The 461,373-nt window shown below is 64.4% G+C and carries 390 protein-coding genes, 1 tRNA gene, 69 pseudogenes and 1 other annotated feature (1 of these 461 only partly in view); of the genes and pseudogenes, 204 read left to right on the top strand and 256 right to left on the bottom strand.

Features of this window, described 5'->3' with window-relative positions; all coding sequences use genetic code 11:
- Nucleotides 1-58: the beginning of a Zn-ribbon domain-containing OB-fold protein gene (locus AC0KS4_RS02300; protein ID WP_225327444.1), read on the bottom strand. Its footprint begins 356 nt before the window's first position; the window shows 58 of its 414 coding nt (coding positions 1-58); the start codon lies at nt 56-58; its stop codon lies off the left edge, out of view.
- A 143-nt stretch (nt 59-201) separates the two neighbouring features.
- Here AC0KS4_RS02300 and AC0KS4_RS02295 point away from each other — a divergent pair, with 143 nt between their 5' ends.
- Nucleotides 202-495 (top strand): putative quinol monooxygenase, encoded by a 294-nt coding sequence (locus AC0KS4_RS02295; protein WP_238958307.1) that lies wholly within the window; start codon nt 202-204, stop codon nt 493-495.
- A 66-nt stretch (nt 496-561) separates the two neighbouring features.
- Here the strand turns inward: AC0KS4_RS02295 and AC0KS4_RS02290 are convergent, their stop codons facing one another.
- The 4 genes from AC0KS4_RS02290 to AC0KS4_RS02275 form a co-directional block, all read right to left on the bottom strand.
- Nucleotides 562-1,047 carry an SRPBCC family protein gene (locus AC0KS4_RS02290; protein WP_238958308.1) on the bottom strand — a complete coding sequence of 162 codons (486 nt, stop codon included), beginning with the start codon at nt 1,045-1,047 and terminating at the stop codon, nt 562-564.
- A gap of 3 nt (nt 1,048-1,050) precedes the next feature.
- Nucleotides 1,051-1,392, bottom strand: a complete 342-nt coding sequence (locus AC0KS4_RS02285) for an ArsR/SmtB family transcription factor (protein ID WP_238958309.1) — start codon at nt 1,390-1,392, stop codon at nt 1,051-1,053.
- Nucleotides 1,393-1,475: 83 nt separating this feature from the next.
- Nucleotides 1,476-2,465 (bottom strand): LLM class F420-dependent oxidoreductase, encoded by a 990-nt coding sequence (locus AC0KS4_RS02280; RefSeq protein ID WP_238958310.1) that lies wholly within the window; start codon nt 2,463-2,465, stop codon nt 1,476-1,478.
- A 27-nt stretch (nt 2,466-2,492) separates the two neighbouring features.
- A complete protein-coding gene (locus AC0KS4_RS02275; RefSeq protein WP_238958311.1) occupies nt 2,493-3,029 on the bottom strand; it encodes a TetR/AcrR family transcriptional regulator in 537 nt (178 codons plus the stop codon).
- A 79-nt stretch (nt 3,030-3,108) separates the two neighbouring features.
- On the opposite strand from AC0KS4_RS02275, the gene AC0KS4_RS02270 reads away from it, so the two are divergent.
- The 3 genes from AC0KS4_RS02270 to AC0KS4_RS02260 are packed head-to-tail and all read left to right on the top strand — an operon-like array spanning nt 3,109 to nt 5,867.
- Nucleotides 3,109-4,317 (top strand): FAD-dependent monooxygenase, encoded by a 1,209-nt coding sequence (locus AC0KS4_RS02270; RefSeq protein ID WP_238958312.1) that lies wholly within the window; start codon nt 3,109-3,111, stop codon nt 4,315-4,317.
- 55 nt (nt 4,318-4,372) lie between these two features.
- The gene (locus tag AC0KS4_RS02265) at nt 4,373-5,233 is read left to right on the top strand and encodes an LLM class F420-dependent oxidoreductase (protein WP_238958313.1); all 861 of its coding nucleotides are present in this window, start codon (nt 4,373-4,375) and stop codon (nt 5,231-5,233) included.
- 28 nt (nt 5,234-5,261) lie between these two features.
- Complete coding sequence (locus AC0KS4_RS02260) at nt 5,262-5,867, top strand: class I SAM-dependent methyltransferase (protein ID WP_238958314.1); 606 nt, start codon at nt 5,262-5,264, stop codon at nt 5,865-5,867.
- Between the two features lie 71 nt (nt 5,868-5,938).
- Here the strand turns inward: AC0KS4_RS02260 and AC0KS4_RS02255 are convergent, their stop codons facing one another.
- Together AC0KS4_RS02255 and AC0KS4_RS02250 are read right to left on the bottom strand one after the other, a co-directional pair.
- Nucleotides 5,939-8,083: a 3-hydroxyacyl-CoA dehydrogenase NAD-binding domain-containing protein gene (locus AC0KS4_RS02255; protein WP_238958315.1), complete on the bottom strand. Its 2,145-nt coding sequence runs from the start codon at nt 8,081-8,083 to the stop codon at nt 5,939-5,941.
- A 4-nt stretch (nt 8,084-8,087) separates the two neighbouring features.
- Nucleotides 8,088-9,299, bottom strand: a complete 1,212-nt coding sequence (locus AC0KS4_RS02250; RefSeq protein ID WP_238958316.1) for an acetyl-CoA C-acetyltransferase — start codon at nt 9,297-9,299, stop codon at nt 8,088-8,090.
- A gap of 274 nt (nt 9,300-9,573) precedes the next feature.
- Here AC0KS4_RS02250 and AC0KS4_RS02245 point away from each other — a divergent pair, with 274 nt between their 5' ends.
- On the top strand, nt 9,574-10,758 hold the full coding sequence (locus tag AC0KS4_RS02245; RefSeq protein WP_225327370.1) for a pyridoxal phosphate-dependent aminotransferase: 1,185 nt from the start codon (nt 9,574-9,576) through the stop codon (nt 10,756-10,758).
- Here the strand turns inward: AC0KS4_RS02245 and AC0KS4_RS02240 are convergent.
- Genes AC0KS4_RS02240 through AC0KS4_RS02225 form a run of 4 tightly spaced genes read right to left on the bottom strand, consistent with a single transcriptional unit; the run spans nt 10,751 to nt 13,310 of the window.
- Entirely contained in the window at nt 10,751-11,206 is a 456-nt protein-coding gene (locus tag AC0KS4_RS02240; RefSeq protein WP_225327371.1) for an SRPBCC family protein, read from the bottom strand. The two genes, AC0KS4_RS02245 and AC0KS4_RS02240, sit on opposite strands and share 8 nt — an antisense overlap.
- Before the next feature lie 58 nt (nt 11,207-11,264).
- The gene (locus AC0KS4_RS02235; RefSeq protein ID WP_225327372.1) at nt 11,265-11,720 is read right to left on the bottom strand and encodes an SRPBCC family protein; all 456 of its coding nucleotides are present in this window, start codon (nt 11,718-11,720) and stop codon (nt 11,265-11,267) included.
- A 58-nt stretch (nt 11,721-11,778) separates the two neighbouring features.
- The gene (locus tag AC0KS4_RS02230) at nt 11,779-12,861 is read right to left on the bottom strand and encodes a CaiB/BaiF CoA transferase family protein (protein WP_238958317.1); all 1,083 of its coding nucleotides are present in this window, start codon (nt 12,859-12,861) and stop codon (nt 11,779-11,781) included.
- 5 nt (nt 12,862-12,866) lie between these two features.
- Nucleotides 12,867-13,310, bottom strand: coding sequence for an SRPBCC family protein (locus AC0KS4_RS02225; RefSeq protein WP_238958318.1), 444 nt, complete (start codon nt 13,308-13,310; stop codon nt 12,867-12,869).
- A 35-nt stretch (nt 13,311-13,345) separates the two neighbouring features.
- Here AC0KS4_RS02225 and AC0KS4_RS02220 point away from each other — a divergent pair, with 35 nt between their 5' ends.
- Nucleotides 13,346-15,061 carry an alpha-keto acid decarboxylase family protein gene (locus AC0KS4_RS02220; RefSeq protein WP_238958400.1) on the top strand — a complete coding sequence of 572 codons (1,716 nt, stop codon included), beginning with the start codon at nt 13,346-13,348 and terminating at the stop codon, nt 15,059-15,061.
- Nucleotides 15,062-15,082: 21 nt separating this feature from the next.
- Here AC0KS4_RS02220 and AC0KS4_RS02215 read toward each other — a convergent pair whose 3' ends face one another.
- From AC0KS4_RS02215 to AC0KS4_RS02195, 5 genes are all read right to left on the bottom strand, one after another.
- Complete coding sequence (locus AC0KS4_RS02215) at nt 15,083-15,268, bottom strand: (2Fe-2S)-binding protein (RefSeq protein WP_225327376.1); 186 nt, start codon at nt 15,266-15,268, stop codon at nt 15,083-15,085.
- Nucleotides 15,269-15,278: 10 nt separating this feature from the next.
- The gene (locus AC0KS4_RS02210) at nt 15,279-15,905 is read right to left on the bottom strand and encodes a fatty-acid--CoA ligase (RefSeq protein WP_225327377.1); all 627 of its coding nucleotides are present in this window, start codon (nt 15,903-15,905) and stop codon (nt 15,279-15,281) included.
- On the bottom strand, nt 15,902-17,353 hold the full coding sequence (locus tag AC0KS4_RS02205) for a FadD3 family acyl-CoA ligase (RefSeq protein WP_238958319.1): 1,452 nt from the start codon (nt 17,351-17,353) through the stop codon (nt 15,902-15,904). Before AC0KS4_RS02205 ends, AC0KS4_RS02210 begins: the two co-directional genes overlap by 4 nt.
- A gap of 52 nt (nt 17,354-17,405) precedes the next feature.
- Nucleotides 17,406-18,596 carry an amidohydrolase family protein gene (locus AC0KS4_RS02200; RefSeq protein ID WP_225327379.1) on the bottom strand — a complete coding sequence of 397 codons (1,191 nt, stop codon included), beginning with the start codon at nt 18,594-18,596 and terminating at the stop codon, nt 17,406-17,408.
- An 89-nt stretch (nt 18,597-18,685) separates the two neighbouring features.
- Nucleotides 18,686-19,105, bottom strand: coding sequence for a lipoprotein LpqH (locus AC0KS4_RS02195; protein WP_225327380.1), 420 nt, complete (start codon nt 19,103-19,105; stop codon nt 18,686-18,688).
- 107 nt (nt 19,106-19,212) lie between these two features.
- Between AC0KS4_RS02195 and AC0KS4_RS02190 the strand changes: the two genes are divergently transcribed.
- The gene (locus AC0KS4_RS02190) at nt 19,213-19,968 is read left to right on the top strand and encodes an enoyl-CoA hydratase/isomerase family protein (protein WP_225327381.1); all 756 of its coding nucleotides are present in this window, start codon (nt 19,213-19,215) and stop codon (nt 19,966-19,968) included.
- A gap of 71 nt (nt 19,969-20,039) precedes the next feature.
- On the top strand, nt 20,040-20,405 hold the full coding sequence (locus tag AC0KS4_RS02185; protein WP_225327445.1) for a hypothetical protein: 366 nt from the start codon (nt 20,040-20,042) through the stop codon (nt 20,403-20,405).
- Here the strand turns inward: AC0KS4_RS02185 and AC0KS4_RS02180 are convergent.
- Nucleotides 20,321-21,022, bottom strand: a complete 702-nt coding sequence (locus AC0KS4_RS02180; RefSeq protein WP_238958320.1) for a TetR/AcrR family transcriptional regulator — start codon at nt 21,020-21,022, stop codon at nt 20,321-20,323. The two genes, AC0KS4_RS02185 and AC0KS4_RS02180, sit on opposite strands and share 85 nt — an antisense overlap.
- A gap of 194 nt (nt 21,023-21,216) precedes the next feature.
- Between AC0KS4_RS02180 and AC0KS4_RS02175 the strand changes: the two genes are divergently transcribed.
- Nucleotides 21,217-22,512 (top strand): cytochrome P450, encoded by a 1,296-nt coding sequence (locus tag AC0KS4_RS02175; RefSeq protein ID WP_225327383.1) that lies wholly within the window; start codon nt 21,217-21,219, stop codon nt 22,510-22,512.
- On the opposite strand, the gene AC0KS4_RS02170 is transcribed toward AC0KS4_RS02175, so the two are convergent.
- Genes AC0KS4_RS02170 through AC0KS4_RS02155 form a run of 4 tightly spaced genes read right to left on the bottom strand, consistent with a single transcriptional unit; the run spans nt 22,513 to nt 24,981 of the window.
- Complete coding sequence (locus AC0KS4_RS02170) at nt 22,513-22,797, bottom strand: cytochrome C oxidase subunit IV family protein (protein ID WP_225327446.1); 285 nt, start codon at nt 22,795-22,797, stop codon at nt 22,513-22,515. It lies immediately after the preceding gene.
- Nucleotides 22,797-23,387, bottom strand: coding sequence for a cytochrome c oxidase subunit 3 (locus tag AC0KS4_RS02165; RefSeq protein ID WP_225327384.1), 591 nt, complete (start codon nt 23,385-23,387; stop codon nt 22,797-22,799). The genes AC0KS4_RS02170 and AC0KS4_RS02165 overlap by 1 nt, the downstream gene beginning before the upstream one ends.
- Nucleotides 23,384-24,199, bottom strand: a complete 816-nt coding sequence (locus tag AC0KS4_RS02160) for a hypothetical protein (RefSeq protein ID WP_225327385.1) — start codon at nt 24,197-24,199, stop codon at nt 23,384-23,386. The genes AC0KS4_RS02165 and AC0KS4_RS02160 overlap by 4 nt, the downstream gene beginning before the upstream one ends.
- Nucleotides 24,196-24,981, bottom strand: coding sequence for a hypothetical protein (locus tag AC0KS4_RS02155; RefSeq protein ID WP_238958321.1), 786 nt, complete (start codon nt 24,979-24,981; stop codon nt 24,196-24,198). The genes AC0KS4_RS02160 and AC0KS4_RS02155 overlap by 4 nt, the downstream gene beginning before the upstream one ends.
- Before the next feature lie 100 nt (nt 24,982-25,081).
- Between AC0KS4_RS02155 and AC0KS4_RS02150 the strand changes: the two genes are divergently transcribed.
- Nucleotides 25,082-25,684 carry a TetR/AcrR family transcriptional regulator gene (locus tag AC0KS4_RS02150; protein WP_225327387.1) on the top strand — a complete coding sequence of 201 codons (603 nt, stop codon included), beginning with the start codon at nt 25,082-25,084 and terminating at the stop codon, nt 25,682-25,684.
- Nucleotides 25,685-25,689: 5 nt separating this feature from the next.
- Here the strand turns inward: AC0KS4_RS02150 and AC0KS4_RS02145 are convergent, their stop codons facing one another.
- Nucleotides 25,690-26,079: a hypothetical protein gene (locus AC0KS4_RS02145; RefSeq protein ID WP_014379207.1), complete on the bottom strand. Its 390-nt coding sequence runs from the start codon at nt 26,077-26,079 to the stop codon at nt 25,690-25,692.
- Nucleotides 26,080-26,292: 213 nt separating this feature from the next.
- On the opposite strand from AC0KS4_RS02145, the gene AC0KS4_RS02140 reads away from it, so the two are divergent.
- From AC0KS4_RS02140 to AC0KS4_RS02130, 3 genes are all read left to right on the top strand, one after another.
- Nucleotides 26,293-27,084, top strand: a complete 792-nt coding sequence (locus AC0KS4_RS02140; protein ID WP_225327388.1) for a hypothetical protein — start codon at nt 26,293-26,295, stop codon at nt 27,082-27,084.
- Nucleotides 27,081-27,686 carry a hypothetical protein gene (locus AC0KS4_RS02135; protein ID WP_238958322.1) on the top strand — a complete coding sequence of 202 codons (606 nt, stop codon included), beginning with the start codon at nt 27,081-27,083 and terminating at the stop codon, nt 27,684-27,686. Before AC0KS4_RS02140 ends, AC0KS4_RS02135 begins: the two co-directional genes overlap by 4 nt.
- Nucleotides 27,687-27,817: 131 nt before the next feature.
- Nucleotides 27,818-28,339 carry an Rv2253/PknI dimerization domain-containing protein gene (locus AC0KS4_RS02130; protein WP_238958323.1) on the top strand — a complete coding sequence of 174 codons (522 nt, stop codon included), beginning with the start codon at nt 27,818-27,820 and terminating at the stop codon, nt 28,337-28,339.
- 62 nt (nt 28,340-28,401) lie between these two features.
- On the opposite strand, the gene AC0KS4_RS02125 is transcribed toward AC0KS4_RS02130, so the two are convergent.
- The 8 genes from AC0KS4_RS02125 to AC0KS4_RS02090 all read right to left on the bottom strand — a co-directional run bounded on the left by AC0KS4_RS02125 (nt 28,402) and on the right by AC0KS4_RS02090 (nt 37,915).
- Complete coding sequence (locus tag AC0KS4_RS02125) at nt 28,402-30,135, bottom strand: MCE family protein (protein ID WP_238958324.1); 1,734 nt, start codon at nt 30,133-30,135, stop codon at nt 28,402-28,404.
- A complete protein-coding gene (locus tag AC0KS4_RS02120) occupies nt 30,136-31,470 on the bottom strand; it encodes an MCE family protein (RefSeq protein WP_238958325.1) in 1,335 nt (444 codons plus the stop codon). It abuts the gene before it with no gap.
- A gap of 8 nt (nt 31,471-31,478) precedes the next feature.
- The gene (locus tag AC0KS4_RS02115) at nt 31,479-32,897 is read right to left on the bottom strand and encodes an MCE family protein (RefSeq protein WP_238958326.1); all 1,419 of its coding nucleotides are present in this window, start codon (nt 32,895-32,897) and stop codon (nt 31,479-31,481) included.
- On the bottom strand, nt 32,894-34,012 hold the full coding sequence (locus AC0KS4_RS02110) for an MCE family protein (protein WP_225327394.1): 1,119 nt from the start codon (nt 34,010-34,012) through the stop codon (nt 32,894-32,896). The genes AC0KS4_RS02115 and AC0KS4_RS02110 overlap by 4 nt, the downstream gene beginning before the upstream one ends.
- Nucleotides 34,012-35,034, bottom strand: coding sequence for an MCE family protein (locus tag AC0KS4_RS02105; RefSeq protein WP_225327395.1), 1,023 nt, complete (start codon nt 35,032-35,034; stop codon nt 34,012-34,014). Before AC0KS4_RS02105 ends, AC0KS4_RS02110 begins: the two co-directional genes overlap by 1 nt.
- Nucleotides 35,031-36,194, bottom strand: a complete 1,164-nt coding sequence (locus tag AC0KS4_RS02100; RefSeq protein WP_308193108.1) for an MCE family protein — start codon at nt 36,192-36,194, stop codon at nt 35,031-35,033. The genes AC0KS4_RS02105 and AC0KS4_RS02100 overlap by 4 nt, the downstream gene beginning before the upstream one ends.
- Nucleotides 36,195-36,323: 129 nt before the next feature.
- Nucleotides 36,324-37,172, bottom strand: coding sequence for an MlaE family ABC transporter permease (locus AC0KS4_RS02095; protein ID WP_225327396.1), 849 nt, complete (start codon nt 37,170-37,172; stop codon nt 36,324-36,326).
- Between the two features lie 26 nt (nt 37,173-37,198).
- Entirely contained in the window at nt 37,199-37,915 is a 717-nt protein-coding gene (locus AC0KS4_RS02090) for an MlaE family ABC transporter permease (RefSeq protein ID WP_472408543.1), read from the bottom strand.
- Here AC0KS4_RS02090 and AC0KS4_RS02085 point away from each other — a divergent pair.
- Complete coding sequence (locus AC0KS4_RS02085; RefSeq protein ID WP_472408549.1) at nt 37,800-38,069, top strand: hypothetical protein; 270 nt, start codon at nt 37,800-37,802, stop codon at nt 38,067-38,069. The two genes, AC0KS4_RS02090 and AC0KS4_RS02085, sit on opposite strands and share 116 nt — an antisense overlap.
- Nucleotides 38,070-38,373: 304 nt before the next feature.
- On the opposite strand, the gene AC0KS4_RS02080 is transcribed toward AC0KS4_RS02085, so the two are convergent.
- Nucleotides 38,374-39,579 carry a CaiB/BaiF CoA transferase family protein gene (locus tag AC0KS4_RS02080; protein WP_225327398.1) on the bottom strand — a complete coding sequence of 402 codons (1,206 nt, stop codon included), beginning with the start codon at nt 39,577-39,579 and terminating at the stop codon, nt 38,374-38,376.
- On the bottom strand, nt 39,576-41,153 hold the full coding sequence (locus tag AC0KS4_RS02075) for an aldehyde dehydrogenase family protein (protein ID WP_238958327.1): 1,578 nt from the start codon (nt 41,151-41,153) through the stop codon (nt 39,576-39,578). The genes AC0KS4_RS02080 and AC0KS4_RS02075 overlap by 4 nt, the downstream gene beginning before the upstream one ends.
- A 252-nt stretch (nt 41,154-41,405) precedes the next feature.
- On the opposite strand from AC0KS4_RS02075, the gene AC0KS4_RS02070 reads away from it, so the two are divergent.
- The 6 genes from AC0KS4_RS02070 to AC0KS4_RS02045 all read left to right on the top strand — a co-directional run bounded on the left by AC0KS4_RS02070 (nt 41,406) and on the right by AC0KS4_RS02045 (nt 45,789).
- Nucleotides 41,406-42,107: an SDR family NAD(P)-dependent oxidoreductase gene (locus AC0KS4_RS02070; protein WP_238958328.1), complete on the top strand. Its 702-nt coding sequence runs from the start codon at nt 41,406-41,408 to the stop codon at nt 42,105-42,107.
- A 57-nt stretch (nt 42,108-42,164) separates the two neighbouring features.
- Entirely contained in the window at nt 42,165-42,362 is a 198-nt protein-coding gene (locus tag AC0KS4_RS02065; RefSeq protein WP_009951811.1) for a ferredoxin, read from the top strand.
- A gap of 47 nt (nt 42,363-42,409) precedes the next feature.
- Nucleotides 42,410-43,774 (top strand): cytochrome P450, encoded by a 1,365-nt coding sequence (locus AC0KS4_RS02060; protein WP_238958329.1) that lies wholly within the window; start codon nt 42,410-42,412, stop codon nt 43,772-43,774.
- Between the two features lie 100 nt (nt 43,775-43,874).
- Complete coding sequence (locus AC0KS4_RS02055) at nt 43,875-44,318, top strand: hypothetical protein (protein WP_225327402.1); 444 nt, start codon at nt 43,875-43,877, stop codon at nt 44,316-44,318.
- 32 nt (nt 44,319-44,350) lie between these two features.
- Nucleotides 44,351-45,220 carry a hypothetical protein gene (locus AC0KS4_RS02050; protein ID WP_238958330.1) on the top strand — a complete coding sequence of 290 codons (870 nt, stop codon included), beginning with the start codon at nt 44,351-44,353 and terminating at the stop codon, nt 45,218-45,220.
- On the top strand, nt 45,217-45,789 hold the full coding sequence (locus tag AC0KS4_RS02045; RefSeq protein ID WP_238958331.1) for a flagellar basal body-associated FliL family protein: 573 nt from the start codon (nt 45,217-45,219) through the stop codon (nt 45,787-45,789). The genes AC0KS4_RS02050 and AC0KS4_RS02045 overlap by 4 nt, the downstream gene beginning before the upstream one ends.
- Before the next feature lie 129 nt (nt 45,790-45,918).
- Here AC0KS4_RS02045 and AC0KS4_RS02040 read toward each other — a convergent pair whose 3' ends face one another.
- The 3 genes from AC0KS4_RS02040 to AC0KS4_RS02030 all read right to left on the bottom strand — a co-directional run bounded on the left by AC0KS4_RS02040 (nt 45,919) and on the right by AC0KS4_RS02030 (nt 48,851).
- On the bottom strand, nt 45,919-47,094 hold the full coding sequence (locus AC0KS4_RS02040; protein ID WP_238958332.1) for an acyl-CoA dehydrogenase family protein: 1,176 nt from the start codon (nt 47,092-47,094) through the stop codon (nt 45,919-45,921).
- Nucleotides 47,078-48,076, bottom strand: a complete 999-nt coding sequence (locus AC0KS4_RS02035; protein WP_238958333.1) for an acyl-CoA dehydrogenase family protein — start codon at nt 48,074-48,076, stop codon at nt 47,078-47,080. The genes AC0KS4_RS02040 and AC0KS4_RS02035 overlap by 17 nt, the downstream gene beginning before the upstream one ends.
- 124 nt (nt 48,077-48,200) lie before the next feature.
- Complete coding sequence (locus AC0KS4_RS02030; RefSeq protein WP_238958334.1) at nt 48,201-48,851, bottom strand: nitroreductase family protein; 651 nt, start codon at nt 48,849-48,851, stop codon at nt 48,201-48,203.
- 234 nt (nt 48,852-49,085) lie between these two features.
- Between AC0KS4_RS02030 and AC0KS4_RS02025 the strand changes: the two genes are divergently transcribed.
- The 6 genes from AC0KS4_RS02025 to AC0KS4_RS02000 all read left to right on the top strand — a co-directional run bounded on the left by AC0KS4_RS02025 (nt 49,086) and on the right by AC0KS4_RS02000 (nt 54,208).
- Nucleotides 49,086-49,466 (top strand): carboxymuconolactone decarboxylase family protein, encoded by a 381-nt coding sequence (locus AC0KS4_RS02025; RefSeq protein ID WP_225327408.1) that lies wholly within the window; start codon nt 49,086-49,088, stop codon nt 49,464-49,466.
- A gap of 2 nt (nt 49,467-49,468) precedes the next feature.
- Complete coding sequence (locus tag AC0KS4_RS02020) at nt 49,469-50,362, top strand: NAD(P)-dependent oxidoreductase (RefSeq protein WP_238958335.1); 894 nt, start codon at nt 49,469-49,471, stop codon at nt 50,360-50,362.
- Between the two features lie 271 nt (nt 50,363-50,633).
- Nucleotides 50,634-51,725, top strand: coding sequence for an amidohydrolase family protein (locus tag AC0KS4_RS02015; protein WP_238958336.1), 1,092 nt, complete (start codon nt 50,634-50,636; stop codon nt 51,723-51,725).
- A 40-nt stretch (nt 51,726-51,765) separates the two neighbouring features.
- On the top strand, nt 51,766-52,911 hold the full coding sequence (locus AC0KS4_RS02010; protein WP_225327411.1) for an amidohydrolase family protein: 1,146 nt from the start codon (nt 51,766-51,768) through the stop codon (nt 52,909-52,911).
- Between the two features lies 1 nt (nt 52,912).
- Nucleotides 52,913-53,326, top strand: coding sequence for a Rieske (2Fe-2S) protein (locus AC0KS4_RS02005; RefSeq protein WP_064933395.1), 414 nt, complete (start codon nt 52,913-52,915; stop codon nt 53,324-53,326).
- Nucleotides 53,327-53,341: 15 nt separating this feature from the next.
- On the top strand, nt 53,342-54,208 hold the full coding sequence (locus AC0KS4_RS02000; RefSeq protein WP_238958337.1) for an alpha/beta fold hydrolase: 867 nt from the start codon (nt 53,342-53,344) through the stop codon (nt 54,206-54,208).
- 26 nt (nt 54,209-54,234) lie between these two features.
- On the opposite strand, the gene AC0KS4_RS01995 is transcribed toward AC0KS4_RS02000, so the two are convergent.
- Nucleotides 54,235-54,708: a hypothetical protein gene (locus tag AC0KS4_RS01995; protein ID WP_238958338.1), complete on the bottom strand. Its 474-nt coding sequence runs from the start codon at nt 54,706-54,708 to the stop codon at nt 54,235-54,237.
- Between the two features lie 36 nt (nt 54,709-54,744).
- Here AC0KS4_RS01995 and AC0KS4_RS01990 point away from each other — a divergent pair, with 36 nt between their 5' ends.
- The 3 genes from AC0KS4_RS01990 to AC0KS4_RS01980 are packed head-to-tail and all read left to right on the top strand — an operon-like array spanning nt 54,745 to nt 57,545.
- Complete coding sequence (locus AC0KS4_RS01990; RefSeq protein WP_238958339.1) at nt 54,745-56,049, top strand: NADH-ubiquinone oxidoreductase-F iron-sulfur binding region domain-containing protein; 1,305 nt, start codon at nt 54,745-54,747, stop codon at nt 56,047-56,049.
- Entirely contained in the window at nt 56,046-56,342 is a 297-nt protein-coding gene (locus AC0KS4_RS01985) for a ferredoxin (RefSeq protein WP_225327415.1), read from the top strand. The genes AC0KS4_RS01990 and AC0KS4_RS01985 overlap by 4 nt, the downstream gene beginning before the upstream one ends.
- Nucleotides 56,343-56,369: 27 nt before the next feature.
- Nucleotides 56,370-57,545: an acyl-CoA dehydrogenase family protein gene (locus AC0KS4_RS01980; protein WP_238958340.1), complete on the top strand. Its 1,176-nt coding sequence runs from the start codon at nt 56,370-56,372 to the stop codon at nt 57,543-57,545.
- Here AC0KS4_RS01980 and AC0KS4_RS01975 read toward each other — a convergent pair whose 3' ends face one another.
- Genes AC0KS4_RS01975 through AC0KS4_RS01965 form a run of 3 tightly spaced genes read right to left on the bottom strand, consistent with a single transcriptional unit; the run spans nt 57,546 to nt 60,202 of the window.
- The gene (locus tag AC0KS4_RS01975) at nt 57,546-58,502 is read right to left on the bottom strand and encodes a TIGR03564 family F420-dependent LLM class oxidoreductase (RefSeq protein WP_238958341.1); all 957 of its coding nucleotides are present in this window, start codon (nt 58,500-58,502) and stop codon (nt 57,546-57,548) included. It lies immediately after the preceding gene.
- 21 nt (nt 58,503-58,523) lie between these two features.
- On the bottom strand, nt 58,524-59,267 hold the full coding sequence (locus AC0KS4_RS01970; protein WP_238958342.1) for a hypothetical protein: 744 nt from the start codon (nt 59,265-59,267) through the stop codon (nt 58,524-58,526).
- A 17-nt stretch (nt 59,268-59,284) separates the two neighbouring features.
- Nucleotides 59,285-60,202, bottom strand: coding sequence for an NAD-dependent epimerase/dehydratase family protein (locus tag AC0KS4_RS01965; protein ID WP_238958343.1), 918 nt, complete (start codon nt 60,200-60,202; stop codon nt 59,285-59,287).
- Nucleotides 60,203-60,386: 184 nt separating this feature from the next.
- Here AC0KS4_RS01965 and AC0KS4_RS01960 point away from each other — a divergent pair, with 184 nt between their 5' ends.
- The 7 genes from AC0KS4_RS01960 to AC0KS4_RS01930 all read left to right on the top strand — a co-directional run bounded on the left by AC0KS4_RS01960 (nt 60,387) and on the right by AC0KS4_RS01930 (nt 66,629).
- Nucleotides 60,387-60,710, top strand: coding sequence for a hypothetical protein (locus AC0KS4_RS01960; RefSeq protein WP_238958344.1), 324 nt, complete (start codon nt 60,387-60,389; stop codon nt 60,708-60,710).
- A gap of 115 nt (nt 60,711-60,825) precedes the next feature.
- Nucleotides 60,826-62,481: a thiolase C-terminal domain-containing protein gene (locus tag AC0KS4_RS01955; protein WP_238958345.1), complete on the top strand. Its 1,656-nt coding sequence runs from the start codon at nt 60,826-60,828 to the stop codon at nt 62,479-62,481.
- A 44-nt stretch (nt 62,482-62,525) separates the two neighbouring features.
- Nucleotides 62,526-63,488, top strand: coding sequence for an alpha/beta hydrolase (locus AC0KS4_RS01950; protein WP_238958346.1), 963 nt, complete (start codon nt 62,526-62,528; stop codon nt 63,486-63,488).
- The gene (locus AC0KS4_RS01945) at nt 63,488-64,303 is read left to right on the top strand and encodes an NAD(P)-dependent oxidoreductase (RefSeq protein ID WP_238958347.1); all 816 of its coding nucleotides are present in this window, start codon (nt 63,488-63,490) and stop codon (nt 64,301-64,303) included. The genes AC0KS4_RS01950 and AC0KS4_RS01945 overlap by 1 nt, the downstream gene beginning before the upstream one ends.
- Entirely contained in the window at nt 64,300-65,100 is an 801-nt protein-coding gene (locus tag AC0KS4_RS01940; RefSeq protein ID WP_308193107.1) for an NAD(P)-dependent oxidoreductase, read from the top strand. The genes AC0KS4_RS01945 and AC0KS4_RS01940 overlap by 4 nt, the downstream gene beginning before the upstream one ends.
- Before the next feature lie 112 nt (nt 65,101-65,212).
- Nucleotides 65,213-66,418, top strand: a complete 1,206-nt coding sequence (locus AC0KS4_RS01935) for a cytochrome P450 (protein ID WP_225324040.1) — start codon at nt 65,213-65,215, stop codon at nt 66,416-66,418.
- A gap of 10 nt (nt 66,419-66,428) precedes the next feature.
- Entirely contained in the window at nt 66,429-66,629 is a 201-nt protein-coding gene (locus AC0KS4_RS01930; RefSeq protein ID WP_007777398.1) for a ferredoxin, read from the top strand.
- 3 nt (nt 66,630-66,632) lie between these two features.
- On the opposite strand, the gene AC0KS4_RS01925 is transcribed toward AC0KS4_RS01930, so the two are convergent.
- The 8 genes from AC0KS4_RS01925 to AC0KS4_RS01890 form a co-directional block, all read right to left on the bottom strand.
- A complete protein-coding gene (locus AC0KS4_RS01925; protein WP_225324041.1) occupies nt 66,633-66,917 on the bottom strand; it encodes a DUF1330 domain-containing protein in 285 nt (94 codons plus the stop codon).
- Nucleotides 66,918-66,947: 30 nt separating this feature from the next.
- A complete protein-coding gene (locus AC0KS4_RS01920) occupies nt 66,948-67,136 on the bottom strand; it encodes a ferredoxin (RefSeq protein WP_225324042.1) in 189 nt (62 codons plus the stop codon).
- Nucleotides 67,133-68,407 (bottom strand): cytochrome P450, encoded by a 1,275-nt coding sequence (locus tag AC0KS4_RS01915; protein ID WP_225327425.1) that lies wholly within the window; start codon nt 68,405-68,407, stop codon nt 67,133-67,135. The genes AC0KS4_RS01920 and AC0KS4_RS01915 overlap by 4 nt, the downstream gene beginning before the upstream one ends.
- Nucleotides 68,408-68,543: 136 nt before the next feature.
- The gene (locus tag AC0KS4_RS01910; protein ID WP_225327426.1) at nt 68,544-69,071 is read right to left on the bottom strand and encodes a hypothetical protein; all 528 of its coding nucleotides are present in this window, start codon (nt 69,069-69,071) and stop codon (nt 68,544-68,546) included.
- On the bottom strand, nt 69,068-69,682 hold the full coding sequence (locus tag AC0KS4_RS01905) for a TetR/AcrR family transcriptional regulator (protein WP_225327427.1): 615 nt from the start codon (nt 69,680-69,682) through the stop codon (nt 69,068-69,070). The genes AC0KS4_RS01910 and AC0KS4_RS01905 overlap by 4 nt, the downstream gene beginning before the upstream one ends.
- Before the next feature lie 124 nt (nt 69,683-69,806).
- On the bottom strand, nt 69,807-70,961 hold the full coding sequence (locus tag AC0KS4_RS01900) for a thiolase family protein (protein WP_238958349.1): 1,155 nt from the start codon (nt 70,959-70,961) through the stop codon (nt 69,807-69,809).
- Between the two features lie 107 nt (nt 70,962-71,068).
- Entirely contained in the window at nt 71,069-72,235 is a 1,167-nt protein-coding gene (locus AC0KS4_RS01895; RefSeq protein ID WP_225327449.1) for an acyl-CoA dehydrogenase family protein, read from the bottom strand.
- A 96-nt stretch (nt 72,236-72,331) separates the two neighbouring features.
- Nucleotides 72,332-73,630 (bottom strand): amidohydrolase family protein, encoded by a 1,299-nt coding sequence (locus AC0KS4_RS01890; RefSeq protein WP_238958350.1) that lies wholly within the window; start codon nt 73,628-73,630, stop codon nt 72,332-72,334.
- A gap of 398 nt (nt 73,631-74,028) precedes the next feature.
- On the opposite strand from AC0KS4_RS01890, the gene AC0KS4_RS01885 reads away from it, so the two are divergent.
- The 8 genes from AC0KS4_RS01885 to AC0KS4_RS01850 all read left to right on the top strand — a co-directional run bounded on the left by AC0KS4_RS01885 (nt 74,029) and on the right by AC0KS4_RS01850 (nt 80,107).
- Complete coding sequence (locus tag AC0KS4_RS01885; RefSeq protein ID WP_238958351.1) at nt 74,029-74,562, top strand: carboxymuconolactone decarboxylase family protein; 534 nt, start codon at nt 74,029-74,031, stop codon at nt 74,560-74,562.
- A 14-nt stretch (nt 74,563-74,576) separates the two neighbouring features.
- Entirely contained in the window at nt 74,577-75,854 is a 1,278-nt protein-coding gene (locus AC0KS4_RS01880; RefSeq protein WP_225327431.1) for an aromatic ring-hydroxylating oxygenase subunit alpha, read from the top strand.
- Nucleotides 75,838-76,161, top strand: coding sequence for a hypothetical protein (locus AC0KS4_RS01875; protein ID WP_095576547.1), 324 nt, complete (start codon nt 75,838-75,840; stop codon nt 76,159-76,161). Before AC0KS4_RS01880 ends, AC0KS4_RS01875 begins: the two co-directional genes overlap by 17 nt.
- Nucleotides 76,162-76,164: 3 nt before the next feature.
- Nucleotides 76,165-77,379, top strand: a complete 1,215-nt coding sequence (locus tag AC0KS4_RS01870; RefSeq protein WP_225327432.1) for a metal-dependent hydrolase family protein — start codon at nt 76,165-76,167, stop codon at nt 77,377-77,379.
- Complete coding sequence (locus AC0KS4_RS01865; protein WP_225327433.1) at nt 77,363-77,806, top strand: nuclear transport factor 2 family protein; 444 nt, start codon at nt 77,363-77,365, stop codon at nt 77,804-77,806. The genes AC0KS4_RS01870 and AC0KS4_RS01865 overlap by 17 nt, the downstream gene beginning before the upstream one ends.
- An 11-nt stretch (nt 77,807-77,817) precedes the next feature.
- Nucleotides 77,818-78,927: an acyl-CoA dehydrogenase family protein gene (locus tag AC0KS4_RS01860; RefSeq protein ID WP_238958403.1), complete on the top strand. Its 1,110-nt coding sequence runs from the start codon at nt 77,818-77,820 to the stop codon at nt 78,925-78,927.
- Between the two features lie 75 nt (nt 78,928-79,002).
- The gene (locus AC0KS4_RS01855) at nt 79,003-79,758 is read left to right on the top strand and encodes an acyl-CoA dehydrogenase family protein (protein WP_225327451.1); all 756 of its coding nucleotides are present in this window, start codon (nt 79,003-79,005) and stop codon (nt 79,756-79,758) included.
- 79 nt (nt 79,759-79,837) lie between these two features.
- Nucleotides 79,838-80,107, top strand: coding sequence for a DUF4190 domain-containing protein (locus AC0KS4_RS01850; protein WP_225327434.1), 270 nt, complete (start codon nt 79,838-79,840; stop codon nt 80,105-80,107).
- 8 nt (nt 80,108-80,115) lie between these two features.
- Here the strand turns inward: AC0KS4_RS01850 and AC0KS4_RS01845 are convergent, their stop codons facing one another.
- Nucleotides 80,116-81,291 carry an acyl-CoA dehydrogenase family protein gene (locus tag AC0KS4_RS01845; RefSeq protein ID WP_238958352.1) on the bottom strand — a complete coding sequence of 392 codons (1,176 nt, stop codon included), beginning with the start codon at nt 81,289-81,291 and terminating at the stop codon, nt 80,116-80,118.
- Nucleotides 81,292-81,534: 243 nt separating this feature from the next.
- Here AC0KS4_RS01845 and AC0KS4_RS01840 point away from each other — a divergent pair, with 243 nt between their 5' ends.
- From AC0KS4_RS01840 to AC0KS4_RS01830, 3 genes are all read left to right on the top strand, one after another.
- A complete protein-coding gene (locus AC0KS4_RS01840; RefSeq protein ID WP_225327436.1) occupies nt 81,535-82,185 on the top strand; it encodes a TetR/AcrR family transcriptional regulator in 651 nt (216 codons plus the stop codon).
- Nucleotides 82,186-82,424: 239 nt separating this feature from the next.
- Nucleotides 82,425-83,273 carry a mycofactocin-coupled SDR family oxidoreductase gene (locus tag AC0KS4_RS01835; protein ID WP_225327437.1) on the top strand — a complete coding sequence of 283 codons (849 nt, stop codon included), beginning with the start codon at nt 82,425-82,427 and terminating at the stop codon, nt 83,271-83,273.
- Between the two features lie 23 nt (nt 83,274-83,296).
- Nucleotides 83,297-84,127 (top strand): SDR family NAD(P)-dependent oxidoreductase, encoded by an 831-nt coding sequence (locus AC0KS4_RS01830; protein ID WP_238958404.1) that lies wholly within the window; start codon nt 83,297-83,299, stop codon nt 84,125-84,127.
- Here the strand turns inward: AC0KS4_RS01830 and AC0KS4_RS01825 are convergent.
- The 10 genes and pseudogenes from AC0KS4_RS01825 to AC0KS4_RS01780 form a co-directional block, all read right to left on the bottom strand.
- The gene (locus tag AC0KS4_RS01825) at nt 84,124-84,933 is read right to left on the bottom strand and encodes an SDR family NAD(P)-dependent oxidoreductase (RefSeq protein ID WP_225329080.1); all 810 of its coding nucleotides are present in this window, start codon (nt 84,931-84,933) and stop codon (nt 84,124-84,126) included. The two genes, AC0KS4_RS01830 and AC0KS4_RS01825, sit on opposite strands and share 4 nt — an antisense overlap.
- A gap of 6 nt (nt 84,934-84,939) precedes the next feature.
- Nucleotides 84,940-87,369, bottom strand: a complete 2,430-nt coding sequence (locus tag AC0KS4_RS01820; protein ID WP_238958353.1) for a CaiB/BaiF CoA transferase family protein — start codon at nt 87,367-87,369, stop codon at nt 84,940-84,942.
- Nucleotides 87,366-87,614: pseudogene (locus tag AC0KS4_RS01815) on the bottom strand (enoyl-CoA hydratase/isomerase family protein); the annotation flags it as partial. The pseudogene AC0KS4_RS01815 and the gene AC0KS4_RS01820, both read right to left, overlap by 4 nt.
- 96 nt (nt 87,615-87,710) lie before the next feature.
- Nucleotides 87,711-88,838 (bottom strand): M24 family metallopeptidase, encoded by a 1,128-nt coding sequence (locus AC0KS4_RS01810; RefSeq protein ID WP_225329077.1) that lies wholly within the window; start codon nt 88,836-88,838, stop codon nt 87,711-87,713.
- Nucleotides 88,828-90,072, bottom strand: a complete 1,245-nt coding sequence (locus AC0KS4_RS01805; protein ID WP_225329076.1) for a M24 family metallopeptidase — start codon at nt 90,070-90,072, stop codon at nt 88,828-88,830. The genes AC0KS4_RS01810 and AC0KS4_RS01805 overlap by 11 nt, the downstream gene beginning before the upstream one ends.
- On the bottom strand, nt 90,072-91,238 hold the full coding sequence (locus tag AC0KS4_RS01800) for an amidohydrolase family protein (protein ID WP_225329075.1): 1,167 nt from the start codon (nt 91,236-91,238) through the stop codon (nt 90,072-90,074). Before AC0KS4_RS01800 ends, AC0KS4_RS01805 begins: the two co-directional genes overlap by 1 nt.
- Before the next feature lie 50 nt (nt 91,239-91,288).
- Nucleotides 91,289-92,533, bottom strand: a complete 1,245-nt coding sequence (locus tag AC0KS4_RS01795) for a cytochrome P450 (RefSeq protein ID WP_238958354.1) — start codon at nt 92,531-92,533, stop codon at nt 91,289-91,291.
- Nucleotides 92,534-92,552: 19 nt separating this feature from the next.
- Complete coding sequence (locus AC0KS4_RS01790) at nt 92,553-92,747, bottom strand: ferredoxin (protein WP_225329073.1); 195 nt, start codon at nt 92,745-92,747, stop codon at nt 92,553-92,555.
- 11 nt (nt 92,748-92,758) lie between these two features.
- Entirely contained in the window at nt 92,759-93,436 is a 678-nt protein-coding gene (locus AC0KS4_RS01785) for a TetR/AcrR family transcriptional regulator (RefSeq protein WP_225329072.1), read from the bottom strand.
- 180 nt (nt 93,437-93,616) lie between these two features.
- On the bottom strand, nt 93,617-94,423 hold the full coding sequence (locus AC0KS4_RS01780; protein ID WP_225329071.1) for an SDR family NAD(P)-dependent oxidoreductase: 807 nt from the start codon (nt 94,421-94,423) through the stop codon (nt 93,617-93,619).
- 256 nt (nt 94,424-94,679) lie between these two features.
- Between AC0KS4_RS01780 and AC0KS4_RS01775 the strand changes: the two genes are divergently transcribed.
- From AC0KS4_RS01775 to AC0KS4_RS01765, 3 genes and pseudogenes are all read left to right on the top strand, one after another.
- A complete protein-coding gene (locus tag AC0KS4_RS01775) occupies nt 94,680-95,447 on the top strand; it encodes an SDR family oxidoreductase (protein ID WP_225329070.1) in 768 nt (255 codons plus the stop codon).
- A pseudogene (locus AC0KS4_RS01770) lies at nt 95,443-95,550 on the top strand (SDR family oxidoreductase); the annotation flags it as partial. The gene AC0KS4_RS01775 and the pseudogene AC0KS4_RS01770, both read left to right, overlap by 5 nt.
- A gap of 88 nt (nt 95,551-95,638) precedes the next feature.
- Nucleotides 95,639-97,246 carry a multicopper oxidase family protein gene (locus AC0KS4_RS01765; protein WP_374109721.1) on the top strand — a complete coding sequence of 536 codons (1,608 nt, stop codon included), beginning with the start codon at nt 95,639-95,641 and terminating at the stop codon, nt 97,244-97,246.
- A 4-nt stretch (nt 97,247-97,250) separates the two neighbouring features.
- Here AC0KS4_RS01765 and AC0KS4_RS01760 read toward each other — a convergent pair whose 3' ends face one another.
- The 8 genes from AC0KS4_RS01760 to AC0KS4_RS01725 are packed head-to-tail and all read right to left on the bottom strand — an operon-like array spanning nt 97,251 to nt 106,402.
- The gene (locus AC0KS4_RS01760) at nt 97,251-98,072 is read right to left on the bottom strand and encodes an alpha/beta fold hydrolase (protein WP_225329069.1); all 822 of its coding nucleotides are present in this window, start codon (nt 98,070-98,072) and stop codon (nt 97,251-97,253) included.
- The gene (locus AC0KS4_RS01755; protein ID WP_225329068.1) at nt 98,072-99,061 is read right to left on the bottom strand and encodes a cyclase family protein; all 990 of its coding nucleotides are present in this window, start codon (nt 99,059-99,061) and stop codon (nt 98,072-98,074) included. Before AC0KS4_RS01755 ends, AC0KS4_RS01760 begins: the two co-directional genes overlap by 1 nt.
- Nucleotides 99,049-99,876, bottom strand: coding sequence for a coniferyl-alcohol dehydrogenase (locus AC0KS4_RS01750; RefSeq protein ID WP_225329067.1), 828 nt, complete (start codon nt 99,874-99,876; stop codon nt 99,049-99,051). The genes AC0KS4_RS01755 and AC0KS4_RS01750 overlap by 13 nt, the downstream gene beginning before the upstream one ends.
- Nucleotides 99,877-99,909: 33 nt before the next feature.
- A complete protein-coding gene (locus AC0KS4_RS01745) occupies nt 99,910-101,211 on the bottom strand; it encodes an LLM class flavin-dependent oxidoreductase (protein WP_225329066.1) in 1,302 nt (433 codons plus the stop codon).
- 2 nt (nt 101,212-101,213) lie between these two features.
- Complete coding sequence (locus AC0KS4_RS01740) at nt 101,214-102,941, bottom strand: FAD-binding protein (RefSeq protein WP_225329087.1); 1,728 nt, start codon at nt 102,939-102,941, stop codon at nt 101,214-101,216.
- 8 nt (nt 102,942-102,949) lie between these two features.
- Entirely contained in the window at nt 102,950-103,867 is a 918-nt protein-coding gene (locus AC0KS4_RS01735) for a 3-carboxyethylcatechol 2,3-dioxygenase (RefSeq protein WP_238958355.1), read from the bottom strand.
- Nucleotides 103,815-105,539, bottom strand: a complete 1,725-nt coding sequence (locus AC0KS4_RS01730; RefSeq protein WP_238958356.1) for a bifunctional 3-(3-hydroxy-phenyl)propionate/3-hydroxycinnamic acid hydroxylase — start codon at nt 105,537-105,539, stop codon at nt 103,815-103,817. Before AC0KS4_RS01730 ends, AC0KS4_RS01735 begins: the two co-directional genes overlap by 53 nt.
- Nucleotides 105,539-106,402: an alpha/beta fold hydrolase gene (locus tag AC0KS4_RS01725; RefSeq protein ID WP_238958357.1), complete on the bottom strand. Its 864-nt coding sequence runs from the start codon at nt 106,400-106,402 to the stop codon at nt 105,539-105,541. Before AC0KS4_RS01725 ends, AC0KS4_RS01730 begins: the two co-directional genes overlap by 1 nt.
- A 126-nt stretch (nt 106,403-106,528) precedes the next feature.
- On the opposite strand from AC0KS4_RS01725, the gene AC0KS4_RS01720 reads away from it, so the two are divergent.
- Both AC0KS4_RS01720 and AC0KS4_RS01715 read left to right on the top strand, forming a co-directional pair.
- Complete coding sequence (locus tag AC0KS4_RS01720; RefSeq protein ID WP_225329063.1) at nt 106,529-107,206, top strand: IclR family transcriptional regulator; 678 nt, start codon at nt 106,529-106,531, stop codon at nt 107,204-107,206.
- A gap of 14 nt (nt 107,207-107,220) precedes the next feature.
- Nucleotides 107,221-108,837, top strand: a complete 1,617-nt coding sequence (locus AC0KS4_RS01715) for an FAD-dependent oxidoreductase (RefSeq protein WP_238958358.1) — start codon at nt 107,221-107,223, stop codon at nt 108,835-108,837.
- Nucleotides 108,838-108,870: 33 nt separating this feature from the next.
- Here AC0KS4_RS01715 and AC0KS4_RS01710 read toward each other — a convergent pair whose 3' ends face one another.
- Complete coding sequence (locus tag AC0KS4_RS01710; RefSeq protein ID WP_275254910.1) at nt 108,871-109,413, bottom strand: glutamine amidotransferase-related protein; 543 nt, start codon at nt 109,411-109,413, stop codon at nt 108,871-108,873.
- Nucleotides 109,414-109,508: 95 nt separating this feature from the next.
- Here AC0KS4_RS01710 and AC0KS4_RS01705 point away from each other — a divergent pair, with 95 nt between their 5' ends.
- Nucleotides 109,509-110,252, top strand: a complete 744-nt coding sequence (locus AC0KS4_RS01705; protein WP_238958359.1) for a class I SAM-dependent methyltransferase — start codon at nt 109,509-109,511, stop codon at nt 110,250-110,252.
- Between the two features lie 172 nt (nt 110,253-110,424).
- Here the strand turns inward: AC0KS4_RS01705 and meaB are convergent, their stop codons facing one another.
- From meaB to AC0KS4_RS01690, 3 genes are all read right to left on the bottom strand, one after another.
- Nucleotides 110,425-111,312, bottom strand: coding sequence for a methylmalonyl Co-A mutase-associated GTPase MeaB (meaB, locus tag AC0KS4_RS01700; protein ID WP_225329059.1), 888 nt, complete (start codon nt 111,310-111,312; stop codon nt 110,425-110,427).
- A 7-nt stretch (nt 111,313-111,319) separates the two neighbouring features.
- Entirely contained in the window at nt 111,320-112,459 is a 1,140-nt protein-coding gene (locus AC0KS4_RS01695) for a thiolase family protein (protein ID WP_238958360.1), read from the bottom strand.
- A gap of 115 nt (nt 112,460-112,574) precedes the next feature.
- The gene (locus tag AC0KS4_RS01690) at nt 112,575-113,093 is read right to left on the bottom strand and encodes a phenolic acid decarboxylase (RefSeq protein WP_225329057.1); all 519 of its coding nucleotides are present in this window, start codon (nt 113,091-113,093) and stop codon (nt 112,575-112,577) included.
- Nucleotides 113,094-113,260: 167 nt separating this feature from the next.
- Here AC0KS4_RS01690 and AC0KS4_RS01685 point away from each other — a divergent pair, with 167 nt between their 5' ends.
- Nucleotides 113,261-114,127 (top strand): proline iminopeptidase-family hydrolase, encoded by an 867-nt coding sequence (locus AC0KS4_RS01685; RefSeq protein WP_225329056.1) that lies wholly within the window; start codon nt 113,261-113,263, stop codon nt 114,125-114,127.
- A gap of 21 nt (nt 114,128-114,148) precedes the next feature.
- Here the strand turns inward: AC0KS4_RS01685 and AC0KS4_RS01680 are convergent, their stop codons facing one another.
- From AC0KS4_RS01680 to AC0KS4_RS01665, 4 genes are all read right to left on the bottom strand, one after another.
- Nucleotides 114,149-114,919 (bottom strand): enoyl-CoA hydratase/isomerase family protein, encoded by a 771-nt coding sequence (locus AC0KS4_RS01680; protein WP_225329055.1) that lies wholly within the window; start codon nt 114,917-114,919, stop codon nt 114,149-114,151.
- Between the two features lie 234 nt (nt 114,920-115,153).
- Entirely contained in the window at nt 115,154-116,236 is a 1,083-nt protein-coding gene (locus tag AC0KS4_RS01675; protein WP_225329054.1) for an acyl-CoA dehydrogenase family protein, read from the bottom strand.
- A complete protein-coding gene (locus AC0KS4_RS01670) occupies nt 116,223-117,128 on the bottom strand; it encodes an acyl-CoA dehydrogenase family protein (RefSeq protein WP_225329053.1) in 906 nt (301 codons plus the stop codon). Before AC0KS4_RS01670 ends, AC0KS4_RS01675 begins: the two co-directional genes overlap by 14 nt.
- Nucleotides 117,106-118,512, bottom strand: coding sequence for a class I adenylate-forming enzyme family protein (locus AC0KS4_RS01665; protein WP_238958361.1), 1,407 nt, complete (start codon nt 118,510-118,512; stop codon nt 117,106-117,108). The genes AC0KS4_RS01670 and AC0KS4_RS01665 overlap by 23 nt, the downstream gene beginning before the upstream one ends.
- Before the next feature lie 125 nt (nt 118,513-118,637).
- Between AC0KS4_RS01665 and AC0KS4_RS01660 the strand changes: the two genes are divergently transcribed.
- Genes AC0KS4_RS01660 through AC0KS4_RS01650 form a run of 3 tightly spaced genes read left to right on the top strand, consistent with a single transcriptional unit; the run spans nt 118,638 to nt 120,600 of the window.
- Nucleotides 118,638-118,976 (top strand): 2Fe-2S iron-sulfur cluster-binding protein, encoded by a 339-nt coding sequence (locus tag AC0KS4_RS01660; RefSeq protein ID WP_225329085.1) that lies wholly within the window; start codon nt 118,638-118,640, stop codon nt 118,974-118,976.
- Between the two features lie 16 nt (nt 118,977-118,992).
- Nucleotides 118,993-119,307, top strand: a complete 315-nt coding sequence (locus AC0KS4_RS01655; protein WP_225329051.1) for a DUF4286 family protein — start codon at nt 118,993-118,995, stop codon at nt 119,305-119,307.
- A 36-nt stretch (nt 119,308-119,343) separates the two neighbouring features.
- A complete protein-coding gene (locus AC0KS4_RS01650) occupies nt 119,344-120,600 on the top strand; it encodes an amidohydrolase family protein (RefSeq protein WP_238958362.1) in 1,257 nt (418 codons plus the stop codon).
- Between the two features lie 64 nt (nt 120,601-120,664).
- On the opposite strand, the gene AC0KS4_RS01645 is transcribed toward AC0KS4_RS01650, so the two are convergent.
- The 6 genes from AC0KS4_RS01645 to AC0KS4_RS01620 form a co-directional block, all read right to left on the bottom strand.
- The gene (locus AC0KS4_RS01645; RefSeq protein WP_238958363.1) at nt 120,665-121,090 is read right to left on the bottom strand and encodes a nuclear transport factor 2 family protein; all 426 of its coding nucleotides are present in this window, start codon (nt 121,088-121,090) and stop codon (nt 120,665-120,667) included.
- Nucleotides 121,091-121,180: 90 nt separating this feature from the next.
- A complete protein-coding gene (locus AC0KS4_RS01640; protein WP_238958364.1) occupies nt 121,181-121,657 on the bottom strand; it encodes a hypothetical protein in 477 nt (158 codons plus the stop codon).
- A gap of 140 nt (nt 121,658-121,797) precedes the next feature.
- On the bottom strand, nt 121,798-122,841 hold the full coding sequence (locus AC0KS4_RS01635) for a CaiB/BaiF CoA transferase family protein (protein WP_238958365.1): 1,044 nt from the start codon (nt 122,839-122,841) through the stop codon (nt 121,798-121,800).
- Nucleotides 122,838-123,794, bottom strand: a complete 957-nt coding sequence (locus tag AC0KS4_RS01630; protein WP_238958366.1) for an LLM class F420-dependent oxidoreductase — start codon at nt 123,792-123,794, stop codon at nt 122,838-122,840. The genes AC0KS4_RS01635 and AC0KS4_RS01630 overlap by 4 nt, the downstream gene beginning before the upstream one ends.
- Nucleotides 123,779-124,213 carry a cobalamin B12-binding domain-containing protein gene (locus AC0KS4_RS01625; RefSeq protein WP_225329046.1) on the bottom strand — a complete coding sequence of 145 codons (435 nt, stop codon included), beginning with the start codon at nt 124,211-124,213 and terminating at the stop codon, nt 123,779-123,781. Before AC0KS4_RS01625 ends, AC0KS4_RS01630 begins: the two co-directional genes overlap by 16 nt.
- The gene (locus tag AC0KS4_RS01620) at nt 124,214-125,791 is read right to left on the bottom strand and encodes a methylmalonyl-CoA mutase family protein (RefSeq protein ID WP_238958367.1); all 1,578 of its coding nucleotides are present in this window, start codon (nt 125,789-125,791) and stop codon (nt 124,214-124,216) included. It abuts the gene before it with no gap.
- A gap of 69 nt (nt 125,792-125,860) precedes the next feature.
- On the opposite strand from AC0KS4_RS01620, the gene AC0KS4_RS01615 reads away from it, so the two are divergent.
- Nucleotides 125,861-126,685, top strand: coding sequence for an SDR family oxidoreductase (locus AC0KS4_RS01615; RefSeq protein ID WP_238958368.1), 825 nt, complete (start codon nt 125,861-125,863; stop codon nt 126,683-126,685).
- Nucleotides 126,686-126,689: 4 nt separating this feature from the next.
- On the opposite strand, the gene AC0KS4_RS01610 is transcribed toward AC0KS4_RS01615, so the two are convergent.
- The 3 genes from AC0KS4_RS01610 to AC0KS4_RS01600 form a co-directional block, all read right to left on the bottom strand.
- Nucleotides 126,690-127,496: a methyltransferase domain-containing protein gene (locus tag AC0KS4_RS01610; RefSeq protein WP_238958369.1), complete on the bottom strand. Its 807-nt coding sequence runs from the start codon at nt 127,494-127,496 to the stop codon at nt 126,690-126,692.
- 60 nt (nt 127,497-127,556) lie between these two features.
- Complete coding sequence (locus AC0KS4_RS01605) at nt 127,557-128,225, bottom strand: M15 family metallopeptidase (protein ID WP_238958406.1); 669 nt, start codon at nt 128,223-128,225, stop codon at nt 127,557-127,559.
- Between the two features lie 112 nt (nt 128,226-128,337).
- A complete protein-coding gene (locus AC0KS4_RS01600) occupies nt 128,338-129,225 on the bottom strand; it encodes a class I SAM-dependent methyltransferase (protein WP_308193109.1) in 888 nt (295 codons plus the stop codon).
- An 82-nt stretch (nt 129,226-129,307) separates the two neighbouring features.
- On the opposite strand from AC0KS4_RS01600, the gene pdxR reads away from it, so the two are divergent.
- Entirely contained in the window at nt 129,308-130,726 is a 1,419-nt protein-coding gene (gene pdxR / locus AC0KS4_RS01595; protein ID WP_238958371.1) for a MocR-like pyridoxine biosynthesis transcription factor PdxR, read from the top strand.
- Here the strand turns inward: pdxR and AC0KS4_RS01590 are convergent.
- Together AC0KS4_RS01590 and AC0KS4_RS01585 are read right to left on the bottom strand one after the other, a co-directional pair.
- Nucleotides 130,710-131,990, bottom strand: a complete 1,281-nt coding sequence (locus tag AC0KS4_RS01590; protein ID WP_238958372.1) for a cytochrome P450 — start codon at nt 131,988-131,990, stop codon at nt 130,710-130,712. The two genes, pdxR and AC0KS4_RS01590, sit on opposite strands and share 17 nt — an antisense overlap.
- A gap of 40 nt (nt 131,991-132,030) precedes the next feature.
- Nucleotides 132,031-132,231: a ferredoxin gene (locus AC0KS4_RS01585; RefSeq protein WP_238958407.1), complete on the bottom strand. Its 201-nt coding sequence runs from the start codon at nt 132,229-132,231 to the stop codon at nt 132,031-132,033.
- Between the two features lie 195 nt (nt 132,232-132,426).
- On the opposite strand from AC0KS4_RS01585, the gene AC0KS4_RS01580 reads away from it, so the two are divergent.
- Both AC0KS4_RS01580 and AC0KS4_RS01575 read left to right on the top strand, forming a co-directional pair.
- Nucleotides 132,427-132,981 carry a TetR/AcrR family transcriptional regulator gene (locus AC0KS4_RS01580; RefSeq protein ID WP_238958408.1) on the top strand — a complete coding sequence of 185 codons (555 nt, stop codon included), beginning with the start codon at nt 132,427-132,429 and terminating at the stop codon, nt 132,979-132,981.
- Nucleotides 132,982-133,140: 159 nt separating this feature from the next.
- On the top strand, nt 133,141-133,980 hold the full coding sequence (locus tag AC0KS4_RS01575) for a mycofactocin-coupled SDR family oxidoreductase (protein WP_225329039.1): 840 nt from the start codon (nt 133,141-133,143) through the stop codon (nt 133,978-133,980).
- 171 nt (nt 133,981-134,151) lie between these two features.
- Here AC0KS4_RS01575 and AC0KS4_RS01570 read toward each other — a convergent pair.
- From AC0KS4_RS01570 to AC0KS4_RS01560, 3 genes are all read right to left on the bottom strand, one after another.
- Nucleotides 134,152-134,210, bottom strand: a tRNA-OTHER gene (locus tag AC0KS4_RS01570).
- 317 nt (nt 134,211-134,527) lie between these two features.
- Nucleotides 134,528-135,199, bottom strand: coding sequence for an RES family NAD+ phosphorylase (locus tag AC0KS4_RS01565; protein ID WP_007168496.1), 672 nt, complete (start codon nt 135,197-135,199; stop codon nt 134,528-134,530).
- Complete coding sequence (locus AC0KS4_RS01560) at nt 135,196-135,591, bottom strand: hypothetical protein (RefSeq protein ID WP_007168495.1); 396 nt, start codon at nt 135,589-135,591, stop codon at nt 135,196-135,198. Before AC0KS4_RS01560 ends, AC0KS4_RS01565 begins: the two co-directional genes overlap by 4 nt.
- 801 nt (nt 135,592-136,392) lie before the next feature.
- On the opposite strand from AC0KS4_RS01560, the gene AC0KS4_RS01555 reads away from it, so the two are divergent.
- Entirely contained in the window at nt 136,393-136,644 is a 252-nt protein-coding gene (locus tag AC0KS4_RS01555; protein ID WP_007168493.1) for a FitA-like ribbon-helix-helix domain-containing protein, read from the top strand.
- The gene (locus tag AC0KS4_RS01550; protein ID WP_007168492.1) at nt 136,641-137,057 is read left to right on the top strand and encodes a type II toxin-antitoxin system VapC family toxin; all 417 of its coding nucleotides are present in this window, start codon (nt 136,641-136,643) and stop codon (nt 137,055-137,057) included. The genes AC0KS4_RS01555 and AC0KS4_RS01550 overlap by 4 nt, the downstream gene beginning before the upstream one ends.
- 73 nt (nt 137,058-137,130) lie before the next feature.
- Here AC0KS4_RS01550 and AC0KS4_RS01545 read toward each other — a convergent pair whose 3' ends face one another.
- Nucleotides 137,131-137,316 carry a hypothetical protein gene (locus tag AC0KS4_RS01545; protein WP_132160383.1) on the bottom strand — a complete coding sequence of 62 codons (186 nt, stop codon included), beginning with the start codon at nt 137,314-137,316 and terminating at the stop codon, nt 137,131-137,133.
- Nucleotides 137,317-137,957: 641 nt separating this feature from the next.
- Here AC0KS4_RS01545 and AC0KS4_RS01540 point away from each other — a divergent pair.
- The 8 genes and pseudogenes from AC0KS4_RS01540 to AC0KS4_RS01505 all read left to right on the top strand — a co-directional run.
- Nucleotides 137,958-138,971, top strand: a pseudogene (locus tag AC0KS4_RS01540) (IS256 family transposase); the annotation flags it as partial.
- 116 nt (nt 138,972-139,087) lie between these two features.
- Entirely contained in the window at nt 139,088-140,137 is a 1,050-nt protein-coding gene (locus AC0KS4_RS01535; RefSeq protein WP_007172498.1) for a tyrosine-type recombinase/integrase, read from the top strand.
- Entirely contained in the window at nt 140,134-142,077 is a 1,944-nt protein-coding gene (locus AC0KS4_RS01530; RefSeq protein WP_007172497.1) for a tyrosine-type recombinase/integrase, read from the top strand. The genes AC0KS4_RS01535 and AC0KS4_RS01530 overlap by 4 nt, the downstream gene beginning before the upstream one ends.
- 46 nt (nt 142,078-142,123) lie before the next feature.
- Nucleotides 142,124-142,342, top strand: a pseudogene (locus AC0KS4_RS01525) (transposase); the annotation flags it as partial.
- A gap of 489 nt (nt 142,343-142,831) precedes the next feature.
- Entirely contained in the window at nt 142,832-143,104 is a 273-nt protein-coding gene (locus AC0KS4_RS01520; protein WP_033711258.1) for a type II toxin-antitoxin system Phd/YefM family antitoxin, read from the top strand.
- Nucleotides 143,105-143,107: 3 nt separating this feature from the next.
- Nucleotides 143,108-143,515, top strand: a complete 408-nt coding sequence (locus AC0KS4_RS01515) for a type II toxin-antitoxin system VapC family toxin (RefSeq protein ID WP_007168487.1) — start codon at nt 143,108-143,110, stop codon at nt 143,513-143,515.
- Nucleotides 143,516-143,535: 20 nt separating this feature from the next.
- Nucleotides 143,536-143,877 carry a hypothetical protein gene (locus AC0KS4_RS01510; RefSeq protein WP_007168486.1) on the top strand — a complete coding sequence of 114 codons (342 nt, stop codon included), beginning with the start codon at nt 143,536-143,538 and terminating at the stop codon, nt 143,875-143,877.
- Between the two features lie 60 nt (nt 143,878-143,937).
- Complete coding sequence (locus AC0KS4_RS01505) at nt 143,938-144,243, top strand: hypothetical protein (RefSeq protein ID WP_007168485.1); 306 nt, start codon at nt 143,938-143,940, stop codon at nt 144,241-144,243.
- Nucleotides 144,244-145,690: 1,447 nt separating this feature from the next.
- Here AC0KS4_RS01505 and AC0KS4_RS01500 read toward each other — a convergent pair.
- Nucleotides 145,691-145,813, bottom strand: a complete 123-nt coding sequence (locus tag AC0KS4_RS01500) for a hypothetical protein (protein WP_255250777.1) — start codon at nt 145,811-145,813, stop codon at nt 145,691-145,693.
- Between the two features lie 211 nt (nt 145,814-146,024).
- Here AC0KS4_RS01500 and AC0KS4_RS01495 point away from each other — a divergent pair, with 211 nt between their 5' ends.
- The gene (locus tag AC0KS4_RS01495) at nt 146,025-146,177 is read left to right on the top strand and encodes an enoyl-CoA hydratase-related protein (protein ID WP_007168480.1); all 153 of its coding nucleotides are present in this window, start codon (nt 146,025-146,027) and stop codon (nt 146,175-146,177) included.
- Between the two features lie 101 nt (nt 146,178-146,278).
- On the opposite strand, the gene AC0KS4_RS01490 is transcribed toward AC0KS4_RS01495, so the two are convergent.
- The 3 genes and pseudogenes from AC0KS4_RS01490 to AC0KS4_RS01480 all read right to left on the bottom strand — a co-directional run.
- Nucleotides 146,279-147,532 (bottom strand): IS30 family transposase, encoded by a 1,254-nt coding sequence (locus AC0KS4_RS01490; protein WP_420492649.1) that lies wholly within the window; start codon nt 147,530-147,532, stop codon nt 146,279-146,281.
- A 72-nt stretch (nt 147,533-147,604) separates the two neighbouring features.
- Nucleotides 147,605-147,899: pseudogene (locus AC0KS4_RS01485) on the bottom strand (transposase); the annotation flags it as partial.
- A pseudogene (locus AC0KS4_RS01480) lies at nt 147,892-148,294 on the bottom strand (DnaB-like helicase C-terminal domain-containing protein); the annotation flags it as partial. The pseudogenes AC0KS4_RS01485 and AC0KS4_RS01480, both read right to left, overlap by 8 nt.
- Before the next feature lie 76 nt (nt 148,295-148,370).
- Here AC0KS4_RS01480 and AC0KS4_RS01475 point away from each other — a divergent pair.
- From AC0KS4_RS01475 to AC0KS4_RS01465, 3 genes and pseudogenes are all read left to right on the top strand, one after another.
- Nucleotides 148,371-149,718, top strand: a pseudogene (locus tag AC0KS4_RS01475) (IS256 family transposase).
- A 129-nt stretch (nt 149,719-149,847) separates the two neighbouring features.
- Complete coding sequence (locus AC0KS4_RS01470; protein WP_136244823.1) at nt 149,848-150,129, top strand: hypothetical protein; 282 nt, start codon at nt 149,848-149,850, stop codon at nt 150,127-150,129.
- Nucleotides 150,130-150,226: 97 nt separating this feature from the next.
- Nucleotides 150,227-151,030 (top strand): IS30 family transposase, encoded by an 804-nt coding sequence (locus tag AC0KS4_RS01465; RefSeq protein ID WP_225589814.1) that lies wholly within the window; start codon nt 150,227-150,229, stop codon nt 151,028-151,030.
- A 32-nt stretch (nt 151,031-151,062) separates the two neighbouring features.
- On the opposite strand, the pseudogene AC0KS4_RS01460 reads toward AC0KS4_RS01465, so the two are convergent.
- The 7 genes and pseudogenes from AC0KS4_RS01460 to AC0KS4_RS01430 all read right to left on the bottom strand — a co-directional run.
- Nucleotides 151,063-151,545 (bottom strand): annotated as a pseudogene (locus AC0KS4_RS01460) (transposase); the annotation flags it as partial.
- 48 nt (nt 151,546-151,593) lie between these two features.
- Nucleotides 151,594-152,262 (bottom strand): cation:proton antiporter, encoded by a 669-nt coding sequence (locus tag AC0KS4_RS01455; RefSeq protein ID WP_007168473.1) that lies wholly within the window; start codon nt 152,260-152,262, stop codon nt 151,594-151,596.
- A gap of 292 nt (nt 152,263-152,554) precedes the next feature.
- A complete protein-coding gene (locus AC0KS4_RS01450; RefSeq protein WP_007168472.1) occupies nt 152,555-153,664 on the bottom strand; it encodes an NAD(P)H-dependent amine dehydrogenase family protein in 1,110 nt (369 codons plus the stop codon).
- Nucleotides 153,665-154,260: 596 nt separating this feature from the next.
- Nucleotides 154,261-154,494 (bottom strand): annotated as a pseudogene (locus tag AC0KS4_RS01445) (hypothetical protein); the annotation flags it as partial.
- 403 nt (nt 154,495-154,897) lie between these two features.
- Nucleotides 154,898-155,347: a DDE-type integrase/transposase/recombinase gene (locus AC0KS4_RS01440; RefSeq protein WP_007168470.1), complete on the bottom strand. Its 450-nt coding sequence runs from the start codon at nt 155,345-155,347 to the stop codon at nt 154,898-154,900.
- 75 nt (nt 155,348-155,422) lie between these two features.
- Entirely contained in the window at nt 155,423-155,578 is a 156-nt protein-coding gene (locus AC0KS4_RS01435) for a hypothetical protein (RefSeq protein WP_154074411.1), read from the bottom strand.
- Nucleotides 155,575-155,853 carry a transposase gene (locus tag AC0KS4_RS01430; protein ID WP_007168468.1) on the bottom strand — a complete coding sequence of 93 codons (279 nt, stop codon included), beginning with the start codon at nt 155,851-155,853 and terminating at the stop codon, nt 155,575-155,577. The genes AC0KS4_RS01435 and AC0KS4_RS01430 overlap by 4 nt, the downstream gene beginning before the upstream one ends.
- Nucleotides 155,854-156,201: 348 nt before the next feature.
- On the opposite strand from AC0KS4_RS01430, the gene fdxA reads away from it, so the two are divergent.
- The 9 genes and pseudogenes from fdxA to AC0KS4_RS01385 all read left to right on the top strand — a co-directional run.
- Entirely contained in the window at nt 156,202-156,528 is a 327-nt protein-coding gene (gene fdxA, locus AC0KS4_RS01425; protein WP_007168467.1) for a ferredoxin, read from the top strand.
- A gap of 62 nt (nt 156,529-156,590) precedes the next feature.
- Nucleotides 156,591-157,676 (top strand): annotated as a pseudogene (dapC, locus tag AC0KS4_RS01420) (succinyldiaminopimelate transaminase).
- Between the two features lie 95 nt (nt 157,677-157,771).
- Nucleotides 157,772-158,659, top strand: a pseudogene (locus AC0KS4_RS01415) (APC family permease); the annotation flags it as partial.
- Nucleotides 158,652-158,804: pseudogene (locus tag AC0KS4_RS01410) on the top strand (hypothetical protein); the annotation flags it as partial. The pseudogenes AC0KS4_RS01415 and AC0KS4_RS01410, both read left to right, overlap by 8 nt.
- A 46-nt stretch (nt 158,805-158,850) precedes the next feature.
- Entirely contained in the window at nt 158,851-160,257 is a 1,407-nt protein-coding gene (locus AC0KS4_RS01405; RefSeq protein WP_007168461.1) for a DDE-type integrase/transposase/recombinase, read from the top strand.
- A pseudogene (locus AC0KS4_RS01400) lies at nt 160,254-160,415 on the top strand (ExeA family protein); the annotation flags it as partial. The gene AC0KS4_RS01405 and the pseudogene AC0KS4_RS01400, both read left to right, overlap by 4 nt.
- A gap of 162 nt (nt 160,416-160,577) precedes the next feature.
- Nucleotides 160,578-162,086: an IS21 family transposase gene (istA, locus tag AC0KS4_RS01395; protein WP_238958373.1), complete on the top strand. Its 1,509-nt coding sequence runs from the start codon at nt 160,578-160,580 to the stop codon at nt 162,084-162,086.
- Entirely contained in the window at nt 162,083-162,892 is an 810-nt protein-coding gene (gene istB, locus AC0KS4_RS01390; protein ID WP_007172566.1) for an IS21-like element helper ATPase IstB, read from the top strand. Before istA (AC0KS4_RS01395) ends, istB (AC0KS4_RS01390) begins: the two co-directional genes overlap by 4 nt.
- Nucleotides 162,893-162,962: 70 nt before the next feature.
- Nucleotides 162,963-163,412, top strand: a pseudogene (locus tag AC0KS4_RS01385) (ATP-binding protein); the annotation flags it as partial.
- A gap of 526 nt (nt 163,413-163,938) precedes the next feature.
- Here the strand turns inward: AC0KS4_RS01385 and AC0KS4_RS01380 are convergent.
- From AC0KS4_RS01380 to AC0KS4_RS01340, 9 genes are all read right to left on the bottom strand, one after another.
- Entirely contained in the window at nt 163,939-165,156 is a 1,218-nt protein-coding gene (locus tag AC0KS4_RS01380) for an acyl-CoA dehydrogenase family protein (protein WP_007168458.1), read from the bottom strand.
- Between the two features lie 465 nt (nt 165,157-165,621).
- Entirely contained in the window at nt 165,622-166,788 is a 1,167-nt protein-coding gene (locus tag AC0KS4_RS01375; RefSeq protein ID WP_007168456.1) for an IS110 family transposase, read from the bottom strand.
- Between the two features lie 42 nt (nt 166,789-166,830).
- A complete protein-coding gene (locus AC0KS4_RS01370) occupies nt 166,831-167,952 on the bottom strand; it encodes an acyl-CoA dehydrogenase family protein (protein WP_050790029.1) in 1,122 nt (373 codons plus the stop codon).
- A gap of 247 nt (nt 167,953-168,199) precedes the next feature.
- On the bottom strand, nt 168,200-169,819 hold the full coding sequence (locus AC0KS4_RS01365; protein ID WP_007168454.1) for a class I adenylate-forming enzyme family protein: 1,620 nt from the start codon (nt 169,817-169,819) through the stop codon (nt 168,200-168,202).
- 30 nt (nt 169,820-169,849) lie between these two features.
- Nucleotides 169,850-170,743 (bottom strand): SDR family oxidoreductase, encoded by an 894-nt coding sequence (locus AC0KS4_RS01360; protein WP_007168453.1) that lies wholly within the window; start codon nt 170,741-170,743, stop codon nt 169,850-169,852.
- 66 nt (nt 170,744-170,809) lie between these two features.
- Complete coding sequence (locus tag AC0KS4_RS01355) at nt 170,810-171,952, bottom strand: thiolase family protein (RefSeq protein ID WP_040622299.1); 1,143 nt, start codon at nt 171,950-171,952, stop codon at nt 170,810-170,812.
- A complete protein-coding gene (locus AC0KS4_RS01350) occupies nt 171,952-172,377 on the bottom strand; it encodes a Zn-ribbon domain-containing OB-fold protein (protein WP_007168451.1) in 426 nt (141 codons plus the stop codon). The genes AC0KS4_RS01355 and AC0KS4_RS01350 overlap by 1 nt, the downstream gene beginning before the upstream one ends.
- Before the next feature lie 206 nt (nt 172,378-172,583).
- Complete coding sequence (locus AC0KS4_RS01345) at nt 172,584-173,525, bottom strand: R2-like ligand-binding oxidase (protein ID WP_007168450.1); 942 nt, start codon at nt 173,523-173,525, stop codon at nt 172,584-172,586.
- A gap of 52 nt (nt 173,526-173,577) precedes the next feature.
- Nucleotides 173,578-175,206: a long-chain fatty acid--CoA ligase gene (locus AC0KS4_RS01340; RefSeq protein WP_007168449.1), complete on the bottom strand. Its 1,629-nt coding sequence runs from the start codon at nt 175,204-175,206 to the stop codon at nt 173,578-173,580.
- Nucleotides 175,207-175,540: 334 nt separating this feature from the next.
- Between AC0KS4_RS01340 and AC0KS4_RS01335 the strand changes: the two are divergent.
- The 4 genes and pseudogenes from AC0KS4_RS01335 to AC0KS4_RS01320 all read left to right on the top strand — a co-directional run.
- Nucleotides 175,541-175,825 (top strand): annotated as a pseudogene (locus AC0KS4_RS01335) (integrase catalytic domain-containing protein); the annotation flags it as partial.
- Between the two features lie 25 nt (nt 175,826-175,850).
- Nucleotides 175,851-176,678 (top strand): integrase catalytic domain-containing protein, encoded by an 828-nt coding sequence (locus AC0KS4_RS01330; protein WP_224112851.1) that lies wholly within the window; start codon nt 175,851-175,853, stop codon nt 176,676-176,678.
- A 112-nt stretch (nt 176,679-176,790) separates the two neighbouring features.
- Nucleotides 176,791-176,958: pseudogene (locus AC0KS4_RS01325) on the top strand (integrase); the annotation flags it as partial.
- 143 nt (nt 176,959-177,101) lie between these two features.
- A pseudogene (locus AC0KS4_RS01320) lies at nt 177,102-177,500 on the top strand (transposase); the annotation flags it as partial.
- A gap of 35 nt (nt 177,501-177,535) precedes the next feature.
- Here the strand turns inward: AC0KS4_RS01320 and AC0KS4_RS01315 are convergent.
- From AC0KS4_RS01315 to AC0KS4_RS01285, 7 genes and pseudogenes are all read right to left on the bottom strand, one after another.
- Nucleotides 177,536-177,853 carry a transposase gene (locus AC0KS4_RS01315; protein WP_075630241.1) on the bottom strand — a complete coding sequence of 106 codons (318 nt, stop codon included), beginning with the start codon at nt 177,851-177,853 and terminating at the stop codon, nt 177,536-177,538.
- Nucleotides 177,847-178,278 carry a DUF6262 family protein gene (locus AC0KS4_RS01310; protein WP_007168443.1) on the bottom strand — a complete coding sequence of 144 codons (432 nt, stop codon included), beginning with the start codon at nt 178,276-178,278 and terminating at the stop codon, nt 177,847-177,849. The genes AC0KS4_RS01315 and AC0KS4_RS01310 overlap by 7 nt, the downstream gene beginning before the upstream one ends.
- Nucleotides 178,268-178,462: a hypothetical protein gene (locus AC0KS4_RS01305; RefSeq protein WP_007168442.1), complete on the bottom strand. Its 195-nt coding sequence runs from the start codon at nt 178,460-178,462 to the stop codon at nt 178,268-178,270. The genes AC0KS4_RS01310 and AC0KS4_RS01305 overlap by 11 nt, the downstream gene beginning before the upstream one ends.
- Nucleotides 178,463-178,515: 53 nt before the next feature.
- Nucleotides 178,516-180,978: a site-specific integrase gene (locus tag AC0KS4_RS01300; protein ID WP_007168441.1), complete on the bottom strand. Its 2,463-nt coding sequence runs from the start codon at nt 180,976-180,978 to the stop codon at nt 178,516-178,518.
- Complete coding sequence (locus tag AC0KS4_RS01295; RefSeq protein WP_007168440.1) at nt 180,975-182,129, bottom strand: tyrosine-type recombinase/integrase; 1,155 nt, start codon at nt 182,127-182,129, stop codon at nt 180,975-180,977. Before AC0KS4_RS01295 ends, AC0KS4_RS01300 begins: the two co-directional genes overlap by 4 nt.
- Before the next feature lie 125 nt (nt 182,130-182,254).
- Nucleotides 182,255-184,009 (bottom strand): tyrosine-type recombinase/integrase, encoded by a 1,755-nt coding sequence (locus AC0KS4_RS01290; RefSeq protein WP_007168439.1) that lies wholly within the window; start codon nt 184,007-184,009, stop codon nt 182,255-182,257.
- Nucleotides 184,010-184,321: 312 nt separating this feature from the next.
- Nucleotides 184,322-184,822 (bottom strand): annotated as a pseudogene (locus AC0KS4_RS01285) (tyrosine-type recombinase/integrase); the annotation flags it as partial.
- A gap of 135 nt (nt 184,823-184,957) precedes the next feature.
- Here AC0KS4_RS01285 and AC0KS4_RS01280 point away from each other — a divergent pair.
- Genes AC0KS4_RS01280 through AC0KS4_RS01270 form a run of 3 tightly spaced genes read left to right on the top strand, consistent with a single transcriptional unit; the run spans nt 184,958 to nt 189,197 of the window.
- Nucleotides 184,958-186,124, top strand: coding sequence for a tyrosine-type recombinase/integrase (locus AC0KS4_RS01280; RefSeq protein ID WP_007168437.1), 1,167 nt, complete (start codon nt 184,958-184,960; stop codon nt 186,122-186,124).
- Nucleotides 186,121-188,610, top strand: a complete 2,490-nt coding sequence (locus AC0KS4_RS01275; protein WP_007168436.1) for a tyrosine-type recombinase/integrase — start codon at nt 186,121-186,123, stop codon at nt 188,608-188,610. The genes AC0KS4_RS01280 and AC0KS4_RS01275 overlap by 4 nt, the downstream gene beginning before the upstream one ends.
- Nucleotides 188,607-189,197 carry a hypothetical protein gene (locus AC0KS4_RS01270; RefSeq protein ID WP_101930903.1) on the top strand — a complete coding sequence of 197 codons (591 nt, stop codon included), beginning with the start codon at nt 188,607-188,609 and terminating at the stop codon, nt 189,195-189,197. Before AC0KS4_RS01275 ends, AC0KS4_RS01270 begins: the two co-directional genes overlap by 4 nt.
- 117 nt (nt 189,198-189,314) lie before the next feature.
- On the opposite strand, the pseudogene AC0KS4_RS01265 reads toward AC0KS4_RS01270, so the two are convergent.
- Nucleotides 189,315-189,893 (bottom strand): annotated as a pseudogene (locus tag AC0KS4_RS01265) (tyrosine-type recombinase/integrase); the annotation flags it as partial.
- A 155-nt stretch (nt 189,894-190,048) separates the two neighbouring features.
- On the opposite strand from AC0KS4_RS01265, the pseudogene AC0KS4_RS01260 reads away from it, so the two are divergent.
- The 4 genes and pseudogenes from AC0KS4_RS01260 to AC0KS4_RS01245 all read left to right on the top strand — a co-directional run.
- A pseudogene (locus AC0KS4_RS01260) lies at nt 190,049-191,062 on the top strand (IS256 family transposase); the annotation flags it as partial.
- 116 nt (nt 191,063-191,178) lie between these two features.
- On the top strand, nt 191,179-192,228 hold the full coding sequence (locus AC0KS4_RS01255) for a tyrosine-type recombinase/integrase (RefSeq protein ID WP_007172498.1): 1,050 nt from the start codon (nt 191,179-191,181) through the stop codon (nt 192,226-192,228).
- A complete protein-coding gene (locus tag AC0KS4_RS01250; protein ID WP_007172497.1) occupies nt 192,225-194,168 on the top strand; it encodes a tyrosine-type recombinase/integrase in 1,944 nt (647 codons plus the stop codon). Before AC0KS4_RS01255 ends, AC0KS4_RS01250 begins: the two co-directional genes overlap by 4 nt.
- Nucleotides 194,169-194,214: 46 nt before the next feature.
- A pseudogene (locus AC0KS4_RS01245) lies at nt 194,215-194,433 on the top strand (transposase); the annotation flags it as partial.
- Here AC0KS4_RS01245 and AC0KS4_RS01240 read toward each other — a convergent pair.
- From AC0KS4_RS01240 to AC0KS4_RS01180, 13 genes and pseudogenes are all read right to left on the bottom strand, one after another.
- Nucleotides 194,363-195,317 (bottom strand): annotated as a pseudogene (locus AC0KS4_RS01240) (IS256 family transposase). The pseudogenes AC0KS4_RS01245 and AC0KS4_RS01240 sit on opposite strands and share 71 nt — an antisense overlap.
- 4 nt (nt 195,318-195,321) lie before the next feature.
- Nucleotides 195,322-195,705 (bottom strand): transposase, encoded by a 384-nt coding sequence (locus AC0KS4_RS01235; RefSeq protein ID WP_057969888.1) that lies wholly within the window; start codon nt 195,703-195,705, stop codon nt 195,322-195,324.
- A gap of 42 nt (nt 195,706-195,747) precedes the next feature.
- On the bottom strand, nt 195,748-196,875 hold the full coding sequence (locus tag AC0KS4_RS01230; RefSeq protein WP_224112882.1) for an integrase: 1,128 nt from the start codon (nt 196,873-196,875) through the stop codon (nt 195,748-195,750).
- 140 nt (nt 196,876-197,015) lie between these two features.
- The gene (locus AC0KS4_RS01225) at nt 197,016-197,342 is read right to left on the bottom strand and encodes a helix-turn-helix domain-containing protein (protein WP_007168431.1); all 327 of its coding nucleotides are present in this window, start codon (nt 197,340-197,342) and stop codon (nt 197,016-197,018) included.
- 29 nt (nt 197,343-197,371) lie between these two features.
- A pseudogene (locus AC0KS4_RS01220) lies at nt 197,372-197,962 on the bottom strand (tyrosine-type recombinase/integrase); the annotation flags it as partial.
- Nucleotides 197,963-197,969: 7 nt separating this feature from the next.
- Nucleotides 197,970-199,322: an IS30 family transposase gene (locus AC0KS4_RS01215; RefSeq protein ID WP_046184758.1), complete on the bottom strand. Its 1,353-nt coding sequence runs from the start codon at nt 199,320-199,322 to the stop codon at nt 197,970-197,972.
- A gap of 97 nt (nt 199,323-199,419) precedes the next feature.
- Nucleotides 199,420-199,887: pseudogene (locus tag AC0KS4_RS01210) on the bottom strand (site-specific integrase); the annotation flags it as partial.
- A 422-nt stretch (nt 199,888-200,309) separates the two neighbouring features.
- Complete coding sequence (locus AC0KS4_RS01205; protein WP_007168427.1) at nt 200,310-201,068, bottom strand: SDR family NAD(P)-dependent oxidoreductase; 759 nt, start codon at nt 201,066-201,068, stop codon at nt 200,310-200,312.
- 25 nt (nt 201,069-201,093) lie between these two features.
- Nucleotides 201,094-202,242 (bottom strand): acyl-CoA dehydrogenase family protein, encoded by a 1,149-nt coding sequence (locus tag AC0KS4_RS01200; protein ID WP_007168426.1) that lies wholly within the window; start codon nt 202,240-202,242, stop codon nt 201,094-201,096.
- A 7-nt stretch (nt 202,243-202,249) separates the two neighbouring features.
- A complete protein-coding gene (locus AC0KS4_RS01195) occupies nt 202,250-203,026 on the bottom strand; it encodes an enoyl-CoA hydratase/isomerase family protein (protein ID WP_007168425.1) in 777 nt (258 codons plus the stop codon).
- Nucleotides 203,023-204,699, bottom strand: coding sequence for a long-chain-fatty-acid--CoA ligase (locus AC0KS4_RS01190; protein ID WP_007168424.1), 1,677 nt, complete (start codon nt 204,697-204,699; stop codon nt 203,023-203,025). Before AC0KS4_RS01190 ends, AC0KS4_RS01195 begins: the two co-directional genes overlap by 4 nt.
- Before the next feature lie 9 nt (nt 204,700-204,708).
- Complete coding sequence (locus AC0KS4_RS01185; RefSeq protein ID WP_019732177.1) at nt 204,709-205,884, bottom strand: thiolase family protein; 1,176 nt, start codon at nt 205,882-205,884, stop codon at nt 204,709-204,711.
- Nucleotides 205,881-206,732, bottom strand: coding sequence for a CoA transferase (locus tag AC0KS4_RS01180; RefSeq protein ID WP_007168421.1), 852 nt, complete (start codon nt 206,730-206,732; stop codon nt 205,881-205,883). Before AC0KS4_RS01180 ends, AC0KS4_RS01185 begins: the two co-directional genes overlap by 4 nt.
- Nucleotides 206,733-206,829: 97 nt before the next feature.
- Here AC0KS4_RS01180 and AC0KS4_RS01175 point away from each other — a divergent pair.
- The 7 genes and pseudogenes from AC0KS4_RS01175 to AC0KS4_RS01145 all read left to right on the top strand — a co-directional run.
- Nucleotides 206,830-207,429: pseudogene (locus AC0KS4_RS01175) on the top strand (TetR/AcrR family transcriptional regulator); the annotation flags it as partial.
- 445 nt (nt 207,430-207,874) lie between these two features.
- Nucleotides 207,875-208,108: pseudogene (locus AC0KS4_RS01170) on the top strand (metal-dependent hydrolase); the annotation flags it as partial.
- Between the two features lie 239 nt (nt 208,109-208,347).
- Nucleotides 208,348-209,694, top strand: coding sequence for an IS110 family RNA-guided transposase (locus tag AC0KS4_RS01165; RefSeq protein WP_007168418.1), 1,347 nt, complete (start codon nt 208,348-208,350; stop codon nt 209,692-209,694).
- 84 nt (nt 209,695-209,778) lie between these two features.
- On the top strand, nt 209,779-210,468 hold the full coding sequence (locus AC0KS4_RS01160; protein ID WP_080576326.1) for a metal-dependent hydrolase: 690 nt from the start codon (nt 209,779-209,781) through the stop codon (nt 210,466-210,468).
- A gap of 48 nt (nt 210,469-210,516) precedes the next feature.
- Nucleotides 210,517-211,406: pseudogene (locus AC0KS4_RS01155) on the top strand (metal-dependent hydrolase).
- Between the two features lie 21 nt (nt 211,407-211,427).
- Nucleotides 211,428-213,005 (top strand): flavin-containing monooxygenase, encoded by a 1,578-nt coding sequence (locus AC0KS4_RS01150; protein WP_007168414.1) that lies wholly within the window; start codon nt 211,428-211,430, stop codon nt 213,003-213,005.
- Nucleotides 213,002-213,955, top strand: coding sequence for an SDR family NAD(P)-dependent oxidoreductase (locus AC0KS4_RS01145; protein WP_007168413.1), 954 nt, complete (start codon nt 213,002-213,004; stop codon nt 213,953-213,955). The genes AC0KS4_RS01150 and AC0KS4_RS01145 overlap by 4 nt, the downstream gene beginning before the upstream one ends.
- A 300-nt stretch (nt 213,956-214,255) precedes the next feature.
- Here the strand turns inward: AC0KS4_RS01145 and AC0KS4_RS01140 are convergent.
- Nucleotides 214,256-215,614, bottom strand: a pseudogene (locus AC0KS4_RS01140) (IS1182 family transposase); the annotation flags it as partial.
- A gap of 333 nt (nt 215,615-215,947) precedes the next feature.
- Here AC0KS4_RS01140 and AC0KS4_RS01135 point away from each other — a divergent pair.
- From AC0KS4_RS01135 to otsB, 3 pseudogenes are all read left to right on the top strand, one after another.
- Nucleotides 215,948-216,175: pseudogene (locus tag AC0KS4_RS01135) on the top strand (IS1595 family transposase); the annotation flags it as partial.
- A 158-nt stretch (nt 216,176-216,333) separates the two neighbouring features.
- Nucleotides 216,334-217,672 (top strand): annotated as a pseudogene (locus tag AC0KS4_RS01130) (wax ester/triacylglycerol synthase domain-containing protein).
- Nucleotides 217,673-217,713: 41 nt separating this feature from the next.
- A pseudogene (gene otsB, locus AC0KS4_RS01125) lies at nt 217,714-218,873 on the top strand (trehalose-phosphatase).
- A 147-nt stretch (nt 218,874-219,020) separates the two neighbouring features.
- Here the strand turns inward: otsB and AC0KS4_RS01120 are convergent.
- From AC0KS4_RS01120 to AC0KS4_RS01110, 3 genes are all read right to left on the bottom strand, one after another.
- Nucleotides 219,021-219,413, bottom strand: a complete 393-nt coding sequence (locus AC0KS4_RS01120; RefSeq protein WP_007168407.1) for a type II toxin-antitoxin system VapC family toxin — start codon at nt 219,411-219,413, stop codon at nt 219,021-219,023.
- Nucleotides 219,413-219,688 (bottom strand): type II toxin-antitoxin system Phd/YefM family antitoxin, encoded by a 276-nt coding sequence (locus AC0KS4_RS01115; RefSeq protein ID WP_007168406.1) that lies wholly within the window; start codon nt 219,686-219,688, stop codon nt 219,413-219,415. Before AC0KS4_RS01115 ends, AC0KS4_RS01120 begins: the two co-directional genes overlap by 1 nt.
- Nucleotides 219,689-219,840: 152 nt before the next feature.
- Nucleotides 219,841-220,713 (bottom strand): MaoC/PaaZ C-terminal domain-containing protein, encoded by an 873-nt coding sequence (locus AC0KS4_RS01110; RefSeq protein WP_007168405.1) that lies wholly within the window; start codon nt 220,711-220,713, stop codon nt 219,841-219,843.
- A gap of 82 nt (nt 220,714-220,795) precedes the next feature.
- On the opposite strand from AC0KS4_RS01110, the pseudogene AC0KS4_RS01105 reads away from it, so the two are divergent.
- The 6 genes and pseudogenes from AC0KS4_RS01105 to AC0KS4_RS01080 all read left to right on the top strand — a co-directional run bounded on the left by AC0KS4_RS01105 (nt 220,796) and on the right by AC0KS4_RS01080 (nt 224,184).
- A pseudogene (locus AC0KS4_RS01105) lies at nt 220,796-221,499 on the top strand (histidine phosphatase family protein).
- A 52-nt stretch (nt 221,500-221,551) separates the two neighbouring features.
- Nucleotides 221,552-221,659: pseudogene (locus tag AC0KS4_RS01100) on the top strand (NAD-dependent epimerase/dehydratase family protein); the annotation flags it as partial.
- Nucleotides 221,638-222,282, top strand: coding sequence for an integrase catalytic domain-containing protein (locus AC0KS4_RS01095; protein ID WP_019731991.1), 645 nt, complete (start codon nt 221,638-221,640; stop codon nt 222,280-222,282). The pseudogene AC0KS4_RS01100 and the gene AC0KS4_RS01095, both read left to right, overlap by 22 nt.
- A gap of 171 nt (nt 222,283-222,453) precedes the next feature.
- Nucleotides 222,454-223,583, top strand: a pseudogene (locus AC0KS4_RS01090) (ISL3 family transposase); the annotation flags it as partial.
- Nucleotides 223,584-223,634: 51 nt separating this feature from the next.
- A pseudogene (locus AC0KS4_RS01085) lies at nt 223,635-223,868 on the top strand (transposase); the annotation flags it as partial.
- On the top strand, nt 223,858-224,184 hold the full coding sequence (locus tag AC0KS4_RS01080; protein ID WP_033711234.1) for a hypothetical protein: 327 nt from the start codon (nt 223,858-223,860) through the stop codon (nt 224,182-224,184). The pseudogene AC0KS4_RS01085 and the gene AC0KS4_RS01080, both read left to right, overlap by 11 nt.
- 386 nt (nt 224,185-224,570) lie before the next feature.
- On the opposite strand, the gene AC0KS4_RS01075 is transcribed toward AC0KS4_RS01080, so the two are convergent.
- The 9 genes from AC0KS4_RS01075 to AC0KS4_RS01035 form a co-directional block, all read right to left on the bottom strand.
- Nucleotides 224,571-225,713 (bottom strand): acyl-CoA dehydrogenase family protein, encoded by a 1,143-nt coding sequence (locus tag AC0KS4_RS01075; protein ID WP_033712837.1) that lies wholly within the window; start codon nt 225,711-225,713, stop codon nt 224,571-224,573.
- Between the two features lie 48 nt (nt 225,714-225,761).
- On the bottom strand, nt 225,762-227,378 hold the full coding sequence (locus tag AC0KS4_RS01070) for a long-chain fatty acid--CoA ligase (RefSeq protein ID WP_085981616.1): 1,617 nt from the start codon (nt 227,376-227,378) through the stop codon (nt 225,762-225,764).
- A gap of 32 nt (nt 227,379-227,410) precedes the next feature.
- Nucleotides 227,411-228,067 carry a transglutaminase-like domain-containing protein gene (locus tag AC0KS4_RS01065; protein WP_007168400.1) on the bottom strand — a complete coding sequence of 219 codons (657 nt, stop codon included), beginning with the start codon at nt 228,065-228,067 and terminating at the stop codon, nt 227,411-227,413.
- Nucleotides 228,064-229,521 (bottom strand): cytochrome P450, encoded by a 1,458-nt coding sequence (locus AC0KS4_RS01060; protein ID WP_033712835.1) that lies wholly within the window; start codon nt 229,519-229,521, stop codon nt 228,064-228,066. Before AC0KS4_RS01060 ends, AC0KS4_RS01065 begins: the two co-directional genes overlap by 4 nt.
- A 177-nt stretch (nt 229,522-229,698) precedes the next feature.
- A complete protein-coding gene (locus tag AC0KS4_RS01055) occupies nt 229,699-230,667 on the bottom strand; it encodes an alpha/beta hydrolase (protein ID WP_007168397.1) in 969 nt (322 codons plus the stop codon).
- Nucleotides 230,664-232,187: a flavin-containing monooxygenase gene (locus AC0KS4_RS01050; RefSeq protein WP_007168396.1), complete on the bottom strand. Its 1,524-nt coding sequence runs from the start codon at nt 232,185-232,187 to the stop codon at nt 230,664-230,666. The genes AC0KS4_RS01055 and AC0KS4_RS01050 overlap by 4 nt, the downstream gene beginning before the upstream one ends.
- 74 nt (nt 232,188-232,261) lie before the next feature.
- Nucleotides 232,262-233,908 carry a flavin-containing monooxygenase gene (locus AC0KS4_RS01045; RefSeq protein WP_007168395.1) on the bottom strand — a complete coding sequence of 549 codons (1,647 nt, stop codon included), beginning with the start codon at nt 233,906-233,908 and terminating at the stop codon, nt 232,262-232,264.
- Nucleotides 233,905-234,828: a hypothetical protein gene (locus AC0KS4_RS01040; protein WP_007168394.1), complete on the bottom strand. Its 924-nt coding sequence runs from the start codon at nt 234,826-234,828 to the stop codon at nt 233,905-233,907. Before AC0KS4_RS01040 ends, AC0KS4_RS01045 begins: the two co-directional genes overlap by 4 nt.
- Nucleotides 234,829-234,846: 18 nt before the next feature.
- Complete coding sequence (locus AC0KS4_RS01035; RefSeq protein ID WP_007168393.1) at nt 234,847-235,683, bottom strand: SDR family NAD(P)-dependent oxidoreductase; 837 nt, start codon at nt 235,681-235,683, stop codon at nt 234,847-234,849.
- Nucleotides 235,684-235,817: 134 nt separating this feature from the next.
- Here AC0KS4_RS01035 and AC0KS4_RS01030 point away from each other — a divergent pair, with 134 nt between their 5' ends.
- Nucleotides 235,818-236,486 (top strand): TetR/AcrR family transcriptional regulator, encoded by a 669-nt coding sequence (locus tag AC0KS4_RS01030; protein WP_023900852.1) that lies wholly within the window; start codon nt 235,818-235,820, stop codon nt 236,484-236,486.
- Between the two features lie 26 nt (nt 236,487-236,512).
- On the opposite strand, the gene AC0KS4_RS01025 is transcribed toward AC0KS4_RS01030, so the two are convergent.
- On the bottom strand, nt 236,513-237,217 hold the full coding sequence (locus AC0KS4_RS01025) for a TetR/AcrR family transcriptional regulator (protein ID WP_057969459.1): 705 nt from the start codon (nt 237,215-237,217) through the stop codon (nt 236,513-236,515).
- Nucleotides 237,218-237,293: 76 nt separating this feature from the next.
- Here AC0KS4_RS01025 and AC0KS4_RS01020 point away from each other — a divergent pair, with 76 nt between their 5' ends.
- Nucleotides 237,294-238,163, top strand: a complete 870-nt coding sequence (locus AC0KS4_RS01020) for a metal-dependent hydrolase (protein WP_033712834.1) — start codon at nt 237,294-237,296, stop codon at nt 238,161-238,163.
- 192 nt (nt 238,164-238,355) lie between these two features.
- Here AC0KS4_RS01020 and AC0KS4_RS01015 read toward each other — a convergent pair whose 3' ends face one another.
- From AC0KS4_RS01015 to AC0KS4_RS00975, 9 genes are all read right to left on the bottom strand, one after another.
- The gene (locus tag AC0KS4_RS01015; protein ID WP_033717470.1) at nt 238,356-239,372 is read right to left on the bottom strand and encodes an LLM class flavin-dependent oxidoreductase; all 1,017 of its coding nucleotides are present in this window, start codon (nt 239,370-239,372) and stop codon (nt 238,356-238,358) included.
- Nucleotides 239,373-239,504: 132 nt separating this feature from the next.
- The gene (locus AC0KS4_RS01010; RefSeq protein ID WP_074021704.1) at nt 239,505-239,696 is read right to left on the bottom strand and encodes a ferredoxin; all 192 of its coding nucleotides are present in this window, start codon (nt 239,694-239,696) and stop codon (nt 239,505-239,507) included.
- Between the two features lie 11 nt (nt 239,697-239,707).
- Nucleotides 239,708-241,009 (bottom strand): cytochrome P450, encoded by a 1,302-nt coding sequence (locus AC0KS4_RS01005; protein WP_007168386.1) that lies wholly within the window; start codon nt 241,007-241,009, stop codon nt 239,708-239,710.
- Nucleotides 241,010-241,096: 87 nt separating this feature from the next.
- Nucleotides 241,097-241,687: a TetR/AcrR family transcriptional regulator gene (locus AC0KS4_RS01000; protein ID WP_007168385.1), complete on the bottom strand. Its 591-nt coding sequence runs from the start codon at nt 241,685-241,687 to the stop codon at nt 241,097-241,099.
- A 746-nt stretch (nt 241,688-242,433) separates the two neighbouring features.
- Nucleotides 242,434-243,882, bottom strand: coding sequence for a group II intron reverse transcriptase/maturase (ltrA, locus tag AC0KS4_RS00995; RefSeq protein WP_007168383.1), 1,449 nt, complete (start codon nt 243,880-243,882; stop codon nt 242,434-242,436).
- A gap of 529 nt (nt 243,883-244,411) precedes the next feature.
- Complete coding sequence (locus AC0KS4_RS00990; RefSeq protein WP_019732564.1) at nt 244,412-244,627, bottom strand: hypothetical protein; 216 nt, start codon at nt 244,625-244,627, stop codon at nt 244,412-244,414.
- Nucleotides 244,628-244,674: 47 nt separating this feature from the next.
- The gene (locus AC0KS4_RS00985; RefSeq protein WP_007168381.1) at nt 244,675-245,571 is read right to left on the bottom strand and encodes an alpha/beta fold hydrolase; all 897 of its coding nucleotides are present in this window, start codon (nt 245,569-245,571) and stop codon (nt 244,675-244,677) included.
- Nucleotides 245,572-245,623: 52 nt separating this feature from the next.
- Complete coding sequence (locus tag AC0KS4_RS00980) at nt 245,624-246,064, bottom strand: PaaI family thioesterase (protein ID WP_007168380.1); 441 nt, start codon at nt 246,062-246,064, stop codon at nt 245,624-245,626.
- A gap of 49 nt (nt 246,065-246,113) precedes the next feature.
- The gene (locus AC0KS4_RS00975) at nt 246,114-246,758 is read right to left on the bottom strand and encodes a TetR/AcrR family transcriptional regulator (RefSeq protein ID WP_007168379.1); all 645 of its coding nucleotides are present in this window, start codon (nt 246,756-246,758) and stop codon (nt 246,114-246,116) included.
- Between the two features lie 126 nt (nt 246,759-246,884).
- Here AC0KS4_RS00975 and AC0KS4_RS00970 point away from each other — a divergent pair.
- Nucleotides 246,885-247,346, top strand: a pseudogene (locus AC0KS4_RS00970) (acetyl-CoA acetyltransferase); the annotation flags it as partial.
- On the opposite strand, the gene AC0KS4_RS00965 reads toward AC0KS4_RS00970, so the two are convergent.
- From AC0KS4_RS00965 to AC0KS4_RS00925, 9 genes and pseudogenes are all read right to left on the bottom strand, one after another.
- The gene (locus AC0KS4_RS00965; RefSeq protein ID WP_174814222.1) at nt 247,262-247,660 is read right to left on the bottom strand and encodes a hypothetical protein; all 399 of its coding nucleotides are present in this window, start codon (nt 247,658-247,660) and stop codon (nt 247,262-247,264) included. The pseudogene AC0KS4_RS00970 and the gene AC0KS4_RS00965 sit on opposite strands and share 85 nt — an antisense overlap.
- Nucleotides 247,661-248,217: 557 nt before the next feature.
- Nucleotides 248,218-248,436: pseudogene (locus tag AC0KS4_RS00960) on the bottom strand (transposase); the annotation flags it as partial.
- Nucleotides 248,437-248,482: 46 nt separating this feature from the next.
- On the bottom strand, nt 248,483-250,426 hold the full coding sequence (locus tag AC0KS4_RS00955) for a tyrosine-type recombinase/integrase (protein ID WP_007172497.1): 1,944 nt from the start codon (nt 250,424-250,426) through the stop codon (nt 248,483-248,485).
- The gene (locus AC0KS4_RS00950; RefSeq protein ID WP_007172498.1) at nt 250,423-251,472 is read right to left on the bottom strand and encodes a tyrosine-type recombinase/integrase; all 1,050 of its coding nucleotides are present in this window, start codon (nt 251,470-251,472) and stop codon (nt 250,423-250,425) included. The genes AC0KS4_RS00955 and AC0KS4_RS00950 overlap by 4 nt, the downstream gene beginning before the upstream one ends.
- A 116-nt stretch (nt 251,473-251,588) precedes the next feature.
- Nucleotides 251,589-252,602: pseudogene (locus tag AC0KS4_RS00945) on the bottom strand (IS256 family transposase); the annotation flags it as partial.
- A 698-nt stretch (nt 252,603-253,300) separates the two neighbouring features.
- Entirely contained in the window at nt 253,301-254,554 is a 1,254-nt protein-coding gene (locus AC0KS4_RS00940; protein ID WP_101930934.1) for an IS30 family transposase, read from the bottom strand.
- 254 nt (nt 254,555-254,808) lie between these two features.
- On the bottom strand, nt 254,809-255,792 hold the full coding sequence (locus AC0KS4_RS00935) for an integrase (protein ID WP_472408494.1): 984 nt from the start codon (nt 255,790-255,792) through the stop codon (nt 254,809-254,811).
- A 284-nt stretch (nt 255,793-256,076) separates the two neighbouring features.
- Complete coding sequence (locus tag AC0KS4_RS00930) at nt 256,077-256,400, bottom strand: helix-turn-helix domain-containing protein (RefSeq protein WP_007172299.1); 324 nt, start codon at nt 256,398-256,400, stop codon at nt 256,077-256,079.
- Nucleotides 256,397-257,473, bottom strand: a complete 1,077-nt coding sequence (locus AC0KS4_RS00925) for a tyrosine-type recombinase/integrase (protein ID WP_007172298.1) — start codon at nt 257,471-257,473, stop codon at nt 256,397-256,399. The genes AC0KS4_RS00930 and AC0KS4_RS00925 overlap by 4 nt, the downstream gene beginning before the upstream one ends.
- A 457-nt stretch (nt 257,474-257,930) precedes the next feature.
- Here AC0KS4_RS00925 and AC0KS4_RS00920 point away from each other — a divergent pair.
- From AC0KS4_RS00920 to AC0KS4_RS00910, 3 genes and pseudogenes are all read left to right on the top strand, one after another.
- A pseudogene (locus AC0KS4_RS00920) lies at nt 257,931-258,044 on the top strand (hypothetical protein); the annotation flags it as partial.
- Nucleotides 258,045-258,163: 119 nt separating this feature from the next.
- The gene (locus AC0KS4_RS00915; protein ID WP_087139652.1) at nt 258,164-258,775 is read left to right on the top strand and encodes a hypothetical protein; all 612 of its coding nucleotides are present in this window, start codon (nt 258,164-258,166) and stop codon (nt 258,773-258,775) included.
- Complete coding sequence (locus AC0KS4_RS00910; RefSeq protein WP_007172296.1) at nt 258,775-259,383, top strand: hypothetical protein; 609 nt, start codon at nt 258,775-258,777, stop codon at nt 259,381-259,383. The genes AC0KS4_RS00915 and AC0KS4_RS00910 overlap by 1 nt, the downstream gene beginning before the upstream one ends.
- 645 nt (nt 259,384-260,028) lie before the next feature.
- Here the strand turns inward: AC0KS4_RS00910 and AC0KS4_RS00905 are convergent.
- Complete coding sequence (locus tag AC0KS4_RS00905; RefSeq protein ID WP_007172295.1) at nt 260,029-260,610, bottom strand: TetR/AcrR family transcriptional regulator; 582 nt, start codon at nt 260,608-260,610, stop codon at nt 260,029-260,031.
- A gap of 65 nt (nt 260,611-260,675) precedes the next feature.
- Between AC0KS4_RS00905 and AC0KS4_RS00900 the strand changes: the two genes are divergently transcribed.
- From AC0KS4_RS00900 to AC0KS4_RS00885, 4 genes and pseudogenes are all read left to right on the top strand, one after another.
- On the top strand, nt 260,676-261,869 hold the full coding sequence (locus AC0KS4_RS00900) for a cytochrome P450 (RefSeq protein WP_007172294.1): 1,194 nt from the start codon (nt 260,676-260,678) through the stop codon (nt 261,867-261,869).
- Nucleotides 261,870-261,973: 104 nt separating this feature from the next.
- Nucleotides 261,974-262,393: an MmpS family transport accessory protein gene (locus AC0KS4_RS00895; protein ID WP_007172563.1), complete on the top strand. Its 420-nt coding sequence runs from the start codon at nt 261,974-261,976 to the stop codon at nt 262,391-262,393.
- Nucleotides 262,390-265,323, top strand: coding sequence for an MMPL/RND family transporter (locus AC0KS4_RS00890; RefSeq protein ID WP_007172562.1), 2,934 nt, complete (start codon nt 262,390-262,392; stop codon nt 265,321-265,323). The genes AC0KS4_RS00895 and AC0KS4_RS00890 overlap by 4 nt, the downstream gene beginning before the upstream one ends.
- A pseudogene (locus AC0KS4_RS00885) lies at nt 265,324-267,841 on the top strand (MMPL family transporter); the annotation flags it as partial.
- Nucleotides 267,842-267,872: 31 nt separating this feature from the next.
- Here AC0KS4_RS00885 and AC0KS4_RS00880 read toward each other — a convergent pair.
- Nucleotides 267,873-268,342 (bottom strand): annotated as a pseudogene (locus AC0KS4_RS00880) (PaaI family thioesterase).
- A gap of 287 nt (nt 268,343-268,629) precedes the next feature.
- The gene (locus tag AC0KS4_RS00875) at nt 268,630-269,199 is read right to left on the bottom strand and encodes a carboxymuconolactone decarboxylase family protein (RefSeq protein ID WP_372457562.1); all 570 of its coding nucleotides are present in this window, start codon (nt 269,197-269,199) and stop codon (nt 268,630-268,632) included.
- Nucleotides 269,200-269,445: 246 nt separating this feature from the next.
- On the opposite strand from AC0KS4_RS00875, the gene AC0KS4_RS00870 reads away from it, so the two are divergent.
- A complete protein-coding gene (locus AC0KS4_RS00870) occupies nt 269,446-270,654 on the top strand; it encodes an IS110 family RNA-guided transposase (protein ID WP_007172600.1) in 1,209 nt (402 codons plus the stop codon).
- 42 nt (nt 270,655-270,696) lie between these two features.
- Here AC0KS4_RS00870 and AC0KS4_RS00865 read toward each other — a convergent pair whose 3' ends face one another.
- Nucleotides 270,697-271,794, bottom strand: coding sequence for a zinc-dependent alcohol dehydrogenase (locus AC0KS4_RS00865; protein ID WP_007172287.1), 1,098 nt, complete (start codon nt 271,792-271,794; stop codon nt 270,697-270,699).
- Complete coding sequence (locus AC0KS4_RS00860) at nt 271,791-273,284, bottom strand: acetyl-CoA acetyltransferase (RefSeq protein WP_007172286.1); 1,494 nt, start codon at nt 273,282-273,284, stop codon at nt 271,791-271,793. The genes AC0KS4_RS00865 and AC0KS4_RS00860 overlap by 4 nt, the downstream gene beginning before the upstream one ends.
- A gap of 120 nt (nt 273,285-273,404) precedes the next feature.
- Between AC0KS4_RS00860 and AC0KS4_RS00855 the strand changes: the two genes are divergently transcribed.
- The 4 genes from AC0KS4_RS00855 to AC0KS4_RS00840 all read left to right on the top strand — a co-directional run bounded on the left by AC0KS4_RS00855 (nt 273,405) and on the right by AC0KS4_RS00840 (nt 277,131).
- On the top strand, nt 273,405-274,052 hold the full coding sequence (locus AC0KS4_RS00855) for a TetR/AcrR family transcriptional regulator (protein ID WP_046182710.1): 648 nt from the start codon (nt 273,405-273,407) through the stop codon (nt 274,050-274,052).
- A gap of 48 nt (nt 274,053-274,100) precedes the next feature.
- Entirely contained in the window at nt 274,101-274,541 is a 441-nt protein-coding gene (locus tag AC0KS4_RS00850; protein ID WP_007172283.1) for a PaaI family thioesterase, read from the top strand.
- A 52-nt stretch (nt 274,542-274,593) separates the two neighbouring features.
- The gene (locus tag AC0KS4_RS00845; RefSeq protein ID WP_033721570.1) at nt 274,594-275,490 is read left to right on the top strand and encodes an alpha/beta fold hydrolase; all 897 of its coding nucleotides are present in this window, start codon (nt 274,594-274,596) and stop codon (nt 275,488-275,490) included.
- Nucleotides 275,491-275,622: 132 nt separating this feature from the next.
- Complete coding sequence (locus AC0KS4_RS00840; protein WP_033721569.1) at nt 275,623-277,131, top strand: carboxylesterase/lipase family protein; 1,509 nt, start codon at nt 275,623-275,625, stop codon at nt 277,129-277,131.
- Between the two features lie 351 nt (nt 277,132-277,482).
- Here AC0KS4_RS00840 and istB (AC0KS4_RS00835) read toward each other — a convergent pair whose 3' ends face one another.
- Both istB (AC0KS4_RS00835) and istA (AC0KS4_RS00830) read right to left on the bottom strand, forming a co-directional pair.
- A complete protein-coding gene (istB, locus tag AC0KS4_RS00835; protein WP_007172566.1) occupies nt 277,483-278,292 on the bottom strand; it encodes an IS21-like element helper ATPase IstB in 810 nt (269 codons plus the stop codon).
- A complete protein-coding gene (istA, locus tag AC0KS4_RS00830; RefSeq protein WP_079669096.1) occupies nt 278,289-279,797 on the bottom strand; it encodes an IS21 family transposase in 1,509 nt (502 codons plus the stop codon). Before istA (AC0KS4_RS00830) ends, istB (AC0KS4_RS00835) begins: the two co-directional genes overlap by 4 nt.
- A 248-nt stretch (nt 279,798-280,045) precedes the next feature.
- Between istA (AC0KS4_RS00830) and AC0KS4_RS00825 the strand changes: the two genes are divergently transcribed.
- The 4 genes from AC0KS4_RS00825 (at nt 280,046) to AC0KS4_RS00810 (ending at nt 282,671) form a co-directional block, all read left to right on the top strand.
- The gene (locus AC0KS4_RS00825; protein ID WP_007172279.1) at nt 280,046-281,230 is read left to right on the top strand and encodes a ferritin-like domain-containing protein; all 1,185 of its coding nucleotides are present in this window, start codon (nt 280,046-280,048) and stop codon (nt 281,228-281,230) included.
- The gene (locus AC0KS4_RS00820) at nt 281,218-281,670 is read left to right on the top strand and encodes a hypothetical protein (RefSeq protein WP_007172278.1); all 453 of its coding nucleotides are present in this window, start codon (nt 281,218-281,220) and stop codon (nt 281,668-281,670) included. The genes AC0KS4_RS00825 and AC0KS4_RS00820 overlap by 13 nt, the downstream gene beginning before the upstream one ends.
- Nucleotides 281,671-281,696: 26 nt before the next feature.
- Nucleotides 281,697-281,984, top strand: coding sequence for an NADH-quinone oxidoreductase subunit I (locus AC0KS4_RS00815; protein WP_007172277.1), 288 nt, complete (start codon nt 281,697-281,699; stop codon nt 281,982-281,984).
- Nucleotides 281,985-282,263: 279 nt separating this feature from the next.
- On the top strand, nt 282,264-282,671 hold the full coding sequence (locus tag AC0KS4_RS00810; protein WP_007172276.1) for an SCP2 sterol-binding domain-containing protein: 408 nt from the start codon (nt 282,264-282,266) through the stop codon (nt 282,669-282,671).
- Between the two features lie 327 nt (nt 282,672-282,998).
- On the opposite strand, the gene AC0KS4_RS00805 is transcribed toward AC0KS4_RS00810, so the two are convergent.
- The 4 genes from AC0KS4_RS00805 to AC0KS4_RS00790 form a co-directional block, all read right to left on the bottom strand.
- The gene (locus AC0KS4_RS00805) at nt 282,999-283,952 is read right to left on the bottom strand and encodes an SDR family NAD(P)-dependent oxidoreductase (RefSeq protein ID WP_007172275.1); all 954 of its coding nucleotides are present in this window, start codon (nt 283,950-283,952) and stop codon (nt 282,999-283,001) included.
- Nucleotides 283,949-285,577, bottom strand: a complete 1,629-nt coding sequence (locus AC0KS4_RS00800) for a flavin-containing monooxygenase (protein ID WP_007172274.1) — start codon at nt 285,575-285,577, stop codon at nt 283,949-283,951. The genes AC0KS4_RS00805 and AC0KS4_RS00800 overlap by 4 nt, the downstream gene beginning before the upstream one ends.
- On the bottom strand, nt 285,549-286,418 hold the full coding sequence (locus AC0KS4_RS00795) for a metal-dependent hydrolase (protein WP_007172273.1): 870 nt from the start codon (nt 286,416-286,418) through the stop codon (nt 285,549-285,551). The genes AC0KS4_RS00800 and AC0KS4_RS00795 overlap by 29 nt, the downstream gene beginning before the upstream one ends.
- 69 nt (nt 286,419-286,487) lie before the next feature.
- Entirely contained in the window at nt 286,488-287,378 is an 891-nt protein-coding gene (locus tag AC0KS4_RS00790; RefSeq protein WP_170826031.1) for a metal-dependent hydrolase, read from the bottom strand.
- A gap of 545 nt (nt 287,379-287,923) precedes the next feature.
- Here AC0KS4_RS00790 and AC0KS4_RS00785 point away from each other — a divergent pair.
- Nucleotides 287,924-288,787, top strand: a complete 864-nt coding sequence (locus AC0KS4_RS00785; protein ID WP_007172270.1) for an SDR family NAD(P)-dependent oxidoreductase — start codon at nt 287,924-287,926, stop codon at nt 288,785-288,787.
- 212 nt (nt 288,788-288,999) lie between these two features.
- On the opposite strand, the gene AC0KS4_RS00780 is transcribed toward AC0KS4_RS00785, so the two are convergent.
- Nucleotides 289,000-290,016 (bottom strand): AurF N-oxygenase family protein, encoded by a 1,017-nt coding sequence (locus AC0KS4_RS00780; RefSeq protein ID WP_033721575.1) that lies wholly within the window; start codon nt 290,014-290,016, stop codon nt 289,000-289,002.
- Between the two features lie 346 nt (nt 290,017-290,362).
- Nucleotides 290,363-290,566: pseudogene (locus AC0KS4_RS00775) on the bottom strand (IS3 family transposase); the annotation flags it as partial.
- An 877-nt stretch (nt 290,567-291,443) separates the two neighbouring features.
- On the opposite strand from AC0KS4_RS00775, the pseudogene AC0KS4_RS00770 reads away from it, so the two are divergent.
- From AC0KS4_RS00770 to AC0KS4_RS00755, 4 genes and pseudogenes are all read left to right on the top strand, one after another.
- Nucleotides 291,444-291,658: pseudogene (locus tag AC0KS4_RS00770) on the top strand (SDR family NAD(P)-dependent oxidoreductase); the annotation flags it as partial.
- Nucleotides 291,659-291,771: 113 nt separating this feature from the next.
- Nucleotides 291,772-292,695 (top strand): ferritin family protein, encoded by a 924-nt coding sequence (locus AC0KS4_RS00765; RefSeq protein ID WP_007172267.1) that lies wholly within the window; start codon nt 291,772-291,774, stop codon nt 292,693-292,695.
- A gap of 236 nt (nt 292,696-292,931) precedes the next feature.
- Nucleotides 292,932-294,150: pseudogene (locus AC0KS4_RS00760) on the top strand (ISL3 family transposase).
- A 65-nt stretch (nt 294,151-294,215) separates the two neighbouring features.
- Nucleotides 294,216-294,365: pseudogene (locus AC0KS4_RS00755) on the top strand (IS3 family transposase); the annotation flags it as partial.
- On the opposite strand, the gene AC0KS4_RS00750 reads toward AC0KS4_RS00755, so the two are convergent.
- From AC0KS4_RS00750 to AC0KS4_RS00710, 9 genes and pseudogenes are all read right to left on the bottom strand, one after another.
- On the bottom strand, nt 294,365-295,909 hold the full coding sequence (locus AC0KS4_RS00750) for an MCE family protein (RefSeq protein WP_007172264.1): 1,545 nt from the start codon (nt 295,907-295,909) through the stop codon (nt 294,365-294,367). The pseudogene AC0KS4_RS00755 and the gene AC0KS4_RS00750 overlap by 1 nt on opposite strands.
- Nucleotides 295,910-295,914: 5 nt before the next feature.
- Nucleotides 295,915-297,042: a virulence factor Mce family protein gene (locus AC0KS4_RS00745; protein ID WP_033721559.1), complete on the bottom strand. Its 1,128-nt coding sequence runs from the start codon at nt 297,040-297,042 to the stop codon at nt 295,915-295,917.
- Between the two features lie 2 nt (nt 297,043-297,044).
- Complete coding sequence (locus AC0KS4_RS00740; protein WP_007172262.1) at nt 297,045-298,559, bottom strand: virulence factor Mce family protein; 1,515 nt, start codon at nt 298,557-298,559, stop codon at nt 297,045-297,047.
- Nucleotides 298,556-300,121 (bottom strand): virulence factor Mce family protein, encoded by a 1,566-nt coding sequence (locus AC0KS4_RS00735; RefSeq protein ID WP_007172261.1) that lies wholly within the window; start codon nt 300,119-300,121, stop codon nt 298,556-298,558. The genes AC0KS4_RS00740 and AC0KS4_RS00735 overlap by 4 nt, the downstream gene beginning before the upstream one ends.
- Nucleotides 300,118-301,161, bottom strand: coding sequence for an MCE family protein (locus tag AC0KS4_RS00730; protein WP_007172260.1), 1,044 nt, complete (start codon nt 301,159-301,161; stop codon nt 300,118-300,120). The genes AC0KS4_RS00735 and AC0KS4_RS00730 overlap by 4 nt, the downstream gene beginning before the upstream one ends.
- Complete coding sequence (locus tag AC0KS4_RS00725; RefSeq protein WP_007172259.1) at nt 301,158-302,375, bottom strand: MCE family protein; 1,218 nt, start codon at nt 302,373-302,375, stop codon at nt 301,158-301,160. Before AC0KS4_RS00725 ends, AC0KS4_RS00730 begins: the two co-directional genes overlap by 4 nt.
- Nucleotides 302,376-302,381: 6 nt before the next feature.
- Entirely contained in the window at nt 302,382-303,143 is a 762-nt protein-coding gene (locus AC0KS4_RS00720) for an ABC transporter permease (protein WP_371869965.1), read from the bottom strand.
- Between the two features lie 110 nt (nt 303,144-303,253).
- Nucleotides 303,254-303,967 carry an MlaE family ABC transporter permease gene (locus AC0KS4_RS00715; protein ID WP_085981747.1) on the bottom strand — a complete coding sequence of 238 codons (714 nt, stop codon included), beginning with the start codon at nt 303,965-303,967 and terminating at the stop codon, nt 303,254-303,256.
- 506 nt (nt 303,968-304,473) lie between these two features.
- A pseudogene (locus AC0KS4_RS00710) lies at nt 304,474-304,835 on the bottom strand (metal-dependent hydrolase); the annotation flags it as partial.
- Nucleotides 304,836-305,025: 190 nt separating this feature from the next.
- Between AC0KS4_RS00710 and AC0KS4_RS00705 the strand changes: the two are divergent.
- Nucleotides 305,026-305,339: pseudogene (locus tag AC0KS4_RS00705) on the top strand (IS256 family transposase); the annotation flags it as partial.
- A 42-nt stretch (nt 305,340-305,381) separates the two neighbouring features.
- On the opposite strand, the pseudogene AC0KS4_RS00700 reads toward AC0KS4_RS00705, so the two are convergent.
- The 3 pseudogenes from AC0KS4_RS00700 to AC0KS4_RS00690 form a co-directional block, all read right to left on the bottom strand.
- Nucleotides 305,382-305,595, bottom strand: a pseudogene (locus tag AC0KS4_RS00700) (integrase core domain-containing protein); the annotation flags it as partial.
- A 210-nt stretch (nt 305,596-305,805) separates the two neighbouring features.
- Nucleotides 305,806-306,681, bottom strand: a pseudogene (locus tag AC0KS4_RS00695) (IS110 family transposase); the annotation flags it as partial.
- A 223-nt stretch (nt 306,682-306,904) separates the two neighbouring features.
- Nucleotides 306,905-307,524, bottom strand: a pseudogene (locus AC0KS4_RS00690) (DDE-type integrase/transposase/recombinase); the annotation flags it as partial.
- A gap of 132 nt (nt 307,525-307,656) precedes the next feature.
- Here AC0KS4_RS00690 and AC0KS4_RS00685 point away from each other — a divergent pair.
- Genes AC0KS4_RS00685 through AC0KS4_RS00675 form a run of 3 tightly spaced genes read left to right on the top strand, consistent with a single transcriptional unit; the run spans nt 307,657 to nt 311,445 of the window.
- Nucleotides 307,657-308,739 carry a tyrosine-type recombinase/integrase gene (locus AC0KS4_RS00685; RefSeq protein WP_033717226.1) on the top strand — a complete coding sequence of 361 codons (1,083 nt, stop codon included), beginning with the start codon at nt 307,657-307,659 and terminating at the stop codon, nt 308,737-308,739.
- Nucleotides 308,709-310,994 carry a tyrosine-type recombinase/integrase gene (locus AC0KS4_RS00680; RefSeq protein ID WP_225325992.1) on the top strand — a complete coding sequence of 762 codons (2,286 nt, stop codon included), beginning with the start codon at nt 308,709-308,711 and terminating at the stop codon, nt 310,992-310,994. Before AC0KS4_RS00685 ends, AC0KS4_RS00680 begins: the two co-directional genes overlap by 31 nt.
- Complete coding sequence (locus AC0KS4_RS00675; RefSeq protein WP_007172469.1) at nt 310,984-311,445, top strand: DUF6262 family protein; 462 nt, start codon at nt 310,984-310,986, stop codon at nt 311,443-311,445. The genes AC0KS4_RS00680 and AC0KS4_RS00675 overlap by 11 nt, the downstream gene beginning before the upstream one ends.
- Here the strand turns inward: AC0KS4_RS00675 and AC0KS4_RS00670 are convergent.
- Nucleotides 311,438-311,710: pseudogene (locus AC0KS4_RS00670) on the bottom strand (transposase); the annotation flags it as partial. The gene AC0KS4_RS00675 and the pseudogene AC0KS4_RS00670 sit on opposite strands and share 8 nt — an antisense overlap.
- A 57-nt stretch (nt 311,711-311,767) precedes the next feature.
- On the opposite strand from AC0KS4_RS00670, the pseudogene AC0KS4_RS00665 reads away from it, so the two are divergent.
- Nucleotides 311,768-312,181: pseudogene (locus tag AC0KS4_RS00665) on the top strand (transposase); the annotation flags it as partial.
- Between the two features lie 82 nt (nt 312,182-312,263).
- Entirely contained in the window at nt 312,264-312,581 is a 318-nt protein-coding gene (locus tag AC0KS4_RS00660) for a hypothetical protein (RefSeq protein ID WP_367870059.1), read from the top strand.
- 146 nt (nt 312,582-312,727) lie between these two features.
- On the opposite strand, the gene AC0KS4_RS00655 is transcribed toward AC0KS4_RS00660, so the two are convergent.
- Complete coding sequence (locus AC0KS4_RS00655; protein ID WP_033721584.1) at nt 312,728-313,429, bottom strand: TetR/AcrR family transcriptional regulator; 702 nt, start codon at nt 313,427-313,429, stop codon at nt 312,728-312,730.
- 315 nt (nt 313,430-313,744) lie between these two features.
- Between AC0KS4_RS00655 and AC0KS4_RS00650 the strand changes: the two genes are divergently transcribed.
- The gene (locus tag AC0KS4_RS00650) at nt 313,745-314,194 is read left to right on the top strand and encodes an SRPBCC family protein (protein ID WP_007172254.1); all 450 of its coding nucleotides are present in this window, start codon (nt 313,745-313,747) and stop codon (nt 314,192-314,194) included.
- 352 nt (nt 314,195-314,546) lie between these two features.
- Here the strand turns inward: AC0KS4_RS00650 and AC0KS4_RS00645 are convergent.
- Together AC0KS4_RS00645 and AC0KS4_RS00640 are read right to left on the bottom strand one after the other, a co-directional pair.
- Nucleotides 314,547-315,887 (bottom strand): annotated as a pseudogene (locus tag AC0KS4_RS00645) (IS256 family transposase).
- 479 nt (nt 315,888-316,366) lie between these two features.
- Nucleotides 316,367-317,346: pseudogene (locus tag AC0KS4_RS00640) on the bottom strand (IS3 family transposase); the annotation flags it as partial.
- Nucleotides 317,195-317,326, bottom strand: a sequence feature (AL1L pseudoknot). It overlaps the preceding pseudogene by 132 nt.
- Before the next feature lie 132 nt (nt 317,347-317,478).
- Between AC0KS4_RS00640 and AC0KS4_RS00635 the strand changes: the two are divergent.
- Genes AC0KS4_RS00635 through AC0KS4_RS00625 form a run of 3 tightly spaced genes read left to right on the top strand, consistent with a single transcriptional unit; the run spans nt 317,479 to nt 321,267 of the window.
- A complete protein-coding gene (locus tag AC0KS4_RS00635; protein WP_033717226.1) occupies nt 317,479-318,561 on the top strand; it encodes a tyrosine-type recombinase/integrase in 1,083 nt (360 codons plus the stop codon).
- Entirely contained in the window at nt 318,531-320,816 is a 2,286-nt protein-coding gene (locus AC0KS4_RS00630) for a tyrosine-type recombinase/integrase (protein WP_225325992.1), read from the top strand. The genes AC0KS4_RS00635 and AC0KS4_RS00630 overlap by 31 nt, the downstream gene beginning before the upstream one ends.
- Nucleotides 320,806-321,267, top strand: coding sequence for a DUF6262 family protein (locus AC0KS4_RS00625; RefSeq protein ID WP_007172469.1), 462 nt, complete (start codon nt 320,806-320,808; stop codon nt 321,265-321,267). The genes AC0KS4_RS00630 and AC0KS4_RS00625 overlap by 11 nt, the downstream gene beginning before the upstream one ends.
- Here AC0KS4_RS00625 and AC0KS4_RS00620 read toward each other — a convergent pair.
- The 5 genes and pseudogenes from AC0KS4_RS00620 to AC0KS4_RS00600 form a co-directional block, all read right to left on the bottom strand.
- Nucleotides 321,260-321,550, bottom strand: a pseudogene (locus AC0KS4_RS00620) (transposase); the annotation flags it as partial. The gene AC0KS4_RS00625 and the pseudogene AC0KS4_RS00620 sit on opposite strands and share 8 nt — an antisense overlap.
- A 54-nt stretch (nt 321,551-321,604) precedes the next feature.
- Nucleotides 321,605-322,483, bottom strand: a pseudogene (locus AC0KS4_RS00615) (IS110 family transposase); the annotation flags it as partial.
- 369 nt (nt 322,484-322,852) lie between these two features.
- Nucleotides 322,853-323,059: pseudogene (locus tag AC0KS4_RS00610) on the bottom strand (transposase); the annotation flags it as partial.
- Between the two features lie 162 nt (nt 323,060-323,221).
- Nucleotides 323,222-324,787 carry a flavin-containing monooxygenase gene (locus AC0KS4_RS00605; protein WP_007172240.1) on the bottom strand — a complete coding sequence of 522 codons (1,566 nt, stop codon included), beginning with the start codon at nt 324,785-324,787 and terminating at the stop codon, nt 323,222-323,224.
- Between the two features lie 46 nt (nt 324,788-324,833).
- The gene (locus AC0KS4_RS00600) at nt 324,834-325,724 is read right to left on the bottom strand and encodes a metal-dependent hydrolase (RefSeq protein WP_172975555.1); all 891 of its coding nucleotides are present in this window, start codon (nt 325,722-325,724) and stop codon (nt 324,834-324,836) included.
- 137 nt (nt 325,725-325,861) lie between these two features.
- Between AC0KS4_RS00600 and AC0KS4_RS00595 the strand changes: the two genes are divergently transcribed.
- The 5 genes and pseudogenes from AC0KS4_RS00595 to AC0KS4_RS00575 all read left to right on the top strand — a co-directional run bounded on the left by AC0KS4_RS00595 (nt 325,862) and on the right by AC0KS4_RS00575 (nt 331,753).
- Nucleotides 325,862-326,185: a hypothetical protein gene (locus AC0KS4_RS00595; RefSeq protein ID WP_007172237.1), complete on the top strand. Its 324-nt coding sequence runs from the start codon at nt 325,862-325,864 to the stop codon at nt 326,183-326,185.
- Nucleotides 326,186-326,517: 332 nt separating this feature from the next.
- Nucleotides 326,518-327,756: an IS110 family RNA-guided transposase gene (locus tag AC0KS4_RS00590; RefSeq protein WP_007172236.1), complete on the top strand. Its 1,239-nt coding sequence runs from the start codon at nt 326,518-326,520 to the stop codon at nt 327,754-327,756.
- 697 nt (nt 327,757-328,453) lie between these two features.
- Nucleotides 328,454-330,256, top strand: coding sequence for a group II intron reverse transcriptase/maturase (gene ltrA, locus AC0KS4_RS00585; protein WP_007172235.1), 1,803 nt, complete (start codon nt 328,454-328,456; stop codon nt 330,254-330,256).
- A gap of 251 nt (nt 330,257-330,507) precedes the next feature.
- Nucleotides 330,508-331,350 (top strand): annotated as a pseudogene (locus AC0KS4_RS00580) (transposase); the annotation flags it as partial.
- Entirely contained in the window at nt 331,325-331,753 is a 429-nt protein-coding gene (locus AC0KS4_RS00575; RefSeq protein WP_250644919.1) for a transposase, read from the top strand. The pseudogene AC0KS4_RS00580 and the gene AC0KS4_RS00575, both read left to right, overlap by 26 nt.
- Before the next feature lie 37 nt (nt 331,754-331,790).
- Here the strand turns inward: AC0KS4_RS00575 and AC0KS4_RS00570 are convergent.
- The 8 genes and pseudogenes from AC0KS4_RS00570 to AC0KS4_RS00535 all read right to left on the bottom strand — a co-directional run.
- Nucleotides 331,791-332,809, bottom strand: a pseudogene (locus tag AC0KS4_RS00570) (flavin-containing monooxygenase); the annotation flags it as partial.
- Between the two features lie 337 nt (nt 332,810-333,146).
- Nucleotides 333,147-334,205, bottom strand: coding sequence for an LLM class flavin-dependent oxidoreductase (locus AC0KS4_RS00565; protein ID WP_007172230.1), 1,059 nt, complete (start codon nt 334,203-334,205; stop codon nt 333,147-333,149).
- 121 nt (nt 334,206-334,326) lie between these two features.
- A complete protein-coding gene (locus tag AC0KS4_RS00560) occupies nt 334,327-334,518 on the bottom strand; it encodes a ferredoxin (protein WP_007172229.1) in 192 nt (63 codons plus the stop codon).
- 11 nt (nt 334,519-334,529) lie between these two features.
- Nucleotides 334,530-335,828: a cytochrome P450 gene (locus AC0KS4_RS00555; protein ID WP_007172228.1), complete on the bottom strand. Its 1,299-nt coding sequence runs from the start codon at nt 335,826-335,828 to the stop codon at nt 334,530-334,532.
- 56 nt (nt 335,829-335,884) lie between these two features.
- On the bottom strand, nt 335,885-336,496 hold the full coding sequence (locus AC0KS4_RS00550) for a TetR/AcrR family transcriptional regulator (RefSeq protein WP_046184315.1): 612 nt from the start codon (nt 336,494-336,496) through the stop codon (nt 335,885-335,887).
- A gap of 447 nt (nt 336,497-336,943) precedes the next feature.
- The gene (locus AC0KS4_RS00545; RefSeq protein WP_007172226.1) at nt 336,944-338,401 is read right to left on the bottom strand and encodes a flavin-containing monooxygenase; all 1,458 of its coding nucleotides are present in this window, start codon (nt 338,399-338,401) and stop codon (nt 336,944-336,946) included.
- A 338-nt stretch (nt 338,402-338,739) separates the two neighbouring features.
- Entirely contained in the window at nt 338,740-339,798 is a 1,059-nt protein-coding gene (locus AC0KS4_RS00540) for a BtrH N-terminal domain-containing protein (protein ID WP_007172225.1), read from the bottom strand.
- Between the two features lie 92 nt (nt 339,799-339,890).
- Complete coding sequence (locus tag AC0KS4_RS00535) at nt 339,891-341,444, bottom strand: acyl-CoA synthetase (RefSeq protein WP_007172224.1); 1,554 nt, start codon at nt 341,442-341,444, stop codon at nt 339,891-339,893.
- Nucleotides 341,445-341,867: 423 nt separating this feature from the next.
- Here AC0KS4_RS00535 and AC0KS4_RS00530 point away from each other — a divergent pair, with 423 nt between their 5' ends.
- On the top strand, nt 341,868-342,632 hold the full coding sequence (locus AC0KS4_RS00530; protein ID WP_007172223.1) for an enoyl-CoA hydratase/isomerase family protein: 765 nt from the start codon (nt 341,868-341,870) through the stop codon (nt 342,630-342,632).
- A 214-nt stretch (nt 342,633-342,846) separates the two neighbouring features.
- Here the strand turns inward: AC0KS4_RS00530 and AC0KS4_RS00525 are convergent, their stop codons facing one another.
- Entirely contained in the window at nt 342,847-343,500 is a 654-nt protein-coding gene (locus AC0KS4_RS00525) for a TetR/AcrR family transcriptional regulator (protein ID WP_007172222.1), read from the bottom strand.
- 768 nt (nt 343,501-344,268) lie between these two features.
- Between AC0KS4_RS00525 and AC0KS4_RS00520 the strand changes: the two genes are divergently transcribed.
- On the top strand, nt 344,269-345,468 hold the full coding sequence (locus AC0KS4_RS00520; protein WP_007172221.1) for an acyl-CoA dehydrogenase family protein: 1,200 nt from the start codon (nt 344,269-344,271) through the stop codon (nt 345,466-345,468).
- A gap of 62 nt (nt 345,469-345,530) precedes the next feature.
- Entirely contained in the window at nt 345,531-347,078 is a 1,548-nt protein-coding gene (locus AC0KS4_RS00515; protein ID WP_007172220.1) for an acyl-CoA synthetase, read from the top strand.
- Nucleotides 347,079-347,471: 393 nt separating this feature from the next.
- On the opposite strand, the gene AC0KS4_RS00510 is transcribed toward AC0KS4_RS00515, so the two are convergent.
- The 4 genes from AC0KS4_RS00510 to AC0KS4_RS00495 all read right to left on the bottom strand — a co-directional run bounded on the left by AC0KS4_RS00510 (nt 347,472) and on the right by AC0KS4_RS00495 (nt 350,852).
- Nucleotides 347,472-347,996 (bottom strand): transposase, encoded by a 525-nt coding sequence (locus tag AC0KS4_RS00510; RefSeq protein ID WP_369741417.1) that lies wholly within the window; start codon nt 347,994-347,996, stop codon nt 347,472-347,474.
- Between the two features lie 72 nt (nt 347,997-348,068).
- The gene (locus AC0KS4_RS00505) at nt 348,069-348,449 is read right to left on the bottom strand and encodes a Zn-ribbon domain-containing OB-fold protein (RefSeq protein WP_046185921.1); all 381 of its coding nucleotides are present in this window, start codon (nt 348,447-348,449) and stop codon (nt 348,069-348,071) included.
- A gap of 20 nt (nt 348,450-348,469) precedes the next feature.
- Nucleotides 348,470-349,657 carry a thiolase family protein gene (locus AC0KS4_RS00500; protein WP_033721567.1) on the bottom strand — a complete coding sequence of 396 codons (1,188 nt, stop codon included), beginning with the start codon at nt 349,655-349,657 and terminating at the stop codon, nt 348,470-348,472.
- A 40-nt stretch (nt 349,658-349,697) separates the two neighbouring features.
- Nucleotides 349,698-350,852 carry an acyl-CoA dehydrogenase family protein gene (locus AC0KS4_RS00495; protein ID WP_007172216.1) on the bottom strand — a complete coding sequence of 385 codons (1,155 nt, stop codon included), beginning with the start codon at nt 350,850-350,852 and terminating at the stop codon, nt 349,698-349,700.
- Between the two features lie 456 nt (nt 350,853-351,308).
- Here AC0KS4_RS00495 and AC0KS4_RS00490 point away from each other — a divergent pair, with 456 nt between their 5' ends.
- Genes AC0KS4_RS00490 through AC0KS4_RS00470 form a run of 5 tightly spaced genes read left to right on the top strand, consistent with a single transcriptional unit; the run spans nt 351,309 to nt 354,168 of the window.
- Entirely contained in the window at nt 351,309-351,482 is a 174-nt protein-coding gene (locus tag AC0KS4_RS00490) for a hypothetical protein (protein ID WP_007172215.1), read from the top strand.
- Nucleotides 351,479-352,870: an acyclic terpene utilization AtuA family protein gene (locus tag AC0KS4_RS00485; RefSeq protein ID WP_033721564.1), complete on the top strand. Its 1,392-nt coding sequence runs from the start codon at nt 351,479-351,481 to the stop codon at nt 352,868-352,870. Before AC0KS4_RS00490 ends, AC0KS4_RS00485 begins: the two co-directional genes overlap by 4 nt.
- A complete protein-coding gene (locus AC0KS4_RS00480) occupies nt 352,857-353,192 on the top strand; it encodes an AtuA-related protein (RefSeq protein ID WP_007172213.1) in 336 nt (111 codons plus the stop codon). Before AC0KS4_RS00485 ends, AC0KS4_RS00480 begins: the two co-directional genes overlap by 14 nt.
- Before the next feature lie 32 nt (nt 353,193-353,224).
- Nucleotides 353,225-353,701 (top strand): FAS1-like dehydratase domain-containing protein, encoded by a 477-nt coding sequence (locus tag AC0KS4_RS00475; RefSeq protein ID WP_170826177.1) that lies wholly within the window; start codon nt 353,225-353,227, stop codon nt 353,699-353,701.
- A gap of 14 nt (nt 353,702-353,715) precedes the next feature.
- Nucleotides 353,716-354,168: a MaoC/PaaZ C-terminal domain-containing protein gene (locus tag AC0KS4_RS00470; protein ID WP_007172211.1), complete on the top strand. Its 453-nt coding sequence runs from the start codon at nt 353,716-353,718 to the stop codon at nt 354,166-354,168.
- 346 nt (nt 354,169-354,514) lie between these two features.
- On the opposite strand, the gene istB (AC0KS4_RS00465) is transcribed toward AC0KS4_RS00470, so the two are convergent.
- Nucleotides 354,515-355,324: an IS21-like element helper ATPase IstB gene (istB, locus tag AC0KS4_RS00465; protein ID WP_007172566.1), complete on the bottom strand. Its 810-nt coding sequence runs from the start codon at nt 355,322-355,324 to the stop codon at nt 354,515-354,517.
- Nucleotides 355,321-356,829 carry an IS21 family transposase gene (gene istA / locus AC0KS4_RS00460; protein WP_079669096.1) on the bottom strand — a complete coding sequence of 503 codons (1,509 nt, stop codon included), beginning with the start codon at nt 356,827-356,829 and terminating at the stop codon, nt 355,321-355,323. The genes istB (AC0KS4_RS00465) and istA (AC0KS4_RS00460) overlap by 4 nt, the downstream gene beginning before the upstream one ends.
- A 180-nt stretch (nt 356,830-357,009) precedes the next feature.
- On the opposite strand from istA (AC0KS4_RS00460), the pseudogene AC0KS4_RS00455 reads away from it, so the two are divergent.
- From AC0KS4_RS00455 to AC0KS4_RS00440, 4 genes and pseudogenes are all read left to right on the top strand, one after another.
- Nucleotides 357,010-358,051, top strand: a pseudogene (locus AC0KS4_RS00455) (alpha/beta hydrolase).
- Nucleotides 358,052-358,301: 250 nt separating this feature from the next.
- Entirely contained in the window at nt 358,302-359,702 is a 1,401-nt protein-coding gene (locus AC0KS4_RS00450; RefSeq protein ID WP_472408542.1) for a cytochrome P450, read from the top strand.
- On the top strand, nt 359,699-360,355 hold the full coding sequence (locus AC0KS4_RS00445; protein WP_007172209.1) for a transglutaminase-like domain-containing protein: 657 nt from the start codon (nt 359,699-359,701) through the stop codon (nt 360,353-360,355). The genes AC0KS4_RS00450 and AC0KS4_RS00445 overlap by 4 nt, the downstream gene beginning before the upstream one ends.
- 76 nt (nt 360,356-360,431) lie before the next feature.
- Nucleotides 360,432-361,574, top strand: a complete 1,143-nt coding sequence (locus tag AC0KS4_RS00440; protein WP_047324229.1) for an acyl-CoA dehydrogenase family protein — start codon at nt 360,432-360,434, stop codon at nt 361,572-361,574.
- A gap of 50 nt (nt 361,575-361,624) precedes the next feature.
- Here the strand turns inward: AC0KS4_RS00440 and AC0KS4_RS00435 are convergent.
- Nucleotides 361,625-362,231: pseudogene (locus AC0KS4_RS00435) on the bottom strand (IS5 family transposase); the annotation flags it as partial.
- 188 nt (nt 362,232-362,419) lie between these two features.
- Between AC0KS4_RS00435 and AC0KS4_RS00430 the strand changes: the two are divergent.
- Nucleotides 362,420-363,694, top strand: a complete 1,275-nt coding sequence (locus tag AC0KS4_RS00430) for an ISL3 family transposase (protein ID WP_046187320.1) — start codon at nt 362,420-362,422, stop codon at nt 363,692-363,694.
- A gap of 14 nt (nt 363,695-363,708) precedes the next feature.
- Here the strand turns inward: AC0KS4_RS00430 and AC0KS4_RS00425 are convergent.
- Nucleotides 363,709-364,044: pseudogene (locus tag AC0KS4_RS00425) on the bottom strand (IS5 family transposase); the annotation flags it as partial.
- Nucleotides 364,043-365,331: pseudogene (locus tag AC0KS4_RS00420) on the bottom strand (IS1380 family transposase); the annotation flags it as partial. The pseudogenes AC0KS4_RS00425 and AC0KS4_RS00420, both read right to left, overlap by 2 nt.
- A 277-nt stretch (nt 365,332-365,608) precedes the next feature.
- Here AC0KS4_RS00420 and AC0KS4_RS00415 point away from each other — a divergent pair.
- From AC0KS4_RS00415 to AC0KS4_RS00400, 4 genes and pseudogenes are all read left to right on the top strand, one after another.
- A complete protein-coding gene (locus AC0KS4_RS00415) occupies nt 365,609-366,619 on the top strand; it encodes an alpha/beta hydrolase (RefSeq protein WP_033721600.1) in 1,011 nt (336 codons plus the stop codon).
- Nucleotides 366,620-366,701: 82 nt separating this feature from the next.
- Nucleotides 366,702-367,008 (top strand): annotated as a pseudogene (locus AC0KS4_RS00410) (TetR/AcrR family transcriptional regulator); the annotation flags it as partial.
- Nucleotides 367,009-367,226: 218 nt separating this feature from the next.
- Nucleotides 367,227-367,646 (top strand): MmpS family transport accessory protein, encoded by a 420-nt coding sequence (locus AC0KS4_RS00405; protein ID WP_007172563.1) that lies wholly within the window; start codon nt 367,227-367,229, stop codon nt 367,644-367,646.
- Nucleotides 367,643-370,576 carry an MMPL/RND family transporter gene (locus AC0KS4_RS00400; protein WP_007172562.1) on the top strand — a complete coding sequence of 978 codons (2,934 nt, stop codon included), beginning with the start codon at nt 367,643-367,645 and terminating at the stop codon, nt 370,574-370,576. Before AC0KS4_RS00405 ends, AC0KS4_RS00400 begins: the two co-directional genes overlap by 4 nt.
- Nucleotides 370,577-370,626: 50 nt before the next feature.
- On the opposite strand, the pseudogene AC0KS4_RS00395 reads toward AC0KS4_RS00400, so the two are convergent.
- Together AC0KS4_RS00395 and AC0KS4_RS00390 are read right to left on the bottom strand one after the other, a co-directional pair.
- A pseudogene (locus tag AC0KS4_RS00395) lies at nt 370,627-370,783 on the bottom strand (DUF5078 domain-containing protein); the annotation flags it as partial.
- 245 nt (nt 370,784-371,028) lie between these two features.
- Nucleotides 371,029-371,670, bottom strand: coding sequence for a TetR/AcrR family transcriptional regulator (locus AC0KS4_RS00390; RefSeq protein ID WP_007172204.1), 642 nt, complete (start codon nt 371,668-371,670; stop codon nt 371,029-371,031).
- A gap of 804 nt (nt 371,671-372,474) precedes the next feature.
- Between AC0KS4_RS00390 and AC0KS4_RS00385 the strand changes: the two genes are divergently transcribed.
- Together AC0KS4_RS00385 and AC0KS4_RS00380 are read left to right on the top strand one after the other, a co-directional pair.
- Nucleotides 372,475-375,561: an MMPL/RND family transporter gene (locus AC0KS4_RS00385; RefSeq protein ID WP_007172203.1), complete on the top strand. Its 3,087-nt coding sequence runs from the start codon at nt 372,475-372,477 to the stop codon at nt 375,559-375,561.
- A complete protein-coding gene (locus AC0KS4_RS00380; protein WP_033717417.1) occupies nt 375,558-376,454 on the top strand; it encodes an alpha/beta fold hydrolase in 897 nt (298 codons plus the stop codon). Before AC0KS4_RS00385 ends, AC0KS4_RS00380 begins: the two co-directional genes overlap by 4 nt.
- Before the next feature lie 114 nt (nt 376,455-376,568).
- On the opposite strand, the gene AC0KS4_RS00375 is transcribed toward AC0KS4_RS00380, so the two are convergent.
- Nucleotides 376,569-377,015 carry a DUF6188 family protein gene (locus AC0KS4_RS00375; protein WP_007172201.1) on the bottom strand — a complete coding sequence of 149 codons (447 nt, stop codon included), beginning with the start codon at nt 377,013-377,015 and terminating at the stop codon, nt 376,569-376,571.
- A gap of 75 nt (nt 377,016-377,090) precedes the next feature.
- Complete coding sequence (locus AC0KS4_RS00370) at nt 377,091-377,702, bottom strand: TetR/AcrR family transcriptional regulator (protein WP_007172200.1); 612 nt, start codon at nt 377,700-377,702, stop codon at nt 377,091-377,093.
- 428 nt (nt 377,703-378,130) lie between these two features.
- Here AC0KS4_RS00370 and AC0KS4_RS00365 point away from each other — a divergent pair, with 428 nt between their 5' ends.
- Nucleotides 378,131-378,730, top strand: coding sequence for a TetR family transcriptional regulator (locus AC0KS4_RS00365; RefSeq protein ID WP_033717415.1), 600 nt, complete (start codon nt 378,131-378,133; stop codon nt 378,728-378,730).
- A 159-nt stretch (nt 378,731-378,889) separates the two neighbouring features.
- Here AC0KS4_RS00365 and AC0KS4_RS00360 read toward each other — a convergent pair whose 3' ends face one another.
- The gene (locus AC0KS4_RS00360) at nt 378,890-379,426 is read right to left on the bottom strand and encodes a hypothetical protein (protein WP_179299263.1); all 537 of its coding nucleotides are present in this window, start codon (nt 379,424-379,426) and stop codon (nt 378,890-378,892) included.
- A gap of 310 nt (nt 379,427-379,736) precedes the next feature.
- Between AC0KS4_RS00360 and AC0KS4_RS00355 the strand changes: the two genes are divergently transcribed.
- Nucleotides 379,737-380,993, top strand: coding sequence for an IS30 family transposase (locus AC0KS4_RS00355; protein WP_420492635.1), 1,257 nt, complete (start codon nt 379,737-379,739; stop codon nt 380,991-380,993).
- Here the strand turns inward: AC0KS4_RS00355 and AC0KS4_RS00350 are convergent, their stop codons facing one another.
- The 6 genes and pseudogenes from AC0KS4_RS00350 to AC0KS4_RS00325 form a co-directional block, all read right to left on the bottom strand.
- Complete coding sequence (locus AC0KS4_RS00350) at nt 380,994-381,614, bottom strand: hypothetical protein (protein WP_007172196.1); 621 nt, start codon at nt 381,612-381,614, stop codon at nt 380,994-380,996. It lies immediately after the preceding gene.
- A gap of 848 nt (nt 381,615-382,462) precedes the next feature.
- Nucleotides 382,463-382,789, bottom strand: a complete 327-nt coding sequence (locus AC0KS4_RS00345) for a helix-turn-helix domain-containing protein (RefSeq protein ID WP_007172195.1) — start codon at nt 382,787-382,789, stop codon at nt 382,463-382,465.
- A gap of 225 nt (nt 382,790-383,014) precedes the next feature.
- The gene (locus tag AC0KS4_RS00340; protein ID WP_007172194.1) at nt 383,015-383,455 is read right to left on the bottom strand and encodes a DUF6262 family protein; all 441 of its coding nucleotides are present in this window, start codon (nt 383,453-383,455) and stop codon (nt 383,015-383,017) included.
- Nucleotides 383,445-385,700 carry a tyrosine-type recombinase/integrase gene (locus tag AC0KS4_RS00335; RefSeq protein ID WP_007172193.1) on the bottom strand — a complete coding sequence of 752 codons (2,256 nt, stop codon included), beginning with the start codon at nt 385,698-385,700 and terminating at the stop codon, nt 383,445-383,447. The genes AC0KS4_RS00340 and AC0KS4_RS00335 overlap by 11 nt, the downstream gene beginning before the upstream one ends.
- Nucleotides 385,697-386,806, bottom strand: coding sequence for a tyrosine-type recombinase/integrase (locus tag AC0KS4_RS00330; protein ID WP_007172192.1), 1,110 nt, complete (start codon nt 386,804-386,806; stop codon nt 385,697-385,699). Before AC0KS4_RS00330 ends, AC0KS4_RS00335 begins: the two co-directional genes overlap by 4 nt.
- A pseudogene (locus AC0KS4_RS00325) lies at nt 386,766-387,333 on the bottom strand (tyrosine-type recombinase/integrase); the annotation flags it as partial. The gene AC0KS4_RS00330 and the pseudogene AC0KS4_RS00325, both read right to left, overlap by 41 nt.
- 150 nt (nt 387,334-387,483) lie before the next feature.
- On the opposite strand from AC0KS4_RS00325, the gene AC0KS4_RS00320 reads away from it, so the two are divergent.
- From AC0KS4_RS00320 to AC0KS4_RS00275, 10 genes are all read left to right on the top strand, one after another.
- The gene (locus AC0KS4_RS00320; RefSeq protein ID WP_225325868.1) at nt 387,484-387,747 is read left to right on the top strand and encodes a hypothetical protein; all 264 of its coding nucleotides are present in this window, start codon (nt 387,484-387,486) and stop codon (nt 387,745-387,747) included.
- Complete coding sequence (locus AC0KS4_RS00315; RefSeq protein ID WP_007172190.1) at nt 387,716-388,648, top strand: tyrosine-type recombinase/integrase; 933 nt, start codon at nt 387,716-387,718, stop codon at nt 388,646-388,648. Before AC0KS4_RS00320 ends, AC0KS4_RS00315 begins: the two co-directional genes overlap by 32 nt.
- Complete coding sequence (locus AC0KS4_RS00310; RefSeq protein ID WP_007172189.1) at nt 388,645-389,868, top strand: hypothetical protein; 1,224 nt, start codon at nt 388,645-388,647, stop codon at nt 389,866-389,868. Before AC0KS4_RS00315 ends, AC0KS4_RS00310 begins: the two co-directional genes overlap by 4 nt.
- Before the next feature lie 11 nt (nt 389,869-389,879).
- Nucleotides 389,880-390,494 carry a hypothetical protein gene (locus AC0KS4_RS00305; protein ID WP_225325866.1) on the top strand — a complete coding sequence of 205 codons (615 nt, stop codon included), beginning with the start codon at nt 389,880-389,882 and terminating at the stop codon, nt 390,492-390,494.
- 89 nt (nt 390,495-390,583) lie between these two features.
- Nucleotides 390,584-392,053, top strand: coding sequence for a tyrosine-type recombinase/integrase (locus AC0KS4_RS00300; RefSeq protein WP_162839945.1), 1,470 nt, complete (start codon nt 390,584-390,586; stop codon nt 392,051-392,053).
- Nucleotides 392,053-393,777, top strand: a complete 1,725-nt coding sequence (locus AC0KS4_RS00295) for a hypothetical protein (RefSeq protein ID WP_007172186.1) — start codon at nt 392,053-392,055, stop codon at nt 393,775-393,777. Before AC0KS4_RS00300 ends, AC0KS4_RS00295 begins: the two co-directional genes overlap by 1 nt.
- A complete protein-coding gene (locus AC0KS4_RS00290; RefSeq protein WP_007172185.1) occupies nt 393,774-395,975 on the top strand; it encodes a site-specific integrase in 2,202 nt (733 codons plus the stop codon). Before AC0KS4_RS00295 ends, AC0KS4_RS00290 begins: the two co-directional genes overlap by 4 nt.
- Nucleotides 395,972-396,442 carry a hypothetical protein gene (locus AC0KS4_RS00285; protein WP_007172184.1) on the top strand — a complete coding sequence of 157 codons (471 nt, stop codon included), beginning with the start codon at nt 395,972-395,974 and terminating at the stop codon, nt 396,440-396,442. The genes AC0KS4_RS00290 and AC0KS4_RS00285 overlap by 4 nt, the downstream gene beginning before the upstream one ends.
- A gap of 224 nt (nt 396,443-396,666) precedes the next feature.
- Entirely contained in the window at nt 396,667-397,251 is a 585-nt protein-coding gene (locus AC0KS4_RS00280) for a hypothetical protein (protein ID WP_007172183.1), read from the top strand.
- Nucleotides 397,248-397,841 (top strand): hypothetical protein, encoded by a 594-nt coding sequence (locus tag AC0KS4_RS00275; RefSeq protein ID WP_007172182.1) that lies wholly within the window; start codon nt 397,248-397,250, stop codon nt 397,839-397,841. The genes AC0KS4_RS00280 and AC0KS4_RS00275 overlap by 4 nt, the downstream gene beginning before the upstream one ends.
- Nucleotides 397,842-397,922: 81 nt before the next feature.
- Here AC0KS4_RS00275 and AC0KS4_RS00270 read toward each other — a convergent pair whose 3' ends face one another.
- From AC0KS4_RS00270 to AC0KS4_RS00255, 4 genes are all read right to left on the bottom strand, one after another.
- Entirely contained in the window at nt 397,923-398,543 is a 621-nt protein-coding gene (locus AC0KS4_RS00270) for a hypothetical protein (RefSeq protein WP_225325865.1), read from the bottom strand.
- A gap of 244 nt (nt 398,544-398,787) precedes the next feature.
- Nucleotides 398,788-398,916 carry a hypothetical protein gene (locus tag AC0KS4_RS00265; protein ID WP_256380170.1) on the bottom strand — a complete coding sequence of 43 codons (129 nt, stop codon included), beginning with the start codon at nt 398,914-398,916 and terminating at the stop codon, nt 398,788-398,790.
- A gap of 124 nt (nt 398,917-399,040) precedes the next feature.
- On the bottom strand, nt 399,041-399,553 hold the full coding sequence (locus AC0KS4_RS00260; protein WP_225325864.1) for a hypothetical protein: 513 nt from the start codon (nt 399,551-399,553) through the stop codon (nt 399,041-399,043).
- A gap of 9 nt (nt 399,554-399,562) precedes the next feature.
- A complete protein-coding gene (locus AC0KS4_RS00255) occupies nt 399,563-400,075 on the bottom strand; it encodes a hypothetical protein (protein ID WP_007172179.1) in 513 nt (170 codons plus the stop codon).
- 295 nt (nt 400,076-400,370) lie between these two features.
- Here AC0KS4_RS00255 and mobF point away from each other — a divergent pair, with 295 nt between their 5' ends.
- From mobF to AC0KS4_RS00235, 4 genes are all read left to right on the top strand, one after another.
- The gene (gene mobF, locus AC0KS4_RS00250) at nt 400,371-406,226 is read left to right on the top strand and encodes a MobF family relaxase (RefSeq protein WP_046182041.1); all 5,856 of its coding nucleotides are present in this window, start codon (nt 400,371-400,373) and stop codon (nt 406,224-406,226) included.
- A 248-nt stretch (nt 406,227-406,474) separates the two neighbouring features.
- A complete protein-coding gene (locus AC0KS4_RS00245; protein ID WP_197083339.1) occupies nt 406,475-407,989 on the top strand; it encodes a serine/threonine-protein kinase in 1,515 nt (504 codons plus the stop codon).
- 46 nt (nt 407,990-408,035) lie between these two features.
- On the top strand, nt 408,036-409,832 hold the full coding sequence (locus AC0KS4_RS00240) for a DEAD/DEAH box helicase (protein WP_007172175.1): 1,797 nt from the start codon (nt 408,036-408,038) through the stop codon (nt 409,830-409,832).
- A gap of 553 nt (nt 409,833-410,385) precedes the next feature.
- Nucleotides 410,386-410,559, top strand: coding sequence for a hypothetical protein (locus tag AC0KS4_RS00235; protein ID WP_154074410.1), 174 nt, complete (start codon nt 410,386-410,388; stop codon nt 410,557-410,559).
- Here AC0KS4_RS00235 and AC0KS4_RS00230 read toward each other — a convergent pair.
- The 7 genes from AC0KS4_RS00230 to AC0KS4_RS00200 form a co-directional block, all read right to left on the bottom strand.
- Nucleotides 410,549-412,354, bottom strand: coding sequence for an AAA family ATPase (locus tag AC0KS4_RS00230; protein ID WP_007172172.1), 1,806 nt, complete (start codon nt 412,352-412,354; stop codon nt 410,549-410,551). The genes AC0KS4_RS00235 and AC0KS4_RS00230 overlap by 11 nt on opposite strands.
- Nucleotides 412,351-414,441, bottom strand: a complete 2,091-nt coding sequence (locus tag AC0KS4_RS00225) for a hypothetical protein (RefSeq protein WP_139273186.1) — start codon at nt 414,439-414,441, stop codon at nt 412,351-412,353. Before AC0KS4_RS00225 ends, AC0KS4_RS00230 begins: the two co-directional genes overlap by 4 nt.
- A gap of 65 nt (nt 414,442-414,506) precedes the next feature.
- Complete coding sequence (locus tag AC0KS4_RS00220) at nt 414,507-417,422, bottom strand: ATP-binding protein (protein ID WP_225325408.1); 2,916 nt, start codon at nt 417,420-417,422, stop codon at nt 414,507-414,509.
- A complete protein-coding gene (locus tag AC0KS4_RS00215; RefSeq protein WP_225325409.1) occupies nt 417,416-417,706 on the bottom strand; it encodes a hypothetical protein in 291 nt (96 codons plus the stop codon). Before AC0KS4_RS00215 ends, AC0KS4_RS00220 begins: the two co-directional genes overlap by 7 nt.
- 61 nt (nt 417,707-417,767) lie before the next feature.
- Nucleotides 417,768-418,691, bottom strand: a complete 924-nt coding sequence (locus AC0KS4_RS00210) for a conjugal transfer protein (RefSeq protein WP_073877513.1) — start codon at nt 418,689-418,691, stop codon at nt 417,768-417,770.
- A gap of 10 nt (nt 418,692-418,701) precedes the next feature.
- Nucleotides 418,702-419,784, bottom strand: a complete 1,083-nt coding sequence (locus tag AC0KS4_RS00205) for a hypothetical protein (RefSeq protein ID WP_046182038.1) — start codon at nt 419,782-419,784, stop codon at nt 418,702-418,704.
- Nucleotides 419,781-420,227: a hypothetical protein gene (locus AC0KS4_RS00200; protein ID WP_007172165.1), complete on the bottom strand. Its 447-nt coding sequence runs from the start codon at nt 420,225-420,227 to the stop codon at nt 419,781-419,783. The genes AC0KS4_RS00205 and AC0KS4_RS00200 overlap by 4 nt, the downstream gene beginning before the upstream one ends.
- A 130-nt stretch (nt 420,228-420,357) precedes the next feature.
- On the opposite strand from AC0KS4_RS00200, the gene AC0KS4_RS00195 reads away from it, so the two are divergent.
- The 3 genes from AC0KS4_RS00195 to AC0KS4_RS00185 all read left to right on the top strand — a co-directional run bounded on the left by AC0KS4_RS00195 (nt 420,358) and on the right by AC0KS4_RS00185 (nt 421,927).
- Nucleotides 420,358-420,741 (top strand): helix-turn-helix domain-containing protein, encoded by a 384-nt coding sequence (locus AC0KS4_RS00195; protein WP_073877511.1) that lies wholly within the window; start codon nt 420,358-420,360, stop codon nt 420,739-420,741.
- Between the two features lie 211 nt (nt 420,742-420,952).
- Complete coding sequence (locus tag AC0KS4_RS00190; protein ID WP_101930852.1) at nt 420,953-421,549, top strand: hypothetical protein; 597 nt, start codon at nt 420,953-420,955, stop codon at nt 421,547-421,549.
- 99 nt (nt 421,550-421,648) lie between these two features.
- Nucleotides 421,649-421,927 (top strand): hypothetical protein, encoded by a 279-nt coding sequence (locus tag AC0KS4_RS00185; RefSeq protein ID WP_007172162.1) that lies wholly within the window; start codon nt 421,649-421,651, stop codon nt 421,925-421,927.
- Nucleotides 421,928-422,126: 199 nt separating this feature from the next.
- Here the strand turns inward: AC0KS4_RS00185 and AC0KS4_RS00180 are convergent, their stop codons facing one another.
- The 15 genes from AC0KS4_RS00180 to eccB all read right to left on the bottom strand — a co-directional run bounded on the left by AC0KS4_RS00180 (nt 422,127) and on the right by eccB (nt 440,647).
- Nucleotides 422,127-423,530 carry a type IV secretory system conjugative DNA transfer family protein gene (locus AC0KS4_RS00180; protein WP_040624275.1) on the bottom strand — a complete coding sequence of 468 codons (1,404 nt, stop codon included), beginning with the start codon at nt 423,528-423,530 and terminating at the stop codon, nt 422,127-422,129.
- A gap of 94 nt (nt 423,531-423,624) precedes the next feature.
- Nucleotides 423,625-424,497, bottom strand: coding sequence for a DUF2637 domain-containing protein (locus AC0KS4_RS00175; RefSeq protein ID WP_139273185.1), 873 nt, complete (start codon nt 424,495-424,497; stop codon nt 423,625-423,627).
- 14 nt (nt 424,498-424,511) lie between these two features.
- Nucleotides 424,512-426,056: a type VII secretion protein EccE gene (eccE, locus tag AC0KS4_RS00170; RefSeq protein ID WP_472408493.1), complete on the bottom strand. Its 1,545-nt coding sequence runs from the start codon at nt 426,054-426,056 to the stop codon at nt 424,512-424,514.
- Nucleotides 426,056-427,693 carry a S8 family serine peptidase gene (locus AC0KS4_RS00165; protein ID WP_040624272.1) on the bottom strand — a complete coding sequence of 546 codons (1,638 nt, stop codon included), beginning with the start codon at nt 427,691-427,693 and terminating at the stop codon, nt 426,056-426,058. The genes eccE and AC0KS4_RS00165 overlap by 1 nt, the downstream gene beginning before the upstream one ends.
- Nucleotides 427,693-429,189 (bottom strand): type VII secretion integral membrane protein EccD, encoded by a 1,497-nt coding sequence (eccD, locus tag AC0KS4_RS00160; protein ID WP_007172157.1) that lies wholly within the window; start codon nt 429,187-429,189, stop codon nt 427,693-427,695. Before eccD ends, AC0KS4_RS00165 begins: the two co-directional genes overlap by 1 nt.
- Nucleotides 429,186-430,067, bottom strand: coding sequence for a MinD/ParA family ATP-binding protein (locus AC0KS4_RS00155; RefSeq protein ID WP_007172156.1), 882 nt, complete (start codon nt 430,065-430,067; stop codon nt 429,186-429,188). Before AC0KS4_RS00155 ends, eccD begins: the two co-directional genes overlap by 4 nt.
- A gap of 768 nt (nt 430,068-430,835) precedes the next feature.
- Nucleotides 430,836-431,777 (bottom strand): ESX secretion-associated protein EspG, encoded by a 942-nt coding sequence (locus AC0KS4_RS00150; RefSeq protein ID WP_007172155.1) that lies wholly within the window; start codon nt 431,775-431,777, stop codon nt 430,836-430,838.
- Nucleotides 431,774-432,067 carry a hypothetical protein gene (locus AC0KS4_RS00145; protein ID WP_042910680.1) on the bottom strand — a complete coding sequence of 98 codons (294 nt, stop codon included), beginning with the start codon at nt 432,065-432,067 and terminating at the stop codon, nt 431,774-431,776. The genes AC0KS4_RS00150 and AC0KS4_RS00145 overlap by 4 nt, the downstream gene beginning before the upstream one ends.
- A 48-nt stretch (nt 432,068-432,115) precedes the next feature.
- Nucleotides 432,116-432,418: a WXG100 family type VII secretion target gene (locus tag AC0KS4_RS00140; protein WP_007172153.1), complete on the bottom strand. Its 303-nt coding sequence runs from the start codon at nt 432,416-432,418 to the stop codon at nt 432,116-432,118.
- A gap of 78 nt (nt 432,419-432,496) precedes the next feature.
- Nucleotides 432,497-433,978, bottom strand: a complete 1,482-nt coding sequence (locus AC0KS4_RS00135; RefSeq protein WP_007172152.1) for a PPE family protein — start codon at nt 433,976-433,978, stop codon at nt 432,497-432,499.
- A gap of 15 nt (nt 433,979-433,993) precedes the next feature.
- Nucleotides 433,994-434,290 carry a PE domain-containing protein gene (locus AC0KS4_RS00130; RefSeq protein ID WP_040624290.1) on the bottom strand — a complete coding sequence of 99 codons (297 nt, stop codon included), beginning with the start codon at nt 434,288-434,290 and terminating at the stop codon, nt 433,994-433,996.
- Between the two features lie 236 nt (nt 434,291-434,526).
- On the bottom strand, nt 434,527-434,943 hold the full coding sequence (locus AC0KS4_RS00125; protein ID WP_007172150.1) for a helix-turn-helix domain-containing protein: 417 nt from the start codon (nt 434,941-434,943) through the stop codon (nt 434,527-434,529).
- Complete coding sequence (gene eccCb / locus AC0KS4_RS00120; protein WP_007172149.1) at nt 434,940-438,038, bottom strand: type VII secretion protein EccCb; 3,099 nt, start codon at nt 438,036-438,038, stop codon at nt 434,940-434,942. The genes AC0KS4_RS00125 and eccCb overlap by 4 nt, the downstream gene beginning before the upstream one ends.
- Entirely contained in the window at nt 438,028-439,083 is a 1,056-nt protein-coding gene (locus AC0KS4_RS00115) for a hypothetical protein (protein WP_007172148.1), read from the bottom strand. The genes eccCb and AC0KS4_RS00115 overlap by 11 nt, the downstream gene beginning before the upstream one ends.
- Nucleotides 439,084-439,156: 73 nt before the next feature.
- Nucleotides 439,157-440,647: a type VII secretion protein EccB gene (eccB, locus tag AC0KS4_RS00110; RefSeq protein WP_007172147.1), complete on the bottom strand. Its 1,491-nt coding sequence runs from the start codon at nt 440,645-440,647 to the stop codon at nt 439,157-439,159.
- A 426-nt stretch (nt 440,648-441,073) separates the two neighbouring features.
- On the opposite strand from eccB, the gene istA (AC0KS4_RS00105) reads away from it, so the two are divergent.
- The 9 genes and pseudogenes from istA (AC0KS4_RS00105) (at nt 441,074) to AC0KS4_RS00065 (ending at nt 451,029) form a co-directional block, all read left to right on the top strand.
- Nucleotides 441,074-442,582, top strand: coding sequence for an IS21 family transposase (gene istA / locus AC0KS4_RS00105; RefSeq protein WP_079669096.1), 1,509 nt, complete (start codon nt 441,074-441,076; stop codon nt 442,580-442,582).
- A pseudogene (locus AC0KS4_RS00100) lies at nt 442,579-443,037 on the top strand (ATP-binding protein); the annotation flags it as partial. The gene istA (AC0KS4_RS00105) and the pseudogene AC0KS4_RS00100, both read left to right, overlap by 4 nt.
- 97 nt (nt 443,038-443,134) lie before the next feature.
- Nucleotides 443,135-443,875, top strand: coding sequence for a TnsA-like heteromeric transposase endonuclease subunit (locus AC0KS4_RS00095; protein ID WP_099459185.1), 741 nt, complete (start codon nt 443,135-443,137; stop codon nt 443,873-443,875).
- A gap of 5 nt (nt 443,876-443,880) precedes the next feature.
- Nucleotides 443,881-445,956 carry a Mu transposase C-terminal domain-containing protein gene (locus AC0KS4_RS00090; RefSeq protein ID WP_224860251.1) on the top strand — a complete coding sequence of 692 codons (2,076 nt, stop codon included), beginning with the start codon at nt 443,881-443,883 and terminating at the stop codon, nt 445,954-445,956.
- Entirely contained in the window at nt 445,944-446,969 is a 1,026-nt protein-coding gene (locus tag AC0KS4_RS00085; RefSeq protein WP_007172501.1) for a TniB family NTP-binding protein, read from the top strand. The genes AC0KS4_RS00090 and AC0KS4_RS00085 overlap by 13 nt, the downstream gene beginning before the upstream one ends.
- A gap of 79 nt (nt 446,970-447,048) precedes the next feature.
- Nucleotides 447,049-447,870, top strand: coding sequence for a hypothetical protein (locus AC0KS4_RS00080; protein ID WP_065018912.1), 822 nt, complete (start codon nt 447,049-447,051; stop codon nt 447,868-447,870).
- A 71-nt stretch (nt 447,871-447,941) separates the two neighbouring features.
- Nucleotides 447,942-448,298 (top strand): Cd(II)/Pb(II)-sensing metalloregulatory transcriptional regulator CmtR, encoded by a 357-nt coding sequence (gene cmtR, locus AC0KS4_RS00075; protein WP_007170255.1) that lies wholly within the window; start codon nt 447,942-447,944, stop codon nt 448,296-448,298.
- 81 nt (nt 448,299-448,379) lie between these two features.
- Nucleotides 448,380-448,676 carry a DUF1490 family protein gene (locus tag AC0KS4_RS00070; RefSeq protein ID WP_033718759.1) on the top strand — a complete coding sequence of 99 codons (297 nt, stop codon included), beginning with the start codon at nt 448,380-448,382 and terminating at the stop codon, nt 448,674-448,676.
- 64 nt (nt 448,677-448,740) lie between these two features.
- Entirely contained in the window at nt 448,741-451,029 is a 2,289-nt protein-coding gene (locus AC0KS4_RS00065; RefSeq protein ID WP_033718775.1) for a heavy metal translocating P-type ATPase, read from the top strand.
- Between the two features lie 53 nt (nt 451,030-451,082).
- Here the strand turns inward: AC0KS4_RS00065 and AC0KS4_RS00060 are convergent, their stop codons facing one another.
- A complete protein-coding gene (locus AC0KS4_RS00060) occupies nt 451,083-451,469 on the bottom strand; it encodes an ArsR/SmtB family transcription factor (protein ID WP_007170252.1) in 387 nt (128 codons plus the stop codon).
- A gap of 88 nt (nt 451,470-451,557) precedes the next feature.
- Between AC0KS4_RS00060 and arsM the strand changes: the two genes are divergently transcribed.
- Complete coding sequence (gene arsM / locus AC0KS4_RS00055) at nt 451,558-452,358, top strand: arsenite methyltransferase (RefSeq protein WP_007170251.1); 801 nt, start codon at nt 451,558-451,560, stop codon at nt 452,356-452,358.
- Between the two features lie 101 nt (nt 452,359-452,459).
- Nucleotides 452,460-453,967, top strand: a pseudogene (gene arsB, locus AC0KS4_RS00050) (ACR3 family arsenite efflux transporter).
- Between the two features lie 242 nt (nt 453,968-454,209).
- On the opposite strand, the gene AC0KS4_RS00045 reads toward arsB, so the two are convergent.
- The 3 genes from AC0KS4_RS00045 to AC0KS4_RS00035 form a co-directional block, all read right to left on the bottom strand.
- Nucleotides 454,210-454,542, bottom strand: coding sequence for a YnfA family protein (locus tag AC0KS4_RS00045; RefSeq protein WP_007170248.1), 333 nt, complete (start codon nt 454,540-454,542; stop codon nt 454,210-454,212).
- A gap of 440 nt (nt 454,543-454,982) precedes the next feature.
- Entirely contained in the window at nt 454,983-455,753 is a 771-nt protein-coding gene (locus AC0KS4_RS00040) for a DUF2182 domain-containing protein (protein WP_007170247.1), read from the bottom strand.
- Between the two features lie 3 nt (nt 455,754-455,756).
- Nucleotides 455,757-456,188: a heavy metal-responsive transcriptional regulator gene (locus AC0KS4_RS00035; RefSeq protein WP_007170246.1), complete on the bottom strand. Its 432-nt coding sequence runs from the start codon at nt 456,186-456,188 to the stop codon at nt 455,757-455,759.
- A 121-nt stretch (nt 456,189-456,309) separates the two neighbouring features.
- On the opposite strand from AC0KS4_RS00035, the gene AC0KS4_RS00030 reads away from it, so the two are divergent.
- The 5 genes from AC0KS4_RS00030 to AC0KS4_RS00010 all read left to right on the top strand — a co-directional run bounded on the left by AC0KS4_RS00030 (nt 456,310) and on the right by AC0KS4_RS00010 (nt 461,110).
- Nucleotides 456,310-456,606, top strand: coding sequence for a DUF1490 family protein (locus AC0KS4_RS00030; RefSeq protein WP_033718771.1), 297 nt, complete (start codon nt 456,310-456,312; stop codon nt 456,604-456,606).
- 55 nt (nt 456,607-456,661) lie between these two features.
- Nucleotides 456,662-459,031, top strand: coding sequence for a copper-translocating P-type ATPase (locus AC0KS4_RS00025; protein ID WP_089150873.1), 2,370 nt, complete (start codon nt 456,662-456,664; stop codon nt 459,029-459,031).
- An 11-nt stretch (nt 459,032-459,042) separates the two neighbouring features.
- A complete protein-coding gene (locus tag AC0KS4_RS00020) occupies nt 459,043-459,381 on the top strand; it encodes a transposase (RefSeq protein WP_033718757.1) in 339 nt (112 codons plus the stop codon).
- A gap of 331 nt (nt 459,382-459,712) precedes the next feature.
- Nucleotides 459,713-460,789: an IS110 family RNA-guided transposase gene (locus AC0KS4_RS00015; protein WP_238955752.1), complete on the top strand. Its 1,077-nt coding sequence runs from the start codon at nt 459,713-459,715 to the stop codon at nt 460,787-460,789.
- A 57-nt stretch (nt 460,790-460,846) separates the two neighbouring features.
- Nucleotides 460,847-461,110 carry a hypothetical protein gene (locus AC0KS4_RS00010; RefSeq protein ID WP_007172605.1) on the top strand — a complete coding sequence of 88 codons (264 nt, stop codon included), beginning with the start codon at nt 460,847-460,849 and terminating at the stop codon, nt 461,108-461,110.
- On the opposite strand, the pseudogene AC0KS4_RS00005 reads toward AC0KS4_RS00010, so the two are convergent.
- Nucleotides 461,107-461,268: pseudogene (locus tag AC0KS4_RS00005) on the bottom strand (YnfA family protein); the annotation flags it as partial. The gene AC0KS4_RS00010 and the pseudogene AC0KS4_RS00005 sit on opposite strands and share 4 nt — an antisense overlap.
- Nucleotides 461,269-461,373: the final 105 nt, after the last annotated feature.

Here is a 461,373-nt window from a genome sequence, read left to right as displayed (position 1 = left end):
TCAGCTGCGGGCTCTCATCGGGCCAGGTAGAGATCTCGGGGGCTAGCGCCTTCTGCATCGGGGGATCCTCCAGGATCGTCGACATTCCGCCAACAGAACTCACTGAACCGTATAACAGCTTTCCGAAAAGTGGAAACCACATTCTCGTCGCCGCACAACGGCTGAACATCGGCGGCAGCGCGGGGGAGATATGTTGGCGCCATGACGGTCACCGTGATACTCGAGCTCAGGTTCAAGCCCGACGAGGTCGCCGCGGGGCGCGAGCTGATGGGCCGGGCGCTGCAAGACACCCGGGCATTCGACGGCAACGTTCGCACCGACGTGCTCGTCGACGAGGACGACGAAGCGCACTGGCTCATCTATGAGATCTGGGAGGCGGTCGAGCACGACGAGGCGTACCGCGCGTTTCGCGCCGGCGAAGGAAAGCTGACCCAGCTGCCTCCGTTGCTGGCCGCGCCCCCGGTCAAGACGAGATACGTCACGACCGACGTCTGACCTCGCGGCGCCGCACTGATGCTGACAGGGCTGCGCTACCGCTAGCGTTCGGGCGTCGGCGCGAATTCAGCAGGCAACCAGGTCGTCGATCTGGCTGATTGCCGATGAGGTGCCCTCGACCACGCCCATGTCCAACACCTGCTGAAGCGCCTCGGCGGAGGCGAAAGTGCTGACGTAGATCGCGCGAGTGCCGCCTTCGTGCTCGGTGAAGGTGTAGACGTTCGTGGCGACCGGCAGCCCCGGGTCGGGGTTGAAGTCCAGGTCGGCGAAGCCGTCGACGAAGGAGAAGCTCGTCGGCTCGTCGACGGCGGTGATCTCCCAGTATCCGGCATGCCGGTCGCCGTCCGGGCCGGTCATGAAGTACGTGGTGCGGCCTCCGGGCCTGAGGTCGTGGTCGACCACAGTCGCCGGGTAGGTGGGCGGGCCCCACACCTTCTCGAGCTGACGCGGGTCGGCGTAGACCTGCCAGATTCGCTCCACCGGCGCGGCGAAGTGGGCGGTGATGGTCAGGGTCAGGTTGTCGAGGTCCTGCTGGACGTCGGTCACGGGCACGGTTCAGTCCTCCTTGGTCGAGTCCGATGAAATGAGTTCGTCGATGCGCGCGATGCGGTCGCGCCAAACCTGTTCCAACTCAGCCAGCATCGACGCCACCGACCGCACCGCCGCCACGTCACCCGTGGCCAGCTGCTCGCGACCGCTCCGTCGTTTGGTGATCAAGCCGGCTTTCTCGAGCACGACGACGTGCTTCTGCACGGCCGCGAAGCTCATGTCGTACTTCAGTGCGAGCTTCGACACCGAGTGTTCCCCGGCCAGGGTCCGGCGCATGATGTCGCGCCGGGTCCGGTCGGCAAGCGCGTGGAACAAGGCGTCCACCCGGTCTGCGTCGTCGTCGGACATGAAGCAAATGTACAACCAAACGGTTGTAGATTGTCAACCCCGCGCCCGGGCGAGCTCACCCGGCCCACCGGCCGGCGCCGCAACTAGCTCAGCGCGGGAATGATCTCTCGTTCGAACAGCTCGATGCCCGAGCGGTCGTAGGCAGCCTCGGGGAAATAGCAGATCGCGTACTCGCAACCGAGGTCGCGGAGCTTTGTCAGGCGCTCGATGACCTGTTCCGGTGTGCCCGTTGCCGAATCCGGCCCGCTGGTGCCGGCGATCATCGCATCCGCGGCGGTCTCGCCGACGTAACCGACCATGCGGTCGCGGACCCGTTGCAGCCGGTCTTTGACGTCGGCCTCCGATGTGCCGACGACGGCGTTGACATTGGCCGAACGCACGATGGCGTCGAAGTCGGTGCCCATGTCGCGGCAGTGCTCGGCCAGCACCTGCGACTTGTGGGCGAACGTCTCCGGCTCGGGCGTGAAGTTGGTGTACTGCGCGTACCGTGCGGCGATACGCAAGGTCACCTTCTCGCCACCGCCGGCGATCCAAAGCGGAATTCCGTTGTCTTGCAAGGGCTTAGGCGAGACGACCGCGCCGTCCACCTGGTAGTGCTTGCCGTCGAAGCTGACCTTGCCGTCACGCCAGGCGTCGCGCATGATCTGGACGCCCTCGTCCAACCGGCCCAACCGCACGCCCGCCGACGGGAATCCGTAACCGTAAGCGCGCCATTCGTGTTCGTACCAGCCGCCACCGATGCCCATCTGAATCCGGCCACCGGAGATGATGTCGGCCGTCGCCGCCACCTTGGCGAGGTACACCGGGTTGCGGTAGCTCATCGCCGTGCACATCTGGCCGAGCTTGATCCGAGACGTGGTGGCCGCGTACGCGGCCATGAGCGACCACGCTTCGTGGGTGGCTTCCCCGGTGGGCACCGGCACGGTGTGGAAATGGTCGTAGACCCACAGCGAGTCCCAACTCCCCCGATCCGCGTAATCGGCCAGGTCGCGCATCACCGCCCAGTGTTTCTCGGGTTCGATGCCGACCAGATCCATTCGCCAGCCTTGCGGAATGAAGAGACCGAAGCGCATACCAACGGACCTTAGCCCGGCCAGATCTCAGCCACGCAGCGCGTCAAGTGCGGCCGCCACGGACTTCTCCCGCAACTCCCCGTGGGGCGCGTCGGGAAACTGCACGCAGCAGTCCTGCAACCCGCCGAACGCGACGACCGCGCGGGTGGACTGCGCGAGCGTCGGCGTCTCGCCGAACACCAGCCGCGCCAACCGCTCGCGCCACGCGAGCACGGTGTCGATGAGGTCCAAATCGATAAGCGTCGACAACTCGGTCAGCAACAGCACCAGATCCCGGCGGTGCCGGTAGTGAAAATCGAAATAGCCTTTCAACAACTCGCGCGCATCGACGGCGCCGCGGCCCTCGTGGTCGGCGACGAATCGCTCGCCCTCGTCGATCAGCGGCACCAGGATGCTGCGCACCAGGTCCTCGCGTGACGGAAAGTGGTAGTACAGCGCGGGTTTGGTGATGCCCAACTGGTTGGCGATGTCCTGCAGGCTGGTGCGCTGCACGCCCCGCTGCAGAAACAGCTCGCGAGCGGCCTCCTGAATCCGCTCGCGCGTGTCCGACCGGGGCCTGCTCACCCCCAGAGCTTATCTGACTTACCGATCGGTAAGTGAGATGTTATGCTTACCGAACGTTAAGTAAGTCGGGAGGTGGATCGTGCGGATACTCATTTCCGGCGCCAGCGTCGCCGGCCCGGTCCTGGCGTACTGGCTGTCCCGTTACGGCTTCGACGTCACCGTCGTCGAACGCGCCCCGGCACTGCGCAAAACCGGCGGCCACGCCGTCGACTTGTTCCGTCCCGCGATGGAGATCTCGGCGAAGATGGGCGTCCTGCCGCGCATCGAGTCGTTGGCCACCGGAACGAACCGGATGGCGTTGTACCGGGAAGGCCGGCCGCGGGCCACCGAGATCGACCTCACCAAGATCTACGCCGCCAGCTCCGACCGGCACGTGGAAATCATGCGCGACGACCTCAGCGAGATTTACTACGACGCCGCCCGCGACGACGTCGAGTACCTGTTCGGCGATTCGATCACCGCGATCGAGCACGACGGCACCGTGACGTTCGAGCGCTCCCCGGCGCGCGGCTTCGACGTCATCGTCGGCGCCGACGGCCTGCATTCCAACGTTCGGCGCCTCACCTTCGGCGAGGAGGCCGGCCTGACGCGCTTCCTCGGCGGATACCTGTCGGTGTTGTCGGCGCCCAAAACGCTGGTCGAGCCCGGCGAGATGGTCGGCCACGTCGGCGTCGGCCGCTTCGCCGGGATCTACACCGCGGACCACTTGGACGACGCGCGGGTGGTGTTCCTGTTTCGCAATAAGGAGGGTTTGGACTACGACCACCGCGATGTGTTGCGGCAGAAGGACTTACTGCGTGACGCGTTCGCCGGAATGCATGACCAGGTGGACGGCTGGCTGGCCGAAATCGAGCGCACGCCCACCTTCTACTTCGACTCCATCACCCAGCTGCGCACGGACAGGTGGTCGCGCCGCCGCGTCACCCTGGTCGGCGACGCCGGATACTGCCCCGGGCCGGCGGTGGGCGGCAGCACCAGCCTCGCCGTCCTCGGCGCCTACGTGCTGGCCGGAGAGCTCGCCCGGGCCGACGGCGACCACCTGCGCGCCTTCGCCGCCTACGAACTGCAGATGCGCGAACCGGTGCATCGAAGCCGGTCCTTCGCCCGCGGCGCCGCCAAGGGCATCATCCCCGGTTCCCGCGCTGGAGTCTGGGCGTTAACCCGTGGAGCCCAACTGATCTCGGCGATGCCCAGGTCGCTGTCCCGGTCGCTGGCCAAGCTGAACACCAAGGGCGTCCGCATGCACGATTCGATGCCGGTCCCCGACTACGCCGGATGCGACGTCTGACAGCATGTCCGGTAGGACGCGGACCGAAGCGCATGCCAAGAAGGGAAGGCCTCAGATGGAACTGACCGGTGTTGGGATCTGGAGCAGTCAGCTGCGCTACGGCGACCCGGCCGAATCCGCCGACGCGGCAGCCGAACTCGATGAACTCGGCTTCCCTGCGCTGTGGATACCCGACGTCGGCGGCCCGGTGTTCGACTCGGTGGGTCATCTGCTCGCCGCGACCAAACGGACCGTGATCGCGACCGGCATCCTGAATTTGTGGATGCACGCGCCCGGCGACGTCGCCGAGTCCTATGCGACGCTGACCGCCGAGCACGGGGACCGCTTCCTGCTGGGAATCGGCGTCAGCCACGCACCGCTGATCGATGCCGGCCAGCCCGGGCGCTACCGCAAACCGCTGGCGGCGACGGCGACCTTCCTGGACGGGTTGGATGCCGCGCCGCGGCCCGTTCCCACCGAGCGCCGGGTTCTTGCCGCGCTCGGACCGAAGATGCTGAAGCTGTCCGCGAGCCGCGCCGCGGGCGCCCATCCTTACCTCGTCACTCCCGACCACACCGCTTCTGCGCGTTCGGCTTTGGGGCAGGGTCCGCTGCTGCTGCCGGAGCAGACGGTGATCCTGACCGACAGCCCCGACGAGGCGCGCCAGATCGGAATTGAGTGGCTGCGGTCCTATTTGGCGTTGCCCAACTACGCCAACAACCTGCTGCGCAGCGGCTTCTCCGAAGATGATGTGGCGCAGGTGAGTGACCGGCTCTTCAACGCGATCATCGCCTGGGGTGACGAAGACGCCATCATGCGCAGGGTCGCCGAGCATCGTTCCGCCGGCGCCGATCACGTCTGCGTGCAGGTGCTGCGGGCCGACCCGAGGGCCTTCCCGCGGGAGGAATGGCGCCGGATCGCCGCCGCCACCCGATGAAAGGTGACCGGCACGCTTAGGGTGAGCTATGGCTTCCAAGCAGACGCTGTTTCGGATCTTCTATCGCATCGGTTTCACCCCGTGGGACGGTCATCCGCTCGCCCAAAGCGTCCGGGACCTGGTCGAGGGAACCCGCGACGCCGCCGCGCTTCCCGCCGGGTCCGCCCTTGAACTCGGATGCGGTACCGGGGACTGTTCGATCTACCTCGCCCAACACGGCTGGAAAGTCACCGCGGTCGACTTCGTGGCCAAACCCCTCGAACGGGCGCGGGCCAAGGCCGGCGCGGCCGGCGCGGCGGTGGACTTCGTCCAGGCCGACGTCACGCAGCTGAGCCAGGCCGGAATCGGTGCGAACTTCGAGTTGATCGTCGACAACGGGTGCCTGCACAACATGAGCGACGCGGATCGCGACGCCTATGTGCGGGAGATCAGCGCCGTGGCGGCCCCGGGTGCCCGGCTGTTGATTGTCGCGTTCGTGCCCGGCGGCCGGGTCGGGGTGCGCGGCGTCGATCACGCCGAGATGGAACGGCGGTTCACGCAAAGCTGGACATTGCTGTCCGCGGGTGCCGAACGCGAGCTGGATCGCGCGGAGAAAACCCCGGCTCGCTACTACCTGTTCCAGAGGCGCCCCTGACCGTCGAGCAGACGCAGAATCGCACGCGGAATCCCCGCGCAGTGCGATTCCGCGTCTGCTCGCGGTAGGGCTTACGTCAGCGACGCGGGCGGCAGGAAGCGGTCGCCGTACTTGGCGGCCAGTTCCTTGGCGCGCGCCACGAAGGCGTCCTTGCCCGTGCCGCCGGCACCGGAGTAACCGACGATGAACTGCGCGCTACCCCCGGTGTACGGCGGGAAGCCGATGCCCATGATGGAGCCGATGTTGGCGTCGGCGGTCGACGTCAGCACGCCCTCGTCCAGGCACTTCTGCGTCTCGAGCGCCTCGGCGAACAGCATGCGATCGATCATGTCCTGCAACGGAATGTCCGCGCTGCCGGACTTGAACGTCTCCTGCAGACCGGGCCACAGCCGGGTCCGCTTGCCGTCCACGTACTCGTAGAAGCCGGCGCCCTTCAAACGGCTGGGCCGTCCGATCTCGATCATCTTCTCGACCACCGCCTCGGCCGGGTGCGGCGTATAGACGGCGTCCACATCTTCCACCGCCTTACGGCTAGCTACGGCGATCTTGTGCATCAGCTCGAGGTTGAGTTCGTCGGACAGCTGCAGCGGCGGCGCCGGGTACCCGGCCTGCGAACCGGCGTGCTCGATGCTGGCCGGGGCCACGCCCTCGCCGAGCATCGCCAGCGCCTCGTTCACGAACGTGCCGATCACGCGGCTGGTGAAGAACCCGCGGCTGTCGTTGACCACGATCGGGGTCTTGCCGATGGCTAACGTGTAGTCGAACACGCGGGCCAGCGCCTCGTCAGAAGTCTTGTCGCCCTTGATGATTTCGACCAGCGGCATCTTGTCGACCGGCGAGAAGAAGTGGATCCCGATGAAGTCCTCCTGCCGCTTCACGCCGGTCGCCAGACCGGTGATCGGCAGCGTCGAGGTGTTCGAACCGAGCAGCGCGTTGGGCTCGACGATGTCCTCGATCTCCTGGAATACCTTGTGCTTGAGTTCCTGGTTCTCGAAGACGGCCTCGATCACGAAGTCGACGCCCTTGAGGTCGGCGGGGTTGGCGGCCGGCGTGATGCGGTCCAGCAGCGCCTTGCTCTTCTCCTCGGTGGTCTTGCCGCGCTGAAGCGCCTTGGCCTCAAGCTTTTCCGAGTAACCCTTGCCCTTCTGCGCGGCTTCGAGGCTGACATCCTTGAGCACGACGTCGAAGCCGGCCTTGGCCGAGACGTACGCGATGCCGGCGCCCATCATGCCCGCACCCAGCACGCCGATCTTGTTGATCTTGACCGGCTCGATGCCGTCGGGGCGGGAACCGCCGCCGTTGATGTGCTGCAGGTCGAAGAAGAACGCCTGGATCATGTTCTTGGCGACCTGGCCGGTGACCAGCTGGGTGAAGTAACGGCTTTCGATGCGGCTGGCCGTGTCGAAGTCCACCTGCGCGCCCTCGACGGCCGCGTCCAGGATGGCCCGCGGCGCCGGCATCGGGGCGCCCTTCAGCTGCTTCTTGAGCAGCGCCGGAAACGCTGGCAGGTTTGCCGCCAGCGCGGGGCTGGCCGGGGTGCCCCCGGGCATCTTGTAACCCTTTTTGTCCCAAGGCTGTTCGTGCGAGTCCGGGTTGGCCTTGATCCACGCCTTGGCGGCGGGCACCAATTCCTCGACGGAGCCGACGAGCTCGTCGACCAGGCCGATCTCCTTGGCCTTGTCCGGCTTGAAGCGGGTGCCTTGGGACAGGATGTTCATGAAGGCGTTCTGGATGCCGAACATCCGCACGGTACGGGTCACCCCGCCGCCGCCCGGCAGCAGGCCCAGCGTCACCTCGGGCAGACCGACGACCAATCCCTTGACGTCGGCGGCGATCCGGTGGTGACAGGCCAGCGCGATCTCCAGGCCACCGCCCAGCGCGGCGCCGTTGATGGCGGCCACCACCGGCTTGCCCAGGGTCTCCAGCGCGCGCAGGTCGCGCTTGACCGACTCGACGGTGTCGAACGCCTCGCCGGCGTTCTCGGGGCCAAGGTTGATCATGCCCTTCAGGTCACCCCCGGCGAAGAACGTCTTCTTCGCGCTGGCGATCACCACACCGGTGATCGAATCCTTCTCCGCGACAAGACGTTCGACGGCGTTGTGCATCGACTCGCTGTAGTGCTCGTTCATCACGTTGGCCGACCCGGTGGGGTCGTCCATCGTCAGAGTGACGATGCCGTCAGCATCCTTATCCCACTGAATTGTGTTCTCTGCCATGGCCTTAAACCCTCTCGATGATGGTGGCGACACCCATGCCGCCGCCGATGCACAGTGTGACCAGGGCGCGACGCGCGTTGCGGCGCTCGAGCTCGTCGACCATGGTGCCGGTGATCATGGCGCCCGTGGCGCCCAGCGGGTGGCCCATCGCGATGGCGCCGCCGTTGACGTTGAGCTTCTCGTCGGGAATGTTGAGGTCCTTCTGGAACTTCAGCACCACCGACGCGAACGCCTCGTTGAGCTCGAAAAGGTCGATGTCGTCGACGGTCAGCCCGGCCCGGTCGAGGACCTTCTGCGTGGCGGGCGTCGGGCCGGTCAGCATGATGACCGGGTCCGCGCCGCTGGTCGCGGTCGCGACGATGCGCGCCCGCGGGGTCAGCCCCTGCGACTTGCCGGCGGCCTCCGAACCGACCAGCACCAGCGCGGCGCCGTCGACGATGCCGGAGCTGTTGCCGCCCGTGTGGACGTGGTTGATCTTTTCGACCCAGTGGTACTTCTGCAGCGCGACGTCGTCGAAGCCGCCCATCTCGCCGACGCCGTCGAACGCCGTCTTGAGCTTGGCCAGGCCCTCCATGGTGGTCTCGGGCCGCATGTGCTCGTCGTGGTCGAGCACGACCAGGCCGTTCTGGTCGCGCACCGGCACGATCGACTTGGCGAAGTAGCCGCCCGACCACGCCTCGGCGGCCTTCTGTTGGCTGCGCAACGCGTAGGCGTCGACGTCGTCGCGGGAGAAGCCCTCGATGGTGGCGATCAGGTCGGCGCCGATGCCCTGCGGCACGAAGCCGATCCGGTAGTTGGTCTCGGGGTCGGTCGCCCACGCGCCGCCGTCGGAGCCCATCGGCACGCGGCTCATCGACTCGACGCCGCCGGCCAGCACCAGGTCGTCCCAGCCGGAACGCACCTTCTGCGCGGCGGTGTTGACGGCTTCCAGGCCGGAGGCGCAGAACCGGTTGAGCTGGACGCCCCCGGTGGTCTCCGGCAGGCCCGCGGCCAGCACCGCGGTGCGGGCGATGTCGCCGCCCTGGTCGCCGACCGGGGACACGACGCCCAGGATCATGTCGCTGATCAGGTTCTCGTCCAGGTCGGGGTAACGCCGGCGCAGCTCGTCGACCAGGCCCACGACCAGGTTGAGCGGCTTCACCTCGTTGAGCGAGCCGTTTTTCTGCTTGCCCCGCGGCGTGCGGATGGCCTCATAAATGAAAGCTTCTTCGGACATGACGACTTCCTTGTTCGCGAATAGGGTTCGAATCCCGTCTTCAAGACTAGGTCCCGCACCACCCTAACAGCAGGGCCCGGCCAACCTGTTGGTTGAGCCGGTCGGCGCAGGTCAGGGCCTCGAGCGTGACGCGACAGTCACGTTCGGCGGCGAGCGTGACGCTGCAGTCACGCCCGGGGCGGCGCGCATCGCCGCCGGGCCTAAGCTCGATTGCCCGCCTCCTCCTCGCGCCGCACCGCGGCGCGCATCGTCGCCGCGCCTAAGCTCGACCACCATGACGGTCTCGCGACTGCGTCCGTACGCGACCACGGTGTTCGCCGAGATGTCGGCCCTGGCCGCGCGGATCGGGGCGGTGAACCTCGGCCAGGGATTTCCCGACGAGGACGGGCCGCCGGCCATGCTGAAGGCCGCCCAGGAGGCCATCGCCCACGGCGTCAACCAGTACCCGCCGGGGATCGGCATCGCGCCGCTGCGGCACGCGATCGCCGCCCAGCGTCGCCGCCAATACGGCATCGAGTACGACCCCGACACCGAGGTGCTGGTGACGGTCGGGGCGACCGAGGCCATCGCCTCGGCGGTGATCGGCCTGATCGAGCCCGGCTCGGAGGTCCTGCTCATCGAGCCGTTCTACGACTCCTACTCGCCGGTGGTGGCGATGGCCTCCGCGCGGCGGGTCGCCGTGCCGCTGGTCCCCCACGGCCGCGGTTTCGCCCTGGACGCCGACGCACTGCGCCGCGCGGTGACGCCGAGGACCCGCGCGCTGATCGTCAACTCACCGCACAACCCGACCGGCACGGTGCTCGGCGCGACCGAGCTGGCCGCCATCGCCGAGATCGCCGTCGCGGCCGACCTGTTGGTGATCACCGATGAGGTGTACGAACATCTGGTGTTTGACGGCCGCCAGCACGTGCCGCTGGCCGGTTTCGACGGCATGGCCGAGCGGACGATCACCATCTCGAGCGCCGCCAAGATGTTCAACTGCACCGGCTGGAAGATCGGATGGGCTTGCGGCCCAGCGCAACTCATCGCCGGAATGCGCGCGGCCAAACAGTATCTGAGCTATGTCGGCGGCGCGCCGTTCCAGCCGGCCGTGGCTTTGGCGTTGGAGCGGGAGGGCGCGTGGGTGGACGACCTGCGCGCCACGTTGCAGGCCAGGCGCGATCGGCTGGCCGCCGGGCTGACCGACATCGGGTTCGAGGTGCACGACAGCGCCGGCACGTACTTCTTGTGCGCCGATCCGCGCCCGCTGGGCTACGACGACAGCTCCGCGTTCTGCGCGGCGCTACCCGAAAAGGTCGGGGTCGCGGCGATCCCGATGTCGGCCTTCTGCGATCCGGACACCGTGCACGGGCCGGCCGACGTGTGGAATCACTTGGTGCGCTTCACCTTCTGCAAACGCGACGACACGCTCGATGAGGCGATCAAGCGATTGTCCGCGCTCAAGGACGGCGCTACCTAGCCGGGCCGAAGCCCTCGCGGCCCATCACCCGCTTGCGCAAGCCCTCCAGCGCGGCATGAAGGATTTTCTTGCGGGCCCGCGCGACCCAGAACTCCGGCAGCGGGGCCCACGGTTCGACGGTGATGGTGAACCGCACCCTGGTCTTGTCGTCGCCCACCCGGCTCAGGTTGTACTCCCCGTGCTGCCCGTGTTGCTGGGCGGTCTTGTGGGCGTCCCACACCATCCAGTCGGGCCCCCAGTGGTATTCGAGCAGTTCCGTGTCGTGGATGCCGGTCACCGCGATCGTGACCTTCACATGGTGCGGCCGCCCGTCCGGGTGCTTGTCGACGACCTCGACCCGCTTGTGCACCGACGACCACGACGGCACCGCGTCCATATCGGCGAGCGCCTCCATGATGACCTCCGGAGGCGCATCGATCACGATTTCCGACGATGCTTGTACAGCCACTACTAATAAGTTAACAACAGCGCCGCAACCGGTGAGGCCCTAAAACCACAGACACCCTCTATTCCGGCTCGGCTGAACGGTTGGCGCGCATCACCATGTCGCGCAATCCCTTTTCCGCCCCGTCGAGGGCGCTTTCGCTTGCCCGCCGGACGATGAACGCGGGCATGGGCCGGCCCGGTTCGACGGTGATGTCGAAACGCACCCGGGTCTGGCCGACGCCTTCGGGTTTGACGTTGTACTCGACGTGTTGGCCGTGCTGCTGTGAGGTTCCCTTGGCGTCGTAGCAGACCCAGTCGGGGCCCCAGTGATATTCCAGGATCTCCTTGTCGACGAGGCCCAGAATCTTGATGGTGGTCTTGACGTGGTGGGGCCGGCCGTCGGGATACCGGTCGATCACTTCGATGTGTTTGTGCAGCGGTGACCACGACGAGAGGACGCCGACATCTGTCAGCGCCTCCATGACCACTTCTGGCGGCGCGTTGACGACAAATTCGCGTGATGCTTTTACGGCCACTGAGATCAAATTTAGCAACGCCGGCCCAGGCGTGGATAGGTTCGATGTAATCGACGGTCTACCAGTTGATTTCGTCAAGCGGTGTGGTCGCCGCCGGCGGTCGCTCAATGGGTCCGGACGGTGTTCGCGAAAAGCGTGGGGCGGGTGCGGCCTGGTCGACACCGTGGGCGGTGATGACGGTGGACCGCGTCCGCAAGTGGTCGTCGGCAGCGGCTTCGGTCCACGTCAGCACCGGGGTGACGCACGCATCGGTGCCGGCGAACGTCCGCGCCCATTCGTCACGGGTCCGGCTCGCGAACCGTTTCGCGAAGACGTCGCGCATCTGTGGGTAGGAGTCCCGGTCGCGCTGGCCGGGCACGTCCTCGGGTGACAGGCCGAGCCCATCGAGCAACGCCGCGAAGAACTGTGGCTCGATGGCCCCGACGGCCACGTAGCCACCGTCGGCGGTCTCGTAGCAACCGTAGAACGGGGCGCCGCCGTCGAGCAGGAAGGATTCGCGTCGGTCCCGCAGTGCGCCAGTGGACTTCATGGTCCACATCATCTGGGCCAGCAGGCTGACCCCGTCGACCATCGCCGCGTCGATGACCTGACCCTTGCCCGAACGTTCCCGTTCGTAGAGCGCGGCCGCGATGCCGAGCAGCACCAGCATCGAGCCGCCGCCGAAGTCGGCGACCAGGTTCAGCGGCGGGATCGGCGGCCGGTCGGCGTAGCCGAGCGCCGAGAGCGCGCCGGTCTGCGACAGGTAGTTGATGTCGTGACCCGCCGTGTGCGCCAGCGGCCCGTCCTGCCCCCAGCCGGTGATCCGCGCGAAGATCAGCCGCGGGTTGACCGCGGCGCAATCGTCGGGACCGATGCCGAGTCTTTCGCACGTGCCGGGCCGAAAGCAGTCCAGCAGCACGTCGGCCTTGGCGGCGAGGTTCAGCAGTGCCTGAGGCTGCGACTTGACGTCGAGGTCGACGATCCGCTTGCCGCGGTGCAACAGGTCCCGGCTCTCGGCCGGCATTTCGAGACCGCCCGAGGGCCGCCGCACCCGCACCACGTCGGCGCCCAGATCCGCGAGCATCATTCCCGCGTGCGGCCCCGGTCCGATGCCGCCGAGTTCGATGACTCGGACCCCGGCCAGCGGGCCACCGCCGCTCACGGTGACTACTTGCCCTTCTTGACCTTGAGCACGCGCTCACGCAGGGCCTTGGTGGCGGAGTCGATCGTCCCCTTCACGGCGCGCTTCAGCACGAAGCCGGGCAGCGGCACATTCGGGTCCGCGAGCAGCTCGAACTTCACCAGGGTCTTGTCGCCCTGCGGTATCAGGGTGTACTTCCCGTCCTGCGCCTTCTGCTGCGAGGAGCTGACCAGCGTCCAGCTCACCGCGTCGTCCGCCCAGGTGTAGGCGACCACCTGTTCGTCGGTGATCCCGGCGACCTTGACCTTCATCTTGACTTGCCGAGGGCGCCCGTCGTCGCCGGTCTCGAGGACCTCCGCGCTCTGGTGCGGTTCCGACCATTCGGGCATCGATTCGAAATCGGCGATGACGTCCAGAATCTCCTCGGGACTGGCTTCGATCACGATGTCGCGGGATTCTTTGAGTGCCATGGCCCGCACGATACTGGCACGGCGTCGCGCCCGGAATGGATTCGGCCGAGCGTACCGTCGTGCCTGTGACTGATGCTGCGACCGATCCCGCATACACCGTCGGTGACTACCTGTTGGACCGCCTCGCCGAACTCGGCGTCTCGGAGATCTTCGGCGTTCCCGGTGATTACAACCTGGAGTTCCTCGACCACATCATCGCCCACCCCCGCCTGCGGTGGGTCGGCAACGCCAACGAGCTCAACGCCGGCTATGCCGCCGACGGATATGGACGGCTGCGCGGAATGTCAGCCTTGGTAACGACATTCGGCGTCGGTGAGTTGTCTGCGGCCAATGCGATCGCGGGCAGCTACGCCGAGCAGGTCCCCGTCGTCCACATCGTCGGCGGCCCGTCCAAGGACGCCCAGGGCACCCGCCGGGCGCTGCACCATTCGCTCGGCGACGGCGACTTCGAACACTTCTTCCGGGTCAGCCGCGAAATCACCTGCGCTCAAGCCAATCTCATGCCCGCAACGGCACGCCGCGAGATCGACCGGGTGCTGTCCGAGGTGCGCGAGCAGAAGCGCCCCGGATACATCCTGCTGTCCACCGACGTGGCCCGGTTCCCCACCGAGCCGCCCGAGGCTCCGCTGCCCCGCTACAGCGGCGGCACCAGCCCTCGCGCGCTGGCGATGTTCGTCGAGGCCGCGACCGAACTCATCGGCGGCCACCGGCTCACCGTCCTCGCCGACCTGCTGGTCCACCGCCTGCAGGCGATCAAAGAACTCGAGGCGTTGCTGGCGGCGGACGTCGTCCCGCATGCCACGCTGATGTGGGGGAAGAGCCTGCTCGACGAGAGCTCACCAAATTTCCTGGGGATCTACGCGGGCTCGGCCAGCGCCCCGGCGGTGCGCACCGCGATCGAAGAGGCTCCCGTGTTGGTCACCGCCGGCGTGGTGTTCACCGACATGGTGAGCGGCTTCTTCAGCCAGCGGATCGACCCGGCCCGGACCATCGACGTCGGCCAGTACCAAAGCAGCGTGGCCGGAGAAGTCTTCGCGCCGTTGGAAATGGGCGCCGCGCTGGAAGCGTTGGCCACCATCCTGGCCCGGCGCGGGGCCTCGTCGCCCCCGGTGGCCTCGCCGCCGGCCGAGCCGCTCCCGCCGCCCCCGCCGCGCGATCAACCCCTGACCCAAAAAATGGTGTGGGATCGGCTGTGCCAGGCCCTCACACCGGGCAACGTGGTGCTCGCCGATCAGGGCACCTCCTTTTACGGCATGGCCGACCACCGGTTGCCGCAAGGGGTCACCTTCATCGGTCAACCGCTATGGGGCTCAATCGGTTACACGTTGCCGGCCGCCCTCGGGGCCGCCGTGGCGCATCCGGACCGCCGCACGGTGTTGCTCATCGGGGACGGCGCCGCGCAACTGACCGTCCAGGAGCTCGGCACGTTCTCACGCGAGGGGCTCTCCCCCGTCATCGTGGTGGTCAACAACGACGGCTACACCGTCGAGCGCGCCATCCACGGCGAGACGGCGCCGTACAACGACATCGTCAGTTGGAAGTGGACGGACGTTCCGCACGCGCTGGGCGTCACCGATCACCTGGCGTTTCGGGTCCAGACCTACGGGGAGCTCGACGAGGCGTTGACCGCCGCCGCCGAACACAAAGACCGCATGGTTTTCGTCGAGGTGGTGCTGCCGCGGCTCGAGATTCCTCGCCTGCTCGTCGAACTCGTCCAGCCGACGTCACCGGACGGCAGTCCGCGCCGCTGATATACAGCCGCGCCGGCCGCCTCAGATCGAGTTGGGCGTCCGGTCCGGCGCCGACGATCGCAGGATGGCCTGCACCGTCCGCCGGCAGCGACCGCAATCGGTGCCCGCTCCGCACGCCTGGGCGACTTCGTTGGTGGTCGACGCCCCGCACTCGACGGCCTCGGTCACGGTCTGGCTGGTGACCCCGTTACACAGGCACACGAACACCGGCGGACCCTCAGTCCGCCTCGATGCGCATCATGTCGGAGAACCGCCCGACGAACAGCGGCGGATAGGCGCCGATGCCCGCTCCCGACATCCACTGCGCCGCGGCGTCAGGGTGGTCGATCCACTCCCGCGCGCTTTCCTCGTCGGGGAACTCCTGCAGGATCAGCACCTCGTGATCATCGTCGAAAGCCTGAAATACCCAGGTCTTTCGGATGCCTGCCGTGGTGAATCTGTCCATGGCCGTACTGACTTCGGAGGTCAGCAGGGCTACATCGTTGACGGACGCGATGGCGGCCACCACGACCCCGGGGGCCGCCGGGGTGTGCGGTGGCTGGGCGATGAACCGGTCGATGATCTCGCCGGCGAATACCGCGGGGATGTCGTCCACGCCGGCTTCGTCGAACCAATCGAAGAACACCCGGGACCGCAGCAGCTCGACGATCGGCTCGCGGCTGTGGACTCCGATCATCACCAGGACCCGGCCGTAGTCGTGCGTCGAGGTGTAGACCAGCACGTGGTGCGCGCCGATATCGGCCAGGGCCGCCTTGTTGCGTTCCAGCAACGGCCATACTCGCGACGGATCCGGGACACGGTAGTCCGACGCGATCACCATCGAATGAATATCGCCGTCATTCATCGAAGTTGGTCCTTCATCACTTTCCCCGTCGCGTTGAGTGGGAGTGAATCAAGGAACTGTACCGCGCGCGGCACCTTGAACCCGGCCATGCGGTCGCGGCACCAGCCGATCAATTCGTCGGCGCCGACCTCGCCCTTGCGGACCACGAACGCCTTGCCCACCTGGCCCATCCGTTCGTCGGGGATACCGATGACGGCCGCCTGCGCGACGGCGGGGTGGTTGAGCAGGAAGCCCTCGATCTCGGCGGGATAGGCGTTGAAGCCCCCGACGATGAACATGTCCTTCTTGCGGCCGACGATGCGCAGCCGGCCGGCGTCGTCGAAACTTCCCAAATCTCCGGTGTGCAGCCAGCCCTCGGCATCGATCGCCTGGGCCGTCGCGTCGGGGTCGTCGAGGTAGCCCTGCATGACGCCGTAGCCGCGAACCACCACCTCGCCGTCGTCGGCGATGCGCACCTCGACTCCGTCGCAGGGCAGCCCCGCGGTGGTGGCGACGTCCTCGAAGGAATCCCCGGGCCGCGACAGCGTCACGTTGCCGGCCTCGGTGAGGCCGTAGCCGGTCATCAACGTCTCGAACGGCAGTTCGCCGTGGATGCGACGGACCAGTTCGACCGGGATGTCGGCGGCGCCGGTCACCGCGGCCCGCAGCGTCGACAGCTTGGACTTGTCACCGACACTCAGTAACGAGTGGTACAGCGTCGGCGGGCCGGGAAGCATCGTGATGCGTTCGCGCTCAATGAGATCCACCACGGTGTCGATGTCGAAGACCGCGACCGGCAGCATCGTCGCGCCGCGCAGGAAGGACGTCACCAACCCCGCCTTCAGACCGAACGTGTGAAAGTACGGGTTGATCTGCAGGTAGCGATCGCCCTCACGCAGGTCCGCGAGCGTCGCCCACTCCTCGTACATCCGCAGCGTTTGGCCGTGATTGAGCATCGCCCCCTTGGGGCGGCCGGTCGTGCCCGAGGTGAAGATGATGTCGGAGATGTCGGTGCCGCGCACCGGCCCCTCGAAGGGCGAACCGCTGGACAAAAAGTCGGACTTCAGATCGATGACCGGTGGAAGCCCGGAGGGCTTCGAAGACAGGGTGTAATCCTGGTCCAGAAAGCCCTTTTGGACCAGGACGGCCTTCACCTTGCCGCGGACGATGATGTCGCCGGCTTCCTCGGTCTTGAACCGCGTGTTGACCGGGACGAGCACGCCGCCGGCCGTCAGCAACCCGAACGCCGCGATGATCCACTCGGCCGAGTTGGGCGCCCAGATCGCGACGCGGTCACCCTTTTCGATGCCGAGTTCCGCGAAAGAGCCTGCGGCACAGCGTATCCGCTCGACAACTTCGGTGAAGGTGAGGCGCAGCGGACCGTCGACGACTGCTTCCGCGTCGCCGAAGCGGTCCGCCGCGCTCAAGACCATCTCGGGGATGGTCCGCCATTCAACGGCCTCGGTCATCTCGCGCTGTTCCTCATCGGGCGCTTCGCGCCCTTGATCGTCGCAGCGCGGGTCACACCGTGACGAGTCGACCGAGGTTGCCGCCCATGATCTTTGCCTGGTCATCGACGGACAGGTGCGACAGCGCCTCGATGTAGTACGTCGGCTCCGCCAAACCCTCCGGGTGCGGCCAGTCCGATCCGTAGAGCACCTGATCCACACCGACCAGGTTGACCAGGTCGTCGATGCCGTCCTCGAAGAACGGGCTGACGTGAATCCGACTCTTGACCATCTCGACCGGGTCGCTCGGGAACGCCTCCGGGGCCTTGCGGAAGACCTCTGCCAGGCCGTCCAGCAACGGGGTCATCCACTTCGAACCGGCCTCGACGATCGCGACCTTCAGCTTGGGATGCCGGTAGAGCGCGCCGTGAATCACCCACGAGCCCACCGAGTCCTGGATCGGCCGCCACTCGTTGAGGATGCCCATCGCGTTGGTCTGGAACGGCAGCATCTCCTGGTCGGCGCCGTCCCACTCCGAGGTGTACCGGGAGTAGCCGCTGTCGCTGGAGTGCATGCCGACCAGCACGTCGTGCTCGACGACCCGCTCCCAGAACGGGTCGAACTCGGGCACCGCGAACGACCGCGGGCCGCGGAAGCCGGGGACCGGCGCCGGGCGGACCAGGATGGCGCGGGCACCACGCTTGACCGCCCACTCCAGCTCCTCGATCGCCTTCTCGACGATCGGCAAGGTGATGACCGGCGTGGTGAAGATGCGGTTCTGGTAGTTGAAGCCCCAGACCTCGTCCAGCCACTCGTTCAGCGCGTGGACCAGGACGTGGATGGCGAGCGGGTCGTCACGCAGGCGCTCCTCCAGGAGGCTGGCCAACGTCGGGAACATCAGGGTCTTGTCCAGGCCCAGCTCGTTCATCGTCTCCAGGCGCGGGCCGGGCTCGAAGAACGCCGGGATCGCGCGCATCGGCTCACCGAACAGCTCGCGCTTGCTCTTGCCGTCCGGGTTGCCGTACTTGAAGTACTCCTCCCAGGCGCCCGGCCGGGCGACGACCTCGAAGGTCGGATTGGGAATGTAGTTGCTGATCTGGCCGCGGATGGCGATCTTGGTGCGACCGTTGATCTGCACGTACTGGACGTAGTCCTTGTACTCCTTGGGCAGGAACTTGGTCAGCGCCTCCGGCGGCTCGTAGAGGTGGTTATCCGCGTCAAAGATCGGGAACGGAACGTCCACCTTGTGGGACAACTGGCCCATGGAATCCTCCTTCTTGATTTGTGAGAATACTATTCTCTACAGGCGCCCAACCGCAACGTGGGCCTCGCCGAGCCCGCTTCGGCGCGGTGTCAGCACGTCACGACGATTTTGAACGTGGCGGTGGCCGGTTCACTGGGTTTGTCGGTCTTGTAGCCGTTGGCGGTGCCGGTGACGGTGAATTTGTCGCCCGTCATGCTCATGTCGGCGTTGCCGTCGCCACCCTGGGAGTACATCCCGCTGAACCCGCCCACGTTCCGGATGCGCACAGACTGGGCCGTCGCCGGTTGCGCGCTCTCGTCGACGACGACCTTGGCGCCGGTGAATTCGCTGCCGATGTCGATCATCCGAGTCCACTGCACCTGACCGCACTTCACGATGTGGAAGTTTCGATCGGTCCCGTTCACGGTGACTGATGCCGTGCTGGCGATCTGGGTCGGTGGATGCGACGTGCATGCCCCCAGCAAGGCGACGGCAAGGGCCGCAGCGGCGGCCACTGTTCGGTTCCGCACCAAGCCACCTCCATCCCGCAGGCGAAAATTCTTTTGCCTGCAGCGATGATGTTATTCTCGCGAAAAGAGAATGCCAATATCGGGTTGCTGTCGAGGAGCGATGACGCATGGTGGACCTGGAGATCGACGACGGGCTGGCGGTGGTCACCATCGACCGCCCGCACGCCCGCAACGCGATCGGCCTGGACACCATGGACCAGCTGGAGAAGGCGATCGACGCGGCGGCGGGCGCCCAGGCGCTGGTGATCAAGGGCGCCGGAGAGCACGCTTTCGTCTCCGGTGGTGACCTCAAGGAACTGAGCGCGCTGCGGACCGAAGCCGATGCCGCAGCGATGGCCCGGCGCATGCGGTCGATCTGCGATCAGCTGGCGGACTTCCCCGCTCCCGTCGTCGCCGCGCTCAACGGTCATGCGTTCGGCGGGGGCGCCGAAGTCGCCGTCGCCGCCGACATCCGCGTGGCCGCCGACGACATCAAGATCGCCTTCAACCAGGTGCAGCTCGAGATCATGCCGGCCTGGGGCGGTGCCGAGCGGTTGGCCGCGCTGGTCGGAAAGAGCAAGGCGCTGCTGCTGGCCGGCTCGGGAATCACGCTGAGCGCGGCGGACGCGGAGCAAATCGGCCTGGTGGACCGCGTGTTACCGCGCGCCGTCTTCGACTCACCCGACGAAGGGTGGCGTGCTGTGGCACGGTCGCTCGCCCGCCTCCCGGCGACTGAGATAAAGCGCGTAATCCGCGGAGTTTCCCCTGAGGAGGCGATAGCATCCTTTGCACGGCTATGGGTTGCCGACCCGCACTGGCAGGCCGCGGAACGGGTCATGACCCGCAACAGCAAACCTCGCCCGGCGGCCGGAGGAGCGTCATGACCATCAATCTGAGGACGGCGATGGGCGTCGGGTCCGTCGTGTCGTCGGCTTCCCTGTTGGTGGCGGCCGGCGTGCTGGCGGGAAGTGGCCAGGCGCATGCCGACGAGGCCGTCATGCATCACGTCAAGTACACGGTGTCCGCGCAGAATCCGATCTACACCAGCATTTATTACCTGGATCATGAGCCGGCCATTTTCGCCGACTACAGCCACAACCCCTACGCGTTCACGCCGCACGTCGACATCGACCTCGCACCGGGCAAGCCGTGGAGTTACGAGCTGGACCTGTCAAAACCCGACGTGTATGCGATGGTCGTGGCGAGCACGGGTACCGAGCCCGGGGCGCCAAACCTTCACTGCGACTTGGCGGTAGACGGAGCTGTCGTCGTATCCAAGGACGGCCCCAAAGGCGTGCTCTGCTCGCTGCGGAATTGGTGAACCATCCAGGTCTGCGGGATACCTTCGATGGGTCGCGGCTCGCCCTCCAAGCGACGCAGATAACTTTCGACCAGCTCCACGGTTTCGGCGTGGCCACCGTCAATGCCCACCGCCTGCTCGAGCACCAGGAACCATGACAGGCTGCTCATCAAGAGCGTCCAGACCACGGGTGGTATGTCTTCTCGGACTTGCCCATAGCGCTCCAGCGCGGCCGTCACCGCCTGGCGCTGGTCCTCGCGGAGGCGCGCAGCGTAGTAGGCAATTTCGGTACGCATCTCCTTTCGGTGGTTTGCCAGCGCCATGAATTCCATGGAAATCCGGGTGAATGCGGGATCGGTGCCGAACCGCCACAGCGCCCACAGCGGCTGCGGCGATTGCAGTAGTCGCGCATGCACTTCGAGCGCTTCCTCGGCGCGGCGGCGGAAGACTTCGAGGAACAACTCCTCCATGGTGCGGAAGTAGTAGTGCACGAGCTGAGGCTTCAGCCCCGCCTTGTTCGCGAGGCGACGCGAGGTGACCGCGGCATAGCCCTCTTCGAGCATCAGCTGCTCGGCGGCATCGAGCAGCAACGCGCGATTTTTCGCGTCCGGCGCCCCGATCCTGCGGGCAGATGTCATGTCCCTGCTCCGTACTGTGTGCCATCCCGTGCCGACCACTCGGATCGTATCGTGGCGCGGCGCCCTCGATCTTGACCCTGACATTACCGCCATGCTAAGCAGGTGCTCAGCACATTTCCGATTTCGAAATCACCGCGGCGGTACCGCTTGCCGCCGATACCACCGGTAAACCCAGCCCAGGGAGACGCAATCCGATGAGCACCTTCGAGTCGATCGACTTCTTCACCGATCCGTCTCTGGTCCCAGATCCGCACCCTTACTTCGACTATCTGCGCAGCCAGAACCCGGTACTGCGGCTGCCGCACTACGGCGTCGTCGCAATCACCGGCTACGAAGAAGCCACCGAGGTCTACAAGGACCCGGACACCTTCTCGAACATCGTCGCGCTCGGCGGGCCGTTCCCTCCGCTGCCGTTCACCCCCGAAGGCGAGGACATCAGCGCACAGATCGACGAGCACCGCAGTTCGTTCCCGATGTTCGAGCACATGGTCACCATGGATCCGCCGGACCACACCAAGGCCCGGTCGGTCCTGGCCAAGCTGCTGACCCCGAGCCGGCTCAAGCAGAACGAGGAGTTCATGTGGCGACTCGCCGATCGCCAGCTCGACGAGTTCCTGCACAACGGTGAGTGCGAGTTCATCGCCGAATACTCAAAGCCGTTCGCCACCTTGGTGATCGCCGACCTGCTCGGCGTCCCGGAGGAAGACCACACGCAGTTCCGCACCGTGCTGGGTGCCGATCGTCCCGGCGCGCGGGTGGGCGCCCTGGATCACGAGACGGTCGGCATCAACCCGCTGGAATGGCTCGACGACAAGTTCTGTCACTACATCGAGGAGCGGCGACGTGAGCCACGCGGCGACGTGCTGACCTTCTTGGCGGAGGCGAAGTACCCGGACGGGTCGACGCCCGAGGTGATCGACGTGGTTCGCTCGGCGACGTTCCTCTTCGCCGCCGGGCAGGAAACCACCGCCAAGTTGCTCAGCGCCGCCCTGCAGGTGCTCGGCGACCGGCCCGACATCCAGCGGCAGGTGCGCGAGGACCGCAGCCTGATCCCCGCTTTCATCGAGGAATCGCTGCGGATGGAGAGCCCGGTGAAAAGCGATTCCCGCCTTGCCCGTAAGGCCACGAGCATCGGCGGCGTCGACATCCCCGCCGGCACCGTGGTGATGATTTTGCCCGGCGCCGCCAATCGCGACCCGCGCCGGTTCGACAACCCGCACGAGTTCGACATCAACCGGAAGAATGTGCGCGAGCACATGGCGTTCGCCCGCGGCGTGCACTCGTGCCCGGGCGGTCCGCTCGCCCGCGTCGAGGGCCGTGTCTCGATCGAGCGCCTCCTGGATCGGATGTCGCACATCGAGATTGACGCGGCCCATCACGGACCGAGCGCCGAGCGCCGTTACAGCTACGAGCCGACGTATATCTTGCGGGGTTTGAGCGAGCTGCACCTGACGTTCACGACCGCCGATGCGGTCGCACCCGTGGCTTAGTCAGACCTGCATGCCGACGAAGTAGCAGCCGAGCAAGACGGCGCCGATCAGCGCCACCCACGCATCGGTGAGTCGGCACAGTAGGACCGGAGCGCTTCGCACCTCCATGAACTCGCGAAAAATGATGCGCACCTTGATGAGTGCGATCACGATGACGCTCGACGTCACCACCGCGCTGGACTTCAGCAGTGCGCCGGCGGAATGATCTATCCAGAGGTAGGCCAGCGTGAGCGCCGAGAGGACGAGCCAGACGATCATCAACCGCTTGTTGAACTTGATTCCGATCACCTCACCACGTACAGCAGCGCAAAGATGAGCACCCATAGGAAATCAACGGTGTGCCAATAGGTCGCGCAGGTTTCGACAAGTTGCTGGGCGTCGTTGGCGCCCCGCGCTTTTCGCGCCGCTCTGCGGATTTGGTAGACGATGACGCCGAGCGCGACGAAGCCGATCAGCAGGTGCACGAAGTGGATACCGGTGAGGAAGAAATAGTAGGTGAAGAAGTCGTCGCTGTCGAACCCGTGTCCGATGCCGACCAGACGTGCCCATTCGAACACCTTGAAGAAGAGGAAGACCGCGGCGAATGCGGCGGTGATGTAGACGTCTTTGAGCGCCGCCCGGTAGGCGCCGGCGCGCGCCGACTGAACGCAGCGCGCCACCGACCAGGAGCTCAGCAGCAAGACGAGGGTGTTGAAGACCCCGATCCGCAAATCCAGCTGCGCCTGGGAGTGCAAGAACAGCTCGGGATTGTGGGCACGGTAGAACAGGTAGAACCCGAAATACGCGGTGAAGACCAGCGTTTCGAACAACACGAACGCCCACATGTCCGGCTGCCCCGGTACGGCGCGTCGGTTCCGATCGGCGAGGTCCGTCATCGGGTGGCCACCTCTTTGCGGGCGCGGTCGGGCAGCGGCCCGGTGCCGAAGTCTTCGCGCCGGATCATCTGGAACAGCATGACGATGAACGTGACCTGGTAGATGCCGAACACCACCATGTCCAGCCACCAGGCGATCTGGCCGTTCCAGGCCAAGACGCCCCGCCGAAAGATCCAGCACGGCGCCACGACCACCTCGGTCAGCGCGTTGCACAGGTTGAGATAGCCGAACCATTTGGGGAACACGCGATTCTTGTCGAGCAGGATGGCGACCATCCAGATCAGCGACCCGATGAGGAACACCCCCATGGTCCCGTCGAAAGACAGGAAGGCGAAGTCGTAGAGCCATCCGAGAGCTTCGGGGTCTCGCTCGGGTCGCAGCGTCCCGACGATCAGCGCGATGTTGAGCAGCAGCATGCCGGGTACGGCGCTGAGCGAGTAGATGATCAGATAGCTGTACCCGAACGCGGGGCTGACGGACATGCGCCGCATCGAATACGCGATCAGGGCGTTGTTGATCGCGATCATGCCGCTGATGGCGAAGATGACGCCGAAGCCAAACGGTATGCCGAGGTGGCGTTCGGAGAACCAGTGGGCCTGCGTCGCAAGGTCCCAGGTGGGCTGCGGCGGGGGCTGGACTTGCGCCACGATGAAGAACATCGGGAAGAAGATGTTGTAGAACACGACGAGCGTCCACCACGCCAACCAGAGTTCGCGCTTGGGGTTGTGCCGTAGATGCCAGGCGAGTCGCTGGCGCAGCGGTCCGGCAGGCGGCGTGACCGGGAAGGCGGGCGGTGTGATCACCGCGCTCATGCGTCGACCAGTTCCTCTGCGCGCCCGGCGTTTTCGGCGCGCTCCCGGTAGACGGCTTGCCCCAGCACCACGCCCATCACGACGATCCAGACCGCGATCGCCACGTTTTTGACCCAGAAGGACAAGAACCCGTCCCAGGCCAGTGGGCCGGTCAACGACACGCCGACGAAGGCGGCGGGAACCAGCGCGGCCGCCACCGCCAGGTTGAAGTAAGCCACCCAGCGGCGGAATACCGGACGCGGCTGATCGTCGAAATAGATTGCCAGGGCGAGGATTACGCTTTGCCCGATCAGGAACGGGACCAGGATGGTGAAGGTGATCCAGCCCAGATCATTGAGCAGCTGGGTCAGCGCCGGGCTGCGTTCCGGTCGAAAGGCGGCCAGCAACCAGCAGACGTTGGCGACGAGAAACAGTGTCGGACCGCCGGCCACGCAACCCAACATCGCATACGAGAAGATCGGCGTCCGATGCGCCATGCGGCGGATTTGCAGGACGATCAGCGCCAGAATCGGGACGAGGCAGACCCCGAACCAGTTGAACAGGATCATGCTGTAGCGAATCTGCGGGACGTGGGCCGGATCGCGGTAGAACGCGGCGACCGCATCCGCCGGCATGGAGGGTGACATCGGCGGATTGAAGCCCGGAAACAGGAAGAACGAGGCGATCCATAGGATCAGCGCCACCGGCAGCGTCCAGAGCAGGATCAGCTCGCCGTCGGTCCGCCGGGGCGCGGTGCGCGCCTGTTGGGCGCCGCTTGCATCGTTTGCGCCGACGTCGGACATCGGTACTCCTTCCCCGCACGAATCGCCGCCAAAGCTCGGCTAGTGAGCGAAGCTAGCCGATCGGCTAGCCTCGGTCAATAGCGTGGTCTAGTCTCGGTGCGTGGGAACAGCACGGCAGGCCGCCATCGGTGAGCGATTCTGGCTCGTCGCGCACAGCCCGGCCCGGACGCGGGTACTCGATGCCGCTTTGGATCTGTTCGCCACCCACGGGGTCAGCGGTACGTCGCTGCAGATGATCGCCGACGCCGTCGGGATCACGAAAGCCGCTGTCTACCACCAGTTCCGGACCAAAGAGCAGATTGTCATCGCCGTGACCGAGCGCGAACTCGGCCGCCTCGCGCCGGCGCTCGAGGCCGCCGAGGCCTATGACGACGGGCCTGCGGCACGAGATGCCTTGCTGGTGGGCGTGGTTGAGATGGCCGTTCGCGACCGCCGATTGGTGCGCACGCTGCAATTCGACCCCGTCGTCGTCCGATTGCTGGCCGAGCACAAGCCATTTCAACTCTTCATGGACCGCCTGTATCGGGTGCTACTGAGCGATGCGGGTCTCGACGGGCGCATCGAGGCCGCGATGTTCTCCGGCGCGCTCAGCACCGCGGTCATGCATCCGTTGGTCGCCGACATCGACGACGACACACTGCTCGACCGGGTTACCGATTTAAGCCGCCGGCTGCTCGGTCTACCGCGGGAGACCCGCGGCTGACGCGGCTACGTGTCGGCGCGGACCCAGCTCGATATGCCGTCGTGAGCAATACAAATCAGGAACAGACCATCGGGCGCCTGCGCGACGTAGTTCAGATAGTTCGTGCAGTCGGCGTTTTCTTCCTTGACCCCGGCCATCGGAGGCGAGCGGAACCAGCGAGGCTGATATCTCCGCGGCGAGCCGCAGAACATCAGCCGTCCGGGCTCGGAGGCGAAGGAAACGTATCCGTCGGCGACGCCGAAGGCGTAGTAGGTCGTGTTGTCACACGGCGCACCGAGAACCTGATGGGGCATGATGCCCGGGGTGCAGGCGGGGTAGTCGCAGACAGTCGGCCCGGCCGAGGCTGGCGGCGCCGCCACCACACCGGCGCCGAGCAACGCGGCAACCAGAGGCACGATTGATCGCACCCGATTACTCTGCCACACCTGAAAAGAAAATTCTCCTGGTTGGAGAAGATCACGTGGACCGAAAGGCGGTCAGCGCCGGGCCATCCCGAACGCCACCCGGCTCCGCGCCCCGGCGGGCGCGCATTTCCGCATGTAAGAGCCACGAAGGCGGCCGTCCGACGGCGGCGTTGAGCTCAGGCTCCAGTGATAAGCTGCTTCTCCGTGCACGATCCGGAGGGGCCCAACGCCGACGATTCTAGTGACCCGAGGAGTGCCGCTCCCGACGAATCACACTCGAACTCCGGCGCCGCGGCGGGCCCGTCAGAAACGGACGTAGAAGACGAAGTCGCCAAAGCCGAAGCGCGCGCCGAGGCGGCTCGGGCACGCCTGTTGAAGCTGCGCGGGGCAACCGAAGCCGGGCGCGCGGACGACGACGCCCAAGATGTCGAGCAGCACCCCGCCAAGGGGACCCGGAAACGGTTACGGTTGCGGCGTCCTGGGTGGCTTCGACGTCCAGGGTGGCTCCGGCGCCCGGGGCGGAAAACGCTATCTGTCGGCGTCGGCATCGTGCTCGCCTCCGCGTCTCTCGCCGCGAGCGGCTACATGCTGCGGCAGCACCACATCAACGTGCATAATCGCCAACTCGCCGCGGAGTTCAGTGCAGCCGCCCGGCAAGGGGTCACGGCACTGATGTCGATTGACCCCGATCATGCCAGGGAGGATGTGCAGCGCTCGATCGATGCCTCCACAGGGGACCAGAAGAACCAGCTAGCCGTGTTGTCGCCCCTGATAGTGAACAAGGCCGAGGAAACGAAGGTCGGCACCAAGGTGACCATCGAAGCCGTCGCCGTCGAGTCGTTGAGCGACAATTCGGGAGTCGTGCTGGTGGCGGCGAAAACCACTCCCACTGGGCCGGATAACGCCAAACCGCCGCCGGCCTTGTTTCGGCTCAGCGTCAATCTGGACCGCGACGACGGCCAGCTCAAGATGTCGAAAGTCGACTTCCTGCGATGACCGTCGAACATGGCTCGTCGCCGAACGGCTCCGACGAGGACGCGAAGCCACCCGCCGGCGAGGCACCGGCACGCCCGCGTCGACGGGCAGCGATTCGGCGTCGCGCCCACCGGTATTTGGCAAGGTGGCGTTCGATCGTCGCGGCAACGTTGGTGATTGCCGCCGTGGGAGTCGCTGCCGGCGTGTACTTTTTTCTTTATCGGCCGGATCAGCAGGTCGGCGACGCGGCGGCGCACCGGGCAATCCAGGCAGCGTCAGATGGTGCCGTGGCGGCGTTGTCGTATTCGTACGAGCATTTGAACCGCGATCTCAACAACGCGAAATCCCATCTCACCGGCGACTTTCTCACCTACTACAGCAAATTCGCCGACGAGGTGGTCGCGCCGACGGCGCAGAAGGGACAATTGACGGCGACCGCCAAGGTGATTCGGGCCGCAGTCTCGGAATTGCATCCCGATTCGGCCACCGTGCTGGTTTTCGTGGACCAGACCACGGCAAGCGTGCAAAAGAAAGATCCCGACAAGACGCAGAGCAGCATCCTGGTCACGCTGACAAAAGTCGACGGTTCCTGGCTGATCTCGAAATTCGACCCTTCCGGGTGAGCACGGCGGATGTTGTCCTAACCGTTACCGGGCCGGGCGAAGCGGTGTAACGTCATCGCTCGAGAACGCCGCGACCGACGGCGAAAAGGTGCCATAGGCACTCTCGGATTACGCGCTTCGAGGAGCACCTGATGCGTTCAGCCAAAACACTCACCACCGCAACGCTGGTGGCTGCCACTGCATTCGGCGGTTTGAGCACCGCCCCCACGGCCCAGGCAATCACCAAGGAAGACGTGGCGATCAACGGAACTTTCCGTGCCACGTCCATTGGCGATTATGCCCAGACCAACGATCAGTACAAGGGTGAGCCGACGGTCTACCAAACGTGGACCATCAGTTCGACATGCGACTCGACCCAGGAATGCCATGGTCAGGTGACGAGCGACCAGGGCTGGACCGCGCCCCTCTACATGACTGATGGGGAGACGTGGAAGGTGAGACGCGAAGTGCCGAACTGGGAACGGTGTGAAGACGGCACCACGTTCACCGGAGTGCAGACCTACATGTTCTTCCCCGTGAACGACAACGGCGGATGGCAACTCGGGTCGCGAGTCCTCTCGGGCAAGGACAAGACGGTCGGCCCCAGCGGTGCCTGCGGGCAGAACCAGTGGCTTGACGTCGCGATGCCGTTGCGCCTGGATCAGCTCTCCTGACCGGGCGGTCGTAGCTTCACTGCCCCCGCCGCTTCGCGGCTCCGCATTGCCTCAGGGCGAATTCAGGTGGGAATCATGTCCTTCCACGTCTTGGGCGCCTTCGGAGCAACGAGATCCGACTGCTGGTACAACTTTCCGTCCGGGCCGACATAACGACCGGTGTGCGGATCGTACTTTGCCACCACGACCGAGGGCGCGGGCTTAGATGTGTTGGCTCCGAACGAGCTTGGCGCGGCCTGGGGCTGCCCACCGTCGACCTGATCCAGCGGTGCGGGCGCCGGTGGTGGCGGCGGCGGTGGTGGTGCCGGAAGCTCGTCCGGCGCAGCGACATCGAGTGGCGCAAAAGCCGGAATGTCAGCCGACATTCTCGACATCGGCGCCAGCGTCGGTCCCGACGACGGCACGGGGGGCACAGCCGCCCCCACCGTGCCCGGTGGTGGGTTTGCTCCCCGCGGCCCCGCCGCGTCGCCGCGCGGCACCGCCCCGGGCGGCAGCGGCGTTCCCTCGACCGGGCCGAAGATCCTGTCATTGACGGTAATCCGGTCATCGGGCGGGACGCCCTGGGAAATCAGATTCGGATCCAAGGGATAGGGCCCGGTGGTGTGCTGACGCATCGCCAGCGGCATGTACGGCTTGTCGCTGTTGCAGATTTCGACGGTGGGCGCGCGCTTACCCGGGTGACCCATGCAGGGATAGTTGCGGGCACCGCGAACCGCGATCGGCGAATCCTGCGGGAGTTTGCAATACAAACCGTCCGGTGTGTCGATGTCGCTCAGGTCGTCCGGGGATCGCCAGGTGTTCGGCGGCATGAAGCCGACCGTACAAATAGGTGGATCGTCGACGGTGGCCGCGAAGTCGCCGTAAGCCTTACCGTCGGGGTGGTTTTCACCCTGAGCCGCCTGCTCGATGGCGACCCCCGACGGCAACAACACCAGCAGCTGCTCGATCGAGGGATGGTAGGTGATGCCGATCTGCCCGATGGTGGTCAGGTTGGCGAGCAACACCGGCAGCGTCGGTTTGATTTGTTCGAGAAGCCGGGACGCTTCGTTCGCGGTGTCAGGACCCTTCTGCAGGATGGTTCGGAAGTGGGAATCGTTGTTCACCATGACATCCGAGATGCCGGCGAAGCTACGCGCCCACGTTCTGATCGAATCGGTGGTGCGCGCCTGGGTATCCAGCAGCGGCCCGGTGTCTTCGGTGAGGGCCCGGGTGCGGTCGACGACGCCGTTGGAGTCGCGCGACAGCGTCTTCGAAGAATCGATCAGTGACCCCAGGTCGTAACCGGTGCCGTTGAAGCCCTGGAAGGACTCGTCCAGCAACTGGCCGAGTTTGGCCTTCGGGATGCTTTGGACCATGGCGTTGACCTGCTCGAGCATCGGGGCGACCGGCTGCGGAATTGTCGTGTCGCGCACGGAGATTACCGAGCCGTCGTGCAGGTAGGGTGGCGAATTGGTTTTGGGCCGCAGGTCCACGTACTGTTCGCCCACCGCGGAGACACTGAGGACCTGGGCCGTCAGGTCGGCGGGCACTTTCGGTGAAGTGCTCAGCGACAGCGTCGCTTTCGCGCCGGTCGGCGTCAAACCCACCGCGGTGACCTTGCCGAGCTGGACACCACGGTAGGTCACGTTGGAAAACCGGTAGAGGCCGCCGGTGGCCGGCAGCTCCAGCGTCACGGTCATCCGACCGATGCCCAGCAGCGTCGGCGCTTGGATGTAGAAGAGCACCATCGCGATCACGCCGATGGCCCCGACGACCGTGAAAATCGCCAACTGGATCCGAACGAAGCGCGTCAGCATCTATCCACCCGCTCCCGCCGGCGGCGCCTCTGCCGGCGCCGGCGTTTGTCCAAGACCCGCGTCAGGCACCGGCGCCTCAGCCGGGACCGGCCCGGGGCGCGGCCCATAATTTCCCGGTCCCGGTGCCGGCACCGCGCCCGGCGGCGGCGGGGGCAGTGGCAACGCGTCGGGATCGACCCACGGTGGCCTCAGCGGGTTATGCAAAGGATCGAGTGTGTAATTGAGGCGATACGGATCCCCGGGCACCGGTGGCACGGGCATATCCAGTTGCCCCCAGTGGGTTCCGAGGAACAATCCCTTCTTGAGCCGTGGGATCGTCAGGTCGAAATCGAGGTGCAGGTTGAAGAAGTCGCCTCGGACGGCTCGGTCGACGAAGTTCTGGGTGAACGGGAACACGAACGACGCCGCGATGGCCGCGCCGAAATCCGGTCCGACGTCGGCGAGCGCTTTGATGGTCGGCTCCAAGTTTTTGAGGTTCCTCACCAGGTCGGCCTGGGCGTCGTTGACCAGCCGGTTGGCGGTGTTACTGAACACGCGAAGGTGATCGAGGGCGGCCGTCAGACGGGGCCGCTCCTTGATCAACACCTCGAGCGCCGGCGGGATCTTGCGCAGCGCGTCGGTGACGACGTCGCGTTGGTCGGCGAAGGTGGCCGACAACCGATTCAGGGCCTGGATGGAGGCGACGATGTTGTCCTGTTCGTCGTTCAGAGTTCCCACGAACGTGTCCAGGCGGGTGATCAGATCACGCACCGCACCCTCGTGCCCGGACAGGGCGGCCGAGAAATTGTGGATGACCTCCCCGATCTGTCCCAGTCCACCGCCGTTGACCACCGCCCCCAGCGACGACAGCGTCTGCTCGGTCGACGGGTAGGCCGACGACCGGCTCAGCGGAATGGTGGCGCCGGGCTGCAGCCGTCCGCTCCCCTGCTGGCCCAGTGGAGTATTGAGCTCCACATGCATCGAGCCCAGCAGGCTGGTCTGACCGACGGTGGCTACCACGTTGGCCGGGACCACCACGTCGCGCTTGACGGAGATCTCGACGTCGGCGTGCCAGCCTTGCACCCTCATCGTGCCGACACTGCCGACGACGACGTCGTTGATCATGACCGGCGAATTCGACTCCATCGTACCGACATTCGGGAGTTCGACGTGGTAGATGTTGGCCCCCGGCCCGCGTCCGACGGCACCGGGCAGGGGCAGTGAATTCAGGCCGTGGAACGCGCATCCCGTCGCGGTCAACACCACGCAACAGCCGACGGTGAACACCCGCCGTGCTACACCTGATGGCCCAACTCCTCCGCGGGCCGAGGGCCCGCATCGTCGCAGGGCCGCCATCCGGGCGATCATTGTTGTGGCCCGTCTGCCGGCAGCAGCATTTCCGACGCGCTCGGCGCCGGCGGTGGTGGCGCCGGTGTCGACGGCGGGGGCGGCAGCGGCATCGCCGCGCCCGGTATCCGCGCCGGCGGCACGGCCCCCGGCGGTCCCACCGGGTCACCCGGCAGGCCGGTGTAGGCCGACACCGCGGGCGGGATTTCGGGCGCTGTGGGTTTCGGGCCCTCGCCGCCGGGCGTCAGGCGCGGCTCGGTGTAGAGAACCCTCGCCGGGTCAACCGACTTGGCTATGAACGGGTTGATGGGAATCGGCGAGTTGTTGAAGTTGGTCTGCCGCAAGCCGGGACCGATGAACAGGGAGCACAGCTTGCCCGATTCGACCGCGGTGATGTTTTCGATGGCGCCGATTTGCGTGCAGCCCGGTACGCCCAACAGAACCTGGCCGCCCCATGTGGGATTCGCCATGTTCATGAGCCCGAATCCTCCCACGATGGTTCCGGTGTCGGCGTTGTAGTCGTTGAAGAAGTTGCCGAACGCGTTCGGCGCTGCGTGCAGGATGTTCTCCAGATCCATGTGGTGATCGACCAGGTTCTGCGTGACATCGGCCAACCGGGCAATCTGTTCGCTGGTCTGGTTGCGCGTGCCGGCGATGAAGCGCTGCACCTCGCCGACCGCCGTCGACAGATCGGTCAGCGCCGCGTCCAGGTCGGATTTGCTGTCATTGACGACGCTGGTGAGCGTGGCCAGGCGGTCGTTGAACTGCACGATCTGGACGTTACTGTCGCGCAGCGCGCCGACGAAGGTCTGCAGGTTCTCGATGATGTCGACGATGTTGCCGCTGCCGTTGGCGAGGATCCGGCCGACGCCCGACAGTTGACCGAGTGTTTGCCTCAGCTTGTCACCGTTGCCGTCGAGGGCGTTGGCGGCGCTGTCGATGAACCGACCGACGGATGTGCCCGATACCCCGCTTTTGGGTCCCAAATCCGTTGCGAGCCGCATCAATTGGGTTTTGACCTCGTCCCACTCGACCGGCACCGCGGTCCGTTCGACCGGTATGACTGCGCCGTCGCGCATGACCGGCCCACTGTCTCGGTAGGCCGGCGTGAGCTGAACGTAGCGGGCAGACACCAGGTTCGAGGCGACGACCACCGCCTTCGCGTCCGCCGGAATCGGCACGTCGTGGTCGACCTTGAGGGTCATCTTGGCCTGGGTGCCCTGCGGCTGAATGGATTTGATCGTGCCGACTTTGACACCCGAAACCCGTACGTCGTCATGGGGATAGATCGCGGTGGCGGTGGTGAAATAGGCGGTGATCGTCTTCTGCCCGAAGAACGTATTGCGGACGACCACGGCAGCTCCGGCAAGCAGGAGCCCGACCAAGACAACCGCCGTCACGGCCACCAGCCGCGTGCGCGGGATGCGGAAGGTCACTGTGATCCTCCGATCCGTCCGCCCAACGTGCAGCCAGGGCACTGTGGAATGGAGTTGTAGGGCCAGGGGGTCAGCGCCCGAGGCACCGGCGATGGGAAGCCGGGGCCCTTCAACGTATCGAAGGTGCGGAATCCCCAGAGGTAGTCGAACAACTCCTGGAAGAGTTGCGGGATAAGGAAGTTCGGGGCGAACGCCTGGTAGGCGTACATGCCGGAGATGGCCTCACCAACCGTGATCTGAAATTTCTTGAGGCCCGCCAGCGATTTGGCGATGTTGTCGCGGTTCTTTTCCAGCATCGCCGTCACCGAATTCAATCTCTCCAGCGTCGGTGCCAATGTGCTTTCGTTGTCGTGCACCAATGCCGTCAGCTGCTTGGCCACCACCGACGTGTTGGCCAGCAGGTCCACGATCTCTTGACGCCGCGCCACCAGGACTTGGAGCAGGGAGTCGGAGTTGAGGATGAGCTTGTTGACCTGCTGGCTACGTTCGGAGAGAACCCCGGTGACGTCGCCGGCACTCTTGAAAAGGTCACCCAGGTTCTTGTTACGACTGTTCAGGGTGCGCGATAACCGGGTGAGCGCGTCGAAGGCCGGCCCCATTTGGGGCGCAATCTGATCGAGCGTCGCCGCCAGCGTGTCCAATGACTGGTTCAGCGCTGCGGTATTCGTTCCCGCAGTGTCGGTGGTCAAGTCGCTGACCGCTTCCGTCAGCGAGTAAGGCGAAGAGGTGCGCGAGACCGGAATGAGAGCCATCGGATGCATCGTGCCGCTGCCCGCGGACTCCACCGACAGCATCCGCTCGCCCAGCAATGTGCCCGTGCGGATGTGCGCGGAAGTCTCCGAGCCGAGCAGGATGTTGCCCTTCATCGTGAAAGTCACCAGCGCGTCGCCGTGACGCAGCTTCACATCCGACACCGTGCCGACCTTCATCCCCGACACGATGACCGGGTTGCCCCCCGTAAGGCCCCCGGCTTCGGTAAACAACGCCTGGTACCTGACCATCGTCGCCCATGCGACGAATCGGTCGGGCGACAGCCCCACCAGGATGATCATCACCGCCAGGACGACGCCGATGAGCCCGGCTTTGACCAGGCCAACTCCGCGATACTTGAGCATTAGGGTTCCGTGCACCTTCCTGCATCTGACCTGAAGATATTGGCGCGCACGGTCTTGCCATTGAGATCCGTACCGCGGAGCGCGAACTGGCAGATGTAGTACGGGATGGTGGCGCCGTTCACGCCGAGTCGGACCAGCTTGCGGTAGTTCCTCGGCGCCTTGGCGATTGCGGTCTCGAGACGGTCCTTGTCGTTGTCGAGAATGGGTGCCAGTCGATTCAACTGAGCTATGGTGCCGGACAGCGGCGGGCGGGCCTGCGCAAGCAGATCCGCCAGCGAGGCGGTTCCCTTGTCCAGGGCGTCAATCGCGGACCCGATCGTGTCGCGGTCATTGGACAATCCGCTGACAAGCTGCTCGAGGCGATCGATTGCGCCCGAGAACTGTTTGCCGTCCTTGGCCACCGTGCCGATCACGACGTTGAGGTTGTCGATCAGTTGCTGCACGGTTTGATCGTTGTCGGCCAAGGCGTTCGAGAACGACGTCGTCTTGGTGAACAGCGAGTCGATAGTCCCGCCCTGCCCCTGGAAGACCTGCAGCAGACCCGAGGTCAGCGCGTTGACATCGTGCGCATTCAGGCCCTGCGTAACGGGTTTCAGCCCGCCGAGCAGTAGATCGAGGTCGAGCGCGGGCGCGGTGCGGCTGACGGGAATCTGACCACCGGCGGGCAGGCGTTTGGGCGAGCCCGGGCCATCGAGCAGTTCGAGGTAGCGGTCGCCCACCAGGTTCAGGTAGCGGACCGCCGCCCTGCTGCCCTCGGTGAGGACGACGTTGCGGTCGGCGTCGAACTTCACCACAACTTTTTTGTCGGGCCGCAACGAAACGCTGTCGACCGTGCCGACTCGAATCCCGGCGACGCGCACCGACTCGCCCGGCTTCAGCCGCGACACGTCGTTGAACACTGCCGAATACCCGGTCGTCGCACCCGTTCGGTACTGGCCGAAGATGAAGAACAGGAAGGCGGTCAGCACCGCCATCACGACTGTAAAGGTCGCGAACTTGATGAGCGTTGCGCGCGTTCTCATCCCTGTTGTCCGATCTGGGCGGGGTTGCGCGGCGGGCCGGCGATCGGCCCGTACAACAGCTGCTTCAGCCCGTCAAAGTTGAGCAGCAGCTGTGGGTTTCCGTAGTTCACCGGGTCTGCGCCCGTATCGGCAATCAATTGCGGCGGGGCGGTATTGAACGGCAGCTTCGGCAGGCCCACACACTGCGGGCCGCCCGTCGCCGCGACCTTGGGCAGGTTCGTCGGATACCGATAACGTTCGGCGCCCCACGTGAGACTCGCCGAGATATTGATGCTCGGTTCCGACAACGGCGCCCCGTGCGATATCTGTACGAGCCCGGCGAATGCGCAGTTGAGCGCGGGGGCGTACTCGTTGGTCAGATCGGTGGTCGGCGCCAGCAGATGCACCACATCCGTCAGCGGTTGACGGTTCGTCGACAAGACGTCGTTGCCGATGTCGGCCAGACCGATCGCGCTGATCAGCAACGCATCCAAATTGCGTTGCTCGTCGACAATCGTCTTGCTGATCCGCGTCGCGTTGGAGGCGGTCTTCATCAGGTCGGGCGCCGCGTCGGCATAGGCGTTGGACACCACCGGTAAGACCGAGAGGTCATGCCGGAAAGCGGGCAGGCTCGGCTCCAGCTTGGCGAGAAAGGAATCCAGGTCGCTCAGCGATTGGCCAAGCTGTGGACCCCGCCCACTGAACGCCTGTGCCAGCGCACCCAGCGACTCGTTGAGCTTCGGCGGGTCGATGTGACTCAGGACCGACACCAGTTGCTGGAACACCGTGTTGATTTCGACCATGACGTGCTGGCCCTGCAGCGTCTGGCCGCTGCGGAGCCGCTGCGCCGAGGGTTGGGCAGGCTCTACGAGAAGGATGGACTTGGCGCCGAACACCGTTGACGACGCGATGTCGACGAGCACGTTGCCGGGGATGAAGTGCAACTGGGACGGGTCCATCGCCAAGTGAATGGCCGCCAGCCCGTTGGGCAGCGAGTCGATCGAGGCGACCTTGCCCACCTGCACGCCGCGCATCTTGACCTTAGCGTCCGGGTTCATGACCAGGCCGGCTCGTTGCGAAATCACGGTCACCGGCACGGTTTCGGTGAAAGAGCCCCGAAACAGACCAATGGCAATGGCGACGATCACGGCGACCACGACGACGGTCGCCAATCCGGCCAGGGGGCGCGCATACGATTGCGCCCCGAAGTTGCCACCCGGTGACGCCGCGACAGGCGCTGCGCTGCTGGCTGTTTCCGAACGGTCGATAGGGCCGGGCCCGAGGCGGTCCGTCACGTCAGGTCTCCTCCCCTACCCGGACAAGTTGAAGTTGCCGTTGGAGCCGTAAATCGACAGCGAGACCAGCAGCGTCACGGATACCACCACGACCAGCGAGGTGCGTACCGCGTTGCCGGTCGCGACGCCGACACCAGCCGGGCCGCCGGAGGCAAAGTAACCGAAGTAGGTATGGATCAACAAGACGGTCAGCGCCATCAAAACGGCTTGCAGGAATGACCACAACAAGTCGATGGGGTTGAGGAACGTCGTGAAGTAGTGCTGATACAGACCGCTCGACTGACCGAACATGAACACCGTGATGAACTGACTGGCTATGAAAGACAAGATGACGGCGATGGAATAGAGCGGGGTCACCGCGAGCATCCCCGCGACGATCCGGGTGCTGACCAGATACGAAACCGGCCGTATGGCCATGGATTCCAGCGCGTCGATTTCTTCGTTGATCCGCATGGCACCCAGCTGCGCGGTCACGCCGGCGCCGAATGTGGCCGCCAAACCGATCCCCGCGACGATCGGCGCGGCGATTCGCACATTGATGAAGGCCGAGAGGAATCCGGTCAGCGCCTCGATGCCGATATTGCCCAGCGAGCTATAGCCTTGGACGGCCAGCACGCCACCGGCGGCGAGCGTCATGAAGCCGACGATTCCGAGCGTTCCGCCGATCATCGCCAATGTCCCCGCCCCCATGCTGATTTCGGCGATGAGACGAATGATCTCGCGGCGGTAGTGGGCAGCCGCGAACGGCACCCCGGCGAGCGCCCTGGCGTAGAACAGCGTGTGATCGCCGATCCGGCTCAGCGTGCTGACGGGCTTACCCAGCTGTCGCGTCAGGCGCGGGTAGGTAGCGCGTAGGGCTGTCACGATCTGTCCTTACACCTCCTTCGTAATTACTTGGCCGCAAACCGGATGCCGATAGCGGTGACAACGACGTTGACGACCATCAGGGACATGAACGCATACACCACCGTTTCGTTGACGGCGTTGCCGACCGCCTTGGCGCCGCCGCCGGTGATCGTCAATCCGCGATAGCACGCGACCAGTCCGGCGATCAGGCCGAAAAGCGCTGCCTTGACGCAAGAAATGATCACTTCCGGCACGCCGGTGAGCAGGGTGATGCCGGCGGCGAACGCGCCAGGGTTGACATCTTGGATGAACACCGAGAAGGCATAGCCGCCGACAATGCCGATGATGACGACCAGACTGTTCAGCAACAGGGCCACCAGCCCCGCGGCCAGCATGCGCGGAGTCACCAGGCGCTGCACCGGATTGATGCCAAGCACCTCCATCGCGTCGATCTCTTCGCGGATGGTTCGCGACCCCAAGTCCGCGCACATCGCCGTGGAGCCGGCGCCCGCCACGATCAAAACGGTCACCATGGGGCCGATCTGAGTGACGGCACCGAACGCTGCACCCGCACCGGAAAGGTCCGCGGCACCGAGTTCTCGCAACAAGATGTTGAGGGTAAAGCTGACCAGAACGGTGAACGGGATGGCCACCAACAATGTCGGCGCAATGGCGACACGTGCGATGAACCACGATTGTTCGAGAAACTCACGCCACTGGAACGGGCGTTGGAACAAGAACTTGACCGCGTCCGCCGACATCGCGAACAATCCGCCGATCGCCTGCGCCGGTTTGGAGCCGCGCCCCAACACGATCCCGGGTGACCAGCGGTCAGCACCTTTACTCGCCATGGGAACAACGCCCTTTCGGCATTACGAGACTGCCAGTCTTGTTCCTGCGCAAGGCCTGCGGTAGATTCGGCAGAACCGGCCCCCACAAGGGCGTGCCGCCGACGGCGAAAAGCTCAGCGGGCGGCCGCATTTCGGAATTGACGTCCGATCCGACAGCGACCTCGCTCACGCCAGTCCTCCGTTCTGCTGCGGGAGTTGGCGCTGCAAGACGGGGGGCCCCACGTCTTGAAGCGTCCGGCGATTATGACTCATGCCGCGTCCAGAGGGAACGAAAAAGGCATAACCGTTATCGGACCTCGCAACATCAGAACGCCGGCGCAGGGCGGTTGGATCGCAACAACAATCTTCGGCATCGGCAAACTCCAGTCCTAGGTGACGGCGCCGGCCGTCTTGAGCTCGATGATGCGGTCCCAATCGAGTCCGAGTTCCATCAATATTTCGTCGGTCTGCTCAGCGAACCCGGGGGCCGGTCCGGTCTGTGGCGCTGCGACGTCGAACTGTACCGGGTTGGCAACCAACTCGAGCTCACCCGCTTGCACCATGTACTCGTTCGAGCGGATCTGCGCGTCGTCGACGGCTTGCAGGGTGTCCTGCACTGGCGCCCATGGCCCGGAGAGCGTGGCGAAGCGTTCGCTCCACTCGGCCAGCGTGCGGCCTGCGATGGCCTTGGTCAGTAGCTCCACCGCATCCGCCGTGTTGGCGGCGATCTTCTCCACCGTGGCGAAGCGCGGGTCGTCCGCCAGCTCCGGCAGGTCGACGTGCCGGCACACGTCAGCCCAGAACTTGGTGGGCTGCATCATCACAAAGGAGATGTAGCGCCCGTCGGATGTCGTGTACAGCCCCACCAACGGATTGTTGGGGGCGCCGTGCACGCCGGGCGGGGGCGCCTCCAGCCGCTGCCCCAGATGCTTGGTCAGCGCCACGGTGTGCCCCATCGACCACAAACCGCTGCCCAGCAGTGACACGTCGACGACGGACGGCTCCCCGGTGCGCTCCCGTTTGAGCAGCGCCGCCGCGATGCCGCCGGCGAGGTTGGTCCCCGAGATGGTGTCGCCGTAGGCGGGCCCGGGCGGGGCGATCATCCCGGGCATCCCGGCGGGAGTGATGGTCGCCGCGGTTCCGGCCCGGCACCAGAAGGCGGTCATGTCGTAGCCACCCTTCTCCGCCTCGGCGCCGCGCGGGCCGAGTGCGCTGCCGCGGGCGTAGATGATGTTCGGGTTGACCGTACGAATGTCGTCGACGTCGATGCCGAACTTGTTCCGATGAGCGGGAAGGAAGCTGGTGAGGAACACATCGGACCGGCGGGCCAGCTCGTAGAGCACTTCCTTGCCCTCGGGCACCGACATGTCCAGCCCGATGCTGCGCTTGCCGCGGTTGGCGTGCTCGATGTTGGGGTTGGGATCGCCTTCGACGCGCAACATCCCGGTCTGGCGGAGCCCGCGCTGCGGATCGCCGGTCACCGCGTGCTCGACTTTGACCACGTCGGCGCCCCATTCGGCGAGCACCGCGCCGGCCGACGGGACGAACCCGTACATGGCGACTTCCAGGACCCGGATGCCCTCGAGCGGCCTCACGCGCCCGCCCCCTTGGCCGGCGCCGCGGGAACGGCAAACGTCTTGCGCTCCAGGAACTCCTCCAACCCTGCCACCCCCATCTCGCGGCCGACACCGGACTGCTTGAAGCCCCCGAACGGGCTGTCGGCGCCGAAGTAATTGCCGCCGTTGATCGAGAACGATCCGGTCCGGATCCGGCGCGCCACGGCCAGCGCCCGGTCCTGGTCGCGACTGAAGACCGCGCCCGCCAGTCCGTAGATCGAATTGTTAGCGATGCGCACCGCGTCGTCGTCATCGTCGAACGCGATCACCGCGAGCACCGGCCCGAAGACCTCGTCCTGCGCGATCTCGCTGTCGGGATCGACATTGGTCAGCAGCGTCGGCGCGTAGAAATAGCCGGGGTCGAGCCGCTTGCCCCCGGTGACCAGGGTCGCCCCGGCGGCCACGGCGCGCTGGACCATGCCATCGACTTTGTCCCGCTGCCGTTCGTTGATCAGCGGCCCCATGTAGGTCTTGGGGTCGGCCGGGTCGCCGTGACTCACCTTGGCGAAGTTCTGCGCGATCAGGTCGACGATTTCGTCGTGGTGCGATCGGGGTACCAGCAGCCGCGACGTGAGCGCACAGCCCTGGCCCGCGTGGGTCACCATGCTGAAGGCCGCGAACAGCGCCGCGTTGGCGAAGTCGGCGTCATCGAGCATGATCGCCGCCGACTTGCCGCCCAGTTCCAGAAAGACGCGCTTGACGGTCTCGCTGGCGGCGGCCATGATCTTGCGCCCGACCTCGGTCGAGCCGGTGAAGGTGATGACGTCGACGTCCGGGCTGGTGGTCAGGGCGACCCCCGAAGCGGGATCCGACGAACTGAGCACGTTGACCACGCCGGCGGGAATGTCGGTGTGGTTGGCGATCAGCTCGCCGAGCGCCAGGGTGATCAGCGGCGTGTCCGGGGCCCCCTTGAGCACCACCGTGCATCCCGCGGCCAGCGCCGGTGCCAGCTTGGCGAGCGCGAGTTGGTTCGGATAGTTGTAGGCGATGATGGCGCCCACCACGCCGGCGGCTTCCTTTTCCACCCAGCGGTGGTGCCGCATGCCCCGTGATTCCCGTTCGCCGAGGTCTTCGGAGAACTGGTAGGTGCGCAGCAGGTCCGCGTAGAAGCGCACGATGCCGATCGGCTCGTCGAGTTGGGCACCCTGGGTCAGCGCGCGGGTGGCGCCGACTTCGGCGATGGTGAGCTCACGCAACTCGTCGGCGTGCTCGACGAGTGCCCGATGCAGCTGGTCGAGGCAACGGATGCGCAACTCGACATCGGTGGGCCAGCTGGTGTCGTCGAACGCCCGCCGCGCCGCCGCGATCGCCGCTTCGGCCTCTTCGGCTCCGGCGTCCGGTGCCTGCCCGATGACCGCACCCGTCGCGGGGTTGAGCGAAGGGAACGTCTTGCCGGTGGCAACGAGCCGGCCGTCGATCAACAGACGGCGGTCTGCGATTGACTCCAGGCCCGGCGCAGGCGCGGCATCCGCGATGGTCGCTACTGACCCAGCGGCGGGTTCTGCCGTGTCCTGCGCAGGCATGCCGGTACCCCCTCGTGTGGTGACGATCACGATAATTTCATTCTCTTCCCCGGCGAATCTTACATTCGAGTTTCGATAATTCAAGAAAGTCTCAGGAATGAGATCCCGGTGCTGACCAGGGGCGCAAACGGCCAGAAGCTGCCGCTGCGACCCTCTCGACGCAGGCCGAACGCGGTTTCGCGGGCGTGTTGCACGCCACTCCGCGTGGAGAGTAGGGTTCTCATAATTGTAAGGGAGATTCTTTGTGGCTGAAATGGCCCCCGTCGGAGTAGAGGCCTCAACATGAAGACTGCGGTGGTCACCGGTGGCGGATCCGGCATCGGCCTTGCCGTCGTGCAGCGCCTACGCGCCGACGGCTTGAACGTCGCCAGCATCGACTTGCGACCGTCGGACGCCGACCTCACCTTCACCGCCGACGTGACCGACCGGTCGCAGGTGGATGGGGCGCTGTCGGCCATCCGCGCCCAACTCGGCCCGGTGACGGTTCTGGTCAACGCCGCCGGGCTGGACGGCTTCAAGAAGTTCCACAACATCACCTTCGAGGACTGGCGGCGGGTGATCGACGTCAACCTCAACGGCGTCTTCCACACCGTCCAGGCGGTGCTGCCCGACATGGTCGAGGCCGGGTGGGGACGCATCGTCAATATCTCTTCGTCGAGCACACATTCCGGCGCGCCCTACATGAGTCACTACGTGGCGGCCAAGTCGGCGGTCAACGGCCTCACGAAGTCGCTGGCACTCGAGTACGGGCCCAAGGGCATCACGGTCAACGCCGTGCCGCCCGGCTTCATCGACACCCCGATGCTGCGCGCCGCCGAGAAGAACGGCTTCCTCGGCGACATCGACGAGACCATCGCCCGGACCCCGGTCCGCCGCATCGGCACGCCCGAGGACATCGCCGCGGCATGCGCGTTTCTGGTGTCCGAGGAAGCCGGCTACATCACCGGTCAGATCTTGGGCGTCAACGGCGGTCGCAACACCTGAGCGGTGGCGATTCGTCAACGGTGCCCGGCAACCAGCATCAGGTGAGAGGAGACAGCCGTGAAGGTTTGGGTGGATTCGCAGCGGTGCCAGGGCCATACCCTGTGCGCGATGATCGCTCCGGATTCGTTTCAGCTCAGCGACATCGACGGCAGCTCGTCGGCAATCGACGAAGTGGTGCCCGCCGATCGGGAGGATCAGGTTCGGGAGGCGGCGCAGTCCTGCCCGGAGCAGGCCATCATGATCACCGAAGACTGAGCCGGCACCGAAGTCCTTAGCAGCGAAACACTGAGGGAGACAGAGCGTTGAGTGTCGACGACGTCGTCAATGACAACGACCGCAAGAAGAACCGATACCACTTCGATCGGCATTCTTCCGAGTACCGGTCGCAGTTCAAGGCGATCACCGAAGAGATGCACGCCAAGTGCCCCATGGCCTGGACGGACACCTATGGCGGACACTGGGTTGCGGCCGGTAGCCACGAGGTCTTCGAGCTGGCGCGCTGCCCGGCGGTCTCCAACGACCACGACCTTCACGGCGAACGCCGTGGCTATAAAGGCATTTCGATCCCCACGGCCAGCCGCGTCAGCGCGGTTCGCGGCGGCATCCTGGAAATGGACGACCCCGAGCACCGCACCTACCGGACCGTGCTCAACCCCTATTTGTCCCCGGCCGCGATCAAGCGCTGGGAGCCCTTCATCGACGACGTGACGCGCGCCTGCCTCGACGAGAAGATCGAGGGCGGCAGCATCGACTTCGTCGACGACCTCGCCAACATCGTGCCCGCCGTCTTCACCCTGGCCATGCTCGGCATCCCGCTGAAGAAGTGGAACATGTACAGCGAGCCGGTGCATGCCGCCGTCTACACGCCCGAGCACTCCCCCGACATCGAGCGGGTCACCGCGATGCACCGGGAGATGGGGCTCGACATGGTCAACAACATGATCGAGATCCGCGCCAACCCGCGGCCCGGAATCGTGAACGGTCTGCTCCAGATGCGCATCGACGGTGAGCCCGCCCCGGAGCTGGAAATCCTCGGCAACCTCGGGTTGGTCATCGGCGGCGGCTTCGACACCACCACCGCGCTCACCGCCCACTCGCTGGAATGGCTTTCGGAGCACCCGGAGCAACGGCAGCTGCTCAGCGATGAGCGCAAAACTCTGCTCGACCCGGCGACCGAAGAGTTCCTGCGCTACTTCACCCCGGCACCCGGGGACGGCAGGACCTTCGCCGACGACACCGAACTCGACGGCACCCAGTTCAAAGAGGGCGAGCGGCTCTGGATTTCGTGGGCGATGGCCAACCGCGACCCGGCGGTGTTCCACGACCCGGACAAGATCATCCTCGACCGTAAGGGTAACCGGCACTTCAGCTTTGGGCTCGGGGTCCACCGGTGCATCGGGTCGAATGTCGCCCGCACCGTGTTCAAATCCATGCTCACCGCGGTTCTCGACCGGATGCCCGACTACAGGTGCGATCCCGAGGGGACCGTCCACTACGAGACCATCGGTGTCATCCAGGGCATGCGTAAGCTGCCGGCGACCTTCACACCCGGCCGCAAGATCGGAGCCGGCCTGGACGAGACGCTCGAAAAGCTCCAACGGATCTGCGACGAGCAAGAGCTCGCCAGGCCGATCACCGAACGCAAGGAGACCGCGGTCATCGACTAGGTAGGCCCGGACGGACCAGTCGTTGACTGCCGCAATTTTTCCGAGTAGGCCTGTTCAGCGTGACCGCCCCCTATATTTGGGCCCAAGCGCGTAGACAGAGATGGGAGACGCAACGGTGAAGCCTTTCGCAGTCAGCCTTGCGCTTGCCGCCGCCGCGCTGACTGTCACGCCGACCGCCCACGCGGACATGCTGTATGCCAACTACAGGGTGGACACGAGCCGGGACCCCGGCCACAGCTGGATCTGGTCGATCAACCCGTGCTTCCCCAACGCGCCGGGATGCCTGCAGGTCTACGCAACTCCGCAACCCAACGGGCAGGCGGCGGTCTACCGCGGAGAAGCCCACCTGTCCAACGGCCGCTACACCATGGCCGTCGATGTGCCCGACGGTGTGCGCTGCGTGGTCCAGTTCTTTCCCTCGCATGACGTCTACTCATGGGATCCGGTGACCCTGGCGGGCCAGGTCGACTCGACGTTCGACACCGGCTGCGGTGGTGGACCGGGGGGCGCCGACAGTTGGCCGTTCTCGCTCGTGCGATGGTAGCCGCGTGAGAGGTACAGGAGTCGGTAAGCACGATGGCTGACGCCAAAGAACCGTCGCGCGATTCGGCCACCTCGAAAGCCGATGCGAGGGCATTGCTCGAGGAAGCCGAGGCCGAAGCCGCCGAAGCCGAAGCGCTGGCCGCAGCGGCGCGCGCCCGCGCTCGGGCCGCCAGGCTCCGGCGCGAAGCGCTAGCCGAAGCCGAGAAAGAGGCCGCCGAGGAGAAGGCCTCGGACGCCGAAGAAACGGTAGCCGCCGACGAGGACGCAACCGACGGCGCCGAGGCGAAGGCCGACGAGGGCGTCGCCGACACCACCGAAGCCGACGAGGCGGAGACCGAAAAAGAAGGAGTCTCCGACGAAACCCCCGAAGGCGCGGAACCGGAATCCGAGCCGGCCCGCTCCCGGCGGCGCTTGCGGATGCCGTCCCTGTCGGTGGCGTGGAAAGCGGCCGTCATCCTGCTCATCTGTGCCTTTGTCGCGGCCAGCGGATACATGATGTGGAACCGCCATGAGGTCACCGAGCGCAACCAGCGCGCCGCGAACTTCGTCGCGGGAGCCAGACAAGGTGTCGTCAACTTGACTTCCATGGACTTCAACAAGGCCAAGGAGGACGTCCAGCGGGTGATCGACAGCTCGACCGGCCCGTTCCACGACGACTTCCAGGCGCGCGCAAAGGATTTCACGACCGTCGTCGAGCAGTCCAAAGTGGTCACGCAAGGAACCGTGAATGCGGCGGCCGTGCAAACCATGAACGGCGATTTCGCGGTGGTTCTGGTCGCGGCGACATCGCACATCACCAATGCCGCGGGCGCCAAAGACGAACCGCGCAATTGGCGGCTCAAGGTGACCGTCAAAAACGACGGCGGGCAATACAAGATGTCCAACGTGGAGTTCATCCCATGAGCGAGGACGAGGCCGGCACGGACACCGCCGACGAGTCCGTCGAACAATCCGAGCGGAGCGAAACTAGTGCCCCACGCGCGCGGCGCGGGGTGAAAATCGTTCCGGTGGTTCTGATTACGCTGCTCCTGCTCTCCGGCGGCGCGGCGACGTGGCTGTACTTCAAGCAGTACCGGCCCGATAAACAGACTGACGCCAGCGTCGCGAGCGCGGTCGCCAATGCGGCGTCCGACGGAACGGTCGCGCTGCTCTCCTACTCGCCCGATTCTCTCGACAAAGACTTCGCCGCCGCCAAGTCGCACCTGTCCGGCGACTTCTTGTCGTACTACAACCAGTTCACCGAGCAGATCGTGGCTCCGGCGGCCAAACAAAAATCGCTGAAGACCACGGCTCGGGTGTTGGGGGCCGGGGTCCAGGAATTACATCCGGATTCGGCGGTCGTGCTGGTGCTGGTCGATCAGAGCACCACGAGCAAGGACAACCCTGACCCAGCGATGGCCTCCAGCAGCGTGCTGGTCAGGCTGAGCCGGGTCAACGGCAGCTGGCTGATCACCAAATTCGACCCCGTCTAGAAACACGGCGAATTCCGTTGCGGCGTCTGGCGCTTCCTCGCCGAACGTGAAGCTGGCCGGACGTTCGGCGCCGAGCGTGAAGCTGGCCGCACGTTCGGCACCGGATCTGGGCAGGCGCTCTGATACGCGCTAGCCGCGCGGAAGGCCGAGCACCCGCTGGGCGATGATGTTGCGCTGAATCTCGGACGTGCCGCCGGCGATGGTCCCCGAGAAGCTGCGGGCAAAACGCTCGAACCAGCTGGCGAAGTAGTGGTCGAGGTTCATGTGCGCATACGGCCCGGTCTGGCCCGGTTGCACGAGTCCGTCGGCCCCCGCCGAGGTCAGCGCCAGTTCCATCCCGCGCAACTCCGCTTCGGAGCCGAGCAGCTTGAGCACCGAGATCGCGGCCACGTCGTCTTCGCCGCGGGCGGTGCGGGCCAGCGCGGCCGAGCCCAGCAGGCGCAGCGCCTGCCGGTCCATGATCGTCGTGGCGTACTGGTCGCGCTCAACGTCGGTTGTGGGGTGGAAGTCGTCGATCATGTTCTCGAGACGGTCCGCGAAGCCCAGCCACATCATGGTGCGCTCGTGGCCCAGCGAACCGTTGGCGACCATCCATCCCTGGTTGAGTTCGCCCACCAGGTTTTCGGCCGGCACCCGCACGTCGGTGAAGAACACCTCGTTGAAGTCCAAATCGTCGATCGAGCAGATCGACGGGAAGGGGCGGCGGACGACGCCGGGCGTGTCGGTAGGAATGATTAGGGCGCTGATTCCCTTGTGTTTGGGCGCATCTGGGTCCGTCCGCACGAAGGTCAACAAGAAGTCGGCGTCGTGAGCCCCGGAGGTCCACACCTTCTGCCCGTTGACCACGAAGTGATCACCGTCCAGCACCGCGCGGGTGCGCAGCGACGCCAAATCAGACCCCGCGCTGGGCTCGCTCATCCCCAGCGACGCGGTGATCTCGGCGCGCAGGACGGGCACGGCCCAACGTTGCTTCTGCTCATCGTTACCGAACGACAACAGCGATGCCGCAACGATATTCACACCCTGCGGGTTGAAGCTGTGATAGATGCGGCGGCGGCTCAGTTCCTCCAGGTAGACGAACTGCTGCAGCACCGTCGCGTTGCGCCCGCCGAATTCCGGCGGCTGGCTGGGTAACAGCCAGCCGTTGTCGAAAAGCAGCCGTTGCCAACGACGAGCCCACTGGGGCATGTGCGAAACCGATCGCGGTCGTTCCCCGGTTTCGCTTGCGGGAGGCAGGTTTTCGTCGAGAAACGCCGAGAACTCGGCGCGGAACGCCTCGACGTCGGGATCAAAAGTCAGCTGCACGATATTCCTCAGCGATCCGCGCCCGATGCTCCGCCGCGCCACCGAGCATCAGTTCGCCCGCCTTGGCACGCTTGAGCGCGAACTGCAGGTCGTTCTCCCACGTGAATCCCATTGCGCCGTGCAGCTGTAAGCCGTGGCGGAAGACCAGCGACTGGCACTCCCCCGCCGAGGCCTTGGCCATCGCGGCCGCCAGCCGGCGACGGGGATCGTCGGCCGCGATCGTCAATGCCGCGAAGTACGCCAACGCCCTCGCCCGTTGCACCGCGACGTGCATGTCGGCGGCCTTGTGCTGCACGGCCTGGAACGAGCCGATCGGCACACCGAACTGCTGGCGGCTACTCACGTGCTCGAGCACCAGGTCGAGGATGCGTTGGCAGGCGCCGACCATGGTGATTGCCATGCCCGTCAACGCAATATGGTGCGCGCGCTCGTGGTCGACGGTGAGCCGGGCGGTGTCGGGGACCCGGACCTCGCTGAACGACAGGTCGGCCACGTGCAGGACCGGGTCGAAGACCGCCGAGCGGCGGGCCGACACCTGGCTGGACGCGGCGATGAACACGCCCGCGTCGGTCACCACTGCCAGGCGATCGACGCGATCGCCGTCAAGCACATGGCGCGCGGTGCCGTCCAACACCCAGCCTTCGGCGTCGCGGTATGCCACGACCCCGCCGTACACCGCCGTGCCCGACTCGTGCGGGTCGAACCGATCCGCCACCAACGGCGCGAACTGGCTCATCGTCGCCAGGAACGGTGTGGGGTCGGTCGCGCGGCCCAGTTCTTCGAGAACGATGGCGAGTTCGACCGTGCTCTCCGGGTCGTTCAGCTCGGTCCAACCCTGATCCACGTAGGACTTCCACAGCGGGCTCGGGTCGACGCCTTCTTCGGCCACGCTGCGCACCAGCGAGGGCGGGCATTGCTTGGTGACGGCATCGCGCACCGTGTCCTGCCACAGCCGCTGATCAGCATCGAACTCCAACAGCATCCGCGCCGCCTCTCGTCGTGACTGTCACGGCGAGAATATCATTCTCGGTTCCGGAAGTAATAATCTCTGAATCCGGGCATGAGGTCACCGGAGGGTCCGTGACGAGCTGAATCGCACCCAGCGACTAGCCGCTGGTCAACAGCCCGTCGGCGGCGCCATCCCACCGGTCTAGGTTCACGAACTCGGCAAGCGGACGCCGGCGCAGCGGCCCATGGCTTCCCTTGGGCCACCCGACCACGATGTGGCCGGCGACCATCCAGCCCTCGGGGATACCGACGGCATCGCGTAGCAGTTGTTCACCGCCATACGACGCCCAGCTGGTCATGCAGGCGCCGAGCCCCTGCGCGCGGGCGGCCAGCAGAAAGTTCTGCATGGCAGGGAAGATCGAACCGCCGAGCAGCAGTTCCGACGCCGTCGGGTAGTGCGCCTGCGCGAACAACACCGACGTGAATTCACCGGCGCGGTCGTGCAATTCGTAGGTCGCTCGGTAGGTTCGGGCGCGGCGGCTGTTGTCGCCGTCGGCGGGCCGGCTCATTCCGTAGACCGGCTCGATCACCTCCAGCGCGTGGGCGGCGGCCTTGGCCACCACGGCGCGCTGCTCGGGCGACCGCAGCACCACGAAACGCCAGCCCTGGGCATTGGCACCCGAGGGGGCCCACCGCGCCGCCTCGAGGCACCGCGCCAGGGTCGCGTCGTCCACCGGCTCGTCGGTGAAGCGCCGGATCGTTCGGGCGGTCGCCATCACTTCCCAGACGTCGGCGCTTGCTCCGGTCATCGCTTCTCCTCAACGTCGAGGGTCGTTCCGCTCGTATTCCTGTTCACCGCAAGTGAATTGGACGGTAGCGCCCTTGGGCCGGAAACGACCAGGCGAGCGGGCAGGTCCAGGTGAACCTCGACTGTAGCCCTCGCGGATATGGTGCGGTGAAAGACTGCGCTCACGCAATGGGAGCTCAGCGGGCGCGATCGGCAACCGCCGTGGCCGCCGCACCCGGAGTGGAGGAGGACGACATTGGATCGCGAAACCTATGAGCGGGGGCTGCAAATCCGCTCCGATGTGCTGGGGGCGGAGTACGTCGAGCGCGCGCTGGCCGGCGCGGACGACTTCACCGGGCCCCTGCAGGATCTCGTCACCGAGTACTGCTGGGGTGCGGTGTGGGGCCGCGAGGAGCTGCCGCGCAAGACGCGCAGCATGCTCAACCTTGCGATGATCTCGGTGCTCAATCGGCCCAACGAATTACGGATGCACGTCAAGGCGGCGCTGACCAACGGCGTCACCCGTGAGGAGATCCGCGAGATCTTTCTGCAGGTGGCCATTTACGGCGGCGTGCCGGCCGCTGTCGACAGCTTTCGCATCGCGCGCGAGGCGTTCGCCGAGCTGGAGCGGGACTAGTCATGCAGGTCGGGTTCATCGGGTTGGGAAACATGGGCTTTCCCATGGCATGCCGCCTGATTCAGGAAAAACACGACGTCGTCGCCTTCGACACGCGGGCCTCGGCACTCGAGCGCATCGTCGCCCTGGGGGCATGCCCGGCGTCGTCGCCCAAAGAGGTCGCCGATCGCGCCGAGACGGTGCTGGCCAGCCTGCCCACACCGGACGTATCGCTGGAGGTGGCCACCGGCGCGGCGGGAGTGATCGGGGGCGAACGGATCAAGCGCTATGTCGACTTGTCCACCGTCGGCAGCCAAATGGCCATGCAGATCCATGGGCTTCTTGCGGAACGAAACATCGTGCGGATCGACAGCCCGGTCAGCGGCGGTGTCGCCGGTGCCGAGAAGGGGACGCTGGCGCTCATGGTGTCCGGCCCCCGCGGCGAATTCGATGCCATCCGAACGACGCTCGAAGCCCTCGGCCGGCCGGTGTATGTCGGGGACAAACCCGGATCCGCGCAGACGATGAAGCTGGCCAACAACATCCTGGCGGCCAACGTCTTGGCCGCGACGGCCGAAGTGGTCGTCATGGGGGTCAAAGCCGGGCTCGACCCCGACGTCATGATCGAGGTGCTCAACGCGGGTTCGGGCGCGACGAGCGCAAGCCGCGACAAGTTCCCGCGCGCGATCCTGCCGCGCACCTTCGATTACGGCTTTGCCACCGGCCTGATGGTCAAGGACGTGCGTCTCTACCTCGACGAGGCCAACGCGCTCGGCGTGCCCGCCGAGGTTGCGGAGGCGACCGCCCGCCTGTGGGAGGCCGTCGCCCGCGATGAAGGGCCCGATTCCGACTTCACGACGGTAATCAAACCGCTCGAGAGGGCCGCCGGGGTCACGGTGGGTCCGTCCCCGGCCTAGGCCGCGCGGGCCTCACGTCGGGTCTGTGCCGGGCGTCCGCGGCGCAGGCCGCACGGATCCCATCCCTCGTCAACCCGGGAGAATGGTATTATCCGGAATGAAGAACCACACTTGCCCAGGAACCTACAAAAAGCCCATTACCAGCGTTAATGACTAAACGAAATGCTTACCGGAAACCCATTGATTGACCGCTCCAGAAAATGTTAGATTGGCTATCATATGACCTCGCACGGCCCGCTTTGGCCGGCGCCGGAGCCGAAGGGTGGCTCTCGTGATCACACACGCTGACGGGACGCGCACACCGCTGATCGACGCGAGCGTGCACATCTTCTTCCCGTCCAACAAGGCGCTGCGGAAAACGCTGCGCGAGCCGTTCAAAAGCCGCGGCTTCCCCGATTACGAGATGGACTGGTACGGCGCCCCCGGCGGGGAGTACGCGCCCAACACCGAGGGGCCGGACCGCCAGTACCCCGGGTCGGATCCGGAATTCGTTGCCACTGAACTGTTTACCAAGCGCGGGGTCGACGTGGCGGTCCTGCACCCGATGGCCCGCGGCATCATGCCGGACCGGCATCTGGGCAGCGCGCTGCACGCCGCGCACAACGAAATGATGGTGTCGAACTGGCTGGAATCCAGCGAGTTCGGCGAGCGGTTCCGCGGCACCATCCGGGTCAACCCCGATGACATCCCCGGCGCTTTGCGCGAGATCGAGAGATGGCGCTCCCATCCGCGCGTGGTCCAGATCGGCGTCCCGTTGCAGTCCCGCGAGTTGTACGGCAAACCGCAGTTCTGGCCGATCTGGGAAGCGGCCGTCGACGCCGGCCTGCCCGTCGCCGCGCACATCGAGGTCGGGTCGGGCATCGCGTTTCCGCCGACGCCGAATGGGAACACCCGCACCTACGAGCAGTACGTCAGCTTCATGGCGCTGAACTACCTGTATCACCTGATGAACATGATCGCCGAGGGAGTCTTCGAGCGGTTCGACGGCCTCAAGTTCGTGTGGGGCGATGGCGCCGCCGACTTCATCACGCCGTTCATCTGGCGGATGGACACGTTTGGCCGGCCGCACCTGGAGCAGACGCCGTGGTCCCCGCGGATCCCCAGCGACTACCTGCCCGGGCACGTGTATTTCGTCCAGGGCAGCCTCGACGGTCCCGGCGACGTCGAGTTCGCCGGCGAATGGTTCGGCTTCACCGGCAAGGACGACATGGTGATGTTCGGATCCAGCTATCCGCACTGGCAGTGCGGCGATATCACGAAGCTGCCCAGCGCGCTCTCGGCCGAACAGCGCGAGAAGTTGTGCTGGCGTAATGCCGCGCAGCTGTACGGCATAGACATTCCCGCCGGGGTGGGCGCACAGTAGAAGTGGACGCGGGCGGACCGAGAAAGACGAGGAGTTTCAGATGAGTTTGACCCATTCTCAGGAGCGGCTTCCCGCTGCCGAGCGCATCGCCGTCCGGTGCGTCGACTCGGACGTCCACCCGGCACCCAAGCGCGGAGAGCTCCTCCCGTACATCCCCGAGCCCTGGCGCAGCAAGTACTTCCTCACCCGCAACGTGGGCGAGCAGATCTACTACGACGCCCCGGACTACGCGCACTCGTACGCGATGCGGGTGGACTCCTTCCCCGCCAACGGCGAGTTTCCGTGCAGCGACCCGGACTTGGCGTTTCGTCAGCTGATCATGGAGGCCGGCTCCGACATCGCGATCCTGGAGCCGGCGGCGTACCCGGCGCGCATTCCCGAAGCGCAACATGCGATGTCGGCCGCACTCAACGACTGGCAGGCCAATCACTGGCTGGACAGCCACAACAACTGGCACGAGCGGTGGCGCGGTTCGATCTGCCTCGCCATCGAGGAGCCGGAAGAGTCGGTGCGCGAGATCGAGCGCTGGGCCGGACACCCCTACATGGCGCAGATCCTGATCAAGGCCGAGCCGCGCCCGTCCTGGGGACACCCGAAGTACGACCCGATCTGGGCGGCCGCCACCAAGCACGACATCACGGTGAGCTGCCACCTGTCGCGCAGCCAGTTCGACGAGCTACCCATCCCTCCGGTCGGATTCCCCAGCTACAACCACGATTTCATGGTGACCTACTCGCTGCTGGCCGCCAACCAGGTGATGAGCCTGATCTTCGACGGCGTCTTCGACCGGTTCCCGACGCTTCGGATCGTGTTCGTCGAGCACGCCTTCAGCTGGATCCTGCCCCTGATGTGGCGCATGGACTCGATCTACGAAGCGCGCAAGTCGTGGGTGGACATCAAGCGCAAGCCGTCGGAATACGTCAAGGACCACATCAAGTTCACGACCCAGCCGCTGGACTACCCCGAAGACAAGACCGAACTGACTCGGGCGCTGGAATGGATGGAGTGCGAGAAGATCCTGCTATTTTCCTCGGACTACCCGCACTGGACGTTCGACGACCCCCGCTGGTTGGTCAAGCACCTTCCCAAGGCGGCCCGCGACGCGGTGATGTACAAGAACGGCATCGCGACCTATCACCTGCCCGAGACCGTTCCGGTCCTCGAGGGTCAGACCCGGGTGCTCTGAATTGACGACGCAAGAAGAAGGGGCAACCACCAGGCGCCCCGAGCCCCGTCTCGCCCAGGGCCGCGAGCATGTCGTCGCGACGGTGGACGAAATCCCGCCGGGCACACACAAACTGGTACCGATCGGACGACACGGGGTCGGTGTGTACAACGTCAACGGCACCTTCTACGCCATCGCGAATTACTGCCCCCACCAAGGCGGTCCGCTGTGTTCGGGACGTGCCCGGGGCCGCACGATAGTCGACGAGACGGCGCCCGGTGATTCGGTCATGGTGCGCGACCTGGAATACATCTACTGCCCCTGGCACCAATGGGGTTTCGAGCTCGCGACCGGCACCACCGCGGTCAAGCCGGAATGGAGCATCCGCACCTATCCGGTGCGCGTCGTCGGCAACGACGTTTTGGTACAGGCCTAACTACAGGAGAATCGGGTGCCTTCTATCGAGATCAACGGGGGAAATGTCGTCTACGAAATCCTCGGTGACTCAGGCGATCTCATTGCTCTGACGCCGGGCGGCCGGTTCAGCATGGAGATCCCCGGTCTGCGCCCGCTGGCCGACGCCCTGGTCGCGGGCGGCTATCGGGTGCTGTTGTGGGATCGGCCGAATTGCGGCGCCTCAGACGTGCAGTTCTACGGACAAAGCGAGTCCCACATGCGCGCCGAGACGCTGCACAAACTGGTGACGGGCTTGGGCTTCGAGCGCTGCATTCTCGCCGGAGGCTCCGGCGGGGCACGGGATTCCATGCTCACCACGATGCTCTACCCCGAGATGGTCACCAAGCTCGTGGTGTGGAACATCGTCGGTGGCATCTATGGGACCTTCGTGCTCGGCTCCTTCTACATCGTTCCCAGCATTCTCGCCGTGCGCGGCACCGGCATGGATGGCGTGGTCAAGGTCCAGGAATGGCGGGAGCGCATCGAGGAAAACCCGGACAACAAACAGCGGTTCCTCGACTTCGACTCCGGCGAGTTCCTCAAGGTCATGCTGCGCTGGCTCAACGCATTCGTTTCGAAGCCGGGACAGACGATTCCGGGTGTCGAGGACGAGATGTTCGACCGGATCCAGGTGCCCACGTTGATCATTCGTGGTGGCGAGAACGACATGGATCACCCCAAGCGGACATCGCTGGAGGTCAGTTGCTTGATCAAGGGATCAAAGCTCATCGATCCGCCCTGGCCGGAGGACGCCTGGGAGCGCGCGTCCGAAGACCGCGCCGCGGGCAGGGTGCAGCATTTCAACATGTTCGACACGTGGGTGCAGGCGGCACCGGCGATCCTCGAGTTCCTGGGCTCGTAATGGCGCTACGTCGTTCTGTGAGATTCCTACCTGGTGCGGATGTGGACCTCGCAATTGAGCGACGCCTCCAGCGCCGTGTGCACTCGGCTTTCCGGAATGCGTTCGAGGTCTTTCTCACGAAGCGTCACGTGAACGATGTCGAAGCCGTCGTCGCCCGGGGTCCGCTCGATGTCACCGGTGAGCCCGAACGCGGACAGCACCCCGTGCGCGTCGTCGTCGGTCCCGCGGCTGACGAAGGTGATGACGCCCGGGTTGGGGGCGGTGCCAAACGCTTTGGCGCACACATCGATTGCGATTTTCTGCGCGGCTCCACCGTCTTCGGCCGCGATGAGCAGTTCGACCTCGCGTCGGCGCACCGGCATGGTGGCGAGGTCGTTTTTGACCACCTCGGCGCCCACCTCGGCCGCGAGCTCGTGGAGAGCTGCCATGCCATCACGTAATTGTGCGGGCGTGAGCCCGCTTTCCGGGTCGACGTTGACACGCACCACGGCAGTTCGCATGTGTGCAAGCCTAACCAAGACGATGGCAGGCCAGCTTTGAACACCACTCAGTCCACAACCACCACCGCCGTGCCCGCCGGGTGCTCACCGCGGTTGCTGCCCGAGCAGGCCGGCCGGGAAGACCTGGCCGCCTATCAGCAAACCGGCGGCTATCAACCGCTGACCGATACCGACGCGTTGCTGAGCGAGGTGGAGGCCAGCGGACTGGTCGGCCGGGGCGGCGCGGCCTTCCCGCTCGCGGTGAAATTGCGCACGGTCCGCGAGAACGGGCGCCTGATGGCGGACACCGGCGGCCCCGTCGTCGTCGCGAACGGCGAAGAGGGAGAACCGGCTTCGATCAAGGACCGCTGGCTGCTGCGCAATCGCCCGCACCTGGTCTTGGACGGACTGCGGTCGGCCGCGGCCATTGTCTCCGCCGACCGCGCCTATATCTATGTGTCGGACCCGGAATCGGCGCACAGCGTCGAAACCGCACTGGGCGAACTGGGTCCCGACACGCTCGGCGTGACGATCACCATGCTGAGCGTGCCGGCCGGCTACGTGGCCGGTGAGGAGACCGCCGCGGTCCGCGCGATCAACGGCGGCCCGGCAAAGCCAACGGACAAGCCGCCCCGCCCATTCGAGGCGGGCGTCGATGACCGGCCCACCTTGGTGAGCAACGTCGAGACCTTGGCCAACCTGCCCTACCTACAGCGGCATGGGTCGGCGGCGTTCCGCGCGCAGGGCACGCCGCTGTCGCCGGGCACCTTCCTGGCCACCATCACCGGGGCCGGGCGGCCGCCGGTCCTCTACGAGCTTCCCCATGGGCTGCCGTTCACCGAATTGCTTGCCCTGCACGGTGTTCCGGCCGACCAAGTGCGGGGCGCGTTGATGGGCGGCTATTTCGCCGGCCTACTCAACCGCTCTGTGCTGGAGACAACGCTGGACCACGAGACGATGCGACGGGTGGGCAGCGGCCTGGGCTGCGGCGCGATCTCGGTCATCACGGACGACTGCCCCGTGGCGGTGGCGGCGTCGGTGCTGGCCTATTTCGACCGCGAGAACGCCGGCCAGTGCGGCTCCTGCTTCAACGGGACGGCGGCGATGGCCGCGGCGGCCGGCGCCCTGCGTGATGGCGCCGCGACCACAGAGGACGTCGAGCGGTTGCGCCGCTGGTCGGTGGTGCTGCGCGGGCGCGGGGCGTGCGCGACCCTGGATGCCGCCACCAACGTGGCCGCCAGCCTGCTCGACCAGTTCCCGGACGAAGTCGGTGCGCACCTCGACGGCGCGTGCCCGGACTGCGCCCGCGGCGCATTCCACGCCGACCGTCCCTACGAGGCGGAAGCTGTGAGGCAGGCATGAAAATCCGTCTGGACCGCACTGTTTGCGACGGCTTCGGCATTTGCGCCAAACACGCGCCGGGATACTTCTCGCTGGATGACTGGGGGTACGCGTCCCTCATCGGGGACGGCACGGTGGCGGAGGCGGACCGTGATGCGGTCATGCGGGCGCTGCTGGACTGCCCGGTGCACGCCATCACCGAAATCGGTCAGCGCACCTCCCGCGCCCCCCAGCCGCCACTCACCGATGCCTCAGATCCGGCCGCGAATCTCAAAACCGAAGAGAACGAGGCGGAATGGGGATTCACGCGATGAACTTCTGCGGGCCCGGTTTTTAGCAACATGCAACTCACCTTTGACACCGAAGTCGAAGCCTTCCGCGCGGAGTTCGTCGCCTTCCTCGCCGAACATCTGCCCACAGAGGCGCAGGCCGCGGAGCGCCCTTCGTCGACCTCACACGTGCCCGAATGGTCGCGCCGCTGGCAGCGGCTCCAGTTCGACCACGGATGGCTGCTGCCCGGGAACCCGCCGGAATTCGGCGGCCGCAACGCCAACATCCTGCAACAGTTCGTGCACCGCGAAGAACTCTCGCGGCGCCGGATCTATCACTGCTTCAACCCCCAAGGCGTCGGCATCATCGCCGCGTCGCTGCTGTCCTTCGGGACCGAGGAGCAAAAGCAGAGCTGGGCCGTCCCGATTCTGCGGGCCGACAAGACCGCGTCACTGGGTATGAGCGAACCCGGAGCCGGCTCCGACCTGGCCGGGCTGCGGACAAAAGCCGAGTTGGTGGGCGACCACTTCGTGGTCAACGGGCAGAAGGTATGGACCTCGGGCGCCCATGACGCCGACGTCATCCTCACGTTCGTTCGCACCGATCCAAATGCGCCCCGGCACAAGGGGATCAGCGCGCTGCTCATCCCAACCGACACCCCGGGGGTGGAGCGCCGCCCCTTCGCGTCGGTCTATGACCGCGACGAGCTGGACTTCAACGAGGTGTTCTTCAACGATGTCCGGGTACCGGCGGGCAACCTGGTCGGCCCGCTCAACGGCGGATGGCGGGTCGCCAACGGGTCGCTCGGCCACGAACGCACCCTGATGTGGATGGCGTTCGCGAACCGGCTCGAGCAGCTGCTCGAGGACTACCGGCCGGCCGATGAGGTGAACGCGGACCACTACGCCACGATCGTGATGGACTACTACGCGCTGCGGCTGCTCGGTTCGGCGGCGCTGGGGCGCGCGGCCCGCGGCGACGTCGACGTGGCCGCTTTGTCGGTGCTGAAGGTCTTCGGTTCGGAAGCCGAGCAGAGCGCGCTGCGTCACGCGCTGGACGCGGCCGGCGTCGACGGCTTGTGCGCCAAGGCGCTGACGGCCCCGTACAACCCTTACGCCCCCGACCTTTTCACTGCCAGCTGGTTCGCCCGCTACATCAGCAGCTACGCGGGCACCATTGCCGGTGGCACGTCGGAGATTCAGCGCAACATCATCGCCCAGCGGGTCCTGGGCCTGCCGGCGCGCTGATCACAATTCCGGACACAGCGACGACAGGAACTCCTGGGTCCGGCGCCGCGATTCGGCTCGTTCATCGACATCCTTGCCCAGTGGCACAATTCGCGCCGCCAGGTCGGTGACGCCCGCGTCACGGTAGCGGCACAGCCGCGCGAGGATCGTCGACTCATCACCGGCCGCCATGGTGTCGCCGACGTCCTCGGCGTCGCCGTGTTCCAGCAGCCGCACGTAGTTCGGCGAGAAATCCGCGTGCCCGAGCACCTCGCTGGCGTAGGCGCGGGCATCGTCGGTCTCGTTGGCCGAGCACAGTGCGACGGGAACGCCGGCGACGATCCGTGGCGCGGTCCGGCCGGCCCCGGTCGCGGCCGCGGTGATGCGGGGGACGACGTGGTCCCCGATTGCTCGCTCGTCGGCCATCCACAAAACGGTGCCGCCGGCTCGCTCGCCCGCGAGTCGCAGCATCGCCGGTCCCAGTGCCGACAGCAAGACGGGCACGCCGTAGGTGTCCGTGACGTCCACCGGCGAATGGACGCAATAGCTTTCGTTGTCCACTTCAACGGTGCCGGGCCCGCCGAACGACGCGGCGAGCACCTCGAGGTAGTCGCCCATCAGGCGCGCCGGGCGATCGTACGGCAGTCCCAGTTGACCGCTGACGATCCAATGATGTGACGGACCGATGCCCAGCGTGAACCGCCCGCCGCACGCGATCTGCGTGGTCAAGGCTTGCTGCGCCATGATCATCGGATGGCGCGTCTGAATCGGGACGACCGCCGTCCCGATTTCGATGCGATCGGTCGCTTGCCCGATCAGCGTCACGGCGGTCATCGCGTCGAGGTAGCCGGGCACCTGGGGGATCCAGAACGCGGTGAAGCCGGCGGTTTCGGCGCCGGCGCCGTCGTCGATCAGCCCGGCGAGCCGGTCGGCACGTGAGCGCTCCTTGTCGGAGCCAATCATCAAGCCGATGCGCATGCGACCCTCGACTCCCCTTGCCTAAGGGACATATCGGTCCCACTCGTAGGGCACCACCGCGAAAAACGGTGCGGCGAACAGCGGTTCGACACTGCCATCGGCCCAGCGGTCGGACAGCACCGCCCGCATCCGTTCGGCGGTGACGACCGGATCGTCATCCAAGAAGCAGTACGTGATCGACTGATTGCCCTGAGCGCTGGCCAGTTCGGCGTCGACCTGACGCGATAGCGCGGACCAGACGCCGGTGACACCGTCGACTTCGAGCAGCCGGTGCGCGGGTGCCGATCCGCGTTCGACCAACAGGTACACGCCCCGCGCAGGCAACCAGGGCAGCACGTCCGACCCGGCCTTGATTCCGGGCGCCGACGCCTTGTGCTGGACGTCGTACACGCCGCGCTCCACCGGGGGCAGCAAGGGCAGCTTGCGGCCGGCATTGCCGAGGGCGGTGGACAATTCGTTGAAATCGTGCAGGCCGGCGACGTCGGCGAAGAAGTAGGTCATCACGTGGTCGACCGCGCTCAACGGCCCGTCGGTGAGCGCACGCGCGGAGCGGCACGCAGGCGTGGACACCAGGCGCAACGAGGCGCGCACCGCGGCCAGACGGTGTTGTTCCGGACGGTGGTCAAGGGTGTGCCAGCGCAGGTACTCGGCATCCTTACCGTCGGGGTGGCGGGTCGCCATGGACACGAACAGGGTGGTGATCCCGCCGTCGCCGGTGGCAAGGACCTCGGTGACCTCATCCGAGGGTGCGCCGGGTAGATGCATCGCGTTCGTCCTCACGTTCACGTCGAATCATGCTGGGGCAGCGGTATTTCCGGGTGGCGGGCCGCGATCATGCGGCGGAAGCCCTCACGCCACGGCACCTTCGTGCGGCCGAGCACCTCATGCATGTGGGTGACGTCCGGCCATAACGGCGTGTGCGCCTCGGGCGTGTATTCGAAGATGGGCTCGACACCGATCAACTCACCCATGAAGGTGCAGTAATCCTCGACGCTGACCGTTTCGCTGCCGGCCCAGTTCACCACGACCGGCGGCGTCGCGGCCACTTCCATGGCGCGGATGCCGAGTTCCACGTAGTCGTCTTCATAGATCGGGTTGTAGTTGTTCGGCTTGTCGGGGTGCAGTCGAATGGGCTTGCCCGCCAGCATCGCATCGAGGCGGTCGGCGGGCGCACCGCCCTGGGGGCCGTACGTCGAACAGATCCGGATGATGGTCAGCGGAATGTGAAAATGCTTGGCGATCCACGTGCAAACCGCCTCTGCCGCAACCTTGGAGAAGCTGTAGTTGGCGCGCAGCGGCACCCCCGGCGGATCGGCCTCGGTCAAGGGGCGCTGTCCCTGGTAGGCGTAGATCGAACCGGTCGAGCACAACACGAAGCCCTTGGCGGTGCGGCAGTGGTAGAGCAGTTCGCCCGACATCTGCGCATTGGTTTCGACGCAGTGGCCCCAGTCGTCTGCGCCGGGGTCGACCGCCGCGTGAAAGACGTAGGTGAAATCCTCGGGGAGACCGGAGAAGTCGCCGGCGCCGACGTCCAGCGCGACGGGTTTGATGCCGGCCTCGACGAGTTTGTCCCGGGCCGCGGCATCTTTCAGGCGGGCGGCGCCCCACACCTCGTTTCCCGCGGCCGCCAGGGCGCGCGCGATGGGAAACGCGATCTTGCCCGTCGCCCCGGTGATCAGGATCTTCTCCGCTTCGAGCAACCAGGCCTCCGAATGTTAAGTACTTGATAACGCTCTTGGAGCATAACTCTCGGCCGAAGCGAAACGCCACGGCAGGGCGCGCTCGATGTCGCGTCGTCCGCGGAGGAACTTTCCCCTGGTCGTGGCGGTATCAACGGCATAAGCTGAACCCGCCAAGGTCGGAATGGCCCAGTGGGAGGCCCCCATGCAGTGGTTTGTTCGTCGCCTGACCGCCGTCATCGCGGTCACCTTCGCGGCGATGGCGGTCGGGGTGATCGCAACCCCGGCGATCGGCTCGGCGGAGTGCGATCGCAACATGTCCTGGAATCGGACGACCGAAGAGTGCAAACCGCCGCCGCCACCGCCGGACTGGTACGCCGCCCCGCCGGAATACGCGCCGCCGTTCGCGGCGCAGGATGTGCCGCCACCCCCTCCGCCGCGTCCGTCGTGGTCACCGAACGAACCGATGTGGAATGCCGGCTTTCACCAATGGGGCACCTATTTCACCGGCACCTGGGTGCCGTACTGACGGTGCTCGCACGGCAGGCTGCGGTCTAGATCGTGCCTGCTCGCAAGTGATAACGTGATTCTCCGATTCGTATAACGGCCCTACCGAGTTGGCCGTGTGACGCACCGGAGGTGACGTGTCAGCAGCACCCGGCCGCCCATTGCCCCTGGTCACGCCCGAAAACGAGTTCTTCTGGACTTCGGGCGCCGACGGAAAGCTACGGCTGCAGGAATGCAAGAGCTGCGAATCGCTGATCCATCCGCCCGCGCCGGTCTGCCGGTACTGCCGCTCATTGGATATCGGGGTCCGGGCCGTCTCGGGCAGGGCGACCCTCGCCGGATTCACCATCAACCACCGGTTCAGCCTGCCCGGCTTGCCGGCGCCGTACGTGGTCGCCCAGGTCGCGATCGATGAAGACCCCCGGGTTCGGCTGACCACCAACATCGTGGAATGCGATCCCGACAAGCTCGAACTCGGCCAGCAGGTCGAGGTCGTCTTCGAGCAGGTCGAAGACGTGTGGTTTCCGCTGTTTCGGCCCGTCACCGACGCCGAGCCCGGCCGGCTGCCGGTCGACGAGATCGCGCCCGACCGCTTCGGCGAATACGTCCGGCCCATGCTCACGACCGAGAAGTTCGAGGACAAGGTCGCCCTCACGGGAATCGGCATGTCGCCCATCGGGCGTCGGCTGATGCGGCCGCCCCTGGCGTTGACCGTGCAGGCCTGCGAGGCGGCCATCGCCGACGCCGGACTGACGATCGCCGACATCGACGGCCTGTCCACCTACCCCGGCGCGATCAACGTCGGCGGATTCGGGGAGGGCGGCGTCACCGCACTCGAGGCCGCGCTGGGCATTCGGCCGACATGGCACAACGGCGCCATGGAGACGTTCGGCCCGGGCGGCTCCGTGATCGTCGCGATGCTCGCTGTCGCAGGCGGATTGGCGCGTCACGTGCTGTGCTTCCGGACGTTGTGGGAAGCCACCCACGGCGAGCTGATGAAGCAGGGCAAGATCGCCCCGGCGATGGGCCGGATGTCGGGCTGGCAGATGCCATTCGGTGCGACCTCTGCGGCACACACCCTCGCGATGAACGCGCAGCGGCACTTTCACCGTTACGGCACCACCAAAGAGACGCTGGGCTGGATCGCGTTGAACCAGCGAGCCAACGCCGAACTCAACCCGACCGCGGTCTATCGGTCTCCGATGACGATGGAGGACTATCTCGACGCGCGGCCGATCACCACGCCGTTCGGCCTCTACGACTGCGACGTGCCCTGCGACGGGGCGATCGCCGTCATCGTCTCCGCCGTTGACGCCGCCCGCGACCTGGCCAAGCCACCCGTGCTGGTGGAGGCGGTGGGAACGCAGATTGTCGAGCGAATCGACTGGGACCAAAGCACTCTCACCCACGAGCCGCAGGTGCTGGGCCAGGCGGCGCACGTGTGGACGCGGACCTCGCTGCGACCCGCCGACGTGGACGTGGCCGAGCTGTATGACGGGTTCACCATGAACTGCCTGTCCTGGATCGAAGCGCTCGGATTCTGCGGAATCGGTGAGGCCAGGGAATTCCTGGACGGCGGCAAGAACATTGCGCGCGACGGCCAACTCCCGCTCAACACGCACGGCGGGCAGCTTTCGCACGGCCGCACCCACGGCATGGGTCTGCTGCATGAAGCCGTCACCCAGCTGCGCGGGGAGGGCGGTGACCGCCAGGTCGCCGACGCCCGCGTCGGCGTCGTCAGCAGTGGCGGCCTCACTCCCAGCGGCGTGATCCTGCTGCGAGCAGACCGGTGAGCACCGCCAGCGACGATGCAGAGCGAAGCGATGAGGGGCGGCGCATGAGTGCCCACCCCCGTCCCCGGCTCGTCATCGTCGACGGGGTGCCCATGTCGGCGATCGTCGCGGAAGCCCCCGACCCGAAGGCCGTCATCGTGGCCATCCACGGGGGCGGCACCACCGCCGTCTACTTCGATTGCCCCGGCCACCCTTCGTCGTCACTGTTACGGGCCGGTGCCGCAGCGGGATTCACGGTCATCGCCCTCGACCGGCCGGGCTATGGCAGTTCGGCCCCCTATCCGGAGGCGATGGCCGAACCCGAGCAGCGGGTTGATCTCGCTTACGGGGCGCTGAATCGTATCCTCGGGCAGAAGCCGCGCGGTGCCGGGCTGTTCCTGATGGGCCATTCGGGCGGCTGCGAACTCGTCATGCGGATGGCCGCCGAGGGCCGCGACGCGGATCTGCTCGGCATCGAACTGGCCGGGACCGGCCGGCACTATCACCCCGCGGCCCGGGACATCCTGAAAACGGCGACGCGCGAACGTCGTCCCGCGGGATTGCGTGACCTGTTGTGGCAACCCGAAAGCCTGTATCCGCCCGAGGTTCTCAACGGGGCCACGGTCTCCCCGACCGCGCCGTCCTACGAGGACCGGATGGTGTCGAACTGGGCGCGCCAGGATTTCCCGGCGCTCGCCCCGGCCGTGCGTGTACCGGTGCACTTCAGCATCGCCGAGCACGAAAAGGTCTGGCAGAACGACACTTCGGCGATGGAGGAGATCGCGGAGCTGTTCTCCGCGGCGCCGCGGTTCACCGTTCACCGACAGCCCGATGCGGGACACAACATCAGCCTCGGCCACACGGCCGCCGACTACCACGCCAAGGTGCTGGCATTCGCGGACGAATGCGTGGGCGCCCGTGCGGATTCGCCCGACTCGTCGAACGTGACCGCGCAGTCACCTTCGGACCCGAATGTGACTGTGGTGTCACGCTCGCCCGATGACGAACCCGATTTGGAGGCCGGTTGATGCGCGTCGGATTCATCGGGTTGGGCAGTCAGGGCGGGCCCATGGCGCGGCGCATCGCCGAGGGCGGCTACCCCACCGCGTTGTGGGCGCGCAGGCCCGTGACCCTGGAGGCGTTCGCCGACACCCCGGCCACGATCGCAGGTTCACCGGCCGAACTGGCCGCGGCCAGCGATCTGGTCTGCCTCTGCGTCGTCGGCGACGCCGACATCGACGAACTCACCGGCGGCGAAGGCGGATTGCTCGCGGCAATGAAGCCGGGCGGCATCATCGCGGTGCACAGCACGGTGCACCCCAAGACGTGCCGAGAACTCGCGAAGCGGGCTGGGGCGGCCGGTGTTTCGATCGTCGATGCGCCGGTGAGCGGGGGCGGCGGAGCGGCGGCCGAAGGCCGCCTGCTGGTGATGGCCGGCGGCGACACCGAGGCCGTCGAACGCTGCCGCCCGGTGTTCGAGACCTATGCCGATCCGGTCGTTCATCTCGGCGAGCTCGGTTCGGGGCAGACCACCAAGCTGCTCAACAACCTGTTGTTCACCGCCAACCTCGCCACAGCGGCCACCGCGCTGTCGCTCGCGGACGCGCTGGGTGTCACCCCGGAGCGACTCACCGAGGTCGTCTCCCGCAGCAGTGGAAATAGCTTTGCGCTCAACGCCCTTGGTGGCATCGGCGGGCTGGATCGGCTGGCCGGTGTGGCCGGCGGGCTGCTGCAGAAGGACGTCCGGCTGGTCGTCGACCTTGCCGAGCAGGCCGGGGCCGACGGCGGCGCCGTGCTCGAGGCGGCCGACGCGGCGCTGCGCCTCATGGGCAATCCACGGTGAGAGTCGGATTCGTCGGCGCGGGGCGGATGGGCCGCCCCATGGTAAGTCGTCTGGTCGCCGCCGGCCACGACTTCCACGCCCTGGGCCGGACCGCCGAAAAGCGCCGCGAACTAGAACAACTCGGCGCGCGCGCCGTACCGGAGGCGGCCGACGCCGGCGCGCACGCCGACGTGGTGGTGCTCTGCGTGTTCACCGACGAGCAGGCGCGCCAGGTGTGCCTGGACAGCGGATTGCTGCCGGCCATGCCGCCGGGTTCGGCGCTGGTGGTGCACACCACCGCCAGCCCCAACACCGTCGAGGCCATCGCCGCGCGCGCCGATCACGTCGACGTCGTCGACGCCGCGATCAGCGGAGGCCCGCACGACATCGCGGCCGGCCGGCTCACGCTGTTCGTGGGCGGCGCCGGGGCGGCGGTTGACCGGGTGCGACCGCTGCTGGCCTGCTACGGGGATCCGGTCCTGCACGTCGGGCCCGTCGGCGCCGGCCAGAAGGTCAAGCTGGTCAACAACGCTCTCTTCGCGGGACAGATCGGGCTGCTCGCGGAGGCCGTCCGGCTGGGCGAGCGGCTCGGCGTGCCCGAATCGACATTGCTGAGCGCGCTGGGCCGAGGCAGCGCGAGCAGTCGCGTGCTGAGCCTCGTCGCGGCAAGCGGGTCCGTCGCGTCGTTCATCGAGGTAACCGGCGACTTCGTCGGCAAGGACGTGGCCGTCGTCCGCGACATCGCCGCGGAACTGGGCGGCGGACTGGGCGCGCTGGACGACGTCCTCACGACGATCGACGTCGCGAAGAAGGTTTGAGATGCCAGCGTTTTGGTCTTTCCGGTTCGTCACGAAGGTATTACCGTTAGCGTTACAGTCGGGGACTCCGCTGTAAAGGTTTCAGCCCGACCTCGCCGCTGAGGAGGATTCAGTGACAAAACCGAAGGTTGTCTTCGATCCGTACTCCGAGGACTACTTCAACAACCCGTTCGACATCTATCGGCGGATGCGCGAAGACGCGCCCCTGTATTACGACGAAAAAGAGGACTTCTACGCGCTGACCCGCCATGAAGACGTGGCGGCCGCGTTCAAGGACTTCGAGACGTATTCCTCGGCGCGCGGCTGCGACCTGGCGATGGTGCGGCGGGGCATTGCCCCCGAGCAGAAGTCGATCATCTTCATGGATCCTCCGGAGCACCGCCACATGCGCAGCCTGCTCAACAAGGCGTTCACCCCCCGGGCGATCCAATCGCAGCGCGAGACGATCATCGAGGTGATCGACAAGTACCTGGGCGCGGTCGACCCCGACAACTTCGACGTCGTGCAGGACTTCTCCGGGCCGTTCCCGGTGGAGGTCATCACCCGGATGGCCGGTGTGCCCGAGGAATACCGCCAGCAGGTCCGGCACTGGATCGACACCAGCCTGCACCACGAGCCGGGCCAGATCGAGGTCAGCGAAGCGGGCGTGCAGGCCAACATCGACACGGCCATGTACTACTTCAGCCTGGTCCAGGAGCGGCGCCAGGAGCCGCAGGACGACATGATCAGCCGGCTGATCGCCGCCGAGATTCCCGGCGAAGACGGCCAGCTGCGCAAGCTCGACGACATCGAGATCTGCGGGTTCGCAACCCTTCTCGGCGGCGCGGGCGCGGAGACCGTCACCAAACTGATGGGCAACGCCGCGGTGATCTTCGCCAACCACCCCGACCAGTGGCAGAAGCTGCAGGAGGACCGGGACAAGATCCCCGGGGCGGTCGAAGAGCTACTGCGCTACGAGGGGCCGGTGCAATACAACGTCCGCTACACCCTCAAAGAGGCCCATGTCAGCGGTGGCGTCATTCCGGCGGGCAAACCGGTGTTCCTGTGCGGCGCCGCGGCCAACCGCGACCCGGAGGCCTTCACCGACGCCGACACGTTCGACATCGAGCGCGATCACACCGAGGCGCAGCACCTCGGGCTCGGGTACGGGATCCACAGCTGCCTGGGCGCCGCGCTGGCCCGCCTGGAAAGCCGCATCGCGCTGGAGCGGCTGCTCGACTTCATGCCGCGTTACGAGGTCAACTTGGCGGGATGTAAACGGGTGACCATGCAAAACGTGGCGGGCTGGAAGAACGTGCCCGTCAAGGTACTTCGCTGAGGGGGCCACAATGACGAAGAAGATCGAAGTCGATTGGGGACTCTGCGAAAGCAACGGTGTCTGCATGGGCATCAACCCGGACATCTTCGAGCTCGGCGACGACGACATGTTGACCGTCCACCAGGAAGAAGTCACACCGGAGAACGAGGCGGACGTGCGCGAGGCCGTCCGTCAGTGCCCTCGGCAGGCGATCTCCATCGTCGGAGAGTAGCGGTCAGAATCCGGAGAGGATGACCGCGTTGCAGTCGGCCGCCGCCTGGCGCAGTTTGGCCGCCTTTTGATAGCCCTCGGACTCGTACCAGGCGCGCGCGGCATCCACCGATTCGAATTCCAGGACGACGGTCTGGTCGCCGTGCCAGTCGCCTTCGATGACTTTGGGGGCGGTGTCCACCGCGAGAACCGTCGCACCGCTCATCGCCGATCCGGCTGCCTGGGCGTATGCCTTCATGCCCTCCGGGTCCTTGATCGCCTCGGTCAAGATGACATAACCTTTTGCCACGCCGAATCTCCTTGCCTGCCTCTGTATTAGTTACTTTTCGCTGATCGCCTGCTCGGGACAACACTGGATGGCCTCCCGGGCGTCAGCCTCCAATTCCGTTGGGACATCGGCATCTATCGCCACGGCGTAGCCATCGTCAGTCAGGCTGAACACGTCGGGACACAGCGTCAGACACATCCCGTGACCGCGACAGCGCTGATCGTCTACCCAGACCTTCATGCCAGCGTGAACTCCAGGTGCAGTTCGGTCAGACCGCGCAGGATGTACGTCGGAACATATTGGTAGCGGCGGTCATTCGCCGGACCGTGCTTGTCCTCGTTGATCCTGATGTCGGTCGTGCGGTCGAGCAGCCGCTCGAGCGCCACCCGGGTTTCGGCCCGCGCCAGCGGCGCGCCCGGGCAACTGTGAATTCCGCGGCCAAAGGAGATGTGCTGTCGGGCGTTCTTGCGCGCCGGGTCGAACGTGGCGGGGTCCTCGAAGCGACGCGGGTCGCGGTTGGCGGCCGCCTGCACGATCATCACGGTGCTGCCCGCCGGCAGGTCGACCCCACCGACGGTGGCCGGCACCCGGTTCATCCGGAAGTCGCCCTTGACCGGGCTCTCGTGGCGCAGCGACTCCTCGATGAAATTGGGCAGCAGGCTGCGGTCCTTGCGCAACTGCGCCTGGACGTCGGGCCGCTCCCCCAACGTCTGCAGCGCGGCACCGAGCAACCGCACGGTGGTCTCCTGGCCGGCCGAGAAGACGTTGGCCGCCACGCGCGCCACGTCCTCGACCTCCGGGATCGAGCCGTCGGGGAAGGTGGCGGTCGCCAGGCCGGTCAGCACGTCGTCGCGGGGCTCGCGGCGACGGTCCCGCACGTAGTCGGAGAAGAGGCCGTAGAGGAATTCCAGCGGGCTGTGCGCCAGCGATTCCTTGCCGGTGCCGCCCACGCCGCCACCCGAGTGCTCGCGGATGCCCTTGATGAATTTGTCGCGATCTTCCATGGGGACGCCCAGCAGATCGGCGATCACCAGCAGCGTGAAGGGCCCGGCGAAGCCCTTGATCCATTCGCCGTGGCCGGGCGCCAGGAACTCGTCGAGCGCCTGGTCGGCGAGCGCCCACATCGCGTCCTCGTTCTCCTTGAGGCGCTTCGGGGTGATCAGCCGCATCAGCAGGGAGCGGTGGTTGGTGTGGGTCGGCGGGTCGAGCGTGGGCAGCTGGTCGCTGAAGGGCAGCTCGTCGCGATGCCGCTCGATCAGCTCGGTGACGTCGTCACCCTCGAGCGGCACCGGAAAGCCGGGGAAAGGCCCGGTCACCGAGATGCACGACGACCACGTCTCGGCGTCGTTGAGCACCGCGCAGGCCTCGTCCCAGCCGGTGATCATGGTGACGTCGTGATGGCTCTCCCGCGTGACGGGGCACCGCTGACGCAGCGCCTCGTAGTAGGGGTACGGGTCTTCGATGAGCTCGCTGCCGCGGAAGAAATCCAACTCGGAGAATTCCCTCGTCATCCCCTGCTCCTTGAATCTCGGCGAGTGAGAACGTGCCTCTCGCAGATGAGTATTACATTTCCATAGGGGCACGGTGATCGTCAACGCGGGTCCGGCCCGGCACGGCCAAACGAGCGCTCTGCCCCGTGACAGCCGGTCAGCTGGCGGGCACCAGATCGGCGGCGACCGACGGCCACGCCAACAGCCCGCTACGGAAGGTCTCGACGTGACCCACCGGAATCGGCGGCGCCCCTCCGATATTCGAGGCGGCCGCCAGGGCCTTGGCCTTGAACGTCTGCGCGGCCGTGCTCAGCTGGTGTTGCACCAGGCCGACGCTGTCGTCGAGTTCGGACGGCCAGTTCTCGCCCCACAGCGTGACCTCGGTGACGCCGTGATCGAGGGCCTGCAGGACGCCCTGGCGCACCCGCGGATCACAGCCGAACAGGTCGGCCGCGGCCGCCAGGGCCTGCGGGCGGGGGCGCGAATGCGCCGATGCCAGCGCGTCCTCGAGGTCGAGCACCCGGGCCCCGACGATCTGCAGGGGCCGGGCGTCGGGCTGGTCCGCCAGATCCATCAAAAGCACGGTGACGTCCCATCCCGCCATCGACCGGTCGAAGAGCCAGCCGCCGGCGAATCTCACCACGTCGATGACGGTGGCGGCGACGACGTCGAGCCGGTATCTCATGTCGTCGCGGTTTTCTTCGGCGGCGCGAAGTCCCGCGCCAGCGTCTCGGCGTACTGCTTGAACACCTCGGGTAGCGGTATCGAAGGATCGAGCAACCATGTGGTTTCCATTCCGTGGACAAAGGCGAGGATTTCTATCGCCTTGAGGGCGGGGTCGATGTCTTCGCGGTACCGGCCCTCGGCCTGACCGCGACGGATGAGGTCGATGACGATGTCGGTCGCGGCCCGGTGGCGGGCCAGCATGCGGTCATGCAACGGCGCCTCGGGAAGGATGCTCTCCACCAGCAAGACCGTGAACGTGCCCACCATGTCCGGTGCCCGACTGAAGCGGTCGGCGACCCGGGTGATCTCGACGAGGAGATCGCCGGCGCGGTCGGCATGGGAATCGTCGTCGAGGTCACGCGCGTCCAAGACGGCGTGCAGCAGCTGCTCCTTCGATTCGAAGTGATGCAGCAGCCCCGCCGGGGTGACCCCGGCTTCACCGGCGATCTGGGCGAGCGTCGTGTTACGCCAGCCGTTGCGAGTGAGGAGGCGTTGGGCGACGTCGAGGATCCGCTGCTTGCGGTCCTCACCCTTGGCGAGGAGCGTGTCGTAACGCCGGGCGACGGCCAAATGGACTCCTGAAGCAATGGGGCACGATCGGCGGGCTCAACCAACCTAGTGAACACACAGTAAGTTAGTTTGGCCGCTGTGACAAGGGTCACCGCGGGAGTGGTTCTCGCGAGAGTGGGTGTGGCTAGCTGACGAGCTCGACCAGCGTCGCGTTGGCGGTGCCCCCGCCCTCGCACATGGTCTGCAGCCCGTAACGAATCCCGTTGTCGCGCATGTGATACGCCATGCGGGTCATGAGCACCGCGCCCGAAGCACCCAGCGGGTGTCCCAGCGCGATGGCACCGCCCAGCGGATTCATCCGGGCGGGGTCCGCGCCGGTCTCCGCCAGCCACGCCAACGGCACCGGGGCGAAGGCCTCGTTGACCTCGAACACGCCCACCTCGGACAGCGCGACGCCGGCCTTGCTCAGCACCTTCTCGGTCGCCGGGATGGGCCCGGTGAGCATGAGCACCGGATCCGCCCCGGTCACCGCGCCCGCCAGGTAACGCACGATCGGGGTCAGGCCCAGCTCGACCGCCATCTCGGCGGTGGTCACCAACAACGCGGCCGCGCCGTCGGAGATCTGCGAGGAATTGCCGGCATGGATCACGCCGTCCTCGGCGAAGGCCGGCTTGAGCGCGGCCAGCTTCTCCACGCTGCTTCCGCGCCGCACGCCCTCGTCGGCGGCCACGACGTTGTTCTCGGCCCCGTCGACGAATACCGGCACGATCTGGTCGGTGAACGCGCCGCCGTCCTGGGCCGCGGCCGCACGCTCGTGGGACTCGACGCTGTATTCGTCGAGCCGGGTGCGGGAGAAGCCCCACTTCTTGGCGATCATCTCCGCCGACAGGCCCTGATTGAAAGAGAAATCGTCATAGCGGGCAAGCACTTTCGGGCCATAGGGCATGCCGGAGGCGCGCGCCGAACCGAGTGGGACTCGGCTCATGACCTCGACGCCGCCGGCCACGACGACGTCCTGCTGACCCGACATCACCGCCTGCACGGCGAAGTCCAGCGCCTGCTGGCTGGAACCGCAGGCGCGGTTGACGGTGGTCCCGGGAATGCTTTCCGGCCAGCCGGCGGCCAACACCGCATAGCGGCCGATGTTGCTGGACTGGTCGCCCACCTGGGAGACACAGCCCCACACCACGTCGTCGACGATCTCGGGGCCGATGCCGGTGCGTTCCACGAGTTCGTTGAGGACGACCGCGGACAGGTCGGCGGCGTGCATGCTGGAAAGTGCGCCGTTGCGCTTGCCGACCGCGGTGCGGACGGCCTCGACGATGACTGTTTCACGCATATCTCTACTCCGATCGCTGCGCCCAACTATCCCATGATCGCCGAGCGTGTACTGAGGGCGAAAAACTCGCCAAAAATTCGCCGTGGCTGCACGTTCGCCGTCAGTGCTTAGTAGCTCCTCGGCAGCTTCAGGACGTTGGCGCCCAGGAAGTTCAAGATCATCTCCTGGCTCACGGGCGCGATCTTCATCAGCCGGGCCTCACGGAAGTAGCGCGTGATGTGGTATTCCTCGGCGTAACCCATGCCGCCGTGGGTTTGCAACGCCCGGTCCGCGGCGGTGAAGCCCGCGTCGGCGCACAGGTATTTGGCCGTATTGGCCTCGCGCCCACAGGATTTGCCGTTGTCATACAACCAGGTGGCCTTGCGCAGCATCAGCTCGGCCGCATCGAGCCGGGCCAGGGAATCGGCGAGCGGAAACTGCAGGCCCTGGTTCATCCCGATGGGCCGGCCGAAGACCTCACGCTCGTTGCCGTACTTCACCGCCTTCTCCAGCGCCACCCGGCCGATACCGAGGGCTTCGGCCGCGATCAGCATCCGCTCCGGGTTCAGACCGTCGAGGATGTACTGAAATCCCTTGCCCTCCTCGCCGACTCGGTCGGAGACCGGCACCTCGAGATTGTCGATGAACAGTTCGTTGGAGCTGACGGCGTTGCGGCCCATCTTGCGGATCGGGCGGATGTCGATTCGGCTACGGTCGAGGTCCGTGAGGAACAGCGTCATCCCGTCGGTCTTCTTGGTGACCTCGTCATAGCTTTGGGTTCGGGTCAGCAACAGGATCTTGTCGGACTCCATCGCCTTGGAGATCCACACCTTGCGACCGTTGACGATGTAGCGATCGCCGTCACGCTTGGCAAACGTGGTGATGCGGGAAGTGTCAAGCCCCGCACCGGGTTCGGTCACACCGAAGCAGACGTGCACCTCGCCGGTCGCGACCGCGGGCAACGTTCGGGCCTTGAGCTCATCGGAGCCGTGCACCACCACCGGCTGCATGCCGAAGATGGACAGGTGGATCGAGCTGGCGGCGTTCATCGCACCGCCGGATTTGGCGACCTCCTCGAGTAGGATTGTCGCTTCGGTGATTCCGAGGCCATGGCCGCCGTATTCGGTGGGGATGGTCATTCCCAACCAGCCGCCGTCGGCGATGGCGCGGTAGAACTCGGTCGGAAATTCGTGCGCCTGGTCTTTTTCCATCCAGTACTGGTCGTCGAACTTGCGCGCCAATTCCGCGACCGACCGACGGATCAGTTCCTGGTCATCGGTCAGCTCAAAGTTCATTCCAGCCACTGGTGGCACTCCTCGTCCTCAGCGCGAGAAGACGCAGAATCGCACGAATTCCTCCCGAACAGTGCGATTCTGCGTCTGCTCGCCAGATCAGTCCTTATTGCCGGAAAGGGCCTTGGCGTTGGCCGCGAAATCCGCGAAGGACGAGCCGCCTCGGCTGTCCTTGTCGTGGCCCTGGGCCTTGATGGACACATCGTGCCCCTCGGCGGCTTTGCGCAGCGCACCGACGGTCGCCTGTTCGCGCGAAATGTGCGTGAAGGGGTCGAACGAGTACCAGCGCATAGCGTTCTCGTAGGTCATCTTGTTGATCTCGTCGTCGGGAACGCTATTGAGGGACAAGACATCCCAGAGCTCTTCCGGCGCACCCGGCCACATCGAGTCGCTGTGCGGGTAGTCGGCTTCCCAACAGATGTTGTCGATGCCGATCATGTTGCGCAGCGCCACGCCAACCTTGTCGCTGATGAAGCAGGTCAGGAAGTGGTCGCGGAAAACCTCGCTGGGCAGCTTGCCCTTGAAGTCCTGGTGCGTCCAGGCGGAGTGCATTTCGAAGGTCCGGTCCGCGCGCTCCAGGAAGTAGGGAATCCAGCCGGTTCCCCCCTCGGACAGCGCGATCTTCAGGTCCGGGTACTCCTTGATCGGCTTGGACCACAACAGGTCCGCGGCGGCCTGCACGATGTTCATCGGCTGCAGCGTGATCATCACGTCCATCGGCGCATCGGGCGCGGTGATGGCCAGACGGCCGGACGATCCGATGTGCACGTTCATCACGGTGTCGGTGTCGCACAACGCCTTCCACAGCGGAGCCCAATAGTCGTCGTGGAAACTCGGGTAGCCCATCGCGGCCGGGTTCTCGGTGAATGTCAGCGCATGCACGCCCTTCTTGGACACCCGGCGCACCTCGGCGGCGCACGCCTCGGCGTCCCAGATCACCGGTATCGCCATGGGGATGAACCGCGCCGGATAGGCGCCGCACCATTCTTCGATGTGCCAGTCGTTGTAGGCCTGCACCAGCGCGATCGAGAAGTCATTGTCGTCGGTGGCGAACAGGCGCCCCGCAAAGCCGGGGAACGACGGGAAGCAGATCGAGGCCAGGATGCCGCCGGCGTTCATGTCCTTGACACGCTCGTCCACGTTGTAACAACCCGGCCGGATCTCGTCGAGCCCCGTCGGCTCGATGCCGTACTCCTCTTTGGGCCGACCGGCCACAGCGTTGAGCGCCACGTTGGGGATGACGGTGTCGCGGAACTTCCACATGTCCGAACCGTCGGCGTTGTGCACCAGGCGGGGCGCATCGTCCTGATACTTCTTCGACAGATGGTTCTTGAACATGTCGGGCGGCTCGACGGTGTGGTCATCGACGCTGATCAGAATCATGTCTTCTTTGTTCATGGCCGTCCCTTTCGTCGGTTCCACCGAATCGATCACAGCCTCGGCGAAACGCTGTCCCGTGCCAAGATCACTAAAGTGAAAACTATCTTCTCGCCTGGCGAGAATCAACATCCATCGGTTGCTGAGCCGGCCCGCACCCGCCTGACCAGCGACCGAAGGAAACGGCGAATTTCGCGCCACCGAGCCGCGATGCCGTGACGTAATACCTGGCGCGACGCACCGGCGCGATGGCCCGACCCCCTTATTCAGGAAAGCAGCCGTCCCGACCGACCGGCGGACTGCGCGGTGACCGGACTTGCGCCGGGGCGACACGCCGGCATTGACCGGGCACACGTTTCGTGCCAGTCTGTTAGTTGCAAATGAGAATCTAATTCTCTTTCACCGAGAGGACACTGCTAATGCGCTTGCGGCCGCTCCCCGCCGATCAGTGGGACGAGGCTACCCAGCAGGCCCTCTCGGCCATGCGTGAAGCGGACACCAACAACGCGCTGTCCACCCTGGCTCACCACCCGGCGCTGGCCAAGGCGTTCCTTCGATTCAACGCCCACCTACTGGTGTCGTCCACGCTGCCGCCGCGCATCCGCGAACTGGCCATCCTGCGGGTGGCCCACCGCCGGCAGTCGGCCTACGAGTGGTCCCACCACGTCAGGATGGCCAAGGAAGAAGGGATCACCGAGGATCAGATCGCGGCTTTGCAGCGCGGAGAGGCCCTCGACGAGTTCGACCAGGTCGTCGTCACCGGGGTCGACGAGCTCGACGAGAAGTCGGAGCTGTCGGACGACACGTGGGCGGCGCTGGGCGAGCGTCTCAACGACCAGCAACGCATGGATTTCGTCTTCACGGTCGGCTGCTACGCCCTGCTGGCCATGGCCTTCAACACGTTTGGCATCCAGCCCGAGCACGCCGCCCCAGCCGCTACCAACGTCGAATAAGAGGAGTAAGAACGTTGCCGCACTTCCCCAAGCCAGCCGCCGGCAGCTGGACAGAAAACTATCCCGAACTGGGCACCGAGCCGGTTGACTACACCGACTCGATCGATCCCGCGTTCTTCGAAGCCGAGCGCGACGCGGTCTTCCGGCGGATGTGGCTGAACGTCGGCAGGGTCAACCGGCTCCCCCGCACCGGCAGCTACTTCACCAGGGAACTGCCGGCGGCCGGCAAGGGCACGTCGGTGATCATCGTCAAGACCAAGGACGGGTCGGTCAAGGCGTATCACAACGTCTGCCGCCACCGCGGAAACAAGCTGGTGTGGAACGACTTTCCCAACGAGGAGACCTCCGGCACCTGCCGGCAGTTCACCTGCAAGTACCACGCCTGGCGCTACAACCTCGACGGTGACCTGACCTTCATCCAACAGGAAGAAGAGTTCTTCAACGTCGACAAGGGCGACTACGGGCTGGCGCCGGTGCGCTGCGAGGTGTGGGAAGGCTTCATCTTCATCAACTTCGACGACAACGCGGCGCCGCTCACCGATTACCTTGGGCCGCTGGCCAAGAGCATCGAGGGGTACCCCTTCGGCGAGATGACGGAGGCCTACTCCTACCGGGCCGAGGTCGGCAGCAACTGGAAGCTGTTCATCGACGCGTTCGTCGAGTTCTACCACGCGCCGATCCTGCACCAGGGGCAGTACACCAAGGAAGAAGCCGCCAAGATCCAGAAGTTCGGCTACGAGGCGCTGCACTACGAGCTGGCCGGTCCGCACAGCCTGCAGTCGACCTGGGGTGGTCAGGCGCCGCCCCCGGACATGTCCATGGTCAAGCCGATGGACCAGGTGTTGCGCAGCGGGTTGTTCGGCCCGTGGGACAAGCCGGAGATCATCGAAAAGCTTGACCTGCCTTCGGGTGTCAACGTCAAGCGGGTGCCGCAGTGGGGCATCGACTCGTGGCTGTTCTACCCGAACTTCATGCTGCTGATCTGGGAGCCCGGCTGGTACCTGACCTACCACTACTGGCCGACCGCGGTGGACAAGCACATCTTCGAGTCCACGCTGTATTTCGTCCCGCCCCGCAATGCGCGGGAACGCCTGGCCCAGGAGTTGGCCGCGGTGACGTTCAAGGAGTATGCGTTGCAGGACGCCAACACGTTGGAAGCGACGCAGACCATGATCGGGACCCGGGCGGTCAAGGAGTTCCTGCTGTGTGACCAGGAAGTCCTGATCCGCCATCTGCACCACACGACCGCCAACTACGTCAAGGAGTACCAGCGCAATGGCGCTACCGTCTGAATTCGCCGCCCTCGAGCCCTATTTGGATTGGGACCTGGCCACCGAGCCCGAGCGCTACGCCAAGCGGCTCGCCTCGACGATGCCTCAGATGCAGGAGTTCTACGACGCCGCGTTCCCGTTGCTCAACGACGTGATCGCCTACTGCGACAAATTTCCGCTGAACGACCTGCCGGATGACGCAAAGACCCTGATGCACATCATGCAATCATTGGTCATGGTGTCGTTCCCGATCGAGGCATGGAAGCAGCCGCGCGTCCCCGACAGCGGCGCGGCGTGGGTGGAAGTGCTTCGGGAGCCGGTGATCTGACACGTGCTTACGCTCAAGGCGGCCGGGCTGCTCGACGTCGACGCCGGTGAGATCGTTCGGCCCGGCATTGTGCGGATCGAGGGTGACCGGATCGTCGGTGTCGGGGGCGAGCCGGAAGGCGAGCTCATCGATCTCGGCGATCAGATCCTGCTGCCCGGGTTGATGGACATGGAGGTCAACCTGCTCATGGGTGGTCGCGGGGAGAAACCCGGCCTGTCCCAGGTGCAGGACGACCCGCCGACGCGCATGTTGCGGGCGGTCGGCAACGCGCGCCGCACGCTGCGCGCCGGGTTCACCACGGTGCGCAACCTCGGTCTGTTCGTCAAAACCGGCGGATACCTGCTGGATGTCGCGCTGGGCAAGGCGATCGATGCGGGCTGGATCGACGGTCCACGGGTGGTGCCGGCGGGGCACGCGATCACACCGACCGGCGGGCATCTGGACCCGACGATGTTCGCCGCATTCTCGCCACACGTGTTGGAGCTGACCATCGAGGAAGGCATCGCGAACGGAATCGACGAGATCCGCAAAGCGGTGCGTTATCAGATCAAGCACGGCGCCGAGCTGATCAAGGTCTGCTGTTCGGGTGGGGTGATGTCGTTGACGGGTCCCCCTGGCGCACAGCACTATTCGGACGAAGAGCTGTGCGCGATCGTCGACGAGGCGCACCGGCGCGGGATGCGCGTCGCCGCGCACACCCACGGCGCCGATGCGGTCAAGCATGCCGTCGCCGCCGGGATCGACTGCATCGAGCACGGCTTCTTGATCGACGACGAGGCGATCGCCAGCATGGTCGAACACGGCACCTTCCTGGTGAGCACGCGGCGGCTGGCCGAAGGAATGGACGTCTCGCACGCGCCGCCCGAACTACAGGCCAAGGCCGCCGAGATGTTCCCGAAGTCGCGCACGTCGATCTTGGCCGCGCACAAGGCCGGTGTGAAAATCGCCGTCGGGACCGACGCCCCGGCGATCCCGCACGGAAAAAACGCCGACGAACTCGTCACGCTGGTGGAGTGGGGTTTGCCGCCCTTGGCGGTGCTGCGCGCGGCCACCACCACCGCGGCCGATCTCATCAACTCGAGCGACCGCGGCCGGCTGGCGCAAGGCCAGCTCGCCGATATCATCGCCGTGCCGGGAAACCCGTTGGAAGACATCACTGTTACCCAGCGCGTCAGCTTCGTCATGAAAGGCGGCAAGGTCTATGCCAACGAGAACTGACGACCTTGTCGAGATCCAGCAGCTGCTCGGCCGCTACGCGGTGACCATCACCCAGCAAGACATCGACGGTCTCGTCGCCGTCTTCACTCCGGACGGGACCTACAGCGCGTTCGGCGAAACCTACAGCCTGAACCGGTTCCCGGAACTGGTGGCCGCGGCCCCAAAGGGCTTGTTTCTCACCGGGACCGCGGTGGTCGACCTTGACGGTGACGCGGCCAGCGGAACCCAACCGCTGTGCTTCATCGACCACTCCAGTCACGACATGCGGATCGGTTACTATCGCGACACCTATGTGCGAACCGCCGACGGGTGGCGCCTCAAGACCCGCGCGATGACCTTTATCCGCCGCAGCGGTGTGCACGATTCCGGGCGCCCCCACGCCATCGGGCGCCCCGCCGGTGACTCGGCGACCCAGGCAACGACCTAAGGAGCCAACCAATCGACAGTGCGGTCAATGTCGAGCAGTTCCGAGCAGACCTGCGCGCGTGGCTCGACGACAACGATCTGACACCCGGGCCGGACCATTCGCTGCAGGGCCACATGCAGCAGTTCGCCCGGGTCAGTCGCGCGCTCTACGACGCCGATTGGATGCGGTACGGCTGGCCGGAAGAAGTCGGCGGGTTGGGCGGTCCGGCGCTGCTGCGCGCGGTCGTCGGCGAGGAGGTGGTGGGCCGTCGGCTGGCCGAACCCGGCCCGTACTCGATGCTCGAGGTGCTCGCACCCACCATGATCGATTACGCGCCCCCGGAGCTCGCCGCGGAAATGGTGCCGCGGCTGCTGAGCGGCGAAGAGCAATGGTGCCAGGGCTTTTCCGAGCCAGGATCCGGCAGTGACCTCGCGTCGCTGACCACCCGCGCGACCCCCCAAGGCGACAACTGGATCGTCAACGGGCAAAAGGTGTGGACCAGCTTCGCGCAGTTCTCGACGCGGTGCGTCCTGCTCACCCGCACCGCGCCCGGCCACGAGGGAATCACCGCCTTCTTCGTCGACCTCGACACCCCCGGCATCACCGTCCGGCCACTGCGCACCATGCACGGCGTCGACGAATTCTGCGAGGTGTACTACGACGACGTCGTGATTCCGGCGAGCAGGATGCTCGGCCGCCCCGGAGACGGCTGGCGGCTCGCCATGGACCTGCTGCCCTTTGAGCGTTCCTCCTGCTTCTGGCAGCGAATCGCCTACCTCTACTCCCGCTTCGACGACCTCATCGCCGAAGCGTCCGAGATCGGTTCCCCCGACGAATCCGCGCTGGGCGGAGCCTATCTGGCGCTGCACACCCTGCGCTGCCGGTCGCGCGCCACCCAGCACCGGATGCGCGACGGGGCCCGCTTGGGCCCCGAGACCTCCATCGACAAGGTGCTCCTGGCCGCCGCCGAGCAGCGGCTCTACGACACCGTCCGCGACCTGCTGCCGGCGAGGCTCGAACTCGAAGACACACCGTGGCGTTCGGAGTACCTGTACTCACGCGCGGCGACGATCTATGGCGGCACCGCCGAGATTCAGCGCAACATCATCGCCCGCCGACTGCTCGACCTCGGGAAGGAGTGAAGCGTGACGCCTTCGCCGGACACCGAGTCAGATCCCGAATCGCTGCGCCTGCTGGTTGACTCGCTGCGGACGACGATGGGCGCCGCCTCGGGAGCCAAGCTCGACGCGGCGCTGACCGACCTCGGTTGGCGCGACATGCTCGACGAAATGCCCGACATCGCAATACCGTTGGTGTTCACGCTGCTCGGCGAGACCGGTGCGCACGCGCCCGTGCTCAACGACGTGGTGCTGTGCGCGGCCGGTGAAGCGCCCGGAGGCGCCCTGCCGTTGCCGTTCGCCGGCGGAACGTGGGTGCTGTGGGAGCGTCGCGACGGGTCCGAGTCGGCAATCGATGAGTTGCTCCCGATACGCCCTGTGCCGCAAGGCGATCCATTGCCGTCGGCCGCGCTACAGGCGGGATGGCGGGCCCTGGGCTGGTGGCTGGTCGGCACCAGCCGCGCCATGCTCTCGCTGGCCCGTCAGCATGCCCTGGACCGCGTTCAGTTCGGTCGGCACATCAGCTCGTTCCAGGCGATCCGCCACCGCCTGGCCGAGACATTGGTGGCCATCGAGGGCGCCGAGGCGACGCTGCGGGCCGCGACCGAGTGCGACGACGAGGGGCTGGCCTCCTTGCTGGCCAAGGCCGCGGCCGGCCAGGCGGCGCTGACCGCCGCGCGCCACTGCCAGCAGGTGCTCGCCGGCATCGGATTCACCGCCGAACACCCGCTGCACCACCACATCAAGCGCTCGCTCATCCTCGACGGACTGCTGGGTAGCGCCCGAGAACTCACGCGCGAAGCCGGAAGCGCGCTGGTGGCAACGGGATCCGCGCCACGGCTTGCCCAGCTGTAACGGAGCTGTTTTCGCGCCATGAGCGGACCCCTGGGGGCGTCGACGTAGACTCGTCCCGACACCTAAAGGATGGGACCCAATGAGTCACCCCGACACACCGCGAAACGAGGTCGGCGTCGCCTCGCTGCTGCTCGGCCTGGTCGGGCTCATCACGTGCTGGATGATGCTGGGGGTGCCATTCGGCATCGCGGCGGTGGTGACGGGCGACATCGCCCGGCGGCGCGTCGCCCGCGGGGAGGCGAACAATCCTCGAATCGCGTTGGCCGGGATGGTTTTAGGCGTGATCGCGATACTGGTGGGCCTCGTCGCAATCGGCTACTACGCCAGGCTGGACGTCGCCAAGCACTGACGCGCGGATCAATTCCGCGGCAGCCCGAGTACGCGCTCGGCGATGATGTTGCGCTGTATTTCCGAGGTTCCGCCGGCGATGGTCGCGGCGAAGGTGCGCGTGTACCGGTCGAACCAGGCGCCGTAGTGGCTGTCCAGGTTGAGCGGGGCGAACGGGGCGGTGACCCCGCGCAACACCAGTCCGTCGCCGCCCTTGGCGGCCAGCGCGTCCTCGCAGGCGCGTTGCATCGCCTCCGAGCCGAGCAGCTTGAGCACCGACTGGGCGGGCACGTCTTCTTCCCCGCGCGCGGCTTTGGCCAGCGTCGCCGACCCGAGTAGTCGCATCGCGTAGAAATCCATCACCAGCGTCGCGTAGCGATCCCGCTGGACGGGCCCCGCGGGGCTGGTTTCGACGGTCAGCGCGTGCAACATGTCGGCGTAATCCAGCCACAGCATTGCGCGTTCGTGACCGAGCGAACCGGTCGCGACGCGCCAGCCCGCGTTGAGTTCGCCCACCAGGTTCTCGGCCGGCACCCGCGCGTCGGTGAAGAAGACCTCGTTGAAGTCGACGTCTTCGATGTCGCCCATCGAGGCGAACGGGCGGCGGACCACACCGGGGGTGTCGGTCGGAATCAGTAAAGCGCTGATGCCCTTGTGTTTTGGGGCGTCCGGATCGGTGCGCACGAACGTCAACAGCACATCGGCGTGATGGGCGCCCGATGTCCACACCTTTTGTCCGTTGACCACGAAGTGGTCACCATCAAGCACCGCGCGGGTTTTCAGCGACGCGAGGTCCGATCCCGCGCCCGGTTCGCTCATACCCAGCGACGCGGTGATCTCCGCCCGCAGGATCGGTACCGCCCACCGCTGCTTCTGTTCGGGGGTGCCGAACGTCAACAACGACGCCGCGATGATGCCCACGCCCTGCGGGTTGAAACTTTGATAGATCCGCCGTCGTGACAACTCTTCTTGGTACACGTATTGCTGCAGCAGCGTCGCGTTGCGCCCGCCGAACTCCGGCGGATTGCCTGGCAGGAGCCACCCGCTGTCGAACAGCAGGCGTTGCCACCGGCGGGCCCACGCGGGGATGTCCGAACTCGACTGCGGCCGGTCGAGCGCCTCAGCCTCGGACGGCAGATGCTCATCGAGGAAAGCGACGAATTCGGCGCGGAACGCCTCCACGTCGGCGTCAAACGTCAGCTGCACGGCACTTCCCGAAATGGTCCTGAGCGCACTTACTCCGTCGGTAGATCACGCTTTCCGCCAACGGCGCGGTTCGCTCTTGCGATTACGCTTCCCTAGACACGTGTAAGAGAATACTATTCTCGTGGTAAGAAAGTTACAATCTCCGACACGTGATCCGTGAGGGGGTCGAGCGCAGCGATGTCACGGCGTTCTCCGGTAGAGTCCAACCATGTTCTCCCAGCGCGGCAATCACCTGAGTCGGCCGTGACCAATCCCAGCGAAGAGCCGGCCTGGAAGCAGCGCGCCGTCGAGCGGTCCATCAAGACGGCGAAATTGCGTGCGGCGCAACGGGTTCAGCGCTTCCTCGACGCCGCCCAAGCCATCATCATCGAAAAGGGCAGCACCGACTTTACCGTCCAGGAGGTCGTGGACCGCTCCCGCCAGTCACTGCGCAGCTTCTACCTGCAATTCGACGGCAAGCACGAGCTGTTGCTGGCGCTGTTCGAAGATGCGCTGAGCCGCTCCGCCGACCAGATCCGCGCCGCCACGGAAAGCCACAGCGATCCGCTGGAGCGGCTGCAGGTCGCCGTACAACTGTTGTACGAAGCCTCGCGCCCGGATCCGACCGCCAAGCGCCCGCTGTTCACCGACTTTGCTCCTCGATTGCTGGTGACACATCCGGCCGAGGTCAAGGTCGCGCACGCTCCGTTGCTAGCGTTGCTGACGGAACTGATGGACGCGGCCCACGATGCCGGGAAGTTGCGCACCACCATCAACCCCAAGCGCGTGGCCGCCATGACCATGCAGACGGTGATGTTCATCGCGCAGTCCAGCGGCGGCCCCGACGACGCGACGACCCACCCCATCACCGCAGAAGAGGTATGGGACTTCTGCTCACGCGGCTTCGTCGCGTAACACCGCCCCACGGGCCGTAATCTTCCTCACTCCGGAGCTGAGCAAATAGCGCACGCCGTTTGCCGGTGAGAATGAGATTCTCTAATATCTAGAACCACGAGTAGCCGAAACGGATTCGCCATTGACACCCGTGACGGCCGAATGACAGAGTTCAAAAGCGGCAAGACCCACGATCCGGGGACGCGATTGTTCTCCGCGCAGGCGTGCCGATCAGATCAAAGTCAGGAGTTGAGGTAGCCATGACCGGACGTGTTGAGGGCAAAGTCGCCTTGGTCACCGGAGCGGCGCGCGGTCAGGGCCGCAGTCACGCGGTGCGGTTGGCGCAGGAGGGCGCGGACATCATCGCCATCGACATCTGCAAGCCCATCCGCGAGGGCGTGCTGGACACCGCGATCCCGGCGTCGACGCCCGAGGACCTGGCCGAGACCGCCGACCTGGTCAAGGGGCACAACCGCAGGATCTTCACGGCCGAGGTCGACGTCCGCGACTACGACGCGCTCAAGGCGGCGGTGGACAACGGCGTCGAACAACTCGGGCGTCTCGACATCATCGTCGCCAACGCCGGAATCGGTAACGGCGGCGAGACTTTGGACAAGACCAGCGAAGAAGACTGGACCGAGATGATCGACATCAATCTGGCCGGGGTGTGGAAAACCGTGAAAGCCGGTGTGCCCCATCTGCTGGCCGGTGGTCGCGGCGGTTCCATCATCCTGACCAGCTCGGTCGGCGGCCTCAAGGCCTACCCCCACACCGGCCACTACGTCGCGGCCAAGCACGGCGTCGTCGGGCTGATGCGTGCCTTCGGAGTTGAATTGGGACAGCACATGATTCGCGTCAACTCCGTGCATCCCACGCACGTCAAAACCCCCATGCTGCACAACGAAGGCACCTTCAAGATGTTCCGGCCGGACCTGGAGAACCCGGGCCCCGACGACATGGCGCCGATCTGTCAGCTGTTCCACACCCTGCCGATCCCCTGGGTTGAGCCGATCGACATCAGCAACGCGGTGCTGTTCTTCGCCTCGGACGAGGCCCGCTACATCACCGGTGTGACCCTGCCGATCGACGCGGGTAGCTGCCTGAAATAGAGTTCCGTCCCATGGACGGAACTCTGTCTGGTTTCGACGGCCGCGGGGCCGTGATCACCGGCGGTGCCAGCGGCATCGGCTTGGCCACGGCCACCGAATTCGCCCGCCGCGGCGCCCGCCTGGTGCTCTCCGACGTCGATCAGCCCGCGCTGGAACAGGCGGTGAATCGGCTGCGCGGCGAGGGCTTCGACGCGCACGGCGTCGTCTGCGACGTCCGGAATCTCGACGAGATGGTTCACCTCGCCGACGAGGCCTTCCGGTTGCTCGGCAGCGTCGACGTCGTTTTCAGCAATGCCGGCATCGTCGTCGCGGGTCCGATGGGCCAGATGAATCACGACGACTGGCGGTGGGTGATCGACATCGACCTATGGGGATCGATCCATGCCGTCGAGGCATTCGTGCCCAGGTTGATCGAACAGGGCACGGGCGGGCACATCGCGTTCACCGCCTCCTTCGCCGGGTTGGTGCCCAACGCCGGTCTCGGGACGTACGGCGTTGCCAAATACGGGGTCGTCGGACTCGCCGAAACGCTGGCGCGTGAGGTCAAGGCCAATGGCATTGGCGTATCGGTGCTGTGCCCGATGGTCGTGGAAACCAAGCTGGTCTCCAATTCCGAGCGGATCCGCGGCGCGGACTACGGGCTGTCGGCCAGTCCGGAGGGGGCGTTCGGAACGTTGCCCACCCAGGACGAGAGCGTCAGCGCCGACGATGTCGCGCGGTTGACGGCGGATGCAATTCTGGCGAACCGGCTGTACATCCTGCCGCACGCGGCGGCCCGCGAGTCCATCCGCCGCAGGTTCGAGCGCATCGACCGGACCTTCGACGAACAGGCCGCCGAGGGCTGGACGCACTAGTTCGGCGGGCCCAGCCGGTAGTCGCCGGTCCGCGGGTCGTGATACCACCCGCTGGAGGCCTGGGTGCCGCCGTCGACGTGCAGCGTCTGCCCGGTCAGATAGGCCGCCATGTCCGAGGCCAAGAATACTGCGGCACTGGCGATTTCGTCGACGTGGCCGGGACGGCCCATCGGCACCATGTCGCGCATTGCACTCGTCGCGGCCTCCCCGCCCAGCTGCGCCAGCCCCTCGGTGAGGGTGATGTCCGGGGCTATCGCGTTGACCCGGATCCCATGGGGCGCCAATTCCAGTGCCGCGGTCTTGGTGTAGTTGATGACGCCGGCCTTGGCGGCTGCGTAGGCTGCGTAGCCCGGCGCCGCTCGTACGCCCTCGATCGAGGTCAGCGAGATGATGCTGCCGGGCAGGCCCTCCGACACCATCGTCCGGGCAACCCGTTGGCTGCACAGCAGGACGTGGCGCAGGTTGGCGCGATACAGCGCATCCCAACCGTTTTCGCTCGTTTCCAGCAGCGGCGAGGAGAACACGCCGCCGGCGTTGTTCACCAGAATCGTCGGTGTGCCCAGCTCCGCGATGGTGCGGTCCAGCGCGCCATCCACCTGGGCGCCGTCCCGGACATCGGTGACGATCCCCAGGGCGCCAATGGATTCGGCCGCCTGCGCGCAGGTTTGCGGGTCGCGCTCCCAGATCGCCACCCGTGCGCCGAACGCGGCCATCCCGGCCGCGATGCCGCGGCCGATGCCCGCGCCCCCGCCGGTCACCACCGCGACGTGGCCGGTCAGCAGGATGTTCGAGGGGTCGATCGCCATCCTCGATCAGCCCGCCGTGTGCATCGCCGGCGCGCTGCCGATGACACCGTCGGATTCCAGGCCGGCGATCTCCGCGTCGGACAAGCCGAGCCCGGTCAGCAGTTCGTGGTTGTGCTGTCCCAGCAGCGGCGCGTGCTCGGTGTGGAACCTGCTGGGCCCGGCTGAGCATCTCATCGGCACGGTGCTGAGCCTAGCCGGACCGTTGACGGGGTGGTCGACTTCTTCGAAGAAGCCCCGGAACGCCAACTGCTCCAACTCGGTTTGACGATGCGGTTGCATCACCTTGGCCACCGGCACCCCGGCGTCCCAGAGGGTTGCGACGATCTCGTCGCGGGTGCGGCCTTCGCACCACGCCGCGAGTTGTTCGTCGATTAGGTCGTGGTGCTCGCGCCGACCGGCGTGCGTCGACAGCTCGGGAGATGTTGCCCAGGAGGGTGATCCGATCGCGCGACACAGTTTTGCCCACTGATCGTCGGTGGCCACGGCGATGGCGACCCAGCTGTCGAGCCGGCCGAATTCGTCGATATCCGCGCTGAGGTAGAGGTTCTGTGGCGCCGCCGTCGGCCCGCGGTTGCCCGCACGCTCCAGCAGCGCCCCATAGGCCGAGTGCTCGATGACCTGCTCGGCGGAGATGCTCAGGGCCGCATCGACCATCGCCGCTTCGACGAACACGCCCTCGCCGGTGCGGCGGCGGTGCTCCAGCGCCAGCAGCAGCGCGTTGGCCGCGTGCACACCGGCGCATGGGTCGCCGATCGAATACGGGTCATACGGTGTGCGGTCCGGGTAGCCGGTGAGCCAGCTGACTCCGGACGCGGCTTCGATGACGTAGGCGAACGCGGGGTTATCGCGCCATGGCCCTTCGAGACCGAATCCGGGCATCCGCACCATCACCACGTCCGGCCGAATCGATTGAACGGTGGCGAAATCCAGGCCGAGCTGATCCAGCACCCGGGGGGTGAAGTTTTCCACGACGACGTCGCACGTGGCGATGAGCCGGCGCAGCAACTCCCTGCCGCGCGGGCTCTGCAGGTCCAGCGTCAGGCCCTTTTTGTTGGTGTTCAGCGCCTCGAAGATGGGCGATCTCTCCCACCATTGCTCCTCGGTGACCGGCACGCCGGCGATCAGCCGCGTGCCGTCCGGGCGCCGGGTGGATTCGACATGGATGACCTCGGCGCCGAGCATGGCCAGAAAGTGCGTGGCGCAGGGTCCCGCCCAGAACGTCGTCATGTCCAACACCCGAAGGCCGGTGAGCGGCAACGATTTCGCGGCACCGGTCGGCGCCGGCCGGGCGGGCAGATCCGCGGCCCGGTAATCCTCGGTGTGCTCCCCAAGCCGTGGCGCCGGATGGGGGCCGCGCAACTGCGCGGGCCGCATCCGGTAGGGGTGACTCGGCTGCTGGAAGCCGTCGCGCGGGTTGCGGACGAACGAACCGCGTTGCACGAACTGGTCGAACGACGCGACGTTCGCGCCGTTGGCGACGGGGGCGTTGGGGATACGGAACGCCGTAGCCAGTTCCCGGATTTCGTCGACGGTGGTGCGGGCCACCCAGTCGAAGATGTCCTCGGCGTAGACGTTGGCCAGCTCGGTGATCGACAGCGGCGAGTCCTCATCGATCCACTCCGGGTGCCCGACCATCGCGCACAAGTCGAACCACTGCTGCGCGGTCCCGCAGCCGAGATCCACCAAACCGTCTTTTGCCTGAGCCACTCCCGGTATCGTCGGCCGTCGCATGTCTCGCCACGGCCGCCGGAGCACCTCGAAGTAGGACACCGGATAATAGGTGAGGCACAAAATCTGGGTCTCGAGCATCGACAGGTCCAGCAGTTCTCCTGCCCCACCGCCGATTCGGCGCCAACGCGACGCCAGGGTGGCCGCGCTGGCATAGGCTCCGGCCAGGTACTCGCCGACCTGACCGCCGATGAAGACGGGCGGGCGCTGCTGCTCGCCGCGGCCGAGCCCGACGATTCCTCCCGACCAGGCCTGCAGCGTGAATTCGGTTGCGGCGCGGTCGCACCAGGGACCTTCCAGCCCGAACGGCGTGATCGCCGTGACGGTCAGGTGCGGGTGCCGCCGATGGATGGCGTGCGGCGTAAAGGCCGGGTGCTCGGCCACTGCCGAACCGGCAGACCAGACCACCGCGTCCGCGGAGGCCAATAACCGGTGCAGCAGCTCGGCGTCGTCGTCGCCGGCGGAGTCGGCGACGACGCTGCGCTTTGCGCCGGCCAGGAAGCTGAACAGCGCACCGTCACCGCCATCCGGGATGGACGCACTCGAGGCGGACCACCTGCGCAGCGGATCACCTTCTGGTGGTTCGACTTTCACGACATCAGCCCCGCCGTCGGAGAGCAGTTTGGTGCAGTAGGCGCCCGCTATGCCGGTGGACAGATCGATCACCGTGTAGCCGGTCAGTGGCGGTTCGACCCGGTGTTGCGTCACGAGTTCTTTTTCTTCGCTTTGGCTTTTTTGCTCGCTTTCTTGCTCAGGCGCCAGTCGGCGGGGAACCTGCCGTCGTTGTCCTTGACCGCATCGCCCAGACCCCGCTTCATGGCGTCAGCGAGCGTCAGTTCGTCACCGACGTCCGGGCGCACCATGCCGCCCATCGATTCGAAGACGCCGCTGAGCATGCTGCTGAGATACTCGCCCTGGAACTGCTTCATGATTTCGAAGAAGACCTTCTTAATCCGGCCGGTCGAACGTGATCGTGGCGATCCGCGTCGTGGCGTCCTTGTCGTAGCGGATCATCTCCTCGGCCGACGACTCCGCGGGGTCCGGCATGGCTAGGGCCGCCAGAACGGGCTCGCGGTGAGCACTTCCGAACCGTCGGCGGTAATCAGGACCGCTTCTCGCCCGAATACCGCGCCGACTCCCTCTTCCCACACATATCCCGTCACGGCAAGCACCATCCCCGGTTCCAACCGTTCGTCGGCCGCGGTGGCGGGCAGATGCTTGGAGACGACGGGAGGGTCGAACCCCATGCCCAGGCCGCGGGCCACCGGCATCGGTGGGTCCGGTTCCCCCGCGGCTCGGTAGGCGGCCAACAGTTCGGCCGCCCCCGCGCCGGGCCGGCAGGCGTCGAACAACCTGCCCCACAGGCTGTCCCAGCGTCGGTAGAGCGCCGCCGCGCCGTCGGGCACGTGCGACTTGCCGGCGGGCCAGGTGCGTCCCACCTCGCCGACGTAGCCCCCGGCCAGGACTCCGGCGGAAAACGCCACCAGATCGCCGTCCTGGATGCGGCCGTCACCGTGGGCGCGACGCCACGGGTGCGTGCGCGAGGTCACCCACGCGACGTCTTGATTCGACGGCGTGCTCACGCCGCCGGCCGCCGAGGCCTCCAACACCACACCGGCCAGCGCTTGTTCGCTCACCCCCGGCCGCAACTCCTCGACCGCGGCCGCCAGGGCCGATTCGGCCACCGCGACGGATTCCCGCACCGCGGCGATCTCCTCGGCGGTCTTGACTCGGCGGGCGGCCCGCATCGCGAGCTCCCCGTCGACCAGCTGTGCGTTGGGGAATGCGGTCGGCAGCAGCTGGGCGAAAACCGGTGAGAGCGCGTCGGTTCCGACGCGCCGCGCACTGGCCGCTCCGTCGATGCGCTGCAGCGCCGACATGGTGTTCATCGGGTTCCACGAGATGCCGTAGAGATTCTCGTGGGGGATGTCGTCGGGCACACCCTCGTCCCACGTGCTGAGGAGGTGCACGGCGCCGGTCTCACGCACCACCACACAGGTCGGACCGAAGGGGCGGGTGCCGGCGACCCACAACTGCGGCGCACCAGTGACGTAACGGACATTGGCCTGCCGGCCCAGGACCAGAACATCGAGATCGTGCGCCGCCATCTCGTCGAGCGCCCGCTGGCGACGCCCCGAGCGCAGCGTGCGCTCATCGGGCAGGACTTCAGTTGCCATAGGGGTCATAGGGGTAGTCGGTCAAACGGATCCAGCCTTCCTCGGTAATCACCAGGACCTCTTCGCTGCGGTAGCCTCCGGTGCCGTCCTCCCACACGACGGGCTCCAGGACCAGCACCATCCCGGGTTGCAGGACGAAGTTCTCGTCGAACTCCTGTCCGAGATCCGTTCCGATCATGGGCATTTCGGCGGCGTTGACACCGATCCCGTGGCCCAGGTAGAAGTGCGGCAGCCAGGGCTTGCTGCCGCCGTTGGCCTGGATCGCGGCCCGGCCGAGATCCGCCGCGGTGGCGCCGGCCTTGGCGACCCCCAGGACGGCGGACATGATCTCGAACCAGGTGTCGAACTGCGCCTGTTGGCGCGGGGAGGGGTCCCGCCCGACGATCCAGGTACGCCCGAAGTCGGAGCAGTAGCCCTGGTAGGTGATGCTGACGTCGGTCCACAGCACGTCGCCCTCGGCCAGCTCGCGCTCGGTGCTCAGCAGCGGCAGCGCCAGGTCGCCGTGCGTGGTCCACACGCCCTCGGCCTTGCTCGGCGGCATCACCTGCCAGATCGGTTCGAGCATGCTGGCCGTGGCACCCAGCTCGAAGGCACGGCGCAAAAAGCTTGCCGACAAATCGATCTGACGTATCCCGGGCGCCAGCCGCTTCTGCACCTCGACCATGGCCTCGTCGGTGATCCGGATGGCGGTGCGCATGCACGACAACTCATCCGGGGTCTTGACCGACTTGGCCGCGCTGACGATGGCCGCGGCGTCGACCGGGGCCCCGTTCGGGAACAAGGCGTTCGCGGCGCGCGACATCGCCCCCGTGCACTCGTCGACCGCCACCACCGCTTTGGCCGGGATCAGCCCGGCGATCGTCCGCGCGAAATGGGCCACCCCCTCGTCGAATTCGAGATAGACCGGCCCGTGCAGGTGGTCGGCGGGCAGATCCGACTCCTGCGAGGCGCCCTCCCGGAACGGGAGGAACAGGTGCGGCCACTCGTCGTCGGCGAGCACCACGGCCACCGGACGCTCGACATAGGACAGCCCGGCGTCGCCCAGTGGCCAACTTGCGCCCGTGGCGTAGACGACGGCGTTGTTGCCGAGCAGGATCATCGCGTCGACCCCGCGTTCGGCCATCGCCGACCGCAGCCGGGCTCCCGTCTCGCGGCGCAGGCGGGCCAGGTCGGGTGTTTCGGGAATCACCAGCCCGTTGCCTCTGCTGGTCCCCAGGTGTGCGAGCGTCTTCACTACAGGCCCAGGAACGTTGTGATGTTGTCGCTGACGATCTTCTTGGCGTTCGCCGGACCGACGGCGTCGACAACGGCCTTCAGCGACTTCTCCGAGTAGCCATAGGTGCTTTCGTTGTGCGGGTAGTCGCTGGACCACATCACCCTGTCCACCCCGATCTGGTCGATCAGTTGCAGGCCCAGGGGGTCGACCATGAACGACGCGCTCATGTGGGTGTCCCAGTAGTAGCGCACATCGTGCTGCAGCGGCCGGTTGAACATGTGCTGATAGGACGCGACCAGGTGCTCGGCGTCCTGCAAAGCCCATGGCACCCAGGCGATTCCGCCCTCGAACCAGCCGATCCGCAGCCCGGGATGATCGTCGAGAATTCCGGTGAAGAGATACTTGGCGAACTGCTCGCGGAATCCGTCGACGTTGATCATCATGCCGACCACCACACTGTTGAACTGACACGGGGTCTTCGGCGGGGTCTCGCCGATGTGGTGGGTCACCGGCAGGCCGGCGGCCTCGATCTCGTCCCAGACCGGTTTCATCGCGGTGCTGCCGTAGTCGATGATGTTGCCCTCGTCGTCCTTGCCCGGGTTGAGCGGCAGTAGGAACGTCTTGAGCCCCAAGGACTTCAACTCTTCGAGGGTCTTGCGGGTCCCCTGTGGGTCCCACCAGTTGATCAGGCCGGCCCCGTAGAAGTGGCCGCCCGAGCGCTCCTGCAACTCAGCGATGTATTCGTTGTAGATACGGAAGGCAAGCTCGCGAAGTTGCTTGTCCGGGTAGTGGAACAGTGCCAGCACCGCGTTGGGAAAGGCCAGTTCCTTCTCGACCCCGTCGTCGTGCAATTCCTGGATCCGGGCCTCGATGTTGGTGCTGGCGGCGCCGGGCAGGTCGTCGTACTGCATCAGGACCGCGCTGAAATCGCCCGGCAGGAACGACTGCCCCTTGCGCCCGACCTGGTAGGCGCCCTCCTCATACCAGATCCGCGGCGCCTTGTCCTTCAGGTCATCCGGGAAGCGTTGGTAGAAGATGTCATCCGCCAGCGAGATGTGGTTGTCGGCCGAGAAGACGACGGTCCCCGGGGGCAGGCCCACATCGCTGCCGGCGGCGTGGCCACGTCGGTCCTTCGGGGCGCCATAACCTCCGGGCGGGTAGAGCGTGCTTGTTTGAGTCGTCATCGTTGACCCTCCATTGTCGATCCGCAGTTTTTTCACAGTAGCGAGCTGGGCTACCAGGTCACCGGCAGTTCGTAGACGCCGTAGGCGAGGCGGTCATGCTTGAACGGGACTTCTTCGATCGGCACCGCCAGAGCCATGGTGGGGATGCGGCGGAGCAGGGTCTGGAACACGATCTGCAGTTCCGCCCGCGCCAGTTGCTGACCCACGCACTGGTGGCGGCCATAGCCGAAGGCGACATTGCGATCGGCTCCAGAGCGATGCAGGTACAGGCGATCGGGTTCGGCGAACGCCTGCGCGTCCCAGTTGGCCGGTGCCAGGTCGATGATGATGCCTTCGTTCGCGCGGATGGTCTCACCACCGACATGGATGTCTTCCAAAGCGACGCGACGCTGTCCGTTTTGGATGATGCTGAGGTAGCGCAGCAATTCCTCCACCGCGTTGGCGAGAATCTTCGGGTCCTCGGCGTCGCGGATGACGGCGGCCTGGTCCGGATTCTCCAGCAGCGCAAGCACTCCGAGCCCGATCATGTTCGCGGTCGTCTCGTGCCCGGCGATCAGCAATCCGGTGCCGAGCTGTGCGGCTTCCTTGACGCTGAGTTCGCCGGCCTTGACTCGCTCGGCGAGATCGGAAACCGCGTCCTCGGCGGGGTTTTCCATCTTGGCTTCGACCAGCTGAGCCAGGTACTTGTGCAGGCTCATCGCACCCTTCATGGTGTCCTCGGCGGCGGCGAAGCGCGCGAGGCCGACATTGGCGTGGTGCTGGAACATCTCGGCGTCCTCGTAGGGCACCCCGAGCATTTGGCTGATGGCCAGCGACGGAACCGGAAGGGCAATGGCGCCAACGACATCCGCGGGCTGCGGACCGGCCAGCATCGTATCGATGTGGTCGTCGGTGATCTGCTGGATCGTCGGCCGCAGACCCTCCACCCGCCGGAACGTGAAGGGCTTGGACAGCATCCGCCTAAACCGGGTGTGCTCCTCGCCGTCGGAGGTGAACACCGACCGGGGCCGCTTGTGCACGGTCGACAACATGCCTTCGTTCCAGTGCGGGAAGCCGGGCACCCGGTCGTCGACGCTGACCCGCGAATCCGAGAACAGCTCGCGCACTTGCTCGTAGCCGGTGATGAGCCACGGCGTACTGCCATCCCAGATCCGCACCCGGGACAGCGGCCGGGACTCGGCCAGTGCCATGACGTCCGGCGGCGGGGCGAACGGGCAGCGCGGCTCCCTGGCCATCGGATAGTCCGGAATGTCGGCGGTCTGCTCTGTTGTGGTGCTCGTCAGAATGTCTGACATCTCTATTCCTCGCCGTATTTCATTCTTCAACGTGGATAGCCAGGGCGGGGCAGGCTGCCGCCGCCCGCCGCGCGCCCTCGGCCTGCTCGGCCGTCGGACTGGGATTGAGTAAAACGACCACGCCGTCGTCGTCGCGCTGGTCGAACACGTCGGGCGCATTCATGACGCAGTTCCCCGAAGAAGCGCAAACGTCCTGGTCGACAGTCACTTTCATCTTCCAGCCCCTCACTCGTCCGCCGTCACAGGCGCCAGCCACAGGCCCACGATCGCGTCGATAAGTCCGGACGCCGCAGCCCGCCATGAACGATGGGACGTCAATGCGCCTGCGGCAAGCGCGCGTTCGCGGTCCGCGCAGGTGTGCATCAACAGGTTTCGGGCCATGATGTTGCGCTCGAAGTGCACTTCGGTCGGCAATTCGGGCAGACAGCGGTTGATGCCTTCGACGACCTGAACCAGCGACGGGGAGCTCAGCGCGCCCTTGACGATGATGTTGTAGTACGCGGGGTCGGTCATCGCCTGCGCCGCGAACCGCGCGTACCAGGTGGGATTTCCAAGCTCCTCGAGGTGATCGGTGAGCGGACGCACCAGACAGGCCACCCAGTTGCGCAGTTCGGCGTCCCGGCCGTCGTCGGCACCCGAGCCGAGCAGCTCGGCGACCATCTGCTCACGGAGCTGCTCGACGGGCCCGCGGTGCTTGTGCTCGATCGCGCGCACCAGGTCGGCCTTGGTGCCGAAGTGGTAACCGACCGCGGCGTTGTTGCCCTGGCCGGCGGCCTCGCTGACTTGCCGGTTGGACACCGCGAACATGCCGTGCTCGGCGTAGAGCCGCTCGGCTGCCACCAAGATCGCCTCTTGGGTGGAGCTGGCCCGCTCGGTGCGCACGGTCCGGCCGACGGTGGTCATCGGCCTAGTCAACCGCGCGGGACGCTTTAAGTCAAGCGATTGATTTAAATCCGCGGGGCCCTTGATCCGACGCCCGTGGACGCGGGTGCCGAACACGACGTCCCGCCGACGCCCGAACGTGACAACAACGTCACGCTGGCGACCGAACGTGACCGCATCGTCACGGTCGGGGCCGGCGCTCTAGCCTTGCCGCTTGGGCCGAATGACCTTGCCCGCCACCGTTCCGCCGTCCACGGGCAGCACGGTCCCGGTGACGTAACGCGACCGGTCGGTGGCGAAATACAGTGCGGCCTCGGCGACGTCATCGGGCGTGCCGTCGCGCTTCAGCGGGCGGTCATCGCGCATCCCCTGGCGGATCCGCGCCTCGAACTGCTGGAGCTGTTCGGGGTCCATGCCGGCCGCCGACTTCCCCAAGATCGGTGTGGGGATGCTGCCCGGTGCGATCGCGTTGACCCGAATCTCGTGGTATGCCAACTCAATTGCGGCGGACTTGGTGAACTGGATGACCGCCGCCTTGGACGCGCGGTAGGTCATCACGCCGCCGCCGGCCTGGATCCCGCCGATCGAGGTGATGTTGATGATGGATCCACCGCCATGTTCGGCCATGTGCCGCGCGGCATCCCGGGTGCCCGCCATCACGCCCAGCACGTTGACCCCCATCACCCGGTGGAAGTCGGCAAGGTCGTCGTCGAGCAACTTCCGCAGGGGGCTCGAGACCCCGGCGTTGTTCACCATCACGTCCAGGCCGCCGAACTTCGCGACCGCGCAGGAAACCAGCGCCCCCACCTCTTCGGGCTCGGAGACGTCCGTCCGCTGGAATACGGCAGTGGCACCCAGCGACGTCGCCAGCGCCTCCCCACGGTCGCTCTCGACGTCGGCGATGACGACCCGCGCCCCCTCCGCCACGAACCGCTCCACGAGACCCCGGCCTATGCCGGACGCGCCGCCGGTGACGATGGCGACCTTGCCGTCAAGTTCGTTAACCACCTGACGAGTTAATCGGGGCCGCAAGCGTTAAGTCAAGCAGTTGATTTAAGACCGCGCAGGGCCCGGTGTCCGGCCGGCGCGCGAAATGCGCGTGTTCGCCAAGCTCGGCATCACCTCGCGTCGACAACTGCGGGGTATGACCAAGGAATTCGGCCCCTGAGTTCGGCATGACTACGGACTTTCCAGGGTTCCCACGGACTGGTGCGCGGGCCATGCTGAAGAGGCCAATTCGTCGGGAAGCTTGGAAGGCGTGATCATGAAGGTTTTGGTAATCGGCGGCAGTGGGCTGATCGGATCACAGGTGGTCACCATGCTCACCGAGCAGGGACACGAAGCGATCCCGGCGTCACCGAGCACGGGCGTCAACACCGTGACCGGTGAGGGCGTTGCCGAGGCCGTCGCGGGCGTCCACGCGGTGGGGGACGTCTCCAATTCGCCGTCTTGGGCCGATGACGATGTGCTGAACTTCTTCACCACTTCTACCCGCAACCTTCTCGAGGCGGAGCGGGCCGCCGGCGTGCAGCATCACGTCGCGCTCTCGATCGTCGGAGCCGACCGGGCGGCCGCGAGTGGATACATGCGGGCCAAGATCGCCCAAGAAAAGGTGATCGTGGAATCCGGGTCTCCCTACACGATCGTGCGCGCGACGCAATTCTTCGAATTCGTTGAGGGCATAGCCGATTCGATGACCGACGGTGACACGGTCCGCGCGCCGCATGGGGCATTCCAGCCGATCGCGGCCGTGGATGTGGCCACGGCCGTCGCCCGCGCCGCGATCAGTGAGCCGGTCAACGGGGTGATCAACATCGCCGGACCCGAAAAGCAGGGCATGGACGACTTCATCCGGACCCGGTTCGCCGCGACCGGCGATGCCCGCCGGGTGGTGACCGATCCGGATGCGCAGTATTACGGCGCGGTGCTCGACGAGCGCATGATCGTTCCCGTCGAGGGCGAGGAAGTGACCCTCTACCCCACCCGGTTCGGCGACTGGCTGGCTGCGCAGGTGCCCAGCAACGCCAAGTAAGCCGTCCGAGATCGCCGAAGCGGTGCTCTTCCTGAGCTCCCCCCGCTCCAGTTTCGTCACCGGTTCGACCCTGCACGTCGACGGCGGCGGCGCCGCGGTTTGACCCCACGGCGGCCAACGTCGAGTTGCTGCGGACATTTCGTCGGCCTTCGCTCTACGGTGGGTAGTTGCGCAAAGACGAGGAGCATTGATTGCCCGTGCAACCCACCAGCGACATCCCCTTCGACACTCGGCTCACCAGGCGCGGTTTCATGGCCGCGGGCATCGCCGGCGGATTGGCGCTGACGGCGTGCAGCCAATCCCAACCCGAGCCGTCGGGCAACGCCCGGATGGCCGCCGCCATCGATGCGGCCGAGGCCGCCCGGCCGCACAGCGGCCGCACCGTCACCGCCACCCTGACGTCCCAGCAGGCCCAGATCGACCTGGGCGGACCGGTCGTCCGCACGCTCGCCTTCGGGAACTCCATCCCCGGTCCGGTGATCCGCGCCAGCATCGGCGACGAAGTCGTGGTGACGGTGAAAAACCGGCTCGATCATCCGACGTCGGTGCATTGGCACGGCATCGCCATGCGCAACGACATGGACGGCGCCGAGCCCGCGACGCCCAACATCGCGGCCGGCCACGACTTCACTTACCGGTTCTCCGTGCCCAATTCGGGCACGTACTGGGCACATCCCCACACCGGCCTGGACGGGGACACCGGGCTATACCTGCCGGTCATCGTCGACGACCCGACCGAGGGCAACTACGACGCCGAATGGATCGTCGTCCTTGACGATTGGACCGACGGCGCCGGGAAGAGTCCGCAACAGCTCTACAGCGAACTGAGCAACCCGAACAAGTCGCCCATGCCCACCACGTCCGAGACGACCCCGACCACCACGCCGACGGAAACGAGCACGACCGAGACGACGTCGACCAGCCCGACGACCTCGTCGAGTCCGGCGTCCGGCGGTCCCGCGCCGTCCGCGGGAAGCGCCGGCAGCAGCGACCTCCTCGGAGGCGACGCCGGAGACATCGCCTATCCCTACTACCTGATCAATGGGCGAATTCCCGCTTCCCCCATGACGTTCGATGCGAAGCCCGGTGAACGGATACGCATCCGTTTCATCAACGCCGCCTCCGACACCACCTTCCGGGTGGCGCTGGCCGGCCATTCGATGACGGTGACGCATACCGACGGCTACCCCGTGGTGCCCGCTCAGGTCGATGCGCTGCTCATCGGCATGGCCGAACGCTACGACGTCACGGTGACCGCCGCGGACGGTGTCTTCCCACTGGTCGCCGTCGCGGAAGGCAAGAACGCTCTGGCGCGGGCATTGCTGTCCACGGGCGTGGGCAGCCCGCCCGATCCGCAGTTGCAGCCGGGCGAACTCACCAAGCGCGTGGGCACCGTCGAAATGTTCACCGCCACAACGCCGGTCAACCTGGGCCGCCTTGACCCGAACCTCAATCTTCCGGTCGTGTTGGGCGGCAACATGATGCAGTACAACTGGACGATCAATGGGCAGCCCTACGGCAAGACGAGCCCGCTGCGCGTGCAACAGGGTCAGCGGCCCACCATCACGTTCGACAACACCACGACGATGTATCACCCAATTCACCTGCACGGGCACACGTTCCAGGTGATCAAACCGGACGGGAGCCCGGGCGCCCGCAAGGACACCGTCATCGTGCTGCCCAAGCAGAAGCTCGCCGCCGTCCTCGTTGCCGATAACCCCGGCACGTGGCTGATGCACTGCCACAACACCTATCACCAGGTCGCCGGGATGGAGACCCGACTGGATTACGTCTTCTGACGATTCAGAGGCCACCCAGAAAATCCGTCAGCAACTGGTTGACCGCCGACGGCTGCTCGATCTGGGGGCAGTGCCCGGCCTTGTCGACGACCACCGAACGGGCTCCGTCGATCTGCTTGGCGATCTGGGCGGCCCAGCCGCCGGGTAACAGCTTGTCGTCGCCGCCCTCGATGACAAGTGTTGGCACGCCGATGCATTCGTAGGCGCGCGCGCTGGATGGGGTCGAGGACGGGGCGGCCCCGGGGCGGCGGAACCGGGCCGCGGCGATGGCCTCCCACGCCCCGGGTGCGGTGCTCGACTCGTGGCGGCGTCGCACGTACTCCTCGTCGGCGGCATAGGCCGGGTCGGAGAACAGCGCTTCGACGATGCGGCGCATGGCCGGCAACGTGGCGTCATAGTTCTGCAGCGCCTCGAAGTACTGGTTCTGCTGGATCTCGCCGCCGCCGCAGATGATCACCAGGCTACGGACCGGCAGCAGCGGCGTCTCCGACGTGCTGTCGGTGAGGAGGTTGATGGCGCCCATCGAATTGCCGACGAAGTGTGCCGAGTCGGCGCCGACCAATTCGCAAAACCGGGCGATGTGCCGGATCCGCATGCCGCGCCCGTCGACGAAGTCGATCACCTTGGCCGACTGCCCGAAGCCCAGCTGGTCCGGAGCGAGAACCCGGTACCGCGCCGCGAGGGCGGCGATGTTGCGTTCCCAGCCGAGTTCGGCGCCGGCGCCGAACTCGCCGCCGTGCAGCAACACCACCGGATCGCCTTCGCCGGCTTCCAGGTAGCTGGTCGCCAGGCCGTCGACCGATATGGTCTTGCGCCTAATCTGCATCACTTGATCGCTATCGGGTTCACCGGGGATCCCACGGCCCCAACGAATCTCAGCGGCGGAGCGATGAGCTGAAACTCGTAGACGCCGTCGGCGGCGCAATCGGCCGCCAGGGCGGTGAGGTCCCAATACTCGCCGAGCATCAGCCCCATGTCGCGCAGGGTCAGCAGGTGGAAGGGCAAGAACACGCCGTCGACCCCGGACACCGGGTCTTCGACCTGGAGGTTGTCGGACGCGACCGCCGCAACCTCGTGATCGTGCAGCCACTGGGCGCATCGCCAGTCCAGTCCCGAATAGGGTTCGGTCTTGTTGCCGGTGTCCAGATACCTTGCCCACCAACCGGTCCGGATCAACACGATGTCGCCGCGCCCGATCGTCACGCCTTGGGAGCGAACGACGTCGTCCAATTCCTCGGGAGTGATCGGGTTTCCGTGCTCCAGGAAGACCTCCGCGCCGCGATGGCGCACCAGGTCCAGCAGCACGCCGCGGGAGGTGATGCCCTTCCCGTCCACCTTCTCGATGCCGAGGCGGCGGGCGCCCAGGCTGGTCACCGAGCCCGCCGGGATCCCGTTGTAGAGCAGGTCGTCGTAATAGACGTGCGACAGCGCATCCCACTGGGTGGCCGCCTGCAGCGGCATGATGATCATGTCGTCGTTGAACCGGAAGAGGTTGTCGACGAAGTACGGGCCCATCTGCGCCGCCGTCGGATTCCGGTCCCAGCCGGGGCCGTACTGGGCCAGCGTGTTCGCGTCACCGCCGTCCACGGTCATCACATGGATGGGGTTGTGCCGAAAACCGAAGGCGCCCTGCGGTCCCGACGAGCCGAAGTCCACGCCGAGCGGAAACACCTTGCCATGCCGGACCAGGCCGGCGGCCTGAGCGATCTTTTCCTCGGTGATGAAGTTCAGCGTGCCGAGCTCGTCGTCGTCGCCCCAGCGGCCCCAGTTGCTGACATCGCGAGCGGCCCGGCGAAAGTCGGTCACACTGGCCACGAAGTACGCCCTTCCTCGAGTTCACGAGCTATTGCGGCGCCCACGTTTCCGCCGTCGACCCACACAACCTGACCCGAAATATAACTGGCCGCACGGCTATTCAGGAAGAGCAGCACCGCCGCCTGCTCGGCGGGCTCGGAAACACGACCCAGCGGCTTGGGGATGTCGTCGAGGAAGCCCTGCCCGTATGCCGAGCGCAGCTGGTCCAGGATCGGCGTCTCTGTGACCCCCGGCCCCGTGCAGTTGATGCGGATCCCTCGGGCGCCCAGCGGCGTGGCACTGCGCATGGTGTAGAGGATGATGGCTTCCTTGGACAGCTGGTAGCCGGTGCCCAGCGCATCGGGGTGTCGGTCGCACCACTCGATGCCCTCGGGCATGGTCGCGGTGTCGAGCAACGGCGCCACCTCGCGCAGGTGTTCACGGTAGGCGGCCGCCGCGAGCGAGGACACGCTGACGATGGATGACCCCGCGGTCATCTTCGGGATGAGCGCCTCGGTGACGTGGCGTAATCCCAAGAAGTTGATCGTGACGATCAGCTTCGGGTTGCCGACGCCGGAGGAGACCCCGGCGATATTGAACAGCGCGTCGACCGGCCCGTCGAGGGACGCCACCGCGCGATCGATCGACGCCGGATCGGCGAGGTCGACCTCATGGAACGCGTTGACAGCGAAGTCGGGCCGGCGCTTGTCCAGCCCGACGACGTCGGCCCCCAGGTCGGTGAGCTGGCGCACCACGTATTCGCCGATGCCCGAAGCGCATCCGGTCACCACGGCCCGGCGGCCGTCGTAGCGCCACAGCTCGTCGATTGCTCCCAAGGCTCGCCCCGACATCTCGGTAAAACTCGGGCTCTACTTCTGCTGTTCCTTCGCCCGCTGCGCGGCCTGCACGCGGCCTTCGTTGATCTCCGCCATCGCTTCGGGGATCTCGCTGGCGGTGAATTTACCGCCGCGGCCGGTGGGCAGTCCACCAAACGAGTAGTCCTCATCGAACTGCGGCGCCGTCGATTTCGGGCGGCGCGCCTCCACCTTTTCGATGACGGGCGCCAGCCTGGTGGCCTTGTCGGCCACCGCCTTGGCGTCGCGCTCGATGAACTCGGGCAGCACCTCCTTGCCCATCAGCTCGATGGATTCCATGGTGCCCTCGTGGCTGCGCGGGTTGAGCAGCAGGATGATCTCGTCGACGCCGCTTTCCTCGTAGCCGCGCAGGAATTCACGCACCGTGGCGGGCGACCCGATTGCGCCGCGTCCCGGCCCGTAAGCCAGCGTGGGATCCTTGTCGACCTCTTCGAGGTACCGCTGCCACACGCCGGTCCGGCCGGGCGTGTGCACCCCGGTCATGTAGTAGTGCATGATGCCGAACGAGAAGAAGCCGCCGCCCTGCCCGAGCCGCTGCAGCGCCTGCTCGTCGGTCTTGGCCACCATCATCGACAGGTCGCCGCCGATGGCGAGGATGTTCGGGTTGATTCGCGGGGTCACCGGGACGCCGTTCTCTTCGAATTCCTTGTAGTAGCCGTTGACCCGCTCGGTTAGCGGTCCGGGGCCGGTGTAGGCGAAACTCAAGGCGCCGATGGCCTTTTGGGCCGCCATCTGCACGCTGGCGGGCCGCGTGCAGGCGACCCAGACGGGCGGATGCGGCTTTTGCAGCGGCTTGGGAACGACGTTGCGCGCCGGCATCTGAACGTGCTCACCGTTGAAACCGGTGAACGGCTCCTCGATCATGCAGCGGATCGAGACCTCGAGGGCCTCCTCCCACTGGGCCCGCTTGTCGGCGGGGTCGATGTTGAATCCGCCGAGCTCACCGACCGACGACGATTCCCCGGTGCCGAATTCGACACGGCCGTTGGAGAGCAGGTCCAGGGTGGCGATACGTTCGGCGACCCGGGCGGGGTGGTTGACCACGGGCGGCAGGTGCATGATGCCGAAGCCGAGGCGAATGTTCTTGGTGCGCTGGCTGGCCGCGGCCAAGAAGATTTCCGGCGCCGTCGAGTGGCAGTACTCCTCGAGGAAGTGATGCTCGGTCAGCCACACGGTGGAGAAGCCCGCTTTGTCGGCGGCCTCGACCTCGTCGAGACAGTCCTGCATCATGATGTGCTCGTCGTCGGGAGCCCAGGGCCGCGGCAGGGCGAATTCGTAGAACAGCGAGATCTTCATTGCTACCTCCTATGAGTATTAACGGCTCGATTGGCTGCTTGTGCCGCAACGTGTTTCGCGGCGACAAAGCCGAAGGTCATGGCGGGGCCGATGGTCGCACCGGCACCGGCATAGCTGCGTCCCATCACCGGCGCGGAGGCGTTGCCCACCGCGTAGAGCCCCGGCACCACGGTGTCGTCGCTTCGCAACACCCGGGCGTGTTCATCGGTGCGCAGGCCGCCGGACGTCCCGAGGTCCCCGAGGACGATTCGGAACGCGTAGTACGGCGGATCACCGAGCGGATACAGGTTCGGGTTGGGCAACGTGTGATCGCCGTAGTAGTTGTCGTACACGCTGTCGCCGCGGTTGAAATCGTCGTCGTGACCCTTGCGGGCGAGTTCGTTGAAGCGGCGGGCGGTTTCGGTGAGCTCGCCCGCGGGCACGCCGATCTTGCCCGCCATTTCTTCCCACGTCTTGGCCTCCTTCACCACACCCGACTCCAGCCAGGCGGATGGAACCTTCCGGCCGGTCGGCACCGGCGCGAACGGGATCTTCGGTATCGGCAGGTGCCCGCCGACGACATAGCGGTGGAACGACCGCTGGTCGGTGATCAGCCAGCACGGGATGTGGGTGACGCCGGACCTCTGGCCCTCGATCATGGCGTGGCCGAAATCCATGTACGGGGCGGCTTCGTTGATGAACCGCTTGCCGGCACCGTTGACGATGAACTGCGCCGGCATCATCCGTTCGTTGAGCATGAATTGCATGCGGCCGTCCGGCCATTGGATCGCGGGGAACCACCAGGCTTCGTCGAGCAGGTCCGTGGCGGCGCCCACCTTTTGCGCAGCACGGATACCGTCACCCATCGCCGCCGGGTTGCCGAAACTCCAGTCCTGGTCCACCTCGGGCAACAGCTCCTTGCGCCAGGCGAGATCGTGGTCGAATCCGCCGGACGCCAGGATCACGCCTAGCCGCGCACCGATCCGCCGGGACTTGCCGCCGGTCTCCACCACCGCGCCGGTCACCGCTCCGTCGGCGTCGGTGAGCAACTGCGTCATCGGCGAGTCCAGCCACAGCGGAATACCGCGTTCCCTCAGCGCCAACCGGAGCCGGGCCGCCAACGACTGTCCGATCGCGGCCATCCGCTCGCCGAAAACCCTCGCCCTGACCATCCGCGCGATCAGCTTGAGCAACACGCCCTTGCCGGCCCAGGACTGGCGGATTCGGTAGAAGGTGCGCAGTTCCTTGGGGCCCAACCAGATTCCCCTGGGCGCCAGCGCCAGCGGCTGCAGCAGCTGCTGCTCGTCGGCGCCCAGCTCGCGCAGGTCGATGGGCGGCACGTTGATGGTGCTGCCGAGCTCGGAGCCGCCGGGCAGCTCCGGGTAGTAGTCGGCATACCCGGGCTTCCAGACGAATTCGAACCAGCCCGACAGTTGCTCCAGAAACTGGAGCATCTGCGGTGCCGTCTCGACGTATTGCCGTATCCGTGCCTCGCTGACCAGGCCGTCGGTGATCTGCTTGAGGTACCCCACCACGCCCTCGGGTTCGGGCGCGTACCCCTCCCGGCGCTGCGCGGGCGCGCCCGGAACCCAGATACCGCCCCCCGACAACGCGGTCGAACCCCCGAAGTGGGAGGACTTTTCGACCACCAAGGCGTCGAGCCCGGCGGCCTGGGCGGTCAGGGCAGCCGTCATGCCACCCCCGCCCGACCCGACGATGAGTACGTCGATGACGTGATCGAAATCGTCCATTGTGTCCGTCATCTCGGGAGTGCCGTTCGGATGGCGAAACCGGCGATCAGCTCGGGAGCGGGTTTGTAGTAGCGTCCGACGATTTCGTAGGGGCCCGCGGTCTCCAGCGCCGCGAATGCCGCTACCCACGTGCGGATTTCCTGCGCGGAGCCGCCGCCCTCGTGGGCCACGAACGAGTTCGACCACTGATCCAATTCGCTCAGCCCGCCGCCGTCGATGATTTCGAGGAACCGGTGATCCCACGTCGGGTTGAGTGGTTGCAGGCCGCTGTCTCCGGCGGCGAAGCTCTTGGCCGCATCGATGACGGCCGCTTGCCGGGCCTGGCGCTGCTCGGATGTCATCGGCCGTCCATGCACGATCCGCTCCAGCACGGGCGGGCCCGCGGTCTTTAACGTCGGCACGGGAGGACTGTGCGAGAGCCCACCGGAGCCCAGCACCAGGACGCGCTTGTCCAGGGTGCCGAGATAGGCGCCGACGGCGGCACCGAGCGCTCGGCAACGACGCATCGGGCCCAGCGGCACGCCGATCGCGTTGATGAAGATCGGGATCACGGGACGCGAAGTGGCGTCACCGAAAAGCTTTTCGAGCGGCTGGACGGTACCGTGATCCACGTCCATGCTGGCGGATACGGCGATGTCGACATCCGCGTCGAGGATGGCCTTCGCGCAGTCGCCGGCAAGCTCCTCCAGCACGTCCAGCGGGCCGGCATGGGTGCCGTAGTCCCCCACCCCGGTGGCGCTCGTGCCGACACAGAACGGCGGCATCACCTTGTAGAAGAACCCGTTGTAGTGATCCGGCGAAAAGGTGACGACGAGTTCGGGATCGAAGTCCTCGACAAATCCTCGCGCCTCGGCGATGGCGCACTCGATGTCATCAAGCAGGTCCCGCGACGGCCCCGGAAGACTCAGGAGCGGGCTGTGCGACATACAGCACAGAGCCAGTGCCACTTTGCAAATCACCCCCTTGCGGCGTCAGGGCCAGCGCGTCCAGGAGCGCGGCGCTCAGGTCGGGCGTGCGCTGAGCGATGCACGCGCCTGCGATACACCGATCGGGGCGCAGGAACAACACCGATTCGGAGTGGGTGTCGAACCACGCTTTGAGGTCCCCGCGGCGATCGCCGACCACCACGACGTCGGGGTCGTCGTGCCCGGTCCAGTGCAACTGCGTCACCGGCCGGAGCGCAAAGAAGCGCGCGCCCATGGCTTTCCAGCTGGCGAAGGCGGATTCGCCGAGGAGTTTGCGGGGGTTGTTGTTCCAGCACAGCACGGCGAACCAGGTGCCGAGCACGTCGTCGAGCAGCACATCCTGTTGGTCTCGGGTGTCGACTCTCGGCTGGATGAACAGCGTTCCGACCGGCGAATCGGCGCGGCCGGGTGCGGCATGCACGACGGCACCGTGTTCGTAGCGCGGCATCGGCTTGAACCGCATCTCCAACACATACCGCTTGAGCGACGGCACGATTGACGCCGACCGCACGAGCAGGTCACGCGCGCCGGCCACCCGGCGGTTGGTCGGCGAGATCACGCGGCCCACCATGGTCGACAGGTCGATCATCGCGCGCGCGTGCTTGCGGCGCTCCACGTCGTAGGTGTCCAACAGCTTGTCCTCGGCCCGGCCGCTCACCACCGCCGCGAGCTTCCAGCCCAGGTTGGCCGCGTCGCGAATCCCGCTGTTGTAGCCCTGCCCCTGCCACACCGGCATCAGGTGCGCGGCGTCGCCGGCCAGCAGCAGCCGGCCCTTGCGGAACGCGCCGGCGATCCGCGAATGGTGCGTGTAGACCCGGCGCCGGATCACGTCGACCCGGTCGGGGTGGGGCACCATCCGGGCCAGCATCTGTTGCAGGAAGGCCGGGTCTTCCGCCTGTTCGTCGGTCTCGTCGGCGTGAATCATGAACTCGAAGCGGCGAATACCGTGGGCGATCGAAATCGAGGCGTACGGGCGCTCGGGGTCGGCGCCGACCTCGCTGTTCGGGTGCCCGAGCGGGTCGTTGGCGATGTCGACCACCAGCCACCGCGTCGAGGACGTCGTGCCGTCGAACGAGACCCCCATCACGCGGCGCGTCATGCTGCGGCCGCCGTCGCAGCCGACCACATAACGTGCCCGCACTCGCGTTGTGCCGCCGTTGCTTTCGGCGCCGCCGCCGAGTTCGACGGTGACCCCGTCGGCGTCTTCCCGGCAGCCCGCCATCGGGCTTCCCCACCGCACGTGGACGTGTTCGAATCGGTCCAGGCCGGCCAGCAGCTCGGCATCAACGAGCGGTTGCACGAACCCATTTCGCTTCGGCCAGCCGAAACGCGCGTCGGGCGGGGCCATTTCGGCGAGCACGCGGCGCTTGGCGTCCATGAAGCGCAGGATCTGGTTGGGCACCGTGTGCGGCAGCACCCGGTCGACAAGACCGATCGACTGGAACGTGCGCAACGCCTCGTCGTCCAGACCCACCCCGCGCGGGTAGTCGATGAGGGTGTCCCGCTCGTCGACCACCTCCGTGCGGATCCCTTGCAGGCCAAGGATGTTGGTCAAAGTCAAGCCGACCGGGCCCGCACCGACGACGAGTACGTCGGTCTCGGTGTCAGGTGTCTCTTGCCCCGGAGCCGCCATCAGCGACCCAGCAGGAAATCGAGATGCAGGCGATTGAAAGTCTTGGCGTCCTCATACTGCGGCCAGTGACCGCACCCGGGCATCACCTCGAAGCGCGCGCCCGGGATCATCGACGCGATGCGCCGGCCTTCGGTGACATCTGCGGTCGGGTCGTCACTGGTCCAGAGCACCAGCGTCGGCGCGATGATCGCGCCGTACTCGGCCGGACCCAGGATGTTGCGCGCCCGAATCTCGGGATCCTGCAACGCCATGATGTCGCGCATGGCCGAGACGAATCCCGGCTGGCGATAGACGCGCTGGCGGCTGGCGACCAGATCGTCGTATTCCTGGGACTTGTCGGCCATCAACCATTTGATCCGCGCCTGAACCGTTTCCCACGTGGGATCCTCGGCGGCCGCCATCGACAACGTGATAATCCGTTGCATCACGACGGGGTCGGCCTGCGAGCCGCCGGCGGTGTTGAGCACCAGGCGGTCGACCACGTCGGGGTGGTCGACGGCGGCCCGCGCGGCCACCCAGCCGCCGAGGGACTCGCCGCTGATGCACGCGCGATCGACACCGATGGTGCGCAGCACGGCCATCAGGTGCTCGACATAGTGGCGGACCTCCAGCGGGTGGCCTGGCTTGTCGGTGTAGCCATGGCCCAGCATGTCGATCGACCAGGTCCAGAAGTGATCCGCATGGGCCGCGAGGTTGCGCACGTAAGCCTCGGCGTGACCGCCGGACCCGTGCAACAGAACCAGCACCGGTTTGCCGGGGTCCCCGGCCCGTAGGTACCGGGTCCGTGTTCCTCCGGCGTCGAGGTAGCCCTGCTCAAACGCGACGCCCTGGAGATCGCTCCAGATGCTCTCGAACTCCGCCACGGTCCTGTCCGGCCTCCAGATCGGGGAAATCTCGTTCTCGTTTTCCACGTATTTTGTGTGCTAATATCGCACACTGATGTGCGTTATATATAGAGCTTCGCTCTCGCGGGAAGGTCTGTCAAGGCCGTGACGGGTTCCGGTACCGGGTCGCAAACCCTGGCCAGGGGACTCACCGCGCTGCAAATGGTGGCCGATTCCCCCGCCGGGCTCACGGTGCAGCAGCTCGCCGACCAGGTCGGGGTGCACCGCACGATCGCCTACCGGTTGCTGACGACGCTGGCCGAGTTTCGGCTGGTCGCCAAGGGTGAAGACGGGCGCTACCGCCCCGCCGCCGGTCTCGCCGTGCTCGGCGCGTCCTTCGACCGCAACGTGCGCCAACTGAGTCTGCCGACGTTGCGCGCGCTGGCCGACGATCTCGGCACGACGGTGTCGTTGCTCATCGCCGAGGGCGACCAGCAGGTGGCGATTGCGGTCATCGTGCCCAGCCACGTCGCCTATCAGCTGTCCTTTCACGAAGGCAGCCGCTACCCGCTCGACCGCGGCGCCGCCGGGATCGCCCTGCTGGCGTGCATGCCGCCGCGCCCCGGCGAACGGGAGCTGGTCTCGCGGGCGCGCGAGCGTGGCTGGGTGACGACGTACGGCGAGATCGAACCGAACACCTACGGCCTGGCCGTGGGGGTGCGCCGCCCGGCGCCGTCCCCACCGACGTGCATCAACCTCATCTCGCACCGAGAAGACGTGGTGCTGCGCGGGAAAGACGCGGTCGTCAAGGCCGCCAAGCAGTTATCGGAGCTTCTGAGCTGAAGGGATAGCAGTCCATGTCATGGGACCACGAAGTCGATGTCGTCGTGCTCGGCAGTGGCGGCGCGGGCCTCACCGCCGCGCTGACCGCGGTCGTGGCGGGCGCATCCGTGGAGGTCTACGAAAAGGCCGCGACGGTAGGCGGGACCACCGCCGTGTCGGGCGGCATCGTGTGGATTCCCGCCCACAACCGTTCTCCCGACGGCGAATTGACGCCATCCGACGCGTTGAAATACCTGCGCGCCCAGTCGCTCGGCTCGATGGACGACGAGCTGGTCGACACGTTCGTGCGCACCGGTCCGGCGATGCTCGATTTCATCGAGGCGCACAGCGGCCTGCACTTCGAGATCGCGACCGGCTTCCCCGACTATCGGCCGGAGTTGCCGGGGGGACAACCGACCGGCGGCCGATCACTGAGCGCGGCTCCCTTCGATCTGGCCCAGTTGGGCGAATGGGCCAAGCGGATAACGTCTTTCCCAGCCGACTGGTCCAACGTCGGTTTCGATGCCGAGACCAGGGCACGCCTGCACGCGGCGATCGACGAGCGAACCGGCCACCTGTGCGTCGCCGGCACGGCGCTGATCGCGGGGTTGCTGAAGGGTCTGCTGGACGCCGGGGTGACCCCCCACACCCATGCGCGGGCCGAGGAACTCATCGCCGAGGGCGGTGAGATCACCGGGGTGCGCGTCGCGCTGCCGGAACGGACGATCAGCGTCCGCGCCCGACGCGGGGTCATCCTGGGCACCGGTGGCTTCGAGTGGGATCATGCTCTGGCACAGGCCTTTCTGCGCGGCCCCATGCACGGCGCGGTCTCTCCACCCAACAACACCGGCGACGGGTTGCGCATGGCGATGGCCCACGGGGCCGACCTGGCCAACATGGGCGAGGCGTGGTGGGTGCCGATCGTCCAAATCCCGGGCGACACCATCGAGGGCAAGCCACGCAGCCGCAGTGTGCGTCTGGAAAGAACGCGACCGCGCAGCATCATCGTCAACTCCGCCGGGCAGCGCTTCGTCAACGAGGCCTGCGACTACAACTCGATGGCCGGCGCCTTCCATTATCTGGATCCTCGCGGCGGGTACGTCAACGATCGCGGCTGGATGGTGTTCGATTCGGTGCACCTGCAGCGCTACGGATTCCTCGGTGTCGAACCGGGACAACCCGTCCCGGAGTGGTTCTGCGAGTCGGCGGACCTCGCCGAGTTGGCCGCTAAGACCGGCATCGACCCTGGCGGCCTGACCCGCACCGTCGAGAGCTGGAACCGTCACGTGGCGGCCGGTGAGGACCCCGACTTCGGGCGGGGTTCCAGCGCGTACGACGGCTACTGGGGTGACGACAGCGCGACCACGCAGGCCGGCAAGACGCTGGGGCCCATCGACACCGCCCCGTATTACGCGGTGCCGGTGAGCATCGGCGCGATGGGCACCAAGGGCGGCCCGCGCACCGATCACGACGCGCGCGTTCTGCACGTCGGCGGTGAGCCGATACCGGGGCTTTTCGCGGCCGGTAACGCGATGGGCGGCGTGACCGGGCGAGCCTACGGGGGCGCCGGCGGAACAATCGGTCCGGCAATGGTTTTCGGCTATCGCGCCGGTCACGCGGCGGCCACCGGGAAGTCCGTCGACCTGGAGTAGCCGACGCCGGCCTGGTGTACCGAGCGTGGGTTCTTACGGCGCCGGTCGCGACCCAGTTGCTGGCCGATCGTGCTGCGCGGCGAGTTTGCGGTTGGCGGCCGCCCACAACAGTTGTGTCACAAGCGGATGAGGTTCGTCGATGGTCGAGCGATTCTGCGGAACGAACAACGTGGCGATGTAGTACGGGTGGCCCGTTAGCTCCAGGACGCGAGCTTCTTCGTCATCGTCGACTCCGGTGACGCGCAGTCCACCTTCCTCCAGCGCGGGTCGATAGGTTTCGTTCAATCCGAAGTTGCAGTAGTACTTTTCGTGAATTCGCCGCTCTCCATAGCACTGCGCGGCCAGTGATCCCGGCCGGAGGTTGACCGGCATGGTTCGGCCCGCCAGGGAACACGTCAATGATGAGATGAACAGCAGAGAGCCGTACGGATCGTATTCGGCGTGCTGCGCATCGTCGAAGCCGAGTACGTTACGGGCAAATTCAAGAACAATGTGCTGGTATCCGCCGCAGGTACCCAGCGTAGGCAGCTGGTTTTCGCGCCCGAAACGTAAAGCACCAAGGGCTCCGCGTGACAGCTTGCCTCGCTACACACCAATTCTTTTCGGGTACGAATTCGTGTGACCCACAGTGGGGCTGGCGCAATCGGTCCGACCTGCGTCATCCTGTGTTGATGGTGGCCTACGACCGGATCGGTGCTACCTATCGCAGCACTCGCCGGCCCGACCCGCGGATCGCTTGGCAGGTGCGCGACGCGCTGGCCACGATGGGCTCCGTCGTGAACGTCGGCGCGGGCACAGGCTCCTATGAACCGGCCCAGACCGTCGCCGCGATCGAGCCCAGCATGGTGATGATCGCGCAGCGTCCTGCCGGCTCGGCGCCGTGTGTCCAGGCCGTGGCGGAGGCACTGCCCCTGCGGGACAAGTGTGTTGATGCCGCAATGGCCTTGTTGACCGTGCATCACTGGGGCGATCTCGCCACCGGGATCGGCGAGCTGCGCAGGGTCAGCCGCCACCGAATCGTGATTTTCACCTGGGATCAAGCGGTGATAGGCGATTTCTGGTTGCTACGTGAATATCTGCCCGATGCCGCACGGATCAACGAGGCACTGTACGTGCCGATCGAACGACTGGTGGAGTTGCTGGGCGGCGCGCAGGTGCACGCCGTGCCCGTGCCGCACGATTGCACCGACGGGTTCGGCGCCGCCTTTTGGCGCCGCCCGCATGCGTATCTGGATCCCGGCGTCCGCGCGGGGATCTCGATGCTGGCCTACGCGGATCACGGCGCCCTGGCCGAAGGATTGGGCCGGCTCGCGGCCGACCTGCGCTCCGGACGATGGCAGCAACGACACGCGGAACTGCTTGGACAGCAACAACTCGACGCCGGATACCGCCTACTCATCAGCGATTGCGGCTAAGGACCACCAGGTGAGTCTCGTTTGTGATAGCACCGGTGATAGCGCAAACGAGACTCACCTCGTGCCATGGTCACTGGTACTCACGTGGTGGAGGCGAGGTGCAATCCAGACCGCCTTGGAGCACTAGCAAAACGCAGGTGCCCTTTCCCCCGATTGCGGGACAAACGGGCGGTCAGTCCGTCTGAGGTGTGCGCGGTGAGAGCAGCCTATCGGCCGCCGTGTAGGGGTCCTGGTCGCCGTCGACGACCGCCTCGGCGAGCCGGTCGAGATCCGGCTGGGTCCGCAGCCGGGTTTGGGCCAGCGACAAAATCTGTGCGCGGGCACGGGCCAGCCGGCGGGCGCGGCTGTCGGTGCGGCGGTGGTCCTCGATGACGGCCATCAGGTCCTCGATGCCCTCGCCCTTGGCGGCGATCAGCGGAACGATCGGGGCGCTGGTCTCGGCCCGAAGATCGCGGACGGTCTGCTTCGCGCCGTCCCGGTCCGCCTTGTTGACCGCCACGATGTCGGCGACTTCCAGCACTCCCGCCTTGGCGGCCTGGACAGCATCGCCCGCCCCGGGATTGAGAATGACGACGGTCGGGTCTGCGACGGCGGCGATCTCGATCTCGGACTGCCCCACCCCCACGGTCTCGAGCAGGACGACGTCGTAGCCGATCGCCCCCAGCAGGCGGATGGCCGCCGGAACCGCGGCGGCCAGCCCGCCGAGATGACCTCGGCTTGCCACCGAGCGAATGAGCACGTCGGAGTCGTTGATATGCGCGGCCATTCGGATTCGATCGCCCAGCAGCGCACCGCCGCTGAACGGCGACGACGGGTCGACGGCCAGCACCGCCACCCGGCACCCACGCGTGCGGTAGGCGCCGACCAGGGCGGCGACCGTCGTCGACTTGCCCGCGCCCGGCGGCCCGGTGATGCCGATGACCGGCCCCATGCCCTCCGGTGCGGGTCCGATCGCCGCCAGGACCTCGTCGCGCTGTTCACCCTCGACGAGGCTGAGCAGCCGACCTGCCGCGCGGGGAGATCCGTTGCGCGCGCGGTCAATCAGGTCAGCGATGGTCATGTACGCATTATGGGGCCGCGACCTCGATCACCGTCGCCGAGCCCATTCCACCGCCCGCGCACATCGCCGCGACGCCGATGCCGCCGCCGCGGCGGCGCAATTCGTGCACCAGGGTGACCAGCATCCGGGCTCCGGTCGCCGCGACGGGATGCCCCAGCGAGCAGCCGCTGCCACTGACGTTGACCTTCTCGGGGTCAAGCTCGAGGAGCTTGATGGTGGCCACGCACATCGCCGCGAAGGCTTCGTTGATTTCGAACAGGTCCACGTCGGCGATTGAAAGACCAGCGCGGCCAAGGGCTTTCGGTATCGCCTCGACGGGTGCCAGGCCGGTGATCGCCGGGTCGACACCGACGGACGCCCAGGACCGGATGGTGGCCAGCGCGGGTAGTCCGAGCCGGTCGCTGGCGATCGTCAACGCGGCGGCCCCGTCGTTGGCGCCACAGGCGTTGCCGGCGGTGATGGAAAAGCCCTCGATCTCCGGGTGCAACGGCTTGAGCGCGGCCAGCTTCTCCATGCTGGTGTCGCGTCGCGGGTGCTCGTCGACCGCGAACAACCCGTGTGGGGTGTCGATCGGGACGATCTCCTCTTTGAAGCGGCCTTCGTCGATGGCGGCGATGGCGTTGCGGTGCGAGCGCAGCGCCCAGGCGTCCATCTCCTCGCGGCTCACGCCGGCCTTGACGGCGGCGTTCCAGCCGACCGTAATGGACATGTCCATGTTGGGTGCTTCGGGGCGATCGGGGTGGGTCGGGGGGAACCAGTCGACCCATTCGCCATCCAGCTGCATCCGCGACCGCGGCGACGTGGATGCCGAGTTCACGCCGCCGGCGATGACGAGTTGGTCCATTCCCGCGCGCACGCTCGCCGCCGCGCTCTGCACGGCCGCCTGGCCCGCCGCGCAGTGGCGATTGTTGGCCAAGCCGGGCACCTGGGTCAGGCCCGCGGTGATGGCGGCGTGGCGCGCCAGCACGCCGCCGCCGTAAAGGCCCTCGCCCAGGATTACGTCGTCGACCTGCGCGGGGTCCAGATCCGTTGCCGCTTCGGTGATGACGTGGTGCGCCAGATCGAACGCGCTGGTGTCGCGCAGGGTCCCCTTGCGGGCCGTGCCGATCGGGGTGCGCAGGGCGGACACGATGACGGCTTCAGGCACGGGTCTTCTCCAGTTCGGCCGGTGGGTGCGCGGCGGTGAAAGCCACCCGCACATTCACGAGAATCGTATTCTCTCATTACGAGAGTACGAGTCGCAACAAGCGGCGGAAGACCGATCAGTTGGTGCGGTCGGACCATCCCGGCGGGAGGCGGTCGGGGCCGGTGTCGATGACGGTCTCGTCGTCGGTCCCGACGTATTCGAACAGGGTGATGTAGGCGAATTCGGGGACTTCGTAGATCGGGTAGGTCGGGCCTTGATCTCGGTAGGCCCGCATCTCATCCAGGTGTTCGTTCTGGTAGCAGACAGTGCGCTCGCCGTGCACGCGGATCCACTGGGGGAAGAAGATGACGCCGTGGATGCGCCGCTTGGATGGCAGGACGTTGACCGCGACACAGGTTCCCGTGGGTTCGGTCCAGGAGATTTTGAAACTGTCGTCGTCGAGTTGGACGAGGTTGACGTCCTGGCCCTTGACCCAGCGGCCGCCGACATGCCCGGAGTGGATGCGGTAGTCGATGGTGGTGGCGTTCTTGACGTACATCTCGTACTGCCATCCGTTGGCATAGGTGTAAATGAAGCGGTGCCCGACGATTCCCGAAAAGTCCTGCGGCGGAATCGGATTTGCGACGCTGGTCATTGCCGTTCCTCCTACTTGGGTCGCAGCCGTGTCGGCTGTCACGGTGATGATCCTGCCAGGGCGCGGCGCCGCTCGTACAGCAGGTTTTCACCGAATACCGGTTGATGCGCCCAACCGGCGTGCGCGGCGGTCCTGCGGAAAACGCGCCGATTTGCGATGGTGGATCAATGACTGAGGGAAGGGTCGCGGTCCCGGGCGGCGAGGTGTGGTTCAAGCGGACGGGTGGCGGCGCGGGCCTGCCGCTGCTCGTCATTCACGGCGGCCCGGGCTTGCCGCACAACTACCTGCGGCCACTGGGACGCTTGGCCACGCAACGCGAAGTCATCTTCTGGGACCAACTGGGTTGCGGGAACTCCAAATGCGCGCCAAACCCCGGGCTTTGGACGATGGACCGCTCGGTGGCGGAGGTGAATGCCGTGGTGCGGGCCCTGGGGCTGGACGGCTTCCATCTCTTCGGTAACTCCTGGGGTGGGATGTTGGCGCAGCAGTATGTGCTCGACAATGCCGCCGGGGGCGCCGCGAGCCTCACCATCTCGAACAGCATCGCGTCCATCCCGGAGTTCGCGAAGATGGTGGCGCGCTTGAAGTCCGAGCTGGATCCGGGCACCCAGGCGGCCATCGACCGGCATGAAGCCGCCGGCACGACCTACGCACCGGAATACCAGGCCGCGATACGCACCTGGAATGAAACCTACCTGTGCCGGGTGCGGCCCTGGCCGCGCGAGCTCGAGGAGGCGTTCAGAAGCATGGGGGCGGAAATCTTCGAGACGATGTTCGGCCCGAGCGATTTTCACATCGTCGGAACGATCCGGGACTGGGACGTGTTCGATCGGCTCACCGAAATCTCCTTGCCGACAATGCTGCTCGCCGGCCGCTACGACGAATGCGTGCCGGAACACATGTGGGCAATGCACCAGCGCATCGCGGGCTCCCGGTTCGAGCTGTTCGAATCCAGCGCCCACATGCCGTTCATCGAGGAGCCGGACAAGTTCGATTCGGTGATGCGCGACTTCCTGATTCGCCACGACGCCTGAAGCAGCCGCGCCGCAGCGGCGTCAGTTCTTCTTGGCCGCGTTGAATTTCGCGACGTTGGCCCGAAAGTCCTCGGTGACAAACGACTGGCTCTCGGCCGACAGCGCGTAGTCGAGGCTGGCGAGCACGGCGCGCTCCAGGTGGATGTTGAGCACCCGCTTGGTGCTCTCGACCGCCTGCTGGGGCAGTTCCAAAATCTTTTTCGCACAGGCGATCGCCTCCGAGAACGGGTCGGCCACCACATGGTTGGCCAGACCGAGTTCGACGGCACGCTGCGCTTTGATGCGGGTTCCGGTCAGCGCGAATTCCTTGGCGAGCAGCAGGCTGATGTGCAGCGGCCAGGTCAGCGGCCCGCCATCGGCTGCCACCAATCCCACCTGCACGTGCGGGTCGGCCAGATAAGCGTCCTCGGCGATGTACACGATGTCGCTGAGCGCGACCAGGCTGCAACCCAGCCCGACCGCGGGGCCATTGACGGCCGCCACCACAGGGATTCGGCACCGTGCCATGCCTAGCACGATTTCGCGACCGTCCCGGATGGTTTTGGCGCGCAGCTCAGCGTCGTTGGCCAGCTCTTCCAGGTACGTGAAATCGCCGCCGGCCGAGAACGCCCTACCGGCGCCGGTGATCACCGCGGCGCGGGCGGTGGGGTCGTCGGTCAACCGCTGCCACAGCCGCGCGAGCCCGACGTGCAGGTTGTCGTTGACCGAGTTGAGCGAATCCGGCCGGTTGAGCGTGATGACGCGCAGCGCGCCGTCGGCCTGGACGTCGATTTCGGTAGGCATGTCGTACACGTCAGACTCCTTCGATGGTCGTGACCCGCTTCACCCGGGCTACGCCCGCGTTCGCGATCACTCCTACTTCAACGGTCGTGACCCGCTTCACCCGGGCTACGCCCGCGCTCGCGATCACTCCTACTTCAACGGTCGTGACCCGCTTCACCCGGGCTACGCCCGCGCTCGCGATCACTCCTACTTCAACGGTCGTGACCCGCTTCACCCGGGCTACGCCCGCGCTCGCGATCACTCCTACAATCCCAAGATTCGTGAGGCGATGATGTTCTTCTGTATTTGTGATGTCCCGCCCATGACGCTTTGCGCCCGGCTGTACAGATAGGCGCTGAGCAGGTCGGGATCGCGCGTGCCCGCGACGGCCAGGGCGGCGTGCCCGACGGATTGTTCGACCCAGGTCATCAGCAGCTTGTCCAGCGACCCTTCCGAGCCGTGGGACACCCCGTCGAGCTGTTCGGACAACCGCCGGCGCACGTGATGGGTCAGCATGTCCGACTGAACCGCGGCCCACGCCAGCTCTTCGGGCACTTCGCCGTCGTTGCGCGACAACAGCTCTCGGACGAGCTTGCCGTAGCGGGCGGCGTAGCCCAGGGTCGAGGGTTCGCGTTCGTGCCCGACGACGGTCATGGCCACCGCCCAGCCGTCGCCGGGAGCACCGACCATCCGGTCCGCCGGGACCGTGGCATCGTCAAAGAACACCTGACCGAATTCGTTGGTCACCCCGTTGATCATCTGCAGCGGGCGCTGTTGCACGCCAGGCTGTTTCATCTCCAGCACAAACGCCGACAGGCCGCGGTGGCGCTTGGCCTCGGGGTCGGTGCGCGCGAGCAGCAGGCACCAGTCGGCCACGTCGGAATAGCTGGTCCAGATCTTGTGGCCGTTCACCACATACTTGTCGCCCTCGAGGCGGGCGGTGGTGGTCAGCGACGCGAGATCCGAGCCGGCGCCAGGCTCGCTGAAGCCCTGGCACCAGCGCTCGGTGCCGTTGATGATGCCGGGCAGGAAGCGTTTGCGTACCTCATCGTTGGCGTGCTCGCCGATCCCGTACACCAGATAGCCGACGCTGGGTCGCGGGGGCGCGCCGGCACGCACCAGCTCCTCGTCGACGATGACGTCGTAGACCGGAGCCAGGTCCCGCCCGCCCCACTCGCGGGGCCAGGACAGGCCGAAAAATCCGTTGTCGTACAGGGCGCGATGCCAGTCGGCCATACGCGCCCAATACTCGTCTCCCGAGCCGGAAAACTCCTTGGCGTGCGCCGAAAGCCAGGCGCGCAAACGGTCGCGAAACGCGGCCTCGTCGGGTGAGTCACGAAAGTCCAAGATCGATCTCCTTCAACGCGACCGGCCACAGCTCGGTCGAGGTCAGGGCGCGGCGCAGATAGACGTGCGCCACGCACTCCCAGGTGTTGCCGATGCCGCCGTGCACCTGAATCGCCGTCTCGCAGACGGTTCGGGTGGCCCGCGCGCAGTAGACCTTGGCGATTTGGGCCGCCCGAATGGCTTCGGCGGGGGCCAGCTCATCGACCGCCCACGCGGCGTGGCGCAACACGCTCACCGAACCTTCAATCAGCGCAAGGCTTTCGGCCAGCAGATGCGCGATGGCCTGATACGACCCGATCTGCTTGCCGTATTGTTCGCGGATCTTGGCGTAGTCGCAGGCGACGGCGTGCGCGCCGCGGGCGACGCCGACCAAATCCGCCGTCGTCGCGACCAGAGCCAGCGCCCGCCATTGCTTGGCGACCTCAGTGGACACTTCGCCCAGCGCCACCGGTGACCCCACGATCTTCGCGTCGGCCCGCGTCAGATCGACGCCCTCGGTCAATGCCTGCACCTCGACGGCCGAGACCGCGCCGCCCGAGAGAGCTAACGCACGCCGGGCGCCGCGGGCGTCGATCACCCGATCGTCGACCGCGACCGTTGTCCCCGAGGCGTCTTCGCCGATGTGACGGGCGAGATCGTCGGCGAGCACCGGGCCGAGAAACGGCGAGTCAACCAGACGGCGGCCGAATTCCTCGGCCACGATGGCCACTTCCACCCCCGAGGCCCCATCGGAACGCAACGAGCGCCAACCGGTGGACTCGATCTGCTTGTCCAGGCGCGTGATTCGGGTCTGGTCGTCGAGTTCCTGCACCGCCGCAGGTCCGAGGTCGTCGGCCAGCTTCGCGGCGGCGTCGCGCAATTGCTGTTGTTCAGTTGTCAGACGTACATCCATAGCGCTCCTTCAGCACTCGGCGCAGCACCTTGCCCGAGGGCAGGCGGGGAATTTCAGGCACAAACACCACGCGGCTCAGATGTTTGTAGGACGCCAACTTCTCGTCCACCAGGGCGGTCAGTTGGGACGCATCGACAGGCTCGGCGGCCGCGACCGCGGCGACGATCGCCTCGCCGTTGATCCCGTCGGGAATCCCGAACACCGCACAGTCTTTGACCGCCGGGTGACCGTGCAACACCGTCTCGATCTCGGCCGGGGCGACTTGGAAACCACGGACTTTGATCATCTCCTTGAGGCGGTCGGTGATCCGCAGCCACCCGCCGGTATCGAGCCAGCCGACGTCTCCGGTCCGATACCAGCCATCGCGGATCGCCTCGTTGGTCGCTTCGGTCGGCAGGTAGCCGGCCATGAGCGACGCCGACCGGGCCTGAATCTCACCGACCTCACCGGAGCCGACCGGCTCGCCCGTCTCCAGCGAGACGACCCGCAGGTCCACACCGGGCACCGCCCGCCCGACGGTGTCGAGCCGCGCGTCCTCGATCGAATTGCACGTGATGACAGGCAATTCCGTGGTCCCGTAGGCGGGCAGCCACCTCACGCCGGTGCGCCGGGTCACCGTCTCCGCGACGTGGGCGTTGACCGGTGTGGCCCCCCACATGATGTAGCGCAGCGACGACAGGTCATACGATTCCAAGCGCGGGTGCGAGGCGATGGCGAGCGCGATCGGCGCGACCGCCATTTCCACTGTGATGCGGTCACTTTCGATGTGGTGCAGCACCCGGTCGATGTCGAACCGGGGATGCAGCCGCACGCAGGCGCCGGTCTCCCACGCGGTCAGCAGGTTCAGCAACCCGAGAATGTGTGACGGCGGGGTGGCGACTTGGATCCGGTCGCGGTGTGTCAACTGCAGGGCGTCCCGCCAGTGCCGCACGGCCTCGTCGAGCGAGGCGTGGGTGTGCCGGACCGCCTTGGGCAGGCCGGTGGTGCCGGAACTGAACACCAGCGCCGCGTCGGCCTCAGGGGGCGGCGGAGGACCGGCGGCCGGCTCGGCGAGCGGGACCGGCTCGTCCAGGTGCAGCATCGGCATCAGGCCGGCCAGCACCGGGTGGTCGCCGACGGCGTGCGCGGGGCCCGTCAGCGCGAGCGCGTGGTCGACCTCGTCGCGTTTCCAGGCCGGGCTGATGAGGACGGCCGTGGCGGCCAGCCGCCAGATCGCGAGCACCACGGCGAGGAACTCCGGCCGGTTGGACGCCATGACAGCGACCCGCTGACCCGCTGTGACGCCGTCTTTGACCAGGGCCGCGGCCCATCCGTCGGCCAACGCGTGGAGTTCGGGCGCGCTGAATCGCCGTTCCTCGAACACGAGCGCCGCCGGCTCGGTCACGTCCCGTCCTTCCCTGACAGACCGGGCTGACCCGACATCCATACAAGGCTTGAGAAGATGCTATCGCTTCGTGAGAATAGTATTCTCTATACTGAAGAATGCAAGTACGGGAGGGGGCGGTCAACGTGACGGTCACCCGGATCATCGAGGAGACCCCGCGGGTGACAGATCCGGCCACAAACGGCTCTGGTGCCGGAACGGTGACAATTCATCTCGACCGCAAGAAGGTCTCGGTGCCCAGGGTTCCGGGCGAGACGCTTTTGGAGACCGCGCGCCGCGCCGGGCTGGAGCCGCCGTTCAGTTGCGAGGCGGGCAACTGCGGGACATGCATGGCCATGCTGGAAGAGGGCCACGCCACCATGCGGGTCAACGACGCTCTCGAACCCGACGAGGTCGCCGAGGGCTACATTCTGACGTGCCAGGGCGTTCCGGATACGGAGTCGGTCACGGTGCGCTACGAGTAGCAGCCAGGAGATAGCGATGGCCAAGGGCATCATCCTCGTGGAAAGCCGGCCGAGCTCGCCGGAGCGGGAACAGGAATACAACACCTGGTACGACGAGGTGCACCTGGGTGAGCTGGTGGCGCTCGACGGATTCGTCTCGGCACGCCGGCTGCGACCCGTCGACGGCGACGGCCCCTATGTCGCCATCTACGAGATCGAAGGCGACGATCTGCAGGCGATTCTGGACGGCATGATCGCCAATGCCGGACAGCTGCACATGTCCGACGCCCTGCAGCTGGACCCGGCACCGATTCCACGACTGCTCGAAACCACCACCGAGTGCAGCGGCTGACCGAGCTCGCGTCGCGCACACAAGAGGAGCACATTGATGAAGGCCGATGACCTGATCCTGGTGAGCATTGACGACCATGTGGTCGAACCGCCGGACATGTTCCTGCGCCACGTGCCCGCCAAGTACAAGGACGAGGCCCCGATCGTCGTCACCGATGACAAGGGCGTCGACCAGTGGATGTATCAGGGGCGGCCGCAGGGCGTGAGCGGACTGAACGCCGTGGTGTCGTGGCCGGCCGAGGAGTGGGGCCGCGATCCCGCCGGCTTCGCCGAGATGCGCCCGGGCGTCTACGACGTCCACGAACGCGTCCGCGACATGAACCGCAACGGCATCCTGGCGTCGATGTGTTTCCCGACGTTCACCGGGTTCTCCGCCCGGCACCTCAACATGCACCGCGAAGAGGTGACGCTGGTGATGGTGTCGGCCTACAACGACTGGCACATCGACGAGTGGGCCGGCTCCTACCCGGATCGGTTCATCCCGATCGCCGTCCTGCCCACCTGGAACCCCGAGGCCATGTGCGCCGAGATCCGTAGGGTCGCCGCGAAGGGCTGCCGGGCGGTCACCATGCCGGAATTGCCTCATTTGGAAGGGCTTCCGAGCTATCACGACGAGGACTACTGGGGACCGGTGTTCCGCACGCTGTCCGAGGAGAACGTGGTGATGTGTCTGCACATCGGCACCGGGTTCGGGGCGATCAGCATGGCCCCCAATGCGCCGATCGACAACATGATCATCCTGGCCACCCAGGTCTCGGCGATGTGCGCCCAGGATCTGCTGTGGGGCCCGGGCATGCGTAACTACCCCGACCTGAAATTCGCCTTCTCCGAAGGCGGTATCGGCTGGATCCCCTTCTACCTGGACCGCAGCGACCGGCACTACACCAACCAGAAATGGCTGCGTCGTGACTTCGGCGACAAGCTGCCCAGCGACGTCTTCCGCGAACACTCGCTGGCCTGCTACGTCACCGACAAGACGTCGCTGAAGCTGCGCCACGAAATCGGCATCGACATCATCGCCTGGGAGTGCGACTACCCGCACTCGGACTGCTTCTGGCCCGACGCGCCCGAGCAGGTGCTGGCCGAACTGAACGCCGCCGGCGCCGACGACGCCGACATCAACAAGATCACCTGGGCCAACGCCTGCCGGTTCTTCGGCTGGGACCCGTTCGCCCGCACGCCCCGCGATCAGGCGACCGTTAAGGCCCTGCGCGCCAAGGCAACCGACGTGGATGTGTCGATTCGGTCGCGCGCCGAATGGGCGCGGCGCTATCAGGAGAAGCTCACCTCTTAACGCCGAGCGTCGACTTGTTGGGCAAGGGCGATTTTTGCGCCACAACTCGACGTTCGGGGATCACTCAGCCCGTCGGCGGGTTGACGAACCACACGTTCTCCTCGCGCAGGCTGCGGCTGCGCCAACCGTCGGCCGTGCGCGTCAGCTCGTGGTGGTAATAGCCGCCGCAGTAACTCAACTCCGCCATGCCCGGCAGCTGCATGGGGTTGTAGAACATGGCGCGCACCGTCGCGGAATCGCCGTCGAGCGCCAGGATTTCCACGTTGGTGATGTAGTGCATCGACATCGGGATCGCGCCGAAGCCCTGTTCCAGCCACGCGGTCACCTCGTCGCGAGGACCCGCCGCCGCGCCCGCCGAGGAGTAGTCGATATGCGCGTCGTCGGTGAAGACCGAGCGGTACAGCTCCCAGTCCTTGGCGTCGACCGCGCGGGCGTATCTGTTGAGTAGAGCGCCGATTTCGAGTTCGTCGGCGACCCGCTGCAAATCCATCGTTGCACCCTATACTCTTTGCGCCGAGCATCGGCTTGTTGCGCGAAATCGGGCCATTTTGGCGCCACTACTCGACGTTCGGCGGACGGACTAGCCTTGCGGCAGTTCCACTCCCTCAAAGCTTTTAAGCATCTCGGCCGGTGGCGGCGTCATCTGAAGATAAACGTCGATGTGGCGGATCCGGTCATCATCGGTGAACTCATAGACGGTCAGCGAATTGACCACGCTACGGAATTCGCCTACCTCGCTCCGTTCCTCGAGCTCGAGGAACACGCGGCCACCGGACTCGGTGATGTGCTTGAAGGAACACTCCCACTCCGACGATGTCGCCCAATTGGTGAGGAATTCGACATAATCCGGCCACTTCATCACCTCTTTGAACGCACCGATTCGCTCGAATTCGCCGACGGCGACCAGCTCGGCCAGCGGTCTCCAACTGTCCACCGAGAAGCCCGGTTTCTTCGCTTGGTCGACGAGCCGCTTCGTGGTGGCGCCGTACTGCAGCACCGCGCGCGATCGGCCGGTGTACGAGTCGATGACATCCTCGACCGTTGGCAACGCATTCACGCCGGCACCCCGGCCTTCGGCCGGTAACGTCTCAGGACCCCGATGCGCCCCATGAGAATTCCCCTTTCACCAGCGAGATGTGGCCAGTGTCTTGGCGTCCAACGTCGGCTCGTTGCGCGAAATCGGCGATTTCCGCGCATCTACTCGACGCTCGGCAGTTCGGGCGGCGGACTGTACTGCGGCTCATACCCGGAGACATGGATCGGGCTGCCCACCAAACGGAAATCGCCCGCTGTCACAACCACTTCCGGGGTCGCCTCGAGCGCCTCGGGCAGGGTCCTGACGGCCGCTGCCGGAACCCCGAGGGGACGCAGTCGACGCTCCCACCCGGCCGCGTTGTCGGTCGCCAGCATCGCCGTGACGACGGCGAGCACTTCGTCGCGGCGGGCGACCCGCTCGGCCATCGTCTCGAATCCCCCGATGCCCGCCTCTGCGGCAAAAGACTTCCAGAACCCATCGTGGGTGATGAACAGCGCCAGATATCCGTCGGCCGTTGGAAACAGCTGAGCCGGAACGTAATAGGAGTGGGCACCGTGCGGGCGACGCTGGGGCTCTACACCGCTGTTGAGATAGGCGGAGGCATGGTAGTTCAGCTGCGACAGCATGACGTCGCGCAGCGACACATCCACTTGCCCGCCGGTGCCGGAGATGAACTTGGCCAACAGGCCCAGCGCCGCGGACATTCCGGTGGAGTTGTCGGCCGAGGAGTATCCGGGCAGCGTCGGCGGGCCGTCCGGGTCACCGGTCAGCGCGGCGGTGCCGACACCGGCCTGCACCACATAGTCGAACGCGGGATCGTCGCCGCCGTACAGGCCGAAGCCGGTGATGGCCACGCAAACGATCCGGTCGTTGTGCCGTCGCAGCTGCTCGTAGGTGAGCCCCAGCCGGCGGATGGCGGACGGTTTCAGGTTCACCAGCAGCGCGTGGGAGTCGCCGACCAGTTCACCCAAGCGCTGTTGTCCCGCATCCGAATTCAGGTCCAGGCAGATGCTGGACTTGTTCCGGTTGAGGCTGGCGAAGTACGTGGCGCCGACGCTGCGGGAAATCTCGCCGCCGGCGGGTTCGATCTTGGTGACCTCGGCCCCGAGGTCGGCGAGCAGCATGGTGGCGTACGGGCCGGCCAGCATGGTGCCGACCTCGAGGATGCGGATCCCCGCCAGCGGCCCGGTGTTGCTGCCAGTCAACGCAATTCCGCCGCGAGCGAGGCGATCATTTCGCGGGTGCGACGTTTGGAGGCGACCAGCTCGTCGCGGTTGTCGCCGATGGGCAGCAGCCGCACCGACAGATCGGTCACACCGGCGTCGGCGAAACGACGCATCCGGGCCAAGATCTGTTCCGAGTCACCTGCCGCGCACAGGTCGCCAACATCGCGGGCGTCGCCGCGGTCGAGCAGGCGCTGGTAGTTGGGCGACACCTCGGCCTCCCCCAGGATCCGGTTGGCCCGCTGTCTGGCCTCCTCGACTTGCGAAGGCGCACACAGGCATACCGGAATGCCCGCGACGATCCGCGGCGCCGGGCGGCCGGCATCGGCGGCGGCCTTGGTGATCTTCGGCGCGATGTGATCACCGATCGCGCGCTCGTCGGCCATCCACAACACCGTGCCATCGGCGAGCTCACCGGCGAGTTGCAGCATCACCGGTCCCAGCGCGGCGACCAACACCGGAATCGGGGTGTCGGCCCCGATCGCCAGCGGATTGTGCACCGTGAACGAATCGTTCTCGACGTCAACCGGCCCCGGCCCGGCGATGGCGGCGTTGAGGACCTGCAGGTAGTCGCGGGTGTAGGCGGCGGGCTTCTCATACGGCAAGCCGAGCATGTCCCGGACGATCCAGTGATGCGACGGCCCAACACCCAGGGCCAACCGCCCGCCGGCCACCGCATGCGTCGAAAGCGCTTGGCGGGCAAGGGCGATCGGGTGCTGGGCCTGCAGCGGCACCACCGCGGTGCCCAGCTCGATGCGCGAGGTGTGCGCGGCCATCAGCGACACCATGGTCAAGCAGTCGAAGTCGTTGGGCACCTGGGGCATCCACGCGGTGTCCAGACCCGCGGATTCGGCCCATTCGATATCGGAGGCCAGCTTGTGCACCTTGCGGGCCATGTCGCCACGCTCGGCACCGATCATTACTCCGACGCGCACTGTTCCTCTTTTTCTTCCGAAGCGGGCTCGGGGGCCCCTGTCAGCGCGCGGATTTCGCGCACCAGGTTGTCCAGCGGTGTCCCGGTGGGGAAAACCGCCGCGGCCCCGGCGGAGAGCAGTTTGGGGACGTCTGCGTGCGGAATCGTTCCCCCGACGACGACGGAGATATCGGCGGCGTCGGCGGCGCGCAGCGCTTCGACCGTGCGCGCGGTGAGCGCGAGGTGCGCACCGGACAGGATGCTCAGGCCCACCACCGCGACGTCTTCCTGGACGGCGATCGAGGCGATGTCTTCGATGCGCTGACGGATGCCCGTGTAGATGACCTCGAATCCGGCGTCACGCAGGGTGCGGGCGACGATCTTGGCGCCGCGGTCGTGCCCGTCCAGGCCGGGTTTGGCAACCAGAACGCGAACGGCCATTTAGAACACCACCGGTTGCTGGAACTCGCCCCACACTGCTTTGAGCGCGGAGACCATCTCACCGATCGTGCAGTAGGCGTTGGCGCAGTCGATCAACTTGTGCATCAGGTTGTCGTCTCCTTCGGCGGAACGCGACAGGGCGGCGAGGCTGGATTTCACTGCGGCCGAATCCCTTTCGGACTTTACCTTGGAGAGCCGCTTGAGCTGAAGATCGCGCCCTTCGGCGTCGAGCTCGTAGGTGACGACGTCGTGTTCGGGTTCCTCGGTCACGAACCGGTTGACCCCGACGACCGGGCGTTCGCCGGATTCGATGTCCTGGTGGATCTTGAACGCCTCGTCGGCGATCAGGCCCTGCAGGTAACCGTCCTCGATGGCATGGACCATCCCCCCGTGGCGCTCGAGGTCGGACATGATCTCGATGATGCGCTCCTCGGTCGCGTCGGTCAGCGCCTCGACGAAGTACGAGCCACCCAGCGGGTCGGCGACGCTGGCCACGCCGGTTTCGTGCGCGAGGATCTGCTGGGTGCGCAGCGCCAGTGTCGTCGTCTCCTCGGTGGGCAACGCGAACGGCTCGTCCCAGGCCGCCGTGAACATCGACTGGACACCGCCCAAAACGGCGGCCATGGCCTCGTAGGCCACGCGGACGATGTTGTTGTGGGCCTGCGGGGCATACAGCGACGCCCCGCCACAGACGCAGCCGAAGCGGAACATCGCCGCCTTGTCCTTCGTCGCCCCGTAGCGCTCCCGCACGATCGTCGCCCAACGACGCCGTCCCGCCCGGTATTTGGCGATCTCTTCGAAGAAGTCCCCATGGGTATAGAAGAAGAACGAGATCTGCGGCGCGAACTGGTCGATCGTCATGCGGCCGCGCTCCACGACCGTGTCGCAGTAGGTGACGCCGTCGGCGAGGGTGAACGCCATCTCCTGCACCGCGTTGGCCCCCGCGTCGCGGAAATGCGCGCCGGCGACCGAAATCGCGTTGAACCTCGGCACCTCGGCCGCACAGAACTCGATGGTGTCCGCGATCAACCGCAGCGACGGCTCCGGCGGCCAGATCCAGGTCCCGCGCGAGGCGTACTCCTTGAGGATGTCGTTCTGGATGGTCCCGGTGAGCTTCGAGCGCGGGATCCCTTTTTTCTCGGCGGCGGCGACGTAGAACGCCAGCAGGATCGCCGCCGTGCCGTTGATGGTCATGCTCGTGCTGAGTTTGTCCAGCGGGATGCCGTCGAACAGGATCTCGAAGTCGGCCAGGGTGTCCACCGCGACGCCGACCCGGCCGACTTCCTCGCCGAACTCGGGATCGTCGGAGTCGTATCCGCACTGCGTCGGCAGGTCGAGCGCCACCGACAACCCGGTCCCGCCCTGATCCAGCAAGTAGCGGTAACGGCGATTGGATTCCTCGGCGGTGCCGAACCCCGAATATTGGCGGAAGGTCCAGAGCTTGCCCCGGTAGCCCGAGGCGAAGTTGCCGCGAGTGAAGGGAAACTCCCCGGGCTGGGGAGGCTCCGCGCCCCTATCCGCCGGCCCATATACGGGCTGCAGCGGGATGCCGGAGGGAGTGTGGGCCGTATTATCCATCGGTGAATAACGTACTTGCAAAAAAAGAGAATGCCAATACCACATGCTTGACCAGGTCAAAGGAGACGAATGGCTAACAACGTGCTCGCCGATCGCACGGTAGTGATCTCCGGTGGGAGCCGCGGCATCGGGCTCGCCATCGGAATCGCCGCGGCCCGCCAGGGCGCCAACGTGGTGCTGCTGGCCAAGACCGACACACCGCATCCGCGCCTGCCCGGGACCGTGCACACCGCGGCGGCCGACGTCGAGGCCGCCGGCGGGAAGGCGCTGGCCGTCGTGGGCGATGTGCGCCGCGAAGACGACGTGCAGCGCGTGGTCGAGGCGGCGGTGCAGCGGTTCGGCGGCATCGACGTCTGCGTCAACAACGCCAGCGCCATCGCGGTGGAACCGACCGCCGCGCTGTCGGCCAAGAAATACGACCTGATGCAGGAGGTCAACCTGCGCGGCACGTTCCTCCTGACCAAGGCGTGCGTGCCCCATCTACAGAAATCGGCCAACCCGCACGTCCTGACCATCTCGCCACCGATCAACATGAACCCGCGCTGGTTGGGCGCCCACCCGGCCTACACGCTGTCCAAGTACGGGATGACGCTGCTGTCGCTGGGCTGGGCGGCCGAGTTCGCGGACGACGGTATCGGCGTGAACTGTCTTTGGCCGGAGACCTACATTGCCACCGCCGCCGTCACCAACATGGCCGATGGTGACCGGTTGGCCGCGTCCTCGCGCAGCCCCGAGATCATGGGCGACGCCGCCGTCGAGATCGTCTCTCGACCCGCGCGGGAAGCCACCGGCGAGTGCCACATCGACGCCGCGGTGCTGCGATCGGCCGGGGTGGCCGACCTGTCCCGGTACGGCGGCGGCGAGCAGCCGATTCCGGACCTATTTCTGGACTGAATTCCTACGCGCGGCAAAGGATTTCGCCGTGCGGGATGGCGATCCAGCCGTCTTCGGCGGCGGCCCATTCTCGCCAGGCGGCGGAGATCTCCTCGAGCTGCGCCGGGGTTGCCAACTCGAGGCTCACCAGGTCGCGGGCCACGGCCGAATGAAGGATTCGGTCGGCCCACATGCCGCCCCACCATGCGCGGGTCTCGGGTGTGGCATAACACCACAGGCTGCCGGTGGGCGTGATGTCGTCAAATCCCGCCTGCTGCGCCCAGGACAGCAGTCGTCGGCCCGCATCCGGTTCGCCGCGGTTGGCACGGGCGACCCGTTGATAGAGCTCTCGCCACAGGTCGAGGGCGGGCAGCTGCGGATACCAGATGAACCCGGCGTAGTCGGCGTCGCGGACCGCCACGACGCCGCCCGGCGCGCACACTCGCCGCATCTCGCGGAGGGCTCGTACCGGGTCGGCGACGTGCTGTAGCACCTGGTGGGCGTGGACGACATCGAAGGTGCCGTCGGGAAACTCGAGGTTGTGCACGTCGGCGGTGCCGAACCCGACGTTGGACAGGTTGCGTTGCTCGACTTCGGTGCGGGCCACGCCCAGGACGTCCGCGACCTGGTCGACGGCGGTGACGGATCCGGGCGCGACGCGTGCGGCGAGATCAGCGGTGATGGTGCCGGGTCCGCAGCCGACGTCCAGCACCGAGAGGCCCGGCTTCAGGTGTGGCAGCAGATACGCCGCCGAGTCCTCGGCGGTGCGGCGCCGGTGACTGCGCAGCACCGACTCGTGGTGTCCGTGCGTGTAACTGGGCCGGTCATTCATGGCGCCAGCCTACCGGCGAGCGGTCACATGATGAAATGTTTATCTCATATTATGAGACAGCTAGTCCACGGGGACGTTGAGAATCGGGAGGTCGACACCGGCTCCCGGACCGTCGAAATGCCACCATTCGCCCGAATACACTTTCAGACCGCCATAGTTCATGGCCTTGCGCAGCGCGGCTCGATTCGCGACGGCCTCGGCGCTGATGCCTTGGGTGTTGAAAGCCGTTGCCCGAGAGGTGAAATCGTCGAAGTCGGTGCCCATATCGGCCAGGCAAAGCCCGCCCGCGTGTTGTCCCGATGGGCACGGCTGTTGGGTCGTTGTGAAGGTCACATCGACCGAGCGTCCCGACTCGTGGCTGCGCGCGTACTGGCCCGGGCGTGCCACCCAGGCGGGGTTGGGCACCAGGGCGAACATCTTGACCTGAACGTCGTGCGGTCGATAGCAGTCCCAGAAGACCAGGAGGTGGCCCTGTGGGCGCAGCGCGGTGGCGGCGGCGGCCAGCCCGGGGGCCATCGATTGGTGCACAAGGCATCTGGCGTCGGAAGGATACAACTGCGTGTGGGTGAAGTTGTTCGTCGTCGCGTAGCGCAGATCGATGACCGCGTCGGGAACGACGGTGCGGATGTCGACGAATCCGGCCGCTCGCGCGGCGTCGCTCACCGGCGGCACGTCGGGGCCGGCCGGGGCGCGAGGGGTGCTCCAGGCCGCGCCGCATCCCGCGACCATTACAACGGCGGCGGCCAGCTTGGGAACCCACGCAAGACGCATCCGGCCATTGTCCCGGTTGATCCGGTGGCGGCGGGTTATCTGGGCCGTCAAGGCGTGGCCGGGTTGCGCCTCATCCGCGTTCTGCCGTCGCCACGGCGAGCCAATCGTCGGCCGACAGCCGGCTCGCGCGTGACGGGTCATAGCGGCGCAGGAGCGCAGGTACGGTCACGTGCTCGCGCAGGTCAAATCCGTGGTCTGCCAAGGTGGCGGCCAGGTCGGCTTCGCTGAAGTCGCTGCGATACGGTTCGCCGCGCCGGGCCACCATCCGGGTGATCCGGCCCGCGCTCGCCCACGGGGTGCTTGCGGTGACGACGCCCGCAGCGATGTGGTCGAGGACGAGGCGACTCCCCGGCGCGCAGAGTCCGGCGAGGTCGGCGAGTGTGGCGTCGATGGCACCGCGCGTCAGGTACGGAGTGACACCCAGCCACACCACGAGCGCCGCCGCGGTGGGGTCGAAGCCACCGGCGAGAAGTGCTTCGCGGAGCGCATTCCGCTCTAAATCGCAAGCGACCCAATGTATTCGGCAAAGATGCTGCGGCGGCAGCAGTCGTTCGACGATCGGGCGCTTCTCGGCTTGCGTCGCCGGCGCGTCGACCTCGAAGATTGTCACCGGGGCGCCCGCGCGCCGCAGGCTGGTGGTGTCGAAGCCGGCGCCGAGCAGCACGAGTTGGCCGATTCCCGCGGCGATCGCGGTCTCACATGCGTCGTCGACATAGCGCACCCGAAGCGCGATGTGGGCGTGCAGCCCTCCCCACCGACGGTCAAAGATCCGAAGAGCGGCGTCGGCCGCGCAGCGGTGGACCAGCATGGCGCGTAATGCGGGGTGTTTGACGAAGTGTCGGGAATACGTGTCTTCGACTAGGCGCCGCCCCGGTGGCCGCAACGTTTCCGCCGCGCGTTGGAACGCATTGACTTCGGCGGTCCAACTCGCGGCGCGATCGAGGCGCCGAGTGCCCACATCAACCATTGACTCCCCTTTGCACGAACTCCCGGTGTTCGACGCTATCCAACAGACCGGACCATCGGTAAGGTCCAATTCGATGACGAATTCGTGGACCAGTCTCGGCACCGGAGTCGACCTGCATCTTGACCTGCCATCAGGACGCGGCCGGCGCGCTGCGCTCGAAGACGCTCTGCGACAAGCTATCCGGGGTGGGCGCCTCGCCGCGGGCGAAGTGTTGCCCTCCTCGCGTGCCCTCGCCACACAACTCGGGCTCGCGCGCGGAACGGTCGTGGAGGTCTATGCGCAACTGGCAGCCGAGGGCTACCTCCGCACCCGTCCAGGTGCGGCAACTCAGGTGGCGGGCGGGCCGCATCTTCAGACACCGGTCAATCCCGCGCGCGCCACTCGGCGCTATGCGGCCGATTTTCGCCTCGGCCGGCCGGACCTCAGCATGTTCCCTCGCGCCGAATGGTTACGCGCGCTGCGCCGAGTCCTGCAGGTCACTCCCCACGCCGAGCTCGGGCCGGCGGATCCGCGCGGGTCGCCGCGCCTGCGCGCGGCGCTGGCCAACTACCTGGGTCGCGTGCGCGGGGTGCTCACCACCGGCGAGCACATCGTCGTCTGCAGCGGGTTCACGCAGGGGCTGCGGCTGGTGTGTGAGGCGCTGGCCGCCGGCGGAGCCCGGTCGATCGCGCTCGAGAATCCCTGTCTGCCGGACCATCGCGCGACGGCGGCGGCGAGCGGCCTCACCGTCGAGCCCCTCGGCGTCGACCACGGGGGCGCGCGGCCCGAGGAGTTCAACAAAGCCGTCACCGCGGCCGTGCTCACCCCCGCACACCACGCTCCGCTCGGGGCGACGCTCGACGCCGACCGGCGCACCGAGTTCGCGCAAATCGCCGCAGCCCGGGGCGCGTATCTGATCGAGGACGACTACGACGGGGAGTTCCGCTACGACCGTCACCCCGTTGGCGCGCTGCAGGGCCTCGCGCCCGAGCACGTCGTCTACGCGGGCAGCGCCAGCAAGAGCCTGGCGCCCGGCCTCCGCCTTGGCTGGCTCGCGTTGCCGGCCGCGTTGGTCGACGGGGTGGTCGATGCCAAGCGACGCGCCGACCGCGGAACCGACGTGCTGGCGCAGCTGACGTTCGCGGAGTTGATCGAATCCGGGGCGCTCGACCGGCACATCCGGCGGATGCGTCGGCGCTACCGCAACCGCCGCGACGCCCTCGTCTCCACCCTCGACCGGTGCGCCCCCGGGATGCCGGCGTTGGGAATCTCGGCCGGCCTGCACGCCGTTGTGGCGCTCCCCGAGGGGATTTCGGAGGCCAACGTGCTGACCGCCGCGCACGAGCGCGACATCGCCCTCACCGGGCTGTCGCCCTTCTGGCACGGCGCAACCCGGCGCACAGACGGGATCATCATCGGTTACGGGACACCGCCGGAGCACGAATACGCCACCGCGCTCGGGCATCTCGGGAAGTTGATGTCGGCGGTCTCCGGCGTCACTCGGCCGGGGTGAACTCGATGTGCAACTCCGTCAGGCCGCGCAGCAGGAACGTCGGTTCGTAGCGGTACTGGCGGCCGGAAGCCACGCCGTGCTTGGCCTCGCTGATCCTGAATCCCCGCGTCCGGTCCAGGAGGCGGTTGACGGTGATCTGCCCTTCCACCCGCGCCAGGGGCGCGCCCGCGCACGTGTGGATGCCGCGACCGAATCCGATGTGCTCGCGGACGTTCTTCCGGTCGACCCGGAACTCGTTGGGATTGTCGAACTTTCGCGGATCGCGGTTAGCCGCTCCCAGGCACAGCATGAGGACGGTGCCGGCCGGGATGTGCACGCCGCCGAGGGTTGTGGTCTTGCGCGCCAGGCGGAAGTCGACCTTGGTCGGCCTCTGCATGCGCAGCGCCTCTTCGATGAACGTGCCGATCAGGCTTCGATCTGAGCGCAGCCGCTCTTGCAGCTCGGGGTCGTCGCCGAGGACCTGCACCGCCGAACTGAGCAGTTTGGTCACCGTCTCCTGCCCGGCCGCGAACAGGAAGGTTGCCGGCCGGACGACCTCCAGAAGCGGGGGGATGGAGCCATCGGGGTACGTGGCGGTCGCCAGGCCCGTCAACACGTCTTCGCGAGGTTGCTGCCGCCGGTCGGTGATGTAGGCGCTGAACAGATCGTCGAGGTACTGCAACGGATTGCTGCCCACCGGTTCATGATCCAGCGCGCCCACCCGGGCGCCCGGCGCATTACCTGCCCCGAGATTGCGGCGGATCTCCGGGCGGTCCTCGTCGGGAACCCCGAGCAGATCGGCGATCGCCAGTGTCGCGAACGGCTTCGCGTACTCACTGAGGAACTCGCACTGCCCGTTGGCGATGAACTCGTCGAACTGCCGGTCGGCCAATTGCCAGATGTAGTCCTTGTTTTCCTGCAGCCGGCGCGGGGTGAGCAGCCGTCCGAGCAGGGAACGCGCCTTTTCGTGCTCGGGCGGGTCCATGACGACCATGTGCTCGAAGATCGGGAATTCGTGGCGATGCGCTTCGATCTGCTCGGTGATGTCATCACCATCCGGGGTGAACGGCAGCGGCGGGAACGGACCGCCGATCGCATTGACCGCGGAGAACGAGTCGACATCTTTGAAGGCGGCGTGGACCTCCTGATAGCCGGTGACGGCCACGACGCCGTAGTGCGGTTCGCGAAACACCGGCCCCTGGCTGCGCAGGTAATCCCAGTAGTCATAGGGATCTTGCGCGACGTCGGCGTCGGTGAAGTAGTCGACGTTGGCGAGATCGGTCATGGGTTCAATTCCTTTTCCTGGCACCGAAAAGCGCGGTGGGTCACGCCGGTGCTTCGTCGGTGGACACGCTGATGGCTTGCCGTGGGCAGGCGGCCACGGCGGCTTCCACGTTGTGGCGCAACGCTTCACTCGGTGCCTCGTCGCAGGTCGCAACGTCGTCACCCAGGTCGAAAACCTCGGGAGCGATCTCCACGCAGAGGGCGTGCGCCTCACACAGGCGCGGATCCACCCGGACCCGCATGCGCGCTGTCATCATTTGACCCTCCGCCCGGCCCGTCTTCCTGTTTGCGACCCACAAACTGATCGATCGACCAAATTGTTAGGATGCGGTATGCCTACCACGGATCGCGCGGACCGGTCAAGCAAATCGGGTGCGCCCAACCGCGGGGCGGCTCGCCAAAACAGGAGGACCCCCGACGCCGGGGCGCGCGGCAAACTGATCGAGGCCACCGCCCACATCATGCGCCAGGAAGGCTATGCCGCGGCCACGTCCCGGCGGGTCGCCGCCGAGGCCGGCGTCAAGCAGGCCCTGGTCTACTACTACTTTCCGACGATGGACGACCTGTTCGTCGAAGTGCTGCGGGCCGGCGCGGAGACCGCGCTGACGCGCATGCGCGCCCTATTGACGGAGGACGACCCACTGCAAGCGCTGTGGCTGATGAACAGCGATACGGCGGTGACCGCACTCAACGCCGAATTCATGGCATTGGCTAACCACCGCAAGGCAATTGGCGCCGAACTCAAGGCCTACGCCGAGCGTGTTCGCGACATCGAGACGGCGGCGGTAACCATGGTGCTGCGGGCCAACGGAGTCGATCTCGAGGAATATCCGCCGGTAGCGATCTCGATGCTGATCGCGCAGGTGGCGCGCAGCCTGTGCAACGAGAGCGCCGTCGGTGTCACCCAGGGACACGACGAGTTGCGCGCCTTCGTCGAGCGCCAGATGAGCCTGCTGAAGGCGCCCGCCGCCGCGGCCACACCCAGCGGCTAGCACGCGCGAGCGCTGCCGCGAGGACAGCAGAGCCACTTCCGCGTCGCGGGCCGCCAACCGGGCGGCCGGGCACATGTCTGTTGACACTGCGACCGAATGGTGCCAACCTTCCTGATCGATCGACAAATAATGTCGCGAACGTCTAGGTGAGGTGCAGTCATGGGTGGAAGAGTTGAGGGCAAGGTCGCGTTCATCACCGGGGCGGCCCGCGGCCAGGGCCGCAGCCACGCGGTGCGCCTGGCGCAGGAAGGCGCCGACATCATCGCCGTCGACGTCTGCACGCCGATCAGCAGCAATAGCGTCATCCCGCCGTCGACACCCGACGACCTGGCCGAGACGGCCGACCTCATCAAGGCCCTCAACCGCCGCATCGTGACCGCCGAAGTCGACGTCCGCGATTACGACGCGCTGAAGGCAGCGGTCGACAGCGGCGTCGAACAGCTCGGCCGGCTGGACATCATCTGCGCCAATGCCGGAATCGGCAACGGCGGCCTGACCCTCGACAAAACCAGCGAAGACGACTGGCGTGACATGATCGACGTCAACCTTTCCGGCGTCTGGAAGACCGTCAAAGCCGGTGTGCCGCATCTGATTTCCCAGGGCCAAGGCGGCTCTATCATTCTGACCAGCTCCGTCGGCGGGCTCAAGGCCTACCCGCACACCGGTCACTACATCGCCGCCAAACACGGCGTGGTCGGTCTGATGCGCACCTTCGCCGTCGAACTCGGCGAGCACTTCATCCGGGTGAATTCCGTTCATCCCACCAACGTGAACACGCCCATGTTCATGAACGAGGGGACGATGAAGCTGTTCCGGCCCGACCTGGAAAACCCCGGCCCGGACGACCTCAAGGTCGCCGCGCAGTTCATGCACGTGCTGCCGATCGGGTGGGTCGAACCGGTGGACATCAGCAACGCGGTGCTGTTCCTGGCTTCCGACGAATCGCGTTACATCACAGGTCTTCCGGTCACCGTCGACGCCGGGAGCATGCTCAAGTAGCGGATTTCGCTTACTCGCCGACGCCAGCAGGGCCCCGTGGGCACTGCTGGCTTTGGCGACTGTCAGGGTGGCGCACAACGCCCGCCTGGATCTTGCGAGGGCTGATGAGCCGACCGCGTCGCGGCGACCTCGCGCTCCATCTCGATGATCTTTGGCGATCACCATCTACGGTGGCCAGGGGCGGGATCGAACCGCCGACCTTCCGCTTTTCAGGCGGAGTTCTGGCCTACACCAATGTGTTTCAGCCGGTCAGACCAGAAGCGCAACCGGCATTCGGACGTGTTGGATCAGTCGGTCTGGCTCGTTGGCCCCATGTTGGCCCCATGAGATAACCCAATCTGCGTGGCAAGCCGATCGGGTTACTTGGTCGGTAGAAGCGGACTTGGGCGAAGTCTTAGTGCGATGGTTTTCGCTTACCGAACAGAGCGCGGCGGTCCCGGCGGATCTCATAGAGACGCCAACTGAACTATCGACCGCAACTGAAAGGCTGGATGCAGTCCAATTTGCTTGCGTGTGGTCCGATGGGCACCACCGCGCGCATCCCAATCTAGAGCAGTTTCACCGGCGCTGGCTCAAGCACTAGGCCCCACGGCGTGGTGACGTTGAGGAGCGGTTCGGGCGGCGGGTCGGTGAGCGCGATGGGGTCTCCGGCCAAGCTCGCGGTGCCGCGCCCCTCGAAGAGTGCGACGCAAGCGTTGCCGTCCAGGCGGGACGGGAACCGGACGGCGCCGGCGCCTCGGTCAAAAAGGTCCGCGGCGATCGTCTGCGTGATGGCGCGGCGACTGGTGGTGATCTCGCGCAGATCGAGGTGCTGCAGGTCGTGCTCGAGCAGCAGTTCGACGTGGCGATCCTCGATCTCCTGGCGTGTGGGCACGTCGGTGAGATCGATCAAGGGGCCATCGAGCTTCAGGACTGTGGGAACGAGGGCGTGCTGTATGCGCCACTGCGCAGTGACCGGCTTCTCAGTGAAGTCTTGGGCAGCCTCAGGTCCGTAGCGCTCAACATGGCGGCGCAGCGCGCCGAGGTTCGGCCGGAAGTCGGCTAGCACCTCGCGAAGACACGTTTCCGCCAAGTCAGCACAATAGAGCGTGCGGAACCGGCGGTAGACGTCGTCGAAACGGTGACTGAACTGGTACAGCTCCAGCGGAGTGAAGCCGAGCGGGTCAGCGTAATAGCCGACCCGCCACAGGGTTCGCCCCTGCTCGGGCGCCGCGATCACGACTGGAAGCTGGCGACCTGCCGTGCAGCCCGGACAACCATCGCGAACTCCGCGGTGTCGACCGCCGCACCGAGCACCTCGATCGGCGCGCGATCGTCCAAGCGCGTGTTGGTGCCAAACAGCCACGCCCGCGCCGTCTTGTCGTCGTAAGCATCGACGAGCATCCTGACGACCTTGTAGCCCTCACGTAACCGGCGCTCGGTCGCGCCGTGAGGTTCCGGGCCGCCCTTGCGCGCGTAGCGGCCGATTTGCTTGGCGTCAGCCAAGCCCGCCATCGCCGCCGCGACGCGCTGGCCGACGGCCTCTTGCAGATACGCGGCGATCTCGCGGATCGAAAGCGTCGCTGCCTCATCATCAAGCCGCTGCGCCGCAGAGACGGTCAAGACTGGCATATCGCACCTCCACGTTGATCTACCTGAGACGCTACCACATAAACACCTGAGAACACACCCTGAAGCTACACCTGATAGCCACCAGGCCTGGCCTACGGTTCGCGGTTGGAGCCGTTGAATCAGCATGTTCGCGCAAAAATGCCGCCAACGACGCCGCTCACTGGCCACGATTCGACCTCTAAGGTATGAGCTAACCGGTCACCGTCTCCTCCAGTGCGCACGGTCTCATAGCTGCACGTCAGCGAGGTTCAGCCGTTCCCGCTGTGACGCTCCGTCCCTCTTGTTCGCATCGGTTCCACCGTGTTCTGTGGCCAAATCCGTGGCCATTCCAACAGCCATAAGTGGGCCCATGCGCAACCCGCGGCGCGAGCCGTCGCGGGTGACACGATTACAGATAAGCCGCGAACGTCACCACGAGAAGATCGGCGAGCGCGTCCGAGCCACCTAGGCGTAGAGACTCATCCACCGTGCGATGGTCGGCTCCATGCGCTCGGGCACGAGCGAATCCGCGTCCCGTTGATCCCGCCGTACGTTCCTGTCGGGGTCGCTGAGCAACCAGATGGTTCGCGCCGATGTCTCCATCGCCGAACGGCATAGTTGCATTATGGACGACGCGTAGAGGTTCCTCGTCGTCGTCCGTTGATCTACGAGCAACGCGGCCGCGTACAGGTTCTCCGTGGCGCTCATCATCGGAATCAAACACTCCTCGGTGACCGCTGTCCGTTATAACCGGATCTGGGGCATTCTCAATGAAGGCGAGGTCAACGCACTATCTGAACGATATCGTGATAGCATCGCTCTGTGGCGCAGATTCTCATCCGTCAACTTGAGGACGACACCAAGGCCAAATTGCAGCGACTAGCCCGTCAACACGGTCGCAGCACCGAGGAGGAGGTGCGCGAGATCTTACGGAACGCAGTCCGGCACGTCGATAATCCGCCTGGGCGGCTCGGGTCTCGTATCGCGTCACGCTTCAAAGGCGTGGGCCTGACCGAGGACATACCCGAACTGCGGGGACAGCCCGTCCAGCCGGCACAGTTCAACGAATCATGATCGTGCTGGACACCAATGTGCTCTCCGCGTTGATGCGGGACACACCCGATCCGGCCGTCGTGGAATGGCTCGATAATCAGCCCACCGAATCAATCTGGACGACATCGGTAACAGTATTCGAGATACGCACTGGTATTGAACTTTTGACGCCAAGCCGCCGACGCAAGCGGCTCGACGAGATCTTTTCTCAACTCCTCGACGAAGACCTTGATGGTCGTGTGCAATCCTTCGACCTGACGGCTGCGTTTGCCGCTGGGACCATCGCCGCCACCCAACAACGAGGTGGGCGTGCGGTGGAAATTCGTGATGTGCAGATCGCCGGCATCGCCGCGTCCCGGCACGCAACTGTGGCTACCCGCAATACTCGCCACTTCGACGGAACGGGCGTCGACCTGGTCAACCCCTGGGACTGACGTCGTGCCCCAGATTCATTGAGAATGCCCCAGATCCAGTGATAACGGACAACCGCCGCATCCCCCGCCGGCACTAAGGGATACGCCTCCTTAAAAGCGGCGTCGTCGCCGACAAACGGGCTCCCCGGCTCAGGATGGTGCGGGTGCAGTCCCCACTGCCGCAATTCCGCGCACGCTTGGCACGGTTGCCGATGCGGTCCAGCACGCCGTTCGTCGCCAAATTGACCAGTGCTTCTATCATCTGCTGATCCGGCTGCATAACGAGTCTCCTATTACAACACCAAACACGCCCTGGCTGCGCGGTACGTTCACAATGCACCTGTCCAACGACAAGTCCGGGGTGTTCAAGGGCGCGCCGGCCATTGAGTAACAATTGCGACGTTGCATTTCGTAAGGCGGACGCCCGCGTTGGAGTCTGGGACCTAAGGGGACAATCGGCTTCCCACGCAGCGACTTCCACGTCAGGCAGCGGATTATCGAAGGTGTCGGAAACTGAGAGATTCTGTAGCTGGCCGAATTGACGCGGTGTGTTTGTTGAAGCTTGCATATCGGGCGGCGGTGGCTCGTCCCAAGCCTTCGCCATCAACGTCGGATCGTCGAGGTCTCGGCAAGCGTCGGCTGCTCGGCGGAGCTGTTCCGCTGTCATCCGTTCTGCAGGCTTGTGCCGCGGTGCCTTATCGGACATTGGTGACCCTGAAGATCTCTGATCGTAAGCGGATGGGCGTAGGTTGAACTCTATCTTGGTGGTCAATTCGTCACGGTGCCAGTTCTCCCCAGTTGCGTCCAGCAGAGTGGTGTACGAGCCGGTGATGACCGGCGTGTCGTAGCCGGATGAATGAAGGTCATCGCGTGATTCTTCGAGGGACCGACCAAAGTCACTCGAGCAAAGGAATCAACGCGATGACCATTGCCCACGATATCGACCTGTCTGCCGTGCTGGCCGAACGACTCACCACCACGCACCCTGATGTGCTGCGCGAGTTGTTGGCCGCCTTCATTCACGCCCTGATGGGCGCCGAAGCCGACGCGGTGTGCGGTGCCGGCTACGGCCAGCGCAGCAGCGAGCGCACCAATTCCCGCAACGGGTATCGGCACCGCGAGTTTGACACCCGCGCAGGCACATTGGATCTGGCGATTCCCAAGCTAAGGCAAGGTTCGTACTTCCCGGACTGGCTGCTGGAACGGCGCAAACGCGCCGAGCGGGCCCTGACCACGGTGGTGGCTACCTGCTACCTGCTGGGCGTTTCGACGCGGCGGATGGACAAACTCGTCGAGACTCTGGGCATCACCAGCTTGTCGAAGTCCCAGGTCAGCGTGATGGCCAAAGAGCTCGACGCCGCGGTCGAGGCGTTCCGGACCCGGCCACTGGATGCAGGCCCGTACACGTTCATGGCTGCTGACGCCCTGGTGCTCAAGGTTCGCGAAGCAGGCCGGGTGGTCAACGTGCACGCGCTGATCGCCACCGGGGTCAACGCCGAGGGCTACCGCGAAATCCTGGGCATCGACGTCACCACCGCCGAGGACGGGGCCGGCTGGCTGACCTTCCTGCGGTCGCTGACCGCCCGCGGCCTATCAGGGGTCCGTCTGGTCACTTCCGACGCCCACGCCGGTCTGGTGGCCGCGATCGGCGCCACCCTGCCTGGGGCATCGTGGCAACGGTGTCGCACCCACTACGCCACCAACCTGATGGCCATCACTCCGAAATCATCGTGGCCGTGGGTACGCACACTACTGCATTCGGTCTTCGATCAACCTGACGCCGGTTCCGTTGCAGCCCAATATGACCGCATCATCGACGCACTGGCCGACAAGCTCCCCAAGGTCGCCGACCACCTCGAAGACACCCGCGCCGACCTGCTCGCCTTCACCGCCTTCCCCAAACAAATTTGGCGGCAGATCTGGTCCAACAACCCACTATCCGTTAACCGGCTCTCCGGGGACACGGTTCGGGCTGCAGCGTGAGGTTCACGCACAAGCGCTGAGCACGGATGGATGCTGTCTGCATCTCGGTGGGGGAAGGCGGAGCGGCGATGCGGGTACTCAAGAGCGACAGCGGATATGTCCTGGAGGGCGACTGGGACGGGCAGGACGCGGTGAACGCGTTTCTCAACCATTTGGCGGGACGGGGGTTCAGCGCGGCCACGGTGCGGGCCTACGCATTCGACGTCGCCAATTTGAGCCGGTTCCTCGTCCAGCAAGCGGTCGGGCTCGCCGCGGTCGATGCGCCGTTGGTGTTCGACTGGATCGACTGGCAAGGCGTCCGCCGAACGGACCAGCCCACCGGCGGTCACCGCTCGTCGACCCCGCCGGCAGCTTCGACGGTGAACCGCCGGGTCGCGGCAGTGCGCGCGTTATTCGAGTATCTGGTGATGACCGGTGTCTGCACCGACAATCCGGTGCCGTCGCCGCGGCGGGGACAGGGGCTGCGCCAGTCGCAGCGGGGGTTGCTCGGTCATCTGGGTCCCGGGCGTGCACGCAGTGGCGGTAGGTTGGTGCGTCAGCCGCAGCGTCTTCCGGAATCGTTGTCCACCAACGATGTCGACGCGTTCCTGGCGACACTGGCAACGCACCGGGACCGGGCGATGGTGCTGGTGATGCTACTCGGAGGGCTGCGTTCGGCCGAGGCGCGTGGCCTGCTGCTCGCCGACGTCGATATGGGCCGGCGCCGGCTTCGGGTGATCGGCAAGGGCGGCAAGGAACGTCATGTCCCGGTCGATGCGGCGTTCTTCACCGAGCTCGCCGCCTACCTGCGATGGGAGCGGCCGCCGGGGTTGGCGACGCCGCAGTGCTTCGTAGTGCTGCGCGGCCCGACGACCGGTGCACCGGTCAGCGAGGCCGGGCTGCGCAGCCTGTTCCGTCGGCACCGGGAGACCTCTGGCGCCACAAGAGTCCGCCCGCACCGTTTACGGCATACCTACGGCACCGAATTGTCGGCGGCCGGAATCGATCTGCTGGCGTTGCGGGCGTTGATGGGGCATGTCTCGCCGGAGACCACGGCCCGCTACGTGCATTTGTCGATCGAGCAGCTCGCCGCCGAATACGGTGCTGCTCGTGCGACGTTGGCCGGAGCCCGGCAGTGACCACGGTGTTGGTCGGCCAACCCGTAGGCGCCGACGAGGTGGTGGCGGATTATCTCGACCACGTCGCCACCCTGGGTTTGAGCGGGCGGGCGGTACGCGACCGGATTCGGATCGCTCGCGACTTCACCGCACGCCACCGCGACCTGCACGCCTGGATGACGCTGCCGGCAGCCGAGCGGATCGCCGAGATACGGGACACCGGGGCGTGGCCGCTGATCTGTCACACGATCGGCACCGGCCGGTTACGGCTGGACGTCGAGCTGGCCGCGGTCAAACAGTTGACCGGGCTGGGCCGCGCAGTGGAGGACCGGGATCCGAGCGGATTCGCCGCGTTGCGGAATGCGGGAATTCGGTTGGGCTGGAGGAGTTCCTGGGTCGAGACGGTCCTCGGCGAATGTCTGGCGGTAGTGCTGGCACACCACGGCGGAATGGTCGCCGACCTGACCGGCGACGCGCTCGACGACTTCGACGCCGCGCTGTCACGTACCGTGGTGCCGCCATCGTCGCGGCGGGCATACAGGGGGCGGCTGGCCAGCCTGCGGCAGCTGTTGTTCGAGACCGCGGTCATCGACACCGCGCCGAAACGCCGGCGGTGGGCCCGTAGCCTCGAGCAGCGCTTCACCGAGGTGGAGATGCCCGACCCGATCCGTCAGACGTTGCTGCGCTACATCGGCGTGCGCGCGGCGGTGCTGCGGCCCAAATCGGTCGAGTCGCTGATCAACGACCTGCTGCCCTTCGCCGAATACCTCACCGCTCACCATCCCGACGTCATCAGCCTGCGTGAACTCGACCGGAGCTGCATCGAGGGCTACCTGAAATGGAATCGCACCCGGGGCTGGCGTGGTCAGCGCGCCGCCGCGGGCGCCGGGCGCACCGTCTCGGCCGCGGTGGCCCAGTCGGCAGTGCTCAGTCTGCGCAACCTGCTCGACGACATCACCGCCTGGGGCTGGGCGCAGGCCCCACCACGGCGGTTGGTATTCGCCGCCGACGTCCCCAAACTCGACCAGCCGTTGCCACGCGCGCTAGCACCCGATGTGGACGCGGCAGTGATGAACGCCGTTGCCCACCTGCAGGATCCGTTCGCCCGCATCGGCCTGACCGTGCTGCGTGGTGCCGGCCTGCGGGCGGGGGAACTGCTCGACCTCGAACTGGGCAGCATCATCGACTACGGACCGGCCGGAACCTGGCTGAAGGTGCCACTGGGCAAGCTCGCCACCGAACGCATGGTCCCGCTCTCCGCCGCGACCCTCGCCGCGCTCGACGAGTGGGTCGCCCTCCGCGGCACGCACCGGCCGCTGCCGCACCCACGCACCGGCGTGCTCACCGACTTTCTGTTCACCCGGCACGGACGCCGCCTGGGCTACACCCGGCTGCGCAACGGGCTGCTCACCGCCGCTGAATCCGCCGGGTTGCACCGTCCCGACGGCGGCGTCCTGATGGTCACTCCACATCAGTTGCGCCACACCTGGGCCACCGAACTCGCCAACGCCGGGATGAGTCTGCAGGCCTTGATGTCCTTACTCGGGCACGTCACTCCACAAATGACGATCCGCTACGCCACCCTGGCCTCGCCCACCCTGCGCGCGGCCTACGACGAAGCGATGGGCAAGATGCGCCGCCAGTTCACCCTCACCCCGGTCGGCAAACCGATCCTGCCCGACAAGGTCGGCTGGCTGCACAGTGAAATGCTGAAAACCCGCGTTGCACACGGATACTGCGCTCGCCACGAATCCGCGGGCGCGTGCCCTTATGCCAACATCTGCGAAACCTGCGACAACTACGTCACCGCCCCCGAATTCCGCGACACGCTCACCGACCAACTCGCCGACGTCCAGGCCCTCAGAACCGACGCCGAGTGCCGCGGCTGGACCGACGAAGCCGCCCGCCACGACCGCGTCGCCCACGCCCTTACCGACCACCTCCAGCGCCTCGATCGATGAACATCCCACCCCGACGGGTTGACCCGCCCCCGAGGGCCGGATAAAAGAACGACTCAACAAGGAAATCCGCCGGCGCACCGACGTCGTCGGAATCTTCCCCGACCGCAACGCCCTAATCCGCCTCGTCGGCGCGGTGCTGGCCGAACAACACGACGAATGGGCCGAATCCCGCCGCTACCTCGGCCTCGACGTCCTCAGCAAATCCCGCGCCGACCACACGCCATCAACAGAACAGGAGGACACCCCGGCGGCACTGACCGCCTAAACCACCAAGTCGAAGAATCACACGACGACGTCGTACACCACGTCCCTGGACTTGACCTTCTCCCCTGCCGCGTAACACTCGGAAAGATGGCAAACGACATGTGCCACAGTCGGGAGCAGGCGGAGCAGGTCAAGGCTAGGTTGGCCGAGTGGCTGGCGCCACCAATGGTCGGGACGACGGCACTGACTGAGCGGCACCGCCCGCAGACCGCCGGCATCAAGCGAATGGCTCGGCCGTATAACCACGCGCTGACCGTCGCATATCTCTGCCCCACCTGTGAGAATTGAGCTGACAAGGCAGCTAGAGACGGATAGGTCCCTTTGTGAGCACCGATGGCCGCGAGCCTGACGACGAGGCCGGCGCGGAGTTCCTGAACGGCTTCGTCGATAGGTTGATTCTCGGGGGCGGGCGTGTGGACATGGGCCGCCGGCGCTCCGAACCAGTTGCGCCACCATAGCATGTAGTACAACTATGTAGTACATTATTGGTATGAGTGAAGTACCTCTCCGAATGCTCAACCAAGAGACGGCAAAGGTCTTGGCCCGCGTCAAGCGTGGCGAAGAGATCACGCTTACTGAGCGCGGGGAAGTCATCGCCCGAATAATCCCCGCTACCGCCGGCCCACTGGATGCGTTGATCACTGCCGGCAGAGTGCAACCGGCGACGCTGGCCGGCCCAGCCCCGCGGCCGACCGTTCCGATGCACGACAATCTCGACGCCGGCGCGCTATTGCAACGTCTGCGCGCCGAGGAAAGGTATTAGCCGGTGATCTACCTGGATACCTCGGCTCTGGTCAAGCTGATCCGGATCGAAGTCGAATCTGATGCTCTAGCTGACTGGCTCGATGAACGCACCGAAACACGTTGGATAACATCTGCCTTGGCTGAAGTGGAGCTCCCCAGAGCCATCCGCGCAGTCGCCCCAAATGGCTTATCTGCTGTCCCCTCTGTGCTGGCCAGACTGGATCGGTTCGAAATCGACCAGGTCATCCGCGCCACCGCGGCCGCCTACCCCGATCCGGCGCTGCGCTCGCTCGATGCGATACACCTGGCCACCGCTCAAATCGCCGCATCCACAGCACCATTGACCGCCATGGTCGCCTATGACAGTCGACTCAGCGACGCCGCCCGTGCCCTCGGGATAACGATTGTCACACCTGGAAGAAACTCATGAACGGCTCAGGAGGAGAACACATGTCAGCACGTTTCTATGATGAGACCGTTTTTCAAGCGTGGCAGCGCGGTGTAGAGATCGCCGGTCCCCGATGGTTCGCCGACGGCCAGACTTCCCCGGACAGCGCGACCAGCAAGTGGGATCTCTCGCCGAGGGTCGACGAGATCCGATCAGCTATCGGATGGCTGTCCTCGGGCGAAGCGATGTTCCTTGCGGCGATGGTGAGCTTTTACAACTCTGAGCCCGGCGGCGAACTCTTGCGATCACTTGGCGCAAATGGCCTCAGCGACATTGCTGCCAGCCTCGACGAATCACGCCGACAAGTCATCGCCGACCTGCCCCTTGCCTACGCCGGCTGGTGAAAACCTCGCCGGCCGTCACTCCCACGGCTTCCCGCTACAACCCGCCGCAAAGGACAACCCATGGCTGACCTGCCAACTCGTCCCGAACTATTCGAGAACGCCCGCGCCTGCATCGACGAAGTGAGATCAGCGCTCAGCGCGGCGCGCGACTGGCTGCGCTCGGACTGGCAGCTCCTGGGCACACCACTGACTAAGGAGGCCGGCCAAGCTCGGGTGGCCATTTTGGAATCGATCGGCGAGGCCAAGGACCTCATCGACGCGATGAAGCGCACTGCAGCCTCGATGAAGCGGCGCAGCACGGCGTTGCGAGCGCGCGGCAGAAACGCCAGGCGACCGCGCTGTCTGGTGCGCCGCGCAGCGCGATGAACCGCCCGCCTTGCCCGCCGCGACCCGTTGCCGACCTGGTGGCCGGATGTGAACGGGCGCTGGCTCGAAGATGGTGGAAGATGGTGACCGCAAGACATCGTGCGTTGCGTGGTGGACCGCCCGTCACGCCTCAATCACGAACTTTGCGACTGGGCGCGCGCACCAACACTTCATGCTCGGCATCATGGGTGGCCGCTTCAGGCGCCAGGCGTGTTCGGCAGCCGACCGTCATACCCGCCGACGAGCGGTCGCCCGGCCACGATGTGCGCGACTCGGGCGACCGGTCCCAATCACCAAGCAAACGTCCTCTCCCGAGGCTTCGGGGTGCGTCATCCGCTTGCCCCGCATGTCGACATCCGTTGCTGCGCGGCTAGCGGCCACGCCAGTCAAATGTCGATTCCCGCTGCGGTGCCTACCTCAAAATCCCGGCAATCCCGGCAGGGTGAAACCACCGCCCGCGCCGGTGGAAGCGCCGCTCCCAGCGCCGCCCGGACCGGTCAAACCGCCCGACGTGCCAGTACCGAAGCCGCCGCCATTGTCGTTGAAAGCACCGGACCCGCCGGTCGACGCCCTGCCCCCACCGATCGGGGTGGACACTCCACCAGACCCGCCGCCCCCAACTGTGATCCCTGGGTCTGGCTCATCCGCCCAGGCAGCGCCCGCGCTGGCTATCGGGATGAGCCCGGCGGCCAAAGCTGCACCTGCGGCCATGCCGAGCTTGATCGTGATACCGCGGCGTCGTGTCTTGCAAGTCATGTTCCCCTCCGAATTCATGGATCATTAGATGATCGCGTTATGATCGGCGCACTTGTCGTGCGTTGCACAGTCACTTAGGTGGTAATGGGGCTCACCTCCATTCCCACAACTGGATTCCCACAACTGGTGATAGCAATGCCACCAGCTGTATGAACTTTGGCTATGCAATGCAGCTTAGCTACTACAGAAAGTGAGCGTCAAGCCAATTGGGCTACCTTGTTTGCAAAGTGATTCATATTCATAAATTCAGTGTTTCAGTAGACACTGACTTCCACACCTACAATCGTATATTGCAGCAGTTCAACAACCATGTACTGGTGTACTGACATGCGCCAATTCGCGTCTGCGTACTTACTGATATCGAGCACAACGTGAATCATTCAGGCCAGAGTCTGACTTGATTACGATTATCAGAGTTTCAAGGTGCCAGCAAACTAGACTTACTCGGTTGGTGCCCGATATCTGCAGAAACCTTTCTTCCTAGAATTCAGTATCGCTGTTGGCCAAAAATCGCTCCCTGCGTAGTCCGATCAGCAGTCACACCTCGCCGCGTGCACCTAGACCGTCCCCAACACAGGGCCTCAGCAGACGCCCGCCGGCAACTCATCGCCGACGACGCGCGAGGGGTGCCGCGCCTCACCTTGGGCCCAAGTGCAGGACCCCTCATTGATCCGCGTACTGATATGCAGATCTACTGAAACGCACCCGAAGAGGGGATCGCCGCAATGAGCACCGGCCGCAGCCGCATCGAATCGAGCGCCGCACCGTCCCACAGAAACACCGCGGCTGCCACCCCGCCCTCACCTACAGGCACCGGGCCGACCGAACGCCTCATGACCATCCGGTAGACAGGCGACCAACGAACACGCCGAACCGTCGACCTATCACTTGGCACACACCCGGGTCTTGACATCTGGCAGCGAGATGCCGCCGACCGCCTCGGACTCGCAGGATGCAGGCGGAAATAACCGGATTCTTCTCTGGACAAGCTCGACGCAATCCACGCCGTCCTGCATCGCTTCCCCGTGTACAAGCCGATCATCGCCGCGGTCAACGGCACTTGCGTGGCGGGCGGATTCGAGATGTTGAGCTCCACCGACATCCGAGTGGCCGTGCCCGACGCACGATTCGCGGTGATGGAGCCGAAGCGCGGTCTTTTCGCAGTGTCTTGCCCGTGAGGACACTCGCGGCGGCAAGGGCACCGCCGATCGTGACGTAATGACTTAGGGCCGGTCCACGCGGCAGAGGTGTGAGGTGTTGACGACGGGGTGGGTTCTACTCAACGTCGCAACACCGACGGATCACTCGAGACTAACAGGGCAGCGAATAGATCGGCGGGGCAACGGTCTTGGAGGACTATGCGGGGGCGATGGTTGAGTTCGTGTTCGACGGCCAACAACTGCTCCGGCGGGTGGCTGATGAGGGTGACGCCCTTCGGGAAGTAGTCGCGCAGCAGTCCGTTGGTGTTCTCGTTCGTGCCGCGTTGCCAGGGTGATCTGGAGTCGCAGAAGTAGACGGGCGCGCCGAGCTTGTCGGTGGTGGCAAGGTGGCGCGCCATCTCGGTGCCCTGGTCCCAGGTGATCGACCGCATCAGCGTGGGTGGCAGATCCTTCATGCGGGCCACCAAGGCCGCGTGCAGGGAGTCGGCGTCACTGCGAGGCAGATGCACCAACCGCAGCATCCGGGTCTGGCGTTCGACCAGAGTGCCGATCGCCGAGAGGTGGTTATTACCGATGATAAGGTCGCCTTCCCAGTGGCCGGCTTCAGACCGGTCGACAGCCGAGAAGGACCGGTCGTGGATGGTGAGCATCGGCTGCTGGAACCGCGGCCGCCGGCAACTCTGGCGGTGATGCGCTCGGCGGTGATCTCGACCGGTGCGCAGCGGTGAGCGTCGGTGCGGCGCTAATCGCGAGGGCCGCATGAAACGTGAATTCGGTTGATAGACAGCTTGATAGATGCTTTCGTGGCATAACCACATCGATGAATCATCGGGGAAGCGGTGGCGGAGGTGACGGCTGATCTGTTGGGGGCTCCAACGCTGAAGAAGCAGCTCGGCGACCGCGTTACCGAGCTGGTCGTTGGTGTCGACCCGACGGCGGTGGTGACGTGCTCGTCGCGCGGTGGCTCGCCGGTGGGCATCGAAGGGCTGATATCCGCGGCCGGCTGGTGCGTTGCGCCGTAGCTCCCTCGAAATCGTCGACGGCGCTCGACCGAGTCGGGTGGCGATCGTCCGCACCCTCAGCCCTGAGTGATGCAGATCGGCGATCTCGATGCGCTCGTCCTGGGACAGGTATCGCGTGCTGATCTGGCGGACCGCTAGTCGATCTAGCGGCGGGACGAACCCGACCGCGACGCCGTTGCGGTAGGTCTTGTAACCGCGTGTCCAGTTCGTCGCAGCGGACCGGGACACACCGACTTCGCGGGCCGCGGCCCGCACGCTCCACCCGCGAGCCCGCAACTCCATGAACCGCTGACGCTTGGCCGACTGCGGACGACGTCCCGGCCCCTTCTTCACCCGACGCGACGATGCCAACACAACCTCCAGAATCTAGAGAAGTGTTGCGACCGCACCTAGAAACCACCGCGTCGACACGGGGTCAGTTTTCAGACGACGCCGACAACTGTGGCGTTTGCCCTGGGCTCGTTTCCGGTCGTAGAAGGCACGCGATGCTGGACTGGTGCGGAGACTGTTGTGGGCAGCCATGTAGCAGGCTCGGAGTAAGCGCCGGTCATACCTGCGTGGACGTTTCAGGTTGCCCGTGACGCGCCCGGAATCGTGTGGCACTGGTGAAAGACCAGCGATGCCCGCAAGCCTATCCACGGTCTCGTAGTTAGCTAGATCGCCGTTAATCGCGGCCACGAATTCCGCCTCCTAGCAACGGGCCGAATCCGGGCATCGCTGATTTGACTCATGGTGCCGCCCACCCGGATCCAGTCATCGTCATTCATGCGCCCCGAACGCATATCCGCAAGTTTGACCCTCGCTTCGGCCGCCAGCAGCCGCATCACAATTTCGGACTTACTCATTTCCAACGAGAAGATGACACTGGCCATCCGATGTCTGAGCGAACACGATCGCATGAAATCCAGTGCTAGAACGGACTTTTCCAACGCCCGGACGAGCCGCAACGGTAACCATGGTTCCTGGCTGAAGCCCGCAGGTGATCTCATCGAGATCAGCGAATCCGGTCGGCACGCCCCGCGCCAGACCGCCATTGGTAGCGATCGTGTCCAACTCGTCGAGTGTCGGAGTCAGCAAGTCCTCTAACGCGACAGTGTCCTCGCTAGGTCGTGTCCCTGCCGCGGTGTAAAAGAATCCGGACGTAGGTTCCCTCGAAGACCGGCCAGTCTGATGGAAGGAGCCTACGTCCGTGTCGAAGAGGGTATCGCCTGTGCAGCGGTTGCAGGCAGAAATTGATGGTGTGTTCGCCGGCGGCGAGGACCTGGCGGGCGCGATCGAGGAAGTAGCCCGGCTTGGTGCCCGGTTGCTGCTGCAGACCGCCATCGAGGCCGAAGTGGCCGCGTTTTTGGGCCGGGACCGCTACCAGCGGACCGCGAGCTGTGCGGACGCCCGCGCCGGGATGCGCAACGGATACTGCCCGACCACGGTGAAGACCACCGCGGGACCGGTGACGCTGGCACGGCCGAAGATGCGCGGCACCACCGAGCGGTTCGCCTCCCAGCTGTTCGGCAAGGGAGTAACCAAGACCAACGCATTGGAGGCATTGGTGATCGCCGGGTTCGTGCGCGGGTTGTCGGTCCGCGACGTGGAGGCCACCCTGGTCGAAGCGCTCGGCGAGGCCGCCGCGGTGTCGAAGTCGACGGTGTCGCGCATCTGCGAGGACATCAACGGCTCAGTTCGAGCAGTGGAGCGCTCGCCGCCTCGACGACGTCGAGCTCGATTACCTGTTCCTGGACGGGTCGCACTTTAAATACCACGCAGGCGCCTCAGCCGAGCCGGTACTGGCCGCGTGGGGTATCGACACCGACGGCAAACCGGTGTTCGTCGGGCTTGAGGCGGCCTCCTCGGAATCCGGTGCGGCCTGGGAAGGGTTCTTGCGCGGGCTCGGCGAACGCGGCCTGGCGTGCCCACTGCTGGTGATCAGCGACGGCGCACCCGGGCTGATCGGCGCGGTCGAGACCACCATGGGCGCGGCGTTGCGGCAGCGGTGTCTTATTCATCGCGCCAGAAACATCCTGGCCAAGGTGCCCAAGAATGCCCAAGCTGACGTCAAAGCCGATTATTGGGCGGTCTTCGACCTACCAGCCGATGTCGAACCCGGCATCGCCGCGGTCAAACTCGCCCAAAACAGGACCGACGCGTTCGCCAAGCGCTGGCGCGACTCCTACCCGGCCGCAGTGCGGGCCCTGCTCGATGACCGCGACTCGCTGACCGTCTACCTGCGGTTTCCCCGTGAGCATTGGCCCAGGGCCCGACACTCCAACTTCATCGAACGCACCTTCGGCGAAACACGGCGCAGAGTCAAGGTGATCGGCCGCCTGCCCGGCGAGTACTCCTGCCTCACACTGGTGTGGGCCGTACTCGACCGCGCCAGCGCCGGATGGCGCGGGTTCACCATGACCCCGGCCGGGCTGCGGCTGCTGGCCGACCTACGCAGATCGCTGCACGACCCACCGACCGAACTGCCGCAAAGGAATCCGCAAAATCACACCGAAACTGGCCTGGTGCCAACCGAGCCTGTCAGCGCTACCGCATAGACTCATGAACGCAAGCGAACGATCGATCTGCGCGACGAGTTGGGCAACCCGGTCGATCCCGGTTCTCACTGCTAATTTCCTTTCGTCGTTTGTCTCATTCGGTCCAGATTCGGGCCGAATGCTGCGTTGTTGTTGGTGTTCATGGTCGGGCGGGTGGTGCGATTAGGTGTTCTGGACCGGATGCGACAAGCTGCTGTCGGCGTTTCATGGCGCCGTAGTGAACAAGGTCTCCTCCGGCAGCGGCAGTTGGATGGCCAGGCCTTTGCGTTGGCCACGGTTGACGTGGACGGCGTTGAGCTCTCCGCGGCGGATTCGATCCAGGACGGTCTGTTTGGCCACGCCGAGTCGGCGGGCAGCCTGCTCGAGCCCAACCCATCCGTCGGGTGTGTCTGGGGTGATATTGGCGCGTAGCTCGGGGTCGATGCGGATCCGCCACGGGTCGCCAGGGCGATGTTGCTCGCCGTGGATGAAGCCGCTTGCCAGCCACCGGTAGAGAGTGGCGCGGGAGGTGCCCCAGCAGCGTCTCGGCTTCGGCGATACTGACCATGCGTACATCGTCGCCGACGGGTACGACAGGCTCGGTCGGCCCGGCGATACCGTGTTTGCGGCGCAGGCTGCCAACCCGGTCGCGGGTGAACGCCAGCCCGGTCGCAGTCATCACGCCCTGCCGTGCGAGCAGACGCGCGATCGTCGCGTCGTCGTAGTGGGCTGCCAGCCGCCGAATGCGCTCCAGCGTGTCGGCCTCGGTACGGATCGCGCTATCGACGGCGCGCTGAAACAACTCACCAAGCTGCGGTCAATCCACGAGCGACCGGCGAGCGTCCAAACCCGCCGACAGGCGGGCCACTGGGAGGGTGACCTCATCGTCGGCGCCCAGCAGCGGTCGGCGGTCGCAACGCTGGTGGAACGAAAGATGCGTCTAACACTGCTGATTCGACTGCCGAATGGACATTCGGCACAGCATGTCGGGGATGCCCTGATCGCAACGTTCACCCAAATGCCGGTCAAACTGCGCCGGACCCTGACTTGGGACCAGGGCAACGAGATGTTTCATCACAAACGTATCGAGGCGGCGACAGGGCTGAAGATCTACTTCGCCGACCCACACTCACCTTGGCAACGCGGAAGTAATGAGAACGCCAATGGGCTTGTACGCCAATACTTACCAAAGGGCACCGACCTCAGCATCTGGGACGACGGCCAACTCCGGCAGATCGCCGATGAACTCAACGACCGCCCACGACTGTGCCTCAAGGACAACACCCCGACCGAACTTCTGCGACGATGGGAGCGTCAGTACACACTTCACTGATTCGCAACGATGAGTGGAATCCGCCCGGGCACCAGTGGCCGGTTACACCAGTCGGTCATCTCGGCGACTACCTTGTCGGTGATCCGCGAGATCGTGTCCTTGGATACCGTGGCGCCGTAGACGTCGGCGAAGTGGGCAGCGACCTCACCGGTGGTCAATCCCTTTGCCGTGAGTGACAATACGATCTCGTCGATACCCGTCAGCCGACGCTGACGCTTCTTGACAATCTGCGGCTCGAAGCTGCTGTTGGTGTCGCGAGGCACTTCGATCTCGACGGCGCCGATCTCGGTGAGCACCGTCTTGGCCCTGGTGTCGTTGCGGGAGTTCCCGCTGCCGCGCCCGGCAGGGTCGTGCTTGTCATAGCCCAGGTGCTCGGCCATCTCGGCATCCAGCGCGGTCTCCAGCACGTTCTTGGTCAACTGATTCAGCAGCCCGTTCGGGCCGACCAGCTCGACACCCTGTTCTTTTGCCTGCGCCAGCAGCTGCTCAGCGAGCTGCCGTTGATCCAGTTCCATCGCCACAGGATCGAGTGTTTCTGACATCGTCAGTCCTTCCCGCCAAGCTCACGCTCGGCGTGACAGACCAAGATCAGATCCACCGTTGTTCAGACAGTCCCGCCAGCCTTTACGCATGACGTAGTCGAGCCAAGTACCGGCGAACTGGGAGGTGAGCACGGCTGCGATTACCTGTGTGGTGTAGAACTTTGAGCTGATGATGCCGGCGTCGAAGGCGACATTGGCCAAAACGATGCCGGGGCCACCGCGGGCGTTGGTGGTGATCGCAAGGTTGATCAGGTCAAGTCCCCGGAAACCCGCGAACCGCCCGGCGAGCGATACCGACATCACTTTGATCGCGCAGGTGCCGACAATGAAGATGACGATCATCCATACCGAGACGCCGCGGATGAGATCCAGCTTCAGGCCGACGATCGCGAAGTAGATGGGAATGAAGAAGGCGAAGGAGACTTTGCCGATTGCCTCGAGCGCGTCGGCGAAGATCCTGCGCTTCCTATGCGCGACGGCAAAACCTGCGAGGAACGCCGCGAAGACGAGGTTGACGTCGAGGGCTCCGACAACTGCGCAGTATGCCAGCAGGACCGCTATGGGGTAGCCGGTGGGCGACTGCCGCGCAAAGACATTCCAGCGAGAAGTGTTGATGCGCTTGATGACGCGTGGAACAAGCTTGAGCCCGAGGATGAAGTAGGCCACCGTTGCGAAAAGGTGCCAGAACATCTGCCACGGATGCAGAGTCGTCTTGCCTGAACCGTGTGTCCAGGATTTTCAGGTCGGCGAAGATTTTTGACACCGCCGGCACCGAGGTGACAGCGACCCCGACCGCAAGGATGACGTGGCTTCATCGCCCCCACTGCCCGCACGAAATACCCGCCGGAGCGAGAACCCTCCTGGTCCGCAAGCTCATTGACGGCGCGCAAAACCTGAGCGGTGGCCTCGTGGCTCACGGCCCGGATTCGCGGGATCCTCCCGCCGTCTCCCGGCTGATTCGGGCCCAGCGGTTTTGTAATCGCTACAAGCGCACCAGGCCGCGCAGCGGCACAAGCCCGAGCTCCTTATGGGTGAGGAATCCAGGCGGGGCGTCACAAACGGCTGGAATCGCGTTCGCGGGGCCCATCGCGGTCCAGGTGTAGCCCGGCTTCGGGTAGTTGCCCTGCGCATCCGGAGGCGCTTGGAGGATCAGCTCGGTGGGTTCGTCGCCCTCGATCACGATGCGATAGTGATAGTGACCGCCCCAATCAGGCTGCGGCTCAATGGCATTGTATTCGTCCATCGTGTACATCTCGTGGAATGTGATGAAGGTCTTGTTGTCCACCCAAGTCGTCCACTTGTGATGCTGTGAGGCGACTGTTCCCTTCTTGATCACGCCCTTAAAGCCTGGCATGTCGCTGGTCGGCCCCCCTTCGTACCGGATGTCGCGCGTGGCCGTCCCTAACTCTACATCCGTTGTGTACTTGTCGACCGTCTTGCCGAATCCGTCCGCCACCATGGCCATCGACTGGGCGAACAACGGCCATGCGTTCCCCAGGAGATTCGGTCCGGCCAGAAACTCTTCGGGATCGCTCCCCATCCCCATCTCGTGCAGGTACTTCAAAGTGTCCTTGCCGAAATTCACCACCTCGTAGATGTGGATAGCGTCGATCCGGCTGACGATTCGGGCCAGCGTCAGCACGAGCAGGTCTCCGGCAAAGCCAGGATTGATACCACCTGCGTGGAACGAAGTACCGCCCTCGTGACACGCTGCGTCGATCTTGTCGATATCCGCCTTGCTGTGTTCGGTTCGATACCACCATGCGCCACCCGAGGCGACGACGTTCTTGCCCCCGCGCAGCAGACGGCAGACCTCTTCGGGATCGGACCAAAGTGGCGCATAGAACACGCAATCGGCGTCAAGCGCTTCGATGGCTTCCTTGTCGGTGGTCGCAAGCACACCGATCGGCGCGGCGCCGACGAGCTCACCGGCATCCTTGCCAACTTTTTCCGGACGATTACAGAGCACGCCGACCACCTCGTACGCAGGGTTACCGACGAAATGGCGAAGCGCCACCGTTCCGACGTTGCCGACGCCCCACTGGCCCGACCTGGACCGGAGCAGATGTCGAGATGGTTCCTGGAGCCGCACTCCCCGTAACTGATATCGCCGTCATGCGCGTAGTCACGGTAGATCCGCAGCATTCGTCCCACGCCAGGTTTCTTCGCGGTCGCACCTGCGGGCGCGGGCCGCTTCCATAGATCGCCCGACTCGGTGCGACGCTCGGGACCCAGGCCGGCATCGAGCGCAGCGGTCAGCGGTTCGTCGGCCTTTCGCCCGACGTGGCGCAAGCCCAGCAGCCCCAGCCACCGCCGCCAGCGCCGTGACCTGGACGCCGAGCGATTGCATTGGAAGTTCCGACGCGAAAACCGAGCCGTACGGGCGCTTAGTCAGCGCCCGGTAACCATTGGCGGTGAATGCGAAACCCAACACGGACACCAACACGGCTGCCAGTCGCTTCACAGCTGTCCTTTCCGTCGACCGCGGGCATGACGTACACCGCCCACTAGTTAACGAATCTAACTGCCCGGCTTTCGGCCATTTACACCCCTCGGGTCAGCCCGATATCCGGCCAAAAGATTACGTTTCGCTGCGTTGCCCGGATTCCCCGGAGTCCCCGGGCCTGCCGGCCTTCGCGGGGTCCTCGATCACGTGATATGTCGGGTCGATCATCGAAATGGGCCCGCGACCGCGGCGATCACCGTCACCGCATCGGCGACCACCCCGCCGGCCGGCTCAGGCATCACCGGATCGGGGTCCACCGCGCGCAACCAGACCGTGAACATTGACCGCACCGCCTCGGCCCGCTCGGCGAAGCGACGCAGCCAGCCCCGCACCGTCTCCACCGGACGGGCCAAGTCGGCCGCGATCCGGCGAAACCCCACCCGCCGCCGCAACGCCTTGGCAGCCAGCGCCGACACGATCACCGCCGCAGTGTCGGCACGGCGCAGCAACGCGGTCACGGGCAACAACACATGCGTCACCCCGCAGCCGGTGCATCGCGACCGGCGAGGACACAACCGCACCGACCCGTCCCGACCGCGCAGCTGTCGCGGCCTGGCCCACCCCCAACGCGCCAGCACGCTGCTGCATGCCGGGCAGCTCAACTCGCCCGCCGCCAGCCTGCGCTCGACCACATCGACATCTGCCTCTACCGTGACCACTGCGCCTCCAAGCGCGAAGACGGCCCTCCCGCAGACTCCGCCCAGAGACATCGGGAGGGCCGCCGCCCACAACGACGTGATCACCGTGCCGCCCCGACACCACAAAGACCAAACGCAGAAACGACCGGCCGACGAACTGATCACCGTCAGTGCCGGATCGCTACCCCCAAGTGCTCAACCTGAATGCCCCCGAACACGGTGCGCCGGGTTGGATGAACACGGCGCCTACCGAGCCGAAGCGGGCCCAGTCGGCGAGGGCGTGACTGGTCAGTTCGGGTCCGTTGTCCATTCGGATGTGTTCGGGCTTGCGGCCAGTGGTCATGATCAGTTCGTCGAGCAGTCCGGTGGTCTGATCGGCGTTCCACGACCGACGTGGCCGTGTCGCCAACGCCTCGCGGGTGAACTCGTCGATGACGTTGAGGAAACGCAGCTGGCGGCCGTCGACGGTGAGGTCGTGCTGGTAGTCCAGCGCCCACACGTGATCGGGGCGGGCCGCCGCCATGCGCCGGTGCGCCGCACTGTGGCCCAGGCGCAGCCGCTTGCGGGTCTTCGACGGACGTTGCAGCCGTTCGTCTTTCCACAATCGGTGCGTGCGTTTGGGATTGACCACGAGGCCTTCTGACTTGGCGATGGCGTGCGCCTTGCGCCAGCCCCACCGCGGATGGCTGATGGCGATCTCCCGCAGTCAGGCGCGCAGCCGCTGTTCGACGCCATCGGGTCGTTGCGGCCCATACTGCTGCACCGAGCGGTGTTGGCCGACCACCCGGCAGGCACGCCGCTGCGAGACCCCGAACCGCTCGACGAGCATCACCACCGCTCGCCGCCGACGGTCGGGGCTCACCAGTTTCCCCGGCTCATCTCCTTGAGCATGTCGATGTCGAGGGCCTGCTCGGCGACCAGCTTCTTGAGCCGCTGATTCTCCCGCTCAAGCTCCTTGAGCCGTTTGGTGTCTTCGGCTTTCATCCCGCCGTACTGATTTCGCCAGCGATGCCAGGTCTGCTCACTGACCTCCAGATGCCGGCAGACCTCCCCGAGGTCTTTGCCCTCACCGAGCAGCCGTTCACCCTCACGAAGCTTGCGGACCACCTGCTCCGGTGTATGCCGTCGACGTGCCATGAATCGAGTCCTCCTCGCCCCAATTCTGGGGCATCGGACTCCCACAGGAACTTGATCAACCAGGGGGTAACTGGTAGCCCGAGCCGGCCTGTTCGCACAGCGACACCAAGGTCGCGTACGCCGGTGCCATCCGGGCAGCAGAAATGGCACACCACGCCGCTGTGCGACTAGGTGCGACTAGGTGCATAGCACTGCGGTCTGACGGGCGTGCCAAGTGGTTGACGTGTATGTGCAACGTCTAGTATCAGTAATCAAACGCTTTGTCTGGAAGCGGTCCAGAACCGCCGCGACAATGCGAACGGCAGCCCACACGGGGCATTACATGGAGGACACCTTGAGGAGACGTCCGTGACGTACACAATTGCCGAACCCTGCGTCGACATCAAGGACAAGGCATGCATTGAGGAGTGCCCGGTCGACTGCATCTACGAGGGTGCTCGGATGCTCTACATCCACCCCGATGAATGCGTCGACTGTGGGGCTTGTGAACCGGTCTGCCCTGTCGAAGCGATCTACTACGAAGACGATGTGCCCGAACAGTGGAGCCAGTACACGCAGATCAACGCCGACTTTTTCGTTGAGCTGGGGTCGCCGGGTGGTGCGGCCAAGGTCGGCATGACCGAGAACGATCCCCAAGTGGTGAAGGATCTGCCACCGCAGGGCGAAGGCGACTGAGCGCGCCGGTGCTGCAGAAGCCCGGGATGGGCCGACTGGGGGTACCACCCGCTCGCAGGGGAGTGTCGGCCTCCCTGCCGGATTTCCCTTGGGACACGTCGGCCGAGGCGGAGGCGCTGGCCGGGTCCCATCCGGACGGCATCGTCGACTTGTCCATCGGCACTCCGGTAGATCCGGTTGCGCCGGTGATCCGAGAGGCGTTGGCGGCCGCCAGTTCCGCGCCGGGCTATCCGGCAACCGCCGGTACTGCGCGGCTGCGTGAAGCGGCAGTGGCTGCCCTTGACCGCCGCTTCGGCATCACCGGGCTGACCAAGGCGGCCGTGCTGCCGGTGATCGGTAGCAAAGAACTCATCGCCTGGCTACCGACCCTGCTGGGCCTGGGCCCAGCGGATGTGGTCGTGGCGCCGGAACTGGCGTATCCGACGTATGACGTCGGCGCCCGGCTGGCGGGAGCGCAGGTGCTGCTCGCGGACTCGCTGACCCAGTTGGGCCCGCAATCGGTGACACTGGTGTATCTGAACTCCCCGAGCAACCCGACCGGGCGCGTGCTGGGCGCCGAACACCTGCGCAAGGTGGTGGGGTGGTCGCGCGATCGTGGCGTTGTGGTGGCTTCCGACGAGTGCTACCTGGGATTGGGCTGGGATGCCGAGCCATTGTCGGTGCTGCATCCGTCCATCTGCGATGGCGACCACACCGGGCTGCTAGCGCTGCACTCGCTCTCGAAGAGCTCGTCGCTCGCGGGATACCGGGCCGGTTTCGTCGCCGGTGATCCCGCCCTGGTCGTCGAACTGCTGGCAGTACGCAGACATGCCAGGAATGATGGTGCCGACGCCGGTGCAGGCTGCCATGGTGGCCGCGCTGGACGACGACGATCACGAAAAGCTGCAGCGCGAGCGGTACGCGCGGCGGCGGGCGGCCCTGTTGCCGGCGCTGCGCTCAGCCGGTTTTGCTATCGACTATTCGGAAGCAGGACTCTACTTGTGGGCCACCCGCGGTGAGCCATGCCGGGACAGCATCCGTGGTTGGCCACGCGCGGCATCCTGGTGGCGCCCGGCGAGTTCTACGGCCCGCGCGGTGCACAGCATGTGCGGGTTGCGCTGACCGCCACTGACGAGCGCGTCGCCGCCGCGGCCGGCCGCCTCGCTTAGCTTGCGCACCCGCGTGGAGGGGGCGGGCGGCAGAATGCATCGAAGGCGTTGCCAAGTGCTTCCTTAGCGCTCAACCTCGGGTAAAGAATGTGGTCGTGACAACTTCGACTGGCAAGCAGCGTATCCCGGCGACTGTCGGGGACATAGCCAAGCGCGTCTTTCTGGGAAAGCCGCTGATTACCGAGAACCTGACATCCGAGAAGTTGTCGAATCCCGTTGCGCTTGGGGCACTTTCACCGGACGCAATCTCATCGACCGCATACGGCCCGGAGCAGATCTTGATCGAACTGCTGCCCCAGGCCGGGCTGGCGGCGTTGGCGCGCGGGAGAATTTCGGACCCCGGGTCGCGCAGGTCGCGGCCGCTGCACTGTTGATCGACTATGTGGTCACGGTGGCAGTGCAGTCGGCGGCTGGAACGGTGGCGGTGGTGTCGGCGATCCCGGTGTTGGGTCCCTACAGCCTAGCCATCACGGTTGGCGTGGTGCTTGTCATCTGCTACCTGAACCTGCGTGGCTTAAAGGAAGCGGGAATGCCGTTCGCGGTGGCGACCTACTCCTTCATCGCCATGATCAGTCTGACGATCGTGGTGGGTGTCATTCGCGAAATATTTTGGGAATTACCGGTGTACGACCCGCATCACCTGGCCGGAACGGTGCCGGTACAGCAGGGCAACGGCTTGGTGATGGGCGCCACGATCCTGACCTTGCTGCGTTCGTTCGCCAACGGGGGTTCGTCATTGACCGGGGTTGAGGCGATTTCCAAATACAGTCGACGTCTTCCGAAAGCCGCAGGGCGTCAACGCACGTCGAGTGCTCACCGCGATGGCCTGCATTCTCGGGTTCTTGCTGGCCGGTGTCGCCTATCTCGCGTACGTCACTCATGCAACGCCGTATGTCACTGAATATCCATCGGTCTTGTCGCGGGTCGGTCGTGCGGTCTTCGGCAACGGACCAATCGGCGATATCTTCTTCGTCCTCGTCCGTGATCGAGCGCCGGTTCGCGCTGCCCGAGGTGTCGCTGGCCGAAGTCGCGGTGGCGGTCTCCGGTGGCCGGTTGTTGGCGTCGGGCTGGCCCGGGGAGTGGGTGCAACACGAGTCGACCCTGCCGCCAAGGCAGATGAGGCCGTAATCCTGTGCGCTGTCGTGTGTTTAAAAGACAGCAAAGGAGGCGGCCGGTGGTGGTCGGCGATGATGAGGCGAGGGTGCGGGCCGAGCGGGCCCGGGTGATCGGATTGTTCCGGTACCAGTTGATCCGGGAGGCCGCCGAGCCGGCGCACTCCACCAAGGAGCGGGGAAAGATAGTGCGCGAGTTGGCGTCGCGCGAGCACACCGACCCGTTTGGGCGGCGGGTGCGGATCTCGCGGCAGACCATCGATCGGTGGATTAGGGACTGGCGTGCCGGCGGGTTCGATGCGCTGGTGCCCAGCCCGCGCCAATGCACGCCGCGCACCCCGGCCGAAGTGCTGGAGCTGGCGGTGGCGCTGCGTCGGGAGAACCCCGCCCGCACCGCCGCGGCGATCCGCCGGATCCTGCTCACCCAGTTGGGCTGGGCGCCCGATGAGCGGACCCTGCAACGCAACTTCCACCGGTTGGGGCTGACCGCCGGCACCGGTTGCGGGTCGGCGCCGGTGTTCGGCCGGTTCGAGGCTGAGCACCCCAACGACCTGTGGACCGGGGATGCGCTGCACGGCATCGCGATCGCGGCCCGTAAAACCTATTTATTCGCGTTCTTGGATGATCATTCCCGGCTGCTGCCCGGCTATCGGTGGGGGTATGCCGAGGACACCGTGCGGCTGGCCGCCGCACTGCGCCCGGCGCTGGCTTCGCGCGGCGTCCCCAAGGCCGTGTATGTCGATAACGGATCGGCCTATATAGACACGTGGTTGTTGAGGGCGTGCGCGAAACTCGGTGTGCGCCTGGTGCATTCGACACCGCATCGGCCGGAAGGGCGAGGGAAGATAGAGAGGTTTTTCAGGACCGTGCGTGAGCAGTTCCTGGTCGAGATCACCGGCGAGCCCGACGTCGCCGGACGCCACCACGTCGCCGATCTGGCCGAATTGAACCGGCTCTTTGCGGCCTGGGTCGAAACTGTCTACCACCGCACCGTCCATTCCGAAACCGGGCAGACCCCGCTGGCCCGCTGGTGCGCGTCTGGCCCGGTCGGCCTGCCCGCCCCGGAGGCGCTCACCGAGGCGTTTTTGTGGGAGGAGCACCGCCGCGTCACCAAGACGGCGACCGTCTCGTTGCACGGCAACAGCTACGAGGTCGACCCCGCACTGGTTGGGCGCAAGGTGGAGCTGGTATTCGACCCGTTCGATTTGACCCGCATCGAGGTGCGTCTGGCCGGCGTGCCGATGGGGCTAGCGATCCCGCACCACATCGGGCGGCACTCGCACCCCAAGGCCAAACCCGAAACCCCGTCGATACCACCGAAACCCACTGGTGTCGACTACGCGCGGCTGATCGAGACCGCGCATCAGACCGAACTGGCCCGCGGCGTCAACTACGCCGCCCTGACTGGGGCCGACCAGATCCCCGGCCAGCTCGACCTACTCACCGGCGAAGAGGCCCAACCCCGATGATGGACAACCTGATCTCCTACTACGGTTTCTCGCGCACGCCGTTCGGCCGCGACCTGGCCCCCGGCATGCTGCACCGCCACAGCGCCCACAACGAAGCCCTCGCCCGCATCGGCTGGTGCATCGCCGAACGCCGCATCGGCGTGATCACCGGCGAGGTGTCCGTGGCCATGAAAAAGTACCCACTGGTGGCCAAGTGGAGGTATCCGCTGGTGGCCGGATAAAAGTACCCACCCCGTGTTCGTCGTGTCGATCAGGAACTGCGGGCCCCGGTGGTGACGGTGAAGGTGCCAACCACTCATCGTCACCACCGGGGAGTTCCATTGAAGTCTGCGAGGGACCGCATGGACATCATTTCTGCTTATCAACAAGTCGGGTCATACCGCGGCGCCGCGCAGCTGTGCGGCACCACCCATAGGACCGTCAAGAAAGTCGTCGAGAAATTCGAAGCCGGTGAGAGCGCACCGCCGCGGGTCGAGCGGGCCCACAATTACGATGCGGTGGCCGATCTGGTCGCCGAGCGTGTCGAGAAGTCGGCGGGTCGGATGTCGGCGAAGCGGATGTTGCCGATCGCGAAGGCCGCCGGTTACGACGGGTCGGCACGCAACTTCCGTCGCCTCGTTGCTGAGGCGAAGGTGTTGTGGCGCAACGAACATCACCGGGGACGTCGCCCGGCGGTGTGGTCACCGGGTGAGTATCTGGTGATCGACTGGGCCCAAGCCGCACCCGGGTTGTTCCTGTTCTGCGCAGTGCTGGCGTTCTCCCGGTGGCGCTTCGTCGCGTTCGCCACCGACCAGAAGGCGTCCACGACGTTGGCGTTGATCGCCGAAGCGATGGCCGGGATAGGTGGTGTCCCGGCCCGGGTGCTGGCCGACCGGATGGCCTGTCTGAAGGGCGGCGTGGTCGCCAACGTGGTGATCCCTACCGCCGAATACGTCCGGCTGGCAGGTCATTACGGTTTCGCGCCGGACTTCTGCCATGCATCCGACCCTAAATCGAAGGGCATCGTGGAGAACTTGTGCGGCTACGCCCAACGCGACCTCGCCGTCCCGCTGCTCACCGACGCCGCCATCGCCGGGGTGCCGGTTGATCTGCGTGCTGCCAACGTTGCGGCCAGGGCGTGGTGTCTGGAGGTCAATGCCGCGGTGCATTCGGAGATCTGTGCGGTCCCCGATGAGCAACTGCTGATCGAACGGGAACTCCTGCAACCGTTGCCGTCGCTGCAACTTCGAATCGGGGCACCGTCGGTGATCCGCAAGGTCGACCGGCTGTCGTGTGTCCGGTATGCCTCGGCCCGCTACTCGGTGCCCACCCGACTGATCGGGACCAGCGTGGCCGTCGTCGTCGATCACGGCGCGCTGTGCATCGTGGAGCCCGCGACTGGGGTGATCGTGGCTGAGCACGAACTGGGTGCCCCAGGCAGCGCATCAGTCCTCGACGATCACTACGACGGTCCCCGCCCGGAACCTAGCCGCGGACCACGACCCAAAACTCATGCTGAGCAACAGTTCTGCACACTCGGCGAGGATGCTCAAGCATTCCTGGTCGGGGCCGCCGCGATCGGCAACACTCGGCTGGGCTCCGAACTGGAAGTCCTACTGGCGTTGGGCGCCGCCCACGGCACCGACGCCTTGGTCGGCGCGCTTCGCCGGGCGGTCGCGTTCCGGAGGTTCCGCGCGATCGACGTGCGGTCCATCCTGGCCGCCGGCGCCGGAACGCCGCAGCCCCGCCCCGCCGGGGATGCGTTGATCCTGGACCTCCCAGTCGCCTCGACCCGATCCCTGGCTGCCTACACGGTCAACCCGGCCGCAGACGGTGGTGCCACGTCATGAACGGCACGCCAGCCAAGGCAACCAAACCCGTTGCACCACTGTCCACTCCGCAATTCGCCGCTGATCTCGACGCCGGGCTGCGGCGGCTCAAGCTCGCCGCGATCCGGCGCACCGCCCCCGAAGTCCTAATCACCGCCAAGACCCAGCGCTGGACCCCCGAAGAAGTGCTACGGACCCTCGTCGAGACCGAACTGGCGGCACGGGATGCCTCCAACGTCGTCAACCGGCTCAAGGCTGCCGGGTTCCCGGTCACCAAGACCTTGGAGTCCTTCGACGTGGCCGCATCGTCGATTCAGCCCAAGGTGTTCGACTACCTGTCGAGCCTGGAATGGGTTCGCACACAACAGAATCTGGCGATCATCGGACCGGCTGGGACCGGCAAGTCCCACACCCTGATCGGACTGGGGGTCGCTGCGATTCATGCTGGGCACAAGGTCCGGTACTTCACCGCCGCCGACCTCGTCGAAACCCTCTACCGCGGCTTGGCCGACAACACCGTCGGCAAGATCATCGAATCCCTGCTCCGTGTCGATCTGATCATCCTCGACGAACTGGGCTTCGCCCCACTCGACGACACCGGCACCCAGCTGCTGTTCCGCCTCGTCGCCGGCGCCTACGAACGCCGCTCCCTGGCCATCGGCTCGCACTGGCCCTTCCAAGAGTGGGGTCGATTCCTGCCCGAGCAGACCACCGCCGTCAGCATCTTGGACCGGCTCCTGCATCACGCCACCGTCGTCATCACCGACGGCCAGTCCTACCGAATGAAGGACGCCCAACACCGGAAGGAGAACCCCCAACCAATCTAAGAATCACTGCACGGGGTGGGTACTTTTATCCGGCCACCAGCGGGTACTTCTACTTGGCCATTGACACGAGGTCGGAGTAGGCAAGACGTATCTGGCAACAGCATTGGGACACATGGTAATTCGCCGACGCAACTCCGTACTGTTCGCCCGATCCGACAAGCTGTTCACCCGGCTGCGCGCCGCCCGCCTGGACAACACCGTCGACGCCGAGATCCGCCGACTCACCACCATCGACGTCCTCATTATCGACGACTTTGCGCTCAGACCCCTCGGCGCCACAGAGACCAGCGACTTCTACGAAATCATCGTCGAACGCCACCGCGCCAAAACGACCATCGTGACCTCCAACCGAGAACCCTCCGAATGGTTGACCATGACCGCCGACACCCTGCTGGCCCAATCAGCGATCGACCGACTCACGGCCACCGCCCACACCCTCGTCATCGAAGGACCGTCCTACCGTCAACGCACCCGACCCAGCCAGCTTGACCCAGACCACGACGACGAGCTTCCTCAATAACGCGCCACGGTGGTCCCATCCCCCTGGCAATCAGGTGGCCCCATCACCCTGGCAAGCGACACTTCTAAATGGCCATTGACAGAGGCCTTGCTGCTCAAAGAGCAAGCCCGCATCGTCCTAAGACGCTGCGGATCCGGTCCGGTGTCATCCGCTGTTCCCGCAAGATACTTCGTCACGACGAGCCGGTGATGATCATCAAAATGGATTATCGGTTGGTCGCACCCATCACCGGCACGGTGACCGCTGCGCGGAGAACCGCTTTTCGGCAACATCTTCAACAGCGGCGGTCTGCGGATCTCAGCCAATCGTCCACTGACAACAACTCCTTTCTCCTCTCGGCCCAAGCCGAGAATCGGTCGAAGGGGTCAAAATCTGCGTCGACACGGGGTCAGTTTTCAGGCGTCGCCGAGTGCCGATCGCGATACCAAGGCCCAGCCACTTGCGCAGGTATTCCGCATTCGAGATGGCCGCCCATCTACCGGAAGCGGCACTACTGGTGTCTACGGGCTCCGGCATTGTTCGGATCCTAGAGGCGCGGTTCCTTGGGCAGGCCGAGCAGTTTCTCGCCGATGATATTGCGCTGCACCTGTGAACTGCCCGCATAAATCGTGGCGGCTCGCGCCGCCAATGCCGACTCAACCCACGCGAGCGACGAATTCGGTGTTCCGACATCCGCAGTCGCCAAGGCGCCGTTCGTTCCCGTGCCCGACAGCGTCAACACGTCCGTCTCGAGGATCTCCATCGCCAGTTCGGTCTCGCGTTGGAAGAACTCGCTCCAGAGGATCTTGGTCATCGCGGCCTCGGGACCTGGATACTCACCGTGTAAGAAGCGCGTCAACGCCTGATACCCACGACACCGCATAATCTCGACGCGACCATAGCACCAAGCGAGCTGCTCACGGATATGCGGGTCGTTAGTCTTACCTCGTTCTTTCGCCAGCTCGAAGAGCCGGTCGATCTCAGCTTGGAAGCGAATCGCGTCGGTGGTGACACTTGTTCCACGCTCGAAACCCAGCAGCGTCATGGCCACCGACCATCCTGCGTTCACTTCCCCGACAACGTTGTCTGCAGCGGTTCGGGCGTCGGTGAAGAACACCTCGTTGAACATCGACTGGCCCACTATATTCTTGATGGGTCGAACCTCCACGCCGGGCTGATCCATCGGCACGAGCAGAAATGAGATCCCCCGGTGCTTGGGAGCATCCATGTCGGTGCGGCACAGTGCGAAGATCCAGTTGGCGAGGTGTCCCACTGAAGTCCAGATCTTGGACCCGTTGATGACCCATTCGTCGCCATCAAGAACCGCTCTCGTCCGCAGGCTGGCCAGATCCGATCCCGCGTCGGGTTCGGAAAACCCCTGGCACCACCGATCATCACCGGACAGAATTCGCGGCAAGAACCAATTCTTCTGGTCCTCGGTGCCGCAGACGACAAGCGTGTTGCCAAGCAGCTGAATCCCGAACATGTCGTTCTCAGTTCCGGCGGGTACCCCGGCGCGAGCAAACTCCTCGGCCAGCACGACTTGGTGGAGTGGGGTCAGTCCCGCTCCGCCATATCGCTTTGGCCACAACACGGCGAGTAGGCCGTTGTCCGCGAGCGTCTTCCGCCACTCTCGGATGAACTCCTTCCGCCGGGTTTGATCCAACGCCCCGATTCCAGCGAAGTCGGCAGGGACGTTCGCGGTGATGAAGTCGCGCACTCGTGACCTGAACGCCTCAGCTGACGGGGGATAAGACAGGTCCATATCGAATCGTCGTCCCTTATCTGTGTTGAGGACCCGCGTAAAGGTGGATCCATTGGGTTATTTTTTGCGTGTTTTGCTTCGTTTTCGACCGCTTGAAGGCGGTGGACCGCGGTCGGGGTCAAGGCGGAGCGCCCGCAGCGTAGCGAGGACGAACGACCTTGAGACCGACGAGGATCCGCCGCATACTTGGCCGCCGGGGAACAGGAAAAGACGGTGTGGTTCAAGTCATCTGCTGCCCTCCGGTGCATAAATGTGGGGCGAAAGACGCGCGTCGCGTGTGCCGGCGCCCAGCCTTATCTGAGTCCACGGACGATATCCGGCAACTTGATGATCGATGGGGTGCCCGACGTGCGGGCAACGAAGGCGCGGCCGCTCAATCTTTCCGGGAAGTCCACCCAACAGCGGAGTGGCGACAGGAACCACACGGGCGCTGGCCGCAGGCATCAGGTGATTAGCATCAGGTGATTAATGGGCATGGCAGGCGCGCAACGCATCATTTAAGAGGCCACCTCCTGGCGTTCGGGGACTGGCAGCGCCAGGGCGCCATCTTCGAACGCACGCAGCGGGTGATAGCATCGGCGCAGAATTTTGCGTTCCACCGCCAGGGTGGGGATTCTTGCCGTTGTGGCCGTCGCGCTTGGCTGCCAGCTTGTGGTAGTAACCGTAATCAAGGGAACGGCGCCGGCTCGCGCACTCGGCTGCCTCAAACGCCGCCCAGCGCAGCTCGGGTGAGCCCTCTCGCGACAGGTGCCCTGGTGAGCGTTTGGTATCAGAGGAGTACACGGTGACATCCAGCCCAGCAAACCGCACCAGCCGATGGGAACTGCTGAATCGGCGGACATCACCGACCTCGGACCAGATGATCGCCGCGCACAACCAACCGATGCCGTAATGGCGCTGCATTGCCTGACACCCGGCTTGGCGTCGGGCGAAGTTGACTAATTGGCTTGGCAGCGGGTCGATCTCGGTGCTTAGCTGATCGATGCGCCGTAGCGCAGTGTCAACGCACCGCCGGCCCGCCGCCGACAAGTCGACGCTGTCCAGCGCCGCGCGGCCTGCGCCGGATAACAGCGCCCGAATCGGTGGACAGCCCTGATGGAACAGCTGGACATGGATGCGCTGCTGCCAGGCCCGCCGCTCGTCCATCAACGTGTAGTACAACCGGCCCAGCGTGCGGATCTCCAGCATGTGTGCGGGTAGGATCCACGACTCGGGGAACCGGTCCTCGAACAACAGCGTACGCAGCAACCGAGTATCGGCGCGGTCGGTCTTGGCGCGCTTCTTGGGCTCCGGTAAGACGGCAATCTCGGCCGCATCCCCCAGGTGCGCGCAGATCCCAGCAGCGGCCAGCTCCTCGCACACATACCGCCACCCCGGGCAGCCCTCCAGCGCGAACTGGCCGTCCCCATCGCTGCAGTGCTCAGCCAGCCAGTTCCGCAACGCTTTCCGGGTCGCCGGACCGATCTGACCCCAGCGCAACAAGCCGTCATAATCGACGTAATCGAATGTGATCTGCTGTCGCCGCACGTCGAAACCGCCTACCATCGTCATCGGGACCTCCTCGAGCTCCTGAAAAATTCCTCTAACGCCTATATCAACGAGCGTCTGAGCTGAGGGGGTCCCCATCCACATGTCATCTTTCTCTGTTCGTGCCGACGAAGTATGTGGCGGTGTTTAGAGCCCGATGCGGTCAGCGACCTCGAGCCATTGCTCGCGTACTGAGCCCAGCAGTACCCGGTCGGCTTTCGCCCGCCGGTAGTAGAGGTGTGCGTCGTGCTCCCAGGTGAACCCGATCCCGCCGTGAATCTGCACATTCCACGATGCGGTGAAGTCAAATCCGGCCGCGGCGGTTGCCACGGCAATGGGGGCCGCCTTGGCGAGGTCAGCGCTCTCCTCCGCTGCCAGATGAGCCGCGTAGAGAGTGACTGCACGAGCACTGTCCAGTTCGATTGCCATCTCGGCGCATCGGTGCTTGATCGCCTGGAAGGAGCCGATGGGCCGATTGAACTGGTGACGCACCTTGGCGTATTCGACGGACATGGTCATAGCGCCCTCGGTGCCACCAACCATCTCCGCTGCGAGTAACGTCTTCGCGACATCTAACGCACGGCGTATGGGCGCGACGCCGTGCGCGCCAGCCAAGGGAACCGCAGAGACGGCGTCGAAGGTCAGGGTGGCCAGCGGTCGGGTGATGTCCAGGGTCTCGACGCGTGTACGGGTGAGGCCGACGGCGTTACCGTCAACGAGGTACAATGCCGGCTCAGCGGAGTCACCGGGCGGCAGAGCGAGCACCAGCAGGGTGTCCGCACTATGGCCGTCGATCACATGAATCTTGGTCCCAGACAGCGTGACGGCGTCGCCATTTGTCGCCGCTCGCATGGCTACAGCACCGAAGCCGTCAACGCAACCCGGTTCATTGATAGCAGTCGTGACTGTACGAGCGCCCGCGGCTATCTCTGGAAGCAGTTCTCTCTTCTGCTCCTGGCTGGCCGCGATCAAGATCGGCGCGACACCGAGCGCGACGGTCGCGAACAGCGGGCACGGCACGATGCCGCGTCCAAGCTCCTCGATGGCGACAGCAGCCTCGATCATCGTTGCTGCCGCACCGCCGTACTCCTCCGGTACGAGCAGACTCGGCAGCCCCAGTTCCCGACTCATGCGAGACCAAAGGTCGATGTCATATCCCGGCGCAGTTGTTACCGCCTGGCGAACCTTGGCCAGCGGTGACAGTTCGGTAACGAACTGCTGTATAGTCTGGCGGAAATCGTCCTGTTCTGGACTGAGCATGAAATCCATGACATGGCACCTCATCTTCTCTTCAAACAGTTGTTGTCGCGAAAAGAAATAGGGACGGCCTTACCGTCGCCTGGATCGACCAATCCACACACCGAAGCGCTCATCAATTCCGCGTAAGCACTGTCTCACCGGCCTTGGCATCTTCCGCCGTCCCCATCCGCTCGCTTTACGGTTCTTCTGTGGCTATGCGCCGGACACTGCTCGGAATGGCCGCCGTCGCGCTGTTAAGCCGATATTCAAGGAGCATTCATTTGTTTTCGGCCCCTTGATCGAACAGGTGATCTCGGAAGCGCTGTCGGAGTTCGTTTTTCATGACCTTGGCCATGGCGTTCTTCGGTAGCTCGTCCACTACGACCATGTGGCGCGGGCATTTGTAGTCGGCGAGGTGCTGGCGGCAGAACTGGTTGATCCGCTCCGCGGTGAGTTCGCCTTCGCCGCCGCTGAACCCGGGCTTGGGCGCGATCACCGCTAGGAGATCCTCACCGAGGTCCGAATGCGGCACCGCGATGACTGCGGCCTCGAGCACCTCGGGCATCTCGAGCAGCACGCGCTCGACCTCGATGGCGAAGATGTTGTAGCCGCCGCGCAGGATCATGTCTTTTTTGCGCTCGGTCAGATAGACGTAGCCATCGTCAGCGACATAACCCACGTCGCCGGTGTGCAACAGTCCACCGCTCCAAAGTTCCGCGGTGGGCTGCTCCCCCTTGTAGTAGCTGCGCCGAGCTATCTTCGACTTAAAGCAGATCTCGCCGACCTTGCCTGGGGGGAGTGGGTTATCGTAGTCATCAACGACGACAACCTCGCATCCTACGGGCCTGCCAACCGAGCCCGGCCGGGCAAGGATGTCATCTGGGTCGGGACCGAGGATGCAGGCCGCGCCGGCACCGGCCTCGGTGAGGCTGTAAGCGTTCAGCATCTTCGCTCCGGGCCACACCTGCCGCATTTTGCGCACGGTGTCGGGCTGGATCGGCGCCGCCCCGAAAAACACGAGCTGCAGCGAGCTGTAGTCGTGATCACCCACCGTGGGGTGCTTCATGGCCAAATTCAGCATTGTCGGCACACCCATGATCGACGTGGCGCGGTAGCGCTCGATCGCCGCGAGCAACTGCTCGGGATCAAAACGCGGCAACACGATCTGCGTGACCCCGGCACGAATGCTTAGCAGCATCAGGCCATGGCAGCCCGTGAAACCGAACAAGGGCACCGCATGAAGCAGGCTCTCGCCGAACATCGCGCCGAGAAGCTGCCCGAGGCTCGCCTGGCCGGGCTCGTCGGCGAGGTTGCCCTCGGGCACCAGCACGCCCCTGGGCATCCCGGTGGTGCCGGACGTATAGAGCAGATCCGCCGGGTCGTCGGCGCTCAGGGAAGGCTCGAGGAGCGGCACGTCCGCAGAGCCCGCGCCCACCACGTCGCCCAGGGGGGTGAATCCATCCAGCGCCTCGCTGCCGGTCACGAAGAAGTGCTCAAGTTGGAAGCTACCGGGACGGCCGCCGATCTCGACAGATTCGCCTTCGGCAAGCGCAACCAGAACCTCCCGGTGGGCGAGACCGGTGATCACCGCCACGGCGTCGCTGTGCTCAAGCACGAACAGCTTTTCCGGCGCTGCCCACCGGGTATTGAGCGGCACCGGCACGGCACCAAGTTTGTGGATGCCGAAATACACTGCATTGAAATGCATCGCTTGGTCGTTGGCGAGCAGCATCGCCACCTTGTGACCGCGGCTCACCCCAGCGGCGTGCAATTGCTGGGCGACCCGGCTGCTGGCAGCGTCGAGCTCGCGGAAAGTGGCCGCGCCGTCCTCGGCGATGACGGCGGTCTTGTCCGGTCGGTCCTCTACCGCTTGGCGCAGCAGGTCGATCACGGCCATGGCATGGTCCTCCTCAACGTACGTACGTGTTCAGCCGAGCGCTTGAAGCACGAGGCCGATCTCGTCGTTGGCCTGCGTTGGAGTCTGGTATCCCTCTCGGTCGCAGATCGCCTCAAGGTTGTCCTGGACCGCTTCGATATCGAGCGTCGGCGATGAGAAGCCCTTCGTCACACTGATGAAGATCTCGGCCACTCGCCCGCCCCCAACGGAGAAGATCCTCGACGTGAGATCGCAGGATTCATGGCAGAGATACGCGACGACCGGGGCGACCAGTGCCGGGTCCAGCTTCTTGGCGATCGGCCCGAGGAGTTCCTCGGTCATCCGGGTCCGCGCCATCGGCGCGATCGCGTTCACCTTGATGTTGTACTTCGCGCCTTCCTGGGCGAGCACCCGTGTGAAGCCGATGACCCCCATCTTCGCGGCCCCGTAGTTGGTCTGACCGAAGTTGCCGAAAATCCCGGCGGCGGAGGAGGTGTTGACGATCCGGCCGTAGCCCTGCTCGCGCATCCTGAGGAACGCCGGCTGGGTCACCCAGATGGTGCCGTAGAGATGGACATCGATCACCGGATCGAGTAGCTCCGGCGTGAGATTGTGGAAGGACTTGTCGCGCAGGATGCCCGCGTTGTTGACGACGATGTCGACCCGCCCGAAGGCGTCGAGAGCCGCCTGCACGATGGCCGCCCCACCTTCTCGGGTCGCCACGCTGTGACCATCGGCGACCGCGATACCGCCGGCGGCTTCGATCTCCTGAGCGACGGCCTCCGCCGCGGTCAGGTCCGCGCCGACGCCGGCGACGCTGCCGCCGAGATCGTTCACCAACACGCGCGCGCCGCGTGATGCAAGCAGCATCGCATGCTCCTTGCCGAGACCGTTTCCCGCCCCGGTCACGATGGCGACCCTCCCGTCGAAGCTAAGCTCAGCCACGCGATTTCCCTTCCATGCTGTCGCCCCGCAGGGCGATTTCTCTCTTATCGGATGTGTTGAATGACGTCACCGCCCGGCCTGCAGGATGTGGATGACACAGACCGAGCCCGCGCCCATCATGTGAGCAAGCCCGGTTCGAGCGCCTTCGACCTGCAGCGGGCCCGCCTCGCCCCGCAGCTGCCGTGTCACATCCCAGATCTGGGCCAGGCCGGTCGGCCCACCGGGATGACCGCGCCCGATCAGCCCGCCGTCGGTCGAGAACGGGATACGACCACCCAGGCTGGTCGCGCCCTCGGAGACGAGCTTGTCCCCCTCCCCAGCCGCGCACACCCCGAGCAGCTCGTAATACATCAGTTCCTCGATGGGGAATGCGTCGTGCACGTGGGCGAGGTCGAGGTCGGCCGGCCCGACACCGGCCTCGTCGTAGGCGGCCTTTGCCGTGGCCGCGGTGAGCTCGCCCGGACCGACGACCGCACCCATGAAAATGTGGCCGTCAACGAACTGCTCGGACTGCTGCTGGCTGGCGACCACCTTCACCAGCGGGCGTGAACCGGCCACGCGCTCTGCCGCCTCGCGGCTCGCGACGATCGCGGCCGCAGCCCCAGAGCCAGCGGCGCAGGCCATCTTCGAAGTGTGCGGGTAGGAAATCATGCGCGAGGCGAGGATCTCTTCGACGGTGACCTCATGGTCGGCCCGACGTTGCGCGTAGGGATTCAGCCGCGCATGGTTCCAATTCTTTGCCGCGATGGCGGCGAAGGTCTCGACCGTCGTGCCCACTTCGTGCATGCGACGTGTCGCCCACATGGCGAAAAACGCCGCCGGGAGGATCACCTGGCCAATGCCGGGCTTGCTGCCCCCGATAGCTCGAGTGGCGCGATTGAGGTCGTCAAACCCTAGCGCCATCGCGATATCGACGCTCCCCCCCGCCACCACCTGGACCGCCTCATGGAAGGCGCACGATCCGGTGGCCGACGCGTTCTCGACGTGGGTGATCGGGATGCCGGTAAGCCCGAGATCCTTCGCAAGGGTGACACCCGTGAGCAGACCGGCGCCGATGTAGCCGTTGTAGAGGTAGCCGACTTCATCGAAGCCGATGCCGGCGTCACCGAGCGCGTTGACACCGGCCCCGAAGCCCAAGTCGGCCGCGTTGGCGTCCGGCTGGCCGAACGGGGCCATCCCCACGCCGATCACATAGACGTCGCGGGCCATCACCGAGATGCCCCCCGTCGAGTAGGGCAAAAGCGGAACGAGCACAGCTCAGTGCCATCGGCATCGGTCATGAGGGGGTAGACCTCAAGCTGCATGGGCATGCCGATCTCCCAGTCGCCCATCTCGCCACGCAGGATGGATTGCACGCGCACGCCCTCCGGTAGGTCAACTTGGCCGACACCGTGCCCGTCGCCTGTGGAGCCGAACCGGGACTTGCCCATCCACGCCGACTCGACGTAGGTCCAGGCGTACAGTTCGCCGGTTGGTGACAGCAGGACATCCTCGACCGGGCCGCCCGTCAACGGACAGCGGCGGCGGCGGGGGAAGAAGTACTTGTCGGCAGCAGGGCTATAGGAACCGATCAACCGCGGCTGCTCATCGCCGTTGGGCATCGTGAAGTAGCCGTCCTCAAGTGGTCGACGCATCGTGTGTCGTCTCCTCCGGGTCGTGCGGTCAATGACTGGCCTCGCCGCCGCTTGGAGCGTTGCGCCATCGCGGATCTTTGAAGCGTGCCGAGATAGTGGCACCGGCGACGGCAACTAAGCTGGAGCAGTGTTGGTACTCGCAGTGCCGAATCGACTCCAGCGCAAAAATTCCGCGTTTTTACGCACTGGCGCCGATCTCGTCGAAGTCAGGCCGAACCGGCCAGCACCCTCGCGTCCTCGTCCGCGAAGGTGTCCTCCAGCTGCAGTGGCGAGTAGTCGAGGTCGATTTCCTCGGGCGGTCGCCCGCGGGCGCTGCTGATCGTGCTGAACCGGCGCATCCCCTTGTCGGTGGCATAGGTCCTCATCTCGTCGATTGACAGATTGAAGGGTATGTCGTCGCCATACAGTGCAGAACCCTCGTCGATCAGGCGCTGCCCCAGCGGAATGAGTTCGTTCATGCGCGTTTCGAACACCGTCCAATTGGTGTCGTCGGCAGCGACGTGGCGCCGGCAGGTGAAAGTGCCCCATGCCATGTGGCGTCGCTCGTCGTCGCCGATGTGCCGAATCAGCTGCTGCATGCCGGGAAGAATGCCGTGCTCCACGCAGATCTTGTGCCAGGCGTAGTAGCCGGTCAGCGCCAACATGCCCTCGATGATGTGGTTGTACGTCACCGAAGCGCGAACCTGGGCAGCCGGCGAGGGATCCACATAGAGCGTGTTGAGCGATTCGTGAAGTTCCTCGTCGAACAACTGCCGGTATGCCGGAGTTTGATCGAGGAAACTATGTAAGTCGTCGCGCACCCCGACGGCATCGAGCCACAAGCGGAACGCCTGGGTGTGTTTGGCTTCCTCGAACGCAAACTGCGTCAAGTACATCTCGTCGCCGAGCCGGCCTTCGGCCCGCATTGCGGCCATGAACGGCTGGATGTCCTGGGTGACTGCTTCCTCTCCGGCAATGAAGCCCGCGCACAATCGGGTGACGTACACGCGTTCGCGGTCGGAAAGCGCCTCCCAATCGGCGCTGTCGCGGGAGAAGTCGATATTGGCGGGGTCCCAGAGTTTGGCGATGCCGCCAGCGAACAGCCTGAGTGGCACGCTTTCCCAGTTCAGCCCGCCGGCACCCAGCGAATGGTAACGTGTGGTTGCCATGTAACCTCCTTAATTATTCGGCTGCATTGCCGGGTCTAGCGAACCTTGGTCGCTAGACGAATTCCACGATGTTGTAGTCACCGGCGGTGTAACATGCCCGAAGCACTTTCTTGTCGTATTTACCGACGCTGGTTCGCGGGATTTCGGGGACGAAGGCCCAGCGCTCCGGGATCCACCACGTAGCGACTTTGCCGTCTAAGAAGGCACGTAGCTCATCTGGCGTGATATCGGCGCCGGGTTTGACCACCACTAGAGCGAGTGGACGCTCCTGCCACTTCTCGTCGGGCACACCGATGACCGCGGCTTCATGTACCCCGGAATGGGCGATCAGCAAATTCTCCAATTCGACCGACGAAATCCACTCCCCGCCGGACTTGATGACGTCTTTGGCACGGTCGGTCAGCGTCAAGAAGCCATGCTCGTCGACGTGGCCGACATCGCCAGTGCGCAGCCACCCCTGGTCGAACTTGTCGGCGTCGTCGTCGCGAAAATAAGAGCCAGTTACCCACGGCCCGCGGGCTTGGATCTCGCCGACCGCTTCTCCGTTGCACGGCAGGGTGCGATCCTGGTCGTTGCGCAGCCGGATTTCCACGCCGCATATCGGGCGGCCCTGGGTGGCACGCAGCGCCCACTGTTGGTCTTCGTCGAGCCCAGTCGGCGGTTTGGCCACCGTGGCCAGCGGCGAGGTTTCGGTCATTCCCCACGCCTGCACGATCGGTACGCCGTGGTCGCGTTCGAAGCCGCGCATCAGTGACACCGGTACCGCCGATCCGCCGCACGCGACCAGACGCAGCGACGAGATGTCATGACCGGGCTCGCAGCCCAGGAAGTGCCGGACGTCATTCCAGATTGTGGGCACCGCACCGGCCACGGTCGGGCGGGTGTCCTCGATGATGGCCACCAGCGCTCCAGGTTGTAGCCATCGGTGCGGGAGTACCAGTTCGGCCCCCGCCATCAGCGCGGCATAGATAAGGCCCCACGCATTGGCTTGAAACATCGGCACGATAGCCAAGATGCGGTCGGCTTCAGCGATGCCCAACCCGTTGCCAGTGCAGACGGCCAGTGAATGCAGGTAGGTGGATCGGTGGCTGTAGACCACGCCCTTGGGGTTTCCGGTGGTGCCGCTGGTGTAGCACATCGCCGAGGCCGACGTCTCATCGAGTTCAGGCCAGTCGAACTCGGTGGGATGTGTCGAGATCAGGTCTTCGTACGAAACGACGGCCTTGCCGGCCGCCCGTAGCGGCTCGGGATCGCCCTCACCGACCGCAATCACCGTGTGCACCGACGATATGGCCGGCAAAGAACGCGCAAGTAGCGGCGCTAACGACATGTCGACGATGACGATGTTGTCGTCGGCGTGGTTGGCGATGTAGCCAAGCTGCTCGGCGGTAAGACGAATATTGAGCGTGTGCAACACCGCGCCCATCGACGGCACCGCACAATAGGCCTCCAAGTGTTCCTGGTTGCTCCACTGGAAGGTAGCCACACGCTGATCGCCGGTGACGCCAAGGTCATGCAGCGCATTAGCTAACTGACCGACCCGCCGGCCGACCTCGCCGTAGGTCGCGGCCCGGTAGCCCGACTCGGTCGGTGTGACGACGCGGCGGTCGGCGTGAATGGAGTTGGCATGCTTGACGATCGATGTCACAGAAAGCGGAACGTCTTGCATAGTGCTTTGCATAGCGTGGATCCCTTGCCCGTCATTCCCGGATACTGACGGCCGTCGACCGGGCAACTGGCTGCTCCCGAATACCCCGGACAGACGGTATTACCAATCTTTTACAAAGATCGACCAATTGTCAATAGTCCGGCGTGCCTCACTGAGTTTGAGCGCGTGGCCGGCGGTGGTGCCTCACCTATTTTGAGCGCGTGGCCCGGAAGGCCTGCCCGATGTGGAAGGCAAGATCGACATGGCTGCGAGGCGGCAGGTAGCGAACAAACTGCGAGGTCAGTACCGCAAGGCGTTGAAGGCGGACAAGAGCAAGATTTTGGATCGGGTGGTGTCCACCACGGGGATGGGCCGCTCGACGGCTCGGCGGATGCTGACCGGCCCGAGGCTGCCGGACCCGGCCGAGCAGGTTGACAGGCGTACGTTGCGGCCGCGGGGCTTCAGCGACGACGCCAGGGCACTGCTGGAGTATGTGTGGGCCTTGATGGGCATGCCGTGCGGCAAGTACCTGGTGGTCATGGTGGGTCTGTGGCTGCCGCTGCTGGCTGAATCCGGTGATCTTGACAGGCCGTTCGCCACCGAGGCGGCATCAGCGGAGCTGAAGGCGATGAGCGCGGCCACCCTGGACCGCTACCTGAAACCGGCCCTGGGACAGGATGCGCATCAAGGGCATCTCGACGACCAAACCGTCGCCGCTGCTGCGTAACTCGATCGCCATCCGTACCTGCGCCGATGAGGCACCTGAGGCCCCGAGGGTGATCGAGGCCGATACCGTGGCGCACTGCGGCCCGACATTGATCGGCGAGTTCGCCCGCACGCTGACGATGACCGACCTGGTGATCGGCTGGACCGAGAACTTCTCGATCCGCAACAACGCCTCGAAGTGGATCACGGCCGGCATCGACGAGCTGCAACAGCGGTTCCCGTTCGATCTGGTGATTTTCGCTTTGGACTGCGGCGGTGAGTTCATCAATCACGAGGTCGCCGCCTGGCTGCAGACCCGCGACATCGCCCAGACCCACTCGCGGCCGTACCAGAAGAACGACCAAGCGCACGTGGAGTCAAAAAACAACCACGTGGTGCGCAAACACGCGTTCTACTGGCGCTACGACACCTCCGAGGAGCTGGAGCTGCTCAACCGGCTGTGGAAGCTGGTGTCGCTGCGGTGCAACTTCTTCACCCCGACGAAAAAGCCCATCGGCTACAGCACCACCGCGGCCAGTCGCCGCACGCGCATCTACGACACGCCGGCCACGCCGTGGCAACGTCTGCAGGAATCGGGAATACTTGATGCGCAACAGCTTTCGCATGTGTCCGCCCGAATCGAGGGCATCAACCCGGCCGATTTGACCCGGCAGATCAACACCATCCAAATGCAGCTACTGGACCTGGCCAAGACCAAGACCGACGCCCTTGCCGCCGCCCGCCACATCGACCTGGAAGCATTGCAACCGTCAATCGACCGATTGGCCAAGGCGAAGTAGTGCAAGCCCCCACGCGCTCACCATGCGTGAGGCACCAGCCCACGCTTCGCGCTCACTTTTTGGTGAGGCACCTCGATCGCCACCACCATGCCCTTCCCGATCCTGGGCTTTCGATAACGGCAGCGAGTTCATCAACCACCACCTGCTGGCTTGGTGCGAGCGGCGCCAGATCACCTTCACCCGCTCGCGGCCCGGAAACAAAAACGACGGCTGCCACGTCGAGCAGAAGAACTGGGCGATCGTGCGCACCGTGGTCGGCTACCACCGTTACGACACAAAGGCACTGTTGCTCAACAAGATCTGGTCCCTGCAATCGAAACTGAGGATGGGGACTGTCTGAACAGCGGTGGATCTGACCTTGGTCTGACACGCCGAGCGTGAGCTTGGCGGGAAGGACTGATGATGTCCGAAACACTCGAGCCCATGGCTACCGAGGTGGATCAAAAGCAGCTCGCTGAACAACTATTGGCCCAGGCCAAGGAGCAGGGCGTGGAGCTGGTCGGCCCGAACGGGCTACTCAACCAGATCACCAAGAATGTATTGGAGACCGCGCTGGACGCAGAGATGGCCGAGCACCTCGGCTATGACAAGCACGACCCGGTCGGACGTGGCAGCGGCAACGCCCGCAACGGCACCCGGGCCAAGACGGTGTTCACCGAGATCGGACCGGTCGAGATCGAGGTGCCGCGCGATACCAACAGCTCGTTCGATCCGCAGATCGTCAAGAAGCGCCAACGTCGGCTGACCGGCATCGACGAGATCGTGTTGTCGTTGACCGCTAAAGGATTAACGACCGGCGAAGTGGCCGCGCACTTCGCCGACGGGTCCATCCGGAATTCGGTGTAAGTGGCGTTTCCCTATCCTCGGTTGAGGTCGGGCATTCTGTTGGCGAATGTTACTGCGAACGCGTTCAAAGCGGGCTTCCAGCGGACCGCCCAGCGTTGCTGGCCGGTGCCCTTGGGATCGAGGGAGCGAGTCACCATATACAGGCACTTCAGCGCCGCGGCCTCCGAGGGGAAATGGCCGCGAGCCTTGATCGCCCGTCGGTAGCGGGCGTTGAGTGACTCGATTGTTATCTGGAGTTCTGGCCGCGGTAGCTGTTGTGACCTGCAGGTTTGTGTCGTGGAGGGTGTCCATGACGCGGTTGGAGATGGATATCGCTTGGCGGTTAGCACGGCCCGATTGTTACCGAATCGCGATGCGTCGGTTCATGATGTCGGCCGGTGTCGTCGCGGAGTTGGCCAAGGGCGCACGCCAGTTGGCGGCGTAGCCGCCGGTTCTCGTCGGCGAGTTCGCGGTTGCGGCGGTTGGCGATTTCGAGGCGCTGCCGCGGGGAGTCGTCGCTGGCGCGTTGTCGGGCGGGTAACGGTGTGCTTGGCTCGGGTCGGTGTTGGGTGCGGAGCCGGCGGATCTCGTCTTTGAGGTCGGTTTGGGTGTAGATCCACGAGCGGGAGACACCGGCGTGGCGGGCGACGGATTCGAAGGTGAGCAGGGCGCCGGTCCGGTCGAGTTCGTGCATCGCAGCGATGGCCTTGGCGCGGGTGTGTTCGTGCCGCTGCTGGGCGGCGTGGATGAGGTGGATGCTGTTGTCAGCCGGCATGTTTGGCCTTCCCTGGTTGTGGATCGTTGAGGGCGGTGATGATGTTGTCCAGGTTGTGCAGGATTTGGTGGTTCATCTCGGCCAGACGTTGTTGTCCGCGGGCTTGGGCGGCGGTGATCAGCTGCAGGCTCTGTTGCCGCTGCTGGTGGTGCTGGGGCAGGAACTCGGCGGTGGTGAGGAACATCGGACAGGTCAGACAGGCTTCTCTGAACTTAGCTGGGGCACTTAGCGATCCGTTCATCGTGGCCGCGCATTTGTTGGTAGGGAGGGGGTTCCGAGGTCGACCGCGAGGCGACGGCTCGTGTCGATCTGAGTGAGTTTGTCTTTCACCCCGGCGAGGCTGACTTGGAGTCCCTCGACTTCGCCGAGCCAGCCGTGAAGTTTGGCCTCCTCGATTCGGTCCTCGAGGTTGCTGCGGATCTCTTCCAGGCGTGGTCGTTGCGCTGGGTCCGGCCGGAGAAGCGAACATCGGACGCAAGCGTGCTCGTGAAAACACGGCGTTCCAAACGCGCGGCCGCACGTCCCGACCGACACCTTGCGCTTCTCGAAGTGGGCGAGGAAGTCGTCCCACTCGTCCTCGGTCGGGGTCCGGTACTCCTCGCTGGGTCGGGTTGCCCGTCGGCGAGCGATGAACGCTCGGTGGGCTTCGATCGCTTCCATGGGGTAGACGGCTTTGTATCCCATGGTTGTGTCAATTGTCTTGTGCCCGCAGATGATTTGGGCGATGTGCGGTGGTAGCCCGCTCATGATTGCGTCGGTGACGAAGATCCTTCTGAAGTCGTGGGGCGAGAAAATCAGCGGTTCGCCGGTGGCGTCGGTGAGCCCGCTGGCGGCGAGTGCGTCGATGAGCAGTTTGCGGATCGCACTGGGTGTGAAGGGGCGGTGCTCGTTGCCGATGGCGCGTTGGAACAGCAGCGGCATCGGCGGGTTCCAGACTCGCTCTCGGGTGTCGTAGGACGGCACCAGGGGTATCGCACCGCTTGGTGCGCGGAGGCGGGTGATGATGGCGCTGAGCACGTCGGCGAGTTCGGGGCTGACGAGCAGCAGGCGTTCGGTGTCGGTCTTGGAGGGGGCGATCTGCAGCAGCGGCACCACTTCGCCGCTGGAGGGCAGGCGGTATTCGGTGATGCTGTGGTGGCTGAGTTCAAGCAGTTCCTCACAGCGGATGCCGGTCAGTCGCAATACTTCAATCGTCGCGAACGCCCAGAACGCCTCGTCGTCCTCGTAGGACAGGTTGCGCCGTTTGCCCGTGGCCGTGTCGTCGGCCCAGACGTGGCGGCCTATGGCTTTGGGGACGTGCGCTTTCCGTAATTTGGCGTCGGTGCCGGGGATCAGGGTTCCAGACACCGTCTGGTCAGCGGCCTGCAAGAACTGTTGTGCGGTGCGGCGGCGCTCGTTCGCGGTGCGCACCAGCACCGGCAGCACAGGCAGTCGTTCGCGGGTGCGCTGGTCCATCCGAGCCTTGCGGTGTTTGCGTTCCTTGGCTCGTCGGATCTCGGCGTCGCCAATCGGGCAGGGAGCCGCCCACCGGGCCCATCGGGCGGGATCGTCGACGGCCCATTGAGCGATGTCGAGGTAGAACGCTCGCACCCGGAGTAGTTCGTCTTTGGCGTTGAGTCGCGGGGTTGCGACCTCGATCTGCTCACCGGCGGCGTTGGTGATCGTTCGCTTCTTGGTGGCCAGGTCGTCCTTCCAGGTCCGGATGACGTCCTGGGGCAGCTGCAGGGTGTCGATGCCCGGTGCGATGGCTTCGATGCGGGCCCAGAACAGCCCGGCCAGGCTGCGGGAGATCGCGTCGATGCTGGCGAAGTCCAGCGACGGCTGACGTTCCCGCAGGTAGTCGACAAGCAGGTCGCGAATGGGTCGGCAACGCAACGGATATCGATCCACTAATTCTTCGATCGTGAGTCGCCCGGTGGCTTGCCCGAATGCGCGAATCGTGTGCGGCGCATCGTCGGGGAAGATGCCAATCGCACGCAGGCGTAGGTAGAAGTCGACCTTCTTTTGTCCGCCGCGAGCGTGTACCTGGCGCAGGGTGTCGACCAGTTCGACACAGTCGCCGACAGTGATGTCGGCGACACGTCCGCCCTTGCACGCGAGGATGGTCGCGATCCTGGTCGCCGCGACCCGCGCGTCGACGGCGGAGCTGGCCGGTTGGGTCTCGGCGAGTCGCCGCAGCTGGGCGAACCCTTGCGGGTCTCTGATGTGCGCCATCGCACCGGCCAGCCGGGCGTGGGTGCGGGTAAGCATCCACGGCACACCCGGACGGATGACGTCGCCGCAGATCAACACGAGCAGGCCCGAGGCCAGATCGTCGACGTCGTACGACGCGTCCTGACCGCGCTCCTGCAGCCACCTCAGTGAGAGCCCGGTCCAGGTCTTGCCGGGATGCTGCTCGACGCCACTGAGTTCCCAACGCTGTTGCCAGGTGTCGCCCGGAAACGTCGCCAGCCAGTCCAGCAGCTTGGTCACACCGCGTCGTCGACCCGCCTGGGTCCCCTTGACATCCGAGGTAAACAATCCGGAGGTCAGCCTGACCATGGTGTCCTGGGCGGTTCCGGCCGTGGCTGCCCCACAATGCTCGGGCTGACGGGCGGGGAACCGTTCGCGCAGCTGCTTGTTCCGCCCGCTGATCTGAGTCTTGGTCGCATTCGCCACGGCAAGTGGTTTGCGCGCAACGTGTTTGGCGATCGTGGTCACATCGACCTCCCGAACAGGACGCTCAGCGACTGCGGGTCGTAGCCCGGCGCCGGCGGCGGTGGAACCGGATCTTCGCGCCGCGCCGCTTGCCGCGCGTGGTGAGCCAGCACACTCGCTACGACCTCCTCTTTGGAGGGCGTCAAATACAACTCGGTGGTGGTCAAGTGGGCGTGGCCCATCACCCACTGCACGTCGCTCAACGTCATCTGCGGATCCCGCGCCATCCGCATCGCGGCGCTGTGCCGCAGGTCGTGCAACGTCCAATCCGAGCCCAGGCAGGCATTGGCCCGCTCGAACATCCTGTGCGCGGCGTGATAGGTCAGCGGACGGTGTGGTCGGCGTAGTGTCCACCACAGCGGCCGGGTCCGGCCACGCGGCAACTTGGCCTGCAGGTCTTGCTGATACAGGCGGAGCCACACAAATGCGTCCGCCGCCGCGGGCAGTTGCTGTATGGCGCGGGAACCCTTGCGCACCACGGTGATCAGTTGTTGGCCTGGGTCGACATCGCACTGGCGAACCCCCAGCAGCTCGGACGCGCGGGCTCCCGTTGAGATCCAGAATGCAACCATTGCTCGGTCCCGATTCGACGGCAGCGCGGTGAACAGCGTGTTGAACCGATCGTCGGGTATCGCCCGCGGAATCCGCTGCGGCATTTTGGGGCGATAGCGCCCTACACGGTCGTGCTTCCAGGCCTCCATCGGGTTGTGGTGGGCATTCGCCCGCTCCGACCGACGTGCGATATCGAGGGGAAACGGATTCAAGATCGGTCCGGCACCGAGGTCACGCTGGAAGTCGTAGAAGCCGCGTAGCACCGTCTCGCTGTGAGCGATCGTCGCCGGGGCATACCCGGGGCCGAGGGCGGCCTTGCCCGTTACGGGGTTCGGCGGCCCAACCGACTCCACGGTTGCAACCACTTGGTCCGACGATGGCCTTCTCCGGTGTTTGACCGTCAGCTGAATCCAACAGCTGAAATCGCGCGCTTCGATCCGCGTCGCGCGGCGCCAATCGACATCGACCGCGCCGAGGAATCTCCACCACCGCAGCAAGTCCATGCCGTAGGAACGCAGCGTCGCTGGAGAACGCCCAGCCGCGAGCAGCTCCCGTAGAAACGCGGCCACTGATTCCACGACGGCGCCCTCGGCGTCGATCAACCGGTAAGGCTCACCCAGATCGCCGGTTGAGGCGAGCTCCCCACAGCGAGAAACAACAAGACGGGCTACATCCCTGGTTTGTACTGGCTCTTGGTTCATGGCCGAAAGCTATCGGGGCCGGCGCATTACGCCGCGCCACGCCACGCGGCTGGGCCAGTTAGTTCAGTCAACGGTGCGTTGGCGTGCGGGCAGCTCTGCTGCACCGGCAGTCCGCAGTAGCCGTTGGGTAGGGCCTGGGTGGCTCGGCCGAGGCGCTGTTTGGCCCAGGCGGCCGCGGCGATCGGACCGGACGGGTCGAAAATGATTGTGGTGCGGTGGATGTCGACCTTGCGGGCCGCCTCCCACTGGCGGCGCACGGTGGTGTCGTGCAGGCGGGCGTAATGCCCGGTCATCTGCGCGGAGTCGTGGTCCAGGATGCGTCGCACGACCTCTTGTGGGACGTCGCGGTTGATCAGCCGGGTGCCCAGGGTGTGGCGCCACTGGTGCGGGGTTAGGTGCACCGGCTGGCCGTGCTCGTCACGGATGTCGCAGACGGACAGCCAGCGCAACAGCGCCATCCGGTAGGTGGGGCTGGCGATCGGGTGGGTGCCGTCAATGTTCTTCGTCGGCCGTGGGAACAACACCGGCGTGCCTGCCGGCCAACGCTGGGCGGTGCGGTTGCGATGTTCGGCGGTGAGCTCGCGCAACTGCACGTCGATGGGCACCAACGCGTCGCGTTTCATCTTGTGGTTGAGGTAGCGCAGATACGGAGCACCTTCGGCGTCGGCGACCACACAATCGCGGCGCAGCCGTAGCGCATCGGTGATCCGTAGCCCGCAACGCATCAAGATGATCGTGATCAACCGGTGGGCAGGATCGGTGAATCGGGCGAGGTTGTCGGGATCCTCGAGCTGAGCCATGACCTGTTCGGCCAGTGCCCGAGGCAACCGTTCGTCGCGTTTCGGGTAGTCCTCGGCGAAGAACATCGCGTCTGCGGGAAGGTCTGTGTCCCAACGGTGTTGGCGAACGGCGGCGAAGAACCGGTTGAGCAGCCCGATATGGGTCCCGCGACGTTGGGCACCGATGGAGTCGCCGCGCAGGTTGGCCAGATAGCGCTCCAGCACCGGCCGGTCGATCCGGTCGATGCTCTCGACGCCGATGTCGGCGAGGAACCCGGCGAAGCGGGTGAGCACAACGACCGGCCTGCCGCCGCCGGCTTCCAGGCCCAATCCGGTCGACAGCCGCCACCGGGCCCACCGCTTGGCCAGATCCCGCAGCCACGGCTGCGGAATACCGCCGAACCGCAGCGTGCGGTCTCCGTCGTAGCCGAGCCGGCGCATGCGCCAGACATCGCGCGGGTATTCGGCGTCCCAGCCGCCGGCTTCGGCCAGGTCGGCGATCACCCGGGATGCGTAGCTGAGGAACCCACGGGAGCGAGTGTCATTGATCGTCGACCGAGCCCAGTCGTGCCAGATGTCCTCGTCGTGGTTGAGCAGGGAGCCCACGCCTATTGCGGCCAGTGCCTTCACGACGCGCATGACCACGTCCGGGGTCAGCTTGCCCTGCCGATCGTCGTGACGGCGTTGCAGCACGTACTGCAGTTCCAGCTTCAGCTGACCGGTCAGCCGGTCGAGCCGGATCTGCTCGCTGGCCAGCGGGGTTTCGGCGGCGAAGCGGTCGGCGAACTCGTCAATGTCGGGTCTGCCGTTGACCCTTCCAGGTATTGGTGTGGGTTTGGCAGAACGCAGACGTGCCCTGCGGCCAGAGCTCGCAATGCGGGATGCGGCAGGTCGCGCCCGGCGCTGGCTGCTTGAACGGCTGTGGTTCGGCCAGCCATCCCGCCAGGCTGGGGCGCCCGGCTCGTTCCCATCGTTGCGCGTGCAGCCCGCACATGCCGCCACGGGCAGAGCCGTAACCGCAACCGGGCACCCGGCAGCGCTGGTTGGGTTGTCGCCGCCGCCACCGCGGATCGGTCGACACGGCGAACCGCTCCAGCGACGGACGCCCCTCTTCATGCCACCGTTGCCGATGTCCTTCACACAGGCCGCGTCCACGGGCGGTTCGCTCGCACCCCTCAACCCGGCACTCGGCTCCACCAAACACCGGATCCTCGGGCCCGAATTCCAGTACATTGCTGCGGAATTCGTTGCGGACCTCGGCCATCAGCTTGCCCAGCAGCCCCGACGGGCCGGCAGGCTTGAGCGACGGCGCCCTCACAGCCGCACCTGCCCATCGGTGAACCAACCGGCCTGTTCCATGACCCGCCGAGCGTCCTCCACGGTGAGGTGCCCATACGTCGTGGTCGTCGTCGCCACGTGCGCATGTCCGAGCAGATGCGCGACCACCTCGATGCTGACTCCGTCGCGCAGCAGCCGGGTTGCGGCCGTGTGTCGCAGCCAGTGCGGGTCGAAGTCGATCCCGGTCCGCCGGCGCAGCCGCCGCACCAGGTCATAGACCGCGGCGTAGGTCAGCGGATGCCCCTGCGGACGGCCCCACAGGTTGACGAACACATAGTCGCTGTCCAGATCGCCGTACTCAGTGTGAAGGTAGTCGGCGAACAATCGGATCAACGCGCTGCTGACCGGGATCGTGCGGACGGTCTGTGACTTGGCGCGCGCGCCATTGGCGTTGTCGCGTCGCCGCACCGTTACTTCATGCTCAGCGGAGGCGATGTCGTTGTGCCGCAAACCAAGTACCTCGCCGATCCGCATCCCTTCTCCGGGGTTTCCTGACCTGTTGCGGGACGTTGCTCGATCTACATGATCGGGCGGGTTGCTCGGCGTTTCTCCGGGGGTGTGGTGCTCGTGGCTGGTAGTTGTTTGTGACTGTCGGCCCGAAAGTGAGAGCCCATGCGAGTATTCCCGGTGAGTTTGCCGTCCGGGCAACGGTATTGGACGGTGCTGGATGAGGACCTGCAGGTGGTTGATGTCGCCGATGCGTATCTGCGGCATCTGCGGTTCGGCCACGACGCGGCCGAGTCCACGACGAAGGCGTATGCGCATTCGATCGCGTTGTTCCTGCGCTGGTGTGCCCGGTCGGGCCGGTCCTGGCAGGCCGGTGTGGAGGGTTTCGCGTTGTTCATGACGTGGCTGGCTCACGCCCGGTCATCGGTCGATGACGCCGCGAGCGTGGTGGTGGCCGGACCTGGCGCTGCTGCGGTGCGGGGCCCGTCGCGGATCAACGGGGTGCTGACCGCGGTGCGGGGCATGGTGGTGCACGCGGTGGCGACCGGCCACGGCGCGGCGGGGCTGGTGTCGATGCTGTATGAGGTCGCCGATGACCGGGACCTGCCGGCGGAGGCCCGCGGCGAGGACGGGCGGATGGCGTGGCGGATGCGGGCCCGGCATCGGCTGCGGGAACCGGAGACGACGATCGATCGGGCCAGCGACGAGCAGATCGTCGCGCTGCTGCGGGCGTGCCGGTCGGCGCGGGACCGATTGATCGTGTTGTTGATGGCGCGGGGCGGGTTGCGCCGCGGGGAGGTGTGCGGGCTGCGGCGCAGCGATGTGCACCTGCTGGTGGACTCGCGGCGGCTGGGCTGCGATGTCGAGCGCGCGCATCTGCATGTGGTGCGCCGAGACGACAACCCGAACCAGGCCTGGGCCAAGTCGCGGCGGGAGCGGGTGGTGCCGCTGGATTTCCTTGTGGTGCAACTGTTCGACGTCTACGAGTTCGAACGCATGCGTGTCACCGGCGCCGCCGACAGTGACTTCGTGTTCGTTAACCTGTTCCGCGGCAGGATCGGTGCGCCGATGCGGCCGGATGCGATCGGCGAGTTGATGGCCGCGGCGTCCCGGCGGGCCGGACTCGACGTCGCGGTGCGGCCCCACCAGTTGCGACATGCCTTCGGCAGCAACGTTGTTGATGCCGGGGCCGGGATCGATGTGGTCGCCGACCTGATGGGCCACGCCGCGGTGTCCTCGTCGCAGGTTTACCTGCATCCGGACTCCTCCCGGCTGCGGGCCGCCGTGGATGCGGTGCCCAGTCCCCGCGAGCAGGCCCAGGTGACCCGGTGACCGCCGTGGGGCTGGCTGAAAGAATCGCGGTCGAGCAGGACTGCGGCGAGTCCCCGCACGTGTTGGACGGGGTCGTGGTGATCGGCACGGCCGCGCGGCTGGCGAGGATGCTCGACCGCAGGTTCTTGGACGAGGCGGGGTGGGATCCGCGGACCAGGGTGTTGTCGTTGCTCGCGGAGCATCGATTGTTGGGCCGGACGGTGTGCCGGGCCGAGGGATGCCAGAACACCGTGCAATCCGGTCTCACGGTGTGTCATCGGTGCTGCACGCGCCTGACTCGGCGGGGAATGAACACGGCCGAGATCGCCGCTGCCGCATGCCTGCCCGCCGAACCCGCGTCCGCGACGCGGTGCGCGGTGCCGGGATGCCGGTGTGTGCCGACGGTGCGGCACGCGGTGTTGTGCGAGCCGCACGCCAAGAAGTTCCGCCTGCGGCGACCGCCGGTGTCGATGCAGCAGTTCCTGGCCGACCCGCGAGTGCGGCCGTTGCCGCCGATGCCCGCGTGCGCGGTGGCCGCGTGCACCCGGCCCGCCGACAGCGCGCGCGGCTACTGCAACACCCACTACCAGCGCTGGCGTAGCGCGCTCGGTACCAACCCTGAGTTCGATTCGCATCGGTGGCAAGCCCAGGAATCGGGTGTGGCCGAGTGCGGGCGGGTGAACCTGCGCGCGCTGCCGGTGCTGGTGGTGGTCGAGGTGCTGTTCGGCGTTCAGCAGCGCGTCCGGGGCGGGGCGAAGATCACCGAGGTAGAGCTGCGGGTGCTCTGCGACGGGCTGCGCCGGCGACAGGCCGCCTCGATCACCACCGACCGGGCCGAGATCACCCGCAACAAGTCCGTGCGGTCGCTGCGGAGCGCCCTGACCCAGCACGTCCGGCGGGCTCTGGCCGATCCCGGCAGCGAACAGGCAAAGGACACATGGGATCTCGCGGTCTTCGGCCATCGCGGGTCTTTGTCGTTCACCGGGATCGGCCAGGCCTGGCTGGCCCAGTCCGTCAAGCGGTGGGCAGCAGAACAACTCCCGCGCCACCGAGGTCGCGGCGCCGCGAGAGTGCGCGGCAAGATCAACGCGCTGCGGCTGCTGTCGGAGTTCCTCGGCCGCAGACCCGATGGTGGACTCGTCGCTTCGGCGTTGGGCCGCAGCGACATCGAGGATTTCCTCAACCGACTCGCTTATCTGGAGTCCGTCGGCGAGATCAGCCGATACCGGCGCAACGGCATCTGCCGTGACATGCGCGAGGTGCTGGCCGGGATCCGCGCCCTCGGCCTGACCCGGCCGGGGCAGACAGCCGCCGGACTGGCCGGCGATTTCGCCATCGAGCGCGGCGATATCCCCGCCGAACCCGAACGCGGCGAACCCGGCCGCGACCTGCCACCGGAGGTCCTGGCCATCCTGTGCGCCCACCTCGATGCCCTCGAACCCGTCGAGGTGCGGGTCGCCACCCAGATCGGCATCGACACCGGGCGCCGGCCCGAGGACATTCTCGCCTTGCCGTTGAACTGCCTGCACCGCGACAAGGACGGATCGGCGGTGCTGGTTTACGACAACGCCAAGGCCAACCGTCTCGGACGGCGTGTGCCGATCGGCGAAGCTACCGCGAAAGTCATTGCCGCTCAGCAGGACCGGGTGCGGGCGATGTTTCCTCACACCCCGCCCGCAGAACTGACACTGCTGCCCACACCACGCCGCAACCCCGAGGGGCGAAAGCCGATCAGCATCGATACGCTCGACAACCGGCACCGCGAGTGGATCTCGACCCTGCCCGTGTTGCGCACCCGCGACGGGGTCGAGGTCGACAAGACCAAGGTCACGCCCTATGCCTATCGGCATTGTTATGCCCAACGTCACGCGGATGCCGGGGTGCCGATCGACGTTCTGGCCGAATTGCTCGATCACCGTAGCTATTCCATGACCCGGCGCTACTACCGCATCGGCGAGGACCGTCGCCGCGACGCCGTCGACACCGTCACCGCGCTCAGTTTCGACCGGCACGGCAACCGGATCTGGCGTGACGCGCGCATGCTGCTGGAATCCGAACGCGCCCGCCACGCCGTCGGCGAGGTCGCCGTCCCCTACGGCACCTGCACCGAACCCACCAACGTCAAGGCCGGCGGCGGGGCCTGCCCGGTCCGGTTCCGCTGCGTGGGCTGCGATCACTTCCGCACCAACATCGCGTTCCTGCCCGACCTGCAGGCCTACCTCGATGATCTGCTACGCACCCGGGAACGGCTGGCCGCCACCATCGACGGGGTCGATGACTGGGCCCGCGCCGATGCCACCCCCACCGACGAGGAGATCACCCGCATCCGGCGGCTGATCAACCGCATCAAAGCAGACGTCGCCGACCTCAACGAGACCGAGCAAGCCCGCATCGACGACGCGATCGCTATCGTGCGCCGTCACCGCGCGGCCCACACCGTCCCGCTGGGCATGCCCAGCCTCACCCCACCCGCACCGACAACCATCGCCTCGGAGGCCACCGCATGACCACCACCGCTACCACGTCGAATCACACACCCGCACAATCCGTCTCGTCGACAACACGCACCCGATCGATGCTTGACGGCCGGCGCGACGACTCGATGCGCCGACGCCGGCGCGTGCTGGCCGCGATCGACCAAGCCGCCGCCGCCGGCGACCGGCTCAGCGCCACCGCGATCGCCCGCGCCGCCGCCGTTGACCGCACATTCCTCTACCGACACCCCGACCTGCTCGAGAAAATCCATGCGCTGCAAGCAGATCCAGTCCCGAGTGAGCACACCGGCCCTGGGGTCACCCGAGCCTCACTGCAGGCCGATCTGCTCGCTGCCCACGAACGCGCCGCCCGGCTCGGCGCGCGCATCCAGCAGCTGGAGAAGCGGCTGTCCGAAGCGCTCGGTGAACAGACGTGGCGCGAGTCCGGGCTCGGCGCCCGCACCGATATCGACGCCCTCCACCAGCGCATCAGCCAGCTCGAGCAGCACAACCTCGACCTTAAGCAACAACTCGACGAACGCGAGGAAGACCTCGCCGCAGCCCGGGCGGCCAACCGCGAACTCATGGCCCGACTCAACACACCAACCCGGCTGCGATGACACGCGCGAGTCTGCTTGCACCACACCTGTTGCGGTGGATAGCATCTCCGACATCAGCTTCTGAGCTGCACAAACTCAGAGAATCACGCTGGCGCACGGGGGCCGAGCCCTGGAGAACATCCCGGTGTCGTAGAGCACGGCGAAGAGCAATCGGTCCCGCAACCGGCCGCAGCCGTCCAGGATCGCCTGCACCTCGTCCGGCGACAGCACCCGCGGCAGCTTCTTCGGCGTCTTCAACGCGATCACCCGCCTCGACCTCGGCGTGCCCTTGCTGATGTGGTGCAGGAACGGCTTCCAACCGCCGCGCGCGCCGCCGACCTGCCACGAGGTCAGCAGCTCACCGACATCCACCCCATCTCGTGCAGCGTGGGTGTAAAACGCCCCGACGGCCGAAAGTTTGCGGTTTACAGTCGATTCCGTGCAATGATGCGGCACCGACGGCAACACCGCGACCTGCCCATGCCGGGCCTGCAGCGGAAGCCGCAGCCAGGCCACGAACTCACCGAGATCGTCGAGCCGAACGCCCCGCCAGTCCAGACCACGCTCGGCGAGAAAACCGAACCAGTCCTTGAGATCGTGCGCGTATGCCTTGACCGTGTTCGGTGATCGCTCGATGTCGGTCAGATACGCCAGATACCGGTCGACCGGCGCTACCGGAGCATCGTCGTCGCCGAGAACGGTCCACGACTCACGCAACGAGACCGGCGAGATAACTCGTGCAATCTGAGTTGCGTCCAGCAGAGTGGTGTACGAGCCGGTGATGACCGGCGTGTCGTAGCCGGATGAATGAAGGTCATCGCGTGATTCTTCGAGGGACCGACCAAAGTCACTCGAGCAAAGGAATCAACGCGATGACCATTGCCCACGATATCGACCTGTCTGCCGTGCTGGCCGAACGACTCACCACCACGCACCCTGATGTGCTGCGCGAGTTGTTGGCCGCCTTCATTCACGCCCTGATGGGCGCCGAAGCCGACGCGGTGTGCGGTGCCGGCTACGGCCAGCGCAGCAGCGAGCGCACCAATTCCCGCAACGGGTATCGGCACCGCGAGTTTGACACCCGCGCAGGCACATTGGATCTGGCGATTCCCAAGCTAAGGCAAGGTTCGTACTTCCCGGACTGGCTGCTGGAACGGCGCAAACGCGCCGAGCGGGCCCTGACCACGGTGGTGGCTACCTGCTACCTGCTGGGCGTTTCGACGCGGCGGATGGACAAACTCGTCGAGACTCTGGGCATCACCAGCTTGTCGAAGTCCCAGGTCAGCGTGATGGCCAAAGAGCTCGACGCCGCGGTCGAGGCGTTCCGGACCCGGCCACTGGATGCAGGCCCGTACACGTTCATGGCTGCTGACGCCCTGGTGCTCAAGGTTCGCGAAGCAGGCCGGGTGGTCAACGTGCACGCGCTGATCGCCACCGGGGTCAACGCCGAGGGCTACCGCGAAATCCTGGGCATCGACGTCACCACCGCCGAGGACGGGGCCGGCTGGCTGACCTTCCTGCGGTCGCTGACCGCCCGCGGCCTATCAGGGGTCCGTCTGGTCACTTCCGACGCCCACGCCGGTCTGGTGGCCGCGATCGGCGCCACCCTGCCTGGGGCATCGTGGCAACGGTGTCGCACCCACTACGCCACCAACCTGATGGCCATCACTCCGAAATCATCGTGGCCGTGGGTACGCACACTACTGCATTCGGTCTTCGATCAACCTGACGCCGGTTCCGTTGCAGCCCAATATGACCGCATCATCGACGCACTGGCCGACAAGCTCCCCAAGGTCGCCGACCACCTCGAAGACGCCCGCGCCGACCTGCTCGCCTTCACCGCCTTCCCCAAACAAATTTGGCGGCAGATCTGGTCCAACAACCCACTATCCGTTAACCGGCTCTCCGGGGACACGGTTCGGGCTGCAGCGTGAGGTTCACGCACAAGCGCTGAGCACGGATGGATGCTGTCTGCATCTCGGTGGGGGAAGGCGGAGCGGCGATGCGGGTACTCAAGAGCGACAGCGGATATGTCCTGGAGGGCGACTGGGACGGGCAGGACGCGGTGAACGCGTTTCTCAACCATTTGGCGGGACGGGGGTTCAGCGCGGCCACGGTGCGGGCCTACGCATTCGACGTCGCCAATTTGAGCCGGTTCCTCGTCCAGCAAGCGGTCGGGCTCGCCGCGGTCGATGCGCCGTTGGTGTTCGACTGGATCGACTGGCAAGGCGTCCGCCGAACGGACCAGCCCACCGGCGGTCACCGCTCGTCGACCCCGCCGGCAGCTTCGACGGTGAACCGCCGGGTCGCGGCAGTGCGCGCGTTATTCGAGTATCTGGTGATGACCGGTGTCTGCACCGACAATCCGGTGCCGTCGCCGCGGCGGGGACAGGGGCTGCGCCAGTCGCAGCGGGGGTTGCTCGGTCATCTGGGTCCCGGGCGTGCACGCAGTGGCGGTAGGTTGGTGCGTCAGCCGCAGCGTCTTCCGGAATCGTTGTCCACCAACGATGTCGACGCGTTCCTGGCGACACTGGCAACGCACCGGGACCGGGCGATGGTGCTGGTGATGCTACTCGGAGGGCTGCGTTCGGCCGAGGCGCGTGGCCTGCTGCTCGCCGACGTCGATATGGGCCGGCGCCGGCTTCGGGTGATCGGCAAGGGCGGCAAGGAACGTCATGTCCCGGTCGATGCGGCGTTCTTCACCGAGCTCGCCGCCTACCTGCGATGGGAGCGGCCGCCGGGGTTGGCGACGCCGCAGTGCTTCGTAGTGCTGCGCGGCCCGACGACCGGTGCACCGGTCAGCGAGGCCGGGCTGCGCAGCCTGTTCCGTCGGCACCGGGAGACCTCTGGCGCCACAAGAGTCCGCCCGCACCGTTTACGGCATACCTACGGCACCGAATTGTCGGCGGCCGGAATCGATCTGCTGGCGTTGCGGGCGTTGATGGGGCATGTCTCGCCGGAGACCACGGCCCGCTACGTGCATTTGTCGATCGAGCAGCTCGCCGCCGAATACGGTGCTGCTCGTGCGACGTTGGCCGGAGCCCGGCAGTGACCACGGTGTTGGTCGGCCAACCCGTAGGCGCCGACGAGGTGGTGGCGGATTATCTCGACCACGTCGCCACCCTGGGTTTGAGCGGGCGGGCGGTACGCGACCGGATTCGGATCGCTCGCGACTTCACCGCACGCCACCGCGACCTGCACGCCTGGATGACGCTGCCGGCAGCCGAGCGGATCGCCGAGATACGGGACACCGGGGCGTGGCCGCTGATCTGTCACACGATCGGCACCGGCCGGTTACGGCTGGACGTCGAGCTGGCCGCGGTCAAACAGTTGACCGGGCTGGGCCGCGCAGTGGAGGACCGGGATCCGAGCGGATTCGCCGCGTTGCGGAATGCGGGAATTCGGTTGGGCTGGAGGAGTTCCTGGGTCGAGACGGTCCTCGGCGAATGTCTGGCGGTAGTGCTGGCACACCACGGCGGAATGGTCGCCGACCTGACCGGCGACGCGCTCGACGACTTCGACGCCGCGCTGTCACGTACCGTGGTGCCGCCATCGTCGCGGCGGGCATACAGGGGGCGGCTGGCCAGCCTGCGGCAGCTGTTGTTCGAGACCGCGGTCATCGACACCGCGCCGAAACGCCGGCGGTGGGCCCGTAGCCTCGAGCAGCGCTTCACCGAGGTGGAGATGCCCGACCCGATCCGTCAGACGTTGCTGCGCTACATCGGCGTGCGCGCGGCGGTGCTGCGGCCCAAATCGGTCGAGTCGCTGATCAACGACCTGCTGCCCTTCGCCGAATACCTCACCGCTCACCATCCCGACGTCATCAGCCTGCGTGAACTCGACCGGAGCTGCATCGAGGGCTACCTGAAATGGAATCGCACCCGGGGCTGGCGTGGTCAGCGCGCCGCCGCGGGCGCCGGGCGCACCGTCTCGGCCGCGGTGGCCCAGTCGGCAGTGCTCAGTCTGCGCAACCTGCTCGACGACATCACCGCCTGGGGCTGGGCGCAGGCCCCACCACGGCGGTTGGTATTCGCCGCCGACGTCCCCAAACTCGACCAGCCGTTGCCACGCGCGCTAGCACCCGATGTGGACGCGGCAGTGATGAACGCCGTTGCCCACCTGCAGGATCCGTTCGCCCGCATCGGCCTGACCGTGCTGCGTGGTGCCGGCCTGCGGGCGGGGGAACTGCTCGACCTCGAACTGGGCAGCATCATCGACTACGGACCGGCCGGAACCTGGCTGAAGGTGCCACTGGGCAAGCTCGCCACCGAACGCATGGTCCCGCTCTCCGCCGCGACCCTCGCCGCGCTCGACGAGTGGGTCGCCCTCCGCGGCACGCACCGGCCGCTGCCGCACCCACGCACCGGCGTGCTCACCGACTTTCTGTTCACCCGGCACGGACGCCGCCTGGGCTACACCCGGCTGCGCAACGGGCTGCTCACCGCCGCTGAATCCGCCGGGTTGCACCGTCCCGACGGCGGCGTCCTGATGGTCACTCCACATCAGTTGCGCCACACCTGGGCCACCGAACTCGCCAACGCCGGGATGAGTCTGCAGGCCTTGATGTCCTTACTCGGGCACGTCACTCCACAAATGACGATCCGCTACGCCACCCTGGCCTCGCCCACCCTGCGCGCGGCCTACGACGAAGCGATGGGCAAGATGCGCCGCCAGTTCACCCTCACCCCGGTCGGCAAACCGATCCTGCCCGACAAGGTCGGCTGGCTGCACAGTGAAATGCTGAAAACCCGCGTTGCACACGGATACTGCGCTCGCCACGAATCCGCGGGCGCGTGCCCTTATGCCAACATCTGCGAAACCTGCGACAACTACGTCACCGCCCCCGAATTCCGCGACACGCTCACCGACCAACTCGCCGACGTCCAGGCCCTCAGAACCGACGCCGAGTGCCGCGGCTGGACCGACGAAGCCGCCCGCCACGACCGCGTCGCCCACGCCCTTACCGACCACCTCCAGCGCCTCGATCGATGAACATCCCACCCCGACGGGTTGACCCGCCCCCGAGGGCCGGATAAAAGAACGACTCAACAAGGAAATCCGCCGGCGCACCGACGTCGTCGGAATCTTCCCCGACCGCAACGCCCTAATCCGCCTCGTCGGCGCGGTGCTGGCCGAACAACACGACGAATGGGCCGAATCCCGCCGCTACCTCGGCCTCGACGTCCTCAGCAAATCCCGCGCCGACCACACGCCATCAACAGAACAGGAGGACACCCCGGCGGCACTGACCGCCTAAACCACCAAGTCGAAGAATCACACGACGACGTCGTACACCACGTCCCTGGACTTGACCGCAATCTGCATCGTCCCTCCGCAGGTTCTTGCCTCCTGGACGACTGCAGATAATCACGTCCACCACGCAGAACCTGGGATCTGAACGCCTCGTGTCGGACATCAAGGACACCGCCCGGAGGACTCCAGATAACAATTGCGTTGGTGCTACACAGAACCCGCCGAATCTCGGTGTCGTAATCCAGGAACGGGATGAACTCATTCCAACACGACTGCCACAGTCGGATCAGGGCCGGATATCGGCTGCCCCAGCGGTCGGCGAGCGCCTCGAGCGCCGCTTCTGCGGCCGCCGCTGTCGGGGCGGTGTAGATCGGTTTGAGATCGCGGCGCAGGGCGTCCCAGTGCTGGCGCGGTACGTAGCGGAAGCTGTTGCGGATCAGATGCACGGTGCAGGCCTGCACGATGGTGGCCGGCCACACCTCACCGACAACGTCGGGCAGCCCCTTAAGTCCGTCGCAGATCAAGAAGAACGTGTCGGTGACGCCTCTGTTGCGCAGGTCGGTCAATACGGCGAACCAGAACTTGGCTGATTCCCCGGCGCCGTCGCCGGCCCACAGTCCGAGCACGTCCTTGTGCCCGGCCAGATCGACCCCGATCGCGGCGTAGAACGGTCGGTTGGCGACCTGACCGTCGCGCACTTTCACGCTCAGCGCGTCGATGAAGATTGCGGCGTAGACGGAGCGGCCGCGCGGTCCACTCCGCCATGTCGGCCAGGACCTTGTCGGTGATCCTGCTGATGGTGTCCGGGGAGATCTTGGCGTCGTAGAGCTCGTCGAAGTGGGCGGCGATCTCCCCGGTGGTCAATCCCTTGGCATACAACGACAACACGATCTCATCGACCCGGGTCAACCGGTGTTGATGCTTTCTTGACGATCTGGGGCTCGAAGCTGCCGCCGCGGTCGCGGGGCACGGCGATCTCGACCGGTCCGACCGTGTCGGTCAACACGGTTTTGGTGCGGGTGCCGTTGCGTGAATTCGGCGCCCCCCGCCCGGCCGGATCGTGCTTGTCATAGCCGAGGTGATCGGCGAGCTCCTCTTCCAGCGCGGTCTCGACCACCGTCTTGGTCAGCGCCTTAAGCACCCCGTCAGCGGTATCGGCGAACGACACCCCGCGGGCCTGGGCCGCCCGCACCAGCTCGCGGGCCGTCGCCAGCTCCTCCGGTGTCGGAGAGCTGACCATCACTTCATCATCGTGGACATCGGCTGTTGCTGTCACAGCCCTCATCGTTTCGGTCATCGTGGACCTTCCCCGCCAGGCTCACACCCGGCGTGTCGGGCCACTTACACCGAATTTCGGATACTCCCTCGCGGTGGTGTAGCGCCGCGCGGTGTTGTGGGAGATGCCGAAAACGAGAGAGACAGATGCAGCAGGTCGGGGCCTGCGGTCAGCGCTTCGTGAAGGATTCGGTCGGCACGGATGCGTTCGATCGTGAACCCATTGTCGCTCAACGATTGTTTCACCGATGTTTGACTCACCGGCGTTGTGCGCAATGCAGTTTTCGTCGTGAGTAGAACGTGCCGGTTCGGAGTGTGGGGCCATCTGTCCCGGCGGTGGTCGAGCCATGTGATCAGCGCTCTGTGGGTGAGCTCGCCGAGCCGTTGGTTGTCCAGCAAGGGTGATCCGCCGGTTCGGCAGGTCAATGTCGTCGAGCACCAGTTTGCGTATAACGCTTGTGCGGCAGGCATGTTCGACGCTCAATGCCACAACTAGGCGTGCACGCGGTTCGCTCGCGAGCTGTTCGATCGAGCGCACCTCATCATCGGTGATGGGCACGAGGTCTTGGTCTACTGGTTGGCTCTTCAAACCCGCTGTTGGGTTGCTGAAGACCAGACCATTCTTCTTGGCGTGCCGGAACAGCGACCGCAGCGCCTTGATCAGATTGTGGCACTGGTTTCCCTGAAACGGCCGCAGCGTCGCGTCGACGTCGGCCCTGGTGACCTCCCTGAGATGGTCGTAGGAGGTGGACCAGTGCGCGAGAAGGGGCCTGACCGCGCCGAAGTAGCTGTAGAGGGTCCTGGGCGATCGTGGGCGAGCACGTGCGCCGCCGACCAACAGGGTAAGGAGCCAGTGGTGCGACGGCTCGGCGAACCCTGGCGGAAGTTCCGCGGTGACGCGGTCGATCCAGGCACGGATCGGAGGTTCGGTGTCGTCTGTCAGCAGGTCGAAGTGGGAGAGGATTTCGACAAGCCTGCGACGGGACGCGAGCCGATGCGGCCGTGTTCGAACCTCTTTGAGCGGCACGCGATCACCGGGGGGCCGACCGGCCAGAAGGGTGACCAGGGCGTCGAGGCATCGGTTTGTGGTCTCACCGCACCAATCGTGGGCGGCAGCGCGTTCCCGGGCGTATACCGCAGCGGCCACGAGCACGGGGTCGTCGGATTCCAAGGCTGGATGCCGCCGGGGCGGGCGAGCAGGCAGTCCCGCCTTTCCGCGATAGTAGTGCGCTTTTTTTGAACAGCTTCTGCCGCAGTATTTTTGGTCGCGGCGACCGTTGGCTGGCAGTTCGGCTCCGCATTGCAGGCAATTCATCGCGGCGGCAGCGACCTTCCCGTCCGAGCGCGCGGGGTGACGGGACGTGCCTCACCGGCCGCAGCGGCGGCCTCCTCGCTACCCTTCGGCGTGGGTGCGGCCACGGTTTCGGGCTCGGGGATCAGCAGTTCGTCGATGGCGCAGTCGAGCACGGCGCAGAATACATCGAGATCGTGGAGCTTGATGGCGTTGGGGTTGCCCGACCACAAGCCCGACATCTTGCCGGCGCTGATCACCAGGCCGCGCTCGGCCAGCATCCGTTGGAGTTCGCTGGCCTTCCAAATGCCGCGGTTGGCCGCGGTCAGGCGTAGATTCCACTTCATTGAGCCAATCCTTAAGTTCGTAGGTGCAGTTACTTCGTGTTGTTACGTTGTGCTGTGACCCAGGCATCTTCGACGTGGGTGGCGTGGACGTGGATATATCGAGCCGTCGTGGCCGTCCAGGCGTGACCACATAATTCCTGGATGGCGAACAGGTTCATTCCGCCGAGGTAAAGCTGGGACGCGCAGAAGTGCCGCAGCACATGCGGGGTCAGCTTCCCCGACCACGCAGGCAGATGCCGGTCCGCCGCCTCCGCCAACGATCGGCGATAGACGTCAGCTGTCGCGCGCATGCACGTCCCGTCGATGTTCTTGCGTTCGGACGGAAACAGTGGCGCGGCATGGCTATTCGGGTCGATATCGAACAGTCCAAGCACGTCTTCGATGAACCATCTCAGGCTGCGGTCGGCGCCGTTGATCAGCGGCACCAGTCGCGGTTTGGGGCCTTTGCGGCGTGATCCCTTGCCGTGACGGACGTTCAGCTTGCCGAACCGCCCCAGCTCCCACCGCACATCGTCGAGGTCGAGCATCCGCGCCTCGTTGATGCGCAGTCCCACGTCGGCCGCCAGCCGGGCGACCGCGTAGTTGCGGGCGGCCGGGGCGAACTTGCGGCAGGTGACCAGGCTGGATTCAATCGGTCGTTGCAACACCGGCTTGCTGAAGTGAGTGTAGGTGTTCGTTGAACGCTTCGGCCGGGGTGCGCCATCCGAGGGTCTTGCGTGGTCGGGTGTTGAGGGTGTGAGCGATCGCCGCGATGTCGTCGGCGTTCCACCGGGATAGGTCGGTGCCCTTCGGAAAGCATTGGCGCAACAGGCCATTGGTGTTCTCATTCGTGCCACGCTGCCACGGACTCTTCGGGTCGGCGAAGTACACCTTGACCCCGGAGGCGATCGAGAACTGGGCATGCGCCGACAGTTCCTTTCCCCGGTCCCAGGTCAGCGACCGGCGCAGTTCCTCGGGCAGCGAGGTGATCGTCTGCGCTAGGGCGTTGGCCATCGTGAGGGCGCCGTAGCCGGCCAGAGCCGGCCCGTTCTTGGTCCGCGGAATCAGCCCGTATCCGGCCTCCCGCGGAAGATGGATCAACATCGTGAACCGACTGCTGCGCTCGACCAGCGTGCCGATCGCGCTGCGCTGCAACCCGATCAGCAGATCTCCCTCCCAGTGTCCCGGGACCGCGCGATCAGCGACCTCCGGCGGCCGAGCGCTGATCAACGTCTCCGGCGTGACGTGCGCCCACGCTTTCTGCCGAGACCGTGCCCGCGGCACCCGCAATGCCCGACCCCGGCGCAGGCAGGTGATTAAGTCCCGCTTGAGCGCACCGCGGCTTTGCACGTAGAGCGCTTGGTAGATGGCCTCGTGGCTGATCCGCATGGATTCATCATCAGGGAAGTCAAGCTTGATCCGATGGGCGATCTGCTCAGGACTCCATGCTGTCACCCAGGCCCGATCCCCTCGGTGCGGCTTGTTGCGTCCCTTCCACGGCGTCGCGGCCGGACCAGCCATGATCTGCCCGTAAGCGCCACGAACGACACCGGAGAGCTTGTCCTGGACGTACTGGCGCAGCCGGTCGTTGCCGACCAGCTTGGCCGTCTTCGGGCGCCTCGCCCGCCTTTCGGCATGCCACTGCGCGACCGAGGCCTTGTAGTCGAGCCGATACGTGCGCGTCGAGGCGTTACGGCGCAGCTCACGCGAGATGGTCGACGGCGCCCTGCGCAGCCTCCTGGCTATCTCGCGCACTCCGGCACCATGGGCACGCCATAAAGCGATGTCTTCGCGCTCATTCGAGGATAGGTAGCAGCCCGAAACAGTTTCTGGCAAGCGTGGATTCACGCCGCCAGCATGGCGGAACCAGCGGAACCCGACCGGCGAAGACACGCCCGCTTCGGTAGCGGCGTCCTCGGTCATCGCTCCGGCAGCGATCCCCGCCCAGAACCGGACCCTGTCCTGCCGCCAGGCCACCGACGGCCGCCCCGGGGAGGGCATCTGCCCCCGATACGCACGAACCTCCAACTGCCGCTTCCCATACGCCACCACACACCTCCGAGGAATCGAGGTGTTGCAACGACCGATTGAATCCAGCCAGTTCCTGGCGCCACCCGGCGAACAGCTGCTCCACCTCGTCGGCGGTCGGAGGGATACGCAGCTGCGGATCGACCGAGGCTCGCGGCCGGTTGATCTCGTCCAGCGGGCACTCGACGACCCGACCTGTCATGTTGTGCAGGTCGATCTTGTGCCGAAGCTCCAAGAACTGGAAGTACACGGTCAGTGCCGCCGCCCGCCCGGTGCGAGTCGAGGGGTTGGCGTCGCGCAGCACCTTGCCGAAATAGACGTCGACATCGGCGGGCCGCATCTCCCACAGCGGCCGGCCGAACCAGTCGTGGATCAGCTCGAGGTGGTTGATGTCGTTGCGGATCGTGCTGTCGACCAATCCGGCCGACGCCCGTGCCAGCACGAACCCGGCCAACACATCGGTCTCGAAGTCGGCAAGCTCCTCCTCGCTCGCCGGTACTCGATGTTCCCGCAGATCGCGGACCACAGCCAGAGCCAACCCACGCCTCCTCGACTTCACCTAAAGTGAAGAAACATCATCTGATCAACTATTCAGTCAGCAAGAATGATGCCGGTTCATCAGAGAGTTTTGATGGAGGGACACGCCAACAACGGCTGTTCCAGGCGTTGAAAGGGCTAACGGGCGATACCCGTGGGCTCAGGAACTCGTCGACTGTTGGCTAACGTGACTAAGCCTCTCTCTCTCCGACTCCGACTCGGAGTGACGAAGACGAAACTGCGTTCACGCTCGTTGCGCATCTTGCAACGCAGTGCCTGGCCCACCGATGCCACCACCCGCCGCTCGCTCAGCCGCGATTTTCCGTGTTCGTTCACATGGTCGACGACGACGCGGACACTGTCCTGCACGTTGATTCTCTCCTGGAGTTGTGGGATCCAATCAGCAACTCTGACGGCCGGACATCACCTCGGAGGCATCCGTACTGCGCCATCGAGACGGATCGTCTCGCCGTTGAGCATCGGATTCTCAACGATGGCTACGACCAGGTGTGCGTACTCGGCAGGATCACCGAGTCGGTTTGGGTGCAACGTCAGCGCCTTGAGAGCGGTTAGCGCAGCCTCTGGAAGTGAGTTGAGAAGCGGGGTTTCGAACAGCCCCGGAGCGATCGTGTTGACCCGGATCAAGTACGACGACAGATCACGCGCGATCGGCAGCGTCGCCGCCATCACACCTCCCTTGGAAGCGGAGTAGGCCGCCTGCCCGATCTGGCCGTCGAAGGCCGCGCCGGAGGAAGTGTTGACGATCACGCCACGCTCGCCGCCGACGGGGTCGTTCTGCGACATTGCGTATGCGCCCAGGCGCACGACGTTGAAGGTCCCGATCAGGTTGATCTTGATTACTTTCTCGAACGCGTCGAGCGGGAAAGGGCCCTTCTTGCTGACGGTCTTGGTGCCATCGCTGACGCCGGCGCAGTTGACGATGATACGCAATGTCTTGTCCGCGTTGGCGATCTCGATGGCCCTGGTCACTGCATCCTCGTCGGTGACGTCGGCGGGCGCGAACCGGACGGTGTCGCCGAGGAGGCTTAGCGCGTCCGTGTTTGCATTGGGCAGGTCGACGGCGACCACCCGCGCTCCGGACCGCGCCAGCGTCTCCACCGTCGCCAAACCGAGCCCGGACGCGCCACCGGTGACGACCGCGCTGCTAGCTGCGATGTCCATTCGGCTGCTCCTTTTGTGTGTCTGTCTACAGGCTTCGCGCGATCAGCACCTTCATGATCTCGTTGGTGCCGCCGTAGATCTTCTGCACCCGAGCCGCCGCATACATCTGCGCGATCGGGTATTCCATCATGTAGCCGTATCCACCGAAAAGCTGCAGGCACTTGTCAGTGACCTCTACTTGTTTGTCAGATCCCCACATCTTGGCTATCGATGCGGTTGCGGCATCGAGTTTTCCGTCGAGGTACCGGCCGGTGCAGTAGTCGATCAGCGCCTTGCCGGCCAGCACCTCCGCCTTGCATTCGGCCAGCACGAACTTGGTGTTCTGGAAGGCGAGGAGGGGCTTGCCGAACGCGGTGCGCTCCTTGACATAACGGATCGTCTCTACTACCGCCGCCTCCGCCATCGCGATCGCCTCGACCCCGATGGTCAACCGCTCGCGCGGAAGTTGCTCCATCAACTGGGCGAAGCCCTTGCCCTCAACGCCGCCGAGCAGGTTTGCGGCCGGCACCCGCATGTCGGTGAACGCAAGCTCCCGGGTGTCCTGGCCGTGCTGGCCGACCTTCTCCAGAACCCGGCCGCGCTGGAAACCCGCCAGCCCTTCGGTTTCGGCCACCATCAGCGACAGTCCGGACTCAGTTTTGGCCACGATCACCACCAGGTCGCAGTGGGAACCGTTGGAGATGAAGGTCTTCGAGCCGTTGATGACGTACTCGTCGCCGTCGCGAACCGCGGTGGTGCGAATCGACTGCAGGTCTGACCCGGTGCCCGGTTCGGTCATCGCGACGGCGATCACCATCTCCCCGCTGACCATCTTCGGGATCCAGCGCTTCTTCTGCTCCTCGGAGGCATACTCGGCGATGTAGTGGGAAGCCAGCGTCGAATGCACGGAGAAACCGAACGCGGTGTCGTGCGCGTAGGCGCGCTCCTGCATCACCACCGCCTCGTGACCGAAACTGCCGCCACCACCGCCGTATTGCTCGGGCAGGTCGAGGCCCAAAAGCCCGGCAGCGCCGGCTTTGTTCCAAAATTCTCGGTCCACCTTCTGCTGTTTCGCCCACCTGGCTTGGTTGGGAGTCGCTTCCTTGCGGAAGAACTCGGCGGCGTGCTTGCGCAGGAGTTTTTGATCCTCGGTCTCCCACGGAACGACGTAGTCCGGGAATAAGAGTCCGGGCATGCTTTACCTACTTTCCGGTGAACTGGGGCGCGCGCTTGGCGAGGAATGCCGCCTGGCCCTCGTGACTGTCGGCGGAATGCACCGCCACGTAGAAATTCCGTTTCTCGTGTTCGAGTCCCTGCGTCAGTGATGTCTGAAACGCGTGCACAGCGGCATCCTTGGCCAGCGCCACCGCTAGCGGGGAGTTCGTCGCGATCCGTTGCGCCATCGCCAGCGCCCGTGGCACGGCCTCGCCGTCGGCGACGACTTCGGCTACCAACCCTGCATCGCACGCCTCCTGGGCCTTGATGGAATCGCCCGTCAAAAGCATTGCCATAGCCTTGGATTTGCCGATCGCCCGAATGAGGCGTTGAGTTCCGCCAGCGCCAGGGATTGCGCCGATCTTCACCTCGGGAAGTCCGAATTGGCCCGACTCGCCGGCGATGACAATGTCGCAGGCCAACGCCAGCTCACAGCCGCCCCCGAGTGCGTATGTCTCGACCGCGGCGATGACCGGCTTCGGAAACGCAGCCAGTATCGACCAGAAGCTCTCATTGGACTCTCCGGTGACCAGTGGCCGGGCCCGGATCTCGTCGAACGCCGTGATGTCGGCGCCGGCGCAGAACATGCCGTGGGCGCCCGCGATGACCACGGCCAACACGGCCGTGTCGGACCGCAACGCCGCCAGCTCGGCCCCCATCGCGCCCAACAGCTCGTCGTTGAGGCTGTTCTTCGACTTCGGGCGATTGATCTCCAGCAGGGCCACCGCACCGTCGCGAGTCGATCGCAAAATTTGTTTGTTCACGTGACCGCATCCCGGTAAACGTCGGCGTGTTCGGCCCGCAGGATCTTCTTGTCCAATTTGCCGACACTGGTGCGCGGCAACGCCTCGACGAAGAGAACCGCGTCGGGCATCTGCCACTTGGCGAACTGCCCCTGCAGACAACCGACGATGTCATCGCGGGTCAGCACGCCACCTTCGACGGGCACGACGATGGCCAGCGGACGTTCCTGCCACTTCGGATGGCTGATCCCCACAACCGCGGCCTCCTTCACCAGCGGATGTCCGACGATGGCGTTCTCCATATCGATAGAGGAAATCCATTCACCGCCGCTCTTGACTACGTCCTTGAGGCGGTCGGTGAGCTTGAGATACCCGTTCGGGTAGATTGTGCCGACATCGCCGCTGCGCCAGTAACCGTCGAGGAAGCGGTCGGCGTTGTCGTCGTCGTCGAGCTGGTGGTATCGCTCGATGACCCAGGGCCCACGCATCAGTACCTCGCCGACACTCTTACCGTCGTGCGGCAGGTCATTGCCGTTGTCGTCGACGATCCGGATGTCGATACCGGAAGCGGGCAGCCCTTGAAAACGCTTGAAATCCCATTTCTCGTCGTCGGTGATCGTGCCCTGCAGGGACGGTTTGATGCCCATGTTCATCGTGATCAGCGGCGTCGTCTCGGTCGCACCGTAGCCCTGCACAAAATCGGCGCCGGTGAGCTCGTGGAAATCGCGCATCAGCGACTTCGCCGGCTCGGTCGCACCGGACAGCAGTCTCGTCCTGCTGAAATCTGGCTTCACAGCAAGGGTCTTGATGTAGTCCAGCATCGGCTGGAAAATCGCCGGTGCGCCGTTCGCGACGGTCACATTCTCCGCGATCATCACGTCGACGAGCATTTGCGTGTTCTCGGCCAGGTAGCGGCCGGGTAGGATCACCTTCGCCGCGGTCCACATCGCGGTGTGCGGAAGCCCCCACGACTGGCCGTGAAACATCGGGGTGATGAGCATCGCGGTGTCCTCGCGACGGAGATTGATCGCTGCTGCCATCGCCATCGCGTGTAGGTAGCTGCCACGATGCGAGTAGTAGACGCCCTTCGGCCGACCCGTCGTTCCCGATGTGTAACACGCGCTGTAAGCAGAGGTTTCGTCGATGACCCGCCAGTCGATCTCGGTGTCGGACTCGGCCATCAGGTCCTCGAGGTGAAAGACGTTTTCCAGCGTGGTGTCGATCTCGGTGAGCGGCTTATCCGACATTACGATCCAGCCCTTGACCTTCGGCACGTGTGGAGCCAACGCCTCGGCGACCGGAAGGAGTGTCTCGTCGACCAGGATCCATTGCGCCTCGGCGTGGTCAGTGACGTAGCTCAGGTCTTCGGTGGCCAGCCGCAGATTCATCTGCAGCATCACCGCGGCGATGCCGGGAATGGCCCAGCTGAGCTCAAAGTGCCGCTTGCTGTTCCAGTCGAGCACTCCGACTGTGTCGGCCGGGCCGATCCCTATTCCTCTGAGCGCGTTCGCCGCCCGCTTGACCCGAACGTACAAGTCTGCGTAGGTGTACCGCTGCCAGTCGCCCTCCGTGGTGCGGTAGACGACCTCTTGCTCGGGATAGGTGCGCGCCGCATGTCTGATCAGGTTGGTGGTGTTGAGCTGGTAGTGGTCGCCGTGCGTCGACGGCACGCCCTTCACGATTTCCCTGACCATGTCTGTGCCTTAGATTCGTTCGATGATGGTGGTGTTGGCGGTTCCGCCGGCCTCGCAGATGGTCTGCAGGCCGTAGCGCTGTCCGGTGCGCTCGAGTTCGCACAGCAGATCGGTGAGCATGCGGGCCCCGGTCGACCCGAGCGGATGCCCGATTGCGACCGAGCCTCCGTTGACGTTGAGCTTGTCATCGGGAATGCCGAACTCGCGTTGCACCATCAGCGGCACCCCGGCGAAGGCCTCGTTGACCTCGAACAAGTCGATGTCGCTGACACTCAGGTTGGCGCGCTCGAGCGCCCTGTGGGTGGCGTCCAGTACCGCGGTGAACTGCAGTACCGGGTCCGCCGCGGCGACCGTCATCGCCAGGAACCGCGCCCGCGAAACCAGCCCGCTGCGTTCTGCGTAGCCACGCTCGGCGATCAGCAACGCCGCTGCCCCGTCGCTGATCTGGGAAGAATTGGCCGCGGTTGTGCGGCCGTCGGCCGCGAAAACAGGCTCCAGCGACGCGATCTTCGCCGGATCCAACTGCTCACGGATTCCTTCGTCGGCACTGACGGGCGCCGCCGACGGATCCAGCGGATCGACGGTGATCGGCACCAACTGCGCGCGAAACTTTTTCGCCCGGGTCGCGGCGAATGCTCGCTCATGGCTTCGGATACTGAATTCGTCGAGTTCCTCGCGAGAAATACCGAACTTGGAGTTCAGCAACTCCGACGCCGCCCCTTGCGCCACCAAGTTGTCGTCGTAGCGGGCCAACTCCACGGGCGAGTACTGCGGACCGAGCGGCGCGCCCGGCATGAACGACGCAGGCATCGGCACCTGCGACATCGACTCCACACCGCACCCAATCGCCAGCTCGTAGATGCCCGCGGTGACGCCGAATGCAGCGAAGTTGACCGCCTGCTGACCGGACCCGCATTGGCGATCAATGGTGACCGCCGGCACCGATTCGGGTAGACCCGCAGCCAGCACCGCGTGCCGCCCGATATTTCCGGACTGGTGCTCATGCTGCATCGCACAGCCGACGATGACGTCATCGATGTCTTTGGCATCGATCGCACTGCGCTCCACCAGGTTTCGCAAGGTGTGACCGAGCAAGTCGGCCGGATGCCACCGGCTCAAAGCGCCACCTCGTTTACCCACCGGCGTGCGCACCGCCCCGACAATCACTGCTTCGCGCGCGTTCAATGTTCCACTCCTCCTTGTTCCGGTGTACGAATTCCAACGATGGGGATGTCAACCGTCTCGGCGACTTCTTCCCAGTGGCGCGTGCTTTGTCCGGCAAAGACTCGTGCGAGATCCTCGTGGGTATCTGCTGCGCCCAGGACCTCGAGGGTCCGCTTCTGGAAATGCGGTTCGATTGCGCCCAGGGCGATATAGCCGTCGGCACTGGCGTAGATCCCGTAGGTCGGAGTCGCGCCACCGAGCGGGTCGCCGGGCCCTGCGACGCCGTACCGCACGGCTGCGCCGGCGTCGGCTGCGGCGTCCGCCAGTACGATCCGGACGTGTTGGCCGGCACCGGAATTCGGCCTATCAAGCAGCGCCAACAGGGCCCCGGACACGGCACGTTCGGCACCCAGGAGGTCCACGACCGGAACCGCCGGCATCAACGGGGGCTGCAGGGTGCCGTGCGTGGCCTGATAGGTCAGGTCGTGGCCAGGACGCTCCTCGAGGTCACCGTCGTAGCCCACGATTTCGACGTGACAGAGCCCCGGATACCTGACATGCGCGTCGTCGAGCCCGAGCCTGCGTAGCGCCGAAGGGCGCATGGCGGTGAGCAACACATCGGCGGAAGTCAGCTCGACGTCCAGCTTGGCGCGGTCGCCGGCGTCCTTGAGGTCCAGAACCAAGACCGTCTGCTTGCTGGCGAGCTCTGCGTACCAGCCGGGCGCGACCGCGGCCAAGGGATCTCCGGTAGGGGGCTCCACCTTTGTTACCGACGCGCCGAAGCGCGCCAGCCGTGCCGCCGCGAGCGGGCCCGGGATGTTCACCGCAAGCGACACGATGCGAACGCCGTTCAGACTGCCCTGCACCATGTGGTCCTTCAATTGATACCGTACGACTGTACAGGAAGCTTCCTATCTGTACAAGAAGTGATGTTCACTGTACACTTGCCCGGAACGAAGGAGACGCATGGGACCGTTCGCCGATCCACGCGCAGGCGCAGACGACCTGACCGCGAAGGCGCGCATTCGCAACGCCGCGATGGACCTGTTCGCGGAGTTCGGGGAGGACCGCACGTCGATGCGAAATATCGCCTCGAGAGCCGGCGTCACGGTCGGGCTGGTTGTCCACCACTTCAAGACCAAGGACGGAATCCGCCGCGCCGTTGAACAACTCGTCGTCGACTACTTCGCGCAGACGATCGCGCAGGTCCCCGTTGATGGAACACCAAGACAAGTCGCCACGGCGCGTGACGTGGCTGTGAAGGAGATGCTCGAATCGAACCCAGCCGTCGTCAACTATCTGCGCCGCGCGCTACTGGACCCCGCAGGGTCTAAAGGCCAACTGCTCCAGCGATTGACAGAGCTGACCCGAACGGAGCTCATCAAAGCCCGCGACGCCGGTATCGCAAATGCGGAGCGAAGCGGATCCACCCAGATCATCGACATCATGGTCCGACAGCTGGGACAGCTCTTCCTGCAACCGATGATCGACACCATGTGGGATCAAGTCTCCCGCCCAGACGAGTCAGACGACGACAAACCGACACTGCACGTCGCCGTTCGCTCCAGTGGCCCAGCACCTTCAGCGCGTCATAGGAATACTTCGGCTTGCGCTGCCGGCGAGGTCGTTTGGCGACCTGCCGGCCCGCTCCCGGCGGCCGGGCCGCGGCCGTCAACCGGCGCCGAGCATTGTCACGCGACCAGCCGGTGACCTCCACCACCTGATCCAGAATCTGCCCCTTATTCGCCTTCGACGCCTTCACATACGCCTTGGCGAACTTCGCGGTGATCTCGGCACGAGACGACATCGACAGCCCACTCTCCATGCCTGGCGGGGATCACCGTTTCGCGGGCATTCTTACGTGATGCACCGAGGGCGTTTCGCGGGCACTTTTCGTGATGCTTGCCGGATGCTTGCCGACCTCGTGGATCCGCAGTAGCGTGGTTCCAACACCTAGTACTATTGGTACCTGGAACTACACGTCACACGTTCAAGGAAGGGGCTAGCATTCATGGCGAGTGACCACGCAAGGCAAGAGGCAAAGTCGGTGACCGCAGCGAGCGCTGGATCCCGTTATCCGAGGACCCGACGGATAAGCTTTCCGTTTGGCGGCGACGGCGGCACACACGGCAAGTACTTCGTCAACGACGACATCGTGTTCAGCCACTTCGTGGCGAACCTATCGGGTGCGTTCCCGTCAGGGGAGGAGTTGTTTATTCGGTCGGTGCGTCGATTCTCAGATGAGCCCCCTGTTTCCCTTCGGGTGACGCCTCGCAGGCGTGAAAATGGGGGTCGGGTTGCCTGCCGACGCCGACGTTAACTTGGGTTTTGTGAGCCTGTTGATGAGCCTGGTGCCGGGGCCCGACCTGGAAGGGTCACGCACTGTTGCTTCGAGCACGCCGGTCAGAATTTCGATTCCCTGAACCGAGGCCCCCGGGCGGCCCGCCTTGTTGAGAGCGTCGATGTTGATGGAGGGCAAGCGAGTTGAAGCAGCAGCAGCCGGAGGAGATTGCTGACACCGAGCATGAGTTGGTGATCGAGCGTGTGTGCGCGATCGATGTAGCCAAGGCCTCGGGCAAGGTGTGCGTGCGTGTGGGCAGCCGCGCGGGCAGGCGGGTCAGCAAAGTGTGGGACGTGGCCGCCACGTCCGGCGCAGTCGGTGAGTTGACCGACTACCTCGTTGACGAGCGGATTGAGAAGGTCACTGTGGAGTCCACGTCGGATTACTGGCGGATCTGGTACTACCTGCTGGAGGCGGCCGGGCTCGACGTGCAGCTGGTCAACGCCCGCGACGTGAAGAACGTGCCCGGTCGGCCCAAAACCGACAAACTCGACGCGGTCTGGCTAGCCAAGCTCACCGAGAAAGGTCTGCTGCGGCCAAGTTTCGTGCCGCCGGCGCCGATCCGCGAGTTACGCGACTACACCCGGTTACGGATCGATATGACTCGCGAACGTTCCCGGTACTGGCAACGGATCGAGAAGCTGCTCGAGGACGCGCTGATCAAGGTGTCGTCGGTGGCCTCGACTCTGGACACCCTGTCGGTGCGCGACATGCTCAAGGCGCTGATCGCTGGCGAGCGGGACCCGCGCCGGCTGGCCGGGCTGGCGCGCGGCAAGATGAGACCCAAGCAAGCCGCTCTGGTCGAGGCGCTGACCGGCAGATTCGACGATCACCACGCCGAACTTGCCCAGATGCTGCTCGATCAGATCGACGCGCTGGACGCCAAGATCGGCAGGCTCACCACCCGCATCGACCAACTGTTGGCTGCAATGGAGCCCGAACCTGTCAACGGTGGGGACGCCACCGGCGGAGCAAACCCCGCTTCGCGCAAAGCCGGCGAGTTGACCACGATCGACCGACTCGATGAGATTCCCGGCGTCGGCCCGGTGAACGCGCAGATCATTCTCGCCGAGATCGGGCTCGACATGAGCCGGTTCCCCACGGCCGGACACCTGGTGTCGTGGGCAAAACTGTGTCCACGCACCATCCAGTCCGGTCCGGTGCAACGTTCGGGCAAGGCGGGCAAAGGCAACCCATATCTGAAAGGTGCTCTCGGCGAAGCCGCGACAGCCGCTGCCAAGACCAACACCTTCCTCGGTGAACGCTATCGGCGCATCGTCAAACGCCGCGGCAAGCTCAAGGCCCTCGTCGCTGTTGCCCGATCCATCCTGGTCATCATCTGGAACCTGCTGCACGACCCCACGGCCCGTTTCCACGATCTCGGTGCCGACTACCACGCGACCCGCATCAACACCGAACGCCGGACCCGTAACCACGTCGCGCAGCTCGCAGCCCTGGGCTATCGCGTCACCCTCGAACCCGTCGCCTGACACCGGCCAACTCCCACAACACAACCCGACAACTGCGAGAAAGAACACCCGGCTGCGCCGGGTGGCTCCGCCGCGTCCGGTCACCTGGGTCTATTTTCCGGTCAGGTCACCGATCCCACGTTGAAGAAACGGGTGGCGGGCTTCATCGGCCAGGAATCGGTCCACGGACAGCAACACCGCCTGCTGAACGAGAAACTCATCGACATGGGTTACCCGATCGCTTGGTGGGATTCGAAGAAGTTTAACGACTGGGTCAAGCGACTGGAGGAGCGGCTGCCTGCGCGGCTACCCCTGGCGGTAACAGCAGCTGCAGAACACTTCACCGCCGTACTTGCTGAGCGCACGCTGGGCGAAGAGGAAATCCAGGCGATTCCGGGCGAGTTGCAGGTGTGGAACGTGCTGAACTGGCATGCCGTGGAGGAACTTGAGCACAAATCGGTCGCATTCGATGTCTTCCGCACGGTGGCGGGAGGTACGGAGCGGATGCGCAGGAGTGTGATGGCCGTGATGATTCCGACCCTGCTTCTCCTCATAGCCGTCACATTGGTTTACTCGCTGGCGCACGACCCGGATGGGCGTCGTCAGCCGCTACGGGTGATACGGGAGGCCTATCGGCTGTACCGTGGCCCCATCTTCCGGGGTTTGATCCCAGACCTTACGAAATATCTGCGACCGGGATTCCATCCTGACGACATCGACACGAACGCGTTGTTGGAGCACTGGCAAGAGGAACTCTTCGGCACCGACGGAGAACTCGTCGGCTACCTGAAGTGATTGCGAACATCCACAACAAAAGGGATTGCCATGGTAGCTAGTCAGGCAATGGCTGCGAAAAGCGGAACAGCAGCCGAAAAAGTAGCCGAGAGTACGTATCCTAAGGCTCGGCGGATTCGGTTTTGGTTCGGCGATCCCGAGCCGATGGACCACCATTTCGTTGAGGGCAATATCGTGTTCAGCCACCTTGTGGCGTTGCTGTCCGGCGTGTTTCCGCCAGGTGAGGAGTTGTTTATCCGGTCGGTTCGGCGCTTTGCCGATCAGATGACCGATCCGGTACTGATGAAGCGGGTGGCCGGATTCATTTGGCCAGGAGTCGGTGCACGGCCAGGAACACCGCCGGCTCAACGAGAAGCTCATCGAGATGGGCTACCCGATTGTCCGGCTGTTTATGTTCCCGCATGACAGCCGCCGGGAGCCGGTTGATCGTGCGAATTGAGAACCTGCTGCCAGCGCGGGTACCCCTGGCGGTCACGGCGGCGGCCGAGCACTACACCGCGACACTGGCTGAGCGCATGCTGGGCGAAGAGATACAAAAGATTCCTGGCGATCCCGAGGTGCGAAACCTGCTCAACTGGCACGCGGTGGAAGAGCTGGAACATAAGTCGGTGGCGTTCGACGTCTACCGGGCCGTCGATGGGCCGGAGTGGCTCCGGATCGGGGTGATGGCGGTGCTGTACATCCTGACGATCCCGGTGGTGTCGATCGGGGTGCTGTTGTCTATTTTGGCCGATCCGCGGGGATGGCGCCCGATCAAAGTGGCGCGTCAAACGCGTGCGGTGTTCCGGGACCCGTTGGTGCAGGGGCTGATGGCCGATCTGCGCATGTACCTAAAGCCGGGCTTCCATCCCGACGACATCGACACGACCGCGCTGGTGCAGCAGTGGCGGCAGGAGCTGTTCGGCGACGACGGTGCCCTTGTCGGTCATCTCAAGTAGCAGGAAGGCCATGAGTTCAAGTTGAGTACAACGATCGACATCGAGCAGTTACCGACTGTCGAGCGTGTCACTCCAGACCATGAAGTCGTGATCGTCGGCGCTGGATTCGGCGGTATCGGTGCTGGTATCTCCTTGCAACGCAGAGGCATTCACGACTTCGTGATTGTCGACAAGTGGGATCAGGTGGGCGGCACCTGGCATGCGAACACTTATCCGGGTGTGGCGGTGGATATTCCCTCGTTTGTCTACAGCTTTTCCTACGAGCAGCGTGGTGATTGGTCGCGGATCTTCGCTCCGGGTTACGAGCTTCGCGATTACGCCAGCGACCTTGTGGACAAGTACGGCCTAGCTCAAAAGTTGCGGCTGAACACTACGATCACCTCGGCGGTGCTCGATGAGCGCAATAGCCTATGGCGATTGACTACCGACGCCGATCAGGAGATTACCGGCCGAAATGTAGTCATGGCGGTCGGTGGCCTCGAACGCCCGAAGATGCCTGATATCCCGGGTCTCGACGAGTTCGGGGGTGTGCTCATGCACACCGCACTCTGGGACCATGACGTGGCGCTGGCGGGCAAGCGCGTCGCGGTCATCGGCACTGGCGCAACGGCGCTGCAGGTCGTCCCGGCCATTGTCGACGAAGTCGAACATTTGACAGTCTTCCAACGAACACCGATATGGGTGTTCCCAAAACCTGACAAGGAGGTCACGTCCGCCATCCGGTGGGTTCTGGGGCGTAAGCGAATCCGTTCGGGTATCCGCCTGGTGGGAACCGTCGCAACCGAGGTCGGCATGGCCGGGATGTGGGTCGGTCCACAGTGGCTGACGAACGCGAGCCGCCGGATGCTTGAGGTTCCTACCCGCCGCTGGATGCGCCGCCAGATCGATGACCCGGTCGTTCGGGAGAAGCTGATCCCACGCTACGGGTTAGGCTGCAAGCGCCCGTCGATGTCAAACGACTACTTGCGTACCTTCAACCGCGACGACGTCAGCCTGGTCACCGATGCGATCGAGTGCATTACCAAGAAGGGGGTACGGACGGCGGACGGCGTGGAGCACGAGATCGACGTGTTGATCTGCGCGACCGGGTTCAAGCTGTGGGAGGCGGGCGCGGTGCCTCCCTTCCCCGTCATCGGGCGGGGCGGCGTCGATCTCGGGCGGTTCTGGAGTGAGCAGAGATACCAGTCGTACCAGGGTGTTTCGGTTCCCGGATTTCCGAACATGTTCTCAATCACCGGGCCCTACGGATTCGTGCTCGGCTCGTACTTGTGGATGATCGAAGCGACATCGGCTCACCTGAGCCGCGCCATAGCCGAAGCGAAGCGCCGCGGTGCAACGGTCTGCGAGATTCGTCAGGAAGCCCACGACGAGTATTTTCGGAAATGCCTGAAGCGCCAACAGAATAACTTCCTGTTCACTCCGGCGTGTGCGGGTTCGAACACCTACTACATTAATAACCAGGGCGATTCACCGTTTCGGCCGTCGACGCACGGCGAAATGTACTGGCAGAACCGCTATTACAACCTTGATGTCTACCGATACAGCAGGGGCGTTGCGGTTCTGGACGCAGCCGCGGCCATGACGAAGGAGAGCCTGTGAAGTTCAACCGATTGCGACCGCGCCTGGTGGTGGTCACCGGGGCTGGAAGCGGCATTGGCCGGGCGACAGCGATCAGGTTCGCTAAGCTCGGCGCCCACGTCGTGGTCTCCGACATCGATCTGGATGCGGCACAAGCGACCACCGCGATGATCCGCGGTTACGGCCTCGGCGCGTCGGCGGCGCAGTTGGACGTCACCGACCCCGACGCCTGGGCGGTGTTCGGTCGCGATGTGTTAGCCGATCACGGTTACACCGATGTATTGGTCAACAACGCAGGTATCTTGGTGGGCGGCCACTTTTTGCAGCTGAGTCCCTCGGATTGGGACCGCCAACTCGGTGTGAACCTAATGGGTGTCGTCCACGGATGTCGTGTGTTCGGCGCCCAGATGGTTGAGCGCGGCGGTGGCCACATCGTCAACATCGCGTCAGCGGCGGCGTTCACACCCACGCCGGTGATGGCGCCGTACTCGGTGTCCAAGGCGGGCGTGAAGATGCTGACCGAGTGCTTGCGGCTCGAACTCGGACCGAGAGGCATCGGCGTCAGCGCCGTGTGCCCGGGTGTGATCAACACCAACATCGCTGATCGCGCGATCGTAGTCGGCGTCGATCAGAACCTGATCGAACAAGGAAAGCAGTTCACGAAGAAGCTCCAGGAATTTAGCGAGAAGTTTAGGGTCTCGCCGATGAGCTCGGACCTCGTAGCTCGTGCCGTCGTACGTGCGGTACGGTTTGATTTGGCGGTCGTGCCGGTGCGCACCGAGGCCTGGCTGGGCTATTTCATGCTCCGTATCGCCCCTGGTGTCAACCGCCGTATGATGCAGCCATTCTCGGTGGACGCATTTCAGCGGCTGGGTGCTCGCCTGTCAAAGACAGTGGGTGCTGCGGACCAGGGTGAGCTTGCCGCCGGTGGAGCCGAGGCGGCGGCACCGGTCACCAGCACGGGAAAGTAGGGTGCGGGCTGATCAGCGGCCAATCGTAGGTGCTCTGCCGTCAATACGCCGTGCAGCTCGGGTGAAGGGGTTCCCCTGATTCCGTGGGGACTTGACTTGTAGTGATCTTGATTCCTGCTGCCCCCGGCTAGGTGCGTGGGTCGGTAACGGATTTGTCGGGTCGGCAGGTGGATTTGTCCTGGACGGAGGGCATCGGGCGGCGTTTTGTTGGCCTGGTGGTGTGATCGGGCGGGCCGCATTCCGCGGGATGGCGGATCGGTGGCCGTAACTCGCTGCGCACGACCCTTTCAGCCGGCCGCAGCCTGCGCTGCAATGTTGTAGTAGGAGGGTTCGCAGGTTGTGGCAGGCGGCGAGCAGGCGCCATTCGGCGCGGGCGTGATGGTGGCCGCGGAGCAGGAGTCGACTCGCCCCCTGGGTGGTCTTCATCTGCCCGAACACCGGCTCGACGATCACCTTGCGCCGCGAATATGCGGCCTTGCCCTTCTTGGTGCGAAGTTTGCGGGCCATCCGCGCCTTTGGTGTCGCATTTTTCGGTGTCCGTCCCCGTGGCGCGTCGGGAACCTGCTCGCCGTGGGCGAGCCGGCCGGTCGCGATCAGCGGATCGGTGCCCGCCTTGTGGGCGGCGTCGATGTTGTTCTCACTGAAGTAGCCGGCGTCGGCGAGCGTCTGACGCGGTGTGGTCGCGGTGTTGGTGATGGTCTGGGCGAGCAGCTCGCCGAATGCGGGGTTGTCGGCGCCGGATTCGGCGAAGTCGGTCGCAACGATCACCTGATGTTCTTCATCGACGACGGCCTGCGCGTTGTAACAGTAGTGGAAGCTGCCGTCGGCGGTCTTCATGATCTGGGCGTCAGGGTCGGTGAAGTTGCGCTGCGCCTTGGGCTTGACGGTCGCGCACTGTGCTGCCTGCTCGGCGGCCCGCGCGGCCGCGTCGTCATCATGGCCGGCGTTTTGCGCCCTTGCCCGGGCCTTGTCCGCGGCCTGGTCTTTGGCGTGTTGTTCCAGGTCGGCCTTGGCCTTGCGGATCTTGGCCAGCCGGCTCTCACGGCGGGCCAATTCGCCCTGCAGGTCACCGCCACGATTGTCCGGGCCGTGGGCCTGGTCCTCGTCGATATCGACGCGTTCGGCCTCCCGCATGATCTGCTCGACCTGGGTTTGCAGGGCCGGCTCCGCCTCGCACATCCGGTCATAGCTCATCGCCTTGTGACGGGAGGCATTGGCCTTGACCTTGGTGCCATCGAGGGCCACCCGGCCCATCGTGACCATGCCCGCCTGCTGGCACAGGGTCAGCGCCTGCAGGAACAGGGCTTCCAGCGCGGCGAGGTGACGGCGCCGAAAGCGGGCGATGGAGCGAAAGTCCGGTGCGGTGTTGGCGGCCAGGTACCGAAACGCCACATCGTCATGGCAACGGGCTTCGATCTTGCGAGATGAACGAACCCCGCTGGTGTACCCGTAGAGCAGCAGCTTGAGCATCAGCCGCGGGTGATACGGCGGAAAGCCCCGGGCCTCGCTGTAGGAGGCGAAAAACACTGCCAGATCAAGCACCTCATCGACCAACTCGGACACAAACAACGCCAGATGATCGTCAGGCAACCAATCCCGCAACGACGGCGGCATCAAAAACGACTGATCCTGGTCATAGGCCCGAAACGTCTTGTCCACCGAAACCTCGCCCGGTGACGATGACGAGCGAGGCCGCGCGGACTCGGTCTCAAACAGCTGATCCTGGGCCGTCATCAAATCCATGGACACAGTTTTCCCGACCATCCACGTCGCCATCAGCGTGACACACCAACAACTCGTGGATACCGACCCACGCACCTAGGTGAGCGGGGGGGTAGGGCGCAGAGCGCGCTACCTGAGCAGAAGCGCGGCGAGCTGCTTCACGTGGGTGCGTCCGCGGTCGCCGTCTTCGAGTGCTTCGAGCCAGCGAGCAGGGATGGATTCAACGCCGTCGCGGGCGCCGACGATCGCTCCTGTCATGGCCGCTACACCCGCGTGGAACGCGAGCACCTGCAGTACTACCTCGACGAGTTCACCTTCAGATTCAATCGCCGCAGGTCAAAAGCCCGCGGAATGCTCTTCTACCGACTCCTGCAACAAAGCGTCAACACCGATCCCCACCCACTAGCCGACCTCATCGGCGCCGCCGAAGGCCAAGAGCAAACTCTGCGAGCAACTGCTAAACCACTGCCCGGCAGTACTTTTGACGAATTTTTTTAAGCAAACGAGTCCACTTAAGCAGATAAGCAATAAGTATGTTCGACTTAGGCGAGCTGTTTAACGGGTCTAAACACATTCTTAACGCTCCTGGCCTACCGCCCCGGAGGTCCCGCGCAAATACTGGTACAAGTGCGAGAAACGAGGGGCGGGGACTGCGCATGGCGCAAGCGATAACACTGGATACGGCGTACCTGAGAGCTCAAGATCCCGATCAGTACGCCAGCCTGGTGATCGGCGCGGTCGCCATCGTCGATGGTGGCGTCCCCGATTACGCACTGCTGAAACAGCTGCTGGCGGAACGGATTCAGTCGATACCGCGCTGCACACAGGTGCTGCGGACGCAGAGCTTCGAGTGGATCGACTGTCCCGGATTCGACCTGGCCCATCATGTGCGCTGGGTGGCGATTCCGCGCCCGGGCGACGACGCCCAGCTGTCCGGCGCGATCGCCCACGCCCTGGAGCGTCCCCTCGACCTGGACCGTCCGCCGTGGGAGTGCTGGGTGATCGAGGGCCTGAAAGGCGGCCGGTGGGCAATCTTGATGAAGATCCACCACGGCTTGGCCGACGGGAACTCAGCCGCCCACCTGCTCACCCGGCTTTGCGACGACGCCGACCACGATGCATTCGCGAACGGTGTTGGCGACAAACATGATTCGCCGCCGCAGGCCTCGAAGCGCGGCTGGCCCCTGGAGTGGGCTGGGGCACTCGCCGGCAACTTCGTCGGGGCGATCTGGCCGACGGCACGGCCCTCGGTCGACCCGGTCCTGCGGCGCTACAGCACGGTGCGCGTCCCGATTGCCGACGTCGAGTGCGTGTGCCGCAAATTCGGTGTGACCGTCAACGATGTCGCGCTGGCGGCCATCACCGAGGGCTTCCGAAGGGTTCTGCTACGCCGCGGCGAAGAACCGCGGGCGGACTCGCTGCGCACCCTGGTGCCGATGCCGGTACGTTCGGCACTACTGCCATACCTGCCCGTCGAGCATGACGACCCGGTCCAGCAATTGCGGACCGTGCACAGCCGGTGGAAAGCGCAGCACGCCGACAAATCTCCGCCCGGTATCGTGGAGTCTGCGATCAATTGTCTGCCAACTATGCTGCGCGGCAACCTCATACAACTGTTACCCAGGCTCCCGCAGCGCGGCCTCGTAACGCTGGCGAACCACGCGCCCGGGCCTCGCCATCAGCTGCGGCTGATGGGCCAGACGATGGAGCGCCTGCTGCCGATCCCCCCGATCGCCTTGCAGCTGAGCACCGGGGTCGCGATGCTCAGCTACGGCGACGAATTGGTATTCGGGCATCACCGCCGAATACGACGCCACGGCCGACGTCAAGCAGCTGGCAGCCGGTATCGAGCTGGGCATGGCACGGATGGTGGCGCTCAGCCAGGATTCGGTGTTGCTGTTCAGCAAGGACCGCCGGCGCACGCGCGCGGCGCGCGCGTTTCCGGGCCAGGCGCAGCGGCCGCGACCGTCGGCACCCACGCCGGCACGTCACTGACCCGCTCTCACCGGCGTTGAACACCGTGAGAAGGTTGGTCAATGCCGGTCACCATCGACCCGCGCCGCCATGACGCGGTGCTGTTCGACACCGCGTTGGACCGCACCCAGGCGCTGACCCGGCGATTGCGCGAAGCCGGCGTCGACACCGGCGTCTTCGCGTCGAACGGTAACGTCCGCGACACCCTGAGTGAGGCAGCAGACAAGCTGTCGGTCCGCCCGGGGCGATGCGCCGTCCTTACCGACAACGCGGCTTGCGTCCAGGCCGCGCGCGACGGCGGATTCGCGTTGGTCATCGGCCTCGACCGAACAGGGCAAAGTGACGCCCTGCGGCGCGTCGGCGCCGACGCCGTGGTCGGCGATCTGGATGAGGTCGCCGTGCGCACCGGGGACCACCGGATGTCCCAGCTACCCGATGCTGTGCAGGCCCTCGGTGCCCTCACCGACCGGAGGCCGGCCATATGTTCTTCGACTTCGACGGCACGCTGTCGGACATCGTCGACGATCCCGCCGCGGCCCGGCCCGTCGCCGCCGCGGTCGAGGCGCTGCGGAAGCTGGCCGCGCAATGCCCGGTCGCGGTTCTGTCCGGCCGCGACCTCGCCGACGTGTCACAGCGCCTCGGTGTGCCCGGGATCTGGTATGCCGGCAGCCACGGTTTCGAGCTGACCGCACCCGACGGCACACACCACCAGAACGACGCCGCGGCGGCGGCCACACCGGTGCTCGAACAGGCCGCCGCCGAGCTGCGCGACCGGCTCGACTCGATCCCCGGAGTTATGATGGAGCACAAGCGATTTGGCGTTGCGGTCCACTACCGCAACGCCGCGCGGGACCGCGTGGGCGAGGTTGCCGCGGCGGTGCGCGCGGCGGGCCGGCGGGACGGACTTCGGGTGACGACGGGTCGCGAAGTCATCGAGCTGCGTCCGGACATGGACTGGGACAAGGGAAAGACGCTTCGCTGGGTGATCGATCACCTGCGCGAGGCCGACGCGCGTCCGCTGGTGCCCATCTATCTCGGCGACGACATCACCGACGAGGACGCGTTCGACGCGGTCCGCGATGATGGTATCCCGATCCTGGTGCGACACAGCGAAGACGGCGACCGCGCCACCGCCGCGCTGTTTGCGTTGGACAGTCCCGCGCGCGCCGCCGAGTTCACCGAAAGGTTGGCACAGCGGTTAAGTGACGCCCGCGTAAATTAGCGACGGCAACGGTTCTAACGGCGCTCAGGGTGCCAACATTCGAGTGATCCAGCACGACGGTGTCCCCATTCGGCGGTGGCACGAGGTTGGCGCGACATGCCGGGACATGAAGCGTTGGCCGCCTCACGCGCCACCCTAGGTAGCCGATCAAGACGGGGCAATCACTGCCATGCCGAGCGCCTCGGCGGCGTCGCGCATGCGGTCGTCGTAAGTGCACAACCGGCCAAGATCCATGCCGAGCCGCTGGGCAGTCGCCAGGTGAATTGCATCGAGGGTGCGTAGCTCGATTGGCAGCAGCCCACCAGCAAGATCGAGCAATCGGTTGTCGATGCGTAGTAGGTCTAGGCTCGCGAGCGCCCGGCGTCCGGCTCTTCGGGCTGATTCACCCTTGTGGAGCAGAGCCCGCATGACCTCCGTCCGCGCAAGGGCACTCGACACCCGCGGCAGCCGGGTGCGAAGGTAGCGACGCAGCGCATCCGACTCTGGCTCACGAACTGCAAGCTTGACGATTGCGGACGAGTCCAGGTAGATGGCCGCCATCAACGCTCGTGCTCACGCAGGCGCGCAAGCGTCACGGACGGCAGCTCGATACCCGTTTTGAGTCGGACCGGCTCGGGAAGGTCATCAAAGTCAAGCGTCGCACGTTCGATCCCGCCGCTTGCCAGCATCTGCTGGTACGGACCGCCCTCCGGCATCGGCGAGAGAAGGGCGATAGGCCGACCACGGTCGGTGATCTCGATCGTCTCGCCGGCCTCGACCCGACGGAGGAGTTCGCTGGCCCGCTGCCGCAGCTCACGAACGCCCACCGTAGACATGTGCTAACTGTAGCACATAGCTGTTTAGCTTAGCGCCCGAGCGATCCCCCCGAAGCCCGCCGAATGCGGGACAGGTCATGGCTGGACGGCAGGCCAGGCGCACCAGTGAACGCCTGCGCGCCGGGGCGACGTACCGGGTTCTAAGCCATCGGCTAGGCCTCCGCGTACTCCACCGCGCCGTCGTCCAACACGATCCGCGCGTTCGCGCTTTCGGCGCCACAAGCCTCCGTCCGAAACACCGCCTTGCCCGGTTCCGTCCGCCAGATCAGCGTGGTCAGCGTCTCCCCTGGAAACACCGGCGAGGTGAATCGCGCCGCTATCGACGTGACGTTGGCGGCCACGCCCTTGCCCAGCTCGGCGACCAGCGCGCGGCCCGACACCCCGTAGGTGCACAGCCCGTGCAGGATCGGCTTCGGGAAACCGGCCATGTCCCTGGCGAACCACGGGTCGCTGTGCAGCGGGTTGCGGTCACCGGAGAGCCGATAGATCAGCGCCTGGTCCGCACGGGTGGGCAGCGCGATCCGGGCATCGGGCTCGCGGTCGGGAAACTCCGGCGCGATCGGCCGCTGACCCGGCACTCCCCCGAACCCGCCCTCGCCCCGGATGACCAACGTGGTGAGTGTCTCGGCGATCAGCTCCCCCGAGTCGGGGTCGGTGCCGCGGCCGCGCAGCACGATGATCGCGTTCTTGCCCTCGCCCTTGTCCTGGATGTCCGCGACCTCGGAGACCACGGACAGCTTGCCCGCCGGCGGCAGCGGTGCGTGCAGCCGGATGCCCTGCGACCCGTGTAAAAGCATGGCCCAGTTGAACTTTCCGATCTTGCCCGCCGCACCGAACGCCGGGCAGCAGATCACCGCATAGGTGGGCAGCACCTGCTGGGTGATGTCGTGGCTGTTTTCGGTGGTGAACGATAGGTCGTCAGTTCCGGCGCCGACACCGAGCGCGTAGAGCAGCGTCTCCCGGTCCGTCCATTCGAACAGCATCGGCTCCGTCGTCGCACCGACGGCACTCGGGTCAATCGCCATACGAGTCTCCCTTCAAGCTTTTCTGCCACCCAACCATCGCAAACCCTTCCCACCGGCACCGTCGGCGGGGCAGGCTATCGCCATGCGCAATCCCAGCTTGATCAGGAAGGCCTCAAAAGCGGTAGCCGTGCTGGCCGCAACGGTAATCGTCGGCGCCTGCGGCGGGTCACCGCAGGCCCACAGCATCACCGTGACGTTCGTCCGGCACGCGGAGTCCGAGACCAACGCCAGCGGCGTCATCGACACCGACGTGCCGGGCCCGGGCCTGACCCCGGAGGGCAAGGGGCAGGCCGAACAGGTCGCGCACCAACTCGCCCACAACAAGTACGACGCCGTCTACGCCTCCACCATGGTGCGAACGCAACAGACCGCCGCGCCGTTGGCCGCCGAACTCGGCAAGCAAGTCGAGGTGCTGCAAGGCATCCAAGAGATCAACGCCGGCTGGTACGAGGGCAAGCCCGTCTCGATGGCCCCCTCGACGTACCGGCGGACTGGCTCAACGGCGACGTCGGAGACCGCATCCCCGGGTCGATCACCGGCAAGGAGTTCAACGACTGGTTCACCGCGGCCGTGCAGAAGATCTACAACAGCGGCCACAACCAACCGGTGGTGTTCTCGCATCTGTACGCCATCGAGTACTGGACGCTGATGAACACGAAGAACGCCAAGGACAGCCTGGCGACCAGTCATCCGCTGCCCAACGTCGGCCGCGTGGTGATCACCGGAAACCCGATGACCGGCTGGACGCTGGTGGACTGGGACGGCATCCGCAACTTCGCCGGCTGATGCCTGGACAGCATGGTTGACGTGCGCGGTGTGACCCGCCACGATGGCTTGCATGCGCTATGTCGTTACCGGCGGTACCGGGTTTATTGGTCGCCGCGTCGTACCTCGCCTGCTGGAAACCCGGCCGGACGCGCAGGTGTGGACCGCTACAGCCCGCAGGTGCGTGCCGAGCTGTTGGCGATGAGCAGCGCGACGATCGACCGCTACCTGCGTGCGGTCAAGGCGCGCGACCAGATCAAGGGGAAATCGACCACCAAGGCCTCCCCGTTGCTGCGGTCTTCGATCAAGATCCGCAAGGCAACCGACGAGGTCGAGGGATCTCCGGGGTTCTTCGAAGGCGACACCGTCGCGCACTGCGGTCCAACCCTCAAAGGCGAGTTCGCCCGGACCGTCAACCTCACCGATATGCATATCGGTTGGGTCTTCACCCGCACCGAACGCAACAACGCCCACACTCACATCCTCGGCGCCCTCAAAGCCGGTGTCCATGAAATACCTTACGAGGTAACCGGTTTGGACTTCGACAACGGAACCGAATTCCTCAACAAGGCCGTCATCAAGTGGGCTGCGCAGATGGAGATCTTCTTCACCAGGTCGCGGCCGTACAAGAAGAACGATCAGGCCACAATCGAGTCCAAGAACAACCACCTCGTCCGCAAGTATGGGTTCTACTACCGCTATGACACCGACGAGGAACGTGCGGTGCTCAACCGGCTCTGGAGGCTGGTCAACGACCGGCTCAACTACCTGACGCCCACCATCAAACCGGCTCTGCGGAAATGAGCGTGCAGCAGTGGTTGGCGGATATCCGCGGTGGGGGTTCGTGTCGTTGAGCTGAGGTGGGGCCTCGGTGGGTGACGATTCAGGTTCCTACACGCCGCTTCACCAACACCACCGAGGTGACCCTTGCCTGAGGCTACTGCCTGCCCGCCGTCTGTTGTTGCCGACACGATCATGCGCACCATCGAGTTGGGGGTGACGATCACCGACGCCGCGGTCGACGAGAAGACGACGACGATCTTCTGCAGGCCGGTGGCCTGTGACGCCAGGTGTCCGGACTGCGGCCGGGAGGGCCGCTACCGCGACACTGTGACTCGGCCGTTGACGGATCTGCCGGTGGCCGGCTACCCGCTGGTGCTGCAGGGTGCCCTACCTCGCTACCGCTGCACAACGCCAGCGTGTGGGCGGGCAGTGTTCAACCAGGATCTGGGCAAGTTGGCGGCCCCGCGCTCATCGACGACGCGGCGCTGTGCCCGGTATGTATTGCGGCGGTTGATGATCGACCGCACCACCATTTCGGCGATCGCCGCCGAACTCGGGGTGTCCTGGCATACTGTCAGCTCCATCGCGATGCGTGCGACCGCCGGCCTGATCGCCACAACCGGGCCGGATCGGCTGGCCGGGGTGACGGTGATCGGTGTCGATGAGCATCGCTGGGCGCCTCGGCGTCGCGGCACAGAGGGGTTCGTCACGCTGATCATCGACCTCACGCCTACCCACGACCAGACCGGCCCGGCACGCCTGCTCGACCTGGTCGAAGGACGCTCAGCGACCGCACTGGCCACGTGGTTGGCCGCCCAACCCACCGACTTTGCCCGGGCCGTGGAGGTCATTGCGATGGACGGGTTCGCCGGCTACAAGACCGCCGCCACCGAGGTCATCCCGGACGCGGTCACCGTGATGGACCCCTTCCACGTTGTGGCTTTGGCCGGGACCAAGCTCGACCTGATCCGCCAACGCATCCAGCAGCAGACCCTGGGTCGGCGCGGACACACCGGTGACCCGCTCTATGGGATCCGGCGCATCGCCCGAACCCGCCTGCAGCTGCTCTCCCCACGCCAATACACCCGGCTGACCGAGGTGCTCGACGGCGACGACCATCTCGCCGTCAAGGTCGCCTGGCTGATCTATCAGAAGATCATCGCCGCCTACGCCGACCCGAACCGACGTCACGGCAAGAAGGCAATGACCAGGCTGATCGAGTCGATACGGCGCGGCGTACCCGCCGGATTGGAGGAGATCGCCCAACTCGGCCGCACGCTATCGCGCCGCCGCGCCGACATCCTGGCCTTCTTCGACCACCACGTCTCCAACGGACCCACCGAGGCCATCAACGGCCGCCTGGAAGTCGGCGCGGCGTACCCGCCGGATTGGAGGAGATCGCCCAACTCGGCCGCACGCTATCGCGCCGCCGCGCCGACATCCTGGCCTTCTTCGACCACCACGTCTCCAACGGACCCACCGAGGCCATCAACGGCCGCCTGGAAGCATTGCGCCGCAACGCCCTCGGATTCCGCAACCTCACCCACTACCGTTGGCGCTCACTACTACACAGCGGAGCACTCCACCAACTTGTCAATGCACTCTGAATTACGAAGAGCCATCAAACCCATCGGCTACGGCGCTGGCCGCGACGGCCAGCGCCGCCGCCTCTACGACGAGCCCATGACCCCACTGGACCGGCTGCTGGCAGCCGGGGTCCTCTCGCCAGCCCAAGAATCGGAGCTGCTTGCCTACCGCGACACCCTGAACCCCGCCGCGATCGCACGCCAGATCGCCGATCTACAAGCCGCCCTGCTCAGACTCGCCAAGAACAAGACCGAACACCTCTACCTCGCCGCCATCCCCACCGCCCTACCCGAGGTCAGATCCGGCATCCGCATCCAGAACAAGACCGCCAGTTGACCTCGTTTTCGCGGGCATTCCTTACGTGATGCATGGATCAGGTTTCGCGGGCAACTTGACGTGATGCATCACGCCCCCGACGCAGCATGTGAGAAGTTTCCTTACTGGAATCAAGATCGCCGAGGTCGGCAACGTGGGCTGACGGCGTTGCCGGATTCCGGGATTCACGTCGTGAGAACGAATCGTGGCGAGAGGACAGCTGCAGCCGGACACTCCTCGTCCGCGAATAAGCCCTGAGGCCAGGGGGAACCGCGGGAGCTTGACGGATCCGCCGTGTCCGCCGATACGGCACCGGGATGGCTTTTGTCTGCAGTGGAGCTTGCCTGTCTCGAATAGCAGATCCTCATCTGCGTTGATACACCGGGCGTTCGGTCGTCGCTATCTTGTCAAAGCGACCTCGAAATAATCTCTTTCATTATTTCGTTAGACCCCGCGTAGATTTTCTGTACTCGCTGATCAACCCAGAGACGCGAAATCGGATACTCCGTCATGTATCCGTACCCGCCGTGCAGCTGCAGGCAGTCGTCGAGGACTTTCATCGCCCGTTCCGTCGTCCACCATTTGGCCATCGCGACAGTTTGCACGTCGAGCTTACCGTCGAGATGCAGACAGATGCAGTGGTCGAGGAACACTCGCGCAATCCTTGTTTCGGTGGCGGCTTCAGCGAGGGTGAACTTGGTATTTTGGAACCCGAAGATCGTTCGCCCGAATGCTTCTCGTTGGCGCGTGTATTCGATCGTCTGGTGCAAGGCCAATTCCATGGCGGCAACCGCTCCGACCGCGACGATAAGTCGCTCCTGCGGCAGTTGCGTCATCAGCTGAAAGAAGCCTTGCCCCTCGGTGTCGCCTAGCAGATGCGTCTTGGGGACGCGCACGCCGTCGAAAAACAATTCAGATGTGTCCTGACCGCGCTGACCTATTTTGCTGAGGACTCGTCCTCTCCGGAACCCGGGGCGATCGGCTTCCACGACGATCAGCGAGATACCGCTGGCGCCTTGGGTATGGTCGGTCTTGGCCACGACGACGACGAGATCGGCTTGCTGACCATTGGTGATGAACGTCTTCGAGCCGGTGATGACGTACTCGTCCCCATCGAGGACGGCGCGCGTCTTCACGCTTTGAAGGTCAGATCCGGTTCCAGCCTCCGTCATCGCAATGGCACCGATCAATTCGCCCGACGCCATCTTGGGCAACCACTGCCTTTTCAGGTCTTCCCGTGCGTAGTGCAGGATGTAGTGTGCGACGATGCCGCTGTGCAGGCCGGCGCCCCACGAACTGTCCCCGATTCGAGCTTGCTCTTCGAGCAGAACTGCTTCGTGCGCGAACGTCCCGCCGCCGCCGCCGTATTCGACCGGCATCGACATGCACAGCAGGCCCAGCTCGCCTGCTCGTTCCCACACCGCCCGGTCGACATGGTGTTGCTCGGCGAAGCGCTCTGAGTGGGGTGCAATCTCAGTGGCAACGAACTTTGCGGCGAGATCACGAAGCGCTTCCAATTCCGGGCTGAGCCAAGGTGAGGCGACTGTCATGGTGTCCTTTCGGTTAGGTGCTGCTGACGACGTTGGCGGCTTTTCGGGTTAGCCGCAGTACACGACCTGGTATTCGCCGGCGCCGTGGCGTGCTCTCAGCAATTTTTTGTCGTATTTGCCCACACTGGTTCGGGGAACCTCAGCAATGAACGCCCAGCGCTCCGGGATCCACCACTTGGCGACCGCGCCGTCCAGGAAGACCCGCAATTCGTTGATATCCAAGCTGGTTTCGGTCTTCGTGACGATCAACGCCAAGGGTCTTTCCTGCCACTTCTCGTCGGGCACGCCGATCACCACCGCCTCATGCACGGCTGGATGGGCAACGAGCGCATTCTCCAAGTCGACCGAGGAAATCCATTCGCCACCTGACTTAATGACGTCTTTTACCCGGTCGGTAAGCGTAAGGTAGCCGTGTTGATCGATGCGACCCACGTCGCCGGTGCGCAGCCATCCTTCGTCGAGCTTGTCGGAGTCGTTGTCGCCGAAGTACGAGCCGGTGACCCACGGTCCGCGGGCCTGGATCTCGCCGATAGACCGTCCGTCCCAGGGCAGGGTACGGCCATCGTCGCCACGCAGCCTAATCTCGACACCGCAGACGGGACGACCCTGACAAGCGCGTAGCTCCCATTGGCGCTCGCCGTTGGTCCCCTTCGGCGCGCGCGCCACGGTTGCCAGCGGCGAGGTTTCGGTCATCCCCCAGGCCTGCAGGATCGGGACACCGAATTCACTCTCGAAGTGCTCCATCAGTGACCTTGGAACGGCCGACCCGCCGCAGGCGACCAGGCGTAGCGACGAAATATCGTGCTCCGGTTCGGATTCCAGGAAATGCTGCACGTCATTCCAGATCGTCGGTACCGCACCGGCCACGGTCGGCTGCGTGTCCTCGATGATGGCAACCAACGGTGCCGCCTGCAGGTATCGGTCGGGCAGCACGAGGTCGGCTCCACACATCAGCGCGGAATAGATCAGCCCCCATGCGTTCGCGTGAAACATCGGGACGATCGCCAAGACGCGGTCTTCTTCACCGATGGACAGCACGTTGGGTGTGCAGCCAGTCAGCGAGTGCAAATAGGTGGAACGATGACTGTAGACAACACCTTTCGGGTTTCCGGTAGTGCCGCTGGTGTAGCACATCGCCGCGGCCGACCTCTCATCGAGCTCTGGCCAGTCGAATTCGCCGTCTTGATCAGCAAGCAGGTCCTCGTAGCGCAGCACGTTTTTACCGCTGGCCAGCAGCGGCTCCAGGTCGCCGTCGCCCGCTGCGATCACGGTGTGCACCGACGACATCGTCGGCAGTGCCTTCGCTAGAAGCGGTGCCACAGAGACGTCCGCGATGATGACCTTGTCGTCGGCGTGATCTGAAATGTAGCCAAGTTGTTCTGCGGTGAGTCGAAGGTTGAGGGTGTGAAGCACCGCGCCCATCGACGGCACCGCACAGTAGGCTTCCAGGTGTTCCTGATTGCTCCATTGGAAGGTGGCCACGCGCTGATCGTCAGTTATGCCCAGACTCCGTAGTGCGTTGGCCAACTGGCTGATTCGTCGCTTGAGCGCACCGTAGGTCGTTGTGCGGTAGCCCGATCCGGTCGGCGTGACGACTTGGCTGTCAGCGTGGATGGATGTCGCGTGCCTGACGATCGAGGCTACGGTCAAGGGGATATCCTGCATGGTGCTTTGCACAGGCACAATCCTTCAAACTGCTAGTTGGTGAATGAGTCCGGCACTGGAGGAGGTTCGTAGATGAGTTCGCCGTAATTGTCGCGCAGCGCGTCGATGATTTCCGTGAGGGGAAGGTCGTCGAAAACACCACGGTCATGGAGGTATTCCAGGTGTTGAGAGCCGTCGCCTGTGTAGGCGTGCAACATGGCGTCTCGCTGACCGTCGAATTCGATGGGAGCGACGCGGAAGCGCGCGCATAACTCGCGGTTGAATGCCGGTGTGGCCTTGACCCACCGACCATTCAGCAGTATTTGACTGTAGCCGTGGTAGACGAAAACGTCCGAACCACCCATCCGTTCACGGAGACTCGCGGTCTGTAGATGGTTGCGGACGTCGGCGAAACCCAACCGCGCCGGAATCCCCGCGGCGCGACATGCAGCCGTCAAGAGCACCGCCTTGGGGACACAGTAGGCGCGCTCGGCGACGGCGACCGCGCTGGCTCGGTACTGGCGCGGGTCGTCGGAGACGGAATACGGGTCGTACCAGATCGAATCACGGACAGCGGTGAAGATGCGGCACGCCTTATCGACGGAATCGGTGGCGTTGCGTGTCGCCGATTCGGTGAACTGCTGCACGGCATCGTGTTTCCAGTCGAGGAATTCGGTGGCTGCGAGGAACCGCGCAAATTCTGTCTTCATCGGCGGCGCAGCGTGATCGGTAACCCGTCGACCGGGATCGGCAGCGATGTGTTGTCCCAGCGGATGCGGTAGTCGGTGTCGAGGCCGAAGGTGAACGTGCGCAGCATCTGGTGCAGGATCGCTTTGACCTCGAGGGTGCCGAAGTGCATGCCGATGCATTTGTGCGCGCCACCGCCGAAGGGCAGCCACGCGAAGCGGTGAGCTTGGTCCTCGCGGCGCGGGTCGTCGAAACGTAAGGGGTCGAAGCGATCCGGGTTATGCCAGACTTCGCGGACGAAATGGTTGACGGCGGGAGTGATCGCCACAAGCGTGTCGCGGGGAATGTAGTGGCCGTCTATTGCGGTGTCTTGCACTGTTTTGCGCATGACTAGCGGGACCGGCGCCACGAGTCTCATGGATTCCTTGATCACCAGATCGAGCGACCTGAGCGCTTCCAAATCGTCGATCTCGGGTGATCGGTCGCCGAGAGCATCGCTTTCGGCGCGAACCCGATCTTGCCATTCTGGATGCTTTGCCAGGTAATAAGTTACCGCGGTGGTGGTGATGGTCGATGTGTCGTGAGCGGCCATCATCAGAAAAATCATGTGGTTGATGACATCGGAGTCACTGAAACGTTGTCCGTCTTCGGTGCTGGCATGGCACAGCGCGGCGAACAGGTCATTGCTGTTGCCGGCCCGGGCGGCCGGCAAGTGCCGGGCGAAGTATTCCTCGAGCACCCGTCGGCCGCGGATCCCGGCGCGATAGCGGGTGCCGGGAAGCGGCGCGCGGACGAGTGAGCTGGCCGCGCGTACCGTAGCGACGAACGCCTGGTTAATGGCGTCGCTGCTGTCTTTGCCTCGGCCACCCATGAACACATCGGTGGCGATGTCGAGGGTCAGGTTTTTCAACAGCGGGTACATGCGGACGGACGGGCCGGTCGGCCACGTGGGCAGGGTTGCGCGGACGCAAGGGGTCACTTGGGTGACGTAGCCGGCCAGTCGCGGCCGCGTGAAGGCCTCCTGCATGATGCGCCGGTGCATGAGGTGTTCGTCAAAGCTCATCAGCATCAATCCGCGGTGGAAGAACGCGTCGATGAGAAAGGCCCAGCCGTCTTGCGAGAACGCCTTTGCGTTGGTGGTGAGCGCCTCCTGGGTAGCTTGGGGGCCCGCGATGACCGCCATTTTGGTGCCGAACGCTCCCATCCACGAGACAGATCCGAACCGTTCGTAGCGCTCTCTGCCCAGGTCGGACCCAAACCGGATGTAGTCGAGGGTGTGCCCGACCAAGGGGAGCCCGGCATCACCGAGAACCGGTCGCAGTCCGCTTCCGGCCGGGGGCGCGGCTAGTTCACGCACTGGCCACCGCCGACTCCACCGGCGAAGTCCGTCGTCCACCCGTTGCGGCGCGGGAATCAAGATGACCGAAGATAACCGTTCCCGGGCTTTATCGACGGGTGCGTGTAGCGGGTTAACCATTGTCGCTCCCCGGCCTGTGGTCGTCGTGGGATGGAGGATCGACCAGCTGTTTACAGTTGGGCCACCAATGTTAATAGTTATACATAATTGCCCTGTTTGTCAAACGGGTCCTTCGCGGTGGGGCGTGACAAAAGCGGTTGCTGCGCGCTAGCCGCCTGCCTGCGTTCGGCCCGTGCGTCAAGGAAACGTGTCTTCGGCCCTGTCTGTGAGAAACGCTCCGCTGAGGTGCAAAGCGTGACGCGCCTCGGGCAAGAGTCGAAACAGGGCTTGGAACACGTGAATCTGGCCGCGAAACACCTGAAGCCGCACGGATGCTCCTGCGGCGCGCATGCGCTCGGCGAGTTGACGGGAGTCGTCGAGCAGCATCTCCCTTCCACCGACCTGGATCAATGTCGGCGGCAAGCCGGTGAGATCTGCGGCGAGGACATTGACGCGGGGGTCGGTCGGGTGGGCATCGCCTACATAGAGGCTGAGCGCACGCGTTGCGGACCGGGCCGATGCGAAAGGATCGCGGCGGCGAGTTTCACGTGCCATCGCCAGCTGGCACGTCAGATCGACGACGGGGGACATGAGTAACATGCCATCGGGCGGCGGGGAGCGATGTGCGAGCGCGCCCAACGAGGTCGCGACGGCGAGTTGGCCGCCCGCCGAATCTCCCGCGATCGCCACCGTGCGGTTTGACGCCGATTCTTCAGAGCCGGTCAACCACCGGTAGGCCCTCAGTGCGTCGTCGGCGGCCGCGGGATACGGGTATCGCGGAGCCAGGCGGTAGCGGACGGCGAACACCGGCCTGAGCGACGCGGCAGACAGTTCGCCTAGCAGACCACGATGGGTCTGCGGGGAGCACATGGAAAAGGCGCCGCCGTGGATATAGAGAATCGGCGGCCCGTCCGGGTCGACGTCCGGGGCAACGATCCAGTCGCCTCTCACCCGATCGCCAGCAAAGACGGTGTCGACCTGTTCAACTCGCAATCCGCGCCGCGGGCGGGACGCAATGAGCGCCGCCCGAAGCACCCGGTCCATTACCGCGAGCCCGTACTGGTTAGACGGTAGTGCTTGCGTCAGTGGGCGCAGGATCCCGCGGGCCGACGTCGCGATGAGATAACTTGCCGTGCTCGGATGCTGTTCCGAGTAAAGGGTTGTCACGATGAGCTAAGTACCTTTTCAGTGGTGCGCCGCTCGAACGAATAGTCACCAAGGTCGAAGGTGCGACTACGCCAGAAAGATTCGAGGGTGGTCGTCGGGCGTAGCGGTACGTCGCCGTGTTTGTCGAAGTAGTAACTATTGGCGGTTGCGCAGCTGGGTTGCCAAAAGACTTGGCGGTGGCGGCGTTTGAGCATTTCGGCGAAGAAGCGGTCGTTGGCTTGCCGGGTTATTTCGACGTAGTTGGCGTGCCGGGACCGCGCATGGTGAAGGCATCGCACGATGTGCCTGGTCTGGGCTTCAATGAGCGTGAAGTACGAGGAACCGTTGTATCCATAGGGTCCGAAGATGGAGAAGTGGTTGGGGAATCCGGGCACGCTGACGCCTTCGTACGCTTGGAGCCGATTCTCGTCCCACCACTTGGCTTGATCGAGTCCACCGATCCCCCTGAGCGAATAGGTCGGCATGTTCTCCGGTTCCATCACTTTGAAGCCTGTGGCGAGGATGAGGACGTCGATCTCGTGCGATCGGCCGTCGACGGTGTGGACGGCGGCGGCATCGAAGTGGCTTATCGGACTGGTCTCGAGGTGGACGTTGTCTCGGTTGAATGTGGCCAGGTACTCGTTGTGAAAGCTTGGGCGCTTACACCCGAGCGCGTAACGGGGGGTCAGTTTTTGACGGACGGCGGGGTCGGTCACCTGGCTGCGCATGTACCGCAACGCGGCACGCTCGATGAGTGACGCCAAGGGAATGGCGGTGTGGAAGTGAGCGGCGACAGGGAACGTGACTTCGACGAAGGTTTGACTCGCTGCGCGCGCCGCGAGTTGTCCGCCGGGAGCGTATTTGAGGAACCCTCTTGCCAGCCGCGGCACCGGGAAGTCCAGTTTCGGCAGGCACCAGATCGGTGTGCGCTGGAACACGGTCAGCGCCTTGACGTCTTTCGCGATTGCCGGGATCAACTGCACTGCCGACGCGCCCGTTCCGATGACAGCCACCCTCTTGCCGGCGATGTCTTCGTTGTGGTCCCAGCGGGATGTATGCATGGTGATCCCGCCGAAATCATCGACACCGGAGATATCCGGCCGCTTGGGGCGTGTCAGGACGCCCGAGGCGTTGATCACGAAGCGCGCGGATAGGTCCTGTCCTGCGGCCGTGTGCAAGCGCCACAGGGTCGCGTCCTCATCGAACCAAGCTTCAGTCACCTTGACGGCGAAGCGGATTCGTGGGCTAAGACCGTACTTGTGCGCGCAGTGTCTTGCGTAGTCCTTCAACTCGTTGCCGTGCGCATACGTCCGCGACCATGACGACCGTTTTTCGAAGGAGAATTGGTAGCTGTACGACGGAATGTCGACGGCGATGCCCGGATAGGTGTTCCAATGCCACGTTCCGCCTACGTCGTCTGCCTCATCGACAATAAGAAAGTCCGAAAAGCCGGCTTTCAGGAGTTTTATCCCCATTCCGATCCCGGAGAATCCTGCACCGATCACGATGATTTCGAAGCGGTGCTTATCGCTGTGGTCCATACCGTCCTTCTGGCTTATCTGGGGGCTGATGCCAGGCACCTGTCGCCGACTGCCTAGCCGGAGCCAGTCGCGGCTCAAGCACGATCCACCATCCGCGGTGATGCTGCCTCGGGTGAAGCGGTTTGCGCCGAGAAACGAACACCTTCGCGCTTGTCGACGGACACGCGATCGTCGTTGCGCTGCCGTCCTCCTTTGCTTGCGCCGTGCGAACTCTCCGCGGCCAACTCGGGCCGCGCCCGCCTGGGCTTCTTGCGGGGAGGGGGCTGTGAACTCATCGAGTAATCGTCGAGCTCGACCCTCGCTAGTTGTCGGGCGAATTGGGTGGTGAAGCCGGGATACATGGTCCCGTTATAGCCGTCTTCGGTGAGGTACCAGCTCTTGCATCCGGAGTTCCACGTCGTGCCGGCAAGCCGACGCTGGAGTTGGGCGTGATAGCTGTTCTGCCGGTCCTCTTTGACGTCGAAGGTCTGAATACCGCCTTCGATGATTATGCCGATGGCGTCGACGATGTAGCGGATCTCCGCTTCCAGGTAGACCAAGGCCGAGTTGTGTCCTGGCCCGGAATTCGGCCCGAAGGTGAAAAAGAGGTTGGGATAGCCTGAGACGCTGACGCTCTTGTAGGCGTAGGCGCCGTTAGACCATTCCTCCGCAAGCTTTCGACCGTCCACGCCGGTGATGGGAAACGGTGTGCCGGCCTTGCACACATCGAAGCCGGTCGCGAATACGATGCAATCCACCTCGTGTTCGATGCCGTCCGCGGTGCGAATGCCGATGGGCGAGATGGTCGCGATCGGCCAGGTGATGAGTTTGCAATTGTTCTGTCGGAGAGCCGGATAGTAGTCGCTGGTCATCAGCATGCGCTTGCAGCCGGGCCGGAAGTCGGGCGTCAGTTGTCGCCGCATCCACGAATCTTTCACCTGGCGACGAAGGTTCGCCTTGGCCGCCCAGGCGATGGCGGTAGTGGCCGGGGTGTTCCACACCATGCCGACGGCCATGACTTCGTGCGCCCAAAACCATGCCTGGCGAGCGGCGCTCTGCAGAATCGGTAGCCGACCAAACGCGGCCTTGGCAACACTGGGGTGCGGAAAATCAGGCCGGGGAAGCACCCAACCGGGCGTCCGTTGAAACACTTTGACTGATCGCGCCGTCTTCACCAATTCCGGAACAATCTGCACCGCGCTCGCCCCGGTACCGATTACCGCAACACGTTTGTCGCTCATGTCATAGTCGTGATCCCAGCGCGCGCTGTGGATTTTGTGGCCTGCGTAGCTGTGCAGTCCGCGAATGTCAGGAAAATTTGCATTGGCCAGTGGGCCGCTTGCCATCACCACCGTGCGCGACCGGTAGCTTGACCCGCCATCCGTTTCGACGGTCCACGTGCCGCTGTCTTCGTCGAACGCCAGGCCGGTCACGTTGACGTGGAAACAGATGAAGCGCGCCAGCGCGTGCTTGTCGACCATGGCCTTGATGTAGGCGAGTATCTCGCTGCTTCCCGAGTACGCACGCGACCAGTCCGGATTTGGTTCGAAGGAGTACGAATACAACAATGACGGAATGTCGCAGGCGGCACCGGGATAGCTATTGTCACGCCAGGTTCCTCCGACCTCGCCCGCGCGCTCCAGGATGACGAAATCGTCGATACCCCGCTTGAGTAGTTGGATCGCCGTGCCAAGTCCGGCAAAGCCGGCTCCGATGATCAGAACACTGGTCGTGTCGCTCATCTGGCCACCGGTTCATAGGTCAGCTCATCAGTCCATGACGGCGTCTTGCCGAGCACTTGCGTGGGGAAGTGGTCGATCACCCTACCGAGGCGCTGCGAGATGAAGTGCAGCGGTTGGGAGTGCTTGATCGTGGCAGACATATGGGCCTTGAGGATGTGATAGGGGGGAACACGGCGGGTGTGCTCGCTGCGATCGCCGACGTTCGAGTAGCGGGTGACTGCGTTGTACAGCCTTTCCTCGGACAGGCCCCAGGCGTTCAGGTTTATCAGCATCCGGGTCAGCAGCGGGATGTAAAGCAACGCACCGGTAAGTACCCTCGGGTCGATAAGAGCTCCCACCGTCTGAATCGCATGGATCCTCATTGGGCTGGCGCCCAGGTCGTTGAGCACCTGAAAACCCACCGCCAGGTGGCGAGACTCGTCGCTGTTGACCTTGGCGAAAACTTCGCCGCACACGGGATCTGACACCTCGTCCACCAAAAACTTCAACAGTGCTCCGTCCAGAGCGGTTTCTAAAGCCGGTATGGCAGCACCGATCACCGTCAACGGAAGTGCTTCGGCGTATCGGTCCAGCCATTCGATGACCAGCCGGATGTTCTTGTTCGGCACCGGAGTCTCGCCCTCCTCGAGCATCCCCCAGCGATGCATGAGAGCGAGCTCCACGTTGGCGTGCCGCTGCTCTTCGGCGTGGAAATACCTGTAAATCTCACCCAACGCGTCGAACGGCGCCTTGGGGGCCATGGCCGCGAAAGCGCGGGCACCGACATGCTCGATCCATACCACGTCTGACATGAACTGTTTCAGGCTGGGGCGCTGTTCGTCGGTGATCAACTCGGCACCCGGTGCGTCCCAGTCGATGTCGGCCAGCGCCCACTGGCGGTCTTTAATCGTCTGCAGCATATCGCCGTATTCGAAAGCCATGTCTCCTCCTAGGTTGTGTCAACGCGTTATTCGCTGGATGAGTCCCATCGCGTGGGTGAAGGTACCCGGCATGGTTCTCTTGAGCTGCCAGAGGATTTTGGCGTCGAGTTGCGGCAGGACGTATAGCTGGCCGCGGTCGTGCGCATCCAGGGTGGTTCGTGCTACCGACTCTGGTGATACGCCGGTCCACTTCATCAAGTTGGCGGCTAGCGTGGCCGCCGATTCCTCGATGCGTGGATTGTCGACGATATTTGTTTTGACGAAGGTGGGGCATAGGACGGTCACCGTGACGCCGGTTCCGCTGAGCTCGGCTGCCAAGGTTTCGGACAGCGCGAGTACGCCCGCTTTGCTCACGTTGTAGGCGGCCATGCGGGGGGCCGCACCGAAGCTTGCCGCCGACGCGACGTTGATGAGCCCTCCGAATCCACGTTCCCGGAGCCGCGGGACAAAGACTTCGCAGCCGTGGATGACTCCCCACAGATTGACCGACAACGTCGCGGACCAATCGCTCGTGGATGTCGCACCGACGACGTTGCCTCCAGCGCCAATTCCGGCATTGTTGATCACCAGTCCGGGAGCGCCGCCGAACCACTTCTCGGCCGAATCGGCAAGATCCCGGACCTGATGCTCGTCTGAGACGTCGCAAACAACGCCGATGCCATGACCGCCCAGCTTGGAGATCAGGTCCGCTGTCTCCTTGGCGCGAATGCCGTCGATGTCGGCGCACACCACACGGCCGCCCCGGCGCGCCAGCTCGACGGCAAATGCGCGGCCAATGCCGCTGCCTGCACCGGTGATCACCGCGTCGGCACGGTCACTCCGGCGGGGGGGATTCCCAAACGGCAGCAGCCTCATCGGAGTATCCGCCGTTGCTGCGATCTGACGGTTGATTCCGTCGCTGCCTCGAAAGCAACTGGTGGCACCAGCCACCATTGTGGGCACATGCCGTCAGTTTGGTGTGACCTACGTTGCTTTGTCAAGATGGAAATGTGCGGACGAAGGCGAAACGATGGGGCGGGCGTACCGGCGCGGAACGCCGCGCGGAACGTCGGCAGCGTCTGATCGATGCCGCGACCGAGATCTGGAGCGAAAGCGGTTGGGCCGCAGTCACCATGAGGGGCGTTTGCTCCCGGACCAGCCTGAACGACCGCTACTTCTATGAAGACTTCAAGACCCGCGACGAGTTGCTGGTTGCCGCCTGGGACGGGGTACGGAACGAGATGCTCGGTGAGGTTTCCGCGACCCTCGCAGAACGCGTCGGGCAGCCGCCCCTCGAGACTATTCGCATGACCATCTCTATGGTGGTCGACCGCATCACACAAGATCCCGGCAGGGCAAAGATCTTGCTGACCCAGCACGTGGGCAGCTCACCGCTGCAAGACCGGCGCGCTGTTGCCCTGCAAGAGGCGACGCACCTCGTGGTCGCGGCGAGCAAGCCCCATCTGAGACCGGATGCCGATGAAACCGCGCTCCGCATGGACACCTTGGTGGCGGTTGGGGGCTTCGTCGAGCTGATCACCGCCTGGCATGCCGGCTTGCTCGACGTAAGTCAGGAGGAGATCGTCGAACACACCAGTCGGCTCGCCGAAACCCTAGCTGAACGTTATCTGGTGCACGCGCTCAGCGTCGATGACGTGCCCGGGACGCTACCGTCCTGATCGTGGGCGTCAAACCGGACACGCACTCAGCATCGCCGGGCGTGGCCGCGAGCCGATAGAGCGTTTGCCGATGCCCCGGATTCAGGAACCGGCGCCTCGCCTATGTTCTGCAGCAGCACGTAGGTGCCGAGGCTGCCCAGGAAACCTGCGCAGTGTTGGACGAGTTCATCAGTACTGAAGTCCAGTTCGCCGTCCAGCCAGCGGCGCAGAACCTCGAAGAGTCCTCCGACACCGAGGGTTGAAGCCAGATGCGCGACGCCCACCGCAGAGTCGGCGATATCCAGGTGAAGTCTGGCCTCGCGCAGCACGAGGTCGGCGAAACCGGCCATCAATTGGCTCCGCAACTCGCGAAGGAGTGGCTCCGTTGCGGATTCAACGAACAAAATGCGGGCCAGCCGAGGATCGTCTTCGATCATGTTGACCAGTGCGCGGATGGGGGCATACGCCAACACGTCGGGTGGCGCGCCGGCGTCTGGGATCGCTTGGACTATTACGTCTTGGAAGGTGGCATAGAGCTGCTGGTAGACGGCCCGCAAGAGCGCGTCGCGGTCGGAGAAATGCTGGTAGAAGTAACGCGAGGTGACACGTGACTCGGCGCAGACGGCAGTCACGGTGGTGGCGGCCACGCCTCGGGTACCGATCAGCTCGATAGCGGCGTCGATGAGACGTGTACGCCGGTGCTGATGGCGCTGCTCTGCAGACACTCCGCGATACACCCGGACTGAACGCATAGACACAGTTTGTCATCTAAATCTGACTAGGTATAAAGTCAGATTATTGAGGTCCGCTTGGAGATGGGAGTAGCACATGACCAGTGAGTCGCCCACACGGCCAGCAAAGAGGGTGCTGCCAAAGGCTCGCCGTGTCCGTTTCGCAATGCCTGCTGGGACCAGTCGCCAGCACTTCGTCGACGGCGACTTGGTGATGAGCCACTTTGTCTCTACCTTGTCGGCAACGTTCCCCGAGGGCGAAGACTTCTTCATCCGATCGGTGCGCCAGTACCGTGACCAGGTCAGCGACCCCGACCTCCAAGAGGCGGTCAAGGGATTCATCGCGCAGGAGGCCACCCACCGGCACCAGCATCGGCTGCTTAACGAGCGGCTCCAAGCGATGGGCTATCCGACCGACGGGATCGATCGGCACATCAAGAAGTTGGTTGACCGGCTCGAGAAGCGATTCTCTCCGAAGATGCGCCTGGCCGTGACGGCTGCCCTTGAGCACTACACGGCGACGTTCGCCGAAATCATTCTGACCAGCGACGAGGCACAAGAGCTGATCGGCGACACCGAGGTCCGGCCGATTCTGCTCTGGCACGCTTTAGAAGAATCCGAGCACAAGGCCGTCGCTTTCGACGTCTTCGAGACGGTCGGTGGAACCGAACGCACCAGGGTCTGGGGAATGCGGATTGCCACAGTCATCTTGTTCACCGAGTTGGTCATCCAGACCACTCGCTCTCTGGCGGGTGACCGCGCAGCCTACAACCCACTGCGCTTACTGCGCAGCCTTCGAGCCTTCCGTCGTTCCCCACTGTTCAGCCCGGACGCGGTGCAGCGCTTCCGTTCCTACACCCGCGCCGGCTTCCACCCCGACGACTGGGACAGCACCGAAGTCCTCGAACGCTGGGCCAAAGAACTCTTCGACTCCGATGGCGCCCAGCGAATCGGGAGCCGCGTCTAGCATCAACGGTGAGCGCGAGCAGAGAAGCACTGGCACTAGGTGGCTTACGAACTCGTCGTCGAAGGCGATCCCTACGGTACCGGCAGGAGCACACCGTCGATGAACCGGTCATTTCGAATTAGACGGGAGACTCATTCACCGCCGCGGGTTGTCGTCGACACAGACGCTGGCGCACCTACATGAACCGGGATGTTACTGGCCGGGGGCGCAGTGCTTGATCATCTCACCGAGGTTTTGGCCGACCCGCTCAGGTGCGATACCCACCGACGGCGGGTAGAGCATGATGTGGTCGAGTACCCCCTCGTAGCGGCGCAGCCCGGCGCGCACCTCGCTGGCGGTGCCAGCGACGCCCATCACGTCGATCATGTCGTCCGTCACCGCGTCGAACATGGCCGCAAAGTCACCGCGTGCGAAGGCTTCTCGGATAACGGCACCCTGTTTGGCGAATCCGCAGAAGTCGAGCAGCGGTTGGTAGGTTCTGACTGATGCGTAGAACGCGATCTGTTGCGCGACCTCGCGACGGGCGATTTCCGGGTCGTCGTGGATGGAGCACATGACCATTGACACAATCTCGACGTCGTCGGGATCGCGCCCGGTGCGTGCGGCGCCCTTGGCCACCGCGGGCCGCACGACTTCCTCCACGTAGGCGGTCGTGAAGAGCGGATGCCCGGCCAGCCCGTCAGCGACCCGGCCGGCGGCTTCGCACATCCGCGGGCGCACCGCGGCGGTGATGATCGGAATATCGCGCGCAGGCGGGTCTACCGGGCCGCTGGGGATGAGATTCATCTGGTAGAAGCGGCCTTCGTGGCGGACTGGTCCCTCGTGCAGGTTCCAGATGCGCCGAATAAGGGGTACGAGTTCCTCGACGCGCAGGGCGGGGGCGCTGGTATCGGCGACGCTGTGCCAGTTGCTCATCATCCGTTTGGTGCCGTTGCCGATGCCGAGCACGATGCGACCGCCGGACAGTTCGTCGAGATCGCGCGCCTCGGTCGCCAAGACCAGCGGGCTGCGTCCGACGCCGTAGAGAATCGACGACCCGATGCGACACCTGTCAGTCGAGGTGGCCATTGCCGCCATCGAGATGGATCCCGACCGGGTATAGAACTCCGATGCCCACACCGCGTCGAACCCGGCCTGGTCGGCCGCGGTGGCGGTGACCTTCATCGCGGCAAGGTCAGGGGCTAGGACAGAGAGTCCAAAGGTACTCACTACTGCGGCTCCATTGCGTTGTGTTGTGCTCCTGAGCGATGTCGGCGAGCCCGTTGGACGAGGAGCAGTCATCGTGGACCGGCCGGAAGCCAGTGCCGAACAGCTGCACCGGATCTCGCTGCTGCCAGTCTGTCAATCGTGCAACGCGAGCGCGCCTGTGGGGCAACTCGCCACGGCATCTTCGATCAGTGCCCTGTGACATTCGGGTGGCCCAGGATTCAGGATGTGGAGTTTCCCATCGTTACTGACCTCGAAGAAGTCGGGAGCCAGGCCTTCACACATCCCGATTGACGAGCATCGATCGCGGTCGACTGTGATTTTCATGCCACGCTGCCTCACGTAGTCGGGGTGAAGCGGACGGGAAGATGATTCACCCCGTGGAAGAAAGTGCTAACGGTATAGCTGGGTGGCCCGCAGACTTCAATATCAGGCAGGCGGTGCAGCAATTCCCGGAAGAGCGCGGCGAGTTGCTGCCGCGCCAGCTGATTGCCCAAGCAGTGGTGGATACCTCCACCTCCGAAGCTCACGTGCGGGTTGGGGTCCCGTGACAAATCGAACTTTTCCGGGTTGGTGAACACTGTGGTGTCCCAGTTGGCCGAGCTGTAAAAAAGTACGACCTTGTCACCTTCGGTGATCTGTTGTCCGCCCAGGTCGCAGTCGCGAGCTGCCGTTCGGCGGAAGGTCATGATCGGGGTGGCCCACCGGACGAACTCTTCGACCGCTCCTTTGATTCGTCCGTCGAAATCCTCCATCAGCCACGCTCGTTGATCGGGAAAGTCGGTCAAGGCTTTCATCGCATGACTGGTGCTTTGGCGCGTGGTGTCGTTCCCAGCGATCGTGAGAAGTATGAAAAACGAGACGATCTCATCTTCGGTGAGTTTTTCACCGTCCACTTCAGCCTGAACGAGGTTCGTCATGAGGTCGTCTTCGGGCTGCCGGCGACGTGCAGCGATGATTTCGCGGGCGCCGTCGCCTAGGAATCCCATCGCTTGGAAAAGGCGAGGTATGACTGGGTCGTCGCCCATCACCTCGGGGTCGCTCCACCCACCGGCATACCGTGATTCCCACGCGATGTCGCGGCGCATCGAGTCCGGCACGCCCATCATGTCGAAGATGTTGTGCATCGGCAGCAACGCCGCGCATTCGTCGACGAAGTCGGCCTTGCCCTGTGGAGCCAGGTCGTCGACGACGCGCTTCGCGTTGGCCTCGATCTGATGGTGGATCAGTCGCATCTGCTTCGGCGTGAATGCGGATGCCAGCAATCGTCGAATCTTGGTATGACGCGGCGGATCCATCGCAATGAAGCCTTGAGCGGTGTCGAGCAATTCCTGCGGGATCGACTCCATGACAATGCCCTGACCTGACAGGAAATCGTCGTGTCGCCGGGTCGCCTCGACAAGCAACGGATGCGTAACCACAGCCCAAAAGCCCCGGTCGTTCCCGTCGTCGATCATGGTGTGCTCGACTCGCGGGTGCCAGCTGATGGGAGCACGTTTGCGCAGTTCGGCGTATGTCTTCTCCCGGTCGGCGGCGGTGCCGGCCCAAAATGCAGTCGAGGACAAGTCGGCAGAATCATATGGACGTGCTGAACGCCGCTCCGCCGACGTTTTCAGTGCGGACGTCGTGCTGGCAATCATGAGAATCTCCTAAGGTTCGTGCGGCCCCACTCCAAGTGTTTACAATTATTCCTTCAGAGTCAACATTTGAACATAAAATCCTTAGTGTTAACGCGCCTCGCCTGCGGAGGAATGAACGCCCAAATAGCGAAGTGCGATCCGCGAGATGCGCTCCCCGGTCGTCTCGGCGTCGGCGGTCGGAAGCACGACGTGACTCACCGTCAGCCTTACCAGTGCATCGGCGACATCATTGACGTCATTGGCGTCCAGGCCTGAAAAGTGCTCGTTGAACCAGGTCACGAGGGCTGCCGAGGACAGCTCCAGTAGCGACGCAGAGGTCGGCAGGAGCGGCAACATACCGGTTGACTCAGCGACCGTCCTGTCCGTAGGCCGGTTCGATGTCAGCACCGCCTTCAAGAGCGGGCTCGCTTCCGCTTCCTTCAGTGTGTACGACACCGCAGCGGTGATGCCCCCGCCGACGTCTCCGGCGTGTTGTGCCAAAACTGCGTGAATGCCATTCAAGAAGCGTTCGCCTTCGGCCACAACCAGCGCGTCGCCCAGTCCCTGCTTATCGGTGAACTCCTTGTAGAGCGTCGGGCGGGACACGCCGACAAGCTCTGCGACTTCACCCATGCGAACGCGATCCCAGCCCTTCTCGATAGTGAGGGTCCGGGCAGCCCTCAAGACTTGCTCACGCATATGCCGGCGAAACGAGAGGCGAACGGACTCTGTTGGCATGGTGAGCAGGATATGCGTCTTGCACAAGTGTTCCGTCGGGGCTATCGAGGACCACGCCGACAACAATGCACTTCGCCGGTTTGGCTGTCCGGGTTCCGCTACTTCTCACCATGGCACTGTCATCATCCGGTGGAACTCGCGACATCGGCTTGGCGACCGCCACGCTTCGAGCTGATGCCAACGTCGCGATCGAAGTCTGGGGTTCCCCTGAAAAAATGGACACGGATAACTTGCTTCCGCGACAGGGTTCAGCGTCCGCTCGTAGTCGATAGGTGAGCGCGTCCCGATCGCTTAATGCCTTGGTTGATTATTGTAGAAGTTCATCCAATTGTCAACTCCTGCAATCAATTCCGCTTTGGTCGCGTAGGGTGTGCCGGTAGTAGCATTCCTGTTTGAAACTCGACCACAGCGACTCGGCGCCGACGTTGTCCCAGCATTACCCGCGCAGCGCCCACCGCGCGCGAACACCCCCCGCTGCACGGCCACGGTGACCAACTCGGTGCGCATGTGATCATCCACAGCCCAACCCAGTGCCCGCCGCGAGTGCTCGTCGCGGATCGCGCACAAGAACATGTCGCCCTCCCCGCAGCCCAGATAGGTGTAGGGGTCGGACCGGGGCGCGGTGTCGGCATTTCTACCGATCCGTTTCCCCGGCCCGCCCTCCGAACCCGCCGAGCGAATTTCTCCGCAACGGGCTCTCCACGGATTCAGGCCACTGGTGCAGTGATGTCCGTCGGCCTCGCTGTCCAAGGGGTGATGATTTTCGTGCCCCGGTAGCGGTATCGGGTGACCTCTACCTTCTGCGGCCGAAACATCGCCGTCTTGCCTTCGCGGATTTGCCAATTGGGCAGGAACCGTCGATGGAAGACGCCCCACGCCAGCCCGTGGTGCCGTTTGCGCATCCAAGTCACCACCCGCCACCATGTGAAGTGGTCGAGGTAGTCGAAGGTGCGTTTGGACACCCCGTGCTGGAAGTAATTGCACCATCCCCGCAGGACGGGGTTGAGTTGGCGCAGCAGATCAGCGAGCGTTCGATGTTTGTGTCGCCGCGTCAGATTCCTGACTTTGTCGGTGATGGACATAAGTGCCTTCTTCGACGGCCAGGTGTAGACGTAGTGCTTGGTCGTGCCCCTTTTGATCTGCCGTTGGATGCGGAAGCCGAGGAACTCGAACCCCTCGTCGACGTGGCAGATCCTGCTCTTCTCGACCGACAGGCGCAGGCCCATCGGCGCGAGCACTGCTGCGATCTCGTCCCAAAGCGCTTCGGCATCAGCGCGAGTGCCGTGGACCATGACACAGAAATCGTCTGCGTAGCGGACGATTTTCATGGTCGGAACTCCGGCGCGTCGATGCTTGGCACGTGTCCATTCCGGGCCGAGCGCCTTCCACTTCGCGGCGAAGTGCTCGTCGAGAACGGACAGGGCGACATTGCTGAGCAGTGGTGAGAGGATTCCGCCTTGCGGAGTGCCGGTGATGGTGTCCCGGTAGCCGAGATCTTTCGAGAGAATCCCGGCTTTGAGGAACGACTTCACCAGGGCCAGAACGCGTTTGTCCCCGACACGTCGCCGCACCCGGCCCATAAGGGCCGAATGCGAGATTTCATCGAAGCACGCCGTGATGTCTCCCTCGAAAACCCAGTGATAGGCCCGTGAGCCGCTGGCGAGGTGATGGATCTCAGCGATGGCGTCCTGGGCTCGCCTGCCCGGCCGGAACCCATATGCGCACGGATGAAAGTCCGCCTCGAAAATGGGCTCCAGCACCAGCTTCAGCGAAGCTTGCACGACCCGGTCGGCGACGGTCGCGATACCCAGGCGGCGGAGCTTGCCGTTCGCCTTCGGGATCATCACCTCCCGCACCGGATCCGGCCGGAATATCCGCTCCTTGAGTTCCTCGCGGAGCCGCTGAAGCAGTCCGACCGCCTCTGCCGCACCGACAGACCGCGGTGCGGTCCCATCGGCACCGGCTGAGCGCGCACCCTTGTTCGTCCGCACCCGCTCCCACGCGAGGGTGAGGAATGCGGGGTCATAAACGAGGTTGTACAAATCATCGAAACAGCGGTCGCTTTCATCAACCGCCCAATGGTGCAGTTTGCGTTGCATCCTGCGTACCCGCAGCTCGGCCGTGTCCGGGTCGGGCCACAAAGCACTCGTATTCACAAGTGACCTCCACAGTCTGCGTACTCGCCGCGAACCCGCTGGAGCCCTTTGCCATGCGACCGGCTTTCCCGGCCTCGGACTACTACGGCTCCTCCGCCCCACCACACCGGCATCAGCCGACGACTGCCTACCCCTCCAGCCCGGCTGGCTGCCGGATCTGACCGGGGACCGGCGCGGTGGTTCCCGTGTTCACTGTCAACCGTTTGACGGGTGAGGTGTCCAGCTATGCCCCTGCGACCTCGTCACGGCTACGCCGCAGTCCTTCACCGTGACCTCCCGAACCGGCGACATCAACCGGCCCACGAGTTCCCCGCCCTCAGGGCGGGTGCGCGTCGCTGCCCAGCCCGCATCCGCCAGGTTGGAGCTGGTGGTCTTCTCTTAAGAGGCGTTCAGCCGCTGGTTCCTCGCGTACACCTTCCCGTCTCGCTAGCCGGACCCGACCCGTCTGGCAGTACCAGGCCGTCCCGGCGTTGTCGGGGCTGCTTCCCACCCTCACCAAAGTCTCTTTAGATCAGGCTGCCCCCAGCTTCTACCGGGCCACTGCGATGGCTCGGCGACGGTGGTCTCTCACCTCCGTTCGGTTGAACAGCGCCTCACGGCGCTCGATATCCGAGGACCACACCGCGTCGAGTCGGCCCTTATCAAAGCGCTGGCCGATCAGATCCGGCGGAAACGAGGCCGGATCGACCACCGTGGTGGTCTTAAACCTCCGCGGACTGATCCCCTTGATGCCGAGCTCGGCCATGATTTTGGCGCGGCCAGCCCGGGCTGCGCCAGATAGCCCAGAGCTTTTCACGCTGAAGTGCTTATCGTGCGGTCGAGAAATCCGGCGACGGCTGCGGTGAAGGCATCGTTGTCGTCGCCTGCGACCATGTGGCCGGTGCCGGAGACGTCCACCGCTTGGGCGTGCGGTACGACCTTGAGGAATTCGTCGACCGACTGCTGCGATGTCACATCTGAAAGGACGCCGCGCACCAGAAGAGTGGGTGCCTGCACGCGGCGGGCCCCTTCAACAAGCAGTTCGCTGATCGCGTCGAACTTTTCGGCACCAGTCGCGGGGTCACCTTGCAGAAACTGGAAGTTGGAAGTGATGAAGGCCGGATCCCATCGCCAGATCCACCGACCATCGTCGCGTTGCCGCAAGACTTTACGGAGTCCGTCCGGGTTCTTGGGCCGAGTGCGATGTCTGTTGTATTCGGCAATGACGTCCGCGGCGTCGTCGAGCGTGCTGAACCCGTCAGGATGGGCGGCCATGAACGACACGACGCGGCGTGCTCCGTGAAACTCCATTCGCGGAGTGATGTCGACCAGGACGACGGCTCCCCACAGGTCGGCGGGCGCCAGCAAGTGCGTGCCCAGGACGGTCATGCCGCCCAAGGATGCGCCGACGACGGCCGGCGGGCGGTCGGTGCTCGCGTGTTCACGCACGGCCAGCAGATCGGACGCTAGCCGTCCGAGGTCGTATCTTCCGGTAGGGTCCCACGCGCTGTCGCCGTGACCTCGGGCGTCATACGCGACGACCGTGTACCCACGAGCGTGCAAGCGGCGCGCTGTGGTCGCCCAGGCGTGTCGGTTTTGACCACCGCCGTGCAGGAGCAGCACAACGGCGCGGGCAGCGTCGTGCCGGTAGCAATCCGCCGTGAGGGTGACGCCGTCTGTGGTGCGGAATCGCTCGAGCGTAACGGTCATCGGGTGCGCTCGCCGTTGTGAAGTCGGACGACAATACCATCGGTCCTTTTCATCACGAGGAATTCCCCCTAGGGCTAACGACGGTCACTGTTCCTTGGGCGGCACATACCGCGCGCCCGTCGTTGGTGATGTCGATTCTGGCGACACCGCTGCGCTTGCCCAGCGCGATGATCTCGGTGACGGCGACGCATACTCCGCTTGACACGGGCTGCAGCAAGTTCAGCTTGAATTCGGTTGTGGCGACCCACGATCCAGCGGGGATCACCGGGTAAAACACCACGCCCAAGCAGTGGTCGACCATTGCTGACAGGCATCCGCCGTGCAGATTGCCGAACGGAGTCAAAAGGTCGTCCCGAGCATCCATCTGCACAACCAGCCGCCCGGCGGCGAACTCGGTGTGGCGAAAATCCAGGTATTTGGAGAGTCCTCCCGTGGTTGCCGCCGCGTTCTGCAATTCCTTGGCGATCTGCTGATTGAACTGCGCGAACTCCATGGTTAGCGCCCCTTCTCATCCACGGATATCGATGCGATGGTTTGAGACACTACTCTGCACTTGTTGCATCGACGCAAGGCTGGGTGTTGGTGAGCAGAGCTGGAAGCAGGAATCGGCGTAAAAAGGCATCGAGGCCTTCGGGGCTGCGGTGTCTGGGGCCGCGGACCGACAGCAGGCTGAGGACGGTTCGCAGGATCCATTCGGCGGCATCGTCGACCGACACCCCGGGCTCGAGTTGGTCCCAGTGCGCAGCGAAGACAGGTCGAAGGAACTCGGCCACGAGTTCAAACAAAGCCACCGACGTTCCCTTGGCCAACCCCACGCCGGCGAGTTCCTCGTCACTGCCGAACAGCAATCCGATTGTCGGCTCGCGATGAGCGGCGCGTACCGTGACCTCGACGAAATCGAGTATTGCCGTGCCCAAATCGCGATGTACTGCGATCCGTCGACGCATGCGGTCTAGGTAGCGTTCGGCCGCACGCAGGATGACACCGGAAACGACGGATTCACGACTTGGAAAGTAGCGGTACACCGTGGCGCGCGACACCCCCGCCTGTCTGGCGATGTCCTCCATGGTGGTGCCCGGCAGCCCCTTGCCCTCCAGGCACGCTTCGGCGGCATCGAGCAGGAGGTCTCGGGCGACGTCGCGGGTCGTGGGAGGTGCCGTGCCCCAGCGCAACGATTTCTTCGTCACGAAGCAAGTATGCAGCCTCGGACCGATCGTGAATTAACGACCCAACCGGTTGTCGCATGGCTACTTATGTGACAATATCGCAAATATGTCGCAACAAAGGTGCCGACGATGAACGTGACCTGACCGTTGGCGATTCCGCCCCGCACTCCCGTTGTCGTCGCGGTCGGTGAGATCACGCACCGCGGCGACAGCGTCGTCGATCCCATCGATTTGGCTTGCGAAGCCGCGCGTCGAGCATTGCAAGACGCGGGCGCTGCGATCGGGCATCGGATCGATACGGTGGCGACACCGGGCATTCTGATGATTCCGCGTGACAATCCCGCGTCGAGAATTGCCGAAGCGGTTGGGCTGGCGCCCCGGCGTCGCATCAGCTGCCCGATTGGCGGCAATACACCGCAATACCTCGTCGAGGTCCTTGGTGGGGACATTGTGCGCGGTATCAGCGATGCGGTGCTGGTCGTCGGAGCCGAGACCGGCGAGTCCGCCCGCAGAGTCAAATCGGGTCATGCGCTCCGCGATCCGAAACCCGTTGATGCACAGGATGAGTCACTTGGCGACACACGTCCCGGATTGAGCCCAGCCGAGATGTGTGCTACCTCACCGACTTTGACTCCCGCCAGTTCAGCGATCGCAGTGAGGCTTTCACCGCGGCCTTGCATCCGGGCCAACGCTGTCGCGCCGGCCTGGCGGTGTTCGTGACGGCGCCGCTCTCCCTCTGCGTGTATCTCGAGGATACGGTTGCGCTCCCACTCGTCGACGGCGGCCAGCCGCCCAAGCTCGACGAGGAACGACGCAGCGTCATCGACATTTTGACGCTCACGCTCCAGACGTGCCTCGTTGGCCTTGTTCTGCGCCTCCCGGACACGCTTGCGCGCTGCCGATTTCGAATTGATGTTCACCACGTGGGAACCATAGGACGCACCCATCGTCGTGCTCTACCATCCTGACCAACATCATCTGTGTCCCCATTTGTCCGCACCCTTTGTCGCCAAATCGACTGCCTACCAATGCAACACATCCGCACCGATCCGCACCACTCACCACAACCACCTGTCCGATCCGGGAAACGGTCGGGTGCGCTCGTTCACGCGCTACGACACACTTATGCCAACGAGACCCGTACCACAGCAGCCTGAAACCCGCTATCTGCACTGGTCGGCACGCGGTGGTTTCGCTTGGTGTGCGATGGCGCTATATGACCAGCTCAGACACCCCTTCTGGACCTCAACCAGAAGGGCTTGACCGCTCTCCTAAAGCCGGTCTCGCAGATTCGACCCCCTGACCGCACTCGACGGTGCATTTCCGATCGAATGTCGCACTGCTGGTAGCGGGAATCGAAAACTATGCCTCATGATCTCGGTATGACCTGCCGGCCAGTACCAACGGCGGGAGACGGGGTTGGGGTCAAGTCCAGGGACGTGGTGTACGACGTCGTCGTGTGATTCTTCGACTTGGTGGTTTAGGCGGTCAGTGCCGCCGGGGTGTCCTCCTGTTCTGTTGATGGCGTGTGGTCGGCGCGGGATTTGCTGAGGACGTCGAGGCCGAGGTAGCGGCGGGATTCGGCCCATTCGTCGTGTTGTTCGGCCAGCACCGCGCCGACGAGGCGGATTAGGGCGTTGCGGTCGGGGAAGATTCCGACGACGTCGGTGCGCCGGCGGATTTCCTTGTTGAGTCGTTCTTTTATCCGGCCCTCGGGGGCGGGTCAACCCGTCGGGGTGGGATGTTCATCGATCGAGGCGCTGGAGGTGGTCGGTAAGGGCGTGGGCGACGCGGTCGTGGCGGGCGGCTTCGTCGGTCCAGCCGCGGCACTCGGCGTCGGTTCTGAGGGCCTGGACGTCGGCGAGTTGGTCGGTGAGCGTGTCGCGGAATTCGGGGGCGGTGACGTAGTTGTCGCAGGTTTCGCAGATGTTGGCATAAGGGCACGCGCCCGCGGATTCGTGGCGAGCGCAGTATCCGTGTGCAACGCGGGTTTTCAGCATTTCACTGTGCAGCCAGCCGACCTTGTCGGGCAGGATCGGTTTGCCGACCGGGGTGAGGGTGAACTGGCGGCGCATCTTGCCCATCGCTTCGTCGTAGGCCGCGCGCAGGGTGGGCGAGGCCAGGGTGGCGTAGCGGATCGTCATTTGTGGAGTGACGTGCCCGAGTAAGGACATCAAGGCCTGCAGACTCATCCCGGCGTTGGCGAGTTCGGTGGCCCAGGTGTGGCGCAACTGATGTGGAGTGACCATCAGGACGCCGCCGTCGGGACGGTGCAACCCGGCGGATTCAGCGGCGGTGAGCAGCCCGTTGCGCAGCCGGGTGTAGCCCAGGCGGCGTCCGTGCCGGGTGAACAGAAAGTCGGTGAGCACGCCGGTGCGTGGGTGCGGCAGCGGCCGGTGCGTGCCGCGGAGGGCGACCCACTCGTCGAGCGCGGCGAGGGTCGCGGCGGAGAGCGGGACCATGCGTTCGGTGGCGAGCTTGCCCAGTGGCACCTTCAGCCAGGTTCCGGCCGGTCCGTAGTCGATGATGCTGCCCAGTTCGAGGTCGAGCAGTTCCCCCGCCCGCAGGCCGGCACCACGCAGCACGGTCAGGCCGATGCGGGCGAACGGATCCTGCAGGTGGGCAACGGCGTTCATCACTGCCGCGTCCACATCGGGTGCTAGCGCGCGTGGCAACGGCTGGTCGAGTTTGGGGACGTCGGCGGCGAATACCAACCGCCGTGGTGGGGCCTGCGCCCAGCCCCAGGCGGTGATGTCGTCGAGCAGGTTGCGCAGACTGAGCACTGCCGACTGGGCCACCGCGGCCGAGACGGTGCGCCCGGCGCCCGCGGCGGCGCGCTGACCACGCCAGCCCCGGGTGCGATTCCATTTCAGGTAGCCCTCGATGCAGCTCCGGTCGAGTTCACGCAGGCTGATGACGTCGGGATGGTGAGCGGTGAGGTATTCGGCGAAGGGCAGCAGGTCGTTGATCAGCGACTCGACCGATTTGGGCCGCAGCACCGCCGCGCGCACGCCGATGTAGCGCAGCAACGTCTGACGGATCGGGTCGGGCATCTCCACCTCGGTGAAGCGCTGCTCGAGGCTACGGGCCCACCGCCGGCGTTTCGGCGCGGTGTCGATGACCGCGGTCTCGAACAACAGCTGCCGCAGGCTGGCCAGCCGCCCCCTGTATGCCCGCCGCGACGATGGCGGCACCACGGTACGTGACAGCGCGGCGTCGAAGTCGTCGAGCGCGTCGCCGGTCAGGTCGGCGACCATTCCGCCGTGGTGTGCCAGCACTACCGCCAGACATTCGCCGAGGACCGTCTCGACCCAGGAACTCCTCCAGCCCAACCGAATTCCCGCATTCCGCAACGCGGCGAATCCGCTCGGATCCCGGTCCTCCACTGCGCGGCCCAGCCCGGTCAACTGTTTGACCGCGGCCAGCTCGACGTCCAGCCGTAACCGGCCGGTGCCGATCGTGTGACAGATCAGCGGCCACGCCCCGGTGTCCCGTATCTCGGCGATCCGCTCGGCTGCCGGCAGCGTCATCCAGGCGTGCAGGTCGCGGTGGCGTGCGGTGAAGTCGCGAGCGATCCGAATCCGGTCGCGTACCGCCCGCCCGCTCAAACCCAGGGTGGCGACGTGGTCGAGATAATCCGCCACCACCTCGTCGGCGCCTACGGGTTGGCCGACCAACACCGTGGTCACTGCCGGGCTCCGGCCAACGTCGCACGAGCAGCACCGTATTCGGCGGCGAGCTGCTCGATCGACAAATGCACGTAGCGGGCCGTGGTCTCCGGCGAGACATGCCCCATCAACGCCCGCAACGCCAGCAGATCGATTCCGGCCGCCGACAATTCGGTGCCGTAGGTATGCCGTAAACGGTGCGGGCGGACTCTTGTGGCGCCAGAGGTCTCCCGGTGCCGACGGAACAGGCTGCGCAGCCCGGCCTCGCTGACCGGTGCACCGGTCGTCGGGCCGCGCAGCACTACGAAGCACTGCGGCGTCGCCAACCCCGGCGGCCGCTCCCATCGCAGGTAGGCGGCGAGCTCGGTGAAGAACGCCGCATCGACCGGGACATGACGTTCCTTGCCGCCCTTGCCGATCACCCGAAGCCGGCGCCGGCCCATATCGACGTCGGCGAGCAGCAGGCCACGCGCCTCGGCCGAACGCAGCCCTCCGAGTAGCATCACCAGCACCATCGCCCGGTCCCGGTGCGTTGCCAGTGTCGCCAGGAACGCGTCGACATCGTTGGTGGACAACGATTCCGGAAGACGCTGCGGCTGACGCACCAACCTACCGCCACTGCGTGCACGCCCGGGACCCAGATGACCGAGCAACCCCCGCTGCGACTGGCGCAGCCCCTGTCCCCGCCGCGGCGACGGCACCGGATTGTCGGTGCAGACACCGGTCATCACCAGATACTCGAATAACGCGCGCACTGCCGCGACCCGGCGGTTCACCGTCGAAGCTGCCGGCGGGGTCGACGAGCGGTGACCGCCGGTGGGCTGGTCCGTTCGGCGGACGCCTTGCCAGTCGATCCAGTCGAACACCAACGGCGCATCGACCGCGGCGAGCCCGACCGCTTGCTGGACGAGGAACCGGCTCAAATTGGCGACGTCGAATGCGTAGGCCCGCACCGTGGCCGCGCTGAACCCCCGTCCCGCCAAATGGTTGAGAAACGCGTTCACCGCGTCCTGCCCGTCCCAGTCGCCCTCCAGGACATATCCGCTGTCGCTCTTGAGTACCCGCATCGCCGCTCCGCCTTCCCCCACCGAGATGCAGACAGCATCCATCCGTGCTCAGCGCTTGTGCGTGAACCTCACGCTGCAGCCCGAACCGTGTCCCCGGAGAGCCGGTTAACGGATAGTGGGTTGTTGGACCAGATCTGCCGCCAAATTTGTTTGGGGAAGGCGGTGAAGGCGAGCAGGTCGGCGCGGGCGTCTTCGAGGTGGTCGGCGACCTTGGGGAGCTTGTCGGCCAGTGCGTCGATGATGCGGTCATATTGGGCTGCAACGGAACCGGCGTCAGGTTGATCGAAGACCGAATGCAGTAGTGTGCGTACCCACGGCCACGATGATTTCGGAGTGATGGCCATCAGGTTGGTGGCGTAGTGGGTGCGACACCGTTGCCACGATGCCCCAGGCAGGGTGGCGCCGATCGCGGCCACCAGACCGGCGTGGGCGTCGGAAGTGACCAGACGGACCCCTGATAGGCCGCGGGCGGTCAGCGACCGCAGGAAGGTCAGCCAGCCGGCCCCGTCCTCGGCGGTGGTGACGTCGATGCCCAGGATTTCGCGGTAGCCCTCGGCGTTGACCCCGGTGGCGATCAGCGCGTGCACGTTGACCACCCGGCCTGCTTCGCGAACCTTGAGCACCAGGGCGTCAGCAGCCATGAACGTGTACGGGCCTGCATCCAGTGGCCGGGTCCGGAACGCCTCGACCGCGGCGTCGAGCTCTTTGGCCATCACGCTGACCTGGGACTTCGACAAGCTGGTGATGCCCAGAGTCTCGACGAGTTTGTCCATCCGCCGCGTCGAAACGCCCAGCAGGTAGCAGGTAGCCACCACCGTGGTCAGGGCCCGCTCGGCGCGTTTGCGCCGTTCCAGCAGCCAGTCCGGGAAGTACGAACCTTGCCTTAGCTTGGGAATCGCCAGATCCAATGTGCCTGCGCGGGTGTCAAACTCGCGGTGCCGATACCCGTTGCGGGAATTGGTGCGCTCGCTGCTGCGCTGGCCGTAGCCGGCACCGCACACCGCGTCGGCTTCGGCGCCCATCAGGGCGTGAATGAAGGCGGCCAACAACTCGCGCAGCACATCAGGGTGCGTGGTGGTGAGTCGTTCGGCCAGCACGGCAGACAGGTCGATATCGTGGGCAATGGTCATCGCGTTGATTCCTTTGCTCGAGTGACTTTGGTCGGTCCCTCGAAGAATCACGCGATGACCTTCATTCATCCGGCTACGACACGCCGGTCATCACCGGCTCGTACACCACTCTGCTGGACGCAACTGGGGTTGGAGACGATGACGATAGAAAATGCGTCGGTCATGCTCACCGCTCATGAAGTTCGAGCGATGACCGGAGTTCCGGTCTCAACGCTGCATGAATGGGCGGCCAGGCGGGAACGTGGGATTGATGCGCCTGGTCCACATCACCTCAGGCTTAGCGATCGGCACCGTCGATGGTTACTGGATGACGTCAAAGATTGGCTGGAATCGACTCGGGTGTAGAGCGATTCGCCCTCACCCAACTACTTAGCACAACCGCTGACGCAACTGGGGTTGGAGACGATGACGATAGAAAATGCGTCGGTCATGCTCACCGCTCATGAAGTTCGAGCGATGACCGGAGTTCCGGTCTCAACGCTGCATGAATGGGCGGCCAGGCGGGAACGTGGGATTGATGCGCCTGGTCCACATCACCTCAGGCTTAGCGATCGGCACCGTCGATGGTTACTGGATGACGTCAAAGATTGGCTGGAATCGACTCGGGTGTAGAGCGATTCGCCCTCACCCAACTACTTAGCACAACCGCTGTCAACGGCGGCCGAAAATTGACCCCTTTTCGACGGGGTGGGTTCTACTCAACGTCGCAACACCGACGGATCACTCGAGACTAACAGGGCAGCGAATAGATCGGCGGGGCAACGGTCTTGGAGGACCATGCGGGGGCGATGGTTGAGTTCGTGTTCGACGGCCAACAACTGCTCCGGCGGGTGGCTGATGAGGGTGACGCCCTTCGGGAAGTAGTCGCGCAGCAGTCCGTTGGTGTTCTCGTTCGTGCCGCGTTGCCAGGGTGATCTGGAGTCGCAGAAGTAGACGGGCGCGCCGAGCTTGTCGGTGGTGGCAAGGTGGCGCGCCATCTCGGTGCCCTGGTCCCAGGTGATCGACCGCATCAGCGTGGGTGGCAGATCCTTCATGCGGGCCACCAAGGCCGCGTGCAGGGAGTCGGCGTCACTGCGAGGCAGATGCACCAACCGCAGCATCCGGGTCTGGCGTTCGACCAGAGTGCCGATCGCCGAGAGGTGGTTATTACCGATGATAAGGTCGCCTTCCCAGTGGCCGGCTTCAGACCGGTCGACAGCCGAGAAGGACCGGTCGTGGATGGTGAGCATCGGCTGCTGGAACCGCGGCCGCCGGCAACTCTGGCGGTGATGCGCTCGGCGGTGATCTCGACCGGTGCGCAGCGGTGAGCGTCGGTGCGGCGCTAATCGCGAGGGCCGCATGAAACGTGAATTCGGTTGATAGACAGCTTGATAGATGCTTTCGTGGCATAACCACATCGATGAATCATCGGGGAAGCGGTGGCGGAGGTGACGGCTGATCTGTTGGGGGCTCCAACGCTGAAGAAGCAGCTCGGCGACCGCGTTACCGAGCTGGTCGTTGGTGTCGACCCGACGGCGGTGGTGACGTGCTCGTCGCGCGGTGGCTCGCCGGTGGGCATCGAAGGGCTGATATCCGCGGCCGGCTGGTGCGTTGCGCCGTAGCTCCCTCGAAATCGTCGACGGCGCTCGACCGAGTCGGGTGGCGATCGTCCGCACCCTCAGCCCTGAGTGATGCAGATCGGCGATCTCGATGCGCTCGTCCTGGGACAGGTATCGCGTGCTGATCTGGCGGACCGCTAGTCGATCTAGCGGCGGGACGAACCCGACCGCGACGCCGTTGCGGTAGGTCTTGTAACCGCGTGTCCAGTTCGTCGCAGCGGACCGGGACACACCGACTTCGCGGGCCGCGGCCCGCACGCTCCACCCGCGAGCCCGCAACTCCATGAACCGCTGACGCTTGGCCGACTGCGGACGACGTCCCGGCCCCTTCTTCACCCGACGCGACGATGCCAACACAACCTCCAGAATCTAGAGAAGTGTTGCGACCGCACCTAGAAACCACCGCGTCGACACGGGGTCAGTTTTCAGACGACGCCGACACTGTCAAGCGGCAATACGACCGAATCGAATATGGCGGGTTACCAGTGAGTTTCCCGTGAGTTCAGCCGGATTGAAGCGATTTCAGTTGGAACCCACGGCCTTTCGGCTGTGAAGGTTCATAACTGCGGCGGGTTCGCGGGCCCTGAGTCTGGCGGCGTTGGGTGGCACTACGGTTCTACCGGCTGCTCGAGTTCGTCGCTGAGCAGCCGTTCGGCCACGGTGGTGTAGCGCCGTGCGGTGTTGTGGGAGATGCCGAAGACGAGAGACAGGTGCAGTGGGTCCGGGCCTGCGGTCAGCGCTTCGTGAAGGATTCGGTCGGCACGGATGCGTTCGATCGTGAATCCATTGTCGCTCAACGATGGTTTCACCGATTTTTGACTGACCGGCGTTGTGCGCAATGCAGTTTTCGTCGTGAGTAGAACGTGCCGGTTCGGAGTGTGGGGCCATCTGTCCCGGCGGTGGTCGAGCCATGTGTTCAGCGCGATGTGGGTGAGCTCACCGAGCCGTTGGTTGTGTCCGGCAAGGGTGATCCGCCGGTTCGGCAGGTCGATGTCGTCGAGCGTGAGTTTGCGTATAACGGCTGTGCGGCAGGCATGTTCGACGCTCAGCGCCACAACTAGGCGTGCACGCGGTTCGCTCGCGAGCTGTTCGATCGAGCGCACCTCATCATCGGTGATGGGCAGGAGGTCCTGGTCTACTGGTTGGCTCTTCAAACCCGCTGTTGGGTTGCTGAAGACCAGAGCATTCTTCTTGGCGTGCCGGAACAGCGACCGCAGCGCCTTGATCAGATTGTGGCACTGGTTTCCCTGAAACGGCCGCAGCGCCGCGTCGACGTCGGCCCTGGTGACCTCCCTGAGATGCTCGTAGGAGGTGGACCAGTGCGCGAGAAGGGGCCTGACCGCGCCGAAGTAGCTGTAGAGCGTCCTCGGTGATCGTGGGCGAGCACGTGCGCCGCCGACCAACAGGGTAAGGAGCCAGTGGTGCGACGGCTCGGCGAACCCTGGCGGAAGTTCCGCGGTGACGCGGTCGATCCAGGCACGGATCGGAGGTTCGGTGTCGTCTTTCAGCAGGTCGAAGTGGGATAGGATTTCGACAAGCCTGCGACGGGACGCGAGCCGATGCGGCCGGGTTCGAACCTCGGTGAGCGGCACGCGATCACCGGTGGGCCGACCGGCCAGAAGGGTGACCAGGGCGTCGAGGCATCGGTTTGTGGTCTCACCGCACCAATCGTGGGCGGCACCGAGTTCCCGGGCGTATACCGCAGCGGCCACGAGCACGGGGTCGTCGGATTCCAAGGCTGGATGCCGCCGGGGCGGGCGAGCAGGCAGTCCCGCCTTTCCGCGATAGTAGTGCGCTTTTTTTGAACAGCTTCTGCCGCAGTATTTTTGGTCGCGGCGACCGTTGGCAGGCAGCGCAGTCCCGCAGTGCAGGCAGTTCATCGCGGCGGCAGCGACCTGCCGGCGCGAGTGCGCGGCGTGACCGACCGGGCCTCACCGACCGCCGCTGACTCGTCGTCGGTGACGGGCGTGGCCGCTGCCACGGTTTCGGGTTCGGGAATCAGCAACTCGTCGACCCCGCAGCCGAGGACGGCGCAGATGACGTCCAGGTCGTTCAGTTTGATGGCGTTGGGGTTGCCCGACCACAAGCCCGACATCTTGCCGGCGCTGATGACCAGACCGCGGTCGGCGAGCATCCGCTGGAGTTCGCTGGCCTTCCAGATGCCGCGATTGGCCGCGGCCAATCGCAGGTTCCATTTCATCGAGCGAGTCCTTTCCATCGATCGGCGACCCGGCGTTGCCCGGTGACCCAGGCATCTTCGACGTGGGTGGCGTGCACGTGGATATACCGAGCCGTTGTGCCCGTCCAGGCGTGACCTAATAGTTCCTGGATCGCGAATAGGTTCATACCGGCCAGATAAAGCTGGGATGCGCAGAAATGCCGCAGCACATGCGGTGTCAGCTTCCCCGACCACCTCGGCAGATATCGGTCGGTGGCCTCGGCCAGGGCGCGGCGATAGACGTCGGCGGTCGCGCGCATACACGTCCCGTCGATGTTCTTGCGTTCGGACGGAAACAGCGGCGCAGCATGGTTTTTCGGGTCGACATCGAACAGGCCCAGCACGTCTTCGATGAACCACTGCAGGCTGCGGTCGGCGCCGTTGATCAGTGGCACTACCCGCGGCTTGGGACCTTTGCGACGAGATCCCTTGCCATGACGGACGTTCAGCTTGCCGAACCGGCCCAGCTCCCAGCGCACGTCATCCAGGTCGAGCATCCGCGCCTCGTTGATCCGCAATCCGACATCGGCCACCAGGCGAGCCACGGCGTAGTTTCGGGCGGTCGGGGCGAACTTGCGGCAGGTGACCAGCTCCCCGCGCCACCCCGCGAACAGCTGCTCCACCTCGTCGGCGGTCGGCGGGATGCGCAGCTGCGGATCCACCCACGCCCGCGGTCGGTTGATCTCATCGAGCGGGCACTCGATGACCCGGCCGCTGAGATTGTGCAACTCGACCTTGTGACGCAGTTCGAGGAACTGAAAGTACACCGTCAGCGCGGCCGCCCGCCCGGTCCGAGTCGACGCCCGGGCATCACGCAGCACCTTGCCGAAGTAGGTGTCGGCGTCAGCAGGCTGGATCTCCCACAGCGGCCGACCGAACCAGTCCCGGATCAGCTCAAGGTGATTCACGTCGTTGCGGATGGTCGAGTCGACCAACCCGGCCGATGCCCGGGCAAGGACGAATCCGGCCAGCACATCGGTCTCGAAGCCGGCGAGCTCATCCTCGGTCGCCGGTGCCCGCTGCTCCCTCAGGTCCCGCACGACAGCCAGAGCCAACCCACGCCTCCTCAACTTCACCCACAGTGAAGAATCATCAGCTGATCAGTTATCCAGTCGGCAAAGATGATGCCACTTCATTCGCGGGTTTTGCAGCAGGGACACGCCCACAACAGCTGGTCCAGGCACTCGACGGGCTGGCGCACACCACTCGGTGGCTCAGGAACCCGTCGACTGTTGGTTAACTACCGCATATAGCGCAATCGGTTGTACTTCAACGTAGTCGAGCGCCACTATACATTCCCGATAATCCGCCGCCATACGCATCGCACGCTCTTGCAACCGGTTTCGACGTGATGCAGCGAGTGTGGCACTAACGCATTGTGATTCACTCGATGAGTCAATTCCTAGGGCCGATAACCGGGCGAGCGGTCGAGCGGGCGGGCGTTTCCAGCAAACGCTCCTGCCTGTGGTCCTACTGCGCAGCCGCTCCCCCGCCGGGGGATTGGAGCCTGCTTTGGCCCGCCAACCCGAAGCCCAACAACGCATGTTCGTGCCCTTCCTCATCACGGTGGGCCTCGTCGAAGCAGCGACCTGGGAACGTCTCCCTACGACAAGGTGGAGACCGTAGCCACCGTCCGCCGACACCGCGGACCGCGAGGGGCGCAGCGTTGATCAATGAAATTGACCACCGCTGCGAAAATGCCGAAATGCGCCCCATGCTGCGGCGATCGCCCTATCGTTTGTGCCATGACGGGGGTAGGCATGCCGGCGTGGCCGGCAACAATGGCAGCATTCGTGCTCGAACTCGCCGGGATCGTGCCACCGCTAGATCCAAGAGTGCGAAATGAATTGGCTCAAGACGAAGAGAGTGTCGAGCTCGCGCAGCGTCTAGCGGAAGAACCCTCGCTACAAGATATCGTGTTCTCGGATGCGGATCATCCGTCGCTCCACACCCCTACCGTATTGTCTTTCACCGCAGAATCGTGGGCTCAGGCGCGCTCAGGTCTGGGCATCGTTGAGCGGGGTCAGGGCGAGCGCATCGCGGCCATCTGGCACACGGCGGTTCCGCTGGTCAACGGTGACTACCTGTTGACCCCGGATCCGGGTCACCCTGAAGCGGTGTCGTTCTATCGAGCCACGCGCAATGACGACGAGGGTGCGATCGATTTTCGCGTGGGCACTGCGTCGAGGGGCCCGTATGAGGTCGTGTGGGAGGACAACGACGACCGCTGCCATCTCAGACGATTCTTCAACGGCCTCTTGCAATGCAAGGTGGTCGGGTGCAGCGAGGTGTGTCATAGAGGCATCGAGGTGGACCCCATAACGGGCGCACAGTCATTTCCGTGCGGGTGTCCCTGATGTTCGGCATCGACTGGATTATTTGGGGCGTCATCATTGCCGCCGCCACGTTGGGGGCCGCAATCGGCGTGCCGGTCGTCCTCTACATCCGTCAGAACCGCGCCAACATCACGGTGACAAGCGAATTCGACAAGACCGGGTTCGTGGAAGTCGTCCTCGCCAAGGAGGGAAGCGGGGCCGCGCAAGTCGATTCGGTTGAACTCATGGCAGCTGGCACCAACACCAAGCTGCCATTAATCGGACGTTCCAAAACTGGTGCCGGGCCAATCAACTTCGATGGCGGCAAAGCCAAGATTCGCGTCTACTTCACACTCACCAGCGGGGCGAGTGCAACCGATGCCATCGAGGTACACGTCGAACACAAAGGCAAATCGTCGAGGGTCAAGTCCACCTGGACGACCAAGACCATATCTCCCCAGGCTGGCACCGAAATGATCGATCTGCGCGACCCGATTGAACCCGAAGCAGACACCACTACGAAAAAGGCGCCTGGCACTGCTGGTACTGGCACGACTGGGGCGAATCCGCCAGCAGCTCAATCAAATACACCCGCGCCAGGACTTTCCAACCCGCAGCGTGACACAGACGATCCCGACGTCAAGACGTAGAGCGTCCATCACGTCGAGGTCTCCCCCGGCGCCTCCAAGGAAGCCCGGTCGCGGAGGTTCGCGGCTGTGGCCCACACAACGGAAGGCCGTCGGGGACAGCCTTCGGGTGAGGATCCACCGGCGATACCGAATATCGCGATGTGGACATCCCACGTTGCCGAGACGCGGGTCGGATTGGCCATATCTGACTATTGCGGCCGCCGCCCGGCGGAGCCATTCGAGACCTGGATGCTTCGAGGCTGTGCCACGCCTCCGTAGCCCTGGCAAGTCCCCCGTCTGACGCTAATTTTGCCCGCGGCCACGGGCTACTTGACCCGTCGTGTGCGGGCGCATGGTTGGTGTGCGACGACCATCGAGACTTTGCACAGTGCACGAAACACCAAGGGGCGGTGTGTAAGTCGTGTGTTGGCACTGTGCTGGTGGAGTGGTCGTATTCGAAACCTGCGGTATTGCCGTGGTGGGCTAGCGGTTTTCGGGTCCGACGTTCTGGCTGCACTGGTCAGGTGCCCGGATCTCGCCGGCCGCGAACCTCCATCGGACGCGGGCGTTCTGGGGGTGAGCTGTTGCGGTAGGAGATGTTCAGAAATGCTCAAAGTCGTTGACTATCGAGCACACGCGTGGTCGCAGATTGGTCTGCGGGGGGAGCTAGCGTGGCCGTATGCCGGTAAACACGACGTCGTGAATTGTTCGTGCGATTAGATCTTCGTCGAGCGTATCGTCGGTGATTAGGTAGGTCAGTGCGCTGGTGGTGACTGCACCGAATAGCGCGATGGCGGCAGCTCTGGGGTTGTCGAGAGCCTCGAGTGAACGGTCGTTAGCGCCCGCGCGAAGCAAGGTCTCGACGGGTTCGAAGTAGGCAGTGCTGATCATGTTGGCGATGACGGGCATGCGGGCGGCGCGGCCCAGTTCTCCTATGAGGGCGCGACAGACAGCGGGCCGCTGGGCCATCACGCGCAGTTGGGCACTGATGACGTCGTGCAGGCGTTGGGCGGCGGCGCCGTCTGCCTCGACGATCGCGGTGACCTCGTGCGCGACGTGTTGTAGGGCGTCTTCGAGGAGGAAGGCGAGTATTTCTTCTTTGCCGGCGAAGTAGTAGTAGAGCGTGGCCTTGGCGATGCCCGTGGTCGCGGCGACGTCTTCGATCTTTGTGTCGTTGAGCCCGCGCTCGGCGAAGAGTTCGGCCGCGGCAGGCAACCGGTCGGCAATCTGAGCGGGAATCTTCCGCATAAAGTCCTCCCCTCGGTTTAAACTCTCAGTCTAAACCGACGTTCTGCAATGTGGCAGGAGACGCTATGTCGACGGTACAACTTCGCTACGATCCCTTTGACGCGGAAATTCAGGACGACCCCTACCCCGTCTACCGGCAGCTACGCGACGCGGCACCGGTCTATCACGCCGCCGATACCAACACCTGGGTACTTAGTCGCCACGCGGATGTCATCAGCGCGCTGCTTGACCATCACAGCTACTCGTCGGTCGACGGAGTATTTCCGACTCCACCGGGCTCGACTTTTCGCGAATCGCTGCTGCCGATGATGATTTTGATGGATCCCCCGCGACACGATCAGCTGCGGGCATTGGTTAGCAAGGCCTTCACCCCGCGACGAATCGCGGCGCTGACGTGCGCGATCGAGGACCTCGCTGATCAGTTGACGGCCGGCCTGATCCAGGAAGCCAGTTCGGCCGATTTCGTCGCCGACTTCGCAGCTGTACTACCAGCGATGGTGATCGCTGATTTGCTCGGTGTGCCGCGCGAGGACCGTACACAATTTCGGCGATGGTCGAACGCGTTGGTGCAGTCCAATCCCACCCACGGCGAGACCGGCGAGGCTTTGGCAGCCGCGGCCGCGATCTATGGCTACTTCACCGATTTCCTCGCCGACCGCCGCGGCCAACCGCGCGACGATTTGATGTCAGCGTTGGTGTGTGCCGAGATCGACGGAAAGCACCTTAGTGACGACGAACTGCTTGGCTTTTGCCTGCTGCTGCTGATCGCCGGTCATGAGACGACGTCGAATCTGCTGGCCAACGCCGCGGTGGTACTGGCCGACTATCGCGACACCCGCCACCGGCTGGCTGGCGATGAGAGCTTGCTCGGGGCAGCTGTTGAGGAGCTGCTGCGGTATGACTCACCGGCTCAAGGACTTTCGCGAACGTTGACCCGCGACGTGACAGTGCATGGCGTCACAATGTCGGCGGGTGATTCGGTGCTGTTGTTGTTCGGCTCGGCTAATCGTGACGAACGCGTGTTCGCTGATCCCGACGTGTTTGACATCGGGCGCAAACCCGAACACCAAGTGGCATTCGGCCGAGGCATTCACTTCTGTCTCGGTGCGTCCTTGGCCCGGATGGAGGCCCGGATCGCGTTGCGCGCCTTGCTGGCCCGCGTGCCCAACTGGGAAGTCGACTTGGGCCGCGCGCAGCGCCTGCGGTCGGGCCCGATCCGAGGCTATTTGTCGTTGCCGATCTCCTGGTCGGCGAACTAGCCGCGCTGCGGTCCAATTGGCTGTGACCGATCCAGTCGAATGGGCGGTGGGGCGCCCAACTAGCGGGAGATGGTTGGCTGGGGAGGATTCACGTTGGCGCTGCGATGAAGAAAATGTGGATCGTCCTGGTCATCGTGGCGGTGGTGGCGGTAGCGGGCTTCTGCGTACTGCGGCTTCGCACCTTTTTCGGCGTCCACGACGATCAGACGATGACCAGCGGCATCGCCGATGAGATCAAGCCGTTCAATCCCAAGCGCGTGGTTTACCAGGTTTATGGTCCCCCGGGGACGGTGGCCAACATCAACTACTTGGACATCAATGCCCAGCCCCAGAAAGCTAGCAACGTGCCTTTGCCCTGGACGCTCTCGGTTACCTCGACGCTGCCCTCGGTGAGCGTCAACATCGTCGCGCAGGGCGACAGCAACCAAATCGGCTGCCGGATCATCGTGGACGAGGTGGTCAAGGACGAAAGGTCGAGTCAGGGTATGAATGCGCAAACGTTCTGCATAGTGAAGTCCGCATGACCGATGACCGGGCCGCAGGGCTGCCGCATATGCCGGTTTTCGCGCGAACGGTCCACAAACTCGCGGTGCCCGTCGTCTTTGCCTGGGTGGGGCTTGTCGTCGTCCTCAGCGTCTTGGTTCCATCGCTGGACGCGGTCGCCGAAGAACACACCGTGTCGATGAGCCCCAAGGACGCGCCGTCGATGCAAGCGATGAAGCACATCGGCAAAGTATTCAACGAATTCAACAGTGACAGTGCGGTCATGATCGTGCTGGAAGGTGACAAGCCGCTGGGCGATGAGGCCCACCATTTCTACGACCAGATCGTCCGCAAACTCGAGGCTGACACGAAACACGTCCAGCACGTCCAGGACTTCTGGGGGGATCCGCTGACGGCCGCCGGTTCGCAAAGCTCCGACGGCAAGGCCGCCTATGTGCAGGCGTATCTTGCTGGTAACCAGGGCGAGAGCCTGGCCAGCGAGTCTGTCGCGGCGGTCCGCAAGATCGTGGACAGCGTGCCTGCGCCGTCGGGGGTCAAGGCCTATGTGACCGGCGCTGGGGCGTTGATCGCCGATCAGCACTCGGCCGGACAAAAGAGCCTCCAGAAGGTCACGATCATCACCTTCGTGGTGATCATCGTGATGTTGCTGTGGGTATACCGCTCGATTATCACCGTGTTCAGCACGTTGTTCATGGTGGTGATCGAGGTGATGGCGGCTCGGGGGGTTGTCGCTTTCCTGGCCTACAACAACATCATGGGATTGTCGACCTTCGCGGTTAATATTTTGGTGCTGTTGGCCATCGCCGCTGGGACAGACTATGCGATCTTTATTCTCGGCCGATATCAAGAGGCGCGCGGCCTAGGCGAGGACCGCGAAAAAGCCTTCTACACCATGTTCCACGGAACCGCGCACGTCGTCCTTGGCTCTGGCCTGACTATTGCCGGTGCGATGTATTGCCTGAGCTTTACCCGGCTTCCGTATTTCCAGACTATGGGTATCCCTTGTGCGGTCGGGATGCTGGTCGCCGTTGCTGCCGCGCTGACCTTGGGTCCGGCGGTCCTGACCGTCGGCAGTTTCTTCAAGCTGTTCGATCCTAAGCGCAAGATGCGGACCCGGGGATGGCGACGGGTGGGCACCGCGATCGTGCGCTGGCCCGGGCCAATTCTCGCGGTGTCAGTCGCGATCGCCCTCATCGGTCTACTCGCCCTACCCGGTTATCAAACCAATTACGACAACCGGCTGTATTTACCCCCGAGCGTCCCCGCGAATATCGGCTACGCCGCCGCCGAACGGCATTTCCCCGCGTCCCGGATGAATCCGGAATTGTTGATGATCGAGACCGATCACGACATGCGCAACCCGGCGGGCATGCTGGTGTTGGACCGGATCGCCAGGGGGGTCTTCCACATCCCGGGTGTCGCGCGCGTCCAGGCGATCACCCGGCCGCTGGGAACGCCGATCGAGCACACCTCAATCCCGTTCCAGATCAGCATGCAAAACACCACGCAGGTCGAAAACCAGCAGTACATGCACCAGCGCATGGACGACATGCTCAAGCAGGCCGACGCGATGCAACAGTCCATCGACACCATGCAGCGCATGTACAACATCACCTCGCAGATGGCCGCGGTCACCCACCACATGGACGGCCTCACGCATGAAATGTTGGATGTCACAAACACATTGCGCGACAACATCGCCAACTTCGATGATTTCTTCCGGCCGATTCGCAGCTACTTCTACTGGGAAAAGCACTGCTTCGACATCCCGGGCTGCTGGTCGCTGCGATCCCTCTTCGACGCGCTCGACGGTCTGGATCAGATCACCGAAAAATTCACCTATCTTGCCGGCGACATATCTCAGCTGGACGCCTTGATGCCGCAGATGCTGGCGCAGATGCCGCCCATGATCGCCACCATGACGACCATGAAGCAAATGATGCTGACCATGCACAGCTCGATGTCGTCGCTGTATGACCAGATGGACGTGATGAGCCAAAACTCGACCGCCATGGGCCAGGCCTTCGACGCCGCCAAGAACGACGACTCGTTCTACATCCCGCCGGAAGTCTTCGACAACCCCGACTTCAAGCGCGGTCTGAAGATGTTCCTGTCGCCGGACGGGCACGCGGCCCGCTTCATCATCTCCCATGAAGGGGATCCCGCGACCCCGGAAGGCATTTCGCACGTCGAGCCGATCAAGAACGCAGCCAAGGAAGCCATCAAGGGAACTCCGCTGGAGGGCGCCAAGATCTACCTTGCCGGCACCGCCGCGGTCTACAAGGACATGCGCGACGGCTCCAAATACGACCTGATGATCGCGGCAATAGCTGCGGCCAGCCTGATTTTGATCATCATGCTGATCATCACCCGAAGCCTGGTCGCCGCGGTCACCATCGTGGGCACGGTGCTGATCTCGTTGGGCGCCTCGTTCGGACTGTCCGTGCTGGTGTGGCAGGACATCATCGGCTTCAAACTGCACTGGATGGTGCTGGCGATGTCCATCATCTTGATGCTGGCCGTCGGATCCGACTACAACCTGCTGCTGGTGTCCCGTTTCAAAGAAGAAATCGGTGCCGGTTTGAAAACCGGAATCATCCGCTCGATGGCCGGCACCGGTGCGGTGGTGACGTCTGCGGGCCTGGTCTTCGCCGCCACCATGGCCTCGTTCATATTCAGCGATTTGAAAGTCGTCGGGCAGGTCGGCACCACCATCGGCCTGGGTCTGCTGTTCGACACCCTGATCGTGCGCTCATTCATGATGCCGTCCGTCGCCGCGCTGCTGGGGCGCTGGTTCTGGTGGCCGCAGCAGGTACGCACTCGCCCGGCCAGCCAGCTACTTCGGCCCTACGGGCCACGTTCGGCGGTTCGCGCCTACCTGCTGCCCCGGCAAGATGACCCGCAGTCGGCGACCACCGACCGGTTCCCGGCGGCCTCACCGCACTACTAAGCCATCACCGCTATCGCCGCCCAGTCCTTTAGCGGCACATCCACGACGGTCCGCGTAACCGGCCCTCCCGCGACGTTCAGCGATCAAATCGATTCGGCTGAGCAGGATTTGATTGTCATCTCCGTCGTGACCGCCGGGCTGATAGCGCTGATCTTGCTGGTCATCTACAGGTCACTGTTTACCGCGTTGCTGCCTCTGTTGGTTATCGGGGTCAGCCTTGCGGTAGGGCGCGGAGTGCTCTCGGCGCTGGGCGAAGCGGGAATGCCGGTGTCGCGATTCACCATCGCGTTCATGACGGCGATTCTGTTGGGCGCCGGCACCGATTATTCGGCATTTTTGATCAGCCGGTATCACGAGCAGCGCCGCCAGGACGTCTCGGCTGACCTCGCGGTGATCAACGCAACCGCCACCATCGGCCGGGTGATCCTGGCCTCCGCCGCGACTGTGGCGTTTGCATTTCTGGCCATGGTTCTTTGCAAAGCTGAGCGTTTTTGGCGCGCTGGGCCCAGCGTGCGCGATAGCCGTCTTCGTCGGAGTCGCGGCCACCGTGACATTGTTCCCTCCGGTATTGGCGCTGGCCGCCAAACGGCGGCATTGGCGAACCCAAAGCCGACCGCACACGCCGCTACTGGAACTGGATCGCCGTGGCCGTAGTCCGCCGACCCACCCCACTGCTGGCCGCCAGCCTGGCCCTTGTATTAGGGCTAGCGGCTGTCGCGCTGACCATGCGCATGAGCTACGACGACCGCCAAGGAGAGCCGGACACAACCGCCAGCAACGAAGGTTATCACCTGCTGGACAGGCACTTTCGCAAAGATATCGTCATCACCCAGTTCATGGTCGTGGAATCACGGACCGATATGCACACCGGTAAAGGCCTGGCCGACCTGGATGAGATGGCGTCTCGCGTGTCGCAATTGCCGGGCGTCACCAAAGTATCCGGCGTCACCCGGCCCACCGGGGCACGACTCGATCAGGCACAGCTCTCTTGGCAAAACGTCCAGATCGGCAACAAGATGGCCGATGCCGTCGCCAAAGGAGACGCCCACAAGACCGATCTCACCAAACTCACCGGCGGTGCCGACCAACTCGCCAGCGGCCTGGCGCAACTTGACACCACCCTTCGCACAGCGTTGACTCCGCTGACCGGTATCCTTAACCAAGCCCAGTCCAGCGGCTCGCAATTTCAGCGCTTTCGCCCTCTGCTGCAGCAACTTTCGACTACCACACCGACCATCGACCAAGCTATCCGAGCCGGACCTGGGCTACGTCAAGAAGCTCAACAAGCTCAGAATGCGATCGCCACGATCGACCCGCTGGTCGGTGCGCTCAACACCTCCCCCTGGTTTGCCTCCACACCCGAGTGCACCCAGATCCGCGACCAGGTACGGATTCTGGTGACCTTGCGCGATGGCGGCTTTTTCAGCCAGCTCGCCAACCTCGGCGACATGTACCAGCCGGGCGGCGATACTGCGGGGGGCACCATGGCAGACCTGCAGAACACGGTCACCTCGCTGAACAAGGCGTTCGGAGCGCTCGGCGACCCCGCCGACATGGCCGGCAACATCCGCCGCCTCCAAAACGGCATCAGCCAGCTCGCATCGGGCGCACAAGCCCTAGCCACCGGTGTGCATACCCTTGCCGACAGCAACATCGAAATGTTGTCCGGCATGAGTCAGATCGCCACCCAACTACAGAATTCCGCGCGGTCCAGCGCCGGTTCGGACAACTCCAGCGGCTTTTGCCTCCCGGCTAACGCCTTCGAGAATCGCCAGTTCTCCGATGTGGCAAAGCACTTCCTGTCCGCTGACGGCAAGACCGCACGCTTCGCCATCGAATCCAGCTACAACCCCTACAGCAGCGAAGCGATGGATCTCGCTCAGAAGATCACCCAAGTTGCCGATGCTGCACGCCCAACACCTCCTTGGCCAACGCCAAAATATCGATGGCCGGATTCCCCGCCGTCAACTCCGATATCCAGCGCCTTCTGTCGGCCGACTTCCATCTGCTGGCCATTGCCACGCTCGTCATCGTCGGACTGATCCTCGTCGTTCTCCTGCGCGCCTTGGTGGCCCCGCTCTACCTGCTCGGTACGGTCGTGCTCAACTACGCAGCCGCACTGGGCATCGGGACGCTCGTTTTCCAATACGGCCTCGGTAAGAAAATCGCTTGGCTGGTACCGCTTTTGGCGTTCATCATCTTGATCGCGGTGGGCGCCGACTACAACATGCTGCTGATCTCGCGGTTACGCGAGGAATCCGCTCACAACATCCGCGTCGGCGTACTGCGCACGGTCGCAAACACCGGCTCAGTCATCACTTCCGCCGGGCTCATCTACGCGGCCAGCATGTTCGGCCTTATGGTCGGTTCGGTCGCGATCATGATCCAAGCCGGGCTCATCATCGGCTGTGGCCTACTACTCGACACCTTTGTTGTCCGCACTCTCACGGTTCCCGCGATCGCCACATTGCTCCGTGAGACCAGCTGGTGGCCGCAACGTAAACGTGAGGACGCTTGAAACTCTTGCATTTTGACTAAAATACCGACGATTACGCACCTTCATCTGAGTCATGAGCGGTGTTGGGTCCAGCGAAGCGGACGAGCTGGTCAAGAAGCTCTCCGAAACCGGCGATGTCGCCGTGGGCGGCGAAGTGTTCGGGTTCTACCGTGATGAAAACCGCTGTTGCGGTGAAACGAATGACGCCATCTTCACCGACCCCCTCGCCAGTGTAAGGCACGTCCTTGCCGCACGCTGATACGTGCGCTAATGCGGTGGGGCTGGTGTAGCGGAACCGGCGCTAGATACTCGATCGCGAGATTGCGCGTGACCGCAGGCGTGCCGGCGATCCACAGGGTGAAGCCCAAAAGGTCGTCGCACGCCGCCGCGATAGCCCCGCCGTGCGCCAAGCCGGGCGCACCGATATGACGCTCATCGAATGCCACATCGGCATATACCTCATCGTCCAGACGATAGACCTCTAGCTGCAGGCCACTGGAATTCTCGGGTCCCGCAACCCATACAGGTAGGCGTGTGTGACGGCAGGCGTTGCGGTTCAGTTGAATTTGGAGCATCCAAGGTTGCGGCCTCGTTTCCGGTTGGACGTGTTCGATAACTTCGGCCATTGCGGCCTTAAACGACGAGAAATCCCGCATTAAGGTGCCGAACGCAGCAACTTGGCGTATGCCGACCTGGCAAAGTGCAGCTCATGGTCACGGCGAGCCGCGCCGGGCGATCCAAGCGCCAGTACGGTCCGCTTCGGCGCGATACCGTTAGCACGGTACCGCAGGCATTTTGGACACGCTGCGTCACGATGGTCGAACACCGTCAGGGGGCCATTCGTCGACGCCGTCTTCGAGCGGCACATCCAGAGATCGCAGGAGCGCAGAAAAGAGTCGCCAGTTGCCAATCGCCGCGACAAGTTCTACAAGGAGCCCCGGGTCTGCTTGCAACGCATCTCGGCACACAGCCCACGTGCCATCCGAGATGGTGCCGTCACGCAGTGTCTCATCGGTCGCCGCAAGTACAGCACGTTCGGCATCGCCAAAGTGGTTAGCATTCTGCCAATCTCGCACCGCGAGCAGGTCACGCTCGGACACGTCGAGCATTCGTGCGAGTCGCCAATGTTGCGTCCATTCATAGACCGAGCCGGTGACCCAGCCGATTCGCATGATGATCAGCTCTCGCAGCCGCGCGTCGAGGTCCCCGGTCCACAGCAACGCCTCCAGCAGTCCGTTCAAGGCCATTGCCACACTAGGCTGGTGAAGCGCGATTCGGAATATCGACAACTCCGCTATGGCTTCGGGGATGCCACATTGAGCAGCGCGCCGGCGCGCGTCTGTCAGGCCGAGCATTTCGACGCGGTTTCCACTGCCCACAGTCGGTCCTTAAGTTCGTAGGTGCAGTTACTTCGTGTTGTTACGTTGTGCTGTGACCCGGGTGGGTCGGGTGAGGCGGCATGTCGGTTGCCGGCCTGGTGGTGCGGCTTGAAAGGACTGGCCGCCCGGCCTTCCTGGACTTCCTCGGGCCGCTGATTGAGATCTGCGACGTGATCGCTTGTTTAAGGAAATGCTGGCGGGGTTGTCCGTGGGGATCGTGTTGGCAGACAAGCGGATAGGAGATCGATGGCAGCGGGCCAGTTGTGGGCTGGGGTTGATGTCGGCAAGGAACATCACTGGGTGTGCGTGGTCGACAACAGCGGCACGGTGGTGTTGTCGCGCAGACTCGGCAACGAGGAGCAACCGATCCGTGCGCTGATCGGCGAGATTGACTCGTTGGCTGATCAGGTTGCCTGGACGGTGGACCTGACCACGGTGTATGCCGCCCTGTTGTTGACCGTGTTGGCTGATGCCGGCAAGTCGGTGCGCTACCTGGCGGGCCGTGCGGTCTGGCAAGCCTCGGCGGTCTATCGAGGTGGTGAAGCCAAGACCGACGCCAAAGACGCCCGGGTGATCGCTGATCAGTCGCGGATGCGCGGCGATGACTTGCCACTGCTGCATCCCGACGACGATCTGATCACCGAACTGCGGCTGCTCACCGCTCATCGCGCCGACCTGGTCGCTGACCGCACCCGCACGATCAACCGACTGCGCCAACAACTCGTTGCGGTGTGTCCGGCGCTGGAGCGGGCCGCCCAGCTCAGCGCTGACCGGGGCTGGGTAGTGCTGCTGGCGCGCTACCAGCGCCCCAAAGCCATCCGCCAGACCGGTATTTCGCGGCTGACCCGGATCCTGGCCGACGCCGGAGTGCGTAATGCCGCGGCCATTGCGGCGGCTGCGGTGGCGGCCGCCAAAACTCAAACGGTCCGACTGCCCGGCGAACAAGTGGCCGCCGGACTGATCGCTGATCTGGCGCAGGGGGTGATTGCCCTCGATGACCGCATCAAGACCACCGATGCCGACATCGAGGACCGATTTCGCCGCCATCCACTGGCCGAAGTGATCACCAGCATCCCAGGCATGGGATTTCGGCTCGGTGCTGAATTCCTGGCCGCCGTCGGCGATCCCGAACTGATCGGCTCGGCCGACCAGCTCGCCGCCTGGGCCGGGCTCGCACCGGTATCTCGAGATTCGGGAAAACGCACCGGACGACTGCACACCCCCAAGCGCTACAGCCGCCGGCTGCGCCGGGTGATGTACATGTCCGCACTGACCGCCATCCGCTGCGACCCGGCCTCCCGCGCCTACTACCAACGCAAACGAAACCAAGGCAAACGACCCATCCCAGCCACCATCTGCCTGGCCCGACGCCGCACCAACGTCCTCTACGCACTCATCCGCGACAACCGCACCTGGCAACCCGACTCACCCCCGATCACTCAGTCGGCGGCTTGACATCGTCATTGAGAGTCCTTTCAGTTGGGCACTGCTGGCACGTCAGGCCATCGGTACGAAGACGTTGTGCAAGGCCGGAATCGTGCCCGGCTCGCCATCGGCTAAGACGTCGAGTAATCGTGGTAGGCCCGCGAAACCGGCGACGTCCCGGGATAGTTCATCGAAGGGCCAACGCCCAGAGACGAGCAATTCGATCGCGCTCTGATAGGCGGGGTAATCGACCCCCAGCGAGCCGAGGACGCGTAGTTCTTTGAAAACGAGGAGGTCTGGCTCGAAGCCTGGTGCTCCGCCGCCGCCGCGGGTGCCGGCGATCACCACGCGTCCGCCTGGTCGAGCAAGTGCGACGGCGTCAGCGAATGCACCTGGCGCTTTGGCGGTGACGTCGACGACGACGTCTGCGAGTTGACCGGTCGCTCGTTGCAGGGCCTTGACCGGGTCTTCACGGGTCACGTCAATGGTCAGGTCCACGCCGAACTTGGACGCTGCGGCTAACCGTGGTCGATCGCGTGGTCCGAGTCCGGTCATAGCGACGAATGCCGCTCCGGATTCCTTCGCTGCTACGGCCGAGCAGATGCCGCGGATGCCTGGCCCCAGGACTGCGACGACGTCGCCTGACGCGGTCTCCGGCAGCGTGGCAGCCCATTTGATTCCCGCGCCCAGCGGGTTGAACAACGTAGCGACAATCGGGTCGAGTCTGTCTGGAATCGACAACAGCATGGAATCGAAGGGCAGATGCAGGTGCGTTGCGTACCCTCCCCACAGGCCGGGATCGATGTTTACGTCGACGAAGCCGAACATCGTGGCCAGTCCGTTGCGCGAGCACCTGCGATACTCACCTCGGCGGCACGCGTCGCACTCCCGGCACGATCGAAAAACCTCGACCGCAACCCGATCACCTGCCGACACACCCCAACGCGCGCTTGCGGCGTCACCGACTGCCTCAACGACACCGACGATTTCATGTCCCGGGACGAAGGCGAAGCCCGCTGGTAGGTGACCGCTGTACTGCTCGTGATCGGTTCCGCAGAGCCCGCACGCCTCGATCCGAAGGACTCCGGAGTGGCCGTCGACGGGCGGTACCGCAAGAGTGCGCCGCTCGAGGGCGCGCGGCTTGGTCAGCACGAGCGCATCGGCCTTCATGGCAGTTCGAATTCGACGCGCTGATCAGCGGGCCGCACAGTTACCTGACGTCCGACCATCATCTCTTTTGACATTTCCTTCGCCACCTTCGCATCGTCGTTGCGAGCCGCGACGCGCCGGCCGTCGGGTAGACGCGCGAGAACAGGCACCCACGAAGGGCCAACGTCGCGGTCGTGTACCACCGTGTAGCCGTCGATCGTTGCCCTACCGGATGTGTCGGCGGCAGAAGCGACTGGAACCGCAGTCGCATCAATCGCGGCCTGCGCTTCCGCCATGTCCGGTGTCTGCCACCCAGTCGGCGGCGGCGTCGCCGACCATAGGCCCAACGAGTGCTTCGTGATGTACCAACCTAATCCGGAAACCAGTCCTAGGGCGTCCGGTTCGCTTCGGCAGCGTCGAACCATCTCCACAATCGAGTGGCTGACATAGTTGTTACCCGGTCCTCCGTGGTAGGGCAATCCACCGGTCACCGTGAACCCGCGTGGATCCGCTGGATCGAGATCGAGCGCCTCGATCGCAACTTCGACCGCGGAAGGGAAGCAGGAGTACAAATCGAACCATCCGATGTCATCGGCGGAAAGGTCGCAGGCAGCTAGGAGCGCCCGTCCGACAGCGCGAATTCCCGCGGACCGACTGAGATCGGGCCGCTGAACCGGAAAGTACACGTCGTTGCAAGTGGCCGCGCACCATGGGAAAACCCATCGGTCACGAGGAACACCGATTTCGTCGGCGACTTCGGCAGCCATCATGACGAAGGCGGCTGCCATATCGACGGTGATAATGCTGTTGAGCATCTTGGGATATGGCTCGCACACCATCCGGTTAGTTGGCGAGACCGAGCTGAGCTCACTGGCAGTGCGCGCGCGCGGAAACCATGCCTGGCCGGGATGCCTCGATGCTTCGAGCGTGAAGGGGGCCATCAGGTTTCCCAGCCAGCGACGCTGCTCATCGAAGGTCCGGCCCGATCGAGCCGCAATCGCCGATTCGAAGACCGGGTACACCTGGTGCGGCCAACGCAGTCCAGCACACATCTCGGCCGCGCTCAGACCGGGGCGAGTATCGCCAAGTGACTCATCCCGGCCCTCAACGGGTTTCGGGTCTCGTCGCACCTGACCCGATCCAACCCTACGAGCTGACGCGCCGCTCTCCGCTCCGACGACTAACACCGCGTCGCTGACACCGCGCGCGATGCGGGCGCCGAGCACCTCAACGAGGTACTGAGGCGTATTACCGCCAACCGGACAACTGATGCGCCGTATTGGCGCCAGCCCAGCCGCTTCGGCAATCCTCGTCGCAGGATTGTCACGCGGAATCATCAAGATTCCGGGCGTCGCCACCATATCGATTCGATGCCCGATAGCAGCGCCCGAGTCCTGCAATGCTCGACGCACGGCCTCGGAAGCCAAATCGATGGGGTCAACGACACCGTCGTCGCGGTGCGTGATCTCACCAACTGCGACGACGACCGGAGTGCGGCGTGGAATCGGCAACGGTCAGGCCGCGGTCATCGTCGACGCCTTTGCGACATATCTGCGATATTGTCACATAAGGTGCTATACGACAACTGCTTCGATCGTCAGCCCACGAACGGCACGGGACGGCATACTTGAATGGTGACGAAAAAATCGTTGCGATGGGGCACGGCGACCGCCGCGAGCCGCGACATCGCCCGAGACCATCTGCTCGATGCCGCCGCAACGTCCCTCGAGAACAAGGGGCTACCGGGCACCACGATGGAGGACATCGCCAGGCAGGCCGGGGTGTCCCGCGCCACGGTGTATCGCTACTTTCCGAGTCGTGAATCCGTCATTTCCGGTGTTATCTTGCGGTCAGCCGAACGCTACCTCCGCCGCATTAGTGCGCGGATCGCAGCGCATGCCGATTTAGGCTCGGCGATACTGGATTTCGTCGAGGTTACACTCCGTGCGGCCCACCGTGAACCCATAATCGGATTGCTATTCGGCAGTGACGACGAACTCGCCGGCGTAGGGCTGGCCAAGGGTACGTCGGTGGCTTTGTTCGAACTCGTCGCCGAGTTCCTTCGCCCTGTCTTCGCCGCGCACTGGGATCAACTTGAGCGTGGGGTGTCGGTCGACGATGCATCCGAGTGGATACTGCGGGCTATCCTCAGCCTACTCACGGTCGAAGGCCCAAGGCAGCGCAGCCCGGAGGGCCTCGATGCTTTTCTACGAAGATTCCTGCTTCCTCCTCTGCTCACCACCACCCGGTCTTGCGCTGATGCAACAAGTACGGAGTAATGTCTCGTTAGTGGCAGCAGTATCGGTGAACGACGAGGGGCTCTAGACATGAAGTTCGAGCAGTTCAGCCAAGAGATTGCCGACGAGTTGCAGAATGCGGCGGCAACCGCGGGTGGGCTGTCCAGCTACTTGGGATTTCGGCACACCGAATTCGCCGCGGGACGTCTGGTTGTGGAGATGGATGCTCGGGACGACCTGATGACGCCGTTCGGCAACCTGCACGGCGGATGCTTGTCGGCGATGGTAGACCACTGTCTGGGCGTGGTGTTCTATCCGGTTATCCCAGCGGGATCATGGGTGGCCACAACGGAATTCAAGCTAAATCTGCTGCAGCCCGTGTCGAGCGGAGTGTGCGTTGCGGTCACCGAGATCATCGCGCTGGGCAAGCGTAGCGGTGTCGCCAGAATCGATGTCTCCAACGCGGGGCGCGCGGTATGCGCGGCGCAGGGAACCGTGACGGTGGTTAGCCCGAGGGGGTATTCCGGTTGATGGCGAGACTGAGCACGAGTGCCGTCCGAATTGGCTATCGCGGCCTAATCAAATGACTGTTACCTGCGAGCGAATCCGCACCGAAGACGGCGTCACCCTCACGGCGGATTTCTACCGGCACGACACCGCCCGCGCCGTCGTACTTCTCCTGCATGGTGGTGGTCAAAATCGCCACGCTTGGACCACCACGGCGCGCCGGTTGCATGCGCGCGGTTACACCGTCGTCGCCTACGATGCCCGAGGCCACGGCGATAGCGGGTGGGACCCGACTGGGCGATACGAACTCGCAGGACTCACATCCGATCTGCTGGCTGTGCGCGAACATGCGAGTGACGACCGCCCGCCGGTGGTCGTTGGTGCGTCGTTGGGTGGCATGACCATTTTGGGAACCCATCTGCTGGCACCAGCCGATTTGTGGTCAGCAGTCGTTCTTGTCGACATCACCCCGCGAATGGAGTTCCACGGTGCACGCCGCGTCGTGTCATTTATGGCCGCCCATCCCGACGGATTCGGCACGCTCGACGACGCGGCCGACGTCATCGCCCAATACAATCCGCACCGCGCTCGTCCCGAAAGCCTGGACGGACTGCGAAAAGTGTTGCGCCAACGCGACGATGGCAGGTGGATTTGGCGATGGGATCCGGCTTTCATCACCTCTAATTTTCAGTTCCTGCAAGGTGACCCCGCCACTGGTGCCGAACAGTTCGACGCGATCAGCGAACTGCTTGTTGAGGGGGCCCGTCGCGTGCAGGCACCAACGCTTCTGGTGCGCGGCGTCCTCTCGGATGTGACATCGCAGCAGTCGGTCGATGAATTCCTCCAGGTTGTCCCGCACGCCGAAGCGGTGGACGTTTCCGGCACAGGTCACATGGTGGCCGGCGACGACAACGACGCCTTCACTGCAGCAGTCGCCGGATTTCTCGACCGCACGATAGCCAATTCGGCCTGAGAACCTCTGAGCTGTGTGGCGCAGCCCAAAGCTGGCCATAGTTAAGGGCAGCCGACAGCTACCAAAACCAAGATATGCGTGACATCCATCCACTTAAGCAGGATGTGAATGGCCATTAGCTACAGTCGAGCGATGCACCTTCGTACCGTCTGCACCACAGTAACTTCCGGCTTGGTCGAGGGTTTCTCCCGAGACGGCGTGACCAGGTGGCGATCCATCCCCTACGCCGAGCCGCCCGTCGGGGCGTTGCGCCTAAGAGCCCCCCGGCCAATCGAGCCGTGGGAGGGAGTCTTGCCGTGTCACCGTTTCAGGTACTGTGCACCACAGCCGCGCAAATACACTTTTGTTGGCCTCGGCAAATATCAGCCGATGAGCGAAGACTGCCTGACGCTGAACGTCGTCGCGCCCGACACCAGATACGAGCGGCCGTTACCTGTGATGGTGTTCATCCATGGCGGCGCATACTTCCTCGGCAGCTCCGCGACACCGGTATATGACGGGGCATCGTTGGCTCGCAAGGGGTGCGTGTTCGTGTCAGTTAATTACCGGCTGGGCGCGCTTGGAGCAGTTGACCTCTCGTCTCTGTCTACCGACGCCTTCCGCATCGACGACAATCTTTATCTGCGTGATCTGGTTATGGCGCTCCGTTGGGTGCGTGACAACATCGCAAGCTTCGGCGGCAATCCCGACGCTGTGACGATATTCGGCGAGAGCGCAGGGGCACACGCAGTGGCGACGCTGTTGGCTGTTCCAGCTGCTAAAGGGCTGTTCGCTCAAGCCATTTCTGAGAGCCCCGCGGGAGGTTTGGCTAGTTCCCGTGAACAATCTGAAGAATACGCCGCAAGGTTTGCGGCGATTCTCGGAGCTCGGAGGCGAGACGCTGCCGCGGTCTTGCTGACCGCGCCGCCGACCGACCTCGTAGCGACTTTGGATCATCTGATCATGCAGGAAAGCCGCAACGCGCCGGGCGTATATCCGGTCGGTCCCACATATGGAACCGACTACCTGCCGCTGGATCCAATGGATTCGTTGCGCTTGGGAAAAGCACACCGAGTGCCTCTCGTCGTGGGTAACAATGCGGAAGAAGCCAAGCTGTTCACCCGCTTCCTGAAACTACTGCCAACGAACGAACCCAAGATCGAGCTGCTGCTATCGACTGTGGAATCTGCTGACCGTGAGCGGATTACGGCGGCGTACCCCTCTTATCCGAAAGCCGCTGCTTGTATTGAATTGGGAGGCGACTTCACGTTCGCATCGGTCGTATGGCAGATCGCCGACGCGCACAGCGCACACGCTCCGGTATACGTGTACCGCTATGACTACGCTCCGCGCACGTTGCGATGGTCCGGGCTGGGGGCCACTCATGCTACCGAATTGCTCGCAGTTTTCGACGTCTACAGAACGCGGTTGGGTCGGCTGCTCAGCGCGGCAGGCGACAAATATACGGCGCTGCGCATTACCGAGGATGTCCAGTCGCGGTGGTGCGCCTTCGCCCGCACAGGCGTGCCTGGCGCGGGTTGGCCCAGCCACGTCAGTGCCGACCATGCGGTGATGATCTTCGACAGGACATCGCGGGTCGAGTGTGACCCGCTTGCGGTTCGGCGCCAGGCGTGGGAGGGATTTACCTTCCGCCGCCCCTGACCGCATTCTGTGTGCATCTCGTTCCCGACATGCCGCGAACTGCCGCGGGCGAGGTATTCAAAGACAGAGCTTCGCCCGTAATTCGGCGGGGAGCGGCGTTCAGCCCTACGTTGAACCGCTGTTCGTCGCGTCAGCTGCTGATTACCACCACCACCTGGGAATGGAACCAGACGCCCAGGTAGTTGCGCGCGGAGCGCTTGAGCTTCAGCCTATCGGCTCGCGCTACGGCGGCGGGCCAAAAGTTTCGATAGTGGGATGGCCCACTCGGGTCAGAGTTGACCCTGCTGTCAATGGCCAAGTAGAAGTACCCGCTGGTGGCCGGATAAAAGTACCCACCCCGTGCAGTGATTCTTAGATTGGTTGGGGGTTCTCCTTCCGGTGTTGGGCGTCCTTCATTCGGTAGGACTGGCCGTCGGTGATGACGACGGTGGCGTGATGCAGGAGCCGGTCCAAGATGCTGACGGCGGTGGTCTGCTCGGGCAGGAATCGACCCCACTCTTGGAAGGGCCAGTGCGAGCCGATGGCCAGGGAGCGGCGTTCGTAGGCGCCGGCGACGAGGCGGAACAGCAGCTGGGTGCCGGTGTCGTCGAGTGGGGCGAAGCCCAGTTCGTCGAGGATGATCAGATCGACACGGAGCAGGGATTCGATGATCTTGCCGACGGTGTTGTCGGCCAAGCCGCGGTAGAGGGTTTCGACGAGGTCGGCGGCGGTGAAGTACCGGACCTTGTGCCCAGCATGAATCGCAGCGACCCCCAGTCCGATCAGGGTGTGGGACTTGCCGGTCCCAGCCGGTCCGATGATCGCCAGATTCTGTTGTGTGCGAACCCATTCCAGGCTCGACAGGTAGTCGAACACCTTGGGCTGAATCGACGATGCGGCCACGTCGAAGGACTCCAAGGTCTTGGTGACCGGGAACCCGGCAGCCTTGAGCCGGTTGACGACGTTGGAGGCATCCCGTGCCGCCAGTTCGGTCTCGACGAGGGTCCGTAGCACTTCTTCGGGGGTCCAGCGCTGGGTCTTGGCGGTGATTAGGACTTCGGGGGCGGTGCGCCGGATCGCGGCGAGCTTGAGCCGCCGCAGCCCGGCGTCGAGATCAGCGGCGAATTGCGGAGTGGACAGTGGTGCAACGGGTTTGGTTGCCTTGGCTGGCGTGCCGTTCATGACGTGGCACCACCGTCTGCGGCCGGGTTGACCGTGTAGGCAGCCAGGGATCGGGTCGGGGCGACTGGGAGGTCCAGGATCAACGCATCCCCGGCGGGGCGGGGCTGCGGCGTTCCGGCGCCGGCGGCCAGGATGGACCGCACGTCGATCGCGCGGAACCTCCGGAACGCGACCGCCCGGCGAAGCGCGCCGACCAAGGCGTCGGTGCCGTGGGCGGCGCCCAACGCCAGTAGGACTTCCAGTTCGGAGCCCAGCCGAGTGTTGCCGATCGCGGCGGCCCCGACCAGGAATGCTTGAGCATCCTCGCCGAGTGTGCAGAACTGTTGCTCAGCATGAGTTTTGGGTCGTGGTCCGCGGCTAGGTTCCGGGCGGGGACCGTCGTAGTGATCGTCGAGGACTGATGCGCTGCCTGGGGCACCCAGTTCGTGCTCAGCCACGATCACCCCAGTCGCGGGCTCCACGATGCACAGCGCGCCGTGATCGACGACGACGGCCACGCTGGTCCCGATCAGTCGGGTGGGCACCGAGTAGCGGGCCGAGGCATACCGGACACACGACAGCCGGTCGACCTTGCGGATCACCGACGGTGCCCCGATTCGAAGTTGCAGCGACGGCAACGGTTGCAGGAGTTCCCGTTCGATCAGCAGTTGCTCATCGGGGACCGCACAGATCTCCGAATGCACCGCGGCATTGACCTCCAGACACCACGCCCTGGCCGCAACGTTGGCAGCACGCAGATCAACCGGCACCCCGGCGATGGCGGCGTCGGTGAGCAGCGGGACGGCGAGGTCGCGTTGGGCGTAGCCGCACAAGTTCTCCACGATGCCCTTCGATTTAGGGTCGGATGCATGGCAGAAGTCCGGCGCGAAACCGTAATGACCTGCCAGCCGGACGTATTCGGCGGTAGGGATCACCACGTTGGCGACCACGCCGCCCTTCAGACAGGCCATCCGGTCGGCCAGCACCCGGGCCGGGACACCACCTATCCCGGCCATCGCTTCGGCGATCAACGCCAACGTCGTGGACGCCTTCTGGTCGGTGGCGAACGCGACGAAGCGCCACCGGGAGAACGCCAGCACTGCGCAGAACAGGAACAACCCGGGTGCGGCTTGGGCCCAGTCGATCACCAGATACTCACCCGGTGACCACACCGCCGGGCGACGTCCCCGGTGATGTTCGTTGCGCCACAACACCTTCGCCTCAGCAACGAGGCGACGGAAGTTGCGTGCCGACCCGTCGTAACCGGCGGCCTTCGCGATCGGCAACATCCGCTTCGCCGACATCCGACCCGCCGACTTCTCGACACGCTCGGCGACCAGATCGGCCACCGCATCGTAATTGTGGGCCCGCTCGACCCGCGGCGGTGCGCTCTCACCGGCTTCGAATTTCTCGACGACTTTCTTGACGGTCCTATGGGTGGTGCCGCACAGCTGCGCGGCGCCGCGGTATGACCCGACTTGTTGATAAGCAGAAATGATGTCCATGCGGTCCCTCGCAGACTTCAATGGAACTCCCCGGTGGTGACGATGAGTGGTTGGCACCTTCACCGTCACCACCGGGGCCCGCAGTTCCTGATCGACACGACGAACACGGGGTGGGTACTTTTATCCGGCCACCAGCGGATACCTCCACTTGGCCACCAGTGGGTACTTTTTCATGGCCACGGACACCTGCCGGACCTTACACGCGATGTGAGCGGCGCCATACGCTGGCGCTACGAATGGATTAGGTCACTAATGTGAAGGATCACCACATGACCGAGATGCTGACCCAGATGCAGGCGCTTCCCAGTGAAACTCCGCTCGAAGACGAGGCGTTGGCGGCTTACGAGAAGAAGTTTCGGGAGGACAACACGATTTGGGCTGAGTTGTTGCAGGAGAACCTCGACCGGCTCGGGCGCGGCTCGTTTTCGCTGCACTGGATGAACACCGACAAGGCCAATTGGGGTGTTCGCGCGCGCCCGAGTTCGCGGGGGTTGACCTATACCGACATCAACCGCCCGCCAGCCTACGGCACGCTGCCCGAGCACACGACGTGGCGCAACTTCGCCCCGCGCGGCTCTGTGCGTGAGCCCTATGTTGACCAGATGCCGACCATCGACGCTTATGACATCCTCGACAAGAAGGAGGCCTGGGCGGACAACGTCATGACGCTGTATGAGGAGGCCAAGGCACGGCAGTGGAACTCCACCAGCGATATTCCGTGGAACGAGCTGGAGCCCGCCAGTGAGGATCTGGAGAAGGCGGCGTGCCAGCTGGCTACCTCTTTGACGGAGGTTGAGTTCGTCGCCGGTGACTTTCCGTCGCGGTGGGTGTATCGCACCTCACCGGATTTCTACGAGGTTAAGAACTTCCTCGTGACGCAGATGATGGACGAGGCCCGCCACATGGAGGTGTTCCGAAAGCGTGCCCTCGCCGGCGGGGGAGGCTTGTTGCACGCCAGCCCGGCCCTGGAGTGGGCACTGAAGGCGATCCTCGAGTCGCCGAGCCACACCCAGGGCACGTTCCTGCTGAACGTGCTGGGCGAAGGGCTTGTCCTTACGATTTTCCGGGCCGGGGAGTACCTGTCCAAGACGCATGTCGACAAGGAGATCTTCCGGCGCTGCATGCAGGACGAGGCCCGTCACGTGTCGTACGGGACCCTGGAATTGAAGAACTTCCTCGACAGCTCGACTGATCGGGAAAAGGCGCTTTCGGATATGCATCGCTTCGCCGATCTTGGCGAGCAGATCATCCTCACCGCACTGAGCAGTCCCGGGCTGTTGGAACCGCTGGCCGTTCTTATGGGCGGTGGAGTGGACAAGATCGACGAAGGTATGGAGGGTGTGTCGTTCCTGTGGGGGACGATTATTGAGGAGTACCTGCAGCGCTGTGAGCGGGCCGGGTTTGACCGTCGCGAGAAGGTGACGATCCCCTTGGAGATGCCGTGGACGGCGTAAGTACGAGCGCAGATCTTCCTACCGTTGAGTGGTTCACCAGGCTGGCGGAGGTCAGTAAGGCTGACCTCGCCGAGTTCCGTAAACTCGGCGAGGTCGACTGCCGGTTTGCCGTCAACATCTTCGATGGCGGCCCAGATGGGTCTGCGTTGATTGTCCAGCTCACGTTCGACGGCTTCGAGGTGAGCGAGATCAAAGAGATCAGCGACACAGGGTTGGAGTCGATGGATTTCGTCATCGAAACCGACCGTGATTCGTGGCTGGACATGGTGGACAACATCCGCGCCGGAGACGGCCGACCGGACCTCGATCACACCCTCAACGCCTTGAGCATGGCGTCGACGCCGATACGGGTCTGGTCATCTGATCCTCTGGGCAAGGACATGTTTTTCCGCTACAACCAGAGTTTGCAGCATTTCATCAACAAGAGCGCTCGGCTGTGAGTCGCCGCTGAAGAAAAGGAAAGAGCATGAGCGGCACTCGGCGAGGCCATTTCTACATCGATGACACGTGCATCGGGTGCGGAGCGTGTGAGCACTCGTGCCCGGGACGGGTCGATGCCATATCCAAGAAGGCCGACGATTTCCTGGGCCGATTCGTCATCGACCTCGATGAATGCATCGACTGCGGGAAGTGCGTCCCGCTGTGCCCCGTCGATTGTATTCACGACGGGCGGGTCGAGGCGGCATTTGTCCCGGACAATGGCTACACGAAGATCGGAAAGCTATACGACTGGGCAGCGCGCAAAGATAGCTGATACATCAAAAGATCCAGGAGCTGAGGGATTGGCATCAGATTGGTGGCCGGGGCCACGTGTCGCGCGGCCGCTTGGCGCGGAGGTTGATTCTGACCTCTCTGCCAAAATTCGGACAGGCGATAGCTGTGGCTTCGACCCACAATGTCAGCTGCCGCATGAGCTCCCGCCGCGTCGCCGTCAGCTTTGCCGATCTATCACGACATCATCATCGTGGTTTTTCGGTCAGACCTCGCGGCGTCCCGACCATCACCACCCCATCAAATGACTAGGAGTTGTGTCATGGGCGTTTTCAAAGACGGCGTCGAGGCAACGAAGTACATTGCCGGGATCTTCGAGGAGGCGGTGGACGATGAGTCGATCGCCGATCAACTAGCGGCATCCGGTGTTGTGCTGCAGCTCAACTGCTCTGACCCGGATATCCAGGTTACGGTCGACATGCCTAATAAGAAGGTGTTCACCGGGAACTGTGACATCAAGCCTACCGTAGCGATGTTCATGACCTCTGACATGGCCAACCGGTTTTGGCAGGGCAACCTCAATCTCGCTGTCGCGCTGGCCAAAGGCCAGGTCCGCGCCAAGGGGCCGGTTCCAAAGATCCTGAAGCTTATTCCCGTCGCCAAGAAGCTTTTCCCGCGGTACGAGGAGCTGCTGCGGGCTGAGGGCCGTACTGACCTGCTGGTTGTTTGACGCGCGTCGACAAGTCGTCAAGCTGTATGGCGTACATCAAGCTCCTCGAGCGTAGATGTTCGAACGGGCCGGATAAGCGTCGGCCTGGTCGCTGCGACCGGCGTCTTGGTCCGCGCCGCACTTGAAGCCCTGCGCTACTAGGGTCCTGCGTCTGAAACCCGTTTACGGGTGTGGGGCAGGATTTCGTCGGGGTCATTTTCCATACCTGGGACTGTCTGAACAACGGTGGATCTGATCTTGGTCTGACACGCCGGGCGTGAGCTTGGCGGGAAGGACTGATGATGTCGGAAACACTCGACTTCGGAATGGCCATTGATCGTCAGCAGACTACTTTCCCGTGCTGACGACCGACGCCGCCGAATCGGCTCGACGGGGGACAAGTTTGTCCTGGTTCGTGGCGCGCTGGGTGCTCAACAGGCGAGTGCCCAGCCGCTGCAACGCCTCCACTGAGAATGGTTGTGTCATACGGCGGTTGACAGCGGGGGCAATGCGGAGCATGAAATAGCCCAGCCAGGCCTCGGTGCGCACCGGTACGACCGCGAGATCAAACCGTACAGCACGCACGGCGGCGCGAGCGACGAGGTCGGGACTCATCGGTGAGATCGGAAACTTCTCGCCAAATTCCTGGAGCTTCTTGGTGAACTGTTTTCCTTGTTCGATCAGTTCGTGGTTGACGCCGACAACCACCGCGCGATCACCTATATTGGTATTGATCACACCCGGGCATATCGCGCTGACGCCGATGCCTTTCGGTCCGAGCTCGAGCCGCAGGCATTCGGTCAGCATCTTCACGCCCGCTTTGGAAACCGAGTACGGCGACATAACCGGGGTGGGCGTGAATGCCGCCGCCGAGGCGATATTGACGATATGGCCACCGCCGTGTTCAACCATCTGGGCGCCGAAGAAACGGCACCCATGAACGACGCCCATTAGGTTCACACCGAGTTGGCGTTCCCAATCCGACGGACGCAGCTCTAAGAACGGGCCGCCCACCAAGATTCCTGCGTTATTGACCAGCACATCGGCGTATCCGTAATCGGCTAACACGCTGCGAGCGAGCGCCTCCCAGGCATCGGGGTCGATAACATCCAATTGCGCCGCCGACGCGCTGCGGGCATGACCACGGATCATCGCCGTGGTCGCTTGTGCCGCATCCAGATCGATGTCGGACACCACGACATGGGCGCCGAGCTTGGCAAACCTGATCGCTGTCGCCCGGCCAATACCGCTTGCAGCCCCGGTGACCACCACCACGCGTGGACGCAACCGATTGACCTTCACGCGTTCTCCTTCCTCATGGCCCCGATCGCACCCGGAAGCTTAACGCCCGTACTGTAGCGGTAGACATCAAGGTTGTAATGTCGGTTCTGCCAATACATTTCGCCATGCGTCGACGGCCGAAACGGTGAATCGCCCTGGCTGTTGATATAGTAGGTATTCGAATCCGCGCAGGTCGGAGTGAACAGAAAGTTCTTTTCCTGGCGCTTCAAACACTTCCGGAAATACTCGTCGTGGACTTCCTGACGTATCTCGCAGACCGTCGCGCCGCAGCGCTTCGCCTCGGCTATAGCGCGGCTCAGATGAGCCGACGTCGCTTCGATCATCCACAGATATGATCCCAGCACGAAGCCATAAGGCCCAGTGATGGAGAACATGTTCGGAAATTTGGGAACAGACACGCCTTGATACGACTGGTATCTCTGCTCATACCAGAACCGCCCGAGATCGATGCCGTCGCGCCCGATGACGGGAAAGGGTGGCACTGCACCCGTATCCCACAGCTTGAACCCGGTCGCGCATATCAACACGTCGACCTCGTGCTCTACACCATCCACTGTCCGCACCCCCTTCCTGGTTATGCACTCGATCGCATCGGTGACCAGGCTGACATCTTCGCGGTTGAATGTGCGGAGGTAGTCGTTTGACATCGATGGGCGCTTGCAGCCCAAGCCATAGTGTGGGATCAGCTTCTCCCGAATTACTGGATCCTCGATTTGCCGACGCATCCAGCGGCGTGTAGCTAGCTCGAGCAGCTGGCGAGTCCCGTTCACTAGCCACCCTGGACCGACCCACATCCCCGCCATCCCGATCTCAGTTGCGACAGTGCCCACCGTGCGGATAGCCGAGCGGATTCGTTTACGGCCCAGGACCCATCGGCCGACGGACTTGATCTCCATATCCGGTTTGGGGAACACCCAGATCGGCGTTCGCTGGAAGACGGTCAGATGTTCGACCTCGTCAACGATGGCCGGGACAAGCTGGAGCGCCGTGGCGCCCGTGCCGATCACCGCGACGCGCTTACCGGCCAGCACCACGTCGTGATCCCATAGCGCGGTGTGCACGAGCGCACCCCCGTACTCGTCCAAACCTGGGATATCGGGCATCTTCGGGCGTTCCAGGCCGCCGACCGCCATTACGACATATCGGCTCGTGATCTCCTGGTTGCCGGCGGCGGTCAATCGCCATAGACTGTTGTGCTCATCAAACACCGCCGAGGCGACGGTGGTGTTCAACCGAAGCTTCTCACGCAGGCCGTATTGGTCCACGACGTCATCGGCGTAATCCCGAAGCTCGTCACCCGGAGCGAAGATCCGCGACCAATCACCGCGCTGCTCGTAGGAAAAGCTGTAGACAAACGACGGAATATCCACCGCCACACCCGGATATGTGTTCGCATGCCAGGTGCCGCCCACCCGATCCCACTTGTCGACGATGACAAAGTCGTGAATACCTCTCCGTTGCAAGGCGATACCGGCGCCGATACCGCCGAACCCAGCGCCCACAATGACGACGTCATGGTCAGGAGTGACACGCTCGGCAGCAGGTAACTGTTCAATCTCGACTTTTGTACTCAATTCGGGCTCGCCGGACTTGCTGCTACTTTTGGTAACCCACAAGGGTGCCATGGGTCCCGAACAGTTCCTGCTGCCACTTGTTCAGCAGCGCACGGGTGTCGACATCGTCGGGATGAAAGCCGGGTTTCATGTAGATGCGCAGGTCGGCCATCAAACCCTTGAGCAGCGGGCCTCGAAACACAGCACGCGCTTGACGCGTCACTTTGATCGGATGCCACCCTTTAGGGTCCGTCGCGATGGACAGCAACACGCCGATCGTTATCACCGGGATGGCCAGAACGTATAAAACCCCCATCACACCGATGCGAAGCCACTCCGGCCCGCGGACCGACCGGTAAACGTCGAAGGCAACCGATTTGTGCTCCAGCTCTTCCACCGCGTGCCAGTTGAGCAGGTTTCGCACCTCGGGATCACCAGGGATCTTCTGTAACTCCTCGCCTAGCATTCGCTCAGCCAGCGTGGCAGTGAAGTGTTCAGCCGCTGCAGTGACCGCCAGGGGTACCCGCGCGGGCAGCAGGTTTTCGATCCGCACCAACAGCCGCTGCCGCCGACTATTGGCATCGAACATGAAAAAACTGACCAGGGGATAGCCCCTGTCCACCAATTGCTCGTTGAGCCGGCGGTGTTCCTGCCCATGCACCGACTCCTGACCAATGAATCCGGCCACCCGCTTCTTTAACTCCGGATCGGTCACCCGATCGGCGAAGCGCCGGACCGACCTGATAAATAATTCCTCGCCGGGCGGAAATATGCCCGACAGCAACGCCACAAGGTGGCTAAGCACGATGTCGCCCTCAACGAAGTGACGCTGCATCGGCTGCGGATCACCGAATGAGAACCGAATCCGGCGAGTTTTCGGATACGCCTTTTTTGCTGGTCTTTCCGGTGCCATTCCTGTGTTCGCAACTGCTGCGTGACTAGCTACCATGACACTCTCCTTTGTTTTGAGTGTGGTGGTCGGTCACTTCAGGTAGCCGACCAGGGCCCCCTCGGTGCCGAAGAGTTCCTCCTGCCATTGCTCCAGCAACGCGTTGGTGTCGATGTCGTCGGGATGAAATCCCGGTCGCAGGTATTGCCTGAGCTCTGGGATCACGCCACGAAGAATGGGGCCGCGGTAGAGCCGATAGGTCTCACGCACCAGTCGCACTGGCTGACGGCGCGCTTCGGGATCCCGCGCCACCGAACAAGCCAGTACGGCGGTTATGAGGAGGAGCAGAAGGGGGATCATTACCGCCATCACACGTCGACGCACCCGCTCGGTACCCCGCACCGAGCGGAATACATCAAAGGCAACCGACTTGTGCTCAAGTTCCTCCAGCGCATGCCAGTTCAGCAGGTTCCACACCTCCGCATCACCCGGGATCGCCTGGATCTCCTCATCGCCGAGCAGCCGCTCAGCAAGTACGGCGGTGAAGTGTTCTGCGGCTGCTGTCACCGCCAGCGGAATCCGGGCCGGCAGCACCTCCTCGATGCGTTTCACCCAATCAACAAACTTTTCGGAATCCCACCACCCAATCGGATACCCCATGTCAACGAGCTTGTCATTGAGCGCCCGATGCTGCTGGCCATGCACCGATTCCTGACCGATAAACCCGGCCACCCGCTTCTTCAACCCAGGGTCGGCGATCTCATCGGCAAACCGGCGCACCGACCGAATGAACAACTCCTCCCCCGGCGGGAACGACCCCGACAAGTTCGCCAGAAAGTGGCTGAAGATGATGTCGTCGTTAACGAAATACTTGCTGCCCTGGGCAAACGGGAAACGTATCCGCCGGGTCGTCGGATACCGAGACCCCTCACTCACCGCATTTGCAGTGGTCGCTGCCTCTTGCACTATGTGGTCGCTCGTCATAACAAGATACCCCTTCCTCGAACACCCGGTTTCCGATACCGACAGTACTAGGTGTTTAGTGAGACGTTACTGCGGATCGACAGGGCGCGCAAGACTCCGCAATGACGTGTAGAAGCGCTGCGTTTGAGAGCCGCATCACACCGCCGCGTACGCTGTCACCTCCACGACTCCTGCCTTTAAACTGTTTTGACAATCGGCCCAAACCGCAGTACATAGTACTAGTCGTTACGTATACTGTTTGTTCGGAAAATTGCTTACTCGGAAGCAGGGAGCGTTCAAGCTGGATACCGGCATCGAGGCTCTCAGCAACCACTCGTACGGCGCGTAACAGGGAGGCTCGCGTTTCATGTTCCGGGATACCTAGCGGTTCTAGCTGCTCTACGGGCGCCTGTGGCGACGGTGAACATCCCGGACGGGATTGGCACCCAGCGCCATGCCGTGTAGTGCAGTGGACTCTGGTTGTTACAGAAGAGGATGGGGGCGGTGTCAACGATCTGCGGAACCGGCCGTCGGCCAGTCCAAATACATTCGGAGGCGATCAGTTTATGAAGGACTTCACCAATAAAGTGGCAGTAATCACCGGCGCTGGCTCAGGTATCGGCCGTAACCTGGCGTTGAGCTTGGCTGAACAGGGGGCGCAGCTGGCGCTGTCGGACATCGATACGAGCGCGCTGGCCGATACCGCTGGTCGATGCGAGAAGGTCGGAGCTAAGGCGGTGCCGTTCGAGCTCGATGTAGCCCAACGGCCGGCAGTTTACGAACACGCAAAGAATGTCGTCAGTGAATTCGGCAGAGTGAACCTTGTTTTCAACAACGCGGGTGTGGCACTCTCGGCCGACGTGGCCGACATGGATTGGGACGACTTCGAGTGGCTGATGGGCATCAACTTTTGGGGGGTGGCCCATGGCACCAAGGCATTCATGCCGCACCTGATCGCGTCCGGCGATGGCCACATCGTCAATGTGTCATCGGTTTTCGGGTTCGTCGGGATTCCGTCACAAAGCGCCTACAATGCCGCCAAATTCGCCGTCCGCGGCTTCACCGAGGCCCTACGCCAAGAACTCCGGGCCGCCAGGCATCCGGTAGGTGTGACCTGCGTTCACCCGGGCGGGGTGAAGACCAACATCGCCGGTCACGCCCGAGGGCTGCCCGACGGCTCGGACCCCGAAACGCTTAGCCGCCTTTTCCATAGGATCGCGTTCACCAGCCCCGAATCAGCCTCGAGGGCGATACTGCGTGGGGTCAAGAAGAATAAGCCGCGGGTGCTGATCGGTCCTGACGCAAGAGTTTTCGATGCCATTCCCCGAATCCTCGGCCCTCGCTACGAGGACATCATGGCGTCGTTCTATCGCACCGGGCGCTACGGTGCGGGGCGTCGACTCGCCGAACGCCTCGGCCTGCCCAGGTAGTAAGAGCCAACCCTGACGACTGGCGAAATGATTTGCTGGTGGAGCCACAACGTTGGCATACCTGCATCCTCGTTACCAAGGTCAGGAGCCTCCGGGATTTGCAGGACGATTCATCTGGAACGACAATCCTCGACCCTACGTCTGGATCAGAACCGCCGACCAAATCCTGGCAGCATCAGCTAACTACTGCTCCAAATTAGTGACTCACAACGCTAGGCGACCGCGACCAGGTGCTGGCGCTGCGGCTCGCAGCGATAACGCGACGGCTTGCCGTTGATCTTGCAGATCCGCCACACCATTCGCGCGATCGGGTTCATCAGCCCGGTGTCGTAGCACAGCATCCGCACGTCACCGAACATGTCACGCAGCGCCTTGCGCGACTCCAGGGACCCGAAGAACACCTGCTTGCGGACCTCGCGCGGGATGTCGAATTCCTGCCAGAAGGCCTTCGGCGGGACCACGATCGCCGAGCATGCCACCCGCATAATCACCGGCACGTATAACGACAGCCAAAACCGCTTACGCCGCGGTAAGTGCGGCACACGCTTACGCAGATACTCGTGAGCAAACGAGATGTGCCGAGCCTCTTCGGCCACGTGGATGGACATCACCCGCTCCATGATCGGGTGCAGTTCCTTGCCCTCACGTAACACGTTCTTCTGAGTGTGGTCGATGGGTTCCTCACCGGCGAGGATGCCGAACCAGAACGGGATCGGCAGAGGGCTAGCGACCAGCGGGATCAGCGGCGAAAGCCACTTCAGCTGCCGCCGCATCCCAGGCACGTCGGCGCCGATGTGGTTCACCATCTCCTGAAACATCATGGTGTGGTTGCACTCTTCGACCGCCTCGTGCAGGCAGTACCGGTACTCCGGGGACCCGTTCGGCACCCAGAACGCGTACCCCATCAGGCCGCGGATGAGGACCGACTCGAAGTGCAGCCCCACCTTGGCCACATTGGCCTGACGCCACATGCCGATCCTGATTTGGCGTTCCTCCGACTGCGCCTGATACCACGGGTGCCGGCCCAGCGGGTCAGTCGCCGGCAACTTCCAGCGGGGGTCGTTGTCGACTACCGCGTACTCAGGTGCGGTCCAGTCGATGTCGATGTATGGGTTGAAATTGCGTCGCACTGAGCCCTCAGACAGGACGCGCAGCACGTCGGCATACTCGGCGTCGTCCAGCACGTCCATGTTGCGGCGCCAACGCCGCACCAACCTCGTCCGAGCGATCTTCTGGGCCATCGCCAGCCTCCTACCGAAAGTTCACATCAGAAAAGCTACTGATACGGTACCGCTGGTATCGCCAACTTTTCAAAAGCCTGTCCATTTAAGGGCTTGTACCCGCCGCAACAGGTTCGGGCCGTCGCGCAGCCACGCCACCACGAGCCTATTGAAAGTCATTTTCATTACGATATCGCCCGCTCCTAGCTCGCTTGGCAGGGGCGCGGGCACCGATGTCGCCGGAGCCGAGGTTGGGGGCATCAGCGATCAGTAATTTGTACACTATCCCGCTCGTCGCGTCCTCGAGGCACGCTCCAGCCGCTGTGTTCAAGCAGTGCGGCCGAAGTGAACCATCCTATGCACCCTCGGGGTTCTGTGAGCCGGCCGGTTGGTCGGTCACGTGTTGGGAATAGTACTGGGCTTCGGCTTCGGCGCGTGGGACTCGTCCGAGGCGGTGCATGAGCCGCTGCTGGTTGTACCAGGCGACATAGTCGGCGGTGACGTGTTCGACGTCGGACAGGGTGTTCAGCGGGCCGCGGCGAAACGGGGAATCCGCGCGCCATCATCTCCTCACTGCACACTCACACCTGTTCATCTCAAGGTGCGGCCGCCCGCGGATAACGCATGGGGACAACGATTCTGATCCTCGTGCTCAACTAGCGGCAACAGTGAAGGGCCCAACAGCGGCATCCGACGCCCGGCTCGATGCACGGCCTCGTAGGACCACAGTTGTTAGACGGCGTCGACAGGCGACCACTGCATAATTTTCATCTCCTGAGGGCGAGCGCCAGGTCAGAATGGCTCGTCCGCTGAACTACCACTTGGGCCTCCCACAACTGTGGCTCTACCGACCAGGACCAACTTTCTGACGGCAACCCACGTTCACATGTGAGCGGAGGCCCCAGCCCCCCATACCCGTCTAACCCGCCCAGCATAAGGCGGCAGTCGTCTGCCGCCAGCATGCCCTACAATTCCCAGCAAAGGTCAGCACCGCAAGGACTTCGGCCCATTCTTTGGCGGCTGCGGCCGTCTTTTCGTGACGACCTTCGGGCGCAGCGTGTCCTTGAGTGCGTTACGCACGTGATTGCGACGCCAGCCGGTGATGGCGCACAACTGGTCGAGATTCCGGCCATTGCCGGCCCTGTCCGTCCCCACGTAGCGGTTACGATCGCCTCAGCACCACCTTGCGTTGACTCACCTTCAGTACCACCAGCTGGGCCTATCCAGCGCGTTATCCTTGGCTGATCAGGTGCGCCGCACGCGCGCATTCTTAGCTGACGCGACGAGCGGGTCTACCCACGCATTTGCTGAGTCCAGGCGGCGTCTTGACAAGGCGCCCGGAGCGGCACAAAACTGGTGTCATGCGCCCACACTTAGGGCCAGTGCCACCAGTTTGTGGTTGCGGATCCTGCTGGCTCCCGCGCGTGCGGTCGCCGATGAGGCTGGTGCCATTCGGCGGCTCAGATGTGCTCACTCATGGTGCTGTCGCTGTAGTCACGAGAGCTGGCAGCGGCATTGGCCGCGGCTTTGGCGTTGAGCTTGCTCGTCGGGGTGCGCGGGTGTCTGCGCCGATATCGATCCGGGACGGGCTAAGGAGACCGTTGGACTTGTCGTCCAAGCTGGTGGTCAAGGTTCGGACATTACCTGTGATGGCAGGCCGAGAGAATGGCGCCCAGGAGCTATACCGGTGGGCTTGGTGTCATCGAGTGGGTCGCGCGGTAAATAGCCACCGGGCGATTTGAAGAACCAGATCGGAGTAGGGAAATGGCGTTCGAATACAGCGATATGCTGCAAACGATTAAAGACCGACAGTGGGCGCTTGCCGACATCGATTGGGAAGCCCCAGGCGCGGAGTTGATTACCGACGAGCAACGGCCCCACCTCAAACAATTCATGTCAGATGTGGTGTGGATCGAGCATGTCGGAGCGCGTGCTTTCGAGGCGATGGCGCCTAAGGCGCCGTTCGAGGCGTTAAGAGAGATCTACCACTACTTCCACGCCGAGGAGCAGCGGCACGCTAATGCCGAACTTGCCCTCATGCATCGCTGGGGAATGCTCGAGCCAGGAGAGACACCTGTGCCGAATAAGAATATTCGGCTGGGGATCGAGTGGATCGACCACTATAGCGATGCGCTCCCGTTGACGGTGATGAGCTCTGCGATCCCGGCGTTGGAATGCGCCCTCGACGGCGCGTTGCTGAAGTTCCTTCTAGACGAGGTGGCAGACCCGTTGTGCGGCGAGGTCTTCAGTAAGGTCAATAGTGACGAATCTCGCCATCTTGCAGTGGGTTTCCAAGTTCTCAATGACCTCGGCGCCAGCCCGGTGCGGGTGCACGTGATCGAGACGGTGGGGTCCATTATTGATCCGAGAATTCTCCTCGGCTCCCTAATGTATATACCGCTGCTCACCAGGATGATGGCTAACCTCACTGCGTGGGGCCTCTCGGAGGAGAAGCTATACAACGCGGTCACACGCTACTCGAATATCGGCGATCGAAGCGAGTTCACCCGCCGAATTCCCGCTTATCACATCCTTCGGACGCACATGTCTGCGACTATCAACCGCGCTCAACCTTTCCATTTCTTTTCCCAGGGGCTAGGTACCCTTGTCGACCATTTCCCCGTCCAGGTGTTCGGCAAACTGCCCTCCTGGGCTGGGGACATGACATACGAACCGGTTTCCAAGTGACCGATCAATCGACCGTTCTGATCGTCGGTGCCGGCTGGGGGTCAGCGAACCGTTTGCCGGCTCTTCCGGAAATGGAGTGCAGGTAAACGCTGCGGCGACTTGTTGATTGGGTCGTGTCGGTGAGCTAATACGGGCGGCGGGCAGAGGATGCAGGTTCCTACACCTTTGTCGTCTGCCTTCTGGGGAGTCCTGTGTCCGAGCCTACGTCTTGTTCTGCTGCTGTTGTTGCCGACACGATCGTGCGCACGGTCGAACTTGGGGTGACGATCACCGATGCTGCTGTCGACGGCGAGGCCACGGTGGTGTTTTGCAACTTGCTCGATGATGGCCAGCGGCATTGTCCGGGCTGCCGTCGAGACGTCAACCGTGACACTGTGATCCGCAACGTGACTGATGTGCCGGTGGTCGGGCATCCACTTCGCCTGCGGGTGCCGCGCTACCGCTGTGTCGACACCGCCTGTGAGCGGGAAGTGTTCGCCCACAACACCTCTGCGCTAGCGCGGCCAGGATGGTCGACCACCCGCAGATGCGCCCGCTACATCTGTCACCGGCTGATGATCGACCACGCCACCGTCGCCGCGGTCGCCCGCGAGCTCGGCCTGTCCTGGGACACTGTCAACACCATCGCCATGGACGCCACCCAGCTGATCGTGGCCAACGACACCGGCCGACTCGACGGCGTGCGGGTCATCGGGGTTGATGAGCATCGCTGGTCACATGTGCGTCGACCCGACTCAGAGGGCTACGTCACCGTCATCATCGACCTGACTCCCGTGCTCGATGGCACCGGCCGTGCGCGGCTGCTCGACCTGGTCCCCGGACGTTCGGCAGCCGCCTTGAGCAGCTGGCTGTCTGAGCAGAGCTAAGCGTTTCGCGAACAGGTGCAGGTCGTGGCGATGGACGGGTTCGGCGGCTACAAGACCGCGGCGACAGATCAGCTGCCTGAGGCCACCGCGGTCATGGACCCCTTCCATGTCGTCGCGCTGGCCGGCGCCAAGCTCGACCTGTGCCGCCAGCGCATCCAACAACAGACATGCGGGCACCGCGGCCGCACGGGTGACCCGCTTACCTTGTGCGGGGCACGTTGCGCACCCGCTATCCGCTGCTCAATGCGCACCAAAAAGCCCGACTGGAAGCCGTTTTCACCGATGAGGCCCACCTCGCGGTCCAACTGTGCTGGAGCTTCTACCAACGCCTGATCGCCGCCTACGCCCACCCCGACCGCCGCCGCGGCAAAACCATGATGACCACGATCATCAACACCCTGCGCCATGGCGTCCCCGACGAGCTCGAGGAACTGGCCCAACTCGGCCGCACTCTATGGCGCCGCCGCAACGACATCCTGGCCTTCTTCGACCACCACGCCTCAACGGCCCCACCGAAGCGATCAACGGCCGACTGGAAGCACTGCGCCGCAACGCGCTGGGATTCAGAAACCTAACCCACTACCGATGACGCTCACTGCTGCACAGCGGAGCCCTGCACTCACTCGTCAACGCACTCTGAATTACGAAGAGCCGCTTTGGCGTGAAGAAGGACTGCGCGTACCGCAGCGGTGACGACGCAACCGCCGCGGCAGTTCCACCGCGCCGACCACGGTCGCCGATGCGGCCAACCGGGTGTGGGCGGTCGACTTCCAGTTCGATGTCACCACCGATGGGCGGCCGCTTCACCGAGGTTGAGGTCCTAACATCTCCTTCCAACCGTCGTCTCCTATTTTGGCCGAATCTTCGATGGTGTATTTGACGCCATCGGGCCCTAGGAACTCGCCGCTTTGCGGACTATAGATAGCTGCAGCACCGCTAGGAATGTAAATGCACGGGTTCGGCTGCTGACCGTTGCACTGGACGCTCCCAGAACCTGGCCGTTGCAGTGGATCGCTTCGTGGAGGAGGCGTCCCCGTCACCCGGTCGGAAGGAAGCGGATTGATGCCGGTATCGACCGACGGAGCCGGTATGACCAAGCCGGGTTTCACCGGCTGATCACAGCGCGCCGCAGGTGCGGGGCAGCTTAGAATCTGGTTCGGATCCCCGTACCAAGGATTGGTCCCCAGCGGGACATACGGCTCTTTGCTGCGGCATTCGCGCGGCGTGGCCGCGCGCTTGCCGGGAACATCGACACAGGGATAATTACGCGCGCCGCGGACCGCGTTTTGTGCCTCCATCGGAATCTTGCAGTATCGCGTGGTCAAAAGCCCGGGAGTCTCGTCCACAAAGGATCGCCATTGCGATGCCGGCAAGAACCCCGTCAGGCAAGCAGGGGTCATATTTATTGGCGTTTGGAACGAAAGAGAAAACGTATGTGGGTAAGCAGCGGTCACTGTCTCACCGAATGCGGGAATTTGCGGAAGTATGACCAGCAATTGCTCTACATTCTTGTTGTACCGCTTGAGCAGATCGGCCACAATCGCAACATTTGCTAGGGTCTGCGGCAAAGTTTCGCGAACGTCGCCGAGCACGGCTTTAATCTGATCGGCGGTCGGCGCAACCTGGCCCAGGATGCTCTTGAGCTGTTTGTCCTTTTCCGCGGCCTGCGCGTCGAGAGTATTTAAGTTGTGCGCCCACCGCTCGATGGGATCACGCGAGTTGGCCTGGCTGTCGATGATCGGTGCTGCGTTTTGGACGATATCGTTGACGTCGCTAAGGTTTGTTTTGAAATCCCCAACGATCGATTGGGTCGAGTCGACTAGCCGCTGCAGGGCTGGGCCCAGGCCGCCGACCGCTTGAGCTGTCTCATCGAGTAGTCCGGCGATCTTGTCTTTGGGCAGGACGTCCAATGTATGGTTAACGGTATCCAGGGTCGGGCCAATTCGTTTAGGCACCGTGCTGTTAGTGATGGTCTGGCCGGGCGAGAAATACTTGGCCGGATTCTGCGCGGATACTAGGTCTATGTATTGTTCGCCGACCGCCGACACCGAATGCACGTTCGCCGAGGAGTCAATTGGGATTTTGTACTGGTCGCTGATACGCAATGTGGCCCGAACTCCTTGTTCGGTCGGCTCTACCCGAGTTACCTTTCCCACGGTGATTCCGCGGTAGGTGACGTTTGCAGTGGGATAAAGCCCTCCCGACGTGGGTAAATCCACCTCCAAACTGTACTGGCCCATCCCAACGACGCTCGGCAACCTCAGATAATGCCACCCAAGAACGCTCATGGCGAGCATCGTGACGATAGTGAACACGGTTAGCTGAAGGCGAAGGCGTCGAGTCAACATGCTGCCTACTCCTCGTCACGCTCGGGGGGTTCGTCGGCGGGGTTGGGTGCGAACCTGACATCGGGAAGCATGGTGTTCGGATCGCGGCCCCACGATTGCTCAAGCGCTCGCAGTGCGCCGGAGAACCCGGTTCCGGTGAGGAGCGCATTATCGATTGCACTCAAGGTGAGGTCCAAGGTTATCGAAACATTCATTGAGTCGCCGTGTACCACCTTCGGGATGGCGTCGGCGCTGAACGGGAGGGTCAAGGCAATCTTTAGCGTCTCGACCAGATCCATCGAAGCCCGGCTGAGTTGTTTCAGGGGACGCTGCAGTTGGCGCACGTCTTTATCCAAGTCGGGACGCGCCGCCGTCAAGGTCTGATTGAGGACGTCGCTAAACCGGCCCAACGCATTGGTCGCATCGAGGAACGGCTGTCGTTGTTCAGCGAAATGCTTTGCCAATGGGGGAAACTCGGTGAGAACGTGGTCCAGGGTGTCTGATTGCTTGGCTACATAAGTCAACAGCCGGTCTGTGGAGTCGATAGCGCGAGTGATGTCATCACGTTGCTCGTTTAGTCGGGCGGTGAAGGTGTCGAGCTTCTTGAGGAAATCATGTATCTGATCGGCCCGCCCAGTCAGCATGTTACGGACTTCACTTGCGATCACTTCGACGTTAGGGATGCCGCCACCGCGCAGCACCGCGGCAAAACTGGCCAGGACCCGCTCGGTGGTGGGATAGGCGGACGCATTCTGCAGCGGGATGATGTCGCCGTTCTTCAATAGTTGCGGTGATGGGTTGGCTGGCGACGCCAGCTCCACATGCTGTGAGCCGAGCAGGCTGGTCTGCCCGATCTTCGCGGTGGCGTTCTTCGGTAGCTTGACGCCCTTTTCTAGATCCAAGGTCAACGTCGCGATCCAGTTTTTCAGGCCGATTGCGCGTACCCTGCCGACAAAAACGTCGGCGACGCGTACCCGACTATTGGCATTCAAAGCCAGCGTTTCCGGCATCTGCACATAAATCGTATAAGAGCCGGATTCGCTTCCCGGGCCACCAGGCAGTGGCACATTAGCGATACCTCGCCAGCTAGCACACGAGGTAAGTACTGTAGCGGCCGCAAATAGCGCCACGAACCGTGACATTCCCGCCCGCATGCTCACTGGCCGGATCCTGTCGCGACTGATGCTGCGTCAGCGGCGGGTGGCGGGCCCGGCGGCGGTGGACCCATATTGGAATAGGCGTTGGGCGGCCCCGGCGGCGTCTGAAACCTTGATGGCGGCGGTGTCGTGTCCGGGCCTCCCATCAGCTCAGCGAGCGAGTCCGGTGTCAGCAAGCTTTCGGTAGCCGGTCCCACTGTGAGGCCTTGCTCACCGGGCGCTACGACCCAGCCGGGCTCGTGGTTACCATGTGACAACGGCGAGTCCGGCGCCCAAATCCCGGGGACCGTGGTGTCCTTGAACCCCGGCGGAGGCTGTAACCGAGGCTCGGAATATGCGATATGTTTGGGCAGTACAGCAGGAGTTTGGTACAGGTTGATGCCAGCCGGGGGTCCATTGAACTTGATCGCATCCAAAACCGGCGTCAAGTATTGTGCGCACAGTTCGGCAGACTCTTGGTATCCCATACGGCTGCCGGCCTGCATCGCGCTGCAGATGAACTGCAATGGGTTGGCAAAGTTTGGCAGGGCTATTGCACCTGTCAGCGCGCCGTGCGCCGGCTCATAGATTGCGAGGGCGTTGGCGGCAAAATGGGGGAAGACATGCAGCGCCGTTTCAAGCGCATTCAGCGGCTCGGGTTGAACCAGCGCGGTGGTCACATCGGCGAGGGTGTTGATGTCGTGGGTTAGCCCATCACGATTGTCCGCTAGAAGCTTTCGCAATGCGGGAAGCATATCGTCTACCTGTTGCAGTGCCTTCGCAAGCCCGGGATCTGAGCTGGTAAGTGAACTGGTAAATACGGCGAGGTCCTTATTCAAAGCGACGAAATTCCGATCATCTTTATATAGCGCGTTGACGAATAAGGCCATGCTGCGCAGCACGGCAAAGAAATCGGCACGCCCGTCATTTAGCGCGGTCAACGCTTGCGAAAGCCCGGTCAAAGTACTGTTGATCTCTTTGCCTTTGCCGGCCAAGCCGTCCGCGAAAGATTCGATGACTTCGCCGAAAGGCCCCTTGGGCTGCTCGGGCGTAGGTCCCAGCTTCGAGATAATGTCCGTGATACCATTGCGCAACTGATCCCATTCCACCGGCACCTGTGTTCGTTCGATGGGGATCACCGCATGATTTCCTAGCGATGGGCCGCCTTCATAGGGCGGTTCCAGCTGAATGACGCGCGAGGCGACCAGCGCGGGATTGAGGATCACCGCAGAGGCGTCAGCGGGCACTTTGTATTTTTTCTCGTAGTGGAAAGTCACCTTCATCTTGTCACCCGACGGCTCGACCTTGTCGATCGCGCCCACTCGCACACCCATTATCTGGACCTTGTCCCCGACATAAAGCGCGTTTGCCTCCGGGAAATACGCAACCACCGTGTTATTGGTCATTTTTTCGTAGAAATCCCGAGCAGCCAGCGTCGTAATAGACGCCAGCAGTATCACCAAGGACCCAACGATGATTGCAGTTCGCGAAAACTTCGGGAGTTGAATTTTGCGTATATCGAAAACAGTACTCAATTCTGGCTGCCTCCCGTCGCAGCGCCGCTGCCTCCTGTTCCGCCCGGGGTGATGAATGGGCCCGGCAGCTGCGGGCCCGGGCCCGGCGGGAATGGTGGTCCCGGGGGGAGTCCTGGCGCGAAGGTCGACGGCGGTGATGTCGGGCCGGCCGGCGCCAGGTTCTCGGTACGCGCGCCTGGTGGAGCTTTTACGGGAAGCCGCACCGGAGTGCCTGGCACATTCGGCGGGGGCTCGTCAGGTCGTCCGGCAATCGGGATACCGGGTGTTGGTGGCAGCCCATTAGGGTCGGGAGGTGACGTTTGGACGTCAAACGGCGCGATCGTCGACGGGCCACCGAAAGGGCCGGCGCCCAAACCCATGCAGGGAAGCGGGTTCCATGGCCGCGGCAAACCGTCCTCTGCGGGGGTGTAAGCGCACGACGCGCCTGGCGGAACCGCCGGTCCTGGATGGTCCGGGGTGCCCTCCCTTACCGGCGGAGCTGGCGGTGGCGCGCCATTGGGAAACCGGGTGCCGTTAGGATCGGGGAACTGGTAGGCGGGCAAACCAGCGCTGCGCCAGAATTGTTCAGGGTCGATCCCACGTTTCTTGAACGCCGCGTCGACCCAAGGCTGAGTCATCCAAAAAGGTGCAAGATTCAGCAGAGCCACCTTAAAGTAGGGACCCGACGCTACCGACTCCGCCAAAGCCGACGCATAATAGCTTACGTTAGGCGCCCACTCGACGAGATCTTTTTTGTGTTTGAGTAGCAGATCGCTAATCGTCCTCAATTGCTCGACAACGTTATGCAGATTCGGGTTGTCATCGATCAAACCCTTCAACTGGGCGGAAACGGCGGCGATATTGCCCAGCAAGCCGTCGATGGCACTCTTGCGCTCGTTGAACGCCGCCAGAACGATCTGCGTGTTAACCAAAATCCGATCGATTTGCTTGCTGCGATCACCGAGTATGCTTGCCACCTTCCTAGCGTCAGCAAGCAGCCGTTGGATTTGCTCGTCGCGTTTCCCTAGCGTGTCAGAGAACTTGGCCACACCATCCAGTGCTGCACTCAGATGCGGGTAAGTCTGCTCAACTGTCTGCGACAGCACATTCAGGGAGCGTTTGACTGTATTGATGTCCCAGCCGGTAGCCGCCTTCGTGACGTCGAAGAACGCGTCGTAGATCTGGTACGGGCTGGTGGTTTGCCCAAGCGGGAGTGTCGCATTTGGTTGGAGCACGCGGGAGCCTTGGGGATCGATCTCGAGCACTTTCTTCCCCAGGATGGTATCGGTACGGATCGCAAGACGGCTTTTAGATCCGATTGTATTGGAGCCGATGGAAAACTTCATGACTACATGGTTGCCATTGATCGTAAATCCCTGCACTTCGCCGACATTTACCCCAGCGATGCGAACTTTATCGCCCTTGTTCAGCCCGCCTGTGTCTTTGAACTCTCCGTAATAGGTTGCCTGGGCAAACAACATCGGAATGCTGGTGAAGCTTTGCCCTACTCCGGTCACCACCGCTGCAACGATGATTCCCATCGCCCCCATCCGATACGGATTGATTGCTTGAAGGGTTCTCACTTCGGAGTGCACCTCCCCGTCGGCTGACTCCAAAGCTTCACGGTACGGACGGGCCCGCCAGGCTGCAGGCCATCAACCTTCAGCGTGACGTCGCACGCGTAGAAATTGAAGAAGTCGCCATAAAGCCCCCCGATACCCGCGACACGCTTCGCAGATTGTGGGGCGTCCCGTAACACCCCGTCGACGTAGTCGAGCCGGTCAATTAGCGGTTGGAGGGTATTCTGCACATAGCCAACGGCCTTCTGCAGCAGTGGCCGATTGTCTGACAACAGATCCGCCAGCGTGCCGGCCACATTACCGATGTGCGCGACATTGGCCGCGAGCGGATCGGCTTGATTGCTCAACCCGGTGATCAACTTATCGACGTTGTCGATCGTTTGGTCGAATTCCTTGCGATGCTTGACCGTGGTCTCTAGCACGACGTTAAGGTTTGAGATGACTTCACCGATTGCCTGGTCACGTCCAGCGATCTGCGCGGTTAGTTGCGCCGTCTGGTCCAAGATATCGTTGATCGTGCCACCTTGGCCCTGAAACACAGTGACGATCGCGGTCGCAATCGTATTGACTTTGTCGGGATCGAGCGCGCGAAACACCGGCTTGAAACCACCGATCAGTGCATCTAAATCCAGGGCTGGCTCCGTACGTGACAGCGGGATAAACCCACCCGGCGGCAACACCCGATCCATCCCTTCACCGTCGCCGCGCTTAAGTTCTACGTAGCGCTGCCCAAGTAGGTCGGCATAGCGAATGGACGCGGTCGTCGACTGATAAAGCGGCACCGAACGGTCTACTTCGAAGTCCACACGCACCCGATGACCGCCCTCCGTGATCCGTACGCTGCTTACTTTGCCGATCTCCACCCCGGAGGCACGGACAAACTGGCCGGCGCGCAAGCCGCTCGCAGTACTGAATTCGGCCGTGTAGCTGGAGGTCTTGTTAAAGCGCAACTGGGCGAACACCACGACAATGATGACCGTCACGGCAATTAAAGTTAATACGGCAGTACTAAACTTCACTGCCGTAGCGGTGATTTTTTTCATGGGTTGATCGTGTTCTCCCCCCACTGGCGGCCCCACACGTATTCATTGGCCTGCGGTTGCGGGATTCCAAAGTGGGTGTATGGCGCGATGCTGGAACCGCTATCCGTTACCAAGTACGGAGCAGGCCACAGATCGCGGGTAATGGTCTTCCAGCATCCCGGTTTCCCGCCCGGTCCGCCGTGAGCATTCACTCGCGGCAAGTTGTCAGGATAGACGTACGCATTTGTTCCTCCCAAGATCGTGCCTGTTAACCTTACCGAGTAACCGTTGCCGCTCTCCCCATCCGTCACTTTCGGTAGCACATTAGCGCCATGGTGAAAAAGGCAGTAAAGCTCCGGACTGTAGGTGTCAAGCAGTTGAGTCACCGGCACCAGGTCGCTGACCGCATGCTGCAGGTCCGATCTGCTCTGGTCAATGATGTCGGCACCGGTGTTTCCAACCCCCACCGCGGCCAAGAGTGCGGCGTCCAGATCCTTCTTTTGCTGGTTGAAGGTACGCGCCGTGGTGACTGCGTTATCGAGGGCGCTCCAAAGATCCGGCGAGGCATCCCCGTAGATATCGGCTAAATCCGCCAACCGTTGAATATCATGGCGGATTTGAGGCATCTGCGGGTTGATGTCATCGAGTATGGTGTTTCCATTGATGATCGAAGCCCCGAATTTATCGCCTTGCCCATTTAACGCTGCAGCCACCGCCGAAAGCGTTAAGTTCACCTTGACCGGATCCACCTTCTCTGAAATCTGCATGACCGTCTCGAACAACGTGTTAAACTCCGTTGTTTCCGACCTCACCACAATTATGTCAGCCGGTGTAACCTTCCGGGCCACAGGTTGTTTGGGCGAACTCAACGACACGTACTTGTTGCCAAACACCGTGGTGGCTGTAATTTCGGCATTTACGTTTAGCGCGATCAGCCCGGCGTATTTTGGCGCAATTTCCAGCAGCAGCTTGGCCGCCGGCTTTCCGTCACGCTCCACCTCGCTGATGCTGCCCACCCGGCCGATCTCCACCCCGTTGTAAGTGACTTTCGCCCCCCGATCCAAGACCAAACCCGACCGGCTAGCCAATGCTGTTAAGGTTATCTTGGGTGTGAAGCCACCCCGGAACTGGACCCAGACGACGATCAGCACGACCGCGGTGATGAGCCACAAAGCCAGCCCCGCTAACTTTCGGACCGAAATAAGTCGCCGTAGCCGCTTGCTTGTGGTTGCCATAATAATTTACACCGTGAGATTGAAGTTGGGGTTGACGCCGTAAATCGCTAACGAAGCCATTAGCACGACCATTACGATGGCGATTAGCGATGCGCGCATCGATCTCCCGACTGCCACGCCGACTCCAACCGGACCGCCGCTGGCGTTGTATCCGTAGTAGCAGTGGTTCAACATCACGACTGCCGAAATGGCGACCGTCTCCGCAAGAGAGTACCAGAAGTCGTTAACCCTCAGGAAAGTGTTGAAGTAATGGTCATACGTTCCGATTGATTGCGCATAGAACAAAGTTGTCACCAGCTGGGCGGAAAAGAACGAGAGGAGGACCGCGACCGAATATAGTGGGATAGTGACGATGAAGGCGCCAATAACTCGGGTAGATACCAAATACGAAACTGATTTGATTCCCATCACCTCAAGCGCATCAATCTCCTCGCTGATCCGCATGGCGCCCAATTGCGCTGTAGCACCGGCCCCGACGGTCGCGGCTAAAGCAGTGCCAGTTACGATTGGCGCCACCACACGCACATTCGCTAGCGCGGCGAAGAAACCGGTGAACGCCTCAACGCCGATATTGCCTAGCGAGGCGAACCCTTGAATCGCAATCAGCGAACCGGCCGATAGCGTCACAAAGCCGATGATCGCCACCGTGCCGCCGACGGCGGCCATTGCGCCAGTGCCCATGCCGATCTCGGCGATCAGGCGCAAGACTTCCTTTCGGTAATTCTTTAGGGTAAACCCGAGATAACGGAGCACTTCGCCGACGAACAGCGCGACATCACCAGAGGCGTCGAGCGCACGGCCAGGAGCGCCGACCCATCCGGCGCCTAGCTTCCAAGCGCGTGGGAAACGTGATTGCACGACCGTCGGGGAAGCCAATCTCAACGCCCCGTTCCGAACCGCACACCAATGGTAGTCAGCACCACGTTGACCGCAAATAATGCGACCACCGCAAGAACCAACGTTTCGTTGACTGCTGTGCCCACCCCTTTGGCTCCCCCGCCGGCTGTCAACCCGCGGTAGCAACCCACCAGCCCGGCAATAAGCCCGAATAAGGTGGCCTTCACAATCGAGATCAGCACCTCGGGCAATCCAGTAATCAAGGTTAGGGTCGAAACGTATGCGCCGGCCGAAACATTCTGGATATACACACCGAACAAGAACCCGCCGACCAGCCCGATACTGATCACCGCGCCATTGAGCAGCAGGGCTACAATGGTCGATGCAACCACCCTGGGAACTACCAGTCGATGAATCGGGTCGATGCCCAACACCTCCATCGCATCGATCTCCTCGCGAATAGTCCTAGCGCCCAAATCCGCACAAATCGCAGTAGAACCTGCGCCAGCGACCACGAGCACCGTCACAAGGGGGCCCAGTTGAGTGACGGCGCCGAGCGCAGCCCCAGCGCCGGAGACGTCGGCGGCCCCAAATTCGGCCAATAAGATATTCAGCGTAAAGATGATTAGCACGGTGAGCGGAATTGCGACCATAACGGTTGGCAGGAACGACACACCGAGTAGAAACCAACCCTGTAGGATGAATTCGCGCCATTGGAACGGACGTGCAAGCGCCTTGCCGGTTAGCACACACATCTGAGTGAAGCTGGCCACCTGCCCTAGCGGTTTCCGCAGTTGTTCACGAAGGTATACCGACAAACCGTTGGATGCCGTCACCGATGCCCCTCGACAACAGCACCACGTGCGTCGCGCTGCAGCAGCCGATCAACGTACAGCGCGACCGCCGAAACCGTGACCAGCAGACCATACTGGGTGGTAGCGCTCAACCCATCGCTCGCGCCAGAGATGTCCGTTGTGCCGACGTTGCACAACAACACGTTGAGCGTGAAGATGCTTAGCGCCGCCAGGGACGAAGAAGCTGCGATGGTTGGCAGGGTCGACATCTGCATCAAAAACCGCAACTTGGACGATGAACTCAAACCATTGGAACGGCCTCTCAGCACGGCCTTTTGCCGAATTGAAATGGCATCTGCGAAAACACGCCGCCAGCTCCCAACGCTGGAAAAGGTCTGATCCCGGACGTCTTCGACGAGAATGACTCTGGCCGTGATCACCGGGTCATCCATAGGTCGCGAACCCACGGTGAAGTGTTCTGCGGCTGCTGTCACCGCCAGCGGAATCCGGGCCGGCAGCACCTCCTCGATGCGTTTCACCCAATCAACAAACTTTTCGGAATCCCACCACGCAATCGGATACCCCATGTCAACGAGCTTGTCATTGAGCGCCCGATGCTGCTGGCCATGCACCGATTCCTGACCGATAAACCCGGCCACCCGCTTCTTCAACCCAGGATCGGTGACCTCATCGGCAAACCGGCGCACCGACCGAATGAACAACTCCTCCCCCGGCGGGAACGACCCCGACAAGTTCGCCAGAAAGTGGCTGAAGATGATGTCGTCATCCACGATAATAGTTGCTGCCCTCCCCCCACCGAGAAACATATCCGCCGAGTCCTCGGATACCGAGACCCCACTCGGTGCACTCATAGTGGTCACGACCCCCTATATATCTAGCCTGTGCCCCCGTCGACCACGAAGGTTACCTTTTCCCCGAACTTCTAGTTTCGGATACTGACAGTACAGGGTGTCGGGCGTTACAGTACTGCGAAGCGACAGGGTGCGCAACGCTAGCCCCGCGACGTGCTGACCGCGGGGGGGCGGTCAAGGTGCAGGCCCCGCGGGTCAATGACAAACGTATTGATCCCGATACCGTTGAGCGGCAGCGGTTCTCGTCGACGATCGTGCCGGCGTAAGCGCGTAAGTCGCCGCAGATGGCCGAGGTGTTGCCGTTGCTGTACCTGCATGGGCGTCCAGCGGGGATTTCAGGCCGGAGCCCTGGAGCAGTTCCTGGGTCGGGGGCCGGGTTGTCGGCAGCCACGATTACCCGGCTGACCGCCCAGTGGCAAGACGAAGTCGCCGCGTTCGGCGGCAGGGATCTGTCCGCCACCTGAATCGCCCCGGTGAGTCCGGAGACTTTCTGATGTGAGATTTCAGCCAGCGGCTGGTCTCTGGCGTGGAGTGCAATAGGCGGCTTCGAGTTCAACTGGTGGGGATATCGCCGCAGTATTCGTAGAGGCGACGGTGGTTGAACCAGTCGATCCGCCGTGCGGTGGCCAGCTCGACGTCCTTGATGGAGCGCCAGGGCTTGCCGGGCTTGATCAGCTCGGTCTTGTACAGGCCGTTGACCGTCTCGGCTAGTGCATTGATGCTCCTATATCCGTCAAGCGGCTGGTTTTTCGGCTTGTGGAGTGGTGCGCAGTGGATGCACGAGGCCCATATCTCACGGGCAAGGAAGCGTTTTAAGCACCGGATGATTTCGGCCTTGGACTTGCCTTCGGCGGTGCGTCTTGCGAGGTACGCCTGGGTGGGTTGATGGTGTTGCATGCCCACGATGACGGTGCGGTAGATCGCCGCATTAGCCTGGCGGTGGCCATCCCAGTTGAGCAGGTGGCGAACGGTTTTGCCGGTGGAGGCTGGGATCGGGCACACGCCGCACAGCTTGGTCCACGCGGCTTCAATACGGATCCGGTCGGGGTTGTCGCCGGCGACGATGAGCATCTCGGCGGCGGTGTCGGCGCCGATGCCGAATGCTGCGGTCAACTCTGGCGCGATCTCGGTGACCAATTGGGCGAGTAGTTTCTCGTGTTCAGTGATCTCCTCGTTGAGATGCTGCCAGCGGCGGGCGATCGAGCGCAGGGTGTGCTTGGTTGCGGCTTCGACCGTGCTGATGCCAGCTGGCCTCAGGCCGGCGTAGCGGCGGATTAGGGCCATCTTGGACAAGGGCTGCAGTTGTTCACGCAGCTCGTCTGGGGCGTTAACGATGACCGTCTTCAGCGAGATCATCGCTGCCGAACGGGCTTTGACCGCAATATTTTTGGCGATTTTGATCTGTCGGATCATATCCACGGTGTCATCGGCGGTCTTCGGGGTGGCGGTGGCATGGCTACCAAGCACGGCACGGGCGGCGTTTTCGGCGTCCAGGAAGTCGGACTTGCCGCGCAGCCGCCGGTCGCGCCGGTCGGTGCGCATTACCTCCACGACACCGATGTCGCTGCGACGCACGGCTGCGGTCAGGCCGGCTCCGTAGGAGCCGGTGCCTTCGATGGCGAAGGTCAGGATGTGGCCCGGGTGGCTAGCCCATTCGATCAGCTCGGCATAGCCGGCGCGGTCGGCTTGGAACGTTCCGGTGTCAAGCACCGCGCCGAAGTCGTCGAACGCGGCGGCGACATGAACGAACTTGTGGGTATCAACACCGATCACGACTCGACCGCGGCGAGGTGTGGTTGCCATGCTTGTCATTGCGACCTTCAGCGGGTTGTTGAGGCTGGCCGGTCGGGTGACGGGACTGCGATGGGACCTGGTGTGGTCAGGCTTCTATGAGGTCACTGCCCGCTCGGTCAGCACGAGGTGGAACGACCGCCCGTTGGACGACAGATCAACAGCCAGGACACCCATACCGCTGGGTCAGTCATAACACGAGTCAGGCGACCAGACAGCCGCCAACATTCTCACAGTCATAGGAGCTGCCGACCGCTCGGACCGAGGACTGGATGCCCGCTTCTGCGTGCCGTTCGCTGAACCTGATCGAGGTGTATTGACTGCGATCCCCGATCCGTCTGGTGGACAACGTCTTTGAGATCAGTACACCTTCTTGTTGACGGTTCTAGATGGCTTGCTCGATCGCATCGAGGACCATCGAGGTGGCCATCGTGGAAGCGACCCGCCAGCCCAGCATCCCGCCGCGCGTAGGCGTCGGTGGCGAAAGCGACGTAGGCAAACCCTGCTCGACGGTGCATCTGGCCACTGGAGTGCCCTCGCGGTTGAGCGCCAGCCACACCTTGTGGGCACCGTACACGCCGTAGTTGGCGGCGTAGAGCCGGCTGATCTGTTCTTTGAGTTCGTCGTCACGGCGTTCGCGGCGGCTGGGCTCGCGGTTGATGTGGTCGTAATAGGTCGATGGGGCGATCGGCATACCCAGCTCGGTCAGCTGTGTGCAGATCGACTCGACACCCCACCGCAAACCATCAGGGCCATCGCGGTGACCGTGATGATCGGCGATGAACTGGGTGATTAGTGTGTTGGCAGGTCGAGCTCGGCCGCGGAGAAAGCCGACGCCGTCTTGAAAATCGCATTGGTTATCTGAGGCCGTGAGGAAGCTGTTCACCATGTAGACGACACGCGTTCGGAGATGCCGGGAAATGCGTTGTGGACCAGTTATCTTCGGTGTCTGTGACGAGTCCTGGGCTGCGGGTGCAGTCGGTGGTGATGCCGTTCGGCGACCGCGAATCGTGGACGCTGGTGGATCAGGATGCGGTGGTGGTGGAGCCGGTCGAGGCGTTCTTGTCGCATCTGCACGCGATCGAGCGCTCACCGAACACGGTCAAGGCCTATGCCCATGATCTGCGGGATTGGTTCGAGTTCCTCGATCGGGGCGGCCTGGTGTGGTCGCGGGTGCGACTGGAGGAGGTGGGCCGGTTCGTGGCGTGGCTGCGACTACCCGCGGCGGGGCGAGTGGGCAATGTGTCAGCGCTGCCGACGGCGGAGAGCATGTGCTCGGAGGCCACGGTGAACCGCAAGCTATCGGCAATCTCGGCGTTTTATGAATTCCATCAGCGCCACGGAGTGGACCTGGGTGATCTGTTGACGACCTGGCAGCGGCATAAGGGACATGGTGGATCGTGGCGACCACTGCTGGCGCACCTGGGATCTCGACCGGAGCGCAGCAGGCGGATCCGGTTACGGGCCCAGCGGCGCATCCCGGACACGCTGGACACGGAACTGGTCGCGGCGATCGTGGCGGCCTGTGATCGGCTGCGGGATCGGTTCCTGTTTTCTCTGCTGGCTGCATCCGGGCTGCGGGTTGGTGAGGCGTTGGGGTTGCGGCACAGCGACATCGATGCGGCTGCTCGGCTGGTGACGGTGGTGCCGAGGGTGAATACGAATCGTGCCCGAGCCAAGGGCGGGGGTCGCCAGGTGCCGGTGCCGGGCGCGGTGATCCGGCTGTATGCGGATTATCTGCATGGCGAGTACGGCGAGCTGGACAGCGATTACGTATTCGTCAACTTGTGGTCCGGTCCTATTGGGTATCCGTTGACGTATGCCAGCGTCTACGATTTGGTCTGCCGATTGCGGGAGCGGACCGGAATCATGTTCGGGCCGCATACTTTTCGCCACTCGTATGCGACAGAGTTGTTGCGCCGCCAGGTGCCGGTCGAGGTGGTGGCCCATCTGTTGGGGCACGCGTCGATCGCGACGACCAGTGACGCGTACGCGCATCTGAAGGTCGAGGACACCCGCCGCGCGTTGGTGGCCGCGGGGTGGCTGGCGGACCGGGATGGGTCGTGGTGAGCGTCGAGGTGCTGGCGCCGCCGATTGAGCCCGGCTGGGTTGCGCGTTTGGGCGCAGCGGTGCGTGCGGAGTTCCGGGTCGAGGTGCTGGTGCCCGCCGTCGCGGATCCGATTCTCGGGTCGCCGGCATGCGCGGTGCCCGGGTGTGTGCGTTCGAGTCGCTACGCCGGGCTCTGCCCGGCCCATCTGGGCCGGTGGAGAAAGGCGGGTCGCCCGGATGACCGACGGGCGTGGGCGGCGACCGCTGATCCAGAGGTGATGGGGTACCGGCCGCTGCAATCGTGCCTGGTGCCCGGTTGCGGCTTCGGGCAGCATCGGTATCGGTTGTGCTACACGCATTCCCACGCCTGGGACAAGGCCGGACGCCCAGTGGTGGATCGGTGGAAGCCGGACGTGGCCGGCACGCCGGCAGCGGTGTGCGCCATCCCGGGGTGCATGTTGTGGGCCGAACTGGACGCCGGGTGGTGTCATTCCCACCACCGGCGGTGGCGGCTGCGTGGTCGCCCGTCGGCGGCGGAGTTCATCGCCTACTGCGCCAGCTACGGCGAGGATCGCTTCGACTTGCGGCCGCTGCGGCCGCAGTTGCGGCTGGAGATCGGCTACGCGCTGCAATGCCGCGTCGACCTGAACCGAACCCGCACCACACCGCGATCGATCAAGCCGCTGCTGGACCACTTGTCGGCAACCGGGGCCGAGTCGCTGCTGGATCGTCCGCTGGCCGACTGGCTGGCCGGGCTGCCGGCCGCGGCGTCGGTCAACACCCCGCGCGCGTTCCTCGGTTACGCGATCGAGTGCGTGCTCGATTTGCGCGACGGGACCGGCTGGGACAGCGAATACCAGCGTGACGTGTGGCGGCTACGGCGGCTCGGTGTTTCCGGCCATGACGGGGCCAAACTGGATTTCACTGCGGTGCACCCAGTCTGGCTTCGAGAGCTGGCCAAACGATGGTGCCGGTGGCGCATGTCGTGCGGAGTCGGGCTGGGGCAGCTACGCAGTGATCGCCTCGCGCTCGTTCGTTTGTCGCAGTTCATGCCCGGACTAGCGAGCTCGTCGGGCCCGGGTGCGCTCGAGCGGGCAGCGCTGGAGGCCTACCTGGCTCGACTGGCCGTTGAGATCCCACAACCGAAGACCCGCAGCGCCGAGATCGGCTGTGTGACCGGGTTTCTGAATGCCGTTCGCCAGCACCGGTGGGCATCGCTGCCGGCCGAGGCGCAGCTGTATCCCAGCGACCAGCCCCGCCGTGACGAGACACCGGCACCGCGGGCGATTCCCGAGTTCGTCATGGGCCAGTTGGAAAGCCCGGCCAACCTCGACCGGATCAGCGACCCGCGGATCCGGCTGCTGGTGGAGGTCCTCATCCGCACCGGCCTGCGCATTGGCGACGCCACCCGGCTGGCGCTGGACTGTCTGGTTCGCGACCCGCAGGGCGCGGTCTATTTGCGCTACCGCAACCATAAGATGCGCCGCGACGCGGTGGTGCCCATCGACGACGAACTCACCGCCATGATCCAGACGCAGCAGGAGCGCACCCGGCAGCGGTTTCCAACCACCGCCGTGTTGCTGCCGCGCAGCAGCGCCAACCCCGACGGACGGCTGCCCATTCCCACCGTGACGTTCCACCTCCAGCTCGGGCAGTGGCTCGAAACATGTGGTGTCACAGATGAACTCGGTCAGCCAGCGCATATCACCGCTCATCAGTTCCGGCACACGGCGGCCACACGATGGATCAACCATGAGGTGCCGCAGGAAGTGGTCCGACGCCTGCTCGACCACACCAGCCACACCATGACCGCCGTGTATGCCCGATTGGCCGACACCACCATACGAGAGCAGTGGGAACGCGCCCAGAAGATCAACATCCACGGTGAGCCGGTCGACATCACCGTCGACGGGCCCCTCGCCGATGGCGAGTGGATGAAGCAGAACCTTGCACGCGCGAAAATAGCGCTGCCCAACGGCTATTGTGGTCTGCCACTACAGAAATCGTGCCCGCACGCCAACGCATGTTTGACTTGTCCGCTGTTCATCACGACCGCCGAATTCCTACCCCAACACCGCAAGCAGCTCGATGACACCCGCACGTTGATCTCGCGTGCTCAAACCGACGGCCACACCCGCCTGGCCGAGATGAACCACACCGTCGAAACCAACCTGCTTACCATCATCGCCACCCTCGAAACCGACCAACGCGACTGCCGGTGCGCTGCAGCGGGCAGCGAAACATGCTGCGGAAAGGAACCATCCGATGCGCCATGACAACAGCCACTACCTCCTCGCCGCTGCCCAACGCCGCCGCGCCGACACCCTCCAACGCGCCCGGCAAGCCCTGCAGGAACTCGGCGAAACCGGCCAGCGGCGCACTATCACACAGATCGCCGCCCTCGCCGGCGTCTCCCGCTCATGGCTGTATGCCCAGCCCGCACTGCGCGACCAACTCCGCCGACTGACCGCCATATCGGAGACGCCCGAGCCGGCACCACCTGCCCCAGTCGAGCGCGGCTCCGACGCCTCCCTGCGCCAACGCCTCACCCTCGCACACGAACGCATCCGCGAACTCGACAACGAAAACCGTCAACTACGAAACCAGATCGCACTCCTGCACGGACAGCTCCGCGCCAACCGCATCGCCGACACCCACATCACGGACACCGTCCACGACACAAACACCCAGATCACGCCCCCAAACAGTCGAGCCCGCCCAAGATAACGTTGGTCCTTCCGAATTCGGCGTTCTCTCGCCGCAGTCGTTTTAGCTCGGAGGACTCTTCGGTCGTGATCCCCGCGTGCGCCGCATCGATCTGAGCCTGGCGCACCCACTTGCGCACCGCCTCGGCCGTGCCAACACCAAGTAGCCCGGCGATCTCACTGGTCGCTGCCCACTCCGAATCGTGCTGATCGCTGATCTCCGCGTCCATCCGCACCGCCCGCTCCCGCAGCTCTGGCTGGTACCTCCTCGACAAACCACCTGACATGACTCCATCCTTTCCAAGAAATGGAGTCTCCAGACATGCCGGGGCGGTTGAACGCGCATGCCAACTCTTTCACGGTCCAAAACAGTTGTCATGGAAACGTGGGCATCGGTCATCGCGTTGGCGCGCTGGTTGGGAACCGAGAGCCCCGCGCCCGTGCCGAGGGTCCGTGCTGATGGCCGCATGGAGCTCGTCGGGCTGGCTGACGGCTTCCGGGGATCGACTGAGTTCTGGGCTGATTTGCTGCGCGATTGCCGCCGCCGCGCCATGACCGCAGCGGTGCTCGCGGTCGGCGACGGCGCCCTGGGCTTCTGCAAGGCGTGCGGGAGGTGTTCCCGGATATTCGAGAGTAGCGCTGCTGGTGGCATAAGCAGGCCAATATTCTTGCCGCACTGCCGAAATCGGTGCACCCAGGGTGCAGTCGCGGCGATGAAGGAGATCTACAACGCCGAGGATATCGACAAAGCCCAGCTCGCGATCAAAGCGTTCGAGATCGACTACGGCGCCAAATACCCCAAAGCGGTCGCCCAAGATCGTCGACGACGCCGAGGTGTTTTTGGAGTTCTACCGGTATCCCGCCGAGCATTGGATCCACCTTCGCACCACAAATCCGATCGAAAGTACCTTTGCGACAGTACGTTTGAGGACCAAAGTCACCAAAGGGCCGGGCTCCCGCGCGGCCTGGCTGGCGATGGCCTACAAGCTAATCGAGGCCGCCCAGGCCCGCTGGCGCGCGGTCAACGCACCACACTTGGTCGCCCTCGTCCGTGCCAGCGCCGTCTTCCACAAGGGCAAGCCGCTCGAACGGCCTATCGACATCACACCCGAACCGTCGGCAGCTGAGCCTCAAACCGTCGGATCGCAGGTCGCCTGAAACTCACCGATCCACAGGTCTTGACGATATCTCCACTCCCGATCCGTGTCTCCGGCACATCCACTCCTCGTAGTGTATGCCTCTACGGTTCAGGGCAGGTTCAGCATGTCGGCGCCGCCAGCCGCCCGAACTGGGAAAGCGACCGCTTAATTTGCCTCGGCCGATGACTCTAGCTTCGTGTCAGGAGTGAGGTGCACCCCACGCACTTCCGCAATTGCCGAAAAGGCGCCCCACAAAAAAGCGGTCAACTCTTCGACAAGGGCATCCTTGCTGACGGTCGGGGAATTCAGCCAGCGCAGCACACCAAGTCCCACCGCTCCCAGAGCAGCATCCACAACATATTCAAAGTTGGCGCCCTCGCCACCACGCGCCTCGATAGCGGCTGACCAAACATCCACCGTGGCGTCCGAGAGCGGCCTGCCGCCCTCGATCAAATCCGCGGGCGAACGCCCGTCCCTGAAGTGGGAATTCACCAGGAAACGAAAAAGATTAGGCCGCTTATCCACGAGCCCGACGTAAGCGGCCACCGCGGAGCTGACCAGCTCCAGCGCCGTGGTGGCGGCATCAAACTGCGGCACGACTTGCTCGATGATCATCTCCTGCACCCGCTGGCCGACCGCGGCGAATAAGGCGTCCTTATCCGCGAAGAATCGATACAGCTTGGGCCTGGGGATCCCCGCGGTCTTTACGACATCGTCGATGGACAGGTCAGGCCCATACTCGTCGATCGCGCGAAGCGTCGCTTCTATCAGCTCCGCCCGCACAGCAGCTCGATGCTCGCGCCAACGATCGGCTCGGGCATCTCCGGTCAACTCCGGTAGCAGCCGCCCCACGGCACCCAGGTTCATCGACACCCCGAAATTCTAATCTAAAAGCTAAAGCTACTGCACAAGCCAACGGTGCGTCAGGCAACTCCTCACGCGTTGAGCCTCTCGGTGCCCGCCTGGAAGCGCCTGAACGTCGCGCCGCGCGTGACGATCCGTCTTCACCATCATGAACGCGATTCATCGTAGCGGCCGGCCGACCCACCACGAGGGAGATTCGAAATCCAATTCTATTGACGGGTTGTGACGGTGATGCCACCATCAACCCATGCGCACTGACTGCAGGGATCATTCTGTAGGCGATGCCACGGCGGAGTCTTTGGCCTGGGCTGGTGGCGCATGACGATGGTGTTCGCGTCTGGCACTCTAGAATTGCCGGCTGAGGCGGTTTTCGACTACGCTGTCGACTACCGCCGGATGCCGGAGTGGGTCTTTGGGTTGCGCACCATTACGCCAATCGGCGAACTATCAGACGGGGTCGGCGCCGAATTTCGAGGAACCGGCAAGATCGGCCCAATCGCGATGACCGGAACGAGTCGCATCACCGAGTGGGAGCCGTGCCGGCGCATCACAGAGGCCTTGGTGACCAACAACGGCATAGTTGCCTTGGCAGCCGTTGCCACGACGCCGATGGGATCAGCAGTGACCCGCGTTGACATAACTGCCGACTACAAGTTCCCCGGTGGGCTCGCGGGCAAAGTCCTCCAGCGCGCTATCGAGCCGTTGCTTGGTTCAGGTATCCGACACACTGAACGAGCACTGCGTCGGCAATGTCTACGCACCTGCTGAACAGCTCCCACACACTGAGCCGTCCCGGCGTTTCCGGAGACTCCCGATCTTGGGAGGATTCGAGTTATGGCACGCCCGAGCAAGTATCCCGACGAGCTTCGTGAGCGTGCAGTGCGCATGGTCGCTGAGGTGCATCCGCAGTACCCCTCGCAGTGGGCGGCGATCACCGCAGTAGTCGAAACCCGGAACGAGGGCCCCCATACGTCTGGACCAAGACCGTCGACCAAATCTTGATCAGCATCGTCGGCAACTACTGCACCAAAATTAATGACTCAGGGCACTAGTTCGTTTGGGTGGCGTCCGGAATCCGGTGTAAATCGGCCTGCGGAGGTTCTGGCTTCGGTGAGTGATGCTACGCGGTGGCGCTGACGGTTTCGGTGGTGCTGCTAGCGAAGTCCGGGGTGTGCTGGGGCCACAGTTGCCGGGGTGGTTGCAGCAGGCTGCGGCGCAGGTCTTGGAGCTGGCGCAGCCCGGCGGGGGTCATGGTGAGTCCGCGCCAGCCGCGGGATGCGCGGTCGAGCACGGCCCAGGCGATGCTGTTACAACTGGTCTCGCCAGGGAAGCGGCCGATAACCTTTGCGCGGCGGCGGGTTTCTCCGAAGGTGCGTTCGATGAAGTTCGAGTGGCGGATGCGGTGATGATGTTCGGGCGGGAACCGCAGATAGGCGGTCAGGCCCTCGCGCTCGGTCAGCATGATCTTCATCGCTGCCGGGTAGGTGGTCGTGTAGCGGGTAGCGAACGCGGTCAGCCGGGCGTCGACCAGTTCGACCAGCCGCGGACCGGGCTCGGTTTTGAGGTCCTCAGTGTCGAAGCAGGCCCAGTAGCCGTCGCGGATCTCGGCCTGCATCCCGGCCGGGATCTTGGCCAGCACGTTGCGTAACCGCTGGATCAGGCAGCGTTGCCGCAGCGCGGTCGGGAAGACCTGCTCGATCGCGGCGATCAGGCCGCGGGCACCGTCGGAGATGACCAGCAGCGGGCACGCTAGCCCACGGTCGGTGAGATCGGTCAGGAAATCGGCCCAGGCCTCGGTCGACTCCACCACGCCGGGGGCCAGGCCAACAAAGACGGGCTTGCCGGCGGTGGTGACGCCCCACGCGGCCAGGATCGGCTCGGCCGGCGAGCCGGGATGCATCCGGAAGAAGGAGGCATCCAGGAACAGCTAATCGAGCACGACATCGCCCAGGGGCGCCGCGCCCAGGTGTTGTACTCGGTTTTTATCGCTTGGCATACCTGCGAGACAGTCGATTTCGAGATCGCGGCCTGATCACCGAGCGCATCGGCAAGGGTGGCCTCGACATCACGCACCGACAGTCCGCGCACGAACGAGGCGATCACCAGCGATTCCAGCGCATTGGTTTTGGTGACGTGCTTGCCGAACAGGCGTGAGACGAACGCGGCGGTCGTGCCGCGCAGCTTGGGCCGCTCCAGGGTGACTGGGCCGACGGTGGTCTTGACCGTCGCTGGCCGATAACCATTGCGCGCCCCGGGGCTGCGCATCCGGCGCGGCCGCGGCGCGTTGGTAGCGGTCACGGCCGAGGAACTCGGTCACCTCGGCCTCCAGCGCGGCCTGCATCAGCAACTGTGCGCCGAGCCGGGCCACCTCCTCCAGAATCTCGGGCAGCTCACGATCGGATGCGAACAGCTCGTCGATCTTGGCGCGAACACGATCAGTCGGCGATACTCGTGCAGGCACGGGCATAGGTCCTTTCTTCGATGACTTGGTAGGTCTCGAAGCAGAACCTATGCCCGGCCCATTTACACCGGCTTTAGGACGCGACCGTTCGTTTGCCTTTTCTTCCCAGACTGCGCCGGACGCCGAGGCGACGCCGCCCTCCCGCCGCCTTGACGACAAGTGCTAGTGTGGCCGTGCCCAGCACAAGGTAACGGCGCCACCCCAGCGCCTCCACGACCATTGCTACCGAGGCCGTGGCCAAGACAAGCACTACAACGCCCGAACGGCGAATCGAATCTAATCTCATGGCCAATAACTATAGCGTTCGTCGCGACCGTCTGGAATGCAGGCCATGGCCTTTAAGAGCTCCACACTGAATCGCCCCGGCATGTCCGGAGACTCCACTTCTTGGGAAGGTTGGAGTCATGTCAGGTGGTTCATTGAGGAGGTATCCGCCGGAGCTGCGTGATGAATCGCCCTGGTTCTGTCGGAGGCTCGGGTTATTGGATTCCGATCAGGGGTTGGTCGGTCCGTTGTGCATCGTAGAAGGTGGCTTCGAACTCGGTCGGAGGAACGTCGGCGAGGTAGCTGTGTAGGCGGCTGGTGTTGTGCCAGTACACCCAGGCCAGGGTCGCCAGCTCGACGTCCTCGACGGTCTTCCAGGGCCCGGTGTGAGCCGGCCCGTAGATCAGCTCGGCCTTGTAGTAACCGTTGACGGTCTCGGCCAGAGCGTTGTCGTAGCTGTCCCCGATGGTGCCGATCGAGGGCACCGCACCGACCTCGGCGAGACGTTCACCGTAGCGGATGGAAGTGAACTGGGACCCGGCATCGGAGTGACATGTCAAGCCCGGCAATGTGTTTCCACGTGACCAGCGGGCCATCTCGATCGCGTCGAGCACCATGGTTGTGCGCATGTGGGAGGCCACCCGCCAGCCCACGATCATCCGGGAGTAGGCATCGACGATGAAGCACACATACGCCACCCCAGCCCAGGTCGGCACGAATGTTAGATCCGTGACCCACAGTTGGTTCGGCGTAGTCGCCGTGAACTTCCGCTTGACCAGATCGGGGTGGCGAGGCGCTGTCAGGTCGGGTTTGGTGGTGCGGACCCGTTTGCCGCGCCGCGCTCCTTGGATGCCGGCTGCGCGCATCAGTCGGGCGACCTGGTCTCGCCCGACGTCGTGGCCGGCACGGCGGGCGGCTTTCCACAGCTTGCGGGCGCCGTAGACCCGGTAGTTGTCCCACAGCGCCACCAGGGCGGGCGCCAGCTCGGCGTCTCGACGGGCCCGTGCCGACAGCGGCCGTGCCTTGGTGTCGTAGTAAGTACTCGGGGCCACCGACACCCCTGCGGTGCGCAGGACGGTGCAGATGGGCTCGACCCCGAATTCCCCACGGTGGGTGTCGATGAAGTCGACTACTTCTTGTGTTGGCGGTCGAGCTCCGCGCCGAAGAAACTGGCCGCTCGTTTCAGAATCTCGTTGGTTATCTGAGGCCGTGAGGAAGCTGTTCACCATGTAGACGACACGCGTTCGGAGATGCCGGGAAATGCGTTGTGGACCAGTTATCTTCGGTGTCTGTGACGAGTCCTGGGCTGCGGGTGCAGTCGGTGGTGATGCCGTTCGGCGACCGCGAATCGTGGACGCTGGTGGATCAGGATGCGGTGGTGGTGGAGCCGGTCGAGGCGTTCTTGTCGCATCTGCACGCGATCGAGCGCTCACCGAACACGGTCAAGGCCTATGCCCATGATCTGCGGGATTGGTTCGAGTTCCTCGATCGGGGCGGCCTGGTGTGGTCGCGGGTGCGACTGGAGGAGGTGGGCCGGTTCGTGGCGTGGCTGCGACTACCCGCGGCGGGGCGAGTGGGCAATGTGTCAGCGCTGCCGACGGCGGAGAGCATGTGCTCGGAGGCCACGGTGAACCGCAAGCTATCGGCAATCTCGGCGTTTTATGAATTCCATCAGCGCCACGGAGTGGACCTGGGTGATCTGTTGACGACCTGGCAGCGGCATAAGGGACATGGTGGATCGTGGCGACCACTGCTGGCGCACCTGGGATCTCGACCGGAGCGCAGCAGGCGGATCCGGTTACGGGCCCAGCGGCGCATCCCGGACACGCTGGACACGGAACTGGTCGCGGCGATCGTGGCGGCCTGTGATCGGCTGCGGGATCGGTTCCTGTTTTCTCTGCTGGCTGCATCCGGGCTGCGGGTTGGTGAGGCGTTGGGGTTGCGGCACAGCGACATCGATGCGGCTGCTCGGCTGGTGACGGTGGTGCCGAGGGTGAATACGAATCGTGCCCGAGCCAAGGGCGGGGGTCGCCAGGTGCCGGTGCCGGGCGCGGTGATCCGGCTGTATGCGGATTATCTGCATGGCGAGTACGGCGAGCTGGACAGCGATTACGTATTCGTCAACTTGTGGTCCGGTCCTATTGGGTATCCGTTGACGTATGCCAGCGTCTACGATTTGGTCTGCCGATTGCGGGAGCGGACCGGAATCATGTTCGGGCCGCATACTTTTCGCCACTCGTATGCGACAGAGTTGTTGCGCCGCCAGGTGCCGGTCGAGGTGGTGGCCCATCTGTTGGGGCACGCGTCGATCGCGACGACCAGTGACGCGTACGCGCATCTGAAGGTCGAGGACACCCGCCGCGCGTTGGTGGCCGCGGGGTGGCTGGCGGACCGGGATGGGTCGTGGTGAGCGTCGAGGTGCTGGCGCCGCCGATTGAGCCCGGCTGGGTTGCGCGTTTGGGCGCAGCGGTGCGTGCGGAGTTCCGGGTCGAGGTGCTGGTGCCCGCCGTCGCGGATCCGATTCTCGGGTCGCCGGCATGCGCGGTGCCCGGGTGTGTGCGTTCGAGTCGCTACGCCGGGCTCTGCCCGGCCCATCTGGGCCGGTGGAGAAAGGCGGGTCGCCCGGATGACCGACGGGCGTGGGCGGCGACCGCTGATCCAGAGGTGATGGGGTACCGGCCGCTGCAATCGTGCCTGGTGCCCGGTTGCGGCTTCGGGCAGCATCGGTATCGGTTGTGCTACACGCATTCCCACGCCTGGGACAAGGCCGGACGCCCAGTGGTGGATCGGTGGAAGCCGGACGTGGCCGGCACGCCGGCAGCGGTGTGCGCCATCCCGGGGTGCATGTTGTGGGCCGAACTGGACGCCGGGTGGTGTCATTCCCACCACCGGCGGTGGCGGCTGCGTGGTCGCCCGTCGGCGGCGGAGTTCATCGCCTACTGCGCCAGCTACGGCGAGGATCGCTTCGACTTGCGGCCGCTGCGGCCGCAGTTGCGGCTGGAGATCGGCTACGCGCTGCAATGCCGCGTCGACCTGAACCGAACCCGCACCACACCGCGATCGATCAAGCCGCTGCTGGACCACTTGTCGGCAACCGGGGCCGAGTCGCTGCTGGATCGTCCGCTGGCCGACTGGCTGGCCGGGCTGCCGGCCGCGGCGTCGGTCAACACCCCGCGCGCGTTCCTCGGTTACGCGATCGAGTGCGTGCTCGATTTGCGCGACGGGACCGGCTGGGACAGCGAATACCAGCGTGACGTGTGGCGGCTACGGCGGCTCGGTGTTTCCGGCCATGACGGGGCCAAACTGGATTTCACTGCGGTGCACCCAGTCTGGCTTCGAGAGCTGGCCAAACGATGGTGCCGGTGGCGCATGTCGTGCGGAGTCGGGCTGGGGCAGCTACGCAGTGATCGCCTCGCGCTCGTTCGTTTGTCGCAGTTCATGCCCGGACTAGCGAGCTCGTCGGGCCCGGGTGCGCTCGAGCGGGCAGCGCTGGAGGCCTACCTGGCTCGACTGGCCGTTGAGATCCCACAACCGAAGACCCGCAGCGCCGAGATCGGCTGTGTGACCGGGTTTCTGAATGCCGTTCGCCAGCACCGGTGGGCATCGCTGCCGGCCGAGGCGCAGCTGTATCCCAGCGACCAGCCCCGCCGTGACGAGACACCGGCACCGCGGGCGATTCCCGAGTTCGTCATGGGCCAGTTGGAAAGCCCGGCCAACCTCGACCGGATCAGCGACCCGCGGATCCGGCTGCTGGTGGAGGTCCTCATCCGCACCGGCCTGCGCATTGGCGACGCCACCCGGCTGGCGCTGGACTGTCTGGTTCGCGACCCGCAGGGCGCGGTCTATTTGCGCTACCGCAACCATAAGATGCGCCGCGACGCGGTGGTGCCCATCGACGACGAACTCACCGCCATGATCCAGACGCAGCAGGAGCGCACCCGGCAGCGGTTTCCAACCACCGCCGTGTTGCTGCCGCGCAGCAGCGCCAACCCCGACGGACGGCTGCCCATTCCCACCGTGACGTTCCACCTCCAGCTCGGGCAGTGGCTCGAAACATGTGGTGTCACAGATGAACTCGGTCAGCCAGCGCATATCACCGCTCATCAGTTCCGGCACACGGCGGCCACACGATGGATCAACCATGAGGTGCCGCAGGAAGTGGTCCGACGCCTGCTCGACCACACCAGCCACACCATGACCGCCGTGTATGCCCGATTGGCCGACACCACCATACGAGAGCAGTGGGAACGCGCCCAGAAGATCAACATCCACGGTGAGCCGGTCGACATCACCGTCGACGGGCCCCTCGCCGATGGCGAGTGGATGAAGCAGAACCTTGCACGCGCGAAAATAGCGCTGCCCAACGGCTATTGTGGTCTGCCACTACAGAAATCGTGCCCGCACGCCAACGCATGTTTGACTTGTCCGCTGTTCATCACGACCGCCGAATTCCTACCCCAACACCGCAAGCAGCTCGATGACACCCGCACGTTGATCTCGCGTGCTCAAACCGACGGCCACACCCGCCTGGCCGAGATGAACCACACCGTCGAAACCAACCTGCTTACCATCATCGCCACCCTCGAAACCGACCAACGCGACTGCCGGTGCGCTGCAGCGGGCAGCGAAACATGCTGCGGAAAGGAACCATCCGATGCGCCATGACAACAGCCACTACCTCCTCGCCGCTGCCCAACGCCGCCGCGCCGACACCCTCCAACGCGCCCGGCAAGCCCTGCAGGAACTCGGCGAAACCGGCCAGCGGCGCACTATCACACAGATCGCCGCCCTCGCCGGCGTCTCCCGCTCATGGCTGTATGCCCAGCCCGCACTGCGCGACCAACTCCGCCGACTGACCGCCATATCGGAGACGCCCGAGCCGGCACCACCTGCCCCAGTCGAGCGCGGCTCCGACGCCTCCCTGCGCCAACGCCTCACCCTCGCACACGAACGCATCCGCGAACTCGACAACGAAAACCGTCAACTACGAAACCAGATCGCACTCCTGCACGGACAGCTCCGCGCCAACCGCATCGCCGACACCCACATCACGGACACCGTCCACGACACAAACACCCAGATCACGCCCCCAAACAGTCGAGCCCGCCCAAGATAACGATCGCCCGCTTCAGTTCTCGTATCTCTTGCTCGAGCTCTTTGACCCGCTGTGACTCCGCAGTGGACACCCCAGGTGCATACCCGTCGTCGATATCGGCCTGACGCACCCAGGAGCGCACCGACTCGACCCCGTAGCCGAGCTGGCGGGCTACCCGTGACACCGTTCCCTGCTCGGTGCCCAACTCGGCACGCAGTGCCCGCACCATCCGCACTGCAGCGGCCTTCTCCTCCGGGCTGTAACGACGCGCCGTGGGCTTCCCAGACGACTGTTCCTTCGGCATACCTGCATCCTCGTTTCCAAGGTCAGGAGCCTCCGGGATTTCCAGGGCGATTCACACCTCGGCAGTCTTGCCGGAGAATCCCGGAATGCTCATCAGCAGTTCCCGGGTGAGGCGAAAGGGCGCCATCGCTTCCTCGATGCGCTCATCGAGGCGACCGATATCGGCGGTGTGAGCATCGATGCGGTCAAGGAACAACCGGGACATAAACGCGTGATGCTCACTGAACCGGCCGATCAACGCCTCGGTCAACGCCGGGATCTTGCGGCGCAGCGTCCGCTTGGCCAGATCGGCAATCATGGCTGGATCGTTCTGGCCGGCGATCAGCGCCTCGAGCATCGCTCGTCCGGACACTCCGGTGATGTCGGTGGCCACCGAGGTGAGTTTGATCCCGGCGTCTTCGAGCAGCTTCTCCAACCGCATTACCTCGCGCGAGCATTCCCGGGTGATGTGCGTGCGTGCGTGGGTCAGATCCCGCAGCGCGCGAATTGTCAACGGCAATCGAAAACTGATCAGGAGTCGGCAAGCACTGGTCAGTATTCACTTGCCGCCGACACGAATCGGCGGCGGCGGCACCAACGACGCCGTCACCAGCCCGTGAGCCCCGAGATCGGCCAGCCACGCAGCATCAGACACATCGGTCTTGCGGCCGGGCACATTGCGCACCCGCGACGCATTGATCAGCATCATGTTCAGCTCATCGTCGAGCAGGTAGTAGAACGGTTTCCAGTAGTCGCTGGTGGACTCGATCACCACACACGTGACCTTCTGCGCGATAAGATGCTCACGCAACGCCAGGATCTGTGATGTCATGGCACCCCATGTCGTCACTGTCGACGACGCTCCTCTGCGTCCATGGCCCTGAATCCGCACACAGACCTTCGCGTCTTTCTTCGAGCAATCGATTCCCGCGCACCGCGGGTGCACCACATCCATCGAACTCACCGCCTCCCAACAGGATTGACAAAGGGGCGTGTTCCGGGGAGATGTCGGCGTCGTCTGAAAACTGACCCCGTGTCGCCGTTGACAGGAGAGCGGGATGAAACAGAATTCTGACACTCGTGCTCGACGGCAACATTCCACGGTCCCCGTGGATGGGGGGCTCTCCACCCTCAGGCTAATTTGCGGGCTCACAGGCAACATAGTGCAACCGGGGTCAACCGAAACACCTTCCAGCATGAACCGTCGGCCGCCTGGACGCTGAACCCAGCGCAGGCCCCGTTCGGAACCGCAACTGGCTCGCGGAATTTTCGATCACCACGGTGAGAGCGAAGCGCGCCCGAGAAGCTAGTTTGATAAAGTCGGGTCGACCGCTCCGGCCGTGGTGAGCACGGTTTTGCGGCCGCGCCCGTTGCGGGAGTTGCCCGAGCCATAACCAGCCGGATCGCCGTACTCATAGCCCAGGTGATCAGCGATCTCGACATCCAAAGCGCGTTGGAGCACCGCCTTGGTCATCTGCGCCAACAGCCCCTCAGGTGGAGGCGTGGTGGTCGAACGAGCTGGCCACCGCACGGCGGATCGACTGGTTCAACCACCGCCGCCTGTATGAATACTGCGGCGATGTTCCGCCAGCCGAACTCGAGGCCGCCTATTACGCTCAACGCGAGAGAGCAGCCGCCAGCTGAGCTCTCACATCAGAAAGTCTCCGGACTCACCGAGACAGTCCCCGTTGGATTATCCGGCGATGAGCGGATTTGTGCGGTGCTCACCGTTTCCTCGGTTTGAGCCAGAAGCCATTTCGGAAGTGCTTTGGTGTGATGTCGAGGCCGGCAGAGTTGCCGGCCGGGATGCTTTGGTCGTGAAGCGCAGACCGTCATCGATCTTGCCGCGGCGTATTTGACGGACATCGAAGAGGTAATTCTGCTTTGCTTTCCATGGACCGCGGGATCCAGACTTAGGGAGTTGATCCATCGCGCGTTGGAAGTAGCCGGGCGCAAAATCCGTGAACGGCAGTTCCTCGACATCCTCGCCAGGGTGGGGAGCTACGACGGTGTCGTAGCCGTGCGCATCCATGTAGTTGAGTAAGCGACAGACGTATTCAGACACCAGGTCTGCTTTCAGTGTCCAGGACGCGTTGATGTAACCGATAGTGAACGCCATGCTCGGGACGTCGGATAGCATCATGGCCTTATAGGTCATCGACTTCGCGACGTCGACGACCTGGCCGTTACGGGTAATCTTGGCGCCGCCGAACAGCCGCATGTTCAAACCGGTCGCGGCGACAATGATGTCGGCCGTCAACTCCTGACCCGAGGAAAGCTTGATCCCGGTCCTGGTGATGTGGTCGATAGTATCGGTGACTACATCGGCCTTGCCGTCCCGAATGGCCTTAAAAAGGTCGCCGTTAGGGGCCAGGCATATCCGTTCATCCCACGGGTTGTACTTCGGCCCGAAATGCTTATCCACGTCATAGCCTGCGGGCAGCTGGTGCTTAGCCCAAGCGATCAGCGCTTTTCGCATGGAACGGGGAAAGCGACGCGCCAGTCTGTACTGCGCCACAGCTAACAGGATGTTCTTCCAGCGGTTGACGAAGTCCGCGCTCCTTGTCGGTAACCACTTGATGAGCTGCACGGCAATGGGGTCGATGTTTGGCAGCGATCCGATGTAAGTCGGTGAACGCTGCAGCATCGTTACCTGGCCAGCGCCTGAATCCACGAGGGACGGAATAAGGGTCACTGCGGTAGCACCGCTGCCGATGACGATGACGTTCTTACCCGCATAATCGAGGTCTTCGGGCCAGTTCTGCGGGTGAACAATAATTCCTTCGAAATCCTTCTCGCCCCGGAATTCTGGACGATACCCCTGGTCGTAGTCGTAGTAGCCGCTGCACGCAAACAGGAACGCGGCCGTGATCTCGGTCGTCTTTTGGCGGTCCCCAGCCACCTTGATCGTCCAGCGCCTGTCGGCGTCCGACCAGTCCGCAGACAATACCTGGCTACCAAACCGGATGTGGTTGTCGATGCCGCTCTCGGCGGCAGCTTCCCAGAGATAATCCTTGATCGTGGCGCCATCAACGGTAAAGCGCGGCGAGTGCCACGGCTTGAAACGGAACCCGAAGGTGCACATGTCGGAGTCCGATCGGATGCCCGGATACTTGAACAGGTCCCATGTACCACCCAGATCAGCTCTGCGCTCTAGAACTACATAACTCTTGTTGGGACAGCGCTCCTGCAGATGCCAGGCAGCGCTGATACCGGAAATACCCGCACCCACAATCACAACGTCAAAGGATTCGGACATAAAACTGCTTGCTCCCTTCTTGGCGACGGTCTCGGTGAAATTCGGTTCACTTCAGGTAGCCGACCAGGGCCCCCTTGGTGCCGAAGAGTTCCTCCTGCCATTGCTCGAGCAACGCGTTGGTGTCGATGTCGTCGGGATGAAATCCCGGTCGCAAGTATTGCCTGAGCTCTGGGATCAAACCCCGAAATATCGGACCGCGGTAGACCCGATAGGTCTCACGCACCAGTCGCACTGGCTGACGGCACGCTTCGGGATCCCGCGCCACCGAATACGCCAGCGTGCCACTCATGAGGAGGAGCAGAAGGGGGATCATTACCGCCATCACACGTCGACGCACCCGCTCGGTACCCCCCACCGAGCGGAATACGTCAAAGGCAACCGACTTGTGCTCAAGTTCCTCCAGCGCATGCCACTTCAGGAGATTCCACACCTCCGCATCACCCGGGATCGCCCGGAAGTCCTCATCGCCGAGCAGCCGCTCAGCAAGTATCGCGGTGAAGTGTTCTGCGGCTGCTGTCACCGCCAGCGGAATCCGGGCCGGCAGCACCTCCTCGATGCGTTTCACCCAATCAACAAACTTTTCGGAATCCCACCACCCAATCGGATACCCCATGTCAACGAGCTTGTCATTGAGCGCCCGATGCTGCTGGCCATGCACCGATTCCTGACCGATAAACCCGGCCACCCGCTTCTTCAACCCAGGATCGGCGATCTCATCGGCAAACCGGCGCACCGACCGAATGAACAACTCCTCCCCCGGCGGGAACGACCCCGACAAGTTCGCCCACAGGTGGCTGAAGATGATGTCGTCATCGAAGAAATACTTGCTGCCCTCGCCAAAGGGGAAACGTATCCGCCGGGTTCTCGGATACCGAGACCCCACACTTGCCGCACTTGCAGTGGTCACTGCCCCTTGTCCTATGTCTCCGTCGACCATGACAGGCTGCCCTTCCTCGAACATCCAGTTTCGGATACCGATAGTATCGGGTGTAGACGTGGTGCTACAAGTCAAATGTCCCGCTCGCTCGCTTGGGGAGACGCGGGCGCAGAAAGCGCCATGCCCGGGGTACGCAGATGCGCCTGAAGCGGGTGTGGCTGTTGACTTCCATTTCGATGGCACCACTGACCGCCGCCAGATCAAAGATCGTCTCGATCATCGACGAACACACCCGCAAATGCGTCGACGGTCGGGTGGCGCGCGGCATCACCGGCGAGGACCTGGTCCTCGAATTTGACCGCCTGGCCAGACAGCGTGATACCCGCCCGACGGCGCTGCGGTGGAGCAATGATCAGGAACCTAATAGCTTTGTAGGGCACTGGACGATTCCTGATCAGAACTCGGGGCTAGACCCCCTTCCACAGGCGGGAACGCCGGCTGCTCTGCGACCTTCCGAGTGAGCGGTCGGCCAGCGAGTGTCGACGGAACGCCTGACCGATACCGGGGTCGGCTAGACCTGCCGGGAGAACGGCGAGGTCGGCGTGTCGTGACCGGCTGCTCCTCGGAAGGGGTTGGGGTGGGGAACGTGGTTCGAGCCCGCCTGCACGATCGACACCTCATCGACGGGGAGCCGTTGAGCTCTGACAAAGACTGGGGGTCGTGCGGGTTGCTGGGGTCGCGAACGGCTCAATCGGAGGTCAGGCCATCAGAGCCTTGCTATTAGGGCGCCGCGCGTTCTCACAAAGGGTCACGCACCCAACACATTTCGACAACCAAGGAGGTAAATTTGTCCATGGTCACGTGTGGGATCGACTGGGCCCAGGATCATCATGACGTCGCGCTGGTGGATGCCGACGGTCGGCTGGTCGCCAGACGGCGCATCCCCGAGTCGGTCGCCGGATTCGCCGAACTGACCGCCATGCTGGCCGATGCCGACGACGACCCTGAGGATCCGATCCCGGTCGCGATCGAGACCCCGCGCGGGTTGCTGGTCGCCGTGTTGCGGGCCAGCGGTCGACCGATCTACCCGATCAACCCGATGTCGGTGGCCCGCTATCGGGAACGGACGTCGATGTCGGGCAAGAAGTCTGACCACGGCGATGCGGTCACGCTGGCCAACATCCTGCGTACCGACATCGACCAGCATCGTCGGTTACCCGCCGACACCGAACTGGCGCAATCGATCACCGTGCTGGCCCGTGCCCACCAGGACGCCACCTGGCGGCGTAACCGGGCCGGCAACGAACTGCGGTCGCTGCTGCGGGAATATTTCCCGGGTTTCCTGCACGCCTTCGCCGACCGTCCCGGCGGAATCACCGCACCCGAAGCTCGTGCGGTGCTCGCCATCGCTGCCACCCCGGCCAAGGCGGCGCGGCTGTCAAAGCCGCAGATCACCGCCGCCCTGCGCCGCGCCGGACGCCAACGCGGCCTGACCACGCTCGCGGCGACAATCCACCAGCAGCTGCGGCTGCCGCAGCTGCGACACCCCGCCCCGGTCGAAGACGCCTTCGGTATCCAAGCAGTCGCATTGCTGGCCACCCTCGACGCTGAGTGCGCCAACGTCGACCGGCTGGGCGAGGCCACCGCCGCCACCTTTGCCCAGCACGCCGACCACAGGATCATCACCTCATTTGTGGGGGTCGGCGACCTTACCGGTGCCCGCCTGCTCGCCGAAATCGGCGACGACCGAACACGATTCGCCGACGCCCGAGCATTGAAGGCGTTCGCCGGGTCGGCGCCCGTCACCAAAGCCTCTGGGCGCAGCATCCGCATCACTCACCGGCACGTGAAGAACAACCGACTTGCCGCCGTCGGATTCGTCTGGGCGTTCATCGCGGCCGGCTGCGAAGGACCCACCCGCGCTCACTACCTGACACGCCGCGACCACGGCGACCGCCACCCCGCAGCCCTGCGCCACCTCTACAACCGCATGCTCGGCCAGCTCTACCACTGCCTGCAAACCAGCCAAACCTACGACCCAATCAAGGCATACCGACCACCCCCGACGCACCCCACACGAGCCGCCGCTTGACTGTTAACAAGATCGGAGGTCTGTGGGTGCGACGCGATGTCGCGCATGTGAGTGAGCTCGTGGAGTGGAGGTCGGCGATGCCGGTCGCGTAGTTCTCGGTTGGTGTTCGTGACCGATCCCCGCCCTGACGTGCGTCGACGGGTCCTGCCCGTGGGCGTGCGAAGCTCAGGGAAGAAGCCCAAGGGCCCCCGTTCCGTCTGGGGGAACGACCGGGCGAGGGAAGGCCGGACGGGCGAATGCGAATGAACCCTTGATGACGCCTCGTTATTTGAAGCCCGGGAAGACGGGTTGAGAACCCGGGTGATAGGACCCGGCCGCTGGCAGTGGCGGCAAGCGGCGACCGGAGGCCACAGGCCGGTCGTGCGAACACCGCTGGTCTCGGGGTATAGAGGGCGCCCTCCCCGGCCGTATCTCGTATGCGCGGAACGTGGAAACCCCGTCGGGTCCGGCCTTCGGGCCGGTAGGCCGATCGTGAGAGGGGCGGAATCCCTCGGCGGGAACAGGATGCTCAAGAAGCGAATGCCGATGGCCGAAAGGCAGCGGGACCTGTGGTCGTGGTGCCGCCGCTCCTCCTGGGCGGCGATCATGGGGAACCGGTCGGATACCAGCGTGGTGGCTGGGCTCGAAAGGGCGCTGACGTGGGCAGGTGAGCCTTTGAAATACCGAGACCGAGGGCCTTGCGAACCGGAAGGGCAAGTTGGACACCGTAGAGGTGAACGGACCGGAGGGCGTTTTCGATTGGACCGTCGTGGATTGGCGTGTCCATGAGGAAAACGTAGCGAGGTTGCGGCGCAGGATCTTCAAGGCGACGCGGGAGCAGGACTGGGCCTCGGTCCGGTCGCTGCAGAAACTGATGCTGGGTTCCTGGTCGAACACGTTGGTCAGTGTGCGACAGGTGACTCAGCGCAATGCTGGGCGTCGAACGGCCGGGATCGATGGGGAGGTTGCCCTGTCGCCCGAGGCGAGAGCGAATATTGCGGTGCGAGTGCATGATTCGCGGTCGTCGTGGGAGCCCTTGCCGGTTCGGCGTGTGTATATTCCGAAGGCCAACGGAAATCAGCGTCCGCTCGGTATCCCCGTGGTGATGGACCGCTGTCATCAGGCGCGGGTACGCAACGCGCTGGAGCCCGAGTGGGAGGCTCGGTTCGAGGCCCGTTCCTACGGGTTTCGCCCGGGCCGTAGCTGTGCCGATGCGATCCAGTCCCTTTTCCTCACGCTCAAAGGGCCACGAGCCCAACGGGCATGGATTCTGGACGCCGATTTGTCGGCCGCGTTCGACAGAATCGACCATCCTCGGCTACTCGACAAGCTGGGGTCGTTCCCGGCCAAGGAAATGATCCGAAAGTGGCTGAAAGCCGGGGTGATCGAGAACGGCGGGTTCGCGCCGACCGAGGAGGGTTCTCCGCAGGGCGGGGTGATCAGCCCGTTGCTGATGAACGTGGCACTGCATGGCCTGGAGGAGGCCGCGGGAGTTCGTTACCGCAGTTCGACCGGTGTTTACGCCGGCGCGGCGATAGCGGGCAACCCGGTTCTGGTGAGATATGCCGACGATATGGTCGCCTGCTGCCATTCACGTGAGCAGGCCGAACACGTCAAGGCGCAGCTTGCCCGGTGGCTGGCTCCGAGGGGTCTGGTCTTCAACGAGGATAAGACGCGCATCGTCCACCTCGAAGAGGGATTCAGCTTCCTCGGATTCAACATCCGCTGCTACCGCCACGGTAGACGGCCGGGCAAGTTGTTGATCAAGCCGAGCCCGGAGGCGATCGAGCGTATCCGCAAACGGTTGGCCGAGGAGATGCGCAGGCTGCGCGGCTCCAACGCCAGGGCGGTGATCGCCCGGATGAACCCGATTATCCGGGGATGGTCCGCCTACTATCGAGGTGCGGTGTCCAGCAAGGTTTTCAGCTCGCTGGACCACTATATGTGGCGGCTCACCTCCGGGCGGGCGCGCCGACCGCATCCGAAGAAGCCGAAAAAGTGGATCGCACGCCGCCACTGGGGTCGGTTCAACAAGTTCAGGAACGATCAGTGGGTGTTCGGCGATCCCGAACGGCCGTTGGATGACCGCCGTGAAAACATCGCGTGTCTGGTCAAATTCTCCTGGACTCACATCGTCCGACACACGCTAGTCGCGGGCCGGGCGTCTCCCGACGCCCCGGAATTGGCCAGCTACTGGGCCGAACGACGGCGCAAGGTCAAACCCGCGCTGGACAGCTACAACCTGCGCCTGCTCGCCAAGCAGGACGGACGGTGCCCGCTGTGTGGCGATCATTTGTTGACCGTCGATCAACCCCCGCAGTCGCCCTCCGAATGGGAACGGTGGTGGTTAGGAGTTGTCAAGCGAGCCATCGCCGCCGAGCATCTCACCCACCACGGGCGGCTGGCCCGGTTGGACGAGACCCACCTGGTACACGCCTCCTGCCATCGCAGCCTTCGGGCTAAGTTGCGCGGGAGCCCAACGAATTACGCAGTTCCCGCAACGTCCTCGGGGCTTGCTTGAGCCGTATGCCGGGACGACTGGCACGTACGGTTCTGAGGGGGGACCGCCGCAGCAATGCGGCGGTCCTACCCGACATGAGCCTCGGTGAGGCAGCCTGAAGGGGCGCCGCCTTCCCGAGGGTGCTCTGAATTCGGTTTGTCTGATCAAGGACCGGCGTTGGCGCGCTGGTTGGGAAGGTACGCCCATGCTCACGGTAGTTCACGACGTCGACGAGTCCAACGACAACACCGGTTCGGGTCGCTCGTTACTCGATGAGGTCGTCCGCGATGGCGCCCGGCAAATGCTTGCGGCGGCGCTGGAGGCCGAAGTCGGCCTATATCGCGCAGTTCACCGATCAGGTTGACGAGAATGGGCATCGCCTAGTGGTGCGCAACGGCTACCACGAGGAGCGGACCGTGTTGACGGCCGCTGGGGCGGTGCCGGTCAAGGCCCCGCGGGTCAACGACAAGCGCATCGACGCTGACACCGGTGAGCGGTGCCGGTTTTCCTCCCCGATTTTGCCGGCGTGGGCGCGCAAGTCGCCGCAGATGACCGAGGTGTTGCCGCTGCTGTGCCTGCACGGGCTGTCCAGCGGGGATTTCGGCCCGGCGCCGGAGCATTTCCTCGGCACGGGCGCGGCGCTCTCGGCGACCGAGATTACTCGGCTGACCGCGCAGCGGCAGGACGAGGCCAAAGCCTTCGGCAAGCGTGACTTATCCAGCACCGATTACCTGTATTTGTGGGTGGATGGCATCCACCTCAAGGTGCGCCTTGAGGTGGAGAAACTCTGTTTGCTGGTAATGATCGGGGTCCGTGCTGATGGCCGCATGGAGCTCGTCGGGCTGGCTGACGGCTTCCGGGGATCGACTGAGTTCTGGGCTGATTTGCTGCGCGATTGCCGCCGCCGCGCCATGACCGCAGCGGTGCTCGCGGTCGGCGACGGCGCCCTGGGCTTCTGCAAGGCGTGCGGGAGGTGTTCCCGGATATTCGAGAGTAGCGCTGCTGGTGGCATAAGCAGGCCAATATTCTTGCCGCACTGCCGAAATCGGTGCACCCAGGGTGCAGTCGCGGCGATGAAGGAGATCTACAATGCCGAGGATATCGACAAAGCCCAGCTCGCGATCAAAGCGTTCGAGATCGACTACGGCGCCAAATACCCCAAAGCGGTCGCCCAAGATCGTCGACGACGCCGAGGTGTTTTTGGAGTTCTACCGGTATCCCGCCGAGCATTGGATCCACCTTCGCACCACAAATCCGATCGAAAGTACCTTTGCGACAGTACGTTTGAGGACCAAAGTCACCAAAGGGCCGGGCTCCCGCGCGGCCTGGCTGGCGATGGCCTACAAGCTAATCGAGGCCGCCCAGGCCCGCTGGCGCGCGGTCAACGCACCACACTTGGTCGCCCTCGTCCGTGCCAGCGCCGTCTTCCACAAGGGCAAGCCGCTCGAACGGCCTATCGACATCACACCCGAACCGTCGGCAGCTGAGCCTCAAACCGTCGGATCGCAGGTCGCCTGAAACTCACCGATCCACAGGTCTTGACGATATCTCACTCACGGATGTCGAAGAGGTAATTGGTGTTTTACCTGCCATGGCCCTCGAGATCCCGCCTTCGGTAGCTGGTCCATCGCGCGCTGGAAGTAGCCTGGTGCGAAATCGGCGAAGGGTTCTTCTTCGACATCTTCCCTGGATGAGCGGCTACGACGGTGTCGTAGCCGCGCGCGTCCATGCAATTGAGCAGGCGACAAACGTATTCCGATACCAGGTCGGCCCTCAAGGTCCACGATGCATTGATATAGCCCATGGTGAACGCCATGGTGGGCACATCGGACAGCAACATCGACTTATAGGTCATCGACTTGCTGACGTCGACATCCTGGCCGTTACGACCAAGCTTGGCGCCCCCAAAAGCCACAAGTTCAATCCTGTTGCGGTAGAAGATGATATCGGCCGCCAACTCGTGACCCGTTCTGGTGAAGCGGTCGATGTTGGCGAACGTTGCAGCATCGTTATGTGCCCGGCGCCGCTGTCGATAACGACGACGTTCTTTACCGGCATAATCAAGGTCTCTGGGCCGGTGCTGAGGTTGCAATATGGGCCCACCGAAGTTCTCCTCGCCGGGAAAGTTTGGTCGGTAACCCGCGTCGTAGTTGTAATAGCCGCTACACATGAAGACGAACCGCGCCTCGAGCTCTAATTCCTCAGCCGTTCCGAACCGCCTTGATGGTCCAGCGCCGGCTGGCGTCCGACCAAGCGGCAGACAAGACCTGGGTACCGAAGTGAATGTGCTCATGGATGCCGTTCTCGGTCGCGACCTCACGCAGATAGTTCTTGATTGTCGGCGCGTCGACAGTGAACCTGGCCGAGTGCCAGGGCTTGAAGGAATCCGAACGTGCACATATCTGAGTCCGACCTGATGCCCGGATACTTGACCAGATCCCACGTGCCACCCGGATCACTTCTGCGCTCTAGAACTACGTACCTATTACCGGGGCAGCGATCCTGCGGGTGCCAGGCAGCGCTGATACCGGAAATCCCCGCTCCCACGACCACCACATCGAACAACTCTGACATGTTAATCGAGGTTAGCAACCCGATGACCTTGTCGCCAAACCGCTCGATCGACTCCGCATCTACTCCGTCGGACCGCCTTGATGCGGCGCAGAAGGTCCGCGCCGCAACGCATCTGCGTGCCACAACGTGTTCTGACCACTTCACTTCCTAGTGAAAGAGGACCGGCATCGTCCTAGCCTTCCCCAAGGACCGTTATTGCCAAACGCAAGCTCGGCTGTCACTGGGGGACTGCACCCCACCGAGATAGTCCCAGAGGGAAATGAGTAGTTTCATGCGAACCCGAAGGTCGGCATCGATCGATGCGGCAGCGCACTTTGTGTGCGAGATCGCCGTGTCGCTACCGTGGTCCGGGTCGCGCGTGCAGCTGGGAGGCCGGAGGCATATTGGGCGGGGCGCAATGCTTGATGAGATCATCGACGTTCTGTCCGACCCGCTCAGGCGCGGTACCTACCGACGGTGGGTAGAGCATGATGTGGTCTAGCACGCCCTCGTAGCGGCGTAGCCCGTTGCGAACCTCGTCAGCGGTGCCGGCGACACCCATGACGTCGATCATGTCATCGGTGACGGCGTTGAACATGGCCTGAAAGTCGCTGCGGGTGAAGGCTTCTCGGATGACGGCACCCTGCTTGGCGAATCCGCAGAAGTCGAGCAGCGGTTCGTAGGTCCTGACCGAGGCGTAGAATGCGATCTGCTGCGCTACCTCGCGACGAGCGATCTCGGGGTCGTCGTGGATGGAGCACATCACCATCGACACGATCTCGACGCCGTTAGGGTCGCGCCCGGTGCGTTGTGCGCCCTTGGCCACCGCAGGCCGCACGACTTCCTCCACATACGCGGTGGTGAAGAGTGGATGCCCGGCCAAGCCGTCAGCGACCCGTCCGGCGGCTTCACACATTCGCGGCCGCACGGCGGCGGTGACGATGGGGATATTGCGCGCAGGGGGTTCTACCGGCCCGGTGGGGACGAGATTCATATTGTAGAAACGGCCCTCATGGCGGACGGGTCCTTCGTGCAGGTTCCAGATGCGCCGGATAAGGGGTACGAGTTCCTCGACGCGCAGGGCGGGGGCGCTGGTATCGGTGACAGAGTGCCAATCGCTCATCATCCGTTTGGTGCCGTTGCCGATCCCGAGCACGACCCGACCACCGGACAGTTCGTCGAGGTCGCGTGTTTCGGTCGCCAAGACCAGCGGACTACGTCCGATGCCGTAGAGGATTGACGACCCGATGCGACACCTGTTCGTCGAGGTTGCCATCGCCGCCATCGAGATGGATCCCGACCGGGTGTAGAACTCGGATGCCCAGACGGCGTCGAACCCGGCCTGGTCGGCAGCCGCGGCGGTGGCCTTCATCGCGGCAAGTTCAGGGGCGACGACTGAAAGTCCATAAGTACTCATAAGTGACGGCTCCATCGTGTGGTAGGTGACAGACGGTGTCAGCGGCTAGTTGACCCGAAGGCGAAAGCCCATCGCCGCCGACAGCAAGCAGGTGTGTCAGCGTTGCCTCAGGACCGCGGTCTCAGTCCTCGACGGCGAGAGCGCCTGTGGGGCAGCACGATACTGCTTCTTCGATGAGTGATCTGTGGCATTCCGGTGGCTCGGGGTTCACGATATTGAGTTGGCCATCGTGCCTGACCTCGAAGAAGTCAGGAGCCAGGCCTTCACACATTCCGATTGACGAGCATCGGTTGCGGTCGACTCTGATCTTCATACCACGCCGCCTTACGCGTTCGGGGTGAAGCGGACGGGAAGGTGATTCACGCCGTGGAAGAACGTGCTGACGGTGTAGCTGGGTGGCCCGCAGACTTCAATATCAGGCAGGCGGTGCAGCAGTTCTCTGAAGAGCGCAGCGAGTTGCTGCCTGGCCAGCTGGTTGCCGAGGCAGTGATGGATTCCCCCGCCTCCGAAGCTCACGTGCGGGTTAGGGTCGCGCGACAGATCGAACTTCTCCGGGTTAGTGAACACGGTGGTGTCCCAGTTGGCCGAGCTGTAGAAAAGTATGATCTTGTCACCCTCGGTGATCTGCTGCCCGCCCAGTTCGCAGTCGCGAGCCGCCGTCCGGCGAAATGTCATGATTGGTGTGGCCCACCGGACGAATTCTTCCACGGCCCCTTTGATCCGTCCGTCGAAATCCTCCATGAGCCAAGCTCTTTGGTCTGGGAAGTCCGTCAATGCTTTCATCGCGTGACTGGTGCTTTGGCGCGTGGTGTCGTTCCCGGCGATCGTGAGAAGTATGAAAAACGAGACGATCTCGTCGTCGGTGAGTTGTTCGCCGTCCACTTCAGCTTGAACGAGGTTCGTCATAAGGTCATCTTCGGGCTGCCGGCGACGTGCGGCGATGATTTCGCGGGCGCCATCGCCCAAGAATCCCATCGCTTGGAACAGGCGAGGTATGACCGGGTCTTCGCCCATCACCTCCGGGTCGCTCCACCCACCGGCATACCGTGACTCCCACGCGATGTCGCGGCGCATCGAGTCCGGCACGCCCATCATGTCGAAGATGTTGTGCATCGGCAGCAACGCGGCGCACTGGTCGACGAAGTCAGCCTCGCCTTGCGGGGCAAGGCCATCGACGACCCGTTTCGCGTTGGCCTCGATCTGGTGACTGGTCAGCCGCATTTGCTTCGGTGTGAATGCGGATGCCAGCAATCGTCGAATCTTGGTATGCCGCGGCGGGTCCATAGCGATGAAGCCTTGCGCGGTGTCGAGCAGTTCCTGCGGGATCGACTCCATCACAATGCCTTGACCAGACAGGAAATCGTCGTGTCGCCGGGTCGCCTCGACAAGTAGCGGGTGGGTGACCACGGCCCAGAAGCCTTGGTCGTCCTCGTCGTCGATCATGGTGTGCTCGACGCGCGGGTGCCAGCTGATGGGGGCGCGTCGGCGCAGCTCCGCGTAGGTCTTCTCACGGTCAGCGGCGGTGCCAGCCCAAAAGGCAGTCGAGGACAGGTCGGCAGAATCATACGAACGTGCTGAACGACGCTCCACCGACGACTTCGGAGCGGAAGCGCTGACAGTCATGAGGGTCCTCCCGAGCTAGTGTCTCCACGCCAGTGTTTACACTTTTCTCTATAAAGTCAACATCCAGACAAAAATCTGCGTTGTGTAAACGGCCTCGCGGGATCTGCGCCCAAATAGCGAAGGGCGATCCGCGAGATCCGCTCACCGGTCAGACTTGCATCGGCAGAAGGAAGCACGACATGGCTCACAGTGAGCCTCACCAGCGCATCGGCGACTTCATGCACGTCATCGGCATCCAGACCTGGAAAGTGCTCGTTGAACCAAGTCACGAGGGCTGCCGAGGATAGCTCCAGCAGCGATGCCGAGGTCGGCAGGAGCGGCAACATACCGGTTGTCTCGGAAACCGTTTTGTCTGTAGGCCGATTTGACGTCAACACCGCCTTCAAGAGCGGGCTCGCTTCCGCTTCCTCGAGGGTGTACGACACCGCGGCGGTGATACCCCCGCGGACATCTCCGGCGTGTTGTGCCGAAACTGCGTGAATGCCGTTCAAGAATCGTTCGCCTTCGGACACAACCAGCGCGTCACCCAGTCCCTGCTTATCGGTGAATTCCTTGTAGAGCGTCGGGCGGGACACGCCGACAAGCTTGGCGACTTCACTCATGCGAACCCGATGCCAGCCCTTCTCGATAGTGAGGTCACGCGCAGCCCTGAGAACTTGCTCACGCATGTGCTGGCGAAACGAGAGGCGAACGGACTCTGTGGACATGGTGAGCAGGATATGCGTCTTGCACAAGTGTTCCGTCCGGGCGGTGGAGGACCACACCTGCTTGCTGTCGAAGATGACCAATCGCCGGTCCCTGCATGATTTCGTTGATGCGGTTCTAACGCCGGCTCGGAGCGTTCGATGGCTTAGTCGGCAAACGCCGGCGTGATAACGGTGGGCGTAAGCGTTGCCAGGACAGTGGCCACGCTTGGTCGTCACCACCAAAGACCACGCGAAGTCGTTCCCCATTCCATGGGCGTCGTAGCGTCCTCGCTCCGAATTCTGCCGCCGCCTGATCCGAGACGCTTGCGCTCGCGTTAGGGCCCCAAACCATCTTCACCGATGACGTGCATGGCACCAAGCGCGACAGGATCCGCGCGAAAAGACCTTGATTGGCTTTCGATGCGCGTCTCATCGGAGTTCGAAATCTGCGATCTCAGGTGCACGCAATAGTTCTCGGTGCCGCTCGGGTGTCCACGGAAACAATTCGGGAAGCCCATCTTTGCCTAGGTACCAACTGTTGCAACCGGTAACCCAAATTGTTTGTGGCATCGCTGCTTTCATGCTGTCGTTGTAGCCCTTGGTGGCCAACTTGGTGGGCGCGGCGGCGACGATGCGGCCCTCACGGATCCGGTTAATCCACCACAGCACATAATCAGCCTGGTCCTCGGCGACCGGTATCAGTGACTGGTTGCCGATCGGCGAATGCGGACCCATCAGCATGAACAAGTTTGGGAATCCGGGCACCGCGACCGACCGATACGCCGTGGGGCCATCGGCCCATGCCTCGTCGAGGGTGAGCCCACGCTCCCCGACCACTGTCAGCGGGCGCACGTAGGCCCGGGCGTCAAACCCGGTGGCATAGACCAGCAGGTCGAGTTCGTGCAAGGTACCGTCGGCCGTGATGACGCCGCGAGGCTCGATGTGGTCGATCGTCTCGTTGATCACCTCCACACCCGGTTGTTGGACCGAACGGTAGAAATGTCCCGCCATAATCTGGCGCTTGCACATCGGCTGATCTTTCGGGGTGAGTTTCGCGCGCAACTGCGGGTCGCGCACCGAGAGTCGCAGGTTCCATCGACATAGCGTCTGAACCAAGCGGCGCTGAAATCCCGGACGGATCGGCGCGCGGCCGAAGATGCGCCTGACCACCAATCCCCAGAACCAATAGCCCAGGCCGTTCAACCTCGGCCACCGCGTCAACGCGGCCTGGATCAGCGGTGAGTAGTGCGGATTGGGCATCGGAAAGACCCACTGCGCAGTGCGTTGGAAGACGGTGAGCCGACTGACCTTGCCCCCGAGTTCGGCAATGATCTGTATGCCTGTCGAGCCCGTCCCGATCAGTCCGACCCGCTTGTCCCGCAAGGTGACGGAGTGATCCCATTCCGCGGAGTGGAACACCGGCCCGGCAAAACTCTCCTGGCCGGGAATGTCCGGATAGCGCGGCACCCGGAGCACGCCGGTCGCGGTGACAAGGACGTCGAATGTCTCTTCGCTGTCGTCGGTCGTGATCCGCCACCGCTCGTCGTCGTATCGGGCGGATATGACCTCGGCGCCGAACTTGATGTGCGGGCGGATGGCCCGTTCGTCGGCCACCTGCTGGAAATAGGCCTGGATCTCCGGCCCCGGCGGCAGCAGGTGCGACCAGTTCGGGTTGGGCCGAAACGAGTAGGAGTAATACCGCGATGGGATATCGCAGGTTAGCCCCGGGTAGGTGTTGTCTCGCCATGTGCCGCCGACATCCTCGGCCTGTTCGAAAATGGTGTACGAGTCAATGCCGGCGTCCTGCAGCTTGATCGCCATGCACAGTCCCGACATGCCCGCACCGATGATTGCGACTTTGACTGACCGTTGTTCCGTCATGTTCATCACTCATTCTTGAAGTGCTACTTGTACTCGGCACTGCCGATCACGCCGATACCGGCGCCGCTACGCACTAAGGCATTGATGCGCGCTTCCGCTCGTTGTCGGCACACGACCAGCCGTCCTACCCGCGCACGCCGGTGCGGCGACCCTTGTTCCGTGCACCAAGCGTTCCCTCCTGCTGCCCCAGTTGCGGACCGCTACACGTGTGGAGCCACCAACAGTGTTAACCGTCGTTAGCGTACCCCTCGAAAATGGCTCCGGTGGGTCAAAAGCCGCGCTGCGTGGACGTTCGGCACCCAGATGCCAAGCTGAATGCAGCGGCCGGCCCAAGGCGGAAATTGTTACGTCAGAGCCGCTCCGGCGGCGAAGAGCGATTCCGTGAGCCGCTTTTCGGCGTCAGGCACACGCTCGGCTGCGGCCGCAGTGGCGGCGGCGCGAGCCCGCAGTGGGGTGCCTGGGTTGTAAGCCATCCGGGCTACTTCGGTCCAGGCGGTCGACACCTCCCGAGCAGCCCTCGACGCCTCCAGGGCGGCTTCGGAATGCAGCAAGTTGGCGATGCTTCGACAGCCGTCGGCCTGCAGGGCCCTGAACAACCCCCCTCCCGTCCCCGCCTTCTCAATGAACGCCCACAGCGCAAACAGGGCGCTTTCGAGGTTGTGATCGTCCAGGGCGTCAGGCCACGCCGCCACGTCGACGGCGAAATGCTCGACACCATCGAGTCCATCCTTCTGTGCCTCAGGGTCGCGAGTGACTGTAAGACCCCGGCTGTCGGTGATTGCCGCCATCGCCTGCGCGCTTCGGATAAGGGCGGGACCGGCGATCGCCGCCAAGTCCGGCGCCGTAGTCGGCCAGTCGACGATGTAGGCGGTGTGACGGGTCGGCACGGGAAAGCCGGTCGAAGACCGTGCCCGACGGAGATCCTCGTAGGGGACCAGTTGGACCGAATCTCGGTCGTTGTCAACGACCAAGGCCACGCCTCGGTCGTCGTCGTAGCCGGTGATGACAATGTCGTGGCGGCTCATGCTCAACCGTGCGCGCAGATAGGGCAGATGAGCAATGTCGGCCCAAACCATCACGGGGGTGCGGCGGTCGAGTTGATCGGTCACCCACTTCCACCCGAGGTCGCCGTCATCGGTGGCGCGAATCTCGAACTGTGCACCGACATTAGTGAGGTATTGCTCTTCGAGATCGGGGCCCCTGCCAACGAGGTACACCGGCGGAAATAACTCGTCGGAACGGGCATAGGAAAAATCCAGCGTGCCGCTCAGCGCGAAAACCAGTCCTTCGCGGGGGGCGTGCACACCCCAACGGAGTCCGGCCCACTCGGTCAGATCGCGGAGGGCACCGGACCCGCAGTGGCCGCCGAGCTCGTGTCTGTAAGGCACCTCTACGCGCGCCATGACGATCCCGTCCTGACGGCCTGCCCAGGGCGTCTAGGGAAATCCTTTGGAGGCAGCCGCGTCGATGGCCGCGGGGCGCGCTGCAAGGGCACCTATCGACCCCGGCTAGTGCTTGTGCACTCTTGCCGGAACTGTTTTCGCAGTTCGCGTTTGAGCACCTTGCCAGCACCTGAGAGAGGGAGCGCATCAACGAACGAGGCTGTACGGGGCGCCTTGTATCCCGCGATCTGAGTCTTACAGAAGTCTCTGAGCTCTTCGGCTGTCACCGAGGAGTTTTCGGTCAAGACGACGACCGCATGAACGCGCTCGCCCCAATTTTCATCGGCAACTCCGATGACCGCGCACGCCGCCACCTCCGGGTGCCTGGACAGAACATTCTCGACTTCCGTCGAGTAGACATTCTCGCCACCCGAGATAATCATGTCTTTGATGCGGTCGACGACGAACACATAACCCCGCTCGTCCATGTAACCGGCGTCACCGGTGTGCATCCACCCATTGCGCAGCGCGGCCGCTGTCTCGTCTGGTTTATTCCAGTAGCCCAACATCACGTTGCCGCCACGCACGACGATTTCGCCGGTATTGCCCGGCGGCACTTCCTTATCGTCAGCATCGACGATTTTGACCTCGGCGCAGGGCGCGGCGCGGCCGGCTGAACGCAATAGGTCCGGATGCTCGTGGTCCTCAGGACGCAGGACTGTGGCTAGGGGGGACAGTTCTGTCATGCCATAACCCTGCATGAATCGCGCCGACCGCACGGTCTTCATCGCGCGCGACAGGACCGCCTCGGAAATCGGCGATGCCCCGTACATCACGTTTCTGAGGCTGGAGAGGTCGTAATCCCTGACGGCGGGATGGTCGACGACCATCTGCAGCATGGTCGGCACTAAAAGGACGTCGGTGACCTGGTGGCGTTCGATGGTCTGGAGAATGGCACTGGGCTCGAAAGTCGAGAGCATCACATGTGTGCCACCCAGGGTGGTTTGCCCCGCCCAGGCGGCCAAGTCCGCGAGATGGAACAACGGCGCAACATGAAGCAGTCGAGCCTCCGAACTCAGAAAGCTTCCCACGCTGAGCATTCCCAGCACGGAGGTCATCAGGTTCGCGTGGCTAAGCATGACGCCCTTGGGTAGACCCGTGGTGCCACCGGTGTAGAACACACCGGCCAGTTGATCGCCGCTGCGCCGCACGTCATCACCGACTTCGCCGCCGGCTATGAGTTCCTCATAGCAGAACATTCCCTCCGGGGTCGGGGCGTTTCCGCAATGAACGACTGCGCGCAGGTCAGGATATGACGCGCGAAGTGCGGGGACTGCTGGACTGAAGGCGTCATCGACAAATAAGACATCGGTTTGGGAGTCGCGCAGGGCGTAGGCAATCTCCGGAGGGCTCCAGCGGATATTGATCGGGTTTAATACCGCGTCCGCCCACGGCACCGCCAGCAGGTACTCATGGTAACGGTCGGAGTTGAGCGCCAGCATGCCGACGCGATCCCCGCGGTTAACGCCAATCGTCCGTAATGCGCTCGCCAACTTCGCGATTCGTTGTGCGGACTGCGCATAGGTCCGTGTTCGATCCGCGTCGATGGTGGCGAGGCGGTCCGGGTGTTGTTGCAGTGCTCTGTGCAAGCCCTGCGTGAGGTACATCACGTCTCCTCCTGAACTCTCAACCGGTGCGGGCCCGGCAATGACACATCCAGTGGCCCCGAGCGCCCTCACGTTATCAGTGGTTAACATTACTGGGGCGCCGATGGATAGCACAATCGTCCTTTGAACTCGACAACTGAGAGCCCACCCAGTCACCCGCCTGCATCGAATCGTCGTCACGTCCCACAATCGTGAATGCTTAGTCACATATGCTGCGACTTGTGGCGGGAACGGTGTTACCAGTCCCCACTTCCAAGTCGACTACTCCAATTAGGTGGCGTTGGAGGCGATAAAATCGAAGACCCCGTCGCAGCCCAGACCTGCACGCCCCGCAGAAGGTGTCGCTGGGACGTCCAAGTGGTCGCCGATGGGACGCCGGCATTGTCGATGGAGACAGTGCCCAGAACACGCGGAAGGACTACCTTGGATGATCCGGTGATTTATGACGTCGTCGATGGGGTGGCCTGGCTGACTATCAACCGGCCCCACTCTCGCAATGCGCTCAGTGTCGCCGTGCGCCAAGGATTATGGGATGGCGCACGTCGGTTCAATGAGGACGCTGACGCGCGCGTACTCGTTTTGACCGGCGCGGGTGAAAAGGCATTCTGCGCCGGCGGCGACCTTAAAGAGATGGCGCACCAGGCGCTGGCGGTTCCGCCACTGGACTTCGCCCCGCAGTTCGGCCGCAACATCGACATCGCTAAACCGACCATCGCGGCGGTCAACGGTGTTGCATTCGCCGGCGGGTTCCTGCTCGCACAGCAGTGTGACCTGATCGTCGCCGCCGAGCATGCCCTGTTCGCGATCACCGAAGTCAAAGTCGGCCGTGGAGCTCCCTGGGCCGCTCCTCTTTCGTGGCTCGTTCCACCGAGAATCGCTCTGCAGATGATGCTCACCGGCGAACCGATCAGCGCGGCCCGGGCGTTCGAAGTGGGTCTTGTTAACGAGGTGGTGCCCGCCGCTCGGCTTAGGGATCGAGCCCAGAAGCTGGGCGCTCTAATCGCTGGAAATGCTCCGCTGTCGGTGCTGGCCGCTAAACAGACTGCGTATCTATCGGCGCGACATCGCCTTGAGGAGGCATACACGCTGGCTGAGAAGATCTGGGAACCCGTGTACCACTCCGCGGACGCGCAGGAGGGCCCACGCGCATTCCGGGAGAAACGGGCACCTGTATGGCGGGGACGCTGAACACGCCGGATGTCTGCGAATGCTCGTGCCAAGGACCGCGCGGCGAGACCGCCGGCTGACTGGCGCGGCGTGCGGGCCCGCCAAGCAAGCCGATTGGCGGCGTGCTTAATCGTGGCCAGGGAGCCATCGACACGAAGCAAATCATTGACAGCCTCTGCTCAGCGAAATCACCCTCCCGAGGACACGCCGAGGCGAGGACACTCCGAGGTTGCGCCTACCGTCGACCTCGGCGCTGCGGCAACGCGTGGCTTGCCCGATCCTCACTGTGCGACTCGCACGGTGGAACGCCGAGAACAGCGTGCCCCATCCGCGCGAGCAGCACCGAGACGCGCTCGGGAGGCATCCCCGTATCGCGATATTGCAACGTCGATTGGATGGCACCGATCGCGCCGTGAACAACGGCGCGCAATTCCGTCTCGTCCAACTCCGGCCTTAACTCGCCCAAAACGTGCACCCACTCTTCAACGTAGAGGCGCTGTTTGCGGCGCAGGCGACTACGTCGATGGTCAGGCAGATTATGGACTTCTCGGTAGTAAACAATGGCGAGTTCGCGCTTCTCCATCACCAGGGCAACGTGGTCGGCTACTAAGGCAGTCAGCGCCTCGCGATCATCTCGGCTTTGTTCAACGATCGCCGACGCCCGTCGCAGCAGCGTGTCAATCACTTGTTCGAACAGTGCCGCCAGCAAGCCCGCCTTGCTGTCAAAGTGCCGGTAGATCGCTGGACCGACGACCCCTGCCGAGATGCCGATATCGGCCATAGAAACAGCGTGATAGCCACGGTCCGCGATGAGTTCGGCGGCGGCCGCCAGAATCCGCTCGCGACGCTCGCCTCCTCGCGTGCGGCCGACGGTGACTGTGTCGGTCACGGTCGACCATCCTTTCGCAGTCGAAGCAGCAATACCTCTTCCGTTCGAAACGCCCACACGTTCCGGGTGATCTACGAACGTTAACACTTCTTCACGATGCCCACTCCCCACGCACAACTGCCGCGCCATCCAACGTCCATACTGGGAGAGGCCCCGGGGTACCTCCAAGCGCGGCGCGGCTGCAACCACCAAGACAATCAACCCGGATAGATTGCAGTGATCGGCGGACGAGACCTCCTTCATTCGCATGAGTCGTAGATCTGGTGCACCGGAGCGCGACATCTACGCGATGGGTGTTGCAAATCCTTGGGCCTCGCACGTAACGTTAGCCACCAGTAACTGAGGCTGTTGAGCTTCGACGGTTTCTGGACTAATCGGGGCACGCGAAGCACTCCTTGAGGTGGCCACTTGCACGCGACGCCCGAGCCTTGCATTGACTTAAGTCGCGGTCGCGAGTGGGTAGGAAGGGATCGGTTTGAGAGATTCAGTGCCGATCCTCGCGCGAGGAGCCTGGCTGACCGATGCCGCCTATGCGCTTGATCGTGTTGGTGGGCGGCGCAGTCATGCTCCAGGACAATGCTTTCGGCGCGTGCGCTGGGAGGCGAAGACAAAGTTTCGCTCCGATTGTTTCGGAATTCAGCACACGGGCCGCTCGCCCCGTTGGGCGAATGCTTTCCGAATCGTCCGACTGCACAATCGAATTGAGACACCTTGCACCTGCGTGCAACCGCTGTTCGGTTGCCGACGCAATTCGATCCGGGAGCCATCATGACGGATATCGAAGCAACCACCAAACACATAGCCGGGACGGAAGGCTGCGCTGTGCCCAACGATCCGTGGACCACGCCGGAGCGGCTAGCACTGAGCCAGTTGGCGCGATCTTTCGTCGCTCGCGAGATAACACCGAAAGTGACGGATTGGGAGGAGGCAGGTGAAATCCCGCGCGAGCTGCACCGTAAGGCTGCCGATGTGGGACTTCTCGGGGTTGGATTCCCCGAGAACGTGGGAGGCAGCGGCGGCGACGCGATCGATTCGGCGTTGGTAACCGAGGCAATTCTGGCGTGCGGTGGGTCTACCGGCGTGTGCGCCGCGTTGTTCACCCACGGCATCGCGCTTCCGCACATCGCCGCGAATGGATCGGATGCCCTGATCGACCACTACGTTCGCCCCACCCTGGCCGGAGATATGATCGGCTCGCTGGCAGTCACCGAGCCCGGAGCGGGCTCAGATGTGGCGAACCTACGCACACGAGCAGTCCGCGATGGTGACACGTACGTGGTCAACGGTGCTAAGACCTTCATCACGAGCGGTGTCCGCGCCGACTTCGTGACTACCGCGGTGCGTACCGGGGGACCCGGGTACGGCGGAGTTTCGTTGCTGGTTATCGACAAGGGCACACCGGGGTTCAAGGTTGACCGCCGGCTGGACAAGATGGGATGGCGTTGCAGCGATACCGCAGAACTCTCGTTCTTTGACGTTCGCGTTCCCGCTGCGAACCTGGTGGGGGCAGAGAACGGCGGATTCTTGCAGATCATGCAGCAGTTTCAGTCGGAACGACTCGGCATTGCCGTGCAGGCATACGCGACGGCGGAGCGCGCGCTCAAATTAGCCAAGGGTTGGGCGCGCGAACGCCAGACTTTCGGGAAACCTCTGACGGCTCGTCAAGTGATCCGCCATAAGCTCGCGGAAATGGCCAGGCAGGTCGACGTCGCGCGCGCCTACACCCGCGCCGTGATGCAACGGTGGCTGGCCGGGGAGGATGTAGTCACTGAGGTGTCGATGGCCAAGAACACCGCCGTATACGCGTGCGATTATGTGGTGAATGAGGCGGTTCAAATCTTTGGTGGGATGGGTTATATGCGCGAGTCCGAAGTCGAACGGCATTACCGAGATTGCCGCATTCTCGGAATAGGCGGTGGCACCAACGAGATCATGAACGAGATCATCGCCAAGCGCATCGGCTTATAGCTGTTCGGCACTGAATCGGCCCACGACGACGTGTCTGGGCGACCGGCTCCGAAGGAGTTCACATGGACAGGGGTATTGGCAGTTGGGCGACGAAACGGGCCTTCCTGTCCGGCGACCGCACCGCCCTCGTTGACGATAACCGACGGATCACCTTCACTCAGCTCGATGAACGGACCAACCGGCTTGCGCGTGCCCTGCGAGCGCTCGGTGTCCGCAAGGGCGACAGGGTTGGCGGTCTCTTGATCAACAGTCCCGCGTTCATAGAAACGATGCTGGCGGCCGCGAAACTAGGCGCGATCTTCGTGCCCATGAACGTGCGGTTGGCGCCAGCAGAGGTGGCTTACCAGCTGGCCGACTCAGGCGCAGACGTGCTCGTGTATTCCAACCCGCTGGCCCCGGTCGCCCGCGCCGCGGTGTCAGAGGATGGGGTGCGGGTCCGCCACCAAATGGCCGTCGGCGGTGAATGCCTTGCCGGTGAGCTTTCCTACGACGACGTTGTGAACAGTGAAGCGCCCACAGCTGTGGGCTCCGACGTGGCGGGCCATGACATTGCAAATCTGATGTATACGTCCGGGACTACGGGGCGTCCCAAAGGTGTGATGCTCACCCACGACAACCATCTGTGGAACGTCATGAACGCGCTGACAATCGGGCGCGGGCTGCGTGAGACGGACGTGACCGTCGCCGTGGCTCCGATGTTCCACATCGGGGGACTCGGAGTGCACACGCTGCCGCTGCTGCATGTCGGCGGTTGCAGCGTGCTGCTGCCGTCCTTCGATCCGCGACAGACGCTGGCGATGATGGCCCAAGAGCATGCGACAGTGCAATTCATGGTTCCGGCGATGTGGGCCGCGCTGATGAACGTCGATGGATTCGAGGACCACGATTTGTCGGCTCTCGAACTGGCGGCTGCGGGTGGCGCACCGTGTCCGTTGACCGTCATCGAATTCTTCCAAGGACGCAGTCTGCCGTTCCAGGAGGGTTTCGGGATGACCGAAACCGCGCCTATCGTCTCATTCCTCGACGCTGAACACGTTAAGGAGAAGGCCGGATCGATCGGTCGGACGGCTTTTCACGTCGAAGCTCGTATCGTCGACGACGCCGACAACGACGTCCCCGTCGACGAGGTGGGCGAGTTAGTAGTGCGCGGCCCTAACGTATTCGCGGGCTACTGGGGTCTTCCCGAGGCGACAGTGCAAGCTTTTCGTGGCGGCTGGTTTCATACTGGCGACTTGGGCCGCATTGACCGAGAAGGTTTCATCACTCTGGTCGACCGAAAAAAAGACATGATCATCAGCGGTGGTGAGAACGTTTACCCGATCGAGGTGGAGCAGGTCCTCTACCGTCACCATGCCGTGCGCGAGGTCGCGGTTGTCGGTGTGCCGCATCCGCGTTGGGGCGAAACTCCGGTGGCCGTCGTGGCCCTTCAGCAGGATGCCGCCGTCAATGCAGAGGAGCTTATCGATTACGCTCGAGAACGCCTTGCCCACTTCAAATGCCCGTCACGAGTACATGTCGTTCCCGACTTGCCGCGAAACGCCACCGGCAAGGTGCTCAAGACGGAGCTTCGCCTGCAATTCGGCGGGGAGGGGCTTTCAGTTCTGCGTTGAAACGCCGTTCTCTCGGCCAGACGCACATTTGCTTTTCGCCACACCTCGACCACGTTGCGGTACGCAGAATGCGGTCAGCGGCAGCATGGACGTAAATCTTCGCACGCCTGCCGAATCGCTTTGGGTGAGAGTCGTTCATGGGTGGATACGAGTGGCAGCGCAGCGGGATGGCGGATGATCCGACGGTTCGAGGCTCAGCTGCCGACGGTTCGGGTGTGATGTCGATAGGCCGTTCGAGCGGCTTGCCCTTGTGGAAGACGGCGCTGGCACGGACGAGGGCGACCAAGTGTGGTGCGTTGACCGCGCGCCAGCGGGCCTGGGCGGCCTCGATTAGCTTGTAGGCCATCGCCAGCCAGGCCGCGCGGGAGCCCGGCCCTTTGGTGACTTTGGTCCTCAAACGTACTGTCGCAAAGGTACTTTCGATCGGATTTGTGGTGCGATTGGTGGATCCAATGCTCGGCGGGATACCGGTAGAACTCCAAAAACACCTCGGCGTCGTCGACGATCTTGGGCGACCGCTTTGGGGTATTTGGCGCCGTAGTCGATCTCGAACGCTTTGATCGCGAGCTGGGCTTTGTCGATATCCTCGGCGTTGTAGATCTCCTTCATCGCCGCGACTGCACCCTGGGTGCACCGATTTCGGCAGTGCGGCAAGAATATTGGCCTGCTTATGCCACCAGCAGCGCTACTCTCGAATATCCGGGAACACCTCCCGCACGCCTTGCAGAAGCCCAGGGCGCCGTCGCCGACCGCGAGCACCGCTGCGGTCATGGCGCGGCGGCGGCAATCGCGCAGCAAATCAGCCCAGAACTCAGTCGATCCCCGGAAGCCGTCAGCCAGCCCGACGAGCTCCATGCGGCCATCAGCACGGACCCCGATCATTACCAGCAAACAGAGTTTCTCCACCTCAAGGCGCACCTTGAGGTGGATGCCATCCACCCACAAATACAGGTAATCGGTGCTGGATAAGTGAGTTTTCGCGTCGGCTCGTCACGCAGTTGACGTGACCCGTCGGAACTGCGGAAGTGCCAGGTTGCCTCGTGATTCGAAGACCACCTCGACAGCCATACCGACCCGCACTTCATCGACGTTGCATTCGATCACGTTGGTCATCATTCGAGGTCCTTCTTCCAGCTCCACTATCGCCAAGACGTAAGGAGCGGTGAAAGCTGGCGACGGGGCCTGACGGACGACGGTGTAGGTGACGATCGTCGCTTTTCCCGAAGGTTCTTGCCAATCCAGATCCGCAGCCCAGCAGTATGGGCACCAAGGGCGGGGATGATGATGGAATCGCTTGCACTCCCGACATTTCGGGAGCACAAACCGCCCGACAGCTGCCTGCTGCCAGTACACGGCCGTGCTGTCAGTCACGGTGGGCATGGGAGCAGTTGTCACGGCGTCCTCCCCAAGAGTACGGTCGAATGGTCTGCCATCATGCCGCCGTAAGTGTGTACCAATGCTATTTCTGCAGACACTTGACGATCCGCAGCCTTCCCCATCACTTGGCGCGCAGCTTCGATCAGCATCGACATTCCCGACGCGTCGCCGGTGTGTCCGAATGACAGCAGACCCCCGTAGGTGTTCACCGGAAGGTCACCGCCGGGCGCCCCCCGCCCATCCAGGAAGAAGTGGCCACCTTTAGCTGCCGCCACCAGCCCCGTTTCCTCCAACAGCAGTATCGGGTTGATCGTGAAGGCATCGTACAGTTCGGCCACCTGCACGTCCGAAGGCGAAAGATCGGCCATTTCGAACGCGGCACGCGCTGACACGCTGGCACCCATTGTTGCGAAGTCGCTGGTGTGGGTGATGTTGCCGTGATCGTGGTGTTCACCGAAGCCCAATACATAGGCCGGTTGGTCGGTGATTTCCCGCGCGCGGTCACCATGGGCCACTAGGAACACGGCGCCACCTTCACACGGTACTGAGCAGTCCAGCAAATTGAACGGCCACGCGATAGGTCGTGAAGCCAGAACCATCTCGACGGTGAGCGGACCCGCGTTGCGCATCAAAGCATCTGGATGCCGTAACGCCCACTCGCGGCTCGAGACCGCCACGGCGGCAAGAGCATCGCGGCTCGTTCCGCGTTCGGCCATATGCCGCGTGGCGGCTAAGGCGTAAAGGGCTGGGATGAAGCTGCCGTATGGGTACTCAAAGTCCGGGTGGCTGATCATGCGCGCCATTGCGTTGGCGCCGCCTCCCCGCCCCACCTTGGGGAATTTCCCCGCACCGATACAGAGCACCGCGTTTGCAAGGCCGGCGCTGATTGCAAGTGCAGCCCGCGACAGCATGATCGTGTAGGTCGCCCCACCGACGTTGACAGTCTCACAAAAGCGCGGCCGGATGCCCAACACGTCATTGAGGCGCTCGTGGACGAAGATGTCGGCACCCGCACCGCTGGCCATGCCGGACGGGCAAACCAGCAGGCCGTCCACATCGCGGGGACCAAGTGAATGGCTCTGCAGAAACCGACGAAGCACCAACTCCTGCATGCCCGCGCCGTCGTGGCCTTCGTACTTTCCTGGCGGTAGTTCTTCTACTGCGGCGATAGCCGGCTCGCTGGCAAGTGCCCAAGTTCTCACGTTGACCTCATGGAAGCAGCCACCCAAACCTAGTCGACGTTCAGTATGACCGTGGAAGCGCGAGACTATGCTGCGCAACATAATTGAGGATCATCTCCCGGCTGATCGGTGCCGTCCGCATCAACCGCGCCGGTCCCCACAACGTCGCCAACCCGTACTCCGTAGCCAGACCGTTGCCGCCATGCGTCTGAATCGCTTGGTCCAGCGCAAGGATTCCGGCTTCAGCTGCCGCGTACTTGGCCATATTCGCCGCCTCGCCGGCCCCTGCCTCGCCGGCATCGTGTAAGGCGGCCGCCCGTTGGGTCATCAAGCGTGCGAGTTCAACCTGAATTTTGGCGTGCGCCAGCGGATGAGCGACTCCCTGATGTGCCCCTATAGGGGTGTCCCACACCCTGCGCTCCCGGGCGTAGGTACATGCCTTGTTTAACGCGTACCGGCCGATCCCATTGCCCAGCGCCGCCCCCATTATCCGTTCCGGATTCAGACCAACGAATACCTGCCGCAGTCCCTCGTCCCGAGCGCCGATCAAGTTGTCACCGGGAACACGTACATCGTCGAAGAACAGGGTGAACTGTTTCTCCGGTGTCACGGCTTGCACGGGAATCAGAGTCTTCTGCAGGCCGGCAGCGTCCGTGGGAACCACCATCAGCGACAGCCGGCCGCGCCCACGCTCGTCAGTACCCGTTCGGGTGACCACCAAGATGGCTTGCGCCTCGTCCACTCCCGAGATGTAGTACTTGGTGCCACGCAGAACCCAGTCGGCGCCGTCCCGCTTGGCGGTCGTCGCTATGTTGTGCGAGTTTGAGCCCGCGTCGGGCTCGGTGATCGCAAACGACATTATGATCTCGCCGCTCGCAATGCCCGGAAGCCAACGCCGTTTCTGCTCGTCGGTTCCGAACGCTTGGATGATGGTGCCACAAATGGCCGGCGACACCACCGTCATCAACAACGGGCACCCCGCCGCCGCCAACTCCTCTCCCACGGCATGCAGTTCGTAGATACCCCCACCGCCACCGCCGTACTCCTCGGCAATATTCACCCCGAGAAAACCTTGCTTACCTACCTCCTGCCACAGTTCCGTAGACTTCTCGCCCCCCAGGGATTTGGTCAGGTAGTAATCGTGGCCGTACGACTTCCCGATGGCCGCAACCGCCGCCCGCAGATCCCGCCGTTCCTGGCTCTCTGATATCTCCATACCGCTCAACCCCTTGAATCACCCGCAGGTCCGGGTTTGCACCGGCCACGACAAACTTCAGGCGACACACCGAGGAATTCGAGGGCAGCTTCCGTCACCGCTCGACAGCAGCGTAATCGCCCGGTGATACGTTATCGGCCGTTAACATTGACGCGCAAGTCCGCGTGTCGGTAGTGCGTCGACTTCCAGTGACCGGCTTTACGCCACGCCGGATACGTGATTTCTCGGCAGCAGCCGGAGTCGTTCTAATCCCCAGCCCATGAGCAGAAAGGCAATCTCGCCCCTCTGGCGTGGCGCAACGTCGACAACTTCGGGAAGCTCGATTCGCTTGACCCGGACGCCGGGCCTCGGGTCACTGCCGAGCGGTGTCAAGACAGCGTACGCTAACGCCAATTAACAGGCCCGCGGCCAAGAGCTTTGCGGTCGACGGCCGGGGACAGAGAGGAGGAAAACACGATGCCCGGAACGATGCTGATTGCTGCGGGGGTCACCGGCAAAGGACGGCTGGCCGGGCGCGCCGCATTCGTGCCCTTTGTCGATCCGGCAGTCGGCGGGATACCGCCAAGCGCGCCGCCGCCTAGTGCCGACATCGCGGCGGCAAGCGCCGAGGCGGCGCAGGAGTGCGCATGAGTGCCAGCGTGCGGATCGGTGCTGGTGCCGGCTATTGGGGTGACATGGTGGATCCCGCGGTGGAACTCATTGAGCAGGGCGGTGTCGAGTTTGCCTGCTTCGACCTGCTGGCCGAGTTGACCGTTGCGCTCCTTACCCGTGCCAAGATGCGTGACCCGGGTAAAGGGTACGTGCCCGATGTCGAACCCATTCTGCGTCAGGCGCTGCCCGCTGCCCGCCGTAACGACGTCGGCATCGTGACCAATGGGGGCGGAGCGAACCCGGGTGCCGCCGCACTGGCCGCTGCGCGAGTGGCCTGTGACGCCGGATATCCCGACACCCGCATCGGAACCATTGAGGGCGACGACTTGACGGGGAGAATCGCCGAAATCAGGGATTCGGGTTGGCAATTCGCGCACCTTGAGTCCGGCGAAGAAGACATCGACCGCATCGCCGACCGGATCGTCGCTGTCTCGGCGTACACCGGCTCCGACGGGATCATTGACGCACTTGACGGCGACGCCGATGTCGTGATCGGCGGCAGGCTTGCCGACTCTGCGCTTTATTGCGGGCCGCTCATGCGCCACTTCGGGTGGATATTTGAGCGTAATCCCGACCTGATCGGCGCCGCGCTTACCGTCGGTCATGTACTGGAGTGTGCGGGCATCGCGACCGGCGGCATGTCCTCGCAGTGGCGGCTGTCGCGTGATCCGTGGCGGCTCGGGTTCCCGATGGCCGAGATGTCGGCTGACGGCACCGCTGTGATCAGTAAGGTGCCGGGCTCGGGTGGGGTGCTCAACGAGTGGACCATCAAAGAGCATTTGCTTTACGAAGTGCACGACCCGTTCTGCTATTTGCTGCCCGACGGTGTCGTCGACATGGGCGGTGTCGAGGTCAAAGAACTCGGCCCCGACCGCGTGCAGCTCACGGGCATGACCGGCCGCCGACGGCCGGACACGCTCAAGGTGCAGATCGGCTACGAGGACGGCTACCTCGCCGAGGGGCGCACGATGATCCCCTGGCCCGATGCTCTGGAGAAGGCCGACTTCTGCGAGAGGCTAGTGCGCGGCCGCATCAAGTACCTGGGTGTCATTCCGCAGGAGATGCGTTTCGACCGTGTCGGTTGGGACGCGCTGGCCGGCCCGGTGGCCCCACGACCGGCACCCGACGCCCAGCCCAACGAGGTCGAGCTCCGGATGGTGGCCAAGTGCCGCACCCGCAGCGAGGCCGAGGTCGCCCGCCGCGCGATGCTGCTGCCAGCGACGGCCGGTCCGGTGGGTACCGCCTTCGGCGCGCCGCTGGCGGTGCGCAAGGTGATAGCGCTGTGGCCGACCCTGGTACCGCGTGAGTTCGTCCCACAGCACGTCCGTGTCCAGGCCGCCAAGGAGATGCTCGATGCCCACCATTGACGAGTTGGCGTTCGTGCGTTCAGGCGACAAGGGTGACATCTCCAACGTCGTGGTGCTCGCCCGCGACGCCGAGGCTTTTGCCGCGCTGCAACGCGGACTGCGGCCGGAGGCCATCACCTCCTTCATGAAGGGTCTGGTCACCGGAACCGTGACGATCTACACGCTGCCTCGCCTGCATGCGTTCAACATCGTCATGCGGGGAGCCCTCGGCGGCGGCGCAACCGCAACACTGCGCTTCGACGAGACCGGCAAGTCGATGTGTTCGATCCTGTCCCGCATGCCCCTGCCCGAACCCGCCATCGAAGGGAAGGCAACACCGTGAGCTCCCACACCAACGATGTCACCGGGCTCGGGATGGCGTTCGGCACTCTAGAGGAGGGCCGGTCCTGGGTCGGTCGTCGCTCCGAGCCAAAGCAGGCGTGGTTTCCGATCGACCGATCGATGATCCTCTACTACTGCTCTCTGGTTGAGGACGCCAACCCACGGTACTGGGAGGGCGACGAGTGCCCACCGGGCCTGCTGATGACCCTGGGCATGAACCCGCAATGGGCGCCCGCGCACCTGCACCGCGAGGACGGGCTTTTCGCGCTCAACGTTCCCCTGCCCGGCCACCACATCATCAACGCCTCCACCACCACCGAGCTGGAGCGCCGACCCCGAGTCGGTGACCACGTTTGGATAGTCGAGGAGATCGTCTCGCTATCCGACGAGAAGACGACTCGGCTGGGAACCGGCGTCTTCATCACATCGCTTACCACCTACACCGACCAGCACGGCGAGAACATCGCCCGCAACACCAACGTCCTGTTCCGCTACGACACAGCCCAGTAAACCCGGGGGCGCTCATGACCAAGATCAGCACTGCAGACATCAAAGGCCTTACCTTCGATGACGTCATTGTCGGCGACGAGATCACGCCGGTGTCGATTCCTATCACCTACAAGCGGGTCTGCATGAACGCCGCGGCGACGTGGGACTGGTTCCCGGGCCATCACGATCCGGAGTACGCACGCAGCCAGGGCCAGCGAACGATCTACCTGTCGACGCTGTTCTTTCACGGCTTCATCGACCGGGGCCTCACCGACTGGGCGGGCCCCGACGCGCTCCTGCGCCGGCGCAAGATATCGATGATCAAGTCGATCTACCCGGGACAGACCGCGACCCTTACCGGGCGGGTGGTGGCCAAGCGCCAAGACCGCGGAATGCGCCTGGTCGACCTGGAACTGGCAGTGTCCAGCGAGGAGGGCATATGCGTGCCCAGTGAGGCGACCTTGCAACTGCCGGCCGGTCGGCGGTAATCGAGAACTTCGACAGCCGTCGCTGCATCATCGTTGCCTACGTTCCTGCGCCAGCTCGACCGGGGGACGACCCGCTCTGGATCGCGTAGCTCTGCGGCTCTGGCGACGACGGCGCGCGTCGCTTTGAAGGCTGCCGGTAGATCAGTAACAGTGGTTCCTACAAGGCCTGCTTCCTTCTTATACCCACCACTTCAAAGACGACGTGGCCCCGCGCCAGCGACCTCGATCCGCTATACGCGGGCTTTGGGATGCTACAGGGGGCCGCACCAACGAAAAGCTGTGTCAATGGCCAAGTAGAAGTACCCGCTGGTGGCCGGATAAAAGTACCCACCCCGTGCAGTGATTCTTAGATTGGTTGGGGGTTCTCCTTCCGGTGTTGGGCGTCCTTCATTCGGTAGGACTGGCCGTCGGTGATGACGACGGTGGCGTGATGCAGGAGCCGGTCCAAGATGCTGACGGCGGTGGTCTGCTCGGGCAGGAATCGACCCCACTCTTGGAAGGGCCAGTGCGAGCCGATGGCCAGGGAGCGGCGTTCGTAGGCGCCGGCGACGAGGCGGAACAGCAGCTGGGTGCCGGTGTCGTCGAGTGGGGCGAAGCCCAGTTCGTCGAGGATGATCAGATCGACACGGAGCAGGGATTCGATGATCTTGCCGACGGTGTTGTCGGCCAAGCCGCGGTAGAGGGTTTCGACGAGGTCGGCGGCGGTGAAGTACCGGACCTTGTGCCCAGCATGAATCGCAGCGACCCCCAGTCCGATCAGGGTGTGGGACTTGCCGGTCCCAGCCGGTCCGATGATCGCCAGATTCTGTTGTGTGCGAACCCATTCCAGGCTCGACAGGTAGTCGAACACCTTGGGCTGAATCGACGATGCGGCCACGTCGAAGGACTCCAAGGTCTTGGTGACCGGGAACCCGGCAGCCTTGAGCCGGTTGACGACGTTGGAGGCATCCCGTGCCGCCAGTTCGGTCTCGACGAGGGTCCGTAGCACTTCTTCGGGGGTCCAGCGCTGGGTCTTGGCGGTGATTAGGACTTCGGGGGCGGTGCGCCGGATCGCGGCGAGCTTGAGCCGCCGCAGCCCGGCGTCGAGATCAGCGGCGAATTGCGGAGTGGACAGTGGTGCAACGGGTTTGGTTGCCTTGGCTGGCGTGCCGTTCATGACGTGGCACCACCGTCTGCGGCCGGGTTGACCGTGTAGGCAGCCAGGGATCGGGTCGGGGCGACTGGGAGGTCCAGGATCAACGCATCCCCGGCGGGGCGGGGCTGCGGCGTTCCGGCGCCGGCGGCCAGGATGGACCGCACGTCGATCGCGCGGAACCTCCGGAACGCGACCGCCCGGCGAAGCGCGCCGACCAAGGCGTCGGTGCCGTGGGCGGCGCCCAACGCCAGTAGGACTTCCAGTTCGGAGCCCAGCCGAGTGTTGCCGATCGCGGCGGCCCCGACCAGGAATGCTTGAGCATCCTCGCCGAGTGTGCAGAACTGTTGCTCAGCATGAGTTTTGGGTCGTGGTCCGCGGCTAGGTTCCGGGCGGGGACCGTCGTAGTGATCGTCGAGGACTGATGCGCTGCCTGGGGCACCCAGTTCGTGCTCAGCCACGATCACCCCAGTCGCGGGCTCCACGATGCACAGCGCGCCGTGATCGACGACGACGGCCACGCTGGTCCCGATCAGTCGGGTGGGCACCGAGTAGCGGGCCGAGGCATACCGGACACACGACAGCCGGTCGACCTTGCGGATCACCGACGGTGCCCCGATTCGAAGTTGCAGCGACGGCAACGGTTGCAGGAGTTCCCGTTCGATCAGCAGTTGCTCATCGGGGACCGCACAGATCTCCGAATGCACCGCGGCATTGACCTCCAGACACCACGCCCTGGCCGCAACGTTGGCAGCACGCAGATCAACCGGCACCCCGGCGATGGCGGCGTCGGTGAGCAGCGGGACGGCGAGGTCGCGTTGGGCGTAGCCGCACAAGTTCTCCACGATGCCCTTCGATTTAGGGTCGGATGCATGGCAGAAGTCCGGCGCGAAACCGTAATGACCTGCCAGCCGGACGTATTCGGCGGTAGGGATCACCACGTTGGCGACCACGCCGCCCTTCAGACAGGCCATCCGGTCGGCCAGCACCCGGGCCGGGACACCACCTATCCCGGCCATCGCTTCGGCGATCAACGCCAACGTCGTGGACGCCTTCTGGTCGGTGGCGAACGCGACGAAGCGCCACCGGGAGAACGCCAGCACTGCGCAGAACAGGAACAACCCGGGTGCGGCTTGGGCCCAGTCGATCACCAGATACTCACCCGGTGACCACACCGCCGGGCGACGTCCCCGGTGATGTTCGTTGCGCCACAACACCTTCGCCTCAGCAACGAGGCGACGGAAGTTGCGTGCCGACCCGTCGTAACCGGCGGCCTTCGCGATCGGCAACATCCGCTTCGCCGACATCCGACCCGCCGACTTCTCGACACGCTCGGCGACCAGATCGGCCACCGCATCGTAATTGTGGGCCCGCTCGACCCGCGGCGGTGCGCTCTCACCGGCTTCGAATTTCTCGACGACTTTCTTGACGGTCCTATGGGTGGTGCCGCACAGCTGCGCGGCGCCGCGGTATGACCCGACTTGTTGATAAGCAGAAATGATGTCCATGCGGTCCCTCGCAGACTTCAATGGAACTCCCCGGTGGTGACGATGAGTGGTTGGCACCTTCACCGTCACCACCGGGGCCCGCAGTTCCTGATCGACACGACGAACACGGGGTGGGTACTTTTATCCGGCCACCAGCGGATACCTCCACTTGGCCACCAGTGGGTACTTTTTCATGGCCACGGACAAGCTGGCTGGCTTATCGTGATATCCGTTTCCTCGGATTGGGATCCGAGCCTGACAAGCTACCTCATCGCAACATCCGCACGCGGGGTCCTTCGCCCATTGACGCAAGCACTACCGTCCAACCAGTACGGGCTTGCTGTGATGGATCGGGTGCTTCGGGCGGCGCTCATCGCGTCCCGCCCACGCCCAGGACTGCGCGTAAGGCTGGTCGACACCGTCTTCGCCGGCGATCGAGTGAGGGGAGATTGGGTCGTCGCACCGAACGTCAACCCGGACGGGCCACCGATCCTTTACATTCACGGCGGCGCATTTTCGATGTGCTCTCCCAAAACCCATCGCGGTCTGCTGGGCGAACTGTCTGCCGCGTCGCTGCGCCCGGTCTTCGCGGTCCGCTATCGATTGGCTCCGCGTTACCCGTATCCGGCGGCTGCTGACGACGCACTGAGGGCCTACCGGTGGTTGGCGGGCTCTGAAGAATCGACATCAGCCCGCACGGTAGCGATCGCAGGCTGTCAACGGCAATCGAAAACTGATCAGGAGTCGGCCGCGCACTGGTCAGTATTCACTTGCCGCCGACACAGGCGATTCGGCGGGCGGCCAACTGGCGGTCGCGACCTCGTTGGGTGCACTCGCACATCGCCTGCCGTTGCCTGACCGCATGCTACTGATGTCCCCCGTCATCGATCTGACGTGTCAGCTGGCGACGGCTCGCGAAATCTGGCGCCGCGATCCTTTCGCATCCGCCCGATCCGCGTCGCGGGCGCTGAGTCTCTACGTGGGCGACGCCGATCCGCACGACCCCCGCGTCAACGTGCTCGCCACCGACCTCACCGGCATGCCGCCGACATTGATCCAGGTGGGCGGGAGAGAAATGCTGCTCGACGATTCCCGACGACTCGCCGAGCGCATGCTCGCCGCGGGGTCGTCCGTGCAACTTCAGGTGTTTCGCGGTCAAATTCACGTGTTTCAAGCCCTGTTTCGACTCTTGCCCGAGGCGCGTCACGCTTTGCGCCTCAGCGGGGCGTTTCTCGCCGACAGCGCTGAACGCAAGTTTCCTTGACGCCGGAGCTGAACGCGGGCGCAGCGGCTAGCTGCGCGGCGACCGCCTTTGCGCGCCACTGGGAGCCCGTTGACAAGTCAGATATGCATGTATTAATTTTGACATTATTGGGCGTAATGTAAACAGCTGGTCGGTTCCTCATCGCGAGCAGGCCGCCAACGACGACCACAGGCCGGGGAGCGACAATGGTTAACCCGCTACACGCGCCCGTCGATAAAGCCATAAAGCCCGGGAACGGTTATCTTCGGTCATCTTGATTCCCGCGCCGCAACGGGTGGACGACGGACTTCGCCGGTGGAGTCGGCGGTGGCCAGTGCGTGAACTAGCCGCGCCCCCGGCTGGAAGCGGATTGCGACCGGTTCTCGGTGATGCCGGGCTCCCCTTGGTCGGGCACACCCTCGACTACATCCGGTTTGGGTCCGACCTGGGCAGAGAGCGCTACGAGCGGTTCGGTTCTGTCTCGTGGATGGGAGCGTTCGGTACCAAAATGGCGGTCATCGCGGGCCCCCAAGCTACCCAGGAGGCGCTCACCACCAACGCAAAGGCGTTCTCGCAAGACGGCTGGGCCTTTCTCATCGACGCGTTCTTCCACCGCGGATTGATGCTGATGAGCTTTGACGAACACCTCATGCACCGGCGCATCATGCAGGAGGCCTTCACGCGGCCGCGACTGGCCGGCTACGTCACCCAAGTGACCCCTTGCGTCCGCGCAACCCTGCCCACGTGGCCGACCGGCCCGTCCGTCCGCATGTACCCGCTGTTGAAAAACCTGACCCTCGACATCGCCACCGATGTGTTCATGGGTGGCCGAGGCAAAGACAGCAGCGACGCCATTAACCAGGCGTTCGTCGCTACGGTACGCGCGGCCAGTTCGCTCGTCCGCGCGCCGCTTCCCGGTACCCGCTATCGCGCCGGGGTCCGCGGCCGACGGGTGCTCGAGGAGTACTTCGCCCGGCACTTGCCGGCCGCCCGGGCCGGCGACAGCAATGACCTGTTCGCCGCGCTGTGCCATGCCAGCACCGAAGACGGGCAACGTTTCAGTGACTCCGATGTCATCAACCACATGATTTTTCTGATGATGGCCGCTCACGACACATCGACGATCACCACCACCGCGGTAACTTATTACCTGGCAAAGCATCCAGAATGGCAGGATCGGGTTCGCGCCGAAAGCGATGTTCTCGGCGACCGGTCACCGGAGATCGACGATTTGGAAGCGCTCAGGTCCCTCGATCTGGTGATCAAGGAATCCATGAGACTCGTGGCGCCGGTTCCGCTAGTGATGCGCAAAACAGTGGAAGACACCGCAATAGACGGCCACTACATTCCCCGCGACACGCTTGTGGCGATCACTCCCGCCGTCAACCATTTCGTCCGCGAAGTCTGGCATAACCCGGATCGCTTCGACCCCTTACGTTTCGACGTCCCGCGCCGCGAAGACCAAGCCCACCGCTTCGCGTGGCTGCCGTTCGGGGGTGGCGCGCACAAATGCATCGGTATGCATTTCGGCACCCTCGAGGTGAAAGCGATCCTGCACCAGATGCTGCGCACGTTCACCTTCGGCCTCGACACCGATTACCGCATCCGTTGGGACAACACATCGCTGCCGATCCCGGTCGACGGGTTACCGATCAGGCTCCACCACCGATGAAGTTAGAGTTCGCGCGGTTCCTTGCACCCACCGAATTCCTCGACTGGAAACACGATGCCGTGCAGCAGTTCACCGAATCGGCGACGCGTAACGCCATTGATTCCGTCGATAAGGCGTGCCGCATCTTCACCGCTGTCCGTGATTCGATCTGGTACGACCCGTATTCCGTCTCCGACGACCCGTGCCAGTACCGAGCCAGCGCGGTCGCCGTCGCCGAGCGCGCCTACTGTGTCCCCAAGGCGGTGCTCTTGACGGCTGCGTGTCGCGCCGCGGGGATTCCGGCGCGGTTGGGTTTCGCCGACGTCCGCAACCATCTGCAGACCCCGAGTCTCCGTGAACGGATGGGTGGCTCGGACGTTTTCGTCTACCACGGCTACAGTCAAATGCTGCTGAATGGCCGGTGGGTCAAGGCCACGCCGGCGTTCAACCGCGAGTTATGCGCGCGCTTCGGGGTCCCTCCTATCGAATTCGACGGTCAGCGAGACGCCATGTTGCACGCTCACACAGGCGACGGCTCCCAACACATGGAATACCTCCATGACCGTGGCGTTTTCGACGACCTTCCCCTCACGGAAATCATCGACGCGCTGCGCGACAACTACAGCGAACTCATCTACGAACCTCCGCCCATATCAGACTCGTTCACCAATTAACAGTTTGAAAGATTATGCTTGTGCAAAGCACTAATGCGGGATATCTCACGGCAGCTAACCGAAAGGACGCCTCCCTATGACAGCCGCCTCACCCTGGCTCAACCCGGAATTGGAAGCGCTTCGTGATCTCGCCGCAAAGTTCGTTGCCACTGAGATTGCACCCCACTCAGAGCGCTTCGCCGAGCAACACCATGTCGACCGGGCGGTGTGGGAACGAGCAGGCGAGCTGGGCCTGCTGTGCATGTCGATGCCGGTCGAATACGGCGGCGGCGGCGGGACATTCGCACACGAGGCAGTTCTGCTCGAAGAGCAAGCTCGAATCGGGGACAGTTCGTGGGGCGCCGGCCTGCACAGCGGCATCGTCGCACACTACATCCTGCACTACGCCCGGGAAGACCTGAAAAGGCAGTGGCTGCCCAAGATGGCGTCGGGCGAATTGATCGGTGCCATTGCGATGACGGAGGCCGGAACCGGATCTGATCTTCAAAGCGTGAAGACGCGCGCCGTCCTCGATGGGGACGAGTACGTCATCACCGGCTCGAAGACGTTCATCACCAATGGTCAGCAAGCCGATCTCATTGTCGTCGTGGCCAAGACCGACCATACTCAAGGTGCCAACGGTATTTCGCTGATTGTCGTGGAAGCCGATCGCCCCGGGTTCCGGAGAGGACGAGTCCTCAGCAAAATAGGTCAGCGCGGTCAGGACACATCTGAATTGTTTTTCGACGGCGTGCGCGTCCCCAAGACGCATCTGCTAGGCGACACCGAGGGGCAAGGTTTCATCCAGCTGATGACGCAACTGCCGCAGGAGCGACTAATCGTTGCGGTCGGAGCGGTTGCCGCCATGGAATTGGCCTTGCAGCAGACGGTCAAATACACGCGCGAACGAGAGGCCTTCGGACGAACGATCTTCGGGTTCCAGAACACCAAGTTCACCCTGGCCGAAGCGGCCACTGAAACAAGGATTGCGCGAGTATTCCTCGACCACTGCATCTGCCTACACCTCCAGGGCCAGCTCGACGTGCAAACTGTCGCGATGGCCAAATGGTGGACGACGGAACGGGCGATGAAAGTCCTCGACGACTGCCTGCAGCTGCACGGCGGGTACGGATACATGACGGAATATCCGATTTCGCGTCTCTGGGTTGATCAGCGAGTACAGAAAATCTACGCGGGGTCTAACGAAATAATGAAAGAGATTATTTCGAGGTCGCTTTGACAAGATAGCGACGACCGAACGCCCGGTGTATCAACGCAGATGAGGATCTGCTACTTGAGACAGGCAAGCTCCACCGCAGATAAAGCCATCGAATGGATCACGGCGCAGGCCAGCAGTACACCGCCGAGGTATGTTAGGGCGTACTTGTCGTAGCGGGTCGCGATGCCGCGCCACTGCTTGAGCCGATTGAAGCCACGTTCGACGGTGTTGCGCAGCGCGTAGATCTCGGCGTCGAACGCCGGTGGGCGGCCGCCGGCGGATCCCTTGGCCTTGCGGCGGTCGATCTGATCTCGACGTTCGGGAATCGTGTGCTTGATTCTGCGGGAACGCAATTGGGTACGGGTGCTCGGATGCGAATACGCCTTGTCGGCGAGCAACCGGAAATCGTCAGCGGACTGGTCTGAATCCCTGCATGTCGCGGCGTAATCATCGAGCAGCGCCATCAATTGCGGGTTGTCGCCGGCTTGGCCGGCGGTGAGCCGGACCGCCACGGGAGCTTCGCGAGGATCAGTCAGCGCGTGGATCTTGGTGGTCAGCCCGCCGCGGGAACGCCCGATCGCATGATCGTCGGGCTCATCGGCAGATTTCTTGTAATTCGAATTCGACAGTGCCCCCTGTGCACAACGTGTCCGAACGGGCGCCCGCCGAGTGTTGATGGGGCTCTGCGGAAATGAGCGTGCAGCAGTGGTTGGCGGATATCCGCGGTGGGGGTTCGTGTCGTTGAGCTGAGGTGGGGCCTCGGTGGGTGACGATTCAGGTTCCTACACGCCGCTTCACCAACACCACCGAGGTGACCCTTGCCTGAGGCTACTGCCTGCCCGCCGTCGGTTGTTGCCGACACGATCATGCGCACCATCGAGTTGGGGGTGACGATCACCGACGCCGCGGTCGACGAGAAGACGACGACGATCTTCTGCAGGCCGGTGGCCTGTGACGCCAGGTGTCCGGACTGCGGCCGGGAGGGCCGCTACCGCGACACTGTGACTCGGCCGTTGACGGATCTGCCGGTGGCCGGCTACCCGCTGGTGCTGCAGGGTGCCCTACCTCGCTACCGCTGCACAACGCCAGCGTGTGGGCGGGCAGTGTTCAACCAGGATCTGGGCAAGTTGGCGGCCCCGCGCTCATCGACGACGCGGCGCTGTGCCCGGTATGTATTGCGGCGGTTGATGATCGACCGCACCACCATTTCGGCGATCGCCGCCGAACTCGGGGTGTCCTGGCATACTGTCAGCTCCATCGCGATGCGTGCGACCGCCGGCCTGATCGCCACAACCGGGCCGGATCGGCTGGCCGGGGTGACGGTGATCGGTGTCGATGAGCATCGCTGGGCGCCTCGGCGTCGCGGCACAGAGGGGTTCGTCACGCTGATCATCGACCTCACGCCTACCCACGACCAGACCGGCCCGGCACGCCTGCTCGACCTGGTCGAAGGACGCTCAGCGACCGCACTGGCCACGTGGTTGGCCGCCCAACCCACCGACTTTGCCCGGGCCGTGGAGGTCATTGCGATGGACGGGTTCGCCGGCTACAAGACCGCCGCCACCGAGGTCATCCCGGACGCGGTCACCGTGATGGACCCCTTCCACGTTGTGGCTTTGGCCGGGACCAAGCTCGACCTGATCCGCCAACGCATCCAGCAGCAGACCCTGGGTCGGCGCGGACACACCGGTGACCCGCTCTATGGGATCCGGCGCATCGCCCGAACCCGCCTGCAGCTGCTCTCCCCACGCCAATACACCCGGCTGACCGAGGTGCTCGACGGCGACGACCATCTCGCCGTCAAGGTCGCCTGGCTGATCTATCAGAAGATCATCGCCGCCTACGCCGACCCGAACCGACGTCACGGCAAGAAGGCAATGACCAGGCTGATCGAGTCGATACGGCGCGGCGTACCCGCCGGATTGGAGGAGATCGCCCAACTCGGCCGCACGCTATCGCGCCGCCGCGCCGACATCCTGGCCTTCTTCGACCACCACGTCTCCAACGGACCCACCGAGGCCATCAACGGCCGCCTGGAAGCATTGCGCCGCAACGCCCTCGGATTCCGCAACCTCACCCACTACCGTTGGCGCTCACTACTACACAGCGGAGCACTCCACCAACTTGTCAATGCACTCTGAATTACGAAGAGCCGTTGATGGGCACGCACGTTGGTCGAATCGACTGATAACAGCTTTTCGATGTCGGCGTGCACGTCGGCGTCGAACCCGAACGAGGCCGCGACCCGGGCGAACATCTCGTCGTACGTGCCGTCCAGCGACCACCGGTGATGGCGTTTCCACACTGTTTGCCACGGCCCGAATTCGGCGGGCAGGTCCCGCCACGGGCATCCTGTGCGAAAATGCCAGGCGATCGCTTCCAGGATCAGCCGGTGATCACGAAACCTGTTGCCTCGCTTACCGTCATGCGACGGCATCAACGGCTCGACCACCGCCCAAAACTCATCACAAATCACACCCGTCCGTGTCACGAGATCGATCTTGGCTGCGGGCGGGTTGATGACGCTCGAAGGCCAGGGTTTGAGTCCAGGCGATCAGGTCGCCAGCCAGGGCGACGACTTCGAGCCAGATCCGGTTGGCCCGGTAGCTGTGGAAAGGCAGGTTACGCAGGCCGGTGTCCTTCAGACAGCGGATACGGTCTTCGGCGCGGGCGCGTTGGCGGTGACGCACTTCCAGGGTCGGCAGCGTCCAGCCGGTTCCGCGAGTGTTGGTCGCAAAGCAGGTGATTCGCCAGCCGTTATGGTCGGTCAGCCGTAGCTGGGCACCGGGGTGAGGACGTTCACGGCGGGCGATGACTCGCATCCCGCGTGGCCATTCCTGGGGGCCGTACTTGGCCGGCGAACGGGTGGGTTTGACCGGGGTCGGCATCCAGTTGGTGAGCTCGGCGACCTGCGCACCCTCACGAGGTGCGCCGTCACTGTCGAGCGCAGCCACCCAAGCCTGCTCGGGAATCGTCTCGATCGCGGCCTGGACAGGGCCGTGAGCGGGAAACCCGATGGAATAGTGCAATCCGGCGTCGGTGAGGTGATGCAGGAATGCTTTAGACGCCCCGCCGGCATCGGCGCGCACCAGCACCTGGCCCCGCTCGGCGGCGGGCAGTTGTTCCAGCGCGGCGCCCAGCACTGTGATGTGATCAGAACTATTGAACGGCGAGGCCTTTCCGGGCGTAGGTCCAGCGCCAGAGTTTCTCCGGTGCCGTGCTCGCCATGGTCGACAAAAGCGCACATCGGGGCGAACCCATAAGACATCTTGTGGGTCGCCTCAGCGCCCTCCTTATCCGAATGCGCCGCCACCAGGGTGGCATCGATATCGACGATGACCTGCCCACCCTCTCGTGTTCCCGGTGTTCCCGCCAGCGGCCGACGCCGTGACCAGACCCGGTCACGGGCTGCAGCGTGTGCCGAGCGCAGCGCCATGACCGCAGCATCGGTGGTGGCGTCATCGACGGCCAACGCCGCAAACAACCGAGACACAGTCGGGTCGGAGGCCACGACTCCGAACAAGTCGCGCTGCGCACGGACTGCGGCCACATCGGCCAAACAGTCACCACCGAGCGCGACCGCGATCGCCACGTCAAGCAGCACCTTGCCCGGATCATGGCGGGCCCGCGCCAGCCGCCACGGCCCCAGCGCCCTCGATAGGACAAGCCCCAGGCCCGCAACCCGGATCGTCTCGTTCATCATCGCCGCGCCCGATGACGTCACCAACGACTCGCGGACATCATCGACGACCAGCCCACCAACTGCGTTACGCTTCACCTACGGAGTTGCCTTCCTGCTTGAGGATCTTGAGACTTCAGCAATCCCAAGAATTCCCTGCAGGACAGGCGCTTCCGTGCATTACACGCCGTCACAACCCCCAACGACATGAAACCTCGAGGCTAGCATTGTGAAGTCGGCGATCTGGGCCCCTCCCGTCCGATCGCGAGGGGTCTGTCGAACGTGCAGACCGCTACCGTCCTCACTCCTTCGCGCGTTACAGCGGACCCCATACAGATAGTATCTAATACATGCGGTACCTGATACCGTTGGCTCTGTGAATTCGTCTGATTGGCGGGATCGGCCCGCGAGCGCCCACTTCGGCTCCATCTGCTGGCAGTCGCGCCTGCTGGCGTTATTGACGGCTATCTTCGCGCGCCCAGTGCTCGCTACCTTGACCGTCATCGGCATAGTCATCAACCGTTTCAGTCCTCACCTGTTGCAGCGTGCACGCCTTGACGTCATCGACAAACCGCTGCGCGTGGTGCCGCCACCGGCGGGAACTCAAGTGACCCCCGTCGCATTGCCACAGTGTCCGGCCGAGTGGGTGGTATTCCCGACGGCCCGCCAGTCCGACCGGGTTATCGTCTACTTCCACGGCTCGGCGCTGGTGACTTTGGGTCTCAATTCGCATCGGCGGTTTGTCGGTAAGCTCTCCCAAGAGACCGGCGCGCGGGTATTCAATGTCGGTTACCGGCTGGCCCCGCAGGCCCGCCTTGAGGATGCCGTGTCCGACGGGCTCGACGCCTACCGCTACGTTATGTCGCTCGGCTTTTCAGCGGATCGCATTGTGCTAGCAGGAGATTCGGCCGGTGGCATGGTGGCTGCCGGTACCGCACTGGCCGCCCGCGACAGCGGGCTGCCGGTGCCTGCGGGTCAGGCGCTGATGTCACCGCTGACGTCGTCGGATATGGGGCTGAAGTACCGGGCCCTCAAAGACCATCGCGACGTGATGTTTCCGTTCATGACGGTGAAGTTCCTCTATGACGTCTTCGGTACTGTCAACGGCACCCGGGCGGCGCCAGTGATGCCGTCGGAGGCCGATCTGCATGGCCTTGGCCCATTTTTGCTCCAGGTTGGCACCCACGAGATGCTGCTCAATGACACCCTCACGCTGGCCGACCGGCTGCGGGCTCACGGCGTACCAGTGTGGGTGCAGCAGTGGCACAAGGCGATGCACATGTTCCAGCTCGGTTTCGACGTCAACCCAGATGCGCTTCGCGCGGTTGAGGAGGTGGCGATGTTTATCCGTCATCTCACCACCGCGCCGGAAAAGAACAGCGCATAATCCGCCCATCGCGCAGGTCGTGGAACATAGAGCAGCCAGTAGCGCAGGGCTTCAAGTGCGGCGCGGACCAAGACGCCGGTCGCAGCACGAGGTGGACGACGAACGGGTTGTCGAGGTCAAGCGGATCAGGACCGCCGCGACGCTATCCCCGCCGACGCAATTGAGAGCTCGTTGCCTGCGCTCGGCCGTTCGGGATCACTGGATATGCTGTTGGCCGCCTACTCGCTGGTGGCCACCCTCTGGCAGACGCCAACCCGCCAGAGCGGCTCACCGATGTCTACGCAAAGGGCGCGCAAGTCGTTCCGCCCGAGTGGAATCTGGGCTTCGCGTCCGCCTTGACCCGCCTGCTGACCGCCAGGTGCATCGGCCTCATCTCTGAAACCTCATGAACAGAAAAGGAGACCAGGACGCAGTGGCTTGGCGAACTGCAACCGGTGAAAACGATGCCAACCTTGTCGATGGCCGGGAACCAGGCGAGACCGCGCAGCCTTCCGCCGGCAATGGCTTTGCGCCAAACGCTAAGTTGCGATCGATCCAGTCGAATGGGCGGTGGGGCGCCCAACTAGCGGGAGATGGTTGGCTGGGGAGGATTCACGTTGGCGCTGCGATGAAGAAAATGTGGATCGTCCTGGTCATCGTGGCGGTGGTGGCGGTAGCGGGCTTCTGCGTACTGCGGCTTCGCACCTTTTTCGGCGTCCACGACGATCAGACGATGACCAGCGGCATCGCCGATGAGATCAAGCCGTTCAATCCCAAGCGCGTGGTTTACCAGGTTTATGGTCCCCCGGGGACGGTGGCCAACATCAACTACTTGGACATCAATGCCCAGCCCCAGAAAGCTAGCAACGTGCCTTTGCCCTGGACGCTCTCGGTTACCTCGACGCTGCCCTCGGTGAGCGTCAACATCGTCGCGCAGGGCGACAGCAACCAAATCGGCTGCCGGATCATCGTGGACGAGGTGGTCAAGGACGAAAGGTCGAGTCAGGGTATGAATGCGCAAACGTTCTGCATAGTGAAGTCCGCATGACCGATGACCGGGCCGCAGGGCTGCCGCATATGCCGGTTTTCGCGCGAACGGTCCACAAACTCGCGGTGCCCGTCGTCTTTGCCTGGGTGGGGCTTGTCGTCGTCCTCAGCGTCTTGGTTCCATCGCTGGACGCGGTCGCCGAAGAACACACCGTGTCGATGAGCCCCAAGGACGCGCCGTCGATGCAAGCGATGAAGCACATCGGCAAAGTATTCAACGAATTCAACAGTGACAGTGCGGTCATGATCGTGCTGGAAGGTGACAAGCCGCTGGGCGATGAGGCCCACCATTTCTACGACCAGATCGTCCGCAAACTCGAGGCTGACACGAAACACGTCCAGCACGTCCAGGACTTCTGGGGGGATCCGCTGACGGCCGCCGGTTCGCAAAGCTCCGACGGCAAGGCCGCCTATGTGCAGGCGTATCTTGCTGGTAACCAGGGCGAGAGCCTGGCCAGCGAGTCTGTCGCGGCGGTCCGCAAGATCGTGGACAGCGTGCCTGCGCCGTCGGGGGTCAAGGCCTATGTGACCGGCGCTGGGGCGTTGATCGCCGATCAGCACTCGGCCGGACAAAAGAGCCTCCAGAAGGTCACGATCATCACCTTCGTGGTGATCATCGTGATGTTGCTGTGGGTATACCGCTCGATTATCACCGTGTTCAGCACGTTGTTCATGGTGGTGATCGAGGTGATGGCGGCTCGGGGGGTTGTCGCTTTCCTGGCCTACAACAACATCATGGGATTGTCGACCTTCGCGGTTAATATTTTGGTGCTGTTGGCCATCGCCGCTGGGACAGACTATGCGATCTTTATTCTCGGCCGATATCAAGAGGCGCGCGGCCTAGGCGAGGACCGCGAAAAAGCCTTCTACACCATGTTCCACGGAACCGCGCACGTCGTCCTTGGCTCTGGCCTGACTATTGCCGGTGCGATGTATTGCCTGAGCTTTACCCGGCTTCCGTATTTCCAGACTATGGGTATCCCTTGTGCGGTCGGGATGCTGGTCGCCGTTGCTGCCGCGCTGACCTTGGGTCCGGCGGTCCTGACCGTCGGCAGTTTCTTCAAGCTGTTCGATCCTAAGCGCAAGATGCGGACCCGGGGATGGCGACGGGTGGGCACCGCGATCGTGCGCTGGCCCGGGCCAATTCTCGCGGTGTCAGTCGCGATCGCCCTCATCGGTCTACTCGCCCTACCCGGTTATCAAACCAATTACGACAACCGGCTGTATTTACCCCCGAGCGTCCCCGCGAATATCGGCTACGCCGCCGCCGAACGGCATTTCCCCGCGTCCCGGATGAATCCGGAATTGTTGATGATCGAGACCGATCACGACATGCGCAACCCGGCGGGCATGCTGGTGTTGGACCGGATCGCCAGGGGGGTCTTCCACATCCCGGGTGTCGCGCGCGTCCAGGCGATCACCCGGCCGCTGGGAACGCCGATCGAGCACACCTCAATCCCGTTCCAGATCAGCATGCAAAACACCACGCAGGTCGAAAACCAGCAGTACATGCACCAGCGCATGGACGACATGCTCAAGCAGGCCGACGCGATGCAACAGTCCATCGACACCATGCAGCGCATGTACAACATCACCTCGCAGATGGCCGCGGTCACCCACCACATGGACGGCCTCACGCATGAAATGTTGGATGTCACAAACACATTGCGCGACAACATCGCCAACTTCGATGATTTCTTCCGGCCGATTCGCAGCTACTTCTACTGGGAAAAGCACTGCTTCGACATCCCGGGCTGCTGGTCGCTGCGATCCCTCTTCGACGCGCTCGACGGTCTGGATCAGATCACCGAAAAATTCACCTATCTTGCCGGCGACATATCTCAGCTGGACGCCTTGATGCCGCAGATGCTGGCGCAGATGCCGCCCATGATCGCCACCATGACGACCATGAAGCAAATGATGCTGACCATGCACAGCTCGATGTCGTCGCTGTATGACCAGATGGACGTGATGAGCCAAAACTCGACCGCCATGGGCCAGGCCTTCGACGCCGCCAAGAACGACGACTCGTTCTACATCCCGCCGGAAGTCTTCGACAACCCCGACTTCAAGCGCGGTCTGAAGATGTTCCTGTCGCCGGACGGGCACGCGGCCCGCTTCATCATCTCCCATGAAGGGGATCCCGCGACCCCGGAAGGCATTTCGCACGTCGAGCCGATCAAGAACGCAGCCAAGGAAGCCATCAAGGGAACTCCGCTGGAGGGCGCCAAGATCTACCTTGCCGGCACCGCCGCGGTCTACAAGGACATGCGCGACGGCTCCAAATACGACCTGATGATCGCGGCAATAGCTGCGGCCAGCCTGATTTTGATCATCATGCTGATCATCACCCGAAGCCTGGTCGCCGCGGTCACCATCGTGGGCACGGTGCTGATCTCGTTGGGCGCCTCGTTCGGACTGTCCGTGCTGGTGTGGCAGGACATCATCGGCTTCAAACTGCACTGGATGGTGCTGGCGATGTCCATCATCTTGATGCTGGCCGTCGGATCCGACTACAACCTGCTGCTGGTGTCCCGTTTCAAAGAAGAAATCGGTGCCGGTTTGAAAACCGGAATCATCCGCTCGATGGCCGGCACCGGTGCGGTGGTGACGTCTGCGGGCCTGGTCTTCGCCGCCACCATGGCCTCGTTCATATTCAGCGATTTGAAAGTCGTCGGGCAGGTCGGCACCACCATCGGCCTGGGTCTGCTGTTCGACACCCTGATCGTGCGCTCATTCATGATGCCGTCCGTCGCCGCGCTGCTGGGGCGCTGGTTCTGGTGGCCGCAGCAGGTACGCACTCGCCCGGCCAGCCAGCTACTTCGGCCCTACGGGCCACGTTCGGCGGTTCGCGCCTACCTGCTGCCCCGGCAAGATGACCCGCAGTCGGCGACCACCGACCGGTTCCCGGCGGCCTCACCGCACTACTAAGGCATTGCTGAGGTGCATGCAGTCCCGACCGCGGCGGGACTAGGGCGGGGTTAGCTCCAGTTCCAGACCGACATTTCCCCGGGGAAGGTAGTTGTTGCACACGTGGGTGGACTTGGCGACAACGCCCTTGTTGTTGCAGAAGATCTTCATGTGATTGGGCCACGCGAACCAAAGCGGATCGCCGTAGACAGCCTCGGAGAACACGCGAGTTTTGCAACATCCAACGCACCTTTCTCAATAGCGCCCGACGGTCGCTAAGACATCGACCTAAACGCCTACTTTCTGCTGCACCCCGCACCAGAAGACACTTCGGCGACATAGGCCCGCTGGTGACGTTGGCGGTTGGTCTATAGGGAAACCATCAAAGACCTCACCGTCGAGCATGAAGTCCTGAAGTCTTGGAGGACAAAGTGAAGCGGCTGCTGCGGAAAGAGGGGTTTGCGGACGGTGGCCTACGATGCGGGCTCATCGGCCTTGCGGCGGTGCGCGGCGAGGAAGTCATCGACGATGCGCTCACAGTCTTGACGATCGATGGCACGCAGCCCGGTGAGTCGGGCAAACGCCACTGGCCCGACGAGTTGACACAGGATGAGCTCCGGGTCGAAATCGTCGAGGTCGGCGCGGGCTTCGGGGCTTTGCAACAGGGCATCGAATGGCTGGCGATACTGGTCGATGATCCGTGTGCGCAGCGCGTGCCGGTCGTGGGTTTCCTGGGTGCCGTTTGGTGTGCGGCCAAGCGCGACCCAGGCCAGGGTGGTGACGTGCAGCGGTGCCTCCTGGAACAGCGTGGCCTGTCGGCTCAACAGTTCGATGAGTTGGTCGCGCAACGATCCCGTCTCCGGTGCAGGGTGGACCTGCGGCAGCAGCCTTTCAAATGTGGCGGCAAGCAGTTGAGTGGAGCTGCTGAAGTGGCGATACAGGGTCGTGCGCGCGACTTTGGAGGCTTTGGTGACCGCGTCGATGGTGACGGCTTCGATGCCGCCGGCGCTCAGGAGTTTGGTGGCCGCATCCAATAGCCGGGTTCGTGAGCGCAACAGGCGCGGGTCGACGTCATCATCGTCGTCGACCGGGAATTCCAGGGTGTCGCGCTCCATGTAGTCACCGTAAACCTCGCGCGTAGCTGGCCGGCACCGAATCGCGGCTGCATCGGTCGATTGATTCGACCCCTAGACGGCTACGCTACTACTAGTAGCGTAGCGATACCACTAGTACACTTGTCTGTAAGGGTCTGTGGGGCGAAGGAGGACGCATGATCGGGCAGCGGGTCGGACGATCCCTGGTTGAGCAGCTCCAGGGCGCGGCCACCACAGGCCGGTTCGTGTGGCGGACGAACGAACTCTGCCGGCGGGCGCGAGGGGGAATCGCACAGACGGGCGGGGCTGGTCGGCGATGAATGTGCCGCTTGGGCTAACCAAGACGCATGTGTGGGCGCGGGGGGTTCGCGATTTCAGGCTGGTCCGCCGCGGTATCACTCGGCGCCTACACCGACAGCCGCCGGTTGATGACCGCGGCCGCGTTCGTCCCCGTCACTACCCTCCTCGCTCCTGCTCCTACTTGGACGACGAGTTGATGAACCGGGAAATGTATGACCACGTGCGCGACGAGCCGATCAGGTTGATCTCCCGGCTGGGATTTCGCCTGCGCCGTTCATGAAGCGGTCACTGTTTCGGAGTCGGTGCATCGTCATTGTCAAACCGCCTGTGCGCAAAGGGATCACGTGTCGCTGTACCGGACATGCTGGACCGTCGACGGCGCGTTGGTCACCGCCTGAAGCGGCTGGTTGCGCGGCGGCGATCAGAGAGCTTCGGACACCGGTGGCGGTTTCGCCGGGCAGGTAGAAGGGTACTGGTAGTACTGTTGCGATACCGTTGATTTCTTTCGAAGTAGCGGGGCGGGGGATGGCAGACAACGGGTGGGTCTCTTCGGGCGTGGCGACCTTGAGTCGCCCTGTTCGGGAGCGACTTCAAAAGGTTGCGGCCGGTGAGGGCGCGTACAGCGATCGGCTAGCGCGCTTGGCGGGTTTCAGTATCCGACATAAGGTGCTGATCATCGGCATGTGGGTGGTGAGCGCCGCTGCCCTGGCGGTGCTGTTCCCGCAGCTGGAAACCGTTGTTAGACAGCAGTCAGTGAATCTCATACCGCGCGATGCGCCATCGCTTCAGACGGTAGACCGCATGGGCGCGGCCTTCGGCGAGCAGGGATCCAAGACGACGATATTTGTCGCGATGGAGGATCCGGCGGGCCTGACTGCGCCGGTGCGCGGACGCTACAACGCGATGATTTCCCGGTTGCGTGCCGATTCGGAGCATGTGCGCTTGGTTCAAGACTTGTTGGCCGACCCAGTCACCGCAAGCCAGGCAGTCAGCCAAGACGGCAAAGCCTGGTATGTGCCGGTGGGAGTGGCCGGAACGCTGGGCGATCTCAAAGCTGCCGAATCGGTCCAGGCGGTCCGCACGATCGCCGCCCAGGCATTTAGCGGCTCACCCACCGATGTTCGCGTCACCGGGCCCCCGGCCACCTTCCGCGATCAAATCGCTTCGGCCGAAGAGGATTTGGTTGTCATCTCGGTCGCGACAGCAGGCCTGATCGCGATGATTTTGCTGGTCGTGTATCGGTCGGTGTTTACCGCCTTGCTGCCGCTGCTGGTCATCGGCGTGAGCCTGGCGGTGGGGCGCGGAGTGCTATCAGCGTTGGGCGAATCGGGCATGCCGGTGTCGCAGTTCACCATCGCCTTCATGACGGTGATCTTGCTGGGTGCCGGCACCGATTATTCGGTGTTCTTGATCAGTCGATATCACGAGCAGCGACGCCAAAACGTCCCGCCGGATCTGTCGGTGATCAACGCGACCGCCACCATCGGGCGCGTGATTTTGGCTTCGGCCGCCACCGTGGCGTTTGCGTTTCTGGCCATGGTGTTCGCGAAGTTGAGCGTGTTCGCCGCGTTGGGTCCCGCGTGCGCAATCGCCGTCTTTGTCGGATTTGCGGCCACGGTGACTTTATTTCCCCCGGTGTTGGCGCTGGCGGCCAAACGCGGCATCGGTGAACCCAAGGCCGACCGCACACGCCGCTACTGGAACTGGATCGCCGTGGCCGTGGTGCGTCGACCCGTTCCACTGCTGGTCGCCAGTCTGGCCCTGGTGCTAGGCCTGGCGGCCGTCGCGCTGACTATGCACATCAGCTACGACGATCGCCAAGGACAGCCGGCGACCACCGCCAGCAATGAGGGGTATCACCTGCTGGACCGCCACTTTCGCAAGGACGTCATCATCACCGAATTCATGCTGGTTGAATCGCCCACTGATATGCGCACCAGCAAGGCCCTGGCCGACCTGGATGAAATGGCGTCTCGGGTCTCGCAACTGCCTGGTGTCACCAAGGTCTCCGGTGTCACCCGGCCCACGGGCGCACGCCTGGACCAGGCTCAACTGTCGTGGCAAAACGGCCAGATCGGTAACAAGATGGCCGGCGCGGTCGCCAAGGGAGACGCCCATAAGGATGACCTGGCCAAACTCACCCACGGCGCCGACCAACTCGCCGGCGGTCTCGCGCAACTGGACACCACCTTGCGCACCGCGTTGACACCGTTGACCGGGATCCTCACCCAGGCCCAATCCAGTGGATCCCAAGTCCAGCGGTTCCGTCCGCTGCTACAGCAGCTTTCGGCTACCGCCCCGGCCGTCGACCAAGCCATCCGAACCGGTCCGGGACTGCGCCAGCAAGCCGACCAAGCCCAAAACGCAATCGCCGCCATCGACCCGCTCGTCGGTGCGCTCAACACCTCCCCATGGTGTGCGACCACACCGGAATGCGCCCAACTCCGCGACCAGGTGCAGATCCTGGTGACCCTGCGCCATACCGGCTTCTTCAACCAGCTCGCCAACCTCGGCGACCTTTACCAGCCCGGCAGCGACACCGCGGCCGGCACCGTGGCCGACGTCCAAAACGCAATCACGTCGCTGGACAAGGCTTTCGGAGCACTCGGCGACCCTGCCGACCTGGCCGGCAACATCCGCCGCCTCCAAAGCGGCATCAGCCAACTCGCCTCCGGCGCACAGGCCCTCGCCACCGGCGTGCACACCCTGGCCGACAGCAACATCGAAATGCTGTCGGGCATGAGCCAAATCGCCACCCAACTGCAGAATTCCGCACGAACCACCGCCGGCTCAGACAACGCCAGCGGCTTCTACCTTCCCACCAATGCCTTCGAGAACCGCCAATTCGCCGACGTCGCAAAGCATTTCCTGTCGCCCGACGGCAAAACCGCGCGTTTCGCCATCGAATCCAGTTACGACCCCTACAGCAGCGACGCGATGAACCTCGCCCACAAAATCACCGAGATCGCCGATGCCGCACGACCCAACACCTCGCTGGCCAACGCCACGGTGTCGATGGCCGGATTCCCCGCCGTCAACTCCGACATCCAACGCCTGCTTTCCGCCGACTTTCATCAGCTGGCCTTTGCGACCCTCGTCATCGTCGGCCTCATCTTGGTCGTATTGCTGCGCGCCCTGGTCGCCCCGCTCTACCTGTTGGGTACCGTCGTGCTCAACTACGGCGCCGCGCTCGGACTGGGAACCCTCGTCTTTCAATATGGCCTCGGCAAGGAAATCGCCTGGCCCGTACCGCTTCTAGCGTTCATAATCCTGGTGGCCGTCGGCGCCGACTACAACATGCTGCTCATCTCGCGACTACGCGAAGAATCGACCCACAACATTCGCGTCGGCGTCCTGCGAACCGTCGCAAATACCGGCTCAGTCATCACTTCGGCCGGGCTCATCTTCGCCGCCAGCATGTTCGGCCTGATCGTCGGCTCCATCGCGATCATGATCCAAGCCGGGTTCATCATTGGCTGCGGCCTACTTCTGGATACCTTCGTCGTTCGCACGCTCACGGTTCCCGCGATCGCCACACTGCTGCGCGAAGCGAGCTGGTGGCCGCAACGGAAACCCCTGACTCACAACGGCCGACCACATCGGACCACATGACAATTAGCCAGGAGCGCATCCGCACCAGCGACGGGATCACTCTCGTGGCCGACTGCTACCGGCACGCCGCGACTCGCCCCGTCGTGCTGCTCCTCCATGGCGGCGGTCAGAACCGTCACGCGTGGGCCACCACCGCTCGTCGACTCCATTCCCACGGCTACACCGTCGTCGCCTACGACACACGAGGTCACGGCGACAGCGACTGGGACCCGATCGGACAATACGACGTCGAACGGTTCGTATCCGATCTGATCTCGGTACGAGGACACGTCAGCGCCGACAGTCCCCCCGCCGTCGTCGGCGCGTCGCTGGGTGGGCTGATCATCCTCGCTACCCATCTGCTGGCCCCACCCGACCTCTGGGCAGCCGTTGTCCTGGTCGACATCACCCCGCGGATCGAATTTCATGGAGCCCGTCGCGTCGTGTCATTCATGGCCGCCCACCCCGACGGATTCGGCTCACTCAATGACGCCGCCGACATCATCGCCGAATACAACCCCCGGCGCGCGCGACCCGAAAATCTCGACGGCCTGCACAAGGTCCTGCGGCAACGTAGCGACGGACGATGGATCTGGCGCTGGGACCCAGCGTTCATCAGCTCCAACTTCGATGTCCTGCAAGGCAATCTCATGACAGGCAGCGAGGAGTTCGACGCCATCAGCGGATTTCTCGCCGAAGGAGCACGTCGAATCACGGCCCCAACGCTGTTAGTACGCGGCGCACTGTCAGACGTAGTCTCCCAGGAAACCGTCAACGAATTCCTCCAGCTCGTCCCGCACGCCGAAACGACGGACGTCACCGGCACCGGTCACATGGTTGCCGGCGACAACAACGACGCGTTTACCGCCGCGGTCACCGACTTCCTCGACCGCACCACAAGGACCCCGACGTAAGCATCCAGCGAACCTGCACCCGCCCCGGCTGACACGTCGGACACCCATCGAGATGGCTCGATCTATCGTTCGCACGCCTTCGGCGCTTGTGCCGTCCTGTCGCCAGGCGCGCGGCTACTGATGCGCCATGGCCACTGATTGTGTTGCGTCTAAGTCATTCTCGTCAACAGGAAGGTCGTGCCGAATCACCCGGACTCGACCCCGCGGCAGACACGCCATGTAGCCGTGGCACTTGCCATAGAGCTCCCACGAAGTCGCCGCCGCATCCGGGTCGACATCGATGCGGTGGCCGCGGGAGAAACACAGATGCAGCGCACCGTCGTCGTCGCACCAGGCACGCGTGCAGATCGCTCCGGCCAGGTCCAACAGTGGCCGCTCCTCGGCCGAAAGATTGATAGGGTCGATCAACACTTCTTCCTCAGGCCAGCCTGCTGCCGGAGGGAGGGTCAGCCGCATCGGTCGGGAAATCACCAGCTGGTTGTGATCGTCCAGGTCGACTACCAGCCCTTCGTGCAGCGAGACTCGTTGCACGGTGCACTGCTCGATCCATTGCGTGTACATAACCACTCCCTTCGACGCACCAGCGAGTCGCCTACCTATGCTACCGCTAGTAGCGCACCGATACTATTAGTATTGCTATGCGCTCTTGCTCGCGTTCCACGCAGCAAGAATGCGCTGCAGACCTCGATCAATGCGCTCGCGCGCCTCCGCTGCTGTCGCCCGTCCGACGACGAAAGCCATTAGATTGGCCAGCCAGATATCTGCGATGACTCCGGCGATCTGTCGCTCGCAAGCTCCCTGCGTCGGCCCACCAACCGTGCGCGCCAGCATGCTTTCGACGACGTCGGCGGCGTGTTGCACTGTCAAGGCTTCGTCTGTGCCCGCCATAACGAATGCCCGAACCACGGCCTCGGTGAGCTGCAGGTTTTGCTGCCACTCGTCGTGGAGCCGCGCTGTCAACGATCCCAGTCGGTCACTCGGGGAAGCGGCGCACGTGCTCCAGTCGCGTTCCTGATTCACCCGCTCGAACTCACGGGCGAGCAGCGTCACCAGCAGGTCGGTCTTCGACGCGAAATGGTCATACAGTGACCCGACAGTGATGCCAGCTTGCTTGGCCACCGTCTTGAGACGCACGGCCTTGAAACCGCCCGCCGTTGCGACCGCTCGGGCAGCATCGAGGATTGCGGTGCTGCCCCCGGTACCGGTCTCGGAATCTGGCGCCGCGCGGAACGGTACGTCAACCGACACTACGACTTCACTTCGGGGATAGACCTTTCGACGAGGAGGTGGCGGGATGACATTCCTCAAATCCCCCTTCGGGGAAGACGATGTCTTTGCAGACCGTTGGATATGCGTGCAGCCGCAAGCGCAACTGCAAGAGCCGCGAGTGCGGTAAACGGGGCTAGCACGAGCGTACTGGTGACACAGCCATGAGTGGGTACTGAAGCTGTGCCGTCCAGACCGCGGTGCGAAACGCGGACCCGATCGGCGGACGCTTCCGGGCGCACTCGGCAGCGAATACTCATGCGGGTAGCCGCAATTCCCCACGCAACCCACGGCACCCGACGCTGCGACACCGGCAAGGAAATACCCCCAGTACTTTCGGTTTCGCTACGCTACTGTTCGTACCATAGCTCATAATGCAGTTGGAATGTCACATTGACGAAGGTGATGGCATGCCGTCAGCAAACATCCGCTCGTTACGGGACCGACGCCGCGCCGAGTTGATCTCCGAGATCCAGAACACCGCACACCAGCTTTTCGCCGAACGCGGATTCGCTGCCGTGACAACCGAGGACATCGCGGCCGCGGCCGGAATCTCGATCAGTACCTACTTCCGCTACGCACCCACCAAGGAAGACCTGCTTGTCGCACCCGTCCGGCAAACGGTCGCCGAAATCGTTGCGTCCTACCGCGCCCAGCCGTCCGATGCATCAGCAACCGAAACTCTGATGCGTCTGCTTATCGAAACCGCTTGGGACAAAGCAAATCAGAATCTGCAATACTGGCGAGAAGCCATCCGGACCGCCCCCCACCTACTGGGCGAATCGGCGCTGATCAGCGAGAACGATAACCACCGGCTCATCGAACTGGTCGCTACGCATATGGACGTCGACGCGGTGACCGACATCCGCCCCTCGCTGCTGGTCCACACGGGTTTGGCCACTGCACAATTCATACTTCGGCGCTGGCTTAGCACGGACACCAAAACGAGTCCACCGCTCCACATTCAACTGGAACAAGCCTTGAGAATCACACTAGCCGGATTCGACTAATCGCGGACCGCGATGAACCATCGCGCTCGGCGGCAGCCGCGGCCGTTGCCACGTCCACAGCCCGGAGGACCCGGCCGGTAACCCGAAACCCCACACCATATTTGTAACGGCAACCACCGGTGATCAAATGGGCTAACCCTAGTGGGGCAGGCGCAATTGCTAGGTAGAGCCCGCTTTTCGGGTGGCAAGATACTGATTCCAGTCGCGTTTGGCATATGCCGCCCAGCGGGTCGCGGTGACGATATCGATGGCGAGTAGGTCGGCCAGAACTGCGCCCGGTAACTCGGCTGCCATTGTGATGAGGCCGGTGTTGCGACCGCCTCGGATTGTCAGGCCGCTATGTTTGAGTCGCTTGCCGAACACGCCCGAGTTGACTGGGCGGTCTGGTGTTCGTCCGGGAAACAGGAGCCGGTCCGGTGTTGAGGGTTCGGGCAGGGTCGAGCGCCGGGTTGGACGCGGCAGTTGTGCGAGCAGTTGGGCGAGCTTAGGAGGCAGCACCATTTCGTGGTCGCGCAGGGTGAGGTAGGTGTGGCCGTCCTGGGTGTGTATCTGGTTCTGTCGTAACCCGAGTACTCGCATGGTGGTGATTCCGTACAGCAGGATGAGCGCACCACTGGCGCGCACATCGATGTCAATGGTGTTGTCGTTGAGGCATCGGCGGAGTTGCTCGAGGTGCGTGGCTTCGTCGATGAACACCGAGGGCGGGCTGGGTCGGTTGGCCGGCGCGGAGGCGCCGTGGGTGATGCGACGCTGAGTTGTCCAGTGCAGGAAGGGCCGGATCTCTCGGTGTCGCCAGGTGCCGTGGGCCAACCAGTTGTCGATGTCTGCTTGGTCCATGGTGGCGAGGGTGCGTCCCCGGGTCTCGAGCCAAGCGAGGAATTCCAGTGCGACGCACACCTGGCGGCGAATGCGTGCTGCCCCGGTGTCGGCGTCGTCTGAAAACTGACCCCGTGTCCCCGGGTGGTTTCTAGGGGCGGTCGCAACACTTCTCTAGGTTCTGGAGGTTGTGTTGTCATCGTCGCGTCGCGTGAAAAAAGGCCCGGGCCGACGGCCACAGTCCGCCAAGCGTGAGCGATTTACGGAGCTGCGCGCCCGGGGCTGGTCCATCTTGGCGGCGGGTCGTGAAGTCGGTGTGTCCCGTACCGCAGCAAACAATTGGGCAAGGGGGTACAAAACCTATCGGCGTGGCGAGGCCGTGGGATTCGTGCCCGCACTCGATCGTTTGGCTGTGCGCCAGATCAGCGATCGCTATCTATCCGAAGAGGAGCGGATCGGCATCGCCGATCTGCGCCGCACGGGCATGGGTGTTCGGCAGATCGCCACCACGCTTGGCCGGGCACCATCGACCGTATCGAGGGAGTTGCGCCGCAACAGCCGCCGCGACGGCCAGTACCGGCCGTTTGAAGCCCACCGCTGGGCGGTTCAGCGCAGAGCGCGTCGTCACCAGCGGCGGGTCGACAAGAATCCCGCCCTGTGTGACCTGATCGCCGAGCTCCTCGCTCAACGGTGGAGCCCGCAGCAGATCGCCCGACACTTGCGGCGCGAATACCCCGAGGACCGATTGATGTGGTTGTGCCACGAAAGCATCTACCGGGCTGTGTACCAACCCCATTCGCGCTTGATACGGCCGCCACAGGTCAGGTCGTCACACCGGGGTCCGTTGCGCACTGGCAGGACCCATCGCCGCGCGCACCAGCGGCCGGGTCGGCGGCGTCCGAGGTTCGCCCAGCCGATGTTGTCGATCCATCAGCGGCCATTCGCTCCCGCCGACCGCAGCCAGCCGGGGCATTGGGAAGGTGACCTCATCGTCGGCAAGAACCAGCGCTCGGCGATCGGGACCCTGGTCGAGCGCCAGACCCGCCTGATTCGGCTGATGCACCTTCCCACCCGTGACGCCGACTCCCTGCGTATCGCGATCGCCACGACCATGGGTGGCCTGCCATCGAACTTGATCCGATCGATCACCTGGGATCAGGGCATCGAAATGGCCCGACACACCGACATCACCGCAGACCTCGGCGTGCCGGTCTACTTTTGCGACTCCCGCTCGCCGTGGCAGCGCGGCAGCAACGAGAACGCGAACGGGCTGCTACGCCAATATTTCCCCAAGGGCACCAGCCTAAGCACCTACACACCCGACCATCTGCGCGCTGTCGAATACGAGATCAATAACCGCCCCCGCCACACCCTCGAAGACCGCAGTCCCGCCGAACTTTTCACCGCGCTGCTAACCTCACCAGACCATCAACTGTTGCGACGTTGACTAGAAGCCACCCCGCCGTTGACACCCGGGATTGCTTAGTGGTTGTTTGGCTCGGCGGGCTCGGTGCAGGAGGTACCAGATGGTGTAGCTGCGGACCAGCCGTGCGTGTTCGGCGGGATAGTTGGCTAGGTGGCGATCCACCCATGGCTCGATACGTTCGAGGTATTCGTTACGCGGCGTCAATACTGCTGTGCGAACGAGGATTTCACGTACGTAGTTGACATGCCCACCGGGTGGGAGCTGATCGAGTGCGTGGTGAGTGATGGTCTGTCCGGTGCGCGCCAGATTCATGAGGAGCTCCGCGGCGGCGCTCTTGCCGAGCCAGACGGCGACGCTGCGTGGATCATTGGCGTTGGCAAGAGCGTCCGCCAGTGGCTTCAGTTGCGCCGGTATCTGGCCATCCGGCCCGGCTAAGGCGTTGTGCAGTAATTCGGCGGTGTGGCAGCGGCTACATCGATTATGCGCGCGAATACCCGGTTGACCGCAATTGGCGCAGCGGTAGTCGAGCGTGGAGCCAGAACATGGCCCGCAGATTTGGCGCTCGTCGGGGTCAAATCCGATCAGCACCGCCTGCTGGCCGCACGCCGCGCATGGTGACGGGTACATCTTCGCCTTGCGCACGCACGGTGTGCAGACAGGCCCCGCTGGCCAATGGCGGGCTACAACGCGCCGTTGTCGGCAGAACGCGCAGGTGGATTTCGAGTGTGGTGAACGTATCCCGGAATAGGTCCTCGTTGTGATGGCGCGGCAGGTGCCGCACAAGTGCGGGCCGAGGACGCTGCTGCTTTGGCGGCGCCGGGTGGCTCCGCATAATCCGCATACCCACACGGTGCTGGCTTTGGCGTAGCAGTTCGTGCAGATGCGTCCTTCCGATGCCACGTACGGGGCGCGGCGCCGTTGTCCGCATCCCGAGCAGGTGTATAGGCGCGGTGGCGCGCACGTGGGACACAGCACGCCGCCGTCGACGAGTCGACGTGCCCGGGGACGGAGGCGTCCGCAGATGCTACATTCCTTGCGCGACAACGGGTCGCGGCTGTAACAGTTCGTGCACACGGGTCCGTCGGGAAGATTGACGCGTCTGCTGACAGAGGTCTTTGCGCATCGCGCGCACGTGAACGATCGATCGAGATCTCTGCAGCGACCACAAATGCGGCCGGTCGGACCGATCGCGGTCAGAGACACGCGCTGTTGACAATTCGTACAGGCCGGCGGCTTCACCGACGCGTGGCCATCAGCCACCAGTACGTGCGTCAAGCGCATAAGCCCCCGCGGGCAGGACGCGTCCGGGTTGAGCACTCCGTCGCCATGAGCGGCCAGGTACGCGTCGACCTGATTGAGCGTTTTCGGCCGGTCGACACGAGCAGCTTTCAGGAGGCGGTCGGCATCTGCAAGCGATAGGTCGCCAAGAGCGCGGACTACGTGAGCGCGGACTCGATCCCACGCGTCGGGCCTGAAGTTCGCCGATCCTCTCATGAGCTGCGGTCAGGTCGACGCACAGTCGTGCGCCGCACCTTCGGCACCTCCCGCGGTGAGTCCCCGGCCGCCTTCTTCACCGATTGATTGACGGCTTCGATTTCGATCAGGTCGTTGGGCGAGCATTCCAAGATGTCGCACAACGCTGCCAGCACGTCCATTGAGAGCCGTTGGGGAGGCGCAGTGACCAGGCGAAACACTTGCTCTCGCGACAGGACCACGCCACGTTCGGCCAACAGCGGAACCAGATCAGTCGTCTGGTACAGCTCCCGTTGCGCCATCAGCGCCCGCAGCCGCCACTGATAACCCATCTTCTTGATCACGGTTGATCCTCCCCGACGGCAATGCCGCGTTTGGTGAGCGCTTCACGGAGCAAACGGTTGCGGTACTCGTCAGACGTGGCTATAGATCGACGTGGTGCTCGCATAGGAATGTCCGACTTGGTGTTGAATTATCTTGAGCCGCTGGCCTATTCGGGGCTTTGACCTGCGGTGTTTCGTTGTGGACGTTGTCGTCGACGTTTGAGGTGGGGTCATGGGGGAGGCCTTTCAGCAGGGACCGATCGTTATCGAGCTGAGACGTTTCCGGGGGGTGCGGGTTGACGTGGTTTCGGATGCGGTGCGCTGCTGGCCGAGTGCTCGGGCGAGTTGGTCTCGGAGCGTGCGGTTCTCCTCGGCCAATTTCCGGTTGCGCTGGTTGGCGGCTTCGAGCCTGCGTAGCAGTGAGGCGTCCGAGGTTCGTTGCCGCGCGGGGACCGGTGTCGCGGGTGCTCGACGGTGGGCAGCGCGAAGCCGTTCGATCTCAGCTCGGACGTCGGATTGCGCGTAGAGCCAGGACCGAGACACCGCCGCTGCTTGAGCCACGGCCTCGAAGGTGACCGGGCGCCCTTCGGCGTCGAGGGTCCTCAATGCCTGGATCGCCTTGGCTCGGGTGAGTTCGTGGCGTTGTCGGGCGGCGACGATGAGGTGCCGGGTGTTGTCAGCCCGCATCAGCAGAATCCAATTCCTCTGAACCGGAGTCGGTTTCGAGTGTGGTGATGATGGTGTCGAGGTTTCCCAGGACTTGTTGGTTCATCTCGACGAGGCGTAACTGACCGCGCGCCTCGGCAGCGGAGATGATCTGCAGGACTTGCTGACGGTGTTCGTGGTGTTGCGGCAGGAACTCGGGCGTAGTCACGAACATCGGACATGTCAGACAAGCATTGGCATGCGGGCAGGTCTTTTGAACTGGCAGCCCGCAGAAGCCGTTGGGCAATGCTTGGGTCACGCGCCCGAGCCGTTGCTTGGCCCAGTTCGCTTCGGCCAGTGGGCCGTCGGGGTCGATCGCAACGGTTTGGCCCCTGGCATCGACCTTGCGGGCGGACTCCCAGTGCCGGCGGACGGTGGTGTCGTGAAGGCGGGCGTAGTGAGCTGTCATCTCACCGCTGGAGTGATCGAGTAACACCCGTACGACTTCTTGCGGCACGTCCCGGTTGATCAACCGTGTTCCAAAGGTGTGCCGCCATTGGTGCGGAGTCAGATGCACTGGACGGCCGTGCTCGTCGCGGATCTCGCAGCGCGCCAGCCAGTCCCGTAGCTGGCCGCGGTAGGAGGGCGTAGTCAGCGGCCGGCGGCCGTCTGGGTTCATCTTCGGAGCGGCGAACAGCCAGGGGCTGCCGTTGGTCCAGCGGCGCAGGATCCGCTGTTGTTGCTCGGCGATGGCCTGCTCGACTTCCTCGTCGATCGGGACGAGAGCTTCGCGTTTCATCTTGCCGTTGGTGTAGCGCAGATAGGGAGCTCCGTCGCCGCCACGGATGACGCAGTCGAAGGCGATCTTGGTGGCGTCACCGACGCGCAGTCCGCAGCGCATCAGGATGATCGTGAGCAGCCGACTCTCGGGGTTGTTCCATCCGTCGAGGTTCGCGGGCTGTTCGACCTGGGCCATGATGTGCTCGGCCAGCCCGCGGGGCAGGCGTTTCGCGGGTTTGGGGAAGTCGTCGGGATAGAACGCGGCACTCGCGGGCAGGTCGTGGTCCCACTCGTGGCGGCGGATCGCGTCGAGGAACGCACCGAGCGAGCTGATGTCGCGGCTGCGGGAGTGCAGTGCCCGGGGGTCGGTGGACAGGTCGGCCAGGTAGCGCTCCAATACCGCGCGGTTGATGCCGGCCAGGCTGGTGATGTCGACCGGCGGGGACGCCAAGAAGCCGGCCAAACGCGTCACCGCCTGGACGTCGATGTAGGTCTGGTTGGGGCTGCGTCCGATGCTTAACCGCCAGCGGGCGAACCGCTTGGCCAGATCCCGCAGCCACGGTTGCGCAATGCCGTCGAAGCGCAGCCGCTTGCGGCCCTCGACGCCGAGCCGGTGCAGCTCCCACACGTCGCGCGGGAACTCGGCCTCCCACCCGCTGCCGCAGTGCAGGTCCTCCAGACAGCGATAGGCGTAACGCAGAAACGCCAGCTGTCCGTTCTGGCCGTGTTGCGCAGCGTGGTTGGCGTCGAAGAACTCGATCCAACGTGCCATCGGCCAGTCCAGCAGCGAGGCCACCCCACTGGCGGCCGTGAGTGCGATGACAGGACGCGCGACGGCAGCGGGAGTCTTGACCTGGCGTTCATCGTGCCGGCACTGCAGCGCGTACTGCATCTCCAATTTGAGCTGTCGGCGATCACCGAACGGTCGGAAGTCGAACCGGTCGTCGCCATAGGACTCGCAGAGCACGATGAACTCGTCGATGTCGGGACATCCCACCGCTGCCCATCGGGACCGATGATTGACGCAGAACGGCGACCGTCCCTGCGTCCATAGCGTGCAATAGGACAACGCGCAGACGGGATGATCGGGATCATCCACCGGAGCAACGGCAGCCAGCCATACGTCTCGGTCGGCGATGCCGGACCGTTCCCAAAACCCTTGGTGGCGTGGGCATAAACCCCGGCGAGCACCTCCGTACCGGCAGCCCTGGACGGCGCAGACCGTGAGCTCTTTGCGCCCGAGCCCTTCCGGTGCTGCAGTCGTGGCGAACACGTCGATGTCCGGGCGGCCTTCTTGCTGCCAACCGACGTAGTGGCCTTTGCAGAGCCCGCGGGTGCGCGGTTGGCGCACGCAGCCCGGCACCCGGCACGGCGCGGTGTCGAACACCAGCGCACCACGCTCGGGAACGAGGATGTCCACCCGGAACTCCGGTCGAACCGCGGCCACCAGCTTGCGCAGCAAGCCCGGAGCCGCAGCCGACGGTAGCGGCGGGACTGCCGCGGTCACCACTGCACCTCCTGCCCGGTCAGGAAGCCGGCCGCCTCCAGAGCCCGGCGGGCGTCCTCGACGGACAGATGCCCGTAAATGTCCATCGTGGTCGCGATCGAGGAGTGTCCCAGCAGCGTGCTGACGACCTCGATCGGGGTGTTCTGGCGGAGCAAACGCGTGGCGTAGGTGTGCCGATACCAGTGGGGATCGAAGTCGATGCCGGTGCTCCGGCGCAGCCGCAACACCAGGTCGTAGACCGCGGGATAGCCCCACGGGTGCCCGAACGGTTCGCCCCAGAGGTTGACGAACACGTAGTCGGAGTCCAGATCGCCGTATTCGTCGTGCAGGTAGTCGGCGTAGAGGCGGATGAGCTGCGGGCTGATCGGGATGGTGCGCGGTGTCGCCGACTTGGCGCGCGCCCTGTTGTCGTTGGATCGCGGCGCGACCGTCAACTCACCCTCGGCAGCGGCCACGTCCTCGTGACGCAGACCTAGCGCTTCACCAATCCGAATCCCTGTGTCCCACAACAACGCCCACAACAAGCGATCCCGCAGGTGGATGCAGGCATCTAGGATCGCCTGCACCTGACCGGCGGTCAGAATGGTCGGATGCTGACGCGGGGTCCGGAGCTTGATCGTGCGCCGCCGCTCCGGCTGGCCGCTGCTCAGGTGGTAGAGGAACGGCTTCCATCCCGAGCGCCGGCGCCGACCTGGGTGCAGTTCAGTGACCAAGTCGCCGAGGTCGACTCCGTGCCGGGCGTGAAACGTGTAGAGGCCGCTGATCGCCGCCAGCTTCCGGTTGACGGTTCCCGCAGAGCAGTGATGCTCAGCCGAGGGCAACAGCACCACTGCGCCAGCCCGGCCAGCCGGCGGCAGCCGCAGCCAGGACACGAACTCCCCGAGATCCTCCAATCGGACCTCGCGCCAGTTCAGGCTGCGAGCGTCGAGGAAGACGAACCAGTCCTTCAGGTCGTGCGCATAGGCCTTGACCGTGTTCGGGGACCGCTCGATGTCGGTCAGATAGGCCAGGTAGCGCTCGATTGGCTCCACCGAGCCGCCTCCGTCGCCGAGGACCGTCCAGGATTCAAGCGACGAAGTGGGCATCAGTACCCGTTGCACAAGCATCAAACCTCCGTGGAATCTGCGTGATGGACCGCTGCAGATAACCACCTCCGCCACGAAGATCGCCGCCAACGCCACGTGCGTGTTGCACGTCGTGGACACCCCTGTGCGGGCTCGAGAGAACTTGCACGAAGCGCTCCGGGTAATCGAATTCGGTCAGGTGTGTGACGTAGGGTCTGGCGCAGCGAATGCAGGTCCAGCTCCTGCGGCAACCCCGCGGCGTCACGCGCAGCCACAAAGGCCTCGTTCGCGGCGCGTCTGGAGAGACGGCCGCAACGTTCGGTGACCCATAACGCCGGATGCCGGCCCGCTCGAAAGCATGGACGAACCTCCTCCAGGTAGGACTCGAAAACCTGGACAATCCAGTCCATTTCCGGCACCGTCAGCACGACGCGTCGCTTCGGCGAACTACCGCGGGACGCTTTTCCGAATCGGACGAATACGCCGCCAAAACGCCCGTAGGACGGTAGCTTTGGATTCGATCTCAGATCCACCAGGTCTAGCCCCACCGCCTCTTGGCGCCGCAAGCCTTCTCCGGGGGTCTGCGACCTGTTGCATGACGTCGCTCGTAGTGGGTGATCTGGTGGGCGGTGCGGCGTTTCTCCGTGGGTGTGGTGCTCGTGGCTGGTAGTCGTTTCTGACTGTCGACTTGAAAGCGAGGGCCCATGCGAGCGTTTCCGGTGAGTTTGCCGTCCGGGCAACGGTATTGGACGGTGCTGGATGAGGATCTGCAGGTAGTCGGCATCGCCGATGAGTATCTGCGGCATCAGCGGTTCGGCCGCGACGGCGCGGAATCCACGACGAAGGCGTATGCACACGCGATCGCGTTGTTCCTGCGCTGGTGCGCCAGGACGGGCCGGTCCTGGCAGGCCGGTGTCGAGCAGTTCGCGTTGTTCATGACGTGGCTGGCCCATGCCGGACCGCTGGCCAGCGGGCGTCGATGACGTCGCTTCGGGAGTGGTGTTGGCCGGTCCGGGGGCCGCCCCGGCGCGGGGCCCATCGCGGATCAACGGGGTGCTCACCGCGGTGCGGGGGATGGTGGTGCACGCGGTCGCGACCGGCAACGGCTCGGCGGGTTTGGTGTCGATGCTGTACGAGGTGGCCGATGACCGAGACCTGCCGGCGGAAGCCCGCAACGACGATGGCCACCTGGCATGGCGGATGCGGGCCCGGCACCGGTTGCGGGAACCGGAAACGACGATCGATCGGGCCAGCGATGAGCAGATCGTCGCGCTGCTGCGGGCCTGCCGGTCCACGCGGGACAAGCTGATCGTGCTGCTGATGGCCAGGGGCGGGCTGCGTCGGGGCGAGGTGTGCGGGCTGCGGCGCAGTGATGTGCACCTGCTGGTGGATTCGCGCCGGTTGGGATGCGAGGTCGCTCGGGCGCATCTGCATGTGGTGCGCCGAGACGACAACCCGAACGGGGCGTGGGCCAAATCGCGCCGACAGCGGGTGGTGCCGCTGGATTTCCTTGTCGTGCAAGCATTCGACGTCTACGAGTTCGAGCGCATGCGAGTTCCGGCCGCGGCGGGTAGTGATTTCGTGTTCGTCAACCTGTTCCGCGGCCGCGTCGGCGCGCCGATGCGGCCCGACGCGATCGGCGAGCTGATGGCAGCGGTCTCCCGCCGGGCCGGATTGGACACCCCGGTCCGCCCGCACCAGCTGCGACACGCCTACGGCAGCAACGTCGTCGACGCCGGGGCCGGTATCGACGTGGTCGCTGATTTGCTCGGACACGCGGCTGTCTCCTCGTCCCAGATCTACCTGCATCCGGACGCATCTCGACTGCGGGCCGCGGTGGACGCGGTGCCCAGCCCCCGCGAACAGACCGGAGCGAGCCGGTGACCGCCGTGACGTCGGCCAGGACGATCCCGGGCGATGAGGAATCCTGCAAGTTCGCGCATGTGTTGGACGGGGCCGCCCTGAGTGGCGCGGCCACGCACCTGGCCAGGGCGCTGGACCAAGGACTGCTTGACGAGGCCGGATGGGATCCGGTGACCCGGGTGCTGTACTTGCCCGCGCAGCATCGGCTGCTCGGCCGGAAGGTGTGCCGGGTGGAACGATGCGTCGGAACCGTCCACAACGACGCCCCCGAGATCTGCCACCGATGTTTCACCAGGCTGACCGGCATGGGCATGAGCGTCGAGGACATCGCCGCTGCCGAAAGCCTGCCCGCCGCACCGGTTCCCGCGGAACGCTGCGCCGTCCCGCAGTGCCGGTGCACGCCGACGGTGCGGGACGCGGTGATGTGTGAACCGCACGCCCAACAGTTCCGGGGCAGGCGCATCCCGATCTCGCTGGAACAGTTCGTGAGCGATCCGCGAGTGCGGCCAAGGCCGCCGCTGCCGGCATGCCTGGTGCCGGCGTGCACCCGCACGGCCGACGGCGCGATCGGCTACTGCACGACCCACTATCAGCGATGGAGCGTGGACCAGCAAGAGCATGCCGAACTCGATGAACAGTGGTGGCGGGTCCGGGAATCGGGCGTGGCCGAGCCGGGGCAGGTCAACCTGCGGGCGCTGCCTTCCCTGGTAGTTGTGGAAGTGCTGACGGGCTTGCAGACCCGTGTTAGGGATGGCTTGCGGCTCACCGACGTTGTGCTGCGAGCGGTCTGCGACACGCTGCGTCGCCACCAGGTCGGCTCGATCCACGACTGCGATCCGGGCCTGGCTCCCGGCAAGCGTGCACGCTCGGTGCTGGCCTCGTTCGCCCGCGACGCCCGCCGCGTGTTGGCCGATCCGGGTGTCGAGCAGGATAAGGACCGCTGGGATCTGGCGATCTTCGGTACCCCGGCACGCTGTCGTTCACCAAGATCACCCAGCCCTGGCTGGCCGGGGCCGCGAAGCGGTGGGCTGCCGAGCAACTGCCCCAGCACCGCGGCAGCGGCGCCTCTCGCGTTCGCGGCAAGATCAACAGCATCGGGCTGCTGTCCGAGCACTTGCATCGCCGACCCGATCACGGGCTTGACCCGACCGCGCTGGGCCGGACCGACTTGGAGGGATTCCTCAACCGGCTCGGCCATCTGGAGTTCACCGGCCAGATCGGTCGCTACCGCCGCAACATGATCTGCCGTGACATGCGGCAGGTGTTGGCCGGGATCCGATCCCTGGGGCTGACGAGAACCGGACGGCCGGCGGCCGGGTTGCCCGGCGACTGCGCCATCGAACGCGCCGACATCCCCGCCGACCCCGAACGCGGCGAGCCCGGCCGATGCCTGCCACCGGAGATCATGGCCGTCCTGTGCGCCAACCTCGACTCCCTCGAACCCGTCGAGGTCAGGGTCGCCACCCAGATCGGCATCGACACCGGCCGCCGCCCCGAGGACATCCTCAATCTGCCGCTGGATTGCCTGGCCCGCGACAAAGACGGCGGCGACGTACTGGTCTACGACAACATCAAAGCCAACCGGCTCGGCCGACGGCTGCCGATCAGCACGGCCACCGCCGCGGTGATCACCGGCCAACAACAACGAATCCGTCAACGCTTCCCCCACACCCTGGCCGCGAAGCTGAAGCTGCTGCCCACGCCCTATCGAAATCCCGACGGGCACAAGGCAATCAGCAGAACCACCCTGCAGGCGCGCCACCGCGACTGGGTGGCCGACCTGCCGACACTGCGCACCCGCGATGGAGTCGAGTTTGACATGACCAAGATCGTGCCCTACGCCTACCGGCACATTGTCCCCGCTTAGTTCCCGTGTTGCGATTGGCCTGAAAGGCCCGGGCGTGCTCGGCGTTTCTGCTTTGGTGAGGCCGTGTGGTGTTTGTATGGTCTCCAGTCGTGATCTTGAGCTTTTTCTCGTCGCAGGGCTGGCAGTCCTGGGGTGTCGAGCACCGGCCGGTGATCCCAGAGGGGATGCCGGTGCTGATCGATGACGACTTGCTGTTCGAGGACGGCCCGGCCGTGCCGCGGCCGACGACGGTGATCAATCGGTGGTTGCGGCTGCTTCCGGCCAGCGGGGCTCCGGCGCCGAGTTCGTGGGAGAACTACGCGCGGGCGGTCAAGGAATGGACGGAATTCCTCGCCGAACACGGTGTGGGCCTGTTCGATTCGCGAGACCGGCTCAAGGCAGGGCTGAGCCGATACGCCGAGCACCGCGCCGCCGGAGCAATCCGGGCGAGATTCGCGGCGACCACGTGGGCGCAGCACATGAGCATCCTGTCGCTGTTCTACCGGTGGGCGATGGACGAGGGATACGCCGAGGCGGAGCCGTTCACCTACCGATCCGCGCGAGCGGTCTTCGCCGGCACCGGCCGCGATGTCCGGGTGAACTTGGCGGTGCGCCGCACCCCGAAACCGCATGTGACCATCAAGTATTTGGAGCCGGACTTCACCGACCTGTTCCGGAAGGGGTTGCGCGGTTTGGCGCCGGATGGCACCCGCGACACCGGGTTCGCGGGCCGGGAGATGACCCGCAACGCCGCGATCGGGGACCTCGCGCTGGCGACCGGGTTGCGGCTGGGCGAGTTCACACATCTGCTGCCGTGGGAAATCCCGGCTCTGCCGCCGGCGCCGACGGTGATCCCGATCCCGTTTCCGGTGCCTGCGGGAATCACCAAGGGCCGCAAGTTCAGAACCACCTGGATCTCCTACGACGCCTTGGCCGGGCTGCACGACTACCTGCAGCTCGACCGCGCTGCCGTCACCGACGGATCGGCCTGGCGGCCACCACGACGCCGGGGCGAACCGCTGCAGGTCACCGAACCGGACGCCCGTGGCGGCCGGATCAACGGCGTCCGCCGGTCCTGGGAGTCGCTCACCCCGGCCGAGCGACGGCGGCTGGTGGCACCCGAGGGCGGGTCGTGCCTGCTAGCGGTGAAGGGTGATGGTGGCCCGTTCACGGCGTGGGCGACGGTGTTCGAACGCACCTCCGACCGGATCCGCGCACGGTTCGAACCACGGTTCCCGCACGTCCACCCGCACCGACTCCGCCACTCGTTCTCGATGCAGACGCTGGAATATCTGGTGACCGGCTATTACCGACAGGCAGCGAAGCTGGTATGCGACACCGACGCCGACGCAGCGCTGGTGTTCTACCTGACCAAGGCCGACCCGCTGCTGGTGCTGCGCGATTTGCTCGGGCATTCCACGGTTCTGACGACCGAGAAATACCTGAAACGTCTTGATACGACGCGGATTTACCGGCAAGCCTACGAAACCGCCGGAGCCGCAGCGGGACTCACCGAGGATACCGCCGCACAGCGGGAAGCCGACGCCGAGTTCGACGACGACACCGAAGAGGAGCTGTGATGCCGACGACGGTGCTCGATGATCCGCTGCGTTTGGCCTGCGTGTTCAGCGACGGCAGCAGAGCTGCATTCGATCTCACGGGGTTGCCGAACCCCGGGTTGGTGCGTGATCTGGCCACCGGGTTGGTGGAGCTGATCCATCCTCACGGCAGCGTCGATACTGCTGGCACCGTCGACCAGTACGTGCGTGGGTTGCACAGGATGGTGCGAACACTTTCTGATCAGGGTTTCACCGGCGGTGTCGGCGATCTGCGGCGCGGACAGCTGGCGCAGTTCTGGATGGCGGGCCCGAACTGGCTGGAGGCGCTGACTCGGTACTTGGTGGAAGGTTATGCGCGATCCGGCGGCCGTCTCGGCGAGGGGGTGCTGGAGCTGGCCGCAGGGCGGCACTTCAACATTCAGCGCAATCGGCGCCCGTTGCCGCCCTATTCCGAGGGCGCATGGCAGCGGCTGACCATGGCCTGCCGACAGCAGGTCGACGACTCCTACGCGGCACATCGGCGCGCGCTGGCGTCCGCCGCCGGAGGGCGGCATCCGGGCACGGGTGCGTGGACTCATCAGAACTTCTGCTGGCTGTTGTCGACACTCGGCCCGCTTGGCAGCAGCGAAGCTGCTGAGGAAATTGGCATGTCCATCAACGTTTTCCGTCATCGAGGAGTCATCGCTGTCTTCCACGAGGCTGCGCTGGCGATGTTCCCGCATCTCGAGGTCGTGATCGCCTACCGGCTGCTGTTCGGGATCTATTCCGGCATCGTCCCCGACGGCATCGCCGACTTGGACATCGGGGACATCGACTGGGCCGGGGATTCGACTGTTCTGCTGTCCTATATCAAACGGCGCACCGCCGCCGAGAGCGCGACGTTGCCGCGGCCGGCGGTGCGGTTGCTCGAGCAGTGGCTGGCGCACTCGGCGCTGTTGCGCAGCTTCGTGCCGCCGGACGAGCGCACCACGCTGTGGTTGGGGATGAGCCAGCCCGGCTACTCCCGCCGCCTCGATGACGTGAACCGGTCCGCGATTGGCCGGTGGATGCGCCGCCATGGCATCGTCGGCGACGACGGTCAGCCGATGAAACTGCACCGGTCCCGCATCCGCACCACCCATCACGCGATGCGGGACAAGAAGTCCTGGACCGGGAATGCGCGCGCCACGATCGACCCGAACCACACGCCCGCGGTCGAGGGTGACCACTACCTGTCGGCGACGACTCCCGGTCAACGCCACGCCGTCGAGACGATCATCGCCGACGCCCAGCACGACATCCTCCGCCGCGCGCACCCTCCGGCCGTGATCACCGAGGAAGACGCGGCGGCGCTCGCCGAGGGTTACCCGCAGCTGCTGGCGGTGATGAAGCTCGACGAAGGCGTGCTCGCCGAGCTGGTCGGTGGCGCGCGGGATGTGTTCACCGCAGCCTGCGCCGATCAGCTGGCCGGGTTACACGGGCCGGCAGGCAAACCATGCCCGGCACGTCCCTGGGTCTGCCTGCTCTGCCCGCTGGCGGTGTTCGCTCCGCGGCACGCAGTGAACCTGCTGCGGCTCAAGGCATTCTTCTCGCGCCAGTGGCAGCAGATGCCCGCCGCCCACTTCATGACCGTCTTCGGCCCCTACGCCGCCCGGATCGACCAGATCCTCGACCGCTTCGACCCCGCCGAACTCGCTGTCGCAGCCGCACGCGTCACCGACAGCGACGACGAAATCCCCTTGCGCCCAGAGGAACGCACCGCATGACGAGCACAATCGCGACCGCAGCACCCGGCGTTCAACCACGGTCGCCGTTCACCGGCGCGGACATCTGCCGCGACGCCGGGCTCACGCTGCCGGGCGGCACGCCACGACCGGTATTCGACGACGACCTGTGGGATTTCACCGACGTGGTCGGGCTCCCGGTCCAAATGGCCCTTTACCGACGCCGATTCGACTTCACCACCATCACCGACACCCGCTGGCGGCTGGTCGCCAAGGAGCTGATCCTGGCGCTGCTGGCCCCGAATCACAATGCCGTGGTCCGTCTGCCACGCGCCTACCGCACCCCACTGCATCTGACCAGCTGCTACAGCCGCCTCTACGAGGCCGGCAAGTTCTTCGGCTGGCTCGATCAGCGGGGCATCACTGCCCTCACCGAGCTCGACACCCACCTCTGCGAGGAATACCTGGCGTTCCGACGCTACGTGATCGACCCCGACGGCGTCATCGTTGGCGAGCAGAGCCCAGGCGTCCGGCGCGCAGCCGCGCAGATGATCGTCGATCTGGTCGACTACCGTGACCTGTTCACCGCCGACCGGGTTCCGGCCGATCTGCGCCCCTGGGGCGGCGCAACAGCATCCGCGGTCGCCGAAATGCCTTCTGGTCGCGACGGAAACAAGACACCTGCCGTTCCTGCCGAAGTGCTGCAGCCGATGCTGGCCGCGGCCCTGCACCTGGTGCAGATCCTCGGCCCGCACGTTGTCGAGCTGAACGAGCAGATCCGCAAGATCGACCGTGTCTGGGCTACCGGAGCCCCCGGGCTTCGTCACGGCTCCCCGGCGATGGTCAGCGACATCACGATGCTGCTGGCCGACCACAGGGCGACCGACACACCGCTGCCGATGCTCGAAGAACACGACGTCAACCGCAGACTCAAGGCTGGCTGGGACGCGAACGACCCGCTGCTGCCGGTCTCCACCGGGACCCTGGCGCGGCAGGCCGGATACGTCCAGTTCTGGGCGAAATGGATGCCCACACTGCGCAAACCGCTGATCGACACCCTCAACACCGTCGGAGTCGAGAAGATCTTCGGCCGCAACGCCGCCGAAGTCCCGGCCGCCGATGGTGCGACCTTGCTGCCTTGGACACTGCCAGTGCACCGGTCCGAAGCGGTCGCCATGGTCGGCATCGCCCGCACCGCAGCGATCGTTGTCCTGGCTGGCGCGTCCGGAATGCGGGCCAGTGAGCTGATGGAACTGCGGGTCGGCTGCCGCCGGGTCGAGGAACCGATCTCCGGCCTGAAGTGCTATCGCATCGCCAGCAAAATCATCAAAGGTCAGGGCCTCGGCGGCACCGACGACGAATGGGTCGTCATCGAACCGGTCCACCGCGCGATCGAACTCATCGAGCAGCTCCACGACGACCCGCGTGACGGTGTTCTCCTGCTGTCCCGGTTCAGCTTCCGAGTCCGCTACCTCTGGTTCCGCGCCTGGGTGAATTCCCCGGCCGGAGCCCGTCTCGGACTCGTCCCGATCCCCGACGAACCAGTAGCACTGCGTATGCTCAGAAGAACGGTTGCCCTGGAGATGGCTTACCGGCCTGGCGGTGTCCTCGCCGCAAAACTGCACCTCAAACATATCGCCGCGGCGACAACGGAAGGCTACGCGGCTCGACCGGGCGGCGCTCAAGCAGAGTTGCTGGCCGAGGTCAACAAGCTCGAGGCCGACCACATACTCAAGCTCGTGCTGGCCGAGTTCCGCAACTACCAGCAAGGCATCCTGCCCGCCGGACCCGGCGCCCGCAGCCTGACCGAATTCTTCGCCACCATCGACACCGACCCGAACACCAAAGCCACTGCGGCGCCGAAGATCCAGCGCAACGACCGCGACATCCTCAACCTGCTGTCCAAACGCGCCACGGCGCTGCACCTCGGCCCAGCGAACTACTGCTGGTTCACCGACCCCTCCCGCGCGCTCTGCCTGAAACTTGCAGGCACCCTGACCGCGGACCGGCCGATGATCGGCATGTGTGACTCCGCACGCTGCCCGCAGGCCACCCACCACCAGCACCACCGGCCCGTCTGGGCCGAGCACGCCGAACGCACCAAAACCTTCCTCGGCCAACTCGGCAAAACCCGAACCGCCGAACGCGCTCGTCTGCAGGCCGACTACGACCGCGCCGTCCAGGTCATCACCAGCATCGACACTGCCACAGGAACCAGCGCACCCGAGGAACAGGCATGAGAATCACTGCCGCCCAACGCATCCACAACGAGAACCGCATCCGCGCCGCCATGGACCGGCTTCTGCGCGGCGAGATCTCACCCGGCGGCAACTGCGATATCAAGACCCTCGCACTATCAGCCGGGGTCGACCGCACCGCCTTCTACGGCACCCGGCCCTACGCACACCTACGCGCCGAATTCGAGCACCGCCTCCAGCAGCTTCAGCAGGCCGGAGAAACCCCGGACCCGAAAACCGCACAGATCGAACGCCTCAAGACGGAGGTCGAGAAGCTGAAAAACAACCTCGCCCACGTCAACTCGACAATCCAGGAGCTCACCAACTTCCGAAGCCAGGCCCTGGCCCGGATCGCTGCCCAGCACGACGAGATCCTTCGGCTCCGCACGGCCAACGACCCGGCGGCAGGCATCACCCGCCTCGCGTCGAATCGCCCGAAATACCAGCAGAGGGTAATGGGACCATGCTGACCGACCCGGCAGTGACGTCCATCACAATCGGTTTCGCGTTATCGCCACACGAACGGCGATCAGCGTCACGAACTCCACGCCGAGAATCGGCCACGTCAAACGCAACACGAACCCGACCGCACACAGCCACTGCGGAGACAAGCCATTCCTACGCCCAACGCCACGCCGACGCCGGCATCCCGATCGACGTCCTGGCCGAACTGCTCGATCACCGAAGCTATTCGGTGACCCGCCGCTACTACCGCATCGGCGAGGACCGCCGCCGCGACGCCGTCGACACGGTCACCACGCTCAGCTTCGACCGGCACGGCAACCGGATCTGGCGTGACGCACACGCCCTGCTGGACTCCGAGCGCGCCCGCCACGCCATCGGCGAGGTCGCCGTCCCCGACGGCACCTGCACCGAACCAACCAACGTCAAGGCCGGCGGCGGTGCCTGCCCGATCCGATTCCGCTGCGTCGGCTGCGATCACTTCCGCACCAACATCGCCTTCCTGCCCGACCTGCAGGCATACCTGGACGACCTGCTGCGCACCCGCGAACGGCTGGCCGCCACCATCGACGGAGTGGACGAATGGGCCCGCGCCGACGCCACCCCCACCGAGGAGGAGATCACCCGAATCCGGCGACTGATCAACAGGATCAAAGGCGACATCGCCGAACTCGACGACACGGAGCGAGCGCAGATCAACGACGCGGTCGCCATCGTGCGTCGTCATCGTGCGGCCCACACGGTCCCGCTCGGCATGCCCACCCTCGCCGCCACCCCACCCGCACCAGCAACCCCCGCTTCGGAGGCCACCGCATGACCACAACCACCGACACCACGTCGAATCACACACGCGCACAATCTGTCTCGTCGAGCACACGCACCCGATCGATGCTCGACGGCCGTCGCGGCGACTCGATGCGCCGACGCCGGCGCGTGCTGGCCGCGATCGACCAAGCCGCAGCCGCCGGCGACCGGCTCAGCGCGGCCGCGATCGCTCGTGCGGCCGGAGTCGACCGCACATTCCTCTATCGGTACCGCGACCTACTCGAGAAAATCCATGCGCTGCAAACAGATCCAGTCCCCGACGAACACACCGGCCCCACGGTCACCCAAGCCTCACTGCAGGCCGACCTGCTCGCCGCCCACGAACGCGCCGCCCGGCTCAACGCCCGCATCCGCCAACTCGAGCAGCGGCTCTCCCAAGCACTCGGCGAACAAACATGGCGCGAGTCCGGGCTCGACGCCCCAACCGACATCGATGCACTCCACCAACGGATCACCCATCTCGAACAGCAGGTCCTCGACCAACAACAACAACTCGACGAACGCGACGAAGACCTCGCCGCCGCCCGCGCTACCAACCGCGAACTCATGGCCCGACTCAACGCGCCAGGCCGGCCCCGCTGAAACCGCGAGTCGACTTGCACCACACCTGTTGCAGCAGATAGCATCCCAACATCAGCTTCTGAACTGCACAAACTCAGAGAATCACGCCGCTGCATCTGGTTGAGCCCCGGAGAGCAGCCCATACGCGTAGACGGTCTTCAGCAGCGTCGAGTCCCGCAACGCTGACAACGCTCCCTTGCGGTGGCGAAGTCGCGCCTGATCTACCAAGCCATCGGCGGCATCGAAGAGCTCTTGAACCTCGTCATAGCTCAGCGGGCGCCGTCCCGGCCGCCCCTCAAACTCGTTGACGTGACGCACGGTGTTCCAGTCATGCAGGATCTGTGCCGGGGCCTGCCCGAACCGCTCAGCGCACAAAGACGCCCATCCATATCGCGTGTCAGTAACGAAGTCGCCGAACAACCGCAATGCGTTTTGGTATCCCCGTACCGTCGAGTCAGCTTTTGGCTCCGCACCGGAAAGCAGTTGGGAGAAAAACGCATCCGCGTCATCTGCTTGCCACTGCCAGGGATACGTCCCGGTGAACTCGGCGAAACGGCGCACCACGCTCGCCCGCGCCTGCACCGTCGGTGGCTTGCACACCCGGGCTCGCTGCTGATCAGCCCAGCCAGACAGCATCGCGGTGAAGACCGTGGCTTCTGGATCCAACGGAAGCACTTTCGACACCAGCGACAGCGCTGCTGACCCCGGCAACTCGACGCCCACCATCCTGTTGTACTAGATGCGACAATGATGCGCCAGACGTAAGTGTCGAGACAGCACCCTTTCTGAGGTGTGATCCGATGTCCGCGGGACGCGCTTTACTGGGCGCTATACTCGCTCTCAACCGAGCAATTATGTTGCAGCAGATGCAATTCCGCTCGTCCTGCGGCAGAAGTGAGTACGGTGCATCGACCCGCAAGTGCACTGAACTAGTCCGACAAGCACCCTGTTGGCGCCAAGCGTCGCCTCACACCGCCCACAGCGCCCCGGCCAGGGTTCTTCCCAGCCCCGAGCAGTGCGCCGCAGCCGCATACGGTGAAGCAATCCGGCCGACGTGCGGGCCCGTCTTAGCCAGCGTGATACCCGGGGCCAACATCGTCGCCGTCTACTGGGCGATGCATACCGCCGTCTATCGGCTGGATCGCATCCACCCCGTTCCCACAGCAGCGCAGCACGACCGGCAGTACTCGCCGGCTAAATCACCAACAGTGCTTACACCCTCACCACAACATCGGCATATCACCGAGGCGCGCCGCCTCCACTGCGGCCCGATCCCAGCCGCGTTCCCGCAACACCGTGTGCAACGCGACCGAGCGCTCCCGCCGAGCCCATAACCCATCACTGGGAATCGACCTGCGGCCTCCTCCGCGCCGCATCCGGGCCATTCGTCGCATATTTTCACTCTGAGTGCCGATTACCACATGCTGGAATGTCGCCTCGGCCGCACAGACTTTCACGCACAGCGGGCTATCGCACTCGTGCAGGCCCAACTCGTCTGGCTGAAGGAGCACACTGAGTCGACGCGCCAGCGCGTACCGGTGCGGCCGCACGCAAATCCCTTTACCCCCACGGTAAATGAAGAACCGGCCATATCCGTCTTTACCGATAGCCCCCGTGAAAAAATCGCAGTCGTCAGCGCCGGGTCCTTGCACCACGTCGGAGTCAAAGCGCCGGCATTCGTCGGCGTGCACAACAGGATCGACCCACAGCGGCATCCCCAGATGAACACGCACGCGCCCACGCTAAACCCGGCCACCGACACCTTCGTCATGCGCCGCAGCGCCATTCGCACCTAGTGCTTGCGCCGCCGCGCCATCGTCATGCGCAGTAACGCCGTTCGCACCTAGTGCCAACGGCGCCGCGCCAGGGGCCGCCGCGCCGTTGCCCTCACCTAGTGCTTGCACCGCCGCGCCAGTGTGCGCGCTCGCCGCCTTTAACATCATCCGAACGCTACCGACTTTGACCCCAGCCAATTCCGCTATCGCCGCGAGTGATTCGCCGCGACCCTGCATTCGAGCCACCGCGATGCCGCCGGCCTGGCGGTGCGTGTGCCGACGCCGCTCTGCCTCTGCCCGAATCTCGAGGATGCGAGTTGCCTCCCACTCCTCCACGGCCGCCAGGCGACCCAGCTCAACGAGTAACGACGCCGCGTCATCGACGTTTTGCCGCTCGCACTCCACGCGTGCCTCGTTCGCTCTAAGCTGCGCCTCGCGAACCCGCCTACGCGCCGCTGATTTCGAGTTGATCGTTCCCATCGCCGCACCATACGACGAACCGGCTGTCCCGCTCTACCACACTGACCAACATCAGTGCGTCCACATTTGTCCACCACCAATGTTTCCCGATCCCCCAGTCCCACAACATAAGCCGATCCCACCCTCATGCACCACACACCAATGACCACCGGCATCAACCGTTCTGAACCACCCCAGACACCACACACCTCTTGCATTAAGGTCACAGTTTCCTAAGAACCGCCTGATCTGTGTAGGACAGATCTGCGGTGTCGTCTCTAACGTGCGCCTCGAAAGGGATTGCACTGCAGTGACGATGACTAGCCACAAGCTCACCGCCGGAGACGGTTACCAGTACCTGATCCGGCAAGTCGCTGCTGTCGACACCACCGCGCGCGGCCGGGCCCCGCTGATCGACTACTACTCGACCAAAGGCGAATCTCCGGGCCGATGGGTGGGATCGGGTCTGGCATCGCTGTCCTCGACAAGGGCACGTCCGGTGCCCCCCGAAGACCTCGCGAAAGTTTGGGCCGTACCGGTTGATTCGCCGGTCACCGAGGCCCAAATGAAGGCCCTGTTCGGGGAAGGCTTGCACCCCAACGCCGATGCGATCACCAAGTATGTCGCCGAATGCGGCGTGCGCGGCCTCGCGGCCGCCGAAGCCGCCAAACTGGGCCGCAAGTTCCATATCCGCGACAGCGAAACCACCTTTGTGCGCGCCCTGGCAGTGGCCTACCGCGATCACAACGAAGAAGCCGGCCTGCACTGGAACGCGCCCATCGCCGCGCCCACGCGCGCCGCGATCCGCACCGTTGTCGCGCGCCGAATGTTCGCTGAGCAGTACAAGCGCGCGCCCGCCGACGATCGCGAACTCAGTGGGTTTATCGCGCGGGAAACTCGCGCGCGCACGACCGCGGTCGCCGGCTACGACTTGACGTTTTCGCCCGTGAAGTCAGTGTCGACGCTGTGGGCGATCGCACCGCGCGCCGTCGCAACAGTGGTAGAGGAATGTCACGACGTAGCGGTCGGTGATGCGCTGGCGTGGCTAGAAACTCACGCCGCATTTACCCGTTCAGGTAAGGGTGGTGTCGCCCAGGTCGACACCACCGGGCTGCTCGGGGCGGCGTTCACCCACCGCGATTCACGCGCTGGCGATCCTGATCTGCACACCCATGTCGCGATCTCCAACAAGGTCGCCACGGTGGGCCCTGACGGTGTGTTGCGTTGGCTGGCGCTTGACGGGCAGCCTGTGCACCAGTTCACCGTGGCCGCCTCCGAGCTGTACAACACGCGCCTGGAAGCCCACCTTGGACAGCGACTGCAGCTGCGGTTCGCTGATGTGGTCGGCGAGGGCCGCGGCAAGAGGCCGGTGCGTGAAATCGTGGGAATCTCAGTCGAGCTGATGGCCGCGTGGTCGTCGCGGCGGCTGGCCATCGAAGCCCGCACCGCCGATCTGGCCAAGCAGTTTCAAGCCGCCCACGGCCGCGAGCCGACCCACGTGGAAACCATCGCGTTGGCTCAACAAGCGACCCTAGAGACCCGCGAAGCCAAACACGAACCCCGATCATTCGCCGAGCAGCGCCACATGTGGCGCGGCCAAGCGATCGAGGTGCTCGGCGCTGTGCGGGAGCTGACCGCGATGCTGGGCACCGTCTTGTCCGCGCCGGCGCCCCAAATCGATGCTGTCGATGACGACTGGATCACCGCGCGCGCTGCCCAAGTCATCGCCACGGTTGCCCGGTCCCGCGCGACCTGGCAACGCCACCACGTGTTCGCCGAGGCGCAGCGCCTCGTTCGTGGCAGCGGGCACGCCGCCGACGAGACGCTGGCCGACAAGATCACCGAGACTGCTTTGGCCGAGCCGCTGTCGGTTCAGCACATCGATATCGACGACGGTGAAATGGGAGAACCTGCGCAGCTGCGTCGCCGCGATGGAACCAGCGTGCATAGCCGCCACGGCAGCGCTACCTACACCTCTCAGGAGCTGCTGGCCGCTGAGCGACGCATCGTTGCTGCCGCCCTCCGACGCGGCGGGCGCACGGTCGAGGACATCGATATCGAGCTGGCGCTGGCAGACTCGGCCGCACGCGATAAGCAACTCAACGAGGGCCAGGTCGCACTGGTCCGGGAAATGGCAAGCAGCGGGCGCCGAGTGGCGTTGGCGCTGGCCCCGGCCGGTACCGGGAAGACCACGGCGATGGCCGCGCTGTCGCATGCGTGGCGCTCCTCGGGCGCGACCATCGTCGGCTTAGCCCCCACCGCGGCGGCAGCCATCGAACTGGGTGAGGATCTGTCGGCCCCGACCGACACCATCGCCAAATACGTCTGGTCGGCCGACCCGGCCAGCGGGTCGAGTCGCTCTGCCCCACCGCCATGGTTCACCAACGTCGGACGCGACACGCTCATCATCATCGACGAGGCCGGCAAAGCCGGAACGCTCGAACTTGATGCGGTGATCACCCACGCCTTAGCCCGTGGCGCCAGCATCCGGCTGGTCGGTGATGACTGCCAACTCGCGTCGATCTCAGCCGGTGGCGTGCTGCGCAACATCGCCCACAAGACCGATTCACTGACGCTGTCTCAGTTGGTTCGCTTTGGCTCCACCGCCGAAAGCGCAGCGACCCTGGCGATCCGCAGAGGAGACCCCTCTGGACTCGGGTTTTACATCGACCACCAGCGTGTGCACGTCGGTGCCGATCAGACCGCCGCCGACATGGCCTACACCGCGTGGGCCGCCGACCTCGACGCGGGCCGCGATTCCCTCCTGTTAGCACCCACCAACGCCATCGTCGATACCCTCAACGCCCGAGCCCGACTCGATCGCCTCGCCGCGGCTGACCCGGCAACACGGCGCGGCCACGAAATCACCCTTTCTGATCGGCTTGCCGCCTCTCCCGGCGACCTTATTCGCACCCGCCGCAATGCCCGCCGGCTGCGCTTGAGCCCCACCGATTACGTGCGCAACGGCTACCGCTTCCAAATCCTGGAAATCCACCGAAACGGCAGCATCAAAGCCCGCCACCTCGGCAGCGGCCAAACAGTGCGCCTCCCCGCCCACTACGTCATAAAGCACGTCACCCTCGGCTATGCGGCAACCATTGACTCCGCACAAGGACTCACCGCCGGACACGCCTGCCACATCGTCGGTGCCGGGAGTCTCACTCGCCAACTGCTCTACGTGGCATTAACTCGCGGCCGCATCGAAAACCACATCTATCTATCCACCGCGGAATCCGACCCGCACCGGGTGTTGTCGCCCAAAGCAACTCACCCCGAAACGGCCGTCGATGTCCTGACCAAAACGCTGTCACGCGACGGCGCACAAGTCTCGGCCACCAGTGCCGCACGCGAAGCCCGCGACCCCTTCGTGCGGTTGGGCCCGGCCGCGGCGATGTACTACAACGCCTTGGGCGACGCCGCCCAGGCCCTGGCTTCCCCGGCCCTGCTGGCCCAACTGCACATCACCGCCGATCAGCTCTATCCAGGGTTGACCCGCGCCGAAGCATGGCCAGTGCTCTGCAAACACTTGGCGATCATCGGCGCCGACGGGCGCGACCCGTTCGCCACACTGACCGAGGCCGCCAGCGTAGGCGAGCTTTTCAGTGCCCACGATCCCGCCGCGGTGCTCGACTGGCGCATCGACCCCACCGGCGGACACTCTGCCGGTATCGGGCCGCTGCGCTGGCTGCCCGCCACTCCCACTTTGCTGGCCAACGACCCCGCATGGGAGAACTGCCTGACCGGTCGCGCCGTGCTGGTTGCCGAGCTGGCAGACCAGATCCGTGAAACCGTCACCCACCAATGGACACCGGCGACCGCGCCGGCCTGGGCCAAACCCGTGCTGGCCGCCAACCCCCAACTCGCCGCCGAAATCGCGGTCTTCCGCGCCGCCCACAACGTGGTTGCCGAAGACACCACCCTGCTCGGCCCACCCCAATACGCCGTGCGCGCCCGCACCATCCAAAAACTCCTCGAAAACCGGGCTCAAGCGGTGGTGCGCACCCAAAGCCCGCATGCTCGCCGCTTTGAGCAGCTGATCGACTCCATCGATCCGCGCATCCGCGCCGACGGGTACTGGCCCCAACTGGCCGCCCACCTCGCCCAAGCCGCCACCAGCCGGCCCGACCTGCCCGGCCTCGTTCGCGCGGCCGCCATCCAACGTCCGCTCCCCGACGAGCTGCCCGCCGCCGCGCTGTGGTGGCGTCTTGCCGCCGAACTCACGCCCGCGGCCACCGTCGATGCCCCCCACACCGGCCTGCGCCCTGCCTGGATCGCTGACTTGCACAACGTCTTTGGGTCAGCAACCGCGCAATCCATCGTCGCCGATCCCGCCTGGCCCGGCCTCGTCTCAGCTGTCAATGCCGCCGACCCCACCCGCTGGACCCCCGCCGACCTTCTTCACGTCGCCGCCGAGCACCTGGCCGACGTCGACCCCGACCACACCATCCCCGCCTACCAATACGCCCGCACCATCACCTACACCGTCGACCTGATCGGCGGCCACCACGACCACGCCGACCACCCGCTACCCGAACAACCCCCACTGCACCCCGAGGAAGAAGAACAACTTCCCCCCGACCCCCACGCAACCAGGATTGACATGCCTGCCACCGACCTGTCTACGCAACCGTGGCACCCCGAACTCGTTGAGCCCGACCCGACCAACACCCCGCTTGAGACCGCCGACGAACTCGCCGGCCTGGACTTCGACGACCTCCCCCGCCACCGCGTGGCACCCCCGCCACTGCCGGCCGCTCTGCTTGACCTCACCAGCTTGCGGACCCAATACCAGCAGGCGCTGGCCGACCATCAGGCCCTGCATGCCCGCGCCGCAATTGGTGACGGACCGGCAATGCGCCAAGCCACCCCGCGCATCCGCGAACTGCGCCAGCGCGCCGACGCCGACCGCCCCTACTTGATCGCCGTTCACGACGTGACCGCCGAATGGGCCGACGCCGAAGCCGAATACGAGACAGCGCTAAGCCATGTCGACTGGGCGCGCAACCAGCTCGACGAGCTGCAGGCTCAACCTGACGTCGACCCACTTGACATCGCCTCGGCCAAACTCGATGTCCAACTGCGACTCATGGCACTCCCCGACACTGCGCCCGCCGAGCGCTATCAGGCTGCGCTTCGCGAAGCACTCGCGGCGCGTGCAAAGGCCGCCGGCGGCGCGGACCGCGTCATCAGCGGTGACGACGTCGACAACGTCATCGCCGAAGCACGATCCGAAGACGATCGCGCCGTGCTGGCCGCCCGCCGGCGCTCCAGCCAGCTGCGCCGTGACCTTGACCGCGCAGAACTGGCTGCCGCCGCCGCGTTCGCGGCCGCCGAAACCCGTTCGGCCGAGCACATCACCGCCCAACTCGGCCAACTGGCCATCGAGCTACGCGTGCTCGAAGCCGCCAGCCGCTTCCAACCGCACCGCCCCCTCAGCCTTGCCAACAGTGCCGCCGCCGACCTCTCCCCCGCCATAGCCGCCGCCATCACCAGCACCGCAAGGCTGCCCTTCGCCGTCACGGTCGTGCACGCCCAACCCTCGCCCGAGCGCCGCGCCGCCCTGCACACCCTGCACAGCGCGGCTGCAGCCTCCGAACGAAAGATCCTGTGGTGCAGCCCTACTCGCGAACAAGCCGAGGACGCCGTGACCAACGAGCTCGCCGACACCGCTGCCACCATCACCGAAACCCACGCCACCATCACCAACAAAAAGTCGCAGTCGCCGTTACCCCCCGGCAGTCTCATCATCATCGACGACGCCGCCAGCGCCGACCCTGCAATAATCGCCGACCTCGCCGAACACGCCGCGGCCAACCAGTCCGGCCTTGTCCTGCTCGACACGACCGGCCAAACGTGGCCACCCAAGCCTGCCCAGCGGCTCCTGCGACTCGTCGCCACCGAATTACCCTGGACGACAACCATCGGCGCGCCCCCAACGTCGGCTGTCATCAACCGCGGGACCCCGCCCGACCTCGACCCCGCGCTCACCCAGGCAGGGCGCCTGCACCCAGCCATACTCGACGAGCGACTGCGCGACAGCCTCGCACGCGCCGCCCAGCTCCACGCCACCATCCACGCCGCCTACCAGCGACACCTTGAGGCCACCTGGCTTCGCGAACGCGGCCCCCACGCCAAGCAACAATCTCCAGAAATCGGCATCACCGATGACTGAGTGATCTGCTTAGAACAGGGATCCGTTCCGTTCGGGGTCTCTCGCAGCCAAATTACCGACTCGTCGTCGTCCCCACCGTGCTACGACGCGCGGACGTGGGCAACCGGTTTTGTCGCCGCTCGGCGACGACGCGATAAATAGTTGAGCCAACCACAACCAATTCGGTGTTATACTTGATTTGAGAACAACTATTTCTGGAGGCAACCGTGCGTCTTGGCGGAATATCGGAGGTGGCCGAGGAGCTCGGCGTGAGCACTCAGCGCATCGCGACACTGCGGCAGCGAAACGACTTCCCCGACGCGGTGGGGGAGATTGCGCAGGGCCCTATCTGGGACCTCGATGTTGTCGCTGGATGGAACAGCTCAGGCCTCCGTCAGACCAAGGCCGGCAGGCCGAAGTCGGACGAGAAGACCCGCACGCTGGGTGGGCGATTCCTGCTGGAACACGCTCGGATCGGTGGTGGCGGCTTCGCCGACGTCTTCCGTGCCACCGACCGCAAGACCAGCGAACTGGTCGCCGTCAAAGTGCTGAAGGACACCGTCGCGGTTGACCCCGAAGCCATCAAGAGGTTTCGGCGTGAGCTTCGGCTCCTCGAAGACCTGCACCACCCCAACGTTATTTCGGTGCTTGCCCACGGCGAGACCGACGACGACAACATCTGGTATGCGATGCCGTTGGCGCAGGGCAGCCTGACCGACTACGTCGACACGGTGGGCGGCCAAGCGCGATTGATCGTCGACATCATGCGTCAGATCTGCACGGGGCTCGGTTACGTCCATGATCGGGGCATCTATCACCGAGATCTCAAGCCGGCCAACGTTTTGCGGCTGAGCAACGGCGATTGGGCGGTATCGGATTTCGGGCTTGCCGTTGAGGCCGAGCGGCACACCGACCCGCTGACCTCAACGCTGCGACAAGGGTTGGGCACGTGGGTCTACACAGCACCGGAGCAGTGGCAACGGGCCCGAAGCGCCGACCACCGTTCCGACATCTACGGTCTGGGCAAGATCCTGCAGGAGCTCGTGACTCAGGACTTCCCAGTGAACAACGAGGTGGAGCCCGGCCCGCTGCGACCTGTCATCGAGACCGCGATCGCCAACTCGCCTGATCGCCGTTACCAGTCGATCGAGCACTTCATGAATGCACTCGAGCGTGCTGTTGATGCACACGAGGAATACGTGGCCAACGAGTCGAAGGAAGAGGCAGCGGAGCGCCTGCAGGACCGCATGCGCAGTCCGTCGGTCGCCGACGCGGACTTGATCGAGATGATCGAGTGGGCAGCCGCGTTGGATGAGTCCAGCCACGACGACATGCACGTGCTGACCCGAGTGCTGCCCTGGTGCACTCGAGGGTCCGTCAAATTCCTCTGGAGCGAACAGCGGGGCGCGTTCCAGCGCGTCTACCAGCGGTTCACCGACTTTCTGAGGCATGGGAACTTCTCGTTCGAGTACTGCGACGTGCTGGCTGACTTCACCCGCATTGTCGTGGCCGAGACGAAGGACTCCAGCGTGATGCGGATGAGCGTGGGCGCGCTCGCGTCGCTGGGGCCCCGCCACAACCGGTGGCACGTGCGTGACGTCCTGGTCAAGATCCTGCAGGAGGTCAAGTCTGACGAGATGGCCTCGGCAGCAGTGGAAGCGTTGCGGGCGGCCGACGCCGATGACGTCGAGTGGTCGATCAGCGATTTCGCGATCCGCACGCTGCCCCCCGCGATCCGTAGCGGCGTCGAGAAGCTGCGGCCTCCGAAGAGTTCCGCATCCTGAACCAGATCGCCTTGCCGACAACGTTTTCCACAAAAGGGGTAGCTTTATGAAAATCGACCAGTACGTCACCCTGCGACCCACCGTGACGGGCAATGCGTCCTTGCGCGAGCCGCAGATCGAGGCATACGAAACGCTCACCGGGCACGACTTCGACGCTCCCGAGGGCCGCGAAGTCTCCGTCGTGCTGCCGGTGGGCTGCGGGAAGTCAGGCCTCCTGGCTCTCACGCCGTTCGCCGCACAGTCTCACCGCGCACTGCTGGTCGCACCGAACCTCAAGATCGCCGACCAGCTGCTGAAGGATCTGACACCTAGCGACCCGAAGTTCTTCTACCTTAAGCGCAAAGTGTTGGACTCCGCGCCGTTCCCAGAGCCCGCAGAAATCCGAGGCACGTCGACCAACGTCACCGATCTCGAAGTGGCTGACATCGTGGTGACGAATATTCATCAGCTCCAGCGAGCCGAAAACACCTGGCTTGCAAAGCTTCCTGCCGACTTCTTCGATCTGATCATGTTCGACGAAGGCCATCACAACGTGGCCGAGAGCTGGGACACTCTGCGGCGGCACTTCCCGGACGCACGCATCGTGAACGTGAGCGCCACCCCCGGTCGTGCCGACGGGCGAATCATGGCCGGTGAAATCATCTACAGCTACCCCATCTCTCGCGCGGTGGAGAAGGGATACGTCAAGCGCATCAACGGCTACCGCCTCAACCCGACCACGCTGCACTACGTCCGGCGCCCTGACGACAACACCGAAGTCGAGGTGTCCTTGGAAGAGGTCCGCCGCCTCGGCGAGCGCGACGCAGGCTTCCGGCGCAGCGTCGTGAGCTCAGACGCCACCCTCACCACCATCGCCGAGGCCTCCCGCCAGAAATTGTTCGAGCTGCGGGAAAAGACCGGCGAGGCCAGGCTTAAGATCATTGCGGCGGCGTTGAACATGGAGCACTGCAAACAGGTCGTCGCCAAGTTCCGCGAACTGGGGCTCCGCGCCGACTTCGTTCACAGCCTGATCGAAGGCAAGAGCAAAGCGAACGAGCGAGTTTACCAGCGGTTGGAGAACCACGAACTCGACGTGATCGTACAGGTGCGCAAACTCGGTGAAGGATACGACCACCCGTATCTCAGCGTCGCCGCTGTCTTCAGCATCTTCAACAACCTCAGCCCTTTCATGCAGTTCGTGGGGCGCATCATGCGGGTGATTCCAGATGTTGACCCCTTCGATGCCGTCAACGATGGCGTCGTCGTTTTTCACGTCGGCGGCAACATCACCGGGGTCTGGAACGACTTCCAGGAGTTCGCCGAAGCAGACCAAGAGTTCTTCGCGCAGCTCATCGACGAGACCGTTGTTGAACCCCTGCCCACTCGCGAACCCCCACCTGGAGGTGGCCAGAACGCTCCGCTGCCGGTGATCACTGGCCAGGCCGACATCCAACTCGAAAACCTGACCCTGATCGCCCTCAGCGCCGACCCAGATGTTGCGCAGGCCCTGACCGTGCTCAAGGAAAAGGGTATCGACACCGGAGTCAAATTCGATCAGCTACAACGCGTCCAGCCCACCAAACAACAGACACGTCGATCCAAAAAGACCCTGCTCGACGATTTGGTGAAGAACGAGGCTGGCAAGTTTCTGGCCAAACACAGCCTCAATCGCGTTGGCCGCGAGCTGGACCGCACCCGGGAGAACTTCGTCACCGTGAAATCGGCCATCGACAGGCGGATCAAGACAATGGTTCCCAGCGGTGCCACCAATAGGAAGGATTACACCGCGGACGACTGCGACTACCTCATCGCGCGGTTGCCTCAGATCGTTGCTGCGGTCGAGGAGGAACTGCGACATGGGTAAGCCCCGCTCACTGCTGCGAACGCTGTCGATTGGCACGGCAGGACGACGGCACCCGTGTCGGTCAGACAAAAACCACGTGCTCAATAAGGGCGACCCGATACTTATCGTCAAGGTCGACCGTGACACTGCCCACTACTGCAGCGATTGCGCTCGAACGTTCATCAACACCGCCCGACAACAGCTGTCTGCCCTTGAAGAAGAGCTCGGGCGAACAACCCCGCCAAGCAGCTGACATCCAGAGTCGCACTCAGGATCCCGTCCACCTCTCTAATCGTCGGGGACAGCCTTACAGACCTCCGATGGTTCTGGCGTGCCAAGGCGGTAGTCCGTGATGTCGGGCTCGTCGACCACAGGTCCCATCGCAGTCGCGACTCTCGGCAGCGCGGAAAGCATTGTGAGAGCGTCGAAGCGGTCACGGTCGCGACTCATATCGTCGTAGACGATCTGAAGGTCCGAGGTGGGCAGTTGTTGCTGCAGTTCTTCGAAGGCTGCGGCTGCCGCGCCCGGCTCGGGCAGGCCCGACCGGACTACCCAGACATCTAGATCGCCAGGTGTGATAGCGGATGCAGCCAAGTGCGAGGTAGTCGATGAACGTCGCACCGACGAGCTCACGGCCGGCGACCACCACGAGGCCATGCTGACCCACGTCCACCTGGACAGCATCCCCAGCATCAGTGTGGCCTACAACGATCCGCATTTCAGCGCCCACGATGGGCTTAGGGCGTGACGAGCTCAAAGGCCGCCAGGACGTCGGTGAGGGCAGCGTCCATGTCTGCCAGCGTGATTGTGCTAATGCTGCTCAGGTCGGCGGTGAGCAAGTCCACCGTCGGGTCCGCTGCGATGCGGGCTTTGGCTTTGCGCAGGGCTTGTTCAATGACGGTTCGGGCGAACCGGCCGTTGGCGGCGACATCGATGAGCATGTGTGGTTCACCGGGGCGTGTACTTGGCGTGTTGCATAGCCACTCAGCGTTGCTGCTGAAGCGCGAAAGAGCGGAGGGTTCGATGGCCACATGGAACCGCGCTGCGAACAGCTCAGCGATCCGTACCAGGTCGTCGGTGTCGCAGGAGGTGAATTCGAGCTGGAACGGGAACCGTGACCGCAGTCCCGGGTTAGCGCTCAAAAGCCGGTTCATTGGGCTGGCGTAGCCAGCCATGGCGATCATTGTGTCGTGGCGATGGTCTTCTGCCCACTTCATGATGACGTCAACGGCGATGTGGCCGAAATCGCGCTCATTATCCGGTTTGTAGAGTTCGGGTGCCTCGTCGATGAACAGTGCACAGCCTTTGGCAGCTTGCAAGATCGCTGATGTTTTCTTCTCGGTGCCACCGATGTGCTCGTCGACAAGATCCTTGCGGGAGACTTCGATGAATTCTGGCGATTCGAGGATGCCCAGGCCGAAATACATCTCGCAAATCAGCCGTGCTATCGAGGTTTTCGCGGTCCCCGGCGGGCCGACCAGAGTCATGTGCAAGGTGTCGCGCTCACCGATCTGGACGCCGCGCTCGGCCATCTTCTGGTCGTAGACCTTGACGAACTTGAGTTCCTTGACATGCTCTTTGACGCGGCGGAGCCCAATGAATTCGTCGAGTTCGCGTTCGGCGCGCTCCAGCACACGTACGGCTTCCTTGCGTTGCCGGGCTCTGCGCAGGTCGGCCACGCTCGGTCCAGAATCCGGGTCCCACCGATTGGACCGGGCGGCAATCACGTCTGGGGTCGTGACGGTGACGCCGTAGCCGGGGTCATCGAGCGCGGCGGCGGCGTCCGGGCGCAGTTGACCGTCTACGCTGGCTGCGCTGAACTCTTTGCGGGCGGCGGCCTCGTCCCCCAACGCGCGGTGGCACAAGCCGCGATATACGGCCGCCTCGGCCAGCAGGTGCGAGGTATCGATGCCGCTCTGGTCGAGCTTGGCCTGGTCGGCCTGCGTCACGACGGATGTCAATGTGGCCAGCGCCGCCTCGAACTGTCCCAGCCCGGTTTGGGCGATTCCTTTGAGCAGCCGTGTGGCGGCCTCCACGATTCCACCGCTGCTCGACGAGGCCTGCGAGGTCCACGTCAACAAGTCTGGCCAGCGGCGCGTCAGGAAAAACATTGTGGCCCCGATGAACCGGTGTATCTGCGCTTGCGCGGGCTCGACGGTGAGGTCAACCCCGTCGAGGATCTTTTCGGCCTGGTCGTAGTCGCCTTGGCTAACAAGTGTCGCCGCGTAGGCGATGGTGATCCCGGTCGGAGTGTGCGGGTAAAGGTCAATGAGGAATGGCGTAGACACGGTTGGCGCTAGCGCAGAATCTGCCAGGCCAATCCGACGCGTTTCGCGATGCAAAGTCGATAGCGCATCATATGCGCCGCGCATGGTGTTAAGGCTGACGTCGCCAGCAACCGCCAACCCCATCCACGCGTCGCACATGCCGGGATCCATGTCGGTGGCCTGCGTGAAGGCTTCGCGCGCTCCCGCGTGATCGGCCACGGGCCCACCGAAGCCCAGGCGGCTAATCCCGATGTCGAAATAGTCACGGGCACTCACTGGTGATAGTCCCTTGCTCGTGGTCGAGGTGGTGACGGAAATTCTACGGGCGACTCAGACAGCTCGAACGATCGCTGCTGCTCAGATGATGTATCTAGCGGCAGGCCGGGGTCCTCATCAGGGGTTGCCGACGGGGGCGCCTGGTGGCGACCCACGCCCTGGGCCGGGCGGCGCGGATGGCTCGGTAGCGATGGCAGCCCATCTGAGCCGGCCATCGGCGCCACCTCGCCTTGATCTGGTTCCCCTGGCTGGCCGTTGCTGAGGGCATTGGACGCCGCCAGGTGCGGGCTGGTGTCGCTGTCCGGGACGCCTTGTTGGGACCCGGGGTCTGAGCCGTTGCGGTGGTGGTGTCCGCGGATGTGCTGGACGGTCTTTTCGGTGATGACGGCGGGAATCACCACCTCTGGCGCGGCGGCCGCGGCGGCGCCTTCTGCCGCTGTGGCGCCGGCCCCCTCTGCTGCCGCAGCCGCGGCATGTCCACCTGCGGTCGCCGCGGCCTCGCTCGCCCCGGCCTTTTCTGCTGCCATCCGGGTGGTGGTGGCCCCGGTCGTCCGGGTCGCCGTGGTCTCCTCCTCACCGCGCATCCGGCTGGGCCGAGGTTTGACCGCATCGAACCCCGGCGTTGAGGTGTCGGCGTCGCCGTTAGAACCGTCATCGTCGCCGGCGCCATCGCTATCGCCGCGTCGCGCGACCCGTCGAAACAGCCCGCGCGCTTTGCGTCCCGCCTCGGCGTAATCGTTGTACTCATCGCGCACAGCGCCGCTTGTGGAGCACCACGCCCCAGTGATGTGGTGGGCGATCGTGCCCAAACTGTCTGTGTAGAAATGCTTGTCGATGTAATGGAACAAGAAGATGCCTACGACCGAACCCAGGCTCACCAACAACAGGCGCGGGACCGCGGTGGCGCCATGCCCCAGTTGCGGCGTGGTGAGCGCCCACCCCATCCCGACCGCACTCAACGCCAAAAAGACAGTGAAGATCATCATCTCGACGCCATGCAACAACACCTGCGAGACGCAGCGCACCGCGTATTTCTTGCCGCGCTGCCAACCGCTCATGCCGACCATCGCCGCGGGAACCACCACGATGCAGTAGTAGGTGGCTTTGGCACCGACCAGCAACGTGCTCACCCCGACGTACCAGATGAACAGGCCGATCCAAAACGCGGCGAACAAGAACACCAGCCCCAGCACAAAGTCGTTGGCCCCCAATTGTTGAGCGTGCGCCAAGGCTTGGGGAGCACCGCATCCGGCCATCGCGTGCGCCGGTCCAGGACCTTGGCTATGCGCGGCCAAGATGGCCTGGGACCAGGCCTGGCGGCAGGTGCCCACATCATCAACGACCATGCCGAAGTTCTGTAACTGTAGAGCTGGTCGCGCCGTCGAAGACACCAGCTGCGCCAGCAGGGCGTCGAGCTGGGTATCCAATGACTGGCCCGGAGCGTACGAACTCTGGCGGGCGTCCTGGGCGATCTGAAAGCCTGTCGCTCGACCCATGCCCAGCAGGCCGTGATCGCTGACTAGATCGTCAATGGGGTCACGAAAGACCGTCCACACCAATGCAGCTAGCACCGCGGCGGTGCCTAGCAGATTGCGGGCCTGGGCCGGCCGCCCTCGCTGTTGGTGATACCCCGCCAACACCACACAAACCGCGACCGCCAATGGCCCCAGCCACATCTGGTTGACGAGCATGTTCACTGTAGCGAAAACGGGGCGCCCGATTTGAACGAGGGCCAAGAGCCACGAGCTCGACATTGCAAATCGCAGAAGCCACAGCGCAATCCCGATAGCGAATACGACAAGAGCAGCTTCATTGGTCAGCCACCAGGCTGCGGTGGTATGCGCGATCGCGGTTTGGGTGGCTTTGACGATCCACGACCCCCACGATTCGGGATCGAACGCGCTGACGTGTTGGCCGTTGTTGAAGGTGGCTTCGGTGGTATCGACCATCGAGAGGAAGTAGTCAGCGATCGGCACGTTGTCCAAGTCATGCAGTCCCGTCCACCCCAGAGCAGCGGCACCCACCGCCGCCGAGGCTTTAGGTGCGGCCACCACCGCCCACAGACACAGCACGTAGACACCTGTCATCGCGCCGATCACGCGGCGCAACCGTGGGTGCTCAACTAGCCAGACTGCGAGGGAATCGCTGGCAGTCATGCGATCACCGATGCGGTGCTATCGAATGCGCGTGCCTGCTCTTCGGTTGGCGCGCCGAAAAATTGAACGCGTGCGGGACGTCCAAGTTCGTCGACTAAGAATCCCTCGCCGAGTCGGGCACGATCGACCGCCCCGGCCTCGGTGGCGTAGCCGCCCCATTCCCCGCGATCAGAGAACACGTCTTCATCAGCGGTGGAGCCAGGACTGGTGTCCTCGCTTAGTGCGCTGACAAGCTCTGGATACATTTCTGGGTCGATGCGCGCCCACTTCAGTGTCGCGTAGGCCAGTTCAGGGTCTTGAACACGAAAGATCCATTTTTGTGTGACAAACTCATCCCCCATGCGGGCAAGGTCCCTGAAATCCTGTGTGATGAACCAGATTCCACTCGCGTGCTTACGGCCCCGCCGAGTGAATTTGTGCGCAATGCGTGCCGTGGTGGGAAAGGCAAGCAGTTCGGCGCACTCCTCGAAGATCATGACGTCGAATACGTCGAGGCGGTCGAACATGTATCGCTGCTCTAGCTCAATGAGCAGGCCATAGATAGCCATTCCGGCGCGCTGGGTCCCCGACAGTTTCGCGTAGAGATCGGCGTTGGTGAGATCCTCGGTGCTGGGCAAGCCCAGGTTGCCGGTCAGGTAGACCGTGGCCGGGGAGTCTTCTGGCCGGTAGGGCGGCAAGTGGTCATCGAAAAGCCCGGGAAAATCCTCCTGGGCTGTTTCTAAGCGCAGCAGCAACTCGTCGTTGTCGGCGTCCGGCTGTGAACGCAGATAGTCCAGCAGTGTGCGGTGGCTCGTAATCCCTTGCCTGGCCCGGGTTTCCGGTCGCACCAAACGTCGGTAACGCTTGGCAAGCAGGCTGTCATAAGACAGCCCAATCCAGGGCAGGATGTGCGAGGCCGCGATGCGCCCTGCCAGGTGCGCTGGGAAGATCACCAGCGGGTCATACAAGTACTGCGGCGTTGTCGGGTCGATGAACCGTACACCCTCGATGGGTGTGAGGGCCTGCTTCCATTCAGCGATTGTGTCTGGCTCGAACACCACAACGCGTCCGCCACGCAGGATCAGTTCATACGCCGAGAGTTTGGTGCGGTTGGACTTCCCGCCGCCGGGATCGCCGACGACGGCCAGCCCGGTGTTCTTGTTTCGGCGCGCAGTTCCCTCGGGATCGTGAAGGATGATCGCCGGTCGCATCGTGGTCTGGTCGATGGCCAGCGCACTGCCCTTGACGTTGCCCACGCGGCCCGAAATCAGCGGCAAGAACAGCGACCACTTATGTGCGCTGGTGGGATTGCGAAATTCATCGAGCGGGCAGGTGTTTTCACTTCCGGTATTGAATGCCTTCCACAGCAACGCCTGGGCGCCACGGTGGCGTTTGACAGCGATGCCGACTGTGTCAAGCTCCTGGCGGACCTGTTTGACCGCATCCTCCAAGACCCGCGGTGAGTCGGCACCGACCGCAATCATCACCGTGTGGTCAAGCTCGCGTTCGGCGGGATTGCCGTTCAGATGCGATGTGTAGGCCCGCGTGCGCGCTAGCTTCCTTGGCAATTCGTCGTTTTCAGCTCCGCGGTGACCACGCTGACGCATCTGGTCTTTGATGTTTTTGGTGTAGCGGAAATTGCGGGCTTGCGCATCCTGGGGTGTGCGAATGTAAATATGTTGGGTCCACTCAATACTGGCCTGGGTGTTCACGTTGAGCAGCGCATTCAGATACGAAGCGCGTGGAAAGGCCAGGCCTGTCTCCGGGAAGTGCTCGACGGTCAAAAACGACTGGTAGCTCGATCTGCAGGTGGGCTCGTGGGGATCATAGACGCGAACCAAGGCTTTGAAACTGGGTCGCCACCATGGCCGCCCGGCGTTGTCGCCTTCATCGAAAGCGATGGTAGGGAAATCGTGAGCGCTCAGTGAGGACGGCCCCGTGCTGGCCGCTGGCATCGGCTCATGGATGACGCCGAGCATGGCGCGATGTCGCCGATACCAATGGATTTGCGCTGGACTAGCCGCGCGAACGTGAAACTCATCAGGTAGGGCACCACAGATCTGGCGGGCAACACTGGCGTAGTGCTGAATCGATGTGCTTGAGTCTTTGTCACGCCCGCTGACCCAGTCCCAAGCCCGCCTGCCCTGTCCGAGCGGTGTGCGTCCCGCGGTGCCAGCATCGACTGGCACCGTTAGCCAAAACCGTGGGCGCACGGGACCGCGATATCCCTTGGTGATCCACTTGTTCGCTTGGGCGATAGTTGGGACCCAGTGCTTGCACTGCCCAATCCATGTCGACTTGTTGGTGTGCGGACCCACCATTGCCCGCATGATGGCGTTTTGGTCCTCGGCGACCAGCAACCCGCGCACTTGCGAGCCTGAGGGCAGGTAGCGCCCCAAGTTCCGCGTCAGCCTGGCGGCTCGCCGGTGGACGTCAAGCGAGCGCATATTGACCGACAAACCATCGATCAAGAATTCGGCATAGACGCCTCCGCCGGTGAAGACCAGATTGTCCTCGACACGTTCAGGAGGGTCAAAACTGGAGTCAACACGCAGCTTCCTCTCAGCGGCACGAGGCTGCGAGGTGATCAGGTGAGGTGGCCGAATAGTGTTGCGGGCAAAAACGAGACGTGCTGAAAGAGATGGACGTCCCTTGGGCAAAAGTAGCCGCATCAGCCCAACGGTCACCACACAGAGCACCACCCCGCCGGCGAGGACCGGAAGCGTGGTTCCGGCGGGCTGGCTGTCGACCCATAGCAGCGTGGGACCCGCGATCGCGGCAATGGCCACCCATTCCACCCCGCGGTAGGGCCCGCCGGGCCATTCCTGCCCGGGAGCGGCTTCCCCGATCTGGATGTCGATGTCGCGGATGCCCGACCACGCTTCGGCCTTGTCGACGGGCCGTGGTGGGGCAACTGGGCCGGTGGTCACCATCCGCGGGTATTGGAGTGGCCAACGCTGCCGGGCAGGTGCTCAAATTCCTGGTTACCGCGCTGATACAGCCCGACGATGTGGGCTACGACAACTGCAAGAGCCACCCCGCCGGCGATTGCCGACAATCCGGCACCGGTGCCGCGCTTCCAATGGTCTCTCATACCGCGCACGATGCCGCTGCCCAGGAAGTATGTGCCGCCGACTGCGACGATGATGTAAAGCACTTCGTGGCTCATGTTGATCACGCCGGCCCCGGCAGCCACATTTGTCGTGTGGGTAGCCAACGTCTGTAATGTTAGCTGTCTAATCATGATCAATCCCTCTTTCTCTCAACGTGAGTGATGGTCAGTGCGGTGCTACCGCCGTGGTGGGCACCGGTGTCGGTGTCGCGTCAGCCAACAGCGGGATCGCGTCGATCTGGGCAACAAACCAGGTGCCGCCCACCGAACGCAGCGTCAGGGAATAAGACAGCGATACGAGGGTGTAATCGGATCGGCGCGCCGAAACATCGATGTGCGTGGCTAATTCGTTGTTATCGGAGGGAGCATCGGGTGGAGTGTTGTCGGCCTGAGCAGCAGTCACTGTGGCCGAGGAGTACGACCCTACGGCTGTGATGCCCGAGTCGGTGGTGATAAACCGTTCCAGTCCACCCGAGGTGGTTAAAAACGACGTCGCAAACCCAGACAGCATCGTAAAAAGTGGGCTGTTGGCAGCGATTGGTGCTGAATAGCCCAGCGGCACATAGGCTCCCGGAGGCGGCATATCGACTCTGCTGATCCGATCAAGAGCCTGAATGCCCATATCCCGGTATACCGCCACCGGCAGCTGGTAGAAAGCCGTCGTCGGCGGCGCCGACGGGTAGGGCAGTTCGTCGATTTGAACCTTCACGCTATAGAGCACGATGTCGTTGGAAGAGGTCTTGCGCTTAGATGCCCACGCCGCCGGGTTCGACACCGTCATCGACGATGTCGTGGGCAACTCGTACTTTTGTCCCCCGGGAAAGCAGCGTGTCAAATTCGAAGCACCCGAGGTGGTTCCGACAAGTAGCCCTTTCACGCAATTCACGGCGAAAGCCTTCACGGGATCGGTCTCGTTGATCACGTCGCGGGCCACCGCCGCCACTGGTGCTGGTTCAGGGGGAAAGACAAACCCCCACAGCAGGGCGATACCGTTGATGGACGAACTGGCCACAAGAATCACAAGAGCGACCCGGCCGGCGCTGTGGCCCAGCACCGTGATGCGCTTCTTCCATACGTTGCTGATTCTCACCACATCGTCCTCATGTCGCCTGGTGCCCAATGACTTTGATGCTCGACACCGCGAAGGTTCCATCACTGGGATCGGTGTCGTGTCCCGACCCAAAGCCGGTCGGGTCAGGCCCGTTGGTCGGTTCCGGGCCGGTGGCCGGGGTGGGCCCACCCAGGATTCCGCCGAACGGTCCGCCGTCTGGGGCCGACACGCTGGGCTGGGGGGCTGCGACCGGACGGCTGGTGTGCCGAATGATCACAGTGATTTTTGAGGCGCTGATCCCGGGAATCAGTTTGACCGCTTCGCCGTGAGCATTGCCGGTGTCCTGGTCGACGACCGTGTGCGCAGTGTCATTGAACTGCCACTGCAGCAACGTGACCACCCGATGCTGTAGCCATGGGTCACCGCCGGACCCCTGGGCCGCAGCAGTATCCCCCGGCACGATACTGACCGCCGTGATCACGTAAGCGCGTTCGATTCCGGCGGGCCCGAGCGTGATATAGAGCGGTTGTCCATCCGTATGCCGCACGCAGATCCACGGCGATGGCTTGTCGGGATCGGCAATCGATTTCGCCGAAGTTGAGGCGCCCGCCGGGCAGTCGGCTGAGGCGGTAAACGGCAGTGGGTGATCGCCGCCATCAGCAGGAGTCGGCGCTGGTGCTGCCGCCATTGTCGGTGCGGGGCCCGATTTGACTGCGTGCTGGCGCAGACTCGGCGAAGGGTTGTCGGGACCTGAGAGTGTGACGCCCAGCGTGGTTATCACCGTTGCCAACAACACGACGCCAGCGAACGCGCCGAGTACCCACGGCGTAAATCGGCGCGTACGCCGCTCCGCCTCGTGATCTAAATCAGCGTCGGCACCGGGGCTTTCGTTTTCTGCCGAGTCGGTGTGGTCGTCGCCGTCGGAAACGAACGCACCCGCAAAGGCGTCGGCACTTTGATCCTCGCCGAAGGGTGCGGCGTCGTTGTCGCTGATCGCGCCATCATCATCGGGATGCTCGTCGGCTGACTCCCCGGCCGCGCCGCTGTCGAGGGTGTCTTGGTCGTGTTCTGCATCGGCGTCGAGATTCACCCCAATCTGACGCAGCCATTGCTGATCAGAAACCGAGCTCACGGCCGCCGCCGCCCCGAACGGTGCCCGCTAGCCCGGCGCGGCGTGAATTTGCGCCGGTGATGGTAGGTGGCCGGCAAACGCTGCACACGCGGCAATGCCGTCGCCGAAACCTTGACATAGCCGTCGTCGCGGTCAGAGGCCAAGCCGGTGTCCTCACCGCGCACCACATACATGCGTTCGCGATGAGCAATTACCGGCGGCAGCGGTGTGGATGGCGCCGCCTGCGGTGGGCCTTGGGGAGCGGTCCGGCTCCAGTCCTGCTTAAGACGCTCCTCGTCGGCCGCCCCTCGGGCGCGGTGTGCGCCTATTAGCTTGGCCGCTCCCCACAAGCACGCCGCCGCGACCAGCAACGGAGCGAGTTTGATGAGCAGTTCGACGATCGCCAACACGATCGCGGCGATGACTGTCATCAGCACTGCGGCCGTCGCCACAAGCCCCTTCATCGCGGTGTCCCTTCGTCGTCTCGGCGCCGCTAAATCGGGTGGGCGCCTATGCACGCAACCGTAAGCGGTAATAGGCAAGGTTGTCCACATGGTTAGACGATAATGGTTGCGTTTAGGTAGTTTTGTGGGCGTGATTGCACCTAATGATGGGCCAGCGCGACTCGACTACTTCGTCTCTGAACGGCTGGCGGTCCTGCACATGTCCCGTGTCGAACTGGCCCGCCGCGGCGGACCCAACCGCTCGACACTGCACAAATCCAGTAACGGCTCACGCACCATGTCGCTGGCCACGCTGGCCCGACTCGATGAGGCGCTCGGGTGGGCCCACGGGTCGTCAAGGGCGATCCTTGACGGCGGGGTCCCAGCCACACCACCGCCCCAAGACACCCACGTACACACCGTTTTGCACGCCGTCGAAGGCCTCGTCGAGCAATGCCACTCAATCTTGGCCGACGCCCGTCAGCTGCTCACCGAACTCCTGACAAGCCGGGACCCGGCCGAGCATGCCCGCTGACATTTTCGACGACCAACGCCGAGCATGGATAGCCGCACACGCTGGGATATTTGTCTTCCAAAAGCGTCGCGCCGAGCTGCTCGCCAAAAAGATTCGCGCTCGCACACGCAGCCATGTTGGTGCCCGACCCGACCCACACGACGACGTCGTCGCCCTGCCACTACCGATGCGCTCCGCCACCTCAGCCAGCGGATCATTTGAAGTCGCACTGGTGCTAACCTGTGCGGCCATCGCGCCGCTGGGCTGGTTGGCCGGCAAACTCGCCTACGGACTAATCGTCACGCTCATCCCCGAGCGGCTCCGCGCTTACCCGATACCGGCACTGCTCTGGGGCGCCGCGCTCGCAGCGCTGCCCTTGCCGTTCTATAACCCCTCCCCTAGTCTCTGGGGCGAGCTGATCATCCCCTGGCTTCTAACACAACTGCCCGCAACCCTGCTCACCGCAGCCGTCTGCGGGGTCCTCGAAGGCTGGCTAGCCGTGGAAGGATCCAGCGACTGGTGGCCACTGACACCCCAAGCTGTCGAGGTTGACGACGACCTCATTCTCGGGCCGACGCTGCCCATCACCACCGTCTTAGATCCACTCCCCGAACCGGGCTCCGCCCGCCGCATACCGCCATCCCTGCACGCGCGCCGGCGAACCCCACCACCTATCCACTGGGTCCCCATCCTTGGCGGGACTGCGGTCATCGCAGCGATCTCCATCTGGTGTCTCATTTGCGCAATCAGCGTCCTGTTCGGCTCCACCAACCAGCACCTCGACACGGTCAGCTCCCGGTCAACCTCGATGCAGCTATTCGCGAACTGAGTTCGCTGCTCGGGGCCAACTCTGGCGCGCTGATGCCTACACCGCTTTGCAAAAATTGGGGTGTGAGCGGGGGGTGGCGGCACAGATACGGTTCAAGGTATGGATCGGGGTACGACCGTAGACGCAGTTGTGCATCGGGTGTTAGCCGCGCTCGAGCGAGCTGGCCAGGTTTGTGACACGCCGCCGGGTTCGCAGTCGCTCGAGGCGATGCGGCAACAGATCATTGCCATGCTCAGCGATCCGCCGTGGTATCTCAACACCTCGGCCGGGCAAGTGCTGTTCTTGAAGATCCTGCGTCAAATCGCCTCAGACGCAAGCGATATCGTGAAAAACACGCGTCAGGACCCAGGGTCATGTGAGGGCAACATTCGTCGGTAGGTCCGCAGCTGGAGTGCTACTGCGGACACGGCCAGCGTCGAGAAACGCTTGATCGCGTCGACAGCAAATTAGTTGCAGCACAGGCAGATTACACGGTGCAGCTACCCGGAGCTGCCCAGCGGTCGCACTTGGGAAGCTGGACGCGAGCACCGAGACCAATGCGTCAGTCATAGATTGCGCCCGTCGCGGCAACCGCCCGTCAACCCCACTGCGCCTTTTTGATTCGCCGCTGAACCGCCTGGTCGAACAGAGCCAGGAACTCGGTCCAGTCTGGAATATGAACTCGCTCGCCAGCCGTGCCGCGCTGCAACAGCTGGGCTTCTTCCCGGCTTTGGGGAAGCAGTTCCTGCCAACCGATCGCCTGGCCGAATTGCGACGATTGGCCCCGACTCCCCCCTGTGGGCTCATAGGCTTCGGTACGTCGGGTTGTCTCTCCCAGCCAATGTGAGGCCTGTTCGAGCAAATGGCGCTCGTGAGCTCCATACATGATCAGCGTGCCCGGAAACATCTCCCGCAGCGCTTCAGCGTACTTGGACCCAAATACAACGTCGAAATGCGCCGACGCCTGCACCGTCGCCAAGATGTTGACACCCAGTCCCGCTGACTCCCCCACGTAGGTCAACAGATCCGGCAACGGACATGAGTTACATACCTCGTCGAGTTCCAGCAGCAGCGGATGCGTCAGTTGATGATTGGCCATCTTGCGGCGGAAATGACGCACGATGGAATCGATCAGAGCCACCGCGGCTCCGGCGACCGAGCCGGTGTTCGGGGCGATCACAAACAATGTGGCGTCCGGCTCATCAAGCATGTGGACGTCGAATGACTCCACAGCGACACGTTCGACCGCGCTCAAGTACGGTGCTCCCTCGTCGGCGCTCAAACCCAAGCGCAGCCACGGTGTTACGGCCTTGGACACCGTGATCTTGATGCTGTCACGCAGCCGGGAATCCATCCCGGCGATAACAGAATACAGCGGGGCCGCGAGTTTCGGTTGTTCGCAAAGCCCGTAAGCGGTCAGCCACGACGGGCGTCCGAGCTCGGGGATGGGTTGGTCGCCGCCGGTTTCGTCGATACCGAAATCCTGCACGGCATCGAGCACCCAGGGCATTCCCAAACTGTTGCCCTGCGGGCTGGCCGCGTACAGCAGGCATGCCAACGGCGGTGCGGCCTGACTTTCCCAAAGCCCGCCCGCAGCAACAGCGTTGCCGCCCGATGCGCCACTGAAACCCACGCCCGAGGTCGCGAGCATGGTCTCAGCAACGGTCAGTGCTTCATGGGCGCTGGCGATCGTGCGGGTCGGGTCGGTGACCATACGCCTAACCCCGGCCGGCCATACCTCAGTGTGCTCAGGCCGCAGATCAATCACACCGGTAATCCCGATATTGCGTCGTGTTAGAACAAGCTCTGCCAGGTCGGGTTTCGACGACACCAAAACTTCCGGCCCAGGATGCACGAGCGCCGCCGGGGCCAAAATCCTGCGTGTTTTACCCGTACGTGTTGGTGCGCTTACCAGAATGTGAGGTGCTGTCTCCGCACGCACGGCAACGTTTTGGCGATTGTAGGTGAGGCCGCAGTACGGGGTGTACGGTTCGTTGACCACTACGTCATCATGGGCGCCACTGGCCGCGAACGTCTATCAAAGCAGCGACATTCGCGATCGCCGGACGTAGGTCACTGCGGCGGAAGCTTCGGGTTTACACCGCCGCTGCCGAGTGGAGCGCCGTCGCCAGTATCCGGTTCACCGTTGTGTGGTGCAGCTTGAGTTCCTCTGAGATTTCACCCGGCTTTTGCCCGTCAGCGTGGCGGCGCAGCACAGCGTCAATGATTTCTGCAGGCTGCTTGGTTCTTTTCGATGCCATCACTGTGCGTACGGCGTGTTCATGACGCTCTCGCGGGGGCACAGCGGCGTCCACTCTTGGAACCGATGACAGCGACCGGTCCGGCTCGACCGCCACCATGGCCCTATCACGCTCACCTGCTGAGGACCCAGCGACTGGCAGAGGTGTCGCCGACAGGGACACCGGGACGTCCTCCTCGACGAGGGCCGGCGGCGCCTCGGCGCGGCTGTGTAGGAGCCGGGTCAGGGCTACCAGCGCAACGGTGGCCTGCGCGGTCGTGACGTCAATGATCAGCGGCCACAACCATGCCAAGCTTGGGCGGATACCGCACCGGATAGCCAAGCTGCACAACGCATCAAATGACAGGCGAAACGCACCGGCCCCCAGTAACAGCGTCATGATCACCGCCGCCCAGAACGTCAAGGTGGGCCGGCGGTGCACCTTGATGAGCAGCGAGAGCCCTTCCGTGGACCCGAGCAATACCAGAGGTGGGGCCGTGGCCACCGCGGCCGCCAGCGCCGGGGCGACGTGATCGGCCTGCACGATCGCGTGTAACGCGTTGCCAGCGATCGAGGCCGCGCTTGCTCCTATCAACACCACCCAAAAGAAACGCACTGCGCGCCGGTGGGTTTTCGGATCGGTATCGGCGGGAGTGCTGCGGGCGCTATCGCAAGCCATACCCGCAATCGTGCACTCCCACCCCGGTATTCGTCTACCAAAGTCAGCCACATTGGGAGGATCGATTACCGCAGATAAGCATCCTCGTTGCGGAATGTCACAGACCTCAACGTGGTGCGAAAACGCTGTGGTTTCACGGTGATTCGCTCGCCCCGCTGTTCGATACGGATATCGGGTGCAGCGCTGGCGGGCACATCGCCGACCGTGATCGATGTGCGCGCGGGTGGGTAGTTGTTGACGCGACCATTGTGTACCACCATCGTCGGAGGACGTGGCGGCTGGGCTGTGACGTCGCGCGTCGTCCAGATCCGTGGGGAAGCAGACGTCATTGTCCAACGCCCAGTGGGGTCGTAAACGGCGACCTGTTCGCCTGCTGCGGCCGCCCGGCGAATCAGCCGTTTCACCGCCTGGTCATCATCGGCGTGCAGAGCAATTCGGGTGGGGGCCGCGGGATCTGATATCGGCATCAACAGCATAGCGTCTCGCAGTTCACCCAGCAGAACACCCGATGCGCCGGCTACGACAGCTGTGTTGAGTTCGGTAGTTACTGGCGTTGATGGCAACCTCAGCCGCCTGCACCCAGGCAAGGTCAGCGCCAACGCTTCCCACTGTCGGCCCGCCATCGGGTTGAGCACCAGCCGCGGCGAGCTGGCAAGCGGTTGCACGGTGGTCAACCGGACGAGGGCTGAAGCCCGCACGCCGGCAGGATCGCTGCGCAACGCGATCACCAGGGTCGTGTGGTCGCTCTGGTAGGCCCACACGTCGTCGAGTTGAGCAGAGCGCACGTCACTGGCGCTGAAGAAATACGCTGTGACATAGGCCTTCCCGCCGCGCTGCAGATTCGTCCAGCGGTCCTGGTAAGAAGCTGTCGCGTTTTCGGGCCCACCCAGGCTGGCCGCTACCGCGTCGTTCATCTGCGCTGCGGTCAAAAGCCTTGCACGACAGTTTGTTTGGCACAGCGCTCTGGTGATGCGCTGAGAAGCCGCCACCGCCGCGCCGATCGTGTCTCGCCGCCACAGCAGTCCAGGCAGAATGCGGTCGCTGCGCGTATCGAAGCGGACTACCAACGTCACGCTACGCTGACCGGCCGCCGGCAGCCCCCGTAGCGCCGCTTCATACAGTTCGGCATAGTTGTCTCTGGCTGTGCGGCTGCCCTCGCAGATGATGTCGACATCAACACTCAACCCGCAGCGCTGCATCTCTTGTGCGATTACGCTAATCGGCACGGTATTAAGTGTTTTGGTGTGGTCGGCGTGCAATAGGGTGGGGATGTAAGGCTTGCCCAGCACAGTGATCATCGTGGACACGGTGTGCCCGTCGATCACAACACCGACTGTGTGCTCGTTGAGGGTGACATCGACCGGTTGAGGCAGCTGGAGTCTGCGCACCCGGCGGCGCGTCCAGGACATGGCCCGCCACGCCCACTGCCACACGGTGCGCTCCCGGAAGGTCAGCACACAGATCACCAGTCCGGTCGCGGCGCCGCTGGCGACGGCGATCGGCCACGAATCCAGCGTGGCGCTCAGTGCCAGCGCAACCAGACCTGCGACCACTTCGCCGGTGACCACGGCGCGGGGTGCGATACGGGCCGAGACAAACCGTTGCTTCATCAGATTCGCTCCCTGCGACGCGAGACGGTCAGGCCCACAGCAAGTCCCAATACGCTGACGACGGCGAGACCGGTGATGGCCATCGCGACCCAGCCCGGACGTGCGTCGCGTGGCGGGGGCGGGGCCGGCACTTTCAACTGGGCGCGCTGAACCCCGGGGGCAAACGTCTCACCCGGCGGCACATCCCAGGTCAGCGCCGCAACGGGGTCCACAGTTCCATAACCGACCACGTTGTCACGTCCACCAGCGGGAGGGTGCGCGGTGGCCTCTAACCGGTGGATCACTTGATGGGCTGTCAGGTTGGGAAATTTGGCCCGCACCAAAGCCGCCACTCCCCCGACGAACGCCGAGCTAAACGAGCTACCAGCGATAGGGTGCAGCTTGTCGTCATCGACTGAACCGTTGATCACCTGCCCGCTCGTCGACAGCCCCACGATGTCGGCTCCCGGCGCAGCCAGTCCTACCCACGGGCCGTGCAATGAGGCGGCGTCGCCGCTGGCGGGAACGCCGGTCGAATCGGTGGCCGACACCGCCAACGCGTAGTCGCTAAACCATGCTGGGGTGGCGATCGTTTTGACTGACGACCACCCCCGAGTGGGATCACCCGGTAATGGGTCCGGGTTTTGCCCATTGCAGCCCTGGGCATGAACGTTGCCCGCCGCGGTCACGATCACCACGTCGCGGTCAACCGCGGCATAGTGGACCGCGTCGGCCAAGGCGCTTTGATCCTGGGGCTTGGCTGTCGAGATGCACGACACCACACTGATGTTGATCACTTTGACGCCCAGATTCGCCGCGTGCACGATCGCGCGAGCCAACGAATTGATGTCACCGGCGCGGCGAACATCCTCGGGGTTGTCGACCACGCCGGGATCAACCAGGCCGAAAGTCTGCGCGGTCTGGCGAATCGACAGCAGCACCGCGTCTGGGGCGATGCCGATCAGCCCGTCTGGACCACCACCGGGCGACGGTTCCAGCGGCGCCGGCCCGCGAGCGTGGCCGAGAGTAACCGGAGACGGCGGCATACCCACCCATGATGGCTCGTCGGGCGGCGGCGGCGGCGGCGGTGGTGGCGGCGGCGGCGCCACCGTTTGGGTCACCGTGACCGTCGGCGGAGGCGGTGGCGGTGGAATCGCGCGCGGCGGCGGAGCCCCGGCCGGCGGGGCCGCAGGCGCCGCCCACGCCGGCTTGGGGACCAGTGCGAGCCCTGAAGGCGCCGCCCCAATCAGTGAAGCCACTACTGTGCCGTGCCCGTCGCAATCCGATAAGCCGTCGCCAAACGGGCCCATGACATAGTCCCCGCCAGAAACTAGGTGCGGCAGCCGAGGTTGTGCAGCCACGCCGGTATCGATAACCCCGACGACCACGCCAACACCGGTGGATTCTTTCCACGCTTCTGGCATGTTCATCAGCTGCAGCGCCGCGGGCAACTCACGCAAATCACTGCCGGGCAACACGCCGGTTGTTGTGCACGCCGCGATCTGGCGCATCGGCTGATCCGGCCCGGGTGCGGGATCGGGCGGGGGTGGCCCAGGCGGCACCACCGGGGGATCAATCGCGCCGGCCACGCCGCCAGATACGGCAACCAGTGCTGCGGCGAGCCCGATCGCGCCCAGCGTACTCACGGCTTTAATCATCAGCCGTGGACCGCATTTCGTACCACCCACAGCAGATTCAGCAGCCAGATCGCCCATGGCACAACGAAAATCAGCAGAATGTACTCGCTGACTTCGACGGCGCGGTTTACCGGTGCGCTGATCCGCGCATTGGGCACCACCAGCGCTCCAAGCAGGCCCGCCCCGGCCAACATTAGCGCTGCGCCAACACATATCAGGGTGACAACCGGCGAAGCCGGGTTGGGAGCGCTTGCGTATCGTCCGATCACCACCGCTACCGCGACGACCGCACCAACGGCCAGCATCACCGATTGATTGCGATCAACAAACGAGCGCGCCCGGAGCAGAAAGATTGCGCAAATCCCCAACGTGAATGCCAAAAACCGCCACCCGCCGCCAGTTTCGGGCATCACTGCATAGCGCGCGGCCGCCACCAACACCACAGCGCCGCCAGCCAGCAGACCCGTCACGATGGCGGTGCCGCGCCGAGCCCACGTCGCGATCTGCTCAACGGTTTCATTGCCCGGACGCTCCACCGGCGACACCGTGTTTAGGGCAGCGCCTTCTCGAGTCTCAAACACCCCCCGGTTAGTGACCGAAGGAAACCATGGCCCGGGCACTCCGGCCCCCACGATCCCGATGCTGGTTGCAAACGTCACTAGCACCAGGTCCGCTACCAAGAAGACGACCGCCAGATGCGCTGGCAGCACTCGCCAACCGCTGGCGTGGATCGCCGCCACCGCGCCCGCAGATAACCCGACCACAGCCATCCCCGCAAACACAGTCAGATAGCGGCCGGTCAGCATCGTCAATGCCGCCACGCCGGCCAACACGGTGGCCGTCGCGGCCACCACATGCCAGCCACCGGGTGGTCCCGGCACCGACATCGCCGCGCCTGCACCGGCGCAAATCAGCGCCGACCACACCAGGAAGTCCGCCGATCGGCGTCGCTGCTCATCTCGTGCCCGCGTCGCCGCCCTCGCCGACACCAAGAAAACGGCGGCTAATCCCCACGACACCGCCGCGGGCAGCCAGCCGTGCTGTTGCCACCACAACTGCGCCAACATCACCTCGGCCCACGCGACCAGCGCTGCGAAAAGCCCCCCGGCTACCCGACGCGCGACCGTGACATCGACTGTGGCGAACTGCTGGCGTGCTGAACGAGCCAGCGCCGTCGACACCTCCTCAATGACAGGTGCGAAGCGTTCGGTGGCGTCAGTAGGCAAGAGACACAACAAGTCCCCGTCGTAGACACGGCTGTCATCAAGGGATCGCTGCGGATCGAGCGGAGTGGCGTCTGCACGGCACAGTTGAAAGGTCAACGTGTCATCAAGAGGTGCCCGCCCGCGATCTTTGAGAATCGCATTGACCCGCGGGATGAGGTCCTCGATCACCGCAATCAACGCCACCCCAGCAGGCAGGACGTAATCGATGAGCGTGTCATCCCCGACCAGCAAATGAACCTTGCACAGCCGAGGGACTTCCGGCGCCTGTTGTGCGGAATTGGCGGTGGTCATCGGGCATCGGCCGCTGTCGAGAACCCTGCCGCCAATGCGGCGGCGGTCTTAAGCACCGCCCTGGCGGTCTTAGGGTTGACCCTTCGAAGGTCCAACTCGCCCGCCGAGGCGATGTGGGGGTCAAAGGGTACCTCGATAATGCGATCGTTTTTGACCCAGCTCCCGAAATGCTCCCTGAGTGTGGCGACCAGTTTGGCCGCCTCCTTACGATCCTTCCGATTGCGCGCCGGGCGAATGTGGTTGATCACCAACACTGTTCGCGACAGCAACTGGTGATAGCCTTCGTCGCGCAACCACTCGAAATTGGTGCTCGCGCCTTCGGCGCCGTCCGGGACGGCCGAGGCCACCATCAACACCGCATCGGCGCGCTCGAACACACCCTTCATCACCTCGTGTTCGAGATCGACACCGCAGTCAACGAAAAGCACACTGTAGAACCGTTGTAGACGCATATGGCCCTTGCTGAACTCATCAGCGGTCAACCCCTCCCCGCGAGCGCCTCCATGGCGCGGGGAAGCCACAACGTCTAAACCAACTTGGTTGTGGCCCGTCAAGGCCCCAACATCGGCGTAGCGATGAAGATTAAGGTCGTCGTTAATCGCACGCAGCGATGACGCCTTGGGATCCACCCGAGCCGCCAAATTTGCGGCCTGTGCCGGATCGGCGTCGACAGCGACCACTTGGTCGTTACGATTGCGTGCAAACTCACTGGCGGTCGCGACAGTCATCGCGGTCTTGCCCGAACCGCCCTTGCCACCAAGCACCACGACGGTATAAGTGCCACGCAAATTGGCCCCGATCGCAGCCTTGAGGCCACGCACTGTGCGCTCGTCGCTGGACTCACCGACGTTAATCAGCCCACCAGAAACCTTGAGCAACGCCCTGCGCCACCCCTTGGATGGCGCCTCCTTGTGTGGGGCAATCAAGTCCGTGGCGCGCAGGTGCTCTCGCAGCGCGTCCGAAGACCGTGGCGTGCCCGCGGTGCGAGGCGACGGTTGGGGTGTTGGCGCACGCCAACCATGTTCTTCTGCCGGCGGATACGGACGCGCAACCTGGCTGGGATCTGCGTGACCGGCTGGCTGCGGTGCGCCGTGACGCCCACCGAGCGCCGCCTCCGACACTCCCTGCGGTGGGCGGCCCAATTGACTTGAGGAACCGTAGCTTTCGCTGGGCGTCCCCTGCTGATGGGGACCGGCCTGCTGCGCCCACGGAGGTGGCGGAGGGGTGTCTTGGCCCTGGGGTGCCAAGGTGCCCTCCGGGGGCGAAAACCGCGGCGGCTGCCAACCCGGGGCTTGTTGGGGCGCCGAAGACGGCGCCGGCGTCGCATCCTGGGCGGGGAGCCCAAGAGCGGCCTCCGGGGGTGAAAACCGCGGCCGCCCATCATCGCTCGTCGGTTCGCCGCTGTTGTTGGGATGGCTGGGCTCAACTGCGCCTGGCGCGGGCTGCGTCTCGGGCGGCGGACCTGCCGCCAGGCCATTGAAAAAGTCGCGTTCCTCACGCTCATGCGGACTTGTCATACCGTGTCCCCTCGTCACCAGACGTATTCGAATTTCGCTTAGCGCCACATAATTTGGCCACAGCGCGACAGTAACAACCACGGTTTTCATCCGTCTACAACGGACACCATATTCGCCTGTATCGAAATTTTATGTCCGCTGATGAGTCGCCCAGCCGCGTCCCGAGGGCAAAGTTTCGAGCAGCTCGACCACAGCCGTGTGGATTGCGTGATCGGCGCCGGGCAGCAGTGTGGTCCATTGCCTGCCGTCAGGACCAACGCTGTTGCTGACAACGACGCGGCCGATCAAGGTGTCAGCCACGGTCACCGCCATCGGCGCCCGCGCCGGGCCACTGATAGAGAATTCGGCCGCGCCGATAACCGCGCGGGTGGTGCCCCGGTCGGCGACCGCTTCGACTAGCCGCGCCTGGGGAACTGAAAGTCCAACCTCTACGAGGCCCGCGATGATGTCGATGGCGGGGTTGGCCTGCCAGGCCGACAGAACTGTATTGAGTACCGCTGCTTCGCTATTGATGCCGTGGAATTGGGCCGGGTCGGCCGGCCCTATCGTGTCGACGACGACGTGCGCGATCTCGGTCCCACCCAGCGGGGTGACCACAACCTCATCGCTGGTGTCTTGGCCCGGGCGCCAGAGCCGCGCGGCGGCCACCCACGCGTTATCGCGCCGGCACAATGTCACAACTCGCTGGGGAGGCCGCTGGGCGTACCACCGTGCCAGCGCCTCGGCGGCCTCAATCGCGTCCTCCGGGGCGGTGAAGACCGCTGGTGGGCCTTCAAGCCGCTCCGGTCGGATCTCGGGGCGGGTAATCGTCACGTCAATCTCGACGTCGGGACGCCCCAAGGCCCGCACCCAAGAGGCCACGCTGGGGTCAACCTCGCCGCCCTGACAAATCCCCGCGTTTTCGAGCACCTCCATCCCGGGGTGAGCCGCGATGGTGGCCTGCACCGCCCCAATGGGCCGGATCTTGAGGGCAGGTGGCAATTGAGCCACACCGCAAAGCGCGGCTGTCAACCACAAACCTTCCGACGTGGTCGACAGCCGCGCTGCAACCGCGGTTCCGGTCTCGGTCACAAGCCCCGGAAACCAGCCTGGACCGCGTGGTCGGTGCCCAGCGCATTCGTCGACGCGTGCCCCTGGGCCTGTCCATGGCGCTCGATCGTGGTGAACACCGCCTGGAACGCCTGATCGATCTCGTGCATGGCGACCTGGGCAGCGTCAGAACCATGCTGCGTCCAGACTGTGGCGACCTGGTTGATTGTTCCCATGGCCCGGGTACGCAGATCGTTCATGTGAGCGACCAGCTGCGCCTGGGCCGACACGTGATCGGCGATCATGGCGTGGTCGTAACGCATTGAATCCATAACCATTCTCCTCTGAAAGTCGTTCGATGTCTGAAAGATTGGCCGCGGTCAGGTCGACTGGATGGAGCCCAGCGCCGCGCGGTTCTGCGCGTTCGTTTCTTGGTACTGGTGCGCCGAGCGCTTCATTATGTCGATGACGCTCTGAAACCGCTGGCTGACCTGTTGGCCGGTCCGGTTGATGTCCTCGGTGGTGGCCATGGAGGCCAGCGCCGCATCACCACTAAACCCAGTACCGGTGAGGTTCTGGTTCATGGTGACATAACGGCCCAACGCCGACAGCACCTCTTGTTGAATGTTCGACAATTGACTTGCGCCCGAAAGCATCTGGGCGACATCGGCGTTCAACGCCATGATGGTGTATCTCCTTCACTAGCAAGTGGTTACCGCTGGTTCGATCAGTTCAGCAATGACCCGGGCCCCTGCCGGGAGTTATCCTCCCTGCCCGACGTGGACCACGCCCTCAGACGTGAGCACCGGCGCCGCATGCGCGGAGGCCGGTAGCGTGATCGTCTTATCCTGCTCGCTGACATCGGCATATTCACTGCCGCGTCCGGAGCGCCCCGTTGCCGCCATGGGTCCATACATTCCGGGCGCCATGGCTCCTCTGCCCGCTGCCGCGCCGCTTCGCAGTCCCGCAGCCGGTTGCTCGTCTGTTTCAGCGCCATCAGCCACGTCGGCCCACCAGCCGCCCGGCACGCCCACAGGCCCACCTAGCCCGCCAGCAGACGGTTTCGTCAACGCCGCGGCAACCGCTGACGCGCCCCCGGCGAAGCCGCCGTTGGCGCCACTTAGTCCCGACCACGGTGCACTGGCTGCGCTGAATCCCGGTGCTCCCCCGGCTGGGGGCCCACCCAATCCACCGGACATTCCACCGGTCAGCGCCGACAACGGGCCCATCAGGCCGCTTAGTTGGCCACTGGCACTCGACGGGAGCTGCCCCAGTGACTCCAGTGGTGAACTGAGCGAACTCATCATTTCGGTTGGCGCCTGGGTGAGTTGGCCGAGCAACGACTGTCCAGACTCTTCCAGGGGCGGCTGACCGCCTTGACCCGCCTGCAACGGTGGAGCTTTTCCCTGCGGCGCGTTACTCGTGACGCCCTGGCCGGTGCCCGTCGTTGCGGGCACGCCCTGCCCCGCGGTCGTGCCGGTGGTCGCTGGCTGCGGTGCCGGGGTTTGCCCACCAGTGGGCGACCCTGCGGCCTGCACGCCTGCTCCCGTGCCGTTGAACACGCCGCTCGAGATCCCAGTGGCCACGCCTGTGCTGATCCCACTGCCAGCCGACACCACTCCCCCACCGGCGCTAATGCCCGACCCTAAGGCCTGCACGCCAGCACCAACCCCGTCGCCGACCAACCCTGCCAAGCCGGCCGTCGCCCCCAGCGGATTGCTCATATCAGGCAACGTCGGCAAGGGAACGGTCAGCGCGCTCACGACAGGGGCCATAGCGCCCAAGTAGCCGACCATGGCCCCGGCGTTCTGCGACCAATACTCCCCATATTCAGCATTCGCCTCGGCGATCGCTGGGGTGTTGATCCCCATGAAATTTGTTGATTCCAAAGTGGCCTCGCGGACCCGGTTGGCCACCACCACTTCATGAGGAATGGTCGCGGACACGGCCGCGCTGTACGCAGTCAACCCAGTTTGGATGGTGGCCGCCGCAGTCTCTGCATGCAGCCCGGCGGTCTGCTGCCAGGCCGCCATCGGCGTGGCACTATCGAGCATCCCCATTCCGCCAGAGCCCTGGAAAACCGGCGCGGTCGCGATCGCGGTCACCGACTGCTGCATCCCTTGCTCGAAGTGCGTGGCCGCAGCAGCCGTGTAGGCGGTGATCTGTGGGACGTGCGCCGTTGGACCCGCGCCCATCCTGGTCAACCGAAATGCGTTGATCTCTGGTGGGATACCCCAGTACATCAGTGCACCGCCGCGCTACAGCGACAGCAGCGCCTTGCCGACCGCATCCATAGCGGTGTAGGTGGCCGCCGACGTAGCCACGGTGGCTGCGAACGCCTCCCGCTGAGCCACACCTAGAGCACCTGCCGCCAAGAACTGCGCGCCGTGCGCGGCGATAGCTTGAGCGAACATTGCCGACACTTCCTCGCCGCCCATCGGCAGCACAGCGCCCATCGCTGGTGCCCCAGCGGCAAGAGTGGCCGCCGTGGTCGCCCCGCCTGCGCCCTCTGATGCTGCCTGCGCCGCCAGCGCCGGCGCCTCAATGAACATCATTGCAATCCCACCCCTGTCCACATATCCCATTCGCCCCACGAGCAATAAAGCCGCCGTTTGATGCGACGATAACCGCCCCCAGGGACACCGGCAACCAAACCTCCGACATTCCACACAAGGCAACACCCCCTGTTTCCCGACACCCTCTACGGCGCCGCTCACCTGGCGAAATACCGCCACGCATCACCGAGCGACAAAGGCCCATGCCGACGCATGAATCGGTCCAGATCGACCGCTTAATCAGCTACTGAACCGCCCAGCACGAACTGCGCAGCCGCACGCGCACGCTCCTCGATGGTTTTCAGCCGCAGAATCGACTGCTCGGCAGCACCGGCGGCCGACCGCGCCTCCTCGGCAATCTCGGTGAGCCGCGCTGCGACGAGCTGGGCCGAGCGAGTCACCGGCGCGCGTGGACCCGGTAGGGGTTGGCCGGCCAACAAGGCCGCACACGTCCCGGCCTCCCAGCCCAGCGCCGAGCCGATCCTATCCAGCGTGGCCGCACGAGACGGGACCATGCCATGGTTGATCAGCCGCGAGATCGTAGGCCGCGCCACGCGCGCCAGGCGTGCCAGATCATGTTTGGACAACCCCTGTTCTAAGCGGGCTTGTTCCACCGCGTGGACGAGCAGCCACGCGGGGTCATCCTCGCTCAATGGGCGCTCGCCGGGAACGCGATCTGCACCGGCGCCACCATCCGGTCAGTGACGTACAGGCCACGACCGGGGTCAGCTGGCACGGCTTTCGTTTTGCCGACGATCGGCCCTTCATCAGGGTCGCCGTCCATTACCACGACAGGTGCTTTGGCCTTGAGCAACTCCCCGATTATCGGATTGGTCAGCGTGCGGCCCCACTGAGCGATCCGCCGCGACACGACCAGGTGCAGGCCGACCTCTTTACCCCGCGCAATAAACCGCGCCAGCGGGCCCAACGGGTATCCGGTTCCTGCCACGAACCCACCAGTGTCCCAACTAGCAAGGGTCTCTTCACGATCGATGAAGACAAAGATCTCTGGCCCGCTCCAACGCCGCGTCCCCGCAGCCAACTCCGCCTGGCTTAGGTCTGTCATCGGCATACGTTCAGTCAGGATCGCCCCCAGGCTGTCACCCAAGGCACGCACCTGGTCCTCCCGGAAAACGTAGGCGCCCAAATGTTCACCTTCGACCACGCGCAGCAACTCATTATGAGGGTCCACCACATAGATCTGGGCCTGCTCGGGCCCGTACACCCGCATCACAGCTTGGGCCACCGTGGCCAACCCGCTCGACAATCCACATTCAGGCCGACCGGTAAGCAGCAGATGCGGGGTCGCAGCGAAGTTCGCGACCGCCGGCTCCAAACCGATTTCTGAAATCCCGAACGGCACGACACCACTCCAGTCGACCCCACCCGGCCCATGCTCACGCTGCTCCCATTGCGCGAAGACCTCGTCGATACCGACGATTTTGGGCAGCATCCGTACCCGCGCGGCCGCACTGTCAGGTCCAGCGAGCCGCTGAATTGGCTCAACGGCTGCTGCCACGTCGGCGCGCCGCCCTTGCACGGTTATCTCCGGTAACCCGGCCTGAAAATGGTACCCCTCCATCGTCGTGCCGCGGCCCCTGATCTTGACCACGTTGACCTGCTCGACCTCACCGCCAGTGTCGTCCTCTTCGTCGAGGAACATCTTCTGCTCCCCGAAGGGAACGTCGCGCGCGACCTTCACATTGTTGACCGTCATGTCATCGTTGTCACCGAGCTTGAGCTCCACGTTGCTGGTGAAATTCTTGGTCATTCCTGACGGGAATTTGTTGGCCACCCAGCCACTGGTCGACACAATGGCGTGCACCCCAACATCGGGTCCTTTAGCCAAGATTCGTTCCACGTCAGAAACCAACAGCTCCCAGTTCTTCACAAACGTTGGCCAGCCATCGATCACCAAAAACACATCGCCGAACGAGTCTTGAGGCACCTCACCTGGCACGCCGCCAAATTTGCGTTCACGCAGCTTGGTTAGCGTCAGACCTAGCTTGGTGAACGCCTGCTCGCGCTGATCGATCAGCGCCAGCATCTCGGCGATGATTCGTTTGACCTGCTCGGGGTCCACCTCGCGTGCGAAACCACCGACGTGCGGCAAACCAGCTACCAGGTTGAGGTCCGGCCCGCTGAGTGCGATGACGTAGAACTGAAGCCGCCGAGGATGATACAACAAAGCGGCACCCGAGATCATCGTCGCGATGGCCACCGTCTTACCCGATTGCCCCATACCAATGACCGCGCAGTTACCTTCGGCCAGATTGGGCGCATAGACAAGCTGGCGGTGGTCGCGCGGCCTGTCTTCGATCCCGACCGGAAACATCAGCCTCGAGAGCTCGCTTTGGGCCGAGCCATAGTCGACATCCCACGGTTGGCCCCGCAACCGCCGCACCAGCTCATCAGCAGGGACCGGCTGCAGCGGCGGCAGCCACATCGCTTGCAGTGGAGGAAGATTCAGCCGATTCAAGCAATCCACCGTTGCCTGCACCTGTTTGACGGTGCGGCCATCGGCGCCAATGATGGCGCGTGGTTCCGGGATTTTGGTCTGCTCGCCCTCGCCGTCGCGGGCCATCTGCAGAGCAGGCATACCGACCGCCTGGAACTCTTGTGGCTCAAGGTAACCGGCTTCCTGCCTGGCCGCAGCAGCTGCTGCCCGTTGGGGCGGTACATAGCTCTTGAGCACGAACGCCGTCTGAAACCTCGTCAGGTTCTTGTTGGCACCTACCTTCAAAAGCCCAGCCCCAGCAGGTTTTTTGGGCAGATGATTGGCCTCATCGCTACCCAACACCTCGTGGGAATCGGTGTCGCCGACAGTTCGCAGCGCCACCCGCACCGGGATGTTACTCATGATGCCGCCCTGCATCTGGTGGCCCAGCCGCTGCGACCCCATCACGAGGCGAAGCCCCTGCGAGCGGCCCTGGCGGCCGACCTCGTCCATGACCGCTTTGGCTCCGTCATGTTCAGCGAACATCTGCGTGAACTCATCGACAATCAGCAGCAGGTGCGGCATCGGCCGCAACTTCTCCTTCTTGTGAATGCGCAAATACTCATATTCAGCGATGTCACTGACCCCAGCCCGGTCAAGCCAAGACTTGCGGCGCTCCATCTCGCCGTAGAGGACATCTTCCATCCTCACAATCCACAGGCGATCGTTACGCAAGTTGCTCATCGCCGCGACGCAGTGCGGGAATCCCGCCACCAAATGCGCCAACGCACTACCCTTAAAGTCAAACACCGCGACCTTCAACGAGTCTGGCGAATGCGTCAAACACGCCGACGTAATCAACGCCGTCAAAAACACCGATTTACCACTCCCAGTCGTGCCGACGACGACGACGTGATGGCCCATCCCCTCGAACTCGTGAGTCTCCTTCAAGTCGAGGGCCACGGGCTGTCCATTGCGTGGATCAATACCGATCGGGAACCGCATCCACTCCCGACCCCACTGCAATTCGCCCTCGTCGTCTTGCAGCGGCGGACCCAGCCGCGTCGCCGCCCAGGCCTCCTCCACATCGATATCGCCCGGATCAGCGTGGCCGAGAATCTCATACAGATCCACGACCTTCGATGCGGCGGCAGTCGAACTTTGCGTTACCCGCGAATCTGCATGGTATCTAGCCATTTTGCGCGCAAACGCGACCGCGGACGCCGTGTCCAGCGTATCGGGGAGCGCGAAAAACCCCTCCTCGTCATATGCCCCGTCGCGCTTGACATGCAATGTGAACTCAGTTGTCATCCGCCGCGCCCTCCTTGACCACTACACGCACAAAGGTCACGCCCGCGACCCCCCCAACGCCCCTGCGATTCAACGTGTCCCATTCACTATCCACACGGAGCTGGTCGTTGATCACAAGCCAATGCGGACGTACCCCGTCCGCGGCGCCAGGGTCCCCGTAATTCTTTCGAGCGCCATGCAATTCGTGACCAACCGCCGCATCCATCGCCGTCGGCGACGTCCACACCATTCGCAACGGCCCGCCACTATCAAAGAGCTTGTCGTGTTGGCAATGCGGCAACCACTTGACCCAATCCCATCGTGCTGGTTCGTCGGTGACGACCATGACTTTCAAGTCCTGCGGTGAATGGAAGCAGGCCGCCTGACAAATCATCGCCCGCACCACACCGTGGACTGTGTCCGGACCATCCTCACCCACCAACGTCATCAGCGGAATCACCTTGAGCGACAGCGGTTTAGCGATCCCACTAATCTTGGACTGCTCCAACAAAAACTTGCGCAGCGCGTCATAGCAGACTGGCTCATAATCGGCCGACTCCCCCAACCGAGGCTTAGCCAGCTTCTTCGCCAAATCCGAAGTACCGGTTCCGAAACGGACAAAACCAAAGTGCATCGCCAAGTCCTCAGCAGAACCCGATCGCTCCCACATCCGCGGCGACCCGACCAACCCACGCAGCATCGCCGGTTCGGGATGCAAGAACTGGTAATTGGCGAACTGACGCTCGGCGTCACTTTGAATCACATCACGTGTCTGGTCGAGCTCGTCCATGTAGGCACGGCGCTCTTCTTCCAACGCCTGCGGAGACAACGCCTTATCACCGCCACCAAAACGGCCCTGCATAAACACCCCGGCGAACGACACAATCATCATCACCGGCACAAACAACGAAAACAAACTCATCGGCCCCGAGCGCAGCCCCGGTTGAGTCAAGATCATGGCCATCATGCCCAAAAACGCCGCGCCCATGACTGCAGGCAAAATGATCTGCGCCTTCGTCATCGGCAACCGGCGCGGCGCGATCGGAGAATCGCGTACCGACTGCATGCCGCCATCAACTTTGGGCGCCCTCAGCCGCCGAGACGGGCTGAAACGAATCGTCGACAACCTTCTCCCCCTCCTATCCGCCGGCCCGTACGTTGGTCTTCGTCGGCAACACAGCCACCGCGTCCGACGGGCTATGCACCGTCAACGCGGCCGCCCGCGACAACTCCGGTCCCGCAGGCCACACCTGCAGCATCGACCACGGCGCCGGACGAACCTGAGATAACACCAGCCCCAACGCCTGCACGCTATTGTCGTCAAACGGCACACCATAGCGCGACCCGGTGGAGCTAGTCAGCCACATCGTCTCGCGCGCAGGCGAATCCAATGCCTGACCAGTAGTGCTAACAAACGTCGATGCACCATCACCGACCAAGACCTGATTCGCTTGCACCCCGCCATTGCCGGCACCCACCAACGGCACCATCTTCGCCCGCTGATCCGCGCGGATGGGCAACCCCCGACCCGAAATCACCGCGAGCCGCGCCTGACGCTCGCTCACACTCCACTGCCACGCCACACACGAAACCGGCCGACTGCCCGCATCAACCAGGCGCACAGGCGACCGCGGATAATAATCCACATCAAGAACATGACGCAGCGGAATATGCGCCAAATGATCCGGCGATATCTGCGGCGGCGTGGCTAAACCAAACGAATCATGCTGGCGCAGCATCGAAGCCACCACAGGCGAGACCTCTTGAACCCCATCTGCCAGCACCACATAAAAGCGGTCCGACTGTGCAGCCACATCCCGGCTCGCCACCACCGCACCGACAACAACCCCCGCCCCCAAATCCACCTGACCGGGCCCACCGGCGCCAGGCACCGCGGGAACAGCCAGCGGTCCCCCCGCCGGCAACGCGTCAAAAAGGGCCCGCGACATCCCCGTCGCCTGCGCCCCGGGCGCAATCCCCAGGGGCCCGGCGACCGCGGACTGAGACAGATCAATCGGCATCCGAACACCATTAGTCACCAGGTGTACCTGCGGCCCATAAGACAACAACAAGGCCTCGCTGCCGGCGAGCTCTCCCGCCGCCTCCCCGAGCAACAACTGCCCATTGATGCCCGTCACCAACGGCGAACCACCAACCGTCGTCGGCGCCGTGTCGCACACAGCCCAGCGCGAAACCTGCGGAGACACCACCGCCGGTGTCTCCACCGGAGCGCCCTGGATCCCCACCGTCGGCCCTTTGGGCCACTTCGCAATCTCCCCCGATGCCACAAACGTCGGCCGATCCGGCGACCCAGCAATCAGCTGCGCCGACACCAGATTCAACGCCGGATACAGTCGCTTGTCGACCACCACAAACAACGCCCCCGACGAACGATCAGCAACGATCTTCGACGAGTCGTCGATCACCCCCGCCGGGCGAAACCACCCGTACACGAACGCCCCCACCACGAGCACCACACCCAACACCGCCGACAACATCAACAGCGTGCGGTGCCAGCGAACCGGATTGATCTCCATGCTCACCGAACGGCGCAGCAACGCAAACGACAAGCGTCGCCGAACAAAGAAATGACCCGAAACCTGCGTCTTAGACGCCAACTTCAACGGCACACCGGCACCGTACCGCCCCCCGCTACACCCCCGCTACCAGCACGTCCAAATTGAATGAAAACCCAGAACACCGCAGTGGCGCCAGATCGCTACAGGTACCGGGCTTTCAGGACCTTGACCGCCAGCGATCGGAGTCCGCCCCAAAAGCGAAGTCGCCCTACCCATCAGGATCGCAGCTCACTCCTGGCCGCCGACCATCTCCTCGAGTTCGGCCATCGACTTAGTAAGGCTCGCCAGCCCGGGACGACGGCCCTATCCCGTGTGTCCGTGGCCATGAAAAAGTACCCACTGGTGGCCAAGTGGAGGTATCCGCTGGTGGCCGGATAAAAGTACCCACCCCGTGTTCGTCGTGTCGATCAGGAACTGCGGGCCCCGGTGGTGACGGTGAAGGTGCCAACCACTCATCGTCACCACCGGGGAGTTCCATTGAAGTCTGCGAGGGACCGCATGGACATCATTTCTGCTTATCAACAAGTCGGGTCATACCGCGGCGCCGCGCAGCTGTGCGGCACCACCCATAGGACCGTCAAGAAAGTCGTCGAGAAATTCGAAGCCGGTGAGAGCGCACCGCCGCGGGTCGAGCGGGCCCACAATTACGATGCGGTGGCCGATCTGGTCGCCGAGCGTGTCGAGAAGTCGGCGGGTCGGATGTCGGCGAAGCGGATGTTGCCGATCGCGAAGGCCGCCGGTTACGACGGGTCGGCACGCAACTTCCGTCGCCTCGTTGCTGAGGCGAAGGTGTTGTGGCGCAACGAACATCACCGGGGACGTCGCCCGGCGGTGTGGTCACCGGGTGAGTATCTGGTGATCGACTGGGCCCAAGCCGCACCCGGGTTGTTCCTGTTCTGCGCAGTGCTGGCGTTCTCCCGGTGGCGCTTCGTCGCGTTCGCCACCGACCAGAAGGCGTCCACGACGTTGGCGTTGATCGCCGAAGCGATGGCCGGGATAGGTGGTGTCCCGGCCCGGGTGCTGGCCGACCGGATGGCCTGTCTGAAGGGCGGCGTGGTCGCCAACGTGGTGATCCCTACCGCCGAATACGTCCGGCTGGCAGGTCATTACGGTTTCGCGCCGGACTTCTGCCATGCATCCGACCCTAAATCGAAGGGCATCGTGGAGAACTTGTGCGGCTACGCCCAACGCGACCTCGCCGTCCCGCTGCTCACCGACGCCGCCATCGCCGGGGTGCCGGTTGATCTGCGTGCTGCCAACGTTGCGGCCAGGGCGTGGTGTCTGGAGGTCAATGCCGCGGTGCATTCGGAGATCTGTGCGGTCCCCGATGAGCAACTGCTGATCGAACGGGAACTCCTGCAACCGTTGCCGTCGCTGCAACTTCGAATCGGGGCACCGTCGGTGATCCGCAAGGTCGACCGGCTGTCGTGTGTCCGGTATGCCTCGGCCCGCTACTCGGTGCCCACCCGACTGATCGGGACCAGCGTGGCCGTCGTCGTCGATCACGGCGCGCTGTGCATCGTGGAGCCCGCGACTGGGGTGATCGTGGCTGAGCACGAACTGGGTGCCCCAGGCAGCGCATCAGTCCTCGACGATCACTACGACGGTCCCCGCCCGGAACCTAGCCGCGGACCACGACCCAAAACTCATGCTGAGCAACAGTTCTGCACACTCGGCGAGGATGCTCAAGCATTCCTGGTCGGGGCCGCCGCGATCGGCAACACTCGGCTGGGCTCCGAACTGGAAGTCCTACTGGCGTTGGGCGCCGCCCACGGCACCGACGCCTTGGTCGGCGCGCTTCGCCGGGCGGTCGCGTTCCGGAGGTTCCGCGCGATCGACGTGCGGTCCATCCTGGCCGCCGGCGCCGGAACGCCGCAGCCCCGCCCCGCCGGGGATGCGTTGATCCTGGACCTCCCAGTCGCCCCGACCCGATCCCTGGCTGCCTACACGGTCAACCCGGCCGCAGACGGTGGTGCCACGTCATGAACGGCACGCCAGCCAAGGCAACCAAACCCGTTGCACCACTGTCCACTCCGCAATTCGCCGCTGATCTCGACGCCGGGCTGCGGCGGCTCAAGCTCGCCGCGATCCGGCGCACCGCCCCCGAAGTCCTAATCACCGCCAAGACCCAGCGCTGGACCCCCGAAGAAGTGCTACGGACCCTCGTCGAGACCGAACTGGCGGCACGGGATGCCTCCAACGTCGTCAACCGGCTCAAGGCTGCCGGGTTCCCGGTCACCAAGACCTTGGAGTCCTTCGACGTGGCCGCATCGTCGATTCAGCCCAAGGTGTTCGACTACCTGTCGAGCCTGGAATGGGTTCGCACACAACAGAATCTGGCGATCATCGGACCGGCTGGGACCGGCAAGTCCCACACCCTGATCGGACTGGGGGTCGCTGCGATTCATGCTGGGCACAAGGTCCGGTACTTCACCGCCGCCTGTCCGTTGACATCCGATGTGATGTATTGCCACCGTATCTGCGGTATCGGCGTGTCTTTGCCAATCTATCCGAGGTACCGCCGGTAGCGTTGTTTAGGTGAGTGTGGCGCCGGCGGCGCTATGGCCGCAGGTCAACGGTGGCGTTGAGGTGGAATTCAACTCCTCCGGGGGTTCTTCGCGCTTGCCGCTGGCGGAGTGTGCCGCAGTGGCCTTTGAGTTGGACTGCTCACCCGTGCGTGGTTTCCCAGCGTTTCGCGGGCAGGGCAATTATCCAGGCCTGTGGTGGTTTTCGACGACTCGTGAGCACGTTGGGTACGAGTCGTGGTCGGAGCGTGACCATTTGATCGCGCTGGACGCCGATCCCGCGGTGGTTGGTGTTGCGTCGCAGCCGTTCCGGCTCCATTGGGGTGACGGCAGGCACCACGTGCCTGATTACTTCGTGCGGTTGTCCGACGGAACGGCGACGGTTCTTGACGTGCGGGCCGATGACCGAATATCGGATGCTGATGCTGAGTTGTTCGACCGGTCCGAGCAGGCGTGCCGTTCCCTGGGATGGGCCTATCGGCGAGCGGGCGTTGCGGATCCGGTCGTGACGGCGAATTTGCGCTGGTTGTCTGGGTATCGGCATCCACGGGTGTACCGCCCGGCGGTCGCCGCAGCGTTGGAGGCGGTGTTCGACTCGGCGCGGCCGCTGATGACCGGGGTGAGACCGGTCGGTGAAGCGATCATGGTGTTGCCGGTGCTGTTTCACCTGTTGTGGCACCGGCGACTGGGCGTGGATCTTTCCGCGGCTGTCTTGACCGAGGAGTCGATCGTCGGGCCCGCGTTGTCACGATGACGGGTATGCGGTCGGGTGTCATCCGCGAGGGCGATGAAATCCGGTTATCCGACGGCGTATTCACGGTTGTCACACTTTCGGGCAGTTCAGCCAGGCTGACCGATGCGGTCGGCGGGCAGTCGGTGGTACCGCTGTCTCGGCTGCTGGGCGACCCGGCGTTGGAGTTGGTGTCAGGATCGCGACCGGCTTTGTGTTCCGAAGAAGCGTTGGCCGGGGTGCCCGAGGCTGCCGCCGAGCGGGCCCGCTGGTGGGAACGGCACTTGATCGAGGTGTTGACGGGTCGACGGGTTGATTCCGAGGCGGGTAGCCGGCCGCGGCCGGAGTTCGATCCGGCGTCGCGTTCGTTGCGGCAGCGCGAATTGGCCAAGCTCGCCGAGCTGCGCTCGGCTGGCCACGAGATCAGCTTGTACACGTTGCAGCGGCAACGCTATGCCTACGAACGAGACGGCCTGCTGGGGGTTGTGGATCGCCGGCACATTCCCCGGCGGGCGATGTTCGGCCGCGTCGACGAGCGGCTGGTGGCCGCAGTGCGGCAGGCCATCGATGACGAGACCGACGTGTCGACCGGGACGGTGAGCCGCCTGCAGCGACGGGTGACCAAATCGCTGGTGGCTCAATACGGTGCCCAGGACGCACCGGCGATGCCGTCTCAGCGGACGTTCTATCGTCTGGTGAAGAGGCTGTCGGAGGGCCGGCACACGTTCGGGTCCGCGCGCACCCGGCGTTCGTTGTCCAAACAGCCCGACGGCCCGTTCGGTGCGCTGACGGTGGCGCGCCCCGGCGAGGTGGTCGAGATCGATTCGACCCCCCTGGATGTGCGGGTGGTCCTCGATGACGGCACGGTGGACCGGGTCGAGCTGACCGGCATGGTTGACGACGCGACCTGCTCGATTCCGGCCGCGGTGTTGCGGCCCACGACCAAAGCGGTCGACGCGGCGCTGCTGCTGGCCCGAGCGTTGACGCCAGAACCGATGCGGCCGGAGTGGTCCGATGCGCTGCGGATGTCGCGGTCGGTGCTGCCGTATCGCTGTTTGACCGGCGTGGATCAACGGTTGGCCGATGCGGCCGCCCGGCCGGTGATCGCCCCGGAGACCGTAGTGTGCGACCACGGGAAGGCGTATCTGTCGCAAACCTTCCGGCAGGCGTGTTGCACGTTGGGGATCAATCTGCAGCCCGCCCACCCGGATACGCCGACCGACAAACCCAAGATCGAGCGGACCCTGCAGTCGGTGGCCACCTTGTTCGCCCAGCATGTCGCCGGGTATGTCGGCTCCAGCGTCGAGCGGCGCGGCAAGAACGCCGAACAGGACGCAGTGTGGTCGATCGTGGAGCTGCAAGCCCTGCTGGATGAGTGGATCGTCGCGGTATGGCAAAACCGGCCCCACGACGGCCTGCGTGACCCCGTCACCCCGGGCAAGGCGTTGACGCCCAACGAAAAGTACGCCGCCTTGGTCGAGGTCGCCGGGTATGTTCCGGTGCCGCTGTCGGCCGAGGACTACATCGAGTTACTGCCGTCGTGCTGGCGGCGCATCAATTCCTACGGGATCCGGGTCAACAACCGCAGCTACGACGCTAAGGCACTCAACCCCTACCGCCGCCAGCACTCGGGGGTGGAATCCAAGAAGGGCCAGTGGGAGGTGCACTACGACCCCTACGACGTGTCGCGGATCTGGGTGCGCAACCATCACGACGAGGGCTGGCTGGCCGCGACCTGGACGCATTTGCGCAGCCACCCGGTACCGTTCGGCGAATTGGTATGGCAGCATGCGCGGTCCGTGCTGGCCCAGCGCGGATGCGATCAGGCCACCGAAGCCGAGATCGCCCGCGCGGCCGATGACCTGCTCGACCGGGCCGCGCAAGGCCCCGCCCCCACCCGACAGGAATCCAAGGATCGCAGGGTGGCGGGTCGAACGCGAGCCACCGCGACACCGGCCTGGCCCCGCCCGCCGGATACCGCAGAACCCTGCGATGAGGAGCCGCCGCCAGGCGGTGACGAGGACGCCGACGACATCGAGATCGCCCAAGTCATTCCACTACCGGTGTTCGATGCACGCAAGGAGGCTGAATCGTGGCGGCTGTGAACACTTTTGCCCCGGTGAGCCAACTCGAGGACCGGCGCCAACCCACCACCACGCTCGAGGGTTGGCGCCGTTTCGTCGATGCCGATCCACCCGAGTTCACCCTGTTACCCGATGAGCAGTGGAGCACCCTGTCGGAGACCGAACGGACCAACTACAACGAAGCCCGGGTAGCGCATCACAGTGAACTGGTCGTGGTCACCACGTCGGCGATCCAGCGCATCACCAACGAAGGCCGGCTGCTGACCCTGCTCAACCAACGCGAGATCGGCGCCCGGCGCGGGCTGATCATTTCCGGGGCGGCCGCGACCGGCAAGACCACCGCGGTCAAACAACTCGGCCGATTCCACGAACTGCGTATCAGGACACGATTCGCCGACAAGTCCCGGATCCCGATCGTATACGTGACCGCGCCCCCGAAAGGCTCGGCGCGCAAACTCGCGATGGAGTTCGCGCGATTCCTGGGCCTTCCGCCGATGCAACCGCGGATGAATGTCACCGATATCGCCGACGCTGTCTGCCAGGTCCTCATCGACGCCCGAACCGACATCGTGATCGTCGACGAGATCCACAACCTCAACCTCGATACCCGGGCCGGCGAGGAACTGTCCGATCACCTGAAGTACTTCACCGAACACCTGCCCGCCACGTTCGTCTACGCCGGCATCGACGTCGAGCGCTCCGGTGTGTTCACCGGCACCCGCGGACGCCAGCTCGCCGGGCGCTGCGGTGTGATCAACACCAGCCCGTTCCCGTACGCCGGGGAATGGAAGTCGCTGGTGGCCGCGATGGAAGGCACCCTGCGGTTGCACCATCACACCGCGGGAACGCTGGTCGCCGAAGCCAAATACCTGCATCGACGCACCGGCGGAATGATCGGCAGCCTGGCGCACCTGATCCGCTCGGCTGCGATCCGCAGCATGCTCGACGAAACCGAGAACCTCACCAGGGATCTGATGGACACGGTGCTCATCGACTACGCAGCCCAAACATCGGCGCAACGCCATGCCAGCTGACGTATCAACCCCACCGGCGTGGCCGCAGGGGCCTGCCGCGCCACTACCGCGCACCGTCACACCGTTTCGTGGCGAAACGGTGCAGTCCTATCTTGATCGGCTCGCGCACGCCAACCACCTAGAACCCCGAGGTCTGCGGCGCTACCTGGCCGACGGTCCAGCGATCTGCCGTCCCCGGCCGGACTGGTTGGCAACCGCCAGCGGCCAGCCCGTGGGCATCCTTCACGCCCGGCTCATCGGGCTGGCCGCCCCCGACCGCGACACCACCCGCCAACGCCGCCACGCCCGGCCCGCATGCCGCCTGTGCATGGCACGCCGCGGTGTCTATGAGCCGGTCTACTGCTGGTTGCCCGACTACGCGACCGTCTGCTGCCGCCACCGCCGATGGATCGGTGCAGGCACCTCCACCCTCGACGATCAACGCGATCTGCGCTGCGCCCCCGCGGTGATCGCCGCAGCGCAGCGCCATGCCCGACTGGATCGGTGTCACGGCGACGCTGCGCGCTTCGCGGTCAGGGATGCCGCGCGGATTCACCGCTGCTGGGCACGCAGCACCAGCCCGTTTACGCTGCCGCCTGCCCGCGCCGACGCCGACACGCACATCGGCGCCTACCCGGACCTGATCGCCTTGGCCGCCATCCTGGCCGGCGCTCATCGCCGGATCTGGGGCACCGCGCCAGCCACACCCGCCCGTGCCCGCGCCGTCGATGCGGTCTACGTCAACGTCAGCGCCCGGTTTCCCCAGCACCGCGACCAAACCCGCCCCATCGAACAGTGGATCCACGATCAACAACTCAGCGCCACCCGCCGCGCACACCACTTCGACGCGTGGAAACCACGACCAGGTCAATCCCCGCGATCACCGTGCCCGGCTGGGCCAGCTGGGCGGCGTCAGGGCTGACGGCGGCGTGTGGAGCCATGGCACAATTCAGCCCTTGCTGACATATCAGTATCGGCTGTACTGTTTGGTGCATGCTGACGTGTGAGACGCGGGAATCGGCGCTGGCTCGGCTGGGCCGAGCGCTGGCGGATCCGACGCGGTGTCGGATTCTGGTGGCACTGCTCGATGGGGTGTGCTACCCGGGCCAGTTGGCTGCGCAGCTGGGGTTGACACGGTCGAATGTGTCCAATCATTTGTCGTGTTTGCGGGGCTGCGGGCTGGTCATCGCGACCTATGAGGGCCGGCAGGTTCGCTACGCGCTGGCCGACCCTCACCTCGCCCGTGCTCTGGGCGAGCTGGTCCAGGTTGTTTTGGCGGTGGATACCGACCAGCCCTGTGTCGGCGAGGACGCCGCATCGGGCGCAGCCGAGGCCACCGTTGGTCGATGACCATCAGTGGCAGCGATCCGGTGACCTTGAAGATCGCGGTCGCTCAATCGTAGTGAGTTGGCAGAACAGAAGGGATAAGCAGTGGCTATACATGGGTTCGTGGCCAAAGCAGCCGGGACAGTGTTCACCGGGCTGGTCGGGGTGAGCGCCTACGAGGTGCTGCGCAAGGCGGTGGGCACGGCGCCGGTTCACCGGGCAGCGGTGACCGTGACGGAGTGGGGACTGCGCGGAACTCGGAGCGCAGAGGTAGCAGCGGAGTCGGCCCGGCTGAAAGTCGCCGACGTGGTCGCCGAAGCCCGCGGACGCATCGGCGACGATGCCCCTCGGCCGCCCGCCGCCAAGGCTGACGATGACGACTGCTGCCAAGTGATGGGTTAGCCGTTTTCACGGGGAAAGGTCGATTGTGCCTACTGCTGAGGTTTCCTCCGATCACGGGGCCGCGCTGGTTGTCGTGTCTGCGGGTGCGCGACGAATACGGGTGCGTGCTAACTGGTTTCGGTTCGACGCGGTGCGGGCTGTCGCGATCGAGGACTCGGTCGCCACGGTGGCTGGTGTGGATGCGGTCCGCGCGTATCCGCGCACGGCTTCCGTGGTGGTCTGGTATTCACCCGAGCGCTGCGACACCGCTGCCATTTTGTCGGCGATCGCCGCCGCCGAGCACATCCCTGCCGAGTCGGTGCCCGCCCGGGCGCCGCACTCGGTCGAGGGAGGCAACCCCGGTGTGGTGCAGAGAATCCTCGACTGGAGCGAGCGGACGCTATCCGGCGAGCAAGCTGACAGGGTTTCACAACGACCAGTGCAACGAAGCGATGGCTGCTGCGACCACGACGACAGCCACCCTGAGTCGGAGCGGCTGTGGGGCGTTGTCAAGCTGCGGCGGGCCGCGTTCTCCGGGGTGGTGCTGACAGCCTCACTGGTGACGGCGTGGCTGACTCCATTCGGGCCGGTGGCGTTGGGATTGAAAGTCGTGGCGCTCGCGGTGGGCGCTTCGACGTTCGTGCCCTCAACCGTTAGGCGACTGACCGAGGGCCGTGTCGGTGTCGGCACGTTGATGACGATCGCCGCGCTCGGCGCTGTTGGACTCGGTCAGGTCGGCGAGGCCGCGATGCTGGCGTTTTTGTTCTCCATCAGCGAGGGTTTGGAGGAATACGCGGTGGCCCGTACCCGCCGCGGCCTGCGTGCTCTGCTGGCGCTGGTGCCGGATCAGGCCACGGTCTTGCGCGCAGGTGTCGAAACCGTGGTGGCCGCAGCCGAACTGCGCGTCGGTGATCAGATGATTGTCAAACCCGGGGAACGCCTGGCCACCGACGGCATCATTGTTGCCGGGCGCACCGCCCTGGACGTCTCGGCGATTACCGGCGAATCGGTGCCGGTAGAGGCCGGACCCGGTGATGAGGTGTTCGCCGGGTCGATCAACGGGTCCGGAGTGCTGCAGGTGGAGGTCACCGCGACCGTTGAGGACAACTCGTTGGCGCGAATCGTGCAGATCGTGGAAGCCGAACAGGCCCGCAAGGGCGCCAGCCAGCGCCTGGCCGATCGGATCGCGCAGCCGTTGGTGCCGGGCATCATGATCGCCGGGGCGCTGATCGCCGGGACGGGCAGCATCTTCGGTAACCCGCTGGTGTGGATCGAACGCGCTCTGGTGGTGCTCGTCGCCGCGTCCCCGTGCGCGCTCGCCATCGCCGTGCCGGTGACCGTCGTGGCGGCAGTCGGTGCCGCCTCGAAGATCGGGGTACTGATCAAGGGCGGTGCCGCGCTGGAAGCCCTGGGCACCATCAGTGGGATCGCGCTGGACAAAACCGGAACTTTGACCGCCAACCGGCCCACCGTCATCGACATCGCCACCACCAACGACGCCACCCGCGAAGAGGTGCTGGCGGTCGCGGCCGCGCTGGAAACCCGCAGTGAACACCCGCTGGCCGCGGCCGTCCTGGCCGCTACCCAAGCGCCGGTGGCCGCCGCGAGTGACGTGCACGCCGTTGCCGGAGCTGGGCTGACCGGCCACCTCGACGGGCAAGCCATCCGGCTGGGCCGGCCCGGCTGGATCGACCCCGCCGACCTCGCCGATCACGTAGCGCACATGCAACAAGCCGGGGCCACAGCGGTGCTCGTAGAACGCGATGACCGGCTGCTCGGTGCCATCGCCGTGCGCGACGAACTACGCCCAGAAGCTCCCGAGGTCATCACCGCGCTACGTGCCGGCGGCTACCAGGTGACGATGCTCACCGGCGACAATCACGCCACCGCGGCGGCGCTCGCCGCCCAAGCCGGCATCGAGCACGTCTATGCCGAACTGCGCCCCGAGGACAAGGCTCACCTGATCGCAGAACTGGGCGCTCACCGGCCCACCGCGATGGTCGGCGACGGCGTCAACGATGCTCCGGCCCTGGCCGCCGCCGACCTGGGAATCGCGATGGGCGCCATGGGAACCGATGTCGCGATCGAAACCGCCGACGTCGCCCTGATGGGCCAAGACCTGCGGCACCTGCCCCACGCACTAGCACATGCTCGACGCTCCCGGCAGATCATGGTGCAAAACGTCGGACTCTCCCTGGGCATCATCACCGTGCTCATGCCGCTGGCGATGTTCGGAACCCTCGGCCTGGCCACGGTCGTACTGGTGCACGAGCTTGCCGAAGTCGTCGTCATCGCCAACGGCGTACGCGCCGGACGCATAACGCCTCTTGCGGGGCCAGCACGAGACACCCGGCGGCAGGACAACTCAAGGTAGCGGCGGCCGTCACTGAATCCGAGGCATCGCAGGTCAGGCCCTCAAGCGCTGCCTCAGCCACAACGACAACGGACAACAAACACCCCGCCGAGCGCATCCAGGGCCGCGGGCACCAGCCGGTAGTACGCCCACTTGCCGCGCTGGGTTCGGTCGAGCAGGCCGGCCTCGACCAGGATCTTGAGGTGATGCGACACCGTCGGCTGGGATAGCCCCACAGTAGCGGTCAGGTCGCATACACACGCCTCGGCGCCCTCATGGCCCGCGATCATTGACACAAGCCGTAGCCGGGTCGGTTCGGCCAGCGCCTTGAGCACGCCGGCCAGCCGCTCGGCGGCGGCCGCGTCGAGTACGCCGTCGGTGATCGGGCTGCAGCACGCCGCAACGTCAGCGACCAGCAACGAGTCATCGCGTTCGGTCGGGGAGGCGATCGCGGCGGGCATGGCCCCAGTATGACACACGCATTGACAGTCATCGATGTTTCCCGCACACTGCTCACATAGATGTCTGTCGATGGAAAGAGTAGGTGCGATGACCGCCGAACACAATGAGCTGCGTGATCAGGTCCGGGCCAGCTACGGCGCCGCCGCCACCGCGATCAGCGGGGGCGCTACCAACAGCGATGTGCTGACCGCCGCGAGCTGCTGCGGGTCCAGCGACTCAGCCGATATCGGGACCATCTTCGGCGCCGGTCTCTACGGCGACGACGAGCACTCCGAGATTCCCGCTGAAGCGGTTGCGGCCAGCCTGGGTTGCGGTAACCCGACCGCGGTCGCTGACTTGCACCCCGGAGAGCGGGTGCTTGACCTGGGTTCTGGCGGCGGGATCGACGTTTTGTTGTCGGCGCGCCGGGTCGGCCCGGACGGGTTTGCTTACGGCGTCGACATGACCGACGAGATGCTGGCCTTGGCGAGGCGGAACGCCGAAGAATTCCGAGCCAAGGCCGGTGTCACCAACGTCGAGTTCCGCAAGGGCACCATCGAAGACATCCCGCTGCCCGATGCCGCCGTCGATGTGGTGATCTCCAACTGCGTGATCAACCTGTCCGCCGACAAACCGGCCGTGATCGCCGAGATGTTCCGGGTGCTGGTCCCCGGCGGGCGGATCGGGATCTCCGACGTCGTCGCCGAAGACCACCTCAGTTCGGCCGAGCGCGCCGAACGCGGCTCCTACGTCGGCTGCATCGCCGGAGCGCTGTCCCGCCAGGAGTACCTCGACGGACTGGCCGCGGCCGGGTTCACCGATGCCACGGTCACGTTCACCCACCAGGTGGCCGAAGGGATGCACGGCGCGATCATCCACGCCACCAAACCCGCCGCATCGTCTGATTGAGACAGCCGCAGCGAACGACCGCGCCACCGCGCCCCGACCCACCTCACGTTGACAGCTGCCAGTGAAGCGGTACGCCGCTCGCGCCACGGGAGAGAAACCTCATGAGTGACACCGCCATATCGACTGCTGCACCCGCAGTGGCCGCCAAGCTGTCCACCCTGGACCGGCTCTTGCCGGTATGGATCGGGGTAGCGATGGCCGCCGGCCTGCTGCTGGGGCGGCTGGTGCCCGGCCTGGGCGCGGGCCTAAGTGCCATTGAGGTCGACGGAGTCTCGCTGCCCATCGCCCTTGGGCTGTTGGTGATGATGTATCCGGTGCTGGCCAAAGTCCGCTACGACCAGCTCGGCGAGGTCACCGCCGACCGCAAACTGCTGGCGTCCTCGCTGGTGTTGAACTGGCTGATCGGGCCGGCGGTGATGTTTGCCCTGGCGTGGCTGCTACTTCCCGATCTGCCCGAATACCGCACCGGGTTGATCATCGTCGGGCTGGCCCGCTGCATCGCCATGGTCATCATCTGGAACGACCTGGCCTGCGGGGACCGCGAGGCCGCCGCAGTGCTGGTCGCGTTGAACTCGATCTTTCAGGTTCTCATGTTCGCCGCGCTGGGCTGGTTTTACCTGTCGGTGCTGCCGGGCTGGCTGGGCCTGTCCCAGACCGGGATCGAGGTCTCCCCGTGGCAGATCGCCAAATCGGTGTTGATCTTCCTCGGCGTCCCACTGTTGGCCGGGTACCTGTCCCGCCGCCTAGGCGAACGCGCCAAAGGCCGCACCTGGTACGAGTCGCAATTCCTGCCCCGCATCGGCCCCTGGGCACTCTATGGACTGCTGTTCACCATCGTCATCCTGTTTGCCCTTCAAGGTGATCAGATCACCTCCCGGCCTTTCGATGTCGCCCGCATCGCGGTGCCGCTGCTGGCCTACTTCGCGATCATGTGGGCCGGCGGCTACCTGCTCGGCGCCCTCCTCAACGTCGGGTACGAGCGCACCACCACGTTGGCGTTCACCGCTGCCGGCAATAACTTCGAACTCGCGATTGCCGTCGCGATCGCCACCTACGGCGCCACCTCCGGGCAGGCCCTGGCCGGGGTCGTGGGCCCGCTCATCGAAGTACCGGTGCTGGTCGGACTCGTCTACGTGTCCCTGGCGCTGCGTACCCGCCTCTTCGGACCCGAGTCCCAATCACGCAGTGCCCGCTGATGGCCGACAAACCCAGCGTCCTGTTCGTCTGCGTGCACAACGCCGGTCGCTCCCAGATGGCGGCCGCACTGCTGATCCACCAGTCCGGTGGCCGCATCGAGGTCCGTTCCGCGGGCACCGAACCCGCCGACCAAGTCAACCCGGCGGCCGTTGCCGCGATGGCCGAACTGGGCATCGACATCACAGCCAACAGCCCCGCGGTGCTCACCGCCGACACGGTGCAAGCCAGCGACGTCGTGATCACCATGGGCTGCGGAGACACCTGCCCATACTTCCCGGGAGTCACCTACCGGGACTGGAAACTGCCCGACCCCGCCGGCCAAGCCCTTGAGGTCGTCCGCTCCATCCGCGACGACATCGCCAACCGCGTCCAGACCCTGATCGCCGAACTGCTACCTGGCACCACTACATAACCCAAACCCACAGTCACCGAAACCTGTTGCGCCACTGAGATCCCCCCGGGTTATCCAACGCGGCAACGGCCCATGAAATGCTGGTCGACTGTCTGGCCGTACCCGGGATCGATACGGCGATCGCTGAGCGTGCCGGCCCGTCTCCGTCACCGTCGATACTGATCGGCGGGGCCGAGGTGATGCGTCCCGATCCGCCCCCGATGGGTCGGTTTGGGCCTGCCCGGCCGCCACGTGATGCTGAGCTAGTGGCCGCGAGGGGCGTACATGATCACGGCAACGCCTACCAGGCAGGCCAGGGCGCCGATCACATCCCAACGGTCGGGTCGGAACCCGTCGAGGGCCATGCCCCACGCCAGCGAGCCGGCGACGAATACGCCGCCGTAGGCGGCCAAGATCCGGCCGAAATGGGCATCGGGCTGCAGGGTGGCGACGAACCCGTACATTCCTAGCGCGATGACGCCGAGTCCCGCCCAGAGCCAACCACGTTGCTCGCGGACGCCTTGCCAGACAAGCCAGGCACCGCCGATTTCGGCGACCGCAGCCAGGACGAATAACAGGATTGAACGCGCCACCATGATTGCTGATCTTAGGAGACCGTGCCGGGGCATCGGGGCGTCCCCGGCTTCCGGACGCGGCAGCCCCACAACCCGATCGTCGACCCGTGCGCGTACCCGTGACAGACACCTGCCCCGCACACCATACTCAGAGAGCCAACCCACGGGAACCGACGTGAACACGGCAATGCGTTGGCGTTCAAATCGAATGCCGCACTGCCGGTTCAGTCAGTTCTTCGAGAACTGGGCACTCGGCACTGGACCCGCTCACGCAGGCAGCACCGGCATCCTCGATCAACCCCGCAATACTGTGCTCAAGCGCACGGATCTGAGGCGCCGCAGGTCAAACGGCCAGCAGCGCCTCAGATCAAACGACAGCGGACAGCCAGATCAAAATGTCGCCGCTAAAGCGCAGGGGCGGGTGCGTGGTTGTGTCGTCGTCGTCATGACTTAACTCCTCGCTAGACAAGGTTGATGACCAACGCGGGGTGCACCAGCAGCACAACGCCAAGGATTACGAGCACCGCCCCCGTGACGCGCGTGAGCCAATCGCCGAAGGAGGCGACTCGCTCCAGCCAGATCACCACCGAGAGCGCCAGCATCCACGCCAATTGCATGGTGCCGAAGGCGATCATGACTACGAACAGCATCCAGCAGCTGCCCAGACAAAAGACGCCGTAGCGCCCACCGGCACGAAGCGCCCGGGCCGGGCTGTCGTGGTACTTGCCGCACGGCGGGGAAACCGACAATGGCCAGTAGCAGTGCCGCAGGCACGCTGCTTTCAGCGGCGTGAGCTGATAGATCCCGGCGGCCAGCGCTATGGCGCCGGCCAGGCGGCCGACCCACGGTGATCCGTGTGCCAGTGGCCCGTTGAGGTGGCTCCACGCCCAGAAGGCGGGGATCCCGGTGGCGCTCCACAGGGCCAGGTATCCGGCGACGAAGACGATCGCTGGAGCGGCGCTGCCGGTGGCGGCGCGGGCGTAGGCGCGAACGACGGGCAGGACCGCAGGAAGCATCATCGCGGCCATCATGGCCACCCACGCGATGAGGAAACCGGCGAACGACATCATTGGCGCGGTCTCCATGGGCATTCCTGGCTCGGTGTCCATAGACATGGCGTCGCCGGTCATGCTGACCACTGACCACCACCAGCCCACCCCCGCCACACCCAGCAGGGCGGCCGGCAACCACGCATCAGTCCATGACCACTCACGCATTTCGGTGCTGTTCATGGTCTAGTGGCCGGGACCGACGGTGGCGTCGGCATCCAGGTCGCTTTCCAGAATCCAGCACACCGTGGACTGGTCATGTTCGGTGGGCGCGGCGTGCGCCGCGTGGTCGAGAAGGGTCTGCAGGTGGCCTTCGAGGGCGACCAGTTCGGCGATCTGCGCGCGGACTTGGTCCAGACGGGTGTGCAGGACCTGTTGCACGTGCCCGCACGGCACCTCACCGCGGTCGTGGATCGCCAGGATTTGGCGCACCTTCTGCAAGGTCAGCCCGGCGGCTTGGCCCCGATGGATGAACCGCAGCCGATCCACGACCTCGGGCCCGTAGTCGCGGTACCCCGACGCCGTGCGTGCCGGTGGCGGGAGCAGCCCCGCGTTCTCGTAGAAGCGAATGGTTTTCGCGCTGGTATTGCTGAGTTTCGCTAGTTCGCCGATCTGCATGGAACCCATCCTTGACCTTCCACTGTACTGGAAGGTCAAGGATGGGTTCGTGTCGCTCCGCAGCGACCGTGGCCGACTGGTCACCGTTTGGCGGTGCAACGACGGGAAGGGAGTGCTTGGTATGGCGTGGCATGGGTTCTTGATGAAGGCGGCGCCCACGGTGGTAACCGGGGTGGTGGGGGTTGCGGCGTATGAGGCAGTGCGCACGGCCGTGGCGAAGGTTCCGTTGCGCACGGCAACCGTTGCTGTGACCGCGTGGGGCATCCGGGCCGCCCGCGAAGCGCAGCGCACGGCCGAAACGAACACGGAACAGATCCGATTGACGGTCGCCGACGTGGTTGCCGAGGCACGAGAGCGCGCCGGAGAGGACACCGAACCGGCGATCGTGACGAGCCCGGGCGACGGCCATGACGACTGAGGTCCTGCCGGCCGCCGACGCCACGGCGACGGTCGTATCGGACGCGTCCGGGCGGATGCGGCTGCGCATCACCGGATTTCATGTCGATGCGGTCCGGGCCGTCGCGATCGAGGAGACTCTGGCCACGGTGCCCGGTGTGCAGGCGGTGACGGCCTATCCGCGCACGGCATCGGTGGTGATCCAGTATTCGCCGCAGCGCTGCGACACCGCGGCGGTGCTGTCGGCGATCGGCGTAGCCGAGCACATCCCTGCAGAGTTGGTGCCCACCCGTGCCCCGCATTCCGGCGATGCGCGCACCCCCGGGGTGGTGCGCAAGGCCATCGGTGGACTCCGCCGATTACTGGGCGCCCGGCCCGATAGCGACGCGCCGCGCGACACCGAGGGTAGTGGCGGCTGCGGGCAGGGACAGGGCGGTGCGTGCGGCACGGCGTCCTCGGGTGAACTGAACAGGCGTGAGCAGCGGAACTGGTTGCGGCGGTTGTGGCTGGCCATGCCGTTGGCGCTGCTGGCGTCGGTGTCGACGATGGTGTTCGGCGCCTATCCGTGGGCGGGGTGGTTGGCGTTCGCGGCGACGGTACCGGTGCAATTCGTCGCCGGGTGGCCGTTCCTGCGCGGCGCGGTGCAGCAGGCGCGGGCGGGAAGCGCCAACATGGACACGCTGATCACACTGGGCACATTGACCGCATTCGGCTACTCCACGTATGAGTTGTTCGCCGGTGGCGCACTGTTCTTCGAGACGGCGGCGCTGATCATTGCGTTCGTGGTGCTGGGTCGCTATTTCGAGGCCAGATCCACGAGCAAGGCGTCGGAGGCGATCGGCAAGCTTTTGGAGATGGGCGCCAAGGAAGCCTGCCTGCTCGTCGGCGGGCAAGAAATTCTCGTGCCGGTTGATCAGGTACAAGTCGGAGACCTGGTACGGGTACGGCCTGGGGAGAAGATCCCGGTCGACGGCGAGATCACCGACGGGCGCGCCGTCGTCGATGAGTCAATGCTGACCGGCGAGTCCGTCCCGGTCGAAAAATCGGTGGGCGACCGTGTTGCCGGTGCGACGGTCAACATCGACGGGCTGCTGACCGTGCGCGCCACCGCCGTCGGCGCCGATACCGCGCTGGCGCAGATTGTGCGCCTGGTCGAGCAGGCACAGGGCGGCAAGGCGCCGGTACAGCGACTGGCTGACCGGGTCTCGGCGGTGTTCGTCCCGGCCGTCGTCGGGGTTGCCGCGGTGACGTTTGCCGGGTGGACGCTGATCGCCGCCAACCCGGTCGCCGGTATGACCGCCGCGGTGGCGGTGCTGATCATCGCGTGCCCGTGTGCGCTGGGCCTGGCCACTCCCACGGCGATCACGGTCGGCACCGGCCGCGGCGCGGAGCTGGGGATCCTGGTCAAAGGCGGCGAGGTGATGGAAGCGTCGAAGAAGATCGACACCGTGGTGTTCGACAAAACCGGCACGCTGACCCGCGCCCAGATGCGGGTCACCGATGTGATTGCCGGCAAGCGGCGCCAGCCCAATCTGGTGCTGCAGATCGCCGCCGCGGTCGAGTCGGGCTCCGAGCACCCCATCGGCGCGGCGATCGTCGCGGCCGCGCGCGAGCTGGGGTTGCAGATTCCGGCCGCCACGGCGTTCGCCAGCCTCGCCGGCCACGGGGTGCAGGCCCAGATCGACGGCCGCACCGTGCTGGTCGGACGTCGCACACTTGTCGACGACCACGAGCTGCTGCTGCCTGAGCACCTTGCGGCGGCGGCCGCCGAACTCGAAGAGCAGGGCCGCACCGCGGTGTTCGTCGGCCGCGACGACCACGTTGTGGGCGTGCTCGCCGTCGCTGACACGGTCAAGGACGACGCCGCCGACGTGGTCGCTCAACTGCACGCCATGGGCTTGCAGGTCGCCATGATCACCGGCGACAACGCGCGCACCGCCGCCGCGATCGCCACACAGGTCGGCATCGATCACGTCCTGGCTGAGGTGCTGCCGCAGGACAAGGTCACCGAGATCGAGCGGCTACAAGACCAGGGGCGGGTGGTCGCGATGGTGGGCGACGGCGTCAACGACGCCCCCGCGCTGGTGCAGGCCGATCTGGGCATTGCGATCGGCACCGGCACCGACGTGGCCATCGAGGCCTCCGACATCACGCTGATGTCCGGCCGGCTCGACGGTGTTGTGGAGGCGATCGCGCTCTCGCGGCAGACGCTGCGCACGATCCACCAGAACCTTGGCTGGGCCTTCGGCTACAACACCGCCGCGATCCCCCTAGCCGCACTCGGTCTGCTCAACCCGATCATCGCGGGAGCGGCGATGGGGCTCTCCTCGGTCAGCGTGGTCACCAACTCGCTGCGGCTACGCCGCTTCGGCCGCCACACCCGACAAGGATCGCCCCAGACCGCCCACATGGTGGACATCCCAGATAGCGCGACGTGGGATTCGTGAAGCCAGTAGGTATGCCACAACATCGGCGCTCATTCACCCCGCAGTATCGAGTCACGGCCGCGCACATGGTGATCGACGGGCAGCGGCGAGTCGCTGAGGTAGCCCGCCAGCTAAACGTGGACACGAGCCTGCTGCATACATGGGTGCGCGATGAGCGGTGGCTGATGTCCCAGGCCCGCAGCGGTGACGGCCAGCGGCCAGATGTCGCTGGCGAACAGCCGCTTTCGGTCCAGGAGCGAGCGGATTTGGTCCGGCTAGGGCAGACCGCAGCCGAGCAGGCGCAAGAAATGGCCGGCATAGACGCGTCTCGGCACACTTTGCGACCGCAGCAGCGGCGAGCCGCGGCTTGAACTCGCCGCAAGGGAGTGCGCCTGCCACGGCGTACCCGAAATCGCCGAGCTACCGGGCGCGTCGAACTCCGGCTGCAACTGTCACCGGGTCGCGAAAATTGACAGTGATCATTGTTTCGGAGCTTGGTGGCGGGCCTGGCCCGAAAATTGACCGGCGCCGGATGGCTGCCTTTGAGTGGGATCTGCCGGTCCGTCACTGAGCCCATGCACCCGTTGAGGGCGTGCTTGGTGACCTTATAGGAGCTTGTCGTAGCAACGGGGCCCATCACTGTCTTGTCCCATCGGCCCGCGCTCAGGGTGCTGTCCGTATCAGTACCACTGAAGGAGGCCAATGCCTGCCGCATCGACCGCTGTCTTTGTCGGGGTCGACACCCACGCCGATACGCACCACGTTGCTGTCATCGACCAACTCGGACGCCACCTCGGCGACCGAGAATTCCCCGCCGATCCGGACGGCTACCGCAGCCTCCTGGACTGGATCTCCTCGATCGGATCGGTCGCCGGTGTGGGAGTGGAAGGCACCGGAACCTACGGAGCCCAACTGGGCCGGGTGTTGACGGCAGCGGGCCTGGCGGTGCTCGAGGTCAACCGGCCCGACCGTGCGACCCGGCGCGCCAATGGCAAGTCTGATCCCGTTGATGCCTACGCAGCAGCCCAAGCGGTAGCCTCCGGGCGAGCCGACAGCGTTCCGAAATCACGAGACGGCATCGTGGAGTCCATCCGTTGTCTTCGCGTGGCTCGGCGATCGGCAGTCAAGGCAAAGACTCAGTGCATCAACCAGATTCGCGGACTGCTGATCACCGGCCCGATGGACTTGCGTGAGCACATGAAACCGTTGGGAACCGTTGCATTGATCCAGGCGCTGTCGCGTCTGCGCCCCGGAACAGACCTCTCGGCGCCAGCGGCAGCGATCAGACTTACGCTTCGATCCCTGGCTCGCCGCCACCTGGCGCTCAATGACGAGATCAAAGAGCTCGACATCGTCTTGGATGAGCTGACCACCACTGCTGCTCCAGGTCTGCTGGCCAAGACTGGCGTCGGCACCGAGGTCGCCGGACAACTGTTGGTCAGTGCCGGCGACAACCCCGAACGGCTTCGTTCCGAGGCCTCCTTCGCCCATCTCGCCGGTGTTGCTCCTATCCCGGCATCCTCGGGACGCACGAACCGCCACCGGCTCAACCGGGGTGGCGACCGGGCAGCGAACAAAGCACTTCACACCGTCGCTGTCGTGCGGCTGAAATATGACGAACGCACCCGCGCCTATGCTCGCCGGCGAACCGCCGAAGGACTGTCAAAGAAGGACATCATGCGCTGCCTCAAACGGGCCATCGCCCGCGAGATCTACCAGGAACTCACGCGCCCAACACGATTCACACCCACACCCGAAGACCCAGCGGTCAGCCCTTGACAATCTATAGGAGCATCCCACCTGAGATGCTAATGACGGGTGTTGGGAGACCGTGGGATGCGGATTGAGATTCTGAGCAGCCCGGGCTGTCCGAACGCGGCAACGGCCCATGAAATGCTGGTCGACTGTTTGGCCGTGGTCGGGATCAACACGGCGATCGTTGAGCGGGTCGGACCCTTTCCGTCACCGTCGATACTGATTGACGGCACCGATGTGATGCGTCCCGATCGGCCGCCGACGGGTGACGTCTGTCGGTTGGATCTGCCCAGCCGTGACGTCATACTGACCGCGCTGCGACGGGCGATTGCGGCCGAAAGCTAGTGGCCGCGAGGAGCGTACATGTTCACGGCAACGCCGGCCAGGAAAACCAGGGGCGCCAAGCACGTCCCAGCGGCCGGGTCGGAACCCCTCGAGGGCCATACCCCACGCCAGCGAGCCGCCGACGAACACGCCTCCCCGTAGGCGGCCAGGATCCGGCCTATTTACCTCAGATCAGATGACAAACCACCCGCAACAGGATCGCCATTTGATCTGAGGCACCGCAGGTCAGACGCCCGCACCTGCCTCAGATAGAACGACAACGG

The sequence above is a fragment of the Mycobacterium sp. NTMscope_MAC_12 genome (assembly GCF_976985675.1).
Note: the sequence above shows the minus strand (reverse complement) of the source record. Positions and strands in the feature narration are given on the sequence as shown.

Excerpts from the sequence above, each read along its gene's own strand:
- AC0KS4_RS02295 (WP_238958307.1), top strand. The coding sequence starts at position 202 with ATGACGGTCACCGTGATACTCGAGCTCAGGTTCAAGCCCGACGAGGTC.
- AC0KS4_RS02285 (WP_238958309.1), bottom strand. The coding sequence starts at position 1,392 with ATGTCCGACGACGACGCAGACCGGGTGGACGCCTTGTTCCACGCGCTT.
- AC0KS4_RS02280 (WP_238958310.1), bottom strand. The coding sequence starts at position 2,465 with ATGCGCTTCGGTCTCTTCATTCCGCAAGGCTGGCGAATGGATCTGGTC.
- AC0KS4_RS02265 (WP_238958313.1), top strand. The coding sequence starts at position 4,373 with ATGGAACTGACCGGTGTTGGGATCTGGAGCAGTCAGCTGCGCTACGGC.
- AC0KS4_RS02260 (WP_238958314.1), top strand. The coding sequence starts at position 5,262 with ATGGCTTCCAAGCAGACGCTGTTTCGGATCTTCTATCGCATCGGTTTC.
- AC0KS4_RS02255 (WP_238958315.1), bottom strand. The coding sequence starts at position 8,083 with ATGGCAGAGAACACAATTCAGTGGGATAAGGATGCTGACGGCATCGTC.
- AC0KS4_RS02250 (WP_238958316.1), bottom strand. The coding sequence starts at position 9,299 with ATGTCCGAAGAAGCTTTCATTTATGAGGCCATCCGCACGCCGCGGGGC.
- AC0KS4_RS02245 (WP_225327370.1), top strand. The coding sequence starts at position 9,574 with ATGACGGTCTCGCGACTGCGTCCGTACGCGACCACGGTGTTCGCCGAG.
- AC0KS4_RS02225 (WP_238958318.1), bottom strand. The coding sequence starts at position 13,310 with ATGGCACTCAAAGAATCCCGCGACATCGTGATCGAAGCCAGTCCCGAG.
- AC0KS4_RS02220 (WP_238958400.1), top strand. The coding sequence starts at position 13,346 with ATGGATTCGGCCGAGCGTACCGTCGTGCCTGTGACTGATGCTGCGACC.
- AC0KS4_RS02210 (WP_225327377.1), bottom strand. The coding sequence starts at position 15,905 with ATGAATGACGGCGATATTCATTCGATGGTGATCGCGTCGGACTACCGT.
- AC0KS4_RS02205 (WP_238958319.1), bottom strand. The coding sequence starts at position 17,353 with ATGACCGAGGCCGTTGAATGGCGGACCATCCCCGAGATGGTCTTGAGC.
- AC0KS4_RS02200 (WP_225327379.1), bottom strand. The coding sequence starts at position 18,596 with ATGGGCCAGTTGTCCCACAAGGTGGACGTTCCGTTCCCGATCTTTGAC.
- AC0KS4_RS02190 (WP_225327381.1), top strand. The coding sequence starts at position 19,213 with ATGGTGGACCTGGAGATCGACGACGGGCTGGCGGTGGTCACCATCGAC.
- AC0KS4_RS02180 (WP_238958320.1), bottom strand. The coding sequence starts at position 21,022 with ATGACATCTGCCCGCAGGATCGGGGCGCCGGACGCGAAAAATCGCGCG.
- AC0KS4_RS02175 (WP_225327383.1), top strand. The coding sequence starts at position 21,217 with ATGAGCACCTTCGAGTCGATCGACTTCTTCACCGATCCGTCTCTGGTC.
- AC0KS4_RS02165 (WP_225327384.1), bottom strand. The coding sequence starts at position 23,387 with ATGACGGACCTCGCCGATCGGAACCGACGCGCCGTACCGGGGCAGCCG.
- AC0KS4_RS02160 (WP_225327385.1), bottom strand. The coding sequence starts at position 24,199 with ATGAGCGCGGTGATCACACCGCCCGCCTTCCCGGTCACGCCGCCTGCC.
- AC0KS4_RS02155 (WP_238958321.1), bottom strand. The coding sequence starts at position 24,981 with ATGTCCGACGTCGGCGCAAACGATGCAAGCGGCGCCCAACAGGCGCGC.
- AC0KS4_RS02135 (WP_238958322.1), top strand. The coding sequence starts at position 27,081 with ATGACCGTCGAACATGGCTCGTCGCCGAACGGCTCCGACGAGGACGCG.
- AC0KS4_RS02130 (WP_238958323.1), top strand. The coding sequence starts at position 27,818 with ATGCGTTCAGCCAAAACACTCACCACCGCAACGCTGGTGGCTGCCACT.
- AC0KS4_RS02125 (WP_238958324.1), bottom strand. The coding sequence starts at position 30,135 with ATGCTGACGCGCTTCGTTCGGATCCAGTTGGCGATTTTCACGGTCGTC.
- AC0KS4_RS02120 (WP_238958325.1), bottom strand. The coding sequence starts at position 31,470 with ATGGCGGCCCTGCGACGATGCGGGCCCTCGGCCCGCGGAGGAGTTGGG.
- AC0KS4_RS02110 (WP_225327394.1), bottom strand. The coding sequence starts at position 34,012 with ATGCTCAAGTATCGCGGAGTTGGCCTGGTCAAAGCCGGGCTCATCGGC.
- AC0KS4_RS02105 (WP_225327395.1), bottom strand. The coding sequence starts at position 35,034 with ATGAGAACGCGCGCAACGCTCATCAAGTTCGCGACCTTTACAGTCGTG.
- AC0KS4_RS02085 (WP_472408549.1), top strand. The coding sequence starts at position 37,800 with ATGGCCACCAACAATGTCGGCGCAATGGCGACACGTGCGATGAACCAC.
- AC0KS4_RS02090 (WP_472408543.1), bottom strand. The coding sequence starts at position 37,915 with ATGTCGGCGGACGCGGTCAAGTTCTTGTTCCAACGCCCGTTCCAGTGG.
- AC0KS4_RS02070 (WP_238958328.1), top strand. The coding sequence starts at position 41,406 with ATGAAGACTGCGGTGGTCACCGGTGGCGGATCCGGCATCGGCCTTGCC.
- AC0KS4_RS02055 (WP_225327402.1), top strand. The coding sequence starts at position 43,875 with ATGGGAGACGCAACGGTGAAGCCTTTCGCAGTCAGCCTTGCGCTTGCC.
- AC0KS4_RS02050 (WP_238958330.1), top strand. The coding sequence starts at position 44,351 with ATGGCTGACGCCAAAGAACCGTCGCGCGATTCGGCCACCTCGAAAGCC.
- AC0KS4_RS02045 (WP_238958331.1), top strand. The coding sequence starts at position 45,217 with ATGAGCGAGGACGAGGCCGGCACGGACACCGCCGACGAGTCCGTCGAA.
- AC0KS4_RS02035 (WP_238958333.1), bottom strand. The coding sequence starts at position 48,076 with ATGCTGTTGGAGTTCGATGCTGATCAGCGGCTGTGGCAGGACACGGTG.
- AC0KS4_RS02030 (WP_238958334.1), bottom strand. The coding sequence starts at position 48,851 with ATGACCGGAGCAAGCGCCGACGTCTGGGAAGTGATGGCGACCGCCCGA.
- AC0KS4_RS02020 (WP_238958335.1), top strand. The coding sequence starts at position 49,469 with ATGCAGGTCGGGTTCATCGGGTTGGGAAACATGGGCTTTCCCATGGCA.
- AC0KS4_RS02010 (WP_225327411.1), top strand. The coding sequence starts at position 51,766 with ATGAGTTTGACCCATTCTCAGGAGCGGCTTCCCGCTGCCGAGCGCATC.
- AC0KS4_RS01995 (WP_238958338.1), bottom strand. The coding sequence starts at position 54,708 with ATGCGAACTGCCGTGGTGCGTGTCAACGTCGACCCGGAAAGCGGGCTC.
- AC0KS4_RS01985 (WP_225327415.1), top strand. The coding sequence starts at position 56,046 with ATGAAAATCCGTCTGGACCGCACTGTTTGCGACGGCTTCGGCATTTGC.
- AC0KS4_RS01980 (WP_238958340.1), top strand. The coding sequence starts at position 56,370 with ATGCAACTCACCTTTGACACCGAAGTCGAAGCCTTCCGCGCGGAGTTC.
- AC0KS4_RS01975 (WP_238958341.1), bottom strand. The coding sequence starts at position 58,502 with ATGCGCATCGGCTTGATGATTGGCTCCGACAAGGAGCGCTCACGTGCC.
- AC0KS4_RS01970 (WP_238958342.1), bottom strand. The coding sequence starts at position 59,267 with ATGCATCTACCCGGCGCACCCTCGGATGAGGTCACCGAGGTCCTTGCC.
- AC0KS4_RS01960 (WP_238958344.1), top strand. The coding sequence starts at position 60,387 with ATGCAGTGGTTTGTTCGTCGCCTGACCGCCGTCATCGCGGTCACCTTC.
- AC0KS4_RS01950 (WP_238958346.1), top strand. The coding sequence starts at position 62,526 with ATGAGTGCCCACCCCCGTCCCCGGCTCGTCATCGTCGACGGGGTGCCC.
- AC0KS4_RS01945 (WP_238958347.1), top strand. The coding sequence starts at position 63,488 with ATGCGCGTCGGATTCATCGGGTTGGGCAGTCAGGGCGGGCCCATGGCG.
- AC0KS4_RS01930 (WP_007777398.1), top strand. The coding sequence starts at position 66,429 with ATGACGAAGAAGATCGAAGTCGATTGGGGACTCTGCGAAAGCAACGGT.
- AC0KS4_RS01920 (WP_225324042.1), bottom strand. The coding sequence starts at position 67,136 with ATGAAGGTCTGGGTAGACGATCAGCGCTGTCGCGGTCACGGGATGTGT.
- AC0KS4_RS01915 (WP_225327425.1), bottom strand. The coding sequence starts at position 68,407 with ATGACGAGGGAATTCTCCGAGTTGGATTTCTTCCGCGGCAGCGAGCTC.
- AC0KS4_RS01910 (WP_225327426.1), bottom strand. The coding sequence starts at position 69,071 with ATGAGATACCGGCTCGACGTCGTCGCCGCCACCGTCATCGACGTGGTG.
- AC0KS4_RS01900 (WP_238958349.1), bottom strand. The coding sequence starts at position 70,961 with ATGCGTGAAACAGTCATCGTCGAGGCCGTCCGCACCGCGGTCGGCAAG.
- AC0KS4_RS01895 (WP_225327449.1), bottom strand. The coding sequence starts at position 72,235 with ATGAACTTTGAGCTGACCGATGACCAGGAACTGATCCGTCGGTCGGTC.
- AC0KS4_RS01890 (WP_238958350.1), bottom strand. The coding sequence starts at position 73,630 with ATGAACAAAGAAGACATGATTCTGATCAGCGTCGATGACCACACCGTC.
- AC0KS4_RS01885 (WP_238958351.1), top strand. The coding sequence starts at position 74,029 with ATGCGCTTGCGGCCGCTCCCCGCCGATCAGTGGGACGAGGCTACCCAG.
- AC0KS4_RS01875 (WP_095576547.1), top strand. The coding sequence starts at position 75,838 with ATGGCGCTACCGTCTGAATTCGCCGCCCTCGAGCCCTATTTGGATTGG.
- AC0KS4_RS01865 (WP_225327433.1), top strand. The coding sequence starts at position 77,363 with ATGCCAACGAGAACTGACGACCTTGTCGAGATCCAGCAGCTGCTCGGC.
- AC0KS4_RS01855 (WP_225327451.1), top strand. The coding sequence starts at position 79,003 with ATGGGCGCCGCCTCGGGAGCCAAGCTCGACGCGGCGCTGACCGACCTC.
- AC0KS4_RS01850 (WP_225327434.1), top strand. The coding sequence starts at position 79,838 with ATGAGTCACCCCGACACACCGCGAAACGAGGTCGGCGTCGCCTCGCTG.
- AC0KS4_RS01835 (WP_225327437.1), top strand. The coding sequence starts at position 82,425 with ATGACCGGACGTGTTGAGGGCAAAGTCGCCTTGGTCACCGGAGCGGCG.
- AC0KS4_RS01825 (WP_225329080.1), bottom strand. The coding sequence starts at position 84,933 with ATGGCGATCGACCCCTCGAACATCCTGCTGACCGGCCACGTCGCGGTG.
- AC0KS4_RS01810 (WP_225329077.1), bottom strand. The coding sequence starts at position 88,838 with ATGGCAACTGAAGTCCTGCCCGATGAGCGCACGCTGCGCTCGGGGCGT.
- AC0KS4_RS01800 (WP_225329075.1), bottom strand. The coding sequence starts at position 91,238 with ATGACGACTCAAACAAGCACGCTCTACCCGCCCGGAGGTTATGGCGCC.
- AC0KS4_RS01795 (WP_238958354.1), bottom strand. The coding sequence starts at position 92,533 with ATGTCAGACATTCTGACGAGCACCACAACAGAGCAGACCGCCGACATT.
- AC0KS4_RS01790 (WP_225329073.1), bottom strand. The coding sequence starts at position 92,747 with ATGAAAGTGACTGTCGACCAGGACGTTTGCGCTTCTTCGGGGAACTGC.
- AC0KS4_RS01785 (WP_225329072.1), bottom strand. The coding sequence starts at position 93,436 with ATGACCACCGTCGGCCGGACCGTGCGCACCGAGCGGGCCAGCTCCACC.
- AC0KS4_RS01775 (WP_225329070.1), top strand. The coding sequence starts at position 94,680 with ATGAAGGTTTTGGTAATCGGCGGCAGTGGGCTGATCGGATCACAGGTG.
- AC0KS4_RS01760 (WP_225329069.1), bottom strand. The coding sequence starts at position 98,072 with ATGCAGATTAGGCGCAAGACCATATCGGTCGACGGCCTGGCGACCAGC.
- AC0KS4_RS01745 (WP_225329066.1), bottom strand. The coding sequence starts at position 101,211 with ATGAAGATCTCGCTGTTCTACGAATTCGCCCTGCCGCGGCCCTGGGCT.
- AC0KS4_RS01740 (WP_225329087.1), bottom strand. The coding sequence starts at position 102,941 with ATGGACGATTTCGATCACGTCATCGACGTACTCATCGTCGGGTCGGGC.
- AC0KS4_RS01735 (WP_238958355.1), bottom strand. The coding sequence starts at position 103,867 with ATGTCGCACAGCCCGCTCCTGAGTCTTCCGGGGCCGTCGCGGGACCTG.
- AC0KS4_RS01730 (WP_238958356.1), bottom strand. The coding sequence starts at position 105,539 with ATGGCGGCTCCGGGGCAAGAGACACCTGACACCGAGACCGACGTACTC.
- AC0KS4_RS01715 (WP_238958358.1), top strand. The coding sequence starts at position 107,221 with ATGTCATGGGACCACGAAGTCGATGTCGTCGTGCTCGGCAGTGGCGGC.
- AC0KS4_RS01705 (WP_238958359.1), top strand. The coding sequence starts at position 109,509 with ATGGTGGCCTACGACCGGATCGGTGCTACCTATCGCAGCACTCGCCGG.
- meaB (WP_225329059.1), bottom strand. The coding sequence starts at position 111,312 with ATGACCATCGCTGACCTGATTGACCGCGCGCGCAACGGATCTCCCCGC.
- AC0KS4_RS01690 (WP_225329057.1), bottom strand. The coding sequence starts at position 113,093 with ATGACCAGCGTCGCAAATCCGATTCCGCCGCAGGACTTTTCGGGAATC.
- AC0KS4_RS01685 (WP_225329056.1), top strand. The coding sequence starts at position 113,261 with ATGACTGAGGGAAGGGTCGCGGTCCCGGGCGGCGAGGTGTGGTTCAAG.
- AC0KS4_RS01670 (WP_225329053.1), bottom strand. The coding sequence starts at position 117,128 with ATGGATGTACGTCTGACAACTGAACAACAGCAATTGCGCGACGCCGCC.
- AC0KS4_RS01655 (WP_225329051.1), top strand. The coding sequence starts at position 118,993 with ATGGCCAAGGGCATCATCCTCGTGGAAAGCCGGCCGAGCTCGCCGGAG.
- AC0KS4_RS01650 (WP_238958362.1), top strand. The coding sequence starts at position 119,344 with ATGAAGGCCGATGACCTGATCCTGGTGAGCATTGACGACCATGTGGTC.
- AC0KS4_RS01645 (WP_238958363.1), bottom strand. The coding sequence starts at position 121,090 with ATGGATTTGCAGCGGGTCGCCGACGAACTCGAAATCGGCGCTCTACTC.
- AC0KS4_RS01625 (WP_225329046.1), bottom strand. The coding sequence starts at position 124,213 with ATGGCCGTTCGCGTTCTGGTTGCCAAACCCGGCCTGGACGGGCACGAC.
- AC0KS4_RS01620 (WP_238958367.1), bottom strand. The coding sequence starts at position 125,791 with ATGGATAATACGGCCCACACTCCCTCCGGCATCCCGCTGCAGCCCGTA.
- AC0KS4_RS01615 (WP_238958368.1), top strand. The coding sequence starts at position 125,861 with ATGGCTAACAACGTGCTCGCCGATCGCACGGTAGTGATCTCCGGTGGG.
- AC0KS4_RS01610 (WP_238958369.1), bottom strand. The coding sequence starts at position 127,496 with ATGAATGACCGGCCCAGTTACACGCACGGACACCACGAGTCGGTGCTG.
- AC0KS4_RS01605 (WP_238958406.1), bottom strand. The coding sequence starts at position 128,225 with ATGGTCGCGGGATGCGGCGCGGCCTGGAGCACCCCTCGCGCCCCGGCC.
- pdxR (WP_238958371.1), top strand. The coding sequence starts at position 129,308 with ATGACGAATTCGTGGACCAGTCTCGGCACCGGAGTCGACCTGCATCTT.
- AC0KS4_RS01590 (WP_238958372.1), bottom strand. The coding sequence starts at position 131,990 with ATGACCGATCTCGCCAACGTCGACTACTTCACCGACGCCGACGTCGCG.
- AC0KS4_RS01585 (WP_238958407.1), bottom strand. The coding sequence starts at position 132,231 with ATGCGGGTCCGGGTGGATCCGCGCCTGTGTGAGGCGCACGCCCTCTGC.
- AC0KS4_RS01575 (WP_225329039.1), top strand. The coding sequence starts at position 133,141 with ATGGGTGGAAGAGTTGAGGGCAAGGTCGCGTTCATCACCGGGGCGGCC.
- AC0KS4_RS01560 (WP_007168495.1), bottom strand. The coding sequence starts at position 135,591 with ATGCCAGTCTTGACCGTCTCTGCGGCGCAGCGGCTTGATGATGAGGCA.
- AC0KS4_RS01550 (WP_007168492.1), top strand. The coding sequence starts at position 136,641 with ATGATCGTGCTGGACACCAATGTGCTCTCCGCGTTGATGCGGGACACA.
- AC0KS4_RS01545 (WP_132160383.1), bottom strand. The coding sequence starts at position 137,316 with ATGCAGCCGGATCAGCAGATGATAGAAGCACTGGTCAATTTGGCGACG.
- AC0KS4_RS01535 (WP_007172498.1), top strand. The coding sequence starts at position 139,088 with ATGCGGGTACTCAAGAGCGACAGCGGATATGTCCTGGAGGGCGACTGG.
- AC0KS4_RS01520 (WP_033711258.1), top strand. The coding sequence starts at position 142,832 with ATGAGTGAAGTACCTCTCCGAATGCTCAACCAAGAGACGGCAAAGGTC.
- AC0KS4_RS01510 (WP_007168486.1), top strand. The coding sequence starts at position 143,536 with ATGTCAGCACGTTTCTATGATGAGACCGTTTTTCAAGCGTGGCAGCGC.
- AC0KS4_RS01505 (WP_007168485.1), top strand. The coding sequence starts at position 143,938 with ATGGCTGACCTGCCAACTCGTCCCGAACTATTCGAGAACGCCCGCGCC.
- AC0KS4_RS01455 (WP_007168473.1), bottom strand. The coding sequence starts at position 152,262 with ATGTTCTGGCACCTTTTCGCAACGGTGGCCTACTTCATCCTCGGGCTC.
- AC0KS4_RS01430 (WP_007168468.1), bottom strand. The coding sequence starts at position 155,853 with ATGGCACGTCGACGGCATACACCGGAGCAGGTGGTCCGCAAGCTTCGT.
- istB (WP_007172566.1), top strand. The coding sequence starts at position 162,083 with ATGAACGGCACGCCAGCCAAGGCAACCAAACCCGTTGCACCACTGTCC.
- AC0KS4_RS01380 (WP_007168458.1), bottom strand. The coding sequence starts at position 165,156 with ATGGACCTGTCTTATCCCCCGTCAGCTGAGGCGTTCAGGTCACGAGTG.
- AC0KS4_RS01375 (WP_007168456.1), bottom strand. The coding sequence starts at position 166,788 with ATGTGGATGGGGACCCCCTCAGCTCAGACGCTCGTTGATATAGGCGTT.
- AC0KS4_RS01370 (WP_050790029.1), bottom strand. The coding sequence starts at position 167,952 with ATGGATTTCATGCTCAGTCCAGAACAGGACGATTTCCGCCAGACTATA.
- AC0KS4_RS01365 (WP_007168454.1), bottom strand. The coding sequence starts at position 169,819 with ATGGCCGTGATCGACCTGCTGCGCCAAGCGGTAGAGGACCGACCGGAC.
- AC0KS4_RS01355 (WP_040622299.1), bottom strand. The coding sequence starts at position 171,952 with ATGGCCCGCGACGTCTATGTGATCGGCGTGGGGATGGCCCCGTTCGGC.
- AC0KS4_RS01350 (WP_007168451.1), bottom strand. The coding sequence starts at position 172,377 with ATGCGTCGACCACTTGAGGACGGCTACTTCACGATGCCCAACGGCGAT.
- AC0KS4_RS01345 (WP_007168450.1), bottom strand. The coding sequence starts at position 173,525 with ATGGCAACCACACGTTACCATTCGCTGGGTGCCGGCGGGCTGAACTGG.
- AC0KS4_RS01340 (WP_007168449.1), bottom strand. The coding sequence starts at position 175,206 with ATGCAAAGCACTATGCAAGACGTTCCGCTTTCTGTGACATCGATCGTC.
- AC0KS4_RS01330 (WP_224112851.1), top strand. The coding sequence starts at position 175,851 with ATGCGCATCAAGGGCATCTCGACGACCAAACCGTCGCCGCTGCTGCGT.
- AC0KS4_RS01310 (WP_007168443.1), bottom strand. The coding sequence starts at position 178,278 with ATGCCGGCTGACAACAGCATCCACCTCATCCACGCCGCCCAGCAGCGG.
- AC0KS4_RS01305 (WP_007168442.1), bottom strand. The coding sequence starts at position 178,462 with ATGTTCCTCACCACCGCCGAGTTCCTGCCCCAGCACCACCAGCAGCGG.
- AC0KS4_RS01280 (WP_007168437.1), top strand. The coding sequence starts at position 184,958 with ATGCGAGTATTCCCGGTGAGTTTGCCGTCCGGGCAACGGTATTGGACG.
- AC0KS4_RS01270 (WP_101930903.1), top strand. The coding sequence starts at position 188,607 with ATGACCACCACCGCTACCACGTCGAATCACACACCCGCACAATCCGTC.
- AC0KS4_RS01255 (WP_007172498.1), top strand. The coding sequence starts at position 191,179 with ATGCGGGTACTCAAGAGCGACAGCGGATATGTCCTGGAGGGCGACTGG.
- AC0KS4_RS01225 (WP_007168431.1), bottom strand. The coding sequence starts at position 197,342 with ATGAAGTGGAATCTACGCCTGACCGCGGCCAACCGCGGCATTTGGAAG.
- AC0KS4_RS01215 (WP_046184758.1), bottom strand. The coding sequence starts at position 199,322 with ATGCCCTCCCCGGGGCGGCCGTCGGTGGCCTGGCGGCAGGACAGGGTC.
- AC0KS4_RS01205 (WP_007168427.1), bottom strand. The coding sequence starts at position 201,068 with ATGGACATCGCAGCTAGCAGCGCGGTCGTCACCGGTGGCGCGTCCGGG.
- AC0KS4_RS01200 (WP_007168426.1), bottom strand. The coding sequence starts at position 202,242 with ATGCCCGGACTCTTATTCCCGGACTACGTCGTTCCGTGGGAGACCGAG.
- AC0KS4_RS01190 (WP_007168424.1), bottom strand. The coding sequence starts at position 204,699 with ATGGTCAGGGAAATCGTGAAGGGCGTGCCGTCGACGCACGGCGACCAC.
- AC0KS4_RS01180 (WP_007168421.1), bottom strand. The coding sequence starts at position 206,732 with ATGGTGCAGGGCAGTCTGAACGGCGTTCGCATCGTGTCGCTTGCGGTG.
- AC0KS4_RS01120 (WP_007168407.1), bottom strand. The coding sequence starts at position 219,413 with ATGGCGGCCATCTACCTGGACTCGTCCGCAATCGTCAAGCTTGCAGTT.
- AC0KS4_RS01115 (WP_007168406.1), bottom strand. The coding sequence starts at position 219,688 with ATGTCTACGGTGGGCGTTCGTGAGCTGCGGCAGCGGGCCAGCGAACTC.
- AC0KS4_RS01110 (WP_007168405.1), bottom strand. The coding sequence starts at position 220,713 with ATGGCGATTGACCCGAGTGCCGTCGGTGCGACGACGGAGCCGATGCTG.
- AC0KS4_RS01080 (WP_033711234.1), top strand. The coding sequence starts at position 223,858 with ATGCACTCTGAATTACGAAGAGCCATCAAACCCATCGGCTACGGCGCT.
- AC0KS4_RS01075 (WP_033712837.1), bottom strand. The coding sequence starts at position 225,713 with ATGACAGTCGCCTCACCTTGGCTCAGCCCGGAATTGGAAGCGCTTCGT.
- AC0KS4_RS01070 (WP_085981616.1), bottom strand. The coding sequence starts at position 227,378 with ATGCAGGATATCCCCTTGACCGTAGCCTCGATCGTCAGGCACGCGACA.
- AC0KS4_RS01065 (WP_007168400.1), bottom strand. The coding sequence starts at position 228,067 with ATGAAGACAGAATTTGCGCGGTTCCTCGCAGCCACCGAATTCCTCGAC.
- AC0KS4_RS01060 (WP_033712835.1), bottom strand. The coding sequence starts at position 229,521 with ATGGTTAACCCGCTACACGCACCCGTCGATAAAGCCCGGGAACGGTTA.
- AC0KS4_RS01050 (WP_007168396.1), bottom strand. The coding sequence starts at position 232,187 with ATGGACCACAGCGATAAGCACCGCTTCGAAATCATCGTGATCGGTGCA.
- AC0KS4_RS01045 (WP_007168395.1), bottom strand. The coding sequence starts at position 233,908 with ATGAGCGACACGACCAGTGTTCTGATCATCGGAGCCGGCTTTGCCGGA.
- AC0KS4_RS01040 (WP_007168394.1), bottom strand. The coding sequence starts at position 234,828 with ATGGCTTTCGAATACGGCGATATGCTGCAGACGATTAAAGACCGCCAG.
- AC0KS4_RS01035 (WP_007168393.1), bottom strand. The coding sequence starts at position 235,683 with ATGAGGCTGCTGCCGTTTGGGAATCCCCCCCGCCGGAGTGACCGTGCC.
- AC0KS4_RS01025 (WP_057969459.1), bottom strand. The coding sequence starts at position 237,217 with ATGCGTTCAGTCCGGGTGTATCGCGGAGTGTCTGCAGAGCAGCGCCAT.
- AC0KS4_RS01020 (WP_033712834.1), top strand. The coding sequence starts at position 237,294 with ATGACCAGTGAGTCGCCCACACGGCCAGCAAAGAGGGTGCTGCCAAAG.
- AC0KS4_RS01010 (WP_074021704.1), bottom strand. The coding sequence starts at position 239,696 with ATGAAAATCACAGTCGACCGCGATCGATGCTCGTCAATCGGGATGTGT.
- AC0KS4_RS01005 (WP_007168386.1), bottom strand. The coding sequence starts at position 241,009 with ATGATTGCCAGCACGACGTCCGCACTGAAAACGTCGGCGGAGCGGCGT.
- AC0KS4_RS01000 (WP_007168385.1), bottom strand. The coding sequence starts at position 241,687 with ATGCGTGAGCAAGTCTTGAGGGCTGCCCGGACCCTCACTATCGAGAAG.
- AC0KS4_RS00990 (WP_019732564.1), bottom strand. The coding sequence starts at position 244,627 with ATGGCCGAGCTCGGCATCAAGGGGATCAGTCCGCGGAGGTTTAAGACC.
- AC0KS4_RS00985 (WP_007168381.1), bottom strand. The coding sequence starts at position 245,571 with ATGACCGTTACGCTCGAGCGATTCCGCACCACAGACGGCGTCACCCTC.
- AC0KS4_RS00980 (WP_007168380.1), bottom strand. The coding sequence starts at position 246,064 with ATGGAGTTCGCGCAGTTCAATCAGCAGATCGCCAAGGAATTGCAGAAC.
- AC0KS4_RS00950 (WP_007172498.1), bottom strand. The coding sequence starts at position 251,472 with ATGCGGGTACTCAAGAGCGACAGCGGATATGTCCTGGAGGGCGACTGG.
- AC0KS4_RS00930 (WP_007172299.1), bottom strand. The coding sequence starts at position 256,400 with ATGAAATGGAACCTGCGATTGGCCGCGGCCAATCGCGGCATCTGGAAG.
- AC0KS4_RS00915 (WP_087139652.1), top strand. The coding sequence starts at position 258,164 with ATGACGGGGGTAGGCATGCCGGCGTGGCCGGCAACAATGGCAGCATTC.
- AC0KS4_RS00910 (WP_007172296.1), top strand. The coding sequence starts at position 258,775 with ATGTTCGGCATCGACTGGATTATTTGGGGCGTCATCATTGCCGCCGCC.
- AC0KS4_RS00905 (WP_007172295.1), bottom strand. The coding sequence starts at position 260,610 with ATGCGGAAGATTCCCGCTCAGATTGCCGACCGGTTGCCTGCCGCGGCC.
- AC0KS4_RS00900 (WP_007172294.1), top strand. The coding sequence starts at position 260,676 with ATGTCGACGGTACAACTTCGCTACGATCCCTTTGACGCGGAAATTCAG.
- AC0KS4_RS00895 (WP_007172563.1), top strand. The coding sequence starts at position 261,974 with ATGAAGAAAATGTGGATCGTCCTGGTCATCGTGGCGGTGGTGGCGGTA.
- AC0KS4_RS00890 (WP_007172562.1), top strand. The coding sequence starts at position 262,390 with ATGACCGATGACCGGGCCGCAGGGCTGCCGCATATGCCGGTTTTCGCG.
- AC0KS4_RS00870 (WP_007172600.1), top strand. The coding sequence starts at position 269,446 with ATGGCAGCGGGCCAGTTGTGGGCTGGGGTTGATGTCGGCAAGGAACAT.
- AC0KS4_RS00865 (WP_007172287.1), bottom strand. The coding sequence starts at position 271,794 with ATGAAGGCCGATGCGCTCGTGCTGACCAAGCCGCGCGCCCTCGAGCGG.
- AC0KS4_RS00855 (WP_046182710.1), top strand. The coding sequence starts at position 273,405 with ATGGTGACGAAAAAATCGTTGCGATGGGGCACGGCGACCGCCGCGAGC.
- AC0KS4_RS00850 (WP_007172283.1), top strand. The coding sequence starts at position 274,101 with ATGAAGTTCGAGCAGTTCAGCCAAGAGATTGCCGACGAGTTGCAGAAT.
- AC0KS4_RS00845 (WP_033721570.1), top strand. The coding sequence starts at position 274,594 with ATGACTGTTACCTGCGAGCGAATCCGCACCGAAGACGGCGTCACCCTC.
- AC0KS4_RS00840 (WP_033721569.1), top strand. The coding sequence starts at position 275,623 with ATGCACCTTCGTACCGTCTGCACCACAGTAACTTCCGGCTTGGTCGAG.
- istB (WP_007172566.1), bottom strand. The coding sequence starts at position 278,292 with ATGAACGGCACGCCAGCCAAGGCAACCAAACCCGTTGCACCACTGTCC.
- AC0KS4_RS00825 (WP_007172279.1), top strand. The coding sequence starts at position 280,046 with ATGACCGAGATGCTGACCCAGATGCAGGCGCTTCCCAGTGAAACTCCG.
- AC0KS4_RS00815 (WP_007172277.1), top strand. The coding sequence starts at position 281,697 with ATGAGCGGCACTCGGCGAGGCCATTTCTACATCGATGACACGTGCATC.
- AC0KS4_RS00810 (WP_007172276.1), top strand. The coding sequence starts at position 282,264 with ATGGGCGTTTTCAAAGACGGCGTCGAGGCAACGAAGTACATTGCCGGG.
- AC0KS4_RS00800 (WP_007172274.1), bottom strand. The coding sequence starts at position 285,577 with ATGGCACCCTTGTGGGTTACCAAAAGTAGCAGCAAGTCCGGCGAGCCC.
- AC0KS4_RS00795 (WP_007172273.1), bottom strand. The coding sequence starts at position 286,418 with ATGGCACCGGAAAGACCAGCAAAAAAGGCGTATCCGAAAACTCGCCGG.
- AC0KS4_RS00790 (WP_170826031.1), bottom strand. The coding sequence starts at position 287,378 with ATGACGAGCGACCACATAGTGCAAGAGGCAGCGACCACTGCAAATGCG.
- AC0KS4_RS00785 (WP_007172270.1), top strand. The coding sequence starts at position 287,924 with ATGAAGGACTTCACCAATAAAGTGGCAGTAATCACCGGCGCTGGCTCA.
- AC0KS4_RS00765 (WP_007172267.1), top strand. The coding sequence starts at position 291,772 with ATGGCGTTCGAATACAGCGATATGCTGCAAACGATTAAAGACCGACAG.
- AC0KS4_RS00750 (WP_007172264.1), bottom strand. The coding sequence starts at position 295,909 with ATGTTGACTCGACGCCTTCGCCTTCAGCTAACCGTGTTCACTATCGTC.
- AC0KS4_RS00745 (WP_033721559.1), bottom strand. The coding sequence starts at position 297,042 with ATGCGGGCGGGAATGTCACGGTTCGTGGCGCTATTTGCGGCCGCTACA.
- AC0KS4_RS00730 (WP_007172260.1), bottom strand. The coding sequence starts at position 301,161 with ATGAAAAAAATCACCGCTACGGCAGTGAAGTTTAGTACTGCCGTATTA.
- AC0KS4_RS00725 (WP_007172259.1), bottom strand. The coding sequence starts at position 302,375 with ATGGCAACCACAAGCAAGCGGCTACGGCGACTTATTTCGGTCCGAAAG.
- AC0KS4_RS00715 (WP_085981747.1), bottom strand. The coding sequence starts at position 303,967 with ATGTGTGTGCTAACCGGCAAGGCGCTTGCACGTCCGTTCCAATGGCGC.
- AC0KS4_RS00685 (WP_033717226.1), top strand. The coding sequence starts at position 307,657 with ATGCCGTTCGGCGACCGCGAATCGTGGACGCTGGTGGATCAGGATGCG.
- AC0KS4_RS00675 (WP_007172469.1), top strand. The coding sequence starts at position 310,984 with ATGCGCCATGACAACAGCCACTACCTCCTCGCCGCTGCCCAACGCCGC.
- AC0KS4_RS00655 (WP_033721584.1), bottom strand. The coding sequence starts at position 313,429 with ATGAACCTGGGTGCCGTGGGGCGGCTGCTACCGGAGTTGACCGGAGAT.
- AC0KS4_RS00650 (WP_007172254.1), top strand. The coding sequence starts at position 313,745 with ATGACGATGGTGTTCGCGTCTGGCACTCTAGAATTGCCGGCTGAGGCG.
- AC0KS4_RS00635 (WP_033717226.1), top strand. The coding sequence starts at position 317,479 with ATGCCGTTCGGCGACCGCGAATCGTGGACGCTGGTGGATCAGGATGCG.
- AC0KS4_RS00625 (WP_007172469.1), top strand. The coding sequence starts at position 320,806 with ATGCGCCATGACAACAGCCACTACCTCCTCGCCGCTGCCCAACGCCGC.
- AC0KS4_RS00605 (WP_007172240.1), bottom strand. The coding sequence starts at position 324,787 with ATGTCCGAATCCTTTGACGTTGTGATTGTGGGTGCGGGTATTTCCGGT.
- AC0KS4_RS00600 (WP_172975555.1), bottom strand. The coding sequence starts at position 325,724 with ATGGTCGACGGAGACATAGGACAAGGGGCAGTGACCACTGCAAGTGCG.
- AC0KS4_RS00595 (WP_007172237.1), top strand. The coding sequence starts at position 325,862 with ATGCGCCTGAAGCGGGTGTGGCTGTTGACTTCCATTTCGATGGCACCA.
- AC0KS4_RS00590 (WP_007172236.1), top strand. The coding sequence starts at position 326,518 with ATGGTCACGTGTGGGATCGACTGGGCCCAGGATCATCATGACGTCGCG.
- AC0KS4_RS00575 (WP_250644919.1), top strand. The coding sequence starts at position 331,325 with ATGCCGAGGATATCGACAAAGCCCAGCTCGCGATCAAAGCGTTCGAGA.
- AC0KS4_RS00565 (WP_007172230.1), bottom strand. The coding sequence starts at position 334,205 with ATGAGTACTTATGGACTTTCAGTCGTCGCCCCTGAACTTGCCGCGATG.
- AC0KS4_RS00560 (WP_007172229.1), bottom strand. The coding sequence starts at position 334,518 with ATGAAGATCAGAGTCGACCGCAACCGATGCTCGTCAATCGGAATGTGT.
- AC0KS4_RS00555 (WP_007172228.1), bottom strand. The coding sequence starts at position 335,828 with ATGACTGTCAGCGCTTCCGCTCCGAAGTCGTCGGTGGAGCGTCGTTCA.
- AC0KS4_RS00550 (WP_046184315.1), bottom strand. The coding sequence starts at position 336,496 with ATGCGTGAGCAAGTTCTCAGGGCTGCGCGTGACCTCACTATCGAGAAG.
- AC0KS4_RS00545 (WP_007172226.1), bottom strand. The coding sequence starts at position 338,401 with ATGAACATGACGGAACAACGGTCAGTCAAAGTCGCAATCATCGGTGCG.
- AC0KS4_RS00540 (WP_007172225.1), bottom strand. The coding sequence starts at position 339,798 with ATGGCGCGCGTAGAGGTGCCTTACAGACACGAGCTCGGCGGCCACTGC.
- AC0KS4_RS00535 (WP_007172224.1), bottom strand. The coding sequence starts at position 341,444 with ATGTACCTCACGCAGGGCTTGCACAGAGCACTGCAACAACACCCGGAC.
- AC0KS4_RS00520 (WP_007172221.1), top strand. The coding sequence starts at position 344,269 with ATGACGGATATCGAAGCAACCACCAAACACATAGCCGGGACGGAAGGC.
- AC0KS4_RS00515 (WP_007172220.1), top strand. The coding sequence starts at position 345,531 with ATGGACAGGGGTATTGGCAGTTGGGCGACGAAACGGGCCTTCCTGTCC.
- AC0KS4_RS00495 (WP_007172216.1), bottom strand. The coding sequence starts at position 350,852 with ATGGAGATATCAGAGAGCCAGGAACGGCGGGATCTGCGGGCGGCGGTT.
- AC0KS4_RS00490 (WP_007172215.1), top strand. The coding sequence starts at position 351,309 with ATGCCCGGAACGATGCTGATTGCTGCGGGGGTCACCGGCAAAGGACGG.
- AC0KS4_RS00485 (WP_033721564.1), top strand. The coding sequence starts at position 351,479 with ATGAGTGCCAGCGTGCGGATCGGTGCTGGTGCCGGCTATTGGGGTGAC.
- AC0KS4_RS00480 (WP_007172213.1), top strand. The coding sequence starts at position 352,857 with ATGCCCACCATTGACGAGTTGGCGTTCGTGCGTTCAGGCGACAAGGGT.
- AC0KS4_RS00475 (WP_170826177.1), top strand. The coding sequence starts at position 353,225 with ATGGCGTTCGGCACTCTAGAGGAGGGCCGGTCCTGGGTCGGTCGTCGC.
- AC0KS4_RS00470 (WP_007172211.1), top strand. The coding sequence starts at position 353,716 with ATGACCAAGATCAGCACTGCAGACATCAAAGGCCTTACCTTCGATGAC.
- istB (WP_007172566.1), bottom strand. The coding sequence starts at position 355,324 with ATGAACGGCACGCCAGCCAAGGCAACCAAACCCGTTGCACCACTGTCC.
- AC0KS4_RS00445 (WP_007172209.1), top strand. The coding sequence starts at position 359,699 with ATGAAGTTAGAGTTCGCGCGGTTCCTTGCACCCACCGAATTCCTCGAC.
- AC0KS4_RS00440 (WP_047324229.1), top strand. The coding sequence starts at position 360,432 with ATGACAGCCGCCTCACCCTGGCTCAACCCGGAATTGGAAGCGCTTCGT.
- AC0KS4_RS00430 (WP_046187320.1), top strand. The coding sequence starts at position 362,420 with ATGCGCACCATCGAGTTGGGGGTGACGATCACCGACGCCGCGGTCGAC.
- AC0KS4_RS00405 (WP_007172563.1), top strand. The coding sequence starts at position 367,227 with ATGAAGAAAATGTGGATCGTCCTGGTCATCGTGGCGGTGGTGGCGGTA.
- AC0KS4_RS00400 (WP_007172562.1), top strand. The coding sequence starts at position 367,643 with ATGACCGATGACCGGGCCGCAGGGCTGCCGCATATGCCGGTTTTCGCG.
- AC0KS4_RS00390 (WP_007172204.1), bottom strand. The coding sequence starts at position 371,670 with ATGGAGCGCGACACCCTGGAATTCCCGGTCGACGACGATGATGACGTC.
- AC0KS4_RS00385 (WP_007172203.1), top strand. The coding sequence starts at position 372,475 with ATGGCAGACAACGGGTGGGTCTCTTCGGGCGTGGCGACCTTGAGTCGC.
- AC0KS4_RS00380 (WP_033717417.1), top strand. The coding sequence starts at position 375,558 with ATGACAATTAGCCAGGAGCGCATCCGCACCAGCGACGGGATCACTCTC.
- AC0KS4_RS00375 (WP_007172201.1), bottom strand. The coding sequence starts at position 377,015 with ATGTACACGCAATGGATCGAGCAGTGCACCGTGCAACGAGTCTCGCTG.
- AC0KS4_RS00365 (WP_033717415.1), top strand. The coding sequence starts at position 378,131 with ATGCCGTCAGCAAACATCCGCTCGTTACGGGACCGACGCCGCGCCGAG.
- AC0KS4_RS00340 (WP_007172194.1), bottom strand. The coding sequence starts at position 383,455 with ATGCGGGCTGACAACACCCGGCACCTCATCGTCGCCGCCCGACAACGC.
- AC0KS4_RS00330 (WP_007172192.1), bottom strand. The coding sequence starts at position 386,806 with ATGCTTGTGCAACGGGTACTGATGCCCACTTCGTCGCTTGAATCCTGG.
- AC0KS4_RS00315 (WP_007172190.1), top strand. The coding sequence starts at position 387,716 with ATGCCGGACCGCTGGCCAGCGGGCGTCGATGACGTCGCTTCGGGAGTG.
- AC0KS4_RS00305 (WP_225325866.1), top strand. The coding sequence starts at position 389,880 with ATGCGGCAGGTGTTGGCCGGGATCCGATCCCTGGGGCTGACGAGAACC.
- AC0KS4_RS00295 (WP_007172186.1), top strand. The coding sequence starts at position 392,053 with ATGCCGACGACGGTGCTCGATGATCCGCTGCGTTTGGCCTGCGTGTTC.
- AC0KS4_RS00290 (WP_007172185.1), top strand. The coding sequence starts at position 393,774 with ATGACGAGCACAATCGCGACCGCAGCACCCGGCGTTCAACCACGGTCG.
- AC0KS4_RS00285 (WP_007172184.1), top strand. The coding sequence starts at position 395,972 with ATGAGAATCACTGCCGCCCAACGCATCCACAACGAGAACCGCATCCGC.
- AC0KS4_RS00275 (WP_007172182.1), top strand. The coding sequence starts at position 397,248 with ATGACCACAACCACCGACACCACGTCGAATCACACACGCGCACAATCT.
- AC0KS4_RS00265 (WP_256380170.1), bottom strand. The coding sequence starts at position 398,916 with ATGTTGGCCCCGGGTATCACGCTGGCTAAGACGGGCCCGCACGTCGGC.
- AC0KS4_RS00255 (WP_007172179.1), bottom strand. The coding sequence starts at position 400,075 with ATGGGAACGATCAACTCGAAATCAGCGGCGCGTAGGCGGGTTCGCGAG.
- mobF (WP_046182041.1), top strand. The coding sequence starts at position 400,371 with ATGACTAGCCACAAGCTCACCGCCGGAGACGGTTACCAGTACCTGATC.
- AC0KS4_RS00240 (WP_007172175.1), top strand. The coding sequence starts at position 408,036 with ATGAAAATCGACCAGTACGTCACCCTGCGACCCACCGTGACGGGCAAT.
- AC0KS4_RS00225 (WP_139273186.1), bottom strand. The coding sequence starts at position 414,441 with ATGACAGGTGTCTACGTGCTGTGTCTGTGGGCGGTGGTGGCCGCACCT.
- AC0KS4_RS00220 (WP_225325408.1), bottom strand. The coding sequence starts at position 417,422 with ATGGTGACCACCGGCCCAGTTGCCCCACCACGGCCCGTCGACAAGGCC.
- AC0KS4_RS00200 (WP_007172165.1), bottom strand. The coding sequence starts at position 420,227 with ATGAAGGGGCTTGTGGCGACGGCCGCAGTGCTGATGACAGTCATCGCC.
- AC0KS4_RS00185 (WP_007172162.1), top strand. The coding sequence starts at position 421,649 with ATGGATCGGGGTACGACCGTAGACGCAGTTGTGCATCGGGTGTTAGCC.
- eccE (WP_472408493.1), bottom strand. The coding sequence starts at position 426,056 with ATGAAGCAACGGTTTGTCTCGGCCCGTATCGCACCCCGCGCCGTGGTC.
- AC0KS4_RS00165 (WP_040624272.1), bottom strand. The coding sequence starts at position 427,693 with ATGATTAAAGCCGTGAGTACGCTGGGCGCGATCGGGCTCGCCGCAGCA.
- eccD (WP_007172157.1), bottom strand. The coding sequence starts at position 429,189 with ATGACCACCGCCAATTCCGCACAACAGGCGCCGGAAGTCCCTCGGCTG.
- AC0KS4_RS00145 (WP_042910680.1), bottom strand. The coding sequence starts at position 432,067 with ATGGATTCAATGCGTTACGACCACGCCATGATCGCCGATCACGTGTCG.
- AC0KS4_RS00140 (WP_007172153.1), bottom strand. The coding sequence starts at position 432,418 with ATGGCGTTGAACGCCGATGTCGCCCAGATGCTTTCGGGCGCAAGTCAA.
- AC0KS4_RS00135 (WP_007172152.1), bottom strand. The coding sequence starts at position 433,978 with ATGTACTGGGGTATCCCACCAGAGATCAACGCATTTCGGTTGACCAGG.
- AC0KS4_RS00130 (WP_040624290.1), bottom strand. The coding sequence starts at position 434,290 with ATGATGTTCATTGAGGCGCCGGCGCTGGCGGCGCAGGCAGCATCAGAG.
- eccCb (WP_007172149.1), bottom strand. The coding sequence starts at position 438,038 with ATGACAACTGAGTTCACATTGCATGTCAAGCGCGACGGGGCATATGAC.
- AC0KS4_RS00115 (WP_007172148.1), bottom strand. The coding sequence starts at position 439,083 with ATGCAGTCGGTACGCGATTCTCCGATCGCGCCGCGCCGGTTGCCGATG.
- AC0KS4_RS00090 (WP_224860251.1), top strand. The coding sequence starts at position 443,881 with ATGCGGTCGGGTGTCATCCGCGAGGGCGATGAAATCCGGTTATCCGAC.
- cmtR (WP_007170255.1), top strand. The coding sequence starts at position 447,942 with ATGCTGACGTGTGAGACGCGGGAATCGGCGCTGGCTCGGCTGGGCCGA.
- AC0KS4_RS00060 (WP_007170252.1), bottom strand. The coding sequence starts at position 451,469 with ATGCCCGCCGCGATCGCCTCCCCGACCGAACGCGATGACTCGTTGCTG.
- arsM (WP_007170251.1), top strand. The coding sequence starts at position 451,558 with ATGACCGCCGAACACAATGAGCTGCGTGATCAGGTCCGGGCCAGCTAC.
- AC0KS4_RS00045 (WP_007170248.1), bottom strand. The coding sequence starts at position 454,542 with ATGGTGGCGCGTTCAATCCTGTTATTCGTCCTGGCTGCGGTCGCCGAA.
- AC0KS4_RS00040 (WP_007170247.1), bottom strand. The coding sequence starts at position 455,753 with ATGAACAGCACCGAAATGCGTGAGTGGTCATGGACTGATGCGTGGTTG.
- AC0KS4_RS00035 (WP_007170246.1), bottom strand. The coding sequence starts at position 456,188 with ATGCAGATCGGCGAACTAGCGAAACTCAGCAATACCAGCGCGAAAACC.
- AC0KS4_RS00030 (WP_033718771.1), top strand. The coding sequence starts at position 456,310 with ATGGCGTGGCATGGGTTCTTGATGAAGGCGGCGCCCACGGTGGTAACC.
- AC0KS4_RS00025 (WP_089150873.1), top strand. The coding sequence starts at position 456,662 with ATGCGGCTGCGCATCACCGGATTTCATGTCGATGCGGTCCGGGCCGTC.
- AC0KS4_RS00020 (WP_033718757.1), top strand. The coding sequence starts at position 459,043 with ATGCCACAACATCGGCGCTCATTCACCCCGCAGTATCGAGTCACGGCC.
- AC0KS4_RS00015 (WP_238955752.1), top strand. The coding sequence starts at position 459,713 with ATGCCTGCCGCATCGACCGCTGTCTTTGTCGGGGTCGACACCCACGCC.
- AC0KS4_RS00010 (WP_007172605.1), top strand. The coding sequence starts at position 460,847 with ATGCGGATTGAGATTCTGAGCAGCCCGGGCTGTCCGAACGCGGCAACG.